Consider the following 456,409-nt stretch of genomic DNA (forward strand, 5'->3'; position numbering starts at 1 on the left):
CTGCATCGCCTTCACCGCGAGCCGCGCGAACCCCTCCGGGCCGATGCTGATCACGACCTCGGGCAGCAGCTCCGCGTGCTGGGGTTCGAGCCCCACCGTGCGGGGGTAGCGGCGGGACTCGGACTCCAGCCGGTCGCTGAAGATCTCCGCGATCCTCTTGTACGCGCGGTACTGCAGCAGCCGCGCGAAGAGCAGGTCCCGTGCCTCCAGGAGGGCCAGGTCGGCCTCGTCCTCCACCTCGGCGGTGGGGAGCAGCCGGGCGGCCTTCAGGTCGAGCAGGGTCGCGGCGACGACGAGGAATTCGGTGGTCTGGTCGAGGTCCCAGTCCGTTCCCATGGCCCGGATGTGTGCCATGAACTCGTCGGTGACCTTCGACAGGGCGACCTCGGTCACATCCAGCTTGTGCTTGGAGATCAGCTGGAGGAGCAGATCGAAGGGGCCCTCGAAGTTGACCAGCCGCACGGTGAACCGCCGGTCGTCGACGCCCCCGCCGGCCGCGTCCCCGGATTCGCCCGCCGTGGGCACGGCTTCGCCCGCCGTGGGCACGGCTTCGGCCGCGGCGGGCACGGCGGCCACCGGAACCGCCTCCGGAGGGCTCTCCACGGGCCTGTCAGCGGCCGGCGGGGCCGTAGGCGCCTCCACGGCCGTCACCGGCCCGGGAGGAGCCTCCGGGGCCGCAGGTGCCTCCGCGGGCCGTATCCCCGGCCCGCGGCCGAGGGCACGGCGGGTCGGGCGGGGCGTGTCGTCGGCAGTCGGCATGTGCTGGGGTCCAGGGGTGCGGCGGGAGGCGGGCGGTGGGCCCCGGGGCGGGGCCGTCCGTACGGTGGCCCTCCCCCGGCAGGCTACCGGCGCCGCGCCGGTCAGCGGCCCCGCAGCCTCCGTACGAGGATGCTCGCGTCGCCGCGCGACTCCAGGTCGGCCAGCACCACCGCGACCGCTTCCCGGACGATGCGCCCGCGGTCCACGGCCAGTCCGTGTTCGCCGCGCAGCACGAGGCGCGCGTGCTCGAGGTCCATCAGTTCCTCGGCCGACACATAGACGGTGATCTTCTCGTCGTGGCGCTCACGGCCACTGGGCCGCCGGTTGGCTCCCCGTCCGCCCCCGCGTCCGCGTTGCGGCTGGACGGTGGCGGACGTCCCGGTCTGTTCCTGACCGGGCGCGGTGCGGGCCCGGGGCGGGGCGGCCTGGCCCCGGTCGTCCCCGTCGGCACGGCTGCGGGAGCCGCCGCCGTCGGCGTCCGCCGCGGAGTGCTCCTCCTGGGAGGCCCCGGCGGGCGTGTCGCCGCTTCCCGGAGTGCCGCCCGGGCCGGTGTCCGACGGTGCCGAATCGCTTCCTCCGGCCGGTGCGGGAACCCGCGCCTCGCCGTTCGCCTTGCGCCGCCGCTCGGCGGGGGACGAGCCCTGGAGACCCATGCCCCCGGTGGTACGGAACAGCTCGTCGGCCCCCGGCAGACTCACTCGGCGTGACACCGGGCGAGCACCTCCCTGGCGAGCTGGCGGTAAGCGGCGGCACCGACCGAGTTCGACGCGTACGTGGTGATGGGCTCACCGGCGACCGTGGTCTCCGGGAAGCGCACCGTACGTCCGATGACGGTGTGGTAGACGTGCTCGTCGAAGGCCTCGACGACACGCGCGAGCACCTCACGGCTGTGCACCGTGCGGGAGTCGTACATCGTGGCCAGGATGCCGTCCAGCTCCAGCTCGGGGTTGAGCCTCTCCTGGACCTTCTCGATGGTCTCGGTGAGCAGCGCCACACCGCGCAGCGCGAAGAACTCGCACTCGAGCGGGACTATCACCTTGTGAGCCGCCGTCAGGGCGTTCACGGTGAGCAGGCCGAGCGAGGGCTGGCAGTCGATCACGATGTAGTCGTAGTCGGCCATCAGCGGCTTGAGGGCGCGCTGCAGCGTCGACTCGCGGGCCACCTCGCTCACCAGCTGCACCTCGGCCGCCGAGAGGTCGATGTTGCTGGGGAGCAGGTCCATGTTGGGCACGGCCGTCTTCAGCAGCACGTCGTCGGCCGCCATGCCCCGCTCCATGAGCAGGTTGTAGACGGTGAGGTCGAGCTCCATCGGGTTGACCCCGAGGCCGACGGACAGGGCTCCCTGCGGGTCGAAGTCGACGAGAAGGACGCGGCGGCCGTACTCGGCCAGCGCGGCACCCAGGTTGATGGTCGACGTGGTCTTGCCCACGCCGCCCTTCTGGTTGCACATCGCGATGATCTTCGCGGGGCCGTGGTCCGTCAGGGGACCTGGAATCGGGAAGTACGGCAACGGCCGGCCGGTCGGGCCGATCCGCTCGCGGCGCTGGCGGGCGGCGTCGGGCGCGAGGGTGGCCGCGTACTCCGGATCGGGCTCGTATTCGGCATCAGGGTCGTAGAAGTGCCCCTCGGGCACCTCGGCGAAGTCGGCGAAGTGGGAGGTCTCTCGGCCACTTTCGTTGCCGGCCATGGCGTTCACGTGTAGGCCGTCCATCATCTGGGGGGCTGTCGTCATGTGCTGGTGGGTGGCGAAGGTGCGGACAGCGACGGAGCCGACAGCTTCGAGCCCGATCGGGCTCAGACCCCGTGCAGGCATCCCTGGTTGACCACCCCCGGGAGTAATTGTCGACTCATTCACAAGTCGTCTTACCTCCTTGGATGTGACCAGGAAACTTATCGATAGGTCAGCGTGGCACCATGCCGACGATTGGCGACTCTATGGCGTGTCACCGGTTCGCAGCAACACAATCCGCCGGACCCGGCCCTATGTGTCGGCAATCGAACACCCCTCTGTCAAGAGCACGGAGCGCCCGGGGCGCACCTTTCGCGGGGGTGCAAAACGGGTAGAGGGTTACGTCTCAGGCGAGTTGATCCGGACCCTCTCATGCGTCCGGCCGGACCTTGCTGGGCAAGGTCCGGCCGGACGTGTGAGGTTGACGGGGAGGGTTGACCGCTCAGCCGAGAAGCGTGCTCAGTTCGACGTGGTCGAGGCCGTGCGCCTCGGCCACCTCACGGTAAACCACCTGGCCGTCATGGGTGTTGAGACCCTTGGCCAGTGCGGCGTCGCGACGCAGGGCGTCGGCCCAGCCCCGGTTCGCGAGCTCCAGGATGTAGGGCAGCGTGGCGTTCGTGAGGGCGTACGTGGAGGTGTTCGGCACGGCGCCGGGCATGTTCGCGACGCAGTAGAAGACCGAGTTGTGGACCGTGAAGGTCGGCTCGGCGTGCGTCGTCGGATACGAGTCCTCGAAGCAGCCTCCCTGGTCGATCGCAATGTCGACAAGAACACTTCCGGGCTTCATCTTCGCGACGAGCTCGTTGGTGACCAGCTTCGGCGCCTTCGCACCCGGGATCAGCACCGCGCCCACGACGAGGTCGGCCTCGACGACCGCCTTCTCGAGCTCGAGGGCGTTGGAGACGACCGTCCGCACCTTCGTGCCGAAGACCTTGTCCGCCTCGCGCAGCTTGTTGATGTCCTTGTCGAGCAGCGTGACGTGGAAGCCGAGCCCGACGGCGATCTGCGTGGCGTTCCAGCCGGAGACCCCGCCGCCGATGACGACGGCCCTGGCCGACCCCGTGCCGGGGACCCCGCCGGGGAGCACGCCACGCCCGCCGACCGAGCGCATCAGGTGGTACGCGCCGACCTGCGGGGCGAGGCGGCCGGCGACCTCGGACATCGGGGCGAGCAGCGGCAGCGCGCGGGTCGCGGTCTCGACGGTCTCGTACGCGATGGCGGTCGTGCCCGACTCCAGCAGGGCGTCCGTGCACGCGCGGGAGGCGGCGAGGTGCAGGTACGTGAAGAGCGTCTGGCCCTTGCGGAGGCGGTGGTACTCCTCGGCGACCGGCTCCTTCACCTTGAGCAGCAGGTCGGCGGCGGCCCAGACCTCGTCGGCGGTGGGCAGGATCTGCGCACCGGCGGCGACGTACTCCTCGTCCGGGATGGAGGATCCCTCGCCGGCGTGCTGCTCGACGAGGACCTGGTGGCCGTGGCGTACGAGCTCATGCACTCCGGCAGGGGTGATCGCCACCCGGAACTCGTTGTTCTTGACTTCGCGGGGGATGCCGACCTTCACGTCGATCACGGTCCTTGACTCGGAGGCTGGCTGGGCATAGCGGGACATACCCGCATGAACCAAGCATAAAGGGGGACACCGCAGAGATCTGCGGCAGAGCCATCATTAATGAAGGACTTCCCGCTGTCCAGCCTTACAAAGCATTAAGTTTTGTTCGAAGTACTACGGATTTCGCAGGCGGAGCCCTCGTCACCAAGCAATCTGTCGGCCGCCGCCCGGTGCAGCCTGGCCGCCGCCGGGTCCCCGAGCCGGTCCAGGGTGTCCGCCAGCCTGAGCTCCAACGCGGCCTGGAGACGCGTGTCGCCCGCCCTGCGCGCCAGGTCGACCGCCTCCCGGCAGGTGTGCAGCGACTCCTGGGGCCTGCCCGCGTACTCCTGCACCCGGGCGGCCTCGCTGAGCGCACGCGCCTGGGCCGGGAGGTCCCCGAGCCTGCGGTGGCCGGCCGCCGCGGCACGCCAGTCGCGCAGCGCCTCGCCGTACCGGCCGGCGTACGTGTGGACCGCTCCGAGCCGGCCGTACAGCCGCGCCGCTTCGGCCCGCTCCCCCTGTGTGAGCCGCTGCGCGAGCGCCCGGCCGTACCAGTCGGAGGCCCGGTTGAAGTCCCCGAGCTCGGCGTACGCGCCGCCTGCGGATTCCATCGCCCTGCCGGTCGCGTAGAGGTCGTTCGCCGCGCGTCCGGCGTCCAGCGCCGCCCGGTAGCGGGCCAGCGCCTCCCGCGTACGCCCGGTCCTGGCGTCCAGGTCGGCGAGGTTGAGCAGGGCGGCGGCCTTCTCCCGGGGCAGGTCACGGCGCTCCGCCACATCGAGGACCAGGCCGTGCAGCCCGTAGAGCACGGGGGCGGCGTCCTCGGTGCCCCGGTGCACGGCGAGGGCGCGGACGAGGGCGGCCACCAGTCGGCGGGCGAGCGTGTCCAGGTCGCCGTCGCGCACCGCGGCACGGGCGGAGGCGAGCAGCGCCGGCTCGCGGATCCTCAGCCACTCGGCGGCGTTCTCCGGACCGGGGAAGCGCAGCGAGCGCGGCAGTCCGGCGAGCCGGCGGCGGGCCGGGGAGTCCTCGGGGTCGGTCACCGCGCGGCAGGCCTGGAGCCGGCGCACGGTCCGCTCCAGCATCCTGGCCCGGGCGAGCTGGATCTCGGCGGGCCGCTCCCGCTCCTCCAGCACGGCGCGGACCAGCGGGGCGAGGCAGCCGGGCATCTCGTACTGGGGCTGCTCGGCACCGTTCGACCCGAGCAGCCCGAACCTGACGAAGTCGTCCAGAGTCGTCTGTGCGGCCGAGACGGAGCACCCGGCCAGGGCGGAGGCGGTGTGGGCGTCGGCCAGCCCGGCGGGGGCGAGGGCGAGCAGCCGCAGTATCCGGGCGGCGGCCGGCGGCAGCGACTCGTGGACCAGCCGGAAGGCCCGGGCCAGCGGGCGGCCGCCGGCGGGCTGTTCGGGTCCGTCCTGCTGGTCGCGCAGCTGCTTGGCGACATCGGCGACCGAGGCGCCGGGCCGGGCCGCGAGCCAGCCTGCGACCAGGGTCAGGGCGGCGGGCTGTCCGCCGCACTCCTCCGCGAGCGTCTCGGCGGTCCGCGGGTCGACGGTGATGCGGACCTGCCCGATGGCGCGGGCGAGCAGCTGCACCGCGGAGCCGGCGTCCAGCCCGCCGATGGTGCAGGGGCGGACGTCCGGGATGCCCGTGAGGGGGCCGGTCGCGGTGGCGACGACCAGACAGTCGGGGTTGTCCGGCAGCAGCGGTTCGACCTGTTCGGCGTCGACGGCGTCGTCGAGCAGGATCAGGGCGCGGCGCGCGGCGAAGGCCTCGCGGACCATCCCGGAGAGCTCGTCCTCGTCCGCTCCGGGCGGGGCGGCCACGGCGAGCAGGTCCAGGAGTGCGCGTGCGGTGCGCTCCGTGGGGACGCGCTCGCCCCCGGGTTCGGTGAGCGGGACACGGAACACGCCGTCGGGGTAGTCACCGGGTTCCGACAGCCGGCGGGCGAGCTCGGCGGCCAGTGCGGTGCGTCCGGATCCGGGCCTGCCGGCGATCAGGAGGACCCGTGCGCGGGCGGCTTTGCGGCCCGCCAGGGTGTCCAGGCCCGCGCGCTCGATGTCCTCCTGAAGGGCTTTCAACTCGCGCGCCCGGCCGAAGAACTGAGACGGAGTCACTTCCGGCGGCTCTCTGGTTCCCGCCGTCCCCGCCACTCCGGCCGGGCCGCTGGTGTCCACCGCCTGATCGGTCACGGGCCACGCTCCACTTCGCTGCACGCGGTTGCCCGCCGGAAGTCCGGTCGGGGCCTTTCGAGCGTAGTTCAGTGGTGCGGGCGATCACGGCCGAGCGCGGCGGACACGTCCCTCGATCGGATCAGCGTTTCGTACGATCGGCCCATGATCTGCCCGGCATCGGTCCGCCCTCGGGAGGGCGGACCGACCGGACCGGGTCAGGCCTCGAACGGGCGGGCGGGCCAGGGCGCCTCGGCAGGGCGCAGCGAGTCCACACCGTCGCCCGCGAGCACCGCGGTGAGCGACAGGACGCCCACGACCAGGCAGTTGTTGTGCAGATCGCCGCCCAGCACACCCCGTACGAGCTCCTCGAGAGGCACCCGCGCCTGCTCCATGTCGGCCTCCTCCTCGGAGACCTCGAAGCGCTCGCCCTCGGCCTCGGAGAGGTCCCGGGCGAGGAAGATGCGCACGGCTTCGTCGCAGCCGCCCGGCGTGGTGTAGACGTCGGTCAGCACCCGCCAGTCCTCGGCCTTGACGTGCGCCTCCTCGTAGAGCTCGCGCTGCGCGGCGTGCAGCGGGTTCTCGCCGGGGATGTCGAGCAGCCCCGCCGGGATCTCCCACAGCTTGTGGCGCACCGGGTGCCGGTACTGCCGCAGGACGAGCACCCGGCCGTCAGCGTCGAGCGCGAGGACGGCCACCGACCCGGGGTGGACCTGGTAGTCGCGGCTGTGGACGCTCCCGTCGGGCATCACGACGTCGTCGGTACGGACGCTGGTCTTGTTACCGGTGAAGGGCGTCACCGTCGCGGTGACCTGCCATTCCTCGGGCGTGTCCTGGAAACCCATGTACGTCCTCCCACGAACAAACAGAAACCGGGGTACGCATCCCGTGAGGGATCCGTACCCCGGTCAACCGTATCGCCTTACGCCTCGGCGCCGGGCGCCTGCGCTGCCGCGACCTTGCGCTCCACGGCTGCCTTCACCAGGCCGGCGAAGAGCGGGTGGGGGCGGGTGGGGCGGGAGCGCAGCTCCGGGTGCGCCTGGGTGGCGACCAGGTAGGGGTGCGTCTCACGCGGGTACTCGACGTACTCGACGAGCTTGTTGTCCGGGGAGGTGCCGGAGAAGACCAGTCCGGCCTTCTTCTCCAGCTCCGCGCGGTAGCCGTTGTTGACCTCGTAACGGTGGCGGTGGCGCTCCTCGACGTACGGCTCGTCGGCGTAGGCCTCGCGGACCAGGGAGCCCTCGGCGAGCTTCGCCGGGTACATGCCGAGCCGCATGGTGCCGCCCAGGTCGCCCGCGCCCTCGACGTACGCGAGCTGCTCCTCCATCGTCGAGATGACGGGGTGGGCCGTGGCCGCGTCGAACTCGGTGGAGTTGGCGTCGGTGATCCCGGCGAGGTTCCGCGCGGCCTCGATCACGATGCACTGGAGGCCGAGGCAGAGGCCGAGCAGCGGCACCTTGTTCTCGCGGGCGTACTGGATGGCGCCGACCTTGCCGACCACACCGCGCTCGCCGAAGCCGCCGGGGATGCAGACGGCGTCGACGTCGCCGAGCTGCTTCTGGGCGCCGGCCGGGGTCTTGCAGTCGTCGGAGGCGACCCACTTGACCTTGACGCGGGCCTTGTTCGCGAAGCCGCCGGCCCGGATGGCCTCGGTGACCGAGAGGTAGGCGTCGGGCAGGTCGATGTACTTGCCGACCAGGGCGACGGTGACCTCGTGGTCCGGGTTGTGGACACGGTCCAGCAGGTCGTCCCAGGTGGTCCAGTCGACGTCCCGGAACGGCAGGTCGAGCTTGCGGACGACGTAGGCGTCCAGGCCCTCCGTGTGCAGCACCTTGGGGATGTCGTAGATCGACCGGGCGTCCTTGCAGGCCACCACGGCGGTCTCGTCGACATCGCACATCAGCGAGATCTTGCGCTTGATGGCGGTCGGGACGTCGCGGTCGGCGCGCAGCACGATGGCGTCCGGCTGGATACCGATGTTGCGCAGGGCGGCGACGGAGTGCTGGGTGGGCTTGGTCTTCAGCTCGCCGGACGGGCCGATGTAGGGCAGCAGCGAGATGTGCACGACGAAGACGTTGTCGCGGCCGACCTCGTGGCGGACCTGGCGGACCGTCTCCAGGAAGGGAAGCGACTCGATGTCGCCGACCGTGCCGCCGACCTCGGTGATGACGACGTCCACGTCGTCGGTCGCCATGCGGCGGATGCGGTGCTTGATCTCGTTGGTGATGTGCGGGATGACCTGGACGGTGTCACCGAGGTACTCGCCGCGCCGCTCCTTGGCGATCACGGTGTTGTAGACCTGGCCGGTCGTGACGTTGGCCGAGCCGTCGAGGTCGACGTCGAGGAAGCGCTCGTAGTGGCCGATGTCCAGGTCGGTCTCGGCGCCGTCGTTGGTGACGAACACCTCACCGTGCTGGAAGGGGTTCATCGTGCCGGGGTCGACGTTGAGGTAGGGGTCGAGCTTCTGCATGGTGACCCGCAGGCCACGTGCCTTGAGCAGGGCACCCAGGCTGGAGGCAGTCAGACCCTTGCCGAGGGAGGAGGCGACACCCCCGGTGACGAAGATGTGCTTGGTCGTCGTGGATGTGGGCTGCATAGCCAAAGGGGGCTCCCGTGGTCGCGATCGTGAGGTGCGTGCCGGCATGCCGTACGAAGATTTTCTTCAGGCGCCGTCGCTGCGGTTCGGGGGCCTCGTCCACTGTCGGGACGACCACCGGTCCACGGGCTACCAGGGTAACAGCGACGAGGGGAGGCCGCTTCCGGCCATGCCCCTCCCGCGTGGGCACAAGATCACCACGTCCGTTTCAGGTCCCACCCATTCGCCCGTGACAGGCGACGGACAACTGCTGGACAGTCGCGCGGAACCCCCAGGTGCGTCGTATCCTGCTCGGACACTCGCTGCCGAGTTGGCCGGCCCAGCGGCTCCACCCCAGCCCGCTCACCCGTGCAAGAGCTCGTCGGTTCTATTACAACGACCCCTTGACCAGCAGTAAGCGCCCTTCGGGGCGACATGGCCGTTCGACTGGAGACGCACGTGGCCGGGCGCATCGAGGATTACGCACTCATCGGAGACATGCAGACCGCAGCCCTGGTCTGCCGGGACGGCACAGCGGACTGGCTGTGCCTGCCCCGCTTCGACTCACACGCGATTTTCGCCGGACTTCTCGGTACCGAGGAGAACGGCTTCTGGCGGCTTGGACCCGCCCGCCCGGAGGGGGCGGAGCCGCCGGCGGCGGACCGCCGCCGGTACCGCGGCGACTCGCTCATCCTGGAATCGGAGTGGGACACCCCACGCGGCACGGTCCGCGTGACCGATTTCATGCCGCCGCGTGACGGTGCCCCCCAGCTGATCCGCATCGTGGAGGGCGTGAGCGGCCGGGTGCCGATGCGCTCCGAGCTGCGGATGCGTTTCAGCTACGGACGGGTCACCCCCTGGGTGCACAAGGTCGACAGCCGTACGGTCGCCGTCGCGGGGCCCGACTCGGTGTGGCTGGACACGGACGCGGAGACGTACGGCCAGAATCTGACGACGTACTCCGACTTCACCGTGGCCCCCGGCGACCGGCTCGCGTTCACCATCAGCTGGCAGCCCTCGCACCACGAGCCGCCGAGCGTGCCGGAGCCGGAGGCCTCCCTGGAGGCGACGGAGAACTTCTGGCGCGAGTGGGTCGAACAGTGCACGTACCACGGCCCCTACCGGGAGGCCGTCGTCCGCTCGCTGATCACCCTGAAGGCGCTCACCTACGCCCCCACCGGCGGCATCGTGGCCGCGCCGACCACCTCCCTGCCGGAGGACATCGGCGGCTCCCGTAACTGGGACTACCGCTACACCTGGCTGCGGGACGCGGCGATCACGCTCTCGTCCCTGCTGCGCACGGGGTACCGCGAGGAGGCCCGCGCCTGGCGCGAGTGGCTGCTGCGGGCCGTCGCGGGCGACCCGGAGAACCTGCAGATCATGTACGGCATCGCGGGTGAGCGTGAGCTCGGCGAGGCGGAGCTGGACTGGCTGCCCGGATACGAGAACTCCGGCCCGGTCCGGGTCGGCAACGGAGCGGCGAACCAGCTGCAGCTCGATGTGTACGGCGAGGTCACCGAGGCGCTGCACCTGGCGCACATGACGGGGCTGACCCGCAACGACTACGCCATGGGCCTCCAGCTCAAGCTGATCAGCTATCTGGAGAAGCACTGGGACGAGCCGGACGAGGGCATCTGGGAGGTGCGCGGGCCGCGCCGCCACTTCGTGCACTCCAAGGTGATGGCCTGGGTCGCCGTCGACCGCACGATCAAGCTCATCGAGGCCGGGGACGCGGAGGGGCCGCTGGAGCGGTGGCTCCAGCTGCGCGACGACATCCACCGCGATGTCTGCGAGCGGGGCTACGACAAGGAGCGCAACACCTTCACCCAGTCGTACGGCTCGCAGGAGCTGGACGCGTCCCTGCTGCTGATTCCGCAGATGGGCTTCCTGCCGCCCGACGACAAGCGCGTCATCGGCACGATCGAGGCGATCCAGCGGGAGCTGTCCACGGAGGACGGCTTCGTCCTGCGCTACCCCACGGAGGGGGACGACGCGGGCGTCGACGGCCTCGAGGGCGACGAGGGCGCGTTCCTGGCCTGCTCGTTCTGGCTGGCGGACGACCTGGCGATGATCGGCCGGGTCGACGAGGCCCGCCGGCTCTTCGAGAAGCTGCTGTCCCTCCGCAACGACCTGGGCCTGCTGGCCGAGGAGTGGGACTCCGGGCTCCAGCGCCAGGTGGGCAACTTCCCGCAGGCGTTCAGCCATGTGCCGCTGATCGACACGGCGCTGCGGCTGACGGCCAGCGGGGCGTACGTCGGCTGATCCGGGGGTGCGGGATCCCGTTCCCCGTGCCGGACTCCGCGCGGAGATGTCGTAACCGCGTCGGATACGGCAGGTGAGCGGGGCTCATGCCTCTGACCTGAGGGGTGACGGGGCCTGTGGGACGGCCGACTTCCGCGGCCGGACCTACGATGGAAGGGCCCTGTCACGCCTTGCGAAGGGGGCACGCCATGACGCCCCGCACCCCTGCGACGGCCTCCGCTCCGGCCGGTCTCCGCTCCGGTTTCGCCGGCGGGATCCATGTCCCCGGCGACCCGGGCTACGACGAGGCGCGGACCGTCTTCAACAGCATGATCGACCGCAGACCCGCGGTGGTGGCCCAGTGCGCCTCCGAGGCGGATGTCGCGCGGGCTCTCCGCTTCGCACGCGAGGAGGGCCTGGAGGTCGCCGTGCGCGGGGGCGGTCACAGCGTGGCGGGCATGGCCCTGAGCGAGGGCGGTCTGGTGATCGACCTGCGCCGGATGCGCGCGGTGGAGGTCGACCGGGACGCCCACTCGGCCCGCGTCGGCGGCGGAGCCACCATGAGCGACCTGGACCGGGCCACCCAGCCGTACGCCCTGGCGACCACGGGCGGGCGGGTCTCCACCACCGGCGTCGGCGGCTTCACGCTGGGCGGCGGTTCGGGGTGGCTGGAGCGCGCTTTCGGGCTGGCCTGTGACAATCTGCTGGCCGCCGAGGTGGTCACGGCCGACGGCGGCTCCGTACACGCGAGCGCGCAGGAGAACCCGGAACTGTTCTGGGCCCTGCACGGCGGCGGCGGCAATTTCGGTGTGGTCACCTCCCTGACGCTGCGGCTCCACGACCTGCCGGCGATGAGCATGGCGCTGCTCCTCCTCCGCCCCGAGAACGGCCCGGAAGCGGTCCGTACGTTCCGGGACGTGATGGAGTCCGCCCCGGACGCGGCGGGCGGTGCCTGTATCTACATCACCGGGCCGCCCGAGGAGTGGGTGCCCGAGGGCCTGGTGGGCCACCTCGTGTGCGCGGTCCTGGTCACCTGCGCCGGCACGGAGGCGGAGCTGCGCGAGGTCGCGGCGCCCCTGCTGGCGCTGGAGCGCGAGGCCGAGGTGATCGACGCGATCGACTACGCGGACCTGCAGTGCATGCTCGACGACCCGCCCGGCATGCGGAACTACTGGTCGGCGGAGTATCTGGACGGCTTCCCCGACGAGGCCACGGCCGCCTTCTGCGCCGGTGCCGCCACGATGCCCGTCCCCTCCGGTTCGCAGCATGTGCTGTTCCCGATGGGCGGCGCGGTGGCCCGGGGACCCGCCGACTACCCCCTGCCCTGGCGCTCCTCCCCGTGGGCGGTGCATCCGTTCGGCGTCTGGGAGAGCGAGGCGGACGACGAGCAGAGCAAGGAGTGGGTGCGCCGGGTGCGCGGGGCGGTCATGCCGTGGGCGAGCGGCGCGGTCTATCTGAACTTCATCGGGCGTGAGGGCCAGGAGCGGGTCGTCGCGGGCTTCGGGGAGCACGCCTACGAGCGGCTCTCCCGTGTAAAGGCACGCTACGACCCGGACAACGTGTTCCATCTGAACCACAACGTCAGGCCGGCCGTGGCCGCGGTGTGACGCGCCGGGCCGGCGGCCGGTAACTTCCTGACCGGGGGCGTTCCCGCCCCTCGTGGACGGAGCACGAGCGCGCACGCGCACGATACGGAAGCACGAGGCCGGAGCCGGTGGAGACAGAGGGCGGGATCACCGTGCGGCGGGCCCTGGAGCTGCCGGGGCTGCGCGCCGGACTGCCGGAGGTGCTGGCCTGCGCGGACCGGCTGGACCGCACGGTGCGCTGGGTTCACGCCGGGGAGGCGCCGAACATCCCCGCGCTCCTCAAGGGCGGGGAGCTGCTGCTCTCCACGGGTCTCGGCCTCGGTTCACGGCCCGCCGACCAGCGCGCCTACGTCCGCAAGCTGGCCGACCGCGGTATCGCCGCGCTGGTCGTGGAGCTCGGGCCGCGTTTCGAGCGGCTGCCGACGGCGATCGTGGAGGCCGCGAGGACGGCGGGGCTGCCGCTCGTGCAGCTGCACCGCGAGGTGCCGTTCGTGGCGGTGACCGAGGAGATCCACACCGAGATCGTCAACGGCCACTACGCCCTGCTCCAGCGGGCGGAGGAGGTCCACCGGCGGTGCACACAGGCGGTGCTCGGCGGCGGCGGGGTGCCGCAGGTCCTGGGGATCCTGGCGGACTTCGCCGCGAACCCGGTCTTCCTGGAGACTCCGGACGGCCGGTTGCTGTTCGCCGCGGGGGCCGGGCCGGTGGGCGCCGATCCGCTGCAGGTCTGGGAGGGGCTGCGCGGGGACCGGGCGGCCCGTGAGGCGCCACCGGCCGGCGCGCTCCTGGTGGAGGTGCCGGGAGGCGGCCTCGGGGCCGGTTCCGTACGGGCCCGCCTGGTGCTGCTCCCGGTGTCGGGCCCGCTGGTGACGGTGCACCGGATGGCGGCCGAGCGGGCGGCGGGCATCCTGGCGGTCGTGCTGATGCAGGCCCGCCAGGAGGACGAGGTGGCGGCGCGGGGGCGCGGCGACTTCCTCACGGATCTCGCCGAGGGGCGGATCGCTCCCGAGGACGCTCCCGCGCAGGCCGGTGTGCTGGGCTTCCGGCCCGGCGGGGATCCGCTGCTGCCGGTGGTGATGAGGCTCGCGCCCGAGTCGGCCCCGTCGGGCAGCTGGGCGCTGCTGGCCCGGGCCGTGACGGAGGAGCTCGCGGCGGTGGGCTCGCCGCTGCTGGTGGGGGTGCGTCCGGTGGAGGGCAGGGTCCCGCTGCTGCTGGCGCTGCGCCCGGGGACCACCCGTGCGGCGCTCGGCGACCGGGTGGCGGCCGCGCTGCGGGCCGGGGCGGGGCGGGCCGGCCTGGAGCGGGCCGGTGACCGTACGCCGGTCGTCGTGGTGGTCGGGGCCGCGGGCGGCTGGGCGGCGGCGGGCGCGGGGCTGCGGCACGCGGCGGAGGCGGCGACGGCCGCGCAGGGGCTCGGGGAGCGCCCCTGGTACGACGCGCGCAGCCTGGACATCGATCTGCTGCTGTGGCGGCTGCGGGACCATCCGGATCTGGCGTCCTTCGTGGACCGGGCGATCGGGCCGCTGCGCGAACACGACAGGACGTCGCGTCCCGCCCTGCTGCCCACTCTGGAGGCGTACCTCGCCCATGCGGGCCGCAAGGCGGAGGCCGCGCGCGAACTGCATCTGAACCGGCAGACGCTCTACAACCGGCTGGCCCGCATCGGCGAGCTGCTCGGTACGGACCTGGACGACCCTCAGGCGGTGCTCGCCATGAGCCTGGCCCTGCGCGCCCGCCGCCACACCCTCTGACAGGTCAGCCGCGGGCGGCCGCCAGGGGCTGCGCCAACTCGTCGTAGACGGAGAGCACATGGGCGACCGTGTCGTCCTCGGTCGGCCAGCTCGCGGCCTGTGCGCGCCCCGAGTCGGCGAGCCGCTCCCGTCGCCCGGGGTCGCCGAGGAGCCGTACGACGGCTCCGGACAGCGCTTCGGCGTCCCCGGGAGGGACCAGCTCCGCTGCTTCGCCGACGAGTTCGGGCAGTCCGTCGGCCCGGGCCGCGACCAGCGGGACGCCGAGCCGCAGGGCCTCCTGGGCGAGCAGTGGCCCACCCTCCCCGCGGCCGGACAGTACGGCGATGTCGGCGGCGGCGAGGAGTTCACCGATGCCGTCCGAGCCGCCGCTGAGGACGACGGGCAGCCCCTCCGCCGCGATCCGCCGCCGGAGGGCGCCGGCCCTGGGCCCCTCCCCCGCGACGGCAAGCAGCGGCACGGGGTCCAGGGCGCTCCACCCGCGCGCCGCGTCCAGCAGTGTCTCCTGGTCGTGCTGTGCCACCGAGACCAGCAACGGCCTTCCGACCGCTCCCAGTTCGGCGCGCGTCTTGCCGTCGTCGGGGGCATCCGCGAAGCGGCTCGCGGGGATCGCTGCCGGTGCGAGCCTGGCGTCCCTGGCTCCTCGGCGGCGGGCCCGGTCGACCAGCTCCCAAGAGGTGCCCAGGACGACGGCGGCCGCGCGTGCGGCCCTCCGCTCCAGCAGCCGCAGCAGCCTGCCGCGGGTCCCGTCGGCGTGGGTGCGCGTGTGCCAGGTCACGACCAGGGGGATGCCCCGGCCGCTGAGGGCGATCCCGGCGCGTACGGCGGCGTGCAGCCCGTGGGCGTGGACGATGTCCGCCCCGGTGCAGGCGGTGCGGAGGGCGGCGACGGCCGCGGGGTCGCTGCGCCGGGGCACCGCGACGAAGCGGGCGCCCGTCGCGGGGAGGCCGTGGGCACGGCCTGAGCCGGCCGGGGCGCAGACGGTGACCTGCACGCCTCTGGCGACCAGACCTGCGGCGAGCGAGCTGACATGAGCGCTGCTTCCGGCACCGCCGCCCAGGACTTGGACCGTACGCAGCTGTGACACGTTGATTGGCTCCCGGGGATCCCGAGTCGGTGGAAAGTACAGCGCCAAGGATGCCAGTCCGTACGCACGTTCCGGGACTGACGAAACGTTGTTCCCGTCGTCGCGTCGACGGCCGGGCGGCCCGCCCCACCCGTACGAGTGAGGCGGGCGGCACGAGACTGACGCCTGTGGGCCGCTATCCGTCCGCTCGCGCGGTCTCCAGCAGTTCCTCGGCGTGTGCCCGGGCGGTCTCGGAGTCCTCCTGCCCGGCGAGCATCCGGGAGAGTTCCCGCACCCGGTCCTCACCTTCGAGGACCGTGACGCCGCTCCTGGTCACCGATCCGTCCACGGTCTTCTCGACCAGGAGCTGCCGGTCGGCGAAGGCGGCCACCTGCGGCAGGTGGGTGACCACGACGACCTGCGCGGACCTGGCGAGCTTCGCCAGCCGCCGGCCGACCTCGACGGCCGCCTTGCCGCCGACGCCCGCGTCGACCTCGTCGAAGAGGTACGTCGGCACGGGGTCGGAGCCCGCGAAGACCACCTCCACGGCGAGCATCACCCGGGACAGCTCACCGCCGGATGCGCCCTTGGCGATCGGCCGGGGCTGGGCGCCGGGGTGCGGCGCCAGCAGGAGCTCCACCTCGTCGGCGCCGGAGGGCCCGTAGAGCACGCTGCGGCCGCCGATGTCGATGCCGGACTCCTCGTCCGGTGCCTCGGTCTGCCTGATGGCGAAGGAGACCCGGGCGTGCGGCATCGCGAGCGACGCCAGCTCCTCGGTGACGGCCTCGGCGAAGCGTGCCGCCGCCTCGGTCCGCGCGTCGGTCAGCTCCTGGCCGAGGGCGGAGAGCTCGACACGCAGCGCGTCGCGCTCCGCCGTCAGCTCACCGATCCGGTCGTCGTCGCCCTCGAGTTCGGTCAGCCTGGAGGCACCGTCCTCGGCCCAGGCGAGCACGGAGGTGATGTCCTGGCCGTACTTGCGGGTGAGCGCGGTGAGCGCGGCACGCCGTTCCTCCACGGCGGCGAGCCGCAGCGGGTCGGCGTCGAGCTGGTCGGCGTATCCGGCGAGCTCCCCGGCCACGTCGGCGAGCAGGATCGAGATCTCGCCGATCCGGTCGGCGAGCGCGGCCAGCGCGGGGTCGTGGGCCCGTACGGCGTCCAAGGACTGTCCGGCGGCCGCCACCACCGTGGTGGCGTCCACGCCTTCCGGGTCCTCCGGATTCCCCGCGAGCGCCGCGTGGGCGAGGGCGGCCGCGGAGGCGAGTGCCTCGGCGTGGCCGAGCCGCTCGGCTTCCGCGGCGAGTTCGGTGTCCTCGCCGGGCAGCGGCTCCACGGCGGCGACCTCGTCGAGGCCGAAGCGCAGCAGATCCGCCTCCTGGGCGCGTTCCCTGGCCCGGGTGGTCAGCTCGTCGAGCTCGGTGACGACCGCGCGGAGCCGCCGGTAGGCCGCCGCGTACTTGGTGTGCGGGCCCTCGACACCGCCCCCGGCGTACCGGTCGAGCGCCTGGCGCTGCCGTGCGGGCTTGAGCAGGCCCTGCTGGTCGGTCTGGCCGTGCACGGCGACGAGTTCGTCGGCGAGCTCGGCGAGCAGCCCCACGGGCACGGATCTGCCCCCGAGATGGGCCCGGGAGCGCCCTTCCGCCGAAACGGTACGGCTGATGATCAGCGCACCGTCCTCGATCTCGCCCCCGGCCTCCTCGGCGCGCACCGCCGCCGCGTCGCCCCGGGACACCGTGATCCGCCCCTCGACGACCGCGGCCTTGGCGCCGACCCGCACGAGGGCGGGGTCGGCGCGCCCGCCGAGCAGCAGCCCGAGGCTGGTGACGACCATGGTCTTGCCCGCGCCGGTCTCGCCCGTCACCGCGGTGAAACCGGGTGACAGCTCCACCACCGCGTCGTCGATGACTCCGAGCGACCGTATCCGCATCTCCTCCAACACGGACATGACCTTACGAGGTCCGGAGCCCGGTGTGCGACGGGCCCCGGTGAAGGATTCACTCACGCGGGTGTGAGCAGCGGTCCGGGAAATCAGTGCGGAGCGCCCCGCCAGCCCTGTACGGGCAGCGCGAACTTGGCCACCAGACGGTCGGTGAACGATGCCTGGTGCAGCCGCGCGAGCCGTACGGGCACCGCGCCGCGCCGCACCTCCACCCTGGCCCCCGCGGGCAGCTCGACGGTCCGGCGGCCGTCGCACCACAGCACCCCGTGCGGGGTGTGCGGCTGGACCTCTACCGCCAGCACCGAGTCGGGCGAGGTCACCAGCGGCTTCGCGAACAGGGCGTGGGCGCTGATCGGCACCATGAGCAGTGCCTCGACCTCCGGCCAGACGACGGGTCCGCCCGCCGAGAAGGCGTAGGCGGTCGATCCGGTCGGGGTGGCGCAGACGATCCCGTCGCATCCGAAGCCGGTCACCGGACGGCCGTCGATCTCCAGGACCACTTCGAGCATCCGCTCGGGCGAGACCTTCTGGACGGCGGCCTCGTTGAGCGCCCAGTCGGTGTGCACGACGTCGCCGTTGCTGTGCACGATGACGTCGAGCGTCATCCGCTCCTCGACCTGGTACGCCCGGGTGACGACGCGGTCGACGACCTGGTCCAGGTCGTCACGCTCGGCCTCGGCGAGGAAGCCGACCCGTCCGAGGTTGACCCCGAGCATCGGCACACCGGAGGCGCGGGAGATCTCGGCCCCGCGCAGCAGCGTCCCGTCGCCGCCGAGCACGATCAGGAGTTCGCAGCCGTCCACGGCCGCGGGCGTCGCGTCGGTGACCGTGACCACGGACGGGGGAAGCGGCAGGTCCTGTGCCTCCACGGCCAGCACCCGGACGCCGAGGCCGTTGCGGAGCAGCCCCTGGACGACGAGCTCGGCGCTGCGGATCGCGGCCGGGCGGCCGGTGTGCGCCAGCAGGAAGACGATGCGTTCCGCGTTCCCTGGTTGTGCCGCTTGCGTTGTCAACGGGGCCCCTCCGCCACTGCGCGGTCGACGTCCGCGGGATCCAGCTCAGGTGCGCCGGCCCGCAGCCACAGAAAATACTCGACGTTTCCCGACGGGCCGGGCAGCGGGCTCGCCGTGACCCCCAGGACTCCGAGGCCGAGCAGACCGGCCCGTCGTGCCACTTCCCGTACGGCTTCGGCCCGCAGCTCGGGGCTGCGGACCACACCGCCGCTGCCGAGGCGCTCCTTGCCCACCTCGAACTGCGGCTTGACCATCAGCACCAGGTCGGCGTCGGGGGCGGCGCAGCGCGCGAGTGCGGGCAGCACGAGGCCGAGCGGGATGAACGAGAGGTCTCCCACCACCAGGTCCACCGGCTTCCCGTCGATCTGCTCCACCGTCAACTCGCGTACGTTCGTACGGTCCTTGACGGTGACGCGTTCATCGGACTGCAGGGACCAGGCGAGCTGCCCGTAGCCGACGTCCACCGCCACGACGTGTCCGGCGCCGGCCCGGAGCAGCACATCGGTGAAGCCTCCGGTCGAGGCCCCGGCGTCCAGTGCCCGCCGGCCTTCGACCTTCAGGCCCCGGGGCTCGAAGGCGGCGAGGGCGCCCGCGAGTTTGTGCCCGCCGCGCGAGACGTACTCGGGGTCGCTGTCGTCCTTGACGACGACGACGGCGGCGCTGGTCTCGACCTGGGTGGCCGGCTTGGTCGCGGTGTTCCCGCCGACGGTCACCCGCCCCGCTGCGATCAGCTGGCTCGCGTGCTCGCGCGAGCGGGCGAGCTTGCGGCGTACCAGCTCGGCGTCGAGGCGGCGACGTGCCACTCCTGCCACGTTCGGTTCAGCTCCTGTTGTCGTGCGCGGGCGTCGGTGCGGGTGCGGGCCGTGCGTCCAGCGCGGTGAGTTCGTCACGCAGCCCACGGTGTACATCCTCGTACACCTCGGTGTGGCCGTCCGCCGCGAGGTGGTCGGCGTCGGCCAGCCGCTCCAGCCGGGCATCCACACCTGCGTGCCCCGTGGGGGTGCGTGCCACGCCGAGGGGTGCGGGCGGGGCGGGGTCGAAGGAGGGCGCGGGAGGCGCGGCGGGAGGCGCCGCGGCCGCCTCACCCTGCTGCGCCGTGTCCGGCCCCGGCATCCAGTCGCTCATGCGGGAACGCTACCCCGAAGGGCCGGTGTACCGTCGGTGACGATGGCGACCATGGCGGAGTGCCGCAGCGCACTCGACACACTTTCCGACAATCTGGCGGGGGCGGACGGCGACGTCCGCGGCGCCGCCGACCTCGACCGCTCGCTGAGCTGCCACATCAGGGATCTCGACGTGACGTTCACCGGACGGCTGGTGAACGGCCGGATCCGGGTGCTGGACACGTACGACGGCCCGCCCCGGGAGAAGGCCGAGATCCGGCTCGCCATGACCGGGGACGACCTGGTGGCCATGGTCGACGGCGAGCTGAACTTCGCGAAGGCCTGGGCCTCCGGCCGGGTGCGGCTGGAGGCCGGCTTCCGCGATCTGCTGAAGCTCAAGTCGCTGCTGTGACCGGCGGCGGCCTCAGACGGGGGCCGCCGTGCGCTTCCTGCGGGCAGCGGGGACGACGAGCGGCGTTCCCGTCTCCGGGTCGTCGATGACCTGGCACCGCATCCCGAAGACCTCCTCCACGAGCTGCGCGGTGACGACGTCACCGGGCGCGCCCTCGGCGATGACCGCGCCCTCGCGCATCGCGATGAGGTGGGTGGCGTACCGGGCGGCGTGATTGAGGTCGTGCAGCACGGCGACGAGGGTGCGGCCCTGCGTCTCGTGGAGCTCCGCGCACAGGTCGAGCACGTCGATCTGGTGCTGGATGTCGAGATACGTCGTCGGCTCGTCCAGCAGCAGGAGCGGGGTCTGCTGGGCGAGGGCCATGGCGATCCAGACCCGCTGGCGCTGGCCGCCGGAGAGTTCGTCGACGTATCGGTCGGCGAGCTCGCCGACACCGGTCGACTCCATGGACTCCTTCACGATCCGCTCGTCCTCGGGTGACCACTGGCGCAGCAGCCCCTGGTGGGGGTAGCGGCCGCGTGAGACGAGGTCGGCGACGGTGATGCCGTCCGGGGCTATGGAGGACTGGGGAAGCAGGCCGAGCGTCCTGGCGACCTTCTTCGCGGGCATCCGGTGGATGGACTGCCCGTCCAGCAGGACGTCCCCGGCGTTCGGCTTCAGCATCCGGGAGAGGGCGCGCAGCAGGGTCGACTTGCCGCACGCGTTGGGGCCGACGATGACCGTGAAGGAATTGTCGGGGATCGCGACCGAGAGGTTCTCCGCGATGACCCGCTGGTCGTAGCCGAGGGTCACAGAGTCCGCGGTGAGGCGCTGCATGGTCGTACTCCCGGAGTCGGTGGGGTTGGTCTGCGAGGGGTCCGGCCCGCCCGGCTTCATATGCGGCCCGCCCTGCGCTCGGACACGAGGAGCCACAGCAGGTAGCAGCCGCCGAGCACGCCGGTGACGACGCCCACCGGGAGCTGGCGGTCCCCGAAGGCGTTCATGGCGGTCCAGTCGGCTACGAGGAGCAGGGCCGCTCCCGTGGCGGCCGCGGCGGCCAGGTTGGGGCCGGGTGCGCGGGTGAGGCGGCGGGCGACCTGCGGGGCGCTGAGCGAGACGAAGACGATGGGCCCCGCGGCGGCGGTGGCGACGGCGACGAGCAGCACGGCGCAGCCCAGCAGGACGAGCCGGGTGCGTTCCACCCGTACGCCCAGGGAGTGGGCGGCGTCGTCGCCCATCTCGATCATGCGCAGCGCCCGCCCGTGGCCGAGGACCAGGGGGATCAGGACGCAGCAGACCGCGAGGAGCGGCCAGACCTGCGCCCAGTCCCGCCCGTCCAGCGAACCGGTCATCCAGACGACGGCGCGGGTGGCGTCGACGAGGTTGGCCTTGGTGATCAGGTAGTGGATCGCGGCGGTGAGCATCGCGGCGGCTCCGATGCCGACCAGGACGAGCCGGTAGCCGTGCACCCCGCGTTTCCAGGCCAGCAGATAGACGGCGACGCCCGTCAGCAGGCCGCCGCCGACGGCGCCCGCCGCGACCTCGGTGGGTCCGCCGTGGAAGAGCACGATCATGGTGAGGGCCCCGACCGCGGCACCCTGGCCGAAACCGAGGACGTCCGGGCTGCCGAGCGGATTGCGCGAGACGCTCTGGAAGACGGCGCCCCCGACACCGAGCGCGGCGCCGACGAGCAGCCCGACGAGGACCCTCGGCAGCCGCAGTTCCGTGACGATGAACTCCTGCTGGAAGGTGCCGTTGCCGAACAGCGTGGTGACGACCTGACCGGGCGACATGGAGTAGTCGCCGCTGCCGATCAGCACCACGGCGGCGAAGGCCGCCGCCGCGACGAGCAGCGCGATCACGGCGAACGCCCGTGCGTCCACACGGAAGGAGAGCCCGCCGGCCGTCCGTACGGCATGGACGGTCTTCGTGGTGTCCTGTGCGGCCTTCACAGCTGGGCCATCCTCTTACGACGTACGAGATGGATGAAGACGGGCCCGCCCAGCAGCGCGGTGACGATGCCGACCTGGAGCTCGGCGGGGCGGGCGGCGACCCTGCCCACCACGTCGGCGCCGAGCAGCAGCACGGGCGCTAGGACGGCCGCGTAGGGCAGGATCCACCGCATGTCCGGGCCGGTGATGGTGCGGACCAGGTGCGGGATCATCAGCCCGATGAAGACGATCGGCCCGCACGCGGCGGTCGCCGCCCCGCAGAGCAGGGTGACGGCCACCATCGCGAGGACGCGTGTACGGGTCAGATGTGCGCCGAGCGCCCTGGCCGTGTCGTCGCCCATCTCCAGCGCGTTGAGCGGCCGTGCGATGAAGAGGGCGAGCAGCACGCCGAGGGCGATGAACGGCCACACCTTGCTGACGGTCTCCGGGTTCGCGGAGGCCAGCGATCCCACGGTCCAGAAGCGCAGCCGGTCCAGGGCTGCCGAGTCCAGCAGCTGTACGGCGTTGACGTAGCCGAAGAGCGCCGCGGTGACCGCCGTGCCGGCGAGCGCCAGCCGTACGGGGTTCGCGGACCGGCTGCCGCCGAGCACGTACACCGCGACGGAGACGATCGCGGCGCCGCCGAACGCGAACCAGACGTATCCGGTGAGCGAGGTGACGCCGAGGAAGGTGATGGCGGAGACGACTGCCGCCGCCGCACCCGCGTTGACACCCAGCAGACCGGGCTCGGCGAGCGGGTTGCGGGTCAGCGCCTGCATCACGGCGCCGGCCAGCCCCAGGGCGGCCCCGACGATCAGCCCCAGCACGGTGCGCGGGACCCGCACATCCCGTACGAGGACATCGCCGTTGGTGCCCGAGTAGTGGAACAGCCCGTGCCACACCTCGGAGAGGGGCAGGGCCTTGGCACCGATCGCGATACTCGCGAGGCACACCAGCACCAGTACGCCTACGGCGACCAGCAGCCCCACGGCTCGTACCGCGTGGCGCCCGGTGCGCGCGGGCTCGTCCGGCGCTGCCGCGGGACCGGCGTTCGTTTCAGAAGGGCTCTCGACCAACACCGGGTTAGGGTAGCCTACCCTCCGGTTCCGGCCACCACGGGGAACCGGAGGCATCCACTGCCCCGGCCGTCGGCTCCGCTCCGTGGAGCGGGCCGACCAGGACGTCCACCGCTCCGTGGAGCGGACCTGACGGGCCCCTCACCGCTACAGCCCGAGCCTGGCCACGGCCTTCCCCGCGTCCAGCCCGCACGAGCCGTCCCCGGCATGCGTCCACGCCGCTCCGCACAGGGCCCGCAGCCCGTCGATCGCGTCGCCGTCACCTTCCAGCACGAGCGCGTCCCCGCGCACCACGGCCGTCCAGCCGCCGCAGCGGAACCCGCCGTCCTCCTCCGACACCTCGGGCTGCCCGGTGAGCAGGCCCCGCAGGTCCCGGTCCACATAGGTCGGGCGGTACTTGGGTTCGGCCGCGATCAGCTGCGCCGCGTCGGTCACCCCGGTGAGGACGAGCAGCGAGTCCACGCCGCCGTTGAACGCGCCCTCGATGTCCGTGTCCAGCCGGTCCCCGACGACCAGCGGCCGCTTCGCCCCGGTCCGCAGCACGGTCTCGCGGTGCATCGGCGGCAGCGGCTTGCCCGCGACCTGCGGCTCGGCGCCGGTCGCGATCCGTACGACCTCGACCGCCGCGCCGTTGCCCGGGGCGATACCCCGGGCGCCGGGGATCGTCAGGTCCGTGTTGGACGCGAACCACACGGCCCCGCGCGAGATCGCGTACGCCGCCTCGGAGAAGCGGCCCCATGCCAGATCCGGCCCGCCGAACCCCTGCGCCACTGCGACGGGTTCGTCGTCCGCCGACTCCACCGGCACCAGGCCGCGCTCGCGCAGCGCGACCCGCAGCCCCTCGCCGCCGACCACGAGCACCTTCGCCCCGGACGGCAGCTGATCGGCCATCAGCCGGGCCACCGCCTGCGCCGACGTGATCACATCGGCGGCATCGGCCGGCACCCCGAGCTCCGTCAGGTGCTCCGCCACGGCGTCCGGCGTCCGCAGCGCGTTGTTCGTCACGTACGCGAGATGCATGCCGCCCGCGCGCGCACTGCCCAGCGACTCCACGGCGTGGACGATCGCATGCCCGCCCGCGTACACCACCCCGTCGAGATCGAGCAGGGCCGTGTCGTACGCCTCACTCAGCGCCACACCGCTTCCGAGCGGCCGGGACCTGTACTGCTGACTCATATGCGTACGCTCCTCTTTCCATGCTTCTCCCCCGATCATCGCGCATCGCGGGAGCGCACATACGATGCCCGAATGAACACATCCGGGCCCGCTGCCGGCGAGGGACTGCGGCTGGTCCCCTTCCGTGGACTGCGCTACGTCCCCGAACGGGTCGGCAGCCTCGCGGCGGTGACCTCACCTCCGTACGACGTCGTCGTCCGGCCCGACGGACTGCACCACCTGGAGTCCGCGGACCCGCACAACATCGTCCGGCTGATCCTCCCGCAGGCCGGCACGGCCGCCGCACGCCACCGGCAGGCCGCCGACACCCTGAAGCGCTGGCTGGCGGAGGGCGTCCTCGCCCCGGACCCGGTGCCCGTGCTCTACGTCTACGAACAGCGGGCCGGCGACATCCTCCAGCGCGGAGTGATCGGGGCCCTGGCCCTCTCCCCCGCGTCGGAGGGTGTGGTGCTGCCGCACGAGGACGTCATGGCCGATGTCGTGGAGGACCGCGCCGATCTGATGCGCGCCACGGCCGCCCACCTCGAACCCCTGCTCCTCAGCTACGCGGGAGACGGCGGGCCGAGCGGCACGACGGCCGTCATCGAGCGGGTGGTGGAGCGTCTGCCGCTCCTCACCACGACGACCGAGGACGGTTTCGGTCACCGTCTCTGGGCCGTCTCCGACCCTGCGGAGCAGGCGGAGATCGAGTCGGATCTCTCCCACCGCCAGGCACTGATCGCCGACGGCCACCACCGCTGGGCCACCTACCTGCGGCTCCAGCGGGAACAGTCCGCCCCCGGCCCCTGGGACTTCGGTCTCGTCCTGCTCGTCGACACCGCCCGCTATCCGCTGCGGGTTCGCGCCATCCACCGGCTGCTGCACCGCCTTCCGGTCGCCGAGGCCATCGAGGCCCTGGGCAGCTTCCGGGTCAGGGAGATCGAGGGACCGCTCTCCCGGGCCCTCGACGCACTCACCGAGGCCGCCGCGGAGGGCAACGCCTTTCTGCTCGCGGGCGACGGCAGTTTCCACCTCGTCGACCGGCCGGACGGAGATCTCCTCACCCGCACGGTTCGTGCCGACCAGCCGGCGGCCTGGCGCGCACTGGATGCGACCGTGCTGCACTCCACGCTCCTGGACCACGTCTGGAGGATTCCCGACGCCCCGGAGCACATCGCGTACATCCACGACACCGCGGCGGCCGTCGAGCAGGCAGAGCGGCACAATGCCACGGCAGTGCTGATGCACCCGGTCCGCGAGGACGTCGTCCGGGACCTGGCCAGACAGGGCGTCACCATGCCCCGTAAGTCGACCTCGTTCGGCCCCAAGCCGGCCACGGGACTCGTCCTGCGCACTCTCGACACGGACTGAGGAACGGGCAGCAAACAGAAGAGGGCGGCACCCCTGACGGGTGCCGCCCTCTTCTGTCAGCCCTTCAGCGCTTACGCCTTCGCAGAGCCTTCCGCGTCGTCGTCCTCGACTTCTTCGATTTCCTCGTCGTCGTCGTCGTAGTACTCCTCCACGCCGTCGTCCTCGTCGTCCTGGTCCTCGGCGCCCGGCGCCTCGGCCTCGACCACGGCCGGGTGCTCGTCGTCCTCACCCATGGCGTCGACGAACTCCACACCGTCGAGCGCGGCGAGCCGGTCCGACGCATCGGTCGCGCCGTCCTTGTCCGCCTCGAGGGCCTTGCCGAACCACTCACGTGCCTCGTCCTCGCGCCCTGCTTCCAGGAGCGCGTCCGCATACGCGTACCGCAGGCGCGGGGTCCACGAGTGGACGGCGCTGGAGGCGAGCTCGGGGCCCTGCAGCGTGACGATTGCCGCGTCGATCTGGCCCATGTCCCTGCGGGCTCCGGCGGCGACCAAGCGCATCTCGACCTGGCCGGCCTTGTCCAGCTTATGGACCTCGGGCCCACCGGCCATGTCCATCGCCCGCTCGGGCCTGCCGAGTCCACGCTCGCAGTCGGCCATGACGGGCCACAGGTCCACGGAGCCGGTCATGCGACGGGATGCCCTGAACTCGGCCAGCGCCTCCGCATACCTCTGCGTCGCGTACGCGGCGAAGCCGGCAGCCTCACGCACCGCTGCGACGCGCGAGGCCAGACGCAGTGCGATACGCGAGTATGCGTAGGCCTGCTCCGGGTCCTCGTCGAGGAGGCGGGCCACCATCACGAGGTTCCGTGCAACGTCCTCGGCCAGGGTCTTCGGCAGACTGTACAGCTCCTGCCGGACATCCTTGTCGATCTCGTGGCCGGTGACGTCGTCCGGGATGGGAAGCCGCTTGATCGGCTCACGGTCGCGGTCGTCGCGGCCCTGGTAGCCACCGCGGTCGTTGTCGCGGTCGCGGGGCGCACGACGATCCCTGTCACGGCTCCTGTCGTCACGACCACCACGGTCGTCGCGGCGGAAGCCGCCGCCGGCGCCTCGGCTGTCGTCGCGACGGGGGCCGCTGCTGGGACGGTCGTCACGGCGCTCGAAACCACCGCTGGGACGGCCACCACGGTCATCACGGCGCTCGAAACCACCGCTGGGACGGCCACCGCGGTCATCACGCTGACCACCGCGGTACCCACCACGCTCGTCATCACGACGCGGAGCCCGGTCGTCACGGCGGAAGCCGCCGCCGGCGCCGCCGCCTCGGTTGTCGTCGCGACGGGGGCCGCTGCTGGGACGGTCGTCACGGCGCTCGAAACCACCGCTGGGACGGCCACCACGGTCATCACGCTGACCACCGCGGTACCCACCACGCTCGTCATCACGACGCGGAGCCCGGTCGTCACGGCGGAAGCCGCCGCCGGCGCCGCCGCCTCGGTTGTCGTCGCGACGGGGGCCGCTGCTGGGACGGTCGTCACGGCGCTCGAAACCACCGCTGGGACGGCCACCACGGTCATCACGCTGACCACCGCGGTACCCACCACGCTCGTCATCACGACGCGGAGCCCGGTCGTCACGACGCTCGAAGCCACCACTGGGACGGCCACCGCGGTCATCACGACGGAAACCCCCACCGGCGCTGCCACCACGGCTGTCGTCACGACGCGGAGCGCGGTCGTCACGACGCTCGAAACCCCCGCTGGGACGGCCACCGCGGTCATCGCGACGCTCAAAACCACCACTGGGGCGACCACCCCGGTCATCACGACGGAAACCCCCACCGGCGCTGCCACCACGGCTGTCGTCACGACGGGGGCCGCTGCTGGGCCGGTCGTCACGACGCTCGAAACCACCACTGGGACGGCCACCGCGGTCATCACGCTGACCACCGCGGTACCCACCACGGCTGTCGTCACGACGGAAGCCACCACCGGTGCTACCACCACGGCTGTCGTCACGACGGAAGCCACCACCGGTGCTACCACCACGGCTGTCGTCACGACGGAAGCCACCACCGGTGCTACCACCACGGCTGTCGTCACGACGGGGGCCGCTGCTGGGCCGGTCGTCACGACGCGGAGCCCGGTCGTCGCGACGCTCGAAGCCACCGCTGGGGCGACCGCCGCGGTCATCACGCTGACCACCGCGGTACCCACCACGCTCGTCATCACGACGCGGAGCCCGGTCGTCACGACGGAAGCCACCACCGGTGTTACCACCACGGTTGTCGTCACGACGGGGGCCGCTGCTGGGACGGTCATCACGACGCGGAGCCCGGTCGTCACGACGGAAACCACCACCGGTGCTGCCACCACGGCTGTCGTCGCGGCGGGGTCCGCTGGAACGGTCGTTGGTGTCACGTCGAGGCGCGCCGGACCGGTCGTCGCGGCCGCCTCGGAAGCCGCCCCTGTCACCGCCGTCCCGGCGACGCGGCTCGCGCTCCGGACGGTCGTCGGAAGAGTTGGTGGACATGGGGGTGACTCCTGTCATCGGGTACCACAGACATTCTCGCGCAGCCGACCATCCGACGCGCTTCGGCAAAACAAAAAGGACCCCTGGCCCCAGCATGAACGCTGGGACCAAGGGTCCTGAAAGATTGTTCGGCGGCGTCCTACTCTCCCACAGGGTCCCCCCTGCAGTACCATCGGCGCTGAAAGGCTTAGCTTCCGGGTTCGGAATGTAACCGGGCGTTTCCCTAACGCAATGACCACCGAAACACTATCGGCCACTCCGCAATGCGGAGTATCGGCACTTAGCGAACAAGCACACTTTTCAGTTTAAGTAGTTGTTCAACCAGCACGACAGTTCGTGGCCTGGGAACAACACAGTGGACGCGAGCAACTGAGGACAAGCCCTCGGCCTATTAGTACCAGTCAGCTCCACCCGTTACCGGGCTTCCACATCTGGCCTATCAACCCAGTCGTCTACTGGGAGCCTTAACCACTCAAGGTGGTGGGAATACTCATCTCGAAGCAGGCTTCCCGCTTAGATGCTTTCAGCGGTTATCCTTTCCGAACGTAGCCAACCAGCCATGCCCTTGGCAGGACAACTGGCACACCAGAGGTTCGTCCGTCCCGGTCCTCTCGTACTAGGGACAGCCCTTCTCAATATTCCTACGCGCACAGCGGATAGGGACCGAACTGTCTCACGACGTTCTAAACCCAGCTCGCGTACCGCTTTAATGGGCGAACAGCCCAACCCTTGGGACCGACTCCAGCCCCAGGATGCGACGAGCCGACATCGAGGTGCCAAACCATCCCGTCGATATGGACTCTTGGGGAAGATCAGCCTGTTATCCCCGGGGTACCTTTTATCCGTTGAGCGACAGCGCTTCCACAAGCCACTGCCGGATCACTAGTCCCGACTTTCGTCCCTGCTCGACCCGTCGGTCTCACAGTCAAGCTCCCTTGTGCACTTACACTCAACACCTGATTGCCAACCAGGCTGAGGGAACCTTTGGGCGCCTCCGTTACTCTTTAGGAGGCAACCGCCCCAGTTAAACTACCCATCAGACACTGTCCCTGATCCGGATCACGGACCCAGGTTAGACATCCAGCACGACCAGAGTGGTATTTCAACGACGACTCCACAACCACTGGCGTGGCCGCTTCAAAGTCTCCCACCTATCCTACACAAGCCGAACCGAACACCAATATCAAACTATAGTAAAGGTCCCGGGGTCTTTCCGTCCTGCTGCGCGAAACGAGCATCTTTACTCGTAGTGCAATTTCACCGGGCCTATGGTTGAGACAGTCGAGAAGTCGTTACGCCATTCGTGCAGGTCGGAACTTACCCGACAAGGAATTTCGCTACCTTAGGATGGTTATAGTTACCACCGCCGTTTACTGGCGCTTAAGTTCTCAGCTTCGCACACCCGAAAGTGCACTAACCGGTCCCCTTAACGTTCCAGCACCGGGCAGGCGTCAGTCCGTATACATCGCCTTACGGCTTCGCACGGACCTGTGTTTTTAGTAAACAGTCGCTTCTCGCTGGTCTCTGCGGCCACCCCCAGCTCACCGAGTAAATCGGATCACCAGTGATGGCCCCCCTTCTCCCGAAGTTACGGGGGCATTTTGCCGAGTTCCTTAACCATAGTTCACCCGAACGCCTCGGTATTCTCTACCTGACTACCTGAGTCGGTTTAGGGTACGGGCCGCCATGAAACTCGCTAGAGGCTTTTCTCGACAGCATAGGATCATCCACTTCACCACAATCGGCTCGGCATCAGGTCTCAGCCTTAATGTGTGACGGATTTACCTACCACACGGCCTACACCCTTACCCCGGGAACAACCATCGCCCGGGTTGGACTACCTTCCTGCGTCACCCCATCGCTTACCTAGTACAAGTCTGGTTCGTCGGCTCCACCACTACCCTCAACTCCGAAGAGATCGGGCCGGCTTCACGGACTTAGCATCGCCTGATTCAGTATTGGGCGTTTCAAAGCGGGTACCGGAATATCAACCGGTTGTCCATCGACTACGCCTGTCGGCCTCGCCTTAGGTCCCGACTTACCCTGGGCAGATCAGCTTGACCCAGGAACCCTTAGTCAATCGGCGCACACGTTTCTCACGTGTGTATCGCTACTCATGCCTGCATTCTCACTCGTGAACCGTCCACAACTCGCTTCCGCGGCTGCTTCACCCGGCACACGACGCTCCCCTACCCATCCACACAGGCGTTGGCCCTATATGTGTGAATGACACGACTTCGGCGGTACGCTTGAGCCCCGCTACATTGTCGGCGCGGAATCACTTGACCAGTGAGCTATTACGCACTCTTTCAAGGGTGGCTGCTTCTAAGCCAACCTCCTGGTTGTCTCTGCGACTCCACATCCTTTCCCACTTAGCGTACGCTTAGGGGCCTTAGTCGATGCTCTGGGCTGTTTCCCTCTCGACCATGGAGCTTATCCCCCACAGTCTCACTGCCGTGCTCTCACTTACCGGCATTCGGAGTTTGGCTAAGGTCAGTAACCCGGTAGGGCCCATCGCCTATCCAGTGCTCTACCTCCGGCAAGAAACACACGACGCTGCACCTAAATGCATTTCGGGGAGAACCAGCTATCACGGAGTTTGATTGGCCTTTCACCCCTAACCACAGGTCATCCCCCAGGTTTTCAACCCTGGTGGGTTCGGTCCTCCACGAAGTCTTACCTCCGCTTCAACCTGCCCATGGCTAGATCACTCCGCTTCGGGTCTAGAGCGTGCAACTCAATCGCCCTATTCGGACTCGCTTTCGCTACGGCTTCCCCACACGGGTTAACCTCGCTACACACCGCTAACTCGCAGGCTCATTCTTCAAAAGGCACGCAGTCACGACTGCATGTGCAAGCACATACAGCGACGCTCCCACGGCTTGTAGGCACACGGTTTCAGGTACTATTTCACTCCGCTCCCGCGGTACTTTTCACCATTCCCTCACGGTACTATCCGCTATCGGTCACCAGGGAATATTTAGGCTTAGCGGGTGGTCCCGCCAGATTCACACGGGATTTCTCGGGCCCCGTGCTACTTGGGTGTCTCTTAAACGAGCCGTTGATGTTTCAGCTACGGGGGTCTTACCCTCTACGCCGGACCTTTCGCATGTCCTTCGCCTACATCAACGGTTTCTGACTCGCCTCACAGCCGGCAGACTGTGAAAAAGAGATCCCACAACCCCGTATGCGCAACCCCTGCCGGGTATCACACGCATACGGTTTGGCCTCATCCAGTTTCGCTCGCCACTACTCCCGGAATCACGGTTGTTTTCTCTTCCTGAGGGTACTGAGATGTTTCACTTCCCCTCGTTCCCTCCACACTGCCTATGTGTTCAGCAGCGGGTGACAGCCCATGACGACTGCCGGGTTTCCCCATTCGGAAACCCCCGGATCAAAGCTTGGTTGACAGCTCCCCGGGGACTATCGTGGCCTCCCACGTCCTTCATCGGTTCCTGGTGCCAAGGCATCCACCGTGCGCCCTTAAAAACTTGGCCACAGATGCTCGCGTCCACTGTGCAGTTCTCAAACAACGACCAGCCACCCATCACCCCACCCTTACAGGCGAGTTCACTGGGGCCGGCAACCAAAGGGACAGACTCAAACGAGCCCGTACCTTCAGATACCCAACAGCGTGCCCGACCCGATCAACCCGTTCCCGTTTTCCACGCCGAAGCAGTACTAACGAAACCGTGCTCATCGTGCCGAATAGTCAACGTTCCACCCTTGAGCAACCACCGTCGAACATTTGCCGACGAAATGGTCTCTGGATTCCCCGAAGAGAACCTAGATGCTCCTTAGAAAGGAGGTGATCCAGCCGCACCTTCCGGTACGGCTACCTTGTTACGACTTCGTCCCAATCGCCAGTCCCACCTTCGACAGCTCCCTCCCACAAGGGGTTGGGCCACCGGCTTCGGGTGTTACCGACTTTCGTGACGTGACGGGCGGTGTGTACAAGGCCCGGGAACGTATTCACCGCAGCAATGCTGATCTGCGATTACTAGCAACTCCGACTTCATGGGGTCGAGTTGCAGACCCCAATCCGAACTGAGACCGGCTTTTTGAGATTCGCTCCGCCTCGCGGCATCGCAGCTCATTGTACCGGCCATTGTAGCACGTGTGCAGCCCAAGACATAAGGGGCATGATGACTTGACGTCGTCCCCACCTTCCTCCGAGTTGACCCCGGCAGTCTCCTGTGAGTCCCCATCACCCCGAAGGGCATGCTGGCAACACAGAACAAGGGTTGCGCTCGTTGCGGGACTTAACCCAACATCTCACGACACGAGCTGACGACAGCCATGCACCACCTGTATACCGACCACAAGGGGGGCACCATCTCTGATGCTTTCCGGTATATGTCAAGCCTTGGTAAGGTTCTTCGCGTTGCGTCGAATTAAGCCACATGCTCCGCTGCTTGTGCGGGCCCCCGTCAATTCCTTTGAGTTTTAGCCTTGCGGCCGTACTCCCCAGGCGGGGAACTTAATGCGTTAGCTGCGGCACCGACGACGTGGAATGTCGCCAACACCTAGTTCCCAACGTTTACGGCGTGGACTACCAGGGTATCTAATCCTGTTCGCTCCCCACGCTTTCGCTCCTCAGCGTCAGTAATGGCCCAGAGATCCGCCTTCGCCACCGGTGTTCCTCCTGATATCTGCGCATTTCACCGCTACACCAGGAATTCCGATCTCCCCTACCACACTCTAGCTAGCCCGTATCGAATGCAGACTCGGGGTTAAGCCCCGAGCTTTCACATCCGACGTGACAAGCCGCCTACGAGCTCTTTACGCCCAATAATTCCGGACAACGCTCGCACCCTACGTATTACCGCGGCTGCTGGCACGTAGTTAGCCGGTGCTTCTTCTGCAGGTACCGTCACTTTCGCTTCTTCCCTGCTGAAAGAGGTTTACAACCCGAAGGCCGTCATCCCTCACGCGGCGTCGCTGCATCAGGCTTTCGCCCATTGTGCAATATTCCCCACTGCTGCCTCCCGTAGGAGTCTGGGCCGTGTCTCAGTCCCAGTGTGGCCGGTCGCCCTCTCAGGCCGGCTACCCGTCGTCGCCTTGGTAGGCCATTACCCCACCAACAAGCTGATAGGCCGCGGGCTCATCCTTCACCGCCGGAGCTTTTAACCCCGCCCCATGAGGGACAGAGTGTTATCCGGTATTAGACCCCGTTTCCAGGGCTTGTCCCAGAGTGAAGGGCAGATTGCCCACGTGTTACTCACCCGTTCGCCACTAATCCACCCCGAAGGGCTTCATCGTTCGACTTGCATGTGTTAAGCACGCCGCCAGCGTTCGTCCTGAGCCAGGATCAAACTCTCCATGAATGTTTTCCCGTAATCGGGAGAGCACCATAAAAGAGCGGGACAACCAACCGGAATAGGGTTGGCAATCCACTGCGTCCTCGCTGATGTTGCCTACCTGCCACATGGGCCGGTAGGACTTCAAAGGAACCACCAACCCACCGAAGTGGGCCGGGGTATCAACATATTTGGCGTTGACTTTTGGCACGCTGTTGAGTTCTCAAGGAACGGACGCTTCCTTCGGTCCCGTTTCACCGGGGCCCTCCGGGCGCTTCCCTTCGTTCTTGCGTTTCCGACTCTATCAGACTCTTTCGTGTCCGATTCCCGGTCGAAGCGGGTTCCTGCTCAATCGCTTTCCAGTTCTTCGCTTTCGCGTTTCCCTTTCGGCGTGGTCACTACATTAGCCGATTTCCTCGGCGACTCATAATCGAGTCGATGGGCGAATTTCGGCATGCCGAAATTGCACCCGCCAGGGGTGAATCGTAAGTAGTGGTTGGCCCTCTCACGATGCTTCGACCCGGTCCGATGGACCGCGCCAAGAACAACTGCATCCGTTCAAGCGGCTCGGACTACATTAGGGAAACAGCAGGGGCGAGTCAAGTTGCCCTACGGCGCGGCGCATGGGCGCGGGAGGGGCTGACCATGGGGTCGCCATCGGTCCAGAGGCGCCACGAGGGGTGAGGGCTGTCTCCGCCACACCCGTGCGAGGACCGTTCCGCACCTGGTCGGGGCGACGGGAAGCCTCGCAGGACGGACAGAGGGAGCCTTCGGCCCGCCACCACATCGACGCCGTTCAGCGCGGCCGACGTCGAGGGCGGTGGCCGGACGTGGCGGGGCCTTTGGCCATTTCTCTGTCGTGCTGGGCCGAGAATCGACGTTTGCGGGCCGTGTCCGCCCCGTGCCGATCTCGCCGGCCCGTCAGCCGGACGGGCCCCGGGCCGGTCAGTAGATCGGCGTCCGGTGCGTCAGGGCTTCGTCCAGCAGAGGATGCTCCGGCCGGACTCGGGCCCTGCCTCATCCTCGGTCAGCCACGGCACCACCGTGCCGAATCACGAGCGAGCCGCGAGCGAGGCACACAGCGGCTCAGGCTCCGGCGGACGGTTTGGCTCTCGGGCTCAGCCGGTACGCCGATACCGTCGGGTCACCGGCGAGGTAGAAACGGTGTTGCCAGTCATGGGCCTTGCTCACGCCCACCCGAGGGCCGACCTGGATGAGCGCGGCAGGTACAGCCTCACCCTTCGACAACACGACCGAGGTACCTGTCAGGAGGTCTGCGCCGTTGTGCTCCGCCGTGATGCCGAGTGCCTGGCAGAAGTTTCCCGGACCTCGGGCAAGGCGTGTGCTCTCGACCTTCTCCCCTCGCCGCTTGCGTGCCAGGTCTTCCCCCTCGATGACCCTGCCTGCCCGGATGAGGACGGCGGAGGCGATGCCGTCCGTCCCGGTAGCGACGTTGGCGCACCAGTGAAGACCGTGGGACCGGTAGACGTACAGATGTCCTGCGGGCCCGAACATGACGGCGTTACGGGGTGTACGGCCCCGGTAGGCATGGGAGGCCGGGTCAGCCGTACCGGAATACGCCTCGGTCTCCGTGATGGCGATGCTCACGGTTCCCTCGGGGGTCTTGCAGGTGAGGACACTCCCGAGCAGCCTGGGGGCAACCTCTTCGGCAGGATGGGCGAGGAGATCGATGTTCATGCTGACCGCCTTGACGTGCCGTACGTGAAGTAGACGTACGGGTGCCCCGGCGGCCCGGACATCACACTGTTGCGAGCCGTCCGGCCCCGGAAGGCGTGGGAGCCCCGATCGGTCTCGCCCAGGAGATCCGGTGCCGCCTCCAGGACGGGCCTGTCGAAGAATTCCCGCGTGAGCGGCGTACGGTCCATGCCCTCGTCCATGGCGTCCGAGGGTACTGGGATCGCGACGACGGGAACCGGCTACGGTCATGGCGCGTATGTAGGGGACAGGACCTAGGAGGAAAAACATGGGCTTCAAGCGGCTGCTCGCGAGCATGGGTGCCGGCGGTGCTTCGGTCGAGACCGAACTCACCGAAATCAATGTCGTCCCTGGCGGGGTGGTCCAGGGCGAGGTGCGGATCCAGGGCGGGTCCGTGGACCAGCAGATCGAGGGACTCTCGGTCGGTCTGCAGGCGCGGGTCGAGGTCGAGGGCGGCGACCAGGAGACCAAGCAGGACATCGAGTTCGCCAAGCTGCGCCTCGGTGGCGCCTTCGAGGCGCAGGCGGGCGCCGTGCACGTCGTGCCGTTCGGGCTGGAGATCCCCTGGGAGACGCCCATCACCATGTTCGCCGGGCAGCAGCTGCACGGCATGAACATCGGGGTGACCACGGAGCTGGAGATCGCGCGCGCCCTGGACTCCGGCGACCTGGACCCGGTCAACGTGCACCCGCTGCCCGCGCAGCAGGCGATCCTGGACGCCTTCGGGCAGCTGGGCTTCGGCTTCCGCAGTGCCGACATGGAGCGCGGCCACATCCGCGGCACGCGCCAGCGCCTGCCGTTCTACCAGGAGATCGAGTTCGTCCCCCCGCAGCAGTACCGGGGGCTGAACCAGGTGGAGCTGACCTTCGTCGCGGACGACCGCGAGATGGACGTCATCCTGGAGATGGACAAGAAGCCGGGGCTCTTCAGCGAGGGCAGCGACTCCTACCGTGCCTTCAAGGTGGGCCTCAACGACTTCCAGGGCACCGACTGGGCCGCGTACCTCAACCAGTGGCTCGCGCAGGTCGGCGGCCAGCGCAACTGGCTCTGACACACCCTCTAGGGTCGGTGGGAAGAACGCACAGCCGATCAGGAGAGGTGCTGACGTGACCGAGCCGAAGAGGGCGCCGCTGCCGCACGACTTCCATCCCGAGGTCCCCTCGTTCACCGTGGTGAGCGAGGACCTCGCGCCGGGAGCCGTACTCGCGGACGCCCAGGTGTTCGCGGCGGGGAACACCTCGCCGCAGCTGCGGTGGGAGGGCTTCCCCGCGGAGACGAAGAGCTTCGCCGTGACGTGCTTCGACCCTGACGCCCCCACGGGCAGCGGATTCTGGCACTGGGTGGTGTTCGACATCCCCGCCTCGGTCGCCGAGCTTCCCGCCGGCGCGGGCAGCGGGGCGTTCGAGGGTCTGCCCGAGGGGGCCGTCCAGGCCCGCAACGACTACGGGGCGAAGGAGTTCGGCGGTGCCGCGCCCCCCGCGGGTGAGAACCACCGCTACGTCTTCACCGTGTACGCGGTGGACACGGAGAAGCTCGGTCCCGACAGCGACGCCTCGCCCGCCGTGGTCGGATTCAACCTCCGGTTCCACACACTGGGCCGTGCCCAGCTGATCGGGGAGTACGCCGCTCCCGAAAGCTGAAGGTTCGCCTGCTGTTTGCCCTGCCCTGGTCTTGGAGAGATCAGGGCAGGGCACTTTTTATTGCGTTGTCCATCACGGCTCGCCCGGACAGAGTTGATCCGGGCCCGCCGACAGACGGGCGGCACACGGGAGGTGGGCAGGATGCGGGACACACTTGTACTCAACGCGAGCTTCGAGCCACTGTCGACGGTGACGCTCAACCGTGCGGTGGTTCTGATCCTGCAGGACAAGGCTGTGGTCGAGCAGTCGCATCCCGGGCTCCGTATGCGTGGTGCCGCCGTGGACATTCCGGTGCCCCGGGTGATCAGGCTCTGCCGGTACGTACGGGTGCCGTTCCGAAGACACGCGCCGTGGTCCAGAAGGGGTGTCCTCATACGGGACCAGCACCGGTGCGCGTACTGCGGGCGGCGGGCGAGCACCGTGGACCATGTGGTCCCGCGGGCCCAGGGCGGCCAGGACACCTGGCTGAACACCGTGGCCTCGTGCGCGGAGGACAACCACCGCAAGGCGGCGCGGACGCCGGAGCAGGCGGGCATGCCGCTGCTGCGGGAGCCGTTCGTGCCCTCGCCGGCGGACGCGATGCTGCTCGCGCTGGGTGCCGGTGGCCGGTCGGCGCTGCCGGAGTGGCTGGCACGCTCCGCGGCGTAGGCGCCGCGTCTCCCCCATACGAAGATGTGCGGAGCCCGTCCCTCGTACCGGAGGGACGGGCTCCGTCCGTCAGCGCAGCAGCAGTTGGACGATGGCCGCGGTACCGACGACCACGATCAGGGAGCGCAGGAAGACCGGGCTGAGCCGGCGGCCGACCCTGGCACCTATCTGGCCGCCGATCGCGGAGCCGACCGCGATGAGCACGACAGCCGTCCAGTCGAAGTGTGCGACGAAGAGGAAGAAGAGCGCGGCGACGCTGTTGACGACGGCGGCGAGGACGTTCTTGACGGCGTTGAGGCGCTGCATCGTGTCGTCGAGCAGCATGCCCATCAGGGAGAGGTAGATGATGCCCTGGGCCGCCGTGAAGTAGCCGCCGTAGACGCTGGCGAGCATGATTCCGGTGAAGAGCAGGGGCCCGCCGTCGAGGCGGGCGGGGGTGCCGTTGCGGTCGCGGCGGCGCTGTACCGCTCTGCTGATGCGGGGCTGCAGGATGACCAGCACCAGCGCGAGGGTGACGAGAACGGGGACGATCGTCTCGAACGCGGTGGAGGGCAGGGCGAGCAGGAGGGTGGCCCCCGTGAGTCCGCCGATCAGCGCCCCGGCGCTCAGCTTCAGTATGCGGCGGCGCTGGCCGGCGAGTTCCTCGCGGTAGCCGATGGCGCCGCTGATGGAGCCGGGGATCAGGCCGAGTGCGTTGGACACGGTCGCGGTGACCGGCGGCAGTCCGGTGGCGAGCAGGACGGGGAACGTGATCAGCGTTCCCGAGCCGACGATGGTGTTGATCGTGCCCGCGCCGATCCCGGCCGCGAAGACCGCGAGCATTTCCCAGATGGACAAGGCCATCTCCTTCGATGGTCAGTGACGCCTCCCCGCCATGAAGGTCGAGGGGCCTCACTGATCATGCACGAAGGTGTTTCCGGGTCAGTCGACCGGGGGCTGCTCCCGGCGTTCCGTACCGGTGTTGAAGCCGGGGGCGCCGCCGCCGAAGTTGCCGAACGCACCGCTGAGGCCCTTCAGGGCGTCGCCGATCTCGCTGGGCACGATCCAGAGCTTGTTGGCGTCGCCCTCGGCGATCTTGGGGAGCATCTGGAGGTACTGGTACGAGAGGAGCTTCTGGTCCGGGTCTCCGGCGTGGATGGACTCGAAGACCGTACGGATCGCCTGTGCTTCACCCTCGGCGCGCAGCGCGGACGCCTTGGCCTCACCTTCGGCGCGCAGGATCGCGGACTGCTTCTCGCCCTCCGCGGTGAGGATCGCGGACTGCCTGATGCCTTCGGCGGTGAGGATGGCGGCGCGCTTGTCACGGTCCGCGCGCATCTGCTTCTCCATCGAGTCCTGGATGGAGGTGGGCGGTTCGATGGCCTTGAGCTCGACACGGTTGACGCGGATGCCCCACTTGCCGGTGGCCTCGTCGAGGACTCCGCGCAGCGCGGCGTTGATCTCCTCGCGGGAGGTCAGGGTCCGCTCGAGGTCCATGCCGCCGATGATGTTGCGGAGCGTGGTGACGGTGAGCTGCTCGATCGCCTGGATGTAGCTTGCGACTTCGTATGTCGCGGCGCGGGCGTCGGTCACCTGGTAGTAGATGACGGTGTCGATGTTGACGACGAGGTTGTCCTGGGTGATCACCGGCTGGGGCGGGAAGGGGACGACCTGTTCGCGGAGGTCGATCCTGTTGCGGATCGAGTCGATGAACGGGACGACGATGTTCAGCCCGGCGTTGAGCGTGCGGGTGTAGCGGCCGAAGCGCTCCACGATGGCGGCACTGGCCTGCGGGATGACCTGGATCGTCTTGATCAGGGCGATGAAGACGAGCACCACCAGAATGATCAGGACGATGATGATCGGTTGCATCGTGTGCCTCGTGCCCTTCGGTTGCCGACGGATCGCGGTGATCGAGGTCGAGCGGTCAAGACGGTTTCGTTCTCATGATGATCGACTTCGAGTTTGGCAGACTGCGGCCTGCCGTGTGACCGGTTCGCTCACATGACGACGGCCGTTGCACCGTCGATGTCCACGACGTCCACCTGACGGCCGGGTTCGAAGGTCTGGTCGCCGTCGAGGGAGCGTGCGGACCAGACCTCGCCGGCGAGCTTGATGCGCCCGCCGCTGCCGTCCACCCGTTCCAGGACGACGGCCTGACGGCCTTTCAGAGCGTCGATGCCGGTGGCCTCGCCGGGCCTGGACGCCCGGTGTCTGGCCGCGATCGGGCGGACGACCGCGATCAGCGCGACCGACACCACGACGAACACCAGGACTTGGGCGACGATGCCGCCGCCGAGGGCCGCCACGACGGCCGCGGCCACCGCTCCGACGGCGAACATCCCGAATTCGGGCATCGCGGTCAGGACGAGGGGGATACCCAGTCCCACCGCGCCGATCAGCCACCACACCCACGCGTCGATGTCCACATGGTCATCGTAGGACCGCGAGTGCCTTCCCCGACAGGGCGCAGAGGAGGTTGGCTGTGGTGCGACTACTGGCCGAGGGGCAGTCCGTGTGCGGTGTAGCGGTCGCCGCGGTGCTCGACGACGAGCGGCAGCCCGAAGCAGAGCGAGAGGTTCCGGGAGCTGAGCTCGGTCTCCATGGGGCCCGCGGCGAGCACCTTGCCCTGACGGATCATCAGGACGTGGGTGAAGCCGGGCGCGATCTCCTCGACATGGTGGGTGACCATGACCATGGAGGGGGCGTACGGGTCACGGGCCAGCCTGCCGAGCCGGCGGACCAGGTCCTCGCGCCCGCCGAGGTCGAGCCCGGCGGCGGGCTCGTCGAGGAGGAGCAGCTCGGGGTCGGTCATCATGGCGCGGGCGATGAGGGTGCGCTTGCGCTCGCCCTCGGAGAGCGTGCCGAACTTGCGGTCGAGGAACTCGGTCATGCCGAGGCGGTCGAGGAAGGCGCGGGCGCGCTCCTCGTCGACGGCCTCGTAGTTCTCGTGCCAGGTCGCGGTCATGCCGTATGCGGCGGTGAGCACCGTCTGCAGCACGGTCTGCCGCTTGGGGAGCTTTTCGGCCATGGCCACGCCGGCGATGCCGATGCGGGGGCGGAGCTCGAAGACGTCGGTGCCGACCCCGCCGAGCCTCTCACCGAGGATCTTAGCCGTGCCGGTGCTCGGGAAGAGGTAGCTGGAGGCGATGTTGAGGAGGGTGGTCTTGCCGGCGCCGTTCGGTCCGAGGATGACCCAGCGCTCCCCCTCCTTGACCGACCAGGAGACGTCGTCCACCAGAGCGCGTCCGTCGCGGACCACGGATACGTCCACCAGCTCCAGTACATCGCTCATGGCGCGTTGTCTCCCCATACAGTGTCGAGATCGTCGCGTGCCTGTGGGCACAGCTCCCAGGGAAAACCTACGCCACCCGAGGAGTGCTCAAGTCCTGGGGCCGTTCCCTAGGCTGTTCCCCATGCTTTCGGAACCACGCTCAGGGCGGCTCGCCGCATGGGGAAACGCGCTTTTGGCCGGACTTGTGTCACCGGACGACGCGGCGCTCGCGATCGTCGGCGAGGACGCGGTGCACCGCGTCGAGGGGCTGCCCGGTGAGGCGGGGCCCGTCGGGCTCACGCTGGCGCTCGGCCGGCTGAGAGGGCTCGGTGCGACCGGTTTCCGGGTCGCGCTGCCGGTGCCCGGGCATCCGCTGGGGCTCAGCGGGCCGCCGGACTTCAATGCCCGGGCGCTGGAGGCGGAGGAGGCGGTGGTCACATCCGGGGCGCCGTACGGGCTCGTACCGGAGGTGAGCGAGGTGGGGCCCGCCGGGGATCTGCATGTCGAGACGGTGTGGCGCTGCCTGCCGGTGCGGGAGGCGCCACCTGCCGATGTGCCGTCGCTCGGCGAGGCGGAGCGGGAGCTCGCCGAGGCGCTGCGGGACGCGACGGCGGTGCTGTCGCGGCTGGATGTCGCCGGGTCCGGCCCGGTGGCGGAGGCCGCGGTGGATGCCTACCGGGCGCGGGCGGAGCGGGGGCGGGAGGTGCTGGCCCCGGGCTATCCGCCTCGGGCGGTCAGGGTGCTGGAGCTGGCTCAGCGCGTGGGGCTACTGGTGTCGGTGGCCCATGAGAACGGGCACGGCGGAGCGGTGAGCGCTTCCGAGATCGCGGCCCGGGGCGAGGCGCTGCGGCCGGTGGAGCGGGTGGCCCGGCGGGCGCAGGTCGCGGCGTACAACGCGTACGTGGAGGAGCGGGGGCGGTAGCGGACGAGGCGGACGCCGGGGCCCCGGCCGCCCGGGCGCGCTCGGGTGAGCGCGCCCGGGCGGCCGAGTGCGAGGCGTCGGTCAGCCGTTCAGGCCGAAGTTGCCGAAGGCCGGGTTGAGCAGGCCCACCACGTTGACCGTGTTGCCGACCACGTTCACCGGGATGCTCACCGGGACCTGGACGAGGTTGCCCGAGACGACGCCCGGGGAGCCGACGGCCGTGCCGTGGGCACCGGCGCCGCTGTGGCCCGTGGCGGAGGCGGCTCCGGCACCGGCGGCGATGAGTCCGCCCGCGATCATGGTGACGGTTGCGGCCTTCTTCAGGTTCTTCACTTCAGGATCCTCCTCGCGTCGCTGCGGCCGACCGCCGCAGCACGCATGGAGAACGCCGTCACGCCTCGCAGGGTGCGCCGTACGGGTGACATACACCCGACAGTATGAAACTCGGACTGAAGTGGAACCGTCCGCTTGTCCGGGAACGGGTCCCGGGAACGGTCCGGCGTACGGGCCTCCGTCGCAGGGGCGCCCGAGTCAGCCGGCTGCTCCGTGTCGGACCGCCCACAGCGCGGCCTGGGTCCTGTCCGACAGGTCGAGCTTCATCAGGATGTTCGAGACGTGCGTCTTCACGGTCTTCTCCGACAGGACCAGCGCGCGGGCGATCTCCCGGTTGGAGCGGCCGTCGGCGATCAGTCCGAGCACCTCCCGCTCCCGCTCGGTCAGAGTGCTCCCCCGCCCCGTGCCGTTCCCGGTGTCGTCCTGGGCCAGCAGCGCGCCGGCGACCTCCGGCTGGAGCAGGACATGGCCCGCGTGGACCGAGCGGATGGCCCCGGCCAGGGCGTCCGGGTCGACGTCCTTGTACACGTAACCCGATGCGCCCGCCCGCAGGGCGGGCACCACCGTGCGCTGCTCGGTGAAGCTGGTGACGATCAGCACCTTGGCGGGGTTCTCCAGCTCCCTGAGCCTGCGGAGCGCCTCGATGCCGTCCGTACCCGGCATCTTGATGTCCATCAGGACCACGTCCGGCCGGAGCTCCTCGGTCCTGGCGACGCCCTCGGCCCCGTCCGACGCCTCCCCTACGACCTCTATGTCGTCCTGGATCTCGAGGAACGTGCGCAGACCCCGGCGGACCACCTGGTGGTCGTCGACCAGGAGCACCTTGATGATCTTGTCAGCCACAGGGGACCTCCATCTGGACCGTGGTGCCCTTGCCGGGCTCCGAAGCGACGGTGAGGCGGCCGCCGACGCCGCCGGCCCGGTGCCGCATCGAGACGAGCCCCAGATGACGACCCGCGCGCCGGACGGCGTGGGTGTCGAAGCCGCGGCCGTCGTCGGTGATCCGCAGCACCGTGGACGAGGTGTGCCGGCTCAGGGTGACGGCGACCTGCCCGGCGCCCGAGTGGCGCAGGGCGTTGTGCAGGGCCTCCTGGGCGACCCGGAGGATCGCCTCCTCCTGGGCGGCGGGCAGGGCGCGTACCCCCGCGCTCTCGAAGGTGACCCGGGCGGTGTGGGCGCGGTCCATGACCTGGATCTGGGTACGGAGCGTGGCGACCAGGCCGTCCTCGTCCAGGGCGGCGGGGCGCAGCTCGACGACGGCCGCGCGCAGCTCGTCCACGGCCTCCCCGGCCAGGGTGGCGACCTGCTGGAGCTCGCCCTTGGCGCGCACCGGGTCGCGGTCGACGAGGGCCGCGGCGGCCTGGGCGGTGAGCCGGAGCGAGAAGAGCTTCTGGCTGACCGCGTCGTGCAGCTCGTGCGCGAGCCGTGAGCGCTCCTCGGCGATGGTGAGCTCACGGCTGCGTTCGTAGAGCCGGGCGTTGGTGAGGGCGATCGCGGCGTGCTGGGCGAGGATCCCGAGGAGCTCCTCGTCCTCCTCGGTGAAGTTGCAGCCGCCCGTCGGGCCGGGGCAGCGCTTGTTGGCGAGGAAGAGCGCGCCGATCGTCTCGTCGCCGTCCTGGATGGGCAGCCCGAGGAAGTCGGACATGTCGGGGTGCGCGTCGGGCCACCCCTCGAAGCGGGGGTCCTCGCGGACATCGGCGAGCCGCTGGGGCTTCGCCTCGTGGAGCATCGCCGCGAGGATGCCGTGCTGGCGGGGCAGCGGCCCGATGGCCTTCCACTGTTCGTCGCTGACGCCGTCGACGACGAACTGGGCGAAGCCACCGTGGTCGTCCGGCACGCCGAGGGCGGCGTACTCGGCGTCCAGCAGTTCGCGGGCGGAGGCGACGATCGTCTTGAGGACGTCCCTCATCTCCAGGTGCCGGCTCATGGCGAGCAGCGCGGCGCTGACAGCTGCGAGGCCCGACGGTGGGCGATGACTCATGTGTTCACCGTACCGGCGGGCCCACCACCCCCGTATCGGGCTGTGGACCACCGTCGTACGGGGCTCCGGACCTAGTCCCAAGTGCCGTACGCGGCTGCGGCCGATGGACGAGGCGGCGGGCCGCGCCCCGTTCCTACGTTGGTGCCGTCGGAACTCCACGAGGGTCGAGGGGATGGCTGTCATGCCGATCGCGATGATCACGGGCGGTTCGAAGGGGCTGGGGCGCGCGCTCGGCGCGGCTCTGGCGGGGAGGGGCTGGGATCTGGTGCTGGGCGCCAGGTCGGAGGAGGTGCTCCGGGCGACGGCCGCGGAGCTGGGCGGCCGGTACGGGACACGCGTGGTGCCGGTGGCCGGGGACGTCACGGATCCGGCGCACCGTGCGGCTCTGGCGGCCGCCGCCGGGGAGCTGGGCGGTCTCGACGTACTGGTGAGCAACGCGAGCGCGCTGGGCGCCGAGCCGCTCGTGCGGCTGGAGGCGCTGCCGCCGGCGGGACTGCGGCAGGCGCTGGAGACGAACGTGGTCGCGGCACTCGGGCTCGTGCAGGAGGCTCTGCCGCTGCTGCGGGCCTCGGCGGCCGGGGCGGTGGTCACGGTGAGCTCGGACGCGGCCACCGAGCCGTACGGGACGTGGGGCGGTTACGGGGCGTCGAAGGCGGCGCTCGACCAGCTGGCCGCGGTGCTCGGCGAGGAGGAGCCGGGCCTGCGGGTGTGGGCGGTGGATCCCGGTGACATGGGGACGGACCTCTATACGGCGGCGGTGCCGGACGACACCGGGCCCCGGCCGCGTCCGGAGAGCGTGGCACCCGCCTTCGTGCGGCTGCTGGAGCTGCGCCCCGCCAGCGGCAGGTACACGGCCTCCGCGCTGCTGGACTCGGACCGGCGGGCGGAGCGGTGACCGCCCTGGACTCCCTGCGGGTGCCTCCGGAGCTTTCGGCGCGGGTGCCCGCCGAGCAGCGGGGCGCGGGACGTGACGACGTGCGGCTGCTGGTCTCGCGGGGCGGTGCGGTCACGCACCGGAGGTTCAGGGAGCTGCCCGGGGAGCTGCGGGCCGGGGACGTCCTGGTGGTCAACACTTCGATGACGCTGGCGGCCGCGGTCAACGGGCGTCTGGGCGGTGAACGGGTCGTCGTGCACTTCTCGACCCGGGGTGAGGACGGCAGGTGGGCGGTGGAGCTGCGCCGGCCGGACGGTGACGGGACGACCCGGCCGCGCCCCGGCGGGCCGGCGGGAGCGGCGGTACGGCTCCCGGGCGGGGAGGCGCTGGTCCTGGACGAGCCCCTGGGGCCGCGCGAGGGGGCCAGGCTCTGGTGGGCGCGGGTGCCGCGGGACGTGCCCGGTCTGCTGAGCCGGTACGGGCGTCCGATCCGGTACGCGTACACGGAGCGGGACCAGCCGCTGTCGGCGTACCGGACGGTGTTCGCCGTGCCGTCGCCCGACGGGAGCGGTTCGGCGGAGATGCCGAGTGCGGCGCGGCCCTTCACCGCGGGTCTGGTGGCGGCGCTGGTGAGCCGCGGGGTGCAGTTCGCGCCGCTGACCCTGCATACGGGGGTGGCCTCGGCCGAGGTGCACGAACCGCCCTACCCGGAGCGTTTCGAGGTGCCGCGCACCACGGCCTGGCTGGTGAACGCGGCTCGGGCGGGCGGGGGCAGGGTGATCGCCGTGGGGACGACGGCGGTGCGGGCCCTGGAGTCCGCGGCGGGCGAGGACGCGGTGGTGCGGGCCTCGGCGGGGTGGACGGATCTGGTGGTGACGCCGCAGCGGGGGGTGCGGGTGGTGGACGGGCTGCTGACCGGGCTGCACGAGCCGGAGGCGTCCCACCTGCTGATGCTGGAGGCGGTCGCGGGGCGGGAGACGCTGCGGCGGGGGTACGCCCAGGCCCTGGACCACCGGTATCTCTGGCACGAGTTCGGGGACGCCCACCTCCTGCTGCCCCCTGCCCGATAAGTCGCTTACGCTCCGCATTACTGGAGCAACTTTTCGTGAGCGCGAAGGGGTCGCCATGTGAGCCCAGGCATAGGACCCACGTCACTTACGAAGTCGGATAGTTGGCGTAAAACGGGCAACTTGCCAGGGTTCAAACCGGACAAGGAGGTATGAACAAGACCCCGTTCCACTACCCGGCTTCGTACGTCACACCTTTGCCACGCCATTTTGCTGGCGCTAAGAATTGCATCTGTCCCCGACGGAGATGCTTCGGCTCTTCCGTCTCGTCCTCGCCGAGGACCCCCTGCAATTCGAAGAGGTACGACTGTATGTCCGTGTCCCGCATCTCCAGCCGTAGCCGTCGCCTGAACAAGGCGCAGAAGCTCTCCGTCGCGGGGGTCTCGACCCTGGCCGCCGCCGCTCTCGCCTTCTCGCTCGTCCCCGACGACGCTTCGGCCACGACCGAGCCGCAGGCCGCCGCGGCCGCCGCGCCGGTCGCCTACACCGGCTCGCAGGCCAAGAACATCCAGGCCGGCTCGATCGAGAAGAACTCGACGGCCGAGCAGCTGGTGAAGGCCGCCGACGCGGCCAAGGCCAAGGACGCCGCCGAGAAGAAGAAGGCCGCCGCCAAGGCGGAGGCGAAGGCCAAGGCCGTCGCCGAGGCCAAGAGCAAGGCCGCCGCGAAGGCCAAGGCCGACGCGAAGAAGCGTTCCGCCAAGAAGGCCAGCCGCGCGGCCGACCGCAAGCCGGTCTACGCCAACAACCTTGACGGCTGGATCCGTGAGGCTCTCGCCATCATGGACAAGAAGAACATCCCCGGTACGTACGAGGGCCTGCACCGCAACATCATCCGCGAGTCCAGCGGTAACCCGCGCGCCATCAACAACTGGGACATCAACGCGATCAACGGCATCCCCTCGAAGGGTCTGCTGCAGGTCATCAAGCCGACCTTCGACTTCTACCACGTCAAGGGCACCAAGCACGACCAGTACGACCCGGTCGCCAACATCACCGCGGCCGCCAACTACGCCGCGGACAAGTACGGCTCGATCGACAACGTCGACAGCGCGTACTGAGTCACGCACCGAGCATGACCTGGCAGAGCTGACCTGCCGGTCCGCAGCGTCGCGTGACCGGCCGGCACATGCCGAAGGGCGGCACCCCGCGGGGTGCCGCCCTCGGGCGTCTCCGGGTCCGGTGCGGGCCCGGCGGCGTTACTTGCGCATCACCTCGGGCTCATGGCGGCGCAGCATCCGCGAGACCGCGAAGAAGAGGACGGCGCTCATCACGAGCATCACCGTGATGTTGGTCCCCCACTGCCCGGCCGAGTGCTCCCAGAGCGGATCCAGGTCGGTGGGGTGCTCCGGATCCCACGGCGGCATGAGGTGGGCGAGGTCCAGCGTGGTGCCCGCGGCGGCCACCGCCCAGCGCGACGGCATCAGCCAGGCGAACTGCTCCACGCCCGGGGATCCGTAGACCTGGAAGAGCACGCCGGTGAAGACGACCTGGACGATGGCGAACATGACGAGCAGCGGCATGGTCTTCTCGGCGGTCTTCACCAGCGCGGAGATCAGCAGGCCGACCATCATCGAGGTGAAGCCGAGCACGGTGATCGACAGGCACATCTCCACGGCGGGGGGCATCAACAGGCCCTCCTCCGGCAGCTGGCGGGTGGAGAAGCCGATCCCGCAGAGGATCACGCCCTGGAAGGCCGTGATCACACCGAGGACGATCACCTTGGACAGCAGGTAGGCGGAACGGGAGAGACCGGTGGCCCGTTCCCGCTCGTAGATCACCCGCTCCTTGATCAGCTCTCGTACGGAGTTGGCCGCGGCGGCGAAGCACATGCCGACCGCGAGGATCAGCATGATGGTCCCGGCCTTGGCGTTGAACTGCTTGTTGGGCACGTCCGGCTCCACCAGGCCGAACTCCGCGGGAATGACCACGCTGACGATGCCGAGCACCGCCGGAAGGATCACCATCAGAGCGAGGAAGCCCCTGTCGGACGCGATCACCGAGATGTAGCGGCGCATCAGCGTCCACAGCTGGGCCGCCCAGCCCGACGGCTTCGGGGGGCGGATCTGCTGCGGCGGAGGCATGTGCACCGGCTGCGCGGCGACGGCGTCGATGTCCGCGGCGTACATCTGGTAGTGCTGCGAGCCGCGCCAGCGTCCCGCCCAGTCGTAGTCGCGGTAGTTCTCGAACGCGGAGAAGACGTCGGCCCAGCTGGTGTAGCCGAAGAAGTTCAGCGCCTCCTCGGGAGGACCGAAGTAGGCGACGGACCCGCCGGGCGCCATCACGAGGAGCTTGTCGCAGATGGCCAGCTCGGCCACGGAGTGCGTGACCACGAGGACCGTACGGCCGTCGTCGGCGAGACCGCGCAGCAGCTGCATGACATCGCGGTCCATGCCCGGGTCGAGGCCGGAGGTGGGCTCGTCCAGGAAGATCAGCGACGGCTTGGTCAGCAGCTCCAGGGCGACCGACACACGCTTGCGCTGGCCGCCGGAGAGCGAGGTGATCTTCTTGTCCTTGTGGATGTCGAGCTTGAGCTCGGCGAGGACCTCGTGGATCCGGGCGGTGCGCTCGGCCTCGGTGGTGTCCGCGGGGAAGCGGAGCTTGGCCGCGTACCGCAGAGCCCTGGTGACCGTGAGTTCCTTGTGCAGGATGTCGTCCTGCGGGACCAGGCCGATGCGCTGCCTGAGCTCGGCGAACTGCTTGTACAGGTTCCGGTTGTCGTAGAGGACGTCGCCCTGGTTGGCGGGCCGGTAGCCGGTGAGCGCCTTCAGCAGGGTGGACTTGCCGGAGCCCGAGGGGCCGATGACGGCGATCAACGACTTCTCCGGGACGCCGAACGACACGTCCTTGAGGATGTCCTTGCCGCCGTCCACCGTGACCGTGAGGTGGCGGGCCGAGAAGGAGACCTCACCGGTGTCGACGAACTCTTCCAGCCGGTCCCCGACCAGCCGGAAGGTCGAGTGACCGACACCGACGATGTCGTTCGGGCCGATGAGGGCGGAGCCGGACTTGCTGAGTGGCTGGCCGTTGACGTACGTGCCGTTGTGGGACCCGAGGTCCCGGATCTCGAAGCGGCCGTCGGGCGTCGCCCGGAATTCGGCGTGCAGGCGCGAGACCTGCAGGTCGGAGACGACCAGCTCGTTCTCCAGCGCACGGCCGATGCGCATGACCCGGCCGAGGTCCAGCTGGTGGAACGTGGTGGGGCTGCGGTCGCCGTAGACCGGCGGCCCCCCGGCGACGGCGCCGGGCCCGCCCGCTCCGGGCGGGTTGGCGTGGCCCTGCTGGTGCGGGACCGGGGGCTGCTGCATCTGCGGTGCCTGCTGCCATCCCGCCTGCTGCTGCGCCGGTCCGCCGGGCCAGCCGGCGGCGCCCTGCTGCTGCGGCTGCTGCACCGGGGCCTGCTGTGCCTGCACGGGAGGTACGGGGGCCTGCTGCTGCGCTCCCGCCGCCTGCCCGCCGTGGACCCCGGCACCCGCCGGGGCGATGAGGCTCACGCGCGGGCCGTCGGTGGCGTTGCCCAGGTGGACCGACGTCCCCGGGGCGATCTCCATCTGCTGGATGCGCCGGCCCTGCACGTAGGTGCCGTTCGTGCTGCCGTGGTCCTCGATGGACCAGCCGCGACCGTTCCAGCTGATCGTGGCATGCCGCCACGACACTCTGGCGTCGTCGATCATCAGGTCGCCCTGCGGATCACGTCCGAGGGTGTACGACCTGGACGGATCGAGCGCCCAGGTCCTTCCATTCAATTCCAGTACGAGTTCCGGCACTCCGCGCCCCACTAGTTGTCCCCCGTGTCGCCCCCGTCGCAGGGAGCCTAGGGATGCTGAACATCGTGGGGAACTATTCCAGGAGCGGTCCCGTAACGGAAAGCCGGGCGGCGTGAAGAGCGCGCGGAGGCTCTCCGTCCCCTTCGGCGACTCGGGAGAAAAGGGTCCGGAGCATCCCATCCGCGGCGCCCGTCTCCCGGCCCGGCGTCCACGCCGGGGGACGGCCTGCGGCTGTCCGCCACTCGGGACGGCTTCGGGGCCCGACCCGCCGACCTATACGGTGGGACCACCATGAGCGCATCTCAGCCACCTCGGTCACCCCGGTCTCCTGAGCCCCCCGAGTCCCCTCGGGACACGGACGCCCCCACTCTTCTCGTCAAGATCTTCGGGAAGGACCGGCCGGGCATCACCGCCGGACTTTTCGACACTCTCGCCGCCTATGCCGTCGACGTCGTGGACATCGAGCAGGTCGTCACCCGTGGCCGCATCGTCCTGTGCGCCCTGGTGACCTCGCCGACGCCCGACGGCACGACGGAGGGCGACCTCCGGGCGACCGTGCACAGCTGGGCGGAGTCGCTGAAGCTGCAGGCCGAGATCATCTCGGGCACGGGCGACAACCGTCCCCGCGGCTCCGGCCGTTCCCATGTGACCGTGCTGGGGCACCCGCTGACCGCGGAGTCCACCGCGTCGATAGCGGCCAGGATCACCTCCACCGGCGGCAACATCGACCGGATCTTCCGCCTGGCGAAGTACCCCGTCACCGCCGTCGAGTTCGCGGTGTCCGGCACCGGGACCGAGGCGCTGCGGACCGCGCTGGCGACGGAGGCCGCCGACATCGGTGTCGACATCGCCGTCATGTCGGCCGGGCTGAGCCGCCGGGCGCAGCGGCTGGTCGTCATGGACGTGGACTCGACGCTCATCCAGGACGAGGTCATCGAGCTGTTCGCGGCCCACGCTGGCTGCGAGGCCGAGGTCGCCGCGGTGACCGAGCAGGCGATGCGCGGCGAGCTCGACTTCGAGCAGTCGCTGCACGCGCGCGTGGCGCTGCTGGCGGGGCTCGACGTGTCGGTGGTGGAGAAGGTGCGGGCGGAGGTCCGGCTGACCCCCGGTGCCCGCACCCTGATCCGGACGCTGAAGCGGCTCGGCTACCAAGTGGGCGTGGTCTCGGGAGGGTTCACCCAGGTCACGGACGACCTCAAGGAGCGCCTCGGACTCGACTTCGCCTCCGCCAACACGCTGGAGGTCGTCGACGGCAGGCTCACCGGCCGGGTCGTGGGCGACATCGTGGACCGGGCGGGCAAGGCCCGGCTGCTGCGCAGCTTCGCGGAGCAGGCGGGGGTGCCGCTGGCGCAGACGGTGGCGATCGGTGACGGTGCCAACGATCTGGACATGCTGAACACCGCGGGCCTGGGTGTCGCCTTCAACGCCAAGCCGGTCGTCCGCCGAGCCGCCCACACGGCGGTGAACGTCCCCTTCCTGGACACCGTGCTGTATCTGCTCGGGATCACCCGCGAAGAGGTCGAGACGGCCGACGGCCTGGTGGACTGACCGCGCGCGAAGGGGCCCCGGCACAGCTGCTGTGCCGGGGCCCCTTCGCGCGTCGTACTCAGTCGTTCGGCGTCCAGTACTCGACGAGCTTGCCCGCGCCGTGTTCCAGGCTCTTCCACGAGCCCGGGAACTCGACGACGGCATAGGCGGCCGTCGGGAAGCCGTCCTTGGTCAGCCGGGCGAGAGCATCGCTCTCGGCCGACCCGCTGAGCGCGTCCGCGGCACCGTGCATACCGGGGTTGTGGCCGATGACCAGCAGATTCCGCACGTCGTCGGGCGTCTCGTTGAACAAGGCGATCAGTTCGCCGAGGGATGCCTCGTACAGCCTCTCCTCGTACACGGTCCTGGGGCGCTGCGCGAATTCGTGGACCGCGAGCTTCCAGGTCTCGCGGGTCCTGGTGGCGGTCGAGCACAGAGCCAGATCGAAAGCGGTCCCTGAATGGGCCAGCCGGCGGCCGGCGACGGGGGCGTCCTTCCTGCCCCGTTCCGCCAGTGGCCGCTCATGGTCGGACTCCTGCGACCATTCCGCCTTTGCATGCCTGAGAAGGACGATCCTGCGAGGTGTATCGGCGCTCATACACCTCAGCTTCGCACGAATTGTGCCTCCGGGCGCAGGGTGTTGACGTGCTCGCCCGCAGGGGGTGAAGGAAGGGCGACGGGCTGCGTACGGAGCCGGTCAGGCGGGCAGCAGCCCCGCGATGTGCCCGAGCAGCCGCCCGAGGGCGGGGTCGCCGGCCGAGGCGTGAGCCTGGCCGGGCTCCACGATCAGCAGGAGGAGCGCCGCGAAGGCGAGTGCGGGCAGCGCGACGGCCCACCACGGCAGCCTGACCTCGACGGAGTCCGTGGCGGCCGGGCGGTGGGTCCGGGTGTGCGTACGGGCCGACATGTCCGCCTCCGTTGGGTCCTCGGCTGTGTTACCCAGAACCTACGGGCCGGCCGGCGGCCGTCCCATCCGGTGACCCACCCACTGGACCCTGAACCTGGCCCCCTAGGGGACAGGGGGGCTGGCCCCACCCCCGCAGGCTCAGGGGGAGGCGATCGTGGCGATCACGCCGATGACTACGGAGATGAGAAGCATCGTCCCGAAGACGAGGAGCAGCTTCTTCTGACCGTTCTGGGGATTCGGATCGAGCACTGGCATGGGCACAGTCTCGCATCTCAGCATTCGTCCTCGATCGCCCGGTCCCGCCCCGCGAGGATGCCCGCGATCGTCTGGGGCACGAGGAGGGCCGCCATGAGGGCCAGCGGCAGGCCCCAGCCGCCACTGTGCTGGTAGAGCACGCCGACCAGCAGGGGGCCGGGGATCGAGAGGAGGTAGCCGGTGGACTGCGCGAAGGCGGAGAGCCTGACCACACCCGCGCCGGTCCGCGAACGCATCCCGATCATGGTGAGGGCGAGCGGGAAGGCGCAGTTGGCGATGCCCAGCAGCAGCGCCCAGAGCCAGGCGCCGCCGGCCGGGGCCAGATAGAGGCCCGCGTAGCCGAGAAGGCCGCACCCGCTGAGGACGAGGACGATCGGGCCCTGGGTGCGCAGCCGGGTGGCGACCCGGGGGATGACGAAGGCGAGGGGTACGCCCATGGCCATGACCACGGCGAGCAGGACGCCCGCGGTGCCCGCCGAGATCCCCGCGTCACGGAAGATCTGCGGAATCCAGCCCATCGTGATGTACGCGGCCGTGGCCTGGAGCCCGAAGAAGCAGGCGAGTGCCCAGGAGGTACGGCTGCGGGTGATCCGGAGGGCGGGGGCCCGCTCCCCGGCACGCCCCGCGGACTGCCCGGCGCCCGTACCGCGGTCCCGTACGAGCGGGATCCAGGGCAGGATCGCGACGGCCGACAGTCCCGCCCAGACGGCCAGTCCCGTCTTCCAGCTGCCGCCCAGCGCGTCCGTGAGGGGCACGGTGAGGGCGGCCGCGAGGGCGGTGCCGAGGGCCAGGGCCATCGAGTAGAGGCCTGTGACGGTGCCGACCCGGTCGGGGAACCAGCGCTTGACGATGACGGGCATCAGGACGTTGCTGACGGCGATGCCCATCAGGGCGAGGGCGCTGGCGGCGAGGAACCCGGCCGTACCGCCGGCGAACGGGCGGATCAGCAGGCCGGCGGTGATGGCCACCATGCCCGCGCAGACGACGGCGCCGGCGCCGAACCGGCGGGCCAGCCGGGGCGCCATGAAGCCGAACAGCGCGAAACAGAGCGGCGGCACGGAGGTGAGGACGCCGGCGACGCTGCCGCTCATGTGCAGGGTGTCCCGGACCTCTTCGAGGAGGGGGCCGAGGCTGGTGATGGCGGGCCGGAGGTTGAGCGCGGCGAGGACCAGACCGACGGTGACGATCCGCAGCACCCAGGGGGAAGGCCCGGGCGAGGCGCTCCCCGGCACGGGTGCAGGGGGGTGGGCGGGAGGGCTCAGGGTCGGGGTCTCGTCGTGACGCATGAGACCCATCATAGAATCATGGGATGATTGACTGTCCACTCCGATTCTCTCCCTGGGACAATCGGAACGACGATCCGACGGGCCCGCACCCCCCGGACCACCTTTCCGGACCACCTCTTCCGGACCACGAGCAAGGAGCACCATGGCGCTGACGTCCACGCGGCGTTCGGCTCTCGCCGACCAGGTGATTGCCCAGCTGAGGAATCAGATCACCACGGGCGAGTGGCCCGTGGGCTCACGGATCCCCACCGAGCCCGAGCTGGTCGAGCAGCTCGGGGTCGCCCGCAACACGGTGCGCGAGGCGGTGCGCGCCCTGGCGCACAACGGGCTGCTGGACATCCGCCAGGGCTCCGGCACGTACGTGGTGGCGACCAGTGAGCTGGCCGGGGTGATGCACCGCCGGTTCGCGGACGCCGACCCCCGGCACGTCGCGGAGCTGCGCTCCACGCTGGAGTCCTCGGCGGCCCGGCTCGCCGCCCTGCGCCGCACGGACCGGGATCTGCGGCAGCTGGACGCGCTGATGGTCCGGCGCGAGGAGACCTGGGCGTCCGGGGACACGGAGGCCTTCGTGGCCGCCGACGCGACACTGCACCTCGCCGTGGTCGCGGCCTCGCACAACGACGTGCTGACGGAGCTCTACGCCGACCTGAACGACCTGCTCCGTGACTACCTGCGCGACGACGTGGGCTCGAAGCTCGGGCCGCAGGAGCTCATGGACCACGCGCGGCTCGTCGAGGCGATCCGGGCGGGGGACGCGGAGACGGCCGCCGCCGAGGCGGCGGCCCACGCGCTGGACTGCCTGCGGGAGCGCGTCTGAGGCTCCCCCCTAGGACACCGAGTGGCTGACCCAGGCCGAGCCGACCTCTTTCCAGCAGCGGTCCTCGAGTTTGACCGTCCGGCCCGGCTGCACCGCGACCGCCCCGCCGTCGGCGTCGACGTCCCACCAGCGCGCGCACTCGGTGTGGAGGCGGACGACATCGGTCGTGGGGTACGGGTTGTGGCAGTAGGCGACCACCCGGGACCCCTCGACCGTCGTACGGCATTCGGCGCCCGAGGGCTCCGGTTCCGGTGCGAGGGGTGCGACTGCACCGCTCCGCGCCCGGTTGGCCGCACTGACGGCCACCGGGGCCAGGAGCCCCGCGACCACGGCCGCCGCTGCGAGCAGGGCCAAGGTTCGGCGACGTGTGGAGCGCACGGCGATCTCCTCCCCACAGCCTGACCAAAAGTCCGGTTCCACCACATTCTGCGGTGGAACGGCCATCTTTTCGACTTGAGCGCGGAAAGGGCCTCAGGCCACGCGCGACGGCCGCGTACCCCCGGCGAGGGGGACGCGGCCGTCGGTGAGGCGTGGGCGGGTCAGGCGCCCATCATGTGCACGCCGCCGTCGACGTGGATGATCTCGCCCGTCGTCTTCGGGAAGAAGTCCGAGAGCAGCGCCACGATGCCGCGGCCGGCCGGCTCGGGGTCGGTCATGTCCCACTCCAGCGGGGAGCGGTGGTTCCAGACGTCCGCGAGCTCACCGAAGCCCGGGATGGACTTGGCGGCCATGGAGCCGAGCGGTCCGGCCGAGACCAGGTTGCAGCGGATGCTGTCCTTGCCCAGGTCACGGGCGAGGTAGCGGGAGGTGGCCTCCAGCGCGGCCTTGGCCGGGCCCATCCAGTCGTACTGCGGCCAGGCGAACTGCGCGTCGAAGGTGAGGCCGACGATCGAGCCGCCGTCGTTCATCAGGGGCTTGCAGGCCATGGCGAGCGACTTCAGCGAGAACGCCGAGACGTGCATCGCGGTGGCGACCGACTCGAACGGGGTGTTCAGGAAGTTGCCGCCGAGCGCGTCCTGCGGCGCGAAGCCGATGGAGTGCACGACGCCGTCCAGCGAGCCGAGCTCCTCCTTGACCAGGCCGGCGAGGCGCTCCAGGTGCTCGTCGTTGGTGACGTCCAGCTCGAGGACCTTGACGGGCTTGGGGAGCTTCTTGGCGATCCGCTCGGTCAGCGTCGGCCGGGGAAAGGCCGTCAGGATGACCTCGGCGCCCTGCTCCTGGGCCACCTTCGCGGCGTGGAAAGCGATGGACGACTCCATCAGCACACCCGTGATGAGGATGCGCTTGCCGTCGAGAATTCCGCTCATGGTGATCAGTGACCCATGCCCAATCCGCCGTCAACGGGAATGACGGCTCCAGTGATGTACGAGGCGTCGTCGGACGCGAGGAAGCGCACCGCGGCGGCGATCTCGGCGGGCTGCGCGTAGCGCCCGAGCGGCACCTGCGACACGATGCCCTTGCGCTGCTCGTCCGTGAGCACCTGGGTCATGTCGGTGTCGACGAACCCGGGTGCGACGACGTTGAACGTGATGTTCCGCGAGCCGAGCTCACGGGCCAGCGACCGGGCGAAGCCGACCAGGCCCGCCTTGGACGCCGCGTAGTTGGCCTGTCCGGCCGAGCCGAGGAGGCCGACGACGGAGGAGATGAGGACGACACGGCCCTTCTTGGCGCGCAGCATCGCACGGTTGGCCCGCTTGACGACGCGGAAGGTGCCGGTGAGGTTGGTGTCGACCACGGACGTGAAGTCGTCCTCGGTCATCCGCATCAGCAACTGGTCCTTGGTGATACCGGCGTTGGCGACCAGCACCTCCACGGGACCGTGCTTCTCCTCGATCTCCTTGTAGGCCTGCTCCACCTGCTCGGTGTCGGTGATGTCGCACCGGACCGCGAGGACGCCCGCCTCGGTGAGCGCCTGCGGCGGCTCTCCGGAGCGGTAGGTGACGGCCACCTTGTCGCCGTTGTCGGCGAAGGCGCGGGCGATGGCGAGGCCGATGCCCCGGTTTCCTCCGGTGACGAGAACCGAGCGGCTCAACGGATCACCCTTTCCTTGGCGGTCTGGTACATCGAAAACCTATCGGTACCACCCCTCATCCAAGGAATCGGCCTCTGACAGCGCCGCCGGGCGCCGACTGTTGGATCCCTACAGAACGGTCCGGCCGGGACACGGCAACGTAAAACCGGAGCACGGGGACGCCGCGACCCCCCATGATTCACTGCGGAGACATTTTCAGAGGTGGAGAAGGGGAGGCCCGCGTGGCCCACGAGGTAGATCAGTCGTTCCTGGCCCTGCCGCTGCGTGCCCTCGCCGACGCGGCTCTCGCCCGCGCCCGCGCGCTCGGCGCCGTACACGCGGACTTCCGGTTCGAACGGGTGCGCGGCGCCTCCTGGCGCCTGCGGGACGCCCGGCCGTCCGGGACGTCGGACACCACCGACACCGGGTACGCGGTCCGGGTGGTGCACGGCGGGGCCTGGGGGTTCGCGTCCGGGGTGGACCTGACGATGGACGCGGCGGCGAAGGTGGCCTCGCAGGCCGTCGCCATGGCCAAGCTGTCCGCGAAGGTGATCGCGGCTGCCGGCTCCGACGAGCGTGTGGAGCTGGCGGACGAGCCGGTGCACGGCGAGCGGACCTGGGTGTCGGCGTACGAGCGTGACCCCTTCGACGTGCCGGACGCGGAGAAGGCGGGGCTGCTCGCCGAGTGGAGCGCGCGCCTGCTGCGGGCCGACGGGGTCGCACACGTGGACGCCTCGCTGATGACGGTCCACGAGAACAAGTTCTACGCGGACACCGCCGGCACCGTCACCACCCAGCAGCGGGTGCGGGTGCATCCGCAGCTGACCGCGGTGGCCGTGGACGGTACGACCGGCGAGTTCGACTCGATGCGGACGATCGCTCCGCCGGTGGGCCGGGGCTGGGAGTACCTCACGGGCACCGGCTGGGACTGGGACGCGGAACTGGAGCGCATCCCGGGGCTGCTGGCCGAGAAGATGCGGGCGCCGAGCGTCGAGGCGGGGACGTACGACCTGGTGGTCGACCCGTCCAATCTCTGGCTGACCATCCACGAGTCGATCGGCCACGCGACCGAGCTGGACCGGGCGCTGGGCTACGAGGCGGCGTACGCGGGGACCTCGTTCGCGACCTTCGACCAGCTGGGGAAGCTGACGTACGGCTCCCCCGTGATGAACGTGACCGGTGACCGCACCGCCGAGCACGGGCTCGCGACGGTCGGCTACGACGACGAGGGCGTCGAGGCCCAGTCCTGGGACCTGGTCAAGGACGGGACGCTGGTCGGCTACCAGACGGACCGGCGGATCGCGAAGCTGACGGGCCTGGGCCGGTCCAACGGGTGCGCGTACGCCGACTCCCCCGAGCACGTCCCCGTGCAGCGCATGGCGAACGTCTCGTTGCAGCCGGATCCGGGCGGGCTCTCCACGGAGGACCTGATCGGCGGGGTGGAGCGCGGGATCTATGTGGTCGGCGACCGGTCCTGGTCGATCGACATGCAGAGGTACAACTTCCAGTTCACCGGGCAGCGGTTTTTCAGGATCGAGAACGGCAGGCTGGCGGGCCAGCTGCGGGACGTGGCCTACCAGGCCACGACGACGGACTTCTGGGGCTCGATGGAGAAGGTCGGCGGCCCGCAGACCTACGTCCTGGGTGGCGCCTTCAACTGCGGCAAGGCCCAGCCGGGTCAGGTCGCGGCCGTCTCGCACGGCTGCCCCTCCGCCCTCTTCCGAGGCGTGAACATCCTCAACACGACGCAGGAGGCCGGGCGATGAGCCGCGTCAGCAAGCCGTACGAGATCGTCGAGCGCGCACTGGAACTGTCCACCGCCGACGGCTGCGTGGTCGTCGCGGACGAGAACTCCTCCGCCAATCTGCGCTGGGCCGGGAACGCGCTCACCACGAACGGGGTGACGCGGGGGCGGACCCTCACCGTGATCGCGACCGTGGACGGCGCGGAGGGGACGGCATCGGGTGTGGTGTCCCGCTCGGCCGTCACGGCCGACGACCTGGAACCGCTGGTGCGGGCCGCCGAGGCCGCCGCGCGTGGTGCCGGTCCCGCCGAGGACGCGCAGCCGCTGGTGTCCGGGGTGCCGGTGTCCGCCGACTTCACGGAGCCGCCGGCCGAGACGGGCTCCGACGTCTTCGCCGACTTCGCCCCGGCGCTCGGCGACGCCTTCGCGCGGGCCCGCTCGGGCGGCCGTGAGCTGTACGGCTTCGCCCACCACCAGCTGAGCTCGACGTATCTGGGTACGTCGACGGGGCTGCGGCTGCGCCACGACCAGCCGAACGGAACGCTGGAGCTGAACGCCAAGTCCCCGGACCGGACCCGTTCCGCCTGGGCGGGCAGGTCCACCCGGGACTTCAAGGACGTCGACCCGGCGGCCCTTGACGCGGAGCTGGCGCAGCGCCTCGGCTGGGCGGAGCGCAGGATCGAGCTGCCGGCCGGGCGCTACGAGACGCTGCTGCCGCCGACCGCGGTGGCCGACCTGCTGATCTACCAGTACTGGTCGGCGGGCGCGCGGGACGCCGCGGAGGGCCGGACGGTCTTCTCCCGGCCGGGCGGCGGTACGAGGATCGGCGAGACGCTCTCCGAGCTGCCGCTGACCCTGCGCAGCGATCCGCACGCCCCGGGGCTGGAGTCGGCCCCCTTCGTGATCGCGCACGCGTCGGGGGACGGTTCCTCGGTCTTCGACAACGGGCTGCCGCTGGCCCCGACCGACTGGATCAAGGACGGCAGGCTGGAGCGGCTGACCACGACCCGTCACTCCGCGGGGCTGACGGGTCTGCCGGTGGCCCCCGCGATGGACAACCTCGTCCTGGACGGGGGCGGTGAGCGGTCCCTGGAGGAGATGGTGGCCGCGACGACCGGCCGTGCGCTGCTGCTGACCTGCCTCTGGTACATCCGGGAGGTGGACCCGGCCACCCTGCTGCTGACCGGCCTGACCAGGGACGGGGTCTATCTGGTGGAGGACGGCGAGGTCCTCGGCGAGGTCAACAACTTCCGGTTCAACGAGTCGCCGGTCGGGCTGCTGTCCCGGGCGTCGGAGGCGGGCCGTACGGAGAAGACGCTGCCGCGCGAGTGGGGCGACTACTTCACCCGGGCCGCGATGCCCGCGCTGCGCATCCCCGACTTCCACATGAGCTCGGTCAGCCGGGGCGTATGACCCCCATAGACTGACCGGACAACCCATCGAACCCTGCAAGGAGAAAACGACCGTGACGGACATCGTCGACGAGCTGAAGTGGCGCGGGCTGTTCGCCCAGTCCACCGACGAGGACGCACTGCGCAAGGCTCTCGCGGACGGCCCGGTCACCTTCTATTGCGGCTTCGACCCGACCGCGGCGAGTCTGCACGTGGGCCATCTGGTGCAGGTGCTCACCATGCGCCGGCTCCAGCTCGCCGGGCTGAAGCCGCTCGCCCTGGTCGGCGGGGCGACCGGTCAGATCGGGGATCCGCGGCCGACCGCGGAGCGCACGCTGAACGACCCGGAGACCATCGCCGCGTGGGTCCAGCGGCTGCGCGGGCAGATCGAGCCCTTCCTCACCTTCGAGGGCCCGAACGCCGCCACGATGGTGAACAACCTGGACTGGACCGCGGGCCTCTCCGCGATCGAGTTCCTCCGGGACATCGGCAAGCACTTCCGGGTCAACAAGATGCTCACCAAGGACTCGGTGGCCCGCCGTCTGGAGTCGCAGGAGGGCATCAGCTACACGGAGTTCAGCTACCAGCTCCTCCAGGGCATGGACTACCTGGAGCTGTACCGACGCTACGGCTGCACCCTCCAGCAGGGCGGCAGCGACCAGTGGGGCAACCTCACGGCGGGGATCGACCTGATCCACCGCCTGGAGCCGGGTGCCGCCGTGCACGCACTGGCGACACCGCTGATGGTGAAGGCCGACGGCACCAAGTTCGGCAAGTCCGAGAGCGGGGCCGTCTGGCTCGACCCGGAGATGACGACGCCGTACGCGTTCTACCAGTTCTGGCTGAATGTGGACGACCGGGACATCTCGACGTACATGCGCATCCTCAGCTTCAAGAGCCTCGAGGAGCTCGAGGAGCTGGAGAAGCTCACCGAGGAGCGTCCGCAGGCACGTTCGGCGCAGCGGTCGCTGGCCGAGGAGCTGACGACGCTGGTGCACGGCGGCGAGCAGTGCGCGGCGGTCATCGCGGCGTCGAAGGCACTGTTCGGCCAGGGTGAGCTCGGCGAGCTGGACGAGGCGACGCTGAGCGCCGCCCTGTCCGAGGTGCCGCACGCCCGGGTCGCCGAGCTGGGCCCGGTGGTGGACCTCCTGGTCGAGGTCGGTCTCTCCGCCAGCAAGTCGGCCGCCCGCCGCACGGTCAAGGAGGGCGGGGCCTACGTGAACAACGCGAAGGTCACCGACGGGGAGACCGCTCCGGCACGCGAGGAGTTGCTGCACGGGCGCTGGCTGGTCCTGCGCCGGGGCAAGAAGAACCTGGCCGCCGTCGAGGTCGCCGCCGGCTGACGCCGACGAGCACAGCGCCGCGGCCGGCCACGCTTCACGCGTGGCCGGCCGCGGCGCTGTGCCGTACCGGGGTCAGGTTCGCTGCCTGTTGCCCCGTTTGCCTCGGATCGACTGCCAGACCATGTCGCCGACGCCCACGACGACCACGGCACCGATCAGCTGCAGCACATGGCGGATCCAGTCGATCCCCTTGGTGTCGTTGACCCCGATCCACGTCGCCACTGCGTTGCCGAGGATGCTGCCGAGGATGCCGAACACCACCGTCAGCCAGAGGGGGATGTCCTGCTTCCCCGGCAGGATCGCCCGGGCGATGACACCAAGCACCAGACCTACGATGATTGCCCACAACCAGCTCATATCGCCTCCTCGTGCGGCGCGGTAGTGCGCACGTCCGCCCAGTCTCGGCCTGCCGGACGTACGCCGCATGCCGGACAGGGCCGTACGTGGGAGCGCGGTCCGGACCCGGTCGCACAGGACTCGCCCCGGTCTCGAAGGAGGCGGACGCCGGGCGTACCGTAGGAGCGCACCGTCCGGGGAAGTCCGGCACAGAGATCTGGTGGTGGAATCACGATGCGGAAGCAGAGCGGTACGGAGGTCTTCCGGATCACCGGCGCCCGCCAGGGACTTGCCGACGACGTGCGGGGCAGGCAGCGGCGCTACATCATCTCGATGTCCGTGCGCACCGTCTCCGTGGTGCTGGCCACGACCCTGTGGAATGTCGAGAGGCATGTGGCCGTGGTGGCGCTCGCTCTGGGTGTTCTGCTCCCTTATGTCGCGGTGGTCATCGCCAACGCCGGTCGCGAGAACGCCCCTTCACTTCCTACGACGTTCGTGCCCGCACCGATGCGGCCGGCTCTCGGCACGGCCCCGGCGGCCGGCCCCGCGGAGCCCGCTCCGGAGCCGGTCACGGATCCCGGGCCGGCCGGCGGCGGGGGCAGTACGCGGCCCGCGGGCTGAGCGGAAGCGCTCTTCAAAGCTCAAGAAATGCTCAGATCAATCATGACGTTCCGGTGCACCTGACCCTGACCTCCGTGGCATACTTCGGGTGCGCTCCGCATCCCCCGTCGGAGCGACGGACCGACGCCGGGCAGCTCCCCCCGTGGCTGCTCGGCGTCGCCATTCTCCGGCGGGGATGCCTCGCACAGGGCCTCGGCCTGTGCGCAAGCCCGTCGGCTCACCGACGGGTTTTTCTTCTACCTCCGCCGGTCAGCGCCTGCCGCATAGCTCAGGAAAAGCTCAGATCAATCAAGATGTTCCGGTGCACCGTCGTCGGGCCCCCATGACATGGTTGTCGCCGGGCTGGCGCCAACCCCCCGAACGCCACAGTGAAGGGGACAGTCACATGACACTCGCACCGCGCAGGTACCCGCTGGACGGGCTCACGGATCGCCGGAACCGGTTGGTCATCGTCGTCATCGTCATCGTCGCGGCCGCCCCGTGGGTCGGTGAGCAGCCTGCGGCTGCCGCACTCGGCTTGCTGACAGCGGCTCTGCCGCTGACCGGCCCGGCCCGGCCCAGGCGTGCCGCCTGACGACACCGTCGGCAGCACGTGCCCGGTCCGACTCCGGGCCGGGCACGTGCTGCCGGATGCCCGGCCAGTCCGCGCGGGAAGGCCTGCGCTTAGGGTTGAGGCCGTGAACTTCCCCGAGACTTCCGCCGAGAGCGCCACCGGCGCACCGGTCTGTTCCGCCAAGGGCTGCCGCGCCGACGCCGTATGGGTGCTCGCCTGGAACAACCCCAAGCTGCACACCCCGGAGCGCCGCAAGACCTGGCTGGCCTGCGACGAGCACCGGGAGCACCTCTCCTCGTTCCTCGGTGTGCGCGGCTTCCTCAAGGATGTCGTGACGCTCGCGGAGTGGGAGTCCTCGGAGGCTGCGGGGTGACCTCGCCCGGTCCGAGGTCGCCCGGCGGCCTCTCAGCCACCGATCGCTGACATGGGCCGGTCGGGCTGCAGGAAGGTCGGGTCGTCGAGGCCGGAGCCCGCCTTCTTGCCCCACATCGCGAGCTTCCAGATCCTGGCGATCTCCTCGTCCGGTGCGTCGGAACGCAGCGCGCCGCGAAGGTCCGTCTCCTCGCGGGCGAAGAGACAGGTGCGGACCTGTCCGTCGGCGGTGAGCCGGGTGCGGTCGCAGGCTCCGCAGAACGGCCTGGTCACGGAGGCGATGACGCCGACGCGGTGCGGGCCGCCGTCCACGGTCCAGCGCTCGGCGGGGGCCGATCCGCGCTCCTCGTCCCCTTCGGCGGTGAGGGTGAAGCGCGTGCGCAGCGAGGTGAGGATGTCACCTGCTGTGATCATGCCGTCGCGCTTCCAGCCGTGCTGGGCGTCGAGCGGCATCTGTTCGATGAAGCGGAGCTCGTAGGCGTTGTCCACTGCCCAGGCGAGCAGGTCGGGGGCCTCGTCCTCGTTGAGCCCGGGCATGAGGACGGAGTTGACCTTGACGGGGGTGAGTCCCGCGTCGCGGGCGGCCTCCAGCCCGTCCAGTACGTCCTTGTGCCGGTCGCGGCGGGTGAGCGTCTTGAAGACGTCCGGGCGCAGGGTGTCCAGGGACACGTTGACCCGGTCGAGGCCTGCGGCCTTCAGGGCCGCGGCGGTGCGCTTGAGTCCGATGCCGTTGGTGGTGAGCGACATCCTGGGGCGGGACTCCAGGGCGGCGCACTGCTCGACGATGGAGACGAGCCCGGGGCGGAGCAGGGGCTCGCCGCCGGTGAAGCGGACCTCCGTGATGCCGAGCTCCGTGACGGCGATCCGGATGAGCCGGACGATCTCGTCGTCGCTGAGCAGCTCGGTCTTGGAGAGCCACTGCAGGCCTTCTTCCGGCATGCAGTAGGTGCAGCGGAGATTGCACTTGTCGGTCAGTGAGACACGCAGGTCGGTGGCGACCCGGCCGTAGGTGTCGATGAGCACTGTGGGCCTCCCCCGGTGATGTCCGCGGTTGCGGTCTGACACCTCCGAGACTACGCGAGGCCTGTGACATCGCGGGGGCTCGGTTGACACGAGGTGCGACGGGGCCCCGTCGTAGGTCTCTACGACGGGGCCCCGTGGAGGCGTGACCGGTGCGGCGGGGCCGGTCAGTGGGCGCCGGTGCCGGTGAGGGACTTGACCTCGAGTTCGGCGTACTTGCCCTTGTCCGGCTCCTCCTTGGAGAGGGCCGAGCCGACCCAGCCGAGCAGGAAGCCCAGCGGGATGGAGATGAGGCCGGGATTCTCCAGGGGGAACCAGGCGAAGTCCACGTCCGGGAACATCGAGCTGGCCTTCCCCGAGACGACCGGGGAGAAGAGCACCAGGATGACGGACGAGGCGAGACCGCCGTAGATGGACCAGAGGGCGCCCTGGGTGGTGAAGCGCTTCCAGAAGAGGCTGTAGAGGATGGTCGGCAGGTTGGCCGACGCGGCGACGGCGAAGGCCAGGGCCACGAGTCCCGCGACGTTCAGGTCGCGTGCCATCGCTCCGAGGCCGATGGAGACGACGCCGATCGCGACGGTGGCCCAGCGGGCCGCGCGCATCTCCTCCTTCTCGGTGGCCTTCCCCTTGCGGATGACGTTGGCGTAGATGTCGTGGGCGAAGGAGGACGAGGAGGCGAGCGTGAGCCCCGCGACGACGGCGAGGATCGTCGCGAAGGCGACGGCCGAGATGACGGCGAGCATGACGGCGCCCCCGGTGGTGCCGAGTCCGCCGAGGTACTCGGCGAGCTGGGGTGCCGCCGCGTTGCCCGCCGGGTTCTTCGCCTTGATCTCCTCGGGTCCGATGAGCGCCGCGGCGCCGAAGCCGAGGGCGATCGTCATCAGGTAGAAGGCGCCGATGATGCCGATGGCCCAGTTCACGGACTTGCGGGCGGCCTTGGCGGTCGGGACGGTGTAGAAGCGGATCAGGATGTGCGGCAGGCCCGCGGTGCCGAGGACGAGCGCGATGCCGAGCGAGATGAAGTCCAGCTTCGACACGTCGGTGGCGCCGTACTTGAGGCCGGGCTCCAGGAAGGCCGCGCCGTGTCCGCTCTTCTCCGCGGCGGTGCCGAGCAGGTCGGAGACGTTGAAGTCGAACTTCCACAGCACCATCAGGGTCATCAGCAGGGCGCCCGCGATGAGCAGCACGGCCTTGACCATCTGCACCCAGGTGGTGCCCTTCATGCCGCCGATGGTGACGTAGACGATCATCAGCACGCCGACCAGGGCCACGATGAGGATCTTGCCCGCGTCGCTGGTGATGCCGAGCAGCAGCGACACGAGGACGCCCGCGCCCGCCATCTGGGCCAGCAGGTAGAAGATCGACACCACGATGGTGGAGACGCCCGCAGCGGTGCGTACCGGCCTCTGCCGCATCCGGTAGGCGAGGACGTCGCCCATGGTGTACCGGCCCGAGTTGCGCAGCGGTTCGGCGACGAGCAGCAGGGCGACGAGCCAGGCGACGAGGAAGCCGATGGAGTAGAGGAAGCCGTCGTAGCCGAAGAGTGCGATGGCACCGGCGATGCCGAGGAAGGACGCCGCCGACATGTAGTCGCCGGAGACGGCGAGGCCGTTCTGGAAGGCGGTGAACTGCCGTCCGCCCGCGTAGAAGTCGGACGCGCTCTTGGTCTGCCGGCCGGCCCAGACGGTGATGCCCAGGGTCGCCGCGACGAAGACCGCGAAGAGGGTGATGATCAGCGGCCGGTGCTCGCTCGTCGACGACGCCTCGGCGGCGAGCTGGATCACGGCGTGCGGGGTGTGCGCGGCGCTCATGCGTCGGCCTCCAGACGGGACTTGATGGCCGCCGCCTGCGGATCGAGCTTGTTCGTGGCGTGGCGCGAGTAGAACCAGGCGATGAGGAACGTGGTGGCGAACTGGGCGAGGCCGAACACGAAGGCGACGTTGAAGTTCGCAAAGACGATCTTGCTCATGAACTCGTCGGCGTAGCTGGACAGCAGCACGTACAGCAGATACCAGGCGATGAAGCCGACGGTCAGCGGAAAGGCGAAGGAGCGGTGGGCGCGGCGCAGTTCGGTGAACTCCGGGCTGTTCTGCTCCTTCAGGAACGCCTCGGTCGTGGGCTGGACGGGACTGCCGTCCTCAGGGGTCTGGGGCGGCGGTGCTTCGGTGGCCACGGATTCTCCTCGCGACGCGGGTGCGGTGGTGGGAACGGTGGATTTCACGGGGAGTCCTCTGCGCTTTCGGGTAGCGGGGGGCTGATCACACGACTCCCTGTGCAACGGCACGGAGAGCGCGGCGAAGCGGTTCACCGCAGGTTCGGCCTTCTCGGCCCGGCTCCCCTGGACACGACTCCCGGAGGTCACACCTCGAACTCACTTGCCCGTATTCATTGATGCGCCGGGAAGATCAGCGATAACTTCACTGGTCATGTACCGGACGGACACACCGGTGTCCGGCCCACGGCACGGATGATGTGGAGAACCCATGGCTCATCTGGCATCCAGACGGACTCGCGTACTCACGCTGCCCGTCGGACTCGCGCTCACGGCCTCGCTCGGCTTCCTCCCGACGGGGACCGCGGCCGCGGCACCCGCGGACGAGCCGGCTGCGGTGGTTCCCGCGGACGGCCCTGAGCTGTCCTACGTCGTGAACACGCAGGCAGGCCACGGCACCGTCAAGCAGGTGCGGAAGGCGATATCCGCGGCGGGCGGAACCGTCGTGACGTCGTACGACAAGATAGGCGTCATCGTCGTCCACTCGCAGAACCCGGACTTCGGCGCGACGATCCGCAAGGCCAGGGGCGTCCGGTCGGCGGGTGCCACGCGCACCGCCCCGATCGTTCCGCAGGCGACGAAGGACATCGGCGTCGAGCAGCGCCTCACCGCCGCACAGGCGCAGGCGGCGTCGAAGGACGCGGTGGCGGGCCAGGACCCGCTGGAGCCGCTGCAGTGGGACCTGCCGGCCATCAAGGCGGACCAGGCGCACAAGAAGTCGCTCGGCAGCAGCAAGGTCACGGTCGGCGTCATCGACACCGGGGTCGACGACACGCACCCGGACCTGGCCCCGAACTTCGACCGCAAGGCCTCGGTGAACTGTGTGTCCGGCGCCCCGGACACCACGGACGGGGCCTGGCGGCCCGCGGCCGGTGAGAGCGACCACGGCACGCACGTCGCGGGCACCATAGCCGCGGCGAAGAACGGCACCGGGGTCACCGGCGTCGCGCCCGGCGTGAAGGTCTCCGGTATCAAGGTGTCCACGCCGGCCGGGTTCTTCTACACGGAGGCCGTCGTCTGCGGCTTCGTCTGGGCCGCCGAGCACGGTGTCGACGTGACGAACAGCAGCTATTACACCGACCCGTGGCTCTTCAACTGCAAGAACGACCCCGACCAGGGCGCCCTGGTGGAAGCGGTCACCCGCGCCACCCGCTACGCGGAGGGCAAGGGCGTCGTGAACGTCGCCGCGGCCGGCAACTCCGACCACGACCTGGCCCTCGACGCCATCGAGGACACGACGAGCCCCAACGACTCGACGACGGTCACCCGTACGGTCGACCCGAGCGCCTGCCCCGACATCCCGACCATGCTGCCGGGTGTCGTGACGGTCTCCGCGACTGGTGCGAAGAACCTCAAGTCGTCCTACTCGAACTACGGTCTCGGGGTCATCGACGTGGCCGCCCCCGGCGGTGACTCGACGCGCTACCAGGCGCCCGAGGCGCCGGCGGACAACGGTCTGATCCTGTCCACGCTGCCCGGCGGCGGATTCGGCTACAAGGCCGGTACGTCGATGGCGTCCCCGCACGTCGCGGGCGTCGCGGCCCTGATCAAGTCGACCCACCCGCGCGCCTCGGCGGGCGTGGTGAAGGCGCTGCTCACCCACCAGGCCGACGCCACCGCGTGCGGAGCGCCGTACGACATCGACGGTGACGGCACCGTCGACGCCGTCTGCGAGGGCGGCAAGCAGTACAACGGCTTCTACGGAGCCGGTGTCGTGGACGCGCTGGACGCGGTCCGCAGGTAAGGCATGAGGGAGGGGCCGGGGACAGCTGTCCCCGGCCCCTCCCGCGCTGTCCCCGGCCCCTCCCGCGTGTTGCTACGGCGTGATGAGGACCTTCAGCGCCGTGCGCTCGTCCATCGCCTTGTAGCCGCCCGGCACCCCGTCCAGCCCGACCGACAGGTCGAAGACCGGCGACGGGTCGATCGTGCCGTCCAGCACGTCGGGAAGCAGCTCCGGGATGTACGTGCGCACGGGGGCGACGCCGCCGCGCAGCGCGATGTTGCGGTCGAACATGTCGCCGAGGTCGATCCCGGTGCCGCTGCCGTGCGGGACCCCGACGTAGCCGATGGAGCCGCCGTCGCGGACGATGCCGATGGCCGTACGCATCGACTGCTCGGTGCCCACCGCCTCGATCACCCCGTGGGTGCCCTCTCCCCGCGTCAGTTCCCGTACGGCCGCGAGCGCCGCCTCGCCGCGCTCGGCGACGACGTCCGTGGCACCGAAGGCGCGGGCGATGTCCGTACGGGCCTGGTGCCGGCCCAGCGCGATGATCCGTCCGGCGCCGAGCCGCTTGGCCGCCATGACGCCGCACAGGCCGACCGCGCCGTCGCCGACGACCGCGACGGTGCTGCCCGGCTTCACGCCCGCGCCGAGCGCGGCGTGGTGACCGGTGCCCAGGACGTCGGAGAGTGCCAGGAGCGCGGTGAGCAGCCGGTCGTCGGAGGCCGCTGCGGCCGGGAGCCTGACCAGCGTGCCGTCGGCGAACGGGACCCGGACGGCCTCGCCCTGACCGCCGTCGGACCCGACCGATCCCCAGAAGCCGCCCTGGGGGCAGGAGGTGGTGAGTCCCTCGGCGCAGTACGTGCAGGTGCCGTCGGACCAGACGAAGGGGGCCACCACGAGGTCGCCGACGGCGAAGCCCTTGACCCCGGAGCCCGTCTCCTCGACGACGCCGAGGAATTCGTGGCCGATGCGCTGGCCCGGCTGCCGGGCCGACTCACCGCGGTAGGCCCACAGGTCACTGCCGCAGATGCAGGCCCGCAGGACCCTCAGGACCACGTCGGTGGGCTGCTGGACCGTGGCGTCGGGCACCTCCTCCACACGGATGTCGTGGGGGGCATGGATCACGGTGGCGCGCATGCGTGAGGGTCCTCGCTCGTCTCAGATTCTGATACTCCCCTCACGGTACGCCCCGGGGGCGGCGCCGGTGGAATCCGTCGTTCCGCCGAGCGCCCCCCTGGTGAGCAGGTATTGCGCGGCCAGATAGGTCAGCATGATCCAGAAATCGTGGGCGGGGAGCTGCGGCCGGTCGGCGATGCCGGTGGCGATGAGCGCGTCGGAGAGCAGGAAGAGAGCGCCGCCGAACGCGGCGTACCGTCCGAGCGCGCCGGCCCGCCAGGCCATGGCCGCGAGCAGCAGGCTGTATCCGGTCAGCGGGATCCGGAGCTCGCCCGGCAGCCCGGGCCAGAGGTAGGCGAGGAAGGCCACCAGGACGGCGGCGTACGCGAGTCCTGCGGCCGGGCGGAGACGGGCGCGGCCGAAGAGCAGGAGATAGCAGACGTGGCCCGCGGCGAAGCACGCCATCCCGGCGAGGAAGGCGGCCTCCGAGTCGGGCATCAGCAGCACGTCCCCGGCCCAGCCGCACAGCAGGGCGGCGACGAGCAGCCGGGGACCGCCGCGCGCCGCCGCGCAGGCGGCGAGCAGGGGCATCAGCAGTGGCTTGGCGACGAGATGGGCGGTCTGCACCCCGGCCAGGAGACCGGCCAGGTCGACGGCGGCCACGGCGAGGAAGGCGACGAGCAGCGGGCGCACGAGCCGGGGCGCACCCGCGCGGGGCGTCATCCGGTGCTCTCGGTGGCGGGGCGCGGCTTCACGGAGACGGTCGCGGCGGCGTCCGCGGGGCGCGACGGCTGCCAGCCCGGTCCACGGAAGATCCGTCCGGCCCGCTCGCCCCAGCTGGTGGCCGCCCGTACGTCGCGGGCGATGGCGGCGTACTCATGGGTGGCGACGCGGAGCGGGTTGTGGGTGGCGATGTTCTTGGTGAGCCCGAAGACGGGCCGCTCGGTCTCGGCGGTGAAGGAGCCGAAGAGGCGGTCCCAGACGATCAGGATCCCGCCGAAGTTGCGGTCGAGGTATCCGCCCTGGGAGGCGTGGTGGACCCGGTGGTGCGAGGGGGTGTTGAGGACGAACTCGAAGGGCCGCGGCAGCTTGTCGATCCGTTCGGTGTGTACCCAGAACTGGTAGACGAGGTTCGCCGAGGAGCAGAAGGCGAGCGCGGCCGGGTGGACCCCGCAGGCGATGAGCGGGACGTAGAACGGCCAGACGGTCAGCGAGGTCCAGGGCTGGCGCAGCGCCGTCGTGAGGTTGAACTTCCGGCTGGAGTGGTGGACCACGTGGCAGGCCCAGAGGATCCGGATGACGTGGTGGCCACGGTGGGACCAGTAGTAGAAGAAGTCCTGGGCCAGCAGCATCAGAAGGACCGTCCACCACAGGACGGGGACGCGCAGCGGGGTCAGCTCGTAGACGGCCGCGTAGATCGCGACGATGGGTATCTTCCACAGCAGGTCGAAGACCAGGCTGCCGAGTCCCATGGTGACGCTGGTGGCGGCGTCCTTGGCGTCGTACCCGGCGGCCTCCTCGTCCGGGTGGAGCCGGTGGAGCACCATTTCGAGGACGGTGAGCAGGACGAAGGCCGGGATCGACCACAGCACGACATCGGGCAGGTTCGGCTCCATGCGAGCACCGTAGAGCCCCACGAGGTGCCGGGCATAGACGTTGTTACCGACAAGTATGTGAGACGTGGCGTCATCAGGATTTGGCGGGTTCCGCCAACTCCCCCGTCGTACGTTTTCCGGCATGCGCGCCGCCGAGGGGGAGGAACGCACGTGAGCGGTACGGAGGTTGCGCTGATCCGCCTGGCCACCACGGTCATCGGGACGGTCGCCAGATCACTGCTGCCCCGCAGGCCCGGCGCCGGGCTGGTCCCGGACCCGGTCCGGCCGGCGCTCCCGGACCTGTCCCTGCTCACGGGCCTCAGCGCGCTGCGCATCCTGGTCCTCAACCACTGCTGGCTCGCCGAGGGCCTGGCGCCCCTGCGGGAGCTCCCGGCACCGGCCCGGGGAGGCGTGGAGCCCGCCCTCACACCCCCGCAGCCCCCAGCAGCGCCCCCGCCGCGTACGTCACCCCCATGGCCACCGCTCCCCCGGCCATGTTCCGCAGCACCGCGCGCCGTACGGGTGCCTCGCCCAGGCGGGCGCTCGACCAGCCGGTGAGGGCCAGCGCCACGAGCACCGACACCACGGTGACCGGCAGCCGCACGGAGGCGGGAGGCAGCACGATCGCCAGGAGCGGCAGCAGCGCGCCCACGGTGAACGCCAGGAAGCTCGCCCCCGCCGCGTGCCACGGGTTGGTCAGCTCGTCCGGGTCGATGCCCAGCTCGACCTCGGCGTGGGCGCGCAGCGCGTCGCGCTGCGTGAGCTGGACGGCGGCCTCCCTGGCGAGGGTGCTGCTCAGCCCCTTCTCCTCCAGCAGCCCGGTCAGCTCGGCGAGCTCGGCCTCCGGGGCCTCCTCCAGCTCCCTCTTCTCGGCGGCCAGCGCGGCCCTCTCCGAATCGCGCTGGGTGGACACCGAGACGTACTCGCCCGCCGCCATCGACATGGACCCCGCGAGCAGCCCGGCCAGGCCGGCCGTCAGCAGGGTGGAACGGGCCCCGGTGGCCCCGGCCACACCGACGACGAGGCCGGCGGTGGAGACCACCCCGTCGTTGGCCCCGAGCACCGCGGCCCGCAGCCAGTTGAGCCGGGTGCCGAGTCCGCGTCCGTGGGGTTCCTCATGTGTCCGCGCATCCGAGTCCGTCACCCCGGGAGCGTCTCACCGCGCCCTCCCCGGGCGCATCCCCGACCCGCGTCTCCGCCGCCGCGGCCAACTGCTCGGCACCGTCTCCACGTTCACGGCGCGGACCGCCCGGATAGGCCGCTGTCGGTCCCGGCCCGTATTCTCTGTGACCATGCTCGACGACCGCCAGACCGCAGCGCCGTGGCCGGCCGCGTATCCCCAGGGGTACGCGGTCGTCGACGTGGAGACCACCGGACTCGCCCGCGACGACCGGATAGTGTCCGCTGCCGTGTACCGACTGGACGCGAGAGGCGAGGTCGAGGACCACTGGTACACCCTGGTGAATCCCGAGCGGGACCCCGGCCCCGTCTGGATCCACGGCCTGACCAGCGATGTCCTGGAAGGCGCCCCGCTCTTCCCCGAGGTCGCCGCCCAGCTGTCCGAGCGGCTCGCCGGCCGGGTGCTCGTCGCCCACAACGCCGCGTTCGACTGGTCGATGATCGCCCGGGAGTACGCACGCGCGGCGGTCACCGCGCCCGTCGAGCAGCGGCTGTGCACCATCGCGCTCGCCAAGGAGCTCCGGCTCCCCCTGCCCAACCACAAGCTGGAGTCGCTGGCCGCGCACTTCGGCGTGGTGCAGGAGCGCGCGCACCACGCGCTGGACGACGCGCGGGTGCTGGCCGAGGCCTTCCGGCCGAGCCTGCTCGCCGCAGCGAGGGACGGGGTGCGGCTGCCGCTGCTGGAGTGCCGCCCGCTGACGGAGTGGTACGACTCCCCGGTCACCCCGCGCGCCGGCTACCGGCCCTCGGGCGGCCAGGGCAGCTGGCGCCCCTCGCGCAAACGGCCCGCGTGCCCGTATCCGAATCCCGGGCGCTACGAGTCGGACAAACCCCTCATGCAGGGCATGCGGGTGGCGTTCTCCGGGGACACCTCGGTGGACCGGGAGCTTCTGGAGGACCGCGCGGTGGAGGCGGGTCTGCACGTGGCGACCAGCGTGTCGCGGCTGACGAGTCTGCTCGTCACCAACGACCCGGACTCCGCGACGTCGAAGACGGTGAAGGCGAAGTCGTTCGGCACCCCGATCCTGGAGGAGAGCGCCTTCACCCATCTGCTGAGGGACGTGGCACCGGCCAGGACGGTCGCCGTGCCGAAGCCGTCACCGTCATCGGAGTGAACCGGGGGCGACTCGCCCCGCGTCGGCTCGCCCGCCGCCGTCCGGCGTCCCACCCTGTGGCGCATGGCACGTTGTGAGGTTTGCGGAAACGACTACGGGATGTCCTTCGAGGTGCACGCGCAGGGCGCGGTGCATGTCTTCGACTGCTTCTCCTGCGCCATTCACCGCATGGCGCCCATCTGTGAGCACTGCCGGGTCCAGGTCATCGGCCAGGGCGTCGAGGTCGACGGCCACTGGTACTGCGGCGGCCACTGCGCCCGCGCCGAAGGAAGGGCGGGCATCGTGGACAAAGTATGACGGGCTGTCCCGTCCGCGCGGGGGACCCTCCGTGCCGCACCCCATGACCCCGGTTGTACGGTCATGGGGTGTACCGCTTCCTGTTGACCCGGCAGTGGGTGATTCTCACCCTCCTCGTCCTCGCCATGATTCCCACGATGGTGGAGCTGGGCTTCTGGCAGCTGCACCGGCATGAACACCGGGTCGAGCAGAACGCGCTGATCACACGGAACCTCGAGGCGGACCCGGTCTCCGTCACCCGTCTCACCTCTCCGGGGCACACGGTCCCCCGCTCCGACTACTGGCGTGCCGTCAAGGCCACCGGGACGTTCGACACCGTGCACGAGGTGGTCGTACGCCGCCGCACCTCGCAGGACGAGCGCATCGGCGTACTGGTCCTGACCCCGCTGAACCTCAAGGGCGGCGGCACGGTCCTGGTGAACCGCGGCTGGGTCCCGGCCGCGGACGACCAGCAGGCCTTCCCGGAGGTCCCCGCCCCGCCGCGCGGCGAGGTCACCGTCACGGGCCAGCTCAAGGCGGACGAGACGACGAGCGCCAGTGGGATCAAGGACCTGGAAGGCCTGCCCGACCGCCAGGTGATGCTGATCAACAGTTCCCAGCAGTCGCATCTGCTCGGCCGCCCCGTCCTCGGCGGGTACGTCGAGCTCACCGCCCCCGAACCGGCCGACGGCAGCCCCGAGACGATCGCCGCCCCCGACGACAGCTCCATCGGCCCTCATATGGCGTACGCCGTCCAGTGGTGGCTCTTCGCCGCCGGGGTCCCGGTCGGCTGGGTCATCCTCGTACGCCGTGAGAAGCGCGACCGCGAGGAGGCCGCCCGGGACAAGGACGGCGACACCGCGGAACAGCCGGAGCCGGCGACCGCGTAGGGCCCGGATCACACCGGCTGTTCCCACCGCTTTCGCTGCTTAGCGTGGCTCAGGTTCGGGAAGACGCCAGAGCGTGACCCCACGCATCGAGGACTACGCCGTCATCGGCGATCTCCAGACCGCCGCCCTGGTCGGCAGGAACGGTTCTGTCGACTGGCTCTGTCTGCCCCGCTTCGACTCGGGCGCCTGCTTCGCCGCGCTTCTCGGCGACGAGGACAACGGACACTGGCGCATCGCCCCCCAGGGCACCGACAGCACCGACACCTGCACCCGGCGCGCCTACGTGGGCGACTCCCTGGTCCTGGAGACCTTCTGGGAGACCAGGACGGGGACCGTCAAGGTCATCGACTTCATGCCGCAGCGCGACAAGGCGCCCGACGTCATGCGGATCGTCGAGGGCGTCAGCGGCAGCGTCGACATGAGCTCCGTCCTGCGGCTGCGGTTCGACTTCGGCTCCGTCGTCCCGTGGATGCGCCGCTCGCACGGACACCGGGTGGCCGTCGCGGGCCCCGACTCCGTCTGGCTGCGCAGCGAGCCGCCGGTGAAGACGTGGGGCCAGCAGTTCAGCACCTGCTCGTCCTTCACGGTCGCCGAGGGCGAGACCGTGGCGTTCGTCCTCACCTGGCACCCCTCGCACTCCCCCCGCCCCAAGCTGATCGACCCTCACAAGGCGCTGAAGCACACCCTCACCGACTGGGCGAAGTGGGCGGCACGGTGCACGTACCACGGCAAGCACCGGGACGCGGTGCTCCGCTCCCTGATCACCCTGAAGGCGCTCACCTACGCGCCCACCGGCGGGATCGTGGCGGCCCTCACGACCTCGCTCCCCGAGGAGATCGGCGGCGTACGGAACTGGGACTACCGCTACTGCTGGCTGCGGGACTCCACCCTCACCCTGGCCGCCATGATCTCGGTCGGATACATGGAGGAGGCGGCCGCCTGGCGGGACTGGCTGCTGCGGGCCGTGGCCGGTGACCCCGCGGACCTCCAGATCATGTACGGGCTGGCCGGCGAGCGCAGACTTCCGGAGACGGAACTGCCGTGGCTGAGGGGGTACGAGAACTCGCCGCCGGTCCGCATCGGCAACGCCGCCGTGCGGCAGCAGCAGCTCGACGTGTACGGCGAGGTCATCGACTCGCTCAGGCTGGCCCGCAACGCCGGGCTCCACGACAAGCCGCATGCCTGGAATCTTCAGCTCAGTCTGCTCGGCTTCCTGGAATCCAACTGGCGTGAGCCGGACGAGGGTCTGTGGGAGATCCGCGGGCAGCGCCGGCACTTCGTGCACTCCAAGGTGATGGCCTGGGTCGCGGCCGACCGCGCGGTGCGCACCCTGGAGGAGAACCCGGATCTGCCGGGCGACGCCGACCGGTGGCGGGCGATGCGGGACGCCGTGCACGCGGAGGTCTGCGAGAAGGGCTATGACCCCGTGCGCAACACCTTCACCCAGTACTACGGCTCCCAGGAGCTGGACGCCTCGACCCTGCTGATCGTGCGCACCGGCTTCCTGCCGCCGGACGACCCCCGGGTGACCGGGACGGTCGACGCGGTGACCCGTGAGCTCGCCAACGACGGCCTGATCCGCCGCTACAGCACCGAGGGCGGGTCGGTGGACGGTCTTCCGGGCGACGAGGGGGCGTTCCTCGCCTGCTCGTTCTGGCTGGTCGACGCCCTGAACCGGACGGGCCGCAGGGACGAGGCCGAGGTCCTCTTCGAACGGCTCCTGGAGCTGCGCAACGACGTGGGGCTGATGGCCGAGGAGTACGACCCGCTGGCCCGGCGCCAGCTCGGCAACTACCCGCAGGCGTTCAGCCACGTCGGCCTGGTGAACAGCGCGGTCGACCTCGCCGGTGAGGACTTGGCAGGATAGGGCCATGGATCTTGGACTGAAGGACCGTGTGTACATCGTCACCGGGGCGACCCGCGGGCTGGGCAACGCCACCGCGCGCGCCCTCGCCGCCGACGGCGCGAAGGTGATCATCTCAGGCCGTGACGAGAAGACCGCCGCCGAGGCGGCCGCGGAGCTGGGCCCCGACGCCGTCGGGCTCGCCGCGGACAACGCCGACCCGCTGGCCGCCCGGCGGCTGGTGGACGCCGCGAAGGAACGCTTCGGCCGGCTGGACGGCATCCTCATCAGCGTCGGCGGCCCGGCCCCGGGCTTCGTCGCCGACAACACCGACGATCAGTGGCAGTCGGCCTTCGAGTCGGTCTTCCTCGGCGCGGTGCGTCTGGCCCGTACGGCGGCCGAGGCGCTCGGCGAGGGCGGCGTCATCGGCTTCGTCCTGTCCGGATCCGTGCACGAGCCGATCCCCGGCCTGACCATCTCCAACGGGCTGCGCCCCGGCCTCGCCGGCTTCGCCAAGTCCCTCGCCGACGAGCTGGGCCCGCGCGGCATCCGGGTCGTCGGGGTGCTGCCGGCCCGGATCGACACGGACCGGGTGCGCGAGCTGGACGCCTTGTCCGGCGACGCCGACGCGTCCCGTACGGCGAACGAGGCGCGCATCCCGCTGCGCCGCTACGGCACCCCGGAGGAATTCGGGAAGACCTCGGCCTTCCTGCTCTCCCCGGCCGCCTCCTATCTGACCGGCATCATGGTGCCGGTCGACGGCGGCGCCCGGCACGGTTTCTGAAGGCCCCCCGGGCGGTGCCGCCGGGGCGGCCCGTCAGGTCACCCGCTCCGCGCGGTGCTTGACCGCCTTGAGCCGGACCTCGGCGGGCAGCTCGTCCAGCCCGGCCGAGGTCCGCGCGTGGGTCAGCGCACCTTCGGAGAGCCCGCGCAGCACCAGTCCCGGGGCCGCGTGCGGCTCCATCAGCAGCCGTACACGGGCGCGCGGTGCGGTGCGCCGGCCGGTCAGCGTGGCCTTGGCCTCGGACACCCCGTCCAGGGCCCCGGCCTCGTCGCCGAGCACACCCTCCAGGGCCTTGCCGCGCAGCAGCGCTCCCTCGCCGTCGCCGCTGTCGACCAGCACCTCGGCGAGGCGCCCTCGGCGCAGCTGGGCGAGGAGCCACCACAGCGCGAGGACGACCAGGACGGCGAGGACCGCGATGACGGTGGGCCACCACCAGCCCTCGTCCCGCCACCTGGTCCGGTCGGCCTTGCTGAGCAGCACGTCGTCCGTGCCGTCGAAGGGCCACCAGGAGGGTGCGGACAGGCCGAGTCCCGTGGCGAGGACGGCCCCGCCGACGACGACGAGGATCAGCCCTGCCAGGCCGAGCAGGACCCGGTTGACGGTTTTGATCACGGGGTCACCCCTTCTTCGCCGGCCGGCGCACGTGCACCGAGAGGCCGGGCGGCCGCGCCAGGCCCAGTTCGCCGATGGCGTTGGACAGGACGGCGTCCAGGTCGGCCCTGACGTCGTCGAGTTCACGGAAGTGCGAGAGGGCGCGCACGGTCGCCTTACGACGGCTCATCTTCACCCGGACGGACTGCACACCGGCCACCTCCACGGCCCGGTCGCGCAGGACGAAGGCGGCGGCGTTCCGGTCGAGCCCTGCCCGTACACCCGTGTGCCGGCGGCTCATGGGGAGCAGGGAGCGCAGTCCTGGGGTGAGGGCCAGGAGGAGCAGCCAGAGGCCCAGCGCGGCTGCCAGCGCCGATCCCGCGAGGACCCATACGTCGTCGAGGTGACGGCTCGCCAGGTCGTCGGCGACGGAGCGCCGCCACTGCATGGCCGGGTGGTCGGCCCGCACCGCCGCGACGTCGTAGAGCAGAAGCCCGGCGCCGCCGAGCACGATCAGGGCGACCAGAGCAGCGGGGACCCTGCGCCCCGACCAGAAACGGCCCGCCCTGCCGGCGGTCCGCTCCGGCGCGGCGGCGGCTTCGTAGCTGGAGCCCGACGCGGACTGGTCCATCTCCAGCACCCCGCCGGGTGGTGACGACTCGACGGTGGGCAGGCGCCGCGTGCTGTTCTCCGGGTCCTGGGGCTCGTTCATCGGATGCTCCCCTCCGGTGCGGTGCCCGCTCCTGACCGATGCAGCCGTTCGACCTGCACCGCCACCTCGGGCACCTCCATCCCCGCAAGGGCTTTTACCCGCTCGGCCACACGCCGACGCACCGCGCCGCACTGCCGGCCGATGTCACAGGGGTAGGTCAGGTCGAGGCTGACCCGTACCCGGGCGGTCTCACGGTGCACGGTGACGGTGGCGCGCGGTGCGTCGGCGTCCTCGGGCCGTTCCTCGACGGCCTCCTTGGCCGCCTGCGCGGCGATCTTCGCGACGACCCGGTCGGCGATCCGGGTCTGCCCTCGCGCGGCGGCGTCGACCCGGCCTGTCACCCCCGTCACCGTCGCCGGTCGCCGCGCTCGCGACTCCGGAAGAAGTCGCCGGGTTCGAGGTCGCCGTCCAGGAAGCGGCCGGCGATGAAGCCGACCGCACCCAGCGCGGCCACCAGCAGAAAGGCCCCGAATCCGCCGAAGTATCCGGCGAAACCGAGCGCCATGCCGGCCACCAGGCCGACCACAGCCATGCTCATCGTGTGCTCCTCAACTGCCGCGCGGGAAAGGCCTACTGGACGCGTGACTCGGACTCGTCCTCGTCGTCGTCCTCGTCGGGCAGTTTGACGTCGCTCACGGCGATGTTGACCTCGACGACTTCCAGGCCGGTCATCCGCTCGACCGCCGCGATGACGTTCTCGCGCACATCGCGCGCCACCTCGGCGATCGCCACGCCGTACTCGACGACGATCTCCAGATCGAGGGCGGCCTGCGATTCGCCGACCTCCGCCTTGACGCCGCGGGACACGGACTTGTTGCCGCCGGGAACACGGTCGCGTACGGCGCCGAAGGTCCGGGAGATGCCGCTGCCCATCGCGTGGACCCCGCCGACGTCCCGTGCCGCCATTCCGGCGATCTTCTCGACCACACCGTCGGCGATGGTGGTACGGCCGCGTGTCGCGGGGGCGCCCCCGCCGCGCTTGCTGAACTGGCTCTGCCTGCCGTCGTCCCCGCCGGTCACACTGCCGGGGCTGTCGGGCCGGTTCCGCTGTGGGCTCTCGGTCATCGCCGCTCTTCCCTTCGGGGCGGGTTGAACTTCCGTGGCCCACAGTAAGTGCGCTTGCCCGGTCCCGCGCCGTGGATGGGGCAGGGTGGAGCAATGACAACGGCTGACAGCCCGCACCGGGCCGATGGATGGACGTCTGCGGTACGCCAACGGCTCGGTCTCGGCAGACTGCTCCCTTTGGGCGGCCCCGCAGACGGATCCTGGATCGCGGAACGAGCGGCGACAGAGGTGCTGAGGGACGCCGCGACCGGATCGGGGGCCGCGCTGGGGAAGCTCAGGATCGCCCCGGCCGACGAGGACCACGCCCCGGACCCGGTGGTGCCGCGGCCTCCCAGCGGGCTGCGGCCCGGACCGCTGAGGATCGAGGCCGGCTTCTCAGCGACGGCGCGGCGGCCGCTGCCCGCCACCGCTGACGCCTTGCGTGCCGCCCTGCTGGCGGCGGCGGCCCAGCGGCTCGGCCTGGTGGTCGACGAGGTGGACCTCAGAGTGACGGAGCTGCTGGAGGAGGAGCCCCGCCCCGACACGGAGCCGTCCGCCGTCGTTCACGCGGCGGAACCCGACGGATCCGCGGGGATGGCGGCGGCAGGGGTCCCGGGAGTCGTCTCGCTGACGCGGGTGCTGGGCAGCGCGGTGCAGCACTCGGAAGGCCATGTCCAGGTGGAGCTCGCGACGGCAGGGGACCACCGGGCACTCGATGTGGCGCAGGCGGTGCGCGGCGCGGTCGCCGATGCCGTGGAGGGCAGGCCGACGGTCGCCGTGCTGGTCACAGCCGTCGTGAAACGGGACTGACACGGCCCCCGCCGGGCGGCGTGAACCGTGTCGGTCCCGGCCGGGGCCACGGCTGTTCAGTCGGAGAGGCCCGCGAGGTCGCGCAGGCGGCGGCCCTGGGCGGCCCGCTCGGCGGTGCGCTGCTCCTCGTACGTACGCGAGACGGCGCCGCTCAGCAGCGCCTTGGTCTCGACGACCGCGTCGCGCGGGGCGGCGAGCAGGGCCCCTGTCAGGTCGCGCGCCGCCGCGTCGAGCTGGTCGGCGGGGACGACGAGGTTGGCGAGACCGGTGCGCTCGGCCTCCTCGGCGTGCACGAAGCGGCCGGTGGCGCAGATCTCGAGCGCGCGTGCGTACCCCACGAGGTTCACCAGGGGGTGGGTGCCCGTGAGGTCGGGAACGAGACCGAGGCTGGTCTCGCGCATGGCGAACTGCACGTCCTCGGCGACGATCCGCAGATCGCAGGCGAGGGCTAGCTGGAAGCCGGCACCGATCGCGTGCCCCTGGACGGCCGCGATCGACACGATGTCGTTGCGGCGCCACCAGGTGAACGCCTCCTGGTACTCGGCGATGGTCGCGTCGAGCTCGGCCTCCGGGCCGCGCGCCATGTCGAGGAAGGACGGCTCGCCGTCGAAGCCCTCGGGTGCGAATGCCTGCCGGTCGAGGCCCGCGGAGAAGGACTTGCCCTCGCCGCGGAGCACGACGACCCGCACGCTGCCGGGGAGTGCCCGTCCGGCCTCTGCCAACGCCCGCCACAGAGCGGGAGACTGAGCGTTGCGCTTGGCCGGGTTGGTGAGCGTCACCGTGGCAACCGCGTCATCGACGGTGAGCCGTACGCCGTCCTTGTCGAGCACAGAGTCGAGCGAGGTCATGGAGCGCCTCCGGATCGGGTGCAGTCAGCACTTACTGGCAAGTAACTGAACAGTAACCACCCGGACGACCTCATGGTCGGCCGGGTGGCCACCCGGTGTTCCGGTGAGCCCCAGGAGCGGACGTACGCCCGCTCCGAACCCGCTGCCGCCGTCAGGCCGTAGCGGCCTTCTTGCCGCGAGTCGCTCCGCCGCGTCCCCGCAGCGTGACTCCGGACTCGCTGAGCATCCGGTGGACGAATCCGTAGGAGCGGCCCGTTTCCTCGGCCAGCGCCCGGATGCTCGCACCGGAGTCGTACTTCTTCTTCAGGTCTGCCGCGAGCTTGTCGCGCGCGGCGCCGGTAACCCGGCTGCCCTTCTTCAGAGTCTCGGCCACCCGTGCCTCCTCAAGGAAGTGCGCTCTGGACTCTCATGATCACCCCTCCTGCGCTTCCTGGCCACCCATTCGGCAAGGTCCGTACGACCGGATTCCGCGTCCGGAAGCGGCGGAACACAAGCGGAATCCGGCATTCCAAGGGCCTTCGAGCCCCTGAGGGACGGCACGCGGGAAAAACGGCCAGGTCAGGGCTGTACGGGGTGGAGTGGCCGGAAATGAGTGCGCCCGACAGCTATCTGCCGGGCGCCGCGCCGGTGTACGAGACCCACTCACCCAGATGATGGATCACCGATGGGCCGAATGATCCAGAGGCATTGGATCACCGGGCCCCGCACCGGATCCAGGAGCCTCCGGCGGGTCAGGCGAGGGCCACCAGGTCCCGGTAGTCGGCGCCCCAGAGGTCCTCGACCCCGTCGGGCAGCAGGATGATCCGCTCCGGCTGGAGCGCCTCGACGGCGCCCTCGTCGTGGGTGACGAGGACGACGGCGCCCTTGTAGGTGCGCAGGGCCCCGAGGATCTCCTCACGGCTGGCCGGGTCGAGGTTGTTCGTCGGCTCGTCGAGCAGCAGCACGTTGGCGGAGGAGACGACGAGGGTGGCCAGGGCGAGCCGGGTCTTCTCACCGCCGGAGAGCACTCCGGCGGGCTTGTCCACGTCGTCGCCGGAGAAGAGGAAGGAGCCGAGGGTCTTACGGACCTCGACGAGGTCGAGATCGGGAGCCGCGGAGCGCATGTTCTCCAGGACGGTGCGCTCCGGGTCCAGGGTCTCGTGCTCCTGGGCGTAGTAGCCGAGCTTGAGGCCGTGGCCCTCGATGATCTGACCGGTGTCGGGCTTCTCCGCTCCGCCGAGGAGCCGCAGCAGCGTGGTCTTGCCCGCGCCGTTGAGACCGAGGATGACGACGCGTGAGCCCTTGTCGATGGCGAGGTCCACGTCGGTGAAGATCTCCAGCGACCCGTAGGACTTGGAGAGGCCCTCGGCCATCAGCGGGGTCTTGCCGCAGGGGGACGGCTCGGGGAAGCGCAGCTTGGCCACCTTGTCGGAGACCCGCACGGCCTCCAGCCCCGAGAGCAGTCGCTCCGCGCGCTTGGCCATGTTCTGGGCGGCGACGGTCTTGGTCGCCTTGGCGCGCATCTTGTCGGCCTGCGAGTTCAGGGACGCGGCCTTCTTCTCGGCGTTCTGGCGCTCACGCTTGCGGCGCTTCTCGTCGGCCTCGCGCTGCTGCTGGTAGAGCTTCCAGCCCATGTTGTAGATGTCGATCTGCGCGCGGTTGGCGTCGAGGTAGAACACCTTGTTGACCACGGTCTCGACCAGCTCGACGTCGTGGGAGATCACGATGAAGCCGCCGCGGTAGGTCTTGAGGTAGTCGCGCAGCCAGACGATCGAGTCCGCGTCGAGGTGGTTGGTGGGCTCGTCGAGCAGCAGGGTGTCGGCGTCCGAGAAGAGGATGCGGGCGAGCTCGACACGGCGGCGCTGACCACCGGAGAGGGTGTGCAGGGGCTGGCCGAGCACCCGGTCGGGCAGGCTCAGCGCGGCGGCGATGGTGGCGGCCTCGGCCTCTGCGGCGTACCCGCCCTTGGTGAGGAACTCCGTCTCCAGGCGCTCGTACCGCTTCATGGCCTTCTCGCGGGTGGCGCCCTTGCCGTTCGCCATCCGCTCCTCGTTCTCCCGCATCTTGCGCAGGATCTCGTCGAGCCCGCGGGCCGAGAGGATGCGGTCGCGGGCCAGGACGTCGAGGTCGCCGGTGCGCGGGTCCTGCGGGAGGTAGCCGACCTCACCGCTGTTGGTGATGGTGCCGCCGGCCGGTGTCCCCTCCCCCGCGAGGCACTTGGTGAGGGTCGTCTTGCCGGCGCCGTTGCGGCCGACCAGGCCGATGCGGTCGCCCTTGGCGATACGGAAGGAGGCGGACTCGATGAGGATGCGGGCGCCGGCGCGCAGCTCGATGCCGGAAGCGGTGATCACGGAAAAACTCCAGGGCGGTATGGACGGCGGAGGGACAGCGGGCTCACGACTCGACGCCGTCTAATGCACAAGGAGAATTGCCATGGGACTCAGTCTACTGGCGGTGTCCACCTGCTTTACCGCATGCTCCCGGCCCGTCACCGCTTCACTGCGGTACGTCACAGAGCCGGGCACACCCGTGCAAACTGGCTGATACTCGGCGCAGGACGGCACACGCGCCGTGGAGCGGCCGGAGCAGAGGGTGGTGGCCCATGCAGTTCGACGACGACGCCGGTCTGGACACGTCCGAGGTCCAGGACGTGCGCGGCAGCCGGATCCCGGGCGGCCGGGCGACCATGGGCGGCGGCATCGTCGGTCTCATCGCGCTGGTCCTCGGCCTGTTCTTCGGCGTGGGTCCGGAGCAGCTCGGCCTCTCCTCGGGCGACCCGGAGCCCGCGGCTACGTCCTCGTCGGCCGCACAGGTCGAGCAGAGCTGCCGGACGGGCGAGGACGCCAACACCAAGGACGACTGCCGGACCGTGGCGGTGGTCAACAGCGTGCAGGACTACTGGAGACAGGAGTTCGAGCGGAGCGGCGAGACCTGGACGGGAGCCCGGACCGTCCTGTTCAGCGACCGGATCGGCACCGCTTGCGGTTCGGCCACCTCGGCGGTGGGCCCCTTCTACTGCCCCGGCGACCGGCAGGTCTATCTGGACCTGGGGTTCTTCGACGAGCTGCGGACGACGTACGGGGCCGACGGCGGCCCGTTCGCCGAGGCGTACGTGGTGGCGCACGAGTACGGCCATCACGTGCAGAACCAGCTGGGCACCCTGAGCAGGGCGCAGGACGGCCGGCAGGGCGCCGGCAGCGGCTCCGTGAAGGTCGAGCTGCAGGCGGACTGTTTCGCCGGGGTCTGGGCGAACCACGCGACGACCACTCCGACCGAGTCGGGGAGGCCCCTGATCACGGAGCTGACCGAGGCGGACATCCAGGACGGCCTCGACGCGGCGGCGGCCGTCGGCGACGACCGGATCCAGGAGAAGTTCCAGGGGAGCGTGAATCCGGAGTCCTGGACGCACGGCTCGTCCGCGCAGCGCCGCCAGTGGTTCACCACGGGATTCCGCACCGGTGACCCGAGTCGCTGCAACACCTTCGGCTGACGTTGTCGGTGGCCGGTGGAAGACTGAGACGGAGATCACATCCAGTTGGCTGGAGAGGTGAGCGTGATGGCAGGCACGGACGGTGTTCCCACGATCTTTCCGACACTTCTGTACGACGACGCGAAGGCAGCGATCGGAGTGCTGACCCAGGCCCTGGGGTTCACCGCGGAAGGGGTGTACGAGGGCGAGGACGGCAGCGTGATCCATGCCGAGCTGTCCTGCGGCAACGGCCGGGTGATGCTCGGTTCCAAGGGGGGCGGGGGTGTCTTCGCCAAGGCGATGGCCGGTGCCGGGCCCGCCGGGGTGTACGTGGTGGTGGACGACGTGGACGCCCACCACGCGCGGGCCGTGGAGCACGGCGTGGAGATCCTGATGCCGCCCACGGACCAGGACTACGGCTCACGCGACTACATGGCGCGGGATGCGGAGGGCAACGTGTGGAGCTTCGGGACGTACTCCCCGGGGGCCTCGGGCTGACTCCCCCGGGGGCTGCGCCCCTGCGCCGGCCGGCGCGCGCGGTCAGGACCCGCCGGTGTGCACCTGGAACGCGGCGCGGCGTACGGCTTTGGCGAGGGCCGGGTCCGGGTGGGCGGCGGCCAGGGCGACCAGCACCTGGACGGTCCGCGGGTGCCCCACGGCGCGCACCTCGTCCAGGAGCGCGGGGACCGTGCCCTGGACCGCGGAGTCGAGATGGCGGACCAGCAGCCCGGTCTCGCCGTGGTCGGCCACGGCCGCGGCCGTGTCGACCCAGAGCCAGGTGGCCTCCTCACGGCTGAGGACGTCCTGGGCGTCGTCCGGGTCGGTGCCCTCGTACTCGGCGAGCCAGAGCAGTGCGTACGGGCGTAGCGGCGCCTCCGTGACGACGGAGCGGACGACGGGCTCCGCAGGGGCGCCGACGACGCGCAGCGCCTCGAAGGCGAGGCCGCGCAGCAGGGCGTCCTCGCCGCGGGCGACCGCCAGCAGTTCGGCGACCGCGCTGCCGACGGGCCGGGCGGCGAGCCAGGCCCGGTATTCGGCGCGGGCCGGGCCGGGGGTGAGCCGGGCGCAGCCGAGCAGCATGTCGGCCGCGGACTGCTCGATGTTGCCGGCCGGGCTCTGGGCGGCGACGCAGATCTGTTCGAGCTTGACCCAGACCGCCCAGTTGCCCAGCGGGGTGAGGGTGGCGTGACCGGCGCCGAGCGTGAGGGCGCCGACGGAGGCGAGGCCCTCCAGGGCCCAGTCGAGCAGCAGGGCGTTCAGGTCGGCGGACCGCCCGCCCGCGGATACGGGCTGTTCCTGCGGTCCGTACGACACCTCGCACCGCTCCTCGTGGAGCTCCGCGACGCGCTGGCCCAGCAGGTCGAGGAGCGCGGGCACGGTGACGGCGCCCGCCGAGAGCTGGAGCAGGGAGAGCACCTGGGGCACGGCCTCCACGGCTTCCGCCACCGCGGTGGCCTCGATGCCGTCGGGTGAGGCGTGGACCAGCGACCAGGCGTCGAAGAGCGCCACCCAGCCGCGGAGCACGGCGGAGTCGTCGCGGTCCCAGGCCCGCAGCCGCCAGCCGGGGCGGGCGGTGTCGCCGTGGATCTCGATGAGTCCGGCCAGCCTGGCCCGGTCCCAGCCGGCCCTGACCTGGGCCGGGGACAGCTCCAGTGCGGCGGCGGCCCGCTCCAGGGCCTGGGCGGCGAGCGGGGCGGAGCCCGTGCTCGTACCGTCCGCGGCCCAGTGGGCGATCCGTACGGCATCGGCCAGTACGGCCCTGGCCTGGCGTGCCAGTTCCGCCGGGGGCGGTGTGCCCTCGGGTGGGCGGGGGGCCGGCCTGGTGCGCCGGGTCGTCACGGCCTTGCGGGCGGTTGCCTGGGGTCGCGGGCGGACAAGTCGCAGCCTGGAGTCGCGCGGGGTACGGGACGTCACGAGGAGCAGTCTTGCCTCTGACGGCCCGAAAGCCCAAACGGAAGCCGTGTCACCGGGGTTCGGGAGGCTTCCGGGCAGGGGTGCCAACCGGGCGGTTCCGGCGCATCAGCTCACATCAGGGGCGTGAGGAAGCGCCGGAGCGCCTCTTCGTAACCGGCCGGGTCGGCATTCCACATCGCCGCATGCGGAGCCTGCGGTACGGAGTGCAGGGAGACCAGGTCCGGGCGGCGTTCGGCGAGTTCCCTGGACTGCTGCCAGGGAGCCAGGGTGTCGTCGGGGCCGTGGACGATCAGCGTGGGCGCGTGCAGGGCGGTCGGCACCGAGGTCTCCAGGAGCGGGGCTCCGTGCAGTCCGGTCTGGCCCTGGGCGGCCCGGACGGCGAGGGGCAGCAGCGCGGAGGGGACGCCCCGGGCCGAGGCGAGGGCGCGCAGGGTGGTCTTCCAGTCCAGGACCGGGGAGTCGAGGACGAGGCCGCTGATGCGATCGCGGAGGGCTGAGTTGACGGCCGCGTGCAGGGCCATCGAGGCGCCGGAGGACCAGCCGTACAGGATGACGTTCTCCGCCCCGTAGCGCACCGCGTAGCGGATGGCCGCGTCGAGGTCGCGCCACTCGGACTCGCCGAGGTGGGCGAGTCCGTCCGGGGAGCGCGGGGCGCCCGCGTCGCCGCGGTAGGCCAGGTCGAGCACCGGAAACTGCTGGGCGTTGAGGAACCCCATCACGTTCATGGGGTGGTCCCTGGTGGTGCCGAGGCCGTGCACCGTGATCACCCAGGTGTCGCGGGCGGCGGGCACGAACCAGGCGGGCAGGGGACCGAGTTCGCCGGGGACCTCGACCTCCTTGTAGGCGAGGCCGAGGGCGGCGAGCGGGTCGCCGCGGTGGAGCTCCGGGGTGAGGCGGACCCGGGCGCCGGGCTTCAGGCTGCCGAGGGTCACGCGCTCCAGCCGGCGGACCACCGTGTCGGGAGAGACGAAGGTATGGCCGCCGGGCACCTGGTCGATCACCGGGCCGACCACCGCGTGGACACCGCGGGCGGCCAGTCCGTACGTACCGGGGCGCAGCGCGGGGAAGGAGCGGGTCAGAGTGATCTGCCCGGCCGCGGTGGCGTGCACGGTGAGACGGCGGTCGGCGGGGAAGGGCCGTGGCGAGGGCGCCCCGAGGGCGGCGTCGCTGGCGTAGCGGCCGGCGGCGACCGCTGCCGCGCCGACGCCGAGGATCGAGGTTGCGGCCACTGCCGCCGCTGTTGCCGGGCGCACGGCTCCAGTGTCCTGGGCCGGGGCGCCGTTGGCCAGTGGGCAGGGGCCGTACGGCGCGGCGCCGGGCTCAGCCGCGCTGGCCGTAGCCCTTCAGGGCGTCCTGGACGTCGTGCAGCTGGGCCGGGGTGAGGAGGCTCGGGCTGTGGCCGGGCACGGAGCTCGCGGTGAGCCAGAGCCTGCACATCCATTCGAGCTGGGCGGTGCGGTCGTAGGCCTCGTCGAGGGTGCGCCCGTAGGTGACGGTGCCGTGGTTCCGCAGCAGGCAGCCGGTGCGGTCGCGCAGGGCGGCCAGCATGTTGTCGGCGAGCTCCGGCGTCCCGTAGCGCGCGTAGGCGGCGGTGCGGACGGGGCCGCCGAGCAGGGCGGCGGCGTAGTGGATGAGCGGCACCTCGGGGACGAGGGTGGAGACGGCCGTGGCGTGCACGGCGTGGGTGTGGACGACCGCCGCGGCGTCGCTGCCCCGGTAGACGGCCAGGTGGAGGGGGAGTTCGCTGGTCGGGACCAGGTCGCCGAGGACCTGGCGTCCTTCGAGGTCGACGGCGACGGCGTCCCCGGGGCCGAGCCGGTCGTAGGGCACCCCGCTGGGGGTGACCAGGACGATGTCGCCCACCCGGGCCGACACATTGCCCGAGGTTCCGACGACCAGGCCGTCCGCCGCCGTCCTCCGTGCCGTCGCGACGACACCGGCCCACGCCTGTTCGACAGCACGCTCATCCATGTCACCCATACGGGGATCCTAGAGTCACGTGACCGATGTCTCCCCGACGGACTGAATCGGCATCGGTCAAGATCCCCCACATCGGGCGGCACCGGGCCCCGCACCGGCGGCCGCGGTCCGGCCCACCCCTGGCGCACACAAGCGGAACCGGTGCACACGGTTGGGGTCACCGTGCCGCCCTGCCCAGTTCATCTTCCGTTCACCCTGGTTGCTTACGTTCCACGTGCCAATGACGTCGAACGATTGCCTGGGTAAATGGAACACATCACGCTGCTGCTCGCGATCGTGATCGTGACAGCTCTCGTGTTCGATTTCACGAACGGTTTCCACGACACCGCCAACGCGATGGCCACCACCATCTCGACCGGCGCTCTCAAGCCCAAGACAGCGGTGGCCATGTCCGCCGTTCTCAACCTCGTCGGCGCGTTCCTGTCGGTGGAGGTCGCCAAGACGATCTCCGGCGGGATCATCAACGAGAACGGCCTCAGAACCGAGGTCATCTTCGCGGCGCTCGTCGGCGCGATCCTGTGGAATCTGCTGACCTGGCTGGTCGGCCTGCCCTCCAGTTCCTCCCACGCACTCTTCGGCGGCCTCATCGGCGCCGCGGTCATGTCGGCCGGCTGGTCCTCGATCAACGGCGGCACCGTCGTCACCAAGGTCCTGCTGCCCGCGATCGCCGCCCCGGTCGTGGCCGGTCTCGCCGCGCTGCTGGCCACGAAGCTGACGTACCGCCTGAACCGGAAGATCACCGACGAGGCGCAGCTGAAGTCGACCGCCAAGGGGTACCGCGCCGGCCAGATCGCCTCGGCCGGTCTCGTCTCTCTCGCCCACGGCACCAACGACGCGCAGAAGACCATGGGCATCATCACCCTGGCCCTGGTCACCGGTGGCGTCCTCTCCCCCGGCTCCAACCCGCCGGTCTGGGTCATCGCCTCCGCGGGTATCGCCATCGCGATGGGCACCTACCTCGGCGGCTGGCGCATCATCCGCACCATGGGCAGCGGCCTCACCGACCTGCGTCCGCCGCAGGGCTTCGCGGCCCAGACCAGTGCGGCCACGGTCATCCTGGCCTCCTCGCACCTCGGCTTCTCCCTCTCCACCACGCAGTCCTGCTCCGGTGCCGTCATGGGCGCGGGCCTCGGACGCAAGGGAGGCGTGGTCCGCTGGTCCACCGCCACCCGGATGTTCGTCGCCTGGGGCCTGACCCTGCCGGCCGCCGGTCTGATGGGCGCGGGCGCCGAGTTCCTGACCAAGCAGGGGCCCTGGGGCGTCGGGGCGGTCGCCGTCCTTCTCGTCGCGGGCTCCGGCGCCATCTGGCTGCTGTCGCGCCGCAAGCCGGTCGACCACACCAACGTGAACGCGGAGGCCGAGCCCGCGGGCGTCGTCACCACCGCCATCTCCGCGGTCAGCCCGCCGCCGGCCGGTGTCGTCGTACCGGAGCTCAAGACCACCATCTCGGCCCCGGCCACGACGGCCGGAACCCCGGCCGACCCGGCCACGGTGTAAGGACGGATCCGCATGAACATCGACTGGGCAGCTCTCGCGTCCGTCTTCGGCGTCAGCCTCGTGGTCACCGTCGCACTGGTCGGCCTCTTCACCCTCGGCATCACGGGCATGGCCCGGCAGACGTCGACCGCGCAGGGCGGCGGCGGTGGCAACGGCCTGGTGCGCACCGGCGCGTACGCCTGCTTCGGGCTGTGCGCGGCGGCGGTCGCGTACGGGATCTATCTGATCGTCGCCTGACCGCTCCCACGCGGGTTCCCGCACCGGGCCGGACACACCACGTGTGTCCGGCCCGGTGTGCGTCTGAGCACATTGAAGCCTCGCAGGTCAGCGGCAGGTTGACGGGCATTCACGGGGCATGGTGGACTGCCGGAGCCATTTAGGCCGGCCGGCACATGGGGGGCGGGTGAAGGAGCGGGCCTGGGTGCGTGCAGCTGCAAGGCGGAGGATTGAGGCAACGCGGAGCGTTGTTGATTGACGCCAACGCCGCAGAGTGCGTGCCCAGGCCCGCGACGCCGCCCCCATGTGCCGGCCGGCCTTACGGCGACAGGAGAGGAAGCCGGTGCGAATCCGGCGCGGTCCCGCCACTGTCACCGGGGAGCAGCCTCCACACGGAAGTCACGGCCCGCCACCGCGGGCTGGAAGGCCGGAGGAACTGCGGATCCGGAAGCCAGGAGACTCTCGTCGCCGGTCACGTCGAACCAGGGCGCGGACCCTGAGTGAGGACATACGCCATGTCTGGCTGCCCTGCGTCGGTCGCTTCACCACCTGTCACGAAGGTCCTCCGAGGCGCGACGGCCGGCTGAGCGGTGCGAGCCGACCGCATCTTCGCGTACGGAGCCGCCGCCGGCCTGATCGCCGACCTGCTGTTCGGTGATCCCCGGCGTGGTCACCCCGTCGCCGCCTTCGGACGTGCGGCGGCGGGCGCCGAGCGCCGCCTGTGGCGCGACCACCGCGGCTGGGGCGCCTTGCACACGCTCGTCTGTGCCGGGAGTGCCACGGGCGCCGCCGCCCTGGCCGCGCGTGCCGCCCGGAACCGTCCCGCCGCCGCCGTGGCGCTGACCGCCGCCGCCACCTGGTCCGTCGTCGGGGGCACCTCGCTGGGGCGCGAGGCCCGCGCCATCGGCAGGGCGCTGGCCGCCGGGGACATCGAGTCGGCCCGGGAGCGGCTTCCGCATCTGTGCGGCCGCGACCCGCAGTCGCTGGACGGGCAGCAGATCGCCCGCGCCGTGGTGGAGTCCGTCGCCGAGAACACCTCCGACGCCGTCGTGGGAGCCCTCGTGTGGGGCGCGCTCGGCGGAGTGCCGGGACTGGTCGCCTTCCGGGCCGTCAACACCCTCGACGCCATGGTCGGGCACAAGTCGCCCCGCTACCGGCGCTACGGCTGGGCGTCGGCACGGCTCGACGACGTCGCCGGCTGGCCCGCGGCCCGGCTCACCGCCGTGCTCGCCGTGGCCGCCGGGGGGCGCCCGCGCGAGGCGGTCCGGGCCTGGCGGGCGGACGCGGACAGGCATCCCAGCCCCAACGCGGGCCCGGTGGAGGCCTCGTTCGCGGGGGCGCTCGGCGTACGTCTCGGCGGCACCCTCGCGTACGGCGGGCGGGTCGAGCACCGGCCGGTGCTCAACGGCGAGGCCGGCCGGGACGTGCGGGTCACGGACATCGAACGCGCGGCGCGGCTGTCGCGCCGGGTGAGTGTGCTGGCCCTCGTCGTGTGCGCGGCGGGGCGGTCGGCCATGGGACGGAGAGTCGGATGAGCGGCGGGCTGCTGGTCGCGGGGACCACCTCGGACGCGGGGAAGAGCGTCGTCACGGCAGGGATCTGCCGGTGGCTGGTGCGCCGGGGGGTGAAGGTCGCGCCGTTCAAGGCGCAGAACATGTCGCTGAACTCGTTCGTCACCCGGGAGGGGGCGGAGATCGGCCGCGCCCAGGCGATGCAGGCGCAGGCCGCCCGGGTGGAGCCGTCCGCGCTGATGAACCCGGTGCTGCTCAAGCCGGGCGGCGACCGGTCGAGCCAGGTCGTCCTGATGGGGAAGCCGGTCGGCGAGATGAGTGCGCGCGGCTACCACGGCGGTCGCCAGGAGGCGCTGCTGGGGACGGTCGTGGACTGTCTGGAGCAGCTGCGGGGCACGTATGACGCCGTGATCTGTGAGGGGGCGGGCAGTCCTGCCGAGATCAATCTGCGGCGCACGGACATCGTGAACATGGGCATCGCCCGGGCCGCGGGCTTCCCCGTGCTGGTGGTCGGCGACATCGACCGGGGCGGTGTGTTCGCCTCGTTCTTCGGCACGACGGCGCTGCTGAGCCCCGAGGACCAGTCGCTGGTCGCGGGTTACCTCGTCAACAAGTTCCGCGGTGACGTGTCGCTGCTGGAGCCCGGTCTCGACATGCTGCTCGGGCTCACGGGGCGGCGGACGTACGGGGTGCTGCCGTACGCCCACGGGCTGGGCATCGACGAGGAGGACGGGCTGCGGGTCTCGATGCGCGGCACCGTACGGGAGTCGGTCGTGGCGCCGCCGCACGGCGAGGACGTGTTGCGGGTCGCGGTGTGCGCCGTGCCGCTGATGTCGAACTTCACCGACGTGGACGCGCTGGCGGCCGAGCCGGGTGTGGTGGTGCGGTTCGTGGACCGGGCGGAGGAGCTCGTCGACGCGGACCTCGTGATCGTGCCCGGGACACGGGGCACCGTGAAGGCGCTGGCGTGGCTGCGCGAGCGGGGGCTGGCCGACGCGCTGGTGCGGCGGGCCGCGGAGGGCCGCCCGGTGCTGGGGATCTGCGGAGGGTTCCAGGTGCTGGGCGAGCGCATCGAGGACGACGTGGAGTCCCGGGCCGGGCTGGTCGAGGGGCTCGGACTGCTGCCCGTCCGCGTCCGTTTCGGCCGGGAGAAGGTCCTGGGGCGGCCCGTCGGGTCGGCGCTCGGGGAGCCGGTGGAGGGTTACGAGATCCACCACGGGGTCGCCGAGGTGAGCGGCGGCGAGCCGTTCCTGGACGGGTGCCGGGTGGGCTCGGTCTGGGGGACGCACTGGCACGGTTCGCTGGAGAGCGACGCGTTCCGGCGGGCGTTCCTGGGCGAGGTCGCGCGGGCCGCGGGGCGGCGGTTCACCGCGGCGCCGGACACGAGCTTCGGGGCGTTGCGGGCGGAACAGCTGGACCGGCTGGGGGATCTGATCGAGGAACACGCGGACACGGACGCGTTGTGGCGGCTGATCGAGACCGGCCCGCCGCAGGGGCTGCCGTTCATCCCGCCGGGTGCGCCGCCCGCGCCCGGTCATGCAGTTGTGGTTGCGACAGAGGAGGCCCTGTGAGTACGCCCTATCCCTTCACCGCCATCGTCGGACAGGACGATCTGCGGCTGGGGCTCCTGCTCAACGCGGTCAGCCCCGCCGTCGGCGGGGTCCTGGTCCGCGGCGAGAAGGGCACCGCCAAGTCCACCGCCGTACGCGCGCTCGCCGCGCTCATGCCCGAGGTCGCGGTCGTGGCGGGGTGCCGTTTCTCGTGCGACCCGGGAGCGCCCGATCCGGCGTGTCCCGACGGTCCCCACGAGACGGGTACGGGCGTGTCGCGTCCGGCGCGGACCGTGGAACTTCCGGTCGGCGCGTCGGAGGACCGGCTGGTCGGCGCCCTCGACATCGAACGGGCTCTCTCGGAGGGCGTGAAGGCCTTCGAGCCGGGGCTCCTCGCCGACGCCCATCGCGGGATCCTCTACGTCGACGAGGTCAATCTCCTCCATGACCACCTGGTGGACCTGCTGCTCGACGCGGCGGCCATGGGTGCCTCGTACGTGGAGCGGGAGGGTGTCTCCGTCCGTCACGCGGCGCGCTTTCTGCTGGTCGGGACGATGAACCCGGAGGAGGGCGAGCTCCGGCCTCAGCTGCTGGACCGCTTCGGGCTGACCGTCGAGGTGGCGGCCTCGCGTGAGACGGACCTGCGTGTCGAGGTCGTGCGGCGCAGGCTCGCCTACGACGACGATCCGGACGGGTTCGCCGCGCGGTGGGCCGACGAGGAGGCCGCGTTGCGCGAGCGGATCGTCGCCGCGCGCGCCCTGCTTCCCCATGTGGTGCTCGGCGACGGCGTGTTGCGGCAGATCGCGGCGACGTGCGCGGCGTTCGAGGTCGACGGGATGCGCGCCGACATCGTCATGGCCCGCACCGCGACGGCGCTGGCCGCATGGGCGGGACGCGAGGAGGTCGTCGCGGACGACGTGCGGCAGGCCGCGCTCCTGGCACTCCCCCACCGGCGCCGGCGCAATCCGTTCGACGCGCCCGGACTGGACGAGGACAAGCTGGACGAGGCCCTCCAGGACGCGGCGGACGGCGACGGCGGGGGCGACGACGATCCGGACCCCGACGGGCCCGGCGGCGGGGTGCCCCCGCAGGGCGGCGGCCCCGAGGACGGCGGTACGGACACGGATGGCCCCGACGACGGCGGTGCCGACGCGCCCGGCCCGGAGCAGACCGGGAGCGGCGACGCGCCCACGCCCGGCGGCGGTGCGGGGGAACAGCAGCCCGTGCGGGCCGGCGAGCCGTTCCGTACGAAGATGCTCAGCGTGCCCGGACTGGGCGAGGGCGCGGCCGGGCGACGGTCCCGGGCGCGCACCGAGCACGGGCGGACGACCGGATCCAGGCGCCCCGAGGGTGCGCTGACGAAGCTTCACCTGGCGGCGACCGTGCAGGCGGCGGCTCCGCACCAGCGGGCGCGCGGGCGTTCGGGGCGGGGTCTCGTCGTACGGCGGGACGATCTGCGGCAGGCGACGCGGGAGGGGCGCGAGGGCAATCTCGTGCTGTTCGTCGTGGACGCCTCCGGGTCGATGGCTGCCCGGCAGCGGATGAGCGCCGTGAAGGGGGCGGTGATGTCGCTGCTGCTGGACGCCTATCAGCGCCGTGACAAGGTCGGTCTGGTCACCTTCCGGGGCAAGGACGCCGAGGTGGCGCTGCCGCCCACGTCGTCGGTGGACGCGGCCGCGGCGCGGCTGGAGACGCTGCCGACCGGCGGGCGCACCCCGCTGGCCGCCGGGCTGCTCAAGGCGCACGACGTGCTGCGGGTGGAGCGGCTGCGTGATCCGTCACGGCGGGCGCTCCTCGTCGTGGTGACGGACGGCCGGGCGACCGGGGGCGTCGACCCGGTGGCGCTGGCGGCGCGGGCCGGACGGCTGCTCGCCTCGGAGGGCACCGCGTCGGTCGTCGTGGACTGCGAGTCGGGGATCGTACGCCTCGGGCTCGCCGCACAGCTCGCACGGGATCTGGGGGGCAGCGCGGTCACGCTCGACGAGCTGCGCGCCGACTCGATCGCCGGGCTGGTCAAGGACATCACTGCTGCCGGGAGGGCCGCTTAATGCCACAGGGACAGCCGGTATCGGTACCGGACGACGGACTGACGACACGTCAGCGGCGTAACCGTCCGCTGCTGTTCGTCCACACGGGCATCGGCAAGGGCAAGTCGACGGCGGCCTTCGGGCTGGCGCTGCGCGCCTGGAACCAGGGCTGGCCGATCGGGGTGTTCCAGTTCGTGAAGTCGGCGAAGTGGAAGGTCGGCGAGGAGAACGCGCTGAAGGTGCTGGGCGCGAGCGGCGAGGGCGGCACGGTCGACTGGCACAAGATGGGCGAGGGCTGGTCGTGGGTCCAGCGCGGCATCCACGGTGACAATTCCGACAACGAGGAGAAGGCCCGCGAGGGGTGGGAGCAGGTCAAGCGCGACCTGGCCGCCGAGACGTACAAGCTGTACGTGCTCGACGAGTTCGCCTACCCGATGCACTGGGGCTGGATCGACACCGACGAGGTCGTCGAGGTGATGCGCGACCGTCCGGGCACGCAGCACGTGGTGATCACGGGACGGAACGCGCCGCAGAAGCTGATCGAGGCCGCCGACCTGGTGACGGACATGTCGAAGGTCAAGCACCCGATGGACGCCGGCCAGAAGGGCCAGAGAGGCATCGAGTGGTGAGTGTTCCTCGTCTGGTCATCGCCGCGCCCGCTTCGGGCAGCGGCAAGACCACGGTCGCCACGGGCCTGATGGCAGCCTTCGCGGGGCGCGGTCTGGCGGTGTCCCCGCACAAGGTGGGGCCGGACTACATCGACCCGGGTTACCACGCGCTGGCGACCGGCCGCCCGGGACGCAACCTCGACGCGTACATGTGCGGGCCCGGTCTGATCGCCCCGCTGTTCACTCACGGGGCGAGTGGCTGCGACCTGGCCGTCGTCGAAGGGGTCATGGGGCTGTACGACGGGGCCTCGGGGCAGGGTGAACTCGCCTCGACCGCCCAGGTGTCCAAGCTGCTGCGGGCTCCCGTCGTGCTGGTCGTCGACGCGTCCTCGCAGTCGCGGTCGGTCGCGGCCCTCGTACACGGTTTCGCCTCCTGGGACCCGGAGGTGCGGATCGGCGGGGTGATCCTGAACAAGGTGGCCTCCGACCGCCATGAGGCGCTGCTCCGGGAGGCGCTCGACGAGTCCGGGCTGCCCGTGCTCGGGGTGCTGCGGCGGGCGCCGCAGGTGGCGACGCCGTCGCGTCATCTGGGCCTGGTCCCGGTGGCCGAGCGGCAGGCCGACGCCCTCGAAGCCGTACGGGCGATGGGTGACCGCGTGCGTGAGGGCTGTGACCTGGACGCCCTGATGGCGTTGGCGCGCTCGGCACCCGCCCTGCCCGACGAGGCGTGGGAGCCGCAGGCGTACCCCCAGGAGGGGGCCCGGCCGGTGGTGGCCGTGGCGGGCGGCGCGGCGTTCACCTTCGCCTACGCGGAGCACGCCGAGCTGCTGACGGCGGCGGGCGCGGAGGTGGCCGTATTCGACCCGCTGCACGACGAGAAGCTGCCCGCGGGCACGGCGGGGCTGGTCATCGGCGGCGGCTTCCCCGAGGTGTACGGACCGGAGCTGTCCGCGAACGAGCCGCTGCGCAGGGCGGTCACGGATCTGGCTCTCTCCGGTGCTCCCGTGGCGGCGGAGTGCGCGGGGCTGCTCTATCTGGCCCGTGAGCTGGACGGGCGGCCGATGTGCGGGGTGCTGGACGCCTCGGCCCGGATGTCCGAGCGGCTGACGCTCGGCTACCGGCAGGCGGTGGCGGTGTCCGACAGCGTGCTGGCCGTGGCCGGGACCCGGCTGCGCGGGCACGAGTTCCACCGGACGGTGCTGGAGCCCGGGGCGGGCGCGACGCCCGCCTGGGGTCTGCATCAGCCGGAGCGCCGGGTGGAGGGCTTCGTGCAGCAGGGCGTGCACGCGAGTTATCTGCACACGCACTGGGCGGCGGAGCCCGGGGTGGCCCGGCGTTTCGTGGAGCGGTGCCGGGGGTGACGTCGCTCCGCCCGCTGGGGCCGGTGCCGGGGCCCGCGTCACTCGGCGACGCCGACCACCAGCCAGATGAAGCCCACTCCCGCGACCGTGCACAGCAGCGTGGAGCGGGCCGGGTGGTCGTGGTGCGCCTCGGGGAGGATCTCGGCAGCGGCGAGGTAGAGGAGCGCCCCGCCGAAGAAGCCGAGATAACAGCCGAGCAGTTCCTCCGGAAGGGTGAACAGCAGCGTGGTCGCAGCGCCCACGATCGGGGCCAGTGCGTCCGCGTACAGCATCAGGAGCGCCTTTCGGCGGGCGTTTCCGTAGAGGCTGGTGATCGTGTACGTGTTGAATCCGTCGGCGAAGTCGTGGGTGATGACGGCGAGCGCGACGGCGGCCCCCATCCCGCCGCCGATCTGGAATGCGGCGCCGAGCGCGACGCCGTCCATCAGGCTGTGGCCCACCATCGCGGCCGCCGCCGTCAGCCCGACCTGCGGCACCCTCTCCTCGCCCGCCCCGTGCGCCGCCTGGCGTACGGCCAGCGAGCGCTCGACGAGATGGGCCGTCAGGAAGCCGCCCACGAACAGCAGCAGGGCCGCCGGCACGCCGAAGACCACACCGCCCGCGGCCTCCACCGCCTCGGGCAGCAGGTCGAGACCGACCACACCCAGCATCAGTCCGCCGGCGAAGCCGAGCACGAGGTGCCGGCGGTCGCTGACGCGCTGCGCGACCCAGCCGCCCGCCAGGGTCATCAGGAACGCGCCGAGCGCGACGAATACCGCCATGGGCCCTTGCTAGCGGATTGACCCCGCCTCCCGCACCTCAGGCCGCCCTTACCCGTGCCCCCAGCCCTGTCCTCGGAAGGACCTTCTGCCATGACCCGAGCCGCGCTCGTCGTCGGCGTCGGCGCGCGTCGCGGCGTCCAGGCCGAGGAGGTGCTCGGGCTGATCCGGAGGACGCTCCAGGAGGCCGGACTCGCGGCCGGCGACGTGATCGAGCTGGCCACCCTCGACACCAGGGCGGACGACCCGGGGATCGCCGGCGCGGCGGAGAGCCTGGGGGTGCCCGTGCGGTCGTACACGGCGGGAGCGCTGGCGGAGGTTCCCGTGCCCAACCCTTCCGCGGCGCCCCGTGCGGCTGTGGCCACCGGGTCGGTCGCGGAGGCCGCGGCGCTCGCGGACGCCGGTGAACTGCTGGTTCCCAAGCGGAAGTCGGCGTCGGCGACCTGCGCGGTGGCCCGCCGGAGGCCAACGGGAGCCACCTCGGCATCGACGAATGGCTCCGAGCCGTTCACCATTGCTGCCATGCTGCCCCCCACTGAGCACATCGAGAGCGCCGGGCCCGATCTGCGGCACCACGGCGACGCGGAAGTACGCGGCCTGGATCTGACCGACCTCGCCGTCAACGTACGGACCGGCACACCCCCGGACTGGCTGCGGCAGCGGATAGCCGCGTCGCTGGTGTCGCTGGCCGCCTACCCGGACGGGCGGCCGGCGCGGGCGGCGGTCGCGGGGCGGCACGGGCTGCCCGAGGAGAGAGTCCTGCTCACGGCGGGCGCGGCCGAGGCGTTCGTGCTGATCGCCCGGGCGCTGCCCGCCCGGCGGCCGGTCGTCGTGCATCCGCAGTTCACGGAGCCCGAGGCGGCCCTGCGCGCGGCGGGGCACCAGGTCGGGCGGGTGCTGCTGCGCCCGGAGGACGGCTTCCGGCTGGATCCGGCGGCGGTGCCGGAGGACGCGGACCTTGTGGTGGTCGGCAACCCGACCAACCCGACGTCCGTGCTGCATCCCGCGGGGGTGCTGGAGCGGCTGGCCCGGCCCGGGCGGACGCTGGTGGTCGACGAGGCGTTCATGGACGCCGTGCCGGGCGAGAGTGAGGCGCTGTGCGGGCGCACCGACGTACCGGGGCTGGTGGTGCTGCGGAGCCTGACGAAGACCTGGGGGCTGGCGGGGCTGCGGATCGGCTATGTGCTGGCCGAACCGGCGACGGTCGCCCTGCTGCAGGAGGCGCAGCCGCTGTGGCCGGTGAGCTCCCCCGCGCTGGCGGCGGCCGAGGCCTGCATGGAGCCTCGCGCCCTGGTCGAGGCGGCGGACGCGGCGGACCGGATCGCGGTGGACCGGGCGCATCTGCTGGCCGGTCTCGCGGAGTTCAGCGAGGTGCGGGTGGTGGAGCCGGCCGCAGGGCCGTTCGTGCTGCTGCGGCTGGAGCGGGCGGGCGAGGTACGGGATCTGCTGCGCTCACGCGGATTCGCGGCGCGGCGCGGGGACACGTTTCCCGGGCTGGGCGGTGAGTATCTGCGGCTCGCCGTGCGCGACCGTGTGACGACCAACAGATTCCTCCAGGCGCTCGACCTGGCGCTGCAGGGGCTGCCCCGGAGAACCGTCGGCTGACGGTTCTCCGGAGCGAGTGGGAGCGGTGCTCCGATGTGCGGACACCGCTCCCACCGGAAGGTGGTCAGTCCCGGGCGCGCTTACGGGCGAGGACCGTGGCGCCCGCTCCGACCGCCAGCAGGACGGCGGCTCCCCCCGCGATGTACGGGGTCGAGGAGCTGGATCCGGTCTCGGCGAGGTCGCCGGAGCCGGTGGCGGCCTGGACCGGGTCGGATCCGGTCTGGGGCTTCACGTCGACGGGCTCCTCCTTGCCGCCCGTGCCGCCCGTGTCGCCGGACCCGCTGTCGCCGCCGGTCGATCCGCCGTTGCCGGAGGAACCGCCGTTGTCCGAGCCGCCGTTCCCGGAACCACCGTTGTCCGAACCGCCGCCCTCGGGCGTCTCGCACGTCGCCTCGGCCAGCGTGATCTCGCCCTCCACCTCGGCGACGTTCAGCTTGAGCGGGTTCACGGAGACCCGCAGCTGGAGCGCCGTCGCGGCCGCCGTCCGCTTGGTCGTCACGGTCTTCGACAGGTCGAGCGTCACATCGCCGACGCCCGGCACCTCGACCTTCGTCGTGCCTCCCGACGTGAGCGTGGTCCTCTTGCCGAGCACCGTCACATGCCCCAGCACCTTCGACTCCGCGACCGGCTTGTGGCCCACCTCGCACACGGCCTTGGACGTGACCTTCTGGATCTCGATCAGCGAGAGCGCCCGCAGCCCCGGCACATGCACCCGCGCCGTGGCGAGGTTGCTGTACCCCTCCGCCTTGTGCGCGTCCACCGTGGCGTTCGCCGTGGCGACGTCGGCCTTCAGCATCTGGAAGGGGCGGCCCTTGTCGACGCCGTCGAGCTCGACGGTGAGTGCGGTCTTCTCCGCGCTCGCCGGCGCGTGGACCTCGTTGAGCGAGGTCATGAGCGGCACCTGGACCGTCTTGTTCAGGAGCGAGACGTCGAGCCCGGCGCGGAGCACGACCGCGCTCGCCTTTCCGTGGCCTCCGCCCGGAGTGGCCGGGGCCGTCGCGGTGGCTGCGTGCGCGGGGACGGCGACGAGCAGTGCGACGGGAGCGGCGGCGATCGCCAGGGCAGCCGAACGGAAGGTGTTGCTGTTCAAGATGGTGGAACCCCCACAAGAGACATGGAGCCACCGGAGCCGTCCAATGGGGGACATCGCGGGCACCGGTGGCCTCGACTCCGTGAATCTTTACGCACAGAGGGTGAACTGGCGGATACCTGGAGCCAGTTCACTCCAAAGAGGGGTTTCCGTGTGCACATTCGAATCCAACGGCACAGGAGTCCCTCGAAATCACCCGTTTCACGCCTCCGGGGCGTGCTCGACGGACGTCCCGGACGGCGCACCGAGAGGGGTTCAACGAGAGCCGGGGCCCGGGGTCACCGCCGGTCAACACGGCGCCCCTTCGGGGGCAGTCCGGCGGTCAGCCCATCACCCGTCCGTTGAGCACGACCGCTCGGGGGGACGCCAGCACCCGTACGTCCGCCCTCGGGTCCTCGTCGTACATCACCAGGTCCGCCGGCGCCCCCTCCTCCAGCACCGGCCGGCCGAGCCACCGCCGCGCGCCCCAGGCCGTGGCGGAGAGCGCGTCGAGGGGCGGGATGCCGGCCTTCACCAGTTCGGCCACCTCGTCCGCGATCAGGCCGTGGGCGAGCGAGCCGCCCGCATCCGTGCCCGTGAAGACCGGGATCCCCGCGTCGTACGCCGCGCGCACGGTGTCGTACCGGTTCGCGTGGAGCCGCCGCATATGGGCGGACCAGCGGGGGAACCTGGCCTCACCCCCTGCCGCCAGGTCGGGGAAGGTGGCGATGTTGACCAGGGTCGGGACGATCGCCACGCCACGCTCCGCGAAGAGCGGAATCGTGTCCTCGGTCAGCCCCGTCGCGTGCTCGATGCAGTCGATCCCGGCCTCCACCAGGTCCCGCAGCGCGTCCTCGGCGAAGCAGTGCGCGGTGACCCGGGCTCCGAGCCGGTGCGCCTCGGCGATCGCGGCCTCGACCTCGCCGCGCGGCCAGCAGGCGGTCAGGTCCCCGGCGTCCCGGTCGATCCAGTCACCCACGAGCTTCACCCAGCCGTCGCCCCGCCGCGCCTCCTGCGCGACGTAGGCGACGAGGTCGCCGGGCTCGATCTCATGGGCGAAGTTGCGGATGTAACGACGCGTCCTGGCGATGTGCCGCCCCGCCCTGATGATCTTCGGCAGATCCTCGCGGTCGTCCACCCACCGGGTGTCGGAGGGTGATCCCGCGTCACGGATGAGCAGCGTGCCGGCCTCCCGGTCGGTGAGGGCCTGCTTCTCGCTGGTCGCCGCGTCGACGGGGCCCTGGTGCCCGAGCCCCACATGGCAGTGCGCGTCCACGAGGCCGGGCAGCACCCATCCGGTGAGCGTCACGGCGTCGTCGGCGCCCGGCGGCCTCTCGTAGGTGATCCGCCCGCCGACCGCCCAGAGTCCGTCCCTCACCTCGTCGGGCCCGACGAGCACCCGCCCCTTGATCCGCAGCACCGGCGCCACCTCGTGATCACTCATGCACAGCACTGTACGAGGCCGTCCGGCCGGGGAGCAGGGGGGCGCTTAGTACCCTCGACGCAGGCGCTGAGAGCGCACCGGCCGACCCGAAGAGAGCAGCACCGTGACACACCCATTCCTCGACCTCGCCCCGCTCACCGCCGCGCGTTTCGCAGCGATCGAGCGGCGGGTGGCCGCCCTCCTCGGCACCGAGCAGGACGTCGTCATCATGCAGGGCGAGGCGCTGCTGCCCCTCGAAGGCTGCATCCGGGGCGGTGCCCGTCCCGGTTCGACCGCGCTGAACATCGTCACGGGACCGTACGGCCAGACCTTCGGCGACTGGCTGCGCGACTGCGGCGCCGAGGTCGTCGACCTGGCGGTGCCGTTCCACACGGCGGTCACCGCCGAGCAGGTCGAGCGCGCGCTGGCCGAGCATCCCGCCATCGACTTCGTGTCGCTCGTGCACGCGGAGGCGGCGACCGGCAACACCAACCCGGTCGCGGAGATCGGCGAGGTCGTGCGGGCGCACGGCGCGCTGTTCATGGTGGACGCCGTCGCGTCGGTGGGCGCGGAGCCGCTGCTGGTGGACGCCTGGGGCGTGGACCTGTGCGTCATCGGCGCGCAGAAGGCCATGGGCGGCCCGGCAGGGGTGTCCGCGGTGTCGGTGAGCGCGCGGGCGTGGGAGCGGATGGCCGCCAACCCGCAGGCCCCGCGGCAGTCGTACCTCTCACTGCTGGACTGGAAGGCCCGCTGGATCGACGGCGGCCGCAAGGCGCTGCCGCACGCGCCCGCACAGCTGGAGATGCTGGCGCTCGACGCCTGTCTGGAGCGGATCGAGGCGGACGGCCCGGACACGGTCATGGCGCGGCACGCCTCGGCGGCAGCGGCGACCCGGGCGGGCGCCACGGCGCTCGGCGGCGGGCTGGAGCCGTACGTCCACGACGCCCGTGACGCGGCGCCGGTCGCCACGACACTGCGGGTGCCGGCGGATCTCGACGCCGCGGCGCTGGTCGGCCGGGCGCTCGCGGCCGACTCCTCGCTGCCGCTGATCTCGGGGGGTGGGGCTCTGTCCAAGGAGATGATCCGGGTCAATCACTACGGTATGCACGCGACGCGGGACGCGGTGCTGTCCTCGCTGGCCGCCCTGGGCGCCGCGCTCGGCGAGGCGGGCCGGAAGACCGATATCGAGGCTTCCCGCGAAGCCGTCGCGGAAACCTGGCAGAACAACTGAATTAACTGAAGCCTGCACCTTCGACAATTCAATCGACGTGAAAGGGGAGCTGCTTTATCGGGAGCAGCTCCCCGCATTCTTCTTCCCCCGTTCCACAAGGCTAAACGCCACAGTTTTCACCCGATCGGCCTACGCAATGCGAACGGATCTCAGGAGAGTTACAACGATGTGACCGACCCCACATCGAGTCCGTTATGGCCGGTAAATTCCGGACAAGACTAGGGAAATCGCCCCTCGATCGAGCCCAGCCCGCGCCCGCGTGATAGCACAACAAGCCCGTTGACCCAACCCCCTGCGACGATGCAATTTTGATTTTTGCTGGGTAAATTCAATTCGCATGACCGCCGCACCAGCAGATTTTGCAAGTGCCCGAAGCGAATTCCTCAGAATCGACACCCCGCGAGTGGAGGACGGAGCCGCGATCTGGCGCATTGCCCGCGACTCCGAGGTACTGGACCTCAACTCCTCGTACAGTTACCTGCTGTGGTGTCGTGACTTCGCGGCGACCTCCGTGGTCGCCCGCGACGAGAACGGCGATCCGATCGCCTTCGTGACCGGATACATCCGCCCCGACCGCCCCGAGACGCTCGTCGTCTGGCAGGTGGCCGTCGACCAGGCCCACCGCGGCAAGGGACTGGCGGCCACGCTGCTGGACGCGCTGACCTCCCGTGTCGCCTCCGACCAGGGCCTGGCCTCGGTCGAGACGACCATCACCCCGGACAACACCGCCTCCGACCGGCTGTTCACGTCCTTCGCGCAGCGGCACGACGTGCCACTGGAGCGCGAGGTGCTCTTCGAGGGGGCGCTGTTCCCCGAGGGGACGCACCTCCCGGAGGTGCTCTACCGCATCGGTCCGTTCTAGGGCCTCTCAGCGCCCGTCCGCGCCCCGCCCGGGCGCGGCTCCCCCGGGCATGCCTGACCCGCCGCCCGTCACACCCCCCCTCGAGCAGGAGATCAGCTGTGACTATCACCCCGCCCGCCCTGAGTGTCTTCGAGACCCTGGAATCGGAAGTACGGAGCTACTGCCGCGGTTGGCCCGCAGTCTTCGACCGCGCGCAGGGCGCCCGGCTCACCGACGAGGACGGACACTCGTACCTCGACTTCTTCGCCGGTGCCGGTTCACTGAACTACGGCCACAACAACCCGGTACTGAAACGCGCGCTGATCGACTACATCGAGCGCGACGGCATCACCCACGGCCTCGACATGGCCACGACGGCCAAACGGGCGTTCCTCGAGACCTTCGAGAACGTGATCCTGCGCCCGCGTGACCTGCCCTACAAGGTGATGTTCCCCGGCCCGACCGGCACCAACGCCGTCGAGGCGGCGCTGAAGCTCGCCCGCAAGGTCAAGGGCCGCGAGTCCGTCGTCTCGTTCACCAACGCCTTCCACGGCATGTCGCTCGGTTCGCTCGCCGTGACCGGCAACGCCTTCAAGCGGGCCGGAGCCGGCATCCCGCTGGTGCACGGCACCCCGATGCCGTTCGACAACTACTTCGACGGCACCGTTCCCGACTTCATCTGGTTCGAGCGGCTCCTGGAGGACCAGGGTTCCGGGCTGAACAAGCCCGCCGCGGTGATCGTGGAGACCGTGCAGGGTGAGGGCGGCATCAACGTCGCCCGCGCCGAGTGGCTCCGCGCGCTCCAGGAGCTCTGCCACCGCCAGGACATGCTCCTGATCGTCGACGACATCCAGATGGGCTGCGGCCGGACCGGCGGCTTCTTCTCCTTCGAGGAGGCCGGTATCGTCCCGGACATCGTCACGCTGTCGAAGTCCATCAGCGGCTACGGCCTGCCGATGTCGCTCTGCCTCTTCAAGGGCGAGCTGGACATCTGGGAGCCGGGCGAGCACAACGGCACGTTCCGTGGCAACAACCCGGCCTTCGTGACCGCCGCCGCCACGCTCGACGCCTACTGGGCCGACGGCCAGATGGAGAAGCAGACCCTGGCCCGCGGCGAGCAGGTCGAGCAGACGATGCTGGCGATCTGCGGCGAGGAGCCGACCGCGCAGTTCCGTGGCCGTGGCCTGGTCTGGGGCCTGGAGTTCACCGACCCCGAGCGCGCCTCCGCCGTCTGCGCACGCGCCTTCGAGCTGGGGCTGCTGCTGGAGACCTCCGGCCCGCAGTCCGAGGTCGTCAAGCTGCTGCCGTCGCTGACCATCACCCCCGAGGAGCTGGACGAGGGCCTGCGCACGCTGGCCCGGTCCGTCCGCGACACCGCCTGAGCAGGGGTACGCACCCGCACAGGCACCACAGAGCAGGACAGAAGAGAAAGGCACCATCCCACCGTGATCGTCCGATCTTTCAGTGACATCGAGAACACCGACCGGCACATCAGGTCCGCTTCAGGCACCTGGGAGAGCAAGCGCATCGTGCTCGCCAAGGAGAAGGTGGGCTTCTCGCTCCACGAGACCGTGCTGTACGCGGGCACGGAGACGTCGATGTGGTACGCGAACCACATCGAGGCCGTTCTGTGCACCGAGGGCGAGGCCGAGCTCACCAACGACGAGACCGGCGAGAAGCACTGGATCTCCCCCGGGACGATGTACCTGCTGAACGGGCACGAGCACCACACCCTGCGGCCCAAGACCGACTTCCGCTGCGTGTGCGTCTTCAATCCCCCCGTCACCGGACGGGAGGACCATGACGAGAACGGTGTATACCCGCTGCTGACAGAGGAGGGCTGAAACATGACCACCGATGTACGCGCCGACCTGTACCCCTCGCGCGGCGCCGCCGAGATGACCACTCCCCGCCAGGACCCGGTCATCTGGTCCGCGCCGGGCGCGCCGGGACCGATCGCCGCGAAGGACCTCCAGTCCTTCGAGCACGACGGCTTCCTCGCCATCGACCAGCTCATCACCCCCGGCGAGGTGGCGGGCTACCACGCCGAGCTCGACCGGCTGATCGCCGATCCGCGGGTCCGTGCCGACGAACGCTCGATCATCGAGCCGAAGTCGCAGAGCGTGCGGTCCGTCTTCGAGGTCCACAAGCTCAGCGAGGTCTTCGCGAATCTGGTCCGCGACGAGCGTGTGGTGGGCCGGGCCCGCCAGATCCTGGGCTCCGACGTGTACGTCCACCAGTCGAGGATCAACGTCAAGCCGGGCTTCGGCGCCTCGGGCTTCTACTGGCACTCGGACTTCGAGACCTGGCACGCCGAGGACGGTCTGCCGAACATGCGGACCGTGTCGGTCTCCATCGCGCTGACCGAGAACTACGACACCAACGGCGGGCTGATGATCATGCCCGGCTCGCACAAGTCGTTCGTCGGCTGCGCGGGCGAGACGCCGAAGGACAACTACAAGAAGTCCCTGCAGATGCAGGACGCCGGCATCCCGTCCGACGAAGTGCTGACCAAGATGGCCGACCGCCACGGCATCAAGCTCTTCACCGGCAAGGCGGGCTCGGCGACCTGGTTCGACTGCAACGCCATGCACGGCTCCGGGGACAACATCACCCCCTACGCGCGCAGCAACGTCTTCATCGTCTTCAACAGCGTGGAGAACACGGCGCAGGAGCCCTTCGCGGCTCCGATCCGCCGGCCCGAGTTCATCGGGGCGCGTGACTTCACCCCTGTGAAGTAGGGGCGTACAACGGTGGGAAAGGGGCGGGACGCATCGCGCGTCCCGCCCCTTCGGCTTCGGGTGCACGTCCCGTGTCCAGCGGCTGACCGTGTGCGGGCCGGAACCGCCGGGTGGGCCCGTGCGTCTCCCCTGGCGACGAGAGACGGCAAGGGGCGAGGCCGTGGCGGGGAGTGCTGTGGACACCGGCCGTGGTGGGCGACCGAGGGGCGGCCTCTGGGTACCCGGCCTGGTGAACCTCGTTCTCGGCATACCGGCGATGGTCCCGCTCGATCTCGCGTGGTGGTTGCTGACCGAGTACCTGCCGATGGACTGCCGGAGCATGGAGGACGTGGGCCGTCCCGGGCATCCCGACTGCGAGTACACCACTCTTGATTACGCGGGCCCCGCGATGTTCATGCTGGCGGTGAGCGGGCTGTTCATGCTGGTGGTGATCCTGCTGGTGGACGTGGTCCTGCCACTGCGGCGCGGTGACCGTCCAGGCAGGTGGCTCGGCACGGCCGTGCTGGTCCTGGCGCCGTACACGGTGCTCGCGGCGCTGGGCTAGGAGCCGCCTCACAGGATCATCCGTCGCCCCGGACGGGCCGGCCTGCTCGTCGGCCGGTTTCTCGGCGCACACGAGCCGGTCGCACTCGGGACACCCGGGCACGGGCTCCGAAGCCCTCAGCGGGAAGGAGACGAACGGTCGTCAGGACCAGCGCCGAACAGACTGCCACGAAGCCGTTGCTAGGCTCCCACTGCCGATCGCGATCGTGATCGGCATGCGGTGAAGAGGTTGGGGGCCCCATGCGAGCGATATCCAGGACGTCGGCGATGACACTGGCGTGCCTGTTGGCCGGGGTCGCGCTCGTCGGGTGCGGGGGCGGTGACGACGAGGCCGCCCAGAAGTCGGCGGACGCCATGCTCGACGAGGCCAACACCCGCATGAGCAAGCTGAGTTCTCTGACCATCGAGATCACCAACGAGGTCGGCGACGACACGGTGACGTGGCAGATGACGACCGACCTGAAGAACCGGTGCCAGGTGAAGAACACCTTCTCCAGAAGCGGCACGTTGGAACAGATCCGGATCGGCGAGACGGACTACGTCCGCCCGGACAAGGCGTACCTGGAGACGTGGAGCGGCAACGACCTCGGCACCGCCCGGCCGGGTAAATGGGCGAAGGTGCCCGTCGCCGAGTCGAAGCCGGGCGGCGGGCTGTCCCAGTGCACCCGGCCCTTCGAGTCCTTCGGCACGGTCACGAAGGGCGAGTCCACCCGCATCGACGGCCGGAAGGCGCTCGGGCTGAAGGTGACCGATCCGTCGGACAAGGGAGGAAAGTACACCTTCTACGTCGCCACGGAGGGCGAGCCGCATCTGCTGAAGGCCGTGTACAAGGGCGGTGAGGGCGGGAAGCAGCTCACCACCACGTCGTTCAGCCATTTCGACGAGCCGCTGGACATCCGGCCGCCGGCGTCGGCCCAGGTGCTGGACATGAGCGAAAGCAAGGACTAGCTGCTCGGCCGGAGCGTCGGGGCGGAGTCCCGGGTGCGCATCGAGATCGCCATGATCAGGGCCACGAACCAGAACAGGCCCGTGACGGCGCCGATCAGGCTGACCACGACGACCAGGCCCAGGCGCTCCACTCCCCTGCGGTAGGCGATGAACGACGGCACGCAGAGGAGCAGAAGCCCGATCGGCACCAGGACGAGCAGTTCTATGGGACTGATGGTCGAGATCATCGGCCCACAGTAGATGACCGGAAGCCCGCTGCGTGGCGGTTGTTCAGGCGTCCGACGCCATTGTTTCGGCGGGCTGTTCACCTCCGACGTCACGTCCGGCCTGCACGGCGCCCCAGACGTCGGGGACCGGGGTGGGCAAGGGTGACCACGGCGGACGCGGCGGCCATCCGTCACTGCGCGGGACGGTCCGTGCTCCAGGACCACTCGGCCGCCGGCGAGGCGCTGGTGCGGGCACAGCATGCCCCCGACCTCCCGGGACCTGTTCTCGGTACCCGTCATTGCGAAGTTACGGACGCCCGAAACCACCTTATCGATCCGCTTTCCGTCCGCGACTTCCCAACGACCTGTAGCGCCGCCCGTCGTTCAACTCGCTGGACCTCGGTGGGTGGCAGCGGTCACAGTGGCGGCCATGACTTCGCTCGTACAGCACATCACCATCGACTGCGCCGATGCCTATGAACTGGCCCTCTTCTGGGCCGAGGTGCTCGGCTCGCCGGTCTCCGACGACGACGCGCCCGGCGATCCCGAGGCGCTCGTGGAGGCGCCGGGCGCGGCGCTGCTCTTCGTCACCGTGCCCGAACCCAAGCGCGCCAAGAACCGGATCCATCTGGATGTCCGTCCCGAGAGCCGCACCCGTGACGAGGAGGTCGAGCGGCTGCTCGCTCTCGGTGCCACACTGGTCGCCGACCACCGGAAGCCGAACGGGCGCGGCTGGGCGACACTGGCCGACCCGGAGGGCAACGAGTTCTGCGTGGAGTGCGGTGCGGCGGAGCGTGCCGCGCTGACCGGTACGCGGCTGCCGGTCACCGCCGACGACGTGACGCTGGCGGTGCGGCTGGCGGTCGACACCCTCGCTGAGTCGCCGAAGGACGACTGGCGTGTCCCGGCGGGGTCGTTGACGTGGGACTGCTGGGAGACCGTGGAGCATCTGAGCGACGACCTCTTCGCGTACGCGGTCCAACTCGGCCCGCGCAAGCCCTCGCTGGAGAGCGAGGTTCCCTACCGTTGGGCCCCGGACCGCGAGGGCGGTCCCTGGAACTCGATCTTCGCGAATCCGGAGGCGGGGACAGCAGGCCTGCTCCAGACGCTGGAGGCCAGTGGCGCCCTCCTGACCGCGATGGTCCGGACGGCCTCTCCCGCCCTCCGTTCCTACCACTCGCACGGCGTCTCCGACCCGGAGGGCTTCGCCGCGATGGGCGTCGTCGAGACCCTGGTGCACACCCATGACGTCGCCGCCGGGCTGTCGCTCTCCTGGTCCCCGCCCCGGGACCTCTGCGACCGGGTGCTGGCCCGGCTCTTCCCCGACGCCCCGGACGACGACGACCGGTGGACCGTGCTGCTGTGGTCCACCGGCCGCGCGGATCTGCCGGGTCGCGACCGCGTCACCTCGTGGAAGTGGCACGGTGTGCCGCTGTAGCCGTCAGCGGTGCGAGAACCACTTCGCCGCCGGGAGCAGCCTGCCGTTGTAGTCGAACACCGCCTGGTTCTCCCAGGCGTTGCCCGACGCCGGGTCGGCCGGGTCCCAGCCGCTGCCGGTGACCGCGGTCCACGCCGGCTCCCAGTAGACGGCGCCGAGTCCCCGGCCGTTCGGGACGGCCTCGACGACGTTCATGACGTCCCGGAGGTTCGCCGCCTGGCCGACCGGGGTCGCCGGGTAGCCGGCGACGAGCTGGTCGGCGGTGGCGACGTTGTTCTCCAGGCCGTCGTCGTCGGCGAGCGTGTGCGCGTAGGCGGTCTCGGCGACCATGACCGGCTTGCCGTACCGGGAGGCGGCGTCGTCGAGGTTGGTCTGGAGTTCGGCCAGCGAGCCGTGCCAGTAGGCGTAGTACGAGAGGGCGATGACGTCGAAGGGCACCTTCTGCGCCACCGCGTTGTCGAACCACCAGCGGGTGCCCGCGTTGTCGCCGCCCTCGGCGAGGTGCAGCGCCACCTTCGTGCTGGACGAGACCGCCTTGGCGGCGTTCGCTCCGGAGGTGAGGAGGCCGCCCAGCTGCGACCAGTTGTCGGTGGAGCCCTCCGGCCAGAGCAACCCGGCGTTGGTCTCGTTGCCGATCTGCACCATGTCGGCCGTGGTGCCCTGGGCCTTGAGCGCGTTCAGCACGTCGTACGTGTGGTTGTAGACGTCCGTGCGCAGCCGGGAGTAGCCGTGTCCGGCCCAGGCCGCGGGCTTGTTCTGCTTGCCGGGGTCGGCCCAGGCGTCGGAGTAGTGGAAGTCGATGAGCGTCTTCATGCCCAGCGCCTTGGCACGCTTGGCCATGGCGAGGACGTGGGCCTTGTCGTTGTAGCCGTCGGCCGGGTCCACCCAGACCTTGAGGCGTACGTAGTTCATCCCGGAGCTCTTGAGGATGCTCATGGCGTCCCCGGCCCTGCCGCTCGCGTCGCTGTACGTCGCGCCGTGCGCCTCGTTCTTCGGGAGGGTGGAGAGGTCACCGCCCCTGACGCTCAGCCCGGTGGACCCGGGGGTGAACGTGATGTCGTCGAAGTTGGCCCACTCCCCCGCGTGCGCGTCGGAGTTGAGGCTGATCGTGCAGGCCCCGCCGGTCACCTTGACGGAGGTGACCAGCCGGACCCAGGCGCCGTTCGCGGTCGGCGGCAGGTCGGTGCGCTGCTCGGCGGCGCCGCAGTTGCGCAGGGCGATGTAGGCGGAGTTCTGGCCTCCGCCGGAGCGGACCCAGGCGCTCAGGGTGTACGTGCCGTCGGTGAGGCCGCTCAGGTACTGGTAGGTCTCGACCTTGTACGCCGAGGCCGACCAGTGGCTGAGCCGGGTGCTGCCGCCGTGGCCGCCCGCCTCGGTGAAGGAGGCGGCGTCCTGCCCGCCGGCCGAGTACGTCGACCAGCCGGTCGCGCCCGACTCGAAACCGGTGTTGACGGGGGTGGTGGCCGCGTGGGCGGCCTGGGCGGGGAGCGCGGCGAACACGAGGCCGGACAGCGCGGCCACCGTCCCGGCCGCTTTCGCGCGGGTGTGCGTCGTTCCGTACATCGTCGATGTCCCTTCGACAGTTGTGCGGGGTAACGGGGGTGTGACGGGGGGGTGCGCCTCAGCCGTCGAGCCGTACGACGCGGACCGCGCCCGCCGGAACGGCGAGCTTGTCCACGGCGGGCTCGCCGGTGAGGAGTTCGGTGCCGGGGGCGTCCAGCGCCACGTCGGCGTCGGCGTCGGAGTGGTTGATCACGAAGAGGTAGCTGCCGGTGTCACCGGTGCGGCGCACCACCTCGACGTCGTACGGGAGGGCGGTGCGGGGCTCGATGCCGGCGTCGGCGGCGGCGCGGGCCAGGACGGTGTCCAGGCCGGGGCCGGAGAGCCGGGTGGAGATGTACCAGGCGGTGCCTTCGCCGAGCCGGTTGCGGGTGACGGCGGGGCGGCCGGCCGGGATGCCGTCGGCGTACGCCCAGACGGTCTCGGCGCCGCGCGGGATCACCACGTCCGACCAGACGTCGCCGGTCAGCTCAGGGCCTTCGGGGGCGCCCTCGGGGGTGACGAGGCGGACGGTGCCGCCCTCGCCGAGCGGGGAGAACTCCTCGACGGTCAGGCCGAGGACGTCCCGGAGCGCACCCGGGTAGGGGCCGGGGTGCACCGCGTCGTCGGTGTCGACGATGCCGGAGAAGTACGAGACGACGAGGGTGCCGCCGTTCTCGACGTACCGGCGCAGATTGCGTCCGCTCTCCTCGGTGGCGAGGTAGAGGGCGGGGACGACGACCAGCGGGTAGCCGGAGAGGTCGGCGTCCGGGTGGGCGAAGTCGACCGTGAGGTGCTGGTCGTAGAGCGAGGCGTAGAAGGTGTCGGCGCGCTCGCGGGCGTCGTGGTCCTCGCTCGGGCGCCACTCCAGGCGCTGCGCCCACCAGGACTCCCAGTCCCAGAGCATGGCCACGTCGGCGACGGTCCGGGTGGACCGGACGCCCTCCAGCAGACCGAGCCCGGCGCCGAGCGCGCTCACCTCGCGCCAGATCCGTGAGTCGGTGCCCGCGTGCGGGACCATCGCGGAGTGGAACTTCTCGGCGCCGCGCCGGGACTGCCGCCACTGGAAGAACATCGCGCCCTCGGATCCCCGGGCGACGTGGGCGAGGCTGTTCCGGGCCATCTCGCCGGGACGCTTCGCCGGGTTGCGGGGCTGCCAGTTGACGCCGCTCGTGGAGTGCTCCAGGAGCAGCCAGGGCGCGCCGCCCGCGACCGAGCGGGTGAGGTCGGCGGCCATGGCGAGGTTGACGTGGGTGCGGCGGCCGTCGGTGATCAGGTAGTGGTCGTTGGTGACGAGGTCGACCTCGCGGCCCCAGGCCCAGTAGTCGACGGAGTCGCACTGGCTGAGGGCGGTCATGAAGTTGGTGGTGACCGGGATGCCGGGGGCGAGCCGGTGCAGGATGTCGCGTTCGGCGGTGAAGTTCTCCCGCATGGTGGCGTCGGCGAAGCGGGCGTAGTCCAGCTGCTGGGCCGGGTTGCCGACGGTCGGGGTGGTGCGGGGCGGGTCGATGTCGTCGAGGCTGCGGTAGCGCTGGCCCCAGAAGGCGGTGCCCCAGGCCTCGTTGACCGCCTCGACCGAGCCGTGCCGGGCGGTGAGCCAGCGGCGGAAGCGGTCGGCGCAGTTGTCGCAGTAACAGGCGCTGACGGGGACGCCGTACTCGTTGTGGACGTGCCACATCGCGAGGGCGGGGTGGTTCGCGTAGCGGCGGGCGAGCTGCTCGGTGATGTTCGCAGCCGCCGCGCGGTAGGGGGCCGAGCTGTGGCAGATCGCGCCGCGTGACCCGAACGCGAGGCGTACCCCGTCGCGGCTGAGCGGGAGAGCCTCGGGGTGGGCGCGGTAGAACCAGGCGGGCGGTGCGACGGTGGGGGTGCCGAGGTCGGCGCGGACGCCGTTGACGTGCAGCAGGTCCAGGAGACGGTCGAGCCACCCGAAGTCGTAGGTGCCCGGTTCGGGCTCCAGCAGCGCCCAGGAGAAGATCCCGACGCTGACCATGGTCACGCCGGCTTCCCGCATCAGGCGTACGTCCTCGTGCCAGACCTCTTCGGGCCACTGCTCGGGGTTGTAGTCGCCGCCGAAGGCCAGTTTGTGCAGCCCGACCGGGTACGGCGTGGATTCTGAGTGCGGCATGGACAGCTCCTGGCTCTTTTGGACAACTTCTGGGAACGTGCACACACACTCTCGGCGGCGCAGGGCCAACATAACCGCACAGCAACAACCATTGACAAGTGTCGGTTTCGTTTCTCTACTGTGAACGCTCACAGCGCCTTTCCGGCCGGTCCGCCGATGCGCCTGTTCATCTCGTCAGGGGAGAAACCATGCAATACCGCACCGTCGCGGTGTCCACCGCCGCCGCACTCGCCGCCACCGCCCTGCTCTCCGGGTGCGGCTCGGACGACGGCGGCGACGAGCCGGCCTCCTCCGGGCCCGCCTCGCTGACCTACTGGGCGTGGGCGCCCGGCATGGACAAGGTCGCGGACATCTGGAACAAGGGTCCGGGCAAGGAGGCCGGCATCACCGTCACGGTGAAGAAGCAGGCGTCCGGCGACGACCTGGTCACCAAGATCATCACCGCGGCGAAGGCCCACAAGGCCCCCGACCTGGTCCAGGCCGAGTACCAGGCGCTCCCCACCCTGGTCTCCAACGACGTCCTCGCCGACATATCCGAGGAGGCGGGCGACGCGAAGGACGAGTTCGCCGACGGGGTCTGGCAGCAGACGACACTCGGCTCGGACGCCCTGTACGCCCTGCCGCAGGACTCCGGCCCGCTGATGTTCTACTACCGCAAGGACCTCTTCGAGCAGTACGGCCTGACCGTGCCCACCACCTGGGACGAGTTCGCCGAGACCGCCCGCGCGCTGAAGAAGAAGGCGCCGGACAAGGACCTCACCACCTTCTCGTCCAACGACTCGGGCCTCTTCGCGGGCCTCGCCCAGCAGGCGGGCGCGAAGTGGTGGACGACGGGCGGCGACAAGTGGAAGGTCGCCATCGACGACCCGGCCACGCAGAAGGTCGCCGACTTCTGGGGCGGCTTGGTCAAGGAGGGGGCCATCGACAACCAGCCGATGTACACCCCGGCCTGGAACAAGGCGCTCAACACCGGCAAGCAGGTCGCCTGGGTCAGCGCCGTCTGGGCGCCGGGCACCCTGACCACGGCCGCGCCCGAGACGAAGGGCAAGTGGGCCATGGCCCCGCTCCCCCAGTGGAAGGCCGGCGAGAACGTCACCGGCAGCTGGGGCGGCTCCTCCACGGCGGTCACCAACGACTCGAAGGACAAGAAGGCCGCCGCGGCCTTCGCGAAGTGGCTGAACACCGACCCCACCGCCCTCGCCGCGCTGGTGAAGGAGGGCGGCATCTACCCCGCCGCCACGGCCGCCCAGACCGGCGGCGCGCTCTCGAAGGCGCCGGACTACTTCTCCGGCCAGCCCGGCTTCTACACCGAGGCCGCCGAGATCGCCCAGGGCACCGCCCCGGCCGCCTGGGGCCCGAACGTCAACGTCGCGTACAGCGCCTTCAAGGACAACTTCGCCGCGGCGGCCAAGAACAGGTCGGACTTCGGCGCCGCGCTGACCGCCATGCAGGACGCCACCGTCGCGGACCTGAAGAAGCAGGGCTTCGGAGTCTCGGAGTGACTCGCACACCCCGCGGGAAGGCGTACGGGGTCAAGAGCGCCCCGTACGCCTTCCTGGTCCCCGCCACCCTCCTGTTCCTGCTCTTCTTCGCCCTGCCCATCGGCTACGCCGTATACCTCAGCTTCCGCCGGACCGAGGTCAAGGGGCTCGGCCTCGGCAAGGGAGCGCGCGACGAGATCTGGGCCGGGCTCTCCAACTACACCGACGCGCTCTCCGACTCGGAACTGCTGCACGGAGCGCTGCGCATCCTCGGCTACGGCGCGATCGTCGTCCCGGTGATGCTCGGCCTCGCCCTGCTCTTCGCCCTGCTGCTGGACACCGACGGGCTCCGGCTGCGCGGCTTCACCAGGCTGGCGATCTTCCTGCCGTACGCGATCCCCGGCGTCATCGCCGCGCTGATGTGGGGCTTCCTCTATCTGCCCGACGTCAGTCCCTTCCTCTACCTGCTCGACGCGATGGGGCTGCCGCAGCCCGATCTGCTGGACGGCGGGCCGCTGTACCTCTCGCTGGCCAACATCGCGGTGTGGGGCGGCACCGGCTTCAACATGATCGTGATCTACACCTCGCTGCGGGCGATCCCCGCCGAGATCTTCGAGGCCGCACGGCTCGACGGCTGCTCGCAGTTCCAGATCGCGCTGCGGATCAAGATCCCCATGGTGGCGCCCTCGCTGATCCTGACCTTCTTCTTCTCGATCATCGCGACGCTCCAGGTCTTCAGTGAGCCCACCACGCTGAAGCCGCTCACCAACTCGCTGTCCACCACCTGGAGTCCGCTGATGAAGGTCTACCAGGACGCCTTCGTCAACAACGACATCCACGCGGCGGCGGCCCAGGCGGTCATCATCGCCCTCGCCACCCTCGCCCTGTCCTTCGGCTTCCTCAGGGCGGCCAACTCCCGTACGAAGCAGGGAGACTCCCGATGAGCACCCAGTCCCTCGCCGCCCCCGGCCGCCGGCGTCCCCCGCTCGTCCCCACGGCCGCGCTGCTCCTCGGCGCCGTGTACTGCCTGCTGCCCGTCGTCTGGGTCCTGGTCGCCTCGACGAAGTCCGGCAGCGAGCTGTTCTCCACCTTCACCTTCCTGCCCGGCTCCGGGTTCACCGACAACGTCGCCGACCTCACGGAGTACCGCGACGGGGTCTACTGGAAGTGGATGGCCAACTCGGCCTTCTACGCCGGGGTGGGCGCCCTGCTGTCCACGGCCGTGTCCGCGGTCTCGGGGTACGCCCTGGCGGTGTACAGCTTCCGCGGCAAGGAGACGGTCTTCAACATCCTGCTCGCCGGGGTGCTGATGCCTCCGGTGATCCTGGCGGTGCCGCAGTACCTGCTGCTGGCCGAGGCCGACATGACCGACTCGTACCTCTCGGTCCTGCTGCCGCTGATCCTCTCCCCGTACGGCGTCTACCTCGCCCGGATCTACGCGGCCGCGGCCGTGCCGGCCGATGTGATCGAGGCGGGACGGATGGACGGTGGCGGCGAGTGGCGGATCTTCCGGACCATCGCGCTGCCGATGATGCTGCCGGGTCTGGTGACGGTCTTCCTGTTCCAGTTCGTGGCGGTCTGGAACAACTTCCTGCTGCCCTACATCATGCTCGGCGACGACGAGAAGTTCCCGGTGACCCTGGGGCTGTACACGCTGCTCCAGCAGGGCGCCAACACCCCGGCGCTGTACACGCTGGTCATCACGGGCGCGCTGCTGGCGATCATCCCGCTGATCGCCCTGTTCCTGGTGATCCAGCGGTTCTGGAGCCTGGACCTGCTCTCCGGCGCCGTAAAGTCCTGACTGCTCCTCAACAGGGCGACCTTTGATGAAAGATCATGCAACATGAGCCGCACAGAACAGAACGGCGCGGGACGCCGCAGGCCGCCGACGATCCACGACGTCGCCCGGGAGGCCGGGGTCTCCCGGGGCACGGTCTCCCGGGTGCTCAACGGCGGTCACAACGTCAGCCCGGCCGCGCTCGACGCGGTTCAGTCCGCCATCCGGCGGACCGGCTACACCGTGAACCGGCACGCCCGGTCCCTGATCACCGGACGCTCCGACTCGGTGGCGTTCCTGCTGACCGAGCCCCAGGAGCGCTTCTTCGAGGACCCGAACTTCAACGTGCTGCTGCGCGGGTGCACCACCGCGCTCGCCGCGCACGACATCCCGCTGCTCCTGATGATCGCGGGTACGGAGGCGGAGCGGCGCCGCAACATGCGCTACATCGCCGGGCACGTGGACGGGGTCCTGCTGGTCTCCAGCCACTCCGGAGACCCGGTCGCAGCGCAGCTGCACGAGGCCGGGGTGCCGCTGGTGGCCTGCGGGAAGCCGCTCGGGCAGGGGTCGCGGGTCAGCTATGTGGCCGCCGACGACCGGCACGGCGCCCGGGACATGGTGCGCTTCCTGTACGGGTCGGGGCGCCGCCGGATCGCCACGGTCACCGGGCCCCTGGACACCCCGGGCGGTGTGGACCGGCTGGCGGGTTACCGGGAGACGCTCGCGGAGTGCGGGCTGCCGGTCGACGAGGCCTTGATCGTGCCGGGCGACTACAGCCGGGCGGGCGGTGAGGCGGCGGCAGCGCTGCTGCTGGAGCGGGCGCCGGACGTGGACGCGGTGTTCGTCGCCTCGGACCTGATGGCGCAGGGGGTGCTGAGCACACTGGAGCGGGCCGGCCGGCGGGTGCCGCAGGACATCGCGGTCGGCGGGTTCGACGACTCGCCCGCGGCGCTCGCGGCGCGCCCGGAGCTGACGACGGTCCGCCAGCCGTGGGACCGGATCAGCGCCGAGATGGTGCGGGTGCTGCTGGCACAGATCGGCGGGGAGGATCCGGCCGCGGTCATCCTCCCCACCGAACTGGTGCGCCGGGACTCGGCGTAGGGGCGGGCGGCGCGGGGGCCGCGCCCCCACCGCCGGACACGTACCGGTCTCAGCCGACCCGCCGGGCCAGCACCTGCCCCGGCCAGGTCCCGGACAGGAAGCTGTCCGTGCGGGCGAATCCGTTGCGCTCGTAGTACGCGACGAGCTCGCCCCCGCCGCCCGCCCAGCAGTCGACCCGCAGCAGACCGACCCTGGCCCGCCGGGTCTCCTCCACGGCATGGGCCAGCAGAGCCGCCCCGATGCCCAGGCCGGCGTGCCGGCGGTCGGAGATGAGCAGGCGCACGTACCGCTCCGGTTCACCGGCGGGCGGGATCGGCATCTGCGGGTTGGGGCCGGTGTCGAGCACCAGCGCCCCGGCGGGCACGCCGTCCAGCTCCGCGACGTAGGGCGAGTTCACGGTGGTGTACCGCTCGATCCGGGCCGCGCCGCCGGACGTCTGCGAATACGGGACCGTGCCCCACTGTTCGGTGTTGCCGCGGGCGTTCATCCAGGCCACCGCGGAGTCGAGCATGTCCAGGATGGCCGGTGCGTCGGCCGGGCTGCCCGGCCTGATCCGTACGCCGTGCTTCGTGTCGTCGCTCACGGCGGAAGTCTGCCACGAGGCCCCGCCCGGCTTCACGCCTCCGGATCCGCGGCGCGCGTCAGACGGCGTCCAGCGCCGGGTAGTCGGTGTAGCCCTTCGCGTCGCCGCCGAAGAAGGTCGACGGGTCCGGGGTGTTGAAGGGCCCGCCGGCCTTCAGCCGGGCCGGCAGGTCCGGGTTGGCGAGGAACAGGGCGCCGTAGGAGATGACGTCGGCGATCCCGTCGTCGATGACCGTGTGGTGCTCGGGGCCGGTCGGCCCGTCGGAGAAGACGTTGAGGACGAGGGTCCCCGTGAACGCCTTGCGCAGCGCGAGCGTCAGCTCACGGGTGCCGGCCTGCTCCAGGATGTGCAGGTAGGCCAGCCCGAACGGCTCGATCTCGGTGACGAGCGCGGTGTAGACGGCGTCCGGCTCGGGCTCCTCGATGCCGTTGTAGGGGTTTCCGGGCGAGATGCGCAGCGCGGTCCGTTCGGCGCCGATCTCGGCGACGACGGCCTTGACCACCTCGACGGCGAAGCGGATACGGGCGGCGTCGGAGCCGCCCCACTCGTCGGTGCGCAGGTTGGTGTTGGGGGCCAGGAACTGCTGGATCAGGTATCCGTTGGCTCCGTGCAGCTCGACGCCGTCGAAGCCGGCCTCTATCGCGTTGCGCGAGGCCGTGACGAAGTCACCGATGGTCGCGCGGATCTCCGCGTCGGTGAGCTCGTGCGGCTCGACGAAGTCCTTCGGGCCCGCCTGGGTGTAGACCTGGCCGGGCGCCGCGACCGGGGAGGGTGCCACCGGGATCAGTCCGTCCGGCAGCAGCACGGGGTGGCCGATCCGGCCCGCGTGCATGATCTGGGCGAAGATCCGGCCGCCCGCCGCGTGGACGGAGTCGGTGACCTTGCGCCAGGAGGTGACCTGCTCTGCGCTGTGCAGGCCCGGGGTGGAGGGGTATCCCTGGCCCACCACGGAGGGCTGGATGCCCTCGGTGATGATCAGTCCGGCCGAGGCGCGCTGGGTGTAGTAGTCGACGGTGAGGTCCGTGGCGGTGCCCCCGTCCCCGGCCCTGCTGCGGGTCATCGGCGCGAGGGCGATGCGGTTGGACAGCTGGGTGCCGGAGAGGTCGACGGGGTCGAAAACGGTGGTCATGGAAGCCTCCGAGACATTTACATGGTCGGCCAAGTAACTGGGCGCCCGGTCACTCTAACCCATTAATTGGCCGACCAAGGTAAAGTTCATGAGGACGTCATGAACCCCGGCACCGACCGGGCCGCGACACCGCCCGAGGAGCCCCGATGAAGGACGACAGCACCGCCCCCGCCGATGCCGGCTGCGTCGGCGGGCTGCCGAGCGCGGCCCTCGGCGGCCCCGTCAGCCATGCCGTGTCACGGGTCGCCCGGCTGCACAGGATCACGGCGGGCCGCATGCTCAAGGGGCTCGGGCTCTATCCGGGCCAGGAGTTCCTGATGATGCACCTGTGGGACACCGGGGCGGTCCGCCAGTCCGAGCTGATCAAGGCCATGGACCTCGACCCGTCCACCGTCACCAAGATGCTCCAGCGCCTCGAGCAGGCCGGGCACGTGCGCCGCCGCCCCGACCCGGACGACCGGCGGGCCGTCCTGGTCGAGGCGACCGACGGGAGCTGCGCCCTGCACGACGAGGTGCGCAGCGCCTGGACGGGCCTGGAGGAGCACACCCTCGCGGGGCTGGGCCCGGCCGAGCGCGCGGAGCTGACCCGGCTGCTCGCCAAGGTGGAGGAGAACCTCTGCACCGAGGCCGGGGACTGCCCCGCGCGGTAGCTAGGCGGCCAGCACGGCCAGGGCGCGGTCGACGTCGGCCTCGGTGTTGTAGAGATGGAAGGCCGCCCTCAGATTCCCCGCGCGGGCCGAGACCATCACCCCCGCCGCGGCCAGGTCGGGCTCACGGGCGCCCAGGCCGGGCACCGCGACGACGGCCGAGGTGCCGGGCACCGCCTCGTGGCCGATCGACGCGAGGCCCTCCCGGAAGCGGGCGGCGAGTCCGGTGGCGTGCGCGTACACGGGGTCAACCCCGACCTCGGCCAGCAGGTCCAGCGACTGCTCGGCCCCGTGGTAGGCGAGGAACGCGACCGGTTCGTCGAAGCGCCGGGCGTCGACGGCGAGCTTCTCGACCGGCCCGTAGGTGCTGTTCCAGCGGTCCTCGGCCGCGACCCAGCCCGCATAGAGCGCCGGCAGGGTCGGCTGCGCCTCCTCGGTCACGGTCAGGAACGACGTCCCCCGGGGACACATCAGGAACTTGTACCCGCCGGTGACCGTGTAGTCGTACGCTCCGGCGTCCAGCGGCAGCCAGCCGGCCGACTGGCTGGCGTCCAGCATCGTGCGGGCCCCGTGCGCGGCCGCGGCCGCGCGGACCGCGTCCAGGTCGGCGACCCGGCCGTCGGCGGACTGGACCGCCGAGAAGGCGACGATCGCGGTCCCGGGCCGCACCGCGCCGGCCAGTTCGGCCAGCGGGACGTAACGCATCTTCAGATCACCGCGTACGGCGAAGGGGCTGACGACGGAGCTGAACTCCCCCGTCGGAGCCAGAACTTCGGCCCCCGCCGGGAGCGAGGCCGCGACGAGCCCCACATGCGCGGCGACGGAGCCGCCGACAGCCACCCGCGCGGGCGCGACACCCGCGAGCCGGGCGAACCCGGCGCGGGCGGCGTCCACGGCTTCGAAGCTGCCCGCACCGCCCCGGACGCCTGCCGCGCTCTCGGCTGCCAGCGCCTTGACGGCCTCGACGGCGCGACGGGGCAGCAACCCGCAGCTGGAGGTGTTGAGATAGGTGGTACCGGATGCGAATTCGGTGGCCCTGGCCCGGTCGATCGCAGAAGTCTCCATGCGGTCAGCCTGACGGCCGCTCAACCCCACGTCAATCACGCGAGTTCGAGCGGCGCGCCAAAGAAGTCCTTATACGCGCTGGTCGGACGGTGCGGTGCTGGGCACTTCGCAGGCCCCGTCCGCGTCGCAGGCGGCGGCGTCCCCGCCGACCTGGGTGAGCCCGGGGACCTGGCGGTCCTTCCACGCCTGCTCCAGGGCCTGGACGAAGACCTCCGCGGGCTGACCGCCGGAGATGCCGTAGCGGCGGTCGAGGACGAAGAACGGCACGGCGTTGGCGCCGAGCTCGGCCGCCTCCCGCTCATCGGCGCGTACGTCGTCGGCGTACGCCTCGGGGTCGGCCAGCACCGTACGCGCCTCGTCGGCGTCGAGCCCCGCCTCGGCGGCCAGGTCGGCGAGCACCGCGTCATCGAAGACCGAGCGCTCCTCGGCGAAGTTCGCCCGGTAGACGAGGGTCAGCAGCTCGTCCTGGCGTCCGCGGGCCTTGGCGAGGTGGAGCAGCCGGTGGATGTCAAAGGTGTTGCCGTGGTCACGCCCCTCGGTGCGGTAGCCCAGCCCCTCGGCCTGCGCGTTCGCCGCGACGTTGCCCTCCATGGCCCGGGCCTCCTCGGGGCTGCGCCCGTACTTCTGGGCCAGCATGTCGATCACCAGCTCGGTGTCGCCCTTGGCCCTCCCCGGGTCGAGCTCGAAGGAGCGGTGGACCACCTCGACCTCGTCACGGTGGTCGAATGCGGCCAGCCCCTTCTCGAAGCGCGCCTTTCCGACGTAGCACCACGGGCAGGCGATGTCGCTCCATATCTCGACGCGCATGACTCTTCTGCTCTCCAGTTCTGCAGTACCGGTGCGGAGGGAGCCTCCGCCGCCGGTTCAACGTGCGGACGGGCCGGCTGATTCCCGGAGGGGACCAGGGTGGGGCCCACCGCGGGCATCGCGGCGAGGACCAGCTCTCCGTCCCGCCACCGCGGCCGGACGAACTCCCGGGCGACCGGCTCACCCGGCCCCAGCGTGCCCCCGGGGGGTCAGACCACCGCCATCTCCTCGGTGACCATGACCGCCACCGAATCCATGTCGATGAAGGTGCTTTCGTCCGGATTCACCAACTCCTTGTAATTGCTGGATGCGAAGAACGCCTCGTGATCCCCCCAGTTTTCGAACCAGATCTCGGCGAGGCCGTCATGGGCGGGACCGGGATACCCGTCGGCGGGCACCGGATCGCTGATGGTCCCCTGCATGACGGAACCCACCCGGACAAGGCACGGACAGCCTTGACCGCGATGAACCAGGAACGAACACGCCTTTCATCCACGATCGAGAGCTTGACCACCGCCAGAGAGGCCCTCGATCAACTGATCGACGTGAACCGGGACTTCCTGGCAGCTGGATCGGCATAGCCTCCGAGGATGGATCTGCGACTGGCCGCGTACGCCGTGTGCATCGAGGACGGACGGGTGCTGCTCGCCCGCCACGCACCACCGGAGGAGGAGTCCAATTGGACTCTTCCGGGCGGCGGGGTCGAGCACGCGGAGGACCCGTTCGACGCAGTGATCCGGGAGGTCGCCGAGGAGACCGGCCTGGAGGCTGTGGTCGAGCGCCTGCTGGGCGTGGACTCACGGGTGGTCCCGGCCGGCGAGCGCCGTCTGCCCGGCCGGCCCGAACTCCATAACGTGGGCATCTTCTACCGGGTCCGCGTCACCGGCGGCAGGCTTCGGCCCGAGCCGGACGGTGAGACCGCCGATTCGGTCTGGATCCCGCTCTCCGAGGTCGCCCGCCTGGGCCGGTCCTCGCTGGTCGACATCGGCCTGGCCCTGGCACGGACCGCCCCGCCGACCGGCCACGTCGCTCCCGTGCCGGTCGGCGGCCTGGTCCAGCACTGAGGTCCCGCCGCCCGGGACGATCTCGGCCCGGACCGTCTTCCCGGACGGCGGATACGGACGTACACCCCAGTCCGTGGCGGGCGCCTCCACGACGGCCGTCCCGAAACCGTCCGCTCGCCGGACGGGGAGGCGCTCCGCGCGCGGGTCGGTGACCTCGACCCTGAGCGCCCGGCCGGGCAGCCGCGTCAGCGTGAGCCGGAAGCCCCGGCCGTTCAGCCGCCCGTGCCGGACGGCGTTGTACCGCCCCCACCTGGCCGTCTCCCCCGACGGGTGGACGCGCTTCGTGCGGTACGCCGCCGGGTCCTGAGGCCGGGGTCGGCCCGTCCTCAGGCCTCGGACTCGGCCGTCGGGGTCCTGGCTGCCGGTTCCTCCGCCTGCGGCGGCAGTTCGCGCCTCGTGCGGATCGGTGAGAGAAGGACGGGCAGGAAGGCGAGCGTCAGGACGACGCCGCCCACCCAGAGTGTGACGTGCACGCCCGCCAGTGCGCCGATCACACCGGACACGGCGGCGCCGACGGCGAGCGCGCCGGTGAGCAGGAAGCGGAAGGTGGCGTTCATGCGGCCGAGGAGGGGCAGGGTCGTCATGCGCTGGCGCAGGCTCACGCCGAGCACGTTGTTCATCCCCGTCCTGAACATGGTCAGCAGCCAGCCCGCGCCCGCCACCCACAGCCAGGGGCCACGGTCGACGAGCGGGACGAGCAGTCCTGCGGGAGCCAGGTACAGGCCGACGAGGCCGAGGGCGGGGCCGTAACCGAGGCGCCGGGCGGCGTACCCCGCGCAGCGGGCGCCCAGGAGGAGACCGATGCCGCCCGCCGCCCAGAACAGGCCCAGGACGCCTTCCGGGAGGCCGAGTTCGCGGACGAACAGCACGGGGAACATCGTGTTGAGGATCTGGGAGCCGAGGTTGGTGCAGGCCGAGGTGAGCGCGAGCGCCCGTAGCTCCTTGTTGCCGAGGACGTGCCGAAGCCCCTCGGCGATCTGCGGGCCCAGCCGGGTGGCCCGCCCGGGTGGGGCCGGGGGCGGTGCCGGTGTGCGGGTGAGGGCGGTGAGCCGGAGAGCGGAGACCAGGTAGCCCGTGGCCGCGGCGACCACGGCCACGGGGGCCGTCAGCAGCTGGACGAGGCCGCCGCCCGCGCCACGTCCGGCCACGGTGCCGGCGGCGATGAGGGTGTTCACGGCCGAGTTGGCCCGTACGAGGTCGGCGCGGCCGACCAGCCGTGGCAGGACGCTCTGCGAGCCGACGTCGGCGAACACGGTGGCGCAGCCGTGCAGCAGGACGACGGCGTACAGCTGCTCCAGCGTGAGTGCGTCCAGCCACCAGGCCGGCGGAATGGAGGCGAACAGCCCGGCCCGCACCAGATCCGCGGCGATCAGCACCCGCCGTTGCCGCATCCGGTCCAGCCAGGCCCCGGCGGGCAGGCCGATGAGGAGGAAGGCGACGGTGCTCAGGGTGGCGAGCGCCCCGACCTGGCCGGCGCTCGCGTCGAGAGCGGACACGGCGATGAGGGGTACGGCGACGTAACCGATGTTCGTGCCGAGCTGGCCGAAGGAGGTCGCGGTGAACAGGGCGCGGAAGTCCGCGTTGCGCCAGGGGGAGTCGGGTCGCATGACCGCTCACCCGGTGGTGGAGGAGCCGAGGCGACGCCGCGCTCCGGTGGTTCCGTCGGTGGGGCCTCCGGGCCGACGGGTGCGGGTCAGGCCCACGCCGATGAGTACGACGGCCATGCCCGTGACGACGCGGGCGCTCAGCTCCTCGTCGAGGACCAGGGCGCCCAGGGCCACCGAGACGACCGGCAGCAGATACCCGACGGTGGCCGCGGCCGTGGGGCCCTCGTCCACGATGAGCCGTGAGTTGAGGTGGAACGTGAGACCCGTACCGAAGATGCCCAGGGCGACGACGGCGAGCAGCGCACCGACGGTGGGGTCCCCCACGCCAGGGCCTGCGGGAAGGGCGAGCGTGGTCAGGCCGGTCGCGGCGACGAGCTGGGCCGCTGACAGGGCGAGGGGGGCGCCGTCCCGGCCGAGGAGATGGCGGGCCATGTAGGCGAAGGCGACTGCGTAGCTCAGTGCCGCGGCGAGGAGCAGCAGCGCGCCCCAGCTGGTCAGGCCGCTCTCCTGCCAGGGGGCGAAGACGAGCAGCACACCGGCGAAACCGAGGAGGAGGCCGGTCAGGCGCAGGGGGTGCCGGCCGCGCTCACTGCCGAGGGCGAGGCCGATCCCCATGGACCAGAGGGGAGTTGTGGCGTTGAGGACGCCCGCCACCCCGGAGTCGACGGTCTGCTCGCCGACGCTGAACAGGAAGAACGGCAGGACATTGCAGAAGACAGCGGCCACCACGAGATGCGCCCAGGTCCGGCGGGAGCGCGGGAGGCGCTGGCGGGCCGAGCGGGCGAGCGCCAGGAGGACGGCCGCGCCGAGCGCGCACCGGATGACCGTGATGTGCAGGGGGGCGAGGCCGCCGTTCAGGGCGATCTTGATCCAGAGGAAGCTCGATCCCCACAACAGGGCGAGAAGAGCCATGCGCATGAGGGTTCCTCGCTGACCGCTGAGCACTGTTCGCCTCCTGGCAGATGTCCGGCTTTGAACATTGCCCTGATGTCTTGAGTAAGACAAGCGAAAAAGTTTGCATGCAGCGTTAAGCTGAGCTACATGCTTGATGTGCGACGTATGCAGCTTCTCCGCGCGGTGGTCACCAGTGGGTCGGTCACCGCGGCGGCACGCAATCTCGGGTACACGCCGTCCGCGGTCAGCCAGCAGATGGCGGCGCTGGAGAAGGAGGCCGGGATCGCGCTCCTGGAGCGGTCCGGGCGGGGTGTGCGGCCGACGGACGCGGGGCGCCTGCTCAACGAGTACGCGACCCTCATCGGCGACCACCTCGCCGAGGCGGAGACCGCGCTGGCCGACCTGAGGGCCGGGCGGACGGGGCGGGTCGCCGTCCGCTACTTCGCGAGCGCGGGGGCCGCGCTGGTGGCCCCGGCACTGGCACGGCTCCGCCGCGAACACCCGGGCGTGCAGACCGAGCTGAGGCTGAGCGATCCCGAGGACTGGCTGCCGGAGGTGAGGGACGGCCGTGCTGATCTGGCCCTCGTGGTCCGGCCGCACGGCGGGCCGCCCGTCGACGGCATCCGGTTCGTGCCGCTGCTCGACGACCGGTTCCTCGCCGTGCTGCCGGAGGATCACCGGCTCGCCGCGCAGGACGAGATCGAGCTGAGCGGCCTCGCCGACGAGCCGTGGATCAGGAGCGACCGGCCGGGCCCCTGTCTGGACCCGGTTCTCGACGCCTGCGCCTCCGCCGGGTTCAGCCCGGGGTTCGTGGTGGAGAGCGAGGACCACGCCACGGCGCGGGCGTTCGTGGCCGCGGGGCTCGGTATCGCCCTGATTCCGGAGCTGGGGGCCGGCGATCCCCCTCCCGGCGTGCGTGTCCGCAGGGTCCGCGGCCCGGAGCCGGTCAGGTCGATCCACGCGGCGGTGCGGGAGTCGTCCCCGGCCGAGCAGCCCGCGCTGCGCGGGCTGCTCGACGCACTGCGGACCACGGCGGCCGCGGTGCGTCGCTAGCACCTGTGTCCGGCTTCGGGCTCCGTGCTCAGGGGTGTCCGGCCGGGAGCAGCAGCCGGAAGGTGCAGCCTTCACCGGGGCGGGTGTCGAGTTCCAGGCGGCCCCCGTGGGCCTCGGCGATCGTCGAGGCGATGGCGAGGCCGAGGCCGGATCCGCTGTCACGGGGGGCGCCGGAGACCGATGGCACCCGGTAGAAGCGGTCGAAGACCTGCCGGGCTTCCTGGGGTGCGAGACCGGGGCCGTCGTCGACGACCTCGATGCCGTGGACCGGGGCTCCGGAGGGCAGGGGCGGATTGACGCTCGTACGGCCGGGCCGGTCGGCGCCTCCCGTACGGGGGCCGACGCGCAGGCTCCCGACGCCTATCCGGAGCCGGGTGCCCGGCGGGGTGTGGGTGCAGGCGTTGTCCAGGAGGTTGGACAGCACCTGGGCGAGCTGATGGGGATCGCCGGAGCCTTCCACGACGTCGAGCTCCCCCGGGCCGTCGCCGTCCCCCGCCCCGAGCGGGGCGAGGGCGATGCGCCGGCCCGGGTGGCGTACGGCCGAGGCGGCGATGCCGTCCGCGGCCAGCGAGAGCAGGTCCACGGGACCGTGCTCGGTGGTGGGGGCGTCACCGAGCTTGGCCAGCAGGAAGAGGCTGTCGACCAGTCGGCTCATCCGCTCGGCGTTCTGCGCGATGAGCTCATGGGCCTCGCGTCTGCGGCGCGGGGACATGTGCGGGTCTTCCAGAAGGAGTTCGGCGAAGCCCTGGAGGGAGGTCAGGGGGGTGCGCAGTTCGTGCCCGGCGTCCGCCATGAAGCGGCGCAGCCTGCGCTCGGTCCTGTCCTTGCGGTGCAGGGCCGCGCGCAACTGGTCCAGCATCGTGTTGAAGGCGATGCCGAGGCGGCCGACCTCCGTGTCGGGGCTGGTGTCGGTGGCGTTCTGTTCGAGTTCACCGCTGGTGATGCGCCGGGCGGTGTGCTCGACGCGGGTCAGCGGCCGGAGGCCGAGGCGGACGGCGGCGCCCCCCAGCAGCGTCACTCCGGTCGCTGTGACCGCTCCGACGGCCAGACTGAACCAGAGCAGTCTGGACGTGGCTTCCTGCACGCTGTCCAGCGGCAGGGCGACGACGGCGCGCATGCCCCGGGGTCCGGAGTCGGCGACCACGCGCCAGTCGCCTTCACCGTCCCGGGCGGGCACCGTGGTGGGGCGTCCGTCCACGGGTTCACGCGCGGTGATGGCCTCGGCCAGGCGTGGTTCGCCCCGGCCGCTGCCGAGCGAGTCGGGCAGCAGGCGGCCCTCGGCGTCGTAGAAGTAGACGCGGAAGTCCGAGGGCAGGGTCTCGTGCGGGGGCGGCCGGTGGGAGGGCCCGGTGCCGTCGGCGATGTCCCGGTAGACGGGCGAGGGCGGACGGAAGTCGGTGAGCCGGTCGTCGACCTGCCCGATGAGCCAGGAGCGCATGAGGGTCAGCCCGGTGGCCTGGCACACCAGCACCGCCGCCGTGGCCAGGACCGTGGCGATCAGCACCAGCCGGGAGCGCAGGGAGCGGGGGCGCAGGCGCCTCGGTACCCCTCTCACGCCGTGCGGTCCCGGGGCAGGCGCAGGCAGTATCCGACGCCCCGCACGGTGTGGATGAGCGGGGGTTCGGTGCGGTCGATCTTGCGGCGCAGGTTCTTGATGTAGGTGTCGACGATGCGGGTGTCGCCGGCGAAGTCGTGGTTCCAGACCTTCTGCAGGATCTGCTGCTTCTCGAGCACCTTCCCGGGCTGCGCGATGAGGCAGGCCAGCAGCCGGAACTCCGTCGGTGACAGCGGCACCCGCTGCCCCGCGCGGTGCACGTCGTGTGCCTCTTCGTCGAGGATGAGGTCGGCGTAGCGCAGGGGCGGCCGCTCGGCGGGCGGTGCCGCGCGCGGCCCGGCGCTGCGGCGGAGGATGGCGCGCACCCGCAGCAGGACCTCCTGGACGTGGAAGGGCTTGGTGACGTAGTCGTCCCCGCCCGAGCTGAGGCCGATGATGCGGTCCTCGACGTCGGTGCGTGCGGTGAGGAAGAGGACCGGGGTGTAGACGCCCCGCGCACGCAGTTCGCGCGTGAGCGTGAAGCCGTCGGTGTCGGGGAGCATCACGTCCAGCACGATCAGGTCCGGCCCGCTGCGGCCCGTCCCGGCCAGGGCCTCCTGCCCGGTCCCCGCGGACACGACGGCGTAACCGGCCGCGTGCAGGGCGGAGGTGAGCAGGGTGCGGATGCTCGGGTCGTCCTCGACGACCAGAACGGTGTGCCGGGCTGAGGCCACAGGGTTCACCTCGGGTGGTGCGGGATTCATGCCGGCCGGGGCGGACCGGGGGCTCGGGGGTTCTCCACCGTACGGAACGGTCGGGAGGACGCGACTACGCGGGTGTACCGGCGCTCCGGACCGGATCGGGGGGAATCCCGGGCCCGGGGCGCCGGTGGTCAGCCGGTCACCTCCGTGTCCTTCGCCAGCGCCTCCGTGCGTGCGGTGACGGTCGTACGCAGTGTGGCCACCGCCTTCTTCAGCTCCGCCGCGTCGACACCGGCCTTCTCGGCCTGGCCGGAGATGTCCTCCAGCGCCTCGAGCGCCGCGCCGGAGCCGAAGAACTCCTCGTACAGCTCCTTGTAGGCCTTCTTGTACGCGGGGTCCAGGGCGTCGAGCTCCAGGAAGCGGTCCTTCAGCTCGTGGCCGCTCATGCCGCCCCGGGCTCCGCCGGCCTGGCCGCCTTCGCCCTCGCCCGCCTGGCCCTCGCCGGCCGGGCCGCCGGGGAAGCCGCCTTGCGGGCCGCCTTCGCCCGTGCCGCCGGGCATCCCTTCCGGTGCCCCTTCGGGAGGAGCGGGCATGCCGTCCTGACCCTCGGCGGCTCCGCCCTGTGCTGTCTCGTCGCCGCCCTGCGTACCCGCGTCCGCGCCACCGGGGCGGCCGCCGCCCATGCTCATCGAGTCGTCCGGACCGGCCTCGGCGTCCCCGCTGAAGGTGAGGTTGTAGTCCCATCCGAGGACGGAGAACTTCTTCGTGTCGAGGTCGTACCGGAGCAGGTAGTTCTTGCCCGGACCGGCCATGTCGTCGAAGTTCATCAGCAGGTTCTGCGTGGCGACGTACTTGGCGAACGACTCGACGTCGACGTGCTTGTCGAGGTCTGCGGCGAACTCCTCGTCCGACGCCTCGTCCACCCACTTGATGAACTTCATGACGGGTGAGAGGTCCTGGCTTCCGACCTTGTTGAGCTGCCGGAACGACGTCTCGTAGTCGGAGGGGTCGTCGCCCCTGTAGGCGAAGGTGCCACCCGCCCGCGCCTTGTACAGCACGCCGTTGCCGTCGACGGCCTCGGCGTACTCGGTGTCGGGGTTCTCCACCATGAGCCGGGTGACCTCCGGACCGTTGTTCACGGACACCGTGGTGAAGCCGTAACGCTCGGCCGTCTGCCCGCTCCCGTCCGTCAGTGACAGCGCCAGGGCTTCGTTCAGCGGCACCTGCTCGTCGGTTCCCGGACGCAGCGAGATCTCCCGCTCGCCCTGGTAGGCGCGGCCCTCGACGTACTCGTCGATCTCGATGAGCAGGGGGAGTTCCTCCGGTTTGTCGGCGGAGAGGTCGTACTGGGTCATCCCTCCCCCGGCGCCGCCCGCACGGTCTTCGGCACCGGCACCGGCTTCGGCTCCGGTACCGCCGCCGGCAGCCGTGCCGCCGGTGGCCCCGGCGCCAGGACCGCCGCCGTTCGCCGCCTGGCCGCGGTCCTGGCCCCCGCCGCCCTGTTGCTGCTGCGGGGCGCCCTGCCCGGCTCCGGCGGGCATCCGGCCGCCACCGGCTCCACCCTGGTTGCCGCGCAGGGACATCAGGGTGGAGTTCCCCTTCAGGCGGATCCCCACGTCCTGGAGGAAGACCCCGTCGATGGTGAGGTCGGCCTTGATGGAGTCCTTGGTCCCGTCGTCCTCGAACTCCTTGATCATCTTCTCGAAGTCGGTCTGCTTGTACTGCAGCTGGATCGCGTGCTCGACCGTGGTGTCGTAGAGGCCGACCGTGCCCTTGACGTTCTCGGTGATCGTGTCGGCCTCGACGCGGGACGAGGAGGTGACGTACGGGGAGATGCGGGCGTCCCCGAAGGCGTACACCATGACGGCGAGTCCCAGGCACAGCGCCCCGGCCGGCTTCCAGTGGTGCCGCAGCCGCACCGGGAGGCGGTCCTTGAGCCGCCGCCGGCGGACCGGCTCCGTGCCGCCGCTCATCACAGGTCGGTGGTGTCGTAACCGGTCAGCACCGTCACACGCTGCCCGGAGGTGCGCTCCTGGAGGGCCGTGACGAGGTCGCCGGGTTCCGTGCCCTTCTTCATCCGCACGGTGTAGAACACCTCGTTCAGGGCTCCGCCGCGGATCGTCTCCGTGCTCACCAGCTCGAACTCACTGGTGTACTTGATCAGCACGTCACGGATGGCGGGCGTGTAGTCCTCGCCCGCCGGGACCTGGACCTTGACGACCTGGCGCTGGACGTTCAGAGCGAACCAGTTGAACTTGAACATCACGAGGATCACGACGCAGATCACGACGGCGCCGACGGCGGCCAGCGTGTAGAAGCGGGCGCCGCAGGCCATGCCGATGGCCATCGCCAGGAAGATGAAGCCGACGTCCCTCGTCTCCTTCACCGCGTTCCTGAACCGGACCACGGACAACGCGCCGACCAGGGAGAACGCCCGTGCCAGGTTCGAGCCGACCACCAGCATGATCAGGGCGACGATCATGCCGACGATGACCAGCGTCTGGACGTACGACTGGCTGTAGGAGACGTTGCGGTGGGTGTACCGGTAGGTGTAGCCGATCACCGTGCTCAGGATGAACGACAGCGCCATGGCGGCGACCACGTCGGCGACGCTGAACGTCCCGCTAAGTTCCTGCAGATCGAAGTTCACTGTGCTCCTGCTTTCACCGGCGCGTGCGGCGCCGCCGGCTGCCCCAGTGGCAGCCGGGTGTGGGGGGTGGGAGGCGGACAGTCCGCCTCGTCGACGTGGAAGACCGACCTGGGCGCCAGGCCGAACGCCTCGATGGACTGCACGTACTTGCTGATCCGCACCAGGTTCAGATTCCGGCGCGCGGCCAGGTCGGTGATCCAGTGCGGTGTGCGCTCGTTGACCTTGATCTCCATCACCGTCATGTGGGGCGGGACGGTGAACCGGTTCTCCGGCGTGGCGGTCCCGAAGTGGAAGTCGCGGTCCCGGCCCCGGATCCGCCGGTCGAAGGTGACCCGCAGCCCCGTGTCGGAGGCGCGGCCGACCAGCGCCTCGCGCTGGTATCCGGTGATCGCCGTCGGCCGGAGGTTCAGCCGGATGACGAGGTCGAGCACCTCCTGGACGAAGGGGCTCTCCCCGGGCGAGTGCTCCACCATCTCCCGGGCGTCGCACAGCCTTCTGGCGGTGGCGTACGGGAAGGTGATGCGCCGCTTCTGTGTCACCCGGTTCACCCGCTGCTTGATCTCCACGCACACCGGCGACTCCTCGGTGACCCCGTCGAGGTCGCCGTAGTGCCGGATCCGCAGCTTGCGGCGGAACTTCAGGCCTTCGATCTTCTCCCAGTAGAACCGCAGCTCGGGGCTGTCGTAGTACAGGCTCCAGACCCCGTAGCCGCCCACCGGGCTGTTGAGGTCCCGGTCCATCCGCTCGCCGAGCTCCTCCCGGATCTCGATGGCCTGTTCGACGGGGACGAGGTACTTCAGCTCGAACCGGTTGAACGCGTGCAGTCTGCTCGCCACGTGCAGCGGCTGGTCACCCTCGGGGGCCGGGGCATCGCCGTCCCGGGACCCACGGGGTGCGGCCATGTCGGGTCGCGACACCATGCGCCTCCTTGCGTCTACGTGCCGGACCGGGCCGGCACGGACACGCAATCAAGGCCGCATGAGGAAGCCGTGAGAAACGCGGGTTGATTGCAGGAGGATTCAGGGTGACGCGCGGGTGAACACCGGGCGCCGCCCGGAGGGCCCGGAATCCCAGCACGGAGGGCCCGGAATCCTCTCGGATCCGGGCCCTCGGTGGGTGTACGTGTGCTCGGTCAGCTGCCGTCGCGCAGATCGCCAGGGCCGGCGGGCCGGAAGGCGATCCGGTCGAACGTCACCGTGCAGCCGTCGCCGGTGGGTGACTGGGCGAGGAAGCCGATACGGGCGGCGGCCCGCTCCTCCTCCGTGCCGAGGGTGAACAGCCGGACGAAGGTCCACCGTTCACCGTCCGCCGAGGCGTGGAAGGCGAAGGCCTCGCCGATGCGGCTGATCCGCAGCCAGCAACTGTCCCCCTCCACCACCGCGGAGTTCACGTCGTCCGAGTGACCTCGGGTGACCACGGTGCAGACCGTCGGGCGCTCCGGCGAGAGCTCCAGGCAGAGCTTCGCCCACTCCCGCTCCCCGACGTGGAGGTAGAGCACCCCCGCGTCGAAGGCGGCGGCGAAGCCGACGCGCACGCGGGCGATCAGCTGGAAGTCGCCCTCCGGCGCCGGGCCCAGCAGGCGCGGGGCGTCGGAGGCGGGCTCAAGGGAGTCGCCGCCGGGCGGGACGAAACGGTCCTGCTTCGCCCCGGCCGAACCGGTCAGCACGCCTTCGTCGTACGTCCATGCGCCGTCGGGCCCGAAGGGCTCCAGGGCGAAGGGGAGCTCGGGGAGCTGTACGGCCTTCATGCGCGGCGCCCGTCGACCCGGCGCGGCAGGTTCTGCGGGTTGTCCTCGCGGAGCTCCGGCGGCAGGAGCGCCTCGGGCGTGGACTGGTAGCTGACCGGGCGCAGCCAGCGCTCGATCGCGGTGGCGCCGACCGAGGTGGAGGTGGAGGTGGTGGCGGGGTAGGGGCCGCCGTGGTGCTGGGCGGGGGCGACGGCTACACCGGTCGGCCAGCCGTTGACCAGGACACGTCCGGCCACCGGGGTGAGCTCCGCCAGCAGTCCGGCGGCGCTGCCGTCGGCCTCCTCCGTGGCGATCTGGAGGGTGGCGGTGAGGTTGCCCGGGAGGCGTGACAGCACCGCGGTGATCTCGTCCGCGGAGTCGTAGCGCGCCACCACGGTGACCGGACCGAAGCACTCCTCCAGGAGCGCGTCGTGCGGCCCCTCCTGGGTCAGCCGCCGCGCCGGCACGGTGAAGAAGCCGGCGGAGACCGTGTGCTCGCCGCCCGCGCCCGGGGTGACCGGGGCGTCCACGTCCGGCAGCGCGGCCCGCTCGGCCACCCCGTGGACGAAGGCGTCGCGCATCCGGTGGTCGAGCATGACCCCGGCGCCCGTCCCACTCACCGTCTCGGTCAGCGACTTCAGCAGCTGGTCGCCCGCCTCTCCGGACGGGGCGAACACGAAACCGGGCTTGGTGCAGAACTGTCCGGCGCCCATGGTCATCGAGCCGCCGAGGCCGGCACCGATCTGCTCACCGCGCTCGGCGGCGGCCGCCTCGGTGACGACGACGGGGTTGAGCGAACCGAGCTCACCGTGGAAGGGGATCGGGGTGGGGCGGGAGGCCGCGGCGTCGAACAGGGCGCGGCCGCCGCGGATCGAGCCGGTGAACCCGGCGGCGGAGACGAGCGGATGCTTCACCAGCTCGACACCCGCGTCGAAGCCGTGGACAACGGTCAGGACGTCCTCGGGCAGACCGTGCTGCGCCGCGGCCCTGCGCAGGAGCGAGGCGCAGATCTCCGAGGTCGCGGGGTGGTCCGGGTGCGCCTTGACGACGACCGGGCAGCCCGCGGCGAGCGCGCTCGCGGTGTCGCCGCCGGGGACGGAGAAGGCGAGCGGGAAGTTGCTGGCCGCGTAGACGGCGACGACGCCGAGCGGGATCTTGTAGCGGCGCAGGTCCGGCCACGGCGGGGTGCGGCTGCCGTCCTCGTGGTCGATGTGGATGTCGAGGTACGCGCCCTCGTCGACGACCTCCGCGAAGGCCCGCAGCTGGGCCGCCGTGCGGGCCAGCTCGCCGGTCAGCCGGGCGGGGCCGAGCGCGGTCTCCGCGTCGGCCGCCTCGATGACGTGTTCCTGGGCCTCGGCGAGGAGGTCGGCCGCGGTGCGGAGGAACGCGGCGCGCACGGTGCGGTCGGCCAGCGCTCCGCGAACGGCGTGCGCCGCCCGGACCGCGCGGTCGACCTCCTCCGCTGTAGCCTCCACCGCAACCTGCTCACGCGGGTTCCCCGTTCGGGGGTCGACGCTCCAGACTGGTGCTGCTGCCACCGTATTTCCTTCCGTTCCACTGCCACACAGGAGAGGTTGTTCGGTATTCTGAACAGCGTTCCTGAACGTGAATACACAGGAACTCTATTTCCGGGCGTTCCGTGTTGGCAAGAAGTCGCAGGGTCGTACAAGAAGGCTGGAAGGGACATAAGGCATGTCGGTTGGCGAGTCCGGTGGGGCACAGGTCAAGTCCGCTGTACGGACGGTGGAACTCCTCGAATACTTCGCGGGGCGCCCCGGTATGCACTCGCTGGCCGCGGTGCAGGAAGCGGTCGGCTACCCCAAGTCCAGCCTCTACATGCTGCTGCGGACGCTGGTGGAGCTCGGCTGGGTGGAGACCGACGCCACGGGCACGCGGTACGGGATCGGCGTGCGCGCCCTGCTCGTCGGCACCTCGTACATCGACGGCGACGAGGTCGTCGCGGCCGCCCGCCCCACGCTGGACCGGCTCTCCGACGACACCACGGAGACCATCCACCTGGCCCGGCTGGACGGGACGAACGTGGTGTACCTCGCCACCCGGCAGTCGCAGCACTATCTGCGGCCCTTCACCCGGGTCGGCCGCCGGCTGCCCGCGCACTCCACCTCGCTGGGCAAGGCGCTGCTGGCGACCCACAGCGACGAGCAGGTCCGCAAGATGCTGCCCGAGACGCTGCCGGCACTGACGGAGCACACCCTCACCGACCGCGAGAAGCTGATCGAGGAGCTGCACCTCATCCGCGAGCAGGGGTACGCGGTGGACCGCGAGGAGAACACCCTGGGACTGCGCTGCTTCGGCGTCGCGATCCCGTACCGCACTCCGGCGCGCGACGCGATCAGCTGCTCGGTGCCGGTCGCCCGGCTCACGCCGGCGCACGAGCAGATGGTGAAGGACGCCCTGTTCGACGCCCGCGACCGGCTCACCCTCGCGACCCGCAGGCTCTGAGCACCGGGCGAACCGCCGCGCCCGGAGCGGTGCGCCTGAGAAACCGGTGAGAAGGAACACGAACGGGAACGCCCCCGGTGCCCCCGTTCGTCCCTCCAGCGGGATGAACAAGACGATCAGGCGCGCTTCGGTCTTCTGTCTGCTCATGGTCCTCGCCCTGCTGGTGCGGGCGACCTGGGTGCAGGCGTACGAGGCACGGGCGCTCGCAGACGACGAACACAACCGGCGGAACACCATCGCGCAGTACGCGCAGCCGCTCGGCGACATCATCGTGGCCGGATCCCCGGTCACCGGTTCGAAGGAGACGGACGGCGACGACCTCCGCTACAAACGCACCTACACCCAGGGCGAGCTGTACGCGGCGGTCACCGGCTACAGCTCGCAGGCCTACGGTGCCACCCAGCTGGAAGGCATCTACGGCGATGTCCTCGACGGCACGGACGACCGGCTGAAGAATCCCACCGATCTGCTCACCGGGGAGCAGACGTCCCCCGGCGATGTGCTCACGACCATCGATCCGGACGTGCAGAAGGCTGCCTTCGAGGCGCTTGGTGACGACCGGGGCGCGGCGGTCGCGATGGACCCCGAGACCGGGCGGATCCTGGGCATGGCCTCCTCCCCCTCGTACGATCCCTCCGACATCAGCGGGACGAACGACGGCGACGCCTGGCAGAAGCTGCTCGACGACAAGACCAAGCCGCTGGTCAACCGGGCGCTGCGGCAGCCGCTGCCGCCCGGTTCGACGTTCAAGCTGGTGGTGGCCTCGGCGGCGCTGGAGAACGGCCTGTACGGCTCGGTCGACGAGCCCACGGACAGCCCCGATCCGTACACCCTGCCGAACACGAGCACGGTCCTGTCGAACGAGAACCCCTCGGCCCCGTGCGAGAACGCCACTCTGCGCACCGCCCTCCAGTACTCCTGCAACAACGTCTTCGCGAAGGTCGCGGCCGATCTCGGCCAGGACAAGCTGAAGGCGATGGCGGACGCCTTCGGATTCGACACTTCGATGCTGGACGTGCCGGTGCGGGCGTCGCAGAGCGTGTACCCGACCGGTATGGACAAGGCGCAGACCGCGCTGACCGGCATCGGCCAGTTCGAGGTGACCGCGACCCCGATGCAGATGGCCATGGTCTCGGCCGCCCTCTCCAACGGCGGTGAGCTGGCCTCGCCGCACATGGTCGCGAAGGTGACCGACGCCGACGGCTCCACGATCCAGGAGTATCCGGACGGCGACACCGAACGGGTCGTGAAGGAGTCGACGGCCGAGCAGCTGCGCAGCGCGATGGTCACCGTCGTGGAGAAGGGGACCGGCAGCAATGCGAAGATCGACGGCGCAGAGGTGGGCGGCAAGACGGGAACCGCGCAGAACGGCGTGGACAACAGCAACACCCCGTACGCCTGGTTCACGTCGTACGCGAAGGACAAGTCCACCGGCAAGCAGGTCGCGGTCGCGGTGGTCGTCGAGGACTCCGGGGCTGCCCGTTCGGAGGTCAGCGGCAACGGCCTGGCGGCGCCGATCGCGCAGAAGATGATGAAGGCGGCCCTGAAGGGGTGACCCGTACCGCCCCGCCGACGTGAAGAAGTGATGTGTGCCGCCCCCGACGCCCTGACCGGCTGCCCGACTGTCACAGGCATCGCATACGCTGCGACCCAGCGGGGGCGCTCACACAGTTTCTTCACCCTGGGGGGTACGGATCATGGTGCGAAGACAGAAGCACAGACGCACGGTCACCACCGCGACGGCACTCGCGGTCCTTTTCAGCTCGGCGGCGCTGAGCGTCACGGCGGCCGGTCCGGCCGCGGCGGCCGACACCTCGAAGGTCCTCTCCCTGAAGTCCGCGGGAGACGTCCTGGTGGACGGCGTCCACCAGCGGGTCTACATATCGGACCCGACGGCCGGCAGGATCGTCGTCACCGATTACTCGGCGACGGTCGTCGCCACGCTCACCGGCCTGTCCGGTGTGAACGGCCTGGAACTCTCGGCCGACTCGGGCCTGGTGTACGCCGCCGTCACCGGCGGCAGCCGGATCATCGCGGTCGACACGCAGACGTACGCGCAGAGCGCGAGCTACGCCCTCGGCGGTCTCGACGGGGTCAGCACGCTCGCACAGGCCGGCGGCAAGCTGTGGTTCGGGTACAAGGAGGAGCACACCGGCGGCATCGGCTCGCTGGACCTGTCGGGCCCCGAACCCGTCGTCCAGCTCTCCCAGCAGAGCTCGCAGACCCACAACGGCACCATCGCCCCGGAGTTCGGCTCCGACCCGGCCGCCCCCGGCGTGCTGGCCGTCGGCGTGCGGGAGAGTGACGTCGTCGGCATCTACGACGTGTCGGACACCGGGCTGACGCTGCGCGTCAGCAAGTCGGTGGCGGGGAACCTCCGGGAACTGGACATCACCCCGGACGGCAAGGAAGTCATCACCGCGAGCGGCGCGCCGTACGTGCACCCGGCGTTCTCCACCGCCGACCTCTCGCCGGTCGTGACCTACCAGTCGTCCGACTACCCCAACGCCGTGGACGTCGCACCGGGCGGCGAGGTCGCGGGCGGCACCTTCTCCTGGTACGGGCCGGACGTCCACATCTTCTCGCACGGCGACCCGAACACGGTCCGGACCTTCGAGTTCCCCAACACGGGCAGCTCCTCCGGCGGGGACACCCTCGTGCCGGGCGCCCTGGCCTGGGCGCCGGACGGCAGCCGGATCTTCGCGGTGTCGGAGAACAGCCAGGGCGTGTTCTCCCTGCGTGTGCTGGGCGACCCCGCGAAGTCGCTCCCGGCGATCACCGTGAGCGCGCCCTCCAGCGCGGCGCGCGCCAAGGCCCTGACGGTCACGGGCCGGATCACCGCGAGCGTGGCGGTCCCCGCCGGGACCCCGCTGACGGTGACGCGCACCGACCTCGAGTCCCCCAAGGGCAAGGCGCTGCCCGCCGTCGCCACCAAGGCGGGCGGCACGTTCTCCTTCTCCGACACCCCGCCGGCCGGCGGGAACGTGACGTACAAGGTCTCCTACGCGGGCGACGCCACGCACACGCCGGCGAGCGGCTCCGACACCGTCGCGGTGTCACGGAGCGCGGTCACCCTCACCCTGAACAACAACAAGAAGGTGTTCTCCTACGGGAAGCCGGTCGCCTTCACCGCCGCCCTCGGCAAGACGTACAAGAACCGCACGGTGAAGATCTACGCGGACCGGGCCGGGGACGGCAAGGGCAAGTACCTGATCAAGTCGGGCACGGTGAACAGCGCGGGCAAGCTCTCCGGCACCCTGAACATGTTCCGGGACTCCTCCGTCTACGCCGTGTACGACGGCGACGCACGGACCGCGGCGAAGACCGCGACCGTGTGGGCGGGAGGCCAGGCCAAGGTCGGCACGTCCATCTCCCGGCACTACAAGACGGGGAAGATCGGCTCGACGACGTACTCCTACGTCCACAAGACGTCGCAGCCGTACTTCAACACCACGATGAACCCCTACCCGGGCCGCAAGCAGCGCCTGGACATCCAGATGTACTACCAGGGCGCCTGGCGCAGCGGCGGCTCGGAGTACTTCAAGCTGGACTCGGCCGGCAGGTCGGTCGTCAACCTCGGGAAGCCGGGGTCGAGTTCCGTCGGCTACAAGTTCCGGTTCCGGTCGGCGTACGTCAAGGGCGCCGGCTACTCCGGTGACGGCGTGAACTCGACGGTCTACGGCTCGTGGAAGTACATGTACGTCACCAACTGACGTCGCCCCCGTACGACGGCGCCGGCCTTCGAGCCCCGGACCGGGTCTCGAAGGCCGGCGCGCGGTCCTGCCGGGCTACCTCACCCCGAGCAGCTGCTCGACCGGGTCGATCGCGAAGTACACCGCGAACAGGGCCGCGGTGCCCCACAGCAGCCAGTGGACCTCCCTGGCCCTGCCGAGGACGGCCTTGATCACGACGTAGGACACGAAGCCCGCGCCGATGCCGTTGGTGATCGAGTAGGTGAACGGCATCACGGCGATGGTGAGGAAGGCCGGGATGGCGATCTCGTACTTCTCCCAGTCGATGTGCCGTACCTGTGCCATCAGCAGGAAGCCGACCGCGACCAGGGCAGGCGCCGCCGCCTGGGCGGGGACGATCGTGGCGAGCGGGGTGAGGAACAGCGCCACGGCGAAGAGCGCGCCGGTGACCAGCGAGGCGAAGCCGGTACGGGCGCCCTCGCCGACGCCCGCCGCCGACTCGACGTAGGAGGTGGCGGAGGACGCGGAGGCCGCGCCGCCCGCGACAGCGGCCGCGCCGTCGATGAGCAGGACGCGGCCCAGATTCGGCACCTTGCCGTCCTGGTCGAGGAGGCCCGCCTCGTGGGAGACGCCGACGACGGTGCCCATCGTGTCGAAGAAGTCGCTCAGCAGCAGGGTGAAGACCAGCAGCACGATGGTGATCACACCGACCTGCTGGAACGCGCCGAAGAGGCTGAAGGAGCCGATCAGCCCGAAGTCCGGTGCCGCGACCAGGTCCTCGGGGACGGCGGGGACGGTCAGGCCCCATGCGGTGGGGGCGATGTCGGCGATCCCGTTGATGATCACCGCCACCACGGTCGTCACGACGATGCTGATGAGGATGGCGCCCTTCACCCGGCGGGCGAGCAGCGCGACGGTGAGCAGCACGCCGACGCAGAAGACCAGGACCGGCCAGCCGGAGAGCTGCCCGGTGGCTCCGAGCTGGACGGGGACGGAACCGGTCTCGCCCGGGATGCGGGAGACGAACCCGGCGTCGACGAAGCCGATGAACGCGATGAAGAGCCCGATGCCCACGCTGATGGCCTGTTTGAGGGACGACGGGATCGCGTGCATGATCGCCTCGCGGAGCCCGGTGACCACGAGGACGCAGATCAGCAGGCCTTCGATCACGATGAGGCCCATCGCGTCGGGCCAGCTCATCAGCGGCGCGAGCTGGAAGGCGGCGACGGCGTTGAGGCCGAGGCCAGCGGCGAGGGCGAGCGGCAGATTGCCTGCGAGTCCCATGACGACGGTCATCACGGCGGCCACCAGGGCGGTGGCGGTGACGAGTTGGGGCCCCGAGAGGTGGTCGCCGAACTTGTCCTCGGCCGAGCCGAGGATGATCGGGTTGAGCACCAGGATGTAGGCCATCGTGAAGAAGGTGGCGAAGCCGCCGCGTATCTCGCGCCCGAGGTCGGAGCCCCGGGCGCTGATGGAGAAGAAGCGGTCGACCGCGCCCCGGCGGCCGGCCGCCGGGGCCCTCGCCTCCGGGGGCGCGGGGACCGTGGCGTCCTCGGTCTTCTGTACGGGCGCGGTGGGATCAGATGTGTCCGGCATGCACTCCTCCTTGTGTACGGTTCACGCGGCGGTCAGCCGGATTGTTCACCGGTCATGGGCATTTCAGGTTTTCCCTGTGTTACGTCTTGCGCGGCCCGCCCCCGTGCCGCCCTGATCCGCGGGCGGTTCGCCGGTGGAGAAGAAGTGGACCAGGGGCTTCAGGTTTTCGCCGTGTTACGCCTTACTGGGAGGCGCACGCGTCGAAGCGCTTCCGGGGTGCGCACCGGTTCGCCCCGCGAACGGAACGGGGAACGGGACTGGGAACGTACACAGCCCGGCCGAGCGCGCAGGGATCCAGGGCAGAGGAGAGGTACCCGTGGGCACAGTCGTGGATGATGCCGCTGCCGCCGAGTTCCATGCTTTCTTCGAGGCGCACTACGTCGAACTCGCCCGGCTCGCCCATCTGCTGACGGGTGAGGCCGACGCGGCGGACGACCTGGCCGCCGACGCGCTGATGGCGCTCTGGCACCGCTGGGACCGGGTCAGAGGCGCCGACCACCCGGTGGCGTACGCGAGAGGGGTTGTCGCCAATCTGGCCCGCACGCGCATCCGCAGCGCGGTGCGTGAGCGCCGGAGGATCGCGCTGTTCTGGGCGCCCCGCGGGGCCGGGGACGGCTATGCGGCGGACGGCCCCGACGTGTCGGCCGTGGTGGACGTCCAAGGCGCCCTGCGCCGCCTGCCGTTCCGCAAGCGCGCGTGCGTGGTGCTGAGGCACGCCTTCGACCTGTCGGAACGCGACACCGCTCTGGTCCTCGGGGTCTCGGTGGGTACGGTGAAGAGCCAGACCTCGCGCGGTGTGGCGGAACTCCAACGGCTGCTGGGGCCCGAGACCCCGGCGGCACAGGTACAGGTGGCGGCCGCCGGACAGCGCACCGGAGGAAGGCAGTGATGGACGAGGACCTGCGGGAGCGGCTTCGCACCGCCGCCGCTTCGCACCGCCCCGACCGGGCACGGATGCTGGCCCGGATCGAGCGCGGCATGGCGGAGGAACCGCCGGCCCGTCCCGCGCGCGCCCCTCGTGCGCCGATGCCGTGGCTGCGGGTCGCCGGCGCGACGGCGGCGGTGTGCGGGGTGCTGACGGCCGGCGCTTTCGCGGTCACGTCGGCGGGCCGGGAGGAGCCTGCGGGCGGGCAGCGGGTGGCGGCCGAGCCCGCGTCACCGACCCTCGCGCCGCCGTCCCCGGGCCGGGGCGGTGCCCTGCCCGCAGGGAAGGGCCCGCTGTGGTCGGACGGTTCGCTGAACCCGAACAGCAACGACTACTGGGCGCAGAGCGAGGTGACGGTCAAGACGGACCGGCCGCTGTCCGCTCTCACGGTCGAGCTGCGGATCGCGCTGAACGGCGGGGTGGCCACCACCGGTTCCTGGCGCTCCCTGCCGGAGCAGGACTTCGCGGTGTCGGCGCGCGAGGTGGACGGCTTCCTCGTGTACCGCTGGGCCCTGAAGCCCGGACGGAGCGTGCCGACCGGTACGCACACCTTCGCGGGGCAGTACAACCACGCGGAGGGGACCCGCGACGCGGGGCGGGACGACTACACGGCGCGGGCGCGTGCGGCGGCCGGCCCGGTGTCGGTGGGCGGGGACTTCAGCGCCACGCGCTGAGCGCCCGGCGGCGCCCGCCGGGCGCCGGAGGAAACAATCGCGGGACCCGGCAACCCTTCCGTGGACGGTGGCGACTCAGGTGTGCAAGACGCTCCCCCCACCTTCTAGGAATCGGGACCAGCCAACATGAGTGAACGCGCGCACACGCACCGCCGCCGCCCCGGAAAGCGCCGCATGGCCGCCGCGCTGACCGCGGCCCTGGGCCTCACCGGTGCCGCCCTGGCCACGAACATGATGCTCCAGCCCGCCGGTGCGGCGACGGCGGACGGGACGACGGCCGCCGCGGCCGAGTGGCCCACCCCCAGCGGCAGCCAGGCCGTCTCGAAGACCATCGAGGTCTCGGGGACGTACGACGGCGACCTCAAGGAGTTCTACGGCGAGGGTGACCTCGGCGGGGACGGCCAGGAGGAGGGCCAGGACGCACTCTTCGAACTCGCCGACGGGGCGACCCTCAAGAACGTCGTCCTGGGCTCCCCCGCCGCCGACGGTGTGCACTGCTCCGGCAGCTGCACCCTCGAGAACGTCTGGTGGACGGACGTCGGCGAGGACGCCGCCTCCTTCAAGGGCAAGTCGTCGGGCTCCGTGTACACGGTGAGCGGCGGCGGCGCCAAGGGGGCCGACGACAAGGTCTTCCAGTTCAACGGCGCGGGCAAGCTGACCGTCTCGGGCTTCCAGGTCGAGGACTTCGGCAAGCTCGTCCGGTCCTGCGGCAACTGCTCCACGATGTACAAGCGCGACATCGTCGTGAAGGACGTCGACGTCACGGCGCCGGGCAAGTCCCTCGTGGGCATCAACAGCAACTACGGGGACACCGCCACGCTGAGCTCGATCCGGATCCACGGCGACAGCAGCAAGAAGATCGAGCCGTGCGTCCGCTACGAGGGCAACGACAACGGTGACGAGCCGGAAGAGGTGGGCAGCGGCCCCGACGGCAAGTACTGCCTCTACTCCGAGTCGGACATCAGCTACGAGTAGAACCCGCATCCGCCACGCGGCCGCCCCCACCTGTCGCACCGGGCCGGTGGGGGCGGACCGCGCCGGCCGGCGCGCACGGCACCGGCGATTGCGTCATGGTTTCGCCCGGTCGACACTTGGACGTGAGGATCCTGCTCGGGGAACCTACCGAGGATGTGCGCGCATGCCCAGCTCCGACAGCACCGGCCGTAAGGGCCGGGACCCCGACGCCGAGATCGTGGTCCCGGAGGACGACGGCGGCCCTGATGTCGGGCCGTCAGATGTCTTCCTGGACGTCCCGGCGCTCCATGTGGACAAACTGGACCTGGAGGTCGACGACCTCGAGGCACACGTCTCCCTGCAGGCCGAGGTGCTCGACCTCCTGAAGCTGAACGTCGGGGCGGACGTGCGGCTCGGGCGGGTCCAGCTGGGTATCGAGGGCGTGGATGTCCAGGCACAGCTCAAGGTGCGGCTCCACCACATCGCCGCCATCGTCACCCGGCTGCTGGCCACGGTCGACCGCAACCCCCAGATCCTGGAGCAGCTGACCCGCGGGGTGGGTGCGGCGGTCGAGGACGTCGGGGCCGGCACCGGCAGGGCCGCAGGGGAGCTGGGCGAGGGCGCCGGCGCGGCGGTGAGCGAGGTCGGCCGGGGAGCGGGGACCGCGGTCGAGTCCGTCGGTGCGGGCACGGGCACGGCGGTGGAAGGCGTCGGCGACGCCGCGGGCTCCGCAGTCGAGGACGTGGGCCGCGGCGCCGCGGACGCGGTCGACGAAGCCGGCGAGGAGGTGCTCGGCGGCGAGCAGGAGGAGAAGGCGGAGAAGGAATCCGGCCGCCCGGCCGCCCGCCGCAGGCGCAGGCCTCCTGAGGACTCGGCCGAGCCGGACAGGCCCCGCCGCGCGGCTCCCGCCAAGAAGGCGAGCCGGAGCAGGAAGGCCGCGGCCGAGAAGACGGCAGCCGGGAAGCCGCCGGCCAGGAAGGCCGCGGCGAAGAAGCCGTCCGCGGCGAAGACGGTCACGAAGAAGGCGGCAGGCCGCCCCCGGCACCGGACGTAGCAGCCGGCCCCGGCGCGGACTCCCGGACCGGAGCTCCCAGCCATCCGTCAAGCCAGGCGAACACCTCGTCCTGCATCCCGGCCGTGAAGGCGTGGCCGGTGTCCGGCCGGACAGTGGTGGTCAGCCGGTCGCCCGCCCCCTGCGACTCCCAGACCGCACGCAGCTTCGCGTACGCCGTTTCCACCCCGGCCGCCGTGAAGAGGTGGTCCCGGCCGCCTGCGAGGAACAGTGCGGGCTTGGGGGCGGCGAGGGAGGCCACGTCCGGGATGTCGAGGCTGCGGTGCAGCCCGGGGTGGAGCATGAAGTAGGCGGACTGGCCCCGCAGCGTGTTGTCGCCCGGAACCATCATCTCCTTGAGCCCTGTCATCCAGCAGACGGCCGCCGCCGCCCTGACGCCGTCGGAGAGGGCGGACAGCTGCCAGGCGCGGTAGGCGCCCATGGAGAAGCCCAGCGCCCCGACGCGCGTCTCGTCCACCTCTGGCAGTGAGGCGAGGAAGGCCGCGGCACGGATGTCCTCGTGGGCGGCGAGGCCGGCCGGCGAGGTGCCCAGCTGAAGGAGGTTGGCGGCCAGGGCCTGCTGGTCCTCGTAGGCGAGCGGCCCCCGGTCGCCCCAGCCCAGGGTGTCCACGCCGAGCACGGCGTAGCCGCGGGCGGCCAGCTCGTCGCCGACGAACCTGCCGCCGTAGTTCCGGTCCGCCCACGCGGTGGCGCGCGCGAGGCGGTCCGGATCCGACCGGGGCCGCACGGTCTTCTCGCGGCCGATCGTGAACTCGGCCCCGTGGTCGTGGAGGACCAGCACCGCGGGGAAGGGCCCCGCCCCGTGCGGCATCAGCAGGGAGCCGCGCGCCCGCCCGTAACGGCTGAGTGCGAACTCCACGGTGCGCGCGGTGTACGGGCCGGCGTCGGACGCTTCGACGGTCACCGGGTCGAAGGGCTCGGGGCCGGGAGCCGCGGGCTGCATCAGCGACTCCGCGACCACGGCGCGCGCCTCGGCGCGCCAGGCCGGGAAGTCACGGCCCGCGGACCTCTCCCAGGAGAGCGGGAAGGTGAGTTCGTCCCTCAGCCGCTCGTAGAAGGCGGGAAGAACTCCTCGGGTGATCCCCAGGTTCACGCGTGGGGGCGCCAGTCGCCCAGGTATGCGGCCGCGGTGTGCGCCCGGGCCTCGGAAGCGCTCAGCTGCGGACGGTTGCCCGGGTCCGTGATGCGCGCGCCGGGGCCGGTGTTGCGGTACTCGGCGAAGCGCTGGTCCTGCCAGGGGAAGCCCGAGGACATCGTGCCGTACGGCGTGACCGCGTCGATGCCCGCGCCGAGGTGGCTGTCGCGGACGGTCAGCATCGGGTGCGCGGTGAGGTCCGAGGAGGGCACCCAGGGGCGGGCCAGCTTGTAGTAGGCGTCGGGGGCGGTGCTGGTGATCCGGGAGCGCAGGACCAGGTAGCCGCGCGGGTTGGCTCCCGCGGTGCTGGGGGCGAAGACGAAGCCGTACGGGGCCGAGGCCAGGTCGGTGCGGGTCAGGGTGCGGAAGTGGCAGCGGTCGTAGACGGCGGTGGCGCGGCCGAAGACGAAGTCGACGTCTCCCTCCACGTAGCAGTCGCGGTAGTACTGCCGGGCGAAGGCGGTGAGGGCGAGGGAGTCGGCGTACAGGGTGTCCTGGTGGCCGAGGAAACGGCAGCCGTAGAACGCGGAGCGGTCGCCCTGCACCTTGATCGCGACGGCCTGGGTGCCGGTGTACTCCGGGTTGTCGGAGCGCAGCCAGTCGTTGGCGAAGGTCACGTCGCGGGCGGTGAAACCGGCGGCCTGGACGGTGACGGTGGCCGATCCGCTCGTGCCGTAGGTGCCGGATCCGTCGGGCTTGGGCGTCCCGGCGGCGTTGTCGTACACGATGACGGTGTCACGGGGGTCGCCGCTCGCGCCGATCAGCGTGAGTTCCGCCCGGTCGGCGGGGACGAGGACCGTGGAGCGGTAGGTGCCGGGCGCGAGCACCACGGTGCGGCCGGTGCCGGACGCGGCGTCGACGGCGGCCTGCACGTCGGTGTGGTCGCCCCTGCCGCGCGGGTCGACGTAGAGCGTCCGTGCGTCGAGCCGGCGGGACGGCGAGCCGTAGCGGCCGAAGGGGCGCGGGTGCGCGGGCCGGGCCTGCGCGGCGGGTGTACCGAGGGCGAGGGCTGCGCCCGCACCCGCGAACAGGGTCAGCGCACTGCGTCTGCTGGGCATGGCGGTACTCCTTGCGAAGAGGGGGCGGGCCGGAGCGGCGCCTTCCGGGGTGGTGGAAGGGTGCGGTGCCGCTCCGGCCGGTCAAGGGGTGGGGTCAGCGGGCCGACGTCTTGCCGGCGCCCGCCTTGAGCCCCACCAGCAGGGGGACGACGAGGGGGTGGTCGACCTTCGTGCGCAGCGTCGGGGTCCAGCCGGCTCCCTCGGTGAGCTGCTCGGCGGGAACGCCCGCGTTGTGCACGGCGATCAGGTCGGTCTTCCGCCCGTTGACGTAGTTGTTCCCGGCCGTGAGGGAGGACTCGGACCACTTCTTGAGGATGGTCGCCTTGTCGAAGCCGGCGGGCACGGTGAAGGCGTTGTGCTCCGCGACGAGGTGGGACTCGGCGCCGATGCCGTACGTGTAGCCGTACGCGGCGCCCTTGGTGGCGGCGAAGTAGTTGTTGTAGGAGTCGACCTGGCCGAAGCGGACGCGGGGGGCGCGCTCCTTCACGTCCTTGAAGAGGTTGTGGTGCAGCGTCACGCGGAGCTTGCCCCGGTCGCTCGCACCGGCGCCGTCGCTGTTGCCGATGAGCATGGTCTTGTCGTGGTCCTTGAGGACGTTCCACGACACGGTGACGAGGTCGGCACCGCGCACGATGTCGAAGAGGCCGTCGTGCTGCTGGTACACCTGCCCGAAGTAGTGGGGCTGGTCGGCGTCGGGGCGGTCGCCGTCGCTGAAGGTGTTGTGGTCGACCCAGACGTGGCTGGAGCCGTAGACGACGAGGTTGTCGTACTCGGAGTTCCAGGCGCCCTGGTCACCGTCGGTGGGGTCCCACTGGGGGAAGCAGTCGTAGGTGTCCTCGAACGAGATGTTGCGGACGATGACGTTGGAGACGTTCTTCACCTGGAGGCTGGCGCCGATGATCGTGGCGTCCTTGCCGACGCCCACGAGCGTGGTGTTGGACGGGACGTTCACGTTGACCGCGGCCGCCTGCAGCTTCGCGGACGCGACCCGGGCGTCCTCCAGCGGGCCCGACGGGACCTCGTCGGTGCCCCAGACGGCCGGGTCGTAGGCCGCGAGGTACTTCTCCAGGGTGTAGCCGCCCTGCTGGTAGGCCTCGCAGCCGATGGGGGTGCCGGCGGCGTCGGAGTTGCCGTGGACGGTGCCGGCGATCCTGACGATCTTCGGCGCGTCCCCGGCGTCCTCGAAGGCGGCGATGAGCTCGGCCCGGTTGCTCACGGTGTAGATGTGCTCGGGGGTGGCCTTCGCGCCCCCCGTGGTGGAGCCCTCGGCCGCGGCCCAGCCGTCGCCCGAGGGAAGTACGGCGCGCTCGGTCCCCTTGCCGTGGTGGGAGGAGGCCTGGGCGGGGAGGCTCACGGCGAGGGCGAGCGAGGCACAGCCCATCACCACGGCAATGGCGCGGACATGTCTCATGCGTGCGGGCATGGCGGATCCCTAACTGTCGTACGGGGAATGGAGATGAGGAGGAGTGCGGGGAGCGGGGATCAGGCCTGGGGCCAGGTGATCCACGTCCCGGGCACCGGCTCGCCGAGGCGGCGCAGGTCGCGCCGGTCGAGCACGCGCCGGTCAAGCAGGGCACGGGCGGTCGTCCTGGCCACCTCGACCGCGCCGTCGGGCCGGAAGTGGGTGTTGTCCTGCTTGCCGTCGGGGTAGTTCGGCGACTCGCCGGGTTCCAGCCAGTTGAAGTACGCCTCGGTCCCGTCGGGGCCGAGTTCCTGCCAGCGGGCGAGGGAGAGCGCCTGGATGTCGAGCAGGGGCACGTCCTCCTCGGACGCCAGGGCGCGCATCGCGGCGGGGTACTCCCCGTGGGTGGGCTTCGCGGTGCCGTCCTCGGCGAACCGGCGGCGCTCGACCGGGGTGAGCAGCACGGGTTCCGCGCGCCGGGCGCGGGCGCCCTTGACGTACTGGCGCAGGTATTCCTGGTAGGTGGTGTACGGGTCGGTGCCGCGGGCGGGGTCCTCGGTCTTCTCGTCGTTGTGCCCGAACTGGACGAGGACGATGTCGCCAGGGCGGACGCCGTCCAGGAGGGCGGTGAGACGGCCCTCGTCGATGAAGCTCTTGGAACTCCGGCCGTTCACCGCGTGGTTGGCGACGGCGAGCGACCGGCCGAGGAAGAAGGGCAGGGCCATGCCCCAGCCGGTCTCGGGTGCGGCGTCCGCGTACTTCTGGGCCGCCGTGGAGTCGCCCGCGATGTGGAGTGTCCGGGGCCGGGGCCGGCCGCCGCCACCGCCGTGCGCGAACGCGGGAGTGGCGGAGAGGGCGAGAGGCAGCGCGAGGAGCGCGGCTGCCGTCCGTCTGCGGGTGAGTGACACAGGTTGACTGCCTCTCTCGGAGGACGAACGTGTGGTGGTGCGCAGGAAGAGGGGCCGGCGGCGGGGTGCGACCCGGACCGCCGCCGGCCCCCCGGTCAATGGGGGTGGGGCTGGGGTGGGACGGCCGGGATCAGCCGTTGCCCAGTTCCTTCCACTCCTTCTGGGCGGTGTTCAGCTCTTCGGCCATCTTGTCCAGGAAGTCCTTGGCCGTGACCTTGCCGAGGAGCAGCTTCTGGAACTCCGGCTCGTTGTCCGCCTTGCTGATGTTGTTCCAGTCGGGCAGGTAGTACGGCAGGTCGACGATCTTGGTGGAACCGTCGGTGAGGGCCTTCGCGGCGAGTGCGGTGGGCTCGGTCTCGTTGATCCACGGGTCCTTGGCCGCTTCGGTGTTGGCCGGGATGGCGCCCGCGGACTCGTTCCACTTGCTGTTGGACTCGTGCGAGGCCGCGAACTCGATGAACTTCCAGGCCGCGTTCTTGTTCTTGCTGGACCGGAAGAGGCCGAGTCCGTCGACGGGGTTGGAGACCTGGACGCGCGTGCCGCCCTCCCCGATGGGGGCGGGTATGCCGGCGAACTTGTCCTCGCCCAGCGCCTTCAGGTGGTCCTGGTAGGAGCCGAGGTTGTGGCTGAGCATCCCGATGGTGCCGGTGTCCCACTGGGCGACCATCTTGGTGAAGTCGTTGTTGACGTCGGCGGCCGGCGTCGTCTTCTTGAAGAGGGCGGCGTACTTCTCCAGCGCCGCGACGTTCTTCGGGTCGTTCAGGGTGGTCTTGTCGCCGTCCCAGAACTCCGTGATGCCGGTCTGGCCGTAGATCGCGTCCAGGGCCTGCGCGATGGATCCCGCACCGCCGCGGATGGTGTAGCCGAACTTGTTGTTCTTCGCGTCGGTGAGCTTGTCGGCGGCCTCGTAGAACTTGGGCCAGGTGGTGGGCGCCTCCAGCTTCGCCGCCTCGAACAGGTCGGTGCGGTACCAGAGCGCGCCGTTGTTCGCGGAGGTCGGCACGGTGTACATGTCGTCGCCCCGGCCGGCCGCGGCTCTGACGCTCTCGACCATGTTCTCGACGAGCTTGCCCTTCAGCTCCGACTTCTCCAGCCGGTCGCTGATCGGCTCCAGGGCCTCCTGGGACACGATGTTGGCGAGGTACGCGGTGCCGACGCCGCCCACGTCCGGCAGGCCGCCGCCCGCGATGGCCGTGTCGTACTTGGACTGGACGTCGGCGATCGGGATCGGGACGTACTTGACCTTGATGTCCGGGTTCTTCTTCTCGAAGTCCTTGATGATCTCGGTCCAGATGGCGGTGCGCGGACCACCGTTGTTGTCCCAGAAGGTGATCTCGCCCTTCCCGCTGCCCTCCGTGCCCGAGCTGCTGCCGTCGTCGCCACAGCCGGTGGCCGCGAGTGCCAGGACCGCGGTGAGGGACACCGCGGTCGCGGTACGCCCCCGGAGCGTCTTCGAGATGTTCATGTCGGCTCTTCTCTCTCGGATCTGTACGCGTACGTGGGGGGAGGTCAGTGGTGTGTGCGGTGCGGCGCGGTGCCGATGTGCTCCTGCGGACCCGCGTTCCGGGTCACGAGCCTCGGCACGTCGGCGGCGCGGTCCAGCGTGTACGGGTAGAAGTCACTCGGTTCGAAGGCGGCGCCCCAGGCGTCGGTGCGGCCCGTGGTGTTCCTCAGGATCGATCCGCGCTGGACCAGCTCGGCCGTGGCATCGGCCTGGTAGGGGTGCTGGACGTCCCGGTAGTAGCTGTTCTCGATGACCATCTTCGTGGCGCCGCGCGCCCAGTTGCCGTACGTCCACAGCGGGTCCCCGTCCGCGACCTGCGCGGAGAGGTAGTTGTTGTAGAGGTGGGCGTAGGCGCAGTTGTCGGCGGACGGGTTGCGCTGCTTCGTGCCGCTGAACCAGTTGTGGTCGATCGTGATCTGCGTGGTGACGTTCTCGGTCCAGCCGATGCCGAGCGCCTTGTTGTGGTTGTCGAAGTGGTTGTACGACACGGTGATGTACTGGCTGTCCTTGCGGATGTCGAGCAGCCCGTCGCCCATGTGCGTCAGCCGGTTGTGGTCGATCCAGACGTGGTCGGCGGTGTCCATCTGGATCGCGTCGAAGTCGGTGGTCTTCCCGTCCCAGTCACCCTCGACGTAGGAGTCGCGGATGGTGAGGTTACGGATGATGACGTTGCTGGTGCCCGGGTTCAGGTGGAGTTCGCCGTGGACGATCTCGCCCGTGTCGCCCACCCCGACGATGGTCTTGTCGGACGTGACGTCGATGTCCGCGCCGAAGGGTGCGACGGCGATGGAGCCGGCCACCCGGATGACGTAGGGCTCCTCGGCACCGGCGTACCTCTCCAGTCCCGCCTGGTCGGTGACGGTGACCACCTCACCGCCCCGGCCCCCTGTGGTGCCGCCCGCCAGCGAGGCGAAGCCGTGCGGTGTGGCGCCGCCGTGGTGCGCCGCGGGCTGTGACCCGGTGGCGGCCGACGCCGCGCCCGGGGCGGTGGGCAGGAGAAGGGAGGCGGCGAGGGCGATGGCGGTGAACAGCGTTCTCGCTCTGGTGCGCTCGGTACGGAGGTGCGTCATTGCGGCTCCCTACAGCGGTGCGGGGTCAGGTGGTGCGAGGTCTCGCGGTGGTGCGGTGCGCGGTGGTGCGGAATGCGGTGAAGCCTGCTGTTCCGGACGGCCCTGTCCCGGCCGGCGCGGTGGCGAAGAGCCCTAGGAGCGCTCCCACCCAACGCCAGGGGGCGGCCGCGAAGACCTGGCCGGACGCCTGGAAGCCGGCCCCGTCGCCGGTGTCGGCGTAGAAGCGGCAGCGGGCGCCCCGGGTGACCTCGATACGGACGCGGACGGCTGCCCCGGGCGCGGGGCGCGGGTGTTCCGCGTCCCGCTCGTGCTCGGCGACGGTTTCGGCGTACCGGTGCACGAGCCGCGCCGTCCCGTCGGCTCCCGCCTCCAGGCCGATCCACGAGAAGGCGTCCCCGAGCACGGCGAGCCCGGCCTTGGCCCCGGGTTCGTCGGAGTCCAGCGTGATGCCGGTCTCGACGGTGAACTCCTCGGCCGGCAGCCGCTGCACCAGGACGTTGGGCAGGGCGCGCAGATCATGGGCGTACGCGGTCCGTACGCAGCTGAGGCGCAGGCCGTCGCCGCCGTGCCCGACCGTCCAGCCGGGCCTCGGGTTGGCCGTCCACTGCCACTGACGCCCGTAGCGGCCGCCGGGGAAGTCGTCGCTGGAGGCCGGCGCTTCGACGGGCTGCTCCGGGGCCTTCGGGCGGCGGTGCACGAGGACGGGTTCGCCCTCGTCGCCGATGACCGGCCAGCCGTCCTCCCAGCGCATCGGCTGGAGGTGCACCACACGGCCGTACGCCCCGCGGTGCTGGAAGTGCAGGAACCAGTCCTCACCGGCGGCGGTCCTCACCCACCCGCCCTGGTGCGGCCCGTTGACGTCGGTGGTGCCCTGCGCGAGGACGACCCGCTCCTCGTAGGGCCCGTCGAACGTCCGCGAGCGGAAGGCGCCCTGCCAGCCGGTCTCCACTCCCCCGGCCGGGGCGAAGATCCAGAACCAGCCGTCGTGCCGGTAGAGCTTGGGGCCCTCCAGGGTGAACCACCCCGGGACGGTGTCGGCGTCGACGAGGGTCGTGCCCTCGTCGAGCAGCTCCCGGCCGTCGGGGCTCATCCGGTGGCCGGTGAGGCGGTTCTTGATGCCGGAGCGGGACTTCGCCCAGGCGTGCACCAGGTAGGCCTCGCCGGTCTCCTCGTCCCACAGGGGGCACGCGTCGATCAGGCCCTTGCCGGACTTGACGAGGTGCGGGGCGCTCCAGGGGCCGCGGATGTCCTCGGCGTTGATCTGCTGGATGCCGTGGTCGGGGTCGCCCCAGAAGATCCAGAAGCGTCCCGCGTGGTGGCGCAGCGAGGGCGCCCACACCCCGCAGTCGTGGCGGGGCACGGCGAAGTCGGCGTCCGGTCCGAGCCGGTCGAGGGCGTGGCCGACCAGGGTCCAGTTGACGAGGTCGCGGGAGTGCAGCAGGGGCAGTCCGGGGACGCGGCCGAAGCTGGACGCGGTGAGGTAGTAGTCGTCGCCGACGCGTACGACGTCCGGGTCGGACCAGTCGGCGTTCAGGACCGGGTTGCGGTAGGTGCCGTCCCCGAGGTCGGCGGTCCAGGGCATCGTCATGCGGAGACCGCCTTACGGACGTGGGCGGCCGCGGCGTCCCGGTCGAGGCGTCCGTCGGCGACGACGGTGACGACCCGGCGCACGACGGTGTCCCCGGCGGGGACGGGAAGCCGGCGGTCGGCGGCGAGGGAGGAGCCGACCCCCGGGTATTCGGTGGTCCGCACGAACCACGGGTCGCGCCGGGTCTCGTCGGTGGCGCCGGCGAAGACCAGCGTCCAGCCGTCCCCGGCGAGGGCCAGCCAGTCGGCGGCCCTGCCGTGCACGGCTTCCTCGCCGTCGAGCGTTCCGGTGAAGACGGCGGGCGGCGCGGCCTCCTTGGGGGCGCGCCAGAAGAAGCCGCCGTAACCGGCGCCGGGGCGGCCGTTGGTGGCGGGGCTGCCGATGGAGAGGTCGGTGGAGCCGCGGTTGGAGAGGGAGAAGGAGAAGTCCAGCGCCCAGGCGGTGTCGGAGATCTCGGCGACGGCGACCGTGCGGTGCTCGCGCAGCAGCTCGGCGCCGTCGGCCTCCCAGCTGAGCTCCTCCACGAAGCCGTCCGGGTCGCGCAGCTTCCAGCCGAGGTGGCGCTGCGTCCCGTGGTTGTCGAGCTCGGTGGGGCCCTGGTCGCGGACGAAGGTGCGGCCGCCCCAGAAGTTGTGTCCGGCGACGTCGGGCACCGCGACGGACGCGCCGAGGTGGTGGATGTGGTCGGCCGGACGCTCCTCGGTGACGGGGGTGCCGGCGAGCGTGGTGACGGGGTGCAGATAGGGACGGCTGTCGGTCCCGTGCCCGTAGGTGTAGCGGCCGACGGGGCGTCCGGCGCAGCTGAGGAGTGCGGTGGTCATGAGGTGCTCACCTCGCTGGGTCGCGCCCAGGAGGCGCCTAGTTCGGAGAAGAGGGTGAGGGTGTCGGCGGCGGCGGCGACGGTGCCGTCGATGCCGCGCACGATGCGCCGTACGCCGTCGCCCGTGTCGGCGGGCCGGGTGTCCCAGGCGGTGGCGGGCAGCGCGGTGGGCTCGGGGGCGGTGCGCACGGCGTCGAGGACCCGCATGAACGCGCCGGTGCGCTCCGGCGGTACGAGGAGCGCGGTGCCGTGCTCCAGGTGGTCGACGAGGTTCTCCAGGAGGTCGGTCCGTCCGTGCACGGTCTCCTCCGGGCCGTGTCCGGCGCGCTGGACGAGGACCCGGTCCTGCTTGTACCAGAAGGTGATGCGGCCGCGGTCGCCGTGGACGATCACATAGGGTTCGCCGGCCTCCTCCGCGCAGAGGGTGACCGCGACGGTCACCGGCAGCCCGTCGGTGGTGGTGACCCGGACGCAGCTGGTGTCGTCGGACTCGATGTCGTGGGCCCGGAAGAGCTCGGTCTCGATGGACGCGACGTCCTCGGCCGTTCCCCGGCCGGCGAGTTCGAGCGCGGTGGCGACGGCGTGGGCCAGCGGGTTGGTGAGCACCCCGTCGACCACGTCGGTCCCGCCCAGCCGGCGGCGCCCGGCCCAGGGCGCGCGCCGGAAGTAGGCGTCGTCGCGGACCCAGGCGCCGGCGGCGCCGATGCCCCGCACGGTGCCGACGGCCCCGGTGCGTACGAGGTCCTTGATGGCCGTCACGGCGTGCGAGCCGAAGGACTGGAAGCCGATCTGGCAGGCGATGCCCGCCTCCCGTACCCCGTCGGCCATGCGGGCGTAGTCGTCCCAGGTGGCGGCGGGCGGCTTCTCCAGGAGGAGGTGGACGCCCCGGGCCGCCGCGGTCAGGGCCAGTGCGGTGTGGGTCGGGATGGGGGTGCAGACGACCGCGGCGCGCGCGCCGGTGGAGTCCAGGAGGGACCCGAAGTCGGCGGACTGCTCCGGCATCTCGTCGGCGAACATGTCGAGTTCGGCGTCGCTCAGCGGGTTCAGTTCGCAGACGCCGGCCAGTCTGACCAGGCCCTGGTGCTGGAGCCTGCGGATGTTGGCGAGGTGCCAGCGGCCGTGGCCGCGGGCTCCGGCCAGGACGACGGGGAGGGGTGTGGTCGCACTCATCGGGCGGCCCTCCCCGCTCCGGCCTCGCGGGCCACGTCGGCGGCGGCGTCTTCGGCGCTGTCGACGGGACCGTGCAGGGTGGGTGTCCAGCCGGTGTCGGTGGCGAGATCGGTCTCGCTGCCGGAGTTGTAGGCGTTGTAGATGGAGACCAGGTCGACCGGGAAGCCGTTGAACACGGTGCCGCGCTCGGTGAGGGCACTGCCGTTCCAGCTCTTCAGCAGGTCGGCGACCTCGACGTGGCCCGGGGTCTCGAACGCGTTGTTCTCGGCGACGATCCGGGACTCGGTGGAGATGCCGAGGGAGTAGCGGTGGTCGGCGTCCTCGGGGATGACGTAGCGGTTGTTGTAGAGGTGGACCTGGCCGAAGCGGACCCGGGGGGCGCGCTGCACGACGGAGTGGAACTCGTTGTGGTGCAGGGTGACGCGGAGCTTGCCCCGGTCGGTGGTCACCCCGTCGCCGTTGCCGATGAGCATCGCCTTGTCGTGGTCGGCGAACCGGCTCCAGGAGACGGTGACGAGGTCGGAGCCGTTGGTGATGTCGAGGAGCCCGTCGTGGCGCAGGTAGTTGCGCCCGAAGTAGGTGGGCTCCCGGTCGTCGGGGTGGCCCTTGTCGCTCGCGGTGACGTGGTCGACCCAGACGTGGGTGGCGCCGCGCAGCCACAGCGTGTCGTACGCGGTCTTCCAGTCGCCGAGGCCGCCGGTGTTGGGCTGCCAGGCCGGGAAGCAGTCGTAGGCGTCACGGAGTTCGAGGTTGCGGATGATGACGTTGTCGGCGTCCTGGACCTGGAGGCTCGCGCCCTTGAGTACGGCGCCCGCACCGATCCCGACGATCGTGGTGTTCGAGCCGACCGGCAGCTCGACGCGCTCGGCCTGGCGGGCGGCGGACGCCTTGCGGGCGTCCTCCTGCGGGCCGGAGGGCTTGGCGCCGCCCCAGGTACGGGGGTCGTAGGCGGCCAGGTAGGCGTCGAGGGCGTAACCGTCGGTGGCGTAGTCGGCGCAGTCCAGCCGCCGTCCCCGGTCGTCGGTGTTGGCGTCGATCGTGCCGGCCACCCGGATGATCTTGGGGACGGAGCTGCCGCCGTCGAGCGCCGCGACGAGCTGGGCCCGGTTGCGCACGGTGAGGACGTGGTCCTCGTCGGCGGCGGAGCCTCCGGTCGTTCCCGTGCCTTCCGCGGCCCAGCCGTCGTCGTCGGCGAGCACCTCCCGGCCGAGATCCCGGCCGGGAGCCGTCGCGGCGGTCTCCGGCGCCGTGTCCGGCGACGCGGTGGCCGCCTGGGCGCCCGGCTGGAGGACCGTGCTGCCCAGCAGGAGGGCGAGCGCGGCACCGGCGCGGCGCGCCGTACGGGGGCGGAGCTTCCAGGTCATGTACGTCATCCCTTCACGGCGCCGGCGCTGAAGCCGGTGATGAGCCACTTCTGGATGAAGGCGAAGACGATCACCACGGGCACGGCGGCGATGACACCGCCCGCGGCCAGCGCCCCCAGGTCGACGCTGTCGGCGCCGATGAGGGTGTTGAGACCGACCGGGATCGTCTGCTTGTCCTGCTCGCTGAGGAACATCAGGGCGAACAGGAAGTGGTTCCAGCTGTGGACGAAGGCGAACGAGCCGACCGCGATCAGTCCGGGGCGCAGCAGCGGCAGGACGACGGCGCAGAAGGCCTTGAAGCGCGAGCAGCCGTCCACCCAGGCCGCCTCCTCGAGGGAGACCGGCACGTTCTTGATGAAGCCGCTGATCAGGATGATCGAGAGGGGGAGCTGGAAGACGGTCTCCGCGATGACGACACTCCCCAGGGAGTTGATCATCTGGAGGTTCTTGAAGATCTCGAAGAGCGGCACGAGCATCAGGGCGCCCGGGATGAACTGCGAGCAGAGCAGCGCCAGCATGAAGGCGCCCTTGATCTTGAAGTCGAACCGGGCCAGGGCGTAGCCGCCGGCCAGCGCGACCAGGGTCGTGGCGATCAGCGTCGCGACGCCGACGATCATGCTGTTCTGGAAGAAGAGGGCGAAGCTGCGCTCGTTCCAGACCTTGGAGAAGTGGTCCCCCGTCATCGGCCAGGGCACCAGCGAGGTGGAGCCGGCGGGCCGTACGGCGAAGAGGAACATCCAGTAGAACGGGATGAGGGTGAAGAGCAGATAGATCCCGAGCGGCACGTAGATCTGCCAGCGCGGTACGTCGTCGAAGGCCCGCTCACGCTTGGTGCGGCGGTGCGAGGAGGGCGGCGGGAGGTCGTTGCCCCCGGACAGTCCCGGCGTGCGGGCGTCGTTCTTCTCCACGAGTGCGGCAGTCACTTGTTGTCGCCTCCGAACTTGCTCAGGCGCAGATAGACGATCGAGCAGAAGAGGAGGATCACGAAGGCGACGGTGGTGAGCGCGGAGGCGTATCCGAAGTCGTGGCCCTCGATGCCTGTGTTGGCGACGTAGAGGGGCAAGGTGGTGGTCTCGCCCGCCGGTCCGCCGCCGGTGAGGGTGTAGAGCAGGTCGACGTTGTTGAACTCCCAGACCCCGCGCAGCAGGGTGGCCAGGATGATCGCGTCGCGCAGGTGCGGGAGCGTGATGTGGAAGAACTGCCGCAGCCGGCCCGCGCCGTCCACCGACGCCGCCTCGTACAGCTCCTTGGAGACGGACTGCAGGTCGGCGAGGATGAGGATGGCGAAGAAGGGGACCCCGCGCCAGAGTTCGGAGATGGTCGCCGCCCAGAAGACGGTCCCGGTGTCGGAGAGGACCGATGTGCCGTACTCACCGATCCCGGCGTCCGCGAGGTAGCGGCTGAAGCCGGTCGAGGAGTTGTAGAGCAGGATCCAGATGGTGCTGGTCAGCACGCCGGAGACGGCCCAGGGCGAGAAGACCATGGCGCGGGATATGCCGCGGCCGATGAAGGTCTGGTTGACGATCAGCGCGAGGGCGAGACCGAGTGCGAGCTGCAGGGTCACCTGCGTGAAGACCCACTGGGCGCTGAAGCCGAGCGTCGGCCAGAACTGCTCGTCCTCGGTGAAGATCTTGGTGAAGTTGTCGAAGCCGGCGAAACCGTTCCGCCACGGCTTGGTGACGTTGTAGTTCTGCAGGCTGTAGTAGAAGACGCTGACCACCGGATAGGCGATGAAGCCCAGCATCAGCAGGCCCGCGGGTGCGATCAGCAGATACGGCAAACGGCGGGGTGTGGCCGAGCGGCGCTTGGACGCCTTCCCCTTGGGGGGCGGTGTGGCCACGGCTGCGGATTGGGCCATGACGCGTCTCCGATCTCTGGAAAGTGCTGGATGTGCCGTTCTTTCGGTGCACGGTGCAAGCGCTTACCGTTTGCCGTTCGGCATCCCGGACGGGTCGGTGCGCGGAATTCTCTTCGCCCGGTTCAGCCCGCGTACGGGTCGGGCACTTCTCCCTGCCGTGCCAGGAATGCGAAGTCGCATCCGGTGTCGGCCTGGGTGATCTGGTCCTGGTAGAGCGCGCCGTATCCGCGCCCGTAACGGGCGGGCGGTTCGGTCCACCCGGACCTGCGGAGTTCCAGCTCCTCGTCGGTCACGTCGAGGTGGAGCAGCCGCGCCTCGACGTCCAGCGTGATGCTGTCACCGGTGCGGACCAGGGCGAGCGGTCCGCCGACGAAGGACTCGGGCGCGACGTGCAGGACGCAGGCCCCGTAACTGGTGCCGCTCATCCGGGCGTCGGAGATCCGCACCATGTCGCGTACGCCCTGCTTCAGCAGGTAGTCCGGGATCGGCAGCATGCCGTACTCGGGCATGCCGGGGCCGCCCTTGGGGCCGGCGTTGCGGAGCACCAGCACATGGTCGGGGGTGAGGGCCAGAGCCGGGTCGTTGATGGTGCGCTGCATCTCCTTGTAGTCGTCGAAGACGACCGCGGGACCGGTGTGGCGCAGCAGGTGCGGCTCGGCGGCGATGTGCTTGATGACCGCGCCGTCGGGGCAGAGGTTGCCGCGCAGGACCGCGACACCGCCCTCCTCCGCCAGGGGGTTGTCCCGCTCCCTGATGACGTCGGCGTCGTGGACGAGCGCCCCGTCGAGCTGTTCGCGCATCGTGGTGTGCGCGACGGTGGGCCGGTCCAGGTGGAGCACGTCGGTGAGCCGAGCCAGGAACCCGGGCAGCCCTCCGGCGAAGTGGAAGTCCTCCATCAGGTACTTCCCGCCGGGGCGGAGGTTGGCGAGGACGGGCACGGTGCGGGCGATGCGGTCGAAGTCGTCCAGGGTGAGCTTCACCCCGGAGCGGCCCGCCATGGCGATCAGGTGGATGACGGCGTTGGTGGAGCCGCCGAGGGCGAGGACGGTGGCGACCGCGTCCTCGTAGGCGTCCGCCGTGAGGAGCTGCGACAGCTTCAGCTGCTGCCACACCAGTTCGACGATCCGGATCCCGGACTGCGCCGCCATCCGGTCGTGACCGGAGTCCACGGCCGGGATGGAGGAGGCACCCGGCACGGTGACGCCCAGCGCCTCGGCGGCCGCCGTCAGGGTCGAGGCGGTGCCCATCGTCATGCAGTGACCGGGCGAGCGGGCGAGCCCGTTCTCCAGCTCGGCCATCTCGCAGTCGCCGATCAGGCCGGCCCGCTTGTCGTCCCAGTACTTCCACATGTCCGTGCCGGAGCCCAGGACCTCGTTGCGCCAGTGCCCCGGCAGCATCGGCCCGGCGGGCACGAAGACCGTCGGCAGGTCGACGGACGCGGCGCCCATCAGCAGCGCGGGGGTGGACTTGTCGCAGCCGCCCAGCAGCACCGCGCCGTCGACGGGGTAGGAGCGCAGCAGCTCCTCCGTCTCCATCGCCAGCATGTTGCGGTAGAGCATCGGGGTCGGCTTCTGGAAGGTCTCCGAGAGCGTGGACACCGGGAATTCGAGCGGGAAGCCGCCCGCCTGCCAGACGCCCCGCTTGACCGCCTGCGCGCGGTCGCGCAGATGGACGTGGCAGGGGTTGATGTCCGACCAGGTGTTGAGGATCGCGATGACCGGCTTGCCCAGGTGCTCCTCGGGGAGGTAGCCGAGCTGCCTGGTGCGGGCGCGGTGGCTGAACGAGCGGAGGCCGTCCGTGCCCCACCACTGGTGGCTGCGCAGCTCCTCGGGGGCGATGCGGCCCGTGCCGTTGTCCGTCATATCGACCACCCGGCGACCAGACCGGCGACCTCGGCGCGCTGCTCCTCGGGCAGTGCCCGGCTCGGTGCGCGTACGTCGCGGCGGCAGAGCCCGAGCGAGGCCAGGGCCTCCTTGACGACCGTCACGTTGTTGGCGGACTGCCGGTCGGCGCGCAGGTCCTCGAAGCGGCGGATCTGCTCCCACACCTTCATCGCCGCGAGGTAGTCGCCCGCCCGCAGCGCCTCCAGCATGGCGAGCGAGACACCGGGGGCGACGTTGACGAGTCCGGAGGTGAAGCCGCTGGCGCCGGTCGCGAAGTAGGAGGGGGCGTAGAGCTCGGCGAGCCCGGCGACCCATACGAACCGCTCCAGGCCGGCGTCCCGGGCGAACGCGCCGAAGCGGGCGGCGTCCGGGACGGCGTACTTCACGCCGATGACGTTGGGGCAGCTGTCCGCGAGCTCGGCGAGGCGCTCGCCGTCGAGCAGCGGGTTGCGGATGTACGGGACGACCCCGAGCCCGGGTACGGCCTCGGCGATGGCCCGGTGGTAGTCGATCCAGCCCTCCTGCGAGATGTAGGGGTGCACCGGCTGATGCACCATCACCATCTCGGCCCCGGCGTCCCTGGCGTGCTCGGCGGCGGCCACCGCGGTCGGCACGTCGTGGCCGACCCCCACCAGGACGGTGGCACGGCCGCCGGCCTCCTCGATGGTCAGCTCGGTGACGGTGCGCCGCTCGTCGGGGGTGAGTGCGTAGAACTCACCGGTGTTGCCGTTCGGGGTGACGATGCGGACGCCGCCGTCGAGCAGCCGTCGCAGCAGTGCGCGGTGCGCCGGGACGTCGATGCTCCCGTCCTCGGCGAACGGGGTCACCGGGATCGCCACAACGTCAGCGAGGGCCGCCTTCAGCGGGGAGAGGTCCATGCGGACTGGCCTTTCGTCGAGGTGCTGGTGATACACGTCCAGCTGGTGGTTCACGCTGTGTCACCCCCGTCTTCGTCGTCGGGGAAGGCACGGCGTACGAAGGATGCGATGTGGTCGTGCAGGGCCCCTACGGCGGCCGTCGCGTCGTCGGCGAGGGCGAGCCGCAGGATCTCCCGGTGCTCGGCCGCCTCGCGCTCCCAGGACGGGTTCGCCGACCAGGCCACGGTCGACACGAGCGCTGCCTGGTCGCGGATCTCGTCGAGCATCCGGGCGAGCAGCGGGTTCCCGCAGGGCAGGTAGAGGGCCCGGTGGAAGTCCCGGTTGGCGAGCGACCTGTCCGCCTTGTCGATCGCCGAGTCGGCACGCTCCAGGGCCTCCTGGGCCGCTTCGAGCGAGGCCTTGCGGGTCATGGAGCGGCGCAGCGCCTCCGGCTCCAGGAGCAGGCGTACGTCGTACACCTCCCGGGCCATGGCCGCGTCGACGAGCCGCACGGTGGCACCCTTGTACTGGCTCATGACCACCAGCCCGGTGCCGGCGAGCGTCTTCAGCGCCTCGCGTACGGGCGTCTTCGACACCCCGAACTGCGCGGCGAGTTCGGTCTCCACGAGCGCTTGCCCTGGCTTCAGCTGCGCGGTGAGGATCGCGTGCTTGATCGCCTCCAGCACGTACTGGGTCCTGGAGGGAATCGGGGCAGGCGCAAAGGTCATGGGTGAAGAGCTCTCACATCTCGCGTATCGCGTCTCATATATGACGTACGAAGTACGACGCGATGAAGCTAGAGCGGTGGGAATGTTTCGTCAACGCTTCTGGCAAAAGAAGTTCCGCGAACGTGGGATCCGCACCCTCCGCGGACGTGGGATCCGCACCTCCGGGCCGGCCCTCGCACCCCCGGGCGGACATGACTCAGGTCCCCGGCCGCACGCCGGGGACCTGGGTCTTCTCGAGGGTGGAACGCTCCGGAGTCAGCCGCCGCGGACGGCGGAGAGGGCGGTCGCGACGGCGCTCAGGTCCGGTCCGGAGGCCAGGCCCGCGTGGTAGAGGCGCAGTTCGTTCGCGCCGAGCGAGGCCGCGTGCGCGGCGTCGCTCTCCAGCGTGCCGGGGCTGCCGCCCATGCCGCTCACCACGTTGAAGTTCGCCGCCAGCACCCCGGACAGCTCCGCGAACGGCCCGAGAACGGCCTCGCGTGCCGTCGCGCCGCCGGTGCAGGGCAGCACGACGCCGTCCGCCGTGGAGAGGATGTGCGCGGGGTCGACCCCCACGTTGGCCCCGGTGCGGTAGGAGGCGGGATCGGCGTGGAGCAGGACCTGGAAGCCCGGCCCAGGTGCCGCTCCCCGTACGGCGGCGACAGCGGCCTCCTGCAGCCCCCTGGCGACAGGGTCACGCCACCGCCGGGTGGCGTCGGCGAGGCCCGCGCCGAGCAGCTTCTCCACCCCGGCCCAGCCCTGCTCACCGGAGCCGGATCCGGCCCAGACCGGTTCCAGGGCGTGGCGCACGGCGGTGCGCAGCTCCTCGGCGTCCTGCCCGACGGAGGCGTAGCCGGCCCGGCAGTCGGCGCAGAAGCAGAGGGACATCAGATACTGCGCCGCGTCCCCGAGCGCGACCCCGGAGGTCTTGTCGTGGGCGTGGAGATGGGCGAAGCCGTACCAGCCGCACGATTCCAGCTCGGTGCCCGACGCCCCGGGGCGTACGGCCGCCTCCGCCGCCAGGTCCACCAGGTACGCGCGGACGGCGGGCTGCGCGATGCACGGCGCCCAGGGGTAGCGGTCACCGTAGGCGTTGACCACGGAGGTGTCCGGATGCTCCTCGCCCAGGCGCGAGTTGTGCGCGAGGACCACCCAGGAGTGCACCTGGAGGCCTGCGCCCGCGAGGGCCTCGGCCGCCTCGGCGTACGGGTCCTCCCCCGTCACCCAGGACTGCGGGTAGGGGCGCAGCTCACGCCCCTCCCAGCGCGTGACGTCCGGCGGGTAGAGCACGGCCGCGTGTTCGGCGGTCACGATCCGGCGGCCGGGGTGGCGCGGGGTGAGGGCCCGGGTGGAGTGGTAGGCGGAGGCGAGTGTCACCTGCTGGACGCCGAGGCCGACGAGGCGGGCGGGGGCGTCCGGGTCCCCCACGACGTCCCAGGGGTACAGGAAAGCCGAGGCCTTCACTTCGCCTCACCCGCGCGGTACTTCTCCAGGACCGCGCGGCCGTTGGCGATGATCGAGGTCAGCTCCTCGATGTGCGCGGCCGGGGGCTCGGTGAGCGGGGTGCGCACCGTCCCGACGGCCAGCCCCTCGAGCCTGACGGCCGCCTTCACGAGCGACACCGCGTAACCGTGGCCCTTGGCCCGGAGTTCGACGAGCGGGCGGTAGAAGTGGTCGAGCAGCGCGTTGACCAGGTCGTCGTCACCGGAGTCCAGCGCCCGGTAGAACGCCAGGGCGATGTCCGGGGCGAAGGCGAAGACGGCGGAGGAGTAGAGCGTGACGCCGATGCCCCGGTAGGCGAGCCCGGTGAGCTCGGCGGTGGGCAGCCCGTTGAAGTACAGGAACTCCTCGCCGGGCAGCCCGGTGCGCACGGCGCTGACGATGCGCTGCATCAGGTCGAGGTCGCCGTAGCCGTCCTTGAGGCCGATGATCCCGGGGGTCCGGGCCAGGGCGACGACGGTCTCCGGGGTGAAGAGCGCGTTGTCCCGCTGGTAGACGATCGTCTCCAGGGAGGTGGCGGCGGCGAGGGCGGTGTAGTGGGCCAGCAGCCCTTCCTGGCCGGCGACGACGAGATAGGGCGGCATGGCGAGGAGCCCGTCCGCCCCCGCCTCCTCGGCGAGCTTCGCGTACTGGATCGCGAGCGCCGTGCCGTAACCGGCACCGGCGACCACGGGCACCTGCCCCGCGGTCTCCTCGACGGCCGCCCGGACGACGAGCCGGAACTCCTCCGGGGCCAGTGCGTGGAACTCGCCGGTGCCGCAGCAGGCGAAGACGGCCGCGGCGCCGGCGTCCACGCCCTTGCGCACGTGCGCGCGGAAGGCGTCGAGGTCGACGGCGCCGTCCGGCCCGTAGGCGGTGACGGGGAAGAAGAGCGGCCCGGCGACATCGGTGAGTCGGGCGGCAAGAGGGGCTGAGGTCACGGGCGCTCCCTGTGCAGATTCAGTCGTGCACAATTATGATCGGTGTCCATATCTCTGAACGCTGCCACGCTAAGGCAGCCGTGCGGCGCCGGTCAAGACAGGAACACCCAACCCCGGGACGAACCCACCCGGACCGAGCGACACTTGACGGGTCCGCCACGAGTTCCTAGCGTGTCCACGCATGTGAATGCTGCCCATGGATTTGACGCATCGGACGGTCGCGTGACTTCGGCGTGCCTGACGCACCCCGCCGCCCGCACCCCCACCCCGCGCAGCACCGCATCGCCCCGTCCGCGCACACCGCGCCCGCGCCCTGCGCCCGCACCGAGGAGATCCCCGAATGCCAGCTCCGCGCACCGTCCTTCTCACCGGCGCCGCCGGCGGCCTCGGCACCCTCATGCGGGGACTGCTTCCCGCGTACGGCTACGACCTCCGGCTCCTCGACCTCACCCCCATCGAGGGCGAACCGGACGCCGTCACCGCCGACCTCGGCGACAAGGCCGCGCTGCGGGAAGCGGTACGGGGTGTCGACGCGGTCGTCCACCTCGCGGGCATCTCCCTCGAGTCCTCGTTCGACAAGATCCTGCGCTCCAACATCGAGGGCACCTACAACCTCTACGAGGCGGCGCGCGAGGAGGGCGTCAGGCGCATCGTGTTCGCCTCCTCGAACCACGCCATCGGCTACACCCCGCGCCCGGTCGCCGGCGACCCGCTGATCCCGGTCGACACCCCGCGCCGGCCCGACACCTTCTACGGTCTGTCGAAGTCCTTCGGCGAGGACCTCGCGCAGTTCTACTGGGACAAGCACGGCATCGAGACCGTCTCCGTGCGGATCGGTTCCTGCTTCATGGAGCCGACGTCGGTGCGGATGCTCTCCGTCTGGATGAGCCCCGGCGACGGGGCGCGCCTGTTCCACGCGGCGCTCACCGCGGAGGACGTGCGGCACACGGTGGTCTACGGCTCCTCCGACAACACCCGGCTCTGGTGGGACCTGACGACGGCCCGCTCCCTCGGATACGAGCCGCAGGACGACTCCGAGCAGTACGCGGAGAAGCTCGTCGCCGAGCACGGGGAGCTGGACCCGGCGAACCCCGACCACGCCCACATCGGCGGCCATTTCGTCACGGACCCGCCGATCTGGCCGTACTAGGACCGGGCCCCCGGGCCCCGGAAATCCACGCGACGCGGCACCACGGGTCGGGCACCATTCGGGCATGCCGAAACCTTCCGGATTCCAGTACGAGCAGCACGGCGACGCGAGCGTCACCATCACGCACCACGGCCGCCCCGCGGGCACCCTGCGTGGCGGCCGGGCGGAGAAGTTCCTCGCGGAGGTGGCCTCCGGCGACGCCCAGCTCGTCATGGCCCGCTGGACGGGCGCGTACCGGCACGGCAACGAGCGCACCGCCCGCGAACACCCGCGCAACCGGGCGCGCGGCGGGCGCTGAGCCGTACGGAGCAAGTACGCGAAGGTAAGGGAACGGCAAAGCCGGGTCGTTCGTTACCCCGTGCATGACCGCAATGACCCCCGGCTCGAACATCCCTCTCTCCGCCGCCCGCGTGGCGGTGGACGTCGCCGCCCCGGTGCGGCTCGACGTCTCGGGCCTGCTGCTCACCGCCGACGGCAAGGTGCGCTCCGACGACGACTTCATCTTCTACAACCAGCCCTCGGGCCCCGGCGTGACCTACCGCTCGGGCGGCGGGTCGGCGCCCGACGCGATCGTGGTGGACACCACCGCGGTCCCCCCGGGCATCGAGAAGATCGTGGTCACGGCGAGCCCCGACGCCGCGGGCCAGACCTTCCGGGGCGTGGAGCCCACCGCCACCGTGCGCAACGCGGACGACGGCAGCGCGCTGGCCACGTTCACGCCGCCGCAGCTGGGCGGCGAGACGGCGCTGGTGGTCATCGAGATCTACCTGCGCAACGGCGCCTGGAAGGCCCGCGCGGTCGGCCAGGGCTATGCGAACGGGCTGGCGGGCATCGCCACGGACTTCGGCGTCTCGGTGGAGGAGCCCGCCCCGGCGGCGGCGCCCGCACCGGCCGCCGCACCCGTCGCACCGCCCGCCGCTCCGCCCATGGCTCCCCCGGCTGCCGCGCCCGTCGACCCGCGGATCGCGCCGCCGGCCCCCGCGGCACCGCCCGCACCGCCGGCCCCCGCCGGCTCCGGCAAGATCAATCTCGACAAGGGCCGGATCAGCCTCCAGAAGAACCAGACCGTGTCCCTCGTCAAGGGCGGCAAGCCTCTGCTCTCGCAGGTCAAGATGGGTCTTGGCTGGGAGCCCGCGTTCCGCGGCAAGGACATCGACCTCGACGCCTCGGTGATCGCCTTCGGCCCCAACCGCAATCACCTGGACAGCTGCTACTTCGGCAAGCTCTCCATCCTGAACGGCGCGATCAAGCACTCCGGCGACAACCTCACGGGTGAGGGCGCGGGCGACGACGAGGTGATCGTCGTGGATCTCGGCCGGATCCCCGCGGACGCGACCGGCCTGGTCTTCACGGTCAACTCGTTCACCGGCCAGAAGTTCACCGAGGTCGCCAAGGCCTACTGCCGGCTGATCGACGCGGGCACCGGCGAGGAGCTGGTCCGCTTCGATCTGACCGGCGCGGAGCCGCAGACCGGCGTCATGATGGCCAAGCTGATCAAGCAGTTCTCCGGCGAGTGGGAGATGACCGGAATGGGCGAGTTCGTGAAGTCCCGGACCGTCCGCGGCATGGTCAAGCCCGCCGCCAAGGCCCTGTAACACCGCCGTCCCCCGGAAACGGCTTCCGGGGCACCCGCGGGTTCTCCCCTCAGGTGCCCCGGATCCGGAGAGTTTCCGGTGGGACGCGGTGCGTGCTCGTTCGCTCTCTCAGAGCTTGGTCAGCTTGGAGTACGGGCTCAGGATCCTCCCCTGTCGCCCCGAGAAGTCGATGAGCACTGCGTCGTTGTCGCCCTCGACAGCGAGGACTCGGCCGAGTCCGAACTGGTCGTGCGACACCCTGTCGCCCACATCGAAGCATTCGACCGGTGGGGCCGCCTGGGCCGGGCGGTTGAAGGGACTGGAAGGCAGGTGACGCCGGGAACCGGCTGACTGTTTCATTACGGTCGAGTATGCGCCCTGTAAGCGCCCGACGCCATGCCCGACCGCTCCGGAGGGGTCAGTAGTGCCGCATTCGTAATCAGCGGTCCCAGGGCCAGTCCGCGCTCCTGCCCGCTTCCAGCAGGGGCACCATGCGGAACGCCGCGCCGGAAAGCCCCCCGAAGGTGTGGCGGTTCTCGCTTCCCGACGGCGCGTGCCCGACCCGGTACCCGGCGAGGTTCCAGGTGTAGACCGGCACGTCCGCCGGCATGCCCTCGGTGGCGTCCCCGTAGTGCGTGAACGACGCCTGCTCGTCGGTGACGATCAGAGCACCCGGTCGTGCCCGCGGTAGTGCTTGCGTACCGCCTGCACGGTATCGGTGCCGCCCAGGTCGCCGAAGCGCTCCAGGATCTTCAGGACGGACTCGCCCTTGCGGCACTCCACCTGCCGGCTGTTCGTGCCGAACTGCACCAGATGGGCCTCCGCGGCCCGGAGCGCCAGCGCCGCGCCGAAGACCGCCGCGGCGTCGGCCCGGTTCAGGAGCGAGCGGTCGGAGAGCGGCGACCACATCGAGCCGGACCGGTCGACGAGGACCGGGGTGCGGCCGGGCAGCGCGGGGACATTGCCCAGCGAGCGCCGTCGCACCCATGGACGGGATCACGGCCTCCCAGGCGGCGGCGTCCATCGGTCCCTGCAGCCAGCCCGCCAGGGCCTCCCAGGTCCTGGCGAACGTCCCCGTCCGCTCGTAGCGGTCTTCGTTGAAGCATCCCCACGAGCAGTAGGGCCCATGGGATCTGGCACCACGTTCCCTCGACCCGCATCGCAGGCACGGCGTAGGTTCCCCCCGCCGTGCCTGCGCGGCCTGCTTGCGGGTCATGCTGGCGCACGTTCTGCTGCAATGCTTCGCGCCGCGATACCGAACCGGCTCCTCGCACTGAGGGCACAGGGGCTAGGGCCGCCGAAGACTCTGGGCCCGCTGCATGGCAGTACCCAACAGACTGCACCGGTTACTGCAGAAGCGCCGATGCCCATTCAAACCCGCAGCATCGCAGTGATCACATGCCTTTGACATATGCGAAACGTAGCGTTCAGACGGTTTCCCCAAGCCGGATATCAGTCCGGTTCACCCGTTGGAGTTACCTCCCCTGGCGTGGCTGGCGCTTCCACGGACCCGTGATGGCGAGCATGATGCCGGGGGTCTGGATGTTGGCGAACAGCGTCTTTCCGTCCGGGGAGAAGGTGACCCCGGTGATCTCGCTGTAGGAGGGGTCCTCCTCCGTGCCGGCGTTGAGGTCGTTGCGCGCGATCGGGTAGGTGCGGCCGTTGTCGGTCGCGCCGAAGAGGTGCTGGATCCCGTTGCCGTCCTCGGAGATGACGATGCCGCCGTACGGGGACACGGTGATGTTGTCCGGGCCGTCGAAGGCGCCGTCCACGGACGGGTCGGCGTTGACGCCGAGAAGGACCTTGAGGGTGACCGTGCGGCGCTTGGGGTCGTAGAACCAGACCTGGCCGTCGTGGGCCACGGGGCTCTCGTCCCGGGCGAACGAGGAGACGAAGTAGGCGCCGCCGTCGCCCCACCACATGCCCTCGAGCTTGCGGGCGCGGGTCACCTGGGTGTCGGTGAACTGCTTGCGCACGGAGACGGTCTTCGCGTCCCGGTCGGGTACGTCGACCCAGTCCACGCCGTAGACGGTGCCGATCTCCGTGGCGCGGGACAGGTCGTCGACGAACGCGCCCCTCTTGTCGTAGCACTTGGTGGCCTGGAGGACACCGGCGTCGTCGGCGAGGGTGCGCAGCTTCCCCCGGCCGTGCTTGAAGCCGTGCGGCGGGACCCAGCGGTAGAGCAGGCCGTTGGGACCGGACGCGTCCTCGGTCAGGTAGGCGTGCCCCCGCTTCGGGTCGATGACGACGGCCTCGTGGGCGTACCGGCCGAACGCCTTGATGGGGCGCGGGTCGCGGTTGGCGCGCTTGTCGTACGGGTCGACCTCGAAGACGTAGCCGTGGTCCTTGAGCAGTCCGTTCTTGCCGGCCTTGTCCTCGGTCTCCTCGCAGGTGAGCCAGGTGCCCCACGCGGTGCTGCCACCCGCGCAGTTGGTCGACGTACCCGCGATGCCGACCCACTCGGCGGTGCGGCCGTCGCGACGGGTCTCCACGACCGTGCAGCCGCCGGCCGCGACCGGGTCGTAGACGAGGCCCTCGGTGAGCGGGACGGGGTACTCCCAGCCGGCCCGGGTGCCGGCCAGCTCGTGGTTGTTGACCAGGAGCGTGACACCACGGGCGCCTTCGAAGGCGGCGGTGCCGTCGTGGTTGGAGGGGGTCGGCTCGCCGGTCTCCAGCTTGGTGACCCCGCTGTGGGTGATGACGCGGTACGAGAATCCGGCGGGCAGCGCGAGGATGCCCTTCGGGTCGTCGATCAGCGGCCCGTAGCCCAGCTCCCTGCCGTGCCCGTGGCCCTTGTCGTCGTCGCCGTGCCCATGGCCGTGTCGCGAGTCCTCGGCGGCCAGGGCGCCGGGCGCCGTGGCCAGTGAGCCGACGGCGCCGGTCAGGGCTATTCCCGCACCGGTGAGGGCGGACTGTCTGCTGAATTCCCTGCGGGTGATCGACATGGCGGGCTCCTGGTGCTGCGTGGCCGGGTGGGTTGGCTCGATCACGTTCCCTCCCCCGCACCAACTCCAGCTGAACACCGGCCGGCGTGCCGGGGTCCTGTGTCCCAACCCGGCTCCCGTCCCAGGACAAACCCGCCCATCGGCGCGGCCCCGGCCGGCCGTGCCTGGCCGGAACGCGCCGGTCCGACGGCCGCCTCCGCCGCCGGGCGGTGGAGGCGGCCGGCGGGTGGTCAGCCCCGGCCGAGGGCCTTGCGGGCGGTCCCGAGGTCGAGGAGTGCCGTCTCCCCCGTGGAGTCGCTCAGGCCGTCGTTGTCGGTGACGGCGTAGACGTGGCCGTTGCCCGCCACGGTGAGTCCTTCGAGCTTCTCCTGCGTCCAGCCCTTCGTGGCCCGCAGGTCGGGCAGCACGTCGTGGGCGAGGGTCTTGGGCAGGACGGTGAGCGTGCCCTCCGGGGCTGCGGTCCTCGGCAGGCCGACCGTGTAGATCCTCTTGACCTCGGCGGCGGGGCCGTTCAGCTTGTCGCGTTCGATGACGGCGAGCCTGTTCCCCACCACGGTGATCTCGGAGAGGCCGATCCAGTCGCCGGGCGTGGTGGTGGTGCCGAGCCGGTAGCCGTACCAGCTCCAGGTGCCTGCCCGGACGTCGTAACGGCCGAGCCGGACCACGCCGGCCGGGTCGGTGGAGGCCTGGCGCTGGAGGGCCGCCCAGACGATCTCGCGGCCGTCGCGGTCCGTGGTGGCGGTGACGCCTTCGAAGCCCTGCGAGCCGAGGCCCTGGGCGACGTCGGACGGGAGCGGGACGACCTGCTGGGTGACGCCGTGGCGGTCCAGGCGCACCAGCTGGTTGCCGGCGCCCGTCCTGCCCTCGACGGCCAGCCAGAAGCCGCCCCGCGGGCGGGCGTGGATGCCTTCGGCGTCGTAACCGACGGGCTTGCCCGCGGCGTCCTTGACGGTCAGCTCGCGCGTGATGACGGCCGGTGCGCCGTCCGCGTCGATCGTGAGGACGCGGGTGGTGGAGTACGCGGCGTCGGTGACGGTGTACAGCTCGTCGGCGCGGCCCGGCGCGGCCGACAGCGCGCCGAGCGCGCCCCAGCCGATGGGGGTGCCCTCGGAGTCCGGGCCCGAGACGAGCGAGGGGTAGGAGGGCGTGCCCCTGCCCAGCTCGAACAGGCTCACCGAGGCGCGCACCCCGGCCCCGGCGTCGTCCTCCTCGCTGGAGACCGCGAGCAGTCCGCGTGAGGGGATCGGCAGCAGGCCCTCGGGTCCGTTGGTGGCCGGCAGCACCTGCTCGAAGACCGGCCGGGTCGGCCTGCTGACGTCGTAGACGGCGACGAAGTTGCTGCGCTCGGAGCCCACGAAGGCGTAGCGCACCCCGTCGTAGGTGGCGACGGCCAGCCCTTCGGGCTCGGTGCCCTTGTTCTCGGAGCGGTCCTCGTTCAGCAGGCCGTAGCGCGCCGCGATGTGCTCGAAGCTGTTGCCGGCGTCCCAGGCGACCTTGCCGGTACGGCTGTCGAAGACGGTCCAGCCGCGGGTTCCGCCCTTCCAGTCGCCCTCGTTGGCGGTGGCCAGGTAGCGGTCGTCGATCCAGCCGAGGGCGTCCGGTTCGCGCGGCACGTCGGTGATGGACCCGGTCTGGTCGATGACGCCGTCCTCGACGGTGTCGATGCCGTCGACGGATGCCGTGCCGGCGCTGAACGCCTTGGTGAGGCGCCCCGACGCGAGGTCGATCATGACGACGCCGTTGTTCTCCTGGAGGGTCACGGCGAGCTGACCCCGGCTGTTGACGGAGACGTACTCCGGCTCCGGGTCGGTGGGTTCGGTGATTCCGGCGGCCGTGAGCACGGGCAGCGCGGAGCCGTCCGCCCGGGTCAGCGGCACCGCGCGGGTGGTCCACCGGGCCGGCGAGGAGCCCTTGAGGTCGACGATCCGGACGAACCCCGCGGGTGCCTGCGGGAGGTCGCCCTCCTCGCCGCCGGGCGGGGTGGCCTCCTCGTCGCGCTCGTTCTCGATGGCGACGGCGGCGTACCGCTTGTCCTTGCTGATCGCGATCGAGTCGGGCTGGCCGCCCAGGTCGTGACTGGCCACCCGCTCGCGGGTGGCCAGCGATATGACGTCGAGGCGTCCGGACGGCCGGCTGTAGCTCGCGCTGGTGTTCACGACGACGAGGACGTACCTGCCGACCACCGACACCGAGGTGGGCTCGTCCTCGGCGTCGCCCAGTTCGGCCAGGGAGAGTGTGCCGAGCCCCTCGGGCCGGCCGGCGTCGCTGATGTCGAGGAAGCCGATCCGCTTGGCTGCGGCGTCCGTGTGGACGAGTGTGCGGCCGTCCTCGCTGGTCGCGGAGATCTCGGCGACGGTCTGATCCGCGGCGTCCTCACCGGCCGGCCTGTTCCGGAAGACGGGGTAGGTGGCGGCGCGTTCGAAGGCCACCGGCTTCCGTCCGCGGTCCCCGCCGTGCGTCTGACCCGCGTTCGCCACACCTGCGCCCGCCAGGGTGCCCGCGGTCACGGCCAGGACCGCGAGTGCGGCACAGGTTCTCTTCGGGAGCATCGTTCCTCCGGTTCGGTCCACTGAGGAACCGGATGCTCGCAGCCGTGAACCATGGCCGATGGGCGGCACGGTGAACGGACGGCGAAGATCAGGAACACCGCCGGAGACCGACGGGCCGCGGCAGCCCTTCCGCCGCGGCCGTGCCGTACCCGCGCGTCAGCTCTGCTGCCGCGACCGCGCCTTGTACGCCGCCTTGCGGGCGGCCTTCGCGGCGCCGCGGTCGCTGTGGAGGCGGCCCATCGCCTCCAGGACCTCGGCGGTCGCCGGGTGCTCCACCCTCCAGGCCTCGTCGAAGAAGCCGCTGTGCTGGCCGGAGAGCCCCTCGACCAGCTCCTGGAGCTCGTCCAGGTCGCCGTCGGCGTCCAGTTGGGCGGCGATCGTGTCCACGGCCAGCCAGAAGATCATCGACTCCGGAGGCGCGGGCACGTCCGCCGCGCCGCGCTCCGCGAGCCAGACCCGCGCCAGACCGCCGAGCTCGGGATCACCCAGCACGGCGCGCACCGCGGGCTCGGCCTCCGGGCCGACCAGGGCGAGGGCCTGCTGGCAGTGGAGCCTGCGCAGCGGTGCCCGCCGGTCGCCGCCGCGCGCCGCGTCCAGGAGCTCCACAGCGGCGGCCTCCGCCCCCTCGGCTCCGCGTCGGCCGAGCCAGAGACCGACCTCGGTGCGCGCGGCCTCCTCGGGGTAGTACGCGATGCCGTCGAGGAGGGCGTCGGCCCCCTTGTCGGCGAGGTCACCGACGGCGGGGGCGTCCACTCCGGCCTCCAGCATCCGCTCCCGGATGCCGTAGAGGCCGAGGGGCGTCAGCTTCACCATGCCGTAGCGGGTGACGTCCTCGTCGTCGGCGGGCGGTGTCGCCGCCTCGCCCTCCTCGGTCAGCAACGTCTCGTCCACCGGCCGGTATTCGACGATCCCGATGGGTTCGAGGACCCGGAACTGGTCGTCCAGCCGCATCATCGCCTCGGACACCTGCTCCAGGACGTCGTCGGTGGGCTCCCCCATGTCGTCGGGCACCACCACCGAGGCGGCGAGGGCCGGCAGCGGCACGGGGCCGTCGGCGGGACCGGCCTCCGAGAGGGTCAGCAGGTAGAGGTTGCCGAGCACCCCGTCGAGGAATTCGGCCTCCTCCTCCGGGTCCCAGTCCAGGGCGTCGAAGTCGACGCTGCCGTCCTCACCGATGAGATCGGCGAAGTCGTCGAAGGCCGGGGCGGTGGCGTCCGCGTGCACGGCCTCCAGCCCGTCGAGCCAGATCGCGAGGACGTCCTGCGGGGATCCGGAGGTCAGCAGCGCCAGGTTCTCGCCGGCCGTGACGGTGCCCTCCGCGTCGCCCTCCCCGGTCCCGTCGGCGTCCTGGGGGTCCTCGAAGTCGACGAGCCCGGTGTCGACGGCGAGGCGCCACGCCTCGCTGGCGTATGCGGCGCCGTCCTCGTCGTCGCCGAGTCCCAGGTGCTGTGCGGCCTCGGGCAGCTGCGCCTCGACGAGCTCACCACCGGCGCCCACCCGGGTCGCCGGCCCCGCCCAGCGGGCGAGGCGGACGGCGCGGGCGAGCAGCGGAGCGGCCAGCGCGTCCCGTGCCAGCTCGGCCTCGGTGTGCAGCCGCACCGGCGGCAGGGAGGGGCGCTCTGCGGACATCAGGGGGTTCTCCTCGGGGCGTGCGCGGGCTGTGTGCGAGGGGCCGGCCCAGTGCGTACGGGGCCTTGGCCGCCCCCCAGCGTAGACGCATTTCGTCCCGAGCCGCCCGGTTCTCCTACAGGCCGGACGCGAGGCTGAGCGCAGGTGTGTAGCGGCGGACGGTACTGCGCCGCAGGGCGGGGTGATTCCGGACCCGGTGCCACTGCGGTGTCGTGGATCCGACCCCGTCGCCCGAGGCGGCGAGCGCGTCGACGTGGGCCTGTGCGCTCTCCCACTCGGCATAGTTGAGCACCCGCGTCCCGTCCGTACTGACGTGGAAGTGCGCCGAGATGCCGCCGGGCGCCGGCGCCGGATCGGACTCGAGCGCCTCGAACACCGCGTCCACCCAGTCACGTTGGCGAGCAGGGTCCGGCCCGTCGAGCTCGATGTCGACGATCACGACGCAGCCCGGCTCCCGGTTGTCCTGCTTCACCCCCGAGCGGTACAGCTCGAACGCGCGCAGCCCGAGCCGCTCGATGCCGGGAACGGCCGCGTCGATCTCGGCGACACGCTCGTCACGGCCTGTGCGGGCGAATTCCCGGTGGACGGATTCGTCGGTCCACTGCGAGTGGTGGAGCAGCGTCTTCCCGTCCTCCCCGGTGAGCACGGTGTACGAGAGAAGTCCGGGGTGCGGCCACTCGCGGGCCGCCCAGGCGGCACGGATGGCCTCGACCGTCAGGCGCTGCCGTTCGGGGGTGCCGACGTCCCAGGTGCTGACCTTGACGATCCCCGCGTCGGGACGGGTCAGCTCGGGACGGGAGTTGAACTGCACGGCGGGCATGGCGTGATCCTCTCCGGCGCACCCTCGCGGTGCGCCTTCGATCACCACTCTCATACGTCAAGTGCGCTTGAGGTCAAGGCCGGTCATCCGGCCGTCCGCGCACGCCACGCAGTCGTGTTCAGCTCGTCCATCAGGCGTATGTCGTGGCCCTCCAGCGGGAAGACGCGCGCCCCCGTGTCCGGGGCGGCGGCGATCTCCAGGGCGTCGCCCTCGATGAGGTCGCCGCCTTCCTGGGTGGAGACCCAGGCCAGCGTCGACGTGACGCTCGCGCCGGGCTTCAGCATGACCTCCTCCGGCCCCTCGTCGTTGCCGAACATCGATCCGCCCGCGTTCACGGGTACGGGGATGCGTTCGCCCTCGTCACCCAGCGCGCGGACGGACGGGTAGCCGTGGACGCGGTAGGGCTGCTTCCCGCAGTTGGTGAGCGTGAGGGTGACGGCGCGGTGGAACATCGCCGTCTGCACGGGGCCCATCTCCACGACCACACCGGAGGCGGGGCAGCCGTCGGCCGGCGCGGCGGGCGTGGGCGCTCCCTGGGCGGGGGCCTCCGTCGTGGCCCCGGCGCCCGGGGCGGGCTCGGCGTCCGCCGGCCGCGTCGTGCGGGTGGGGCCCGGCGACGGGCCCGGCTCCCCCTCGCCCGCGGGGACGAGGAAGCCGGCACAGCCGGACAGCGTCAGCGTGGCCGCCGTGAGCGCGGCGGCCGAGATCGTTCTCCGTACGCGCATGCCGTGCACCCACCCCCGGAACGGTTTGTCGCAACCGCGTTCGATCATGCCAGACGCCTCATCCACCGTTCAGCGTCTCTTGCCCTTCACCTCAAGCAGAACTAAGTGGACCCGCACACACCGGAAGCCGAGACTGCGGACATGACATCCCACACGGCCAGGCCCTTCGGCCGCGCCCTCTGCGCCATGATCACCCCGTTCACCGCCGCAGGTGACCTGGACCTGGACGCCGCCCGCCGGCACGCCTCCGGTCTCGTCGCGGACGGCTGCGACGGCCTCGTGCTCAGCGGCACCACCGGCGAGTCACCGACCACGACGGACGAGGAGAAGACCGCGCTGCTGCGGGCCGTCCGGGAGGCGGTCGGCGACTCCGTCCCGCTCGTCGCGGGCGTGGGCAGTTCCGACACCCGGCACACGGTCCGGCTGGCGCGGGAGGCCGAGGCCGCGGGCGCCGACGGGCTGCTGGTGGTGACGCCGTACTACAGCCGTCCCCCGCAGGCCGCCGTGGAGGCGCACTTCCTCCGGGTCGCGGAGGCCACGGGCATCGGGCTGATGCTGTACGACATCCCGGGCCGCACGGGCACGAGGATCGAACCGGCGACACTGCTCCGTCTGGCCGGACACCCGCGCGTCGTGGCGGTCAAGGACTGTTCGTACGACCTGCTCGCGGCCGCCAAGGTGATGGCGCGGACCTCGCTGGCCTACTACTCGGGGTGCGAGGAGCTGAACCTTCCGCTGTACGCGCTCGGCGGGGCCGGCTATGTGAGTACGGTCGCCAACGCGGCCCCGCGTCAGATGCGGGCCGTGCTGGACGCGTTCGACGCCGGCGACACGGCGGAGGCGGCCCGTCTCAACGGGCTCGCCGCCCCGCTGATCGAGGCCATGATGGCCGCCGGCCTGCCCGGCACGGTCACGGCGAAGGCGCTGCTGGACGCGGGCCCGGTCCGCGAACCGCTGCAGCCCGCCGGCCGCGAGGCGGTCGACGGGCTGCGCGGGGTGTACGGGGAACTCCTCGCCGCTACGGACTAGTCGTTGCTGTGCAGTACGTCGTTGAGCCCGTCCCAGACCGCGTTGTTCGGGCGGGCCTCGACGGCGCCGGTGACCGAGTTGCGGCGGAAGAGGATGTTCGAGGCGCCGGAGAGCTCGCGGGCCTTGACGACCTGGCCGTCGGGCATCGTGACCCGGGTGCCGGCCGTGACGTAGAGCCCGGCCTCGACGACGCACTCGTCGCCGAGCGCGATCCCGATGCCCGCCTCGGCGCCGATCAGGCAGCGCTGCCCGATGGCGATGCGCTCCTTGCCGCCGCCTGACAGCGTGCCCATGGTGGACGCGCCGCCGCCGATGTCGGAGCCGTCGCCGACGACGACGCCCGCGGAGATGCGGCCCTCGACCATGGAGGTGCCGAGGGTGCCCGCGTTGAAGTTCACGAAGCCCTCGTGCATCACGGTCGTACCGGAGGCCAGGTGGGCCCCGAGCCGCACCCGGTCGGCGTCGGCGATCCGCACGCCCTTGGGCGCGACGTAGTCCGTCATCCGGGGGAACTTGTCCACCGAGGTGACCTGGAGGTGCAGGCCCTCGGCGCGGGCGTTGAGCCGGACCTTCTCCAGGTCGTCGACGGCGACCGGGCCCAGCGAGGTCCAGGCGACGTTGGCGAGGTAGCCGAACATGCCGTCGAGGTTCTGCCCGTGGGGCTGCACGAGACGGTGCGAGAGCAGGTGCAGCCGCAGGTAGATGTCGTGCGTGTCGAGCGGCTTGTCGTCCAGTGAGGAGATGACCGTGGACACGGCGACGATCTCCACGCCGCGGCGTGCGTCCACGCCGATGGCCTTGGCCGCGCCGTCGCCGAGACGGTTCACCGCCTCCTCGGGGCTCAGGCGCTGCGTCCCGGCCGGGCCGGGCTCCGCGGCGAGCTCGGGGGCGGGGAACCAGGTGTCGAGGACGGTGCCGTCACCGGCGATGGTGGCGAGGCCGGCGGCGACGGCGCCGGTGGTGCGGGCGGAGCCCTGGGAAGTCGTGTCGGTCATGAACAGAACCTAACCGTCGGAGCCCCGCGCGGGCGAACCGGTCTCAGTTGCCGGAGCGTGTTCGCCCGGAGGAAGGGGGCGACCGGGTCCCGCACCGCTCGTCGCCCGCGGCCCGGACGAGGGTTCGCGCAGCCGCCGCGCCGCCAGCACGGCAACGCCCGCACCGCACGCGAGGGCCGCGCAGAGGGGCCAGAGCAGGGAGGGCGCGGCGGTGTACAGCGCACCGCCCAGGGGTGGGGCGAGGACCTGGCCGCTGATCGAGGCACCGGCGTACAGGCTCTGGAACCTGCCCTGGGCGTGGAGCGGCGCCTGGTCGGCGACGTAGGCGGTGGCCGTCGTCTTGTAGAGGATCTCGCCCAGGGTCAGCGACACCATCATCGAGACGGCGAACAGGGCGCCCGCCCCGGGGATCAGCACCGCGTAGCCGAGTCCGACGAGGAGCAGCCCGGTCCCGACGACGGTCAGCGGCGCCCGGCGGCGCAGGGCGTGCGCGGCGGGGAGTTCGAGGCAGAGGATGACTCCCCCGTTGACCGCGATCAGCCAGCCGTAGAACTGGGTGCCGTAGCCGTGGTCGGCGAGGAAGACGGGCAGGGTGGAGTACTGCTGACGGTAGACGAGGTCGACGCAGACGATCGCGGCGAGCAGGACCAGCACCGCGGGTCTGGCCCGGAGTTCGCGCCGGAGGCCCGGTGCGTGCGGATCGTGCGTGCGCAGGGTGTGGGCGGTGCCGCGGGACGGCAGGATCGCGGCCGCGTAGCCGGCGAAGAGCAGGGTGCCCACTCCGTCCGCGACGAAGAGCCGGTCGTACGAGGACGCGGCGGCGATCAGCGCGCCGAGGGGCGGCCCGACGGTGAAACCGCCGTTGGAGGCGAAGCGGGTGAGGGCGAAGCTCTGGCGGCGCCTTCCGGCGGGGACGGAGACCGCGACGAGCGCCGCGTTGGCCGCGCGGACGACCCCCGAGGCGTACTGGGCCAGCGGCAGCACCGCGTACAGGGCGGCCAGGGGCATCAGAGGGAGGGCGACGAGCGCGGCACCGCTCACACAGGCGCCGGTCAGGAGCATCCTCCGGTGGCCGTACCGGTCCCCGAACCAGCCGCCGGTGAAGTTTCCCCCGACCAGACCGATCCCGCCCATGCCGCTGATCACGCCCGCCTGGGCGACGGAGAGCCCGCGCGGTCCGGTGAGGTACACGAAGAGATAGACGAAGGTGAAGCTGACGACGGCGTTGAGGAAGGCGCCGAACGCCAGGAGCCGCACCGTTCTCGGTACGCCGCGCAGCATGCCCATCCCGCCCCCCGGGCAGTGAGTTCCTTTTGGGAACGGACTATGGCAGCCTGGGATCCGCAGGTCAACCGAGCAGGGCGCGCAGAAACTGCCGGCACCGGTCGCACTCCGGCAACGGAACGCCACCCTTCCGGCAACGGAGCGCCACCCGGGCACCGGAGGGAAGGGAGACGATGACGACTGCCGCGGAGGACCCCGGGGAGACGGCGTGGGTACGGGGACTGGTGGGCACCGGGCTGCCGGAGCTGCGACTGCCGGACCACGAGGGCGCATCGCGCGACCCCGTCGCCGCCACGCCGTACACGGTGCTGTATTTCTTTCCCGGCGCCTACTCGCTCCAGGACGCCTATCCGCCGGGGTGGGCCGGGATCCCGGGCGCGAGAGGCTGCACCTTCGAGTCGTGCACCTACCGCGACCAGCTGGCGGAGTTCACGGAGGCCGGTGCGACCGTGCACGGCGTGTCCACCCAGCACCCGGACGAGCAAAGGGCGTTCGCCGAGAAGGAGAAGCTGCGCTTCCCGCTGCTCTCCGACGCCGGACTGACGCTGACGGCCGCACTGCGGCTCCCCACGTTCCGCACGGCGGGCATCAGCCGGCTGAAGCGGCTGACGCTGGTGACGGGCCGGGACCGTACGGTCGTCGAGGCCCTGTATCCCGTCACGGACATCGAGGCGAGTGTGCGGGCGGCACTGGCGGCCGTCCGGCGGGGCACCGCCTGACCGGTGTCAGCGGCCCGCCCCGTCCGCGACCCTGGCCAGCATCTCCCTGGTGTACTCCGGGTCGAAGTCGCCGCCGGTGAGCAGCACCTGAAGGCTGATCCCGTCCAGCAGGGCCGTGAGCGCCCGCGCGGTGGCCCGGTCGGTGCGGTCGGCGATCAGGACGGCAAGGGCGTCGGCCCACTCGGCGGCGACCTGCCGCAGGGCGGGCCGGCGGAGGGCCGCGAGGTACAGCTCGTACTCCAGGGCCAGCGGCCCGCGCCCCGCGGCGAACCACTCCCCCAGCAGCCGGGTCAGCTCGTCGGCGAGCGGGACCTCGGGGTCGGAGAAGTACGGGCTCTCCCGCACCGTCCGGGCGAAGCTCTCGTTGCACCGGCGCAGGGCGGCGACCAGCAGTTCGTCGAGCGAGCCGAAGTGATACGTCGTCGAGCCGAGCGGCACGTCGGCCTCGGCGGCCACGGTGCGGTGGCTGAGCCCGCCGATACCCCGGTCCGCGACGACGCGGATGGCCGCGTCGATGATGCGCTCACGCCGCTCGGGGTCGTACCGCCGGACCATCAGTGGGCTCCTCCGAGATTGAGGACGACGACCCCCGCGACGACCAGAGCGATGCCCGCCAGCTTGACGAGGCCCGCGGACTCCCCCATCCAGAGGATGCCGATCGCGGCGACGGCCGCGGTGCCCGTCCCCGCCCAGATGGCATAGGCGGTGCCGATCGACAGCGTCTTGAGGGTCTGGGCCAGCAACGCGAAGGCCAGGACATAGCCGACGACGGTGATGAGCGAGGGCCACAGCCTGGTGAACCCCTCGCTGTATTTCATGGCCGTCGTCCCGGCCACCTCCGCCGCTATGGCCGCGGCCAGCATTCCGTATCCCATGCGTACAAGCGTACACAACGTTGCGTACGGCCGTACACAAGAACGGTGCACCCTTATCGTGACCGGCCAGGAAGGGATTCGGGTCCACCCCGGGACGCTACGGTGTCCGCACCGGTAGGACCGGATGACAACCGGACGATACGAGCAACGGAGCAGTGGTGGCGCAGGACGCAGGGTGGGGCGGGGGCGCCTACGGGGGCGCGGCGTACGGCGGAAGTCCCTACGGGGGGCCGCCGGGATGGGGCGGCTGGGTGCCACCGCCGAAGCCGGGAGTCATACCGCTCGCCCCGCTGAAGCTGGGGGACGTGCTGGGCGGGGCGTTCTCGACGATGGGCAGGTACTGGAAGCAGCTGTTCGGCATGGCCGCCGCGCTGTACGGCGGGGCGGCGCTCCTGATGGCGGCGGCGGTGGCCATCGCCTACTCCGCCGTCTCCGACCACCTGGAGCGGGTGGTCTCCCTCGACTACGACGAGGGGGCCTCGTCCTCGGACATCGTTCCGCTCGTGACCGCGGGCTGCCTCCTCGCCTTGCTGGGCATCGTCACCATGGCGGTCGTCTCCGGCCTGATGTACGCGGCGGTCCCGGCCGTGCTGCAGGAGGCGGTCCTGGGCAGGCCCGTGGCCTTCTCGACGGTATGGCGGAGGGCCTGGGCCCATGTCACCCCCGTGATCGGCGCACTGATCCTCACCGCCCTGGTCGCGATGGTGCCCGTGCTGCTCGTCATGGCGGTTTTCATCGGGGCGATCATCAGCCTCGTCACGATGGACAGTGGCGGTGGCGCCGGCACCGCCATCACGCTGGGCGTCGTCGGCGTCCTGATCACCGGGCCGCTGGCGGCCTGGATCTGGATAAAGGTGAGCCTGGCACCCGCGGCCGTGGTCTTCGAGGGCCGGGGGCCCGTGGCCGCGCTGCGCCGCTCGTCCCAGCTGGTGCGCGGCGACTGGTGGCGGATCTTCGGCATCACGCTGCTGGCCGGCGTGATAGCGGGCGCGGCCGGCTATGTCATCCAGATACCCTTCTCGGTCCTCGGCCTCTTCCCCGGCATGGTCGGGACAGCATCCCTGGAGGACGACCCGAGCCCCGCGGCGGTGATGGTCGCGATGAGCGGTTATCTGGTCGCGACCCTCCTGGGGCAGCTCGTGAGCCAGATCATCTCGACGACGTTCCCCCAGCTGGTGACCGGCCTGCTCTACGTCGACCGGCGGATGCGGACGGAGAACCTGGGCCCCGTCCTGGCCGAGGCCGCCGGCGTCCCCGCGCAGGGCCCGGTACCTCCGCCGTACGGGGGCGGCGCCCCGCAGTGGTGACCCGGCCGGGGCGGGAGCCCCGGCCGCGCCGGGTCACCCACCGCGGGAGGTGGCACCGGCCGGACCCTCCTGATCCGGGCGCGAGCAGCCGCCCGGGCGTCAGCCGTTCGACAGCTGCTCGCGCAGGACCGCACCCGCGGTGACGGGCTCGCGGCCGATCAGGGTGGCCAGTGTCGGGTCGACGGTGGCAAACTCCCCCGCCCGGGCGGCGGTGAAGATGCCCAGGAGCTGGTCCGCGGTCTCCGCGGGAACCCCCCGGCCCACCGCCTGCTCGAGGAACTGACCGTCGGGCACGGTGATCCTCGTGAGGGTGCGGCCCGTGACCTCGGTGGCTATGTCTGCCAGGTCGCCGAAGGTGAGCGCCCGCCCTCCGGTGAGCGGCGGCGTGGGGCCGTCGAAGCGGCCTTCGTCGGCCAGGACGGCGGCGGCCGCCTCCGCGAGGTCTCCATGAGCGGTCCAGCTGACCGGCCCGTCCTCGGGGAGCGCGAGCCGGCCGGACTCCAGGGCCTGGCCGACGAAGTGCGCGGCGCTGGCGGCGTAGAAGCCGTTACGCAGCGAGGTGAAGGGCACGCCGCAGGCGCGCAGCGCCTCCTCGGTGGCGGCGTGGTCGCGGCACGCCTGGAAACGCGAGGACTCCCCGGCCCCCATCTGGCTGGTGTAGAGGATGCGCCGGGCACCCGCCGCGACGGCCCCCTCGATCGCGACGCGGTGCTGCTTGACGCACTCGTCGCCCATTTTGTCGACCGAGACGATGAGCACCTGGGTGGCGCCCTCGAAGGCATGGGCGAGGCCGGCCGGGTCGGTGAAGCTTCCCTCCCGCACCCGCACCCCCCGCTCGGCCAGCGCCCGTGCCCTCCGCGGGTCGCGGACACTGACGCCGACCCGGTCCGCCGGCACGCGCGTGAGCAGTCGCTCGACGATCTGACGCCCCAGCTGTCCGGTGGCTCCGGTCACGATGATCATGATGCGCTCCCAAGTGTGGCGATGACATGGTTCCGTCGGAACCACTTGAACGGTACCACCGGTACTAACATCGTGACCATATCTCTGTTATCGACGATACTAACGACGGAACCGGTCAAGCGGTATCGTTGATCCATGCCATCACCTTCACGCGGCAGGGACGGCGCCACCGCCGCGAGGTCCGACACCGCGCCCCCGGCCCGGGAGCAGACCCGGCAGCGGGTCATCGAGGCCGCCATCGGCCTTCTGACGACCGGGGGCCGCGACGCGGTCACCACCCGGGCGGTCGCCGACGCCGCGGGCCTGCAGCCGCCCGCCATCTACCGGCTGTTCGGCGACAAGGACGGGCTGCTCGACGCTGTGGCCGAGCACGGATTCGCCACGTTCCTCGCGAGCAAGCACGTCGACCCCGACCCGCGGGATCCCATCGAGGACCTGCGAGCCGGCTGGGACGTCGCGGTCGAGTTCGGTCTGGCCAATCCGGCGCTGTACACCCTGATGTACACCGAACCCGCCAGGTCCGGCTCGGCCGCCTTCAGGACCGGCATGGAGATCCTGATGGGCCGTGTCCGGCGCCTGGCGGCCGGCGGCTGGCTGCGCGTCGACGAGGAGCTCGCGGCCCAGATCATCCACGCCATGGCGCGCGGCGCAGTGCTCACCTGGCTGTCCCTGCCCGAGGACCGGCGCGACCCCGCGCTGTTCACCACGCTGCGGGAGTCCATGGTCACCGCCGTCACCAACCAGGAGCCGGCCGTGCGGGACGCGGGCCCGGCAGGCGCCGCCCGCGCTCTGCGCGCCGTACTGCCCGAACAGACGCCCCTCAGCAGCGCGGAGCGGCACCTGCTGAGGGAGTGGCTGAACCGCCTGGCCACCGAGGGCTGAGCACACACGTAAAAGGCCCCCGGCGCAGTGCCGGGGGCCTTCCAGGACGTCTGGCTCAGACGTTGAAACCGAGCGCGCGAAGCTGCTCGCGACCGTCATCGGTGATCTTGTCGGGGCCCCACGGCGGCATCCAGACCCAGTTGATCCGGAGCTCGTTGACGATACCGTCCGTCGCGGACTTCGCCTGGTCCTCGATGACATCGGTCAGCGGACAGGCCGCCGACGTCAGGGTCATGTCGAGGGTCGCGATGTTGGCGTCGTCGATGTGGATGCCGTAGATCAGGCCCAGGTTGACCACGTCGATCCCCAGCTCGGGGTCGACCACGTCGTACAGGGCCTCGCGGACCTCCTCCTCGGAGGCCGGCTTGGTCGTAAGAGTCTCGTTGTCGCTCATGCCGTCTTCCCTTCGGACAGCGCCTGCGCCGTCGCGTCCTTCCACGCCATCCAGCTCAGCAGCGCGCACTTGACCCGGGCCGGATACTTGGAGACGCCGGCGAACGCGACCGCGTCCTCCAGCACCTCCTCCATCGCGTCGTCCGGCTCCAGCTGACCCTTGGACTGCATCAGTTCCAGGAAGGTCTCCTGGATCTTCTGCGCCTCGCCGAGCTGCTTGCCCACCAGAAGCTCGTTGAGCACGGAGGCGCTGGCCTGGCTGATGGAGCAGCCCTGGCCCTCGTAACTGACGTCGGCGATGGTGTCGCCGTCGTACTTCACGCGGAGCGTGATCTCGTCGCCGCACGTCGGGTTGACGTGGTGCACCTCGGCGTCGCCGTCCCGCAGGCCACGCCCGTGGGGGTGCTTGTAGTGGTCCAGGATCACTTCCTGGTACATGGAATCAAGCTTCACCAGTCAACCCTCAGCCGCTCTGCCATCTAACCGAAAAAGTTCCGCACGTGCTCGAGCCCGTCCACCAGGGCGTCGACCTCGGCGGGCGTGGAGTACAGATAGAACGACGCTCGCGTCGTCGCAGGAATTCCGTACCTCAGGCACACCGGGCGTGCGCAGTGGTGTCCGACCCGGACCGCGATGCCCTGCTCGTCGAGCACCTGGCCCACGTCGTGCGGGTGGATGTCGCCGAGCGTGAACGAGATCGTCGCGCCCCGGTCCTCGGCCGTCGCCGGGCCGATGATCCGGAGGTCCGGAACCTCCAGGAGCCGCCTCACCGCGTACTGGGTGATGGCCTGCTCATGGCGGTGGATGTTCTCCATGCCGATCGAGGAGAGGTAGTCCACGGCCGCGCCGAGGCCGACGGCCTGCGCGATCGGGGGCGTGCCCGCCTCGAACTTGTGCGGCGCGGGGGCGTACGTCGAGGAGTGCATCGACACGGTCTCGATCATCTCGCCGCCACCGAGGAACGGCGGCAGGTCCTCCAGGAGCTCCTGCCGTCCCCAGAGCACGCCGATGCCGGTCGGGCCGACCATCTTGTGGCCGGTGAAGGCCACGAAGTCGGCCTGCAGCGCCTGCACGTCGAGCACCATGTGCGGGGCCGCCTGCGAGGCGTCGATGCAGACCAGCGCGCCGACCTGCTGGGCGCGGCGGATGATCTTCTCGACCGGGTTGATCGTGCCCATGATGTTGGAGACCAGCGTGAAGGAGACGATCTTCGTCTTCTCCGTGATGATCTCGTCGATGTTGGACAGGTCCAGCCGGCCGTCGTCCGTGATGCCGAACCACTTGAGCTTCGCGCCGGTGCGCTGCGAGAGCAGCTGCCACGGCACGATGTTGGAGTGGTGCTCCATCTCGGTGGTGACGATCTCGGTGTCGCTGTCGACCCGGTAGGGCTCGTCCGCCCAGCCGAGCATGTTGGCGACGAGGTTCAGCGACTCCGAGGCGTTCTTGGTGAAGATCACCTCGTTGCGGCTGGGTGCGTTGATGAAGGCCGCGACCTTGTCGCGAGCGCCCTCGTACAGCGCGGTGGCCTCCTCGGCGATCGTGTACACGCCGCGGTGGACGTTGGCGTTGTGCCGCTCGTAGTACTCGTTGAGCGCGTCGAGCACCTGCCGCGGCTTCTGCGAGGTCGCCGCGCTGTCCAGGTAAACGATCTTCTTGCCGTCGTGGACCGTGCGGTCCAGGATCGGGAAGTCCTTGCGGATCGCCTCGGTGTCGAGGAGGCCGGAGAGCCCCTGTCGGGCGTCAGTCACGCGGAAGCGCCACCCTTCGTGTAGGCCTCGTAGCCCTCGTTCTCCAGCTGGTCGGCCAGCTCGGCACCGCCGGAGGCGGCGATCCGGCCGTTGGCGAAGACATGCACGTAGTCGGGCTTGATGTACTTGAGGATGCGTGTGTAGTGCGTGATCAGCAGGGTGCCGACCTCGCCGGTCTCGCGCACGCGGTTGACGCCCTCGGAGACCGTCTTCAGCGCGTCGACGTCCAGACCGGAGTCGGTCTCGTCGAGGACCGCGATCTTCGGCTTGAGGAGCTCCAGCTGAAGGATCTCGTGGCGCTTCTTCTCACCGCCGGAGAAGCCCTCGTTGACGTTGCGCTCGGCGAAGGCCGGGTCCATCTGGAGCTGGGCCATCGTCTCCTTGACCTCCTGCACCCACGTCCGCAGCTTGGGGGCCTCACCGCGGACGGCGGTGGCGGAGGTGCGCAGGAAGTTGGAGACCGAGACACCGGGGATCTCGACCGGGTACTGCATGGCGAGGAACAGGCCGGCGCGGGCCCGCTCGTCCACGGACATCTCCAGGACGTCCTCGCCGTCCAGGGTCACCGTGCCACTCGTGATCGTGTACTTGGGGTGACCCGCGAGCGAGTACGCGAGGGTGGACTTGCCGGACCCGTTCGGGCCCATGATGGCGTGGGTCTCGCCCTGCTTCACGGTCAGGTCGACGCCCTTGAGGATCTCCTTCGTGGCGTTGTCGGCCTCGACGGAGACGTGCAGGTCGCGGATTTCAAGCGTTGCCATGGGTGACTCAGGACTCCTGGGTGACGGAGACGAGCACATCGTCCCCTTCGATCTTTACGGGGTATACGGGGACGGGGCGCGTCGCGGGAAGACCGGACGGCTTGCCGGTGCGGAGGTCGAAGCTCGATCCGTGCAGCCAGCACTCGATCGAGCAGTCCTCCACCTCGCCCTCCGACAGCGAGACGTTCGCGTGCGAGCAGATGTCGTTGATCGCGAACACCTCGCCCTCGGTGCGGACGACGGAGACCGGCGTGCCGTCGAGCTCCACCCTCTTCGGGGTGTCGTCCTCCAGCTCGCTCAGCGCACAGGCTTTGACGAAGGCCATCAGACCGACGCCTTCAGCTCGGTCTCGATCTTGTCGAGGAGACGGGCTTCGACGTCGGGCAGACCGATCTGCTGGACCAGCTCGGCGAAGAAGCCGCGCACGACGAGTCGGCGGGCCTCCTCGGCCGGGATACCGCGGGACTGCAGGTAGAACAGCTGCTCGTCGTCGAAGCGGCCGGTCGCCGAGGCGTGGCCGGCGCCGACGATCTCGCCGGTCTCGATCTCCAGGTTCGGTACGGAGTCGACACGGGCGCCGTCGGAAAGAACCAGGTTGCGGTTCATCTCGTAGGTGTCGGTGCCCTCGGCCGCGGCCTGGATGAGCACGTCACCGATCCAGACGGCGTGGGCGCCGTCGCCCTGGAGCGCGCCCTTGTACACGGCGTTGGACTTGCAGTGCGGCGTGTTGTGGTCGACCAGGAGGCGGTGCTCCTGGTGCTGGCCCTTGTCGGTGAAGTACAGGCCGAAGAGCTCGGCCTCGCCGCCCGGGGCCGCGTACGCGACGCGCGGGTGGAGACGGACGAGGTCCCCGCCGAACGTCACGATGATCGACTTGAAGGAGGCGTCGCGGCCGACCAGCGCGTTGTGCTGGCCGACGTGGACGGCCGTGTCGTCCCAGTCCTGGACGGAGACGACGGTCAGCTTGGCACCGTCGCCCAGGACGTATTCGACGTTGGCCGCGAGCACTGCGTCACCGGTGTGGTCGATGACGACGACGGCCTCGGCGAAGGCGCCCAGCTCGATGACCTGGTGGCCGTAGGCCACGCCGCCCTCGCCGTGCACGGTGATCCGGACCGGCTCGCTGAGCACGGCCTCCTTGGCGACCGTGACGACCGAGGCGTGCTGGAAGGACGAGTACGCCTGGGCGGCGACCCGGTCCACCGGCGTCCCGGCCTTGCCGAGCCGCGCGTCGTCGCGGCCGACGGTCTCCACCGTGACGCCCGAGGGCGCCTCGACGACGACCTTGACACCGTCACCGGTGGCGACGGCGGTGCCGTCGTGCAGGCCGCGCAGCCGCTCCAGCGGCGTGAACCGCCACTCCTCCTCGCGGCCGTGCGGGACCGGGAAGTCCGCGACGTCGAAGGACGGGGGCGCGCTCATGCGCGTGGCGACGGTGGACTCGGCCGCCACCGCGATGGAACCGGCGGTCGTCGAACCGGCCGGGATGTTCTGAGCCTCAGCCATGGCTGTCGTAGTGCTCGCTTTCTCAGTCAAGAACTCTTCGGGACGCGGTCGGCGGGCGTGCTAGCCGACCGAACCCTCCATCTGCAGCTCGATCAGCCGGTTGAGCTCCAGGGCGTACTCCATGGGCAGCTCCTTGGCGATCGGCTCGACGAAGCCGCGCACGATCATCGCCATGGCCTCGAACTCCGTCATGCCGCGGCTCATCAGGTAGAAGAGCTGGTCCTCGGAGACCTTGGAGACGGTCGCCTCGTGACCCATCGACACGTCGTCCTCGCGGACGTCGACGTACGGGTAGGTGTCGGAGCGGGAGATGGTGTCCACGAGCAGCGCGTCGCACAGGACGTTGGACTTGGCGCCCGGCGCACCCTCGCCGATCTCGATGAGACCGCGGTAGGAGGTGCGGCCACCGCCTCGCGCCACCGACTTGGAGACGATGTTGGAGGAGGTGTTCGGAGCCATGTGGACCATCTTGGCGCCGGCGTCCTGGTGCTGGCCCTCGCCCGCGAAGGCGATGGACAGGGTCTCGCCCTTGGCGTGCTCGCCCATCAGGTAGACGGCCGGGTACTTCATGGTGACCTTGGAGCCGATGTTGCCGTCGACCCACTCCATGGTCGCGCCCTCGTACGCCACGGCGCGCTTGGTGACCAGGTTGTAGACGTTGTTCGACCAGTTCTGGATGGTCGTGTAGCGGCAGCGGCCGCCCTTCTTCACGATGATCTCGACGACCGCGGAGTGCAGCGAGTCCGAGGAGTAGATCGGCGCGGTGCAGCCCTCGACGTAGTGGACGTAGGCGTCCTCGTCGACGATGATCAGCGTCCGCTCGAACTGGCCCATGTTCTCCGTGTTGATACGGAAGTAGGCCTGGAGCGGGATCTCGACGTGCACGCCCTTCGGCACGTAGATGAAGGAGCCACCGGACCACACGGCGGAGTTCAGCGAGGCGAACTTGTTGTCACCGACGGGGATGACGGTGCCGAAGTACTCCTTGAAGAGCTCCGGGTGCTCCTTGAGCGCGGTGTCGGTGTCCATGAAGATGACACCCTGCGCCTCGAGCTCCTCGTTGATCTGGTGGTAGACCACCTCGGACTCGTACTGCGCGGCGACACCGGCGACCAGGCGCTGCTTCTCCGCCTCCGGGATGCCGAGCTTGTCGTACGTGTTCTTGATGTCCTCGGGCAGGTCCTCCCAGGACTCCGCCTGCTTCTCCGTGGACCGCACGAAGTACTTGATGTTGTCGAAGTCGATGCCCGACAGGTCCGAGCCCCAGTTCGGCATGGGCTTCTTGCCGAACAGCTTCAGGCCCTTGAGCCGGAGCTTCAGCATCCACTCCGGTTCGTTCTTCTTCTCCGAGATGTCGCGGACGACAGCTTCGGACAGGCCGCGCTTCGCCGCCGCGCCTGCCGCGTCGGAGTCGGCCCAGCCGAATTCGTACGTGCCCAGGCCGTCAAGCTCAGGGTGGGCAGTCTCCGTAGGGAGCGTCATGCGGGGTTCCTCCCGGCCGTACTTGCAGATGCTGAATGGGTGGTCTGTGAAGTCTGTGGTGCCGTGGGGCTGCTGCGCGGAACGAACGTCGTGCACACACCGTCGCCGTGGGCGAGGGTGGCGAGACGCTGCACATGGGTCCCGAGCAGGCTGGAGAAGAATTCCGTCTCCGCCTCGCACAGCTGCGGGAACTGCTCGGCTACGTGCGCGACCGGGCAGTGGTGCTGGCACAGTTGCTCGCCCTGCTGAAGGCCGGGCGCGCTGCGCGCCGTAGCAGCGTACCCGTCGGCCGACAAGGCCTTGGCCAAGGCCTCGGTGCGGGCCTCGGGGCCCGCGGCCTCGATCACGGCCCGGTACTTCTCGGACTGGGAGGCCATCCTGGCGCGGGCGAAGGCGACGAGCGCCTCGTCCCCCGCCGTGTCGGCGATCCAGCGCAGAGCGTCGGCGGCGAGCTTGTCGTAGGACTGGTCGAACGCGTCCCGGCCGCAGTCGGTGAGGGCGAAGACCTTGGCCGGACGGCCGCGGGTCCGCGCTCCGTAGACCCGCTGTTCACGGGCCTCGACCACATCGTCGGAGACGAGTGCGTCCAGATGGCGACGGACGGCGGCCTGGGTCAGGCCGACGCGCTTCGCCAGATCGGCGACGGTGGACGGGCCGTGGTCCAGGATGGAGCGCGCGACCCGGTTGCGCGTCGAGCGCTCACCGGTCGCGAGTTCCTCCTGGGGAGCCTCGCCAACGTATTTCACAACGCCATTGTTGCGTAATTCCTCCGGGCCTGACAACCCACCTCCCGGCCGGGCGCGGTGCCCTTCATCACTTAGGCAGACCTAAGTTGACCTGCGAAAACAGACGATCACAGCAGGCCGTCGCAGGTGGGCGCTCTCCGGACCGGCAGGTGGCCGGACCGCCGGAAAGCCTCCCGGGACCTGGGGGAACCCGGCGCGCCGGACCCCTCACCTGCCAGCCTAGACTTGCCCGCCATGAGCAGTGAGCCCGTCGTACAGGCCAGGGGCCTCGTCAAGCGGTACGGCACCAGAGCAGCGGTCGACGGCCTCGATCTGAAGGTCGCGGCGGGCGCCGTGACCGCGGTCCTCGGCCCCAACGGCGCCGGCAAGACCACCACGATCGAGACCTGCGAGGGCTACCGCCGTCCGGATGAGGGGACCGTACGGGTCCTCGGTCTCGACCCGGTCGCGGACGCCGCGGCGCTCCGCCCCCGTATCGGCGTGATGCTGCAGTCCGGCGGCGTCTACTCGGGCGCCCGGGCCGACGAGATGCTGCGCCACATGGCGAAACTGCACGCCCATCCGCTGGACGTCGACGCCCTCGTCGAACGCCTCGGGCTCGGCAGCTGCGGCCGGACCACCTACCGCCGGCTCTCCGGCGGCCAGCAGCAGCGCCTCGCGCTGGCCATGGCCGTCGTCGGCCGCCCCGAGCTGGTCTTCCTCGACGAGCCGACGGCGGGTCTCGACCCGCAGGCCCGCCGCTCGACCTGGGACCTGGTCCGGGAGCTGCGCACCGACGGGGTCTCGGTCGTCCTCACCACCCACTTCATGGACGAGGCCGAGCAGCTCGCCGACGACGTCGCCGTCATCGACGCGGGCCGGGTCATCGCCCAGGGCAGCCCGGAGCAGCTGTGCCGCGGCGGCGCCGAGAACACCCTGCGCTTCACCGGCCGCCCCGGCCTGGACCTCGGCTCGCTGCTGAAGGCGCTGCCCGACGGCAGCGAGGCGGCCGAGCTCACCACGGGCGCCTACCGCATCACCGGCCGGATCGACCCGGAGCTGCTGGCGACCGTCACCTCCTGGTGCGCCCAGCACGGTGTGATGCCGGACGGCATCGCGGTGGAGCGGCACACCCTCGAGGACGTCTTCCTGGAACTGACCGGCAAGGAGCTGCGCGCATGAGCGCCGGTACGTACACCCCGCGCCCCGGCGCCGCCCCGCTGCCGCGCATGATCGCCGCGCAGGCCGCGCTGGAGACGCGGATGCTCCTGCGCAACGGCGAACAGCTGCTGCTCACCGTGGTCATCCCGACACTGCTGCTCGTGCTGTTCAGCGCGGTCGACATCGTCGACACGGGCACGGGTGAGCCGGTCGACTTCCTGGCTCCCGGCGTCCTGGCGCTCGCGGTGATGTCCACGGCCTTCACGGGCCAGGCCATCGCGACCGGATTCGAACGCCGCTACGGGGTGCTCAAGCGGCTGGGCGCCTCGCCCCTGCCCCGCTGGGGACTGATGGCGGCGAAGACCGTCTCGGTGCTGGTCACGGAGGTGCTGCAGATCGTCCTCCTGACGGTGATCGCCTTCGCTCTGGGCTGGTCGCCCGAGGGCAGCCCGTTCGCCGTTCTGCTGCTCCTCGCCCTGGGCACCGTGGCCTTCTCCGGGCTCGGGCTGCTGATGGCGGGGACGCTGAAGGCCGAGGCGACGCTGGCGGCTGCCAACCTGGTCTTCCTGCTGCTGCTGGTCGGCGGCGGGGTCATCGTGCCGCTGGACAAGTTCCCGGACACGGTGCAGTCGGTGCTGGGCCTGCTGCCGATCTCGGCGCTCTCCGACGGGCTCAGGGACGTCCTCCAGCACGGGACGGCGCTGCCCTGGGGAGACGTCGCGGTCCTGGCCGTCTGGGCGGTCCTGGGGCTGGGCGCGGCGGCCAGGTTCTTCCGCTGGGAGTGAGCGGCCGCTGCCCGCCGGGATGTCCCGGCTCAGCCGGTAATGCCCACCCCTCGTGAAAACATGCACAAGCCGTTCCCTACGATAGGGCGCGTGGAAACCCCCATCTCCTACATCGCCAAGCGCTGGACACCGTCGGTGAAGACGGCCAAGCGCGCCGCACTCTCCGCGGTGGTGATGAGCGTCTTCATCATCATCACCGGCGGCGCGGTCCGGCTGACCGGTTCCGGCCTGGGCTGCGACACCTGGCCCAAGTGCACCGACGACAGCCTCTTCGCGACGCCCGAGCAGGGCCTGCACGGCGCCATCGAGTTCGGCAACCGGATGCTCACCTACGTCCTGTCGGCCGCGGTCGGCTGGGCGATCATCGCGGCGCGCTCGCTGAAGCCCCGCCGGCGCGGTCTCACCCGCCTGGCGTGGTCGCAGTTCTGGCTGGTGATGGGGAACGCCGTGATCGGCGGGATCACCGTCTGGGCGGGTCTCAACCCGTGGTCGGTGGCCGGGCACTTCCTGCTCGCCAACTGCCTGCTCACGGTGGCCGTGATCACCTGGGTGAGGATCGGCGAGGGCGACGGAGCCCCGCGTCCGCGCGCCCCGCGCCCGGTGCGGCAGCTGTCCTGGGCCATCGTCGCCACCACGGTCCTCCTGATCGTCCTGGGCACCACCGTGACCGGCTCCGGCAAGCACGCCGGTGACAGCAGCGACGTACCGCGCATGCCGTGGGACTGGAGCGCCGCCGCGCACATCCACGCCATCGCCGCCTGGGTCGTCTGCGTGCTGGCCCTCGCGATGTGGTTCGCCCTGCGCGTCGTCGACGCCCCCGCGGACACCCGGGCACGCGCCCGGGACCTGCTGATCGTGCTGGTGGCGCAGGGCGGTATCGGTTACGTCCAGTACTTCAACGACGTGCCCGAGCTCCTGGTCGGCCTCCACATGTTCGGCTCGGCGCTGCTGTGGATCGCGGTGCTGCGTCTGCTGCTGTCGCTGCGCGAGCGCCCGGCGGCCGACGCCGGCATTCCCGCGCCCGCGGCTGCCGGAGAGCTGCCGGAGCACGCCGCCGCGCGCTGAGCAAGACCGCCTCCCCGGCACGTTCCACCCGGCGTTTCGGACACAGTGCGTCCGTCCGCTGGACGGGTGCCGCCCCGCCCTCCACCATGGTCCCGGTCGACGACCGCGCGTCCGTCCGGGGGAAGGTGGGGCGATGGGCTCGTGCTCCGGGGCACACCGCATGGCCTGTTTCTACGAGAAGAGCTACGACGTAGGGGCCTTCAAGGACCGCGCCCAGCCCCTGCGCCGCGACGAACTCCCCGCGGTACCCACCCGCGCGCCCCTGCTGATACCGGTGGCCGGGGTGCTGCTGCTGGTGGCCGGCTTCTCCTGGAAGCTGGTCCTGCTCGAACTTCTGCTCGTCCCCGTCCTGGTGCTCCTGGCACGCCGGCGGGTGCGGGCACGGCTCAGGGCCCGTGAGAAGGCGGCGGCGTTCGCTGAGCGGGCGTACGCGCCTGCGGGCAGCGGCCGGTCGGGCTCGGCGATCCGGCACTGTTCCGGGTGCACGGGTGTCCTCGTACGCGCGAAGGACACCGACTCCCCGGACGACTACTCCACGCCCACCGACGCGGACGGCTGGGAGGCCTGGGCCCGCGGCCGGGGCGCGGAGTTCGGACCGGCCTCTCGGCCGGCCGAACCCGAGAAGCCTTAGGCCTTGTCGTTGGACGGGCCGCCGACCTGGATGCCCGCCATCCGGGACCACTCGTACGGGCCCGTGCGGACCTTGGCCGCGAACTCGCCGTCGAAGTCCTCGTGGACCGTGATGCCCGCCTTCAGCGTGGCGCTCTCGGCGACGGCGTAGGAGGGCGCGACCAGGTCGCCCCAGCCACCGTCCTCGCCGACCAGCACGATGCGGGTGCCCATCTGGCCGAGGTAGGCCAGCTGCCCCTCGGCGCCGCCGTGCGCCTTGGCGAAGGCGCCGATCTGCTTGGCGAGCTTCGCAGCCCTGCGCTCCGCGCGGGCCGCGTGCTTGCTGTCGTCCGTCTGCTGCGTCTGAGGCTCTGCCGTCTCTGCCATGGACAGGATGCTACCGACGGGTAGATCAACTGGCGACGGGCGGGGGGCGTGGCATCGGCCACGTCCCCCGCCCGTCGGCAGGTCTTCGGTGCGGCTACCTCAGGAAGGGGTCCACCGCGACGGCGACGAAGAGGAGCGAGACATAGGTGATGGACCAGTGGAACAGCCGCATCTCCTTGAGCTTGGCGCCCGTCACGCCGGACTTCGCACGGTTCTGCAGACCGTGCGCCTCCCAGAGCCAGAAGCCGCCGGTCAGCAGGGCCACGGCCGTGTAGAACCAGCCGGTGTAGCCCAGCGGGGTGAGCAGCAGCGAGACCCCGACCATGACCCAGCTGTAGACGACGATCTGGCGGGCCACCACGCGGTTGGAAGCGACGACCGGGAGCATCGGGACGCCGACCCGGGCGTAGTCCTCCTTCACCTTCATCGAGAGCGGCCAGTAGTGCGGCGGCGTCCAGAAGAAGATGACGGCGAAAAGGATCACCGCGGCCCAGGACATCGAATTCGTCACGGCGGACCAGCCGATGAGCACGGGCATGCAGCCCGCGATTCCACCCCACACGATGTTCTGCGAGGTACGGCGCTTCAGCAGCATCGTGTAGACGACGACGTAGAACAGAAGTGCGCCGAGCGAGAGGGCTGCGGACAGCCAGTTGACGAGCAGCCCGAACCAGACCGTGGAAATCACCGCGAGGGCGATTCCGAAGGCCAGGCACTCACGGGGGCTCACCATGCCCGTGACCAGCGGGCGCTGGGACGTACGGTCCATCAGCGCGTCGATGTCGCGGTCGATATACATGTTGAGCGCATTGGCACCGCCTGCGGAGAGATATCCGCCGACGGTGGTGGTAACTACGAGCCAAAGATCGGGCACGCCCTGAGCGGCGAGGAACATCACCGGAACGGTGGTGATCAACAGCAGCTCGATGATGCGCGGCTTGGTAAGAGCCACGAATGCCTTGATGCGGGCCCCGAACGGGCGATGGCCCCCTGGGCTCGGAGTCAAGGCGACCCCTGCGGGTCGGGACTCGACGGCCGTCACGCACACCCCTGACAGAGAAATCCCAGCAAGCTCCGGGCGTGAAGGCCCAGTAAAGACTTGCGCGAACCACACCACTGTAGACGTTGGGCATACGCCGCTCTTCGCGGGGGTGGGGTCGTGTTGGGGTGGCGCAGAAGTGAACGGAGGCGCTCATACGGGAGGCGAACTCCGCAGGTCGCCCGCACTGTGGAAAGGGCAGAAGTGCGGCCTTCCGACGGGGGTAGGCTCGACAATGCCCGGTGCGGTAACCAGTCACCGGTTTACAAACAGTGGAGAGGAGCCCTGACTCAGGGTGAGCACCAAGCCGACCACCACAGACCTCCAGTGGACCGAATTGGACCAGCGGGCCGTGGACACCGTCCGCGTCCTCGCCGCGGACGCCGTACAGAAGGTCGGAAACGGCCACCCGGGTACGGCGATGAGCCTCGCTCCTGCCGCGTACACCCTCTTCCAGAAGGTGATGCGCCACGACCCGGCGGACGCGGACTGGACCGGACGCGACCGGTTCGTACTGTCCGCGGGCCACTCCAGCCTGACGCTGTACATCCAGCTCTACCTCGCCGGATACGGCCTGGAGCTGGACGACCTCAAGGCTTTCCGCACCTGGGGCTCCAAGACGCCGGGCCACCCGGAGTACGGGCACACCACCGGTGTCGAGACGACGACCGGCCCGCTGGGCCAGGGTGTCGCCAACGCCGTGGGCATGGCGATGGCATCCCGCTACGAGCGCGGTCTCTTCGACCCGCAGGCGGCCCCCGGCACCTCCCCGTTCGACCACACCATCTGGGTCATCGCCGGTGACGGCTGCCTCCAGGAGGGCATCTCGGCCGAGGCGTCCTCGCTGGCCGGCCACCAGAAGCTCGGCAACCTGGTGCTGCTGTGGGACGACAACCACATCTCGATCGAGGGCGACACGGAGACCGCGGTCTCCGAGGACACCCTGAAGCGCTACGAGTCCTACGGCTGGCACGTCCAGCGCGTGGACCAGTCGCCCAGCGGCGACCTGGACCCCGAGGGTCTGTACCGCGCACTGCAGGCCGCCAAGGCCGAGACGGAGCGCCCGTCGTTCATCGCGGCCCGCTCGATCATCGCCTGGCCCGCCCCGAACGCCCAGAACACCGAGGCCGCGCACGGCTCGGCGCTCGGCGACGACGAGATCGCGGCCACGAAGCGGGTGCTCGGCTTCGACCCGGAGAAGACCTTCGAGGTCTCCGACGAGGTCATCGCGCACACCCGTGAGGCGCTGGACCGCGGCCGTGAGGCCAAGGCCGAGTGGGAGAAGTCCTTCGCCGCCTGGCGCACCGCCAACCCGGAGCGCGCCGCCGACTTCGACCGGATCGACGCCGGTGAGCTGCCCGCGGGCTGGGAGGAGCACCTCCCGGTCTTCGAGGCGGGCCACGGGGTCGCCACGCGTGCCGCCTCCGGCAAGGTCCTCCAGGCACTCGGCGGTGTCATCCCCGAGCTGTGGGGCGGCTCCGCCGACCTCGCCGGCTCGAACAACACCACGATCGACAAGACGTCGTCGTTCCTCCCGGCCGGCAACCCGCTGCCCGAGGCGGACCCGTACGGCCGGACGATCCACTTCGGCATCCGCGAGCACTCCATGGCCGCGGCCATGAACGGCATCGCGCTGCACGGCAACACCCGCATCTACGGCGGCACCTTCCTGGTGTTCTCCGACTACATGCGCAATGCCGTACGCCTCTCCGCGCTGATGCACCTGCCGGTGACGTACGTGTGGACGCACGACTCGATCGGCCTCGGCGAGGACGGCCCGACCCACCAGCCGGTCGAGCACATCGCCTCGCTGCGCGCGATCCCGGGCCTGAACGTCGTCCGGCCGGCCGACGCCAACGAGACGGCCATCGCCTGGCGCGAGATCCTGCGCCGCTGGACCAAGGTGTTCGGCAAGGGCGCCCCGCACGGTCTGGCGCTGACCCGCCAGGGCGTGCCCACCTACCCGGCGAACGAGAACACCGCCAAGGGCGGCTACGTGCTCTTCGACGCCGAGGGCGGCGAGGCGCAGGCCGTTCTGATCGCCACCGGCTCCGAGGTCCAGCTGGCCGTCGAGGCCCGCGACGAGCTCCAGGCGGCCGGTGTGCCGACCCGTGTGGTCTCGATGCCGTGTGTCGAGTGGTTCGAGGAGCAGGACCAGGCGTACAAGGACAGCGTGCTGCCGCCGTCCGTGAAGGCCAGGGTCGCCGTCGAGGCGGGCATCGGCCTCACCTGGCACCGGTACGTGGGCGACGCCGGCCGGATCGTCTCGCTGGAGCACTTCGGTGCGTCGGCGGACGCCAAGGTCCTCTTCCGCGAGTTCGGCTTCACCGCCGCGCACGTGGCGGAAGCCGCCCGGGAATCTCTCGCCGCCGCCGCGCGCTGACGCGGACATACGACTAGTAGGAGATGCAATTCTCATGACAGACGCACTCAAGCGCCTCTCCGACGAGGGCGTGGCGATCTGGCTGGACGACCTGTCGCGCAAGCGGATCACGTCCGGCAACCTCGCCGAGCTGATCGACCAGAGCCACGTCGTGGGTGTCACGACCAACCCGTCGATCTTCCAGAAGGCGATCTCCCAGGGCGACGGTTACGACCAGCAGCTCACCGACCTCGCCGCCCGCAAGGTGACGGTCGAGGAGGCGATCCGCATGATCACGACCGCGGACGTCCGTGACGCCGCCGACATCCTGCGTCCGGTCTTCGACGCGACGGACGGCCAGGACGGCCGGGTCTCCATCGAGGTCGACCCGCGCCTGGCCCACAACACCCTGGCCACGGTCGCCGAGGCCAAGCAGCTGGCCTGGCTGGTGGACCGGCCGAACACGCTCATCAAGATCCCGGCGACCAAGGCGGGCCTGCCGGCGATCACGGAGACCATCGGGCGGGGCATCAGTGTCAACGTGACGCTGATCTTCTCGCTGGAGCGCTACCGCGAGGTCATGGACGCCTACCTGGCGGGCCTGGAGAAGGCGAAGGCCGCCGGCCTGGACCTCTCCAAGATCCACTCTGTCGCCTCCTTCTTCGTGTCCCGCGTGGACACCGAGATCGACAAGCGCCTGGACGCGATCGGCAGCGACGAGGCGAAGGCCGCGAAGGGCAAGTCCGCCCTCGCCAACGCCCGTCTGGCCTACGAGGCGTACGAGGAGGTCTTCGCGGGCGACCGCTGGGCCGCCCTCGACAAGGCGCACGCGAACAAGCAGCGTCCGCTGTGGGCCTCCACCGGCGTCAAGGACCCGTCCCTCAAGGACACCCTGTACGTCGACGACCTCGTCGCCCCCAACACGGTGAACACCATGCCGGAGGCGACGCTGGACGCCGTGGCCGACCACGGCGAGATCACCGGCAACACCGTCGCCGGCCGCTACGAGCAGGCCCGTGCCGACCTCGACGCGATCAAGAAGCTCGGGGTCAGCTACGACGACGTCGTCCAGCTGCTGGAGGACGAGGGCGTCGAGAAGTTCGAGTCCGCCTGGAACGACCTGCTCAACTCCACCGAGGCCGAACTCAAGCGCCTCGCTCCTTCGGAGGGCTGACCACCTTGTCTGGTGTTCCCGGAGCCAACCCGCTCCGTGACGCTCAGGACCGACGGCTCCCGCGTATCGCGGGGCCGTCGGGCCTGGTGATCTTTGGCGTCACGGGCGATTTGTCCCGTAAAAAGCTGATGCCCGCCGTCTACGACCTGGCCAATCGCGGCCTGCTGCCACCGGGCTTCTCGCTCATCGGCTTCGCGCGCCGCGACTGGGAGGACGAAGACTTCGCCCAGGTCGTCCACGACGCCGTGAAGGAGCATTCCCGCACCCCGTTCCGCGAAGAGGTCTGGCAGCAGCTCAGCCAGGGCATGCGCTTCGTCCAGGGCAACTTCGACGACGACGACGCCTTCGAGACCCTCAGGGCGACGATCGAGGAGCTCGACAAGGCGCAGGGTACGGGCGGAAACTTCGCCTTCTACCTCTCCGTGCCGCCGAAGTTCTTCCCCAAGGTGGTCCAGCAGCTCAAGAAGCACGGGCTGGCCGACCAGAAGGAAGGCAGCTGGCGGCGGGCGGTCATCGAGAAGCCGTTCGGTCACGACCTGGAGAGCGCGCAGGAGCTCAACCAGCTCGTGCACGACGTCTTCCCGCCGAACGAGGTCTTCCGTATCGACCACTACCTCGGCAAGGAGACGGTCCAGAACATCCTGGCGCTGCGCTTCGCCAACACGATGTGGGAGCCGATCTGGAACAGGTCGTACGTCGACCACGTCCAGATCACGATGGCCGAGGACATCGGCATCGGCGGCCGGGCCGGTTACTACGACGGCATCGGCGCTGCCCGTGACGTCATCCAGAACCACCTGCTCCAGCTGCTGGCGCTGACGGCGATGGAGGAGCCCGGCTCCTTCCACCCCAAGGCGCTGGTCGCCGAGAAGCTGAAGGTGCTCACGGCGGTGGAGCTGCCCGAGGACCTCGGCAAGCACACGGTACGCGGGCAGTACACGCACGCGTGGCAGGGCGGCCAGGAGGTGCCCGGCTACCTCGAGGAAGACGGCATCGACCCCAAGTCGAAGACCGACACCTTCGCCGCGATCAAGCTGACGATCAACAACCGGCGCTGGGCGGGCGTGCCGTTCTACCTCCGTACCGGCAAGCGCCTCGGCCGCCGCGTCACCGAGATCGCGGTCGTCTTCAAGCGCGCCCCGTACCTGCCCTTCGAGTCCGGTGCCACGGAGGAGCTCGGCGGCAACGCCCTGGTCATCCGGGTGCAGCCGGACGAGGGGGTCACGGTCCGGTTCGGCTCCAAGGTCCCCGGCACCTCCATGGAGGTTCGGGACGTCACGATGGACTTCGCCTACGGCGAGTCCTTCACGGAGTCCAGCCCGGAGGCGTACGAGCGGCTCATCCTCGATGTCCTGCTCGGCGACGCCAACCTCTTCCCGCGCCACCAGGAGGTCGAGCTCTCCTGGAACATCCTCGACCCGATCGAGGAGTACTGGGACAAGCACGGCAAGCCCGCCCAGTACGCGGCCGGCACCTGGGGTCCGGCCGAGGCCGACGACATGCTCGCACGCGACGGACGGAGCTGGCGCCGGCCATGAAGATCGATCTCACGGAAACCACGTCCAGCAAGATCAACCAGGCCCTCATCTCGGCCCGCAGGTCCATCGGCTCCCCCGCCGTCGGCATGGTCCTCACCCTCGTCATCGTCACGGACGAGGAGAACGCCTACGACTCCCTCAAGGCGGCGAGCGACTCCTCGCGCGAGCACCCCTCACGGATCATCGTGGTGATCAAGAGGGTCAGCCGTTCGCCGCGTGCACGGCGCGACGCCCGGCTCGACGCCGAGATCCGGGTCGGCTCCGACGCCGGCTCGGGCGAGACCGTCGTCCTGCGTCTGCACGGCGAGCTGGCCAACCACGCCCAGTCCGTCGTCCTGCCGCTGCTGCTGCCGGACGCTCCGGTGGTGGCGTGGTGGCCCGAGGACGCTCCGGCGGATCCGGCGAAGGACCCGCTGGGCGCGCTCGCCCAGCGTCGTATCACCGACACCTACTCCGCCGAGCACCCGCTCGACGAGCTGTCGGTGCGCGCGGCGACGTACCGGCCAGGGGACACCGACCTGGCCTGGACGCGCATCACGCCGTGGCGCTCGATGCTGGCGGCGGCGCTCGACCAGCAGCCGGCGAAGGTCATCTCGGCAACGGTCGAGGGCGAGTCCGACAACCCGAGCTGCGAACTGCTGGCCATGTGGCTCGCGGACCGTCTCGGGGTACCGGTGGAGCGCACCCTCTCCGGTGGTCCCGGTCTGACGGCCGTGCGGCTGGAGACCAAGAACGGCGTGATCGTCCTGGACCGTCCCGACGGTTCGCTGGCGACGCTCTGCATGGCCGGGCAGCCGGACCGTGCGGTCGCGCTGAAGCGGCGGGAGACCGCCGAGCTCCTCGCGGAGGAGCTGCGCCGTCTGGACCCGGACAACATCTACGAGGCCACGGTTAAGTTCGGCGTGGAGCGCCTCGGCGGGCCCACGGAGCCGTCGTCCGTCGGTACGGGGCAGAAGCGGCCGGAGCCCGCGGGTTCCGCCGCCCCTGCCGCGAAGAAGGCGGCGGCCAAGAAGGCGGCGTCGAAGTGAGTGCTCCGCAGCTCGTCGTGCACCGCGACAAGGAGCTGATGGCCCAGGCCGCGGCGGCCAGGCTGATCACGAAGATCGTGGACGCCCAGGCCGCTCGCGGTGCCGCCTCGGTGGTCCTCACCGGTGGGCGAAACGGCAACGGCCTGCTGGCCGCGCTCGCCGGCTCGCCCGCCCGGGACGCGGTCGACTGGTCGCGGCTCGATCTGTGGTGGGGCGACGAGCGGTTCCTGCCCGAGGGCGATCCGGAGCGCAATGTCACGCAGGCCCGTGAGGCCCTGCTGGACAAGGTGGAGCTGGATCCCTCCCGGGTCCACGCGATGCCCGCGTCCGACGGGCCGTACGGCGGCGACGCCGACGCCGCGGCCGCGGGTTACGCGGCGGAACTCGCCGCCGCGGCGGGCCCGGAGGACCATGGGCCCGTGCCGACGTTCGACGTGCTGATGCTGGGCGTCGGCCCGGACACGCATGTCGCGTCGCTCTTCCCGGAGCTGCCCGCGGTGCGGGAGACCGAGCGCACCGTCGTCGGTGTGCACGGCGCTCCCAAGCCGCCGCCCACCCGCGTCTCGCTCACGCTGCCCGCCATCCGGGCGGCGCGCGAGGTGTGGCTCCTGGCCGCGGGCGAGGACAAGGCGGAGGCGGCCGAGATCGCGCTGTCCGGGGCCGGGGAGATCCAGGCGCCGGCGGCAGGGGCCTACGGCCGCAGCCGCACGTTGTGGCTGCTGGACGCCGCGGCGGCCTCGAAGCTGCCGCGTGCGCTGTATCCGCCCGCCTCGGCGTAACAGAGCACCGAACGAACGGCCCGCCCCGCTCTCCGTAGCGCGGCGGGCCGTTCGCTGTCGTGGGGCCGCGCGGCCCGTCTTTTTCGCCGCTCCTGCCGCACGGCTGGAGCGGATGAGCAGAAGTACCCCACGTCCCGGCCCCACCGTGTCCGCCTCCTCGACGCGGGGCACCTGGGCAGCCCTTCTCCGTGACAGCGACGGCCCTCGACCAGTGACCTCCGGGAGGGCTCGCGGGCCGTGCCCCTCGCCTCAGTCGCGGTCCAGGAAGGGCTCCAGCAGCCCCGGTACGGCGTCGGAGGCGAAGCCGAGACCTTCGGACGCGTCGGTGTCGTGCGCCGTGTAGGCGCCGCCTCCGGCGGCCGTCGTGGCGGTGACGCTCAGCAGCCCGGCCCGGCGCTGGAACCAGGACTGCCTCACCGTCCACCCGATCACACCCGCCCGCTGCAGGGCCGCCGTGGACCGCCGGACCGAACCGGACCGGGTCACCAGGTACCCGCCGGTGAGCGTGTGCCCAAGCGAGCGGTACGCGTCGACGGCCAGGAGCACGGCGACAGGCACGGACACCACCGCGCAGGCGAGCGCGGTCCAGAGCAGCACGGGCGTCAGCAGGACACCCAGGACCACCTGGACCAGCACGGGTGCCAGGGCGACGGACAGGGCACGGCGGAGCCGGCGGCCCCTGGCGGCGAGGGGGTGGCCGGTCAGGGGGGCGCCCGTCGGGGAGACCGGCTCGCGCAGCACCTCGGCGGCGATGGTGTCGGCCAGCGTGCGGGGCACGGCCGGCAGGAGGGTGTTGTGGTCGGCGCTCCGCGCCTCCTCGTTCTTGGCCAGACCCGTCGTGATCGCGTCCACCCTGGCGGCGCCCGCCAGCCGTACGCCCAGTGGCTCCACCAGGTCCACCCCGCGCAGCCGCCGCTCCTCGACGGACAGGGAACGCGCGGTCAGCAGCCCACGCCGCACCCGCAGGGTGCCTCCCGGTTCGCGCTCCAGGCGGTAGTTCCACCACATCTCGATCCACAGGCCGAGTGCCCCGACGACACCGGCGACCAGCGCCGCCACGACCAGGGTGACGATCGCCCAGACCAGCGGCGTGTCCCGGAAGCGGTCGGCGATCCAGTTGATCACCTCGGCCTGCGCCCCGACCCAGTCACTGACCTGCATCACACCGCCGACGGCCGCGCCGCCGAGCATGGGCGCGACGAAGGAGACGGGTGCGTAGCGGACCCAGCGGAGGTCGAGCGTGGCCAGTTCCCCGTCGCGGTGCGTTCCGGAGGACCCGGATGCGGCGCGGTCGAGGAGCTCTCGGCGCAGCCGCTCGCCCTCGGGGCGGGAAACGGGGTCCAGCGTGAGCGTGGAGTCGCCGCCCGAGTGCTCACCGGTGCCGATGCGCACCGAGACCAGCCCCAGGATCCGCAGCAGCGGATGGGCGGTGAGGTCGACGCTGCGGATCCGCTCGCGGGCCAGCGAGCGGCGCTTCACCAGGAGAAGCCCGGTGTGCAGGTCGACGCGCTCGGTGCCGACCCGGTAGCGGGTACGCCGCCACCGCACGTAGTCACCGGCGGCCGCGCAGCCGATCAGCAGGGCGGCGCCCGCCAGGACCCAGCCGATGGCGGCCGCGTATCCGAGACGGCCTGACAACGCGACCGTGACCGGCACGGCCGCGCCCGCGGCGACCCCCGCCGTGACCAGCGCGGTGACCAGGACCGTCCGTCGATGGAGCCGCCGCCAGCCGGGGCCGCTGTCGACGGCCGTGCTCATGTGGCGTCCCCGGGGGTCTCCTGGGTGATCCGGGTCAGCCGCTCGGCGAGCTCGGCCGCGGCCTCGTGCGTCAGGCCTTCGATCTGTACGGCGCCCTTGGCGGACGCGGTGGTGACGGTGACCGTCGCCAGCCCGAAGAGCTGTTCCAGCGGGCCCCGCACGGTGTCCACGGTCTGGATGCGGGACATCGGCGCGATCCGCCACTCCCGCAGGAAGGCCCCGGTGCTCACATAGACCGCCTCGTCGGTGACCTCCCAGCGGTGGGTGCGGAACCACCAGAGGGGGAAGAGGACGGCGCACAGCAGGCCGACGGCGCCGAGCACGGCGGCGGGCATCAGCAGCCAGAATCTGGCGGGCCCGATGAGCGCGCCCAGGATGCCGAGGACCGCGACCGGAGCCGCGGTCAGCAGCAGCCACTGGGCCCGCCACCAGCTGACGGCCCGGCGGTCGGGCGCGTTGCGCGGCGGCCTGAGCCGTATCGTCCCCTCCCCCGTGGTCATCGCTCAGCGGCCCCGCAGCGAGCGGTACGTCGAGACGAGCGCGGCGGTGGAGCTGTCCAGCTGTTCGCCGCCGGTGCCCTCGGTGAGGACCGGCTCGATCTTCTTGGCGAGGACCTTGCCGAGCTCGACGCCCCACTGGTCGAAGGAGTCGATGTTCCAGACGGCGCCCTGGACGAAGACCTTGTGCTCGTACAGCGCGATCAGCTGGCCGAGCACCGACGGGGTGAGGCGGTCCGCGAGGATCGTGGTCGTCGGGTGGTTGCCGCGGAACGTCTTGTGCGGCACGAGCTCCTCGGGCACGCCCTCGGCGCGGACCTCCTCGGGCGTCTTGCCGAAGGCGAGCGCCTGGGTCTGGGCGAAGAAGTTGGCCATCAGCAGGTCGTGCTGGGCGATCAGCCCGGGCAGCAGGTCCTGGACCGGTGCGGCGAAGCCGATGAAGTCGGCTGGGATGATCTTGGTGCCCTGGTGGATCAGCTGGTAGTAGGCGTGCTGCCCGTTGGTGCCGGGGGTGCCCCAGACGACCGGGCCTGTCTCCCACTCCACCGGATCGCCGTCCCGGTCCACGGACTTGCCGTTGGACTCCATGTCCAGCTGCTGCAAGTACGCGGTGAACTTGGACAGATAGTGGCTGTAGGGCAGCACCGCGTGCGACTGCGCGTCGAAGAACTGGCCGTACCAGATGCCCAGAAGGCCCAGCAGCAGCGGGGCGTTCTCCTCGGCGGGGGCGGTGCGGAAGTGCTCGTCGACGAGGCGGAAGCCGTCGAGCATCTCGCGGAACCGGTCCGGCCCGATGGCGATCATCAGCGACAGGCCGATCGCCGAGTCGTAGGAGTACCGGCCTCCGACCCAGTCCCAGAACTCGAACATGTTGGCCGTGTCGATGCCGAAGTCCGCGACCTTCTCCGCGTTGGTCGACAGTGCCACGAAGTGCTTGGCGACGGCGTCCTGACCGGCCCTCAGCTCGGTGAGCAGCCAGTCGCGGGCGGAGGTGGCGTTGGTGATGGTCTCGATCGTCGTGAAGGTCTTGGACGCGACGATGAAGAGGGTCTCGGCCGGGTCGAGGCCCTGTACCGCCTCATGGAGGTCGGCGCCGTCGACGTTCGACACGAAGCGGACGGTGAGCGAGCGGTCCGTGAAGGAGCGCAGCACCTCGTACGCCATGGCGGGGCCGAGGTCCGAGCCGCCGATACCGATGTTGACGATGTTCTTGATCGGCTTGCCGGTGTGACCGGTCCACCCGCCCGACCGGATCCGGTCGGAGAAGGCGGCCATCCTGTCGAGGACGGCGTGCACGGCCGGCACCACGTTCTCGCCGTCGACCTCGATCACGGCGCCACGCGGCGCGCGGAGCGCGGTGTGCAGGACGGCGCGGTCCTCGGTCGTGTTGATCTTCTCCCCGCGGAACATCGAGTCCCGCAGCCCGGCCACGTCCGTGGCGGCGGCGAGCTCGCGCAGAAGCCGCAGCGTCTCGTCGGTGACCAGGTGCTTGGAGTAGTCGATGTGGAGGTCGCCGACCCGGAGGGTGTACTGCTTCCCCCGGTCCGGCGCGTCCGCGAACAGCTGCCTCAGATGGGTCCCCCCGAGCTGCTCACGGTGCTTGCCGAGAGCCGTCCACTCGGGCATCTGGTTGAGCTTGGTTCGGCTTTGTGCGTTCATCCCGGAAATCGCCCACTTCTCTCGTACCTGCAACCTTCCCCGCTGCCCCTCCAACCTAATTGATCTGGAGGGCCCGACGGGGCATCGGCGAGCTGGTGGACGACATGCTGATTCCGGCCGGGCACCCAGGGGGTGACCGGCCGGTGAAAAGTGAGGGTCTTCCGTTTGGATCAGGCCGGATCAGGGAGCGGGGCCTGGTGCGTGCAGGTGCAAGGCGGAGGATCGGGACAACGCGGAGCGTTGTCGAGTGAGGACAACGCAGCGATGTGCGTGCCGGGCCCCGCGAGCCCAGCCTGATCCGAACGAGAAGCCCTAGATCTCGCCGCGGAGTTTCGCGAGGGCTTCGGCGAGGATCGCCTCGCCGTCCGCGTCGCTGCGCCGCTCGCGTACGTACGCCAGGTGCGTCTTGTACGGCTCGGTGCGCGGCGGGGCCGGCGGGCTGTCCCGGTCCTGTCCGGCCGGGAAGCCGCAGCGCGGGCAGTCCCAGGTCTCCGGTACCTGCGCGTCATGGGCGAAGCTCGGCTGCGTCTCGTGCCCGTTCGAGCACCAGAAGGAGATGCGGGCCCGTGGCGCGGACTCGCCGCGCTCGGCCTCCCCCATCGGCCCCGCTCCGACCCGGCTTCCCCGGATCGCGTTGCCACTTGCCACGGTCGTAACTCCCTGCGTGATGGTGCTCGAAGATGCCCCAGTCTACGTAAGGCCCAACGCGCGTCCAGTGAAAGGAGTTACACCCTCACCAGGAATTGCGGACGACGCGTCAGCTGTCCAGCTTGATGAGCAGAGCAAGGACGACAATGCACGCGAACCAGCCCAGACCGACGACGACGGTGATGCGGTCGAGGTTCCGCTCCGCGACCGAGGAGCCACCGACGGAGGACTGCATGCCACCACCGAACATGTCGGAAAGGCCGCCGCCCTTCCCCTTGTGCATCAGCACCAGCAGCATCAGCAGCAGGCTGAAGACGATCAGGGCGATCTCGAACGCCAAAACCACGGCTGGTCCCTACTTTCCGGAATTCCTAGGACTGCATGTACGAACAGCGGGGGCCCGGGGGTAGACCCCCCTCGGCCCCCGCAAGGGTACGACGGATCCGCGCTACCGCATACTCACTGGTCGCGGAAGCGGACGATCTTGACGAACTCGTCGGCGTCGAGGGCGGCGCCGCCGACGAGGGCACCGTCGACATCGGGCTGCGCCATGATGGCCGCGACGTTGCCGGACTTCACCGAGCCGCCGTACTGGATACGGACCGCGTCGGCCAGCTCCTGCGAGTACAGCTCCGCGAGACGGCCGCGGATCGCGCCGCAGACCTCCTGGGCGTCCTCGGGGGTTGCGACCTCGCCGGTCCCGATGGCCCAGACCGGTTCGTAGGCGATCACGATGGACTCGGCCTGCTCGGCCGGGACGTCCTTCAGGGCGCCGTCGAGCTGCGCCAGCGTGTAGGACACCTGGTCACCCGCCTTGCGGATGTCCAGGCCCTCACCGACGCAGAGGATCGGGGTCAGGCCGTGCCTGAACGCGGCCTTCACCTTGGCGTTGCAGATCTCGTCGTTCTCACCGTGGTACTGGCGGCGCTCGCTGTGGCCGACGGCGACGAACGTGCACTTCAGCTTGGCGAGCATGGGGCCGGAGATCTCACCGGTGTACGCGCCGGAGTCGTGCGCCGAGACGTCCTGGGCGCCGTACTTGATCTTCAGCTTGTCGCCGTCGACCAGCGTCTGCACGGAGCGCAGGTCGGTGAAGGGCGGCAGGACGGCGACCTCGACCGCGTCGTAGTCCTTGTCGGCCAGGGCGAAAGCGAGCTTCTGGACGTGGGCGATGGCCTCGAGGTGGTTGAGGTTCATCTTCCAGTTGCCCGCCATGAGCGGGGTGCGGGTGGTCATGAAAGGTCAGTCCTCCAGTGCGGCGAGGCCGGGAAGCGTCTTGCCCTCGAGGTATTCGAGGCTGGCGCCGCCACCGGTCGAGATGTGGCCGAATGCGTTCTCGTCGAAGCCCAGGATGCGGACGGCGGCCGCGGAGTCGCCGCCGCCGACGACGGTGAAGGCCTCGGAGTCGACGAGGGCCTGGGCGACCGCCTTGGTGCCCTCGGCGTAGTCGGGGTGCTCGAAGACGCCCATCGGGCCGTTCCAGAAGACGGTGGCCGCATCGGCGAGCTTCGAGGCGTACAGCTTGTTGGTCTCCGGGCCGTTGTCCAGCCCCATCGCGCCGGCGGGAATGGCGTCGGCGGCGACGGTGGTGGGGTTGCCCGGGGTCTTGGCCTTGAGGTCGGGGAACTTCTCCGAGACGACGACGTCGACGGGGAGCACGAACTCCACACCCTTCTCCTCGGCGCGCTTGAGGTATTCGAGCACCGCCGGGATCTGGTCCTCCTGGAGGAGGGAGCTGCCGACCTCGTACCCCTTGGCCTTGAGGAAGGTGTAGGCCATCCCGCCGCCGATGAGGATGCGGTCGGCCTTCTCCAGCAGGTGGTCGATGACCCCGAGCTTGTCGGAGACCTTCGAGCCGCCGAGGACTACGGCGTAGGGGCGCGTGACGTCCTCGGTGAGCTTCTTCAGGACACCGACCTCGGTGGCGATCAGGCTTCCGGCCGCGTGCGGCAGCCGGGCCGGGAGGTCGAAGACCGACGCGTGCTTGCGGTGGACGGCACCGAAGCCGTCGCCCACGTACACGTCGGCGAGCTCGGCGAGCTGATCGGCGAAGGCGCCGCGCTCGGCGTCGTCCTTCGACGTCTCGCCGGCGTTGAAGCGGAGGTTCTCGATGACGGCCACCTGGCCGTCGGTGAGAGCGGCGACCGTGGAGCGGGCGGACTCGCCGACGGTGTCGGTCGCGAAGGCGACCTCGGCACCGAGCAGCTCGCCCAGGCGCGCGGCGGCGGGGGCGAGCGAGAAGGCCGGGTCCGGGGCGCCCTTGGGGCGGCCCAGGTGCGAGGCGACGACGACCCGCGCGCCGGCTGCGGCGAGCCGGGCGATCGTCGGCTGGACGGCGCGGATGCGGCCGTCATCGGTGATCGTGGTGCCGTCCAGCGGCACGTTGAGGTCGGCGCGGACGAATACCCGCTTGCCCGCGACCCCTTCGTCGAGAAGTTCGTCGATCGTCTTCATCTCTGTTCCCATACTCCTTGGAAGGACGGATGAGCATGCGAGGGGGCTCGGACGGCGCCGCGTCGCGCCGTCCGAGCCCCTCACATCACACCTGGATGCCTGTCGATCCTAGGATCAGAGCTGGCCGCCGACGAAGACGGTCAGGTCGACGAGGCGGTTGGAGTAACCCCACTCGTTGTCGTACCAGCCGAGGATCTTCACCGAGTTGCCCTCCTGGACCATGGTCAGGGAGGAGTCGAAGGTGCAGGACGACGGGTCTCCGACGATGTCCGAGGACACGATCGGGTCCTCGGTGTAGGTCAGGAAGCCCTTGAGGTCGCCGTCGTCGGACGCCTTCTTGAACGCGGCGTTGACCTCGTCCTTGGTGACCTCGCGCTGAAGGGTCACGACGAGGTCGGTGGCGGAGCCGGTCGGGACCGGGACGCGCATCGCGATGCCGTCGAGCTTGCCCTTGAGCTGCGGGAGGACCAGGGCGGTCGCCTTGGCGGCGCCCGTCGTGGTCGGGATGATGTTCTCGGCGGCGGCGCGGGCGCGACGCAGGTCCGAGTGCGGGAAGTCCAGGATGCGCTGGTCGTTCGTGTACGCGTGGACCGTCGTCATCAGGCCCTTGACGATGCCGAAGTTCTCGTCGAGAACCTTGGCCATCGGCGCCACACAGTTGGTGGTGCAGGAGGCGTTGGAGATGACGTGGTGGTTGGCCGCGTCGTACTTGTCCTGGTTGACGCCCATCACGATGGTGATGTCCTCGTCCTTGGCCGGAGCCGAGATGAGGACCTTCTTGGCGCCACCGGCGATGTGCTTCTCGGCGTCGGCCTTCTTGGTGAAGATGCCGGTCGACTCGATGACGATGTCGACGCCCAGCTGACCCCAGGGGATGTCGGCCGGGTTGCGCTCGGAGAGCACCTTGATGGTGTGACCGTCGACGGTGATGGTGTCGGCGGTGTGGCTGACCTCTGCCTTGAGACGACCCAGAATGGTGTCGTACTTCAGCAGGTGAGCCGTGGTCGCAGTGTCACCCAGGTCGTTGACAGCCACGATCTCGATGTCCGCACCCTGCTCCAGCAGCGCGCGGAAGTAGTTACGACCGATGCGGCCAAAGCCGTTGATGCCTACGCGGATCGTCACGAACCGATCTCCTCGTTAGGAACGCCGGTTTCGATGCCGGCGAGTTTTATAGGGATGTCCCCGACCGCCTCCGACCCTACCTCTCCGAAGGCTCCGGAGTGACATCGAGAGCGGTGGTGCGGAAAGGGATCCCCTTACTCCCGAGTAGGAGCAAGGGATTCCGGTCGATGGAACCAGCGGGGCCGGCCGCCGCACCACCCGGTCACCAAGCGTCAACACCCGGTGTGGCCGGGCCTCTTGCGGCGCGAGGGCAGCCGCCGCCCTCTTGTCACCGGGAGTCACTGATGTCGGCTCAGTTGTCCCGGTTCCACCGACCAGGGGGCGTCGGCAATGGTTTCCGCGGATCATTTTCCGCCAAACGCCGGGGGCACCCCGCAAGCCCCACGCTCAATTGTGCGGAGCAGTACTCAATCGCTGAAATTGGCAGGCCGACGGCACACTTCCGGGGGACGCGGACAGTGGAACTGATGAGTTCGCCCGCTCAATCGTGCGGGGCGACGCTCGGAAAACCATTGCAGAAAAAGCTCTACGTCCCATACGGAAGACTCCCGCCCCGGCCAGGGAAAATATTGCCGGCCGCGGCCTCCAGGCGCCCGGCACCCCGCTTCCTGCCGCCGGAAGGCGTCAGGGCCCCGGCCGCGCCCGAGAGGGCGGCCGGGGCCCTGACGCGGCTGTCAGCCCACGAGGCCGTCGGCCAGCTCCTCGCTGAGGGTCGATTCCGTGCCGGGGATACCGAGGTCCTGGGCCCGCTTGTCGGCCATGGCCAGCAGGCGCCTGATCCGGCCCGCGACCGCGTCCTTGGTCAGCGGCGGGTCGGCGAGCGCTCCCAGCTCCTCCAGCGAGGCCTGCTTGTGCTCCATGCGCAGCCGTCCGGCCGCCGCGAGGTGCTCCGGGACCTCCTCGCCCAGGATCTCCAGCGCGCGCCCCACGCGGGCGCCCGCGGCGACCGCGGCACGGGCGGAGCGGCGGAGATTGGCGTCGTCGAAGTTGGCGAGCCGGTTGGCCGTGGCGCGGACCTCGCGCCGCATCCGGCGCTCCTCCCAGGCGAGCACCGCGTCATGGGCTCCCAGGCGGGTCAGCAGCGCGCCGATCGCGTCCCCGTCACGGACGACGACACGGTCCACCCCCCGCACCTCGCGCGCCTTGGCGGCGATGGAGAGCCTGCGGGCCGCGCCCACCAGGGCCAGGGCGGCCTCCGGGCCGGGGCAGGTCACCTCCAGCGAGGAGGAGCGGCCCGGCTCGGTGAGCGAACCGTGGGCCAGGAAGGCTCCCCGCCAGGCGGCCTCCGCGTCGCAGGTGGCCCCCGAGACCACCTGCGGGGGGAGGCCCCGGATGGGACGGCCGCGGCCGTCCACCAGGCCGGTCTGGCGGGCCAGCTGGTCGCCGCCCGCCACCACGCGTACGACGAAGCGCGAACCGCGCCGCAGTCCGCCGGGGGCCATCACGATCAGCTCCGAGCTGTGCCCGAAGATCTCCAGGATGTCCCGCTTCAGCCGGCGCGCCGCGCTCCCCGTGTCCAGCTCGGCCTCGATCACGATCCGGCCGCTCACCAGGTGCAGCCCGCCCGCGAACCGGAGAATCGCCGAGACCTCTGCCTTTCTGCAGCAGGTCCGGGTCACGGGAAGCCGAGAGATTTCGTCCTTCACCGCTGGCGTCATCGCCATGGGCCGATCCTTCCATGCATCCGAAAAATACGGTCGTACGCGGCGGCCAACAGCTCCGGATCATGAATCGGAACGCCGTCGGGTGAGGCCACGGGGGCCAGCTCGACCGCGGCTCCGAGCCGCTGTGCGGCGTCGGCGAGGGACTCGCGGTCGGGCACGGCGGCCTCGTCGGCCAGCACCACGTCCATGGCGAGTTTAGGGGCGTGTCGTCCCAAAACCTCCAAATGACGCTGCGGTGAGAACCCTTCTGTTTCACCGGGCTGTGGTGCGAGGTTCAGCGAGAGGACCTTACGGGCCTTCGTGGTCACCAGTGCGTCGAGCAGCTCCGGGACCAGCAGATGCGGAATCACGGAGGAAAACCAGGACCCTGGGCCCAGAACCACCCAATCGGCGTCCAGAACGGCGGCGACCGCCTCGGGAACCGCGGGCGGATCGGCCGGTACGAGGTGGACCGACTGCACCTCCCCCGGGGTCAGCGCCACCGTCGCCTGTCCGCGCACGGTGACCGTCTCGTCGGGGCGCTCCGGGTCGTGCCCCCGTACGAGGGCCTGGAGCTCCAGGGGGACGGCGGACATCGGCAGCACCCTGCCGTGCGCTCCGAGCAGCTTGCCGACCAGGTCGAGGGCCTGGACATGGTCGCCCAGCTGCTCCCAGAGGGCGACGATGAGCAGGTTGCCCACCGCGTGCTCGTGCAGATCGCCCTTGGACTCGAAGCGGTGCTGGATGACCTGGGCCCAGGTCTGGCCCCACTCGTCGTCCCCGCAGAGCGCGGCGAGCGCCTTGCGCAGGTCGCCCGGCGGGAGGACGCCGAGCTCCTCGCGGAGCCGGCCGCTGGAACCGCCGTCGTCGGCGACGGTCACGACGGCGGTGAGATCGCCGGTGATCCGGCGCAGCGCCGTGAGCGAGGCCGAGAGGCCCATGCCGCCGCCGAGGGCGACGACCTTGGGCTGTGCGCCGCGCTTACGGCCGGAGAGCGCGGCCGTGGCCCTGCTCAGCCTGCGCTGACGCGGATTGCGACTGGTCACTCGCGCCCCATGTCCCGGTGGACGAGGACGGTCTCGATCCCTTCGGTGGCCAGCCGGGCGGCCAGCTTCTCGGACATCGCCACGGAGCGGTGCTTGCCGCCCGTGCACCCCACGGCGATGGTCACGTAACGCTTGCCCTCGCGGCGGTAACCGGCGGCGATGAGCTGGAGCAGCTCGGTGTACTGGTTGAGGAATTCCTTGGCGCCCGGCTGGTCGAAGACGTAGTCGGACACCTCCTCGTTGAGCCCGGTGAAGGGGCGGAGCTCCGGGACCCAGTGCGGGTTCGGCAGGAAGCGGCAGTCGACGACGAGGTCGGCGTCGACCGGCAGCCCGTACTTGTAGCCGAACGACATCACCGTCGCCCGCAGCTCCGGCTCCTCGTCGCCGGCGAACTGCGCGTCCATCTTGGCCCGCAGCTCGTGCACGTTGAGGCTGGACGTGTCGATGACGAGGTCGGCGTCGCCGCGCAGCTCACGCAGCAGGTCACGCTCGGCCGCGATGCCGTCGACGATGCGGCCGTCGCCCTGGAGCGGGTGCGGACGGCGGACCGATTCGAAACGGCGTACGAGCGCGTCGTCGGAGGACTCCAGGAAGACGATCCGCCGGGTGACGTGCTTGGCCTCCAGGTCCGCGAGGGACTCCCGGAGATTGTCGAAGAAGCGGCGGCCCCGTACGTCGACGACGACGGCGATGCGGGCGACGTTGCCCTGGGACCGGGCGCCGAGCTCCACCATCGTGGGGATCAGCGCGGGCGGCAGGTTGTCGACGACGAACCAGCCGAGGTCCTCCAGACACTTGGCGGCGGTGCTGCGCCCGGCGCCCGACATGCCGGAGATGATCACCAGCTCGGGGATGGCGGGCGTGGTGGCCTCGGCCTTCTCCGCGGTGCTTCCCGTACTCATGTGTGCTGCTCCGTCTGCTCGGCCGCGTTCGTTCTGCTGTTCATACGCGTGGTCGGTCATGTCCTGCTGCCCCCGTCGTCCTCTTCAATGATCTCTCCAGTGGCGGTGTTCACGGCGGGTGCCGCCGGGGCGGCCGCGGCGAAGGCGGCGGCCACCGATTCCGCGGTCCTGCGCCCTATCCCCGGCACTCCGCAGATCTCGTCGATTGTCGCCTGCCGCAGCTTCTTGACGGAGCCGAAGTGCTTGATCAGCGCCTGCTTGCGGGTCTCGCCGAGGCCCGGGACGTCGTCCAGGGGGCTGCTGCGGATGCGCTTGGCCCGCTTGGCCCGCTGGTAGGTGATGGCGAAGCGGTGGGCCTCGTCCCGGATGCGCTGGAGGAGATAGAGCCCCTCGCTGGAGCGGGGCAGGACCACCGGATCGTCGTCATCGGGCAGCCAGACCTCTTCGAGGCGCTTCGCGAGACCGCAGACGGCGATGTCGTCGATGCCCAGCTCGTCGAGCGCGCGCTTGGCGGCGGCCACCTGTGGCCGGCCTCCGTCGACGACGACGAGCTGGGGCGGGTAGGCGAAGCGCTTGGGGCGGCCGTCGTCCTCGCGGGGCTCCTCGCGGACGAGGGCCGGGTCCTGCGCTTCGGGCGCGACCGCACCGGACACCGGCTCACCGGGCGCCGGCTGACCGGGCACGGGACCGCCGGGCGCGAGCTCCGCGGGTGCGGGGACGGGGCCGGTGGGCGCCGGGGTCTCCTCCCACTCCCCCGTCCGCTCCTTCTCCTGCAGGTAGCGCCTGAAGCGGCGGCCGATGACCTCGTGCATCGACCGGACGTCGTCCTGGCCCTCGAAGCCCTTGATCTGGAAGCGGCGGTATTCGCTCTTGCGTGCGAGGCCGTCCTCGAAGACCACCATCGACGCGACCACGTCGTCGCCCTGGAGGTGCGAGATGTCGAAGCACTCGACGCGCAGCGGAGCGGTCCCCAGCCCGAGCGCCTCGGCGATCTCCTCCAGGGCACGCGAGCGCGTCGTGAGGTCGGAGGCGCGCTTGGTCTTGTGCAGCCCCAGCGCCTGCTGGGCGTTGCGCTGGACCGTGCCCATCAGGTCCTTCTTGTCGCCCCGCTGCGGGATGCGCAGGCTGACCTGGGACCCCCTGCGGCCCGCGAGCCACTCGGACACCGCGTCGGGGTCCTCGGGGAGCGCGGGGACCAGCACCTCCTTGGGGACGGAGTCGCCCGACTCCTCCCCGTAGAGCTGCTGGAGCGCGTGCTCGACCAGGCCCGCCGTGTTGACGGCCTCGACCTTGTCGGTGACCCAGCCGCGCTGCCCCCGCACTCGTCCGCCGCGGACGTGGAAGATCTGGACCGCCGCTTCGAGCTCGTCCTCGGCGACGGCGATCAGGTCGGCGTCGGTGGCGTCGGCGAGGACGACGGCGCTCTTCTCCATGGCCCTCTTCAGCGCCCCGGCGTCGTCGCGCAGCCGGGCCGCACGCTCGTACTCCATCTCCTCGGCCGCCTGCATCATGTCCTTCTCGAGGCGGCGGATGTACGTCCCTGTGCGGCCTGCCATGAAGTCGCAGAAGTCCTCGGCCAGATCCCGGTGCTCCTCGGGGGTGACGCGCCCGACGCACGGGGCTGAGCACTTGCCGATGTAGCCGAGGAGACAGGGGCGTCCGGTCCGCTCGGCGTTCTTGAAGACACCGGCGGAGCAGGTGCGCACGGGGAAGACCCGGAGCATCAGGTCGACGGTCTCGCGGATGGCCCACGCGTGCCCGTACGGACCGAAGTAGCGCACGCCCTTCTTCTTCGCGCCGCGCATGACCTGGACGCGGGGGAATTCCTCGTTGAGCGTGACCGCGAGGTAGGGATAGCTCTTGTCGTCGCGGTACTTGACGTTGAACCGGGGATCGAACTCCTTGATCCAGGAGTACTCCAGCTGGAGCGCCTCGACCTCGGTGGAGACCACGGTCCATTCCACGGAGGCAGCCGTGGTGACCATCGTGCGGGTACGCGGGTGCAGACCGGCCAGGTCCTGGAAGTAGTTGGCCAGGCGCTGGCGCAGGTTCTTCGCCTTGCCGACGTAGATGACCCGGCGGTGCTCGTCGCGGAACTTGTAGACCCCCGGGGAGTCGGGGATCTGTCCCGGCTTGGGGCGGTAGCTGGAGGGGTCTGCCATGTCTCATACCCTACTTGCGGGCGGTGACAGAGCGGCATTTCCGAGGTCCCGGGTGCCCGGGACAGGCGGCCCTGTCAGGCTTCGGGGCCCGCGACGAGCTTTCCGCCCTCGACTTTCAGCGGGACGGAGGGCAGCGGCACGGTGGCTGGGCCCTGCACCGCCTTGCCCGTGGTCATGTCGAAGCGGCTGCCGTGGCAGGGGCAGTTGCCCTCGTTGCCCTCGACCTTGTCCAGGAGGCAGCCGGCGTGGGTGCACTGCGCGCTGAAGGCCTTGTACTCCCCGGCGGCCTGGCAGCTCACGACGACCCGCTGCTCCCGGTAGAGCTTCGCCCCGCCGACCGGGACCTCGTCGGCGGCACCGAGCTCGACGGGCGCGGTGGGCGTGGGCGTCTGCGCGTGGCCGAGCTTCGACTCGGTCGAACAGGCCGCCGCTCCCAGCCCGGCGGCACCGGCGAGAGCGGCGCCCTTCAGAACGGTACGGCGGGCGGCGGGCAGGCCGGGCATGCGGTCTCCACTGGTCGGGGGGACAGAGAGCCGCCGTCACCGTCCGGGGCACCGGGTGCCACGGACTCCGGGCACGGGCCGCACCTGAAGGCATGGGCGACAGACCCGACGATACCGGCGGAGAACGCCGGCCCTTCGACCGGCCCCGGAGAGCGCGGGCGGACGGAGAAGCCGTCGTGCGGGGTGACTGCCCGGAGAGGGCGGGCCCCAGGTGCGGGGCGCGCTCTCTCCGGCCGGTGTCAGGACTTCCGCGCGCGGGCGGTCTTCTTGGGCGCGGGCTTGTCGGCCGCCGCCTTTCCCGCCGTCCTGGCCGTGGCGGTCCTGCGGGCCGTGGCCGTCTTCGCGGCGACGGCCTTCTTCGCGGGCGCCTTACGGGCCTTACGGGCCGCCGGCACCGCTGCCTCACCGATCCGGCCCGCGCCCAGGATCTCCTGGAGGAACTTCCCGGTGTGGCTGGCCGGTACCGAGGCGATGTGCTCCGGGGTGCCCTCGGCGACGACCAGACCACCGCCGCTGCCGCCCTCGGGGCCCATGTCGACGACCCAGTCTGCGGTCTTGACGACATCGAGGTTGTGCTCGATGACGATCACCGTGTTGCCCTTGTCGACCAGGCCCGAGAGGACGGAGATGAGCTTGCTGATGTCCTCGAAGTGCAGACCGGTCGTCGGCTCGTCCAGGACGTAGACCGTACGGCCGGTGGAGCGCTTCTGCAGCTCGCTCGCCAGCTTCACCCGCTGGGCCTCACCGCCGGAGAGCGTCGGCGCGGACTGGCCGAGCCGGACGTAGCCGAGGCCGACCTCGTTGAGCGTGCGGAGGTGGCGGGCGATCGTCGGGACGGCCTCGAAGAATTCCAGGCCCTCCTCGATCGGCATGTCCAGCACCTCGGCGATGGACTTGCCCTTGTAGTGAACCTCCAGGGTCTCCCGGTTGTAGCGCGCGCCGTGGCAGACCTCGCACGGGACGTACACATCGGGCAGGAAGTTCATCTCGATCTTGATCGTGCCGTCGCCGGAGCAGTTCTCGCAGCGGCCGCCCTTGACGTTGAAGGAGAAGCGGCCCGGCAGATAGCCGCGCACCTTCGCCTCCATCGTCTCGGCGAACAGCCGGCGCACATGGTCGAAGACTCCGGTGTACGTCGCCGGGTTGGACCGGGGTGTGCGCCCGATGGGCGACTGGTCGACGTGGACGACCTTGTCGACGAGGTCGTCGCCGTCGACCCGGGTGTGCCGCCCGGGGACCGACTTGGCGCCGTTGAGCTCGCGCGCGAGGTGGGTGTAGAGGATGTCGTTGACCAGGGTCGACTTCCCCGAACCGGAGACGCCGGTGACCGCGGTGAGCACACCGAGCGGGAAGGAGACGTCGATGTCCTGGAGGTTGTTCTCCCGGGCGCCGTGCACCGTGAGGCGGCGCTTCGGGTCGACGGGACGCCGGATCTCCGGCATCTCGATCTCCCTCTTGCCCGACAGGTACTGGCCGGTGATCGACTCCTTGTTGGCCAGCAGCTCCTTGAGCGAGCCGGAGTGGACGACCTTGCCGCCGTGCTCGCCCGCGCCGGGACCGATGTCCACGACCCAGTCGGCGACCTTGATGGTGTCCTCGTCGTGCTCGACGACGATGAGCGTGTTGCCCATGTCCCGCAGCCGGACCAGGGTCTCGATCAGCCGGTGGTTGTCGCGCTGGTGCAGGCCGATGGACGGCTCGTCCAGCACGTACAGCACGCCGACGAGCCCCGAGCCGATCTGGGTGGCGAGCCGGATGCGCTGGGCCTCGCCGCCGGACAGGGTGCCGGCTGCGCGGTTCAGCGAGAGGTAGTCGAGGCCGACGTCGACGAGGAACCTCAGCCGCTCGTTGACCTCCTTGAGGACCCGCTCGGCGATCTTCTTGTCACGGGCGTTCAGCTTGAGGCGGCCCAGGAACTCGGCACACTCGCTGATCGACATCGCGGCGACCTCGGCGATGGACTTCTCCATCACCGTCACCGCGAGGACCAGCGGCTTGAGCCGGGTGCCCTCACAGGTCGGGCAGGCCACCTCGCGCATGTAGCCCTCGAAGCGCTCCCGGCTGGAGTCGCTCTCGGCCTCGGAGTGACGCCGCTTGACGTACTGGACGGCACCTTCGAAGCGGGGGGTGGTGTAGGCGCGCTCGCGCCCGTACCTGTTGCGGTAGCGGACCTCGGTCTGGATCTTGTGGCCGTGGAGCAGAGCCTTCTTGGCGCGCTGCGGCAGTCCGGCCCAGGGGATGTCCGTGCGGAATCCGAGGGCGTCGGCCAGCGCGGTGATCTGGCGCCCGAAGTACTCCTTGGTGTGGCCGTGCGACCAGGGGTGGATCGCACCCTCGTCCAGGGACTTGTCCTCGTCCGGGACGATCAGCTCCGGGTCGACCTCCATCCGCGTGCCGATGCCCGTGCAGTCGGGGCAGGCGCCGAAGGGGGAGTTGAAGGAGAAGGAGCGGGGCTCCAGCTCCTCGAAGGAGAGGTCGTCGTACGGGCAGTAGAGGTGCTCGGAGTACATCCGCTCACGCTCGGGGTCGTCCGCCTCGAGGTCGACGAAGTCGAGCACGACCATGCCGCCGGAGAGGCCGAGCGCGGTCTCGACCGAGTCGGTCAGCCGGCGCTTGGCGCTGTCCTTCACCGTGAGGCGGTCGATGACCACCTCGATGGTGTGCTTCTCCTGCTTCTTCAGCGTGGGCGGCTCGGACAGCTGGATCGTCTCGCCGTCGACCCGGGCCCTGCTGTAGCCCTTGGTCTGGAGGTCGGCGAAGAGGTCGACGAACTCCCCCTTGCGCTCGCGCACCAGCGGGGAGAGCACCTGGAAGCGGCTGCCCTCGGGCAGGCCGAGCACCTTGTCCACGATGGCCTGCGGCGACTGGCGCGCGATGGGCCTTCCGCACTCGGGGCAGTGCGGCTTGCCGATCCTGGCGAAGAGCAGCCGGAGGTAGTCGTAGACCTCGGTGATGGTGCCGACCGTCGAGCGCGGGTTGCGCGAGGTCGACTTCTGGTCGATGGAGACGGCGGGCGAGAGGCCTTCGATGAAGTCCACGTCCGGCTTGTCCATCTGGCCGAGGAACTGCCGGGCGTACGAGGAGAGGGACTCCACGTAGCGCCGCTGGCCCTCGGCGAAGATCGTGTCGAACGCGAGCGACGACTTGCCCGATCCGGAGAGCCCGGTGAAGACGATGAGGGAGTCACGGGGGAGATCGAGCGAGACGTTCTTCAGGTTGTGCTCGCGCGCGCCACGGACGATGAGACGGTCGGCCACGCCGGTCCGCACCTTTCTGGAGAGAAGTGGGGGAACTGAGCCCCTGTCCCAGGGTATGGGGGGCGCCACAGCGATGTACGAAGCTTTCGACTCCGAGCGTATAGCACGCGCATTCGATTTACGGTCGACCGAAGACTCCATCACCCGAATGAGTGGCGGGGTCTACGCTCGCTCCATGACTGATCATGCGCGCGACCTGGAAGCTGTACGTGAAGCGACCGATCGGCTGCTCAGCGCCACGGGCAAGATTGACGACGGCGCCGTTGCCGAGCCGTCGCGTCTGCCGGGCTGGAGCCGCGGCCATGTTCTTGCCCACCTGTCACGTAACGCCGACGCCCTCGTAAATGTTCTCCGAGGGCGCCCGATGTACGCGAACAGCGAAACCCGGGACGCCGACATCGAACGCGATGCCCCTCGCCCGCTGGCCGGACACCTCGCTGACCTGCGTACGAGCGGAGCAGCCTTCCTCGTCGCCGCCGAGGCGCCGGCCGACTGGTCGCGCACGGTCACGATGCGCAACGGTGTGACGGAATCGGCCTCCCGGATTCCCTTCCGCCGCTGGACCGAGGTCGAGCTGCACCACGTCGACCTGGGGGTGGGATACGAGCTGGAGGATCTGCCGGAGGAGTTCGTGATCCGGGAGAACGACTTCCTGGCGGAACGTTTCGCCGGCCATCCCGATGTCGTCCCCACGACGGCCGTCGCCCCCGACGGCCGGCTGTGGACCACGGGCGGCGGCGCCGACGGCGCTCCGGTCACCGTCCGGGGCACGGCCTCAGGCATCCTCGGGTGGCTCTGCGGCCGCCGTGACGGCTCCGCACTCACCGTGGAAGGCGGCAGCCTTCCCGCGCTGCCGCCGCTATAGGCTGCGTCACATGACGTACAGCGGAACGGTCAAGGTCGGCGGAGCTGCGGATGTGCACGAGCTGACGGATCTGATGATCTCCAAGGTCGCCGTCGGACCGATGAACAACAACGCGTATCTGCTGCGCTGCCGGGCCACCGGCGAGCAGCTCCTGATCGACGCGGCCGCCGAGGCCGGGACACTGCTGCGGCTGATCGGCGAGGACGGCATCGCGTCCGTCGTCACGACGCACCGGCACGGCGACCACTGGCAGGCGCTCGGCGAGGTGGTGGCGGCCACCGGAGCGCGGACGTACGCCGGGAGGCACGACGCCGAGGGCATCCCCGTCCCGACCGACGAGCTCGTGGAGGACAACGGCACGATCCGGGTGGGCCGGGTCTCGCTGACCGCGAGGCATCTGACCGGTCACACCCCGGGGTCCATCGCCCTGGTGTACGACGACCCGCACGGCGCCCCGCACGTGTTCACCGGGGACTGCCTCTTCCCCGGCGGCGTAGGCAATACGCACAAGGATCCGGAGGCGTTCGCGAGCCTGCTGCACGACGTGGAGACGAAGCTCTTCGACCGGCTCCCGGACGAGACGTGGGTCTACCCGGGCCACGGTCACGACACCACGCTCGGTGCCGAGCGCCCGCATCTGCCGGAGTGGCGCGAGCGCGGCTGGTGAACCGCCGAACGCCGGACGGCCGGGTGCCCCTCGTGGGGCCCCGGCCGTCGGTGTGTCCGTAGGCGCTACTTCTCCGCGCCGACGTTCTCGCTGTCGTCCTTCTCCTCGGCCTCCCGTGCCGCCTGCTTCTTGTTGGCGATCAGGCTGGTGACCGTGGTGACCACCAGGACGAGGCAGATGAAGGAGAGGGAGAACGGGATGGAGATCTCCGGGACGTGCACCCCGGACTCGTGCAGGGCGTGCAGCACCAGCTTTACGCCGATGAACCCGAGGATCACCGAGAGCCCGTAACTGAGGTGGACCAGCTTCTTCAGCAGACCACCGATGAGGAAGTACAGCTGACGCAGGCCCATCAGGGCGAAGGCGTTCGCGGTGAAGACGATGTACGGGTCCTGGGTCAGACCGAAGATCGCCGGGATCGAGTCCAGTGCGAACAGCACATCGGTGGTGCCGATGGCGAGCATGACCACCATCAGGGGGGTCATGACGCGCTTGCCGTTGTTCCGGATGAAGAGCTTCGTCCCGTGGTACTTGTCGGCGACACCGAAACGGTGCTCGATCGACTTCAGGAGGCGGTTCTCCTCCCAGTCGTCCTCGTCCTCGTCGGCCCGCGCCTCCTGGATCAGCTTCCAGGCGGTGTAGATCAGGAACGCGCCGAAGATATAGAAGATCCACGAGAAGTTCGCGATGACCGCGGCACCGGCTGCGATGAAGATCGCACGCAGCACCAGGGCGATCAGCACACCGATCAGCAGCACCCGCTGCTGGAGATGGCTGGGCACCGAGAACTTCGCCATGATCAGGACGAAGACGAAGAGGTTGTCGACACTGAGCGACTTCTCGGTGATGAAGCCGGCGAAGAATTCGCCCGAGGCCTGGCTCTCGCCGAAGACCAGCAGCCCGAGCCCGAAGAGGGCGGCCAGGGCGATCCAGACGATGGTCCAGATCCCGGCTTCCTTGGTCGACACGTCATGGGGCTTGCGCCCGATGAAGAAGTCGACGGAGATGAGGGCGACGAGACCGAGAATGGTCAGCGTCCAAAGAGTCCATGAAACGTCCACTGCGCCTCCGGCAGTTCGCTACGGCTATAGATCAGCGTCGTCGCTGCCGGAGGTCTCTTCCACCCGGGAGCGCGGGATGCGCGCCGGGCCGACGCCCCGGGACCGGTCACAGTCCGTACTGACGGGAACGCCGCGATCGGGAGTACTCCCCTCCGCACCAAGAACAGTACATGAAGCACCAAGAAACGGTAAAGTCCGTGCCAAGTGGCGATCAAAACGCCAGGTCAGAGGCTATGTGCCGGGAATTGACCTACCGTCATCCGCGGCTCAGCGGTGACCGCTTCGCCGCGCCGCGGCCACCAGCGCGAGCACCTGTTCCAGTACACGGCTGCCCTGCGGCGCCCTCAGCGGCTCGTACGTCCACGCGTGGCCCACCCAGGGGTCGGCGAGGTGGTCGTCGGCCACGGGGGTGATCCTCAGCAGGGAACGCCACAGCGGGTCGAGCACCGGGCCGTAGGCGCGGGCGTCCTCGCGGTCGGCCACCATCAGCAGGTGCACGCCCACCGAAGGCCCCTCGTCGGCCAGATAGCGCAGCTGGGTGACGGCCCTGTCGTCGAAGCCGTGCGGGAAGTCGTTGACGATCAGCAGGTGCTCCCCCGTGTCGAGGTCCGGGGGCAGCGCGTCCGCCGCGCCTGCCCTGATCGCCATCTGCACCAGATCGACGCGCCGGGTGAGGTGGGCGAGGACCGAGGACACGCCTTCCGCTCCCGCTGCGGGCGGCCCGGCGAGAACCCCGGAGGCGACCAGAGGGGAGAGCGGGCCCACGGCGGAACCGGCAGGGTCGATCACGTGTACGGAGAATTCGTCCGCCGGGTAGACGGCGAGCAGCCGCGCGGCCAGGGCGACCGCGGTCTCCATGGCCAGGGTGCGCAGTTGGTCCCCGGTCGTCGCGGCAGCCGCCTCGGAGGCCGTACGGCCGCTGTCGACCCAGATCCCGCGCTCCAGTGGCAGCCGCACCAGCAGCGGGATGCGCAGGCCGATGCCCTCGGGCAGATGGAGGTCGCCGATGCGAAGGGCCATCGGGATCTCCATCGGGACGCGGTAGCCGTGCCAGACGGGATTGCCCCAGCCCGCGTAGGCGGCGGGGAGGGCCGGTTCGACGACGGCGGACTCGGCGGCGAGCTGGGCGAGATCGCGCTCGAGCGCCTCGCGCGCCCGGCCGGTGAGTTCGTCGTGCTTGGCCCGGGCCTCCTCGCGGGCCCGGTCGCCGGCACCGCCGATGCGGCTGCGCGGGTCGGAGAGCGTCCGGTCGAGCTCCTGGTCCATCCGGGACTCGGCGAAGTCGACGGCGCTCCGGTAGGCGGCGACGGCGCGGGCCAGGTCCTCGAACATGCCCCAGATCTGGTTGTAGAGACGCTCGTCCATGGACCAGCCGGTGGCGTCGCCGGCGACGGGCTGCGCGGGCTGTCCCGGGGCGGCGGGCGGGGGCGGCGGGGGCGGCGCCGAGGTCTGTCGCCGCGGGTGCGCGTAGTTGACGGGACCGCCGGGTGCGTCTGTGTGCGGGGGCGCGGGCTCTGCCGACGGCTCGGGGATCCGCGCCGAGGCGGGCGGCCTGCCGCCGCCCCCGGTGGTCGCGGGGCCCGCCGGGTGGCGTACGCGCTCGCCTTCGGGGGCACGGGGCGGCGGGGGCACGGAGCGGGCGAGCCCGGAGGCGACCGCCTCCTGGATGGAGGCGGCCAGCTCCGCCGCCTCGGCCACCCCCTGGTCGGCGAGCATCTCGGCGAGCCCCGCGGCATAGCCCTGGCCGACGGCGCGGACCTTCCAGACCCCCTGGCGGCGGTAGAGCTCCAGTGCCGACACGGCGGACTCGGTGTCCAGGCCGGTGAGGGTGAACGTGGCGATCTCGGTGCCGTCGAGTCCGGTGACGGCGACGAAGGGGGCGGCCACCGCACCGAATCTGCCCGGCCGCCCGGCTCCGAGGGGCAGGGCGAGGAGCACGGTGACGCGGTGCACCGAGTCGGGCAGGGCATCCAGGTCCACGGCCAGCCGGTGGTCGGCCGCCGCCTGCCGGGACACCTCGAGTCCGGGTACCCGGTGCGACGCGGGGTGGGCGATCCACTCGGCGCCCCGGACGGTGCCCCGCTCGTCCCCGAGCGTGGCCCCGGCCACGACGGGTGAGCCCGCCGACACCCTGATCTCCAGACGGGTCTGGGGCAAGGTGTGGTTCTGCCCCCGGACCAGCTCGGCCGTCATCGCCCTGTCCCCTCGACGTTCGGTGTGGTGCCCTGCCATGGGCGCAGCTCCCGGCGGCGGGTGCCTCCGGGAGCTGCTCGTACGGATCGGCGGGCCGGGTGCCGCCCGTGCCCTGCCGCGTCTACAGGTGCGGCAGGATCGCCGGCATCAGGTCCTGGAACGTGCGGCCGTTGGCCGGGTTGCCGAGGGCGGTCATCTGCCATCCGCTGCCCGCGCGGTGCACCTTCGCCATGATCTGTGCCGTGTACTGGCCGCCGCCGTCCAGCGTGTAGCGGGCGAGCTCCTGGCCGTTGGTCTCGTCGACGATGCGGCAGAAGGCGTTCTGCACCTCCTGGAACGTCTGGCCGGTGAACGAGTTCACCGTGAAGACGATCTGGTCGATGTGGACCGGGACCCGCTGCAGGTCGACGAGGATCGCCTCGTCGTCGCCGCCCGAGCCGGCTCCGCCGACCAGGTTGTCGCCGGTGTGCTTGACCGAACCGTCGTCGCTGACGAGGTGGCGGAAGAACACGACGTCCACGGGCTGCTTGTCGGCGAAGAGCACCGCCGAGGCGTCCAGGTCGATCTCACGGGTACGCGAGCCGAACAGCCCTCGGCGCGGGGCCGCCTGCCAGCCGAGCCCCATCCGTACCGCGGTCAGGGTCCCCCCGTCGCTCTTCTGCAGGCTGATGGCCTGGCCCTTGGTCATGTTGACCGTCACGCGCTGTCCCCTCTCCGCTTGCCCCGCAACCGTCGGTGTGCGGTTTCCGAGCACCCTACGCAGTCCCCGCAGGCGGGAAGAGTCGCGGGCCGTTTTTGTGTCGGTCCTGCAACACTGCGGGCCCCACGGGGTCAGGCCAGCCCCGCCTCCCTCATCTGACGCAGCTCCTTCTTCAGCTCCCCCACCTCGTCACGCAGCCGTGCGGCCACCTCGAACTGCAGGTCGGCGGCGGCCGCACGCATGCGGTCCGTCATCTCCTCGATGATCCCCGCGAGCTCGGTGGCGGGCCGGTCGGTGACCACCGCGCCGTCCTTCTTCGCCCTGCCCCCGGCGGCCGCCTTGCCGCCCAGCGAGGGGACGGGGGCCTTGGTGTCCTTGGCCTGGCGGTAGCCGGTGCCGAGGAGCTGCTCGGTGTCGACCTCCTCGCGGGCGATGGACGCGACGATGTCGTTGATCTTCTTGCGGAGCGGCTGCGGGTCGACCCCACGCTCGGTGTTGTAGGCGATCTGCTTCTCGCGGCGGCGGTTGGTCTCGTCGATGGCCTGCGCCATCGCCGGGGTGACCTTGTCGGCGTACATATGGACCTGCCCCGAGACGTTACGGGCGGCACGGCCGATGGTCTGGATCAGGGACGTGCCGGAGCGCAGGAAGCCCTGCTTGTCGGCGTCGAGGATGGCCACGAGCGACACCTCGGGCAGGTCGAGGCCCTCACGCAGGAGGTTGATGCCGACCAGGACGTCGTACTCACCGGAGCGCAGCTCGCGCAGCAGCTCGATCCGGCGCAGCGTGTCGACGTCGCTGTGGAGGTAGCGGACCTGGATGCCCAGCTCCAGGAAGTAGTCCGTGAGGTCCTCGGACATCTTCTTGGTGAGGGTGGTGACCAGGACGCGCTCGTCCTTCTCGGTCCGCATGCGGATCTCGTGGACCAGGTCGTCGATCTGGCCCTCGGTGGGCTTGACGACGACCTCCGGGTCGACGAGCCCGGTGGGCCGGATGATCTGCTCGACGAAGCCGTCGCCCCGGGACATCTCGTACTTCCCGGGGGTGGCGGAGAGGTAGACCGTCTGGTCGATACGGCCCAGGAACTCCTCCCACTTCAGCGGACGGTTGTCCAGGGCGGAGGGCAGCCGGAAGCCGTGGTCGACGAGGGTCCGCTTACGGGAGGCGTCGCCCTCGTACATCGCGCCGATCTGCGGCACGGTGACGTGCGACTCGTCCAGGACGAGGAGGAAGTCCTCGGGGAAGTAGTCGAGGAGGGTGTTGGGGGCGGTGCCGGGAGAGCGGCCGTCGAAGTGCATCGAGTAGTTCTCGACACCGGAGCAGGTGCCGATCTGCCGGAGCATCTCGATGTCGTACGTGGTGCGCATGCGCAGCCGCTGGGCCTCCAGCATCTTGCCCTGCTTCTCCAGCTCGGCGAGGCGGACCTCCAGCTCCTGCTCGATGCCGCTGACCGCCTTCTCCATGCGCTCGGGGCCCGCCACGTAGTGGCTGGCGGGGAAGACGTGGAGCGAGGCGTCCTCGCTGATGACCTCGCCGGTCAGGGGGTGGAGGGTCGAGAGTGCCTCGATCTCGTCGCCGAACATCTCGATGCGGACGGCGAGCTCCTCGTACACCGGGAAGATCTCGATGGTGTCGCCGCGGACGCGGAAGGTGCCGCGGGTGAACGCGAGGTCGTTGCGCGTGTACTGGATCTCGACGAAGCGGCGCAGCAGCTGGTCACGGTCGATCTCGTCGCCGACCTTGAGCTGGACCATCCGGTCCACGTACTCCTGCGGGGTGCCCAGGCCGTAGATGCAGGAGACGGAGGCGACCACGACGACGTCGCGCCGGGTGAGCAGCGAATTCGTGGCGGAGTGGCGCAGACGCTCGACCTCCTCGTTGATCGAGGAGTCCTTCTCGATGTAGGTGTCCGACTGCGGGACGTACGCCTCGGGCTGGTAGTAGTCGTAGTACGAGACGAAGTACTCCACGGCGTTGTTCGGGAGGAGCTCGCGGAACTCGTTGGCCAGCTGGGCGGCCAGCGTCTTGTTCGGTGCCATCACCAGAGTGGGGCGCTGAAGCTTCTCGATCATCCAGGCGGTCGTCGCCGACTTGCCCGTGCCGGTCGCGCCGAGCAGGACGACGTCCTTCTCACCTGCGCGGACACGCCGGTCCAGCTCGGCGATCGCCGCCGGCTGGTCACCGCTGGGCTGGTAGGGACTGACGACCTCGAAAGGCGCCACCGAACGTTCGATCTTCGAGACTGGCCGCATGCAACCACCGTACGACCCCCCACTGACAACGGCCGGGGATCAGCGGTTCCACGGCTGCCGGGACGCCTTGCGGGCGGCGGACGCGTAGGGCGGCGTGTGCCGTCGCTGGGCCGGGATCGAGGTCACCGTTCCCCCGCCCCGTGCGGCCTGTCCCGGCGGTCGCCGGGCTTCTGCGGGGCCGCCGGACACCACCAGCGGGTCGATCATCACGACGACGGCGGCGAGCAGGAGGAAGCAGCCCGGTCCGATCATCATGGGCAGGAGCAGCGAGGTGGGCGCCTCGCCCGGCGGTGCCGGTACGGCGTCGGGATGCAGGTGCACCTGGAGCGCGGCCATCCCCGTGTAGTGCATCCCGCTCACGGCCACGCCCATGACCACGCTGGCGCCCAGGCTGGGGAGGAAGCCATGGATGGAGACAGCCGCCCAGAGCGCGGCGGTCGCGGCCACCACCGCGATGACGACGGAAAGCGCGACGGTGAGGGTGTCGTATTCGAACAGACCCTCGAAGTTCATTCCGGCCATGCCGAGGTAGTGCATGGAGGCGACCCCGAGGCCGGTGATCGTCCCGCCCGTGACCAGCGCCATCCGGGTGGCGCCCCGGTAGCCGACCAGGAAGATGCCGACCCCGACCATCCCGACGCCCACGGCGAGACTGGCGTAGGTGAGGGGCCTGTCGTAGCTCACCGGCGCTTCCTGGACGGTGAAGCCGAGCATCGCGATGAAGTGCATCGTCCAGATGCCGGACCCGATGGAGGTGGCGCCGAGTGCCAGCCAGCCGGCTCTGGACGCCCCGCGGGTGCGCAGGGACCGCGTGGTGCACCGAAGACCGAGCGCGGCACCGAGGCATGCCATGAGGAACGCCGTGACGGGTGTCACGAGTCCGTAGGTGAATCCGTCAACTGTGCCCTGCATGCTGGTACGCCCTTCGCGGTGTGCCCGGGTTCGGGGGTGACCCTAAAGGGCGAGGCCCGGCAAGCAAACATAAGAGCGGCATTTTATCCGCCTCCGGGCCCTCCGAGGACTCGGCGCCCACCCTTCCGTTCACAACATGGCCATCATCCTCCTCCCCTCCGTTGGGGATCTGATGCGAGTCTCTGCCTGAACGCATCTCGACGCGAGGAGTCCACGTGTCCGTACGCACAGCAACCGCTTCCGGAGCCGCCGCCGTCATGCTCGGCGCCTGCGTCCTGCTGCCCGCCACCCAGGCCCAGGCCTCGGGCGCGCAGGACAGCCCGGTCGTCTACGCCCACCGGGGCGCTTCCGCCTACGCCCCGGAGAACACCCTGGCCGCCGTGGACGCGGCGGACGACCTGGGCATCGCGTGGGTGGAGAACGACGTCCAGCTCACCAAGGACGGCGTGCTGGTCGTCGTGCACGACACCACCCTGAACAGGACCACCGACGCCGAGGAGGTCTTCCCCGACCGCGCGCCCTGGGCGGTCAAGGACTTCACCGCGGCGGAAATCGCGAAGCTGGACGCCGGCAGCTGGTTCGGCGCCGGCTTCGCGGGCGCCCGGGTGCCGACGCTCAGCCAGTACCTGCACCGTCTCGAGCGCAACCGCCAGAAGCTGCTCCTGGAGATCAAGAGCCCGGAGATCTACCCGGGGATCGAGAAGGAGACCCTGCGGGTCCTGCGCAAGGAGGGATGGCTCGACCGTGCCCACGTCAAGCACAAACTGATCATCCAGAGCTTCGGTGCAGAGAGTGTGAAAACTGTTCATGTTCAGCGGCCGGACGTCGTCACGGGCTTCCTGGGCACTCCGGCGGTGGCCGATCTGCCGTCGTACGCGGCGTTCACCGACCAGATCAATCCGTCGTACACGACGATCGGCGCCGACTACGTCGCCGCGGTGCAGAAGCTGAAGGGCGCCCATGGCAAGCCTCTCCAGGTCAACACCTGGACGGTGAACGACGCGGCGAAGGCTGCCGAGGTGGCCGACTTCGGCGTGGACGGCATCATCACCAACAACCCCGACGTCGTCAGGGACGCCACCCGCTGAGCGGCTGACGGGACGGCACTGTCAGTGGCCGGCCGTACGGTGGGTCGCATGGAGAGCAGCGAGCAGATCGTCGAGTGGTCCGTCGTGCCGAGCGACATCGGCCCGCTCCTGCTGGCCGCGACCCGCTCCGGCCTGGTCACCGTGGTCTTCCACGCGCGCCCGGCGGTCCGGGACAAGGTGCTGGAGCGGCTGCGGACACGGCTGGGCGCGGAGCCCGTGGAAGCTCCGGACTCCGCGCTGCTGGCCGAGCCGGTGCGCCAGCTCGCCGCGTATTTCGCCGGAGGGCTGCGGGACTTCTCGCTCGCCCTGGACTGGTCGCTGAGCTCCGGCTTCCACCGCGAGGTGCTCACCGAGCTGGCCTCCGGTGTGCCCTACGGGACGGTCGTGGGCTACGGCGAGCTGGCGAGCCGGGTCGGCCAGCCGGGCGCCGCCCAGGCCGTGGGGGCGGCCATGGGCTCCAACCCGCTGCCGGTCGTGGTCCCGTGCCACCGGGTGGTGGAGAGCGGCGGCGGGCTCGGCGGGTTCGGCGGCGGGCTGGAGACGAAGCGGCAGCTGCTGGCTCTGGAGGGCATACTCCCGCAGCCGCTGTTCTGAACGCCGTCCGTCCGGCGCCGAAGAGACGATCACCGCTCGTCCTTTCGTCGAAGGGCACATCACCGCGTCGTGCCGTACTCCGTCGCTTCGTAGCGACCGTGTCCGTCACGCGATGTCGCACGGAGGGACGAGCTGGCACACTGCCGCGGTGATGACAGCTCTCCCCGCATCCCGGATCACAGCCGCCGAGCTGCCGGCCCTGCGGCGCCGGATATCCGCCGTACTCGTCGGCAGCCAGATACTCGGCGGCCTCGGCGTGGCCGTCGGTATCGCGCTCGCCCCCGTCCTGGCGGCCGAGGTGAGTGGTTCCGAAGCCCTGTCGGGGCTCGCGCCGACCGCCTCCGTGACGGGCACCGCACTGCTGTCACTGCCGCTGGCCGCTCTGATGACCTCGCGGGGCAGGCGCGCCGGGCTCGTCTCGGCCTACCTGATCGGGGCGTTCGGGGCCTTCCTCGTGGTGACCGCCGCCGTCGTGGGCAGCTTTCCGCTGCTGCTGCTCGGCATGGCCGGTTTCGGTGCCGGCTCGTCGGCCAATCTCCAGGCGCGGTTCGCGGCGGCCGACCTCGCGGAGCCGGAGCGGCGCGGCCGGGCGATCTCCACCGTCATCTGGGCCACCACGATCGGTTCGGTGCTCGGCCCGAACATCGCCGCTCCTGCGAGCCGGGTGTTCCGGGGCACCTTCGTGCCCGAGACGGCGGGCCCGTTCGCCTGGGCCGCCGTCATCTTCCTGCTCACCGGGGCCGTGGTCGCCGTGCTGCTGCGCCCCGACCCGCTGCTGACCGCGCGGGCGCTCGCCTCCGAGGACACGGCCGACGCGGCGGGCCGATCGCTGCGGGCGGGGATGGCGGCGGTGCGGGCGGCCCCGATGGCCCGGATGGCACTCGTGACGGTCGCCGTGTCCCACACCGTGATGGTCTCCATCATGGTCATGACCCCTGTCCATCTGGGGCACCACGGCGCGGACATCCAGCTGATCGGCCTGGTCATCAGCGGACACATCGCCGGCATGTACGCACTGTCCCCCGTCATGGGCTGGCTCTCCGACCGGGTCGGCCGGCTCTCCGTCATCGGGCTGGCCGCCGGACTGCTCTGCTGCGCGGCGGTGTTGGCCGGTACGTCGGGTGACGGACACATCCGGACGGCCGCGGGCCTGTTCGTCCTGGGGCTCGGCTGGTCGGCGGGCCTGGTAGCGGGCTCGGCTCTGCTCACCGACTCCGTACCGCAGCCGGCACGGGCCGCCGTGCAAGGACTCTCCGACCTCACGATGAACACGGCGGCCGGCATCGGCGGCGCCGTCGCCGGAGTGATCGTCTCCCGGCTGGGCTACGGCTGGCTGAACGCGGTCGCCGCCTGCCTCCTCCTGCCGATGGCCGCGCTCGCGTTGCGCCGGGCGACCGCCCGGCCGGCCCCGGATTCCGCGAAGGCCTGACCACCCGCTCGACAGCCGGGTCGTGGCGGGTTTGCGGCACCCGGGCCCGCGACAGAGATGGTGCATGCCTCAGAATCCATCGGCACCCCTGTCGCAGGACCCCGGCCGCAGCACCCCCGTACTCTCCGAAGAGGTGCGGGAGGCCCTGGAAGAGCAACGCCCCGTGATCGCCCTGGAGTCGACGATCATCGCGCACGGGCTGCCGCGCCCCCGCAATCTCGACGTCGCCCAGGAACTGGAGGAGCTTGCGCGGAAGGCCGGCGCCGTCCCCGCCACAGTCGCCGTGCTGGACGGCCGTGCGCATGTGGGTCTGGACGGACCCCAGTTGGAGCGGGTCGCCGGGGACCCGGACGTACGCAAGCTGGGCCACCGTGACCTCGCGCCCGCGCTGGCCCTCGGCGCGAGCGGCGCCACCACCGTGTCCGCCACCGCCTTCCTCGCGGCGCGGGCCGGTCTGAGCGTCTTCGCGACCGGCGGGCTCGGCGGCGTACACCGCGAGTGGACACAGACGCAGGACGAGTCCGCGGACCTCCGGCTGCTCGCCCGGACCGGGATCACGGTGGTGTGCGCGGGCGTGAAGTCGATCCTGGACGTACCCGCGACACTGCAGCGCCTGGAGACCCTCGGTGTCGGTGTGCTGGGCTACGGGACGGAGTATTTCCCCGGCTTCTACCTGAGCAGCTCCGGGGAGCGGGTCGACTGGACCGTCCGTACGCCCGAGGACGTCGCGCAGGTGATGCGGGCCGGGAAGCAGCTGGGCGGCCCGCCCGCGGCGCTGATCGTCGCCAACCCCGTCCCGGAGGAGGAGCAGTTGGATCCGGAGGTGCACGACCGGGTGCTCGCCGGGGCCCTGGTCGCCTGCCGGACGCAGGGCGTCACGGGGCAGGCGGTCACCCCGTTCCTGCTGGAGTATCTGATGCGAGAGACCGGCGGGGCGTCCCTGGAGGCCAATCTCGCCGCCGTACGCGGAAACGTCCGGCTCGCCGCGCGGATCGCCGTGGCCGCGGCCGGCCGGTGAGCGGGCCCGGCCTCTCGGTGGGCGGGGGCGGTCTGCTCGTGGTCGGGGAGGTGGTCACCGACGTGGTCGTACGGCACACCTCCGCACCGCTGCACGGCACGGACACGCCCGCGCGGATCTCCACCCTGCCGGGCGGTGCGGGGGCCAACGTGGCCTGCTGGGCGGTACGTTCGGGGTGCCGGGACGTCCGGCTGCTCGCCCGGGCCGGGACGGAATCCGCGGCCTGGCACCGGGACGCGCTGCGTCGGGCCGGGGTGCGCCCCCTGCTGTGCGTGGACGAGGACGCCGCGACCGGCACGGTGGTGGCCCTGGTCGACTCCTCGGCCGAACGCACCTTCCTCACCGACAGCGGGGCGGTCCTGCGACTCTCGCCCGGCGACTGGTCTCCTTCGCTGCTGGACGGTGCCGCCCGGCTCCATCTGTCCGGATATCTCCTCTTCGGGCCGACGAGCCGGGCGACGGCGGCACTGGCGCTGCGGGAAGCCCGGCTGCGGGGTGTCCCGGTGAGCGTGGATCCGGCTTCGGCCGGATTCCTCGCCGCACTGGGCGCCGCCACGTTCCTGGACCTGGTCGAGGGGGTCGATCTGCTGCTGCCCAACGCGGACGAGGCACGCGAGCTGACGGGGCTGCCGGATCCCTCGGACGCCGCGGCCAAGCTGAGCCGTCATGTGGGCCGGGTCGCCGTCACTCTCGGGGACCGGGGCGTGCTGCTGGCGGCCGACGGCACGGTGACCGCGCGTGTGCCCGCCGGGGAGGCCGGCGCCCCGGTCGACTCGACAGGCGCGGGGGACGCGTTCACCGGCGGCTTCCTCGCGGCCCTCATCGCCGGTGCGGACGAGGTCTCGGCGGCCGCGGCGGGCTGCCGGGCAGGGGCCGAAGCGGTCGCGACGGTCGGGGGCCGCCCGGCGTGACGACCCCTCGCTTCAACCGCCGAGGCCCGTCCAGGCGGGGTGGCGCGGGTCGTCGGCGCGTACGACGGCGTCCGCGCGGTCGGCCGGGGCGACCTCGTCCTCGTACCGCGCGAAGGCGGGCAGCGTCCACCGCTCGCTCTCCCGCGTACGCCGTCGCAGTGCTCCCGGCGAGAGGCTCAGATGCACTCCGAGGTCGAACGGGAACCAGTGCCCGAGGAGCAGCGGCCCGTGCAGGATCAGTACCCCGCCCTCGGGCAGCACCTGGTACGGACTGCGGGTCGCCCGGTCCGTCGCGGGGTTCCAGAGATCGGGCAGGACCCGTCCGCTGCCGCCCGCCTCGAGCGGGCGGAACACCTCGCGCCACAGCGCCCCGGTGTCGAACCAGCTGTCGGCGTAGGAGTCCGGGTCCTCCTTGCCGTATTCGTAGCGCAGGCTGGCCGGGCGCAGGAAGCCACCCGTGGAGACGGTGAGCACCGGGCGCCCGCGGGCCCGCAGTGCCTCGGCGAGGTGGGCGGCGGCTTCCTCGGGGCGGGCGGCGGGAGCGCCGTCGACGCCGATCCTCAGCCAGGACCCGCCGTCGGCCGGTTCGAGTCCGTCGGCATGGGCGGCGAGGGCGCGGGCCAGCCGTTCCCAGGTGATGGGTTCAAAGTGCACGCATCCATCATCGCCCTGTCGCATCATCATCCGTATGGATCTCGCATACGCCCGTCGGTTCGCGTCCCGGTGGCAGGACGACTGGAACTCCCACGATCTGGACCGCATCCTCGCCCACTACGACGAGGACGTGACCTTCAGCTCACCGATGATCGCCCGGCTGACGGGCTCCCCGGCCGGGACGCTGCAGGGCAAGGCGGCGCTGCGCGCGTACTGGGCCGCCGGGCTGGAGAAAATCCCCGACCTGGAGTTCGAGGTGATGGACGTGCGCGCCGGCGTCGACGCGCTGGTGATCGACTACCGCAACCAGATCGGTGGCCGGGTGTACGAGGTGCTGACCTTCCGGGACGGGCTCGTCGTCTCCGGTTTCGGAGCGTACGGGGAGACGGCCGCCGTCTGACGGACGGCTCGGGGCGTGCGGGGAGATCCGCTGCGGGGCGGGCTCCCCCGGCGCTCTCATCCGGCCGGGCAGTCCACCGCGTCGGCGTCCTCGGAGAGTCACTGCCCTCGGGGAGTCGCGGACAGCTGATCGCCGTCGTCGGGTCCGGAACGCCGACGTGGGCCCTCCGCGGCTGCTCGGTCGAGGCGACACCGACGGGCCCGTCGTTCATCGAGCCGGCCACCGGCACACCGGGCACGATCTCGGCACGGAACCCGTCGTGCTGTGGGTGGCCTGCCTGCTCCATGACCGGCTCCCTCAGCATCCGGACCCATGGAACACGCGCACGCCACGCTCGAGTCGGCCTGCGGGCACCGGCGGCGCGGTCAGCCGCCGCCACGGAGTTCGACGGCGAGCGGGCTCTCGCCCAGGACCTCGGCCCGGCCCTCCTTGACGGCCTCGGCGAGGGTGCTCCCACCTCGCCCGATGGTCAGGACGGCCTCCGCGTCCAGCACGAGGCACGCGTCCGGGGCGTCGGCGGGACCGTAGCCGTACACCTCGCCTCCCGTCGCCTCCGCGCCGGCGCGGATGTGGAACTCGCCCTCGGGAAGCCTGACTTCGATGACTCCGCTGTGGGTGAGGCCGTCCATGGCCCGCAGCAGCGGCAGGGCGAACCAGTGGGCCCTGACCGCGTCCGTGGGCCGGCGTTCGCCGAGCGCGGGCGCGCCCCACCCGGCGAGCGCGGTGAGGACCGGGAGCAGTCCGCGCCCGTGCTCGGTCAGTTCGTAGACCGAGACGGCCGCCGGGGGCGGGAGGCGGCGGCGCACGGCCAGGCCGCCCTGTTCCATGTCCTTGAGCCGGGAGGCCAGCACATCCGTGCTCACTCCCGGCAGATCTGCGTGCAGATCCGTGTAGCGGCGCGGCCCGGCCAGCAGTTCACGGACGATCAGCAGGGTCCACCGGTCGCCGACGGAGTCGAGGGCACGGGCGGTGGCGCAGAACTGGTCGTAGCTCCGGCGGCGGACGGGACGTGCGGGCTGCTGCTGACGTGGCATGCGACGCAGTCTAGACATGTTGTTGGACTTTCCAAGCCCGAGCTTGGTAAAACCAAGTAACGCAAATTCAGGGTCGGGGAGGCACCGCATGGAGTTCCGGCAGTCCAGCAAGCTGAACGAGGTCTGCTACGAGATCCGGGGCCCGGTCATCGAGCAGGCCAACGCCCTGGAGGAGGCGGGCCACAGCGTGCTCCGCCTCAACACGGGCAATCCGGCGCTGTTCGGGTTCGAGGCCCCGGAAGAGATCGTCCAGGACATGATCCGGATGCTCCCTCAGGCGCACGGTTACACCGACTCGCGCGGCATCCTGTCCGCGCGCCGGGCCGTCGCGCAGCGCTATCAGGCGATGGGACTGGCCGATGTCGACGTGGACGACATCTTCCTCGGCAACGGGGTCTCCGAGCTGATCTCCATGGCCGTGCAGGGGCTCCTGGAGGACGGCGACGAGATCCTGATCCCGAGCCCCGACTATCCGCTGTGGACCGCCGTCACCACACTCGCGGGCGGCAGGGCCGTGCACTACACCTGCGACGAGGGAGCGGACTGGAACCCCGACCTCGCCGACATGGCCTCGAAGATCACCGACCGCACCCGGGCCATGGTGATCATCAACCCGAACAACCCGACGGGCGCCGTCTACTCCCGCGAAGTCCTCGACGGCATGCTCGACCTGGCGCGCCGGCACGGGCTGATGGTGTTCGCCGACGAGATCTACGACCAGATCCTGTACGACGGTGCCGAGCACCACAGCGTGGCGGTGCTGGCACCCGACCTGCTCTGCCTCACCTTCAGCGGGCTGTCCAAGACGTACCGGGTGGCGGGGTTCCGCTCCGGCTGGATGGTGGTGTCGGGCCCGCAGCAGCACGCCCGCAGCTATCTGGAGGGGCTCACCATGCTCGCCTCCATGCGACTCTGTCCCAACGCCCCGGCGCAGTACGCGATCCAGGCGGCGCTCGGCGGTCGGCAGTCGATCCGGGAGCTCGTCGCCCCGGGCGGCAGGCTCCACGAGCAGCGTGACCGGGCCTGGGAGCGCCTCAACGAGATCCCCGGGGTGTCGTGCGTGAAGCCGAAGGGCGCGCTGTACGCCTTCCCGCGCATCGACCCGAAGGTCCACCACATCGTCGACGACGAACGGTTCGTCCTGGACCTGCTGCTGCGGGAGAAGATCCAGGTGGTGCAGGGCACCGGCTTCAACTGGCCGCGCCCGGACCACTTCCGCATCCTCACCCTCCCGCACGCCGACGACCTGGACGCCGCGATCAGCCGCATCGGCCGCTTCCTGAACGGATACCGCCAGTGACCTGTACGACCTGCCGGACGCCCGTGCACACGCAGTTCGCCTCGCCCGGTCTGGTGAAGGCGATCGTGGAAGACGGGATCGATCCGGCCGGGGACCCCCGCTGGGCGGACTCGGGCGCCGCGTCGGCCTCCGACTACGCGCGCTGGGCAGGCCATCTGTGCGGTATGGCCTGCCTGCGCATGGCACTCGGCACCGGTGCGCCGACCCTGTTCGCCCTGCGGGACGGGGCGTTGAAGTACGACGCGTACACGGAGGACGCCGACGGTGTGATCAAGGGGCTGGTCTACGCTCCGTTCGCCCGGTACGTGTCCGAGGTCCACGGGCTCGACGCGGTCGTCCACCGGGACCTCTCCCCCGCCGGCATCCTGGAGATGCTGGACGAGGGACGAAGGGTGATGGCCTCGGTGCACTACGGGATCCGGCACCCGGAGCGGCCGGCCCCTGGGCGCGGCGGCCATCTGGTGCTGCTGACCTCCCGAACGGCGGACGGGGCCGGCGTCCACTTCCACAACCCGTCGGGGACCACGGCCGCGACCCGTGCGGCCGGCCTTCCGCTGCCGGTCTTCGAGCGCTTCTTCGCAGGCCGCGGGGTCTCCCTCCCCGCCGCTGCGACAACAGGCGCGTAGCTGCTCACCATTACGGGTGGTTCGGCCTCGATCGGGATGTCCCGCCGCGCGGGCGCGACGCCCTCGTGCCACGGTGGGCGCCGACCTCGTCCGACCGTTCAGGGGAGAGCACCTTGCCGCGTCCGAGCACACCGCCCGAGCCGCGTCCGAAGCGTTCCGGCAGGCGCACCGCGCTCACCGCAGCCGTCGCGGCCGCCGCCGTGCTGGCCGGAGGGACACCGATCGCGTACGCCACCCTCGGCGACGAAGTCCCCCCGGCCGCGGCCGCCCCCGCCGCGCGGGGCACGGCCCATGTCGAGACCCGCCTGTTCTTCGGCACGGAACGCCCGGACGGGGGGCCCGATGTGACGGGTGAGCAGTTCCGGTCGTTCATCGACCGCACGGTCACGCCCGCCTTCCCGGACGGGCTCACGGTCCAGGAGGGCCGGGGGCAGTGGCGCGACTCCAACGGGGTGATCGAGCGGGAGCGTTCGTACGAGCTGATCCTGCTGTACCCGGCGTCGGAGGCCCGTCTGCGCGACCCGCAGATCGAGCGGATCCGCACCGCGTACGAGAAGGCCTACGCACAGGACTCGGTGGCCAGGCTCGACGAACGCACCCTCGCCGACTTCTGAGGCCCGGACGTCCTTGCCCGTTCAGCGCCGGCTCAGCAGACGTGCGAGCCCCTGCACCCCGCCGGCGACGACCGGGAACAGAGCCAGGCCCGCGGCGGCCGCGCGTCCTCCCCCGACGGGGACACCGGCCGCCGCCAGCCGTCGCACGGCCCAGACGGAGTACGGAATGACGACCAGCGGGGCGGTGACGACGCCTGGGGTGTAGCCGCGGTAGGCGGCGGACTGCGCCAGGTGGACCGCCCCGTGCAGCCCGAACCCGAACAGGACAGTCCCGAAGAAGGGGCTGCGGCCTCCCGTGCGCGCACCGGCCGCCGAAGCCGCGGCGACCACCCCGGCCATCAGGCCGATGGCGGTGTTCACCTCACGCTGCGAGAGGTCCATCCGCCGCCACACCGCGTCCGGCACCTGCGGGAAACGCTCCTGGAGACGGGGCCGGGCCCTCGCGGCCCACCGGGCCATGGTGGCCAGCTCCTCCGCGTCGTGCACCGCCCATGCGGCGAAGAGCCCCCAGGTCACCGCGCCCGGCACCGGTTTCCCGGCCATATCCGCCCCCTGTCGGTAGCTGACGCGACGATGCGATGTCGCGTCACCACCGACCCTAGGCCGGGCCGGCCCGGTCCTCCCGGTGTTCGCTACTGTTCCGCCGCCGGGTTCACGAACCGGCGCCCACGGACGGACACGAGCAGGGAGCAAGCGACATGGGTGCGGCCATACGCCACTTCACCGCCATCGGCCCCGGAGACCAGGTGTTCACGGTCAACGTCGAGCGGGACTTCCGGTACGACCCGTACCGCGATTTCCTCGTCTGCGCGCACTGCGGCTGGTCCCCGTCGCTGCTGACCATGCGGCCTGTCGACGACATGGCCTGGGAGCATCTGGCCGGCTCCCACGACGCCGCCCGCGGACGGACCGATCAGGAGAACGAGTCCTTCCGCAAGGCGCGTTGGGTGGTACTCCCGCTGTGCGCGGTCCTGATCATCGTTCTGCTGGTGTTCCTGCAGAGCTGACGGCCCTGCATCAACCGCGCAGGGCAGTGAGGGCGGCGACAGGGTCGGGGTCCGGCGTCGCTCGGGGCCACCAGTCGTCCTCGCCCGGCTCGGATTCGTAGCCGTACCAGCGGCTGTCGTGGCCGAAGCGGAGCTGGAGGGTGCCGCCGGCGTTGGTCAGGTGGTTGCGCCAGGGCTGGAAGCGCGGGTGGTCGGCCGCGGCGAGGGCGGGCCGTGCCCGGTCGAACGGGCCGGCCGGCGGGTCCCACGGGGTTTCCAGCACCTCCAGCCCCTCCGCGCCGCCCTGCCGCCAGGCGGCGACGGCCCGTGCCAGGTCCGTCGTGCTGCGGCCGGTGGCGAAGGCCAGCTCGCGATAGAGGGCCCGGGTCGTGGCGGTGAGCCCTGCGGTGGGGCGGGAGGCGGCGATCCGGACGGCGTCCTGCCAGGTGCTGAGCCCGGCGAGCGGGTCCTCCCCGGTGGTGAGCATCGTGTGGGCGCGGGCCGCCGCGTCCGTGGCGAGGTGGTCGAGGCCGAGCGGGTCACGCGCGCCGGGCAGCTCCGGGTAGGACGGCGGCTCACCCGGGTGGGGCGGCACGGGCAGGGGTGCGGGCAGCGGCGGCAGGAAACGGTCGGCGAGGGCTTCCTGGGCCGCGACCGAGGGCATGGCGGGGGTCTCGGGACGTTCGCGCGCGGAGTGCTCGGCGTTGCGTCTGCCCAGCTCTTCGAGGAGCTCGCGCTCTCCCCTGCCGCGCATCAGCAGGAGGACGAACGGGTCGCTGTCCAGCAGCCGTGCCGTCTGGAAGCAGAGCGCCGCCACATGCTTGCAGGGCCAGCCGCGGTCAGGGCACGAGCAGTCCGGGTCCAGATCACCGGCGGCGGGCAGCAGCCGGACACCGGTCTCGCCCGCCGTGTCGACCAGGGAGTGCGGCATCTCCTTGTCCAGGAGGGCGGACAGATGCCCGGGCCTGGCCGCGACGGCGTCCAGGAAGGTGTCCCAGTCGGACGCCGAGAGCGTACGCAGGCGGAGCTCCGCGCGGTAGGGGCGGGGGCGGCTGCCGTGGACGTAGGCGATGACCCGGCCCGGGGTGACGGTGACCGCTGCGACATGGCCTCCGTCGGCGTACATACGGCCGCGGGCGAGACGGCCCTCGTCCATCGACAGGGACTGCAGGGCGTCCACCCAGGCGCGGCCCCACCAGCTCTCCGCGAAGGACCCTTCGGAGGCGCGGGCGGGCACCGCTTCGAAGGTGCGCCGCAGATCGTCGGGGCCCGGGCGGGCCGCGGGGCTCCCTCCGGGGCTCATGACGTCCTCCGGAGCGAGACGAGGTCGGCCAGGTCATGGTCGCTGAGCTCGGTCAGGGCGGCCTCGCCGGAACCGAGCACCGCGTCGGCGAGGGCCCGCTTGGACCGGAGCAGCTCGCTGATCCGGTCCTCGACGGTGCCCTCGGCGATCAGCCGGTGCACCTGGACGGGCTGGGTCTGGCCGATGCGGTACGCGCGGTCGGTGGCCTGCTCCTCGACCGCCGGGTTCCACCACCGGTCGTAGTGGATGACGTGGGCGGCCCGGGTGAGGTTGAGTCCGGTGCCCGCCGCCTTGAGGGAGAGCAGGAAGACGGGGACCTCGCCGGACTGGAAGCTGTCCACCATCCGCTCCCGCTCGGGCACCGGCGTGCCGCCGTGCAGCAGCTGGGAAGGGATCGCGCGGGAGGCGAGGTGGGCGGCGAGGAGCCTGGCCATCGACACGTACTGGGTGAAGATCAGGACGGAGCCGTCCTCGGAGAGGATGGTGTCGAGGAGCTCGTCGAGCAGGGCGAGCTTGCCGGAGCGCCCCGCGAGCCGGGTCGGCTCTTCCTTCAGATACTGCGCGGGGTGGTTGCAGATCTGCTTGAGCGAGCCCAGGAGCTTCATGATCAGGCCGCGGCGGGCGATGCCCTCCGACTGCTCGATGAACGCCATCGTCTCGCGGACGGCCGCCTCGTAGAGCGTGGCCTGTTCCCGGGTGAGGAAGACGGGGTGGTCGGTCTCGGTCTTGGGCGGCAGCTCGGGCGCGATGCCCGGGTCGGACTTCTTGCGGCGCAGCAGGAAGGGCCGGACCAGCCGGGAGAGCCGCTCGACGGCCTCCTCGTTGCCCAGGCCGGCGGCGGTGCCGGTGTTCTCGACGATCCTGGCGTGCCGGGAGCGGAACGCCTTGAGCGGGCCGAGCAGGCCCGGGGTGGTCCAGTCGAGCAGCGCCCACAGCTCGGAGAGGTTGTTCTCGACGGGGGTGCCGGTCAGGGCGACGCGGGCCGGGGCGGGGATGGTGCGCAGTGCCCTGGCGGTCGAGGAATGCGGATTCTTCACGTGCTGCGCCTCGTCGGCGACGACCAGCCCCCAGGTGTGCGCGGCGAGCTGCTCCGCGCTGGAGCGCATCGTGCCGTACGTCGTGAGGACGAAGCCGCCGTCGGAGCCGCCGAGGGAGCGGTCGGTGCCGTGGAAGCGGCGTACGGGGACGCCGGGTGCGAAGCGGTTGATCTCACGGTGCCAGTTGCCGAGGAGGGAGGCGGGGCAGACCACCAGCGTGGGGGCGGCATGCGCGCGGTGCAGATGGAGCGCGATGACGGTGATCGTCTTGCCGAGGCCCATGTCGTCGGCGAGACAGCCGCCCAGGCCGAGCGAGGTCATGCGGTCCAGCCAGGCCAGGCCGCGGAGCTGGTAGTCGCGGAGGGTGGCGTGGAGACCGGGCGGCGCCGGGAGGGTGGCGTCCTCGTCCAGGATGCGCGTGCGGAGCGCGGCGAGGGCACCGGCCGGCACGGCCTCGACCTGTTCGCCGTCCACCTCGGCGCTGCCCGTGAGGGCGACGGCGAGCGCGTCCACCGGGTCCAGGAGACCGAGCTCCCGCTTACGTGCCTTGCGGACGAGCGCGGGATCCACGACGACCCATTGGTCGCGCAGCCGCACCACCGGCCGGTGCGCCTCGGCCAGGGTGTCCATCTCGGCCTCGGTGAGCCGGTCGTCGCCCAGGGAGAGCTGCCAGTTGAACGCGAAGAGCTGCTCGGCGTCGAAGAAGGAGGTGCCGTCGGTGGCGGACCCCGGCGCAGGGCGGACGACGGCCGCAGCCGTGAGCGAGCGGGCGAGCTCCCGGGGCCAGTGGAGCGCCACCCCCGCCGCCGCGAGCCGTGCTCCGGCCGCGCCGATCAGCTCGTGGAGCTCGTCCTCGGTGACGGCGAGGACGTCGGGGGCGGGCTGGTCCAGCAGCCTCTCCAGCGGTGGCCAGACGCGGGCGGCGCGGCGCAGCGCGAGCACGGCGTCGATCCGGGCCCGTGGCCCGAAGGGCTCCCCCGCCCCGCCGCTCCACAGTGTGGCCGCGTCGGTGACGTACGTCGGATCGGCCAGGCTGTGCACCTGGGTGATGGCGGCGGCGGCGTGGCGCGTGGCGGCCGGGGTGCGGGTCGTCTCCTCGTCCCCGGTGTCCTCCCCGGAGGAGTCGAAGAGGTCGTACGCGGAGAGGTCGAGCCGGAGCGAGATGCGCACCCCCGCGTCGAGGCCGGCGGCCACCTCGACGGCCCAGGCGCGGGCGTCCGGCAGGTGCTGTCCCCCGGGGGCGGCGAACGGCGCACCCATGGCGTGGGCGGCGGCGGGTGTCCGGGGCAGGGTGTCGGCGACGGCGTCGAGGAAGGCGCCGAGCAGCGCACGGGGTTCGGGGACGCGCAGGGGCGTCCCGTCCAGCGGGACGGCGTGGCCCTCGGGCGGCATCGAGGCGGCGACGGCCCTGAGGTGGGCGATGTCCTCCGCGTCGCGCGGTCCTGCCCGCCAGGCGTCGTGGTCGCCGGCGGTCAGTCCGGGCAGGAGCCTGCCGCGCGCCACGAGGGTGAGGGCGTGCAGAGCCGCCGCTCCCCACGCGCGGGTGGCGGGGTGGGCAGCGGCGCGGTGCCTGGCGCGCGCGAGCAGGGGCACCGCGTCCCCGACGGGAAGCACGACGGCGGGCACGGTGAGGGTCCCGGCTCCGTCCGTGCCGTGCCGGACGGCGACCGTGAGTTCGGTGACGGCGCACCCGGGCCCGACGGCGGGCGGCACCGCGTCCGGGCCCGGGAGACCGACGGCCTCTTCGGGGTCCCAGAAAGCGATCCGGCCGTCCCGGGGCAGCGCTGCCGGCAGGAAGACCGCCGCGCACCGCAGCAGCCGGTCGACGGTGACGTCCTGCGCCTGCCGCGTCATCTCCACCGTCCCCTCCTGCCTCGGTCCGCTCACACTTCTCCTGTCTTCGCGAGTCTAGGCGGGGGGTGTGACAGCGCCCGCCCCGGCCGTGTCTCCACAGGTGGGACGGGCGGACAACCGTGTCAGTGACGGGTGAAGGGCCTGGTCCGGGAGCGGCCGGACGGCTCCTCCGGATCGAGTTCCGGGAGCGCCTCCGGGTCGAACTCCGGCACCCCGTCGGGCTCCGGGGCCCCGTCCGTGAGGGGACCGTCCGGGAGCGGCCGGTCCGTGAACGTCTGCTCCGTGACCGTCGGATCCATGACGGGCGCCTCCGCGGTGGACGGGTCCACGGGCTGTTCCGCGTCCGGCTGCCCGGCACCCACGGGCGGCTGCGGCTCCTGCCCCGGCCCCTGCTGTGCGCGTTCCAGGAAGCGGAGGAGCTCCACCGGGAACGGCAGGACCAGCGTGGAGTTCTTCTCGGCCGCGACCGCGACCACCGTCTGCAGCAGCCGCAGTTGCAGAGCCGCCGGCTGGGTCGACATCTGCTGCGCCGCCTGGGCGAGCTTCTTCGACGCCTGCAGCTCCGCGTCGGCGTTGATGACCCTCGCGCGCCGCTCACGGTCGGCCTCGGCCTGCCGGGCCATGGACCGCTTCATCGTCTCCGGCAGCGACACGTCCTTGATCTCGACCCGGTCGATCTGCACACCCCAGCCCACCGCGGGGCTGTCGATCATCAGTTCAAGACCCTGGTTCAGCTTCTCGCGGTCGGACAGCAGATCGTCCAGGTCGCTCTTACCGATGATCGACCGGAGGGAGGTCTGCGCCATCTGGGAGACCGCGAACCGGTAGTCCTCCACCTGGATCACCGCGCTCGCCGGGTCCACGACCTTGAAGTAGATGACCGCGTCCACCCGCACCGTGACGTTGTCGCGCGTGATCCCGTCCTGGGCGGGCACGGGCATCGTCACGATCTGCATGTTCACCTTACGGAGCCGGTCGAGGCCCGGGATGATCATGGTGAAGCCCGGAGGGCGCACCGCGTCGTGGAGCCGGCCGAGCCGGAGCACCACCCCCCGTTCGTACTGCTTGACCACCCGGGCCGCGGCCATGCCATAGAGCAGACCGCCCGCCAGCACGGCCACCAATACGACCAACAGAACCTGGACCATCACGGCCCCCTGACTCCAGGATGCGTCACCGCACCCACTCATCACGCCCTATTAACACGATATGCCCGATGCGCACACTTTCGAACCCCCGTCCGGGTGCCGGTGGCCCCGGCCGGCCGCGCAGCGGATGCCGGCGCCCCGGGGACCGGGCAGGGTGGCAGCGCCAGCACGTCTCTGTGACGTACCGATGAGCCGGACGAGCAGACGAGGACCCGCCCATGTCCGTCACCGCACCCCCCACCGTTCCCCGCCGACGTACCGGCATCGCCGCCGGTGCGGTCCTGCTCGCCCTTGCCGCCACGGGCTGTTCCGGCCTCGGGCGCACGGCGGTGGGGCCGGTGTCCTACACCACCGAGAAGGACGAGGTCGTCACCGTGCACAGCCCTTCGGTGAAGGGCTGTCACACGATGGACCCGGCCGGTTCGGGCAAGGTCGACAACCGGACCATGATCGACATGGTCCTCTACACCACCCGCGACTGCTCCGGCCGGGGGACCGCATACGTGGCCACCACGTTCTCCGACACCAACGCCGCGCGTGCTCTGCCCTGGCGCAGCTACAGCTTCATTCACTGACCGGCGCGGGCCGTTCGCCTCTGCCCGCGGAGCAGCGCGAACAGCTCCCGGGTCCGCTCACGGCGGTCCCGGGCGATGAGGACGACCAGGACGATGAGCAGCGCGGGCATGACCGCGTTCGGTGGGTCGAGCAGCGTCAGCTGGACGACGGACGCACCGGCCAGCAGCCCGACGAGGGCGATGGCGGCCGTTCCCGCGAGGAGCGGGATCAGCAGGGCCAGCGCGCCCGCCAGCTCCAGACCCCCGATCGCGTACATCGCCCCGCTGCCCCAGCCCATCCTGTCGAAGGACTCGACGGCCGACGCGTGGGCGGCGAGCTTGGCCACCGCGCTGAAGCCCAGGAACAGCGCGAGAACGACACGGGCCCCGGTCAGGGCGGCGGAGCCCACGCGGCGGCGCGGCGCGGAGGGGGCATTCGGCGCGGCGAGCGAGGCGGTGGCGACGGCTTCGGACATGGAGGTCTCCTCGGAGGGCGTGGTGGGTGAGTGACGTGCGCCGGCGCGCGGTGCGGCTCCTGCCGCCGCGCTTCCCGGCGCTCACCGAGAGGCAGACCGCACCGGTCCACGGAACTCATCGCCCCACGAGTCCCCAATGTGCCTTCCTTCAGGGCTGCCGGGGCCGCGCCAGCACCCAGACGCCGTCCGGTGTGAGATAGCGGCCGACGACGAGCCCGGCCTCCTCCAGATATGCCTCGAACCGCTCCACGGACAGCTCCCGCGACCGGAAGGTCTGCGTCCACCGGGCGTCCTCGAAGACGTACTCCACGCGCACCTCGTCCACCCCGTCACCGACGGGGTCCGACGAGAGGATCCGGATGATGCAGCCCGCGGCCCGGTCCTCCCTCTCCCGGGGCACATCGGAGTGGTAGTCGGCACCTTCCCGCTGGATGAGCACGACGCCGTCGTCCTTCACGTACCTGCGGCAGGTCCCGAGGAGCCCTTCCCTGACCCGGTGGTCGCTCGTGTGCACCAGGAACGACCCGAGCACCACGGCGTCGAACCGTTCCTCGCCGAGGTCCAGCGTCTCGATGGGGCTCCGGACCGTGCGCGCTCCGTGCACGTGCTCCAGCATCTGCGCGGACTCGTCCACCGCGGTCACGTCGAAGCCCAGTGCGACCAGGGGGTGCGTCACCCGACCGGCCCCGCATCCCAGTTCGAGCACGCTCGCTCCCGGGCGCAGCGCCGAGGCGATCACCTCGGGTTCGCTGCCGACGGACATGCGGGCGTACAGCTCGACCGCACAGCCGTCCGGTGTGATCGCACCTGGCCCCGTCCCCGTGTGTCCCTCACGTACCAGTTGTCCGCTCATACCCGCCAAAACGTACGGACGCGGGGCGGCGTTCCCTGGCGCGCCCCCTGTCGCGCCGCGGACGGCGGCCGTCGGATTTCCGTCCGCCGCGCCGCGGGGTCATCCTGGAGAGGAGGCGATGCAGATGCGTACCGGAAGTGAACCCTCCACCGCCCGGAGCCCCCTGCGGATGCGGCTCTGGCTGAGTCTCTGGGGCATGATCTGGGCCGCGTTCGGCCTGGCGGTCTTCGTGGCGACCGGACACACCGGCTGGGCGACGGCCTGCGGTGTGCTGCTCGCGGTGACGGTCACGGACTTCTGCGTCGTCGTCCGTCATATGCGGCAGGGCCCGCACTACCAGCCGGGCAGGGACGTCCCTCCGTACGAACCCGACCGGGGCGGGCGGGGCCGGTACGGCCGCTGAGTCCCGACCGGGGCGGGCGGGTCCGGTACGGCCGCCCGGCACCGTCAGGAAGGTTCGTCGAAGCGGGCCGCCCGCAGGTACTCCGGGTTCGGGTCGAGCGCGGCGGCCAGCCGGAAGTGGCGGGTGGCCTGCTCGGGCCGGCCGGCGCGCTGGAAGGTGCGTGCCAGGGCGAAGTGCGCGAAGGCGTTGTCCGGCTCGCGCTCCAGGACCAGCTCGAACTCCAGCTCGGCCGGGCGCAGTTGGGCGGCGGCGAAGAAGGCCCGGGCGCGCAGCAGCCGGGCAGCCGTGTTCTCCGGGTGGGCCGCTATCACCGAGTCGAGCAGCTTGACCGCACCCCGCGGGTCACGCGCCGCGAGCAGTTGCTCCGCCGCGCGGAAGTCGATCACATGCGTTTCCGGGTTGCTCTCGGGCACGGCCGTATCCTTCCCTTCGCCTGGCGCTCTGCAACATCCGGCAGGGTGCGCGTATTCCGCCGTACGCCGGGTCAGCCCCCGGCGGCCCGTGCGGTGAGCTCCGACCAGACCCTGCGGACCTGGGGTTCCAGACCCTCCAGGGGGCCGTCGTTGTCGACGACGATGTCGGCGACGGCCAGCCGCTCCTCGCGCGTGGCCTGCGCCGCCATGCGGGCGCGGGCGTCGGACTCCGTCATGCCGCGCAGCCGTACGAGCCGGTCGAGCTGGGTGCCGGGCGCGGCGTCGACGACCACGACGAGGTCGTAGACCGGGGCGAGGCCGTTCTCCGTGAGCAGCGGGACGTCGTGGACGACGACCGCGCCGGCCCCGGCGGCCCGTTCCAGCTCGGCGGAGCGGGCCCCGACGAGGGGGTGGACGATGGCGTTGAGCGTGGCAAGGCGTGCGGGGTCGGCGAAGACGATCGACCCGAGCGCCGACCGGTTCAGGGCGCCGTCGGCGCCGAGGATTCCGGGACCGAAGGCCTCGACGACAGCCGTGAGCCCGGGAGTGCCGGGCTCGACGACCTCGCGGGCGATCCGGTCGGCGTCGATCAGTACGGCTCCGTAGCGTGCGAGCAGCCGTGACACTTCGCTCTTGCCGGCGCCGATTCCACCGGTCAGGCCCACTTTCAGCATGAGCCGACCCTAGCCTCCGGCCGGGGGACGGCCGGAGGCCACCTCAGGAATCACCCTCACGTTCCGCGAGGAAGCGTTCGAATTCGCGGCCGATCTCGTCCGCCGACGGCAGGTCGGCCGGCTCTGCGACGAGGTTGCCCCGGGTCTCGGAACCCGCGATCGCGTCGTACTGGTGCTCCAGCCCTTCGACGAGCGTGACGAGCTCCTCGTCACCCTGGCCGACCTGCCGGTCGATCTCCGTCTGGGTGCGGTGCGCCTCCGTGCGCAGCGTGTGCGCGACGCTCGGCAGGACCAGCCCGGTCGCCGCGGTGACCGCTTCCAGGGCGGTGAGCGCGGCGTCCGGGTAGGCGGACCGGGCGACGTAGTGCGGCACATGGGCCGCCACGCCGAGGACGTCGTGCCCGGCCTCCATCAGCCGGTACTCGACGAGCGCCTCGACGGAGCCGGGGACCTGCGCCTCGTCGAAGGGGCTGCGGTGTCCGGGCATCAGGTCGGTGCGGTTGCCGTGCGGGGTGAGGCCGACGGGGCGGGTGTGCGGGACGCCCATGGGGATGCCGTGGAAGCTGACGGCGAGGCGCACGCCGAGCCGCTCCACGATCTGTTCCACGGCGGCCGCGAACCGCTCCCACTCGACGTCGGGCTCAGGCCCGGAGAGCAGCAGGAACGGGGCGCCCGTCGCGTCCTGGACGACCTTCACGTCCAGGGTGGGTGCCTCGAACGCCGTGTACCGGTCACGCCTGAAGGTGAGCAGGGGGCGGCGCGCCCGGTAGTCGACGAGCCGGTCGTGGTCGAAGCGGGCCACGGTCTGGTGGGGCAGCGTCTCGAGCAGGCCGTCGACGATCTGCTCGCCGGTCTCGCCCGCATCGATGTAGCCGTCGAAGTGGTAGAGCATGACCAGGCCGGCCGACTCCTGGGCGAGCGCCATGTCGACGACGGCCAGGCCCTTCGGCTCCCATTCGTACAAACTCTGCGGATCAGGCACGGTTACCGCTCCTCCTCGTGTTCCTCGACAAGAACACCCCGCCCGGCCACGGCATTCCCGCCCGCGCCCCCGGCCTCGCCGTTACGCGAGGACCCGGCTGTGCAGCGCCGTGACCGCCTTCCGTGCCGAGGTGAACGCCCCGTGCTGCCAGGCGTCGGTGTGGCTGAGGTAGTCACCGGCGAAGTACACATGCCCGGCGGGGCTGTTGAGCGGCGCGAAGGCGGGGGCGTCGGGCCCGCCGGACAGGGAGTGCCAGGAGGTCTCGAGGTAAGGCGTCTGGCGCCAGTGGTGGGAGAACGATGTGGCGAGTTCCGTGCGGTACTTGTCGCCGTGGATCTTCACGCCCTGGGCTACCGCCCGAGCCTCCCTCTCGCGCGGGGCGAGGGCGGCGTAGGCGTCGGCGTTCGCACCGGTGTTGTAGTAGCCGATGATGGTGCCGCGTTCACCGAGGTGCCCGTAGGACGGGTACCAGATGTGGGAGAGGTCCATGTCCGTCTCGGTGATGCCCCCGAAGATCCGGTGGTCGCTCTCCCACCAGCGGCTCCTGTACTCCAGCCCGATCTTGCCGGCCGAGGAAGGCTTGCAGGACTCCAGGGCGCTCTGGACGGCCGGACCGAGGTTGTGGGACGTCTTGGCCAGGATGTTGGGCGGGAGCGCGGCGATGCAGTAGTCGGCCTCGATGCGGCGGGTGCGGCCGGCCTGGGTGTAGGTGACGGAGACGCCGTGCGCCGTGTCCGTGATGCCGGTGACGGCCGCTCCGGTCCGGACACGCCGCTCGCCCACCGCCCGGGTGAGCGCCGCGGGTATCCGGTCCATACCGCCCACCGGCTGGAACATCAGCATCGCCTGGTCGTACTCGAATTCGAAGGAGAAGTAGCGTCCGACGCCGCTGGCGAAGACCTCGGACGCGGTGGGTACGGGGCCGAGCTCCTCACCCGGGGTCCCGGCGGCGGCCGGGTCGACGCGGTAGCCGCGCCGGGAGCTGCCGGTGTAGTCGAGCGTGTCGCCGATGTCGCCGAAGTCCTTGAGGAACTCCAGGAGCCGCTCCTGGTCGTCGGCGGTGATCTGCCGGTCGAGGGCGCCCTTGTCGCCGGCCTTGGCGAGGAGTTCGGCGACGTAGCCGTACATGTCGGCCTTGGCGGTGCGGTAGCGCACCGGCGCCTTCATGCCGGCCTTCTCGTTGAAGAGGTAGGCGTTGGCGTTCTCGTTGGTGAACACCTCGACGGGGACGCCGAGTTCCCGGCAGTAGTCGAGGGTGACCATCCACTGCGGGATCCGGCCGGGCCCGGCGTTCATGTACTGGCCGTCGCTGAAGCGGGCGGTCTGCCTGTTGCCGTAGGTGTCGGTGGTCGTGTCGCCGCCCCGGACGGTGAAGTTGCGCCCGCCGGTGCGGCCGCGGGCCTCCAGGACCGTACAGTCGTAGCCGGCTTTGCCCAGCTCGTACGCGGCGGCGAGGCCGGCGATGCCTCCGCCGACGACCACGACCTTGGCGGCGGCCTTCCCCTTCAGCGAGAAGTCGCCCGGGCTCGGCGCCCGGAAGGCGGGTTCGCGGCCCGCCGCGGCTGCGGTGGGCGCGAGTCCGAGAGCGCCCATCGTGGCGAACATGGCACCGGCGCCGCCGGTGAGGCCCACGTTGCGCAGAAAGCTGCGGCGGCTTGCGCCTGCCGCCACGGGAGAGTTCTGCGAGACGCGTGAGGTGTTCGACGTGTGTGTCATTCCCTGGCTCCCCTGGTGATCCGGACGTTGCGCGGATCCTGGCAAGCGCTCGTTACGGGCCGTCAGCTACTCGTGTATCCCACACGTTTCTTCCGCCCACCGGCCCCGGAGAGGTATTGGTCCAGACCTTGACATGTCCACACACCCCCCATACGGTCACGGGCAGATTCAGCGACTCGCCCGATATTCACGTACGAGAACATCTGAACCTCCTCGACGGGAAGGCACCCCCATGCGTACCCGCACACCGTCCCCCGCACTGCTGACCGCCGCACTCGCGGCGGCCGCCCTGCCCCTCGTCGCAGCCGGCCCCGCGCGGACGGCGGCGGTCGTCGACGTGAGCACCGCGGCGCAGCTCAAGGCGGCTCTCGCCGCCGCGGCCCCGGGCGACACGATCCGGCTCGCCGACGGCACGTACACCGGGAACTTCAAGGCGACCGTCCCGGCCACCTCCGCCGCGCGGATCACCCTCACCGGCTCCCCGGCGGCGGTCCTGACGGCCGGCGGCGGCTACGGGCTGCACATGGACGGAGCGTCGTACTGGACGGTGTACGGCGTCACCGTCACCGGCGGCCAGAAGGGCATCGTGACCGACGCGGCGAACGGCGTGGTCATCGACTCGGTGACCGTGCACGGCCTCGACATGGAGGGCGTCCACTTCCGCACGTCCAGCCGTGACGGCGTCCTGAAGAACTCCCGGATCCACGACACGGGCCGGAACGGCCGGGGCATGGGTGAGGGCGTGTACGTGGGCTCGGCGGGCGACCTCACCGACCGGAGCGACAACGCGCGGATCATCGGCAACACGATCGGTCCGGGGGTCGGCGGCGAGAACATCGACATCAAGGAAGGCACCACCGGCGCGGAGATCATCGGGAACACCTTCGACGGCAGCGGCCTGACCGGGGCCAACTACGACGACTCCTGGGTCGACGTGAAGGGCAACGACGTCCTGGTCGAGAACAACAAGGGCGTCCGCACCACGAACAACGGCTATGAGACGCACACCCAGCAGAGCGGCTGGGGCTGCGGCACCGTCTTCCGCGGCAACACCTCGGACCTGACCGGCGCCACCGGCGTCGGTCAGCTCGCCGTCAACGTGACCAACGCAGGCACGAGCTGCCGCACCACCGTGTACGCCTCCAACACGGTCTCCGGCGGCAAGGGGCTGACGAACATCGCCGTCACGCCCTGACGCCCGCGTCCGGACACGAGCGAGAGCCGCGTCCGGACATGAGTGAGGCCCGCCCCCCGGAGGGGACGGGCCTCACCTACAGCTCTACAGCTACTGCAGCCGATGAGCGACTGGGGTCAGAGCGTCAGCTCTGGCCGCCGGCCAGCTTCTCGCGCAGGGCAGCCAGGGCCTCGTCCGACGCCAGGGCGCCGGAGTTGTCCGCGGACTCCGAGGAGTACGAGCCGCCGCCACCGCTGCCGCCGGAGGCAGCCGGGGCAGCGCCGGCCGGGGCGGCAGCGCCCTCGGCAGCGGCAGCCTCGTCGGCCTCGCGGGACTTGATGACCTGGGCCTGGTGCTGCTCGAAGCGCTGCTGCGCCTCGGCGTACTGCGTCTCCCAGACCTCGCGCTGCGCCTCGAAGCCCTCGAGCCAGTCGTTGGTCTCGGGGTCGAAGCCCTCGGGGTAGATGTAGTTGCCCTGGTCGTCGTACGACGCGGCCATGCCGTACAGCGTCGGGTCGAACTCGACCGAGGCCGGGTCCCCGCCGAACGCCTCGTTGGCCTGCTTCAGCGAGAGGCTGATGCGACGGCGCTCGAGGTCGATGTCGATGACCTTGACGAAGATCTCGTCGTTGACCTGGACGACCTGCTCCGGGATCTCCACGTGGCGCTCGGCCAGCTCGGAGATGTGGACCAGACCCTCGATGCCCTCGTCGACGCGCACGAACGCACCGAACGGAACGAGCTTGGTGACCTTACCGGGAACGACCTGCCCGATCTGGTGCGTACGGGCGAACTGCTGCCACGGGTCTTCCTGCGTCGCCTTGAGCGACAGCGACACGCGCTCGCGGTCCATGTCGACGTCGAGGACCTCGACGGTGACTTCCTGGCCGACCTCGACAACCTCGGAGGGGTGGTCGATGTGCTTCCAGGAGAGCTCGGAGACGTGCACGAGACCGTCGACGCCACCCAGGTCCACGAAGGCACCGAAGTTGACGATCGAGGAGACGACGCCGGAGCGGACCTGACCCTTCTGCAGGGTCGTGAGGAACGTCTGGCGAACCTCGGACTGCGTCTGCTCGAGCCAGGCACGGCGGGACAGGACCACGTTGTTGCGGTTCTTGTCCAGCTCGATGATCTTGGCCTCGAGCTCCTTGCCCACGTAGGGCTGGAGGTCGCGGACACGACGCATCTCGACGAGCGACGCCGGGAGGAAGCCACGGAGGCCGATGTCGAGGATGAGACCACCCTTGACGACCTCGATGACGGTACCGGTGACGATGCCGTCTTCTTCCTTGATCTTCTCGATGGTGCCCCAGGCACGCTCGTACTGAGCGCGCTTCTTCGAGAGGATCAGGCGGCCTTCCTTGTCCTCCTTCTGGAGAACCAGGGCCTCGATCTCGTCGCCGACCTTGACGACCTCGTTCGGGTCGACGTCGTGCTTGATCGAGAGCTCGCGGCTCGGGATGACGCCTTCGGTCTTGTAACCGATGTCGAGGAGAACCTCGTCCCGGTCAACCTTGACGATGACACCGTCAACGATGTCGCCGTCGTTGAAGTACTTGATCGTCTCGTCGATCGCCGCGAGGAACGCGTCCGCGTCGCCGATGTCGTTGACCGCAACCTGCGGAGTGGTGGCGGTGGTCTCGGTGCTGCTCGTCATGTGGGAAAGGGCTCCGGTACGGACAGTGAGTCGTAGGTACTGCTACGCCGAGAGCCCGTATCGCCTCTGCAGAAGACCGGACAGCCTGGAGAGCGCCGATCCGTTAACCGGAAGGCGCCTCGACAACCGAGGGGACATGCAACAGACGCGAGCGCGGCCTGCTAGGTCTGAAGCGCGCAGGCTCGCAGCGCAACTTGTAGCATACGGGGGCAGCCGGACAGGGTCAATGCGCGAAGGCGCACACCCGGGGCACAACACCCCAATCCCGGCACAACTCACGTTCACCGAGGCCACATCGGTCGCAGCGGCGTGTCGTGCGCGCACAGGCGCACTCACCCCTACGGCCCGTGGAGGCACCCGCGCGAGGCGGGTGAAGGCAAACTACAACGACGGGCACGATGAGCCAAGAGATCTACGAGTCCGAACCTGAGGCGACCCGGCGGGAAGCCGGCGAGGCGGAGAGCAGCCGGGCGAGCCGCGGCTGGTGGGACCGGAACGCCGACGAGTACCAGAGCGACCACGGAGCGTTCCTCGGGGACGACCGCTTCGTCTGGGGCCCGGAGGGGCTGGACGAGGCGGAGGCGGCCCTGCTGGGCCCGGCGGGGGACCTGAAGGGTCTGGCCGTCCTGGAGATCGGGGCGGGCGCCGCCCAGTGCTCGCGCTGGCTCGCCTCGCGCGGCGCCCGCCCGGTGGCCCTGGACCTCTCCCACCGCCAGCTCCAGCACGCCCTGCGGATCGGAGACGGCGTCCCCCTCGTGGAGGCCGACGCCGGACGGCTCCCCTTCCGCGACGGCTCCTTCGACCTGGCCTGTTCCGCCTACGGCGCGGTGCCCTTCGTCGCCGACCCCGTGCAGGTGTTCCGCGAGGTGCACCGGGTGCTGCGGCCCGGGGGCCGCTGGGTCTTCTCGGTGACGCACCCGATCCGCTGGGCGTTCCCGGACGAGCCGGGTCCCGAGGGCCTCTCCGTCTCCGCCTCGTACTTCGACCGGGTGCCGTACGTGGAGCAGGACGGGAGCGGCGACGCGGTGTACGTGGAGCATCACAGGACGCTGGGCGACCGGGTGCGGGACGTGGTGGCGGGCGGCTTCCGCCTGATCGACCTCGTGGAGCCGGAGTGGCCGGCCTGGAACGACCAGGAGTGGGGCGGCTGGTCCCCGCTGCGCGGCAACCTGATCCCCGGCACCGCGATCTTCGTCTGCGAGCGGGACGACCGGGCCTCGTGAGGGACCACCGGTCCGCCTGAACGGCGGGCGTACGAGACTGGGGGCGTGATCCGTACCGACGCCCTGGACCAGTTGCCCGTACGCACCGCTGTGCCCGCCCTGGAGCGCGCGCTCGACGAGCGGGGTGCCGCGGTGCTGTGCGCGCCGCCCGGGACCGGCAAGACGACCCTCGTGCCCCTGGTCCTCGCCGGGCTGACCGGCGGCGGTCCGGCGCGCCGGGTGCTCGTCGTCGAGCCCCGCAGGATCGCCGCCCGGGCCGCGGCACGGCGGATGGCGTGGCTGCTCGGGGAGCGGCCCGGGGAACGGGTCGGTTTCACGGTGCGCGGGGAGCGCGTGGTGGGGCGCGGCACGGTGGTGGAGGTCGTGACCACCGGGGTGCTGCTCCAGCGGCTGCAGCGCGACCAGGAGCTGGCCGGCGTCGACGTGGTGATCATCGACGAGTGCCACGAGCGCCATCTGGACGCGGACACGGCCGCGGCGTTCCTCCTCGACGTACGGGGGACGATCAGGCCCGATCTGCGGCTGGTGGCGGCGTCGGCGACGACGGACGCGGCGGGCTGGGCGCGGCTGCTGGGTGACGCGCCGGTGGTCGAGGCGCAGGGGGTGTCCCATCCGGTAGAGGTGGTGTGGGCGCCGCCGGCCGGACCGGTACGCCCGCCGCACGGCATGAGGGTGGATCCGGCGCTGCTGACGCATGTGGCCGCCGTGGTGCGCCGGGCACTCGCCGAGCGCGACGGCGACGTCCTGTGCTTCCTGCCCGGTGTCGGAGAGATCAGCCGGGTGGCCGGTCAGCTCGCGGGCGTCGGCGCCGAGGTGCTCCAGGTCCACGGGCGCGCCCCGGCGGCCGTGCAGGACGCGGTGCTGGCGGGGCCGTCGGGCGGCCGCCGGGTGGTGCTGGCGACGTCCGTGGCGGAGTCGTCCCTCACGGTGCCCGGGGTCCGTGTCGTCGTGGATTCCGGCCTCTCCAGGGAGCCGCGTACCGACCACGCGCGGGGGCTGGGCGCCCTGACGACCGTACGGGCGTCGCGGGCGGCGGGACGCCAGCGTGCGGGCCGTGCGGGGCGCGAGGCTCCGGGCTCGGTGTACCGCTGCTGGGAGGAGGCCGAGGACGGGCGCCTGGCCGCGTTCCCCTCCCCCGAGATCAAGGTGGCCGACCTCGCGGCGTTCGCGCTGCAGGCGGCCTGCTGGGGCGATCCGGACGCCTCGGGGCTCGCGCTGCTGGACCCGCCGCCCGCCGGGGCCATGGGCGCGGCCCGGGAGGTGCTGACGGCGGTCGGCGCCGTGGACGCAGCGGGGCGCGCGACGAGCCGGGGCGTACGGATGTCCCGGCTCGGCCTGCACCCCCGGCTGGCCCGTGCCCTCCTGGACGGCGCGGACGAGGTCGGCGGGCGCCGTGCCGCGGAGGTGGTGGCGCTCATCGGCGAGGAGCCGCCGCGGGAGTACGGGGACGACCTGGCGCACGCGCTGCGCACGGCGCGGCGCGGCGGGGACGGTTACGCGGCGCGCTGGCGGCAGGAGGTGCGGCGGCTCTCCCAGTCCCTGGGCTCCTCGGCGGACGCCGGTACCGGCCCGGACGACGCGGCCGTGGGGCTGGTGGCGGCGCTGGCGTTCCCGGAGCGGGTGGCGCGGGCCCGGGGCGAGGGGGCGTTCCTGATGGTGTCGGGCACGGGCGCGGAGCTGCGGGACGGCTCGCGGCTGCGCAGCGCGCCGTGGCTCGCGGTCGCGGTCGCGGACCGGCCGGCCCATGCCGCGTCCGCCCGGGTGCGGCTTGCGGCCGTCGTCGACGAGGGCACCGCACGGCTGGCCGCGGGACATCTGCGGTTCTCCGGGGAGGAGGTCCGGTGGGCGGACGGAGACGTGGTGGCCCGTTCCGTGGAACGTCTGGGGGCCGTCGAGCTGTCCGCACGTGCGCTGCGCAGGCCGGCCCCGGAGCTGGTGCGCGGGGCGCTGCTGGAGGGGCTGCGCAGGGAGGGCCCGGGGCTGCTGGGGTGGAACCGGGACAGCGAGCAGCTGCGGCTGCGGCTCGCGTTCCTGCACCGGGTGCTGGGGGCGCCGTGGCCGGATGTGTCGGACGGCGCGCTGCTGGACCGCGCCGAGGAGTGGCTGGAGCCCGAGCTGTCCCGCGCCGGCCGCCGCGCGGATCTGGCGCGGATCGACGCCGGGCAGGCGGTGCGGCGGCTGCTGCCGTGGGCGACGGGCGAGGCGGCCCGGCTCGACGAGCTCGCCCCCGAGCGGATCGAGGTGCCGAGCGGGTCCCGGATCCGGGTGGAGTACGGCGGGGAGCAGCCCGTGCTCGCGGTGAAGCTCCAGGAGCTCTTCGGGCTGAGCGAGACGCCGCGGGTGGCCGGGGTGCCCGTCCTGGTCCATCTGCTGTCCCCCGCCGGGCGGCCGGCGGCGGTCACGGCGGACCTGGCGTCGTTCTGGCGGGAGGGGTACAGGGGCGTACGGGCGGAGCTGCGCGGCCGCTACCCGAAGCACCCGTGGCCGGAGGACCCGACGACGGTGGAGGCCACGCGCTTCACGTCGGCGCGGCTGCGCCGGGATTAGCGGAGGTGCCGGGACCAGCGAAGGTCCCAGGACCGACGGAGGCCCCAGGACAGCGGAGGCGCCGAGGCCAGCGGCTTCCGGCCGGAGCCGGAACCCGCTGGTCCCGTGCGGGTCAGGCCGCGGGGGCCTCGACCTTCAGCTCGACGGTCAGCGTGGCGCCGCTCGCGGTGGTGAGCCGCAGCCTGTAGGTGCCCGCCGTGTCGTCGGCGTAGATCTCCGGGAGTTCGAGGAGCCCGTCGGCACCGGTCTTCAGGGTCAGGATGCGGACGGGGAGGCCGAGCGCGTCCTTGAAGTACGGACCCTTGTCGTTCGCGGTGGGCGTCTCCGCATCGGTGATCATCGTGGCGGTGACGGGGGTGTCCGCCACCCCCGTGTCCTTGTACGCCGCCTTGACCTCGAGCCGGTCGGCGAACTCGGCGCCGGGGGCGGCCGTCAGGACCTTGTCGTCGCTACGGACGAGGGTGTCCGCGACCCGGGCCGTGACGCTCGCGAGGAGGCTGACGGTGCGCGGCGTGGTGGCGCCGGCGACGGCGGTCACCCTGAAGGGGCCCGCCTTCTCACCGGCCGTGAGGACGGGGGCGGTGACGGTGCCGTCGGCCCCGGTGGTCAGGGTCACGGTGCGCTTCCCGCCGGCGAAGCGGGTGTCCGTGTCGCCGACGACGGTGAAGGTGACCGACGTCTTGGCGAGCGGCGCGCCGAGCTTGTTCCTCGCCCGGACCTTGACGCGCTCGGAGAACGCGTCGCCTGCCGTGGCGGTGAGGGTGCCGGTGCCCGCGTTCTCGAGACTCCCGAAGGTCGCGCCGGGCGCCGGGGCGGGCGGCGGCGTGGTCGGCGGAGTCACCGGCGTGGTGGGCGGAGGTGTCGTGGGCGGCGGTGTGGTGGCGGGCGGCTTGGTGGCGGGCGGGGTGCTCGGCGACGAGGTGGCCGGCGGAGTGGGCGTGGGTGACGGGGAGGGCGTGCCGGTGTCCGTGTCCTTCGGGAGGACGCCCGTGCCGTCCGGGACCTCGTGGGTACCGCGCTTGTAGTAGTCGAACCAGGAGCGCACCGTGCGCAGGTACTCGGTGGAGTGGTTGTAGCTCAGCACCGCCCGGTCGAGGTCCGTGGCGAGCGACAGGTCGCGGGTGCCGGCGCAGAGGTAGCGGCCGGCGGCCAGCGCCGCGTCGTGGACGTTGTTGGGGTCCTTGCGCCCGTCGCCGTTCCCGTCCTGGCCCCAGGTCGCCCAGGTCGACGGGATGAACTGCATCGGTCCGACGGCGCGGTCGTGGGTCGAGTCCCCGTCGTACGCCCCGCCGTCGGTGTCCTTGATCAGCGCGAAGCCCTGGCCGTTGAGCGCCGGGCCGAGGATCGGGGAGAAGGTGGTGCCGTTCGCGTCGACCTTGCCGCCGCGGGCCTGGCCGGACTCGACCTTGCCGATCGCGGCGAGGAGCTGCCACGGCAGCCGGCACGCGGCGTCGGTGCTCGCGAGGTCCTGCTCGGCCTTCTTGTACGCGGCCAGGACGGTGGCCGGTATGCCCGCTTCGGCACTGCCGGTCACCGGCAGATTGACGGACGTACCGGGCTTGTTGGGCGTATCGAGCGGCGGGAGGTCGGTGTGGTAGGGCGAGTTGCCCGTGGCCGCGCTGTCGCCGGGCGGTGTCGCGCCGGCCGCGGTCCGGTCGTCCGCGGCACTGTCGGGGTGTGGTGCGGCGGGAGCCTGAGAGGCGGAGAGTGCTGCTACGGCGGCGGCGGCCACCGCGGTGGTGGTGGCCCCCCTGCGCAGCCTGCGGCCGAATTGCGCTGCCATACGTGTCGGTTCCTCCCCGTCGACGGCTGTCCGCGCTCCCCGCGCGAGAACTCAGGCGACCCTACGACAACTCCCGGCGTCCGAACACTGGTCCCCGCCCTGTTCTTACCGGTTTCTCAGCTTCGCTGCCGTCAAGTCGCCCGGGTGCCCCTGCGGGTGACACGGGCTCACGCATACTTGCCGCCATGCCGTTCACGCTCAGCCACGCCGCAGCCGTGCTCCCGGGAATCCGCAGGTCCGGCACGGGCCGTGGGTCCCTCGTCGCCTCCGCGCTCGTCGCCGGGTCGTTCGCTCCCGACCTCACCTACTACGCGGACACGGTCGTGCCGGGAGCGATGGAGTTCGGCGAGGTGACACACGCCGTGTGGGGAGTGTTCACCGTGGATGTACTCGTCACCGGCGCCCTGGTGGCGCTCTGGCTGCTGCTGCGCGAACCGCTCGTCGCGCTGCTGCCCGTGGCGGCGCGAGGGCGCGTGCACACCTTCGTACGGGGGCGGCGCCGTGAGCCGGGCCGCCCGGTCCTCCGCGGGGCGGTGTGGTTCGTCGTGTCCGCCGTCATCGGCTCGGGGACCCACGTCGTGTGGGACGCCTTCACGCATCACGACCGGTGGGGCACGGAGCTGATCCCCGTCCTCGGCCGGAGCGTCGGCGGCCACCCGGTGTTCCAGATCGTCCAGTACGGCAGTTCGGCCGTGGCCCTGGTGGTCCTGGCGTGGTTCACGCACACGGGCCTGCGGCGCACCGGGCCGGTCGCGGCTCCGGCGTCCGTGCCGGTGCTGAGCCGGGCCGAACGCGGGTGGGCCGCTGCGCTCCTGGTGCTGTGCGTCCTGCTGGGCGTCGTCCACCGGTGTGCCCGCTGGTACGCCTACTTCGGGCACGCCGACACGCCCCTCGACATCATCCCGACCGCGTGCTTCGGCGCCGGGGCGGGCCTGGCCGCCGGCCTGGTGCTGTACGGGGCGTGGGTGCGGCTGCTGCGGAGACCGTCCGTGCCCCGTCCCGCGGACGGGCCCCGTGCGGACACCGCACGGGGCCGCCCGGCCGGCCGGGACGCCGGCTGAGCACAGCTCCTGGAAGAGGCGTCAGTGCGCCGCCGTCTCCCAGTCCTTGCCGACGCCGACCGAGACGTCCAGCGGCGCACGGAGCTCGACCGCCGTGGACATCTCCCGGCGGAGGATCTCCTCGACCTGCTCCCGCTCGCCCTTCGCGATCTCCAGGACGATTTCGTCGTGGACCTGGAGCAGCATCCGTGACGTCAGCTCCGCCTCCCTGAGCGCACGGTCCACGTGCAGCATCGCGACCTTCACGATGTCGGCGGCCGTCCCCTGGATCGGAGCGTTGAGCGCCATCCGCTCGGCGGCCTCGCGCCGCTGCCGGTTGTCGCTGTTCAGGTCCGGGAGGTAGCGGCGGCGGCCGAGGATCGTCTCCGTGTACCCGGTGGACCTGGCCTCCTCCACGACCCGGTGCAGATAGTCGCGCACCCCGCCGAACCGCAGGAAGTAGGTGTCCATCAGCCCGCGCGCCTCGCCGGCCTCGATGTTCAGCTGCTGCGAGAGGCCGAACGCGGAGAGCCCGTAGGCCAGCCCGTACGACATCGCCTTGATCTTGCGGCGCATCTCCGCGTCGACGGCCGACTTCGCGACGCCGAACACCTGCGAGGCGACCGTCGTGTGCAGGTCCTCCCCGGAGGTGAACGCCTCGATCAGACCGGCGTCCTCCGAGAGGTGGGCCATCACCCGCAGCTCGATCTGGCTGTAGTCCGCCGTCATCAGGGTCTCGAAGCCCTCGCCGACCACGAAGCCCCGGCGGATCGCCCGCCCCTCGTCCGTACGCACGGGGATGTTCTGCAGGTTCGGGTCGGTGGACGAGAGCCGGCCCGTCGCCGCGACCGTCTGGTTGAACGTGGTGTGGATACGGCCGTCCCCACCGATCGTCTTGATCAGGCCCTCGACCGTGACCCGCAGCTTCGCCTGCTCCCGGTGGCGCAGCATGATGACCGGCAGCTCGTGCTCGGTCTGCGCGGCCAGCCAGGCCAGCGCGTCCGCGTCGGTCGTGTAGCCCGTCTTGGTCTTCTTCGTCTTCGGCAGGGCCAGCTCACCGAAGAGCACTTCCTGGAGCTGCTTGGGCGAGCCGAGGTTGAACTCACGGCCCACCGCGGCGTGCGCCTCCTTCACCGCCTGCTGCACCGCACCGGCGAACTGCTGCTCCATGCCCTCCAGATGCGCCCGGTCGGCAGCGATGCCGTGCCGCTCCAGACGGGCCAGCATGATCGATGTCGGCAGCTCCATGTCGTGCAGCAGCCCGGTGGCGCCGACCTCCTTCAGACGCGTCGTGAACGCGTCCCCCAGGTCCAGCACCGCGCGCGCCTGCGCCATCAGGGCGTCGGCCTCCGCACGGTCGTCCGCGCCGAAGGCCAGCTGCCCGTCGGACGCGGGGGCCGGGGCCAGCTCACGGCCGAGGTACTCCACGGCCAGGGCGTCCAGGGCGAAGGAGCGGCGGCCGGGCTTGACGAGATAGGCGGCGAGCGCGGTGTCCATGGTGATGCCCTCCAGCCGCCAGCCCTGCTCGGGGAAGACCCGCAGGGCGTTCTTGGCGTTGTGCAGGACCTTGGGCCGCTCCGGGTCCGCGAGCCAGGCGGCGAGGGCCTGCTCGTCGGCCTCGTCGAGCTCGGCCGGGTCCAGCCAGGCGGCGGCCCCGTCGGCGGCGGCGAGCGCGATCTCCGTGACCGTGCCCGACCCCAGCGACCAGGTGTCGACGGTCATCACACCGAGCGGCTGCCCGCCGTGCGCCTCCAGCCACGGAGCGACCTCGCCCGACCCCAGCACCGCGCCGTCCAGCTCGATACCGGCCAGGGGCTCCGGCGGACCGGCCTCCTCCGCACCCGGGTCGACGGCGAGCAGCCGCTCGCGCAGGCTCGGGTTACGGATCTCCAGGATGTCCAGCACGCCCGTGACCGCCGTGCGGTCGTACGGAGCGCGCTCGAGGTCGGCCGGGGCCTTCGGCAGCTCCACGTCACGGACCATCTCGGTCAGCACACGGTTCATCTTCACCGCGTCCAGATGGTCCCGGAAATTCTGGCCGGCCTTGCCCTTGACCTCGTCGGCCCGCTCGATCAACTCCGCGAACGACCCGAACTGGTTGATCCACTTCGCCGCCGTCTTCTCACCCACACCGGGGATACCCGGAAGGTTGTCCGAGGGGTCCCCCCGCAGCGCCGCGAAGTCCGGATACTGCGAAGGCGTGAGCCCGTACTTCTCCTGGACCTTCTCCGGGGTGAAGCGCGTCAGCTCCGAGACGCCCTTCGTCGGGTAGAGCACCGTCACGTTCTCCGTGATCAGCTGGAACGAGTCCCGGTCGCCCGTGACGATCAGCACCTCGAAGCCCGCCGCCTCGGCCTGCGTGGCCAGCGTCGCGATGACGTCGTCGGCCTCGAAACCGTCCACCGCGAACCGGTCCGCGTGCATCGCGTCCAGGAGCTCGCCGATCAGCTCGACCTGCCCCTTGAACTCGTCAGGGGTCTTCGAACGGTTCGCCTTGTACTCGGGGAACTCCTGCGCACGCCACGTCTTGCGGGACACGTCGAACGCCACCGCGAAATGAGTGGGCGCCTCGTCGCGCAGCGTGTTCGCCAGCATCGACATGAAGCCGTACACGGCATTCGTCGGCTGCCCCGTCGCCGTCGTGAAATTCTCCGCGGGCAGGGCGAAGAACGCCCTGTACGCCAGGGAGTGCCCGTCCATCAGGAGCAGGCGCGGTCGGTTGTCTGCCGTCTTCTTCGATGCCGTCTCAGCCACGCCCCCGATCCTGCCACGGACCACTGACAATCCGGACCGGCCGCCGCCCCGCCCCCGGCCAGGGACACCGCTGCCACACCCTCCGGAGCGGCCTCCCCGCCCTCACGCTTCCCGCGGAGGGACCCGGCACGCGTGCATGACAGGATCGAAGGACTGTCAAGGCGTAAGAAGAAGAGACAGGACGCCACGGGCCCGGCCGGACGCGACACGCGCGCCCGCACCGCACCCGGAGGCGGCCGAAGGCTCGAAGGGGAGCACCATGGCCACCAAGCCCCCGACCGGTGACCCGGTCCAGGACGCCCCGCGGATCGACGCGGTCCAGCACGCCGCCGCCGGACTGCCCGCCGTCGCCCACACCCTGCGCGTCGCCCAGCAGCAGATGGGCGTCCGGCGCACCGCGCAGACCCTCCTCAAGGTCAACCAGAAGGACGGCTTCGACTGCCCCGGCTGCGCCTGGCCCGAGGGCGACAAGCGCCACACCGCCGAATTCTGCGAGAACGGCGCCAAGGCCGTCGCCGAGGAAGCGACCCTGCGCCGCGTCACCCCCGGCTTCTTCGCCGCCCACCCCGTCGCCGACCTCGGCACCCGCAGCGGCTACTGGCTCGGCCAGCAGGGACGCATCACGCAGCCCGTGTATCTGCCCGAGGGCGCCGACCGGTACGAAGCCGTGACCTGGGAACGCGCCTTCGAGATCATCGCCGAGGAGCTGACCGCGCTCTCCTCCCCCGACGAGGCCCTCTTCTACACCTCCGGACGCACCAGCAACGAGGCGGCCTTCCTCCTCCAGCTCTTCGCCCGCGAGTTCGGCACCAACAACCTGCCCGACTGCTCCAACATGTGCCACGAGTCGTCCGGCTCGGCCCTCACCGAGACCATCGGGATCGGCAAGGGCAGCGTCAGCCTCGAGGACCTCCACCACGCCGACCTGATCATCGTCGCCGGACAGAACCCCGGCACCAACCACCCCCGGATGCTCTCCGCCCTCGAACAGGCCAAGAACGCCGGGGCGAAGATCATCTCCGTGAACCCGCTGCCCGAAGCCGGCCTCGAACGGTTCAAGAACCCCCAGACCGCCCACGGCGTGCTCAAGGGCGCCGCCCTCACCGACCTCTTCCTCCAGATCCGCATCGGCGGCGACCAGGCACTCTTCCGCCTCCTCAACAAAATGATCATCGAGGCCGACGGCGCGGTCGACACCGCCTTCATCGCCGAACACACACACGGCTACGAGGAATTCGCCCAGGCAGCCCGCACGGCCGACTGGGACGACACCCTCACCGCCACCGGCCTCGACCGCGATGCCATCGAACAGGCCCTCGCCATGATCCTCGCGTCGGAACGCACCATCGTCTGCTGGGCCATGGGCCTCACCCAGCACAAGCACTCCGTGCCGACCATCCGCGAAGTCGTCAACCTCCTCCTCCTGCGCGGCAACATCGGCAGGCCGGGCGCCGGCGTCTGCCCCGTACGCGGCCACTCCAACGTCCAGGGCGACCGCACCATGGGCATCTTCGAACGGCCCTCCACCGCCTTCCTCGACGCCCTCGACCAGGAATTCGGCATCACCTCGCCCCGGCACCACGGCTACGACGTCGTGCGGTCCATCCAGGCGCTCCGCGACGGCGACGCCAAGGTCTTCTTCGCCATGGGCGGCAACTTCGTCGGCGCCACCCCCGACACCGCCGTCACCGAGGCCGCCATGCGACGCGCACGGCTCACCGTCCACGTCTCGACCAAGCTCAACCGCTCGCACGCCGTCACCGGCACCCGCGCCCTGATCCTGCCCACCCTCGGCCGCACCGACAAGGACGTCCAGGCCGGCGGGAAGCAGTTCGTCACCGTCGAGGACTCCATGGGCATGGTCCACGCCTCACGCGGCAACCTCACCCCCGCGAGCCCCCACCTGCTCTCCGAACCCGCGATCGTCGCCCGCCTCGCCCGCGCCGTCCTCGGCCCCGCCTCCACCACCCCCTGGGAGGACTTCGAGAAGGACTACGGCACGATCCGCGACCGCATCTCCCGCGTCGTCCCCGGCTTCGAGGACTTCAACACCCGCGTGGCCCGCCCCGGCGGATTCACCCTCCCCCACGCCCCGCGCGACGAACGCCGCTTCCCCACCGCCACCGGCAAGGCCAACTTCACCGCCGCGCCCGTCGAGTACCCGGAACTCCCCGAAGGCAGGCTCCTGCTCCAGACCCTGCGCTCCCACGACCAGTACAACACCACGATCTACGGCCTCGACGACCGCTACCGCGGCATCAAGGGCGGCCGCCGCATCGTCATGGTCAACCCCGACGACGCCCAGGCCCTCGGCCTCGCCGACGGCGCCTACACCGACCTCGTCAGCGAATGGAAGGACGGCGTCGAACGCCGCGCCCCCGGCTTCCGCGTCGTCCACTACCCCACCGCCCGCGGCTGCGCCGCCGCGTACTACCCGGAGACCAACGTGCTCGTCCCCCTAGACGCCACCGCGGACACCAGCAACACGCCGGCCAGCAAATCGGTCGTCGTCCGGTTCGAGACGGCCTGAGCGCCCCTAAGCGCACGCTCAGCCGTCTGATAAGAACAGTGCACACAGCAACGAACGACCGCATACGAACCGCATACGATCGGAGCCGGACCCCATGGGCGAGCACACCGCACCCACGTTCCCCCAGGAGATCATCGACGAGTACGCGGCACTCGGCGTCGACCTCCCCGCACTCTTCTCAGCCGGCCACCTAGGCGAGCGCATGGGCGTCACGATCGTCGAGGCCTCCGCCGACCGCGTCGTGGGCACCATGCCCGTCGAGGGCAACACCCAGCCCTACGGACTCCTCCACGGCGGCGCCTCGGCCGTCCTCGCCGAGACCCTCGGCTCCATCGGCTCCATGCTCCACGGCGGCGCCACCAAGATCGCCGTCGGTGTCGACCTGAACTGCACCCACCACCGCGGCGTCCGCAACGGCCTCGTCACGGGCGTCGCCACCCCCGTGCACCGCGGCCGCTCCACCGCCACGTACGAGATCGTCATCACCGACGAGCACGACAAGCGGGTCTGCACCGCCCGCCTCACCTGCCTGCTCCGCGACGCACCCGGCACCGCCGCCGACTGACCCCCGCCCCTCAACACCCCCCTGCCCGGCCGGAAAGCGCACCGCTATCCGGACCGGGCAGACCCATATCCGAAGCATGCGAGGAAAGTTGGCGGACACGGAGGGTCAACACCCTTGACCGCCGCTTCCGTTCCATGAGCCACTTCAACAGCACCGCCCCCCTCACGGCACATCACACACATCCCACACATGTAACACTGCGTAACATGTGTGCAATACACGAAAAACGTCGCCCGCCCCGCCCCCGCACTCCCGGCCGGCATCCCCCATGCCCCTTGCGCCCCGATTCGCGCGACAGCACCAAGATCACCCCAAGCCCCTTAGCAGAGCTGCGGGTTCTCACCATGCGGTCACTTCACCGCCCGGGCAAAAGCCGTACACCTCCACACTGCGGCCAACAAGCCTTCCCCACGGCATAACAAGACAGTCACATCATCACCGGACCCATCCCGCACCCCCTCACCTGCCCTTAGAGTCACGGCCAGTCACCGCGCCGCCGGGCGCGTCTGCTGCACGGCCCTGTATCGACCAGTACGGCCCGGCGATCGTCACGGCACCTCAGCAGAGGAGGCCGCGCCAGGGAAAGGACCTTTCGTGCGACACCGTTCTTTGCTCATACTCACCACAGTGCTCACCACAGGCGCACTGACTCTCACCGCCTGCGGATCGCGCGACGACGACTCGAAGAGCAGCGGCGGCGGCGACACCCAGACCGTCGTCATCGGTGTCGACGCACCCCTGACCGGCGACCTCTCCGCCCTCGGTCTCGGCATCAAGAACTCCGCCGACCTCGCCGTGAAGACCGCCAACGCGGACAAGACCGTCCCCGGCATCAAATTCGAACTCCAGGCACTCGACGACCAGGCCCAGCCCTCCGTCGGCCAGCAGAACGCCCAGAAGTTCATCGGCAACAAGGACCTCCTCGGCGTCGTCGGCCCCCTGAACTCCGGCGTCTCCCAGTCGATGCAGAAGCCGCTCAACGACGCCAACCTCACCCAGGTCTCCCCCGCCAACACCGGCACCGAGCTGACCCAGGGCAACAACTGGAAGACCGGCGACAAGAAGCGCCCCTTCAAGACCTACTTCCGCACCGCCACCACGGACGCGATCCAGGGCGCCTTCGCCGCGAAGTACCTCTTCGACAACGCCAAGGTCAAGGACGTCTACCTCATCGACGACCAGAAGCCCTACGGCGCGGGCCTCGCCGCCTCCTTCAAGACGACCTTCACCGAGCTCGGCGGCAAGATCGTCGGAACCGACCACATCAACCCCGACGACCGCGACTTCAACTCCGTCGTCACCAAGGTCAAGCGCTCCGGCGCCAAGGCCGTCTACTACGGCGGTGAGTACCCCGCCGGCGCCCCCCTGAGCCAGCAGCTCAAGGACAGCGTCCAGATCCCCCTCATGGGCGGCGACGGCATGTACAGCGCCGACTTCATCAGCCTCAACAAGAAGGCCGAAGGCGACATCGCGACCTCCGTCGGCAAGCCCGTCGAAGAACTCGACTCCGCCAAGAAGTTCATCGCCGACTACAAGACGGCCGGATACAAGGACGCCTACGAGGCCTACGGCGGCGGCACCTACGACGCCACCTGGTCCATCATCGAGGCCGTCAAGGCCGTCGTCGCCGACAACGACGGCAAGCTCCCCGAGGACGCCCGCATCCAGGTCCTCGAAGCCATGAGCCAGGTCAAGTTCGACGGAGTCACCGGCCCCGTCTCCTTCGACGAATACGGCGACACCACCAACACCATGATGACCGCCTACCAGGTCACCAGCGGCAAGTGGGCCTCCAAGCTCAGCGAGGCCGTCAACTAGGTCCACCACGGACCCCACGGCCACAGCGCACTCACACAAGACCGCGCGGGAGCGCTACGAGCACTCCCGCGCGGTGCCATATCCGAACCACTCCACGGAGGCCCTGCGGTGCACGAACTGCCGCAACAGCTGGCCAATGGACTCATCCTCGGCGCGATGTACGGTCTCATCGCGATCGGTTACACGATGGTCTACGGAATCATCCAGCTCATCAACTTCGCACACGGCGAGATCTTCATGATCGGGGGCTTCGGAGCCCTCACGGTCTACCTCGGGCTTCCGTCCGGACTCTCACTGCTCGCTGCGATACCCCTCATGATCGCCGGCGGAGTCATCTGCTCCGTCGCCGTCAGCGTCGCCGCCGAACGCTTCGCCTACCGGCCACTGCGCACGGCACCACGCCTCGCCCCCCTCATCACCGCCATCGGCCTCTCCCTCGCACTCCAGCAGGCCGTATGGATGTGGTACCCCGACGCCACCAAGGACCGCTCCTTCCCCCAGTTCAAGGGCGAAGCGATCGACCTCTTCGGCGCCCACATCCAGCGCGGCGACCTCTTCGTCCTCATCGCCGCACCCATCTGCATGCTCGCCCTCGGCCTCTTCGTCTCCAAGACACGCGCCGGCCGCGGCATGCAGGCGACCTCCCAGGACCCCGACACCGCCAAGCTCATGGGCATCAACACCGACCGCATCATCGTCATGGCCTTCGCCATCGGTGCCGCGTTCGCCGCCGTCGCCGCCGTCGCCTACGGGCTCAAGAACGGCCAGATCGGCTTCCGCATGGGCTTCATCATGGGCCTCAAAGCCTTCACCGCAGCCGTCCTCGGCGGCATCGGCAACATCTACGGCGCCATGCTCGGCGGAGTCGTCCTCGGCGTCGCCGAAGCCCTCGCCACCGGCTACATGAGCGACGTACCCGGCATGGAACTCTTCGGAGGCGGCGCCTGGAAGGACGTATGGGCCTTCGTGCTCCTCATCCTCGTCCTCCTCATACGCCCGCAAGGCCTGCTGGGCGAACGCGTCGCGGACAGGGCGTGATACCGATGACCACCAACACCGCCCTGATCCCCCTGCCCACCACAGCAGCACGCGCCGCCACCACCACCGGCGCCGCACTCGCCCTCATCGGCACCTTCCTCGCCTGGACCTACACCGACACCTTCCCCGGCGACCTCACCGTCACCGGATACCCCGGCGGACTCCAGGTCCTCACCCTCATCAGCGCAGCACTCACCCTCCTCTTCGCCCTCTCCGGATACGGCATCAAGGGCCTGCGCTGGCTCACCCCCGGCGGCACCAACAGCCCCACCAGGCTCCTCGCCCTCGGCACCCTCCTCACCACCGCCTACACCGTCATCGCCGTCATCGTCACCAAGGACGACAACGGCAACCTCCTCGGACTGATCGAACTCGAACCCGGAGCCTGGGTCAGCCTCGCCGGCGCGATCGTCGCCACCATCGCCGCCCTCGGCCTCCCCAACGACCAGCCCCTCGACGACACCACCACCCCCAGCGCACTCAACCGATTCCTCGGCAGCCTCCGCGCACCGGCACCCGCCCGCGCCAAGGCACTCCCCGCCTGGGCCGAAATCCTCATCATCGCCGCCGCCTTCGGCGTCGCCCTCGAGGTCTTCACCTACGGCATCGACACCGAATACGCCGAACTCTTCATCGGCTACGTCATTGCCGTCGCCTTCGGATTCACCGCACTCACCCGGGCCGGACTCATCGCCCGCGTCACCGCGCTGACCTCCAAGCACCGCAACGTCACCCTGTGCGCCGCCCTCGTCGCAGCCTTCTGCTTCCCCTTCACCCAGCAGAACGAGGAATACGCCCTCATCGGCGCCAACATCCTCATCTTCGCGACCGTCGCACTCGGCCTCAACGTCGTCGTCGGCCTCGCCGGCCTCCTCGACCTCGGCTACGTCGCCTTCCTCGGCGTCGGCGCCTACGCCGCAGCACTCGTCTCCGGCAGCCCCCTCTCCCCCGTCGGCGTCCAGTTCCCCTTCTGGGCCGCCGTCCTCACCGGAGCCGCGGTCTCACTCGTCTTCGGCGTCGTCATCGGCGCCCCGACACTCCGCCTCCGCGGCGACTACCTCGCCATCGTCACCCTCGGATTCGGAGAGATCTTCCGCCTCACCGTCAACGCCCTCAACGGCGTCAGCGGCCCCGACCTCACCAACGGCTCCCAGGGCATCCCCAGCATCCCCGACCTCAACCTCTTCGGCTTCGACTTCGGACTCAGCCACGACCTCGGCGGCATCACCCTCGGCAGGTCCGCCAACTACTACCTGCTGATGCTCCTCTTCACCGCCGTCGTCGTCCTCGTCTTCCGACGCTCCGGAGAATCCCGCATCGGCCGGGCCTGGGTAGCCATCCGCGAGGACGAAACAGCGGCCACCGCCATGGGCATCAACGCCTTCCGGCTCAAACTGCTCGCCTTCGCCCTCGGCGCCACCCTCGCCGGCCTCGCCGGCACCGTGCAGGCACACGTCTCCTACACGGTCACCCCCGAGCAGTACCAGTTCGCCGGATCCGTACCCCCGAACTCCGTGTTCCTCCTCGCCGCCGTCGTCCTCGGCGGCATGGGAACCCTCAGCGGACCCCTCGTCGGCGCCGCACTGCTCTACCTCATCCCGGCCAAACTGCAGTTCATGCAGGACTACCAGCTCTTCCTCTTCGGACTCGCACTCATCCTCCTGATGCGCTTCCGCCCCGAAGGGCTCGTCGCCGACCGCAGGAAGCAGCTCGAATTCCACGAGACCGGCCAACTCGACGTACCACCGGACACACCACTCACCGACACAGCCGCCGGCACCACGAAGGCGGGGGCGTGACCACCATGACCAAGACAGACGCACCCACCGGCACCACCGTCCTCGACGCCAGCGGCGTCACCATGCGCTTCGGCGGCCTCACCGCCGTACGAGGCGTCGACCTCACCGTCAACGCCGGCGAGATCGTCGGACTCATCGGACCCAACGGCGCCGGCAAGACCACCTTCTTCAACTGCCTCACCGGCCTCTACGTCCCCACCGAAGGCAAGGTCAGCTACAAGGGCACCGTCCTGCCGCCCAAGCCCCACCTCGTCACCCAGGCAGGCATCGCCCGCACCTTCCAGAACATCCGCCTCTTCGCCAACATGACCGTCCTGGAAAACGTCCTCGTCGGACGCCACACCAGGACCGAAGAAGGCCTCTGGTCCGCCCTCCTGCGCCTCCCCGGCTACAAGAAGGCCGAGAACGCCAGCCGCGAACGCTGCATGGAACTCCTCGAGTTCATCGGCCTCGCCGACAAGGCCGACCACCTCGCGCGCAACCTCCCCTACGGAGACCAGCGCAAGCTGGAAATCGCCCGCGCCCTCGCCAGCGACCCCGGCCTCCTCCTCCTGGACGAGCCCACCGCCGGCATGAACCCCCAGGAAACCCGCGTCACCGAAGAACTCATCTTCGCCATCCGGGACCAGGGCATCGCCGTACTCGTCATCGAGCACGACATGCGGTTCATCTTCAACCTCTGCGACCGCGTCGCCGTCCTCGTCCAGGGCGAAAAACTCGTCGAGGGCACCGCCCCCGTCGTCCAGGGCGACGAACGCGTCGTCGCCGCCTACCTCGGCACCCCCTTCGAAGGCGCCCCCGGCGCCGAGGAAGCCGCCGAGGTCGCAGCCGCCGAAGCCACGGCAGCAGGCACAGCCAAGCCCGCCACCACCACCGAGGAGGAGGACACCCGATGACCGCACTGCTCGAGGTCGAAGACCTCCGCGTCGCCTACGGCAAGATCGAAGCCGTCAAGGGGATCTCCTTCACCGTCGAAGCCGGCCAGGTCGTCACCCTCATCGGCACCAACGGCGCGGGCAAGACCACCACCCTGCGCACCCTCTCCGGACTCCTCAAGCCCGCCGGCGGCCGCATCCTCTTCGAGGGCAAACCGCTCACCAACATCCCGGCACACAAGATCGTCTCCCTGGGCATCGCCCACTCCCCCGAGGGACGCCACATCTTCCCCCGGCTGACGATCGCCGAGAACCTCCTCCTCGGCGCCTACCTCCGCAACGACAAGGCAGGCATCGAGAAGGACATCCAGCGCGCCTACGACCTCTTCCCCATCCTCGGGGAACGACGGAAGCAGGCCGCCGGAACACTCTCCGGAGGCGAGCAGCAGATGCTCGCCATGGGACGCGCGCTCATGTCCCAGCCCAAGCTGCTCATGCTCGACGAGCCCTCCATGGGCCTCTCCCCGATCATGATGCAGAAGATCATGGAGACCATCGTCGAGCTCAAGGCGTCGGGCACCACGATCCTGCTCGTCGAGCAGAACGCCCAGGCGGCCCTCTCCCTCGCGGACCAGGGCCATGTCATGGAGGTCGGCAAGATCGTCCTCACCGGCACCGGGGCCGACCTCCTCCACGACGAGTCGGTCCGCAAGGCCTACCTCGGCGAGGACTGAAGACCCCCGCACACGGGAAGGGCCCGCCCCCGGATCTCCGGAGGCGGGCCCTTCCCGTACGTGCGTACCGGCTACTCGGCCGACTTCTTCTTCTCCTCGGCGTCCTCGATCAGCGCCTCGGCGAGCTGCTGCATCGACATCCGGCGGTCCATCGACGTCTTCTGGATCCAGCGGAACGCCGCCGGCTCGGAGAGCCCGTAATCCGTCTGCAGAATGCTCTTCGCCCGGTCCACCAGCTTCCGGGTCTCCAGCCGCTGCGAAAGATCCGCGATCTCGCTCTCCAGCGCCTTCAGCTCCGCGAACCGGGACACGGCCATCTCGATGGCCGGGACCACGTCGCTCTTGCTGAACGGCTTCACCAGATACGCCATGGCACCGGCGTCCCGCGCCCGCTCGACCAGATCCCGCTGCGAGAACGCCGTCAGCATCAGGACCGGGGCGATGGACTCCTCGGTGATCTTCTCAGCGGCCGAGATCCCGTCGAGGACGGGCATCTTCACATCGAGGATCACGAGGTCCGGGCGGTGCTCCCGCGCCAGCTCCACGGCCTGCTGCCCGTCCCCGGCCTGGCCGACGACCGAGTAGCCCTCTTCCTCCAGCATCTCTTTGAGGTCGAGGCGGATCAGCGCCTCGTCCTCGGCGATGACGACGCGGGTCGTCAGCGGCGGGACGTGCGACTTGTCGTCGTCGACGGCGTCTACGGGCTGGGGCGACTCGGGGGTGGTCACGGGGCTCCTTGGTATGGGGCAGATACTGCTCCCACGAGCCTACCTAGCTCCTGTAAGGTAGTGACGCGCAGGGCAGCGATGACCCTTCCTTTCTAAGGCCCCAGTACTCCAATGGTTAGAGAGGCCGCTCTCAAACAGCGGACAGTGTGGGTTCGAATCCCACCTGGGGCACTTTTCCTTCGATTCTAAAGCCGCAGCAAGTCGCGGCAACTTCACGAAATCGTGTGATCACCTCCGGGTATTCGCGCCGATGCGTTCGCCGCATGCGTCAAAGTCGAGAGCGTGTACGACCTCGACACTCGCAAGCACGCCCTGGCGCTGGTCGCTCAGGGCTTCAGTCAGAACTCCGTCAGCAAGCAGACCGGGATCTCCCGAGCCGCCATCCGTTCCTGGCTGCAACGAATAGAGCCCCTCGGATATGACCGGGGCGCCGAATGCCCTCGGTGCAGCAACACCCCGAGGCCTCCCGATGATCCTGCCGCGTACTCGTACCTGCTCGGCCTCTATCTCGGCGACGGCTGCGTCAGTTCCGCCAAGCGGGGTGTCTACTCCCTCCGCATCGCATGCGCCGACGCGTGGCCGGGGCTCATCGACGCCTGCGTAGAGGCCGTTCAGCGTGCGAGACCTGCCAACAAGGTCTGCCGAGTGCAGAGTCAGGGCTGCCAGTACGTCCAAAGCTTCAGCAAACACTGGCCCTGCTTCTTCCCTCAGCACGGGCCGGGCAAGAAGCACAACCGCGCGATCACGTTCGAACCATGGCAACAACAGATCGTGGACGCCCACCCTTGGGAATTCATCCGCGGTCTCATCCACTCCGACGGCTGCCGCATCATCAACTGGACCACCCGCCTCGTCCGTGGCGAGCAGAAACGGTACGAATACCCCCGGTACTTCTTCACCAACAAGTCCGACGACATCCGCAAGCTGTTCGGTGACACGCTCACTGCGGTCGGCGTGGAGTGGACCACCCTCGCCCGTGGCAGCGACCCGTTCAACATCTCCGTAGCCCGACGGGCGTCCGTCGCCCTCATGGACGCTCACGTCGGGCCGAAGTACTGACGACCGTCACTCCGGGCTGTCGTCCTCGCCGATGTGGTGCACCCGCACCAGATTCGTCGAGCCCGCGACTCCCGGCGGGGACCCGGCCGTGATGACCACGATGTCGCCCTTCTGGCATCGGCCGATCCGCAGCAGCTCCTCGTCCACCTGCGCCACCATCGCGTCCGTCGACTCCACGTGCGGCCCGAGGAAGGTCTCGACGCCCCACGTCAGGTTCAGCTGCGCGCGGGTGGCCTGGTCCGGGGTGAAGGCGAGGAGCGGGATCGGGGAGCGGTAGCGGGAGAGGCGCTTGACGGTGTCGCCGCTCTGGGTGAAGGCCACCAGGAATTTCGCGCCGAGGAAGTCGCCCATCTCGGCTGCCGCGCGGGCGACCGCGCCGCCCTGGGTGCGGGGCTTGTTGCGGTCGGTGAGGGGCGGGAGGCCCTTGGCGAGGATGTCCTCCTCGGCCGCTTCGACGATGCGGGCCATGGTGCGGACGGTCTCCACGGGGTACTTGCCGACGCTGGTCTCGCCGGAGAGCATCACGGCGTCCGTGCCGTCGATGACGGCGTTGGCGACGTCGGAGGCTTCGGCGCGGGTGGGGCGGGAGTTGTCGATCATCGAGTCGAGCATCTGGGTGGCGACGATGACCGGCTTGGCGTTGCGCTTGGCGAGTTTGATGGCGCGCTTCTGGACGATCGGGACTTGTTCCAGGGGCATTTCGACGCCGAGGTCGCCGCGGGCGACCATGATGCCGTCGAAGGCGGCGACGATGTCGTCGATGTTGTCGACGGCCTGGGGCTTCTCGACCTTGGCGATGACGGGGAGGCGGCGGTCCTCCTCGTCCATGATGCGGTGGACGTCGTCGATGTCGCGTCCGCTGCGCACGAAGGAGAGGGCGATGACGTCGGCGCCGGTGCGGATGGCCCAGCGGAGGTCTTCGATGTCCTTTTCGCTGAGTGCGGGGACGGAGACGGCGACGCCGGGGAGGTTCAGTCCCTTGTGGTCGGAGACCATGCCGCCTTCGATGACGGTGGTGTGGACGCGGGGTCCGTCGACTTCGGTGACTTCGAGGGTGACGCGGCCGTCGTCGATGAGGATGCGTTCGCCGGCGGTGACGTCGGAGGCGAGGCCGTCGTAGGTGGTGCCGCAGGTGGTGCGGTCGCCTTCCATGGGTTCGACGGTGATGGTGAAGTCGTCGCCGCGTTCAAGGAGTACGGGGCCTTCGGCGAAGCGGCCGAGGCGGATCTTCGGGCCTTGAAGGTCGGCGAGGATTCCTACGCTGCGGCCGGTTTCTTCGGAGGCTTTGCGTACGCGGTTGTAGCGCTCTTCGTGTTCGGCGTAGGTGCCGTGGCTGAGGTTGAGGCGGGCGATGTCCATTCCCGCTTCGACCAGTGCCTTGATCTGCTCGTATGTGTCGGTTGCGGGTCCCAGGGTACAAACGATTTTTGCTCGGCGCATGGTTCGAGCCTAGACCTTACCTGCGGGTAGGTAATTGTCTCTGCATGACTGTCCAACAGCCTTTCGGTGAAAGGTTATTGACAAGTGTTGAATTGTGCGGCGGGCCGCTCCGATGAGCGTCCGGGGGTGCGTGCCGACGGGGTGGCGGGCGTGGGGGCGGGGCTGCCGGTCACCAGATCGAAACCTGTTTGGGGTGTTGCGGGTGGGGGTGGCTGGGCCAGAATCTACGCGCGTTGTTCGCTCGAACGAGGAGTCAAGGATGCCGTTGAACCGTAGGACGTTTCTGGGCCGTTCGGCTGTCGCCGGTGCGGGTGTGGCGCTGGCGGGAGGGGGCGGTGCGGGGTCTGCGGCGGCCTCGGAGTCGAAGGGGCACGGTCACGGGCGTCCGCCGAAGCGGTACTCGTTCACGGTGATGGGGACGACGGACCTGCATGGGAACGTCTTCAACTGGGACTACTTCACGGACAAGGAGTTCGACGACTCGGCGCACAACGATGTCGGGCTGGCGAAGATCTCGACGCTGGTGGATCGGATCCGTGAGGAGCGGGGCCGTGGGAACACGTTGCTGATCGATGCGGGTGACACGATCCAGGGCACGCAGTTGTCGTACTACTACGCGAAGATCGATCCGATCACGGCGAAGCGTGGTCCGGTGCATCCGATGGCGCAGGCGATGAACAAGATCGGTTATGACGCGGCGGCGCTCGGGAATCATGAGTTCAACTACGGCATTCCGGTGTTGCGAAAGTTCGAGCAGCAGTGTGATTTTCCGTTGCTGGGTGCGAATGCTCTGGATGCGAAGACGTTGCGGCCGGCGTTCGCTCCGTATGTGATCAAGCGGGTGCGTACGCCGCATGGTCGTGATGTGCGGGTGGCGGTACTGGGGTTGACGAATCCTGGTATCGCGATCTGGGACAAGGCGAATGTGGGCGGGAAGATGGTGTTCCCGGGTCTTGAGGAGCAGGCGGCGAAGTGGGTGCCGAAGCTTCGTTCGATGGGTGCGGATGTGGTGATCGTTTCGGCGCATTCGGGTTCGTCGGGTACGTCGTCCTACGGGGATCAGTTGCCGTACGTCGAGAACGCGGCGGGTCTGGTGGCGGAGCAGGTGCCGGGGATCGACGCGATTCTGGTGGGTCACGCGCACTCGGAGATTCCTGAGTACTTCGTGACGAACAAGGAGACGGGGAAGAAGGTTGTTCTCTCGGAGCCGTTGAAGTGGGGGCAGCGGTTGACGCTGTTCGATTTCGACCTGGTGTGGGAGAAGGGCCGTTGGGTGGTCGAGAAGGTCGGCGCTTCGGTGCTGAACTCGAACACCGTGCCGGAGGACCCGCGGATCACGTCGTTGCTCGGGGATGAGCACACGAAGGTGGTGGCGTATGTGAACCAGGTGATCGGTACGTCGGTGGCGGCGATGTCGACGGCGGAGGCGCCGTGGAAGGACGAGCCGGTCATCGATCTGATCAATCTGGTGCAGGCGGAGACGGTGAAGGAGGCACTGGCGGGGGGTGAGTACGCGGCGTTGCCGGTGCTGTCGCAGGCGGCGTGCTTCTCGCGTACGGCGTCGATCCCTGCGGGTGAGGTGACGATCAAGGATGCTGCGGGGCTGTATCCGTTCGAGAACACGCTGGAGGCGCGGCTGCTGACGGGGGCGCAGCTGAAGGATTATCTGGAGTACTCGGTGAGGTACTACGTGCAGACGGCTGCCGGGGCTCCGGTGGACACGTCGAAGTTGACGAATGCGGAGAACATTCCGGATTACAACTATGACGTGGTGTCGGGTGTGACGTATGACGTGGATATCGCGAAGCCGGTGGGTTCGCGGATCGTGGGATTGTCGTTCGAGGGGGCGCCGGTGGATCCGGCGGCGCAGTTCGTGTTCGCGGTGAACAATTATCGGGCCAGTGGTGGCGGTAATTTCCCGCATGTGCCGGGTGCGAAGCAGTTGTGGGCGAATTCGGATGAGATCCGGAACACGATCATCGGGTGGGTTCAGGCGAAGGGGTCGGTGGATCCGGCGGAGTTCGCGTCGGTGGACTGGCGTCTGACGCGGGATGGTGTGCCGGTGTTCTAGCTGTTGGTGGGTGTGTGGGGCGGCCGTTCTCCTTGGGGAGGGCGGCCGCTTTCGTGTGGTCAGTGGTCCTGTGTGAGGGGGGTGAGCGTGGTGCCTTGTCCGGGGACGGCGGGGGCGGGGTGGGGGGTGAGGCCGAAGGTGGTGAAGGCGGTGCGTTGTGGGAGGGGGTAGGGGGTGGTGCCGGTGACGTTGTTGAGGATGGTGGCGCTGCGCCAGGCGGCGAGTCCGAGGTCGGGGGCGCCGACTCCGTGGGTGTGGCGTTCGGCGTTCTGTACGTAGATGTTGCCGGTGATGGTGGGGTCGAGGTCGAGGCGGAAGTCGGTGTGGATGCGGGGGCGTCCCCGGTTGTCGCGGTGGATGTGGGGGGCGATGCCGGTGAGGAGGGTGTCGAGGGGGCGTTCGCGGTAGCCGGTGGCGAGGACGACGGCGTCGGTGGTGAGGCGGCTTCGGGTGGTTTGTTGGGTGTGTTGGAGGTGGAGTTCGATGCGGTTGCCGCTGCCGGAGAGGCGGCCTGCTGTGCGGACGCTGACGCCGGGGGTGAGGGTGGCGTCGGGCCAGCCGCCGTGGAGGGTGCGGCGGTAGAGCTCGTCGTGGATGGCGGCGATGGTGTCGGTGTCGATGCCTTTGTGGAGTTGCCATTGCTGGGGGACGAGGGTGTCGCGTACGTGTTCGGGGAGTGCGTGGAAGTAGTGGGTGTAGTCGGGGGTGAAGTGTTCGAGGCCGAGTTTTGAGTACTCCATGGGTGCGAAGGCCTGGGTGCGGGCGAGCCAATGGATCTTTTCGATGCCTCGGGGGCGTGCGCGGAGGAGGTCGAGGAAGATTTCGGCGCCTGACTGGCCTGAGCCGATGACGGTGATGTGGTCGGCGCGGAGGAGGTCTTCGCGGTGGTGGAGGTAGTCGGCGGAGTGGATGACGGGGATGCCGGGGGCTTCCGCGAGGGGGCGGAGGGGTTCGGGGATGAAGGGGGCGGTGCCGACGCCGAGGGCGATGTGGCGGGTGTGGGTGCGGCCGAGTGCTCGGGCTTCGCCGTCGGGGCCGAGTTGGGTGTGGTCGACGTCGAAGTGGGAGTGCTCGGTGTTCCAGCGGATGGCGTCGACCTGGTGGTTGAAGTGGATGGTGGGGAGTTGTTCGCTGACCCATCGGCAGTAGGCGTCGTATTCGGCGCGGTGGATGTGGAATTGCTCGGCGAAGTAGAAGGGGTAGAGGCGGTCGCGGGTGCGGAGGTAGTTGAGGAAGGTCCAAGGGCTGGTGGGGTCGGCGAGGGTGGTGAGGTCGGCGAGGAAGGGGACTTGGAGGGTGGCGCCGTCGATGAGGAGGCCGGGGTGCCAGTGGAAGGCGGGGCGTTGTTCGTAGAAGGCGGCGGTGAGGGGGGTGTGGCCGGGGGTGGTGGGGATGCCGTCGGCGAGGGCGGCGAGGGAGAGGTTGAAGGGGCCGAGGCCGATGCCGAGGAGGTCGTAGGTCCGGTCGCCTTCGGCGGTGGCCCGGTCGCCTGCACGCGTGGTCCGGTCGGTCATCGGGGGGTGCTGCCTTCCGTGGCGGTGTGGGCGTGGGTGACGAGGGTGAGGAGCTGTTGGAGGTCGTCGGGGGTGGTGTGGGGGTTGAGGAGGGTGGCTTTGAGCCAGAGGCGGTCGTCGGCGTGGGCGCGGCCGAGTACGGCGTGGCCTTGGTCGAGGAGGGTGCGGCGGATGGTGGCGACGGTGGTGTCGTCGGTGTGGGTGGGGCGGAAGAGGACGGTGCTGATGGTGGGGCGGTCGTGGAGCTCGAGTGCTGGGTCCTGGTCGATGAGGTCGGCGAGGTGGTGGGCGGTGGCGATGGTGCGGTCGATGAGGTCGGCGAGTCCGTCGCGGCCGAGTGCTTGGAGGGTGACGGCGATCTTGAGGGCGTCGGGGCGGCGGGTGGTGCGGAGGGAGCGGCCGAGGAGGTCGGGGAGGCCTGCGTCGGTGTCGTCGTCGGCGTTGAGGTAGTGGGCGTGGTGGTGGAGGGCGTCCAGGTCGTGGTGGTGGGGGACGGCGAGGATGCCGGCTGATGCGGGTTGCCAGCCGAGTTTGTGCAGGTCGAGGGTGACGCTGTGGGCGCGGTGGAGGCTGCGGAGGGCGTGGCGGTGGGTGGGGCTGAAGAGGAGGGGGCCGCCGTAGGCGGCGTCGATGTGGAGGTCGGCGCCGTGGGTGGTGGTGAGGTCGGCGATGTCGGTGAGGGGGTCGATCTGGCCGGTGTCGGTGGTGCCTGCGGTGGCGGTGACGAGGAGGGGGCCGTCGTTGCGGATGAGGGCGTCGCGGAGTGCTGTGAGGTCCATGACGCCGGTGGGGGCGGGGATGACGACGGGTTGTGGGAGGCCGAGGAGCCAGGCGGCGCGGGTGATGCTGTGGTGGGCGTTGGCGGCGCAGATGGTCTGTACGGGGCCGTGGCGTTCGCGGGCGAGGAGGAGGGCGAGTTGGTTGGCTTCGGTGCCGCCGGTGGTGACGAGGGCGTCGGGGTCGGCGGTGTGGGGGTAGATCTCGGCGGCGAGGGCGGTGGTGAGGGCGGCTTCGAGGGCGGAGGCGGCGGGGGCCTGGTCCCAGGAGTCCATGGAGGGGTTGAGGGCTGATGCGGCGAGGTCGGCTGCTGCGGCGAGTGCGAGGGGTGGGGTGTGGAGGTGTGCGGCGCAGTGGGGGTGTGCGGGGTCGGCGGCGCCTTCGGTGAGGGCGGTGACGAGGGTGCGGAGGGCGTGGTGGGCGCCGGTGCCGTGGTCGGGGATGAGGGGGCCGGTGGTGTGGTGGAGCTTTTCGGTGACGGTGTGGGGGCCGCCGGCGGGGAGGGGGCCGTTGCGGCGGGTGGCGCCTTCGTGGAGTGCGGTGAGGACGGTGTCGATGAGGGGCCGCAGGTGGGCGGGGCCTGCGGTGCCTCCGGCGAGGGGCGGGGTGGGCATGGGTGGTGTGGTCCTTCGGGTGCGCGGGGGCGGTGGTGCCAGCTTGTCCGGATTGCGGAGGGGGCGGCCGAAGAGCCCAACGATCTCAACCCGAAAGGGGTACTGCGGTTCGGTGTGGGGGTGTTGGGTCCCCCGGGGCTGGTATAAGCGTTCGTTGTTCGCATGACTGTGCCCGGCTCCCTCGGTGAGGGGCCGGGCACAGTGGCGGCGGGGGTGCGCCTGGGGCGGCGGGGTGCGCTCAGGGGGCCGGCGTGGGTCGGTGGGCGTCGCGTACGGCGAGGGCGCGGCGGAGGTCGTCGAGCTGGTCGGTGAGTTTGCGGCGGAGGGCGGGGGTGAGTGCGGGGTTGGTGAGGGCCTGGTCGCCGAGGTGGATGCTGTCGGGGTCGACGGCGTGGGCGGGGAAGGCGTGGCGTCCGGCGGCTTCGGCGATGGCGGGGCCGCGGCGTGCGGCGAGTGCGATGGCGTCGGGGTAGTAGCGGGCGATGTAGGGGTGGGTGAGTTCGCTCTGTTCGGGCTGCCAGAAGCCTTGGGCGGTGGCGGTGAAGAGGTAGTTGGACAGGTTGTCGTTGGTGAACATGGCGTGCCAGGCGGCTGCTTTGGCTTCGGGGGTGGGGAGGGCGGCGCGGCAGCGGGCGGCGCCTTCCTGTCCGGTGGCGCTGGGGTCCTTGGCGAGTTCGTGTTCGATGGCGGTCTCGTCGGTGGCGCCGAGGATGGCGAGGCGGGTGAGGATGCGCCAGCGGAGTTCGGGGTCGAGTTCGGGTCCGCCGGGGACGGTGCCTTCGCGGAGCCAGTCCTGGATGGTGTCGGGCTGGGTGGCGGCGTCGATGAACTGACGCACGGCGGTGAGGCGGAGGCCGGGGTCGGGGCTGCCGGGTGTGGTGGTGCCGGGGCTCCGGTCCCAGTCCTTGGCGGTGAGGCCTTCGGTGCGGCGGAGGAGGTCGCGGCAGAGGGAGGTGAGGGTGGCGAGGGCGGTGGGCCGGTCCTCGGGCGTGAGGTAGCGGTCGGCGATGTGGGTGGCGGCGAAGCCGAGGACGCCGTGGACGAGGGCGAGGTCGGTTTCGTAGGGGAGGTGGGTGCGGGCGGCGGTGAGGTGGACGGAGGGGTGGAGTGCGCCGTCGCGGACCATGTCACGGGCGGTGTTCCAGATGACGGCGCGGGTGAGGGGGTCGGGGATGCCGGAGAGGTGGGTGAGGGCGGTGTTCCAGGAGTCGGGGTCGAGGCGGATCTTGGCGTAGGTGAGGTCGTGGTCGTTGAGGACGACGAGGTCGGGGCGGTGGCCGGGCTGGGTGGTGGGGGTGCCGTCCTGGGGGATGTCGAGTTCGAAGCGGTTGCGCAGGGTGAGCTGGTCGGTGCCGGTCTGGGTGTCGAGGCTGTGGTCGTAGGTGCCGACGGTGATGCGGTGGGGGCGGGTGCCGGCGCGGTCGACGGTGAGGTTCCAGCTGTTGCCGGTGGTTTCGGTTTGGGCGGTGAGGGTGTCGATGCCGGTGGTGCGGAGCCAGGTGGCGGCCCAGGCGTGGACGTCGCGGTCGGTGGCGGTGGCGAGGTTGTCGATGAAGTCGGCGAGGGTGGCGTTGGCGAATTTATGGCGGGCGAAGTGGGTGTTGATTCCGGCGAGGAAGTCCTTTTCGCCGAGCCAGGCGACGAGTTGGCGGAGTGCGGAGGCGCCCTTGGCGTAGGAGATGCCGTCGAAGTTGAGGAGGGCGGATTCGGTGTCGGGGACGGCGTCGGGGTCGGGGGCGACGGGGTGGGTGGTGGGGCGCTGGTCGGCGTCGTAGCCCCAGCCCTTTCGGGAGACGCCGAATTCGACCCAGGTGTCGGGGAATGGGGTCTCCCCTGCTCGAACGGAGTTGAGAGCTTGGGGAAGGGTGGCTTCGGTGAGTGTCTGGTAGCCCATGTATTCGGCGAAGGACTCGTTGAGCCAGATGTCGTCCCACCAGGTGAGGGTGACGAGGTCGCCGAACCACATGTGGGCCATTTCGTGGGCGATGACCATGGCGCGGGTCTGGCGTTCGGTGTCGGTGACGGCGGAGCGGTAGATGAATTCGTCGCGGAAGGTGACGAGTCCGGGGTTCTCCATGGCGCCGGCGTTGAATTCGGGGACGAAGGCCTGGTCGTAGGAGTCGAAGGGGTAGGGCTCGTCGAATTTCTCGTGGTAGCGGTCGTAGCAGGCGCGGGTGATGTCGAGGATCTCGTCGGCGTCGGCGTCGAGGTGGGGGGCGAGGGAGCGGCGGCAGTGGATCCCGAAGGGGAGGCCCGCGTGGTGGGTGGTGACCGAGTGCCAGGGGCCTGCGGCGACGGCGACGAGGTAGGTGGAGACGGGTGGGGTGGGGGCGATGGTCCAGCGGCCTTCGGTGGCCTGGGTGGCGGTTCCGTTGCCGAGGACGGTCCAGCCGGCGGGTGCGGTGACGGTGAGGTCGAACACGGATTTGAGGTCGGGCTGGTCGAAGGCGGCGAAGACGCGCTGGACGTCTTCCATGAAGAGCTGGGTGTAGACGTAGGTCTCGCCGTCGGCGGGGTCGGTGAAGCGGTGCATGCCTTCGCCGGTGCGGGAGTAGCGCATGGTGGCGTCGACGGTGAGTTCGTGGGGGCCTGCGGTGAGGCCGTCCAGGGGGTAGCGGTTCTGGTCGAGGCGCTCGGGGTCCAGGGGCTGTCCGTCGAGGCTGAGGGAGCGCAGGGTTTCCGGCTTGATCTCGACGAAGGTGTCTCCGGCCGTGTGGGCGGTGAACCGGATGGCGGTGCGGGAGCCGAAGGTCTCCTCGCCCGTGGTGAGGTCGAGGTCGACCGTGTACCGGTGTACGTCGAGGAGCTGGGCGCGGGTCTGCGCTTCGTTGCGCGTCAGTACGGACATGGCGCCCATGCTGCCGTACGGGTCCGGGGCTGTGCAGCGGGGTTCTCGCAGGGCTGACGGCGCCTGGCGGGGGCTCTGCGGCGCACTGGCGGTGCGGCCCGCGCCGGCCCCTGGGGCGGCGCGGGGCCGGGTGCGGCCCGGGGCCGGGGCGGGCAGTGGGCCCGGGGCCGGCGGTGCGGTCAGGCGGTGGGGCCCGCGGATTCCTCGGCGATGCGCTCGTGGTGGCGGATGACCTCGGCGACGATGAAGTTCAGCAGCTTCTCGGCGAAGGCGGGGTCCAGCTTGGCGCTCTCGGCGAGCTGCCGCAGCCGGGCGATCTGGCGGGCCTCGCGGGCGGGATCGGCGGGCGGCAGGTGGTGCTCGGCCTTGAGGTGGCCCACTTGCTGGGTGGCCTTGAAGCGCTCGGCGAGCATGTGGACGACCGCGGCGTCGATGTTGTCGATGCTCTCGCGCAGGCGGTTCAGTTCGGTGGTGACGTACTCGTCGATGTCGCTCGTGGTCATGGTCAGCGAGCTTAGACGCACCGGTCGTGGGGTGGTCGACGGCGGGTGGCCGGCGACTTCGTGGAGCCGGGCCCGGGGGCTCCCGCCGCTGCGGGAGCCCCCGGGGTGGTGCGCAGGCGGGTGGTGTCAGAGGGTCGCGGCGGCCGCGGCGATGGCGGAGGCGAACGTCGACACCTGCGTGTAGACGCCGGGGTAGCCGGGCCGGGCGCAGCCTTCGCCCCAGCTGACGATGCCGACCTGGGTCCAGGCTCCGGCGTTGTCCTTGCGGAACATGGGGCCGCCGGAGTCGCCCTGGCAGGTGTCGACGCCGCCGGTGCTGACGTATCCGGCGCAGATCTCCTCGCTGGGGACGAGGTCGCTGCCGTAGGCCTGCCGGCAGGTGGTGTCGGAGACGTAGGGGACGGTGGCCTTGAGGAGGTAGCGCTGCTGGCCTCCGCCCTCGGTTGCGGCGCCCCAGCCGGCGATGGTGAAGGTGCCGGTGTCGTAGGCGGTGGTGGTGGCGATCTTCAGGGTGGGCTGGTTGATGGGCTGGGCGAGTTTGATCAGTGCCCAGTCCTTGCCGACGCCGTTGTAGCCGGGTGCCTGGAGGACCTTGGTGGAGCGGACCTTGACCGCGGAGGACGACTGGAGGTCGACGGCTCCCGCGGTGGCGGTGATGGAGGTGTTGTTGCCGGATCCGTCGACGCAGTGTGCGGCGGTGAGCACGACGGTCTGGCTGTAGAGGGCGCCGCCGCAGCCCATGGAGAGCCGGACCATGAAGGGGAATTCGCCCTGGGCGGCGCGGGTTCCGCCGACGACGGGTGCGGGGGCGGCGGAGGCGTTCGACGGCTGGAGGCTGATGGTGGCGAGGGCTACCGCGGCTATGACGGAGCATCTCTTGAGGGCGCGCAGGAGCTGTTTCACGGGTGTGCCTGCTTTCGTGTGGGGGGTGACGGGGAGGGGCGCTGGGTGCAGGCGTGCGGGCGTGCGTGTCCTGGTCAGGGGGCGGGAACCAGCAATTCTCGGCATGCCCGCGACAAGAACGATCCGATTATCGGGAAGCGATCACCGCTGTCACAAGGCGGAGTTTCCGGCCAAGATCATCAGTCGTCCCCGGCCGGTTCCCGTCGGATCGGCCTAGAGTGAGGGTCCGTTGAGCGCCATTGATGGGGGTTCGGTCGTGAGCGACGGCAGTAACGGAAGCGGCGGCGGCCCGGTCGTCCACGGGTTCCCGCATCTCGACGCCGTCCGGTCCGCGATCACCGCGCTCTACCGGCGGGTCTCCCCCGACGGTGTGCGCGCCTACGCCACGAGCCTCGCCCCGGCCGACGCCGCCTTCTCCGATGTGGACGATCTGCATCTGGGCGCCCAGCGGGTGGCCGGTGCCCTGGTGCAGCACCTGCGTCTGCCGCAGGCCCGTATCGTCGTCGGCTTCAGGCGGATGGAGCACGCCGCGAGCGTCGAACTCACCGCCGGCCCGGAGTACTTCATCGAGCTCAACGACCGTTTCCGTACGCACCGCAGGGACATCGGGGCCGCGCTGGCGCACGAGATCACCCATGTGCTGCTGCACCGGCTGGGGCTGGAGCTTCCCGGCACCCGCGACAACGAGATCCTCACGGACACGGTGACGGCCTATCTCGGCGCGGGGTGGCTCCTGCTGGACGCCTTCCGTCAGGACGCGGTCTCCAGCCAGAAGCTCGGCTATCTCACGCCCGAGGAGTTCGGGTACGTACTCGCCAAGCGCGCGCTGGCCTTCGACGAGGACCCGTCCGTGTGGTTCACCAGCCCCCAGGCGTACACGGCGTACACCAAGGGGCGGGCCGAGGCCCTGCGCGACCTGCAGCGTCCTCCGCTGACCGCCGCGGGGTGGGCGGGCAGGCGCCGTTACGCCAAGGACCGCCGCCACGCCGGGGAGCACCCGGGAGCCGCCCCCGACCCGTCCGTGCCGTACGCCTTCGAGGGCGGCGGGGACGGACTGCGGGTCTCGTTCGCCTGCCCCACCTGCCACCAGCGGGTCCGCGTCCCGGTCAGGGGCCGGACGCGGGCCCGGTGCGGCCTGTGCCGCACGGTCCTGGAGTGCGACACCTGAGAAACCGTCCCGGTCCGGGGTGGTCGTAGGGTCGGTGTATGACGAATGGTCCGGTTGGGGGTGCCAGCAGCCTCTTCGAGGCGTTGTACGCCGATGAGAACGCCGTCGTACGGGCGCTCCGTGCGGGCGCGTCCGCCGAGTCGAGCGACGAGGAGGGGACGACCGCGCTCTATCTGGCGTCCGTGCAGGACCTGCCCGGCGCGGTACGGCTGCTCCTGGCGGCGGGCGCGGACCCGAACCGGGCGAGCGGCCCGGAGGCCGGCGATCTGCCGCTCTGCGGGGCGGCGTGCGGCGGGCACGCGGAGGTCGTCGCGGCGCTCCTGTCGGCCGGGGCCGAGCCGGATCTGAGCGAGGAGTTCGGCTTCACGGCGCTGCGCTGGGCGGCGGGCCTCGGTCACGCCCGGGTCGCGGAGACGCTCCTGGCCCACGGCGCCGACCCGGACGTGCCCGGCCCGCAGGGTGAGACGCCGCTGGTGGTGGCGGCCCGGCGGGGGTCGGCGCACACCGTACGGGCCCTGCTCCGCCACGGCGCCCGCGACCTGTACCCCGCGCTGGAGGAGGCCAGGCGCATGCTCACGCTGGACGTCGAGCGGGAGGTGCGGGACACGCTGCGGCGTATGTACGGGGACGAGGGCCACGAGAGCCTGGTGCGCCGCTCAACGGTGGACGGCGGGGTGACCGTGACGGTCGAACTGCTGCGGGGCGGGGAGCTGTTCGCGTCCCAGGACCTGCAGACGGGGCACGGGGCGATCGCGACGCTCCTGGAGAGCGGGCTGGGCCTGCGGGCCCCGTTCGAGGAGTTGGCCCTCCGGGCACTGCGGGAAGGTGAACCCGGGCTGGACAACTGGCTGGTGGCCGTCGGGGCGCTACGGCAGCGCGGTGACGAGGAGACGTTCCAGGCGGCGGCAGCGTGGACGGCGAGCGAGGATCCGCTGCGGCAGACCTTCGGTGTGGATGTGCTGGCACGGCTCGGATTCCATGGCGGCGGCAAACCGTTCGCCGACCGGGCGGTGCCGCTGCTGCGGGAGCTGGCCCGGACCGCGCCCCCGGCGCCGGCCGGGGCCGCGGCGCGGGCGCTCGACGGGTACGAGGCTGCACCCGGGAAGTGAGGCCGCGCGACGGGTGCGGTGACCGGCGGGACCGGTCACCGCACCCTGTGATCACGCCGCCCTGCGGCCACGGCCGGAAGCGCTGCCGCGCCCCGTGGAACCGGCCCGGCCTGCACCGGCGCCGCGCGCGGATCCGCCGGCACCACCACGGGCCGCACCGCCGCCGGCACCACCGCGAGCCGCGCCGCCGCCGGAGCCGCCACGCGCGCCGCCGCCCGCACCACCGCGGGCCGCGCCGCCGGCGCCACCCTGTGCCGCGCCCGAGCCCGCGCCCGTTCCGCCGCGCCGGCCGCGTCCGCGGCTGCCCGAGCGGAACGGTCCGCCGGCCGCCGCACCCGAACCCGAACCGGTGCCGCGCGTACGCGGCTTGGGCTGGGTCGGCTGCGGCACCTCGATGACGATCGCGACGCCGGACGGCTCACGGGCACCCGTGATCCGGCCGAGCTCGTCGTCGCTGGACTTGATCCGGGTGGTGCGCGGCGCGATGCCCGCGTCCTGCATCAGCCGGGTCATCTCGCGCTTCTCCTCGGGCAGCACGAGCGTGACGACGCTGCCGGACTCCCCGGCACGCGCCGTGCGCCCGCCGCGGTGGAGGTAGTCCTTGTGGTCGGTCGGCGGGTCCACGTTGACGACCAGGTCGAGGTCGTCGATGTGGATGCCACGAGCCGCCACGTTCGTCGCGACGAGCGCGGTGACCTGCCCGTTCTTGAACTGGTCCAGCGTCCGGTTGCGCTGCGGCTGGGACCGGCCGCCGTGCAGGGCCGCGGCCCGCACGCCACTGGCGAGGAGCCGCTTGGCGAAGCGGTCGGCGGCACGCTTGGTGTCGACGAACATGATCACGCGGCCCTCACGGGCGGCGATCTTCGTGGCGACGGCCTTCTTGTCCGTCTCGTCCAGGACGTGGAGCACGTGGTGCTCCATCGTGGTGACCGCACCGGCGGACGGGTCCACGGAGTGCACGACCGGGTCGGTGAGGAACATCTTGACCAGCCGGTCGATGTTCTTGTCGAGGGTCGCGGAGAACAGCATCCGCTGGCCGTCCGGCTCGACCTGCTTGAGCAGCGCGACGACCTGGGGCATGAAGCCCATGTCGGCCATCTGGTCGGCCTCGTCGAGGACGGTGATCGCGACCTCGTCGAGCCGGCAGTCGCCGCGCTCGATGAGGTCCTTGAGCCGGCCCGGAGTGGCGACGAGCACCTCGGCGCCGCGGCGCAGTGCGCCGGACTGCCTGCTGATCGACATGCCGCCGACGACGGTGGCGACGCGCAGGTTGACGGAGGTGGCGTACGGGGTCAGCGCGTCGGTGACCTGCTGGGCGAGCTCGCGGGTGGGGACGAGGACGAGTGCCAGCGGTGCGTGCGGCTCGGAGCGGCGTCCGGCGGTGCGGGCGAGGAGCGCCAGGCCGAAGGCCAGGGTCTTGCCCGAGCCGGTGCGGCCGCGGCCGAGGATGTCCCGGCCGGCCAGCGAGTTCGGCAGGGTGGCGCCCTGGATGGGGAAGGGGTCGGTCACGCCCTGTGCGGCGAGGGTCTTCAGCAGCGCGGCGGGCATGTCCAGGTCGGCGAAGGCGTCGACGGCGGGCAGCGCGGGGGTGAGGGTCTCCGGCACGGCGAACTCGCCGCCCTGGGCGGGCGCGGTCCTGCGGCGGGCCGGTGCCTTGCCGGATCCTCGGGTGTTCGCCTGCGGCCGGTCCGTGCCGCGGCCCCTTATCGGGCGGGTGCGGGCGGGTCGGTCCTGGCGTTCGGAGCGGGTCATACGGAATTGCCCTCCTGGGGGATTCCTGGGGTTACTGCCGACTGCTGTGGACTGCTTGATGTGCGCCCCAGGATGCAAGCACAGAGCAGGTGTCCCGGTTGCGGAACCGAACCGGGAAAGGATGAGTCGGAAACAGCACAAACCGGGGCCCGCACCTTCACGGTGCGGGCCCCGGTCGCGAGGTACGCGTCCGGCAATTAGGCCGGGACGATGTTCTCCGCCTGCGGGCCCTTCTGGCCCTGCGTGACGTCGAAGGAGACCTTCTGGCCCTCCTGGAGCTCACGGAAGCCCTGGGTGGCGATGTTCGAGTAGTGGGCGAAGACGTCGGCGCCGCCGCCGTCCTGCTCGATGAAGCCGAAGCCCTTTTCCGAGTTGAACCACTTCACGGTTCCAGTAGCCATGTCATTCTCCTAAAAGAGGTGCAGTGCCGGAAATCCGCACTTTACGAATTCCAAGTCGCCGCATTGAGCCCCATCCGGAGAAAGCCGGAAAACAATAAAGCGCCTGAGGAGGGTTCCCGTCAGGCGCACATAAAGTTCATGGGTACCAAAACTGCAACTCGGCAACCGTAGCACGTTCTGTCGGCGGGCGGCAGGTCGCTCCGCCCCCGGCGCGCCGGAAGCTCTGCTGACCAGCAGGGCGGCGGGGGCCGTTCACGACCGGTTCCGGCATCGTTCCCGGATGCTTCCCGCCCTGTTCCCCCAAGGGTCGGGAGCCCTCCGGCGGGCGACGGACGGCACCGTTCCGCCGGGTGGTCCATGAGGGACCGGGCGTCCTCGCCCGGGAGCCGGGTTCACCTGGATGCCGTATCGGCGCGCTTCCGGCCCGCGCGCCGCCCGGTGGCCGGTTCCGCGGCGGGGGTTACGCCGAGCGGGTGACGTCCCTGGGCCGGCCGCGTCAGCCCTCTCGTACCGGACTGTCGTCATTGGCCCTGCGCAGGGTGCGCAGCGGGTGGCCGGGGCGCCAGACCTGGACGACGAGGTCGTCGCCGTCGATCGTGGTCCGGACCACCTCGGTGGGTTCGGCGCGGAAGAGAAGGAAGGGCTCCGGCGGGGCCGCCTCGTCGCTGAAGCGTGCCAGCACGGCGGCGTCGGTGATCTCCACCGCCCGCCCGGAGATGCGTACGTCCCCGTCGGCCATCTCCGCGTCCGGCCCCGGATTGGCCTGGATGGCGAAGCGCGGGTCCCGCCGCAGGTCCAGTGCCTTACGGGAGCCGGGCATCATGCCCAGCCACAGCGCGTCCATGCGGAAATCCACCTCCAGGCCGGTGACCCGGGGGGAGCCGTCCGCGCGAAGGGTCGCGAGGACGTGGTGCTTGTACAGCTGGAACCGTTTCCGCACGGTGTCGGCGAAGGCCGGTTCCGCCGTGCGGAAGTCCTGCCACGAAGCGGGCGTCACGTTCGGTGTCATGGGGCCATCGAACCCCGTAAACCGGACATCCTCTGTCGTGTTTGTTCGCTGTCACGGATCGGACGCCCCCTGGCCCGGCTCAGCGCCTGCCGGGGCCCTGAGTTCCGGGCACCGGTCCCCCGGCCCCAGGTGTGCTCCGCCTCACCCGCGTTCGCTATCTTGAGCGCCGCCGCCCCCCTGCGGCCCTCCGTCCACGAAATGAAGGAGCCGGCCATGACGGCCGCCGCCACCACGTGTTATCGCCACCCGTCGCACGAGACGTATGTGCGCTGCACGCGATGCGACCGGTACATCTGCCCCGACTGCATGCGTGAGGCGTCCGTGGGGCACCACTGCGTGGAGTGCGTGCAGGAGGGGCAGCGCTCAGTCCGGCAGGCCCGCTCGCTGTTCGGCGGCGCGGTGCCGAGCGCCGCGACACCGGTCGTGACGTATGTGCTGATGGCGCTGAACATCGTGGCGTACGCCGTCGAGGTCGTCCGGTCCGGGACGGTGGACCGGTTCGGGATGCTCGGGGCGGCCCTGGTCGGGCCGGACGGCGAGCTGTACGTGTACGGGGGCTGGACCGCGCCCGGCTACGAGCTGGTGGGGGTGGCCGACGGGGAGTGGTACCGGCTGCTGACGGGCGCCTTCCTGCACCTCCCGCCCGACACTTCGTTCGGCGTGATGCACCTGGTCTTCAACATGCTCGCCCTGTGGAATCTGGGCCGGATCGTGGAGGGCCAGCTCGGCCGGGCGCGTTACCTCGGGCTGTACCTGCTGTCCGCGGTGGGCGGTTCGGTGCTGGTCTATCTGGTCTCGCCGGAGACACCGGCGGTCGGTGCGTCGGGTGTGATCTTCGGCCTGGCGGCGTCCTTCTACGTCATCAACCGCCGTCTGGGCCGGGACATGGGGCCGGTCAACCGCTTCATGGCGGGGTTCCTGCTCTGGATGGTGATCTCCGCCGTGTTCACCTCGTGGGAGGGCCACCTCGGCGGGCTGCTGACCGGCGGCCTGGTGACGTACGGGCTCGCGTACGCCCCGGCGAAACTGCGTACGTCTGCCGCGCAGCTGGCCGGCGGGGCGGTTCTGGTCGTGCTGCTGGCGGCGGTGGTGGCCGTGCGGACGGCCTCCCTGACGGGTGCGGCCTGACAAGGAGGGTGCGCGCCCGAAGGGACTCGGGGCGCCGCGGCCTGGCGAGGACGGTGCGCCCGAAGGGAATCCGGGCGGATGGCACGGGTCCTGCCCGGTGGACTACGTTGTGCCGCGATGACTACCGGGACGGCATTTCGCCATACACGGATCGGTGACCCGGCGCTCCCCTGAGCGCCGTACGGGCCGACGCCGGCCCGCACCGGGACGAAGGGCCCCGCGCCGCTGCGCGGGCTCCGCCTCCTGTCGTGCTGACCACAGCTCGACACGTCGACCACGACAGGAGAACTCATGCGCACCGAGACACGGACACTGCACATTCCCACCGCGGACGGCCGGGCCGACGCCTTCGCCGCCTTCCCCGACGGTGGTGAGCGGCACCCGGGGGTACTGATGTACCCGGACGGCTTCGGTATCCGGCCCGTGCTGCGGGAAATGGCCCGCGAGCTGGCGGGGCACGGGTACTACGTGCTCGTCCCCAACCTCTTCTACCGGCACGGCCCGGCACCGGTGACCGAGCTCCCCGAGCACATCGGGGAGGCGGCCCGGCCCGCGGTCCTCGCCCGGCTGATGCCCTTGATCGAGGCGCACACCGCGGAACGCACCCTGAGCGACGCCGAGGCCTACCTCAGGTTTCTCACCGGACGGCCCGAGGTGGGGACCGGACCGGTCGGGGTGACCGGCTACTGCATCGGCGGGCTTCTCGCGGTGCGCACCGCCGCGGCCCACCCCGGACAGGTGGCCGCCGTCGCCGCGTTCCACGGCCCCGTGGGCGCCGACGGGCCCGGCGGCCTCGCCGGGCTGACCGCCCGGGTCCACTTCGGCCACGCCGAGGGCGACGTGACGCCCGAGTCCCTCGGCGAGCTCGACCGGGCCCTGGAGAAGACGGGCGTCTGCTACACCTCCGAGATCTACCCCGGCACCGTGCACGGCTTCACCATGTCCGACACCGACGCCTTCGACCCTGACGCGCTGCGGCGTCACTGGGACCGCCTGCTGCCCCTCCTGGGACGCGCCCTGTCCGACGGCTGAGGACCCGGATCCCGCGGTTCTCCCGCCGCCTCGTCCCCGTCCCGGCGGGGGTGCCGGGGCGGCGAACTCGCCGGTCCACGGAGTGAGTCCGCCTTCTGGGATCATCGTCCCATGGCAAGAGATCTCTCGGCGGGGGAACCCGGGGCAGACGGGCCCGGTCAGGGTCCGCGCGGCCTTCTCCGGCGGCTGCACCCGCTCGACTGGCTCGCCGGGGGGCTGCTGGTCCTGGGGCTGCTCGCGGTGGTGACGGGGCTGCTGCCCCCGGAGCCCGCCGCGGACGAGATGCGGCGTGTGGGTCCGCTGGTGGTGTTCCTGGGCACCGTGATCGTGATGGCCGAACTGACGGGCCGGGCTCAGGTCTTCGATGTGGTGGCGGCCTGGGTGGCGCGGGCGGGACGGGGGCGTTATCCGCTGCTCTTCGGGCTGTGCGTGGCGTTCGCCTCGCTCACCACGATCACGCTGAATCTGGACACCACGGCGGTGCTGCTCACCCCGGTCATGCTGGCGCTGGCCGCCCGGGTGGGGATCGCGGCGGTCCCCCTGGCGATGACGACGGTGTGGCTGGCCAACACGGCGAGTCTGCTGCTGCCGGTCTCGAACCTGACGAATCTGCTGGCGGCGGACCGGGTGGCGCTCTCGCCGTCCGGCCTCGCCGCGGTGATGTGGCTGCCCCAGCTCGCGGCGATCGCCGTGACGGCGGCCTGCCTGTGGGTCTTCTACTGGCGGCGCGGCCGGCGCGGCGAGGGCCAGGACCGATACACCCCGCCGGAAGCGCCGGTGCCCGGGGATCCCGTCCTGCTGCGGATCTGCGCGGTGGCCTGCGCGGGTTTCCTGCTGGCGATCCTGGTGGCGGACGTTCCGCTCTGGTCGGTGTCGCTGACGGGGATGGTGGTGGTCGTGGTGGCGTTCGCCGTACGGCGCAGGCAGGAGCTGCGGCTGTCGCTGGTGCCGTGGCGGCTGCTGGTGCTGGTCCCCGGGATGTTCCTGGTGGTGGAGACGGTCGACGCGCACGGCCTGCACGAGCTGCTGGAGTCGGCGCTGGGCTCCGGCAACGGCTTCCTGGGGATGCTGCGGTCGGCGGCGGTGGGGGCGGGGCTGTCGAACGTCCTGAACAACCTGCCGGCGTATCTGGCGGGCGAGGCGGTCGTCCCGGCGGAGAACCACGAGCAGTTGCTGGCTCTGCTGATCGGCGTCAATGTGGGGCCGCTCGTCACCCCGTGGGCGTCCCTGGCGACGCTGCTGTGGTTCGAGCGGTGCCGCCGGCACGGGACGCGGATCGCCATGGGCCGTTTCGTGGGGACCGGTCTGCTGCTGTCGGTGACGGGCACGCTGGCCGCCGTGTCCGCGCTGGCGCTGGTCGGCTGAGCCCGGCCGGGTGCGGACGCGCCGCGGCGCCCGCCCTTGTCCGGTCGGGGACGGGGGCGGGCGCCGCGTTCAGTTCCGTACGCCGTTGTACGGGACGTCTGTGTGCCGTGGTCAGACCGTCAGGGAACGGTCCGTCGGGCGGATCGGGGCGTGCAGGGCACTGGTCCCGGTCAGGAAGCGGTCCACACCGCGCGCCGCGGAGCGGCCCTCGGCGATGGCCCAGACGATGAGGGACTGGCCGCGGCCCGCGTCACCGGCGACGTAGACGCCGTCGACGTTGGTCGCGTAGTTCTCGTCGCGTGCGATGTTGCCGCGCTCGTCGAGGTCGAGGCCGAACTGCTGGACGAGGCCGTTGGCCTGGTCGGTGCCGGTGAAGCCCATGGCCAGGGTGACGAGCTGGGCGGGGATGACGCGCTCGGTGCCGGCCTTCTGCTCCAGCTTGCCGTCCTTGAACTCCACCTCGATGAGGTGGAGGGACTGGACGTTGCCGTCCTCGTCGCCCTCGAAGTGGGTGGTGGAGACGGAGTAGATCCGCTCGCCGCCCTCCTCGTGCGCGGAGGTGACCTTGTAGAGCATCGGGAAGGTCGGCCAGGGCTGGTTGGCGTTACGCTCCTCGCCCGGCTGCGGCATGATCTCCAGCTGGGTGACGGAGGCCGCGCCCTGCCGGTGGGCGGTGCCGACGCAGTCGGCGCCGGTGTCGCCGCCGCCGATGACGACGACGTGCTTGCCCTCGGCGGTGATCGGGGAGACCGTCAGGTCGCCCTCCTGCACCTTGTTGGCGAGCGGGAGGTACTCCATCGCGAAGTGCACGCCGTTGAGGTCGCGGCCCGGGACGGGCAGGTCGCGGGAGACGGTGGCACCGGCGGCGATGACGACCGCGTCGTAGCGGCGGCGGAGCTTCGCGGCGTCGATGTCCTTGCCGATCTCCACCTCCGTGCGGAACTTGGTGCCTTCCGCGCGCATCTGCTCGATGCGGCGGTTGATGTGCGACTTCTCCATCTTGAACTCGGGGATGCCGTAGCGGAGGAGTCCTCCGATGCGGTCCGCGCGCTCGAAGACGGCGACGGTGTGGCCGGCGCGGGTCAGCTGCTGGGCGGCGGCGAGTCCCGCCGGGCCGGAGCCGATGACCGCGACGGTCTTGCCGGAGAGGCGCTCGGGCGGCTGCGGGGTGACGTCGCCGCTGTCCCACGCCTTGTCGATGATGCTGACTTCGACGTTCTTGATGGTGACGGCGGGCTGGTTGATGCCGAGGACGCACGCCGACTCGCAGGGAGCGGGGCACAGGCGGCCCGTGAACTCCGGGAAGTTGTTCGTGGCGTGCAGGCGCTCGGACGCCGCCGACCAGTCCTCGCGGTAGGCGTAGTCGTTCCACTCGGGGATGAGGTTTCCGAGCGGACAGCCGTTGTGGCAGAACGGGATGCCGCAGTCCATGCAGCGGCCGGCCTGCTTGCTGATGATCGGGAGCAGCGAGCCCGGAACGTAGACCTCGTTCCAGTCCTTGACACGCTCGCCGACGGGGCGGGTCTCGGCGACCTCGCGTCCGGTGGTCAGGAAGCCCTTGGGGTCAGCCATTGGTCGCCGCCTCCATCATCTTCTCGGTGGTCTCCTGCTCGGAGAGACCGGCGAGCTCAGCGGCGTCCTTGGCGGCGAGCACTGCCTTGTAGGTGGACGGGATGATCTTGCTGAAGCGGGTGACCGCGGAGTCCCAGTCGGCCAGCAGCTTCTCGGCGACCGTGGATCCGGTCTCCTCCTGGTGGCGGCGCACGACATCGTGCAGCCACTGCCTGTCGGTGTCGTCGAGGAGCTCGACGGCGGCGACGTTGCCGGTGTTGACGTTGTCGAGGTCGAGGTCGATGACGTACGCGATGCCGCCGGACATGCCTGCGGCGAAGTTGCGTCCGGTCTCGCCGAGGACGACGGCGTGGCCGCCGGTCATGTACTCGCAGCCGTGGTCGCCCACGCCTTCCGAGACGACCGTGGCACCGGAGTTACGGACGCAGAAGCGCTCGCCGGTCCGGCCGCGGAGGAAGAGCTCGCCGCCGGTCGCACCGTAGCCGATGGTGTTGCCGGCGATGGTGGAGTACTCGGCGAGGTGGTCGGCGCCGCGGTCCGGGCGGACGATGACACGGCCGCCGGAGAGGCCCTTGCCGACGTAGTCGTTGGCGTCGCCCTCCAGTCGCAGCGTCACACCGCGCGGTACGAACGCGCCGAAGGACTGGCCGGCGGACCCGGTGAAGGTGATGTCGATGGTGTCGTCGGGCAGGCCCGCACCGCCGAACTTCTTGGTCACCTCGTGGCCGAGCATGGTGCCGACGGTCCGGTTGATGTTGCGGATCGCGATCTGCGCCCGGACGGGCTGGGCGGCCTCGGCGCTGTCGGCGCCCAGGGCGTCGGCGGCGAGCTTGATCAGCTCGTTGTCGAGGGCCTTGGCCAGTCCGTGGTCCTGCTCGGCGATCTGGTGGCGCACCGCGCCCTCGGGGAGCTCGGGCACGTAGAAGAGGGGCTCGAGGTCGAGGCCCTGTGCCTTCCAGTGGGTGACGGCCCGCTCGGTGTCGAGGAGCTCGGCGTGGCCGACGGCCTCCTCGATCGTGCGGAAGCCGAGCTCGGCGAGGATCTCGCGGACCTCTTCGGCGATGAACTCGAAGAAGTTGACGATGTACTCGGCCTTGCCGGAGAACCGGTCGCGGAGGACGGGGTTCTGGGTGGCGATGCCGACCGGGCAGGTGTCGAGGTGACAGACGCGCATCATGACGCAGCCGGAGACGACGAGCGGCGCGGTCGCGAAACCGAACTCCTCGGCGCCCAGCAGCGCGGCGATGACGACGTCGCGGCCGGTCTTGAGCTGGCCGTCGGTCTGGACGACGATGCGGTCGCGCAGGCCGTTGAGCAGCAGGGTCTGCTGGGTCTCGGCGAGGCCGAGCTCCCAGGGGCCGCCCGCGTGCTTGAGCGAGGTGAGCGGCGAGGCGCCCGTGCCGCCGTCGTGGCCGGAGATGAGCACGACGTCCGCGTGGGCCTTGGAGACACCCGCGGCGACCGTGCCGACGCCGACCTCGGAGACCAGCTTCACGTGGACGCGGGCCGCCGGGTTGGCGTTCTTGAGGTCGTGGATCAGCTGAGCCAGGTCCTCGATGGAGTAGATGTCGTGGTGCGGCGGGGGCGAGATCAGGCCGACGCCCGGGGTGGAGTGCCGGGTCTTGGCGACCCACGGGTAGACCTTGTGGCCGGGCAGCTGGCCGCCCTCGCCGGGCTTGGCACCCTGCGCCATCTTGATCTGGATGTCGTCCGCGTTGACCAGGTACTCGCTGGTGACACCGAAGCGGCCGGAGGCGACCTGCTTGATGGACGAGCGGCGTGCCGGGTCGTAGAGACGCTCGGCGTCCTCGCCGCCCTCACCGGTGTTGGACTTGCCGCCCAGCTGGTTCATGGCGACGGCGAGCGTCTCGTGCGCCTCCTGGGAGATGGAGCCGTACGACATGGCGCCGGTGGAGAAGCGCTTGACGATCTCGGCTGCGGACTCGACCTCGTCGATGGAGATCGGCTCGCGGCCGCTCTTGAAGCCGAACAGTCCGCGGAGCGTCATGAGGCGCTCGGACTGCTCGTTGACCCGGCCGGTGTACTTCTTGAAGATGTCGTACCGGCGGTTGCGGGTGGCGTGCTGGAGGCGGAAGACCGTCTCCGGGTCGAACAGGTGCGGCTCGCCCTCGCGGCGCCACTGGTACTCGCCGCCGATCTCCAGCGCGCGGTGCGACGCGGAGATGCCGGAGGCGGGGTACGCCTTGGTGTGCCGGGCGGCGACCTCCTTGGCGACGACGTCGAGTCCGGCGCCGCCGATCTTGGTGGCGGTGCCGTTGAAGTACTTGGCGACGAAGGCCTCGTCGAGGCCGACGGCCTCGAAGACCTGGGCGCCGCGGTAGGAGGCGACGGTCGAGATGCCCATCTTGGACATGACCTTCAGGACGCCCTTGCCGAGGGCGTAGATCAGGTTGCGGATGGCCAGCTCGGGCTCGATGCCCTCGATGAACGTACCGGCGCGGACGAGGTCCTCGACGGATTCCATCGCGAGGTACGGGTTGACGGCGGCGGCGCCGTAACCGATGAGCAGCGCGACGTGGTGGACCTCGCGGACGTCGCCGGCCTCGACCAGCAGGCCCACCTGGGTGCGCTGCTTGGTGCGGATGAGGTGGTGGTGGACGGCCGAGGTGAGCAGCAGCGAGGGGATCGGTGCGTGCTCGGCGTCGGAGTGCCGGTCGGACAGGACGATGAGGCGGGCGCCGTCCTCTATGGCGGCGTCGACCTCGGTGGTGATCTGCTCGATCCGGGCGGCGAGTGCCTCGCCGCCGCCGCTGACGCGGTAGAGGCCGGACAGGGTCGCGGCCTTCATTCCCGGCATGTCGCCGTCGGCGTTGATGTGTATGAGCTTGGCCAGCTCGTCGTTGTCGATCACCGGGAAGGGCAGCGTGACGGCGCGACACGCGGCGGGGCTCGGTTCCAGGATGTTCCCCTGGGGGCCGAGCGTGGAGCGCAGCGAGGTGACGAGCTCCTCGCGGATGGCGTCCAGCGGCGGGTTGGTGACCTGGGCGAAGAGCTGGGTGAAGTAGTCGAAGAGCAGCCGGGGGCGCTCGGAGAGCGCGGCGATGGGCGAGTCGGTGCCCATGGAGCCGAGGGGTTCGCCGGCGGTGCGGGCCATCGGGGCGAGGAGGACGCGGAGCTCTTCCTCGGTGTAGCCGAAGGTCTGCTGGCGGCGGGTGACCGAGGCGTGGGTGTGGACGATGTGCTCGCGCTCGGGGAGGTCCTCGAGCTCGATCTCGCCTGTTTCCAGCCACTCCTCGTACGGGTTCTCGGCGGCCAGGGACGCCTTGATCTCGTCGTCCTCGACGATGCGGTGCTCGGCGGTGTCGACGAGGAACATCCTGCCGGGCTGGAGGCGGCCCTTGCGGACGACCTTGGCCGGGTCGATGTCCAGGACGCCGACCTCGGAGGAGAGCACGACGAGGCCGTCGTCGGTGACCCAGTAGCGGCCGGGGCGCAGTCCGTTGCGGTCGAGGACCGCGCCGACCTGGGTGCCGTCGGTGAAGGTGACGCAGGCCGGGCCGTCCCAGGGCTCCATCATCGTGGAGTGGTACTGGTAGAAGGCGCGGCGGGCCGGGTCCATGGAGGCGTGGTTCTCCCATGCCTCGGGGACCATCATCAGCACCGAGTGCGGCAGGGAGCGGCCGCCGAGGTGGAGCAGCTCCAGGACCTCGTCGAAGGAGGCGGAGTCGGAGGCGTCCGGGGTGCAGACGGGGAAGATCCGGTCGAGCTGCGCCTCGCCGAAGAGGCTGGAGGCGAGCTGGGACTCGCGGGCCTTCATCCAGTTGCGGTTGCCCTTGACCGTGTTGATCTCGCCGTTGTGCGCGACGAAGCGGTACGGGTGGGCGAGCGGCCAGCTGGGGAAGGTGTTGGTGGAGAAGCGGGAGTGGACCAGCGCGACCGCGGTGGCGAAGCGGCGGTCGGAGAGGTCCGGGAAGAACGGCTCCAGCTGCCCGGTGGTGAGCATGCCCTTGTAGACGATCGTGCGTGCGGAGAGCGAGGGGAAGTACACCCCGGCCTCACGCTCGGCCCGCTTGCGCAGGACGAATGCCTTGCGGTCCAGGACGATGCCGGTGCTCTCGCCGTCGGCGACGATCAGCTGGCGGAATTCGGGCATGGTGGCGCGGGCGCCCTTGCCGAGGATGTCAGGCGTGACCGGGACCTCGCGCCAGCCGAGGACGTCGAGGCCCTCTTCGGCGGCGATCTTCTCGATCTTCTTGACGGAGTCCGTGGAGTCGTCCGCGGGGAGGAACGCGATGCCGACGGCGTAGGAGCCGGCCTCGGGGAGCTCGAACGCGGTCTCTTCGCGGAGGAAGGCGTCCGGGACCTGAAGGAGAATGCCGGCGCCGTCACCCGAGTCGGGCTCGGATCCGGTGGCGCCGCGGTGTTCGAGGTTGCGCAGTACGGTCAGCGCCTGCTCGACCAGCTCATGGCTGGCCACACCGGTCAGAGTGGCCACGAACCCGACACCACAGGCGTCGTGCTCGTTACGGGGGTCGTACATCCCCTGCTGGACAGGGCGACCGTCCATGGGCGACCAGGCGTCGGAACGCATTGGCTCTCCCGTCGTCGTCGTGGCATGTGCTGTGCCGAGGGACGACGCTGGCCCTCTGCGAAATTTCGTGCAGGTTACATGATGGAACGCTTCTCAAAAAGCGAATAGCCCGTTCCAACATGCGGACACCACGGAGTCGTGGTGCGGGTGGGTCACGATCGGAAGGATCATTGTCGATCACTGTCCGGGGAGACCGCAGAGAGCAGGCGTCGTTGCCCGCGAGTGTCTACGGCTCTTGCCCGGCGGTCATGGAATCGAAACCGCCGAGTAACGGCTACTTATGTGTAGCACTGCATAGCGTCTCATTTTACGGGGGCCTACCCGATCCGCCCAGTGACGTGCGTCAAGACGTACGTCACACCGGTGCAACACGGCGGGGTGCCCGGGAAATCCCGGCATCCGGGCCGGGATTTCCCGGGCACCCCTCAGAGGCGTCAGCCGACGGCCACACCGAAGAGCGCACCCAGGCCGTAAGTGATCGCCGCGGCGGCCCCGCCGAGCACGAGCTGGCGCAGTCCGCTGAACCACCAGGTGCGTGCCGTCACCCTGGCCACGACAGCCCCGCAGCCGAAGAGGCCGGCCAGGGCGAGGAGCACGGCGGGCCACATCTCGGTGGCGCCGAGCAGATAGGGCAGCACGGGCAGGAGGGCACCCAGAGCGAAGGCACCGAAGGAGGACAGGGCGGCGACGAGGGGCGAGGGCAGGTCGCCCGGGTCGATGCCCAGCTCCTCGCGGGCGTGTATCTCGAGCGCCTGCTCCGGGTCCCTGGACAGCTGGCGCGCGACCTCCTGGGCGAGGGCGGGCTCGACCCCGCGGGACTCGTAGAGCGCGGCGAGCTCCCGCATCTCGTCCTGGGGGTGCTTGCGCAGCTCGCGCCGCTCGACGGCGAGCTCGGCCTCGACGAGCTCGCGCTGCGAGGCGACGGAGGTGTACTCCCCCGCGGCCATCGAGAACGCCCCTGCGGCGAGCCCGGCCAGGCCGGTGATGACGATGGTCTGCTGGGAGACCGCCCCTCCGGCGACGCCCGTCATCAGGGCGAGGTTGGAGACGAGGCCGTCCATGGCGCCGAACACCGCGGGCCGCAGCCAGCCGCCGTTGACGTCACGGTGCGTGTGGTTGTCCCGGTGGGCCTCGTGCAGTACGGCGTCGGTCTCGATGATGGACACAGCTCTCCCCTTTTCCGGGAGCGGTCCCCAAAGTCGCGCTTCCCGCTCCGCACCGTCGAAAATACGCACGAAAAAGGCCTCCCGCCAGCAAGGAAGGCCGAACTTACCTGCCTCGCGGCCGTCACCCGGGCGGCCGATTTGTACGAAATACGAGCCTCTCTTCGGCGCGATCGGGGAACCTCTCATATCCGGTTGTTCCGGGTGCGAGTGAAGGGTCGACACGATGGAGCTCAGGGCGGACGGTCCGGCGGCGGGCACGGGTGACCGGGCGCGGGGGGCGTTGCTGGGACTCGCGGTGGGGGACGCGCTCGGCGCACCGGCGGAGAACATGCGCCCGTCCGAGATCCGCCGCCGCTGGGGCCGTATCGAGGGTTTCGTCAGCGACGATCCGGCGGGTACCGACGACACCGAGTACGCGATCTTCTCCGGGCTGCTGCTGGCCAGGCACGGATCGGCGCTCACCGTCTCGCATGTCGAACGGGCCTGGCACCACTGGATCGCGGATCTGGACGAGGGTCCGTTCCGGGGAGCCGGATTCAGCGAGCGCGGGACGCTGGAGAATCTGCGGCGCGGGCTGGCCGCCCCGATCTCGGCGCAGCACCGGCACGCCTGGAGCGACGGTCTCGCGATGCGGGCGGCACCGTTCGGGGTGTTCGCGGCGGGCCGTCCCGCCGAGGCCGCCCGTCTGGTGGCGGTCGACGGCCGGGTGAGCCATGAGGGGGAGGGCATCTACGGCGGTCAGGCGGTCGCGGCGGGGGTGGCGGCAGCGATGGTGGGGGCGGGGCTGGCCTCGGTGATCGCGGCCGCGCTCTCGGTCGTGCCGATGGACTCCTGGACGGCCCGTTCGCTGCGCCGCGCGGTCACGGCCGCGCAGCGCTCGCACCCGGACCGGCTGGCCACCGAGCGCGCGGTGCGGTCCGCGGTGGTGATCGGCGGCTACCCGTGGACGGATCTGGCGCCGGAGGCGGTGGGCCTGGCCTTCGGCGCCCTCACGGCGGCGCGCGGCGATTTCCGTACGGCGGTGCTCACGGCGGTGAACATGGGCCGGGACGCCGACACCACGGCCGCCGTGGCGGGGGCGCTGGCAGGCGCCCTGCACGGGGCGTCGGCGATCCCCCGGGACTGGGCGGCGGCGATCGGCCCGGTGCGGGGCAGTTGCCTGCCGTCCATGCGGGGCTATCACGTCCTGGACATCGCGGATCTGCTGACCCCGGACGACGGGGAGGACACGCCGGCCCCGGACCGGGAGCCCACCGCCGCACCCGTCCCCCCGCGGCACGAGCCGCCCGGGGCGCGGCTGCCGGGCGGCGCGTGGCACACGCCCCTACGCACCGCCCCGGCCGCTCCGGCCTCCGGCGTGCGGCAGGACGCCTTGTGACCGCCGCCCGCGGCCCCGGGCGGGGCGCGCCCACCGCGCCGGCGGAACCCGTTTCGCACGTGGCCATCACGATCACCTCCGGGCCGGCGGCCGACGGCGGCGCCGGGGGCCGCGGCGCACCGGGCAGGCAGGCCAGGATCGAGGGGCTGCTGCTCGGGCTGGCCGCCGGTGACGCGGCCGGGTGGCCGGCCGCGCGGCACCGTGCGGCGCGGATGCCGGAGTGGACGAGGCGGCTCACCAGGGAGCTGGACACCTTCGCGGAGCAGAACGCGACGACGACCCTCCCCGTGCCCATCGCCCTCAACCAGCCGCCCGAGCCGCTGCGGCTCGGCCCGTCCGACGACGCCGAGTGGGCCGCGTTCTCCGCCCGGACCGTGCTGGCCGCCGCGGCCGACCACGCGCCGGACCTCTCCCCCGGCCACCGGATGCGGGACGCGGTCGACCGTTCGTGGAACGCGCTGGCGGCGAAGGTGGCCGCCGCGAGCGCCCGGGCGCCCGAGGTCGAGTCGGCCGTGCTTCCGCTCCGGGCGCGGATCTCCGTACGCGCCGGGCTCGGCAATCTGGCCGCCGGGCTGCGCCCGCCCGCCACCGGCCACGACAATCCGCACTACTTCGACGACGCGGCCTGCGTGCGGGCCGCCGTGCTCGCGGTCGTGCACCCCGGCGACCCGGCGGCGGCGGCCGGGCTCGCCGAGTTCGACGCCCGGTACACCCAGGACGGCGACGGCGTGCACGGCGCCCGCGCGATCGCCGCCGCGATCGCCGAGGCCCTGGCCGGGGCGGACGTCGACACGGTGGTGAACGCCGCACTCGACCAGCTCCCCGACGGCACCGAGATCGCGCGCAACGCCGCCCACGCGGTGCGGCTGGCCCGGGAGTTCGCGGACGAGGCGGCGGGCGCCTTCGCACTCGTCCCCGTGCTGGAGCACCAGATCGTGGACCACGTCTACAGCTACGGGATCGCCGCCGCCGAGACCGTGCCGGTCGCCCTCGCCCTGACGACCGCCGCCCGGGGCGAGTTCACCCAGGCCGTGCCCGCGGCGGCCTGCCTGTCCCGGGTCGCCGATTCGGCGCCGGCGCTGGCCGGCGCCCTGACCGGGGCGCTGGGCGGGGCGGCGACCGTGCCCGAGGGCTGGCGGGAGGCCTGCCGGACGCTGGCCGGGTGCGCGCTGCCCCTGCTCGCCGGTACGGACCTCATCGAACTCGCCGGGCTGCTGGCAGCCACGGAACCGGCCACCCCGGGTGGACAATCCCGACATGGCACACAAAACATCCGCACCGCTCGAGGCCGGCACGACCACCACGACGCTCACCCTGGATGAACGCATCACCGGAGCCCTCGTCGGCGCGGCCGTGGGGGACGCGCTCGGCGGACCCGTCGAGGGCTGGACGCCCGAGCAGATCGCCGAGCGTCACAGTGGCCGGGTGACCGGCGTCGTCGGGCCCTGGTACGGCGACGACTGGCGCACGGCGCGCCCCATCGCCCCGTACCACAAGGGCGACGGGCACGTCACCGACGACACCTTGATGACCCACGCTCTGGTCCGGGTGTACGAGACGGTGCGCGGTCACCTCGACGCGTACTCCGTCGCCGACCACCTCGTCCCGGACCTGATGTCGCGGCCCCGCTGGATCCCGGAGCTGGAGGCCGAGGCGCTCCCCCTGCAGCGGATCTTCCTCGCCGAGAAGTGGATCGTCACCCGGCTGCACTACGGGCACGCCGACCCCCGCGAGGCGGGCTCGGGGAACATCGTCAACTGCGGCGCGGCGATGTACATGGCCCCGGTCGGCCTGGTGAACGCGGCCCACCCGGAGGCCGCGTACGCGGAGGCGCTGGATGTCGCGGGCGCCCACCAGTCCTCGTACGGCCGGGAGGCGGCGGGGGTCCTGGCCGCCGCCGTCGCGGCCGCGTGCGCTCCGGACGCGACCCCCGCCTCGGTCGTCGGGACCGCTCTGGGCCTGGCCAAGGACGGCACCCGGTCGGCGATCGAGGCGGTGTGCGAAGTGGCCGCCCGCTACACGGACTTCGAGTCGGCGCTGGCACCGCTGCGCGAGGCGGTCGCCCCGTTCGACACGGTGGGGCCCCACTACCGCGACCCCTCGCTGGGCGCCCGGAGGCCCTCCCGGCTGCACTCCATCGAGGAGCTTCCGGTCGCGCTCGGCATGCTGCTCGTCGGCGACGGGGACTACCGGCGCTCGGTGCTCGGCTCGGTCAACTACGGCCGGGACTGCGACTCGATCGCCACGATGAGCGGCGCGCTCGCGGGTGCGCTCCACGGCGAGCAGGGCATCCCCGCGGCCTGGGTGAAGACGGTCGCCGACGCCAGCCGCCTCGATCTGCACGCCCCGGCGCGCGCCCTCGCGGAGGTGGCCCGGGAGGTCTTCGCCCGGGACACCGCCCGGCGCCGCGCGCACGAGGCGGCGTTCGCCGTGCTGACGGGCGACGGCCGGTGACCGTACGTCTGACGTGGGTCCAGCCCGAGGACCTGGTCGGCCACGAGCTGCGCCAGGCCGCGCAGGACGGCCGGGACGCCGGGGACGTCGAGCGGCGCTGGTGTGCGGCGGGCGGTGCTCCCGCCCCGGAGCGTGCGGGGGCCTCCGAGCCCGCCGCGCCGCGCCGGCTGCGCGCGCTCGCCGGGGAGCTCCTGGACGAACTCGCCCTGCTGGAGTGCCCGTCGGCCGAGGACGAGCCGACCGGCCTGTCCGGGATCCGGGCCGCGTGCCCGCGCTGGCCCGCCCCACGCGCCCGCGCGGTGTCCTTCGGGCCCGACCGTCTGCACGCGGCCTGGCTGGGGCGGGCCGCGGGCTGTCTGCTGGGCAAGCCGGTCGAGAAGCTGCCCCTGGCCGGCATCCGCGCCCTGGCCCGCGCCACCGGCAACTGGCCGCTCACCACCTGGTTCACCGCCCGGGGACTGCCCGGAGAGCTGGCCGCCGCGTACCCGTGGAACCGCCGCTCGGCACCCACCTCCCTCGCCGAGAACATCGACGGGATGCCGGAGGACGACGACCTCAACTACCCCTTGCTGACCGTGCTGCTGCTCCAGCGGCACGGCCACGGGTTCAGCACCTCCGACCTGGCCCGGCTGTGGCTCGACGAGCTCCCGGCGGGCCGTGTCTTCACCGCCGAGCGGATCGCGTACCGCAATCTGCTCGACGGGATCGAGCCGCCGGACACCGCGCGCCACCGCAACCCGTTCCGGGAGTGGATCGGCGCCCAGATCCGGGCCGATGTGCACGGCTGGACGCATCCCGGCGACCCGGGGGCCGCCGCGGAACAGGCCCACCGGGACGCGGTCCTCACCCATACGGCGAACGGGGTGTACGGCGCGATGTTCACCGCCGCCGCCCTCGCCGAGGCCGCCGGCGGCGAGACGGACGTGCACGGCTGTCTGGCGGCCGGGCTGCGGGTGGTGCCGCCCCGGTCCCGGTACGCGCGCGCGGTACGCCTCGGTGTCCGGACCGCCCGCGAGGAACGCGACTTCGACACGGTCGTGGACCGCCTCCACGACACGTTCGGCACCACTCACCACTGGGTGCACGTCCTGCCCAACGCGGCGCTGCTCGCCGCCGCCCTCACGCACGCGGACGGGGACTTCGGCCGCTCGGTCTGCTGCGCGGTGTCCGGCGGCTGGGACACCGACTCGAACGGTGCGACGGCCGGTTCGCTCGCGGGCCTGCTGGCCGGGCGGGCCTCCGCGCTGCCCGACCGGTGGACCGCCCCGCTCAAGAACCGCCTCGCCACCTCCGTCCCCGGCTTCGACTCCATCGGCTTCGACACCCTCGCGGAACTGACCCATCAGGAGGTATGCCGCCCATGACAGCCATCGCTGTGCTCGGCAGCACCAATATGGACCTGGTCGCCTACGTCGCCCGGGCCCCCGGACGCGGGGAGACCGTCACCGGAAGGGAGTTCCGGACCGTCCCCGGCGGCAAGGGGGCCAACCAGGCCGTCGCCGCGGCCCGCGCGGGCGGCGAGGTCGTGATGATCGGGGCGGTCGGGACCGATGAGTACGGCTCGTCGCTCCGGACGAACCTGGAGCACGCCGGTGTGGACACGGACCTGCTGCACACCGTCTCCGGGCCCAGCGGCACCGCGCACATCGTCGTCGACGACGAGGGGTCCAACGCGATCGTGGTGATCCCCGGCGCGAACGGCACCGTGACCGCGCTGGGCCCCGGCGAGAGAGCCGCCGTCGCCGCGGCCGGCTTGCTCCTCCTCCAGCTGGAACTCCCGCTCTCCGTCGTGGTGGAGGGAGCCCGGACCGCGAAGGCCCGGGGTGTGCGGACGATCCTCACCCCCTCCCCCGTGCAGCCGCTGCCGCCCGGACTCCTGGACGACGTGGACCTGCTGGTCCCCAACGAGCACGAGGCCGCGGAGCTCACCGGGTGCGTGGAACCGCACGCCGCGGCCCAGATCCTGCTGCGGCAGGTCCCCGAGGTCGTGATCACGCTCGGCAGGAAGGGGTGCCTGTACGCCGCACGCGGCGGCGAACCGGTCCTCTTCCCCGCCCCCGAGGTCACCGCAGTCGACACGACCGGAGCCGGGGACACCTTCGTCGGCACGCTCGCCGTGGCACTCGGCGAGGGCCGGTCCGTGCCGGAGGCGCTGGCCTGGGCGTCCTCCGCCGCCGCGCTCTGTGTGCAGAAACCGGGCGCCTCCACGTCCATGCCGTACCGAAGCGAGATCGATGCCCTATGAGTACGACGACCGCTCCCCTCACCGGCCTGCGGGTCCTGGACCTCGCCACCCTCTTCGCCGGGCCCCTCGCGGCCACCATGCTCGGGGACTTCGGGGCCGAGGTCATCAAGGTCGAGCATCCGCGCAAACCCGACCCCTCACGCGGGCACGGCCCCGCGAAGGACGGCATCGGCCTGTGGTGGAAGCTGCTCGGCCGGAACAAGCGCACGCTGACCCTCGACCTGTCCGCCCCGGGCGGCCGGGACGTGCTGCTGAGGCTGGCCGCGGACACCGATGTGGTCATCGAGAACTTCCGGCCCGGGACCCTGGAGCGCTGGGGCCTGGGCTGGGAGGAGCTCCGTGCCGCCAACCCCCGGCTGGTGCTGGCCAGGGTCACGGGCTTCGGGCAGACCGGCCCGTACGCGCACCGGCCCGGCTTCGGCACGCTCGCCGAGGCGATGAGCGGCTTCGCCGCCGTCACCGGAGAGCCCGACGGGCCGCCGACCCTGCCACCGTTCGGCCTGGCCGATTCGATCGCGGCCCTCGCCACGGCCTACGCGGTGATGACGGCGCTGTCCGGGCGCGACCTCACCGGGCAGGGCCAGGTGGTGGACATGGCGATCATCGAGCCGATCCTCACCGTGCTGGGGCCGCAGCCGCTCTGGTACGACCAGCTCGGGTACGTCCAGCCGCGGACCGGGAACCGATCCCGTAACAACGCCCCGCGCAACACCTACCGCACCTCCGACGGCCACTGGGTCGCCGTCTCCACCTCGGCCCAGTCGGTCGCGGAACGCGTGATGCACCTGGTGGGGCGCCCGGAACTGATCGAGGAACCGTGGTTCTCCGCCGGGACGACCCGCGCCGAGCACGCCGACGAACTCGACGAGGCGGTGGGCCACTGGATCGCCCGGCGCACCAGGGAGGAGGCGGTGGACGCCTTCGAGAAGGCCGAGGCGGCCATCGCGCCGATCCAGGACGTACGGGATGTGATGGAGGACCCCCAGTACCGGGCGCTGGGCACGATCACCGAGATCGACGACCCCGAGCTGGGGCCGCTGCGGATGCAGAACGTGCTGTTCCGGCTCTCGGAGACGCCGGGGGCGATCCGCTGGGCCGGCCGGCCGCACGGAGCGGACACGGACGAGATCCTGGCGGAGCTCGGCCTCTCCGCCCCCGCGGTCGCGGCGCTGCGGGACGAGGGGGCGCTGTGAGCGGCCCGGCGGTGGCGCTGACCTGGCTGTACGTTCCCGGCGACCGGCCCGAGGTGGTCCGCAAGGCGCTCGGCTCGGGTGCGGATGTGGTGATCATCGACCTGGAGGACGCCGTCGCACCGGACCGTAAGGAGTACGCGCGGTCGGCGACGGCGGAGCTCCTCTCCGATCCGGTCACGGCGGACCCGATGGCGGTGCCGGTCCATGTCCGGGTCCACGGCGAGGACGACGTGAAGGCGCTGGCGGGGCTGGCGGGGCTGTCCGGGATGCGGCTTCCGAAGATCACCCATGCGGCGTCCGTGCACCATGTCGCGGCCCTGGCCCCGGGTGTGCCGCTGTATCCGCTGCTGGAGTCGGCGCTGGCGATCGAGCACGCGTACTCGATCGCGGGGGCGCATCACGCCGTACGGGGTGTGGCGCTGGGCGAGGCGGACCTGCGGGCGGATCTGGGGGTGCGCGACGACGCCGGTCTCGACTGGCCGCGCAGCCGTGTGGTGGTCGCCGCCCGGGCGGCGGGGCTGAACCCGCCCGTGATGTCGGTGTACACGGATGTCCGGGACCTGTCGGGGCTGCGGTCGTCCTGTGCGCACGGGAGGAATCTCGGGCTGCTCGGCCGGGCGGCGATCCATCCCCGGCAGCTTCCGGTGATCGAGCGGGCGTTCCGGCCGACGTCACGGGAGGTGGAGGCGGCGGAGCAGATCGTGGAGGCGTCCCGGACGGAGGCGGGGGCGCAGGCCCTGCCGGACGGGAGGTTCGTCGACGCGGCCGTGGTGGCGACCGCGGAACGCACGCTCGCCTTGGCGCGCTCGCACCGATGAGGCCCGTACATGGGCGAAGGGGCCGCCGGACCGTGGTGGTCCGGCGGCCCCTTCGCGATGTGTGCGGGGGCGGGGAGCGTCAGCTCCTGTCGGCCTTCTGCGGGGTCCCGTCGGCCTCGGGGGCCGGCGCGTCGGCCTCCTCGGTGGTCCCGGGGACGGTCTCCTCGGAAGGGGATTCCTCGGACCCGGTCTCCCCGGAGGCGTCGGTGGTCTTCTCGCCGTCCTTGGTCAGGCTCACGGCGGCGGGCTCGACGATCTCCTCGCGGCCGGGGCGCACCTTCGCCGAGATCACGATGTAGACGACGGCGAGCACGAACACGATGATCGCGGTCCACACGTTGAGCCGGAGGCCCAGCACGTGGTGCGCCTCGTCGACGCGCATGTACTCGATCCATCCGCGGCCCGCGCAGTACGCGGCGACGTACAGCGCGAAGGCGCGGCCGTGTCCGAGCCTGAAGCGGTGGTCCGCCCAGATGACCAGGAGCGCGACGCCGACGCACCACAGGGACTCGTACAGGAACGTCGGGTGGTAGGTGCCCTCGACGCGGTTCGTGCCCTCGCTGATCTTCAGCGCCCAGGGGACGTCGGTCGGCTTGCCGTACAGCTCCTGGTTGAACCAGTTGCCCCAGCGGCCGATCGCCTGGGCGAAGGCGATACCGGGGGCCAGTGCGTCCGCCCAGGCCGGGAGCGGGATCCCACGGCGGCGGCAGCCGATCCAGGCACCGACCGCGCCGAGCGCGATCGCGCCCCAGATACCGAGGCCGCCCTCCCAGATCTTGAAGGCGTCGACCCAGTTCTCACCCTCGCTGAAGTACAGCTGGTAGTCGGTGATCACGTGGTAGAGCCTGCCGCCGACCAGGCCGAAGGGCACGGCCCAGACGGCGATGTCGGCGACGGTGCCGGCTTTGCCGCCTCTGGCGACCCAGCGCTTGTTGCCGAACCAGACGGCGACGAAGACACCGATGATGATGCAGAACGCGTAGCCGCGGAGCGGGATCGGGCCGAGCTCGATCACGCCGGTCGACGGGCTGGGAATGAAGGCAAGGTTCATGACGGGGTCGACGCTACCCTGCCGGACGGGACGTACGGCAAGCCGTCCGGCAACTTCTGGGTAACGGGGCCCCGGCGGAGTACCTCCGGGGCCACGGGCACGGCCTATGGGGTGGCGCCGACCGTGCCCGGCTTCTTGCCCTTGTTGGCCTCGGCGACCCACTTCTTGATGTTGGCGGCGGAGATCTGTTCGTTCCCCTTCTTCGGGAAGATCGACTCGCCGTTGAGCAGTGCGGTCGGTGTGCCCTGGAAGCCGCCTTCGGTGAACGCCTTGTTGGACTTCTCCACCCAGCTGTCGTGCGTGCCGTCCTCCACACAGCTGCGGAAGGCGGGCGTGTCCAGGCCCTTCACCTTGCCGGCCAGCTCGATCAGCTTGCTGTTCTCACCGAAGGCGTCGTCGGTCTCGGCGGGCTGATTGCGGAAGAGGGTGTCGTGGTACGGGGCGAACTTGCCCGCGTCCTGGGCGCAGGCGGCCGCGTTGGCCGCGCGCAGCGAACCGCTGCCGCCGAGGTTGCCGTCGATGATCGTGGCCAGGTGGTACTCCACCTTGAGCCGGCCGCTGTCGGTGAGCTCCGTGACGGTGTCGCGGAAGGTGTTCTCGAACTGGGCGCAGACCGGGCAGCGGAAGTCCTCCCAGATCGTGAGCGTGGACGGCGCGTCATCGGCCCCGACCTGGAGGGCGAGGCCGTCCTTGCCCATCGCCCCGGACGGGGTGACGGCGGGCCCGGCCTCGCTGTCCTTGTCGTTCTTGCCGGCGTTGGCCGCGATCACACCGATCACGGCTGCCAGCGCCAGCACCCCCACCACGGCGGTCGAGACGATCAGCGTGCGGCGGCGGCGGTCCCGCGCCCGGTCCTGCTCACGCTGCTGGGCCAGCCGGTCGCGCGCGGCTCTTCTGCGGTCTTGGTTCTCGCTCACACCGCGCAAACGAACCGGGGAGGCACGTCAGCGCCTCCCCGGTCCCAGGTCCACCCGTACGGATGACGCCCGCTGTCAGCGCTTTCGAACGCCTTCGGCCAGTTCGGCCGCCAGCGCGCGGACGGCGGCGAGACCTGCGGCCTCGTCCGGGGCGTCCAGCATCCGCTTGACGAAGGCCGAGCCGACGATCACGCCGTCGGCGAAGCCGGCGACCCGCTGGGCGTGCTCGGCGGTGGAGACGCCGATGCCGACGCAGACGGGCAGGTCCGTGGTGGCGCGGGTGCGCCGCACCAGGTCCTGGGCCTGCTCGCCGACCGATTCGCGGGTGCCGGTGACGCCCATCAGCGAGGAGGCGTACACGAATCCGGAGCCCGCGGCCGTGATGGTGGCGAGGCGCTCGTCCTTGCTGCTCGGGGCGACGACGAAGACGGTGGCGAGACCGTGCTTCTCGGCATGCTCCCTCCACAGCGCGGACTCCTGGACGGGCAGGTCGGGCAGGATGCACCCGGCGCCGCCCGCCTCGGCCAGCTCGGCGGTGAAGCGTTCCACCCCGTAGCGGTCGATCGGGTTCCAGTACGTCATGACGAGGATCGGCGCGCCCGTGGCCTCGTGCGTCTCACGGACCGTACGCATGATGTCGGCGATCTTGAGGCCGCCGCGCAGCGCGATGTCGTCGGCGGTCTGGATGACCGGCCCGTCGAGCACCGGGTCGCTGTGCGGGAGCCCGACCTCGATGACGTCGGCGCCTCCCGCGACGGCGGCCTTGACGGCGGCGATGCCGCCGTCGACGGTCGGGAAGCCGCCGGGCAGGTAGGCGATGAGCGCCGCCCGGTCCTCGGACGCCGCCTTGGCCAGCGTCGATTCGAGAAGCTCTCGGTTGCCGCTCACTTGGTGACCTCTTCCTCTCCGTCGGCCACGTCGGCCTCGACGACCGCGTCGGCGCCGTCGTACAGCCCGAAGTACCTCGCTGCCGTGTCCATGTCCTTGTCGCCGCGGCCGGACAGGTTGATCAGGATCAGCCCGTCCGGGCCGAGCTCCCGTCCGACCTCCAGGGCCCCCGCCAGCGCGTGCGCGCTCTCGATGGCCGGGATGATCCCCTCGGTGCGGGAGAGGAGGCGCAGCGCCTGCATGGCGTCGTCGTCGGTGACGGCGCGGTACTCGCCGCGGCCGATGTCCTTGAGGTAGGCGTGCTCGGGGCCGATGCCCGGGTAGTCGAGTCCGGCCGAGATCGAGTAGGGCTCGGTGATCTGCCCTTCCTCGTCCTGGAGGACGTAACTGCGCGAGCCGTGCAGGATCCCGGGCTCGCCCGCGGTCAGCGTCGCCGCGTGCTCGCCGGTCTCCACGCCGTGTCCGGCGGGTTCGCAGCCGATCAGCCGGACGCCCGCGTCCGGGATGAAGGCGTGGAAGAGACCGATGGCGTTGGAGCCGCCGCCGACGCAGGCGACCGCGGCGTCCGGCAGCCGGCCGGCGCGCTCCAGGATCTGGCGGCGGGCCTCGACGCCGATCACCCGGTGGAAGTCGCGGACCATCGCCGGGAAGGGGTGCGGCCCGGCGACCGTGCCGAAGAGGTAGTGCGTGCGGTCCACATTGGCGACCCAGTCGCGGAACGCCTCGTTGATGGCGTCCTTGAGTGTCCTGGAGCCGGACTTCACGGCGACGACCTCGGCGCCGAGCATCCGCATGCGCGCCACGTTCAGCGCCTGCCGCTCGGTGTCGATCTCGCCCATGTAGATGGTGCACTCGAGCCCGAAGAGGGCGCAGGCCGTCGCGGTGGCGACGCCGTGCTGACCCGCTCCGGTCTCCGCGATGACGCGGGTCTTGCCCATGCGCTTGGTGAGCAGGGCCTGGCCGAGCACGTTGTTGATCTTGTGCGAGCCGGTGTGGTTGAGGTCCTCACGCTTGAGGAAGACGCGGGCACCACCGGCGTGCTCGGCGAAGCGCGGGACCTCGGTCAGCGCGCTGGGCCGGCCCGTGTAGTCGACCATGAGCTGGTTGAGCTCGGCGGCGAAGGCCGGGTCCGCCTTGGCCTTGTCGTATTCGACGGCCACCTCGTCCACGGCGGCGACCAGCGCCTCCGGGATGAACTTGCCACCGAACGCGCCGAAGTATCCCTCGGCGCTGGGGATCAGACCCTCGGGGTCCGGGATGAAGAAGTCGGACGACATGCGACGTGCTCCTCGAATCGCAACGGGTGATGTCACCGTATGCGCCATGAGCGGAGCGCCACGCCGACCGGTCGACGGTCGGTGCGGTGGGGCGTGCGGATCCCCCTGTACCGGGGGACGGGCGACGGCCGGGGCTCGCTACGGCGCGGACCCCGTGCGCCATCGCATCCCGTTGACCTGGCCCGGCTCGTCGCCGATCACGTACCGCACCCGTCGGCCGTGCACACGCCGGGCGGGGGCGCGGCAGCCGCGGGGGCGGCAGCCGCGCGCCAGCGGCGCGTGCGGGTCCCGGGCGCTCGCGCCGGCGGGGCGCAGGCCCGGCCGGATGCGGGCGGAGGGACGGTGGGCGGGCACGGGCGGGATCAGCTCCGTCCGTGCCTGAGTGCCGGGTGGGCGCCTGCGGCGACCAGGTCGGCGACGGCGGCCCGGGGGTCGCGGCCGGTGACCAGGGACTCACCGACGAGCACCGCGTCCGCGCCGGCGTTGGCGTAGGCGATGAGGTCGTGCGGGCCGCGGACGCCGGACTCGGCGACCTTGACGATGTGGTCGGGGATCTCGGGGGCGACGCGTTCGAAGGTGGAACGGTCGACCTTGAGGTCCTTGAGGTTGCGCGCGTTGACACCGATGATCTTCGCCCCGGCGTCCACGGCGCGCTCCGCCTCCTCCTCGTCGTGGGCCTCGACGAGCGGCGTCAGGCCGATCGACTCGGCCCGCTCGATCAGCGAGACGAGGGCCTCCTGGTCGAGGGCGGCGACGATCAGCAGGGCGAGGTCGGCGCCGTGTGCCCGGGCCTCCCACAGCTGGTACGAGGTGACGATGAAGTCCTTGCGCAGGACCGGGATGTCGACCTTGGCGCGGACGGCCTCCAGGTCGGCGAGCGATCCGCCGAAGCGGCGCTCCTCGGTGAGGACCGAGATGACGGATGCGCCGCCGGCCTCGTAGTCCGCGGCGAGCGCGGCCGGGTCGGCGATGGCGGCAAGGGCCCCCTTCGAGGGGCTGGAGCGCTTGACCTCGCAGATGACGGTCACGCCCTCGCCGCGCAGTGCGGCGACTCCGTCCTTGGCCTGGGGAGCGCGCGCGGCGCGTTCCTTGAGCTCGTCGAGGCTGACACGCGCCTGCCGCTCCGCGAGGTCGGCGCGGACGCCGTCAATGATCTCGTCGAGCACACTCACGCGAGCGGCCCCCTTCCGAAGCGGTGATAGGTACAGGATCAGCCATCTCGATGGTATCCGCAGGACGGCTCAGGGCCCGCATCCGGCGGCCTTACGTCCCACTACCTGGTCATTCAGGGCGCCAGCGCCGAGCCGAAGGGCAGATTCCTGACCACGGAGAACACCAGCAGCACCGCCCCGACGCCCCACCAGTAGCCGGGCGCGAGGCCGATCCGAAGAGGCTTGCCCCGGCTCGCACGGACCGCCCAGAGCAGCCAGACCGCGGCGAATACGCCGTAGCCGACGACGGCCAGGGCGTTGGAGCCGAGGGCGGCGGCCAGGTCTCCGTGGGCGAACGCGTGTGCGCTGCGCAGCCCGCCGCAGCCGGGACAGAACAGGCCGGTGAAGCGGAGCATGGGGCAGACCGGGTAGTGGCCGGGCTCGTTGGGGTCGACCGTGGCGACGTAGCCGAAGGCTCCGACGACGGCGGCCATGACGCCGAGGGGCGTGGCGAGCCGGCGGAGCCGGGAGACAGGGGCGGGAGCCGGCAGACCCGGGCCCGGTACGGGGGGCTGGTCCGGGGCGGCGGCTGCGGGAGAGGCTGAGGCGTCCACGGGCCGATTGTCCACGCTCACGACGCGAGGCGCAGCCCGGTCCGGGCCGCGCCTCGCGTCGTGTCGCTGGTGCTCGTGACCGGTCAGACCGTGATCTGTGCCCGGGAGGCGCGGGCCCTGGCGTCCGCCATCTCGGCGGACTCCTTCGGCATGCCGAGGCCCGCCATCTTCATGGCGAGACCGACCACCCCGCCGAGGAGGACGACGGCGATACCGGCCCAGAAGCCGAGCGTGTTCGCCGCGACCATGAAGAGGCCGGCGATGCAGAAGCCGATGAAGGAGATGATGACACCGGTCCAGGCGGCCGGGGTGTGTCCGTGGCTGCTGCCCGCCATGAGTTGCTCCTAGTTGGTGTTGCGCTGAAGGTGTCGCGCTTACGAAAGCTTGCTGCCATTGTCCCGTACGTGCCGGTGGACGTGAGGCTGGGGGTCATGCCTCGCGCGTCGGGTCCTCGCCGCGGTCCAGGGCCTTCCACAGTTCCTCGGGCCGGTCGGGGTCCGGGGCGGTGCGGGGGGCCTTGCGCGGGCGGGGGGTGCCGTCCCGTTCGTACCGTCCCGACATGGCCGGCCAGCGGCTGCCGTAGCGCAGGGCGAGCAGTCCGGCGAGCAGGATGAGCAGCCCGCCGGCCGCGGTGACGTAGGGCCAGGCGGTGTGGCTGAGGGCGTCGACGGTGGCCGAGGTGTTGCCCGTGGTCTGCGCGGCCTGCTCGTCCAGGGCCGCGCTGTCCGAGGCTCCGGACCAGGCGCTCAGCCCTGCGCCGAGGCCGCTGAGGGCCAGCAGCCCTGCGACGATCAGCCGGCCCCCGCCGCGGACGGCGAAGACGGCGACGAGGGCGGCCAGGCCGACGACGGCCAGGGCAGCGGGGAGGCCGGTGACGTCCTGGCCGTCGGCGCTGAGCGGAAGGGTGCCGCCGCCGACGGCCGCCTTGCCCTCGGCCCAGGTCTGCCCGGAGGCGAGGAGGACGACGGTGGCGCCGGCCGCCCCGAGGAGCAGGCCGGCGGCCAGGCTTCGGCGGCTTCCTGCGCTGTCGGGCGCGGAGGCGGCTCGGGCACGGGGCTGGGGTACGGGGACAGCACTCACGTACTCCACTATCCCCTACCGGCTCAGCAAGCCCCGAGGCGGTTCGCCGTATGCACGGCTCGCAGGACCGCGGCGGCCTTGTTCCGGCACTCCGTGTCCTCGGCGACCGGGTCGGAGTCCGCGACGATGCCCGCGCCCGCCTGGACGTACGCGGTGCCGTCGCGGAGCAGGGCGGTCCGGATGGCGATGGCGGTGTCGGAGTCCCCGGCGAAGTCGAGGTAGCCGACGCAGCCGCCGTACAGGCCCCGCCGGCTGGGTTCGAGCTCCTCGATGATCTGCAGGGCGCGGGGCTTGGGCGCGCCGGAGAGGGTGCCAGCGGGGAAGCACGCGGTGAGGACGTCGAAGGCGCCGCGGCCCTCGGCGACGCGTCCGGTGACGGTGGAGACGATGTGCATCACGTGCGAGTACCGCTCGACCGACATGAAGTCGACGACCTCGACGCTGCCGGGCTCGCAGACCCGTCCCAGGTCGTTGCGGCCGAGGTCGACGAGCATCAGGTGCTCGGCGCGTTCCTTCGGGTCGGCGAGGAGCTCGTCGGCGAGCGCCTGGTCCTCCTGCGGGGTGGCGCCGCGGTGCCTGGTCCCGGCGATCGGGTGAACCATGGCCCGGCCGTCCTCGACCTTGACGAGCGCCTCGGGGCTGGAGCCGACGACGTCGAAGCCGTCGAAGCGGAAGAGGTACATGTACGGCGACGGGTTGGTGGCGCGCAGGACCCGGTAGACGTCCAGGGCGCTCGCCGTGCAGGGCGTCTCGAAGCGCTGGGAGGGGACGACCTGGAAGGCCTCGCCCGCCCTGATCCGCTCCTTGACGTCCTCCACGGCGTCCATGAACGCCTGGCCGCCCCAGAGCGCGGTGTACGGCGGGAGCTCGGAGGGCGGCAGCGCGGCGGGGGTGTTCTCCACGGGCCTGGAGAGGTCGCGCTCCATGGCGTCGAGCCGGGCGACCGCGTCCTGGTAGGCCTCGTCGACGCCGGTGTCCAGGTCGTTGTGGTTGATCGCGTTGGCGATCAGCAGGACGGTGCCGTTCCCGTGGTCGAGCACGGCGAGGTCCGAGGTGAGCAGCATGGTGAGCTCGGGGAGCTTCAGATCGTCGCCACCGTGCTCGGTGATCCGCTCCAGCCGGCGCACGACGTCGTAGCCGAGGTAGCCGACCATGCCGCCGGTGAACGGCGGCAGGCCCTCGTCGCCGACCAGGTCGCGGGGGGTGTGCAGGGTCTCGACGGTGGCCCGGAGCGCCTGCAGCGGGTCGCCTTCGACGGGGACGCCGACGGGCGGGGTGCCCAGCCAGTGGGCCGCTCCGTCGAGGGAGGTCAGGGTGGCGGCGCTGCGTACCCCGATGAAGGAGTAGCGGGACCAGGTGCGGCCGTTCTCCGCGGATTCGAGGAGGAACGTGCCGGTGCGTTCGGCCGCGAGCTTGCGGTAGAGCCCGACCGGGGTGTCACCGTCCGCGAGGAGCCGGCGGCTGACGGGGATGACGCGCCGGTCGACGGCGAGCTTGCGGAAGGTCTCGAGATCCATGGCGGCTGACCTTATCGGGGCGCGGTGAGCGGAAGGACGTCCTTGTCGAAGCAGGTGCGGGCGCCGGTGTGGCAGGCGGCACCCGTCTGGTCGACCTTCACCAGGACGGTGTCGGCGTCGCAGTCCAGGGCGACGGACCTGACCTGCTGGGTGTGGCCGGAGGTGTCGCCCTTGACCCAGTACTCCTGGCGGCTGCGGGACCAGTAGGTGCAGCGGCCCGTGGTGAGGGTGCGGTGCAGCGCCTCGTCGTCCATCCAGCCGAGCATGAGCACCTCGCCCGTGTCGTACTGCTGGGCGATGGCCGGGAACAGTCCGTCGGGGCCGCGCTTGAGGCGGGCGGCGACGGCCGGGTCGAGATTGCTGGCGGGCGTGGAGCCGGGCGTGCTGGTCATGCGCCCATTGTGCCGCGCCGGGCGGGGGCTTCCGGCCGTGCGTCCACTGGGCGGACCGCGGGCGTCGGTCGTACGCTGGCGGGCATGTCGACCCATGCGAAGCGTGAACGTCTTCTGCTCGCCGACCTGTTGGAAGCGGCGGGCCCCGAAGCCCAGACCCTGTGCAACGGCTGGAAGACCCGTGACCTGGCCGCCCATGTCGTGGTACGTGAACGCCGCGCCGACGCGGCGGGCGGGATCATGCTGGGTGCCCTGAAGAACCGGCTGGAGCGGGTCCAGGCCGAGTTCGCCGCCAAGCCGTACGAGGAGCTGATCCAGCTCATCCGTACGGGACCGCCGCGCTTCTCCCCCTTCGGTCTGAAGCAGCTGGACGAGGCGGCCAACACCGTCGAGTTCTACATCCACGCGGAGGACGTGCGCAGGGCCCAGCCCGACTGGTCCCAGCGGGACCTCGATCCGGTCTTCGCCGATGTGCTGTGGTCGCGCACGGAGAAGACGGCACGGATGCTGGGACGCCGTGCCCCGGTGGGGCTGGTGCTGCGGCGCCCGGACGGCCAGACGGCGGTCGCCCACAAGGGCACCCCGGTGGTGACGGTCACCGGGGAGCCGGGTGAGCTGCTGCTGTTCGCCGCCGGGCGGCAGGACGCGGCGCGGGTGGAGCTGGAGGGCGACAAGGACGCGCTGGCCCGGCTGCACACGGCCGAGCTCGGCCTGTAGCCCCTTCCGGAACGCTCAGGCGCCGCCCCGGGCACGTACGGGTGCCCGGCGGGTCCGGTGGCGGTGCCGGTCGTCGGGTGCGGTGCCGGGGTCCCGCCCCGATCCCAGCAGCCCGAGGAGGAATCCCGCCGGGATCGTGACCAGGCCCGGGGTCTGGAGCGGGAAGACGTCGAAGTCCCACTCCGGGAAGAGCGCGATCGGGGTGCCGGAGAACGCCGGCGACAGGACCATCAGGATCCCGATCAGCGGAAGCGTCCCGTACACGGTCCACCGCACCCCGCGGGCGTCGAAGCGCGGCCGGAACAGGGCGTACAGCAGGACGGGCGGCAGGACCGAGGCCGCTGCCGCGAACGACAGGGAGAGCAGCACCTGGGGGTTGCGGTCGTGGGTGTACGCCGAGAGGAGGACGGCGAGCGCCCCGATGCCGACGACGGCCCAGCGGGCGCGCCGGATCTCCCTGCTGGAGGCCTTGCCCTCGCCCTGGGCGCCCGACTTCACCGTGAAGTCGCGGGCCAGGGACGAGGCGGCGGCCAGGGTGATCCCGGCGACGGCGGCGAGGGTGGTGGCGAACGCGGCGCAGGCCACGAGTGCGAACAGGGGGCTGTCGCGCGGACCGGCCGCACCCGGGTCCAGGGCGCTGGTCACCATCAGCAGGGAGGTGCCGCCGGCCGGATCGGCGGCGTGCAGCAGTTCGCGGCCCACCAGCGCGGAGGCTCCGAGTCCGACGATGACGATGCCGACACAGAGCAGGGCGACCGGGCTCACGGCCCAGACGCCGGCCCTGCGGGCGGTCCAGGCGTCGCGGATCGGGTGGAGCCGCATCATGATGTGCGGCATGCAGGCGGCGCCGAGCAGGAGGGTGATCTGGAAGCCGATCAGGTCGAGCCCGCCCGCGAGTCCGTGGCCGAACTGCAGGCCGGGGCGCGCGTAGTCGCCACCCGCCCCGCTGCCCGCCCGGGCGGCGTCGAAGAGGGCGAAGGGGGACCAGTCGAAGCGCGCGAGGACGAGCCCCGCGAGCAGGGTGACCGCTCCCAGGACCACGGCCACCTTGAGGATCTGGATGTAGCCGGTACCCCGCATCCCGCCGAACGCCGAGTAGCAGACCATCAGTGCGCCACTGGCGACGGTGCAGCCGGTGAGGGCGCCGTCGGGCAGCCCGAACATGGAGGTCATGACGCGGCCGGCGGTGGTGAGCTGTACGAGCAGCAGCGGGGCCAGTACGACGAGGGTGGCCACGCCGAGCGCACGGCGTACGGACCCGTCGCCGAGCCGGTCGGCAAGGAAGTCCCCCATGGTGAACACGCCTTTGCGGCGCAGTCGTTCGGCGAAGAGGCGCATGACGAGGGCCAGCGAGGCGACCGTCGCCAGGGCGAACAGCAGGCCGTCGAATCCGGCGAGCGCGACGGATCCGGTGGTGGAGAGCAGCGTGGCGGCGGAGACGTAGTCCCCGGCGATGGCCAGTCCCGCGCCGACGGGGCCGAGGGTGGCGCCGCCCGCGTAGAAGTGTTCCGGATCGTCCTGGTCGGCGGCGGCGAGTCCGCACAGCAGCAGGGACACGGCGACGAAGGCGAGGAAGATCACCACGGCGAGGGACCGGGCGTCGATCGCGCCGCTCACCGGTTCCGCTCCGCCGGTACGGCTGTGCAAGGGGCAGCTGAAGACATGCGCGTCATGGCATCAGCCTGGGCGGGTGCGGCACAGGGGGCCGGGACGGGGCGCGGCGCGGGTACAGCCCACCCGGCGAAGGACTGTGCCGCCGCACAGTCGGCGGCCCCGGGCGCGGGGAGGGCCGCCCCCGGGGCCCGGCTCCCCCGAGGCCGGACGCCCCCGCCGCCACGTGGCGGCCGCCCTCAGCCCGGCAGCAGCCGCCGTGCCGCCAGCGCCAGGGACACCTCGACGGCGTCGGACGGCCGCGTCAGGCAGCGGCCCGTCAGCTGCTCGAACCGCCGCAGCCGGTTCAGCACCGTGTTGCGGTGGCAGTACAGCTTCGCTCCGGCCCGCTGGGCCGAGCCGTCCGAGTCGAGCCACGCGGTCAGCGTCTCGATGAGCACGTCCCGGTCCGCCGGGTCCAGCCGGTCCAGCGGCCCGAGGACCCGGTCGGCGAGTGCCGTCCCGAGGCCGGGCGAGGAGACGACGAGCGCGGCGGGCAGGTGCTCGTCGAGCAGGACGGTGCCGCCGGAAGCCGGACAGGTGCGCAGCGCCGTCTCGGCGAGGCGCCGCGCGTCACCGACGGAGGCGAGCCCGTCGACCACCGAGCTGATGCCGACGCGGGTGCCCGGAGGAGCCGTCAGGCCCTCGGCGAGCGCGGCGAGTTCACCGTCGGGGACCGAGGCGGAGGCGGGCCCGGCCTCGGTGTCCCCGTCGCACGGAGGCTCCGGCTCGGAGGCCGCCGGGGCGGCCCCCAGCGGCAGGACCGCCAGCTCCACCTCCCCCGCCGAGTGCCAGAGTGCGGGCGTTCCCTCGGCCAGGGCGACCGGCGGACGCCCGGTGCCGTGCGGGGCGCGGCGGGCCCCGGCGACCGCGAGTACGGCATAACGCCCCTGCACCGGGAGGCCCAGCATCTCCGCGGCGTCCGGCAGGTCCGCGATCCTGGCGGTGCCGTCCAGCAGGGCCGCCGTCATCAGGCGCTGCTGGTTCTCGCGGCGCCAGGAGAGCCTCCGTTCGGCCTGCCGGTACGCCTCGGCCACCACGCCGCAGTGCTCGTCGACGAAGTTCCAGACGTCGGCGGCGACATGGACGAGCAGCCGGGTGTCCTCGGGGTGGCGCCGGGCCGTGTCGTCGACCAGGTCCTGCCAGACCATCGCGCCGCCCATCCGGAAGGCGTGCATGACCGCGTCGAGCGGTACGCCTTGCTCGGCCCTGCTCTCGCCGATCCACCGGGAGGTGCGGTGGGCGGCCTCCCGGAACTCGCGGGGCTGGATGAGCGAGGCGACGTTGTGCCGCAGGGAGTGGTGGACCTCCTGCCAGATCTCGGCGGGCTCGGTCTCCATCGCGGCGCGGTAGGCGGGCTCCTGCTCCCGCAGCGCCTCGATCAGCCGGTCCGTGAGCTCCGGCAGCGCTTCCAGGAGCCCGCGGGCCGCCCGGTGGAGCACCGCTACGGCCTCGCGGTCGGCCAGGGAGCGGAAGCGGTGCGGCAACGGCGCTACGGGGGGCGGTCCGTGCAGCGCCCTGATCCGTGAACGTACGACCTGTGGCATGGCGGCCTCCACCGGGAATCGGCCGGCCGAGGTTGGGCCGGCCCCGGTGTGTGCCCGGCCCGGCATTGGGCGGGCGCACACCGATCGATCCTGACGACCGCAGAATGGCATACCGCCCGGTCGGTACCTAGAGGTATGCGCGGTTCTTCTCATCACGGTCCTGCAACCTCGCCCCACCGGCCCGATCCGGACGGGAGACCTGGGGTCCTTCGCCCGGATCAGGCCGGACGAGGCACTAGCGGTCCAGCAGCCTCGCGAGCTCGGTCCGGGACCTGACCCCGAGCGCCGCGAAGACGTTGCGGAGATGGTGGTCGACGGTCCGCGGGCTCACCGAGAGCCGTACCGCCACCTCACGGTTGGTGGCGCCCTCAGCGACACAGCGGGCGATCCGCTGCTGCTGCGGGGTCAGTCCGGCCAGCGGCCCGGGGCCGCTCTGGTCCGGCGGGTCCACCGCCTCACCGGCGGCCCGCAGCTCCCCGCCCGCCCGTTCGGCCCAGACGCGGGCCGAGCAGCGTTCGAAGGCGACCAGCGCGTCGCGCAGCGGGCCGCGGGCCTCACGGGTGCGGCGCAGCCGGCGCAGCAGCTGGCCGTGGAGGAGCTGGGTGCGGGCGCGCTCGAAGTCGCCGCCCGCGCGGTCGTGGTGGGCCAGCGCCTCCTCGTACCGGGCGGCGGCCTCCTCGGGCGGCGCCAGCAGGGCGCGGCAGCGGGCCAGCTGGGCGGGAACCTGGGGGTCGGTCGTCCGGGCGGTCCACAGCGCGAACTCCTCCACGGCCACGGCGAGTTCGTCGGCCCCGTCGTCGGCACGGCCGGAGAGCACCATCGCCTCGACGTAGCACGGCACGGCGAGCATCCGGGTGGCGAAGTGCCCCGTCCCCGGCCCCGGTCTGACCAGCGGGCCGAGCCGGGCCGCCGCCTCACCGGGCCGCCCGGCCGCCAGGTCCGCGCGGGCGACCGCCCAGGTGGCGAGCATGGCGGCCTGGGCCAGACCGTGCGGCCCCGCCCCGGCCAGCGCCGCGTCGGCATGGGCGGCGCACGCCTCGGCGGGCCCCTCCACCGAGGCGGCGAGCGCGAGCACGGAGTGCAGATGGGTGGCGGAGTTCTGCTGCCCGGTACGGCGGGCCGCGTGCAGCCCTTCCAGTGCGTGGGCCCGGGCCCTGGCGTGCTGCCCGGAGCGCAGTTCGGCGTAGGCGAGCTGCTCCAGGGCGTGCGGCAGCAGGGCTTCGGGCCCCCGGAGGCGTACGACGGCGAGGGCGCGGGCCCCTGCCCGGCAGGCCGCGTCGACCTCGCCGAGCACCAGGGCCGAGGCGCCCGCCCGCAGGAGCTCCCCGGCGTCCTCGGCGCGGTCGGCGGAGTCGAGGCAGCACCGCAGGAGGGCGTGGCCCCGGTCGGGGTGCCCGGCGAGCACGGCGCACATCCCGGCGCGGTACTGCGCCATGGACCGGTCGGCGGCGGCGACGGGGATGCGGTTCATGGCATCCAGGTACGCGATGGCGTCCCCCATGTCCCACGCCGCCTCCGCCGCGCCGAACAGGGCGTCCAGGGTGCGGCGCGGGTCGTGCGGGGCGAGCAGCTCCGCCGCGGTCAGGAGTGCTTCACGGGCGTCGGCGGCCGGTCCGTCGCGCAGGGCGAGCATGCCGCGTACGTAGGGTGCGGCGCCTCCGGCGAGGTGGGGGCCGACGCGGGCCAGCATGGCGCGGGCGCGGCCGGTGTCGCCGGCCAGCCGCGCCTGCTCGGCGGCCTCGGTGAACCGTGCGGCGCGCAGGGCCTCGTCGGTGGAGAGTGCGGCGGCGCGGGCCAGCGCTGCCGACCGTTCGCCGTGCGGGCGCGGGGCGGTGGCCGCGGCCTCCAGCTGGGCGGCGAGCGTGGCGTCCGGCCCGGGCGCCGCGCAGGCCAGCTGGACGAGCGCGGGCAGCGGAGCCGAGCCGGGCCCGGCGAGCAGCCCGGCGAGCAGTTCGTGCACGGCCCTGCGGCGGCCGGGCGGCGCCCGGTGCAGGACCGCACGGCGCAGCAGCGGGTGACTGAAGTGCACGCGGCTGCCCGTGCGTTGGAGCGCTCCGGCGGTGCCGGCGGGCGCGAAGAGCACCCGGTCGAGGTGCGCGGTCGCCAGCCCGGCCCGGGCGCCCGCCCTCAGCAGCAGGGCGGCGTCGGCTCCGGCCCCGTCCGGCTCGTGCTCCTCCGCGGCCGCGGCCAGCAGGAGCAGGGTGCGGGTGTCGGGCGGCAGGCCGTCGAGGTGCTCGGCGTGCGCGTCGAGGACACCCTCGGCGCCGGGGAGCGGGTACGGCAGCGCGGTGCGCCCGGCCAGCTGCCCCGGAGTGAGGCGGCCGGCCAGTCCGGCCAGCAGCCGTGGGTTGCCCGCCGCCTCGCGCAGGAGTTCGCTGCGCACGACGGGATCGACATCGGCCGTACCGTCGGTGAGCCGGTCCAGGAGCGCGGTCGCCGCGTCGTCGTCGAGCGGGCCGAGACGCAGGGCGGGGAGCCCGGCGAAGGCGGTCTCGTCGGCCGCGCCGATCACCACCGCGACCCGGCTGCCCGCGCCGAGCCTGCGGGCGGCGAAGCCGAGCGCGGCGCGGGAATCGGGGTCCCAGGCGTGCGCGTCGTCCACGCAGACCAGCAGGGGCTGTTCGGCCCCCAGGCCCCGCAGCAGGCCGAGCAGGCCGCCCGGCGTGATCCCGGAGCCCAGGATGGTGTCGGGCGTGACGGGCAGCGGGCCGGGGGCGGAGCAGAGGAGGGCGTGCAGCCCGCTGTAGGGCAGTCGCTGTTCGGTGGGGGCCGCGGCGGCGTACAGGACGGGCCCGCCGTGCCTTCCGAGGTAGTGGGCGGCGGCCTGCCGCAGCAGGGCGGTACGGCCGAGGCCGGGTGGCGAGGTCAGCACGAGCGCTCCGCCGCCCCCCGCCCGCAGCCTTCCCAACAGGGTTTCCAGGATGGCCAGTTCACCGCTGCGGCCGTACAGCCGGAGCGGACTGTGCACGGTCGTCGATGGGGTCACGCTCTCACGTTACTTCCGCGTAAACAGCGTCGGAAGGCTCGCGTCCGCTCCCTGTTCCCGGTCGGCCCGGAGCGGTGCGGGCTCCCAACGGAACGGCGTCCGTGCTGTGCCGGGGCACAGTGCCGGCCCGTTCCGCGGCGGCCGCCCGTAACGTCGGTGCATGACTGATGAATTGCGTACACACGACGGTTTGACCCTGCGTTACTGGTCCTGGTGGCGGAACCCGGACGGCGCCCTGCCCCCGGTGGTCCTGCTGCACGGCTTCGCCGCGCACGCCCGGCTGAACTGGGAGGGCCCCGGCGTCGTCGAGGCGCTCGTGGCGCGGGGCCGGCGGGTGTACGCCCTGGACGCGCGGGGCCACGGCGAGTCGGACCGGCCGCACGACGACACCCACTACGGCGAGTCGCTGATGGCCCGTGACGTGCGTCTGCTCATCGACCGTATCGGCGCGGACCACGTGCATCTCGTGGGGTATTCCATGGGCGCGGTGGTGGCGGTCCTCGTCGCGGCGGAGGACGCGCGCGTCAGCCGCCTGGTGGCCGGGGGCATAGGTGCGGGCGCGGTGGAGGTGGGCGGCCTGGACACCCGGGTGATGCCGCCCGAACTGGTCTCGGCGGCGCTGACGGCCGACGACGCGGCGGACGCGCCGGAGCGGACCCGGGCGTTCCGGGTGCTGGCCGACACGGCGGGCGGCGACCGGCTGGCGCTGGCCGCGCAGATACGGGCGGTGCACCGGGACGCGCTCCCGCTGGACCGGATCGCCGTCCCCACGCTGGTCCTGGCCGGTGCGGGCGATCCCCTCGCGACCCGGCCCGAGGTGCTGGCCTCGGCGATCGCGGGCGCCGAGCTGACCGTGCTGCCGGGCGACCACCTGACGGTGGTGCGCGATCCCGGGTTCGCCGAGGCCATCGCGGCGTTCCTCTCCCGCGGCTGAGAACCGGACGACGCGAAGGGGCCGGACCGCGGTACGCGCGGTCCGGCCCCGGTCGCCCCCCGGATCAGTGCGGGCAGTTGCCCCGGTACTCCGCGATCGTCAGGCTGGCCGACGGGATCGGGCAGAGGAACTGCTCGTAGCGGGTGTCGTTGTCGATGAAGCGCTTCAGCCACGAGATGCTGTACTTCGCGATCGTCGTGTTGGACGTGTTCGGGGTGAAGTGGGTGGCACCCCGGAGCTCCAGATACGCCTTGTCCAGCGAACTCGGCAGCGAGTTGTAGAACGGCTTCGAGTGCGTGGTGACGGAAGCGACCGTGTCACCGTCCGCCCCGACGACCAGGGTCGGGGTCTGCACCTCCGGCCACGTCTTGTCCGTGTTCCAGCCGGTCAGCGGGATCGCAGCCTTCAGCGAGGGACGGTCCTTGGCGGCCTCCAAGGTGCCACCGCCGCCCATGGAGTGGCCCATCACACCCAGCCGGGAGGAGTCGACCCGGCTGCGCACCGAGCTGTCCTCGGTCAAGTAGTCGAGAGCGGCCAGCAGCTGGTCACCGCGGCTGGCCGGCTGGTCCAACGTGGTGTTGGTGTCGATCGTGAACACCACGAAGCCCTGCGACGCCAGACGCGGACCCAGCCAGGCGATGCTCGACTCGTAGGCGGTGAAACCGGGCGAGATGACGACCGCCCCGAACGTACCGTCCGAGGTGGACGTCGGGTAGTAGATCGTGCCGCCGCCGAACCCTCTGACGCTCAGCGACGACACGGACGTCTGGGACGTGGCGTACGAACCGCGGCTCGCCTCGATACTCGAATTGCTCGGCGCCGGACCACGCTCGTACGGATTGTCGGCGGCCTGGGCTCCGCCGGGGACGAGCGCGGTGAGCAGACCGGCGGTCGCCGCCGCTGCCGCCAGGGCGCCCCTGACGGTGCGGGAGCGGCTCTTGGACATCCGGTGGTGGCGTGGGGAGATGTCGCCGGAGGGGAGGTGCTGCTGCACGGGGATTCCTCTCGGTTGTGGCGGAACCGCACCGGGGCCGCCTGCCGCCCCGTCGTCCTGGGGCCTTCGGGAGTGCACCGCGTCGGTAGCGCCGACCTTCATTGGCCTGCCGCCACTTTCGCGGTGGTTCCCCGCCCGGACATCGGCGAGATCGCCGGTCTTCGCTCCGGGTCCCACAGCCGGCGGCCCGGGCAGCAGCACGAAGGGCCGGACCGCGTGCACGCGGTCCGGCCCCCTGGTCCGCCGGTCAGGAGGTGTGCGGGCAGTTGCCCTTGTACTCGGCGATCGTCAGGCTCGTGGACGGCAGCGGGCAGAGGAACTGCTCGTAGCGGGTGTCGTTGTCGATGAAGCGCTTCAGCCACGAGATGCTGTACTTCGCGATCGTCGTGTTGGACGTGTTCGGGGTGAAGTGGGTGGCACCCCGGAGCTCCAGGTACGCCTTGTCCAGCGAACTCGGCAGCGAGTTGTAGAACGGCTCGGAGTGCGAGGCGACGGGGGCGATCGTGTCGCCGTCCGCCCCGACGACCAGGGTCGGGGTCTTCACCTCGGGCCAGGACTTGTCCGTGTTCCAGCCGGTCAGCGGGATCGCCGCCTGCAGCGACGGACGGTCCTTGGCGGCCTCCAGCGTGCCACCGCCGCCCATGGAGTGGCCCATCACGCCGAGCCGGGAGGAGTCGATCCGGGTACGGACCGAGCTGTCCTCGGTGAGGTAGTCCAGCGCGGCGAGCAGCTGGTCACCGCGGCTGGCCGGCTGGTCCGCCGTGGTGTTGGTGTCGATGGTGAACACCACGAAGCCCTGCGAGGCCAGCCGCGGCCCCAGCCAGGCGATGCTCGACTGGTAGGCGGTGAAGCCGGGTGAGATGACGACCGCGCCGAACGTGCCGTCCGAGGTAGACGTCGGGTAGTAGATCGTGCCGCCGCCGAAGCCGCTGACGCTCAGTGAGGAGACCGTGGTCTGGGACGTCGCGTACGAGCCGCGGCTCGCCTCGATACTCGAATTGCTCGGCGCCGGACCGCGCTCGTACGGATTGTCGGCGGCCTGCGCACCCGGCATCAGCGCCGTGACCAGACCGGCCGTGGCGGCCGCCGCCGCGACGGCGAACTTGACGGTGCGGGAGCGGCTCTTCGACATCCGGTGCTGGCGGGGGGAGATGTCGCCGGAGGGGAGGTGCTGCTGCACGAGGGGGGATCCTCTCGGTTGTGGCGAACCACACCGCGGCAGCCGGCCGCCCCGTCGTCCTGGGGCCTTCGGGAGTGCACCGCGTGGTGGCGCCGTCATGTTGTTGACGGCGCCACTCTGGCGGCGCGCCCTCCGGGCGGACATCGGCGAGATCGCCGGTCTTCGCGACCGGCGATCTCCCTGCCCTGGGTCAGCGAACGGGGTGCCCGGCCTCGCGCAGGGCGCCCTTGACCTCGGAGATCCGCAGGTCACCGAAGTGGAAGACCGATGCGGCGAGCACCGCGTCGGCGCCGGCGTCGACGGCCGGCGGGAAGTCCGCGAGGCGGCCCGCGCCGCCCGAGGCGATGACGGGGACGGTGACGTGGGCCCGTACCGCCTTGATCATCTCGGTGTCGTAACCGTCCTTCGTGCCGTCCGCGTCCATCGAGTTGAGCAGGATCTCGCCCGCCCCGAGTTCGGCCGCCCGGTGCGCCCACTCGACGGCGTCGATGCCGGTGCCCCTGCGGCCGCCGTGGGTCGTCACCTCGAAGGTGCCCTCGGGGGTGCGCCGGGCGTCGACGGAGAGCACGAGGACCTGGCGCCCGAAGCGTTCGGCGATCTCGCGGATCAGGTCGGGGCGGGCGATGGCGGCGGTGTTGACGCCGACCTTGTCGGCCCCGGCGCGCAGCAGCTTGTCGACGTCGTCGGGGGTGCGGACCCCGCCGCCGACGGTGAGCGGGATGAAGACCTGCTCGGCGGTGCGGCGCACCACGTCGTACGTCGTCTCGCGGTCACCGCTGGAGGCGGTGATGTCGAGGAACGTCAGCTCGTCGGCGCCCTCGGCGTCGTACAGCTTGGCCATCTCGACGGGGTCGCCCGCGTCGCGCAGGTTCTGGAAGTTGACGCCCTTGACGACACGGCCCTTGTCGACGTCCAGGCACGGGATGACCCGTACGGCGAGGGTCATCGCTCACCTGCCCGGTAGGCCTCGATCTCGATCTCGACGACCAGGGAGGGGTCGACGAAGCCGGACACGATGATCATGGAGGCGGCGGGGCGGACGTCGTCGAACAGCTCCTTGTGGGCGCGGCCCACCTCGTCGACGTCGCGGGCGTGCGTGATGTACATCCGGGTGCGGACGACGTCCTCGCGGCCGAGTCCGACCTGCTTCAGGGCGTCGAAGGCGAGCTGGAAGGAGGCGACGGCCTGCTCGTACGGACCGCCCGCGGAGATCTCGCCGTTGACCACGGCCGTGCAGCCGGAGACCAGGACGAGTCCGTTCGGGAGCTGGACCGCGCGTGAGTAGCCGAACTTCTCCTCCCACGGGCCGTCCGAGGCGAGGCGGCGTACGGAGTCCGTCATGCGGCGACCGCCTTGAGGGCCTCTTCGAGGGTGAAGGCCTTCGCGTAGAGCGCCTTGCCGACGATGGCTCCTTCGACGCCTTCCGGGACGAGCAGGGAGATCGCGCGCAGGTCGGCCAGCGAGGAGACGCCGCCGGAGGCCACGACGGGCCGGTCGGTGGCTGCGCAGACATCCCGCAGCAGGCCCAGGTTGGGACCCTCCAGGGTGCCGTCCTTGGCGATGTCGGTCACGACGTAGCGGGCGCAGCCCTCGGAGTCCAGACGGGCGAGTGTCTCGTAGAGGTCGCCGCCGTCGCGGGTCCAGCCGCGGCCGCGCAGTGTGGTGCCCCGGACGTCGAGGCCGACAGCGATCTTGTCGCCGTGCTCGGCGATGACCTTGGCGACCCACTCGGGGCTCTCCAGGGCGGCGGTGCCGAGGTTGACCCGGCGGCAGCCGGTGGCGAGGGCGGCTTCGAGGGAGGCGTCGTCGCGGATGCCGCCCGAGAGCTCGACCTTGATGTCCATGGCGCCGGCCACCTCGGCGATCAGCGCGCGGTTGTCGCCGGTGCCGAAGGCGGCGTCCAGGTCGACGAGGTGCAGCCACTCGGCGCCGGAGCTCTGCCAGGCGAGGGCCGCCTCGAGCGGGGAGCCGTAGGAGGTCTCGGAGCCGGATTCGCCGTGCACGAGGCGGACGGCCTGTCCGTCGCGGACGTCTACGGCGGGGAGCAGTTCAAGCTTCGGCATTACAGCGTCTCGATCCAGTTGGTCAGCAGCTGGGCGCCGGCATCGCCGGACTTCTCGGGGTGGAACTGGGTGGCCCACAGCGCGCCGTTCTCCACGGCGGCCACGAACCGCTCTCCGTGCGTGGCCCAGGTGACCTTGGGGGCACGGATCTTGGCGTTGGTCACTTCGAGGGACCAGTCGTGCGCCGCGTAGGAGTGCACGAAGTAGTAGCGGGCCTCGGCGTCCAGGCCCGCGAAGAGCTGGGATCCCTCGGGGGATTCGACGGTGTTCCAGCCCATGTGGGGCACGACGTCGGCCTTCAGCGGTCCGACGGTGCCGGGCCACTCGTCGAGGCCCTCCGTCTCGACGCCGTGCTCGATGCCGCGCTCGAACAGGATCTGCATGCCGACGCAGATGCCCATGACGGGACGCCCGCCGGACAGCCTGCGGCCGATGATCCATTCGCCGCGCGCCTGCTTCAGGCCCTCCATGCAGGCGGAGAAGGCGCCGACGCCGGGCACGAGCAGCCCGTCGGCGTTCATCGCGGTGTCGAAGTCGCGGGTGATCTCCACGTCCCCGCCGACGTGGGCGAGGGCCCGCTCGGCGGAACGGACGTTGCCGAAGCCGTAGTCGAAGACGACGACCTTCTTCTTGTCGCTCACAGTCCTCTTACCTCAGTCCCAGAGTCCCTGGATCCGCATGATGCCCGCCACCAGGCACATCACGGATCCGATCCCGAGGAGCACGACGACGCCCTTGGGCATGCCCTGCTTCCAGAAGGAGTAGACGCCGCCGGCCAGGAAGAGACCGACGATGATCAGAACGGTGTTGAGGCCGGTCACAGGGCGCCCTTCGTGGACGGAAGGATGCCGGCAGCGCGCGGGTCGTGCTCACTGGCGTAACGCAGGGCGCGGGCCAGCGCCTTGAACTGGCACTCCACGATGTGGTGGGCGTTGCGGCCGTACGGGACGTGGACGTGCAGGGCGATCTGCGCCTGGGCGACGAAGGACTCCAGGATGTGCCGCGTCATCGTCGTGTCGTACTCGCCGATCATCGGCGCCATCTTCTCCGGCTCGGTGTGCACCAGGTAGGGGCGGCCGGAGAGGTCGACGGTGACCTGGGCGAGCGACTCGTCCAGCGGGACGGTGCAGTTGCCGAAGCGGTAGATGCCGACCTTGTCGCCGAGCGCCTGCTTGAAGGCGGCGCCGAGCGCGAGGGCGGTGTCCTCGATGGTGTGGTGCGAGTCGATGTGCAGGTCGCCCTCGGTCTTCACCGTGAGGTCGAAGAGCCCGTGCCGGCCGAGCTGGTCGAGCATGTGGTCGTAGAAGCCGACCCCGGTCGCGACATCGACCTTGCCGGTGCCGTCGAGGTTGATCTCGACGAGCACGGAGGTCTCCTTGGTGGTCCGTTCCACCCTGCCTACGCGGCTCATGCGTCGTGCTCCTTCTTGAGTTCGCGCACCGCATCGAGGAACGCGTCGTTCTCTGCCGGGGTTCCCGCGGAGACCCGCAGCCACCCCGGTACGCCGTTGTCCCGGACCAGGACACCCCGGTCGAGGATCTGCTGCCAGGCGGTGTGGCTGTCGGCGAAGCGGCCGAACTGGACGAAGTTGGCGTCCGAGTCGGTGACGGCGAAGCCGGACTCCCGCAGCGCGTCGACCAGCCGGTCGCGCTCGCTCTTGAGCTGCGCGACGTACCCGAGCAGCGTATCGGTGTGTTCCAGGGCGGCGAGCGCGGTGGCCTGCGTGACGGAGGACAGGTGGTACGGCAGCCGCACCAGCTGGACCGCGTCGACGACGGCCGGTGCCGCCGCGAGGTAACCGAGGCGCAGGCCCGCGGCGCCGAACGCCTTGGACATGGTGCGCGAGAGGACCAGGTGCGGGCGGCCCTCGATCAGCGGGAGCAGCGAGGGGCGGTGGCTGAACTCTCCGTACGCCTCGTCGACGACGACCATCGAGGGCCGGGCGGCCTGGGCCGCGTCGTACAGGGCGACGACGGTCTCCGCGTCCACGGCGGTGCCGGTGGGGTTGTTGGGCGAGGTGATGAAGACGACCTCGGGCCGGTGCTCGGCGATGGCCTTCTTCGCCGCCTCCACGTCGATGGTGAAGTCCTCGTTGCGCGGTCCGGAGATCCAGCCGGTGCCGGTGCCGCGGGCGATGAGGGCGTGCATGGAGTACGAGGGCTCGAAGCCGATCGCGGTGCGCCCGGGGCCGCCGAAGGTCTGCAGCAGCTGCTGGAGGACCTCGTTGGATCCGTTGGCCGCCCAGACGTTGGCCGCCGCGACCTCGTGGCCCGCGGTGCGGGTGAGGTAGCGGGCGAGCTCGGTGCGGAGCTCCACGGCGTCGCGGTCGGGGTAGCGGTTGAGGTCGCGGGCGGCCTCACGGACCCGCTCCGCGATGCGGTCGACGAGAGCGTCGGGCAGGGGGTAAGGGTTCTCGTTGGTGTTCAGCCGGACCGGCACGTCGAGCTGGGGCGCCCCGTACGGGGACTGGCCGCGGAGCTCGTCGCGGATCGGGAGCGCGTCCCAGGGGTTGGTGCTGTTCGTCACGCTTGCGGAACCTTCCAGCCGAACCTGGCCTTGAGTGCGGCGCCGTGGGCGGGGAGGTCCTCCGCCTCGGCGAGGGTGACCACGTGGTGGGTGACCTCGGCGAGGGCGTCGCGGGTGTAGTCGACGATGTGGATGCCGCGCAGGAAGGACTGCACGGAGAGGCCCGAGGAGTGGCAGGCGCAGCCGCCGGTGGGCAGGACGTGGTTGGAGCCGGCGCAGTAGTCGCCGAGGGAGACGGGCGACCACGGGCCGACGAAGACCGCGCCGGCGTTGCGGACCCGGTCGGCGAGGACGGCGGCGTTCTCCGTCTGGATCTCCAGGTGCTCGGCGGCGTACGCGTCGACGACCTTGAGGCCGTCCTCCAGGTCGTTGACCAGGACGATCGCGGACTGGCGGCCGGTCAGCGCGGGCTCGATCCGGTCCGTGACGTGCTTGGTCGCGGCGACCTGGGGCGTCAGCTCGGCCTCGGTGGCGGCTGCCAGCTCCTCGGAGTCGGTGACGAGGACGGCGGCGGCCATCGGGTCGTGCTCGGCCTGGCTGATCAGGTCGGCGGCGACGTGCACCGGGTCGGCGCTCGCGTCGGCGAGGATCGCGATCTCGGTGGGGCCGGCCTCGGCGTCGATGCCGATACGGCCCTTGAGGAGGCGCTTGGCGGCGGCGACGTAGATGTTGCCGGGGCCCGTGACGAGATTCACGGGCAGGCAGTCCTCGGTGCCGTACGCGAACATCGCGACGGCCTGGGCGCCGCCGGCGGCGTACACCTCGTCGACGCCGAGCAGGGCGCAGGCGGCGAGGATCGTGGGGTGCGGCAGGCCGCCGAACTCCTTCTGGGGCGGGGAGGAGACGGCGAGGCCCTCGACGCCCGCCTCCTGGGCGGGGACGACGTTCATCACGACGGAGGACGGGTAGACCGCACGCCCGCCCGGCACGTAGAGCCCGACGCGCTCGACGGGCACCCACTTCTCGGTGACCGTGCCGCCGGGGACGACCTGGGTGGTGTGCGTGGTGCGGCGCTGCTCGCGGTGGACGAGGCGGGCACGGCGGATCGACTCCTCCAGGGCGGCGCGCACGGCGGGGTCGAGCTGCTCCAGCGCCTCGGTGATCGCGCCGGCGGGGACCCGGATCGAGTCGAGCCGGACGCGGTCGAATTTCTCCCCCCACTCGATCACTGCCGCCGAGCCACGATGGCGTACGTCCTCGCAGATGGGCCGCACCGTCTCCAGGGCGGCTTCCACGTCGAACTCGGCACGGGGCAGCAGGTCGCGCAGGGCGCCACCCTCGGGGAGGGCGGTACCGCGCAGATCGATTCGAGAGATCACACCGCAATTCTCTCAGACCGGTTCAGCCGTCCGGTCGCCCGTATCACTGGCTGATACATGTCCCGGCTGTCACTGCTGACCATTAGCGTTCACGTGGTCACACAGAGGGAAGAACGACTGTACGAAGCGCGGGTCGGACCGCGCAGGCGGAGGTGAGGCAGTGACCGAACCGCACGACGGCGAGATCCCCGACGGGCTCAGCGCCGCGGAGCTGGGTATGTGGCAGTCCTTCCGGAACGGCACGACCTACGATCTGCGTTCGCACGATCCGGTGCGCGACGACCCCTTCGCCCCGCACATCTGGGGCCCCGAGCGCAGTGTCGGCGCGCGCACGGTGGCGCGCCTGCTCCTCGACGGTCCGCCCGCGCGGCCGGGGCGGGTGGCCGCCCTGAAGCTCCGGGGCCTGCGGATCACCGGGAAGCTCGACCTGGCGGGCGGCCGGGTGTCTCCGTACGTCGAGCTCACGGGCTGCCGCTTCGAGCAGGAGGTCGTCCTGCCCGAGTGCCACTTCACCACGCTGCGGATGGTGGGCTGCGCGGTGCCGAGGCTGGACGCGGCCCGGCTCCGCACGGAGGGTGATCTGCATCTGCCGCGCTGCCGGATCGAGCGCGGCGTCCGGCTGACCGACGCCCAGATCGGCACGGACCTCCTGATCAACCAGATCGGCATCGGCCCCGACCGGCGCGGCCGCGCCTTCGTGGGCGACGGGATGTCGGTGGCGCAGGACCTGCAGGCCGAGATGATCGAGACGCGCGGCGAGCTGAGCCTGCGCGGGGCGAAGGTCGGCGGTTCGCTGAGCCTGCGCGGCAGCCGGCTGCGCGCCACGGACGGGCGGCGGGCGCTTAACGCCCCGCAGCTGAGCGTGGAGCGCACGCTGTACATGACAGAGGCGTGGGTGAGCATCGACACGGGGAACCAGGGCACCACTCCCCCGTTCGGTGTCGCGCGCGGCGGTGGTCCGGCGCGCGGGACGCGGGCGCAGGTCTTCGAGTGCCGGGGCGCGGTGCGGCTCGACGACGGGCGGTTCGGGGACGCGGTGGACCTGCACAAGGCCCGGTTCGTGCTCGCCGACCGCGAGGAGCTGTCGCTGCGCCGGATCGTCACGCCCGAGCTGCGCTTCAACGCGGAGCGTCCGAGGGAGGGCCGGGTCGTGCTGAACGGCGCGAAGGTGGTCACCCTGATCGACGTGTCGAGCAGCTGGCCCGGTCCGGGCGGGCTGGCGATGGGCGGCTTCGTGTACGAGAACCTCGTCCCGTACGGCCATTTCCCGCTCTCCCGGCGCCTGGAGTGGGTGCTGGCCGCGACCCCGGAGTACGTCCCGGAGCCGTACGAGCGCCTCGCGACGGTGCTCCGCAGCTGTGGGGAGGACGCGGACGCCCGCGAGGTGCTGCTGGCCAAGCAGCGGCGCCGGCGCGAGACGCTGCCGCCGGCGGGAAGGATCTGGGGCTATCTGCAGGACTGGACGGTGGCGTACGGCTACCGCCCGGGGCGGGCCCTGGTCTGGATGGCGGTGCTGTGGGCGGCGGGGGCGGTGGCCTTCTCCCAGTACCGCCCGGAGTCGATCAAGGGGGGCGAGCATCCGCAGTGGAATCCCGCGCTGTACGCGCTGGATCTGCTGGTACCGGTGATCAACCTCGGGCAGGACGGCTACTGGCTGCTGGAGGGCGGCTGGCAGTGGACGGCGGCGGCCCTCGTGCTGCTGGGGTGGATATTGGCCACGACGGTGGCGGCGGGCGCGTCCCGGCTCCTGCGGCGCGGCTGACCGGGGGCGGCGCACGGTCCGGCCGGATCCCTGTCGGGGCAGCGGTCGAAAGGACGGTCGAGGCCCGGCAGGACGGGCGGTTATCGGCAACCGTACGGTCGGAATCGCGCCACTCACGCGCGCTTCCTTTGCCCTTTCTTGACCCCGCCCAGGGCAACCCTTCCACTCGCTACAGAAGCTTCACAGAGGCCCTCTGGCGCAGCCCTCACCAGGGCTTTTCAATGGTCTGCACCATGGCTTTCCTCCGCGCAGTGCTGAGTTCCGCGCGCACGTTCCGGTACGGCCCCGGGCTGACCGCCGGGCTGCCGGCGGACGACGCGGTGATGCTCGACGCCCCCGACGAGCGGCTCTCCCCCGCGCTGGTGGCGGCGGCCCTCGGCGACTTCGAGCCCGCGGCCAAGCTCCTCGCCACCACCAGGGACGCCGCCGACTGGGAGACCCGGGACCGCACGCTGGCCCGGCTGGTCGCCTTCGCGCGCAGTCGCGACGGCTGGCTGACCGGCTGGCTGGCCGCCGCCCCGCGCGATCCGGACGCCCTGCTCGTCAAGGCCGCGCTGGCGGTGCGCCGCGCCTGGGAGTCCCCCGCCCACGCCGAGCTGCTGCTCGAGGTGGGGCCGCTGATCACGGCGGCGGCCGAGGCCGACGCCCATGACCCGGTGCCGTGGCGGCTGGCGCTCGACCACGCCCGGGGCACGCACGCCTCGCACACGGTCTTCGAGTCGCTGTGGGAGCAGGCCGTCCGCCGCTCGCCGCACCACTACGGCAGCCACGTCTCCGCTCTCCGGTACCTCTCGGCCGAGTGGTACGGCTCCCACCGCGAGTGCTTCGACTTCGCCGAGCGGGCGGCCGAGGACGCCGCCCGGGACTCCCTGGTGCAGGCCCTCCCCGTACGGGCGGCCTTCGCCCTGCTGCGGGACGAGAGGGCGTTCACGCGGGCGACCTCCGTGCAGACGGACCGGATCGACGCCGCCGCCGACCTCGCCATCCGGTTCTCGGCCGGATTCCCCGACGGTGATCCCTGGCCGGCGGAGGTCCGCAACCTGCTGGCCTACGTGCTGGTCGCACGCGGCCGCGCGGCCGAGGCACTGGAGCAGTTCCGGCTGATCGGGCCGTACGCGACCTCGTTCCCGTGGGCCTCCGTGACCGGGGAGGCGCTCGGCGGATTCCTCGACGCGCGCACCGACGTCCGGCTCCGGGTGGCCTCTTCCACGCCCCTGTGCGGGCGGCCGGAACACGGCGGGCGCCGCGGCCATTAGGCTTGGCCGTTGTGACCACCGCTCGCCTGCCTCTCTTCCCGCTGAACGCGGTGCTGTTCCCCGGCCTCGTGCTGCCGCTCAACGTCTTCGAGGAGCGTTATCGCGCCATGATGCGCGACCTGCTCGAGATCGACGAGGACGAACCGCGCCGCTTCGTGGTGGTCGCGATCCGCGACGGCCGCGAGACCGCCCCGACGGCCACCGGCATGCCGGACACGGCCGCCACCGCGCCTCCCTCCGAGCGGGCCCCGGGCGACGGCTTCGGGCCCGATCCCCTCCAGACCTTCCACCGGGTCGGCTGCGTCGCCGACGCGGCGAAGATCCGTGAGCGTGCCGACGGCAGTTTCGAGGTCCTGGCGACCGGCACCACACGGGTCCGGCTGCTCTCCGTCGACGCGAGCGGCCCGTTCCTGACGGCCGAGGTCGAGGAACTGCCCGAGGACCCGGGGGCCGCCGAGGGTGAGGACTCACCCACGGACGAGGCGGGCGCCCTCTCGGAGGGCGTCCTGCGCGCCTTCCGCAGCTACCAGAAGCGGCTGGCCGGAGCGAGCGAGCGTTCCCTGACGACGGGTGCGGACCTGCCCGACGACCCGTCCGTCGTCTCGTATCTCGTGGCCGCCGCCGCCGTGCTCGACGTCCCGACGAAGCAGCGGCTGCTCCAGGCCCCGGACACCGCGACCCGGCTGCGCGAGGAGCTGGCGCTCCTGCGCAGGGAGACGGCCGTCATCCGGCACCTGCCCTCCCTGCCCGCGTCCGAACTGACCCGCGACCCCACGTACCCCAACTGACCCGAGGACCGGCCCCGGTGGCGAAGAAGTCCAGGAAACAGCAGTCCGGCTCCACCCCGGCCACGGTCGCCCTGACCGCGGCCGGCACCGCGTTCACGGTCCACGCGTACGACCACGACCCCTCGTCGCCGTCCTACGGGGAGGAGGCGGCCGAGGCTCTCGGTGTCTCCGCCGACCGGGTGTTCAAGACCCTGGTCGCCGACGTCGACGGTGAACTGGTCGTCGCGGTCGTCCCTGTGGCGGGATCCCTGGACCTGAAGGCGCTGGCGTCGGCGGTGGGCGGCAAGCGTGCGGCCATGGCCGACCCGTCGGCGGCCGAACGCACCACGGGCTACGTGCGGGGAGGCATCTCCCCACTGGGCCAGCGCAAGCGCCTGCGTACGGTGCTGGACGCGTCGGCAGGGTCGTTTCCCACGATCTGCGTCTCGGCGGGGCGCCGGGGCCTGGAGGTCGAGCTCTCCCCCTCCGACCTGGCCACCCTGACGGACGCCACCCTGGCCCCGGTCGGCCGGTCGTAGCGGGAAGCCCCAGGCGCGTGAGGTTCGCGGAATGCGGGCCCCGGTATAACCGTTTCCGCACAGGTGAACGAATTTTCTTCTTCCGTACGTGCCGGACCCGGCGGCCTCGCGGCCACCCGGGAGCGACTGCTCGCGGAGCGCCGCTCCACGGAGTCCCGGCTCGCGGCTCTGCAGAGTGATTTCGACGGGATCGTCGAGGCGAACGCGCTGGTGGCGGTCGACGACGAACACGACCCGGAGGGATCCAGCACCGCCTTCGAGCGGGCCCATGTCGCCTCGTTGCTGGACCGGGCCCGGGACCACCTGGAAGAGGTGGACCGAGCCCTGGAGCGGCTGGAACGAGACGACTACGGGCGCTGCGAGGCGTGCCGTGAGCCGATCCCACCGGGCCGTCTGGAGGTGCGTCCGGCAGCGACGACCTGTGTACGGTGCGCTGCCGGCGCACCCCGCTGACGCCGTTCGCGACGGGCCGGGGAAGCGTGAACCGCTTCCGCCGGCACACGGTCAGCGCTTGAAGGCGCCCTTCGACTTCTCCTTGGTGTCACGGCCCTTGCCGCGGGCCTCCAGGGCCGCTCCCTTGGCCGCGGTGGTGTCGTCGCCGACCGCGTGGGCAACCTTGCGTACGGCCTTCCCGACGACCTGCTCGGCCTTGGCCTTGCTCTTCTCTCCGGCGCTCATGTCGGTCCTTTCGTAGGTGCTCACCCAGTCGCCTGCCCCTGTCTCCGGGACGGAAACGGCCCGAAGCCGAATCGCGCCGGGAGGGAGCAGGAAGGGCACCACGTGTGCCCCCGGGGGTGGGCGGCCGCGGGACACGTAGTGCTACGCGGGTTCCGCCGCGCCCGCGGAACCGTCACCGGTCCCGCTCGGTGTGGGTACGCGCGGAGCTCCCGAGCGGGTGAGCAGCCGTTCGACCTCCGCGAGCGGGCGCAGGACGCAGCGGTCGAGCAGCAGGGACGGGCTGATGAGGGTCGAGCCGACCTCCTGCCCGGCCTTGACGCAGGTGTAGGGCGAGCTGTGCACCGTCACGTCGTCGCCGACAGCCGTGATCCGGCCGGCCAGCGCCGCCTTGCGGGCGCAGATCGCCACCGGTCCGACGATCTCCCGGGTCGCGCGGCCCGCCCGCACCCGGCGCGCCCACAGCAGTTCCAGGATCAGGTGCCCGCGCACGGAGAAGCCGCCGATCGCCGTGCCGAGCAGCCAGCCGTCGCCCATCCGGCCGCGCAGCACCTGCGCCGTGTCCCGGCCGGCCGCGACCTCCAGCACGCTGCAGCGCGGGACGACCGCGCCCCTGCGGCCCCGTCCGTGCCCGGTACTGCGGCCGCCGCTGAGCGCACGGGTGCTCCGGTCGGTGAGCAGCCCCGTCCAGTAGCCCTCGCGGAGCAGCGTGACGGTCCGCGCGGCGGTGCCCTCGTCGTCGCGCGTGTAGCTGCCCGCGTACGGACGGGCCCCGGGCCGGTCCCTCACGGTCAGCGGGGCCGGCGTCCAGCGGTCGCCGAGGACGCGGCCGAGGGCGCCGCCGTCGGAGAGGTAGTTGTCGGCCTCGCTCGTGTGCCCGAAGCATTCGTGCGCCAGCACCCCGGCTGCGGTGGGCGACAGCAGCGCCGGTCCTGTCACCGGCTCCGCCAGCGGCGAGCGCAGCCGCAGCAGCGCCTGGTCGTCGAGGAGCTGCCGTACGCCCTGACGTAACTGTCCGGCCACGAAAGGCGGGTCGTAGGCGGCGGCGCCCCACTGGGGCGTCGTGCCGTGGTCCGGAGCACCGAGGCTGATGCGCACCCGCCACAGCCCGTCCCGCTCGTCCGGGACGATCCGTGCCCGCGGCCCCAGCTCCAGGCGCGCCGCGGCCAACGCCGCGGCCAGGACATCGGTCACGGCGCGGGCACGTCCGTCACCGCCCGCAGCGCTCGGCGCAACGCGTCCTCGAGCCCTTCGGTGTCGGGCGCGCCGAGCGGCAGCGGCTGCCACCAGGCCGGTTCCCGCGACAGTGCGCTCAGCAGGGGCTTGAGGTGCTGGGAGAGCGCGCTCCGGGCGTTGTAGGAGAAGGAGACACTGACGGAGCCTTCACCGTCGTCCCCCTCCACCCCCTCGTGCGGTGCGAACAGCGGCAGGTAGAGCACGTCGCCGGGGTGCAACTCCGCGCGCAGCGGCTCCTCGGGCAGATGGCCGGAGGGGACGAAGCCCTTGGTCTCCAGCATGCGGCTGCGCTGCCGCTCCGGCGCGGTGTCCTCGGGCAGACCCACCAGCCAGGTCTTCGAACCCCGCTGCTGCACGACGAAGTTGTCACTGTGGTCGAAGTGGCAGCCGATTCCCGCGCCGCGGCCCCGGGTCACCGAAAGGTCTGCCGTGCACTCGTCCCAGCCGAACAGATCAGTCAGCTTCGCGCAGGCGTCGGCCAGTTCCGGCAGGGTGTGCTGCGCCTGGTTGACGAAGAGCACCGTGCCGTCGGACCGCCGCCGCACCTGTGCTCCGGACCCGGGCTCCTGCGGTGTCCCTTCGAGGCGGCGCTCCAGGGCCTCGATGTCGGGCCAGTCGAGGGCGGGGGCCAGGAAGCGCGGGCCGACGCCGCGCCAGAGGACCGGGCGGCGGCGCCAGTGCTCCCGGTGGAAGAGGTCCAGGTCGAACTCGTCCGCCTCCGGCAGGATTCGTGTGGTCATCGCAGCCCCCATGCCCGCAGTCGCTGAAGCAGTTTCGCCCGTACGTCGGGTGGCGTACCCACGTCGTGACCGGCCAGGACCGAGGTCAGCGCGTCGAAGAGGGGGCGTCCGGCCGGGCCGATGACGCAGCGCCCCGCACCCGCGAGGAACATCGTGGGGCGCAGGTCCCAGTCGGCGGGTGCCTCGGAGTAGTCGCGGAAGGCGCAGAAAGTGCCTCCGTGGAAGGCCGAGTCGCGGAGCGTGACGTCGAAGGTGGCCTCCGCGCCCGTGGCGATCGCGCGGGCGACGGCGCAGGCGGCCTCGTGGTGAGCGAGCGGCTCAAGGGCGCACTCGGGGTCGAAGGACGGTCCTGCGGCCATGAACCGGTGGAAGCACTCGGGCAGCGAGAGACCACGCCCCCGGGGGGAGTAGGGCACGTCGCGGAAGTGCTGGAACTGCGGTGAGGCGAGGAAGAGTTCGGCCACCTCGTTGGTCCCGTGGCCGTGCCGCTCCCGGATCGTCTCCAGGGTGCGCGCGAAGGCCCCCTTGAGCCCCTGCCCCGTGCCCGTGCCGCCGCTGACCACCGCCGAGCGGATGTTGCGCCCGACCAGCCGCAGTTCCGTCAGGTCCACCCGGTCGAAGACCTCGATCAGGTCCGTGTCGAGCGGCGGCCGCATGCCGCCGGGGCCCTCCGCGGCGAACGCGGAGCGGAACCCCTGGTCGTACAGCAGCCGGTCCAGGACCCCCAGGATGCGTCCGTGCCGCCCCGCCTCGGCCGCGTCACCCGGGCCCGGCCTGCCCTTCACGTCGTACGCGTCGTCCGCGTGGTCCACCGCGGTGGTCTCATGCGGCATGGGCGGTCTCCTTCCAGTCGCGTACGAGGGAGAAGAGGCGCTCCGCGTTCGGTCGCGACTTGGGCACAAGCACCCCGTCGGCGGTGAACTTGGGGTCCTCGTAGGTGATTCCGGTCAGCCGCGGCATCATCGGCAGCAGGTGTTCCAGCAGGGTGAGCTGCTCGTCGAGGAGCACGCCGTGGTGCAGGTCCCGGAAGCGTCCGTCGACGATCTGGCAGCCGGACAGGTGCACCTCGTGGCAGCGGTCGAGCGGCAGCGCCTCAAGACCGTCGAACATGCGCGCTCCGGTGCGCCCCATCAGCCACTGGTAGGCGAGGATGTGACCGATGTCGATCGTCGCGTGCACGCCCGTCTCACGGACGACGGTGTCGAAGAACGCGAAGGCGTCCAGCGTGCCGACCAGGAAGCTGCCGCCCTCGGTGAAGCCGGGGAACTCCACGGACAGTGGTGCCCGCAACCGCTCGCGCCACTCCGCGACTCCCGCGACGCAGCGCCGCAGCCCCTCCGCGGTCAGTACGGGCGGCATCGGGTACGGCAGGCTGCGGCCCCCCAGCGACCAGATCCCCAGGTCCTCGATGATCCAGCGGAATCCGTAGCGTTCGACCAGGGTGTTGGTGAAGTCCGCGACGGCGGCACGCTCGTACCGCTCCGGGGAGCCGGTGTTGAGCAGGGTGTGGTGGAAGGCGCGCGGGCGGCCGTCTCCGAACAGTGCGAAGAGGTCGTCGTACGCGGGGAAGTAGCGCTCGGGTGTGAGCGGGCCGTAGTCGATGGGCTGGAAGGCGACGAACATGTAGTCGTACGTCTGCGCGTTGCGCCGCAGGAACGCCGCGACCTGGTCGGTCGGGCGGCCCTCCCCTGTCTTCTCGAATCCGATGCGTTCGCCCCAGACGAGGTCCATGCCCAGGCCGAGTCCCAGTTTGTCCATCAGGCTCTCTCCGCTTCCGGTGGGTCGAGCACGAGCAGCCTCTTGTCGACCATCTGCGCCAGCCAGCGGCGCGCCCCCGGCTCCTCGGAGGTGAGGCCGCCGCCGGGGGTACGCTCCACGCCCGCGGGTACGGCCGCCATCCGCGGCCAGGCGACGTCGGCCAGGAACCAGCGCGTACGGACGGAGTCGAGCGCCACTCCGAAACGCGGCCGGGCCCGCAACGCCGGCCCGGAGACCGGCGTCACCGCCGCGGGCCGGTCCCGCGCGCGCGACGAAAGGTCGGGCCGGACGGCCCGTTCGGCGTCCGGCACCGCCTCGACGGTCATGCGCAGCAGCCGCTGCCTGGCCTCCTCCGTCGCGGTGTCCCCGAGGAGCGCGCCGCCGACCCGGCCGCCGGCGAAGGCGAGGCCCTCGTTGGTGATCAGGTAGGCGTCGTCGTCCTGGCGCCGCCGGCCGGCCCACAGGTAGCTGCCCGGCTCGGCGACGACCAGTTGCATGGTGTCCAGGCCCATGTCCGCCGGGTGACGCTGCACCACCTCGGCCGTCTCACGGGAGCCCTGGACGGCGTCGTCGTGGTCGAAGCCGTCCATGAAGGACAGGTTGGTGACGATCCCGGCCCGGGTGAGGTTGAGTACGGCGCGCTCCGCGTGCGCCGCGTCCTGGCCCTTGTGCAGGGAGTCGAGAATGCCTTGGTTCGCGGTCTCGAAACCGGTCGACAGCTGCACACAGCCCGCCGCGCGCAGCCGTTCGCAGAAGGCGGGGTCGGCCAGTTCGCGTTCCAGACGCGCCCGGACCCGGAAGGTGAGCGACGCGCCGCGTCTCCGGACCGCCTCCGTCACGCGCAGCAAGTGGCGCAGTCCGGTGTTCTCGTCGGTGACCGCCACATCGGTCATCCCCAACCGGCGGGACAGCGCCACCAGGTGTCCGGCTGCCACCTCCGGGTCGATCTGCTGGAAGGCACGGGCGTCGCGGTAGCGGTTGCCGTACGAGCAGAAGGTGCACTTCCCCCAGTAGCAGCCGACCGTGAGCCGGTAGGGGAACTGGTGGGCCATGTTGGTGTAGACGGAGAAGTCGAACGGTGCGAAGTCCGGCATCGGCTGCTCACTCAGCACGAAGCCGTCCGCGAGCCCCGTCCGCTCTCGCACGGCGCCGCCCGCGCCTGTGGTCTCCTCCCGCGTGCCCTTCCTCCTCCCCGCCCGCGGAACGGCGGCGGCGGCACCCAGGACGCGGGTGAGGAAGTCCTCGCCGTGGCCGAGGCACCAGTGGTCGACGGCGTGGGAGGCGGTGACGTGCCGGCGCAGCGGTGCCGCCCACATCTGCACGGTGGGTCCGCCGAGCGCGATCCGCAGCGCCGGGCGCCGTTCCTTGAGCAGCACGCACAGGGTGAGGACCGGGACGAGCTGGCTGAAGAAGGGCACGGAGAAGGCCAGCATCCGTGGCGGGTCATCGGACAGCAGCTCCTCGAGGCGGTCGGCGCACCAGCGCGCCGACCAGCTCTCGCGGCCGGCGTCGACGTACCCGTCCAGCTCGGACAGCAGCAGCGGGCCGTCGACGATCCAGCCGTCCTGGGAGGCCTGCTGGGTGACGTAACGGACCGACGCCTGGATCGCCGTTTCCTGGGCGAAACCGGTGGAGCGGTCGCGGGCGGTCTCGAGGAGCAGGGTGCCGTGCCGGGCCCGGTAACGCTCACTGACGGTCCGGTAGATCTCGCCGGCGCTCGGCACCGACGCGCCAGGAACCGGGTCGTCCGCTGCGGACGGTTCGTGACGGCGGAGCAGGACGCGGGCGCGGTACTCCAGGTTCAGATCGAGTGTGCGGACCCGGTAGTCCTGAGCCGTCCAGGCGGCGGCGAGCTGCGGCAGCGCCAGGTACGGGAACTGGACGGCCTCGCTCACAGGCGGCATCACCAGCAGTACGTCGCTCATCGCTCATCCCCCTCCCGTGCTCCGCCCGGTGGTCCGTGCCCGCGTCAGCCGTTCGATGAGGTCCAGACGGTCCCTTGCCGCCCCTGCGCCTTCCGGGTCGCCCCGCGCCTCGGCGAGCACCCGGACGGTGCGCCAGACCCCGGCGCGCAGCGGCAGCTCCTCGGCCACGGCGCGGAATTCCGCCAGCGCGGCGCCGGGGCCCTCCAGGCGCAGGGTGGCGCGGGCCGACAGGACTCGCGCGTGCATCGCGAGGGTGTCGCGCGGGTCGAGCGCGACGGCCTCGCGCAGTCGGTCCCTCGCGGCGCTGTGATCGCCCCGCGCGTAGTGCGCCGCGCCGATCTTGTACGCCAGCCAGCTCGACCGGTACCCCTGGGCGGCCGCCCGCTCGTAGCATTCCTGGGCCCACGCGGGACTCGCGGAAGCGTTCGCCAGGCCGCGCAGGGCCACCGCCACTCCTGGCGCGGGATCCTCTGCGCCGGACTCCCCGCCGTCCGCCGCGGGCTCGTCGTGAGCCGGGAGCCCGGCGCCCTGGTGAACACGCAGCATCAGGTCCTCCGGCCACGGGGTGGAGGGCAGGAAAGAGGACTTCCGGGCCGTCAGCCCCAGCCGTCCCGCTACGTCCGGGCCGACCCCGCGGAACTCGCCGGGCAGGAACCCGGAGCGGGTGGACCACGTCATCGCGGACAGTTCGCTCCCGCAGGCCGCCACCAGGCCGGCCAGGTCGTCGACGGAGTGGTCGGCCCTGCCGTGCTCGTCCACCAACCAGTCCAGGTCGATGTCGGTGACGACGTCTCCGGTCACATGCCGGTCCAGGTGGCGGGTGAGGAGATCAGGCGGTACGACCGAAAGCCGTACGCCGCACAGTGTCACCGCCAGGCAGCACTCCCCGGTCCGCGCGTCGACCGGGGCACCGCCGGTGGCGATGAGGGACACGCAGTCCACCGCCCTGCTCTCCCAGCCTGCGTACGAGGTCCAGCTCGGCACCCACACCAGGTCGGTGAGGGCGGCGGCGAGGGCGGCGGCGGACCAGAAGTCGTCGAGACCGAAGGCGCCGGGCACGCCGCGCACGGGCAACCGGCGCAGCAGCTCCGCAGGGGACGTCCCGGCACCTGCCGCGGCGCGCAGGGCCTCCTCGCCGCCGGGGGCGAGGGGCTTGAGGTCCAGGTGGCGATCGAAGCAGACGACGGTGCGGTCGCGGTAGGGGCTCTGCGGCCACAGCGCCGCGACCTCGCCGTGCTCCTCGAACAGGTCAACTCGTCCCTGCATCCCGCACCCTTTCCGGAAGCGGCGCGGCCTGCGCCGGCGCGGGAGGCGTCCTGGGGGCGGGCAGCGGCGCCGAGGAGAAGCGGCGCGCGTCCGGGCTGAGCATGGCGGCGGCGGTGGTCACCAGGACGAGGACGCCTGCCCACAGCATGATCGTGCGGGCGTCGGCGAAGCGGAGCAGCACCGCGCCGAAGAGCTGGCCGAGGGGCAGTGAGGCGAAGGAGAAGAAGAAGTCGGCGGAGAACGCCCTGCCGTGCAGACTCTCGGGCACCTCCCGGCGCAGCCCGGCCATCTTCACGACGTCGAACGCCTGCTGGCCGATGCCGCCAGCGACGAACGCGGCGGTGAGCAGCAGCACCGATCCGGTCGCCACAGGTGCGAGCACGGTCACGCCGAAGAGGCCGAGCAGCGCCAGCGAGTACAGGCCCCTGCTCCGGCCGGTGACGCGCCCGCCCACCAGCGCGCCCACGACGGTGCCCACCGCGAAGGAGCCGAGCACGAAGCCGTAGACGGTGGCGCTGTGTCCCGTTTCCAGCAGGAACACCGGCAGGGCGACCATCCACGGTCCGACGGCGAGCAGGACGTGGACGACGGCGAGAATCTGCACGTGCCGCAGCCAGCGCACCCGCCACAGCACGGCGAGCCCGTCGAGGGCGGAGCGCAGCAGTGACTCATCGGGCTTCTCCGGCTCGTCGGACGTCCCGGCGGCCGGCCCGGCCGTCGCGGGGCTGTCCGTTGCAGGGCTGTCCGTTGCGGGGCAGTCCGTCGCAGGACTGTCCGTCGCAGGACTGTCCGGTACGGAGCGTGCCGCGTACCGGGCGCCCGCCCAGCGGGTCACGACCGCGGACAGGCCGAAGGCCACGGCGGCGGCGACGGCTCCCGCCGACGAGCTGAGGACGGCGACGACGGTGGCGGCGAGGGTGGGGCCGACGATGCCGGAGGTGTTGCGCATGCCTTCGAGGAGGCCGTACGCGGCGGTGACTGCGGCTTCCTCCGGGTCGGAACTGCCGGAGCCGTCAGGCGCGTCGGTTTCTCCGTCGGCCTTCCTGGCGGCGCGCGTTTCCCTGCGCAGCACCTGTGGGGTGATCAGCAGCAAGGCCGGTTCGCTCACCGCTTCACACAGACCGATGAGGACGGCCACACCGAGAATGACGGCGTCCAGCCGGCCGTCCCAGAGGAGGGCCAGCGAGACGAGTGCGAAGAAGCGGGTGGCATCCGCGGCGACCGCCGCCGCGACGGGGTTGACGCGGTCGAGAAGCGCGCCGCTGAAGAGGACGACACCGCCGAGCGCGATGAAGCGGGCGGCGAATACCGCTCCGATGGTCTCCGCTGTCGTTCCCGACCGTGCCGCTGCCACGACCACGATGATCGGAAAGAATGCGTCACCGAGCAGAGAAACAGCCTGCGCAAGGCAGAGCCCGGCGAAACGCCGATTTCCGAGCAGCTGTAGATATGTTCTCACCGGGGACGCGAGACCTTTCTCGAGGAGCCTGCCACCGGCGGTTTCACCGGCCGACGGCAGGCCTGCTTCGGTCCTTCGGTCAGTTCTTGAAGCGGAACGCGTGGAAGGCCACGCTCTCGTCCAGGTCCTCGGCCTCCAGAACTTCCAGGCTGTCGAGGTCTTCGATTTCGTCGAGGATGGTCTGCTCGTTGCGTGACTCGCCCATAATTCCTCCTGAAAACGGAAGGAGCGCGGCAGGCTGATTCCCACAGCGCCGAGAAAAAATGTAGCCGGGGAGTTCCTGCTTTGAGAATGCCGCTCGCCCTTCATGGCCGAAAGGGGCGATCCGAACAGCTCGACGAGTGTTCCGAACAGCTCAGCCCAACTCGTGCGAATACCGGTGCCGAGCTGGGCAGAATGCGTGATCGGAATGGGAAATTCAGAATTCGCAAGGGTGTGCGATGGCCGGTTCCCCATCCTTCGAAAGGGTGCCGTCCGGCTCCGCGGTCAAGCGGTGCCCCGGAGTCCGGGGGCGACACCACCCGGGTCGTCCACTTCGACAGGAAACGCACTGCCGTACGGGAGACCTCCCGGCCGCAGCGCACGGGTGCCCGGCCGCTGAAGCCGGCAGGTGACCGTGTCCGGAGCCCGCTACGGCCGCCCCGGGTCCGGCTTGTCCGCCGGCCGGCCGGCCTCTGCCGCCGGCCACTCGGAGGCACCGGAGGCAGCCCCGTCCCCCGCCTCGGCCCGAGGTGGCCCGTACGGGCTCTCCCACTCCGGCTCGGGATCCCGCGGTCCGAACAGCGCCGTCAGCCCCAGGTGGACGATCATCGCGGCGATGGGCCAGGCGAGCATCGCCGCCCCCACCGCGTGCAGCTCCAGCGGTGCGTCGAAGGTGACGCCCTTGCCGACCTCCTTGGCGTGGGCCACCACATCGGACGTCGGCCCGAACCACGTGCCGATCCCCCACGCCAGCAGGGAGCCGAGCAGCCCGCCCAGGGCGAGCCCCACCACCAGCGGGATGCCCCCGCGACGGCGGAGGAGGAACACGACGGCCGCCGAGACCAGGCCGAAGGCGAGTGCCAGCAGCACGAACGTGCCGTCGGCGCCGATGGCCTCCTCGCCCTCGCTGTTCTTGAGGAACACGGCGGTGTCGTCGGAGACGAGCGGCACCCGGGGCGCCAGCCACAGCCAGAGCAGCCCGAGGCCGACACCGGCCACCGTCAGCACCATGGCGATCACCGCGGCCTGCCGTAGCTCCGCACGCCGCTCGTCCGGGCCCGACTGCTCGCCGGGCAGGACGTGCGACCCGGTGGGCGGGTTCTGCCACGGGTCGTTCGGCTGGGGCTCGTGCGGCGGCGTCAACGGTGCGGTCACGGTGCCATCGTGCCAGGCGGACGTGTGCGCCGCCTCACCGGACCGCCGCACGCCGGTACGCCCATGTGGCCACGGCCAGCGAGAGCACACCCACAGCCGCGCACACCGCGAGGTCGAGGACGACGACCGCCCAGTCGGGGTGGGCGTCGAAGGACCTGGACAGCGCCTCGACGCCGTAGGTCGAAGGGAGCAGATCGCGCGCCCACCCGACCGGGCCGGGCAGCCGCTCGGCCGGCAGCACGCCCAGCAGCAGTGCCGCCGACATGCCCAGCTGTCCGAGCAGCGTCGCCACCTCCTGCCGCGGCGCCAGCAGCCCCAGTGCGGCGCCAAGGCCGGACAGCGCGGCTCCGGAGAGCGGGATGACGGCGACGAGCACCCACAGGTGCGTCATCGGGAGTCCGAACAGCGCGCTGCCCGCCACCGCCGTGACGATCGTGCCGGGCACGGTGAACGAGGCGTACGCGCCGGCCGCTCCCAGCACCACCGCGGCCGGCGGTACGGGCAGCGTCGCGTAGTGGTCGAGCCCTCCCCCGGCCCGGAGCTGGCCGAAGTACTGGGCGAGCAGGTTGAGCGCGACGAAGGCCACGACCAGCACGCTGGAACCTGCGACGACGGCACGTGCCTCCGCACCGCCGTCGACGACCCCGCGCATCAGCACCATGATCCCGACGGACTGGAAGGTCGCGACGAACAACAGCGGGATGCGCGCGACCCTGGCCCGCGACAGCTGCGCCCGGTACACGGCGGCCAGCGAGGGGAGCAGCCTGGCCCGCGGCGCGAGGGCCGCGGGGGCCGTGCGGGCGGGCGGGCCGGTCCGCACGACGGAGGGCCGCACCTTCGGCCCGGCCACCTTCGCGGACTCCGTGGGAACGATGCTCGTCACCTGGCAGTGCTCCCGTCCGACTCCGACACGTTTCGCGGCACGTTCACCGTCCTGCTCACGCCTTCACCAGTCCCTCGGCCCTGGCGGTGTCCCCGCCGAGCGCCAGATAGACGTCCTCCAGGCTGGGCGTGGCCAGCGTGAAGTCGTCGAGCGAGGAGAACGCCGCCCCGCCGGTCACCGCGGCGACCGCGGCCCGCGCCTCGTCGGGCCCGAGCCGCAGCACCCATTTGCGCCCCGACTCCTGCGCGGATTCGCGGAGCGCGGCCACCTCCGGGACGTCCAGCGGTGCGCGCTCGCGCCACACGAGCTCGACCCGCACCTCGCCCGCCACCCGTTCCTTGAGCCCGGACGGGGTGTCGCAGGCGATGACCTTGCCGCGCTCCATGACCGCCACCCGGTCCAGGACGGTCTCGGCCTCGATGACGTTGTGGGTCACGAGCAGCACCGTCGCCCCGTGCTCGGCACGCCTCCGGTCGACGGCGGACCAGACGGAGCGCCGGGCGACGGGGTCCATGCCGGTCGTCGGCTCGTCCAGCACCAGGACGGGGCGCTCGCCGACCAGCGTCGCGGCGAAGCAGGCCAGCCGCCGCTGCCCGCCGGACAGCTTCTTCAGCGGGCGTCCGGCGAGGCCGGTGATCCCGAGTTCCTCGAGTACGTCGTCGCGGGCGGCGCGCGCTGCCCGTACGGGCAGGCCCCTGAGCCGCCCGGTGGTCTCCGCGGCGAGCGACACGGTCAGTTCGTCGAGGGCGGTGGACTCCTGGCCCAGGTAGCCGATGAGCCGCGAGGCCCGCTCGGGGTGGCGCACCAGGTCGTGTCCCAGCACCTCGACGCTCCCGGAATCGGGACGCATCAGTCCGGTGAGCTGGCGTACGAGCGTGGACTTGCCCGCGCCGTTGGGGCCGAGCAGTCCGAAGATCTCGCCGCGCCGGACATCGAGGTGGACCCCGTCGGTGGCGCGCACCTCGGGGGTGGCGGCGCGGCCTCGTCGGCCGCGGACGGCGGGGTAGGTCTTGACCAGGTCACGCACCGCGCACACGGTGCCGGTCTGTGCCTGCGCTGCGCCCGTAGCCTGTGCTGTGCCCGTACTCACGAGGTATGAGCCTACGGGGTCGGATGCCCCGTATTGCGTCCGGGGCCGGGCAGCGCCGCCCCGCTCACTCCCCCGCGGGAGCGTGCTCGGCGGCGGCCCGTACGTCGATCTCGCGCCAGAACCCGGCCCTGATGGCATAGCGGTCGTGCTCGTCGATCTGGTCGTCCTTGTGCGCGAGCAGCCCGAAGCGGGCCGCGTACCTCAGGAGTTCCCCGTCGATGCGGTGCGGGATGCGGGGGTACATGGTGGACAGCTTCTGCAGGTGGACGGTCTCCGGCAGCCGTTCCATCCAGCGCCGGGCGAAGACCTGGCCGACCTCGAAGGGGTCACCGCCGACGGTGGTGATGTCCTCCTCCCGGTCCGCCCAGCGCTGTTCCGCGCTGGTGAGATGGGCCAGGGTCGGCAGGGACGCGGTCTCGGCCGGTTCGCCGAGCGGTCCGCCGCGCTCGACCCAGCCCTTGTCTGACGACCAGCGCAGTGTCGCGTTGGCGGCCGGCGGCTGCGCGGTCTGCTGCGCGGTCCCCGCTGCGGGCGCGCGCAGGCTCGCCAGGTCCTTGGGGGTGGGGACGCCCTTGTGCCCGGGTGTCGGCTGGGGGTGCGGGGCGGCTTCCGTGCCGGCCGTGCCGGTGCCGTTACGGGCCGCGGCGGCCTGGGCCTCCGAAGCCCGCTCGGCGGACGCGGCGAGGGCGGCCTCGGGCAGCGGCGCGGACAGGATCGCGGCGATCTCGGGGCGCGGGACGGGCGGGGGCGCACAGACGCCACCGGTCTCCTTGGCCCGTACGGCCTTGGTGATCCAGGCCCGGTCGAGCACCCGCCGCTCGTCGGCCTCGGCGACGAGGTCCTCGGACTGGTTGTAGTCGCCGTCGGCGGCCTGGACGGCCCAGAGGTGGACGGCGACGCCGTGCTCCTTGGCGGACATGAGTCCGGGCAGCAGATCGCCGTCACCGGTCACGAGCACCACGTCGGAGCAGGCGCGGTTCCTGGCCAGCTCGGTCAGTTCGGCATGCATGGCCGCGTCCACGCCCTTCTGCGCCCACCGTCCGTCACTGCGGGTGAGTGCGCCCAGCCGAACGGTCACCCTGGGCATGACGCGCAGCCTGCGGTGCTCGGGCTGCGGCACGCGGTCGGGGGCGCCGTCGAACCAGTAGATGCGCAGCAGGGGCTGTTCCGTATCGGCCTCCGCCCGCTCGCGCAGGCCCTGGATGAGGGCCGCGTGGTCGACGGTGATGCGGGACCGGGCGGGCTCTCCGGCCAGCAGGCTCGCGGCTGCGCCCAGCAAGTAGCCGGCGTCCACCAGGACGACGCAACGGTCCACGCGTTCCACCCTCTTCCAATTCGGGAGCGGATCGGCGGCCCCTGACATGGGGGTGCGTCCGCCGGCCCGGGGTTCGCTTACTCAGGGTTTCCTTCGAGTCTGCCCGACGGCACGGGGGTTAAGGTCCGGAACTCGATCATCGGCGTGGCGGATCCGGGAACGGCGGATGATACCTCGCCTACTACGCTCGGTAATGATCCAACATGCGTCCTTTGTGGTGATATGTGAGTCTGACAGCGGTTCTGGACCCCCCAGAGCTTCCACAGGAGGCATCACGATGGCGAAGAACAAGAACCGCAAGCAGGGCAGCCAGCACGACCGCGCCTCGGCTGCGGAGCGCGGCTCCGAGGAGGCCAAGTCGACGGCGTACGAGTCGCAGACCCAGCCCCAGTCGCAGGCGCAGGGCAGCCCGGCGGACGTCGCGCGCAAGCACCAGAAGCGCTTCGGCCACAACTGACCGGTTCACGGGCCGGCAGGCCGAGAGGGGCGCCCCGCCAGTGGCGGGGCGCCCCTCTCGTGGGTTCGGGGAGCCGTCAGCCGGCCAGGCAGGACGGGCCGAGCAGCACCTTCAGGTCGCCGAAGAGGGCGGGGTCCGGCTTGACCCGGTGCCGGTCGAGCCGGAGCACGGTGGTCTTGCGGGGGCCCTGGAGCCTGATGCGCACCTCGGTGTCACCGCGGTGGTTGTCGAGGACCTCACCGAGCCGGCTGACCATGGGCGGGGTGACCCTCACCGTGGGGATCGTCAGGATGACGGGGGCGTTGGACCCGGCGTTGGAGATGTCGGGGACCTGCATCTCCATGGCGACGAGGCGCGGCACGTCCTCGCGCTTGTCGAGGCGCCCCTTGACGAAGACGACGGTGTCCTCGACGAGCTGAGTGGAGACCAGCTGGTAGGTCGCGGGGAAGAACATGCACTCGATGGAGCCCGCGAGGTCCTCCACGGTCGCGATGGCCCAGGCGTTGCCCTGCTTGGTCATCTTGCGCTGGAGGCCGGAGATGATGCCGCCCACGGTGACGATCGCGCCGTCGGAGTGCTCACCGCCCGTGAGCTGCGAGATCGCCGCGTCCGACTTGTCGGACAGGACGTGCTCCAGGCCGAAGAGCGGGTGGTCGGAGACGTACAGCCCGAGCATCTCGCGCTCCTGCGCGAGCAGGTAGGACTTCTCCCACTCGATGTCGGAGAACTCCACGTCGAGACCGAAGCCGGGTTCGTCGCTGTCCGCCTCGCCGCCGCCGAAGAGGTCGAACTGTCCCTCGGCCTCCTTGCGCTTGACCTGCACGACGTTGTCGATCATCGGCTCGTGGTGGGCGACGAGCCCCTTGCGGGTGTGCCCCATCTCGTCGAAGGCGCCGGCCTTGATCAGCGATTCGACGGTGCGCTTGTTGCAGACGACCGCTTCGACCTTGTCGAGGAAGTCGGGGAACGTGGAGTACTTCCCCTTCGCCTTGCGGCACCTGATGATCGAGTCGACCACGTTCTGCCCGACGTTGCGGACGGCGGTCAGCCCGAAGAGGATCACGTCGTCACCCTGGGCGGCGAAGTTCGACTCGGACTCGTTGACGTTCGGCGGGAGCACCTTGATGCCCATGCGCCGGCACTCGTTGAGGTAGACCGCGGACTTGTCCTTGTCGTCCTTGACCGAGGTCAGCAGGGCCGCCATGTATTCGGCGGGGTAGTTCGCCTTGAGGTAGGCGGTCCAGTAGGTGACCAGGCCGTAGGCGGAGGAGTGCGCCTTGTTGAACGCGTATCCGGCGAAGGGCACCAGGACGTCCCACAGGGCCTTGATCGCCGCGTCGGAGAAGCCGTTCTTCTTGGCACCGGCCTCGAAGAGGACGAAGTTCTTCGCCAGCTCGTCGGCCTTCTTCTTGCCCATCACGCGGCGCAGGATGTCGGCCTCGCCGAGCGAGTACCCGGCGACGATCTGGGCGGCCTTCTGCACCTGCTCCTGGTACACGATCAGGCCGTAGGTGAGGCCGAGGACCTCCTTGAGCGGCTCCTCCAGCTCCGGGTGGATCGGGGTGATCTCCTGGCGGCCGTTCTTGCGCTCGGCGTAGTTCGTGTGCGAGTTCATTCCCATCGGGCCCGGCCGGTAGAGGGCCGAGACGGCGGAGATGTCCTCGAAGTTGTCGGGCTGCATCTGGCGCAGCAGCGAACGCATGGGGCCGCCGTCGAACTGGAACACCCCGAGCGTGTCGCCGCGGCAGAGCAGCTCGTACGTCTTGGGGTCGTCCAGCGGCAGGGAGAGCATCTCCAGGTCGACGCCCTTGTTGGCCTTCACCATCTTGATGGCGTCGTCCATGATCGTCAGGTTGCGCAGGCCGAGGAAGTCCATCTTCAGGAGGCCGAGCGACTCGCACTGGGGGTAGTCCCACTGCGTGATGGTGACGCCGTCGGTGTGCCGCACCCAGACCGGGGCGTGGTCGACGATGGGCTCGCTGGACATGATCACGCCTGCGGCGTGCACACCCATCTGCCGGACGAGGCCCTCGACGCCCTTGGCGGTGTCGATGACCTTCTGGACGTCCGGCTCGTTCTCGTACATCCCCCGGATCTCGCCCGCCTCGCTGTAGCGCGGGTGCTTGGGGTCGGTGATGCCGCTGAGGTCGATGCCCTTGCCGAGGACGTCGGCGGGCATGGCCTTGGTGAGGCGGTCGCCCATCGCGTAGGGGTAGCCCAGGACGCGCGCGGAGTCCTTGATGGCGTTCTTGGCCTTGATCTTGCCGTAGGTGCCGATCATGGCGACCTTGTCGGCGCCGTACTTCTCGGTGACGTACCGGATCACCTCGACGCGCCTGCGCTCGTCGAAGTCGATGTCGACGTCGGGCATGGAGACGCGCTCGGGGTTGAGGAAGCGCTCGAAGATCAGACCGTGGGTGATCGGGTCGAGGTCGGTGATGCCCATGGCGTACGCGACGATCGAACCGGCGGCGGAACCACGGCCGGGGCCGACCGCGATGCCGTTGTTCTTGGCCCACATGATGAAGTCGGCGACGACGAGGAAGTACCCCGGGAACCCCATCTGGATGATGATGTCCATCTCGTACTCGGCCTGCTTCTGCCGGTCCTCGGGGACGCCTCCGGGGTAGCGGCGCTCCATGCCGACCCGGACCTCCTCCTGGAACCAGGTGACCTCGGTGAAGCCCTCCGGGATGTCGAACTTCGGCATCAGGTCGCGCTTCTCGAACATGCCGGTGGTGTCGATCTGCTGCGCGACCAGGAGGGTGTTGGCGCAGCCCTCCTGCCAGGCGTCCGAGGAGTCGACGGCGTACATCTCGTCCGTCGTCTTCAGGTAGTAGCCCGTGCCGTCGAAGCGGAAGCGGTCCGGGTCGGAGAGGTTCTTGCCGGTCTGGATGCAGAGCAGCGCGTCGTGCGCGGTCGCCTCGTTGGCGTAGGTGTAGTGCGAGTCGTTCGTCACGAGCGGCGGGATGCCGAGCTTCTTGCCGACCCGCAGCAGGTCGTCGCGGACCCGGCGCTCGATGTCGATGCCGTGGTCCATCAGCTCCAGGAAGTACCGGTCCTTGCCGAAGATGTCCTGGTACTCGGAGGCCGCCTTGACCGCCTCGTCGAACTGGCCGAGGCGCAGACGGGTCTGCAGCTCACCCGAGGGGCACCCGGTGGAGGCGATCAGGCCCTCGGACCACTGGGAGATGGTCTCCTTGTCCATGCGCGGCCACTTCTGCAGCCAGCCCTCGGCGTACGCGTCCGAGGAGAGCTTGAAGAGGTTGTGCAGTCCGGTGCTGTTGGCCGCCCAGATCGTCTTGTGGGTGTAACCACCGGAACCCGAGACGTCGTCCCGCTTCTGGTGCGGCTGACCCCACTGGACCTTGCGCTTGTGCTTGCGGGACTCGGGGGCGACGTACGCCTCGATCCCGATGATCGGCGTCACACCCGCCTTCTTGGCCGAGTGGAAGAAGTCGTAGGCGCCGTGGAGGTTGCCGTGGTCGGTCATCGCGATGTGCGACATGCCCATCGTGTTCGCCGCCTCGAACATGTCCTTGAGCCGCGCGGCACCGTCCAGCAGCGAGTACTGGGTGTGGACGTGCAGGTGCGTGAAGGGCGGCTTGGTCACGGCGCTGTGCCTCCGGGAAAAACTCGGGATGACGACTGAGGGGAACAGCGTGGAAGTCTACGTCTCCGAGGTGACAAGCGGCGGGCACTCCGGGGTACGGTCGCGCGTTGGAAGACCGGGGACGCCCGTCCCATTTGTCATGAACGCCATGTACCAGGAGGCACCCAGCGATGTCGGACACGCAGACCGGCGCAGAGCAGCGCGGGGAGCAGATTCTCGCAGTTTTCGACACCGCGTTCGGGCAGCTCCTGGCCGCCGACCCCGCAGCCTTCCGGGTCAAGTTCCGCAAGATGGCGGGCTCGGCCTTCGCGTTCTACCGGGGCTCGGCCGGCCTCTTCTACGCCGATCTGGACCGCGAGCAGCACACCGGCGCCTATCTGGACGAGCGCACGAGCAGGGTGTGGATCCACGGCGACCTGCACGCCGAGAATTTCGGCACGTACATGGACGCCAACGGCCGGCTCGTGTTCAACGTCAACGACTTCGACGAGGCCTATGTGGGCCCCTTCACCTGGGACCTCAAGCGCTTCGCCGCCTCCGTCGCCCTGATCGGTTACGCCAAGGCGCTGGGCGACGACCAGATCGGTGAGCTGGTCCGGGTCTACGCCGCCGCCTACCGCGAGCGGATCCACGCCCTGGCGACCGGCGCCAAGAACGACGAGGTGCCGCCCTTCACCCTGGACACGGCCGACGGCCCGCTGCTGGGCGCGCTGCGCGACGCCAGGGCGCTCACCCGGTTCGGTCTGCTGGACTCGATGACGGAGATCCGGGACTTCGAGCGCCGGTTCACCGCCGACGGCGGCGCGATCGACCTGGACGCGGCGACGCGGTACAAGGTGCTCGCGGCGTTCGACGGCTATCTGGAGACACTGCCGGAGTCGAGCCTCACGCGCCCCGACTCGTACCGGGTGAAGGACGTCGTCGGCCGCCGGGGCATCGGCATCGGGTCGGCCGGTCTGCCCTCGTACAACATCCTTCTGGAGGGCAACAGCGACGCCCTGGAGAACGATGTGGTGATCTATCTCAAGCAGGCGCAGACCCCGGCCGTGTCCCGGCACATCACGGACGCGGCCGTGCGGGACTACTTCCAGCACGAGGGGCACCGCACGGTGATCTCGCAGCGCGCCCTCCAGGCGCACGCCGACCCGTGGCTGGGCTGGACCGAGCTGGACGGATCCGGGCAGCTGGTCGCCGAGGTCTCCCCGTACGCGGTCGATCTGGACTGGTCCGACATCGACGAGCCGGAGGAGATCGCGGCGGTGGTCGCCGATCTCGGCCGGGCCACGGCGACGATGCACTCGGCGGCGGACGACGAGAGCGGGCACTCGCTGGTGCCGTTCTCCACGGAGCGCGCGATCGACGCGGCCATCGCGGCCGACGAGGAGAGCTTCGCCGACCTGCTGGTGGACTTCGCGCACAGCTACGGCGCGCGCACCCGTGCCGATCACCAGATCTTCGTCGACCTCTTCCGCAACGGCCGGATCCCGGGCCTCTAGGGTCTTTCGTTCGGATCAGGCCCCGCGAGCCCAGCCTGATCCGAACGAGAGGCCTCCAGGGCCCCCGGGCCCGGGTCCCGCAGATCCTTAGGGCTCCCATACAGGAACGCATGGCAAACTCTCCGGCGATGGACGTATCAGGGACACCGATCAGAGCGGTACGCGCGGCGCTGTTCACCGCGCTCGTCGTCACGCTCTCGTCCGCGTCCCATGTGCTGCTCTCCCGGGTCCCGCTGCCGATGGCCGCCGTGGCGCTGCTGGCCGGGGCCGTCTTCGCCATGGCGTTCGCCCTGGCGGGCCGGGAGCGCGGCTTCGGCGCGATCGCCGGGCTGCTCGTCCCGCTGGAGCTGGCCGCCGACACGGTGTTCACCACCGGCCAGCACCTCTGTTACGGCGCGGCGGGCGGCCCGATCGCGGGCCCCCTGCGCTCCGTGGGCGTCGACGTACTCTGCGGCGGCGAACCGGGGCGCGGTGCCGACGGACTCTCCGGAGTGGCCTCGGTGGGCACACCGCTGGCCGGGGTGGCGGGCGAGGGCGGCCACGCCGCGGCCCTGCTGGCCTCGCCCGGCCCCGCTGTCCCCTGGCTGCTGCTGGCCGCGCACGTGGCCGTCGGCCTGCTGGCCGCCGCCTGGCTGCGGCGCGGCGAATCCGCGCTCGCGGGGCTGCTGCGCGCGGCCGCCGCCGTCGCCTTCCGGCCGCTGCTCACCGCGGTCGCCGTGGTGGGCACGGCCCGCCGCCGCGTGCGGTCCGGCGCCCGGCGCGCCGGGCGCCCGCACCCGCTCGCCCCGGCGCGCTTCCTGGTGCACTCCGTGGGACGGAGGGGCCCACCGCGTCCGGCTCCCACCCCTGCCTGAGTACGCGGTAAGTCCCCCGAGCCACCCCACATCCACGGAGCACCCCCATGAGCCAGCGCAACAGCCAGGCCAACAAGTCCGCCGCCCGCGAGCGGCTGCGCGCGGAGCGCGAGCGCCAGGCCAAGAAGGACAAGACCCGCAAGCAGGTCGTCGTCGGCGTCTCGGTCGTCGCCGTGCTCGCGATCGCCGGCGCCGTCAGCTACGGCGTGATGCAGCTGAACAAGCCCTCCGCCTGGGAGGCCGCGGCGGACGCGAAGAACGTCACCGCCCCCAAGAACACCTCGGGTGACGACGGCACGACGGTCGTGATCGGCGAGTCGAGCGCCAAGAAGACCCTGGAGCTGTACGAGGACTCGCGCTGCCCGATCTGCGCCACGTTCGAGCAGACGGTCGGAGAGACCGTGGCCAAGGACGTCGACGCCGGCAAGTACAAGATCAAGTACGTCGGCGCGACCTTCATCGACAACTCGGACAGCGGCGAGGGCTCGAAGAACGCCCTGAGCGCGCTCGGCGCGGCGCTGAACGTGAGCCCCGACGCCTTCCTGGAGTACAAGACCGCGCTGTACTCCGCGAAGTACCACCCCGAGGAGACCTCCGACAAGTTCGCCAAGGACAGCTACCTGATCGAGGTGGCGGACACGGTGGACGCGCTGAAGGGCAACAAGGCGTTCCAGAAGGACGTCGAGGACGGCACGTACGACGCCTGGGCGGTCAAGATGTCCAAGGCGTTCGACAAGAGCGGGGTCCAGGGCACGCCGACCCTCAAGATGGACGGCAAGACGCTCACCGCCGAGGGCAGCAAGAACGCGCCCATGACGGTGGCCGACTTCAACGCGGCTGTCACCAAGGCACTCAAGGGCTGACGGGAGAACCCGCGGCCCGACGGGTACCGCGGGCACAACTCCGGGCGTCATCCGGCCAACAGGCGGGCGAACTTCCTTTGTTCGCCCGCCTGTTCGCTCTACCCGCCAGTAGGGTGATCGTCCGTGACCAGACGACTCCTCTCCGCCGCACCCAGCCGCCGCACGGTCGTGAAGGCCGCCGCCGCCACCGCGGTCGCCGGCACCGTGCTCACCGCCACCGGCGCCCACGCCGCCGACGGCCCCGCCTTCCTGCACGGTGTCGCCTCCGGCGACCCCCTGCCCGACGGCGTACTCCTGTGGACCCGCGTCACCCCCTCCCCGAGCGCCGTGCCCGGCTCGGGCCTCGGCGCCGATACGCCCGTGGTCTGGGAGATCGCCGAGGACAAGGCCTTCACCAGGGTCGCCGCCCGCGGCACTGCCCTGGCGCGGGCCGGCGCCGACCACACCGTCAAGGCCGATGTCCGGGGGCTGCGCCCGGCCACGACCTATTGGTTCCGCTTCTCGGCTCCCCCCGGCGGGACCGAGGGCGGGCAGGGTGTCCTCTCCCCCGTCGGCCGCACCCGCACCGCGCCCGCCGCCGGGGCCGCCGTCGCCGGGATCCGGTTCGGGGTGGTCTCCTGCGCCAACTGGGAGGCCGGCTGGTTCTCCCCGTACCGCCACCTCGCGGACCGCGCCGACCTCGACGCCGTGCTGCACCTCGGCGACTACATCTACGAGTACGCGTCGGGCAGTTATCCGACCGAGGACACCGTCGTACGCCCCCACGCCCCGCTGCACGAGATCCTCACCCTCGGCGACTACCGCCTCCGGCACGGCACGTACAAGACGGACGCCGACCTCCAGGCGCTGCACGCCGCCCACCCGGTGATCGCCATCTGGGACGACCACGAGTTCGCCAACGACGCCTGGTCGGGGGGAGCCGAGAACCACACCCCCGGCACGGAGGGCTCCTGGGCCGCCCGGGTGGCCGCCGCGAAGCAGGCGTACTTCGAGTGGATGCCGGTCCGTGCCTCCACCGAGGGCACCGTCTACCGGCGGCTGAGCTTCGGCGGTCTCGCCGAGCTGCACCTGCTCGACCTGCGCAGCTTCCGTTCCGAGCAGGCGTCGATCGGCAACGGCGCGGTCGACGACCCCGGGCGCTCGATCACGGGGCGGGCGCAGCTGGACTGGCTGAAGGCCGGGCTGGCCGCGTCGGATGCCCGCTGGAAGCTCGTCGGCACCTCGGTGATGATCTCGCCGGTCGCCTTCGGGGCGCTGCCGGCGCATCTGCTGGCGCCGCTGGCGGAGCTGCTGGGGCTGCCCGCCGAGGGGCTGGCGGTCAACGTCGACCAGTGGGACGGCTACACGGACGACCGCAAGGAGCTGATCTCCCATCTGCGGGACAACGGCGTCAGCGACACGGTCTTCCTGACCGGCGACATCCACATGGCGTGGGCCAACGACGTACCGGTGAAGGCGGCGACGTATCCGCTCTCCGCCTCGGCGGCCACCGAGTTCGTGGTGACGTCGGTGACCTCGGACAACCTGGACGACATCCTGGGGGTGGCTCCGCAGACGGTGTCGCTCGTCGCCGCGGCGGCGGTGAAGACGGCCAACCGCCATGTGAAGTGGGTCGATCTGGACTCGCACGGCTACGGCGTCCTCGACGTGACGGCCGAGCGCTCGCAGATGGACTACTACGCGGTCTCCGACAAGACCGCGAAGGACGCGACGTCGTCCTGGGTCCGCTCTTACCGCACGCTCAGCGGCACGCAGCGGATCGAGCGGGTGAACGCGCCGGTGCGCTGACCGGCGGAGGCCCGGGCGGGGCCGCGCACCCCGGTGCGCGGCCCCGCCGCGTGACTACAGCGTGGCGAGGAAGCCGAGCGCCACCTTCCAGGTCAGGTCGGCGGCGTCCTGGTCGAAGTCGGGCAGATCGGGGTCGGTGTAGAGGTGCCCGGCCCCGGGATAGCGGTAGATCTCGACGTCGGCCCCGGTCCGCTGCATCTGGAGGTACCAGCTGTTCAGCCAGTCCGGCGACTCGAACACGTCGGGGTCGGCGACGTGCAGCTGTACGGGCAGCTCGTCCACCGAGGCGTTCTCGGCGATGTCCGACGTGCCGTGGAGCAGGAGCAGGCCGCGGGCCTTGGCGTCGCCGAGCGAGAGGGTCTGCGCCACGGACGCCCCGAACGAGAATCCCGCGTACACGAGGCCCTGGTCGGAGTAGGGCGCTGCGGCCAGGACGGCCCGCTTGAGCAGCTCCTCCTTGCCCACCTGTTCCTTGAAGGCCATTCCGTCCTCGACCGTTTCGAAGGTGTGCCCCTCGAAGAGATCGGGCACGCGCACCTCGTGCCCTGCTGCGCGCAGCCGCTCGGCGGAAGCGTGCACGGCCGGCCTCAGACCGTAGATCGAGTGGAAAAGCATGATGTTCATGCGGTCCATGGTGCCAGGCCTGCCCCGACTCTTGGAGGACGACGGAATGGAGAACGTACTGCGGCCGGTGCTCGTGCTGGGCGGGTCGCTGCTGATCACCCTGCTGGTGGGGTGGCTGGTCGATCTGCTGCTGCGCCGCGCCGACAGCCGTCATCACGAGACCCCTCTCTGGGGCCTGCTGCGGCTCTGCCGTCCACCCATGCAGGTGGTGCTCTGCACGGCGCTGCTGAGGGCCAGCTTCGACCAGCTCCGGATCGACGTCGTGCGGGACAACCGGGAAGCGATCGGGCAGGTCCTCACCCTGGTGCTGATCGGGGCGTCGGCCTGGCTGGTGATCCGCGTCGCCGCCACGATCGTCCAGTCCTCGTACGCCCGTTACGCGACCTCGACCCGCGACCCCGCGCGTGTGCGCCGGGTCCGGACCCAGGTCACGCTGATCCAGCGTGTGGTCACCGCGGTGGTGGCGACGGTCGCGGTCGCGGCGATGCTGCTCACCTTCCCCGCGATGCAGTCCGTCGGCACCTCGATGCTGGCCTCGGCCGGTGTGCTCGGCATCGTCGCCGGTGTCGCGGCCCAGTCGACGCTCGGCAACCTCTTCGCCGGGTTCCAGATCGCCTTCGGCGACATGGTGCGGCTCGGTGACACCGTGGTGGTCGACGGGGAATGGGGCACGGTGGAGGAGATCACCCTGACCTTCCTCACCGTGCGGACCTGGGACGAGCGGCGGTTCACGATGCCCGTGTCCTACTTCACGAGCAACCCTTTCGAGAACTGGTCGCGCGGCGGCGTGCAGATGACCGGCACCGTCTTCTTCCAGCTCGACCACTCGGCCCCGGTCGCGGCGATGCGTGACCGGCTGCGCGAGATCCTCGGTGAGTGCGCCGCCTGGGACGGCCGCGACTGGTCCCTGGCCGTCACGGACACCACCCCGACCACGATCGAGGTGCGGGCGGTGGTCACCGCGAAGGACGCGGACGACATCTGGACGGTGCGCTGCGCGGTGCGGGAGCAGATGATCGGCTGGCTCCGGGACAACCACCCGTACGCGCTGCCCCGGGTCGTGACGTCGCCGGCGGCGCTGCCGCCGGGGGACCACTGGCGGGAGCTGACGGGTGCGGACACCGACCTGACGCCGTCCAACGGGCATGTGCCGACCCCGGGCAAGGCGCCCCGCACAGGACGCGGCTGAGCGGTCCCCTGCGGGTGGGTGGGTCGGTCAGCGCAGGCTGCGTACGTCCAGGTAGCGCAGCACCCGGTCCACCACCTCGGGGTCCGATCCGGGCTCGCTGCGCGCGGCGAGCACCGCGTGACGGGCGGCGGACATCATCTCGCGCTGGATCCGGGCGACCTCCCTGAAGCGCTCGGCGCGCTGCGCGTACGCCTCGCGCCGCTCCTCGTCGACCATGTCCGGGCTGATCCGCGCCCCGATGTCGTACGCGGCGCGCTGCAGCCGCTCGAGGACCTCCTCGGGGAGTCCCTCGGTGTCCTGGACCTCCTTGAGGCGGGTCTTGGCCGCCTTGGCCGCCCGGATCGCGAGGTCGCGCTCCAGTGCCTGCTCGGCCTCGGTGTCCGCCCGGACGCCGAGCTTGCGCACGAGCCACGGCAGCGTCAGGCCCTGGAGGACGAGGGTCACCATGATGACGACGAAGGCGATGAAGACGATCTCGTCCCGGCCTGGGAAGGGCTTTCCGTCGTCCGTCTCCAGCGGGATCGCCAGCGCCAGCGCGACGGAGGCGACTCCCCGCATCCCCGCCCACCACATGATGACGGTCTCGCGCACGCCGGTGGGGATCTCCTCGCTGACGTCACGCCGGGTGTGCAGCCGCTTGGCGAGCCAGGCGGCGGGCAGCAGCCAGAGGAGCCGGACGCCGATGACGACCGCGGCGACGGCGAGGCCCCAGCCCAGCAGGCGCAGTTCGTGTCCGTCGGCGGTGCCGAAGACGTTGTGCAGTTCGAGGCCGATCAGGCCGAAGGCGACGCCCGTGATGAGGGTGTCGACGATCTCCCAGAAGGACCGGCCGGTGAGCCGCCCGAGGACGTCGTCGGCGTCCGCGGTGTGCTCGGCGAGGAAGAGCGCGGTGGTGAGGACGGCGAGCACGCCCGAGCCCATCAGCTCCTCGGCGAGTACGTAACTGACGAAGGGCACGAGGAGGGTCAGGCCGACCTGGAGGGTGGTGTCCCCCAGGTAACCCATCAGTTTGATGGTGAGCCAGCCGAGCACCAGGCCGACCACCACGGCGACGACGGCGGAGAGGATGAGCAGGCCGAACGCGGCCGGCAGCGAGAAGGTGCCGCTGACGGCGGCGGCGATCGCCACGTGGTAGAGGACGATGGCCGTGACGTCGTTGAACAGCCCCTCGCCCTCCAGGATCGACACGAGCCGGCGCGGCAGCCCGACCGAGCCGGCCACGGCCGTCGCCGCGACCGGATCGGGCGGGGCGACGAGCGCCCCCAGGGCCACGGCGGCGGCGATCGGCAGACCGGGGACCAGCGCGTTCGCGACGGCCGCGACGGCCGCCGTGGTGACGAAGACGAGGGCGACGGCCAGCAGGAAGATCGGCCGTCGGTTGGCCGCGAACTGCCGCCAGGAGGTGCGCTGTACGGAGGCGTAGAGCAACGGCGGCAGGAGGGCGGGGAGGATGAACTCCGGCGGGATGTCCACGTCGGGCACGAAACTGGCGAAGGCCATGACGATCCCGGCGAGGGTCATCAGGATCGGTGCCGGGAGACGCAGGCGCTCCCCGAGCGGCACCGTGACCACCGCTCCGAGCAGGAGCAGGAGCAGGAGCGCCATCTGGTCCACGTTGTGCCTTCCGCAGCGCGCGCGGGCCTCCGGGCCCGTGTTGATCAGCCGGTCAGAGCTCCCAGCCTGTCACGCGCACCCCTCGGACCTGCGGCAGCCCCCTGCGGGCCGCGCGGGTCAGAGCGCGCGGCGCATGGCCCGGTGCGGGATCCCTGCGTCCGGGAACTCCGGCCCGTAGGCCGCGTAGCCGAGCCGCTCGTAGAAGCCGAGCGCGTGCGTCTGGGCGTGCAGGTCCACGGCGGCCAGGCCGAGCGTGCGGGCCTGCTCCTCTATGGCGCGGACCAGAGCGGCCCCGACGCCCAGTCCACGGGCCTCGCGGGTCACGGCGAGCCGGCCGAGCGAACCCACGGTCAGGTCGCCGCCGGTCCTGTCCGCCGCGTCCTGACCGTGCAGCAGCCGTCCGGTGCCGAGCGCGGAGCCGTCCGCGGCTACGGCGATGACGTGCACCGCGGTGGCGTCATGGGCGTCGTACTCGATCTCCTCGGGGACCTGCTGCTCGCCGACGAAGACGTCCTTGCGGACCTGGAAGCACGCCGCGAGGTCGCTCTCGCCGAGGGCCCTTCGGGTGCTGTACGGGGCCGGCCCGGGGTTCATTCGCTCTCCGCGGCGATCGTGTCGAGGGCGTGGCGCAGGTCGTCCGGGTAGACGCTCTCGAATTCGACCCAGCCGCCGTCGGCCGGGTGCTCGAAGCCGAGCCGGACCGCGTGCAGCCACTGCCGGGTCAGGCCGAGGCGCTTGGCCAGCGTGGGGTCGGCGCCGTAGGTCAGGTCGCCGACGCAGGGGTGGCGGTGCGCGGACATGTGCACGCGGATCTGGTGCGTGCGCCCGGTCTCCAGCTTGATGTCGAGCAGGCTGGCCGCGCGGTAGGCCTCGATGAGGTCGTAGTGCGTCACGGAGGGCTTGCCCTCGGCGGTGACGGCCCACTTGTAGTCGTGCTGCGGGTGACGGCCGATGGGGGCGTCGATGGTGCCGCTCATCGGGTCGGGGTGGCCCTGCACGAGGGCGTGGTACTTCTTCTCGACGACCCGGTCGCGGAACTGCGCCTTGAGCAGGGTGTACGCCCGCTCGGACTTGGCCACGACCATCAGGCCGGAGGTGCCGACGTCCAGCCGGTGCACGATGCCCTGGCGCTCGGCGGCGCCCGACGTCGAGATGCGGTAGCCGGCCGCGGCGAGGCCGCCGATGACGGTGGTGCCGGTCCAGCCGGGGCTGGGGTGGGCGGCGACGCCGACCGGCTTCATGATGACGACTATGTCGTCGTCGTCATGGACGATCTCCATGCCCTCGACGGGCTCGGCGACGACCTGGACCGGAGCGGGTGCCTGGGGCATCTCCACTTCCAGCCAGGCACCGCCGTGCACCCGCTCGGACTTCCCGGCCACCGCGCCGTCCACCTGGACCTTCCCGGCAGCGGCCAGCTCGGCGGCCTTGGTGCGGGAGAACCCGAACATCCGGGAGATGGCGGCGTCGACACGCTCGCCCTCCAGGCCGTCGGGTACGGGCAGGGTGCGGACCTCGGGATACGTACTCACCAGTCGAGTATGCCTTGCGCCCGCTAGTCCTTGTGCACGGTGCCGTCGGGGTCCAGGCCCTTGAAGGAAAGGATCACGATGAGGATTCCGCCGCAGACGATCGCCGAGTCGGCGAGGTTGAAGACGGCGAAGTGCGCGGGGGCGATGAAGTCGACCACCGCGCCCTCGAAGACCCCGGGCGCGCGGAAGATGCGGTCGGTGAGGTTGCCGAGCGCTCCGCCGAGCAGCATGCCGAGGGCGATGGCCCAGGGCAGGCTGTAGAGCTTGCGGGCGAGCCGGACGATCACGATGATCACGACGGCCGCGATGGCGGTGAAGATCACGGTGAATGCCTCACCGATCCCGAAGGCGGCGCCCGCGTTACGGATCGCGTCGAGCTTCAGCCAGTCGCCGAAGATCTCGATCGGCTCCTCGTGCTCCAGCTTCGCGACCACGATCATCTTGCTGACCAGGTCCAGGAGGTAGGCCAGGACGGCCACACCGAGCAGTACCAGGATCTTCTTCCTGCCCCGGCCGCTGCCGGGCTCGTCGCTCCCTGCCGGGGTCGAGCCCCCGGCGGGCTGCTGGGGCTCAGCCCCCTCGGCCCCCTCGGCATCAGGGATATCCGGCGTACCGATGATGCGCTCCGCCTCTGCCACGTGAGTCCCTCAACCTAGGTGCCTGACTGAGGACGAGGGTACGACACCCCCGGGGGATCAGGGGCGTCAGGACCCGGACCTCACCGGCTTCCACCGCCCTTGAGGTCTTCCGTCGGGTCGGCCCGGCCCTTGAGGTCTTCGTCCGGGTCAGCCCAGGTCCCTGAGGTCTTCCGTCCGGGTCGGGCCCCGACCCGGACGGACGGCGGCCCCTAGCCGCGCCGCTCCTGCTTCTGCTTGTCCTCCACGCAGAGCGTGGCCCGGGGGAAGGCCTGCATCCGCGCCTTGCCGATCGGCTTGCCGCAGACCTCGCAGAGCCCGTAGGTGCCCGCGTCGAGCCTGGCGAGCGCCCGCTCGGTCTGGTCCAGGGTCTCCTGGGCGTGGGCCGCCAGGGAGAGCTCGTGCTCCCTGGTGATGTTCTTCGTGCCGGTGTCCGCGTCGTCGTCCCCCGCTCCGTCCCCCGAGTCGCGCATCAGGCCGGCGAGCGCCGCGCCCGACGCCTCCAGCTCGGTGCGCAGCCGCAGGACCTCGCCGGCCAGCTCGGTCCGCGCCGCGTCGACCTCCTCGGGGGTCCAGGGGTCCTCCCCCGGCCTGACCGCCAGGTCTCCGGGCGCCGTCGCGGCGCCGCCCCTGGCCGGGGGGACCGCGGTCGCGGTGCCCTCTCCTACAGCCGTGGTCCGGGCCGCGCTCTTCTTGGCTACCACCGTGTGGGCTCCTGTCTGCTCGGCGGCCTGGGCCGCCCCCGTGGCCTTCTTCGACGCCTTCTTGGCTGCGCTCTTCTTCGCCGTGCTCTTCTTCGCCGTGCTCTTCCTCGCCGTGCTCTTCTTCGCCGGCTCGTGATGCGCCGGGTCCTGACCGGCCTGTTCCGGTGCCGGCGGATGGTCCGCCGTCCTCTTCCCGGCGGCCTTCTCCTCGGCAGCCGCAGCCGTGGATCTCTCGGACGCCGATCTCGATGCGGCGGTCTTCTTCGCCACCATGGCCGCGGCCCCTTCACATATTGTGATCTTGCACGCGAATCGTGCTGGGACGATAAATCGACCCCAGCTCCGCGGCAACGGGGCACGCCGCCGGTTCGCCCCCTCCCCCTGCCGGTCGGTGGCGCGCCTGAAACCGTTGTGCCCAGCTCCCCGCCCGGTAATCCGTCCTCGCACGCCCTCCGGAGACTCCGTCCGTCCCGACTGGCCATTCGGGTGCAAGCACCTCCCACGTGCCTGTCGGTCGAAAACCGGTCGGCCGTCGCCCGCGAGGGCCCGTACACTGGCCGCAGCGAGAGGCATGGATGGGACGAGTAGCGTCGTACGCAGCCAGGAGCGACCCGGGGACGGTGGGAGCCCGGGGGCGAGCGCGTCGTGAAGATCAGCCCGGAGCCGCCGGAAGAAAGCTTTGGACAGTGGGCCCGGCCCGCCGTCCCAGGGCGACTAGACCCGGCATCGCGACCCCAATGAGGGGGCCACAGGCGCATGCCCGGGGCCAAGGAGGGTGGTACCGCGGGAGCTGACCAGGCTCTCGTCCCTCCGACGGAAGTGGAAGACGTCCGCCGGAGGAAGCCCGCACATGACATCGCCGCAGTACCGCCAGGTACCCGCCCAGGTCGACCTGCCCGCCCTCGAGCACGCCGTGCTCGACTTCTGGCGCGACAGCAAGGTCTTCGACAAGAGCCTCGAACAGTCCGAGGGCCGCCCCGAGTGGGTCTTCTACGAGGGCCCCCCGACGGCCAACGGCATGCCCGGGGCCCACCACATCGAGGCCCGCGTCTTCAAGGACGTCTTCCCGCGCTTCCGCACCATGCAGGGCTACCACGTCGGCCGCAAGGCCGGCTGGGACTGCCATGGCCTGCCGGTCGAGCTCGCGGTGGAGAAGGAGCTGGGCTTCAACGGCAAGAAGGACATCGAGGCCTACGGCATCGCCGAGTTCAACGCGAAGTGCCGTGAGTCCGTGACCCGCCACACCGACGCGTTCAGCGAGCTCACGACCCGCATGGGTTACTGGGTCGACCTGGACGACGCCTACCGCACGATGGACCCCGAGTACGTCGACTCCGTGTGGTGGTCGCTGAAGGAGATCTTCAACAAGGACCTGCTGGTCCAGGACCACCGCGTCGCCCCCTGGTGCCCCCGCTGCGGCACCGGCCTCTCGGACCACGAGCTGGCCCAGGGCTACGAGACGGTCGTCGACCCCTCGGTCTTCGTACGCTTCCCGCTCACGTCCGGCCCGCTGGCCGGCGAGGCCGCGCTGCTGGTCTGGACGACCACGCCGTGGACCCTGGTCTCCAACACCGCCGTCGCCGCCCACCCCGACGTCGACTACGTGGTCGCGACGAACGGCGAGGAGAAGCTCGTCGTGGCCCGGCCGCTGGTCGAGAAGGCGCTCGGCGAGGGCTGGGAGCTCACCGGTGAGACCTTCACCGGCCGCGAGATGGAGCGCTGGACGTACGAACGCCCGTTCCAGCTCGTCGAGTTCCCGAGCGAGGCGCACTACGTCGTCAACGCCGAGTACGTCACGACCGAGGACGGCACGGGTCTGGTCCACCAGTCCCCCGCCTTCGGCGCCGACGACCTCCTCGTCTGCCGCGCGTACGGCCTGCCGGTCGTCAACCCGGTCCGCCCCGACGGCACCTTCGAGGAGGACCTCCCGCTGGTCGGCGGCGTCTTCTTCAAGAAGGCCGACGAGGCTCTCACCGAGGACCTGGCCGCACGCGGCAAGCTCTTCCGCCACGTCCCGTACGAGCACAGCTACCCGCACTGCTGGCGCTGCCACACGGCCCTCCTCTACTACGCGCAGCCGTCCTGGTACATCCGCACGACGGCGGTCAAGGACCGGCTGCTCCAGGAGAACGAGAAGACCAACTGGTTCCCGGACTCGGTCAAGAACGGCCGCTTCGGCGACTGGCTGACCAACAACGTCGACTGGGCACTGTCGCGTAACCGCTACTGGGGCACCCCGCTGCCGATCTGGCGCTGCGAGGACAACCACCTGACCTGCGTGGGCTCCCGCGCCGAGCTGTCCGAGCTCACCGGCGCCGACCAGTCGGGACTGGACCCGCACCGGCCGTTCGTCGACGAGATCACGTTCACCTGCTCGCACGAGAACTGCCAGCTGGAGGCGTACCGCGTCCCGGAGGTCATCGACGCCTGGTACGACTCGGGTTCGATGCCGTTCGCGCAGTGGGGCTACCCGTACAAGAACAAGGAGGTCTTCGAGTCCCGCTATCCGGCGCAGTTCATCTCGGAGGCCATCGACCAGACCCGCGGCTGGTTCTACACGCTGATGGCGGTCGGCACGCTCGTCTTCGACAAGTCCAGTTACGAGAACGTGGTCTGCCTGGGCCACATCCTCGCCGAGGACGGCCGGAAGATGTCCAAGCACCTGGGCAACACCCTCGACCCGATCCCGCTGATGGACCAGCACGGCGCCGACGCGGTCCGCTGGTTCATGGCGGCGGGCGGCTCCCCCTGGGCCGCGCGCCGGGTGGGCCACGGCACGATCCAGGAGGTCGTCCGCAAGACGCTCCTCACGTACTGGAACACGGTGGCCTTCCAGGCCCTGTACGCCCGTACGTCGAACTGGGCGCCGTCGGCGGCCGACCCGGCCCCCGCCGACCGCACGGTCCTGGACCGCTGGCTGCTGAGCGAGCTCGGCGCCCTGGTGGACGGGGTCACCAAGGCTCTGGAGGGTTACGACACCCAGCGCGCCGGCAAGCTGCTCTCGGCGTTCGTCGACGACCTGTCCAACTGGTACGTCCGCCGCTCGCGCCGCCGCTTCTGGCAGGGCGACAAGGCGGCGCTGCGCACGCTGCACGAGGTCGTGGAGACGATCACCCGGCTGCTGGCCCCGCTGACGCCGTTCATCACGGAGCGGGTCTGGCAGGACCTGATCATCCCCGTCACCCCGGACGCCCCGGAGTCGGTGCACCTGTCCGACTGGCCCAAGGCGGACCCGGCGGCGATCGACCCCGCTCTCTCCTCGCAGATGGCGCTGGTGCGCCGCCTGGTGGAGCTCGGCCGCGCCACGCGTGCCGAGTCGGGGGTCAAGACCCGGCAGCCGCTGTCGCGCGCCCTGGTCGCGGCCTCAGGCTTCGAGTCGCTCACACCGGAGCTGCGCGCCCAGATCACGGAGGAGCTGAACGTCTCCTCCCTGGCTTCGCTCTCGGAGGTCGGCGGCTCACTGGTCGACACCACGGCGAAGGCGAACTTCCGCGCGCTGGGCAAGCGGTTCGGCAAGGGCGTCCAGGCGGTGGCCAAGGCCGTCGCGAACGCCGACGCCGCCGCGCTCAGCCTGGCTCTGCGCGAGGGCACGGCCTCGGTGGAGGTCGACGGTGAGCAGATCACCCTCGCCCCCGACGAGGTCATCATCACGGAGACCCCCCGCGAGGGCTGGTCGGTGGCGTCCGACTCGGGCGCGACGGTCGCCCTGGACCTGGAGATCACCCCGGAGCTGCGGGCCGCCGGACTCGCCCGTGACGCGATCCGGCTGATCCAGGAGGCACGCAAGAACAGCGGCCTGGACGTGGCGGACCGGATCGCGGTCCGCTGGACGTCCGCGTCCCCCGCGACGGCCGAGGCCCTGACCGCCCACGCGACGCTGATCGCGGACGAGGTCCTGGCCCTGGACTACGCGCAGGGTGAGGCGGACGACACGTACGGCACCCCGTTCGAGGACGAGGGCCTCGCCCTCACGTTCCGCCTCCGCAAGCACTGACACGCACGGCCTGAGCGGCCCGCCCATCCGACCGGATGGGCGGGCCGCTCCGTCTTTCCGGGGCGCCCCCAGCACCGGGACCCGGTCCTGCGGCTCCCAGCCCCCGGGAAGGCCGAGCCCCAGGCCGGGCTCCAGGGACGGAGGCCTCCCCTGCTGGGAAGCCGGACCCCAGCCAGGGCTCGCCCCCGAGGAGACCCCCAGCCCGGCCCCGGGGAGCCGCCCCTCCCCTGCCGGAAAGCCGGACCCCAGCCAGGGCTCGCCCCCGGGGAGATGCCAGCCCGGGTCCCCGGGGAGCAGGCCCCCTCCCTCACCGGGGAGGCCGAACCCCGGCCAAGCCTCACCCCGGCGCCTCCTCCTGTCCGGGATGCAACCAGCCCCCGGCCCCCACCCGGGACGCCCGTCCCGCCCCTCGGGAACACCTCCCAGCCCCTCCGGCGATTGAGGAGCGGGGGGTCCGGGGGCGGAGCCCCCGGTCATGGGAAGGGGGGACAAGCCCCCCGCAGCGGCCCACCCCACCCAGCCCGCCGGCCCACCCGCGGACAGGGCACGCAAAAGGGCCGGGCCCCGGGAAAACCCGGGGCCCGGCCCTCAGCCTGCCGACGGCTACGCGCTCAGCGAGCGCGAACCGCTCAGTTGTCGTCCTCGTCGATCAGGAACCCACGCATCGGCGACGGCGCCTGCTGCATCGGCTGCGGCGCCTGCGGCCGCACCGGTGCCATCGGCTGCGTCATCGCGGGCGACATCTGCTGCTGGCCGCCGCCGTACGACGGGCCACCGCCCATCGACTGGTTGCCGCCACCCATCTGCTGGTTGCCGTGACCACCGTGGTTGCCACCCATGGTGTGCCCCATCGCACCCGCACCGGCCGGAGCCAGCGAAGGCGACGGCGGCAGCGAGGCGGCGGCGGGCGTCCGCGGCGGAGCCAGCGAGTCGTCGGCCTGGGTCTCCAGCTGACGCAGCTGGCTCTCCAGGTAGGACTTCAGACGGGTCCGGTACTCGCGCTCGAAGCCACGCAGGTCCTCGACCTTGCGCTCCAGCGTCGCGCGGGCCGACTCCAGCGAGCCCATCGCCACGCGGTGCTTCTCCTGCGCGTCCCGCTCCAGGGCGTCCGCCTTGGCACGGGCGTCACGCTCGAGGCCCTCGGCACGGCTGCGCGCCTCGCCGACGATCTTGTTGGCCTCGGAACGGGCCTCCGCGATCGCCTGGTCGGCGGTCTGCTGAGCAAGGGAGAGGACACGGGCGGCGCTGTCGCCACCGGGACCGCCCTGGCCGGGCTGCTGCATCTGCTGCTGCTGCTGCATCTGCTGCATCTGCTGCTGCGGTGCGTGACCGCCCATGGGGCCGCCCATCGGGCCACCCATGGGACCGCCCTGCATCGGGCCGGGGCCGTGCGGGCCCTGCGGACCGGGACCGTGGCCACCCTGGGGGCCATGGCCGCTGGGACCGGCAGGCAGCTGCGGAGCTCCACCGGGCAGCTGGGGGGGACCCATCTGCGGGGGCTGCTGCTGCTGTACCGGCGGACCAGATATGGCGGCGGGCACCGGGGCCCCCGGCCGGTCCTGCTGCTCCGGCGGTTTCCGCATTCCCTGCTGCTGCTGGTTCTGCGCGGCGGCACGCGTGGCCGCGGCCAGCTTGGCGCGCAGGTCCTCGTTCTCACGGAGCAGTCGGGTCAGTTCCGATTCGACCTCGTCGAGGAAGGCATCGACCTCGTCCTCGTCATAGCCTTCTCGGAGGCGGACGGTCGTGAACTGCTTGTTCCGCACGTCCTCGGGGGTCAGCGGCATCTCTTCTTCACCTCTACGTAGTCGTCGGCAGTCGGCAAGACCGTATCGTTCACACGCTGCTCGCAAGTTTGCCCAGGAGGTTGAGCAGAATGTAGACGATGATCATCAGAACGAAGAAGGACAGGTCAAGTGCCACGCCCCCGAGACGCAACGGCGGTATGAACCGCCGCAGAAGCTTCAGCGGTGGATCCGTGACAGTGTAAGTGCCCTCGAGAACGACCACCATCGCCTTGCCTGGCTGCCATGAACGTGCGAACTGGAAGACATAGTCCATGACCAGCCGGAAGATCAGCACGATGAGGAAACACATCAGCGCGATATAGACCACATCCAGTGCGATGCCCATGTCCCGCGCTTCCCTCTCCCCTGGCTCTCGTAGCCCCGGCCACCCGGCCGGGTTGTTCCCGGTGTTCTCAGCTCTGGTTGAAGAACCCGCCCTCTGCGATGCGGGCCTTGTCCTCCGCCGTGACATCGACGTTAGCAGGCGACAACAGGAACACCTTCTGCGTCACACGCTCAATGCTGCCATGGAGACCGAAGACAAGTCCTGCGGCAAAGTCGACAAGTCGCTTCGCATCCGTGTCGTCCATCTCCGTGAGATTCATGATCACCGGAGTGCCTTCGCGGAAGTGTTCCCCGATGGTACGGGCCTCGTTGTAGGTCCTGGGGTGCAGCGTGGTGATCCTGTAGGGCTCACGCTCGGACACGACCTTGGGCATGATCACCGGTGCGTTCTTCTCCATGTTCGGGCGGTCAGGTGTGATGGATGCCACGGGGGCGATTCGGGCGGGTCGTCCGCTTTCCGCCGGGAGCTGAACCGGTTCCCGCGGCGCGGGCGGCTGTACCGATCGCACCGGTTCGTCCCGTTCCCGCTCCACAGGATGCGCGGGCTGGTGCCGCCGCCGGTCCCGCTCCGGCTCCGGCTCGGGTTCGAATTCGTCGTCGGGGTCGAACCCCGGACCGTCGTACCCATCGTCCTCCACGAGGCCGAGGTAGACCGCCATCTTGCGCATCGCGCCGGCCATGCTCCGAGTCCTCCGCTCTGTGGTGGATCGGCATTCGTGTCACCAAGTGCCCGAGATCCACTCCGGCCTGCCCGCTTCAAGCGGGAATGACCATATTTTCTGCTGTGGTCCGACTTGCTTCGCGACGTTACCCGAGCCGGGGTCGGACTCCGAGTACCGCCGTACCGACGCGTACATGTGTCGCCCCGGCCGCCACCGCGTCCTCGAGGTCCGCGCTCATCCCAGCAGAGACCATGTTCGCAGCCGGATGGTTCCCGCGCAGGCGGGATGAGAATTCCATCAGGCGGTCGAACGCGGCCCGTTGCCGGCCGGCGTAGGGACCGGCGAGCGGGGCGACGGTCATCAGGCCGTCGAGCCTGAGCCCTTCCGCCGCTTCCACCGCGGCCGCCAACTCCTCGATCGCGTCCGGCGCGACCCCGCCCCGGTCCCCTCGCTCACCGCTCTCGGCGTCGAGAGCGACCTGGATGAGGCAGCCGAGCTCTCGCTCACCCCGGACGGCCGCGGCCGAGAGTGCGGTGACCAGCTTCACGCGGTCCACCGACTGCACCACGTCGGCATAACCGGCCACGGACCGGACTTTGTTGGTCTGCAACTGTCCGACGAAGTGCCATGTGAGCGACAGATCCGCACAAGCCTCGGCTTTCGGCGCCGCGTCCTGATCACGATTCTCCGCGACCTGCCGCACACCGAGTTCGTGCAGAATGCGCACGTCGCTCGCGGGGTAGGTCTTGGTGACCACGACGAGGGTCACTTCCTCCCGCTTGCGGCCGGCCGAGACGCAGGCGGAAGCAATGCGTTCCTCCACCTGTGCCAGGTTCGCCGCGAGTTGAGCCCTGCGATCCGTCATGTCTTATCAGTCCAACCAGACATATCCGGCGAGCCGTCCTGTGGTGCGGTCGCGGCGGTACGAGAAATGGTCGCCGGATTCCAGAGTGCAGAACGGCGAGCTGTGCAGGTCCCCGACGCCGAGCTCCGCGAGCTGGGCGTGGACCCCGGCCGTGACGTCCACCGCGGGTGTTCCCCAAGCGGTCTCCGACCACGATGCCGGGACGGCTTCGGCGACCTCGGCGCGCATCTGCTCCGGAACCTCGTAACACCGTCCACAGACGGCCGGTCCGGTGTGCGCGGTGATCCGGGACGGTTCCGCCCCGAGTGCGATCATGGCCTCGACCGCGGCCGGTACGACTCCCGCGACCAGACCGGGCCTTCCCGCGTGGGCGGCGGCGACCACACCGGCCGCCGGATCGGCGAGCAGCACGGGCGTGCAGTCGGCGGTGAGCACCGCGAGCGGGAGTCCGCGCCGCGCCGTCACCACCGCGTCCACCGCGGGGATGTCCGCGGCGTCGCCCCAAGGGCCGTCCACCACGGCCACGTCACGCCCGTGCACCTGGTTCATCCAGACCACCCGGGCCGGGTCGAGACCGAGGGAGCGGGCTGCGCGCGCACGGTTCGCGCCGACGGCGGCGGGATCGTCGCCGACCGCACCGCCGAGGTTGAGCTCCTCGTACGGAACGGCGCTCACTCCGCCCCACCTGTCGGTGAAGGCGAAATGGGCGCCGCCCGCCGAAGACTCCGCGGCTTTCACCGCGTGCTGCGGACCTATCACTTCAAGAAGTCCGGTACGTCCAGCTCTTCGGCCTGGTTGTCCTGGTAGGGACGGGCCGTCGGGACGTGCGGCGGGGTGACCGGCGGCAGCGAGGTCTCGTTCGCCACGGGCGCCGGCTCGGCCGGCGTCTGGGGCTCCTCGCGCGGGGGCACGGAGCCCAGTCCGCCGCTCTGGCGGGCCGGCTCGGCGGTCCGGGCCGGCGGAGCCGACTCCTCGCGCTTGCCGGCACTGGATCCGAGGACGTTCTCCCGGCGGGCCGGCGGCTGTCCGCCGTCGAAGCCCGCGGCGATGACGGTGACCCGCACCTCGTCGCCCAGCGCGTCGTCGATGACCGCGCCGAAGATGATGTTCGCCTCGGGGTGGGCCGCCTCGCTCACCAGCTGGGCGGCCTCGTTGATCTCGAAGAGACCGAGGTCGCTGCCGCCGGAGATCGAGAGCAGGACACCGCGGGCGCCGTCGATGGACGCCTCCAGGAGCGGCGAGGAGATCGCCATCTCCGCGGCGGCCACCGCGCGGTCGTCGCCACGGGCGGATCCGATGCCCATGAGAGCCGATCCGGCCTCGGACATGACCGACTTGACGTCGGCGAAGTCGAGGTTGATCAGGCCCGGGGTGGTGATGAGGTCGGTGATGCCCTGGACACCCGAGAGCAGCACCTGGTCGGCCGACTTGAACGCGTCGAGCACGCTGACCTGGCGGTCCGAGATGGACAGCAGCCGGTCGTTGGGAATGACGATGAGGGTGTCGACCTCTTCGCGGAGCTCGGCGATGCCGTCCTCCGCCTGGTTCGCGCGTCGCCGGCCCTCGAATGTGAACGGGCGGGTGACCACGCCGATCGTCAGGGCGCCCAGCGAGCGCGCGATGTTGGCGACGACGGGTGCGCCGCCGGTGCCGGTGCCGCCGCCTTCTCCGGCGGTGACGAAGACCATGTCGGCCCCCTTGAGGACCTCCTCGATCTCCTCACGGTGGTCCTCTGCCGCCTTACGACCGACGGCCGGGTTCGCCCCGGCGCCGAGGCCACGGGTGAGTTCACGGCCGACGTCGAGCTTGACGTCGGCGTCGCTCATCAACAGTGCTTGCGCATCGGTGTTGATCGCGATGAACTCGACGCCCTTGAGACCGACCTCGATCATTCGGTTGATGGCATTGACACCACCGCCGCCGACACCGATGACCTTGATGACTGCGAGGTAGTTCTGCGGTGCTGCCACGTCGAAGGCCTCTCGCCTCGAGTTACGTGTCGTCGCTTCGCGGTAGTCCCGCCGCGACGACGGATGCCGATTGGGTCGGTCCGGACGCCGACCCAAACCCTAACGTTGAAGTTTAGGGTTACCAGTGTGTCTGCTTCTTGGACTCTTCCGAACAGGACACTAAGTCGACAAGTGGCGCACGTTCAACGAACACGCCGAACCTCCCGTTTTTCTTTTCACCCTATGTGATCACCCGTAGCGCTGACCAACCAGGGGGCTGGCCAGGCCAAACGTGCGTCAACTCTTGGACGCCGCAGGGGCGGTGGGAGCACTCACGTCGAAGTGTCCCGCTTTGGGAGACGCTTTCATGAGAGCGGTGAGCACCCGCGCCTTCACGGGCCCTTCCTCACTGCTGCCCCACATCACGGTCCGCCCCCCGGTCAGTTCGAGGACGGCGGAGTCGTACGAGGTGACCCGCACGGTCCTGGTCTCCCCCGCCACCTGCCCCGGAAGGTCCCCCGCGACACGGACCGCTTCGCGCAGCAGACGGTCACTGCCGAAGCGGCGCAGGCTGGCCGACTGATCAGGCGTCAATTCGAGCAGCGGTACACGCGGCGGCGCCTTGTCCACAGTTGCGAAGCGCACGCCTTTTCCGTCCACTTCAATGAACTTTGTGCCTTTTTCGACCAACAGGACCGGTTTCCGTTCGGTCACCTTAAGGCTGACACCGTGTGGCCATGACCGTACGACATCCACGGAGTCGATACGAGGCAACTTCTGGCGCAACCGGTCCGCGATCACCCCGGTGTCCACGGAAATCAGCGGGGACCCCACCGGGGCCGCCGCGGCGGCTTCCACTTCCCTCCGCGTGAGCACGTCGGTGCCGGTGGTCGTGACCCGCTCCAGCCTCAGCCAGGACGAGCCGTAGAGCACCCAGACCGTGCCGGCGGCGGTCAGCACGAGGCCGACAGCGGCCAGGACGAGCCGCGTACGGCCCGTCAGTCTTCGCCCCTGGGGGCCGATGTGCGGCGGGCGGGCCGGGGTGTCGGCCCGCTCGGCCTCACCGCGCTGGGCGGTCGTCGGTCCGGCCACGCTCGCTCCTTCGCCGGACCCGGGGCGCGTGCCCCGGGTCCGCACCGCCTCACGCCTTGCGGCGTGCGGCAATCGCTTCGTACACCATGCCGACGAGCAGGTCGTCGGCGTCCCGTCGCCCGAACTCCGCGGCGGCACGGGACATCTCGTACAGCCGGTGCGGGTCCGAGAGCACCGGAAGGACGTTGCCCTGCACCCATTCCGGGGTGAGCGCCGCGTCGTCCACCAGCAGACCACCGCCGGCGTTGACCACCGGCTGGGCGTTGAGCCGCTGTTCGCCGTTGCCGATCGGCAACGGGACGTAGGCGGCGGGCAGCCCGACGGCGGAGAGCTCGGCGACGGTCATCGCGCCCGCGCGGCAGAGCATCATGTCGGCCGCGGCGTACGCGAGATCCATCCGGTCCACGTACGGTACCGGGATGTAGGGCGGCATCCCCGGCATGTTGTCGATGCGCGGCAATTCGTTCTTCGGACCGACCACGTGCAGGATCTGGATTCCGGACCGCTGGAGCAGCGGTGCGATCCGCGTGACCACCTCGTTGAGGTGGCGGGCGCCCTGCGAGCCGCCGGAGACGAGCAGCGTCGGCAGGTTGGGGTCGAGACCGAAGGCGGCACGCGCCTCCGGGCGGACCCGGGCCCGGTCGAGGGTGGCGATGGTGCGGCGCAGCGGGATGCCGATGTAGCGGGCTCCGCGCAGCTTGCTGTCCGGGGTGGAGACGGCGACCCCGTGGGCGTACCGCGAACCGATCTTGTTGGCCAGGCCCGGCCGGGCGTTGGCCTCGTGGACGACGATCGGGACCCCTGCGCGCTTGGCCGCCAGGTAGCCCGGCAGGGCGACGTAGCCGCCGAAGCCGACCACGCAGTCAGCCTTGGTGCGCTCCAGGATCTGCTCGGCGGCCTTGATGGTGCCGCGCAGCCGCCCCGGGACGGTGATCAGCTCGGGTGTGGGCTTACGCGGCAGCGGTACGGCAGGGATCAGTGCCAGGTCGTACCCCCGCTCGGGTACGAGCCTGGTCTCGAGTCCGCGCTCCGTGCCGAGGGCAGTGATTCCCACGGTCGGGTCCTGCCTCCGCAGGGCGTCTGCGAGGGCAAGCGCGGGCTCGATGTGCCCGGCGGTCCCCCCGCCGGCGAGTACGACATGCACCGAAATTCACCGCTCTCCGGACGGACGCTTCGTGACGCGCCGTCTCATCGTCTTCCATCTGACCCCGGGCCTCCGCATGGCCAGGGCCGCTCTCGCCGCCGGGTCCTCCCGCGCGAAGGCGATCAGGAGTCCCACGGCGAACATGGTCGGCAGCAGGGCGGAACCCCCGTAGGAGAACAGCGGCAACGGGACACCGGCGATCGGCAACAGGCCGAGCACCGCACCGATGTTGATCACGGCCTGCGCCGTGATCCAGGTGGTCACGCCTCCCGCTGCGTACCTCACGAAGGGGTCCTCCGTGCGTCCGGCCACGCGGATACCCGCATAGCCTAGAGCCGCGAAGAGGGCCAGCACCGACAGCGTCCCCGCCAGGCCCAGTTCCTCCCCGGTGATGGCGAAGATGAAGTCGGTGTGGGGTTCGGGAAGTTGACCCCATTTTTCCACACTCGCGCCGAGCCCGGAACCGAACCATCCGCCTGAGGCGAGAGCATAGATCCCGTGCACCGCCTGCCAGCACGAGTCGCCGGGGCCGGGTTCGGACGCTCCGATGCAGCCTAGGCGGGACATCCGGTTGGGGCTGGTCTTGATGAGCAGGAAGCCGATGAGGCACGCGAAGGCGAGCACACCGGCGAAGAGCCTGGTGGGAGCGCCCGCGAGCCAGAGCAGGCCGAAGAGGATCGCGGTCAGGATGATCGCGGTGCCCATGTCGCCGCCGAGCATGATCAGTCCGAGCAGCATGAAGGCGACCGGCACGAGCGGCACGAGCATGTGCTTCCACTGGGCCAGCAGCCGCTTGTCCTGCTTGCGGGCGAGCAGGTCGGCGCCCCAGAGGATGAGGGCGAGCTTGCCGAACTCGCTGGGCTGGAGCTGGAAGGGGCCGCCGAGATAGATCCAGTTCTGGTTGCCGTTGACCGACATCCCTATCCCCGGCACCTGGACCAGGACCATCAGGAAGACCGTGCCCATGAGCAGCGGGTAGGCCAGCGCCCGGTGGAGTTTGACGGGCATCCTGGAGGCCAGCAGCATCAGGCCGGCCCCGATCACGGCGGCGAGGAACTGCTTGCGGAAGAAGTAGGTGCCGGGCCGTGCCAGCTCCAGCGCCTTGATCATCGAGGCGGAGTAGACCATGACGAGGCCGAGCACGGTGATGAGCATGCCGGCACCGAGGATCAGGTAGTACGCGGTCAGAGGCCGGTCCCAGGCCCGTCGTGCCCGCTCGTACGTCCGCCGCACCCCGGCGCCCCGGCGCGGCCGGGGCTGCCCGCCGCCGGACCTCGACGGTCCCCCGCCACGCGGCGAGGGGGGCCGTCGGGGGCCTGCGGCGGGCCGGCTCCGCAGGGCGAGCCCGGCCGGCGGCCCGGAGCCCGCGGGCAGCGGCCCGGCGAGCAGGGGCCGGGTGAGCACCCGGCTGATCGCGGCGGTGGCCCGTGAACGGCCGGCTCCGCGCGCGGCTGAGCTCTCGTCGGCCGGCATTGTCGCTGTCCCCTCCACTGCTCGTGCCCGGGGCTTTCGCCCGGGGCCCCGGCCCCGGCGGTGCTGCTCGTGCCGGGTCCCGGAACCCTCCCGGTCCTCCGGGACAGTACGACGCGGAGGCCGGGCCCGTCAGGCGCTCTCGTCGGCGAGTTGGCGGACCGCGTCCGCGAACGCCTCGCCCCGCTTGTTGTAGTTGACGAACATGTCCATCGAGGCACAGGCCGGGGCCAGCAGGACGGTGTCACCGTGCCGGGCCAGCCGTGCCGCTTCACGGACCGCTGCGGACATCGCCCCAGTGTCGGTCCGGTCGAGGTCGACCACCGGTACCTCGGGGGCGTGTCGCGCCAGGGCTTCGCGGATCAGCGCCCGGTCGGCGCCCATCAGCACGACACCCCTCAGCCGCTTCGCGGCCCCGCTGACCAGTTCGTCGAAGGTGGCGCCCTTGGCGAGGCCGCCGGCGATCCAGACGATCGGCTCGTAGGCCGCGAGGGAGGCCTCGGCGGCATGGGTGTTGGTGGCCTTGGAGTCGTCGATGTACGAGACCCCCGAGACGTCGGCGACGTGTTCGATGCGGTGGGCGTCGGGGCGGAAGGCACGCAGCCCGTCGCGCACGGCCGTCGGCGGTACGCCGAAGGCCCGGGCGAGGGCCGCCGCCGCCAGGGCGTTGGCGATGTTGTGCGGGGCCGGCGGATTGACGTCGCCGACCTCGGCGAGCTCCTGGGCCTGCTTCTGCCGGTTGGCGACGAAGGCCCGGTCCACGAGGATGCCGTCGACCACCCCGAGCTGCGAGGGGCCCGGCGTACCGAGGGTGAACCCGATGGCCCGGCAGCCCTCCTCCACGTCGGCCTCGCGCACGAGGTCCTCCGTCGCCCCGTCCTGCGCGTTGTAGACGCAGGCGACGCTGTTGCCCTCGTAGATCCGGCCCTTGTCGGCGGCGTAACCCGCCATGGAGCCGTGCCAGTCGAGGTGGTCCGGGGCCAGGTTGAGGACGGCACCGGAGTGGGCGCGCAGCGAGGGCGCCCAGTGGAGCTGGTAGCTGGAGAGCTCGACGGCGAGTACGTCGTACGTCTCGTCGCCGAGCACGGCGTCCAGCAGGGAGACCCCGATGTTGCCGACCGCGGCCGTGCGCAGGCCGGCGGCCTCGAGGATCGAGGCGAGCATCCGCACGGTCGTGGTCTTGCCGTTGGTGCCGGTGACCGCGAGCCAGGGTGCGGCATCGGGACCCCGCAGCCGCCAGGCGAGTTCGACGTCGCCCCAGACGGGGACGCCGCCCTCGGCGGCCGCCCTGAAGAGCGGCTTGCCGGGCTTCCAGCCGGGGGCCGTGACCACGAGCTCGGTGGACTCCGGCAGGGTGTCGCCGTCGCCGAGGCGCACGGTGACTCCGAGCGCCTCCAGCTCGGCGGCCTGGGCGCGGGAGCGCTCGTCGTCGCCGTCGTTGACGACGGTGACGAGAGCCCCCCGCTCGTGCAGGGCGCGGGCCGCGGGGATACCGCTGACGCCGAGCCCGGCCACCGTGACGTGCTTGCCCTGCCAGTCCACGTCGTTCACTTCTTGGCTGCCCATCCCGCGTAGAAGAGGCCGAGTCCGACGATCACGCACATGCCCTGGATGATCCAGAAGCGCACCACGACAAGGACTTCGGACCACCCCTTGAGTTCGAAGTGGTGCTGGAGCGGCGCCATGCGGAAGACCCGCTTGCCGGTCATCTTGAACGAGCCGACCTGGATGACCACCGACATGGTGATCATCACGAAGAGGCCGCCGAGGATGGCCATCAGGAACTCGGTGCGGGAGCAGATCGCGAGACCGGCGAGCGCTCCGCCGAGGGCGAGCGAACCGGTGTCACCCATGAAGATCTTGGCGGGCGAGGTGTTCCACCACAGGAAGCCGAAGCAGGCGCCCATCAGGGCCGAGGCGACGACCGCGAGGTCGAGCGGATCTCTCACCTCGAAACAGGCTTCCGGGTTGGTCAGGGTCGTCGCGTTGGCGCAGGACTCCTGGAACTGCCACAGCCCGATGAAGGTGTACGCGCCGAAGACCATCACCGACGCGCCGGTGGCGAGGCCGTCCAGACCGTCCGTCAGGTTCACGCCGTTGGACATGGCGAGAATCATGAACAGGGCCCAGACGACGAACAGCACCGGTCCGATCGACCAGCCGAAGTCCTCGACGAAGGAGAGCCGGGTCGATGCCGGGGTGTTGCCGCGGAGGTCGGCGAACTGGAGCGAGAGCACCGCGAAGGCGATGCCGACGATCAGCTGACCGGCCATCTTCGCCTTGGCACGCAGGCCCAGCGAGCGCTGCTTGACGATCTTGATGTAGTCGTCGAGGAAGCCGACGAGGCCCATCCCGGCCATCAGGAACAGGACGAGGACGCCGGAGAAGCGCATCTCCTCGCCCGTGATCACCTTCGCCAGGACGTACGCGATGATCGTGGCCAGGATGAAGGCGATACCACCCATGGTGGGCGTGCCCTTTTTACTGCCGTGGGTACGCGGGCCGTCGTCCCGGATGAACTGCCCGTAGCCCTTGCGGGCCAGAAGTTTGATCAGCAGCGGGGTGCCGACCAGGGTCAGGAAGAGCCCTATGGCTCCCGCGAAGAGGATCTGCCTCATCGGACGGCGACCTCGCCCTCGGTCGTCTCCAGCAGTGCCAGGGCGACCTTCTCCAGGCCGACCGACCGGGACGCCTTCACCAGCACGACGTCTCCCGGGCGCAGTTCACTGCGCAACAGGTCGACGGCCGCCTGTGCGTCGGACACGTGCACCGACTCCTCACCCCACGAACCCTCGTTATATGCGCCCAGTTGCAGCCAGGAGGCTTCTTGCCCCCCGACAGCGACGAGCTTGCTGACGTTGAGCCGGACGGCGAGCCGTCCGACCGCGTCGTGCTCGGCGAGCGACGCGTCACCGAGCTCGGCCATCTGACCGAGCACCGCCCACGTGCGCCCCCCGGCTGCCTGTCGGGCCTTGCCCATGGCGGCCAGCGCACGGAGTGCGGCCTTCATGGATTCGGGGTTCGCGTTGTAGGCGTCATTGACGACCGTCACACCGTCCGGACGCTCGGTGACCTCCATGCGCCAGCGGGAGAGGGTGCCCGCCCCGGAGAGCGCATCGGCGATCTCGGTCACGGACATGCCCAACTCATGGGCGACGGCGGCCGCGGCGAGCGCGTTCGACACGTGGTGCTCACCGTACAGGCGCAAGGTCACGTCGCTGCACCCGGTCGGGGTGTGGAGCGCGAAAGCGGGGCGGCCGTCGTCCGTGAGCCGCACGTTCTCTCCCCGTACGTCCGCATCCGGGGCCTCTCCGAAGAGGAGCACCCGCGCTTTTGTGCGGGATGCCATGGCCCGCACGAGCGGGTCGTCGGCGTTGAGGATCGCGGCGCCGTCCTCCGGGAGGACCTCGACGAGCTCGCCCTTGGCCTGGGCGATCGCCTCGCGGCTGCCGAACTCCCCGATGTGGGCGCTGCCCACGTTGAGGACCAGGCCGATCCTCGGTGGGGTCAGGTCGGCGAGGTAGTGGATGTGGCCGATACCGCGCGCGCCCATCTCCAGCACGAGATGGCGGGTTTCCGCCGTCGCGCGCAGCGCGGTGAGCGGCAGACCGATCTCGTTGTTGAGGGAGCCCGGCGTCCAGACTGTGGGCGCCTTGCGCTCCAGCAGCTGGGCGATCAGGTCCTTCGTGGACGTCTTGCCGGCCGAGCCGGTCAGCGCGACGACGGTGGTGCCGAGGCGTTCCACGACGGCGCGGGCGAGGGCGCCGAGGGCGGCCACGACGTCGTCGACGACGATCGCCGGGGCTCCGACGGGGCGGGCGGCGAGCACGGCCACCGCGCCCGCCTCGACGGCGCGCTGCGCGTAGTCGTGGCCGTCGACGCGCTCGCCCGCGAAAGCGGCGAACAGGGAGCCCTGCCGCACCTCCCGGGAGTCGATGACGACGGGGCCGGTGACGACGGCGGAGCCGTCCGGTACGTCGTGCGGCTGCCCGCCGACGATTCCGGCGATCTCGGCGAGGGAAAGGGCGATCACTTGGTCATCCCTGACTGTTGTTCTCGTGGGTGTGTACGCGGTCCTCGGCGTGCGCGGCGGCCGTGCGCCCCAGGGAGCGTTCGATGGCCTCGCGCAGGACCTTCCGGTCGTCGAAGGGGCGCACCACTCCGTGGATGTCCTGGCCCTGCTCGTGTCCCTTTCCGGCCACCAGCACGGTGTCACCGGGCTCGGCCCGGGCGACCGCGGCGGCGATGGCCGCGGCCCGGTCGGCCTCGACGATCACGTCGCCGCGCTCGTGGACGGGCACCTCGGCCGCACCGGAGAGCATCGCGGCGAGGATCGCGAGCGGGTCCTCGGAGCGGGGGTTGTCGGAGGTCAGTACGGCGGTGTCGGCGAGCCGTGCCGCGGCGGCGCCCATCGCGCCGCGCTTCGTCGTGTCGCGGTCACCGCCGCAGCCGAGCACGATGTGCACCCGGCCCTCGGTGACCTTCCGCAGGGAGCGCAGGACGGACTCGACGGCGTCGGTCTTGTGCGCGTAGTCGACGACCGCGAGGTACGGCTGGCCGGCGTCGACGCGTTCCAGCCGGCCGGGTACGCCGGGGACGGCCGCGATGCCGTCGGCCGCGATCTGCGGGTCGACGCCCGCGACGGCCAGGGTGACGATCGCGGCGAGGGTGTTGGCGACGTTGAACGGGCCGGGCAGCGGGGCCCTGGCGGTGATGCGCTCGCCCTTGGGGCCGATCACGGTGAAGCTGCTGTCCCGGGGGCCGACTTCGACGTCCTCGGCGCGCCACTCGGCGTCCGGGTGGCCCTCCGCCGAGAAGGTGACGACCGGGACGGACGCCTCCTCGACCAGCCGTCGGCCGTACTCGTCGTCGAAGTTGACGACGCCGAGCTTGCTGCGCTCCGGGGTGAACAGCTGCGCCTTGGCCTGGAAGTAGTCCTCCATCCCGGAGTGGAACTCCATGTGCTCCGGGCTGAGGTTGTTGAACACGGCGACATCGAAGACGCAGCCGTCGACCCGGCCGAGCACCAGGGCGTGGCTGGAGACCTCCATGGCGACCGCCTCGACCCCGCGTTCGCGCATGACGGCGAACAGTGCCTGGAGGTCGGTGGCTTCGGGGGTCGTGCGCTCCGACTTGATGCGTTCGTCGCCGATCCGCATCTCGACGGTGCCGATCAGTCCGGTGCTGCGTCCGGCGCCGCGCAGCCCGCCCTCGACGAGGTACGCCGTGGTGGTCTTGCCGGACGTTCCGGTGATGCCGATCTGGAGGAGGCCGACGCCCGGCCGTCCGTAGATCTCGGCCGCGATGTCGCCCATCCGGCCGCGCGGGTCCTCGGTGACGAGGACCGGGAGGCCGGTGTCGGCGGCGCGCTCGGCGCCCGCCGGGTCGGTGAGGATCGCGGCCGCGCCGAGGCCCGCCGCCTGGGCGGCGAAGTCGGCACCGTGGAAACGGGCACCGGGCAGGGCCGCGTACACGTCTCCGGGGCGCACGGCCCGGGAGTCGTGGGTGATTCCGGTGACCTCACCGGAATCCTGCGGTCCGGCACCGAGCCTGGCGGCCAGCTCTCCGAGGGACGTGGGCCGGAGCCTGTCCGGTCGGGGCGCTCCCGGGTAGGTCACAGGCGCGTCCTTCTGAGTGGTTTGACACTGATCAGCGTGGGGCACGGCGGTGAGCGTACCGGGCGGACCCGGCCTCTCGCGAAGTGAGGGGCCGGGGTCGCGGTACTTCTCGTTCCGGTTCCCGGGATCAGGGGTGATGGTCGTCACTGAGGGTTCCCCCGAGTTACTCGCCGGGCTTGAAGGACACCGGCAGCCGGGCGGGATCGCTGCCGGAGGGAGGGGTCTGGAGGGTCTTCAGGGCGAACTCCATGACCTTCTTGTAGATCGGGCCACAGATCTGGCCGCCGAAGTAGCTGCCCTTTGTGGGGTTCTGGATGGCGCAGTAGACGGCGATCTGCGGATCGTCGGCGGGGGCGAACCCCGCGAAGGACGCGGTGTAGCCCTTGTAGACGCCGCGTACGGGGTCGACACGGTTGGCCGTACCGGTCTTGCCCGCGACCCGGTAGCCCTCGATGTGGGCCTTGGCCCCGGTGCCTTCCTCGTCGTCCACCACGGACTCCAGCATCTTCGCCAGCGTCTTGGCCGTCTTCTCGCTGACCACCCGGGTGCGCTCCGGGGCTTCGGACGCCGTGTAGCGGTCGTCCGCGTCCTTGGTCCCGCGGACCAGGGTGGGCTCGATCCGGACCCCGCCGTTGGCGATGGTCTGGTAGACCGAGGCGGCCTGCATGGCGTTGAGCGAGAGTCCCTGGCCGAACGGGATCGTGTACTGCTGCGAGGTCGACCAGTCCTTGGGGTGGGCGATGATGCCGGGCGACTCGCCCGGGTAGTCGAGCCCCGTGGTGCTGCCGATGCCGAACTTGCGCAGGTAGGAGTACAGGACCTTGTTGGCCTCGGCCTGGGTCTTCCCGAGCTGCCCGGTGGCCAGGATGGTGCCGATGTTGCTCGACTTGGCGAGTACGCCGTTGAGCGTGAGGTACCAGGTGGGGTGGTCGATGTCGTCCCGGAAGAGCCGGTCGCCCCGGTGCAGCCGGTTGGGCACGGTGACGTGCGTACCGGGCGTTGCCGCCCCCTCCTCCAGCACCGCGGCCATGGACATGACCTTGCTGGTGGAGCCGGGCTCGTACACGTCCTGGAGGGCGGCATTGCCCAGGGCGGCCGCGTTGCTCTGTGCGAGGTCGTTGGGGTCGTAGCCGGGGGCGTTGGCCATGGCCAGCACCTCACCGGTCTTCGTGTTCTGGACGACCACGTAGCCGCGGTCCGCCTTGGACTCCTCGACCTGGTCGGCGATGGCGCGCTGGGCCGCCCACTGGATGTCGCGGTCGATCGTCAGCTCGACGTCGGTGCCCGCGACGGCCGGGATCTCCGTGGAGCCGGCGGTCGGTACGGGCCGGCCGCCCGCCTGGGCGTAGCGGATCTTGCCGTCCTCGCCCTGGAGCTGCTTGTTCAGCTGTGCTTCCAGGCCGCCGCCGCCCTTGCCCTCGGCGTTGACGAATCCCAGTATCCCGGCGGCGAGGTCGCCGTTGGGGTACACGCGCTTGGTGGTGGGCTCCTGGAGGACTCCGGCCAGGACGTTGGCTCCGGGGCCGCCCTTCGCCTTGTCCTCGGCGGCCTTCTCCGCGAAGACGGACTTGAGGTCCTTGATCTGCTTCCAGACCTGCGGGGTCTGGCGCCGTGCCAGCACCGTGTAGCGGCTCTTGGGGGTGGAGAGCTTCTTCGCCAGGTCCGCCTCGTCCTTGCCGAGGATCGGGGCGAGCAGGGCCGCCGCCTGCTGCGGCGCGTCCGGGGCCTTGCTGTCCTCGGGTGTGAAGAGCTTCGGGTCGGCCGTGATGTCGTGCGCGTCGACGCTGGTGGCCAGGGCGATGCCGCTGCGGTCGGTGATCTCACCGCGTTCGGCGGCGATCGTGTACTCCAGATAGCGGTTCTTCTCGGCCTTGGCGGAGTACGTGTCGGCGTCGACCGCCTGGACCTGGAGGAGCCGGACGACGAACGCCAGCATGACGAGGGTCAGGCAGAGGCTGATCAGGCGCAGCCGGGGGCGCGGGCTGCCCAGCCGGATGGAGCGCGGGGAGCCGCCGCGTCGCTTCCTGGCCGCCGGGCTCCGTGGACGCCGGGCGTCAGGGCGGCCGGCGGGCCGGGGGCGCCCCGGTCCGCCGGCCGCGTTACGGGAGCGCGCGGGGCCGGGGACACGGCGGCGCGGCGGTTCCTTGGACGGCACTGCGTCACCTGCCGGGGCTCGTCGGGGGCGGGGTCGGGCTGTTCGAGGCCGGTGCGGTGGGGGCCGTCGACGGCGTCGCGGGGGACGCGGAGGGCGACGCGGAGCCGGAGGACGAGGCCGGTCCGGCCGCGCTCGCCTCCGGCTCCGGGACCTCGGTGGGGGAAGGCTGCGCGGTGGCCCGCTCGGGCTCTCCGCGAACGGTGCCGTCCGGGTTCAGGAAGGCGGGGCTGCCGCCGGGCACCATGCCGAGCTCCCTGGCCCGGCGCTCCAGCGCGTCGGGTTCGGAGTAGCTGTCGACGTCCCTCTGGAGGGCCTGCTGCTCGTCGGTGAGCTCGGTGGTCTCCCGCTTCAGCTTGCTCAGCCTGAACGATCCTTCATTGAGCGCGGAGTTCAGCAGCAGGAGCGAGATCAGGCCACCCGCGAGCAGGAGCACGACCAGCAGGACGAAGGGGGTGCGGGCGGCGTTGCTCGGCCCCGACGGCATCAGCCGGGCGAGCCGGCCGGCCCGCCCCTTCATCTGCTCGGCCGTCCTGGTCACCGCGGTGCCACCGCCCTCATGCGCATCCGGCCGGCCCGGCGGGGTCCGCTCATCGCTCCTCCTCGCGGATCCGCTGGGCGCCGCGCAGCCTGGCGGGGGCGGCACGCCGGTTCTCGGCGACCTCTTCCTCGGTGGGCAGTTCGGCGCCGCGGGTCAGCAACTTCAGCCTGGGCTGGTAACGCTCGGGGACCACGGGCAGTCCGGGCGGCGCCGTGTTGGCGGCGCCGGCGGCGAAGACCTGCTTGACGAGGCGGTCCTCCAGCGAGTGGTACGAGAGGACGGCGATCCGGCCGCCGACGGCGAGGCTCCGCACCGCCGCCGGGATCGCCCGCTCCAGCACGGTGAGTTCACCGTTCACCTCGATGCGCAGGGCCTGGAAGGTGCGCTTGGCCGGATTGCCGCCGGTGCGCTTGGCGGCCTGCGGCAGGGAGTCACGGATCAGCTCGACGAGGCGGGCGCTGTTGCTGAAGGGTTCCTTCTCGCGTTCACGGACGACGGCGGAGACGATGCGCTTGGCCTGCTTCTCCTCGCCGTACGCCCGCAGGATCCGCACGAGTTCGCCCGGCGGGTAGGTGTTGAGCACCTCGGCCGCGCCGATGCCGGTCGTCTGGTCCATGCGCATGTCGAGCGGCGCGTCCTGGGCGTACGCGAAGCCGCGGTCCGCCTCGTCCAGCTGCATGGAGGAGACCCCGAGGTCGAACAGCACGCCCTGGACCTTGGGGATCCCCAGCCGGTCGAGGACCTCGGGGAGTTCGTCGTAGACCGCGTGCACCAGCGTGGCGCGGTCGCCGTACGGGGCGAGGCGCTCGCCGGAGAGCCGCAGAGCTTCCTTGTCCCGGTCGAGGGCGACCAGCCGGACCTCGGGGAAGGCGGCGAGCAGGGCCTCGCTGTGCCCACCGAGCCCGAGGGTGCAGTCGACGACGACCGGGGGCCGCGGTCCCGTCGCCTCCAGAGCCGGGGCCAACAGGTCCAGGCATCGCTGGAGCATCACCGGGACGTGTCGGGTCTGGCTCAAAGCGCCCTCTCAGGCTATGTCCCGTGTGGCCGCACATACGGCCTGGTCCCCGCCCGCCCGGAAGGGGAGGTCGGCCGGCGCCGGGGAAGGAGGCGTCGGCCGGCCGACGGGCGGGTGAGGGCCGGACCGCATGTACGCCGCACATCACGGGGAACTCGAAACATGTAAAAATATGCAGAATGTGCAGGCGTGTCGGTAACTTCGCGTCACTTTAGTCCACCCTGCCATTCGATCCATTCCCGATCAACGAACCGGGCAGCGCGTCGCACCGCCGCGGCGGACCGGCAAGCTCACCCGGCCGGGTGCCTGACGGTGAGGCTTGTGGGTTACCTCACAACAAGCCACGTTGACGTTCTTTGTCCCCTTCCACAGCACGCCAGGTCCAGTCTCGAACGCTAACGTCATAGCTATGTCGACTTCTGCGCAGGCTTCCGCCCAGACCGATTCCTCCTCGTCCTCCGCCGCCCGCTCCGGGGGGACGGTGACCGACCGCCTGGTCGAACTGAACACGCGTTACGCGGAGAAGTTCAGCGACCCGGGCATGGACGCGCGGCCCGTGCTGCAGGTCGCCGTGGTCGCCTGCATGGACGCCCGCCTCGACCTCCACGCCGCGCTGGGCCTGGAGCTCGGCGACTGTCACACCATCCGCAACGCGGGCGGCGTCGTCACCGACGACGTCATCCGGTCGCTGACGATCAGCCAGCGGGCGCTCGGCACCCGCAGCGTCGTGCTCATCCACCACACGAACTGCGGCATGGAATCGATCACCGAGGAGTTCCGGAAGGATCTGGAGTTCGAGGTCGGACAGCGCCCGGCCTGGGCGGTGGAGGCCTACACGGACGCCGACCAGGACGTACGGCAGTCGATGCAGCGCGTGCGCACCTCCCCGTTCCTCCTGCACACGGACGATGTCCGCGGCTTCGTCTTCGACGTGACCACCGGCTCGCTGCGCGAGATCCTGCCCGCCTCCTGAACCCCTCGACATACGGACCACATCCGGCATTTCGCCCTCACATATCCACAGGCGAGTGACACGAAGCGGTAACGCCAACAAGAATGCGGGTGTGACATCTCTCCGGGTCCTCCGGAGAGTGTCCGTATTTCGGGGCGGGCCGGGCAGCTTTGTGCGTCGGCCCGTGCACAAGGGGCCGAGGAGGGCCGGGTGACGACCTATGACGATCGAGCGAGCCTCACAGATCTGACCACCACAGCGGAGCGGGTACGCAGGTCGGTCGAGGGTGTGATCGAGGGCAAGCCTGAGGTCGTACGGCTTTCTCTGACCGTGCTGCTCGCCGAGGGGCATCTCCTGATCGAGGATGTGCCCGGGGTCGGCAAGACGATGCTGGCCAAGGCGCTGGCACGGTCCATCGACTGTTCGGTGCGGCGAATCCAGTTCACGCCGGACCTGCTGCCCTCGGACATCACCGGGGTCTCGATCTTCGATCAGCAGCGACGGGACTTCGAGTTCAAGCCGGGTGCGATCTTCGCCCAGATCGTGATCGGCGACGAGATCAACCGCGCGTCGCCCAAGACCCAGTCGGCGCTGCTGGAGTCGATGGAGGAACGCCAGGTCACGATCGACGGGCACACCTACGAGCTGCCCGATCCCTTCATGGTCGTGGCCACCCAGAACCCGGTGGAGATGGAGGGGACCTACCCTCTGCCCGAGGCGCAGCGTGACCGCTTCATGGCCCGGGTGTCGATCGGCTACCCGAGCGCCGAGGCCGAGCTCCAGATGCTCGACGTGCACGGCGGGGCCTCCCCTCTGGACGACCTGCAGCCGGTCGCCCATGCCCACGACATCGTGAAGCTGATCGACGCGGTGCGCACGGTCCACGTGGCCGAATCCGTCCGGCGCTACGCCGTGCAGCTGGTGGCGGCCACCCGCCAGCACCCGGATCTCAGGCTCGGGGCCTCGCCGCGCGCGACCCTGCATCTGCTGCGCGCCGCCAAGGCGTCGGCCGCGCTGAGCGGGCGGGAATACGCCCTGCCGGACGACGTCCAGGCCCTCGCGGTCGCGGTGCTCGCCCACCGGCTGCTGCTGACAGCCCAGGCGCAGCTCAACCGCCGTACGGCCGAGCAGGTCGTCCTGGACATCCTGCAGCGCACCCCGGTGCCGACGTCGGGCGGCGCGGCGGCCCCCGCGCAGCCCCCGCACCATCCGGGCACCCCGGTGTACGGCCGGCAGCCCGGCGCACGGCGGCTGTGATGACGTCCGGGGCGCCCGGCCCCGTGGACGACAGCGACGACAAGGGCGGCCTGCGGGCGGCTCTCGGCGGACTCACGACGCGGGGGCGGTCCTTCCTGGCCGCCGGCCTGGCGGCGGCGGTCTGCGCCTACGTGCTGGGCCAGGGCGACCTGCTCCGGGTGGGTCTGCTGCTGGCGGTGCTGCCGCTGGTCTGCGTCACCGTCCTCTACCGCACCCGCTACAGGGTGGCCGGCAGCCGCCGGCTGTCGCCGTCCCGGGTGCCGGCGGGATCGGAGGCGCGGGTCCATCTGCGCATGGACAACGTGTCCCGGCTCCACACGGGCCTGCTCATGCTCCAGGACCGCGTTCCGTACGTCCTCGGCCCCCGGCCCCGCTTCGTGCTGGACCGGGTGGAGCCGGGCGGCGTACGCGAGGTGTCCTACCGGGTCCGCTCCGACCTGCGCGGGCGCTACCCGCTGGGACCGCTGCAGCTGCAGCTGAGCGATCCGTTCGGGATGTGCGAGCTGACGCGCTCCTTCAGCGCCTACGACACCCTCGTGGTCATCCCCCGCACCGAGCCGCTTCCGCCGCTCCGGCTGGCCGGGGCGACCTCCGGGTACGGCGACGGCAGGCAGCGTTCGCTGGCGCTGGCCGGCGAGGACGACATCATTCCGCGCGGTTACCGCCACGGTGACGACCTGCGCCGGGTGCACTGGCGCTCCACCGCGCGCTACGGCGAGCTGATGGTGCGGCGGGAGGAACAGCCGCAGCGCGCGAGGTGCACGGTGCTGCTGGACACCCGGCGGATCGCCTATCGAGGGGCCGGCCCCGGGTCGGCCTTCGAATGGGCGGTGTCCGGGGCGGCTTCCGCACTGGTGCACATGCTGGAGCGGGGCTACGCGGTGCGGCTGCTCACGGACGAGGGGAGTTCCGTGCCGGGTGAAAGCGCGGACGGTTACGCCGGACCGACCCAGGAGTCCGCGGACTCGGCGGGGCTGATGATGGACACCCTCGCGGTCGTCGACCACTCCGACGGGGGCGGTCTCTCCCGGGCGTACGACGTGCTGCGCGGGGGCGGTGAAGGGCTGCTGGTGGCGTTCTTCGGCGATCTCGACGAGGAGCAGACGGCGGTGGCGGCCAGGATGCGGCAGCGCAGCCGGGGGGCCGTCGCGTTCGTGCTGGACGGCGACGACTGGGCGCGCGGCGCGGAAGCCGCGCCGCCGGCACCGGTCTCCGACCGCTTGCGGCTGCTGCGCGAGGCGGGATGGACGGCGATGGCGGTGCCACCCGGGGCGGAGCTCGCCCGGCTGTGGCAGCAGGCGGGCCAGGAGGGCTCGGGCGACCGGTCGCCCGCGGCCGGAACGACGACGGGGCTCTCCGGGAGTTGGTCATGAGCGGGCGTACCCGGCTGGCGCTGTGCGCCTTCGCGGCCACGATGCTGGCGGCGGGCTCCCTGCTGCCCCTGGTCGAGACGTCGAAGTGGGTCCTGGAGGCCGCGTTCCTGCTGGCCATCCAGAGCGGTGTGGGTGTGCTCGCCCGCCGGATGCGTGTGGCGCGGATCCTCACGGTCTCCCTCCAGGTGCTCGTGACCCTGCTGGCCCTGACCGTGGCGTTCGCCAGGGAGCACGCCCTGTTCGGTGTGGTGCCCGGGCCCCAGGCGGTCCAGCGGCTCGCCGAGCTGCTGACCCTGGGCGCCGACGACGTCAACAGGTACGCCATCCCGGCTCCGGCGACGGACGGCATCCGGCTGATGCTGATCGGCGGCGTGCTGCTGATCGGGCTCGCCGTGGACATCCTCGCGGTGACCCTCCGCGCCGCGGCGCCGGCCGGTCTGCCGCTGCTCGCCCTCTACTCGGTCGCGGCCGGGCTCTCCGACGGCGGGGCCGGCTGGCTCTGGTTCCTGCTCGCGGCGTGCGGCTATCTGCTTCTCCTGCTGGCCGAGGGCCGGGACCGGCTGTCCCAGTGGGGACGGGTCTTCGGCGGTGTGTCCCGTACGTCGGGCGGGCTGGCGGCCGGCCTGGACGGCTCCGGGCGTGCCGTGGCGTCGGTCCGTACGGGACGGCGGATCGGCGTGGTGGCGCTGGGCATCGCGCTGGCCGTGCCCGCGGCCCTGCCCGCGCTCGACGGCGGGCTCCTGGGCGGCACGGGCGGCGGGTCGGGCAGGGGGAGCGGCGGGGGCACGATCTCCGCGGTGAACCCGCTGGTCTCGCTGCAGAACAATCTCAACCAGCCGGAGAACCGGGAGGTGATGTCGTACCGCACCAACTCGGACAACCCGCAGGACTTCTATCTGCGCATCCTGGCCCTGGACCAGTTCACCGGCAGCGAGTGGCGTCCCTCGACCCGCCGGCTGAGGGACGTCCCGGCCAGGCTGCCGCAGCCGGCCGGCCTGGACGGGGGTGTCGCCGTCACCGAGATCCGGACGAACATCTCGGCGTCGCGTTCGTACCAGCAGACGTATCTGCCGCTCCCCTACCCGGCGAGCGAGGTGGACATCCAGGGCCGCTGGCGGTTCGAGCCCGAGGGCCGCACCCTCGTCGGCGACGACGGCCAGACGACGCGCGGCGCCCGGTACGAGGTCAGCAGCCTGGTGGTGGAGCCCACGGCTTCGCAGCTCGCCGCGGCCATGCAACCGCGTTCGGACCTGGCCCGTGAGTACACGCGGGTTCCCGCATCGCTGCCCGATGTGGTCGAGGAGACCGCCCGGCGGGTGACCGCGGGTGCCTCCAACGACTACGAGCGGGCGGTGAACCTGCAGGACTGGTTCGCCTCGGCGGGCGGTTTCCGCTACGACACGACGGTCACCTCGGGTACCGGCACCGCCGCGATCGAGCGCTTCCTGAAGGACAAGGAGGGCTTCTGCGTCCACTTCTCCTTCACGATGGCAGCGATGGCCAGGACCCTGGGCATCCCGGCCCGGGTCGCGGTGGGCTTCACGCCCGGCACGGTCCAGGCGGACGGTTCGGTGTCGGTCGGGCTGCGGGACGCGCACGCCTGGCCCGAGCTGTATTTCGAGGGCGTGGGCTGGACCCGCTTCGAGCCGACGCCGTCCCGCGGCACCACCCCGGCGTACACCCTGCCGGACGCTCCCTCGCAGGACCCCAGCGATCCGGCGCTTCCGACGGAAGGTGCCTCCACGGCGCCCACGGCCGCCCCCTCCGCCACGGAGTCCTGCCCCGCGCAGATGCGTCAGCAGGGTGAGTGCGGTGCGTCCACGGCCCCCGGCGCGACGGACTCCGGCGATCCCGGGACCCCGGCCGGCACGGTGGCGCTGTGGGTGATCGGCGCCCTGGTGGTGCTCACTCTCCCGCTCCTGCCGATGCTCTGGCGGATACGGGCTCGTGGCCGGAGGCTCGGCTCGTCAGGAGGACGTACGGCCGCTGACGCGGCGGCCAGAGTGATGGCCGCCTGGTGGGAGATCACCGATTCGGCCTGGGACCACGGCATTCCGCCGGACGAGTCGCAGACCCCTCGTAAGGCGGCGGCGCGCGTCGTGCGGCTGGGGCAGCTCGACGGGCAGGCGGCCGCCGCGGTCCACCGGGTGGCGGGTGCGGTGGAGCAGGTGCTGTACGCACCCGAGCCGGGCGCCACCTCCGCTTCGGCCGATGATGTGCGGGCCGTCCGGGCGGGACTGTGGGCCTCGGCCGGCCGGTGGGCGAAGGTGCGTGCGACGCTCGCGCCCCGTTCGGCCGTCCGGGTGATCTGGGCTCTCTCGGAACGCCGGACGGAGTACGGCCGCCGGTGGTCGGAGCGCGCGGGACGCGACCGCTGGGCGGCGCGGCTGCGCCGCCCGTCACGGCAGCAGGGCTGATCCCTGGAGCGGGGCCGGCGGCCGGCCGGCCCCGCTCCAGGACCGAAGCCGTTGCGGGTCACCGGCAGAGCTGGAAACGCGTGAGGGGCGGTCGCTTCGCAGCGACCGCCCCTCACGTGTGAGGTCCAGCTTCAAGTTCTCGGTGTGCGCGGACCGCGTCCGGTGCCGGTGGCTGCCCGCCGCCGGCCGGGAAGCGGAAAGCTCACTGGCCCTGTTCGTCGCGGCGGCGCTGCCACCGCTGTTCGATCCGGTTCATCATCGACCGGCGCTGCCTGGGATGTCGGCGTTCGCCTCCGCCCCCGCTCGCACTCCCCGCCGGCTGCTGCTCACCGGGCTTCGGCGCCTTGCGCCATCCGGTGACCGCCAGCACGGCACAGCCCAGCATGACGAGGAATCCCGCCACGCTGACCCAGGTCTGCTGGAAAACCATTCCGGCCATGAGGAGCGCGATACCCACCAGAAAACCGGCTACCGCCTGGTAGACCCGTCGCCGGGTGTACCTGCGCAGCCCGCTTCCCTCAAGCGCTGTAGCGAACTTGGGATCTTCGGCGTACAGCGCTCGCTCCATCTGCTCGAGCATTCGCTGCTCGTGCTCCGAGAGCGGCACGGAGTCCTCCTCGTCGTCGGCCGCGGGGGCGACCGGTATGCGGCCCTTCCAGGATAGGCAGGGATTCGCCCCCGTGAAACCCGCCCTCTAGCCATAGCCAGTCCGGACCGCCATTTCGGCTCGGCTGCTGAGGCGTAGATTCCCCGACCTCCGATCCGTCATGCCGGATGGTGTCACCCGATCATACGGGGCTCGCGGCCCGATCGGGTGTTCCCGGCAGTACTCCGTCTGCAGCTGCGTTGCTGATCAGCCGTGCTCCCGCCGCTTTCGCGGCTGTACTCCGGCAGTGTCACCGTCGCGGCTGGGCGCGCTTCTCTCCCAGAACGTGCAGCTGGGTCGCCACCGAGTGGAAGGCCGGCAGTTCCGCGACGGCCGCTTCCAGCTTGAGGAGCTCGTCCATCGCGCCCGGTTCGGTGTCCACGAGGACGCCCGGCACCAGGTCGCCGAAGACCCGGACGCCGTGGACCGCGCCGACCTCGACGCCCGCGGCGTCGACCAGTCCGGTCAGCTGGTCGGCGGTGAACCTGCGGGGCACCGGGTCGCCGTCGCCCCAGCGCCCGGCGGGGTCCGTCAGCGCCTGCCGGGCCTCGGCGAAGTGGCCCGCGAGCGCCCGGGCCAGGACGGCACCGCCGAGGCCGGCGCCCAGCAGGCTGAGGGCACCGGACGGGCGGAGCGCGTCGACCGCGTTGCGCACGCCCTCGGCGGGGTCGTCCACGTACTCCAGGACGCCGTGGCAGAGAACCGCGTCGTAACCGGCACGGTCCACCACCTCGAAGAGACCGAGGATGTCGCCCTGGACGCCTCGGACGCGGTCGGCGACACCGGCCTCGTCGGCCCGGCGCTCCAGCGCGAACAGGGCGTTCGGGCTGGGGTCGACGACGGTGACGCGATGGCCGAGCCGGGCGACGGGCACGGCGAAATTGCCGGTGCCGCCGCCGGTGTCCAGCACGTCCAGGGCTTCCCTGCCGGTCGCCTTTACCCGGCGCTCGAGAGCGTCCTTGAGGACCTCCCAGACCACGGCGGTACGGAGGGAGGCGCGGGGGCGCAGCTGGTCCGACACGGCAGTTGACTCCTCGGCACGGTGCCGCCACGGACGGCGGAGCGTGAACAGTGCAGGTGGTACGGGTGCTGTCCACCCTATTGCCTCGCACCGCCGGCGTGGTCATCCCGCGTCGGGCCGCTGATCGGAGCCGTCCCTCCGGGGCTGCGGCAGGACGGGCTGGAGGACCAGCATCCGCTCGACCAGGCGCAGGAACATGGCCGCGTCGCGCAGCAGATCGTCGGCGTCGCGGCTGGTGGCGGCGCCGGGTATGCCCGCCTCCGCCCGGGCCCTGCGCGGGGCTCCGGAGGCGAACAGGGCGCTCCACTCGGTGAGTTCCGGCGCGATGTCCGGGAGGACCTCCCAGGCGCTGCGGATCCGCTCCCTGCGGCGCCTGCCGGTCTCGGGCCGCCCGCGAGCGGCGAGCACGGCGGCCGCGGTGCGCAGCGCGGCGAGGTGGGCGGTGGCGTACCGCTCGTTGGGCACGTCGAGTACGGCGGCCTCGTCCAGGCCGGCGTGGGCCTGGGCGAGCAGATCGAGAGCGGCGGGCGGCGCCGTGGTGCGGCGCAGAACGGGATGGACGTCGGTTGCCGGACCGGTCAGTGAGGGGGCAGGGCTGCCTGCGCGGCGCCGCGGGGCGGCGGCTGCGGACGAGCTGGCCATGACGAACCTCCTGTCGTCGTGTGACGGCTCCGTGGCCGTATGTATCCATCGTGACGGCCCCCACTGACAATCCCTCAGATCGCACCTCTGACCAGGCACTTTGCTTCGCGCACGAGTTCGGGCTAGTTTTTTGCACTGACCAGTCAGTGCAAAAATGGGGGTGGGGTCGTGGACAGCCCGCACGGGGCGTCTCTGAGCGCCGAGGACTTCGGGCTGAAGGGTCCGCGCGGCTGGGCCTTCCGGGGGGTGGAGTTCACCGCCGGTCCCGGATCGCTCGTCGCGGTGGAAGGACCCTCCGGCTCGGGCCGTACGTGTCTGCTTCTGGCGCTCACCGGCCGGATGCGTTCCACGCAGGGGCACGCCGAGGTCGGGGGTGAACGCCTGCCCGGACGGCTCGCCGCCGTGCGCCGCTTCAGTGCCCTCGGCCCGGTCCCCGGCGTCAGCGACCTGGACCCCTCCCTCACCGTGGCCGAGCATCTGCGGGAACGGGCCCTGCTGCGGCGCCGCTTCGGCGGTTCGCCGCGCGCCCTGCTGCGGCCCCGCGCCGAACGCGCCGCCACGGCACGGGCGTCGATCGACACCGCGCTGGAGGCCGCGGGGCTCGACCTCGCGGTGCTGCCCAAGGCCGAACGGACCTCCGTGCGCGACCTGGAGCGTCTGGAGGCCCTGCGCCTGTCCGTCGCCCTCGCCCTGATGGGCCGTCCGCGGCTCCTCGCCGTCGACGACGCGGACCTCAAACTCTCCGCCACGGACCGCGCCCTGGCCTGGGAGCTGCTCCGCACCCTCGCGGTCGGCGGGACCACGGTGCTGGCCGTGTGCAGCGAGTCCCCGGAGGACGCGCTCACCGTGCGCACCCGCCCGGAGGCCGGAGCGGACGTACCCGATGACACGACGACCGGGAAGGACACGGCCGATGCGATCGCCGAGACTGGCCGCGCTTGAGCTGCGACGGTTCGGGAGGGGCCGGATGCCGCGCGCCGCACTCGTGGCGCTCCTCCTGTTGCCCCTGCTGTACGGAGCGCTCTACCTCTGGTCGTTCTGGGACCCGTACGGGCGGCTCGACCGCATCCCCGTCGCGCTCGTCAACGAGGACAAGGGGGCGGACACCGGCGGCGAACACCTCGCGGCCGGTGACGAGATCACCGGCAAGCTGCTCGACTCGAAGGTTTTCGACTGGCACCGGGTGGGCTCCGCCGAGGCGGAGAAGGGCGTCGAGGACGGGACGTACTACCTCTCGCTGACCATGCCGTCGGACTTCAGCGAGCGGATCGCATCGAGCTCCGGGGACTCCCCCGGCACCGGCGCCCTGCGGGTGCGCACGAACGACGCCAACAACTACATCGTCGGGCAGATCTCCAGGACGGTCTTCGCCGAGGTCCGCAGCGCCGCCTCGGCCAAGGCCTCGCGCGGCTTCCTGGACCGGATCTTCATCAACTTCTCGGGTCTGCACGACGCGACCGCGAAGGCGGCCAAGGGGGCCGACGACCTCGAGAGCGGCCTCACGAAGGCGAAGAAGGGCTCCAAGGACCTCGCGGACGGCCTGAAGGACGCCAAGTCGGGCAGCGGCACGCTCTCCACCGGCGTCACCAAGCTGGACAAGGGCGCCGGTGATCTCGAGACGGGGTCCCGGCAGGTCGCCGGCGGCACGCAGCTGCTCGCCGACAAGGTCAACGCGGTCGCCGAGGACGTGCGCCCCTTCCTGAAGGACAACGGCAAGGCCATCGGGGACACCGCCCGACTGGTCGCCGACTCCTCGAAGGCGGTGCGCGACAACCTGGACCTGCTGGCCGAAGCGGCGCCCACCGCCTCGGCCGCCGCCCACACGGCCTCCGACGACCTGACCGAGGTCTACCGCGACCGCTGCGAGGACCAGCCGCTGCCCGACCCCGGGGTGTGCCCGCAGCTGAAGCGCGCCAAGACCGCGGCAGAGGATGTCGCGAAGGTGTCCGACGACCTGAACGCCCTGGTCAAGAACCAGAAGGGCGACCTGGCGAAGCTGCGGACCCAGCTGACCACCCTGGAGAAGCAGGCCGACGCCCTGGCGAAGCGCTCGCCGAACCTGGACTCGGACCTGGAGTCCGCCGTGAAGAAGATCAACGCGCTCAACACGGGAGCGCACAAGGTCGCCAAGGGTGCCGACACGCTCCACACGGGTCTCGGGACCGCCAGGAAGGGCGCCGGGGACCTGGACGCCGGCGTCAAGAAGCTCAAGGCGGGCGCGACGACCCTGGACAGCGGGCTGTACCGGCTGGGCGACGGCTCCTCGACGCTCGCCCAGGGGCTGAACGACGGGGTCGGCAAGATCCCCGACTACGACAAGAAGGACCGCGACGCCCGTACCGGTGTCATGGCCGACCCCGTGCAGCTGGCCTCGTCCTCCCTGCACGCGGCGCCCAACTACGGCACCGGCTTCGCCCCGTACTTCATCCCGCTCTCGCTGTGGGTGGGCGCGATGGTGGCGTACATGCTGATCCAGCCGCTCAACCGGCGGGCGCTCGCGGCCGGGGCTCCGGCCTGGCGGATCGCCTTCGCGGGCTGGCTGCCCGTCGCCGCGACAGGCCTGCTCCAGGTCGCCGCCCTGATGTCGGTGCTGCACTGGCAGATCGGTCTGCAGATGACGCACGCCGCCGGGACGATCGGCTTCCTGGCCCTGGTGACCTGCTGCTTCGCAGCGATCGTGCAGTGGCTCAACGCCCGCTTCGGTGCGGCGGGCCGGATCCTCGTCCTGGCGGTGCTGATGCTGCAGCTGACCTCGGCCGGGGGCACCTATCCCGTCCAGACAAGTCCTGGGTTCTTCGGGGCGATCCACCCCTACCTGCCGATGACCTACGTCGTGGACGGGCTGCGCCGGCTGATCACGGGCGGCGGGCTCGGCCCGGTCTGGCAGGGCTGCGCCGTGCTGCTGGCGTTCACCGCGGGCGCTCTGGCGCTGACCGCCCTGTCCGCCCGCCGCAAGCAGGTGTGGACCCTGGACCGGCTGCACCCGGAGCTGAGTCTGTGACCGTGCCGGGACCTGTGAGAATCAAGGGCATGGACAGCAGTGGCACCACGCGCCGACAGGTCACCCGGCAGAAGCTCTACGAGGCGGCGGTGACCCTCATCGCGGAAAAAGGGTTCTCCGCGACGACGGTCGACGAGATCGCCGAACGCGCCGGGGTGGCCAAGGGCACGGTCTACTACAACTTCAAGAGCAAGAGCGAGCTGTTCGAGGAGCTGCTGCGGCACGGCGTCGGCCTGCTCACCCAGTCGCTGCGTTCGGCCGCCGACTCGGCGGAGGCGGGAGGCGGCACCCGTGTGGAGGCGCTGGACGCGATGATCAGGGCCGGTCTGGTCTTCATCGACCGCTACCCGGCCTTCACCCAGCTGTACGTCGCCGAGCTCTGGCGCACCAACCGTGCCTGGCAGTCGACCCTCCTGGTGGTGCGCCAGGAGGCCGTGGCCGTCGTCGAGGAGGTGCTCCGCGAAGGCGTCGCGGGCGGCGAGCTCAGCGAGGAGATCGACATCCAGCTGACGGCCGCCGCACTGGTCGGGATGGTCCTGGTGGCGGCTCTCGACTGGCAGGCGTTCCAGCCCGAGCGGACGCTCGACGACGTGCACTCCGCGTTGTCGCTGCTGCTGCACGGCCGGGTCAGCGGGCGCTGAGGCGGCCCGCGCACAGAGAAGACGCCGGTCCGGTGGAATTCGATCCCCCCGAATTCCGCCGGACCGGCGTCCCGTTCCGCCGCGAAGCCCTCCCCCGTGACCCCCGTGCTGTCCCCCGTGGTCCCGGAGCTCCGCGTCGTGCGCCCCCGTTGCGTCCGGGGTGCCGCGCCGTTCCGCCGCCCCGTGCCGGCGGTCCTGGCGCCACGCCCCTTCCGTGGTCCCCACTCTTCCGTCCGCGCAGGTGGGAGCCCATCCGCATCCCTACTCATCTCCCGCACTAGGTAGAGATACTCAGGCCTGTGCCCCAAGGCCCACCGGGCCTCCCTCCGACTGGTTACGATCGCGTCCGTGTCCGTACTCCCCCTGGTGTTCACGAGTGGCTGGGCGAGCGGGATCAACGCCTACGCCGTGGTCCTCCTCTTCGGCATCTTCGGCGCGACCGGTCTCACGGACGAGGTGCCCGAATCCCTTCAGCGCACCGATGTGCTCGTGACCGCCGGTGTGCTGTTCCTGTGCGAGGCGGTGGCCGACAAGATCCCGTACGTGGACTCGGCCTGGGACACGGCGCACACGGTGATCCGGCCCGTGGCGGGCGCGGTCGTCGCCGCCCTGCTGGCCGGTGAGAGCGGCTCGCTGCCGGAGCTCGCGGCGGGAGCCGTGGGCGGCTCCACCGCGCTGATGAGCCACCTGGTGAAGGCCGGCACCAGGATGGCGGTCAACACCTCGCCCGAACCCTTCAGCAACATCGGGGTCAGCGTCGTGGAGGATCTCGGCGTCGCCGGGATCATCACCTTCGCGGTCTTCAACCCGGTGGCGGCGGCCGTCGTCGCCGGCGTCCTGCTCCTGCTCGGCCTGCTGACACTGGTCTTCCTTGCCTCCAGGATCCGCCGGTTCCTGCGCCGCAGGGCCCAGCGCCGCGAGGAGGGACGTCTGGCCGGGGCGGGCAGGCACTGGCCTCACGAATGAGCTGTCGGTGGCACCCCTTAGGGTCACTGACATGGCACGAATTGCGGTGATCGGCGCCGGGACCGGCGCGATGGCGGCGGCTGCCCGGCTCTCCGTGGCAGGCCACCGGGTGACGGTGTACGAGCGGTCGGAGACCTACGGCGGCTCGCTCGGCAGGTACACGCGTGACGGTTTCGTCTTCGACACCGGCCCCGGGCTGCTGCATCTCCCCGCGGTCTACCGCGACCTGTTCGTGAAGACGGGCAAGGAGAGCCTGGAGCAGTGCGTCACGCTCACCCAGGTCGACCCGGCGAGCCGCCATCTCTTCGCGGACGGCACGACGGTGACCCTGCCCAACGCCTCGCGGGCGGGAGTGGTCGGCGCGCTGGACCGTGCGCTCGGTGAGGGGGCCGGGGCCCGCTGGGGGGACTTCCTCGGCCGGGCCGGGACCGCCTGGGACCGGTCGCGCAGGCCGCTGCTGGAGGAACCGCTGCCCGAGGACCCGCGGCCCCTGGGCCGCGACCCCTACCCCGCGGTGCGCCGGCGCAGGCTGTTGCGCGCCGCCCGGGAGGCGCGGACGGTGGCGGAGGTGGGCGCCTGGGAGCTGGCGGACCCCCGCCTGGCGGCCCTGCTCGACGGTTACGCCCTGTCGTACGGCCTCGACCCCCGCCGCGCCCCGGCCGCAGCGGCCCTCCTGCCGTACATGGAGGAGACGTTCGGCACCTGGTACGTCGCCGGGGGGATGCGCGCGCTGGCCGACGCGGTGTACGAGCGGTGCCTGGCCCGCAAGGTGGAGTTCGTCTTCGGCGCCGAGGCGGTCCGTGTGTCCGAGAAGGACGGGCGGGCGGCAGGGGTCGAGCTGGCCGACGGCACAGGCGTGGAGGCCGACCATGTGGTCCTCGGCGCGCAGCCGGCACCCGGTCTCCTGCCGGTCCGGGAGGGGTGGCCCACCAGGGAGCCCGGGGCTCCGGCACCGGGACGCTTCGTCGTGCTGCTGTCGCTGCGCGGCGCCCGGGAGCCCGGCGCCGTGCACCGGACCGTGGTGCACGCCGCGGACCCGGGGGCGGAGCAGGAGGCGGTCTTCGGCGGCCGGACGGCGGAGCGGCCCACGGTGACGGTGCTGCGCCCCGACGACCCGGCCACCCGCCCCGACGAGGAGCACGAGGCGGTGACCCTGATGGTGACGGTGGCGCCGCACGGTCCGGTCGACTGGACGGACGCCTCGCTGCGCGAACAGTTCGCGGACGCGGTGATCGGCCGGGCCGCCGAGGCCGTTCCGGGTCTCCGCGAGCGGATGATCCACGCCGAGGTGCGCACGCCCGCCGAGACGGCGGCCGACACGGGAGCCGAAGGCGGTTCGGTGCCGGCTCCGGCCCTGGCCGGGGCGGGCGGCTCGTATCTGCACTCGGGGAACCGCACCCCGCTGCCGGGCCTGTATCTGGCGGGCGGCTGGTCGCATCCGGGGGGCGGGCCGGCCCATGCCGGGATGTCGGGCGCCCTGGTGGCCGGTCTCGTAGTGGAGGGTGACGGGTTCCGCGGCTCGCAGTGAGCCCGCGGCCGGCCCTTCTCCGGACCGGCCGCCGCGCGCCGGCGGCCGGTGCGCGGGTCAGTAGCGGTACTGCTCGTTCTGGCCGGTGTCGTTCCCGTTGCCGTACGGAGCGGGCTGGACGGGTGCCTCCGGCGGCAGCGGGGGGTACTGGTCGCTCTCGCGCTGCTGCGGGACCCAGACGCCACCCGGCGGGGTATCGGTGTACTGCCCGGCGTACGGGTCCGCGGGCTGCTGCCCGTCGCCGTAGGAGGGGTCGTAGCCGCTGCCGTAGCCGTCGTACGCCGCGTACTGCCCGGTGCCCGTGGTGGTGCCCGTGCCGATGTAGGGGTCGGAGTAGGCGGCGTAGCCCGCCTGGTCCGCCCCGTAGTCGTACTGGCCCGCGTAGGTGCCCTGGTCCTGGTGGGTTTCCTGGCCCCCGTAGCCGCCCTGCCCGCCGTAGAGGTCCTGGCCGGCCGGCTGGCCGTAGCCGTTGTACGGGTCGTAGCCGGCGTACTGGGGCTGCGGTTCGCCGTGCTGGTCCTGGCCGTCGCGGCCGGCGGGGGCGGGGTCGGTGTAGATGCCGTACTGACCGGTGTCGTCCGGCAGCGGCTCCGGCGCGTAGACCGCGGCGGGGGCTGCCTCCGTCTGCTGGTCGTCCCCCTCGTACTCAAGGCCGGAGACCTCGAGGGTGGGCTTCTGGGCTCCCGTGCCGCCTGCCCCGCGCCGGCGGCGGCTCTCGCCCGGGCTGCCGCCGATGGCCCATCCCGTCGAGAAGCCGCGCCTGAAGGAGAGCGTCACGTACGTCTGGCCCGTCGCGAAGGCGATCGCCCCGAGAACGATCACGAACACGGAGGGGATCAGGACACCGAGGACGACACCGAGGAAGCCGGCGAAGGCGAGCAGCCGCCAGCGCAGGCGTGCCTTGTACTGCAGGAGCACCTCACCCAGCAGCCACAACGCCACTATGCCGAATGCGATGTAGAGGACCGTCCAGCCCACGCCCGCCCCCTCCTACGGCCACCGCCCCGGTTGGTGGCGGGTACGGCCGGTCAGGACTGCTTGTGCAGTCCGAGATTCTCGTAGATCTCGAGTGTCGCCGTCGAGTTGTTGAGCGTGATGAAGTGCAGCCCCGGGACACCCTCGGAGAGCAGTTTCGCGCAGAACTCCGTGGCGAACTCGATGCCAATGGAGCGTACAGCCGCAGGGTCGTCCTTCGCGGCGAGGATGCGCTCTTTCAGCGAGGAAGGCAGGGACGCGTTGCTGAGCTGCGCGAATCTCTCCAGTTGTCTGACGCTGGTGAGCGGCATCACCTCAGGGATGACCGGGGTGTCGCAACCCGCGGCGACCACGCGGTCACGCATCTGCAGATAACTCTCCGGGTGGAAGAACATCTGGGTGATCGCGTAGTCGGCACCGGCGCGGCACTTGTCCACGAAATGACTGATGTCGGTGTCCCAGTCGGCGGATCGCGGGTGCATCTCGGGAAAGGCCGCGACGCCGACGCAGAAATCACCGGCTTCCTTGATCAGCCGGACGAGATCCGCCGCGTACCGCACGCCCTGCGGGTGCTCGATCCACTCACCCATCGGGTCGCCGGGCGGGTCTCCGCGCACCGCGAGGATGTTGCGGATACCGGCGTCGGCGTACTGCCCGACCATGTTGCGCAGCTCGGCCACGGAGTGGTCGACGGCGGTGAGGTGTGCGACGGGCGTGAGCGTGGAGTCCGCGGCGATCTGCTGGGTCGCCCGGACCGTCCCGGCGCGGGTCGAACCGCCGGCCCCGTACGTCACGGAGACGAAGCTCGGTCCCACCGCCTCGACCCGGCGCAGGGCGTTCCAGAGGTTCCGTTCGCCCTTCTCCGTCTTGGGCGCCCAGAACTCGAACGAGAACGACGTCTCGCCGGTCGCGAGCAGCTCACGCACGGTGCGCGCGTGATCTGTCCGGGTGGAAGGTGTACCAAGAGCCATACTGGGAGGTTAACCAGGGCCTGGCGGTACCCCAACCAGGGCGAGCGAATTGCCCGGAATGAGGTGGGTTTTGTCCACCCTTCGGACAGCCGCTCCGACCGGGTGCGGGGCCGCCGGGTTCAGTTGGCGTGTGCCCGGATGCGTCGGGCGAGCGATGCTGCCGCCTCGGCCGGGTCCGCCGCCTCGGTGATCGCCCGCACGACGACGACGCGACGGGCGCCGGCGTCCAGCACCTCGTCCAGATTGCCGGCGTCGATCCCGCCGATGGCGAACCACGGCCGCGTCGTGCCGAGCGAGGCGGCATGGCGGACCAGGCCGAGGCCCGGGGCGTGCCGGCCGGGCTTGGTAGGGGTGGGCCAGCAGGGGCCCGTGCAGAAGTAGTCGACGCCGGCCTCGGCGACGGCGGCGTCGACCTCGGCCTCGGCGTGGGTGGAGCGCCCGATCACCACCTCGTCACCGATGACGTCGCGGGCGGCAGGCACCGGCAGATCGCCCTGGCCGAGGTGGAGCACGTCGGAGCCGATGGCGTGGGCGACATCGGCCCGGTCGTTCACCGCGAGGAGCGCCCCGTGGCGCTTGCAGGCGTCGGCGAACACCGCGAGGTGTTCGAGCTCCTCGGCCGCCTCCATGCCCTTGTCCCGCAGCTGCACGATGTCCACGCCGCCGGCCAGCACGGCGTCGAGGAACTCGGGGAGGTCTCCCTGCCGCTTGCGGGCGTCCGTGCACAGATAGAGCCGGGCGTCGGAAAGCTGGTCGCGAGGCGTGGACATGAAGAATTCCCCCGTCGGTACGTCGTTGGATCACTGAGGCGGCGACAACTCACCGTATGTCGATGGATCGCCGTGCCGGCAGGCCCGGTTACGGCGGAGTGCGGGCCGTGATGTTCCACGGCCCGCACCCCGCTCACGGTCCTCCGGTCAGACGGCGAGCGCCTGGGCCCGGCGCTTCACCTCCGTACCGCGATTCTCGCTCAGGGCCTGCGCGGGCGTGCCGGGCAGGGTCGGGTCGGGGGTGAAGAGCCAGTCCAGCATCTCTTCGTCGTTGTAGCCGTCGTCCCTCAGGAGCGTCAGGGTCCCTACGAGACCCTTGACCACCTTGTCGCCGTCGATGAAGGCGGCAGGCACCTGGAGCGCCCGGTTCTCACCACGTCGTACGGCGATCAGCTGGCCTTCCTTGACCAGCTGCCGTACGCGCGTCACCTCGACATCGAGCATTTCCGCGATGTCGGGAAGGTGGAGCCATGCGGGGACGAGAGCATCGATCTTTGCGTCAATCTCGGTCACAGGGACAAGCGTGCCATCCCGGACCGACAGTCGGTAGCCGGGCCGGGCGTACGAGGCCGTGCCTACCCCCGGAGCACCGCCGATTTCAGCGGGACGGAGGAGTCGGCGGCCCGCTCCGGGTCGATCCGCGCCCCCGCCTCGACGAGCTTGCGCCCCTGCGCCAGGTCGCGGGGCCTGCTGACGGCGAGCACGGCGACCAGGACCCCCTGCCGCAGCCAGCAGACCGTCCAGGACGGGTCACCCGGGTCGCCCCGCCACAGCAGCGTGTCGGCACCCGCGTGATGGCCGGCGTACTGCACGAAGCGGCCGAACTGCTCGGACCAGAAGTAGGGCACCGGGTCGTACGTCCTGACCGCACCGTCCGCGAGGGCGGCGGCGACCGTCCTCGGCCCCTGGAGGGCGTTGTCCCAGTGGTGGACCAGCAGCCGCTCCCCGTAGCGGGCGGACGGGAAGGAGGCGCAGTCGCCGACGGCGTAGACATCGGGCAGCGACGTGCGGAGCGAGCTGTCCGCGGTGACCGAGCCGTCGGGGCCGAGGGCGATGCCCGAGCCCGCGAGCCACGCGGTGGCGGGCCTGGCGCCGATGCCGACGACCACCGCCCCGGCGGGGATCACCCGGCCGTCCGTGAGGTGGACGGCGCCCTGTTCGACGCGTGCGACCCGGGCGCCGGTGAGGAGCTCGGCTCCGCTCTCGGCGTACCAGGCGGCCATCGGCTCGGCGACCTCGGCGGGCATCGTTCCCGCGAGGGGGCGGCCGGCGGCCTCCACGACGGTGACCGCGCACCCGGCCGCGCGGGCCGCCGTGGCGAACTCGGCGCCGATCCAGCCCGCGCCGACGACGACCACGTCGTGCTGCCGCTCCAGGACGGGCCGCAGCCGTGCCGCGTCGTCGAGGGTGCGCAGCAGATGGACGCCCGGCACGCCTTCGGAACCGGGCAGTGCGACGGGTTCCGCCCCGGTGGCGAGGACCAGGACGTCGTAGGCGACGGGCCCCTCCGGGGTGTCCAGCTCGTGCGCCACGGCACGCAGTCCGGCCACGTCGAGACCCAGGCGCAGAGTGATGTCCAGGGCCTCGAAGTCGACGTCGAAGGCGGAGTCCTCCGCCTTGCCGAGCAGGACCGCCTTGGACAGGGGCGGCCTGTCGTACGGCTGGTGGGGTTCGGCGCCGATCAGGGTGACCGGGCCGGTGAAGCCCTGTTCGCGCAGGGCCACGGCCGTCTGCACTCCGGCCATGCCGGCGCCCACGATCACGACTCCGCTCGGCCGCTGTCCCGCTGCCGGGTCCTGTGTCTGCTCGCTCACCTGTCCACCCTAGGGCCTCCCGTCCGGATCACGCCGGGCTCGTGGGACCTGGCCGGCGTCCGGCGGGAGCACGGGTCCGCCGGGCGAACGGGCCACGGGTACCGGTCCCTTACCCGCTGCGAGGGGTGGGGTCTAGGCTGGCCACCGTAAGGCACTCGCGGGAGTCCGGGCGTACCGGGCTGAGAGGGAGGCTGACCGGCCTCCGACCGTACGAACCTGATCCGGGTCATGCCGGCGAAGGGAGGGGCTGGACGCCCATGCGTATCTCCGCAGACAGTTCCGACGTCCTGGTCGTCGGAGGCGGCATCATCGGGCTGGTGACCGCCTGGCGGTCGGCCCAGCACGGCCTGCGCACCACGCTGGCCGATCCCGCGCCGGGCGGCGGCGCCGCCCAGGTCGCGGCCGGGATGCTCGCCGCCGTCACCGAACTCCACTACGGCGAGCAGACGCTGCTCGGCCTCAACGTGGCTTCCGCCGCACGCTATCCGGCGTTCGTGGCCGAGCTGGAGGAGGCGAGCGGGCAGGAGACCGGCTTCCGCGCCTGCGGCACCCTGTCCGTCGCGCTGGACTCGGACGACCGGGCACATCTGCGGGAGCTGCACGCCCTGCAGCAGCGTTCGGGACTGGAGTCCGAGTGGCTGAGCGGCCGCGAGTGCCGCCGTCTGGAACCGATGCTCGCCCCCGGCGTGCGCGGCGGGCTGCGCGTCGACGGCGACCACCAGGTGGATCCCAGGCGGCTGGCCTCGGCCCTGGTCACCGCGTGCGAGCGGGCGGGAGTGGTCTTCCGCCGTGCCTGGGTCCAGCGGCTCTCCGTCACGGGCGGCCGCGCGACGGGAGCGGTCCTGGCGGACGGCACCGAGCTCGCGGCCGGCCAGGTGGTACTCGCCGGCGGCAGCCTCAGCGGCCGGCTGCAGGGCGTTCCCGAGGCGGTCCTGCCGCCGGTACGCCCGGTCAAGGGCCAGGTGCTGCGGCTGACCGTGCCTCCCGCCTACGCCCCCTTCCTCAGCCGGACGGTGCGGGCGGTCGTGCGCGGCAGCCAGGTCTATCTGGTCCCCCGTGCCAACGGTGAGCTGGTGGTCGGCGCGACCACGGAGGAGATGGGCTGGGACACCACGGTCACCGCGGGCGGGGTGTACGAGCTGTTGCGGGACGCCCATGAGCTGATGCCGGGCATCACGGAGCTGCCGCTGACCGAGACCCGGGCCGGTCTGCGGCCCGCCTCGCCGGACAACGCGCCGCTGCTGGGGCCCACGGCACTGCCCGGACTGCATCTCGCCACCGGGCACCACCGCAACGGGGTGTTGCTGACCCCTGTCACCGGCGATGTGATGGCCCATGTGCTGACCACCGGCGAGCTGCCCGAGCTGGGCCGTCCCTTCGCGCCGCGCCGGTTCGCCGGCGTCTCCCCGGAGAGTTCACCGGCCTCCTCCCCCGAAGAAACCGCCCCCGCGCCGCAGGAGCAGCCCGTATGACACAGCCCGTGCCCGCCGCCGTCCCGGGTTCCGAGCCCGAGGCCGGTTCCGTGCCCGTTTCCGAGTCCGTCCCGGTCTCCGACCCCGGGCCCGTTTCCGAGCCCGTTTCCGTGTCCGTCAACGGGGAAGGCCGTACCGTGCCCGCCGGCACCGCGCTGGACACATTGGTCGCGGCGCTGACCACAGCGCCCTCCGGGGTCGCCGCCGCGGTGAACGAGGCCGTCGTCCCCCGCGGTCAGTGGTCCGCCACCACGCTCGCCGACGGCGACCGCGTCGAGGTCCTCACCGCGGTCCAGGGAGGCTGACCATGTCCGACGACCTCTTCACGCTCGGTTCCACCGCGTTCTCGTCCCGGCTGATCATGGGGACGGGCGGGGCGCCCAGCCTCGACGTGCTGGAACGCTCCCTGATCGCTTCCGGCACCGAGCTGACCACCGTGGCGATGCGCCGGCTCGACCCGACCGTGCAGGGCTCGGTGCTCTCCGTCCTGGAACGCCTCTCCATCCAGGTACTGCCGAACACCGCGGGCTGTTTCACCGCGGGTGAGGCCGTGCTGACCGCCAGGCTGGCCAGGGAGGCGCTGGGCACCGACTGGATCAAGCTGGAGGTCGTGGCCGACGAGCGGACCCTCCTGCCCGATCCGATCGAGCTGCTGGACGCCGCCGAGATCCTCGTCGACGACGGCTTCACGGTCCTGCCGTACACCAATGACGACCCGGTTCTGGCCCGCAAGCTCCAGGACGTGGGGTGCGCGGCGATCATGCCGCTCGGCTCCCCCATCGGTTCCGGGCTCGGCATCCGCAATCCCCACAACTTCCAGCTGATCACCGAGCAGGCGGCGGTCCCGGTGATCCTGGACGCCGGCGCCGGGACGGCCTCGGACGCGGCGCTGGCGATGGAGCTCGGCTGTGCCGCTGTGATGCTCGCCTCGGCCGTGACCCGGGCGCAGGAGCCCGAGCTGATGGCGGCCGCGATGCGGCACGCGGTGGACGGCGGACGCCTGGCGTACCGGGCGGGACGCATCCCGCGCCGCCATTTCGCGGAGGCGTCCTCGCCGGCGGAGGGCCGCGCGGTGCTGGATCCGGAACGCCCGGCCTTCTGAGGGCCGTGCACCGGCGGGGGTCTCCCCGTCACAGCACGCGCATGCCCCTGTCACGGCTCGGCACCGGAACGGTCCCCGGGAGGCCTGGTCCATCCGAGGTGTCCGTGGCAGCTCGTAGACTCGCCCTGTGGACACGACCCTCCAGGACCCCCTTGTCGGGCAGCTGCTCGACGGCCGCTATCGCATCGATGCGCGCATCGCCGTCGGCGGTATGGCCACGGTCTACCGGGCCGTGGACACCCGGCTCGACAGGGTGCTCGCCCTCAAGGTGATGCACCCGGCGCTGGCGACCGACGCGGCGTTCGTCGAACGCTTCATCCGCGAGGCCAAGTCCGTCGCCCGGCTCGCCCACCCCAATGTGGTGGCCGTCTTCGACCAGGGCGCCCAGGGCGCGTATGTGTACCTGGCGATGGAGTACGTCGCCGGGTGCACCCTGCGCGACGTCCTGCGCGAGCGCGGGGCGCTGCAGCCCCGGGCGGCGCTGGACATCCTCGAACCGATGCTGGCCGCCCTCGGCGCCGCGCACCGGGCGGGCTTCGTCCACCGCGACATGAAGCCGGAGAACGTCCTGATCGGGGACGACGGCCGGGTGAAGGTCGCCGACTTCGGTCTCGTACGCGCGGTGGGAACCGCCACGGACACCACCGGCTCGCTCCTGGGCACGGTCTCGTACCTCGCTCCGGAGCAGATCGAGCAGGGCACGGCCGACACCCGGTCCGATGTGTACGCCTGCGGTGTGGTGCTCTACGAGATGCTGACCGGCGGCAAGCCCCATGGCGGCGACACCGCCGCCCAGGTCCTCTACCAGCATCTGAACGAGGACGTCCCGGCGCCGTCCGGCGCCGTACCGGACCTGGCCGCCGGGCTGGACGAGCTGGTGGCCGCCGCGACGGCGCGCAACCCCGACGTCCGTCCGTCCGACGCGGTGGCCCTGCTCGCGCGGTCCCGTGAGATACGGGCGGCTCTCACCGAGGAGCAGCTCGGCGCGATGCCTCCGCAGGCCATCACGGCGGAGCACGACGGCGCCGAGGACCGTACGAGCGTGATCCCCAGGGTGATCCCGGCCGGCCAGGGCACCGCGCACCACACCAGCCGGCTGGAGATGCCCCCGTCCTCGCCCCGGGAGCCGGGGCGAGGGCGGCGCGGGCCCTTCGCCGGCCGCAGCCGGCGCGGGACGCTCGCCGTACTCGTCGCCGTCCTCCTGGTGCTGGGGGCCGGCGTGGGCGTCTGGTACATCAACTCGGGGCAGTTCACCCGGGTCCCGTCCCTCCTGGGCAAGACCCAGAGCGCTGCCGAGAAGCGGCTCGCGGACGAGGGGCTCGACCTGAAGGGTGTCGAGCGCTCCTACAGCGACACGGTGAAGCGCGGCACGGTGATCAGCAGCGATCCGGGTTCGGGTGAGCGCATCCGGGGCAACGACGCGGTGAAGCTGGTGATCTCGCGCGGCCCGGAGATCGTGAAGGTCCCCGATGTCGAGGCGCTCGCCCTCGCCGAGGCCCGGCGTGAGCTGAAGAAGGCGGGGCTCGCACCCGGAATGGTGACCCGGGAGTTCAGCGAGGAGATCGACCGGGGCAAGGTCATCCGAACGGATCCGCGGGCCGGCACCGAGCGCCATCCCGACTCGGCGGTCGCCCTGGTCGTCAGCAAGGGCAGCCCCGTCGACGTGCCCGACGTCTCCGGGCTCTCCGTCGCGGACGCCACGGCCGCGCTGGACGAGGCGGGTCTCAAGGCGAAGGTGCTGAGCGACCGGGTCAACTCGCCCGAGGCCGCGGGCGAGATCGCCCGGCAGTCGCCCGGCAGCGGCGCGGAGGCCGCCGAGGGCGACACGGTGGAGCTGACGATGTCCAAGGGCCCGCGCATGCTCCAGGTCCCCGATGTCACGGGGAAGGACGTCGACGACGCCCGGAGCACACTGGAGGACGCGGGGTTCGAGGTCAAGGTCGACCGCCCGTTCCTCTCCTTCAGCGACACGGTCGGCAGCCAGTCGGTCGAGGGCGGCGAGAAGGCCGCGGAAGGTTCCACGATCACCATCAGGACCAAGGCCCTGTAGACCCACGAGGACTGGCAGCACATGCGCAACCCCATCGGCGGTCACGTCCCCGTGGCCGGCGGACTCGCCAAGGTCGGCCTCGGCTACGCGCGGGAGCTGGCGGCGGAGACCGTTCAGGTCTTCGTCGCCAATCCCCGCGGCTGGGCGACACCGCCGGGGAACCCGGCACAGGACGAGCTGTTCCGCTCGGAGTGCGCCGCCGGGCGGATTCCCTCGTACGTCCATGCCCCGTACCTGATCAACTTCGGCTCGCACACCGAGGCCACGGTCGAGCGGTCGGTCCTGTCGCTGCGCCACTCGCTGCGGCGGGCGAGAGAGATCGGCGCCCTGGGCGTGGTGGTGCACACCGGCTCGGCGACCGGCGGACGTCCGCGTGAGGTCGCCCTCGCCCAGGTGCGTACGCACATGCTTCCGCTGCTGGACGAGCTGACCCACGACGACGACCCGTTCCTGCTGCTGGAGTCGACCGCCGGGCAGGGCTCCTCGCTCTGCTCGCGGACCTGGGACTTCGGCCCGTACTTCGAGGCCCTGGACTCCCACCCCAAGCTGGGGATCTGCCTGGACACCTGCCACATCTACGCGGCGGGCCACGATCTGACCGGCCCCTCCGGCATGCGGCAGACCCTGGATCTGCTGGTGGACACGGTCGGCGAGGGCCGGCTGAAGCTGATCCACGCCAATGACTCCAAGGACGTGGTGGGCGCCCACAAGGACCGGCACGAGAACATCGGCGCGGGCCACATAGGCGCCGAGCCGTTCCGCGAGCTGTTCTCGCACCCGGCGACCGAGGGTGTGCCGCTGATCATCGAGACGCCGGGCGGTAAGGAAGGCAATGCGGCGGACGTGGCCAGGCTGAAGGAGCTCAGGGGCCCCGCCACCGGGTGAGACGCCACGCCCTCAGGGGCCGGTGGACCGCTCAGAGCTCGGGGCCGTCCCCGGGCTCCTCCTGGTAGGAGTAGCGCTGCTCGCTCCACGGATCGCCGATGTTGTGGTAGCCGCGCTCCTCCCAGAAACCACGGCGGTCGGCCGACATGTATTCGATGCCCCGGACCCATTTGGGCCCCTTCCAGGCATACAGATGCGGCACGACGAGGCGCAGCGGGAAGCCGTGTTCGGCGGTGAGAAGATCGCCGTCCTTGTGGGTGGCGAACAGCGTCCGGCCGGACATGAAGTCGGCGATCCGGAGGTTCGAGCTGAATCCGTATTCGGCCCAGACCATCACATGGGTGACGTGGGGCGCCGGGGGTGCCAGTTCCACCACCTCGCGGGCCAGGATTCCGCCCCATTCGGCGCCGAGCATGCTGAATTTCGTCACGCAGTGGAGGTCCGCGACGACGGAGGAGAAGGGAAGTGCCGTGAATTCCTGGTGATTCCAGCAGTGCTTGTCACCGTCGGCCGTGGCCCCGAAGACCCTGAACTCCCAGCGGTCCGGTTTGAACTTGGGCACGGGCCCGTAATGGGTGACCGGCCAGCCGCGCTGCAGCCGTTGCCCCGGTGGAAGCCCGGACTGCTCTGCTGTGCCGCGTTCCCGGCTTTCCGGCTGACCCATGCCTCCATGGTGACAGACAGGCAGGGGTGGTCATGACCAGGGGAGAATTGATTCGGGCAACTCATACTAAGCGTGCACTTACTGGACGGCCGCATGGTGCGATGCGAGGATGCGCGCAAACGTGCCCAGTTCACCGGTTGGAAGGAGCCTCTGCGATGCAGGGCGACCCCGAGGTCCTCGAGTTCCTGAACGAACAGCTGACCGCCGAATTGACTGCCATCAATCAGTACTTCCTGCACGCGAAGATGCAGGACAACTTCGGCTGGACGAAGCTCGCCAAGTACACGCGGGCCGAATCGTTCGACGAGATGAAGCACGCGGAGATCCTCACCGACCGGATCCTGTTCCTGGACGGCCTGCCCAACTACCAGCGGCTCTTCCATGTCCGGGTCGGCCAGACGGTCACCGAGATGTTCCAGGCCGACCGTCAGGTCGAGGTGGAGGCGATCGACCGCCTCAGGCGGGGCATCGAGGTGATGCGCGGCAAGGGCGACATCACCTCGGCGAACATCTTCGAGTCCATCCTCGAGGACGAGGAGCACCACATCGATTATCTCGACACCCAGCTGGAGCTGGTCGAGAAGCTCGGTGAACCGCTCTACATCGCCCAGCTGATCGAGCAGCCGGACAGCTGATCCACGGCTCCGAAAAGGTCCCGCGCGGTCCGCGAGGAATTCTCAGGCGGCGTCGGAAAGGCTGACGCCGGGCGTGGTGCCGAGAGCGACGGGCGCACCGGCCGGGGCGCCCGTCGGCGCCGTACGTCCCTCGACGAGCTCACGGCGCGGGCAGTCGCCACGGCCGAGCAGCGCCTGGATCCTGCGGACGCAGCCGCCGCAGTCGGTGCCGGCCTTGCAGGCGGAAGCGATCTGGCGAGGCGTGCACGCACCGCCGTCCGCATGCTGTTTGACCTGGTCCTCCGTGATGCCGAAGCAGGAGCAGACGTACATGCGGTTCACCTCCCGACGGGTCGATCGCTGCGCCGTCCCGAATTCTCGGTGAGGCTAACCTAACCTTACCCGCGAGCTCCCGCACACAAAAGCCCCGGTACGCCTGTGGGGCACGGATCACATCGATCCGTGCCCCACGTGCGTCAACAGGGGTGATCCCTACTGGTCGCGGTACATCTCGGCGACCAGGAAGGCCAGGTCGAGGGACTGGCTGCGGTTGAGGCGCGGGTCGCAGGCCGTCTCGTAGCGCTGGTGCAGATCGTCCACGAAGATCTCGTGGCCGCCGCCGACGCACTCGGTGACGTCGTCGCCCGTGAGCTCGACGTGGATGCCGCCGGGGTGGGTCCCGAGCTCCTTGTGCACTTCGAAGAAGCCCTTGACCTCGTCGAGGACGTCGTCGAAACGGCGCGTCTTGTGGCCGGACGCGGCCTCGAAGGTGTTGCCGTGCATCGGGTCGGTCACCCACACCACCTTGGCGCCGGACGCGGTGACCTTCTCGACCAGCTCGGGGAGCTTGTCGCGGACCTTGTCGGCACCCATGCGGACGATGAAGGTCAGCCGGCCGGGCTCGCGCTCGGGGTCGAGGCGGTCGATGTAGCCGAGCGCCTCGTCGACGGTGGTCGTCGGGCCGAGCTTGATCCCGATGGGGTTGCGGATCTTCGAGGCGAACTCGATGTGCGCGCCGTCCATCTGGCGGGTGCGCTCACCGACCCAGACCATGTGGCCCGAGGTGTCGTACAGCTGGCCGGTGCGCGAGTCGGTGCGGGTCAGCGACGACTCGTAGTCCAGCAGCAGCGCCTCGTGCGAGGCGTAGAACTCGACCGCCTTGAACTCGGCCGGGTCCGTGCCGCACGCCTTCATGAAGTTCAGCGCGTTGTCGATCTCGCGGGCCAGGGCCTCGTAACGCTGCCCGGACGGCGAGGACTTCACGAAGTCCTGGTTCCAGGCGTGCACCTGGCGCAGGTCGGCGTAACCACCGGTGGTGAAGGCGCGCACCAGGTTCAGCGTGGAAGCGGACGCGTGGTACATCTGCTTCAGCCGCTCGGGGTCCGGGATGCGGGCCGCCTCGGTGAACTCGAAGCCGTTGACGGAGTCGCCGCGGTAGGTCGGCAGGGTCACGCCGTCGCGGGTCTCGGTCGGCTTGGAGCGCGGCTTGGAGTACTGCCCGGCGATCCGGCCGATCTTGACGACCGGCACGGAGGCCGCGTACGTCAGGACGGCGCTCATCTGGAGCAGCGTCTTCAGCTTGGCCCGGATGTGCTCGGCGGACACGGCGTCGAAGGCCTCGGCGCAGTCGCCACCCTGCAGCAGGAACGCCTCGCCCTCGGCGACGGCTCCCAGACGGGCGCGCAGCTGGTCGCACTCGCCTGCGAAGACGAGCGGAGGATACGACTCGAGGTCCGCGAGTACGTCGCGCAGAGCCTCGGCATCGGGGTACTCGGGCTGCTGCGCCGCGGGAAGGTCTCGCCAGGTGTGGCCACCGGCGACGGAGGTATTGGCGTTCACGGTCACCTTGACAACATTACGGGGTCGGCGGGCGCGCCCCGTCCGCCCGCTCAACAAATGAGACGCGCGCTCGTTTGTCCACCGCGTCCGCTAAGGTACGTGGCATGTTCGCGCAGACAACCCAGAACTGGTGGTGGACCGCTCATCCGGCGGCCCGCTGATTCATCGCGCGTACAGACTTCGCGAAGGCCGCCCGAGGGGCGGCCTTCTCTGCGTTTCGGAGCCGGGAGCCGTTCCTCATCAGGAAGGAACGCCCATGCCCGAGCCCGTGTCCCGGCCCACGCCCGGCCGTGCCGTCGACCTGCTGTCCATGCTGCTCCGTGACGACTCCCCGCCCTTCGCCCTGCTGCGCAGGCGCACGCCCGGCAGGGACCACGACGTCGTCGAGGTCCTGACCGGTGAGGTGCGGGAGGTGGAACGGCTCGCCGACATCCCGGTGGGTGAGCTGCCCTCGCTGGCCCTGGTGCCCTTCCGGCAGATCGCCGAGCGCGGTTTCGACGTACGCGACGACGGCACCCCGCTCTCCGTGCTGGTCGCCGAGAAGGCGTACGAACTGCCGCTGGCCGAGGTGCTCGCGCACCTGCCCGGCCATGACGTGCGGGTCGAGGGCGGCGCCTTCGACGTCCCGGACGAGGAGTACGCCGAGACCGTCCGGCGGGTCATCGAGGACGAGATCGGGCAGGGCGAGGGCGCGAACTTCGTGATCCGGCGGACCTTCGGCGGCGAGATCCCCGGTTTCGGCCGGGCCGACGCGCTGGCGCTGTTCCGGCGGCTGCTGTCGGGCGAGCGCGGGGCGTACTGGACGTTCGTCGTCCGCACGGAGGACCGGACGCTGGTCGGCGCCAGCCCGGAGGTCCATGTGCGGATGTCCGGCGGGACCGTCGTGATGAACCCGATCAGCGGGACCTACCGCTACCCGGCCGAGGGGCCGACCGCGGAGAGCCTGCTGGCCTTCCTCGGCGACCGGAAGGAGACCGAGGAGCTCTCCATGGTGGTCGACGAGGAGCTCAAGATGATGTGCACCGTCGGCGACATGGGCGGCGTGGTGGTCGGGCCGCGGCTCAAGGAGATGGCCCATCTCGCGCACACGGAGTACGAGCTGCGCGGGCGTTCCTCACTGGACGTGCGCGAGGTCCTGAAGGAGACCATGTTCGCGGCCACCGTCACCGGCTCCCCCGTGCAGAACGCCTGCCGGGTGATCGAGCGGTACGAGCCGGGGGGCCGCGGCTACTACGCGGGCGCCCTCGCGCTGGTGAGCCGGGAGCCGGGCGGGGCGCAGACGCTGGACTCGCCGATCCTGATCCGCACCGCCGACATCTCGGCGTCCGGCCGGCTGCGGGTGCCGGTCGGGGCCACGCTCGTACGCCATTCCGACCCTGCGGGGGAGGTCGCCGAGACCCATGCGAAGGCTGCCGGTGTGCTCGCGGCGCTGGGCGTCCGGCCGGGGCGGCCCGAGACGGAGGCGGACCGTCCGCGGCTGGCGTCCGATCCCCGGGTGCAGGCCGCCCTGGACGACCGGCGCGGCGGACTGGCCCCCTTCTGGCTGCGGATGCAGGAGCGCACACAGGACCTGTCCGGTCATGCGCTGGTGGTGGACGGCGAGGACACCTTCACCGCGATGCTCGCCCATCTGCTGCGCTCCTCGGGTCTCACCGTCTCGGTGCGCCGGTACGACGAGCCCGGCCTCCGCGAGGCCGTACGGGCGCACGAGGGGCCGGTGGTACTGGGGCCCGGGCCCGGCGACCCGGGGGACGCGGCCGACCCGAAGATGCGGCTGCTGCGCGGGCTGGCCGCCGAACTGGTGCGGGAGCACCGCCACGGGCTGCTCGGCGTCTGCCTCGGGCATGAGCTGATCGCGGCGGAGCTGGGTCTGGAGATTGCGCGGAAGGCGGTGCCGTACCAGGGGGCGCAGACCCGGATCGACCTGTTCGGCAGGCCCGAGACGGTCGGCTTCTACAACAGCTTCACCGCGCTGTGCGACGAGGCGGCGGCCACGGAGCTGAGCGCCCACGGCATCGAGGCGAGCCGGGACGCGGCCTCCGGTGAGCTGCACGCGCTGCGGGGCCGGGGCTTCGCCTCGGTGCAGTTCCACCCCGAGTCGGTGCTGACGCTGCGCGGCGCCGAGATCGTGACGGGGCTGCTGGCGGCGCTGCCCGTGCCCAGCTGAAGGGTCCGGACTCCGGCACACTCCGGCCGACAACTTCAGTTGCCATCATCGCCTACGGTAACTAAAGTTGTCGGCATGGCGGCGAACGAGGTCTCTCACACGGAACTGACCGCACTCGAGCAATCCCTCTGCGACGCCCTGGCTCCGCTCGCAACGGCCCTGCGGGCCCGCGCCTCCGGGCTCCCCGAGGACCGCATGTGGGCGGAGGACCCCGTCGAGGTGTCTCTGTCGGTCCTCGCCGGCTGGAAGGTGGTGGACTCGGCGGTCGCGCGGCTGACCGCACGCGCCGCACGGACCGCCGGCTCCTACGGCGCGAGTTACGAACAGCTGGGCGCGGCCTGGGGCATAACGCGGCAGGGTGCCCGCAAGAAGTGGCCCGACGCGGTCGGCCGGCCGGCGGCAGCGGCGGAGCGGGGCACCGTCGAGCTGTTCGGGGGCACGGCCGAGCTGTTCCTGGAGTCCTCGTCGGGCAGTTGGCGGTGGACTGGGCGGGGTGCGGACGGCACGGACGGCGCGGCCGACGGGGACTCCCCCTGCGGCTCGATGGAGGAGGCGGCGGCGTACGCGGGCGCGTTCCTGAAGGAGCACGCGAAGGGGCACGCGGGCTAACGCGCGGGGAGCGCCGGGACCAGGACGTTGTCGCTGCGGCGGCCCGCCAGGTAGTCGGTGACGTTCTGCACCGTGGCGTCGATGATCTGCCCCACCGCGTCGCGCGTGTAATACGCCTGGTGCGAGGTCACGATGACGTTCGGGAAGGTGACGAGCCGGGCGAGGGTGTCGTCGTCGATGCCCTCCATGGACTTGTCGACGTAGAAGAGCCCTGCCTCCGCCTCGTAGACATCGAGCCCCACACCGGTGAAACGGCCGGTCCGCAGCTCGGTGACGAGAGCGCGGGAGTCGATCAGGCCGCCCCGGCTGGAGTTGACCAGGATCGCGTCGTCCTTCATCAAGGACAGGGCTTCCTCTCCGATGATGTGCTGCGTGGCCGGCAGCAGGGGCACATGGAGGCTGATCAGGTCGGACTCGGCGAAGAGGCGCTCCTTGTCCACGTACGTCATGCCGAGCGCGGTGCAGGCCGGATTCTCGGCGATGTCCCAGCCGAGCAGCTCCATGCCGAAGCCATGGGCGATCCGGGTGAACGCCTCACCGATCTTCCCCGTGCCGACCACACCTGCCGTACGGCCGTGCATGTCCCGGCCGAGGAGCCCGTCGAGCCGGAAGTCGAAGTCCCGGGTGCGGCTCACCGCGCGGACGATGCGGCGGTTGACGGCCATGGCCAGGGTCCAGGCGAATTCGGCGACCGAGTGGGGCGAGTAGTACGAGACGCGGGCGACGCGCAGGGCGAGCCGTTCTGCGACGTCGAGGTCGATGTTGTTGAAGCCGGTGGAGCGCTGGGCGATCATCTGCGTGCCGCCCGCCGCGAGTGACTGCAGGACGCGGCTGCCGAGGTCGGCGTTGACGCTGGTGGAGATGATCTCGTAGCCGGCCGCGATCGGGGCGGTGTCCTCGGTGAGGAAGACGTCCAGGCAGCGGACCTCGTGCAGGCCGGCGAAGGCCTTCTCGATCAGCGGCTTCTCGTCGGACTGCACGCCGAATGCCAGGATTTCCACGACGTCTCCCGGAAGAGGGGGCGGGGCCGGTCCTCGCGAATATACGACCCGCGCCCCCCGGGCGCCGCTCGGCCGGAGGGGGCCGGCGGGGGGGGGGATCAACCGAAGAAGACCCCCGCCTCCGCGTACAGGGCGGGGTCGACCGTCTTCAGGCGGGCCGTCGCCTCCGCGATCGGCACCCGCACGATGTCCGTCCCCCGGAGGGCGACCATCACCCCGGTGGCACCCTCGTGGACCGCGTCGATGGCGTGCAGCCCGAAGCGGGTCGCGAGCCAGCGGTCGAAGGCACTCGGCGTGCCGCCGCGCTGGACATGGCCGAGGACCGTGGTCCTGGCCTCCTTGCCGGTGCGCCGCTCGATCTCCTTGGCCAGCCATTCGCCCACACCCGAGAGCCGGACATGTCCGAAGGAGTCGTGGGAATCGTCCTTGAGGATCATCTCCCCCAGCGCGGGCGCCGCCCCCTCGGCCACCACCACGATCGGCGCGTAGCTCGCCCGGAAGCGGGAGGTGACCCACTCGCAGACCTGATCGATGTCGAAGCGCTGCTCCGGGATGAGGATGACGTTGGCCCCGCCGGCCAGACCGGAGTGGAGCGCGATCCAGCCCGCGTGGCGCCCCATCACCTCGACGACGAGTACCCGCATATGGGATTCGGCCGTGGTGTGGAGCCGGTCGATGGCCTCGGTGGCGATGGAGACGGCGGTGTCGAAACCGAAGGTGTAGTCGGTTCCGGAGAGGTCGTTGTCGATGGTCTTGGGAACGCCCACGCACGGGACGCCGTAGTCGTCGGACAGCTTCGCCGCGACACCGAGGGTGTCCTCCCCGCCGATCGTGATCAGGGAGTCGATCTCGTACTCGGCGAGGCTGTCCTTGATGCGGCGGACCCCCTGGCCGGCGTACTCGGCGTCGAACGGATTGGTCCGGGAGGAGCCGAGGATGGTGCCTCCGCGCGGCAGGATGCCCCGCACCACCGGTATGGAGAGCGGCACGGTCACGCCCTCCAGCGGCCCGCGCCAGCCGTCGCGGAACCCGGTGAAGTCGTAGCCGTACTCCTGCACGCCCTTGCGGACGATCGCGCGGATGACCGCGTTGAGCCCGGGGCAGTCGCCGCCCCCGGTCAGTACTCCGACCCGCATGAAAGCATCCCTTCGCCGAAGTGAGCTCGCCACGGGCCACGCTAATGGTGACCCAGGTCACTCCGGGATGGGTCGGACGGTCAATTCCGTTGCCGTACGCGCCGGTTGTCCGTCAGACGTCGTCGAGGCCGGCCTCGATGGCGTAGCGGACGAGCTCCACCCGGTTGTGCAGCTGGAGCTTGCCCAGGGTGTTCTGGACGTGGTTCTGCACCGTGCGGTGGGAGATGACCAGGCGCTCGGCGATCTGCTTGTACGAGAGCCCCTTGGCGACCAGTCGCAGGACCTCGGTCTCACGGTCGGTGAGCTGCGGGACCTTCGGCTGGTCGGGGGCCGCGGGGGCCGGGTCGGAGGCGAGCCGGCGGTACTCGCCGAGGACCAGTCCGGCGAGGCCCGGTGTGAAGACCGGGTCACCGGCCGCGGTCGCGCGTACGGCGTCGGTCAGCTCCTGGGTGCTCGCCGACTTCAGGAGATAGCCGGTGGCACCCGACTTCACGGCCTCCAGGACGTCGGCGTGCTCGCCGCTGGCGGAGAGCACCAGGACGCGCAGCCCCGGGTGCGATCCGACCAGCTCCTTGCAGACCTGGACGCCGGGCATCCCCGGCAGGTTCAGGTCGAGCACCAGGACGTCGGGCACCGCGGCCCCGGCCCGGCGCACGGCACCCGGGCCGTCGCCGGCGGTCGCGACCACGTCGAAGCCGGACTCGGCCAGATCGCGGGCGACGGCGTCGCGCCACATCGGGTGGTCGTCGACGACCATCACCCTGATGGCCCGTTCCTCGGATGCCTGTGTCTGCGGTGTACTCATCGGGCCGTTCCTGCCTTCCCCCGTGAAACCTTCGGGACCTTCAATTCGACCTCGGTGCCCTGGCCCGGGACCGAGATCAGTTCCGCTGTGCCGCCCAGATCGCGCAGCCGCCCGCGGATCGAGAGGGCGACACCGAGCCGGCCCTCCCCCTCCGCCTGGTCGAGTCTGCCCTCCGGGATGCCCGGGCCGTCGTCCCGGACCGTGACGATCACCTCGTCCGGCTCGTCCTCCACCAGGATCCACGCCTGGGCGTCCGGCCCCGCGTGGACCCGGACGTTGTCCAGCGCGGCGCTCACCGCGGCGGCCAGCTCACGCGCCGCGTCGGCCGCCAGCACCACCGGGGCGCCGGGCTCCGCGAAGGTGACCCGGGATCCGGCGTGCCGGGCGAGCAGCGCGCGCAGGTCGGCCTCGGCGATCTCCTCCTCGGGGGTCTCCACCGCGCGGACCACCGCGCCCTCGGCGCTGTCCTCGGAGACCCGGGTCGTCGGCACCAGGCCGCTGGAGACCAGGGTCCGCAGGGCGACCTCCTGCTCCCCGGCCATCCGGCCGAGCTCCGCGGCCTCGCCGCCCAGGGCCGTGCCACGCCGCTGGACCATGGCCAGCACCTGAAGGACGCTGTCGTGGATGTCGCGGGCGAGCCGCTCCCGCTCCCGGGTGGCGGCCTCGATCTCCAGGGCCCGCGCCAGGGTGCGCTCACTGGCCCGGGCCACCTCGACGACGTAGCCGATGGCGATGGAGGCGACCCAGACCAGCAGCACGTTGTGGAAGGTGTCCTCGCTGGGCTCGCCGCGCTCGACGATGTTGGCGGCGGCGACGAGGGTGGAGGCGAAGGCCGCCCAGCGCCAGCCGCCCTTGAGCGCGAAGGCGAGGACCGAGCCCGCGGTCCAGATCGACGGGAGCGTCGGGCCGTCCATGTGCTGGGCGTCGAAGTCGGCCAGCGGGGTCAGAAGGATGCCGGTCAGGGCGACCGTGAGGTCCAGGCCGAGGAAGCGCTTCGTGCAGCTCGCCGCGTTGGCCACCCCGGGAAGGGTGACGAGCGTCCAGAGCGCGAGGAACGCCAGGAAGGCGACGGCGACCCAGGGGCGCTCCCACTTGTCACGGCCGAAGCCGGCGAGCAGCGCCGCGTAGATCAGCGTCAGCACGCGGTACGCGGTCAGCGCGCGCCACAGCGGCTGCTCGACCGACATCCGTACGACTCGTTCACGCCCGGTCATGTCCCCTGCGTCCCCTCCCCCGGTTCCCGCCCCTGCCATGCTGCCCGTTCCGGGCGGCCGACGGCGCTCCTACGCGCCGCCGGGCCTCTGCGGCCCCTTGTTCTTCGCGTCCTCGGCGATCTGCCGTTTGGCCGCGGTCGCGTAGATGTCCACGTACTCCTGGCCGGAGAGCTTCATGATCTCGTACATGACCTCGTCGGTCACCGAGCGCAGGATGAACCGGTCACCCTCCATGCCCTGGTAGCGGCTGAAGTCCAGCGGCTTGCCGATCCTGATCCCGGGCCGCATCAGCCTGGGCATCACCTGGCCGGGGGGCTGGATCTTCTCCGTGTCGATCATCGCGACGGGGATGACGGGCGCACCGGTGGCGAGGGTCACCCGGGCGAGGCCGCCGGGCTTGCCCCGGTAGAGCCGGCCGTCGGGCGACCGGGTGCCCTCCGGGTAGATACCGAAGAGCCCCCCGCTCTCGATGACCTGGATGCCGGCCCTGATGGCCGCTTCGCCCGCGCCGCGGCCGCCGGAGCGGTCCACCGGGAGCTGCCCGACACCCTTGAAGAAGGCGGCGGTGAGCTTCCCCTTCACCCCGGGGGCGGTGAAGTACTCCGCCTTGGCGATGAAGGTCACCTTGCGGTCGAGGACCGCCGGCAGGAAGAAGGAGTCGGAGAAGGACAGATGGTTGCTCGCGAGGATCGCCGGCCCGTGTACGGGGATGTTCTCCAGGCCCTCCACCCACGGCCTGAAGGCGAGCTTCAGGGAGCCGCCGATGGAGAACTTCATTGCGCCGTAGATCAACTCGGGTGCCTCCTGTGTGCCGTCGATGAGACCTTAACCTGTGGGGCCGCGGCCTCCCCCCGCCCGCTCGGGACGGTGTCCTTCGCGGACGCCCCCGCAGGTGACGGCTGCTCGGGCGGTGACGGCCCTGGTCGGTGTCGGTCCGGTCGCGTACGGTGAAGTAATCCTTTTGCACACCCCCCGCACCCCGCCCCGCTTCATGAACAGGAGACCCCGGTGCCGGTCCTCCCTGGAGCCGAGCCGTTCCGCCATGAGGGCGGAGAGGTCGGCGTCCTCCTCTGTCACGGATTCACGGGTTCGCCGCAGTCCCTGCGCCCCTGGGCCGGCTACCTGGCGGAGCGCGGACTGACCGTGTCGCTCCCTCTGCTGCCCGGCCACGGCACCCGCTGGGAGGACATGGCCGTCACGGGCTGGCAGGACTGGTACGCGGAGGTGGACCGTGAGCTGCGCGCGCTGCGGGCGCAGTGCGCGCAGGTCTTCGTCTTCGGCCTCTCCATGGGCGGCGCCCTCGCGCTGCGCCTCGCCGCGAAGCACGGTGACGAGATCGCGGGCCTGGTGCTGGTGAATCCGGCGAACAAGGTGCACGGCCTCTCGGCGTACGCCCTGCCGGTGGCCCGCCATGTGGTGCGGACGACGAAGGGGCTGACCAGCGACATCGCGCTGGAGGGTGCCGAGGAGATCGGCTACGACCGGGTGCCGCTGCACGCCGCTCACTCCGTGCGGGCGTTCTTCCGGCTGGTCGACGCCGATCTGCCGCAGGTCACCCAGCCGATCGTGCTGCTGCACAGTCCGCAGGACCATGTCGTGCCGCCCGCCGACTCGGCGCGGATCCTCAGCCGGGTCTCCTCCAGGGACGTCGAGGAGATCCTCCTGGAACAGAGCTACCACGTGGCGACGTTGGACCACGATGCGGAGCGGATCTTCGACGAGAGCTACCGGTTCATCGACCGCCTCGCAACCGACGCTGGCAAGAAGGGGAGCACGTCCGGTGGCTGAGCACGACGCGGAGCGCGCGGGCAGTGACGAGGAGCGCGAACCGCGCCCCACGGAAGGAACGGCTGTCCCCGAGGGCACGGAGGGGGCCCGGCTCGACGAGGCAGCGGCCTGGGAGGCGATCGTCGCGGGGTACGGCGAGGAGCCGCCGGATCCGCCGGGCGCCAAGCCGTTCAAGTCGATCGAGGATCTGGCCCTGCTGGAGGACGACCAGGTCAACGTCCTGGACCCCTCTCCGGAGCCCGGCGCGGGTGACGACGCCGACAAGGGAGTGGGCGGGAAGACGTCCGGCGGGCCGCCGGAGAAGAAGCCGCTCGGCGGTTCGGTGGTCTTCGCGCCCGGGGTCGCGGGCCCGCGCGACTACGGCCTGGAGGAGCCCAAGGACGGCGACGTCGACGATCCGGACGACAGCGAGGAGGGACACTTCGTCCCGCCGGAGCCGCCGCCGCTCCCCGAGGCCGATGTGACGGCCAAGTTCGCCTGGCTCGCGGTCGTCGGCGGCCCGGTGCTGATGCTGGTCGCGGTGCTGATGCAGTGGGAGATGACGTGGTGGCTCACCACTCTCTCCATCGGCGGCTTCCTGGGCGGGTTCGCCACCCTGGTGGCGCGCATGCCCCACGACGACGAAGAGGACGACGACCCGGGGCGCGGCGCGGTCGTCTGACCCGCCCCGGGGCCGGCTCAGCTCCCCGCGGGCACCCTGAGGGCGGCCAGCACGGGCAGATGGTCCGTGGCCGCCCGCAGGTCCGCGCCGGTGACGCCGGGCAGGTCCTCGGGGACACCGCAGCCGAGCACCTCGATGCCGCCGGTCGCGAAGACCGCGTCGATCCGCTTGCGCGGCGCGTCGGGCGGGAAGGTGAGCTCGCCGCCCCAGGGCCGCACGGTCCGGCAGTCCTGCAGCCGCCCCGCCAGCCGCCGGAAGGCGCTCCCGTCCGGTACGTCGTTGAGGTCGCCGGCCACGACGGCGTGCGGGACGCCCATCGCGTCGATCCGCTCCAGCAGCAGTCCCGCCTGGGCCTGCCGTTCCTCCCGCTGCAGGCTGAGGTGGCAGCTGACGACACCGATCCGCGCCCCGGCGAACCGTACGACCGCCGTGGCCAGGCCACGCCGGTGCAGCCCCGGTGTGAGCGGCAGCAGGATGTCCTCGGTGCGTTCCACGGTGGCCCGCAGGGAGCAGAGCAGCAGCGGTCCCGCCGCCGTGGCCCCGCCGCTGAGGACCACCAGGTCGGTCATGGCCGCGAGCCGGGCCGCCGCCTTGCGCCAGCGGAAGAAGCGGGGGGCCTCCTGGACGCACACCAGATCGGGCTCGCATGCCCGGATGACACGGGCCAGCGCCTCGGTGTCGTCACGCAGCGAGCGCACGTTGTAGCTGAGCACTCTGATGACGGCCGAACCGTCCGGCTCGGTACGGGAGTCGGGCAGGGGCATCGGCTTCGTGACCATGGGAGGCACGATACGACGGACGCCCGTCGCTCCCCATGGGGCGCGACGGGCGTCGGACGTGCTGCGGGTGAGGTCAGCCCTGGCGTGCCAGGTCCGCCGCGCCCACCAGGCCCGCCTTGCCGCCCAGTTGGGCCGCGAGGACCTGCGCGTGCGGGCGCCATTCGCCGCCGATCAGCCAGCGCCGGAACGACTTGCGGATCGGGTCGAGGACCAGCTCGCCCTCGTCCGAGACGCCGCCGCCGACGATGAAGGCCGAGGGGTCGAAGAGCGAGGCGAGGTCGGCCAGTCCGGCTCCGGCCCAGCGGGCCAGCTCACGGAAGGAGTCGACGGCCACCGGGCAGCCCTGCCGGGCGGCCTCGCTGATGTGCTTGCCCTCGATGCCCTCCACGGTACCGTCGCCGAGCCCCAGGAGGATCGGTGCGTTCTCCGGGGTGGCGTTGGCGCGCTGCTTCGCGTACCGCACGAGAGCGCGCCCGGAGGCGTACTGCTCCCAGCAGCCCTGGCTGCCGCAGCCGCAGAGCAGGCCGTCCGGGACGACCCGGATGTGACCGAATTCCGCCGCCACACCGAAGCGTCCCCGGCGCAGCTTGTTGCCGATGATGATGCCGCCGCCCAGGCCGGTGCCGAGCGTGATGCAGATGACGTCGTCGTGGCCCTGGCCGGCACCGAAGCGGTATTCGCCCCAGGCCGCCGCGTTGGCGTCGTTCTCGACGACGACGGGCAGGCCGACGCGCTGCTCGACCTTGTCCTTGAGCGGCTCGTGGCGCCAGTTGATGTTCGGGGCGAACAGCACGGTGGCACGCTTGTCGTCGACGTATCCGGCCGCGCCGATGCCTACCGCCTCGACGTCGTGCCCTTCGCTCGCCCCGGACACGGCGGCGCTGATCGCGTCCACGATGCCTTCGGCGGTCGGCGGGGTGGATACCTTGAACGTCGAGAGGATCCGGCCCTCTTCGTCGACCACTCCAGCCGCGATCTTCGTGCCGCCGATATCGACGCCGATGGTGAGTCCCATGAATCCCTCAGTTTCGGTCGAGCCCCGCTACGGCCAACCGTACCCGAGCCGGGGACGGGCATTTCCTGCCCTCGGTCAGTCCAGGTCGATGTGTTCGCTGCCGCCGGTGCCCTCGTCGCGCGGGTCCGAGGGGTCTTCGGCCGCCTTCCTGGCGGTGCCGGGGGTGGATCCGGTGCCGCCCGACGTGCCTCCGGCGCCCTCTGTACCCCGGGTCCAGCGGCCCTCCTGGCCCTCGACGGCGGAGCGGTAGGCGGCGAGGAGCTCGTTCCCCGCGGCGGCGAGATGGTCGAAGAGGTCGGGATTCCGCTCGATGACGGGCTCGACCGCGGACTTGGCCTGCCGGATCACCTGCTGGACGGTGCCCTGGGCGGCCATGCCGAGCAGCGGCGACTGCAGCGAGGAGACCTTGTCGGCCACCGCGTCGATCAGTTTGCGCAGCTCCTCGGCGGCGGACCCCGGCTGCTGCCCGTACTGGGCCCGGCGGCGGGCCTTCTCCGCTTCGAGGTCCTCGGCGCAGGCCTCCGCCCACGCGTCGTCGTCGACGGGACGATCGGTGGCTTCACTCATGGCGGACTCCTGCGACGCGGTTGCCTGCGTGACCGTGCGGGCCACGTACTACCGACGTTACCCGAACGGTGGTACGCCGTTCATTGTGTCCGGGGCCAGAGCGCGGGGTCAGGTGTGAACCGGACACGCAGGACGCCGTCGGTGAGCGCGGCCCCGGAGACGGTGCAGCGGCGCAGCGCGGACTCCAGGCGGACGATCCGGTGGAACGGTCCGGCGGTGAGGAAGAGTTCGTCGCCGCGCCGGACGAGCTTGAGGTCCTCCTTGACCGCCCCGGGCAGCGGGAGGCACCACGCGATGACGCCGTCCCCGGCGTCCTCGGTCCACCAGGGGTCCCCGGCGTGTCCCGGCGCCCGGTCGTCCGTCGCGCAGGTCTCGGCGAGCAGGGCCAGGTCATCGGCGGTGCGCGGCTCGCGGCCGAGGTGGGCGGCCTCGCGTACGGACGTGCCGGGTGTCCACTCCTGGTGCCAGAGGTCCAGGCACTTCTCCTGCCGGGCGGCCAGCTCGGCGAACCAGGGGTCGGCGGAGTGCCGGGGCAGGACCCGGGAGGCCACGACGGAGTCGACGCGCAGACCGTGCAGGGCGAGTCCGGTACGGGCGGAGCGCAGCGCCTCGCCGGCGGCCTGACCCGGTTCGGCGACCAGGCGCACGGTGGTCGCGTTGTCCTCGACGAGGGCCTCGACGGCGGCCAGTTCGGCGTCCTTGCGGGCTGCGGCCTCGTACAGCCACTGCGCGGGCATGGGGACGCCGGCGAGCTGGGCGAGCACCGGGCGCAGGGCGCGGGCCGCCTGGCGTTCGGCGGGCAGGAGGCGGCGCAGATAGCGGCGCAGCTGTCCGGGCAGGGCGAGCAGGGCGAGGGCGTCGGGGAGCGGCGGCAGGTCGACGACGAGGACCTCGTGGCCGGCCTCCGGCCCGTCGCCCTCGGCCGCCCGGCGCAGGGCGTGCAGGACGGCGAGCTGTGCGCTGCCCGGCAGGTCGGTGAGTTCCTCGCCGTCGAGCCGGTTGGCGCCGAGCAGGTCGAGCAACCCGGAAGCCCGGTCCTGGAGCTCCAGGAGCTCGTCGCGGAAGTGCGCGGCGGAGTCGATGCGCGCGCAGGACAGGCGCTCGGTGTCCGCGGGGAGTGCGGGCACGGCGTCCGCGGAGATCAGGAGGGTGCGGCGGCCGGCGCGCGCCGAGGCGAGCGCGGTCGCCGCGGCGACGGTGGTACGGCCTGCGCCGCCGGGGCCGGTGACGAGGACCGTACGCACGCGATCAGGCCTTCGGGACGGACTCGACGCGCTTCTTCAGTCCGGCGAGGGCCCTGTCGATGATGACCTTCTCGGCCTTGCGCTTGATCATGCCGAGGAGCGGGATCTTGACGTCGACGGCGAGCCGGTAGGTGACCTCGGTGCGGTCGCCGTCGCCCAGCGGCGCCAGTGCGTAACTGCCGTCGAGGGCACGCAGCATCTGGGACTTGACCAGGGTCCAGCCGACCTCGTACGGGCTGTTCCAGGTGTAGGCGAGGACGTGGTCGTCCTTGATCGCTCCGGCGTCCAGGACGAGGCGGACCTGCTCGGCGCGCCCCTGGTCGTCGGTGGCCAGGATCTCGGCCTCCTTCACCTCGCCGGTCCACTCCGGGTAGCGGGCGAAGTCGGCGATCACTCCCATGACGTCGGCCGGTGCCGCCTCGATCGTGATGCTCGAGCTGGTGTGTTCAGCCATCGCCGTGGCCCTCCAGTGCGGTGTACCGGTCGCGTTCGGCAGAGGCCTGCCGTGTGCAGGCTATCGCGTGCCGGTGGCCCTCCCGCCCGCGCCCCGGCCCGCGGGCGGTGGCCGTGTCGCTCACCACTCCAGGGCCCAGGGGCGCCCGCTCGAGGCGAAATGGCCGACGTTGACGCACTCGGTGACGCCGATCCGCATCCTGCGGACCAGCGGCTGGTGGACGTGGCCGAAAATCGCGTAGCGGGGGCGGGTCCGGTGGATGGCGTCCAGGAGTGCGCGGCTGCCCCGCTCGAAGCGCCGGGCCACGGTGTCGTACGTCAGCTCCGGCACGTCCGGCGGGATGTGTGAGCAGAGGACGTCCACCGGACCGAGCGCCTCGACCTTGGCGGCGTACTCCTCGTCACTGATCTCGTACGGGGTGTTCATGGGGGTCTTGAGGCCTCCCCCTACGAACCCGAAGACGCGGCCTCCGATCTCTGCACGTTCGCCGTCCAGCACGGTGATACCGGAATGGGCGTACTCGGGCCAGAGCGAGGGGACGTCGACGTTGCCGTACGTGGCGTAGGTCGGGGTGGGCATGACCGCGAACATCTCGGCGTACTGCTTGCGCACCGCGGACAGGATCGCCGCGTTACGGTCCCTGCCCGCCCACAGCTCGCGGCCGAAGGCGCGTGCCTCGTCGAAACGGCGCGCGGTGCGCAGCTCGACGATGCGGTCGGCGTTGGCGACGCCGAACAGGTCGGGGAAGATGCCGCGCGAATGGTCCGCGTAGTCGAGGAAGAGGACCAGGTCGCCCAGACAGACGAGGGCGTCCGCACCGTCCCCGGCGCGCGCCAGCGCCTCCGCGTTCCCGTGCACGTCGCTGACGACGTGCACGCGTGTCCGTCGAGTGGGGGTTGTGTGCTGATTGTGCGGTGTGCCGGCTCCCATGGAGATCACCCTAGGTCTCCGCCCGCTGCTCTGGGTAGAGGCCGTCGGACCTGCGATTACTTCCGGATCGGGACACGGGTGGACTAATGTGCGCCGAAGGAGCACCGATATGTGTGATGCATAAGACATCTGGCCGGAACCCCCTTTCCGGAACCGAGTACCGGTGGGTAACGTCCCGCCAGTCCAGTCGTGCTCACCCCACTGAGCATCTGCCAGTCTTGGACCGATCCGGTACGTCGCACAGAGCCGTGGAACCGGAGCCCGATGAGGAGCAGCAGTCTTGCGCGAGTTCAGCCTTCCGGCCCTGTACGAGGTCCCTACGGACGGCAACCTGACGGATCTCATCCGCCGCAACGCCGCTCAGCATCCCGATGTCGCGGTGATGAGCCGGAAGGTGGCCGGCGTCTGGACGGACGTCACGGCGACCCGGTTCCTCGCTGAGGTCAGAGACGCCGCCAAGGGCCTGATCGCGGCGGGCATCCAGCCCGGCGACCGGGTCGCGCTCATGTCCCGCACCCGCTTCGAGTGGGTCCTGCTGGACTTCGCCATCTGGAGCGCGGGCGCCGTCACCGTGCCGGTGTACGAGACCAGCTCCGCCGAGCAGGTCCAGTGGATACTCGGTGACTCGGGCGCGGTCGCGGTCGTCGTGGAGAGCGGGACCCACGCGGAGTCCGTCACCTCGGTGCGGGACCGGCTCCCCGGTCTGCACCACGTCTGGGAGATCGACCGGGGCGCCGTCGGCGAGCTCGTCGCGGCGGGTGTCGAAGTCTCCGACGAGACGCTGGACCTGCGCATGGTGAGCGCGAAGGCCGACGACCCGGCGACGATCGTCTACACCTCGGGCACCACCGGCCGCCCCAAGGGCTGTGTGCTGACGCACCGCAGCTTCTTCGCGGAGTGCGGCAACATCGTGGAGCGGCTCAAGCCCCTCTTCCGCACCGGCGAGTGCTCCGTCCTGCTCTTCCTTCCCACGGCGCACGTCTTCGGCCGGCTGGTCGAGGTCGCGTCGGTGATGGCCCCGATCAAGCTCGGCTGCGTGCCGGACATCAAGAACCTGACGGACGAGCTGGCCTCGTTCCGGCCGACGCTGATCCTCGGTGTGCCGCGGGTGTTCGAGAAGGTCTACAACTCGGCGCGGGCCAAGGCCCAGGCCGACGGCAAGGGCAAGATCTTCGACCGGGCCGCCGACACCGCGATCGCGTACAGCCGTGCGCTGGGCACGCCCGAGGGCCCCTCGGTGGGCCTGAAGGTCAAGCACAAGGTCTTCGACAAGCTGGTGTTCAGCAAGCTGCGGGCCGTGCTCGGCGGCCGTGGCGAGTACGCGATCTCCGGCGGCGCCCCGCTGGGCGAGCGCCTCGGCCACTTCTTCCGCGGCATCGGCTTCACGGTGCTGGAGGGCTACGGCCTCACCGAGAGCTGCGCGGCCACCGCCTTCAATCCGTGGGACCGGCAGAAGATCGGTACGGTCGGCCAGCCGCTGCCGGGCTCGGTCGTGCGGATCGCGGACGACGGCGAGGTGCTGCTGCACGGCGAGCACCTGTTCACCGGGTACTGGCAGAACGAGGCCGCGACGGCCGAGGCACTGGCCGACGGCTGGTTCCACACGGGCGACATCGGCACGCTCGACGCGGACGGCTATCTCGCGATCACGGGCCGCAAGAAGGAGATCATCGTCACGGCGGGCGGCAAGAACGTCGCGCCCGCGGTGATCGAGGACCGGATCCGCGCGCACGCCCTGGTGGCCGAGTGCATGGTGGTCGGCGACGGACGCCCGTTCGTCGGCGCGCTGCTCACCCTCGACGAGGAGTTCCTCTCCCGCTGGGCAGAGGAGAACGGCAAGCCGGCCGGGTCGACGGCGGTCTCGCTGCGCGACGACCCCGATCTCCTGGCCGAGGTGCAGCGGGCCGTGGACGACGGCAACGCGGCGGTCTCCAAGGCGGAGTCGGTACGCAAGTTCCGCGTCCTGGCGGCTCAGTTCACCGAGGAGGCGGGCCACATCACGCCCTCGCTGAAGCTGAAGCGCAACGTCGTGGCGAAGGACTTCGCGGACGAGGTCGAGTCGCTCTACCGGGGCTGAACCCGGACGCACGCACGAGGAGGGGCCCGCACGGCGAACCGTGCGGGCCCCTCCTCGTGCGTGGTCAGAGCAGCGTCTTCAGCTGCTCGGCGAGCAGGTCCCAGCGCCACTTCTCCTCGACCCACGCCCTGCCCCGCTCCCCCATGCGCCGGCGCAGTTCCGGGTCGAGGAGCAGGGTGACGATCCGGTCGGCGGACTCCTCGGCGGAGCCGCCCCGCACCACCCATCCGGTCTCGCCGTCGAGCACGGCGTCGGGGGCGCCCCCCGAGTCGCCCGCCACGACGGGCAGTCCGGTCGCGGACGCCTCCAGGTAGACGATGCCGAGGCCTTCGACGTCCAGCCCCCCGCGCCGGGTGCGGCACGGCATGGCGAACACGTCGCCGGCGCCGTAGTGCGCGGGCAGCTCCTCCCAGGGCACCGGCCCGGTGAAGCGCACGGAGTCCTCGACGCCCGTCTCGGCCGCCAGCTTCTTCAGCTGCCCGGCGTACGGGCCGCCGCCCACGACGAGCAGGACCGCGTCCGGCACGCGCGCCAGGATCGCGGGCATGGCCAGGATGAGCGTGTCCTGGCCCTTGCGCGGCACCAGCCGCGAGACGCACACGACGACGGGCCGGTCCGCGAGCCCGAGCCGGGCCCTGATCCGGTCGCCGCCGGAGGCCGGGTGGAAGGTCTTCTCGTCGACCCCGGGCGGCAGCTGCACCATGCGGGCCGCGGCCTCGGGGGTGAGCGCCGCGGCGATCCTGGACCGGGTGTACTCGCCGAGGTAGGTGATGGTGTCGGTACCCTCGCCGATGCGGCGCAGCAGCTGCCGGGAAGCGGGCAGTTGTGCCCAGCCGGCCTCGTGGCCGTGGGTGGTGGCCACGATCCGGCGGGCACCGGCCCCGCGCAGCGCGGGCGCCATCAGCCCGAGCGGGGCGGCCGCGCCGAACCACACGGAGGAGCAGCCGTGTTCACGCAGCAGCCGGACCGCCCGCCGGGTGACCCCCGGGGTGGGCAGCAGCATCGTCGTACGGTCGCGTACGACGGTGAACGGCTGCTCGGCGTCGAAGGCCGCGGTGGCTTCGGCGCCTTCCGTGCCGCGCTTCCAGGTGGAGGCGTAGACCACGATCCGGTCGGGATCCATGCGCAGCGCCATGTTGTGGAGGAAGGCCTGGATGCCGCCGGGGCGGGGCGGGAAGTCGTTCGTCACGATCAGCGTCTTGTCCATCGCCGCCGACAGTACCGGGCGGCCCGACGGCCCTGCCTGACGGCTCCCGCACAGCCCGGGCCTGCATCATGGCGTGCATGACGGTCAGGACGGACGCGAGTGGCCGGGCTCTGTCCCTCGCCGTATGGGGTCTCACCCGGGCGGTGCTGCTGCTCTGCGTCTTCAAGGTGTTCACGGTGCCGGGCCCCGACGTCACGAGCGACGTCTCGGTGATCTACCGGGGCTGGTACGAGGTGCTCCGCACCGGCACGTACCCGCTGGACGACGTCACGTGGCAGTACCCGCCCGCCGCCGCCCTCGCCGTGCTCTCCCCGGATCTGCTGCCGTTCCTGGAGTACGCCTCCGCCTTCTTCGTCCTCGTGCTGCTGTGTGACGCGCTGGTGTTCGGTCTTCTGCTGTACGCGGGAAGCCGTCCGGGCATGCGCGACGCGGGCGCCTGGCTGTGGGTGGCGGGCGTGCCGCTGCTCGGGCCGACCGTGTACGCGCGCTACGACCTGATGGTGACGGCCGTCGCGGTGGCGGCACTGCTGGCGGGTGTCCGTCACCCCCGCGTGCTGGGGGCACTGGCCGCCTTCGGCACGCTGCTGAAGGTGTGGCCGGTGCTGGTGCTGGTGGGCACGGCCCGGGGCAGGGCCACCCGCCGCTCCTGGTCGGCGGCGGCGGTGACGCTCGCGCTGCTGGCCCTGGTGGCGGCGGTGGCGGTGCCCGGCGCGTTCGCCTTCCTGACGTTCCAGCGGGACCGGGGGCTGGAGATCGAGTCGCTGGGGGCGCTGGTCTTCCATGTGGCCCGGCAGTTCGGCTGGGAGGGCCGGGTGGAGCTCCGCTACGGCTCGATGGAGTTCGCCGGCCCGCATGTGGCGCTGGTGAGCACGCTGGCCCTGGCGCTGAGCGTGCTGGCCTTCGGCTGGCTGCTGGTGTGGCGGCTGCGGGCCCGCACGTTCGCGGTGCACACCCCGGCCGACGCGGCGTTCACCGCGGTGCTGCTGTTCACCGTGACCAGCCGTGTCATCAGCCCCCAGTACATGGTGTGGCCTCTCGGTGTCGCCGCGGTGTGCCTGGTCTTCCGGGGCAGCAGGATGGCGCTGCCCGCGTGTCTGGTCCTGGTGGCCACGGCCGTCACCCTGCTGGAGTTCCCGCTCGGCTTCGGGCATGTGGTGGCCAGTGACGCGGAGGGCCTGGAGTTGATGGCGGTACGCAACGGTCTGCTGCTCGTCGCGACGCTGAGCGCCGGGCGGCGGCTCTGGCGGGACACCGTGCCCCGGGTGGTGCGGGGGCGGGCGGCGGAGCCGGTCAGCCCAGCCGGGCGCGCAGATACTCCCGCCAGCGCGCCGTGAAGTCCTGGGGCGTGGTACCGAGCACGGTGTGCATGGCCTGCTCGACGGCCCCGTCCCGCTCGGAACGGCTCCCCACGGCCTTGTAGAAGGCGATCAGCTCCTCCTCGCCCCAGTCCTTCGCGATCAGCTCGCAGGCCAGCCAGGCGCCCTCGTAGGCCTGGGAGAGCTCCGCCGCGTCCTCGCCGAAGCCGAAGTCCTCGTCGGTCGGGAGCCGCGCGGGCAGGTCACCGCCCCGGACGGCCTCGGCGAGCTCCGGTGCGATCTCCGGGGCGGTGCGGCTCTCCTGGCGGTAGGCGGTCCAGTCGGCGACGCCCTCGGAGAGCCAGACGGGCGTGGCGGCGGAGGTGTGTGCCCGGGTCGCCACATGGGTGGTCTCGTGGGTGAGGACGACCCGCTGCCCGAAGTCGCCGAGCATTCCGTACGCCTGCGGATTGACGATCACCCGGTCCGCGGGCTCCCGGCCGCTTCCGCCCACCTTGCCGGTGGTGACTGCCGCTATGCCCCGGTAGCTGGCCGCGGGTGCGTCCAGGAGCCCCGCCATGTCCTCCACGGACTCCGGGACGAGCACCACGACCCGCTCGGCCCAGGGCTCCGGCCAGGTGCCGGTGACGGCAGGGACGGCCCGGTCCGCGGTGGCCGCGATCCGGCGCAGCTCCGCGGTCCGGCGGCCGACCCCGAGGACCAGGCTGTGCGTGCCCCGTACGACCTCGACGTCGCCCTGCTGCCAGAGCTGCCCCGGGGAGCCGTCGGCTGCCCTGTCGGCGGCGATGTACCAGCGGCCGCCCTCCCCCCGGCGGACCAGCTCCACCGTGCGGGAGGAGGACATGGGGGCCATGTCGTAGCCCTTGATCCGGTAGCGCAGTTCGACCTCGGCGCTCACCCGGTCCGCGCCTTCGTCGGTGACGCCCTTCACCTTGTACGCCCAAGACTCCAGCGGCACGTCGGCGAGGTTGCTCAGTTCGGTGCGCTGTGCGGCCCGGAAGGAGGCGGCACGGGGGTCGAGCGCGGCCAGGTACGCGTCGGTGTCGTGCTCCATGACCGCCTCGGCCCGGCGGTCCAGGGCGACGCCGACCTCCCGCGCGGTGATGCCGGTGGCGGAGTCCCCGGGGCCGGCGCAGGCGGGCACGAGCAGCAGAGCGGCGAGCACGGCGCTTGCCGTGCCCCGTCTGCGGGTGCGCTCCCGCCGCGCGTCCTGCGTCCGAACAGCCATCGGGCCGATCGTACGGTCATACGCGGGTGACCGAGGAGACGGGCATCATGCCGACGGGGTCGTAGCGCACCGGCGCTCCGGGGTACGGGGCGTGGATGACCTGCCCGTTTCCCGCGTACATCCCGATGTGGCCGGCATCCGCGCGGTAGGCGACCAGATCGCCCGGCCGCGCCTGCGCGAGCGGCACCATGCGGCCGGCGTACCGCTGCGCCTGCGAGGTCCGCGGCAGGCCGACGCCGGCCTGCGCGTACGCCCACTGCATCAGCCCGGAGCAGTCGAACCCGGCGGGCCCGTTGGCGCCCCAGACGTACGGACGGCCGAGGGCCTGCCGGGCCGCCATGAGAGCGGCCAGGCCGCGCGCGGAGGCGGGGGCTCCCTCGGTGAGCGTCTCGGACGGGCCGGAGCGGGACGCCCTGCCGAAGGACTCGCGGTCGGCGGCGGGCAGGGTGCGCAGGAGTTCCCGGGCGCGGGCCAGTTTGCCCTCCACGGTGCGCTTGTGGCGCGCCACCGCCGCGCTCTCCCGCTCCATGGCGGCGAGGGCACCGGCGGCCTCAGCACGGCTCTGCGCGATCTTCCGCTGGGCGTGGTGGAGCTTGCGCAGTGTCAGGGTCCGGCGCTCGCCCGCACGGTCGAGAGCGGCGGCCCGGTCCAGGAAGGTGTCCGGGTCCGAGGAGAGCAGGAGGGCGACCGAGGGGTCGATGCCGCCCGAGCGGTACTGCGCACCGGCCATGGAGCCGAGGGACTCCCGCATCCGGTTGACGTCCTCCTGCGTCCGGGCCGCCGAGTCCTGGGCCCTGGCGATCCGGCCGCGCAGCCGGCCGAGGCTCTCCCGGGCGGCGTTGTACTGCTCCGTGGCGCGCTCGGCCTCCCCGTACAGCCGGTCGACCGCGGCCTTCGCCGTCCCGTGGGTCTCCTCGGGCACGGCGCTCGCGGGAGTGGTCTGGAGGCCGGCCGCCGCGGTGGCCGCGGCGGCGGACAGGACGGTGGCCCGGACACCACGGTTGAGGCCGGGCCGGGTGGGACGGCGATGCGACACCACAGGAAGCCGCACTCCCTTCCGCTGTACGCAGATGTGCGCAGCCCCTGCCGCCCGGGACGGGCGGACCGACGACCGGGAGCTGCGCGGCAGCGCAGACAGTAACCGGACGGCTGCACCCCGGCCAAAGGCCACGCCGGAAGCGGGAGGGGGACGGAAAAGCCCCGCCCCGCCGGTGACCTGTGGTCTCCGGCGGGGCGGGGCTCCGTCGAGGGGTACCGCGATTCGCCCGTTCGGGCGTCAGACGCGCACGCCGAACTGGAAGGTGCCCATGTAGTCCATCGACTCGTAGCGGACCACGGCGCCGGGCTTCGGGGCGTGCAGGATCTGGTTGTTGCCCGCGTACAGGCCCACGTGCGAGGTGTTGTTGAAGAAGACCAGGTCGCCCGGCTTCAGGGCGCTGCGGCCGATCCGGACACCGTCGTTGATCTGGGTGTACGTGGTGCGGGTGATCTGGACGCCGGCCTGGGCGTACGCCCACTGGGTCAGACCCGAGCAGTCGTAGGCGTTGGGACCGGTGGCACCGGAGACGTACGCCTTGCCCTGCTGCGTGGAGGCGGCCTGGAGGGCGGCGGCGCCACGGGCTGAGGCGGGGACCTCGTTGCCGAGGTCGACCCGGTCACCGGCGGCGCGGCTGGCGCGCTGCTCGTCCTCGGCCATCTTGGCGCGCTCGGCTGCGGTGAGGGTGTTCAGCAGCTTCTGGGCGTCGGCCAGCTTGCCCTGGTACTTCTTCTTGTTCTCGTTCAGCGTCTTGCGGACGTCGGCGAGGTCGGCGAGCTTGCCCTCGGCCTCCTGGCGCTGCTGCGCGAGGGTGCGCTGCTTCGCCTGGATCTTCTGCAGCGACTCGGCCTGCTTGGCCGTCAGCTGGTCGAGCGCGGAGGCCTGGTCGAGGAAGCTGTCCGGGTCCGAGGAGAGCAGCAGCTGGACCGACGGGTCGAGACCACCGGAGCGGTACTGCGCGGTGGCGAGCGAACCGAGCTCGCCGCGCAGGGCGTTGAGCTCGTCCTGGCCGCGGGCGACCTTGTCCTGGAGCGCGTCGGCCTGCTTCTTGAGCTTGTCCTGCTGCTCCTTGGCGCCGTTCGCCTTCTCGGTGGCGACCTCGGCCTCGTGGTAGAGCTTGTCGACCTTCGCCTTGACCTCGCTCTTGGTCGGCTTGGGGTCGGCGTGGGCCGCCTGGGAGGTCAGGGCCACGGCCGCAGCGGCGGTCGCGGTGAGCACGGTCACGCGGGTGCGGCTCGGCTGCTTGGGACGACGGTGGGACGCCACGAAGGCGAGCTCCTTCTTCCTCGAGCCGCCTACCGGGTTGTGGGGGAAAGAATCCCCGGCTCCGTGCACGTCACGGACTCGGCGGTTCCTCCGCCGTCACCCCGGGTGGGCGATCAACCGTGCGAAGGTTCGAGGCCTGACCTTAGTGACCATCTTGTGATCAGTTCAAATCCTCACGAGCAAAATCTCGTCACACCAGGCACTTCTTTACTTTCATCACACTGCGCGTAGCGGCGACTTGACGGTACGTTCCAAAAACTCCGACAAGTCACTCATGTCTCACATGACGCGTCAGACGCGCGAAAGGCGCTTCAGGAGCAAGGCGGACGCGACCGGCCGCGCGCCGGCCTTCGCTACGCCGTCGGCCACTTCGCGGTCGGTGGAGACCACCACGACGGGCCTGCCCGACGGTTCGGCGCGCGCCAGTTGCCGGATCAGCTCGTCCGCGGTCACGCCCGCCTTGCTGAAGAGGACGCGGACCCCGCGGGGTGGTGCGAGCAGGACCGGGGCGGCCAGTTCGGCGCCGTCGAAGACGCAGGTCATCTCGGCCCCGGTCTGTGCCGCGAGGACCGAGAGGCCGCCCAGGAGGCGCAACCGCTGCTTCTCCAGCGGCATCTGCGGATAGCCGGTCTTGGTGACGTTGTAGCCGTCGACGATCAGATGCGCCTGCGGCAGGGCGAGCAGCTGGTCGAGCAGCGCCGGGTCGGTCTCCGAAAGGGCCCTGGCGGCAATGTCCTTCGGTGACATCCGGCCGGGTTCCACAGCTTCGACGCTGTCCGCGGGGCGGAGCGAGGAAGGAGGCAGGGCCAGTTCGCGGCGGAGACCCTGTGCCGCGTCGAGCACGGTGTCCAGGAGCAGCCGCAGCCGCATGTCCTCGACCGAGCGCCCCTCCCTGGCCGCCCGGCGGCCCGCCTCGACGGAGGCCTCCGCCTCGGCCAGCCGCGCCTTGAGCCGGCGGGACTCGCTCTCGGCCGCGGAGACCTGGGCCGCGGCCTCGGCCCGCACGGCGTCGGTCTCGGCGCCCGCCTTGCGCAGAGCCGCCTCTCCGCGCTTCACCTCACTGAGGGCGCTGCGCAGTTTGCGGTGGAGGGAGTCGGTCTCCTTGCGGGACGCGTCCAGCTCCGAGCGCAGCCGTTCGGTGTCGGCCCTGGTCTGGCCGCGGGCGCGGTCGAGCTCCTCACGCAGCCGCTCCAGCTCGCGCCTGGTCTCCTCGTCCGCACGCTCGGCGTGGGCCCGCTGGACCTCCTCGCCGGCCGCGGACACCAGCTTGACCCAGCCGGCCGGCCGCAGCACATAGGCGGCGGCCGCCACATCGACGGGGTCGGCGGCGGCGGGCGGGGCACCGGACGCGAGGGCGTCGGCCAGCTCCGGCTGGCTCTGGCCGATCCGCTCACCGATGCGCCGGCGGAACACCGGGTCGCTCTCCAGGGCCGCGGCCATCGCGTTACCCGCGAACTTGGCCCGCCTGCTCGGGGTGAAACGGGCGTACTGCCGGAGCTGGGCGGGGAGTTCGCCGACGGTCAGACCGCCGAACGCGTCCGAGACCAGCGCCACCACCTTGCGGCGCACGCCCTCGGGCAGCGGACGGTCGAGCGACTCCGCGGTGCCGTCGGCCGCGTCGGCCGGTCCGGCGCCGCCTGTCGGCTGCTCCACCATCCATCACCCCAATGTGTCTGTCCGCACTGCCCCGTCAGGAGTCGGCACCAGGCCTGTCGACCAGTTCGATCTGGTCCACGGCGTTGCACCAACGACAGCGCACCGACTCGATGGTCTCACTGACCACCTCGCGCTCCTCGATACTCGACTCCCCGGCCAGGTCGAGATGCACGTACTCCACGACCTTGGAGGAGCGCGTCACATCGAAACGGGTCAGGTTGCCGCAGAGCGTGCAGCGCCAGCGGGTCCCGTCCGTCGGCTGGGGAACCGTCGTCATCGTTGCGTCCTCTTTCGTCGTTCGTCGAGTCTCGTGCGTGCCCAGGCTTCGATCTCGCGGTGCGCCGTCGAACTGCGGATGTCCTGCTGTAACCCTACGGCCTTGCGCATACCTATCGGCACGGCGAGGCGGTCTGTCCCGTTCTCGCCCGGTGCGTCATGCTCTGTGCGTGACCTATCGGCGGGAAGTCCACTGGCGGAGGCGGGCCGGAGAGCTCCGGGCGGCGGCCGCGGCGGGCGGCGCCCCGGTCACGTACGGGCTGATAGCGCTCTGCTGCGCGGTGTTCCTGATCAGCCCGCTCTCCGGGTTCAACCCCGTCCACGGCAGCGCCGACGCGCTGCTGGCCGCTCAGGCCGGGTATTTCGAGCGGTGGGGCGTGATCCCCACCGAGCTGATGGAGGGCTCGGCCCACGCGGCCCTGACCCCGCTGACCGCGCTCTTCGTCCACGGCAGCTGGCTGCACCTGCTGGGCAACATGCTCTTCCTCTACGTGTTCGGCGCGATGGCCGAGGAGCGCATGGGCCGCACCGAGTTCACCTTCTTCTATCTCGCCTGCGGCTACTTCGCCCTGGTGGCCTACGCGGTGGTGCACGCGGACTCCGACCAGACACTGGTCGGCGCGTCGGGGGCGATCTCAGCGGTGCTCGGCGCGTTCCTCTATCTCTTCCCCCGGGCCCGCGTCACCAGCCTCTTCCCCTTCCTCTTCTTCCTGCCGCTGCGTTTCCCCGCCTGGATCGTGCTCGTGTTCTGGTTCGTCCTGCAGTGGCTGGCGGCGCGGAGCGCGGGCAGCGGCCCGGGCGTGGCGTACCTCGCGCACGTGGCGGGTTTCGCGGCCGGGTTCCTCTACGCCTGGGTGCGGTTCCGGGGTACTAGAGTGAAGTCTCCAGCCACGGCCACTGAGGGAGAAAGCCAGCCGTGATCACCGCGATCGTGCTCATCAAAACCAGCGTGGACCGGATCCCCGAGATCGCCGAGGCCATCGCCGCGCTGGACAGTGTCAGCGAAGTCTTCTCGGTCACCGGTACGTACGACCTGATCGCCATGGTCCGGGTCGCCCGGCACGACGATCTGGCCGATGTCATCCCGGGCCGGATCAGCAAGATCCAGGGCGTCGAGGGCACCGACACCCATGTGGCCTTCCGCACCTACTCGCAGCACGACCTCGAGGCGGCCTTCGCCATCGGTCTCGACGCCTGAGACGGCGTACGGCTCCGGCCGGGGACGGGGCGACACGCCTCCCGTTCCCGGCCGGAGCCGTGTCCGGACCCGCTCAGACCTGCGCGGCACCCCGGTCGGGCACGCAGCGGCCCTCCTCGGTGCGGTAGCTCCAGCGGGCGCCCTTGCTGACGAGCTCGCGGACGGCGCCCAGGAACCTCTCGATGTGCTCGTCCGGCGTGCCGGCGCCGAAGCTCACCCGGATGGCGTTGAGGGACCTCTCCCCCGGCGCGGCCTCCGGCGCGCCGCACTCGCCCGGCTCCTGCGGCTCGCTGCCCAGCAGGGTCCGCACCAGCGGGTGCGCGCAGAACAGTCCGTCGCGCACCCCGATGCCGTACTCGGCGGAGAGCGCCGCGGCGAAGTGCGAGCTGTTCCATCCCTCGACCACGAAGGAGATGACGCCGACCCTCGGGGCGTCGTCGCCGAAGAGCGAGAGCACCTTGACCTGGGGGACGTCGGCGAGCCCCTCACGGACCCGTGTCACCAGCTGCTGCTCCCGGGCGACCAACCGGTCGAATCCGGCCTCGGTCAGGGCCTTGCAGGCCGCGGCGATGGAGTAGACGCCGATGACGTTGGGCGATCCCGCCTCGTGCCGGGCCGGGGTGGTGTGCCACTCGACGTCCACACCGCCGTCGGTGCGCCGGGCGACCTTGCGGGAGGCGCCGCCACCCGCGAGGTACGGCTCCGCGTCCACCAGCCAGTCGGCGCGGCCGGCGAGGACGCCCGAGCCGAAGGGCGCGTACAGCTTGTGCCCGGAGAAGGCGACCCAGTCGACGTCCAGCTCGGCGATGTCCACCGGGTGGTGGGGGGCCAGCTGCGCCGCGTCGAGCACGATCCGCGCCCCGTGGGCGTGGGCGGCTGCGGCCAGTTCCTTCACCGGCCACAGCTCACCGGTGACGTTGGACGCGCCGGTCACGCAGACCAGTGCGGGACCATTGGGCTCCCGGCCGGCCAGCGCCCGCTCCAGCGTGGCGACCGCCTGGCCCGGGGTGCGCGGGGCGTCGAGGTAGGTCACCCGGGCGTCACGCCAGGGCAGCAGCGAGGCGTGGTGCTCGGTCTCGAACACGAACACCTCGCAGCCGGCGGGCAGCGCGGCGGCGAGCAGGTTGAGGGAGTCGGTCGTCGAGCGGGTGAAGACCACCTGGTCCTCCGCGCGGCAGCCGAGGAACTCCGCCACGGTCCGGCGGCTGTTCTCGAACAGGTCTGTGGAGAGCTGCGAGAGGTAGCCGGCGCCGCGGTGCACGCTGCCGTAGTACGGGGCGTAGGCCGCCACGTCCTCCCAGACCCGCTGGAGCGCCGGGGCGCTGGCCGCGTAGTCGAGGGCGGCGTAGGTGACGTCTCCGCCGGTAACGAGCGGAACGGTGACATCGGCGCCCAGAACCGGCAGCGGGGCACAAATGGACTGGTCGACGGCAGCGGTGGAGACAGACATGGCGAACTCCCGTAAAAGGCAGGCGAGATCCACGCACCGGCGGCCCGACAGGACGCAGCAGTGCGGGGAGAGAAAGAAAAAAGGGGTGTGCGGAGGAGGGCCTAGAGCCCTATCGCATTCGCTTGCTCACAGAAGACTCCCTGGGACCAGGACCCCAAGGGGTGGCATCCAACGATGCCGAGGGGCCCGCGCTTGCCACAGACCTCGCTGCCTGCGGCCTGGTCTTCACCCGGGGCACCCCGCCACGGACGGAGGGTTGCCGGACAGCGGGCCGGGGCCGTAGTCGCTGTCACTCATGACCTGCGCAGCATCTTGCCATACCCACGGCGACGCGCAAGGGCGCAGTCCGCGATCCGGACTGCGCCCTTGCTCACAGCCTGCGCCCTCAGGCGTTGCTGGCCGCCACCCAGCGCTCCAGCGCGCTCCTGGCCGCGCCCGAGTCGATCGACTGCGCGGCCCGCGCGATCCCGGCCGAGAGCTGCTCGTCCAGCGAGCCCTCGCCCGGGTCCAGCGCGACCAGTGCGGCAGCCGAGTTGAGCAGCACCGCGTCGCGTACGGGGCCGGTCTCCCCGTCGAGCAGCCGACGGGCCACATCCGCGTTGTACGAGGAGTCCGCGCCGCGCAGCGCCTCGACGGGGACCAGGTCCAGGCCGACGTCGCGCGGGTCGAAGGCCTGCTCGCGCACGGTGCCGTCGCGGACGATCCAGACCCGCGAGGTCGCCGTGGTGGTCAGCTCGTCGAGGCCGTCGTCGCCCCGGAAGACGAGCGCCGAGTTCCCCCGGTCCGCCAGCACCCCCGCGACGATGGGCGCCATCTTCGGGTCGGCGACCCCGATGGCCTGGGAACGCACCCGGGCCGGATTGGTGAGCGGGCCCAGGATGTTGAAGGTGGTCTGCGTGCCCAGCTCCTTGCGCGCCCTGGCCGCGTACCGAAGAGCGGGGTGGAACTTCACGGCGAAGCAGAAGGTGATGCCCGCCTCCTCGGCCACGGCCACGACGCGCTGCGGCGTGAGTTCGAGGTTGACGCCGAGCTTCTCCAGGACGTCGGAGGCACCGCTCGCCGAGGAGGAGGCCCGGTTGCCGTGCTTGACGACCTTCGCTCCGGTCCCCGCGACGACGATCGCCGACATGGTGGAGATGTTGACCGTCTTGGCCATGTCGCCGCCGGTGCCCACGATGTCGACCGTGCGGCCGGGCACCTCGATGGTGTGGGCGTGCTCGTACATGGCGCGGACGAGTCCGGTGACCTCGTCGACGGTCTCGCCCTTGGCCCGCAGGGCGACGGCGAAGCCCGCGATCTGCACGTCCGTGGCCTCGCCGCTCATGATGCGGTCCATGGCCCACGCCGTGTCGTCCGCGCCCAGGTGCTCGCCGCGCAGCAGGGGGGTCAGTACGCCGGGCCAGGTACGGGCCGCCACGCTGTCGCCGCCGTCCGGGGTCACAACGTTCATGGTCCGCTCCTGGGGGTCCACAGCCGATACAAGGGATACCTCCCACCCTATCCAGGCCCGGGGGCAGCGAAGAGCCCCGTCCATCGGATGGACGGGGCTCCTGCTGTGGCGGTCAGCTGAGGTGATCAGTGGTGGCCGTGGCCGCTGGTGATCTCCTTGTACTCCTCGGCGGTGGGCTTGGCGATCTGGTTGTCCTCGCCGTAGTAGCTCTTGCTGAGCCTGGCCCGGAGCTTCTGCAGCGCCGAAGGCTTGCGCTCGACACCGTTCTCGTCGACCGTCGGGCCGATCTCGACCGGCTTGTACTGCTCGTGCGCGGTGAGCGTGTGCAGCTGGCCGGGGCTGAGCGGCTCGTGGATCTCGACGAACTCACCGTGCGGCAGGCGCTTGATGGTGCCGGACTCGCGCCCGTGCAGCACCTTCTCCTTGTCGCGGCGCTGGAGGCCGAGGCAGATCCGCCGGGTGACGACGAACGCCAGGACCGGGCCGACGAAGAAGGCGATCCGTACGAACCAGCTGATCGCGTTGAGCGACAGGTGGAAGTGGGTCGCCCAGATGTCGTTGCCGCCGCCGATCAGCATGACGAAGTAGATCGTCACCCAGGCGACGCCGAGACCGGTACGGGTCGGAGCGTTGCGCGGACGGTCCAGGATGTGGTGCTCGCGCTTGTCCCCGGTGATCCAGGACTCGATGAACGGATAGAGCGCGAGTGCCCCGAGGACCACACCGAAGAGGACCAGCGGGATCAGCACGCCGAGGACCAGCGTGTGGCCCCAGAGGTTGATCTCCCAGCCCGGCATGACACGGACGAAGCCTTCGGCGAAGCCCATGTACCAGTCCGGCTGGGCGCCCGTGGACACCTGGTCGGGACGGTAGGGGCCGAGCGCCCAGATCGGGTTGATCGAGGCGATGCCCGCGATGATCGCGATGAAGCCGAAGACCAGGAAGAAGAATCCGCCTGCCTTGGCCATGTAGACCGGCAGCAGCGGCATGCCGACGACGTTCTTGTTCGTACGTCCCGGACCCGCGAACTGCGTGTGCTTGTGGAAGAACACCAGGATGAGGTGGCCGACCACGAGCCCGAGCATGATGCCCGGCAGCAGCAGGATGTGGATCGAGTAGAACCTCGCGATGATGTCGGTGCCGGGGAACTCCCCGCCGAACAGGAACATCGAGATGTACGTACCGACGATCGGCATCGACAGGATCGCGCCCTGCGTGAAGCGCACACCCGTACCGGAGAGCAGGTCGTCCGGGAGCGAGTAGCCGGTGAACCCGGTGAACATGCCGAGGACGAACAGCAGGAAGCCGAACAGCCAGTTGATCTCACGCGGCTTGCGGTACGCGCCGGTGAAGAACACCCGGAACATGTGCACGAACATGCCGGCGAGGAAGATCACCGCTGCCCAGTGGTGGATCTGCCGGACGAGCAGACCACCGCGGACGTCGAAGCTGATGTCCAGCGTCGAGGCGTACGCCTCGGACATCCGGATGCCCTGCATCGGCTCGTACGAGCCGTGGTAGACGACCTCGTTCATGCTCGGGTGGAAGAACAGCGTCAGATACACACCCGTGAGGATGATGATGATGAAGCTGTAGAGGCAGATCTCACCGAGCATGAAGGACCAGTGGTCCGGGAAGATCTTGCGCATGTTGGCCTTGGCCAGGCCGTAGATGCCGAGCCGGCCGTCCGCCCAGTCGGCCACCCGCTCACCGGCGGGCGCCTTGCGCTGTGTGTCTGTCGCAGTACTCATCCGCGCTCCCAGAAGGCAGGACCGACGGGCTCTTCGAAGTCACCGAGCGCCTCGAGGTTGCCCTCGCTGTTCACGCCGATCCGCAGCTGCGGGAGGGGGTGACCGGCCGGACCGAAGATGACGCGGGCGCCGTCGGAGAGGTCGAAGGTGGACTGGTGGCACGGGCAGAGCACGTGGTGCGTCTGCTGCTCGTACAGGCTGATCGGGCAGCCGACGTGGGTGCAGATCTTGGAGAAGGCCACGATTCCCTCGTGGGCCCACTCGCGCTCACGCTTGTCCTTGATGTTGTCCGGCTCGATGCGGATGATCATCAGGGCGGCCTTGGCGATCTGCGACTGGAAGTCGTGCGCGTCCTCCTCCAGGCCCTCGGGCATGGCGAAGGTCAGCGAACCGACGACGACGTCCTCGGGACGCAGCGGCTCCATCGTGTTCATGTTGACGAGCTGCTTGCCCTTGGCCCACAGGGTCTTGCGGAGCTTCTTCTCCGGCAGCGGACCGAGGTCGCGCAGCAGCACCACACCGGAGAGCGGCACCAGGGCCAGCGCACCGAACATGGTGTTGCGGATCAGCTTGCGCCGTCCGAGCGCGGACTCCCGGGCGCCGTCCGCGAAGTCGGCCATGACCTTGGCCTTGACCTCGGGCGTCGCCTCGATCGCGTGCCGGTCGTCGGCGACCTCCACGTCGGACATCAGGGTGCGCGCCCAGTGGACGGCCCCCGCGCCGATCAGGAAGAGCGCCAGGCCCAGGGTCAGACCCAGGGAGAAGTTCAGCGCGCTCACGTGGCCGAACGGCCAGATGTAGACGATCTTGTCGACCGGGAAGATGACGTACGAGGCGATGAAGCCGACCGTCGCCAGCATGGACAGCGTGAACATGAAGGCGACGGCCCGCTCGGAGCGGTTCGCGGCGCGTTCGTCGATGTCCTGGATGCGCGGCTTGTGGGCCGGCAGCCCCGGGTCGGCGAACGGGTCGCCCGCACCCTCTACCGCGCCGTGCGCGGTGCCCTGCTCTACCGGCAGGTTCTCTTCTGGAATCTGTTGGCTACTCATGACTTCTTGGCCTTAGCGGTGTGGGCCGCGACCCATACGGCGATGGCGATCAGGCCGCCCAGGCCGAAGATCCAGCCGAAGAGACCTTCGCTGACGGGGCCGAGGCCACCGAGCGAGAGCCCGCCGGGGTCCTCCGACTCATCACCGTTGACGGTCTTGATGTACGCGATGATGTCTTTCTTCTCCTGCTCGGGCATGGTGCTGTCCGGGAAGGAGGGCATGCTCTGCGGGCCGGTCTGCATGGCCTCGTAGATGTGCTTCGGGCTCACGCCTTCGAGGTCCGGGGCGTACTTGCCGTTCGTCAGCGCGCCGCCCTTGCCGGTGAAGTTGTGACACTGCGCGCAGTTGGTACGGAAGAGGTCTCCGCCCTTGGCCACGTCGGCACCCGAGGGGTCGACCTGGCTCTTGGTCGGCGTGATCGGACCGGCGCCCAGCGACGCGACGTACGCCGCGAGCTGGTCGATCTCGGCCTGGGTGTAGATGACCTTCTTCTTCGGGACCTGGGCGCCCGGCTGCTGAGCCGGCATGCGTCCGGTACCGACCTGGAAGTCGACGGCGGCGGAGCCGACGCCTACGAGGGACGGCCCGTCGGTGGTGCCCTGACCGCCGGATCCGTGGCAGCTGGCGCAGCCCACGGAGTAGAGCTTCTTGCCCTCGTCGATGGCGAGGGACTGGGCGGTTTCGTCGGCCTGCGCCTTACCCGCAGGCGCGAACGCGGCGTACAGCCCCCCGGTAGCCGCCAGCGCGAGGAGTAGTACGACGACCGCCGCCAGCGGATGGCGTCGTCGTGCGGAGAGCTTTTTCACGGATTACCCCGGTGTCAGGATCTTCTGCGTCGATGATGGGTGGGTGCGAGCCCTGTTACTTGATCATGTAGATCGTGGCGAACAGACCGATCCAGACGACATCGACGAAGTGCCAGTAGTAGGACACGACGATGGCGGCGGTGGCCTGTTCATGGGTGAATCTCGAGGCCGCGTATGTCCTGCCCAGGACGAGCAGGAAGGCGATGAGACCGCCTGTCACATGCAGACCGTGGAAGCCGGTCGTCAGGTAGAACACCGAACCGTACGGGTCGGAGGACAGGGAGAGACCCGCCTCCTTGACCAGCTCGGTGTACTCGAGGACCTGGCCTCCGATGAAGATCGCACCCATCACGAACGTGATGATGAACCAGGTGCGGAGCTTCTTCACATCGCCCCGCTCCGCGGCGAAAACGCCGAGCTGGCAGGTGAGAGAGGAAAGCACCAGGATCGTGGTGTTCGTCGCCGAGAACGGGAAGTTCAGATGGTGAGCCATCTCCTTCCAGTGATCGGGTCCCATCACCGATCGCAGGGTGAAGTACATCGCGAAGAGGGCCGCGAAGAACATCAGCTCGGAACTCAACCAGATGATGGTTCCGACGCTGGTGAGGTTCGGCCGATTGACCGACGGGTGCGCGTGCCCGGTTTCTACTGTCGTTGCTGTCGCCACGACCGACATTATGTCGGTCGCTTATCCCGCCCTCACTCCGGGGGGTGCCGTTCGGTGTGTCAGCGGTGTGTGTCCTCACCGAACGGCCCATCGAATCGCTGTCTTTACCGGTGCTGACAGGCAGTCCGCCGGAGTACGATCCGCCCATCGGTTCATGCCCGGAGAGCCCCGAAGACACAGACGTCACGGAGGAACAATGCAGCCGACCGCCACGGTCCTGGTCTACAGCGACGACGCCAACACCCGCGAGCAGGTGAGGCTGGCAGCCGGTCGGAGGCCTGCGGCGGACGTGCCACCGGTGGAGTTCCTGGAGTGCGCCACCCTGCCCGCCGTCCTGAGCGCGCTGGACCGGGGCGGTGTCGACGTCTGCGTGCTGGACGGCGAGACGGCCCCCGCCGGCGGCATGGGCGTCTGCCGGCAGATCAAGGACGAGATCTTCGACTGCCCGCCCGTCCTGCTGCTGATCGGACGCCCGCAGGACGCCTGGCTGGCCACGTGGAGCCGTGCGGACGCCGCTGTGACGCATCCGGTGGACCCGGTCGACTTCGCGGACGCTCTGGCCTCCCTGCTGCGCCACAGGCTGTCCGTAGGGGCCTGAGGCGGAGGGGCCCCGAACCCCTCCGCGGTGTCCTTCGAGGGCGCGGCGCACTCCCGGCCGGGTCAGACCTGGGGGCGCAGCCGCGCCGCCTCGACGTCGGTGCCCGAGTCCGGTGTGCCGCCCCCGTGCAGGGCGCTGCCCTTCCGCCAGGCGTCCCAGTCCAGGTTCCAGTCGCCGAAGCCGTTGTCGAACGGCGTCATGGTCTCGCCGTCGCTCCCGACGACCTTGACGATGTCGCCCTCACGTACGGTCTCGAAGAACCACTGGGCGTCGGCGGTGCTCATCCCCGTGCAGCCGTGGCTGACGTTGGCGCTGCCCTGCGAACCGGTCGACCAGGGCGCCGCGTGGACGTACTCACCGCTCCAGGTGACGCGTGTCGCCCAGTAGACGGGCAGGTCGTACGACTCCGAGGAGCCGGCGGAGATGCCGATGCTCTCCCCGCGCATACGTACGAACTGCTCCTTGGCCAGCACCACCTTGACGCCGTTGCGCGTGTCGAAGCCCGGCTTGCCCGTGGTGACCGGCAGGGTGTTGATCACCTCACCGTTGCGCAGCACGGTCATGGAGTGGTCGGAGGCGTCGGTGATCGCTTCTATGCGGTCGCCGGTGGTGAGCTTCAGGGGCTTCGCGGTGGCCCCGTAGAGGGCGTTGGTGACCTTTATGCCCTTGAGGTTGCTGCGGACGTCGATGGTGGCGTCGGCGGGCCAGTACTCCTTGGGCCGGTAGTGCAGGGTCTTGGCGTCGACCCAGTACCAGGAGCCCGTGACGGCGGGGGTGGACCGGACCTGCAGCCCGCGTTCCACGGTGGCCCTGGAGGCCTTGTCGGTGACCGGAGCGCTGAGTTCCGCTGTGAGGGGCTGTCCGACGCCGTAGGTGCCCGCCTGCGGGCCGAAGGCCACCTTCAGGAACTTCTTGGCCGAGGTCGTGCCGAAGGCGTACGTACGGCTGCCAGGGGCGCCGTCACCGTTCTCGGTGGAGACCTTGACGGTGTATCGGGTGCCGGCCGCGAGCGAGGTGGTGGAATGCCACCGCTTCCCGTCGGCGTCCAGTTCGCCCGCCAGGTGGCGGCCCTCCCTGTCGACGGCCGTCACGTCCGTGATCTTCGCGTCGTCGTCCTTGACGGTGACTTCGAGGGGCTTGTCGGGGTCGGCCTTCTCGTTCTCGGAGGGGCCGTTGAAGGAGACCAGGTCGGCCGCGTCGTACGGCTTCAGCGACAGCGGATGACCATCGGGCTCGCCACAGGCGGTCGCACCCGCTACCAGGGTCACGACCAGCAGGGTGCAGCTCACTACGGTGCGGATGCGCGGCGTGTGGTTCATGAACCCACGCTAAGAAGATTCATCCGATCCAGCGCGTTCAGTGACTGCAAACGGGGGCCCGGCCCGCTCATTGCTGAGCGGGCCGGGCCCCCGTACGGGTGCGACGCGTCCTGTGAGGGCGCGTCCTACTGGGTGCGGTTCTCTCCCCGGTAGTACTCGAAGACCCAGCCGAAGAGGCCGATCAGGAGCAGCGGGGCCGAGAAGTAGGCCAGCCACCAGCCGAAGACGACGGCCATGAAGAGGAACGCCCCGCCGATGGCCAGCGAGAGCGGCTGCCAGCTGTGCGGCGAGAAGAAGCCCACCTCACCGGCCTCGTCCGCGACGTCGGCTTCCTTGTTGTCCTGGGCCATCGCGTCGACCCTGTTGGCCGTGAAGGCCAGGTAGAAGCCGATCATGATGGTCAGCCCGAAGGCCAGGACCAGCGCGGTGGTACCGACCGGCTCCTTGGACCAGACGCCGTACGTGACGGCCATGGCCAGCATGAAGACGCTCAGCCAGATGAAGAGCTTGCCCTGGATCTTCACTTGCCGTCCTCCTTGCCACCGACGAGGACCTTGTCACCCTCGGACAGGTGATCGAGCTGCTCGAGTGCCGCGATCTCCGGGTGGTGCAGGTCGAACGCCGGGGATTCGGAACGGATCCTCGGCAGGCTGAGGAAGTTGTGCCGCGGGGGCGGGCAGGACGTCGCCCATTCGAGCGAACGGCCGTAGCCCCAGGGGTCGTCGACCTCGATCTTCTTGCCGTACTTGGCGGTCTTCCAGACGTTGTACATGAACGGAAGCATCGACAGTCCGAGCACGAACGAGGAGATCGTCGAGATCGTGTTCAGGGCGGTGAAGCCGTCGGCGGCGAGGTAGTCCGCGTAGCGACGCGGCATGCCCTCGGCACCGAGCCAGTGCTGCACCAGGAAGGTGCCGTGGAAGCCGATGAACAGCGTCCAGAAGGTCATCTTCCCGAGCCGCTCGTCCAGCATCTTGCCGGTGAACTTCGGCCACCAGAAGTGGAACCCGGCGAACATCGCGAAGACCACGGTGCCGAAGACGACGTAGTGGAAGTGCGCGACGACGAAGTACGAGTCGGAGATGTGGAAGTCCAGCGGCGGCGAGGCCAGGATCACGCCGGTCAGACCACCGAAGGCGAAGGTGATCAGGAAGCCGACCGACCAGAGCATCGGTGTCTCGAAGGACAACGATCCCTTCCACATCGTGCCGATCCAGTTGAAGAACTTCACACCGGTCGGTACCGCGATGAGGAATGTCATGAAGGAGAAGAACGGCAACAGCACGCCGCCCGTCACATACATGTGGTGCGCCCACACCGTCACCGAAAGGCCGGCGATGGCGATCGTCGCGCTGATCAGACCGACATAGCCGAACATCGGCTTGCGGCTGAACACCGGAATGATTTCGGAAATGATTCCGAAGAATGGTAGCGCGATGATGTACACCTCTGGATGGCCGAAGAACCAGAAGAGGTGTTGCCAGAGCAATGCGCCACCGTTGGCCGCATCGAAGATATGTGCGCCGAATTTACGGTCGACCTCCAGCGCGAAGAGCGCGGCGGCGAGGACCGGGAAGGCCAGCAGGACCAGGACACCGGTCAGCAGGACGTTCCAGGTGAAGATCGGCATGCGGAACATCGTCATGCCGGGGGCGCGCATGCAGATGATCGTGGTGATGAAGTTGACCGAGCCGAGGATCGTGCCGAAGCCGGAGAAGGCCAGACCCATGATCCACATGTCGGCACCGACGCCCGGCGAGCGGACGGCGTCCGACAGCGGGGAGTAGGCGAACCAGCCGAAGTCGGCCGCACCCTGCGGGGTGAGGAAGCCGGCCACGGCGATCAGCGAGCCGAAGAGGTACAGCCAGTACGCGAACATGTTCAGCCGCGGGAACGCCACGTCGGGCGCGCCGATCTGCAGCGGCATGATCCAGTTCGCGAACCCTGCGAACAGCGGCGTCGCGAACATCAGCAGCATGATCGTGCCGTGCATCGTGAACGCCTGGTTGAACTGCTCGTTCGACATGATCTGCGTACCCGGACGGGCCAGCTCGGCGCGCATGAAGAGCGCCAGGAGGCCACCGATGCAGAAGAACGCGAACGATGTGACCAGGTACATCGTGCCGATCGTCTTGTGGTCAGTGGTTGTCAGCCACTTGACGACGACACTCCCCGGCTGCTTGCGCCGCACCGGCAGCTCGTCCTCGAACGAGTCGTCTGCTGCCGCGGCACCCTGGGATTCATTGAGGATGCTCACAGTTTGTTCGTCTCCGCATTCCTGGCCGGGTCCGTCTGCTCGATGCCTGACGGCACGTAGCCCGTCTGACCCTTCTCCGCCAGCTCCTTGAGGTGCTGCTGGTAACGCTCCGGAGAAACGATCTTGACGTTGAAGAGCATCCGGGAGTGGTCGACGCCGCAGAGCTCGGCGCACTTACCCATGTAGGTGCCCTCCTTCTTCGGCGTGACCTCGAAGGAGTTGGTGTGGCCCGGAATGACGTCCTGCTTCATGAGGAACGGCACCACCCAGAAGGAGTGGATGACGTCACGCGAAGTCAGGATGAAACGGACCTTCTCGCCCTTCGGCAGCCACAGGGTCGGACCCGGGTTGCCGTTCTGCGGGTTACGCGTCCCAGGGATGCCCACGTCGTAGACGCCGTTGGCGTTCGCGGGGAAGTCCTTCTGGAACTTGTCGGGGATGGCGTCGAGCTCCTTGGAGATCTTGCCGCCGGTGGAGGGCTCGCCCTCCACGTTCTCGATGTAGTTGAAGCCCCAGCTCCACTGGTAGCCGACCACGTTGATCGTGTGGGCCGGCTTCGGGCTGAGCTCGAGGAGCTTCGATTCATCGCGCGCGGTGAAGTAGAAGAACACCGAGACGATGATCAGGGGGACCACTGTGTACAGCGCCTCGATAGGCATGTTGTACCTGGTCTGCTGAGGTACCTCCACCTTGGTCCTGCTTCGCCGGTGGAAGATGACGCTCCACAGGATCAGCCCCCAGACAAGGACGCCCGTGGCGAGCGCTGCCGCCCACGAGCCCTGCCAGAGGGAGAGGATCCGAGGGGCCTCTTCCGTTACCGGGGTGGGCATACCGAGGCGGGGGAAATCCTCCCAGTTGTATGAACAACCGGAGGCCGTCGCCAGGACCAGGCCCGCAGTCAGCACCTGCGGCAGCTTCCGCCGCATCGGGCGCCGCGACGAGCGGTCGGAGCCGTTGGGACTCACGTAGCGCCTTCCCGAGAGTCTCGCCCGCACGGTCGGCGCGGCCGTCTCACTTGGTCGGTCGCCGGCCCTGACGCGGGCAGGGGTTTGGATGTTTATGCGGACCAAACCCTACTGGACGCTATTTGGGGTCGCGCGGGGAGGGTGCCCAACGCGCCGCACGACACCCCGAAGGGATGGAATGCAGGCCTCCGGCCGTCATCTGACGCTCCCTCTCCCTGCCGCGGAGGTGGCCGGTCACCTGGTCACGCACCTGCGCGGGCTAGCGTGACGGTGTGCCCTACTTCGACGCGGCTTCCTCCGCCCCCCTGCACCCCGTCGCCCGCCAGGCGCTGCACGCCTCGCTGGACGAGGGCTGGGCCGATCCCGCCCGGCTCTACCGCGAGGGGCGGCGGGCCGCGATGCTCCTGGACGCGGCCAGGGAGACGGCTGCGGAGGCGGTCGGCTGCCGTCCGGACGAGCTCGTCTTCACCTCGTCCGGCACCCGGGCGGTGCACTCGGCGGTCGCCGGCGCTCTTTCCGGGCGTCGGCGTGTCGGCCGCCATCTGGTGCTCTCGGCCGTCGAGCACTCCTCGGTACTCCACTCGGCCGCGGCCCTCGAAGCCGCGGGGGGATCCTTCACCGAGGTGCCGGTGGACCGGACCGGCGCGGTCGACCCGTCGGCGTACGGCCGGGCCCTTCGACCGGACACCGCGCTGGCCTGTCTGCAGTCCGCCAACCACGAGGTGGGCACCGAGCAGCCGGTGGCCGAGACCGCCGAGCTCTGTGCCGACGCGGGCGTACCGCTGCTGGTGGACGCCGCGCAGTCGCTGGGCTGGGGGCCGGTGCCCGGCCGCTGGTCGCTGCTGGCCGCGAGCGCCCACAAGTGGGGCGGACCGGCCGGGGTCGGGCTGCTGGCCGTGCGCAAGGGGGTCAGGTTCGCGCCCCAAGGCCCGGCCGATGAGAGGGAGTCGGGCCGGGCGGCCGGCTTCGAGAACATCCCGGCCATCGTGGCGGCCGCGGCCTCGCTGCGAGCGGTGCGCGCGGAGGCCGAGGCGGAGGGCGTCCGGCTGCGTGCCCTCGTGGAGCGGATCCGGGCCTCGGTGGCGGGCCTGGTGCCCGACGTGGAGGTGGTCGGCGATCCGGTGCGGCGGCTGCCGCATCTGGTCACCTTCTCCTGTCTCTATGTCGACGGAGAGACACTGCTCCATGAGCTGGACCGGGCTGGATTCTCCGTTTCGTCCGGATCGTCCTGCACGAGCAGCACCCTGACGCCCAGCCATGTCCTCAAGGCGATGGGGGTGCTCACGGAGGGGAACATCCGGGTGTCGCTTCCGCCCGGGACGACGGAGGAAGAGGTCGGCGGCTTCCTCGACGTACTGCCCGGGGTGGTCGCCGAGGTGCGGGAGAGGCTCGGCGCACCCGTGTCGGCGGCCCCCTCCCCGGCACCGCGGGCCTC

General features: G+C 71.1%; 408 protein-coding genes, 1 tRNA gene, 3 rRNA genes, 6 pseudogenes and 3 riboswitches (2 of these 421 running past the window's edge). Of the genes and pseudogenes, 155 read left to right on the plus strand and 263 right to left on the minus strand.

Annotated elements, in window-relative coordinates; translation table 11 throughout:
* The 7 genes from OG379_RS08965 to OG379_RS08995 all read right to left on the minus strand — a co-directional run.
* Nucleotides 1-759 carry the 5' portion of a segregation and condensation protein A gene (locus tag OG379_RS08965; protein WP_405661016.1) on the minus strand. Its footprint begins 330 nt before the window's first position, so the window shows 759 of its 1,089 coding nt (coding positions 1-759); it begins with the start codon at nt 757-759; its stop codon lies beyond the left edge, outside the window.
* 101 nt (nt 760-860) lie between these two features.
* Nucleotides 861-1,469 carry a hypothetical protein gene (locus OG379_RS08970; protein ID WP_405661018.1) on the minus strand — a complete coding sequence of 203 codons (609 nt, stop codon included), beginning with the start codon at nt 1,467-1,469 and terminating at the stop codon, nt 861-863.
* Nucleotides 1,454-2,572 (minus strand): ParA family protein, encoded by a 1,119-nt coding sequence (locus tag OG379_RS08975; protein ID WP_393757873.1) that lies wholly within the window; start codon nt 2,570-2,572, stop codon nt 1,454-1,456. The genes OG379_RS08970 and OG379_RS08975 overlap by 16 nt, the downstream gene beginning before the upstream one ends.
* A 358-nt stretch (nt 2,573-2,930) precedes the next feature.
* Complete coding sequence (gene ald, locus OG379_RS08980; protein WP_405668453.1) at nt 2,931-4,046, minus strand: alanine dehydrogenase; 1,116 nt, start codon at nt 4,044-4,046, stop codon at nt 2,931-2,933.
* A 143-nt stretch (nt 4,047-4,189) separates the two neighbouring features.
* Nucleotides 4,190-6,262 carry a tetratricopeptide repeat protein gene (locus OG379_RS08985; protein WP_405661021.1) on the minus strand — a complete coding sequence of 691 codons (2,073 nt, stop codon included), beginning with the start codon at nt 6,260-6,262 and terminating at the stop codon, nt 4,190-4,192.
* Between the two features lie 197 nt (nt 6,263-6,459).
* On the minus strand, nt 6,460-7,086 hold the full coding sequence (locus OG379_RS08990) for an NUDIX hydrolase (protein WP_104790117.1): 627 nt from the start codon (nt 7,084-7,086) through the stop codon (nt 6,460-6,462).
* A 77-nt stretch (nt 7,087-7,163) separates the two neighbouring features.
* Nucleotides 7,164-8,837, minus strand: a complete 1,674-nt coding sequence (locus OG379_RS08995; RefSeq protein WP_405661023.1) for a CTP synthase — start codon at nt 8,835-8,837, stop codon at nt 7,164-7,166.
* Nucleotides 8,838-9,275: 438 nt separating this feature from the next.
* On the opposite strand from OG379_RS08995, the gene OG379_RS09000 reads away from it, so the two are divergent.
* From OG379_RS09000 to OG379_RS09010, 3 genes are all read left to right on the plus strand, one after another.
* Nucleotides 9,276-11,078 (plus strand): glycoside hydrolase family 15 protein, encoded by a 1,803-nt coding sequence (locus OG379_RS09000; protein WP_405668455.1) that lies wholly within the window; start codon nt 9,276-9,278, stop codon nt 11,076-11,078.
* 188 nt (nt 11,079-11,266) lie between these two features.
* On the plus strand, nt 11,267-12,664 hold the full coding sequence (locus OG379_RS09005; RefSeq protein WP_405661025.1) for an FAD-binding oxidoreductase: 1,398 nt from the start codon (nt 11,267-11,269) through the stop codon (nt 12,662-12,664).
* Nucleotides 12,665-12,771: 107 nt separating this feature from the next.
* Entirely contained in the window at nt 12,772-14,394 is a 1,623-nt protein-coding gene (locus OG379_RS09010; RefSeq protein ID WP_405661028.1) for a PucR family transcriptional regulator, read from the plus strand.
* A 4-nt stretch (nt 14,395-14,398) separates the two neighbouring features.
* Here OG379_RS09010 and OG379_RS09015 read toward each other — a convergent pair whose 3' ends face one another.
* The 5 genes from OG379_RS09015 to OG379_RS09035 form a co-directional block, all read right to left on the minus strand.
* Nucleotides 14,399-15,478 carry a glycosyltransferase family 4 protein gene (locus OG379_RS09015; protein WP_405661031.1) on the minus strand — a complete coding sequence of 360 codons (1,080 nt, stop codon included), beginning with the start codon at nt 15,476-15,478 and terminating at the stop codon, nt 14,399-14,401.
* Nucleotides 15,479-15,653: 175 nt separating this feature from the next.
* Nucleotides 15,654-17,399, minus strand: coding sequence for a DNA repair protein RecN (recN, locus tag OG379_RS09020; protein ID WP_405661033.1), 1,746 nt, complete (start codon nt 17,397-17,399; stop codon nt 15,654-15,656).
* Between the two features lie 83 nt (nt 17,400-17,482).
* Entirely contained in the window at nt 17,483-18,406 is a 924-nt protein-coding gene (locus tag OG379_RS09025; RefSeq protein WP_393757857.1) for an NAD kinase, read from the minus strand.
* Nucleotides 18,403-19,218 (minus strand): TlyA family RNA methyltransferase, encoded by an 816-nt coding sequence (locus tag OG379_RS09030; protein WP_362941686.1) that lies wholly within the window; start codon nt 19,216-19,218, stop codon nt 18,403-18,405. Before OG379_RS09030 ends, OG379_RS09025 begins: the two co-directional genes overlap by 4 nt.
* Before the next feature lie 7 nt (nt 19,219-19,225).
* Entirely contained in the window at nt 19,226-19,531 is a 306-nt protein-coding gene (locus OG379_RS09035) for a hypothetical protein (RefSeq protein ID WP_405661036.1), read from the minus strand.
* A 42-nt stretch (nt 19,532-19,573) separates the two neighbouring features.
* Here OG379_RS09035 and OG379_RS09040 point away from each other — a divergent pair, with 42 nt between their 5' ends.
* Nucleotides 19,574-19,921, plus strand: coding sequence for an SCP2 sterol-binding domain-containing protein (locus OG379_RS09040; protein WP_405661038.1), 348 nt, complete (start codon nt 19,574-19,576; stop codon nt 19,919-19,921).
* 12 nt (nt 19,922-19,933) lie between these two features.
* Here the strand turns inward: OG379_RS09040 and OG379_RS09045 are convergent, their stop codons facing one another.
* The 4 genes from OG379_RS09045 to OG379_RS09060 all read right to left on the minus strand — a co-directional run bounded on the left by OG379_RS09045 (nt 19,934) and on the right by OG379_RS09060 (nt 24,083).
* Nucleotides 19,934-20,737 carry an ABC transporter ATP-binding protein gene (locus OG379_RS09045; RefSeq protein WP_405661039.1) on the minus strand — a complete coding sequence of 268 codons (804 nt, stop codon included), beginning with the start codon at nt 20,735-20,737 and terminating at the stop codon, nt 19,934-19,936.
* A gap of 56 nt (nt 20,738-20,793) precedes the next feature.
* Complete coding sequence (locus OG379_RS09050) at nt 20,794-21,852, minus strand: FecCD family ABC transporter permease (protein ID WP_405661041.1); 1,059 nt, start codon at nt 21,850-21,852, stop codon at nt 20,794-20,796.
* Nucleotides 21,849-22,910 carry a FecCD family ABC transporter permease gene (locus OG379_RS09055; protein ID WP_393757846.1) on the minus strand — a complete coding sequence of 354 codons (1,062 nt, stop codon included), beginning with the start codon at nt 22,908-22,910 and terminating at the stop codon, nt 21,849-21,851. Before OG379_RS09055 ends, OG379_RS09050 begins: the two co-directional genes overlap by 4 nt.
* Nucleotides 22,911-23,054: 144 nt before the next feature.
* Nucleotides 23,055-24,083 carry an HAD hydrolase-like protein gene (locus OG379_RS09060; RefSeq protein ID WP_405661043.1) on the minus strand — a complete coding sequence of 343 codons (1,029 nt, stop codon included), beginning with the start codon at nt 24,081-24,083 and terminating at the stop codon, nt 23,055-23,057.
* 72 nt (nt 24,084-24,155) lie between these two features.
* Here OG379_RS09060 and OG379_RS09065 point away from each other — a divergent pair, with 72 nt between their 5' ends.
* Nucleotides 24,156-25,433, plus strand: a complete 1,278-nt coding sequence (locus tag OG379_RS09065; RefSeq protein WP_405661045.1) for a DUF1015 family protein — start codon at nt 24,156-24,158, stop codon at nt 25,431-25,433.
* A gap of 71 nt (nt 25,434-25,504) precedes the next feature.
* On the opposite strand, the gene OG379_RS09070 is transcribed toward OG379_RS09065, so the two are convergent.
* From OG379_RS09070 to OG379_RS09105, 8 genes and pseudogenes are all read right to left on the minus strand, one after another.
* Entirely contained in the window at nt 25,505-26,230 is a 726-nt protein-coding gene (locus tag OG379_RS09070; RefSeq protein ID WP_393758382.1) for a hypothetical protein, read from the minus strand.
* Between the two features lie 456 nt (nt 26,231-26,686).
* Nucleotides 26,687-27,622: pseudogene (locus OG379_RS09075) on the minus strand (hypothetical protein); the annotation flags it as partial.
* A 411-nt stretch (nt 27,623-28,033) separates the two neighbouring features.
* Nucleotides 28,034-28,150: ribosomal RNA gene (gene rrf, locus OG379_RS09080) — 5S ribosomal RNA — on the minus strand.
* A gap of 128 nt (nt 28,151-28,278) precedes the next feature.
* Nucleotides 28,279-31,404: ribosomal RNA gene (locus OG379_RS09085) — 23S ribosomal RNA — on the minus strand.
* A gap of 304 nt (nt 31,405-31,708) precedes the next feature.
* Nucleotides 31,709-33,234 (minus strand): 16S ribosomal RNA (locus OG379_RS09090).
* Together the 16S, 23S and 5S rRNA genes form the textbook arrangement of a ribosomal RNA operon.
* A 572-nt stretch (nt 33,235-33,806) precedes the next feature.
* Nucleotides 33,807-34,128 (minus strand): annotated as a pseudogene (locus OG379_RS09095) (DNA-3-methyladenine glycosylase); the annotation flags it as partial.
* 165 nt (nt 34,129-34,293) lie between these two features.
* On the minus strand, nt 34,294-34,905 hold the full coding sequence (locus OG379_RS09100) for a DNA-3-methyladenine glycosylase (RefSeq protein WP_405661047.1): 612 nt from the start codon (nt 34,903-34,905) through the stop codon (nt 34,294-34,296).
* A 17-nt stretch (nt 34,906-34,922) separates the two neighbouring features.
* Nucleotides 34,923-35,105: pseudogene (locus OG379_RS09105) on the minus strand (DNA-3-methyladenine glycosylase); the annotation flags it as partial.
* Between the two features lie 86 nt (nt 35,106-35,191).
* On the opposite strand from OG379_RS09105, the gene OG379_RS09110 reads away from it, so the two are divergent.
* From OG379_RS09110 to OG379_RS09120, 3 genes are all read left to right on the plus strand, one after another.
* Entirely contained in the window at nt 35,192-35,974 is a 783-nt protein-coding gene (locus OG379_RS09110) for a sporulation protein (protein ID WP_393767340.1), read from the plus strand.
* A gap of 55 nt (nt 35,975-36,029) precedes the next feature.
* Nucleotides 36,030-36,563, plus strand: coding sequence for a YbhB/YbcL family Raf kinase inhibitor-like protein (locus OG379_RS09115; protein WP_393767338.1), 534 nt, complete (start codon nt 36,030-36,032; stop codon nt 36,561-36,563).
* A 141-nt stretch (nt 36,564-36,704) separates the two neighbouring features.
* Nucleotides 36,705-37,211: an HNH endonuclease gene (locus OG379_RS09120; protein ID WP_405661051.1), complete on the plus strand. Its 507-nt coding sequence runs from the start codon at nt 36,705-36,707 to the stop codon at nt 37,209-37,211.
* Nucleotides 37,212-37,280: 69 nt separating this feature from the next.
* On the opposite strand, the gene OG379_RS09125 is transcribed toward OG379_RS09120, so the two are convergent.
* The 4 genes from OG379_RS09125 to OG379_RS09140 all read right to left on the minus strand — a co-directional run bounded on the left by OG379_RS09125 (nt 37,281) and on the right by OG379_RS09140 (nt 40,485).
* Nucleotides 37,281-38,048, minus strand: a complete 768-nt coding sequence (locus OG379_RS09125; RefSeq protein ID WP_405661053.1) for a sulfite exporter TauE/SafE family protein — start codon at nt 38,046-38,048, stop codon at nt 37,281-37,283.
* Nucleotides 38,049-38,132: 84 nt separating this feature from the next.
* Nucleotides 38,133-39,062 carry an SPFH domain-containing protein gene (locus OG379_RS09130; RefSeq protein WP_393767334.1) on the minus strand — a complete coding sequence of 310 codons (930 nt, stop codon included), beginning with the start codon at nt 39,060-39,062 and terminating at the stop codon, nt 38,133-38,135.
* A gap of 128 nt (nt 39,063-39,190) precedes the next feature.
* Nucleotides 39,191-39,619, minus strand: coding sequence for an NfeD family protein (locus tag OG379_RS09135; RefSeq protein ID WP_362932729.1), 429 nt, complete (start codon nt 39,617-39,619; stop codon nt 39,191-39,193).
* A 65-nt stretch (nt 39,620-39,684) separates the two neighbouring features.
* Entirely contained in the window at nt 39,685-40,485 is an 801-nt protein-coding gene (locus tag OG379_RS09140; RefSeq protein ID WP_393767332.1) for an ABC transporter ATP-binding protein, read from the minus strand.
* Between the two features lie 121 nt (nt 40,486-40,606).
* Between OG379_RS09140 and OG379_RS09145 the strand changes: the two genes are divergently transcribed.
* Complete coding sequence (locus tag OG379_RS09145; RefSeq protein ID WP_405661057.1) at nt 40,607-41,386, plus strand: hypothetical protein; 780 nt, start codon at nt 40,607-40,609, stop codon at nt 41,384-41,386.
* 81 nt (nt 41,387-41,467) lie between these two features.
* On the opposite strand, the gene OG379_RS09150 is transcribed toward OG379_RS09145, so the two are convergent.
* From OG379_RS09150 to OG379_RS09160, 3 genes are all read right to left on the minus strand, one after another.
* Nucleotides 41,468-41,719 carry a chaplin gene (locus tag OG379_RS09150; RefSeq protein ID WP_405661059.1) on the minus strand — a complete coding sequence of 84 codons (252 nt, stop codon included), beginning with the start codon at nt 41,717-41,719 and terminating at the stop codon, nt 41,468-41,470.
* A gap of 198 nt (nt 41,720-41,917) precedes the next feature.
* A complete protein-coding gene (locus OG379_RS09155) occupies nt 41,918-42,562 on the minus strand; it encodes a response regulator transcription factor (RefSeq protein ID WP_099175983.1) in 645 nt (214 codons plus the stop codon).
* Nucleotides 42,555-43,700: a GAF domain-containing sensor histidine kinase gene (locus OG379_RS09160; protein ID WP_393767326.1), complete on the minus strand. Its 1,146-nt coding sequence runs from the start codon at nt 43,698-43,700 to the stop codon at nt 42,555-42,557. The genes OG379_RS09155 and OG379_RS09160 overlap by 8 nt, the downstream gene beginning before the upstream one ends.
* Before the next feature lie 181 nt (nt 43,701-43,881).
* Between OG379_RS09160 and OG379_RS09165 the strand changes: the two genes are divergently transcribed.
* The 3 genes from OG379_RS09165 to OG379_RS09175 all read left to right on the plus strand — a co-directional run bounded on the left by OG379_RS09165 (nt 43,882) and on the right by OG379_RS09175 (nt 46,699).
* Nucleotides 43,882-44,595: an SDR family NAD(P)-dependent oxidoreductase gene (locus OG379_RS09165; RefSeq protein WP_405668457.1), complete on the plus strand. Its 714-nt coding sequence runs from the start codon at nt 43,882-43,884 to the stop codon at nt 44,593-44,595.
* Nucleotides 44,592-45,644 (plus strand): S-adenosylmethionine:tRNA ribosyltransferase-isomerase, encoded by a 1,053-nt coding sequence (locus tag OG379_RS09170; RefSeq protein WP_393767325.1) that lies wholly within the window; start codon nt 44,592-44,594, stop codon nt 45,642-45,644. The genes OG379_RS09165 and OG379_RS09170 overlap by 4 nt, the downstream gene beginning before the upstream one ends.
* Nucleotides 45,645-45,952: 308 nt before the next feature.
* Nucleotides 45,953-46,699: a transglycosylase SLT domain-containing protein gene (locus OG379_RS09175; protein WP_393767323.1), complete on the plus strand. Its 747-nt coding sequence runs from the start codon at nt 45,953-45,955 to the stop codon at nt 46,697-46,699.
* Nucleotides 46,700-46,837: 138 nt separating this feature from the next.
* Here the strand turns inward: OG379_RS09175 and OG379_RS09180 are convergent, their stop codons facing one another.
* The gene (locus OG379_RS09180; RefSeq protein WP_405661063.1) at nt 46,838-49,417 is read right to left on the minus strand and encodes an FHA domain-containing protein; all 2,580 of its coding nucleotides are present in this window, start codon (nt 49,415-49,417) and stop codon (nt 46,838-46,840) included.
* 279 nt (nt 49,418-49,696) lie between these two features.
* Here OG379_RS09180 and serB point away from each other — a divergent pair, with 279 nt between their 5' ends.
* Nucleotides 49,697-50,953, plus strand: coding sequence for a phosphoserine phosphatase SerB (gene serB, locus OG379_RS09185; protein WP_393767319.1), 1,257 nt, complete (start codon nt 49,697-49,699; stop codon nt 50,951-50,953).
* A gap of 58 nt (nt 50,954-51,011) precedes the next feature.
* Here serB and OG379_RS09190 read toward each other — a convergent pair whose 3' ends face one another.
* The 4 genes from OG379_RS09190 to OG379_RS09205 form a co-directional block, all read right to left on the minus strand.
* Entirely contained in the window at nt 51,012-51,530 is a 519-nt protein-coding gene (locus tag OG379_RS09190) for a SixA phosphatase family protein (RefSeq protein WP_405661065.1), read from the minus strand.
* 99 nt (nt 51,531-51,629) lie between these two features.
* On the minus strand, nt 51,630-51,839 hold the full coding sequence (locus tag OG379_RS09195) for a hypothetical protein (protein ID WP_393755052.1): 210 nt from the start codon (nt 51,837-51,839) through the stop codon (nt 51,630-51,632).
* 138 nt (nt 51,840-51,977) lie between these two features.
* Nucleotides 51,978-52,094, minus strand: a complete 117-nt coding sequence (locus tag OG379_RS09200) for an SGM_5486 family transporter-associated protein (RefSeq protein WP_086010434.1) — start codon at nt 52,092-52,094, stop codon at nt 51,978-51,980.
* A gap of 17 nt (nt 52,095-52,111) precedes the next feature.
* On the minus strand, nt 52,112-53,389 hold the full coding sequence (locus OG379_RS09205) for a CynX/NimT family MFS transporter (protein WP_405661067.1): 1,278 nt from the start codon (nt 53,387-53,389) through the stop codon (nt 52,112-52,114).
* 133 nt (nt 53,390-53,522) lie between these two features.
* On the opposite strand from OG379_RS09205, the gene OG379_RS09210 reads away from it, so the two are divergent.
* Nucleotides 53,523-54,197 carry a FadR/GntR family transcriptional regulator gene (locus OG379_RS09210; protein ID WP_399228150.1) on the plus strand — a complete coding sequence of 225 codons (675 nt, stop codon included), beginning with the start codon at nt 53,523-53,525 and terminating at the stop codon, nt 54,195-54,197.
* A 9-nt stretch (nt 54,198-54,206) separates the two neighbouring features.
* On the opposite strand, the gene OG379_RS09215 is transcribed toward OG379_RS09210, so the two are convergent.
* From OG379_RS09215 to fabG, 3 genes are all read right to left on the minus strand, one after another.
* Nucleotides 54,207-54,575, minus strand: coding sequence for a hypothetical protein (locus OG379_RS09215; RefSeq protein WP_405661072.1), 369 nt, complete (start codon nt 54,573-54,575; stop codon nt 54,207-54,209).
* Nucleotides 54,576-54,736: 161 nt separating this feature from the next.
* Nucleotides 54,737-55,504 carry an enoyl-ACP reductase FabI gene (gene fabI / locus OG379_RS09220; RefSeq protein ID WP_393755061.1) on the minus strand — a complete coding sequence of 256 codons (768 nt, stop codon included), beginning with the start codon at nt 55,502-55,504 and terminating at the stop codon, nt 54,737-54,739.
* Nucleotides 55,505-55,509: 5 nt separating this feature from the next.
* Nucleotides 55,510-56,229, minus strand: coding sequence for a 3-oxoacyl-[acyl-carrier-protein] reductase (gene fabG / locus OG379_RS09225; protein WP_099175996.1), 720 nt, complete (start codon nt 56,227-56,229; stop codon nt 55,510-55,512).
* A gap of 221 nt (nt 56,230-56,450) precedes the next feature.
* On the opposite strand from fabG, the gene OG379_RS09230 reads away from it, so the two are divergent.
* Genes OG379_RS09230 through tyrS form a run of 3 tightly spaced genes read left to right on the plus strand, consistent with a single transcriptional unit; the run spans nt 56,451 to nt 60,686 of the window.
* A complete protein-coding gene (locus tag OG379_RS09230; protein WP_399228155.1) occupies nt 56,451-57,974 on the plus strand; it encodes a TldD/PmbA family protein in 1,524 nt (507 codons plus the stop codon).
* Nucleotides 57,971-59,365: a metallopeptidase TldD-related protein gene (locus OG379_RS09235; protein WP_405661076.1), complete on the plus strand. Its 1,395-nt coding sequence runs from the start codon at nt 57,971-57,973 to the stop codon at nt 59,363-59,365. Before OG379_RS09230 ends, OG379_RS09235 begins: the two co-directional genes overlap by 4 nt.
* 52 nt (nt 59,366-59,417) lie before the next feature.
* Entirely contained in the window at nt 59,418-60,686 is a 1,269-nt protein-coding gene (gene tyrS / locus OG379_RS09240) for a tyrosine--tRNA ligase (protein WP_405661079.1), read from the plus strand.
* Nucleotides 60,687-60,758: 72 nt separating this feature from the next.
* Here tyrS and OG379_RS09245 read toward each other — a convergent pair whose 3' ends face one another.
* Nucleotides 60,759-61,043 carry a GlsB/YeaQ/YmgE family stress response membrane protein gene (locus tag OG379_RS09245; protein ID WP_104790078.1) on the minus strand — a complete coding sequence of 95 codons (285 nt, stop codon included), beginning with the start codon at nt 61,041-61,043 and terminating at the stop codon, nt 60,759-60,761.
* 213 nt (nt 61,044-61,256) lie between these two features.
* Between OG379_RS09245 and OG379_RS09250 the strand changes: the two genes are divergently transcribed.
* The 3 genes from OG379_RS09250 (at nt 61,257) to OG379_RS09260 (ending at nt 62,569) form a co-directional block, all read left to right on the plus strand.
* Nucleotides 61,257-61,643 (plus strand): DUF3099 domain-containing protein, encoded by a 387-nt coding sequence (locus OG379_RS09250; protein ID WP_405661082.1) that lies wholly within the window; start codon nt 61,257-61,259, stop codon nt 61,641-61,643.
* Between the two features lie 385 nt (nt 61,644-62,028).
* Entirely contained in the window at nt 62,029-62,217 is a 189-nt protein-coding gene (locus tag OG379_RS09255) for a hypothetical protein (protein WP_405661085.1), read from the plus strand.
* A 103-nt stretch (nt 62,218-62,320) separates the two neighbouring features.
* Entirely contained in the window at nt 62,321-62,569 is a 249-nt protein-coding gene (locus tag OG379_RS09260; RefSeq protein WP_405661088.1) for a hypothetical protein, read from the plus strand.
* Nucleotides 62,570-62,601: 32 nt separating this feature from the next.
* On the opposite strand, the gene moaA is transcribed toward OG379_RS09260, so the two are convergent.
* From moaA to OG379_RS09275, 3 genes are all read right to left on the minus strand, one after another.
* Nucleotides 62,602-63,591, minus strand: a complete 990-nt coding sequence (gene moaA / locus OG379_RS09265) for a GTP 3',8-cyclase MoaA (protein WP_393755077.1) — start codon at nt 63,589-63,591, stop codon at nt 62,602-62,604.
* A gap of 164 nt (nt 63,592-63,755) precedes the next feature.
* Entirely contained in the window at nt 63,756-65,399 is a 1,644-nt protein-coding gene (locus OG379_RS09270; RefSeq protein WP_405661091.1) for a cation acetate symporter, read from the minus strand.
* On the minus strand, nt 65,396-65,761 hold the full coding sequence (locus OG379_RS09275; protein WP_393755082.1) for a DUF485 domain-containing protein: 366 nt from the start codon (nt 65,759-65,761) through the stop codon (nt 65,396-65,398). The genes OG379_RS09270 and OG379_RS09275 overlap by 4 nt, the downstream gene beginning before the upstream one ends.
* A gap of 310 nt (nt 65,762-66,071) precedes the next feature.
* On the opposite strand from OG379_RS09275, the gene OG379_RS09280 reads away from it, so the two are divergent.
* Nucleotides 66,072-67,604 carry a S8 family peptidase gene (locus tag OG379_RS09280; protein ID WP_405661094.1) on the plus strand — a complete coding sequence of 511 codons (1,533 nt, stop codon included), beginning with the start codon at nt 66,072-66,074 and terminating at the stop codon, nt 67,602-67,604.
* A 72-nt stretch (nt 67,605-67,676) separates the two neighbouring features.
* Here OG379_RS09280 and OG379_RS09285 read toward each other — a convergent pair whose 3' ends face one another.
* The 4 genes from OG379_RS09285 to OG379_RS09300 all read right to left on the minus strand — a co-directional run bounded on the left by OG379_RS09285 (nt 67,677) and on the right by OG379_RS09300 (nt 71,438).
* On the minus strand, nt 67,677-68,720 hold the full coding sequence (locus tag OG379_RS09285; RefSeq protein ID WP_405661096.1) for a zinc-dependent alcohol dehydrogenase family protein: 1,044 nt from the start codon (nt 68,718-68,720) through the stop codon (nt 67,677-67,679).
* Nucleotides 68,721-68,741: 21 nt separating this feature from the next.
* Nucleotides 68,742-69,422 (minus strand): lysoplasmalogenase, encoded by a 681-nt coding sequence (locus OG379_RS09290; protein WP_405661099.1) that lies wholly within the window; start codon nt 69,420-69,422, stop codon nt 68,742-68,744.
* A complete protein-coding gene (locus OG379_RS09295; RefSeq protein WP_405661102.1) occupies nt 69,419-70,315 on the minus strand; it encodes a sterol desaturase family protein in 897 nt (298 codons plus the stop codon). The genes OG379_RS09290 and OG379_RS09295 overlap by 4 nt, the downstream gene beginning before the upstream one ends.
* 403 nt (nt 70,316-70,718) lie before the next feature.
* Entirely contained in the window at nt 70,719-71,438 is a 720-nt protein-coding gene (locus tag OG379_RS09300) for a VIT family protein (RefSeq protein WP_405661105.1), read from the minus strand.
* Between the two features lie 142 nt (nt 71,439-71,580).
* Between OG379_RS09300 and OG379_RS09305 the strand changes: the two genes are divergently transcribed.
* The 5 genes from OG379_RS09305 (at nt 71,581) to OG379_RS09325 (ending at nt 76,381) form a co-directional block, all read left to right on the plus strand.
* Nucleotides 71,581-72,588, plus strand: a complete 1,008-nt coding sequence (locus OG379_RS09305) for a DEDDh family exonuclease (protein WP_393755094.1) — start codon at nt 71,581-71,583, stop codon at nt 72,586-72,588.
* Between the two features lie 63 nt (nt 72,589-72,651).
* Nucleotides 72,652-72,885: a hypothetical protein gene (locus OG379_RS09310; RefSeq protein ID WP_073747930.1), complete on the plus strand. Its 234-nt coding sequence runs from the start codon at nt 72,652-72,654 to the stop codon at nt 72,883-72,885.
* Between the two features lie 68 nt (nt 72,886-72,953).
* Entirely contained in the window at nt 72,954-73,754 is an 801-nt protein-coding gene (locus tag OG379_RS09315) for an SURF1 family protein (protein WP_405661109.1), read from the plus strand.
* Between the two features lie 73 nt (nt 73,755-73,827).
* Nucleotides 73,828-75,621: a glycoside hydrolase family 15 protein gene (locus tag OG379_RS09320; RefSeq protein WP_405661111.1), complete on the plus strand. Its 1,794-nt coding sequence runs from the start codon at nt 73,828-73,830 to the stop codon at nt 75,619-75,621.
* Between the two features lie 4 nt (nt 75,622-75,625).
* Nucleotides 75,626-76,381: an SDR family oxidoreductase gene (locus OG379_RS09325; RefSeq protein ID WP_356711892.1), complete on the plus strand. Its 756-nt coding sequence runs from the start codon at nt 75,626-75,628 to the stop codon at nt 76,379-76,381.
* A gap of 33 nt (nt 76,382-76,414) precedes the next feature.
* Here OG379_RS09325 and amaP read toward each other — a convergent pair whose 3' ends face one another.
* From amaP to OG379_RS09350, 5 genes are read right to left on the minus strand one after another with little or no spacing between them, the layout of a single operon-like run.
* Nucleotides 76,415-76,993: an alkaline shock response membrane anchor protein AmaP gene (gene amaP / locus OG379_RS09330; protein ID WP_405661113.1), complete on the minus strand. Its 579-nt coding sequence runs from the start codon at nt 76,991-76,993 to the stop codon at nt 76,415-76,417.
* A gap of 4 nt (nt 76,994-76,997) precedes the next feature.
* Entirely contained in the window at nt 76,998-77,684 is a 687-nt protein-coding gene (locus OG379_RS09335) for a DUF6286 domain-containing protein (protein WP_405661115.1), read from the minus strand.
* A complete protein-coding gene (locus tag OG379_RS09340; protein WP_405661117.1) occupies nt 77,681-78,034 on the minus strand; it encodes a hypothetical protein in 354 nt (117 codons plus the stop codon). The genes OG379_RS09335 and OG379_RS09340 overlap by 4 nt, the downstream gene beginning before the upstream one ends.
* Nucleotides 78,031-78,222, minus strand: coding sequence for a hypothetical protein (locus OG379_RS09345; protein ID WP_030920082.1), 192 nt, complete (start codon nt 78,220-78,222; stop codon nt 78,031-78,033). The genes OG379_RS09340 and OG379_RS09345 overlap by 4 nt, the downstream gene beginning before the upstream one ends.
* Nucleotides 78,223-78,254: 32 nt before the next feature.
* Nucleotides 78,255-78,749, minus strand: coding sequence for an Asp23/Gls24 family envelope stress response protein (locus OG379_RS09350; RefSeq protein WP_393755117.1), 495 nt, complete (start codon nt 78,747-78,749; stop codon nt 78,255-78,257).
* Between the two features lie 93 nt (nt 78,750-78,842).
* Between OG379_RS09350 and OG379_RS09355 the strand changes: the two genes are divergently transcribed.
* Nucleotides 78,843-79,538 carry a hypothetical protein gene (locus tag OG379_RS09355; protein ID WP_405661120.1) on the plus strand — a complete coding sequence of 232 codons (696 nt, stop codon included), beginning with the start codon at nt 78,843-78,845 and terminating at the stop codon, nt 79,536-79,538.
* 56 nt (nt 79,539-79,594) lie between these two features.
* On the opposite strand, the gene OG379_RS09360 is transcribed toward OG379_RS09355, so the two are convergent.
* From OG379_RS09360 to OG379_RS09370, 3 genes are all read right to left on the minus strand, one after another.
* Nucleotides 79,595-80,386 carry an enoyl-CoA hydratase/isomerase family protein gene (locus tag OG379_RS09360; RefSeq protein WP_393755126.1) on the minus strand — a complete coding sequence of 264 codons (792 nt, stop codon included), beginning with the start codon at nt 80,384-80,386 and terminating at the stop codon, nt 79,595-79,597.
* 151 nt (nt 80,387-80,537) lie between these two features.
* Complete coding sequence (locus OG379_RS09365) at nt 80,538-80,759, minus strand: helix-turn-helix domain-containing protein (protein ID WP_018518904.1); 222 nt, start codon at nt 80,757-80,759, stop codon at nt 80,538-80,540.
* Nucleotides 80,760-81,117: 358 nt separating this feature from the next.
* Entirely contained in the window at nt 81,118-82,716 is a 1,599-nt protein-coding gene (locus tag OG379_RS09370) for an ABC-F family ATP-binding cassette domain-containing protein (protein WP_104790058.1), read from the minus strand.
* Between the two features lie 251 nt (nt 82,717-82,967).
* Here OG379_RS09370 and OG379_RS09375 point away from each other — a divergent pair, with 251 nt between their 5' ends.
* Nucleotides 82,968-83,855, plus strand: coding sequence for a neutral zinc metallopeptidase (locus tag OG379_RS09375; RefSeq protein WP_405661123.1), 888 nt, complete (start codon nt 82,968-82,970; stop codon nt 83,853-83,855).
* A gap of 66 nt (nt 83,856-83,921) precedes the next feature.
* Complete coding sequence (locus OG379_RS09380; protein WP_393755132.1) at nt 83,922-84,332, plus strand: VOC family protein; 411 nt, start codon at nt 83,922-83,924, stop codon at nt 84,330-84,332.
* A 42-nt stretch (nt 84,333-84,374) separates the two neighbouring features.
* Here OG379_RS09380 and OG379_RS09385 read toward each other — a convergent pair whose 3' ends face one another.
* The 3 genes from OG379_RS09385 to OG379_RS09395 all read right to left on the minus strand — a co-directional run bounded on the left by OG379_RS09385 (nt 84,375) and on the right by OG379_RS09395 (nt 87,728).
* Nucleotides 84,375-85,673, minus strand: coding sequence for a hypothetical protein (locus OG379_RS09385; protein WP_393755804.1), 1,299 nt, complete (start codon nt 85,671-85,673; stop codon nt 84,375-84,377).
* A gap of 185 nt (nt 85,674-85,858) precedes the next feature.
* Nucleotides 85,859-87,001, minus strand: a complete 1,143-nt coding sequence (locus OG379_RS09390; RefSeq protein ID WP_405661124.1) for an alpha/beta hydrolase — start codon at nt 86,999-87,001, stop codon at nt 85,859-85,861.
* A 67-nt stretch (nt 87,002-87,068) separates the two neighbouring features.
* Nucleotides 87,069-87,728: a class II aldolase/adducin family protein gene (locus OG379_RS09395; protein ID WP_393755136.1), complete on the minus strand. Its 660-nt coding sequence runs from the start codon at nt 87,726-87,728 to the stop codon at nt 87,069-87,071.
* A 246-nt stretch (nt 87,729-87,974) separates the two neighbouring features.
* On the opposite strand from OG379_RS09395, the gene OG379_RS09400 reads away from it, so the two are divergent.
* From OG379_RS09400 to OG379_RS09430, 7 genes are all read left to right on the plus strand, one after another.
* On the plus strand, nt 87,975-89,225 hold the full coding sequence (locus tag OG379_RS09400; RefSeq protein WP_393755138.1) for an anion permease: 1,251 nt from the start codon (nt 87,975-87,977) through the stop codon (nt 89,223-89,225).
* Between the two features lie 12 nt (nt 89,226-89,237).
* Nucleotides 89,238-89,462: a hypothetical protein gene (locus OG379_RS09405; RefSeq protein ID WP_393755140.1), complete on the plus strand. Its 225-nt coding sequence runs from the start codon at nt 89,238-89,240 to the stop codon at nt 89,460-89,462.
* A gap of 311 nt (nt 89,463-89,773) precedes the next feature.
* Nucleotides 89,774-89,903, plus strand: a riboswitch (cobalamin riboswitch).
* Nucleotides 89,904-90,031: 128 nt separating this feature from the next.
* Nucleotides 90,032-90,976 carry a cobalamin biosynthesis protein gene (locus tag OG379_RS09410; RefSeq protein ID WP_405661127.1) on the plus strand — a complete coding sequence of 315 codons (945 nt, stop codon included), beginning with the start codon at nt 90,032-90,034 and terminating at the stop codon, nt 90,974-90,976.
* Nucleotides 90,973-92,523: a cobyric acid synthase gene (locus tag OG379_RS09415; RefSeq protein WP_405661131.1), complete on the plus strand. Its 1,551-nt coding sequence runs from the start codon at nt 90,973-90,975 to the stop codon at nt 92,521-92,523. Before OG379_RS09410 ends, OG379_RS09415 begins: the two co-directional genes overlap by 4 nt.
* The gene (locus OG379_RS09420) at nt 92,520-94,550 is read left to right on the plus strand and encodes a putative cobaltochelatase (protein ID WP_405661132.1); all 2,031 of its coding nucleotides are present in this window, start codon (nt 92,520-92,522) and stop codon (nt 94,548-94,550) included. Before OG379_RS09415 ends, OG379_RS09420 begins: the two co-directional genes overlap by 4 nt.
* Entirely contained in the window at nt 94,550-95,158 is a 609-nt protein-coding gene (gene cobO / locus OG379_RS09425) for a cob(I)yrinic acid a,c-diamide adenosyltransferase (RefSeq protein ID WP_033305549.1), read from the plus strand. The genes OG379_RS09420 and cobO overlap by 1 nt, the downstream gene beginning before the upstream one ends.
* Complete coding sequence (locus OG379_RS09430) at nt 95,152-96,498, plus strand: cobyrinate a,c-diamide synthase (RefSeq protein ID WP_405661135.1); 1,347 nt, start codon at nt 95,152-95,154, stop codon at nt 96,496-96,498. Before cobO ends, OG379_RS09430 begins: the two co-directional genes overlap by 7 nt.
* Before the next feature lie 38 nt (nt 96,499-96,536).
* Here OG379_RS09430 and OG379_RS09435 read toward each other — a convergent pair whose 3' ends face one another.
* On the minus strand, nt 96,537-97,259 hold the full coding sequence (locus tag OG379_RS09435; RefSeq protein WP_405661136.1) for a ZIP family metal transporter: 723 nt from the start codon (nt 97,257-97,259) through the stop codon (nt 96,537-96,539).
* A gap of 90 nt (nt 97,260-97,349) precedes the next feature.
* Here OG379_RS09435 and cobC point away from each other — a divergent pair, with 90 nt between their 5' ends.
* Complete coding sequence (cobC, locus tag OG379_RS09440; protein ID WP_405661139.1) at nt 97,350-98,861, plus strand: Rv2231c family pyridoxal phosphate-dependent protein CobC; 1,512 nt, start codon at nt 97,350-97,352, stop codon at nt 98,859-98,861.
* 64 nt (nt 98,862-98,925) lie between these two features.
* On the opposite strand, the gene OG379_RS09445 is transcribed toward cobC, so the two are convergent.
* Together OG379_RS09445 and OG379_RS09450 are read right to left on the minus strand one after the other, a co-directional pair.
* Complete coding sequence (locus OG379_RS09445) at nt 98,926-99,951, minus strand: SCO1860 family LAETG-anchored protein (protein ID WP_405661141.1); 1,026 nt, start codon at nt 99,949-99,951, stop codon at nt 98,926-98,928.
* A 322-nt stretch (nt 99,952-100,273) separates the two neighbouring features.
* Nucleotides 100,274-101,374, minus strand: coding sequence for an amidohydrolase family protein (locus OG379_RS09450; RefSeq protein ID WP_405661143.1), 1,101 nt, complete (start codon nt 101,372-101,374; stop codon nt 100,274-100,276).
* Nucleotides 101,375-101,477: 103 nt separating this feature from the next.
* Here OG379_RS09450 and OG379_RS09455 point away from each other — a divergent pair, with 103 nt between their 5' ends.
* The 7 genes from OG379_RS09455 to OG379_RS09485 all read left to right on the plus strand — a co-directional run bounded on the left by OG379_RS09455 (nt 101,478) and on the right by OG379_RS09485 (nt 107,657).
* Nucleotides 101,478-102,584: a pyridoxal-phosphate-dependent aminotransferase family protein gene (locus tag OG379_RS09455; protein ID WP_405661145.1), complete on the plus strand. Its 1,107-nt coding sequence runs from the start codon at nt 101,478-101,480 to the stop codon at nt 102,582-102,584.
* A 337-nt stretch (nt 102,585-102,921) separates the two neighbouring features.
* Nucleotides 102,922-103,446: a diaminobutyrate acetyltransferase gene (gene ectA / locus OG379_RS09460; protein WP_104790042.1), complete on the plus strand. Its 525-nt coding sequence runs from the start codon at nt 102,922-102,924 to the stop codon at nt 103,444-103,446.
* Between the two features lie 98 nt (nt 103,447-103,544).
* On the plus strand, nt 103,545-104,807 hold the full coding sequence (gene ectB / locus OG379_RS09465) for a diaminobutyrate--2-oxoglutarate transaminase (RefSeq protein WP_405661147.1): 1,263 nt from the start codon (nt 103,545-103,547) through the stop codon (nt 104,805-104,807).
* 63 nt (nt 104,808-104,870) lie between these two features.
* A complete protein-coding gene (locus OG379_RS09470; RefSeq protein ID WP_073747901.1) occupies nt 104,871-105,269 on the plus strand; it encodes an ectoine synthase in 399 nt (132 codons plus the stop codon).
* 3 nt (nt 105,270-105,272) lie between these two features.
* Complete coding sequence (gene thpD / locus OG379_RS09475) at nt 105,273-106,166, plus strand: ectoine hydroxylase (protein ID WP_405661149.1); 894 nt, start codon at nt 105,273-105,275, stop codon at nt 106,164-106,166.
* A 160-nt stretch (nt 106,167-106,326) separates the two neighbouring features.
* Nucleotides 106,327-106,710, plus strand: coding sequence for a hypothetical protein (locus tag OG379_RS09480; protein ID WP_405661151.1), 384 nt, complete (start codon nt 106,327-106,329; stop codon nt 106,708-106,710).
* 266 nt (nt 106,711-106,976) lie between these two features.
* On the plus strand, nt 106,977-107,657 hold the full coding sequence (locus OG379_RS09485; protein WP_405661153.1) for a hypothetical protein: 681 nt from the start codon (nt 106,977-106,979) through the stop codon (nt 107,655-107,657).
* Here the strand turns inward: OG379_RS09485 and OG379_RS09490 are convergent.
* Nucleotides 107,654-107,884: a superinfection immunity protein gene (locus tag OG379_RS09490; protein ID WP_393755175.1), complete on the minus strand. Its 231-nt coding sequence runs from the start codon at nt 107,882-107,884 to the stop codon at nt 107,654-107,656. The genes OG379_RS09485 and OG379_RS09490 overlap by 4 nt on opposite strands.
* 409 nt (nt 107,885-108,293) lie before the next feature.
* Between OG379_RS09490 and OG379_RS09495 the strand changes: the two genes are divergently transcribed.
* Nucleotides 108,294-109,301 (plus strand): VOC family protein, encoded by a 1,008-nt coding sequence (locus OG379_RS09495; protein WP_405661155.1) that lies wholly within the window; start codon nt 108,294-108,296, stop codon nt 109,299-109,301.
* A gap of 3 nt (nt 109,302-109,304) precedes the next feature.
* On the opposite strand, the gene OG379_RS09500 is transcribed toward OG379_RS09495, so the two are convergent.
* Together OG379_RS09500 and OG379_RS09505 are read right to left on the minus strand one after the other, a co-directional pair.
* Entirely contained in the window at nt 109,305-110,864 is a 1,560-nt protein-coding gene (locus tag OG379_RS09500; RefSeq protein ID WP_405661157.1) for an arabinogalactan endo-beta-1,4-galactanase, read from the minus strand.
* Nucleotides 110,865-110,922: 58 nt separating this feature from the next.
* The gene (locus OG379_RS09505; protein ID WP_405661159.1) at nt 110,923-112,968 is read right to left on the minus strand and encodes a beta-galactosidase; all 2,046 of its coding nucleotides are present in this window, start codon (nt 112,966-112,968) and stop codon (nt 110,923-110,925) included.
* 188 nt (nt 112,969-113,156) lie between these two features.
* Here OG379_RS09505 and OG379_RS09510 point away from each other — a divergent pair, with 188 nt between their 5' ends.
* Genes OG379_RS09510 through OG379_RS09525 form a run of 4 tightly spaced genes read left to right on the plus strand, consistent with a single transcriptional unit; the run spans nt 113,157 to nt 117,327 of the window.
* The gene (locus OG379_RS09510; protein ID WP_405661162.1) at nt 113,157-114,470 is read left to right on the plus strand and encodes an ABC transporter substrate-binding protein; all 1,314 of its coding nucleotides are present in this window, start codon (nt 113,157-113,159) and stop codon (nt 114,468-114,470) included.
* The gene (locus tag OG379_RS09515; protein ID WP_405661164.1) at nt 114,467-115,393 is read left to right on the plus strand and encodes a carbohydrate ABC transporter permease; all 927 of its coding nucleotides are present in this window, start codon (nt 114,467-114,469) and stop codon (nt 115,391-115,393) included. Before OG379_RS09510 ends, OG379_RS09515 begins: the two co-directional genes overlap by 4 nt.
* On the plus strand, nt 115,390-116,250 hold the full coding sequence (locus OG379_RS09520) for a carbohydrate ABC transporter permease (protein ID WP_405661167.1): 861 nt from the start codon (nt 115,390-115,392) through the stop codon (nt 116,248-116,250). Before OG379_RS09515 ends, OG379_RS09520 begins: the two co-directional genes overlap by 4 nt.
* Nucleotides 116,251-116,292: 42 nt before the next feature.
* The gene (locus tag OG379_RS09525) at nt 116,293-117,327 is read left to right on the plus strand and encodes a LacI family DNA-binding transcriptional regulator (RefSeq protein ID WP_362932886.1); all 1,035 of its coding nucleotides are present in this window, start codon (nt 116,293-116,295) and stop codon (nt 117,325-117,327) included.
* A 49-nt stretch (nt 117,328-117,376) separates the two neighbouring features.
* On the opposite strand, the gene OG379_RS09530 is transcribed toward OG379_RS09525, so the two are convergent.
* Together OG379_RS09530 and OG379_RS09535 are read right to left on the minus strand one after the other, a co-directional pair.
* A complete protein-coding gene (locus OG379_RS09530) occupies nt 117,377-117,838 on the minus strand; it encodes a GNAT family N-acetyltransferase (RefSeq protein ID WP_405668459.1) in 462 nt (153 codons plus the stop codon).
* Nucleotides 117,839-117,968: 130 nt separating this feature from the next.
* Nucleotides 117,969-119,039 carry an alkene reductase gene (locus tag OG379_RS09535; protein WP_405661170.1) on the minus strand — a complete coding sequence of 357 codons (1,071 nt, stop codon included), beginning with the start codon at nt 119,037-119,039 and terminating at the stop codon, nt 117,969-117,971.
* Nucleotides 119,040-119,185: 146 nt separating this feature from the next.
* Here OG379_RS09535 and OG379_RS09540 point away from each other — a divergent pair, with 146 nt between their 5' ends.
* Nucleotides 119,186-119,689 carry a MarR family winged helix-turn-helix transcriptional regulator gene (locus OG379_RS09540; RefSeq protein ID WP_405661172.1) on the plus strand — a complete coding sequence of 168 codons (504 nt, stop codon included), beginning with the start codon at nt 119,186-119,188 and terminating at the stop codon, nt 119,687-119,689.
* Here the strand turns inward: OG379_RS09540 and OG379_RS09545 are convergent, their stop codons facing one another.
* The 3 genes from OG379_RS09545 to OG379_RS09555 all read right to left on the minus strand — a co-directional run bounded on the left by OG379_RS09545 (nt 119,690) and on the right by OG379_RS09555 (nt 121,980).
* The gene (locus OG379_RS09545; RefSeq protein ID WP_405661174.1) at nt 119,690-120,751 is read right to left on the minus strand and encodes an aminotransferase class V-fold PLP-dependent enzyme; all 1,062 of its coding nucleotides are present in this window, start codon (nt 120,749-120,751) and stop codon (nt 119,690-119,692) included.
* Between the two features lie 69 nt (nt 120,752-120,820).
* Nucleotides 120,821-121,558 (minus strand): DsbA family oxidoreductase, encoded by a 738-nt coding sequence (locus tag OG379_RS09550; protein ID WP_405661176.1) that lies wholly within the window; start codon nt 121,556-121,558, stop codon nt 120,821-120,823.
* A 209-nt stretch (nt 121,559-121,767) separates the two neighbouring features.
* Nucleotides 121,768-121,980, minus strand: a complete 213-nt coding sequence (locus OG379_RS09555; protein WP_405661178.1) for an EthD domain-containing protein — start codon at nt 121,978-121,980, stop codon at nt 121,768-121,770.
* A gap of 168 nt (nt 121,981-122,148) precedes the next feature.
* Between OG379_RS09555 and OG379_RS09560 the strand changes: the two genes are divergently transcribed.
* Nucleotides 122,149-122,622 carry an NUDIX hydrolase gene (locus OG379_RS09560; protein WP_405661180.1) on the plus strand — a complete coding sequence of 158 codons (474 nt, stop codon included), beginning with the start codon at nt 122,149-122,151 and terminating at the stop codon, nt 122,620-122,622.
* 326 nt (nt 122,623-122,948) lie between these two features.
* Here OG379_RS09560 and OG379_RS09565 read toward each other — a convergent pair whose 3' ends face one another.
* On the minus strand, nt 122,949-124,229 hold the full coding sequence (locus tag OG379_RS09565; RefSeq protein ID WP_405661182.1) for an MFS transporter: 1,281 nt from the start codon (nt 124,227-124,229) through the stop codon (nt 122,949-122,951).
* A gap of 6 nt (nt 124,230-124,235) precedes the next feature.
* Nucleotides 124,236-125,147, minus strand: coding sequence for a DMT family transporter (locus OG379_RS09570; protein ID WP_405661184.1), 912 nt, complete (start codon nt 125,145-125,147; stop codon nt 124,236-124,238).
* Nucleotides 125,148-125,270: 123 nt separating this feature from the next.
* On the opposite strand from OG379_RS09570, the gene OG379_RS09575 reads away from it, so the two are divergent.
* Complete coding sequence (locus OG379_RS09575; RefSeq protein ID WP_405661186.1) at nt 125,271-126,176, plus strand: LysR family transcriptional regulator; 906 nt, start codon at nt 125,271-125,273, stop codon at nt 126,174-126,176.
* Between the two features lie 28 nt (nt 126,177-126,204).
* Here OG379_RS09575 and OG379_RS09580 read toward each other — a convergent pair whose 3' ends face one another.
* The 7 genes from OG379_RS09580 to OG379_RS09610 all read right to left on the minus strand — a co-directional run bounded on the left by OG379_RS09580 (nt 126,205) and on the right by OG379_RS09610 (nt 134,325).
* Complete coding sequence (locus OG379_RS09580) at nt 126,205-127,731, minus strand: sensor histidine kinase (protein WP_405661188.1); 1,527 nt, start codon at nt 127,729-127,731, stop codon at nt 126,205-126,207.
* Nucleotides 127,728-128,474: a response regulator transcription factor gene (locus tag OG379_RS09585; RefSeq protein WP_393755234.1), complete on the minus strand. Its 747-nt coding sequence runs from the start codon at nt 128,472-128,474 to the stop codon at nt 127,728-127,730. The genes OG379_RS09580 and OG379_RS09585 overlap by 4 nt, the downstream gene beginning before the upstream one ends.
* Nucleotides 128,475-128,602: 128 nt before the next feature.
* Entirely contained in the window at nt 128,603-130,384 is a 1,782-nt protein-coding gene (locus OG379_RS09590) for a CotH kinase family protein (RefSeq protein ID WP_405661191.1), read from the minus strand.
* On the minus strand, nt 130,384-131,061 hold the full coding sequence (locus tag OG379_RS09595) for a DUF4956 domain-containing protein (RefSeq protein WP_099176060.1): 678 nt from the start codon (nt 131,059-131,061) through the stop codon (nt 130,384-130,386). The genes OG379_RS09590 and OG379_RS09595 overlap by 1 nt, the downstream gene beginning before the upstream one ends.
* A complete protein-coding gene (locus OG379_RS09600; protein WP_405668460.1) occupies nt 131,058-131,963 on the minus strand; it encodes a polyphosphate polymerase domain-containing protein in 906 nt (301 codons plus the stop codon). The genes OG379_RS09595 and OG379_RS09600 overlap by 4 nt, the downstream gene beginning before the upstream one ends.
* Nucleotides 131,964-132,193: 230 nt before the next feature.
* On the minus strand, nt 132,194-132,808 hold the full coding sequence (locus OG379_RS09605) for a DUF1349 domain-containing protein (RefSeq protein ID WP_405661193.1): 615 nt from the start codon (nt 132,806-132,808) through the stop codon (nt 132,194-132,196).
* Nucleotides 132,805-134,325 (minus strand): aldehyde dehydrogenase (NADP(+)), encoded by a 1,521-nt coding sequence (locus OG379_RS09610; RefSeq protein ID WP_393755243.1) that lies wholly within the window; start codon nt 134,323-134,325, stop codon nt 132,805-132,807. Before OG379_RS09610 ends, OG379_RS09605 begins: the two co-directional genes overlap by 4 nt.
* Before the next feature lie 154 nt (nt 134,326-134,479).
* Here OG379_RS09610 and OG379_RS09615 point away from each other — a divergent pair, with 154 nt between their 5' ends.
* The 3 genes from OG379_RS09615 to OG379_RS09625 all read left to right on the plus strand — a co-directional run bounded on the left by OG379_RS09615 (nt 134,480) and on the right by OG379_RS09625 (nt 138,963).
* A complete protein-coding gene (locus OG379_RS09615; RefSeq protein ID WP_033305764.1) occupies nt 134,480-135,250 on the plus strand; it encodes an IclR family transcriptional regulator in 771 nt (256 codons plus the stop codon).
* Nucleotides 135,251-135,353: 103 nt separating this feature from the next.
* A complete protein-coding gene (locus tag OG379_RS09620) occupies nt 135,354-136,805 on the plus strand; it encodes a peptidoglycan D,D-transpeptidase FtsI family protein (RefSeq protein ID WP_405661196.1) in 1,452 nt (483 codons plus the stop codon).
* Between the two features lie 142 nt (nt 136,806-136,947).
* Nucleotides 136,948-138,963: an Ig-like domain repeat protein gene (locus OG379_RS09625; protein WP_405661198.1), complete on the plus strand. Its 2,016-nt coding sequence runs from the start codon at nt 136,948-136,950 to the stop codon at nt 138,961-138,963.
* Between the two features lie 75 nt (nt 138,964-139,038).
* Here the strand turns inward: OG379_RS09625 and OG379_RS09630 are convergent, their stop codons facing one another.
* On the minus strand, nt 139,039-140,538 hold the full coding sequence (locus OG379_RS09630) for an NCS2 family permease (RefSeq protein WP_405661200.1): 1,500 nt from the start codon (nt 140,536-140,538) through the stop codon (nt 139,039-139,041).
* Nucleotides 140,539-140,854: 316 nt separating this feature from the next.
* Here OG379_RS09630 and OG379_RS09635 point away from each other — a divergent pair, with 316 nt between their 5' ends.
* The 4 genes from OG379_RS09635 to OG379_RS09650 all read left to right on the plus strand — a co-directional run bounded on the left by OG379_RS09635 (nt 140,855) and on the right by OG379_RS09650 (nt 144,145).
* Nucleotides 140,855-141,427: a SigE family RNA polymerase sigma factor gene (locus OG379_RS09635; RefSeq protein WP_405661202.1), complete on the plus strand. Its 573-nt coding sequence runs from the start codon at nt 140,855-140,857 to the stop codon at nt 141,425-141,427.
* A complete protein-coding gene (locus tag OG379_RS09640) occupies nt 141,427-142,137 on the plus strand; it encodes a hypothetical protein (RefSeq protein ID WP_405661204.1) in 711 nt (236 codons plus the stop codon). Before OG379_RS09635 ends, OG379_RS09640 begins: the two co-directional genes overlap by 1 nt.
* Before the next feature lie 126 nt (nt 142,138-142,263).
* Nucleotides 142,264-143,112, plus strand: a complete 849-nt coding sequence (locus tag OG379_RS09645) for a pectate lyase (protein ID WP_405661207.1) — start codon at nt 142,264-142,266, stop codon at nt 143,110-143,112.
* Between the two features lie 163 nt (nt 143,113-143,275).
* On the plus strand, nt 143,276-144,145 hold the full coding sequence (locus OG379_RS09650; protein ID WP_405661209.1) for a hypothetical protein: 870 nt from the start codon (nt 143,276-143,278) through the stop codon (nt 144,143-144,145).
* Here OG379_RS09650 and OG379_RS09655 read toward each other — a convergent pair.
* The 17 genes and pseudogenes from OG379_RS09655 to OG379_RS09735 form a co-directional block, all read right to left on the minus strand.
* The gene (locus OG379_RS09655) at nt 144,105-145,256 is read right to left on the minus strand and encodes a dienelactone hydrolase family protein (RefSeq protein WP_405661211.1); all 1,152 of its coding nucleotides are present in this window, start codon (nt 145,254-145,256) and stop codon (nt 144,105-144,107) included. The two genes, OG379_RS09650 and OG379_RS09655, sit on opposite strands and share 41 nt — an antisense overlap.
* The gene (locus OG379_RS09660; protein ID WP_405661213.1) at nt 145,253-146,356 is read right to left on the minus strand and encodes a pectinesterase family protein; all 1,104 of its coding nucleotides are present in this window, start codon (nt 146,354-146,356) and stop codon (nt 145,253-145,255) included. The genes OG379_RS09655 and OG379_RS09660 overlap by 4 nt, the downstream gene beginning before the upstream one ends.
* A gap of 94 nt (nt 146,357-146,450) precedes the next feature.
* The gene (locus tag OG379_RS09665) at nt 146,451-147,779 is read right to left on the minus strand and encodes a polysaccharide lyase family 1 protein (protein ID WP_405661215.1); all 1,329 of its coding nucleotides are present in this window, start codon (nt 147,777-147,779) and stop codon (nt 146,451-146,453) included.
* A gap of 59 nt (nt 147,780-147,838) precedes the next feature.
* A complete protein-coding gene (locus tag OG379_RS09670; protein WP_405661217.1) occupies nt 147,839-148,666 on the minus strand; it encodes a rhamnogalacturonan acetylesterase in 828 nt (275 codons plus the stop codon).
* A 130-nt stretch (nt 148,667-148,796) separates the two neighbouring features.
* Nucleotides 148,797-150,131, minus strand: coding sequence for an ABC transporter substrate-binding protein (locus tag OG379_RS09675; protein ID WP_393755265.1), 1,335 nt, complete (start codon nt 150,129-150,131; stop codon nt 148,797-148,799).
* A 68-nt stretch (nt 150,132-150,199) separates the two neighbouring features.
* Nucleotides 150,200-151,240, minus strand: a pseudogene (locus OG379_RS09680) (polysaccharide lyase family 1 protein); the annotation flags it as partial.
* A 25-nt stretch (nt 151,241-151,265) separates the two neighbouring features.
* The gene (locus OG379_RS09685; protein ID WP_405661221.1) at nt 151,266-152,828 is read right to left on the minus strand and encodes a glycoside hydrolase 43 family protein; all 1,563 of its coding nucleotides are present in this window, start codon (nt 152,826-152,828) and stop codon (nt 151,266-151,268) included.
* Nucleotides 152,825-153,649, minus strand: coding sequence for a PmoA family protein (locus OG379_RS09690; RefSeq protein ID WP_405661223.1), 825 nt, complete (start codon nt 153,647-153,649; stop codon nt 152,825-152,827). Before OG379_RS09690 ends, OG379_RS09685 begins: the two co-directional genes overlap by 4 nt.
* Entirely contained in the window at nt 153,646-154,818 is a 1,173-nt protein-coding gene (locus tag OG379_RS09695) for a Gfo/Idh/MocA family protein (protein WP_405661226.1), read from the minus strand. Before OG379_RS09695 ends, OG379_RS09690 begins: the two co-directional genes overlap by 4 nt.
* The gene (locus OG379_RS09700) at nt 154,815-156,182 is read right to left on the minus strand and encodes a polysaccharide lyase family 1 protein (protein WP_405661229.1); all 1,368 of its coding nucleotides are present in this window, start codon (nt 156,180-156,182) and stop codon (nt 154,815-154,817) included. The genes OG379_RS09695 and OG379_RS09700 overlap by 4 nt, the downstream gene beginning before the upstream one ends.
* Before the next feature lie 5 nt (nt 156,183-156,187).
* Nucleotides 156,188-157,105, minus strand: coding sequence for a carbohydrate ABC transporter permease (locus OG379_RS09705; protein ID WP_393755275.1), 918 nt, complete (start codon nt 157,103-157,105; stop codon nt 156,188-156,190).
* Nucleotides 157,102-158,040, minus strand: coding sequence for a carbohydrate ABC transporter permease (locus OG379_RS09710; protein ID WP_104789979.1), 939 nt, complete (start codon nt 158,038-158,040; stop codon nt 157,102-157,104). Before OG379_RS09710 ends, OG379_RS09705 begins: the two co-directional genes overlap by 4 nt.
* Nucleotides 158,041-158,162: 122 nt before the next feature.
* Nucleotides 158,163-159,902, minus strand: coding sequence for an L-arabinonate dehydratase (araD, locus tag OG379_RS09715; protein ID WP_405661233.1), 1,740 nt, complete (start codon nt 159,900-159,902; stop codon nt 158,163-158,165).
* Nucleotides 159,899-160,801, minus strand: a complete 903-nt coding sequence (locus tag OG379_RS09720; RefSeq protein WP_405668461.1) for a dihydrodipicolinate synthase family protein — start codon at nt 160,799-160,801, stop codon at nt 159,899-159,901. The genes araD and OG379_RS09720 overlap by 4 nt, the downstream gene beginning before the upstream one ends.
* A gap of 50 nt (nt 160,802-160,851) precedes the next feature.
* Entirely contained in the window at nt 160,852-161,508 is a 657-nt protein-coding gene (locus tag OG379_RS09725; RefSeq protein WP_393755280.1) for a GntR family transcriptional regulator, read from the minus strand.
* Between the two features lie 255 nt (nt 161,509-161,763).
* A complete protein-coding gene (locus OG379_RS09730) occupies nt 161,764-162,948 on the minus strand; it encodes a hypothetical protein (protein WP_405661236.1) in 1,185 nt (394 codons plus the stop codon).
* A complete protein-coding gene (locus tag OG379_RS09735; protein ID WP_393755284.1) occupies nt 162,945-163,904 on the minus strand; it encodes a 5-dehydro-4-deoxyglucarate dehydratase in 960 nt (319 codons plus the stop codon). The genes OG379_RS09730 and OG379_RS09735 overlap by 4 nt, the downstream gene beginning before the upstream one ends.
* 340 nt (nt 163,905-164,244) lie before the next feature.
* Between OG379_RS09735 and OG379_RS09740 the strand changes: the two genes are divergently transcribed.
* The 3 genes from OG379_RS09740 (at nt 164,245) to OG379_RS09750 (ending at nt 166,649) form a co-directional block, all read left to right on the plus strand.
* Nucleotides 164,245-165,054 (plus strand): NAD-dependent epimerase/dehydratase family protein, encoded by an 810-nt coding sequence (locus OG379_RS09740; RefSeq protein WP_405661239.1) that lies wholly within the window; start codon nt 164,245-164,247, stop codon nt 165,052-165,054.
* Between the two features lie 64 nt (nt 165,055-165,118).
* A complete protein-coding gene (locus OG379_RS09745) occupies nt 165,119-165,352 on the plus strand; it encodes a hypothetical protein (RefSeq protein WP_393755288.1) in 234 nt (77 codons plus the stop codon).
* Nucleotides 165,353-165,416: 64 nt separating this feature from the next.
* Nucleotides 165,417-166,649, plus strand: a complete 1,233-nt coding sequence (locus OG379_RS09750; RefSeq protein ID WP_187355866.1) for a TerD family protein — start codon at nt 165,417-165,419, stop codon at nt 166,647-166,649.
* Nucleotides 166,650-166,757: 108 nt separating this feature from the next.
* Here OG379_RS09750 and OG379_RS09755 read toward each other — a convergent pair whose 3' ends face one another.
* The 7 genes and pseudogenes from OG379_RS09755 to OG379_RS09785 form a co-directional block, all read right to left on the minus strand.
* Nucleotides 166,758-166,988, minus strand: a complete 231-nt coding sequence (locus OG379_RS09755; protein WP_014156926.1) for a hypothetical protein — start codon at nt 166,986-166,988, stop codon at nt 166,758-166,760.
* A gap of 79 nt (nt 166,989-167,067) precedes the next feature.
* A pseudogene (locus tag OG379_RS09760) lies at nt 167,068-167,712 on the minus strand (TROVE domain-containing protein); the annotation flags it as partial.
* Nucleotides 167,713-168,103: 391 nt separating this feature from the next.
* Nucleotides 168,104-169,573, minus strand: a complete 1,470-nt coding sequence (locus OG379_RS09765; protein ID WP_405668462.1) for an alkaline phosphatase PhoX — start codon at nt 169,571-169,573, stop codon at nt 168,104-168,106.
* 230 nt (nt 169,574-169,803) lie between these two features.
* The gene (locus OG379_RS09770; protein WP_405661242.1) at nt 169,804-172,122 is read right to left on the minus strand and encodes an esterase-like activity of phytase family protein; all 2,319 of its coding nucleotides are present in this window, start codon (nt 172,120-172,122) and stop codon (nt 169,804-169,806) included.
* A 156-nt stretch (nt 172,123-172,278) separates the two neighbouring features.
* A complete protein-coding gene (locus OG379_RS09775) occupies nt 172,279-173,751 on the minus strand; it encodes a hypothetical protein (protein ID WP_405661245.1) in 1,473 nt (490 codons plus the stop codon).
* A gap of 115 nt (nt 173,752-173,866) precedes the next feature.
* Nucleotides 173,867-174,571: an antibiotic biosynthesis monooxygenase gene (locus OG379_RS09780; RefSeq protein WP_405661248.1), complete on the minus strand. Its 705-nt coding sequence runs from the start codon at nt 174,569-174,571 to the stop codon at nt 173,867-173,869.
* 83 nt (nt 174,572-174,654) lie between these two features.
* Nucleotides 174,655-175,296: a DUF4232 domain-containing protein gene (locus OG379_RS09785; RefSeq protein ID WP_405668463.1), complete on the minus strand. Its 642-nt coding sequence runs from the start codon at nt 175,294-175,296 to the stop codon at nt 174,655-174,657.
* Nucleotides 175,297-175,437: 141 nt separating this feature from the next.
* On the opposite strand from OG379_RS09785, the gene dapA reads away from it, so the two are divergent.
* Nucleotides 175,438-176,325 (plus strand): 4-hydroxy-tetrahydrodipicolinate synthase, encoded by an 888-nt coding sequence (dapA, locus tag OG379_RS09790; protein ID WP_405661250.1) that lies wholly within the window; start codon nt 175,438-175,440, stop codon nt 176,323-176,325.
* Here dapA and dapD read toward each other — a convergent pair.
* Together dapD and OG379_RS09800 are read right to left on the minus strand one after the other, a co-directional pair.
* A complete protein-coding gene (gene dapD / locus OG379_RS09795; protein WP_405661253.1) occupies nt 176,322-177,320 on the minus strand; it encodes a 2,3,4,5-tetrahydropyridine-2,6-dicarboxylate N-succinyltransferase in 999 nt (332 codons plus the stop codon). The two genes, dapA and dapD, sit on opposite strands and share 4 nt — an antisense overlap.
* Nucleotides 177,321-177,329: 9 nt before the next feature.
* Nucleotides 177,330-178,607, minus strand: a complete 1,278-nt coding sequence (locus OG379_RS09800; protein WP_405661256.1) for an MFS transporter — start codon at nt 178,605-178,607, stop codon at nt 177,330-177,332.
* A 164-nt stretch (nt 178,608-178,771) separates the two neighbouring features.
* On the opposite strand from OG379_RS09800, the pseudogene OG379_RS09805 reads away from it, so the two are divergent.
* Nucleotides 178,772-179,323, plus strand: a pseudogene (locus OG379_RS09805) (peroxiredoxin); the annotation flags it as partial.
* Between the two features lie 6 nt (nt 179,324-179,329).
* Here the strand turns inward: OG379_RS09805 and OG379_RS09810 are convergent.
* Nucleotides 179,330-179,878: a TetR/AcrR family transcriptional regulator gene (locus tag OG379_RS09810; RefSeq protein WP_405661257.1), complete on the minus strand. Its 549-nt coding sequence runs from the start codon at nt 179,876-179,878 to the stop codon at nt 179,330-179,332.
* Nucleotides 179,878-180,198 carry a DMT family transporter gene (locus OG379_RS09815; protein ID WP_405661258.1) on the minus strand — a complete coding sequence of 107 codons (321 nt, stop codon included), beginning with the start codon at nt 180,196-180,198 and terminating at the stop codon, nt 179,878-179,880. The genes OG379_RS09810 and OG379_RS09815 overlap by 1 nt, the downstream gene beginning before the upstream one ends.
* A 158-nt stretch (nt 180,199-180,356) precedes the next feature.
* Between OG379_RS09815 and OG379_RS09820 the strand changes: the two genes are divergently transcribed.
* A complete protein-coding gene (locus OG379_RS09820; protein ID WP_405661260.1) occupies nt 180,357-181,505 on the plus strand; it encodes a hypothetical protein in 1,149 nt (382 codons plus the stop codon).
* Nucleotides 181,506-181,604: 99 nt separating this feature from the next.
* Here OG379_RS09820 and OG379_RS09825 read toward each other — a convergent pair whose 3' ends face one another.
* Nucleotides 181,605-182,468: an NAD(P)H-binding protein gene (locus tag OG379_RS09825; RefSeq protein ID WP_405661262.1), complete on the minus strand. Its 864-nt coding sequence runs from the start codon at nt 182,466-182,468 to the stop codon at nt 181,605-181,607.
* Nucleotides 182,469-182,603: 135 nt separating this feature from the next.
* On the opposite strand from OG379_RS09825, the gene OG379_RS09830 reads away from it, so the two are divergent.
* Nucleotides 182,604-183,350 (plus strand): TetR/AcrR family transcriptional regulator, encoded by a 747-nt coding sequence (locus OG379_RS09830; protein ID WP_405661265.1) that lies wholly within the window; start codon nt 182,604-182,606, stop codon nt 183,348-183,350.
* A 55-nt stretch (nt 183,351-183,405) separates the two neighbouring features.
* Here the strand turns inward: OG379_RS09830 and OG379_RS09835 are convergent, their stop codons facing one another.
* The 8 genes from OG379_RS09835 to OG379_RS09870 are packed head-to-tail and all read right to left on the minus strand — an operon-like array spanning nt 183,406 to nt 189,986.
* On the minus strand, nt 183,406-183,744 hold the full coding sequence (locus tag OG379_RS09835; protein ID WP_093539690.1) for a metal-sulfur cluster assembly factor: 339 nt from the start codon (nt 183,742-183,744) through the stop codon (nt 183,406-183,408).
* Nucleotides 183,741-184,196, minus strand: coding sequence for a Fe-S cluster assembly sulfur transfer protein SufU (sufU, locus tag OG379_RS09840; protein ID WP_104789963.1), 456 nt, complete (start codon nt 184,194-184,196; stop codon nt 183,741-183,743). Before sufU ends, OG379_RS09835 begins: the two co-directional genes overlap by 4 nt.
* A 26-nt stretch (nt 184,197-184,222) precedes the next feature.
* Nucleotides 184,223-185,491 (minus strand): cysteine desulfurase, encoded by a 1,269-nt coding sequence (locus OG379_RS09845; protein WP_099176100.1) that lies wholly within the window; start codon nt 185,489-185,491, stop codon nt 184,223-184,225.
* Nucleotides 185,488-186,252 carry a Fe-S cluster assembly ATPase SufC gene (sufC, locus tag OG379_RS09850; RefSeq protein WP_405661269.1) on the minus strand — a complete coding sequence of 255 codons (765 nt, stop codon included), beginning with the start codon at nt 186,250-186,252 and terminating at the stop codon, nt 185,488-185,490. The genes OG379_RS09845 and sufC overlap by 4 nt, the downstream gene beginning before the upstream one ends.
* Before the next feature lie 7 nt (nt 186,253-186,259).
* Nucleotides 186,260-186,577 (minus strand): bifunctional 3-phenylpropionate/cinnamic acid dioxygenase ferredoxin subunit, encoded by a 318-nt coding sequence (locus OG379_RS09855; RefSeq protein WP_018555702.1) that lies wholly within the window; start codon nt 186,575-186,577, stop codon nt 186,260-186,262.
* Entirely contained in the window at nt 186,577-187,758 is a 1,182-nt protein-coding gene (gene sufD / locus OG379_RS09860; protein ID WP_405661271.1) for a Fe-S cluster assembly protein SufD, read from the minus strand. The genes OG379_RS09855 and sufD overlap by 1 nt, the downstream gene beginning before the upstream one ends.
* 60 nt (nt 187,759-187,818) lie before the next feature.
* Complete coding sequence (gene sufB, locus OG379_RS09865) at nt 187,819-189,240, minus strand: Fe-S cluster assembly protein SufB (protein WP_031094525.1); 1,422 nt, start codon at nt 189,238-189,240, stop codon at nt 187,819-187,821.
* A complete protein-coding gene (locus OG379_RS09870) occupies nt 189,237-189,986 on the minus strand; it encodes a helix-turn-helix transcriptional regulator (protein ID WP_405661273.1) in 750 nt (249 codons plus the stop codon). The genes sufB and OG379_RS09870 overlap by 4 nt, the downstream gene beginning before the upstream one ends.
* A gap of 234 nt (nt 189,987-190,220) precedes the next feature.
* Here OG379_RS09870 and OG379_RS09875 point away from each other — a divergent pair, with 234 nt between their 5' ends.
* From OG379_RS09875 to OG379_RS09890, 4 genes are all read left to right on the plus strand, one after another.
* Nucleotides 190,221-191,147, plus strand: a complete 927-nt coding sequence (locus OG379_RS09875) for an ABC transporter ATP-binding protein (RefSeq protein WP_393755332.1) — start codon at nt 190,221-190,223, stop codon at nt 191,145-191,147.
* Nucleotides 191,144-191,911, plus strand: a complete 768-nt coding sequence (locus OG379_RS09880; protein ID WP_405661276.1) for an ABC transporter permease — start codon at nt 191,144-191,146, stop codon at nt 191,909-191,911. Before OG379_RS09875 ends, OG379_RS09880 begins: the two co-directional genes overlap by 4 nt.
* 81 nt (nt 191,912-191,992) lie before the next feature.
* On the plus strand, nt 191,993-192,976 hold the full coding sequence (locus OG379_RS09885) for a COX15/CtaA family protein (RefSeq protein ID WP_405668465.1): 984 nt from the start codon (nt 191,993-191,995) through the stop codon (nt 192,974-192,976).
* 133 nt (nt 192,977-193,109) lie between these two features.
* Complete coding sequence (locus OG379_RS09890; protein WP_405661278.1) at nt 193,110-193,607, plus strand: hypothetical protein; 498 nt, start codon at nt 193,110-193,112, stop codon at nt 193,605-193,607.
* Here OG379_RS09890 and OG379_RS09895 read toward each other — a convergent pair.
* Together OG379_RS09895 and OG379_RS09900 are read right to left on the minus strand one after the other, a co-directional pair.
* Nucleotides 193,604-193,972: a hypothetical protein gene (locus tag OG379_RS09895; RefSeq protein WP_393755338.1), complete on the minus strand. Its 369-nt coding sequence runs from the start codon at nt 193,970-193,972 to the stop codon at nt 193,604-193,606. The two genes, OG379_RS09890 and OG379_RS09895, sit on opposite strands and share 4 nt — an antisense overlap.
* 94 nt (nt 193,973-194,066) lie before the next feature.
* Nucleotides 194,067-195,020: a heme o synthase gene (locus tag OG379_RS09900; RefSeq protein WP_405661282.1), complete on the minus strand. Its 954-nt coding sequence runs from the start codon at nt 195,018-195,020 to the stop codon at nt 194,067-194,069.
* 286 nt (nt 195,021-195,306) lie between these two features.
* Between OG379_RS09900 and tkt the strand changes: the two genes are divergently transcribed.
* Genes tkt through pgl form a run of 5 tightly spaced genes read left to right on the plus strand, consistent with a single transcriptional unit; the run spans nt 195,307 to nt 201,892 of the window.
* Nucleotides 195,307-197,394, plus strand: a complete 2,088-nt coding sequence (gene tkt / locus OG379_RS09905; RefSeq protein ID WP_393755341.1) for a transketolase — start codon at nt 195,307-195,309, stop codon at nt 197,392-197,394.
* Between the two features lie 34 nt (nt 197,395-197,428).
* Nucleotides 197,429-198,547, plus strand: a complete 1,119-nt coding sequence (gene tal, locus OG379_RS09910) for a transaldolase (RefSeq protein WP_405661285.1) — start codon at nt 197,429-197,431, stop codon at nt 198,545-198,547.
* Nucleotides 198,548-198,552: 5 nt separating this feature from the next.
* On the plus strand, nt 198,553-200,085 hold the full coding sequence (gene zwf / locus OG379_RS09915; RefSeq protein ID WP_393755345.1) for a glucose-6-phosphate dehydrogenase: 1,533 nt from the start codon (nt 198,553-198,555) through the stop codon (nt 200,083-200,085).
* Nucleotides 200,082-201,113 (plus strand): glucose-6-phosphate dehydrogenase assembly protein OpcA, encoded by a 1,032-nt coding sequence (opcA, locus tag OG379_RS09920; protein WP_405661287.1) that lies wholly within the window; start codon nt 200,082-200,084, stop codon nt 201,111-201,113. The genes zwf and opcA overlap by 4 nt, the downstream gene beginning before the upstream one ends.
* A complete protein-coding gene (gene pgl, locus OG379_RS09925) occupies nt 201,110-201,892 on the plus strand; it encodes a 6-phosphogluconolactonase (protein WP_405661290.1) in 783 nt (260 codons plus the stop codon). The genes opcA and pgl overlap by 4 nt, the downstream gene beginning before the upstream one ends.
* Nucleotides 201,893-202,141: 249 nt before the next feature.
* Here the strand turns inward: pgl and OG379_RS09930 are convergent, their stop codons facing one another.
* From OG379_RS09930 to uvrA, 14 genes are all read right to left on the minus strand, one after another.
* The gene (locus tag OG379_RS09930) at nt 202,142-203,650 is read right to left on the minus strand and encodes a PH domain-containing protein (RefSeq protein ID WP_405661292.1); all 1,509 of its coding nucleotides are present in this window, start codon (nt 203,648-203,650) and stop codon (nt 202,142-202,144) included.
* Complete coding sequence (locus OG379_RS09935; protein ID WP_393755353.1) at nt 203,647-204,150, minus strand: PH domain-containing protein; 504 nt, start codon at nt 204,148-204,150, stop codon at nt 203,647-203,649. The genes OG379_RS09930 and OG379_RS09935 overlap by 4 nt, the downstream gene beginning before the upstream one ends.
* A 3-nt stretch (nt 204,151-204,153) precedes the next feature.
* Nucleotides 204,154-205,806, minus strand: a complete 1,653-nt coding sequence (pgi, locus tag OG379_RS09940) for a glucose-6-phosphate isomerase (protein WP_405661295.1) — start codon at nt 205,804-205,806, stop codon at nt 204,154-204,156.
* A 312-nt stretch (nt 205,807-206,118) separates the two neighbouring features.
* Nucleotides 206,119-206,454, minus strand: coding sequence for an RNA polymerase-binding protein RbpA (locus tag OG379_RS09945; protein WP_099176117.1), 336 nt, complete (start codon nt 206,452-206,454; stop codon nt 206,119-206,121).
* A gap of 109 nt (nt 206,455-206,563) precedes the next feature.
* Nucleotides 206,564-206,800, minus strand: coding sequence for a preprotein translocase subunit SecG (gene secG, locus OG379_RS09950; RefSeq protein WP_031094498.1), 237 nt, complete (start codon nt 206,798-206,800; stop codon nt 206,564-206,566).
* A gap of 113 nt (nt 206,801-206,913) precedes the next feature.
* A complete protein-coding gene (gene tpiA, locus OG379_RS09955; RefSeq protein WP_405661297.1) occupies nt 206,914-207,690 on the minus strand; it encodes a triose-phosphate isomerase in 777 nt (258 codons plus the stop codon).
* A 6-nt stretch (nt 207,691-207,696) separates the two neighbouring features.
* Nucleotides 207,697-208,908, minus strand: coding sequence for a phosphoglycerate kinase (locus OG379_RS09960; RefSeq protein WP_405661299.1), 1,212 nt, complete (start codon nt 208,906-208,908; stop codon nt 207,697-207,699).
* Nucleotides 208,909-209,022: 114 nt separating this feature from the next.
* Nucleotides 209,023-210,033 (minus strand): type I glyceraldehyde-3-phosphate dehydrogenase, encoded by a 1,011-nt coding sequence (gene gap, locus OG379_RS09965; protein WP_104789935.1) that lies wholly within the window; start codon nt 210,031-210,033, stop codon nt 209,023-209,025.
* Between the two features lie 674 nt (nt 210,034-210,707).
* A complete protein-coding gene (gene whiA / locus OG379_RS09970) occupies nt 210,708-211,697 on the minus strand; it encodes a DNA-binding protein WhiA (RefSeq protein WP_104789934.1) in 990 nt (329 codons plus the stop codon).
* The gene (gene yvcK, locus OG379_RS09975) at nt 211,688-212,722 is read right to left on the minus strand and encodes a uridine diphosphate-N-acetylglucosamine-binding protein YvcK (protein WP_393755364.1); all 1,035 of its coding nucleotides are present in this window, start codon (nt 212,720-212,722) and stop codon (nt 211,688-211,690) included. The genes whiA and yvcK overlap by 10 nt, the downstream gene beginning before the upstream one ends.
* Nucleotides 212,719-213,624, minus strand: coding sequence for an RNase adapter RapZ (gene rapZ / locus OG379_RS09980; protein ID WP_393755366.1), 906 nt, complete (start codon nt 213,622-213,624; stop codon nt 212,719-212,721). Before rapZ ends, yvcK begins: the two co-directional genes overlap by 4 nt.
* Before the next feature lie 56 nt (nt 213,625-213,680).
* Nucleotides 213,681-215,786 (minus strand): excinuclease ABC subunit UvrC, encoded by a 2,106-nt coding sequence (gene uvrC, locus OG379_RS09985; RefSeq protein ID WP_405661303.1) that lies wholly within the window; start codon nt 215,784-215,786, stop codon nt 213,681-213,683.
* A 74-nt stretch (nt 215,787-215,860) separates the two neighbouring features.
* Nucleotides 215,861-216,289 (minus strand): Rieske (2Fe-2S) protein, encoded by a 429-nt coding sequence (locus tag OG379_RS09990; RefSeq protein ID WP_393755370.1) that lies wholly within the window; start codon nt 216,287-216,289, stop codon nt 215,861-215,863.
* 239 nt (nt 216,290-216,528) lie between these two features.
* Nucleotides 216,529-219,546, minus strand: a complete 3,018-nt coding sequence (gene uvrA / locus OG379_RS09995; protein WP_405661307.1) for an excinuclease ABC subunit UvrA — start codon at nt 219,544-219,546, stop codon at nt 216,529-216,531.
* 175 nt (nt 219,547-219,721) lie between these two features.
* Between uvrA and OG379_RS10000 the strand changes: the two genes are divergently transcribed.
* Both OG379_RS10000 and OG379_RS10005 read left to right on the plus strand, forming a co-directional pair.
* Nucleotides 219,722-220,411: a maleylpyruvate isomerase family mycothiol-dependent enzyme gene (locus OG379_RS10000; RefSeq protein WP_405661310.1), complete on the plus strand. Its 690-nt coding sequence runs from the start codon at nt 219,722-219,724 to the stop codon at nt 220,409-220,411.
* Nucleotides 220,412-220,421: 10 nt separating this feature from the next.
* Nucleotides 220,422-221,078: an MBL fold metallo-hydrolase gene (locus OG379_RS10005; RefSeq protein ID WP_405661312.1), complete on the plus strand. Its 657-nt coding sequence runs from the start codon at nt 220,422-220,424 to the stop codon at nt 221,076-221,078.
* Between the two features lie 65 nt (nt 221,079-221,143).
* Here the strand turns inward: OG379_RS10005 and OG379_RS10010 are convergent, their stop codons facing one another.
* From OG379_RS10010 to OG379_RS10030, 5 genes are all read right to left on the minus strand, one after another.
* The gene (locus OG379_RS10010) at nt 221,144-222,139 is read right to left on the minus strand and encodes a TerC family protein (protein WP_405661315.1); all 996 of its coding nucleotides are present in this window, start codon (nt 222,137-222,139) and stop codon (nt 221,144-221,146) included.
* Between the two features lie 267 nt (nt 222,140-222,406).
* The gene (locus OG379_RS10015) at nt 222,407-224,332 is read right to left on the minus strand and encodes a TerD family protein (protein WP_405661317.1); all 1,926 of its coding nucleotides are present in this window, start codon (nt 224,330-224,332) and stop codon (nt 222,407-222,409) included.
* Nucleotides 224,333-224,453: 121 nt separating this feature from the next.
* Nucleotides 224,454-225,032, minus strand: coding sequence for a TerD family protein (locus tag OG379_RS10020; protein ID WP_104789925.1), 579 nt, complete (start codon nt 225,030-225,032; stop codon nt 224,454-224,456).
* Nucleotides 225,033-225,163: 131 nt separating this feature from the next.
* Nucleotides 225,164-227,284 (minus strand): excinuclease ABC subunit UvrB, encoded by a 2,121-nt coding sequence (gene uvrB, locus OG379_RS10025; RefSeq protein ID WP_393755383.1) that lies wholly within the window; start codon nt 227,282-227,284, stop codon nt 225,164-225,166.
* Between the two features lie 39 nt (nt 227,285-227,323).
* Entirely contained in the window at nt 227,324-228,196 is an 873-nt protein-coding gene (locus tag OG379_RS10030; protein ID WP_405661320.1) for an MHYT domain-containing protein, read from the minus strand.
* Nucleotides 228,197-228,411: 215 nt separating this feature from the next.
* On the opposite strand from OG379_RS10030, the gene OG379_RS10035 reads away from it, so the two are divergent.
* The 5 genes from OG379_RS10035 (at nt 228,412) to OG379_RS10055 (ending at nt 233,236) form a co-directional block, all read left to right on the plus strand.
* Nucleotides 228,412-229,284 (plus strand): glycerophosphodiester phosphodiesterase, encoded by an 873-nt coding sequence (locus OG379_RS10035; protein ID WP_405661323.1) that lies wholly within the window; start codon nt 228,412-228,414, stop codon nt 229,282-229,284.
* Between the two features lie 48 nt (nt 229,285-229,332).
* Entirely contained in the window at nt 229,333-229,878 is a 546-nt protein-coding gene (locus OG379_RS10040; protein ID WP_405661326.1) for a methylated-DNA--[protein]-cysteine S-methyltransferase, read from the plus strand.
* A gap of 151 nt (nt 229,879-230,029) precedes the next feature.
* Complete coding sequence (locus OG379_RS10045) at nt 230,030-231,307, plus strand: MFS transporter (protein ID WP_405668467.1); 1,278 nt, start codon at nt 230,030-230,032, stop codon at nt 231,305-231,307.
* A gap of 64 nt (nt 231,308-231,371) precedes the next feature.
* Nucleotides 231,372-232,325, plus strand: a complete 954-nt coding sequence (locus OG379_RS10050) for a pseudouridine-5'-phosphate glycosidase (RefSeq protein WP_405661328.1) — start codon at nt 231,372-231,374, stop codon at nt 232,323-232,325.
* Nucleotides 232,322-233,236: a carbohydrate kinase family protein gene (locus OG379_RS10055; protein ID WP_405661331.1), complete on the plus strand. Its 915-nt coding sequence runs from the start codon at nt 232,322-232,324 to the stop codon at nt 233,234-233,236. The genes OG379_RS10050 and OG379_RS10055 overlap by 4 nt, the downstream gene beginning before the upstream one ends.
* A gap of 12 nt (nt 233,237-233,248) precedes the next feature.
* Here the strand turns inward: OG379_RS10055 and OG379_RS10060 are convergent, their stop codons facing one another.
* Nucleotides 233,249-233,890: a uridine kinase gene (locus tag OG379_RS10060; RefSeq protein ID WP_393755400.1), complete on the minus strand. Its 642-nt coding sequence runs from the start codon at nt 233,888-233,890 to the stop codon at nt 233,249-233,251.
* Nucleotides 233,891-233,924: 34 nt separating this feature from the next.
* On the opposite strand from OG379_RS10060, the gene OG379_RS10065 reads away from it, so the two are divergent.
* Entirely contained in the window at nt 233,925-234,290 is a 366-nt protein-coding gene (locus OG379_RS10065) for a nuclear transport factor 2 family protein (protein ID WP_405661334.1), read from the plus strand.
* 365 nt (nt 234,291-234,655) lie between these two features.
* Here the strand turns inward: OG379_RS10065 and OG379_RS10070 are convergent, their stop codons facing one another.
* Entirely contained in the window at nt 234,656-235,342 is a 687-nt protein-coding gene (locus OG379_RS10070) for a winged helix-turn-helix transcriptional regulator (RefSeq protein ID WP_405661336.1), read from the minus strand.
* A gap of 70 nt (nt 235,343-235,412) precedes the next feature.
* Here OG379_RS10070 and OG379_RS10075 point away from each other — a divergent pair, with 70 nt between their 5' ends.
* The 3 genes from OG379_RS10075 (at nt 235,413) to OG379_RS10085 (ending at nt 237,864) form a co-directional block, all read left to right on the plus strand.
* Nucleotides 235,413-236,624 (plus strand): pyridoxal phosphate-dependent aminotransferase, encoded by a 1,212-nt coding sequence (locus OG379_RS10075; protein WP_362938816.1) that lies wholly within the window; start codon nt 235,413-235,415, stop codon nt 236,622-236,624.
* Nucleotides 236,621-237,250 carry a peptidase gene (locus tag OG379_RS10080; protein ID WP_405661338.1) on the plus strand — a complete coding sequence of 210 codons (630 nt, stop codon included), beginning with the start codon at nt 236,621-236,623 and terminating at the stop codon, nt 237,248-237,250. The genes OG379_RS10075 and OG379_RS10080 overlap by 4 nt, the downstream gene beginning before the upstream one ends.
* Nucleotides 237,251-237,363: 113 nt before the next feature.
* A complete protein-coding gene (locus OG379_RS10085) occupies nt 237,364-237,864 on the plus strand; it encodes a DUF3574 domain-containing protein (protein ID WP_405661340.1) in 501 nt (166 codons plus the stop codon).
* Nucleotides 237,865-237,885: 21 nt separating this feature from the next.
* Here OG379_RS10085 and OG379_RS10090 read toward each other — a convergent pair whose 3' ends face one another.
* Entirely contained in the window at nt 237,886-238,407 is a 522-nt protein-coding gene (locus OG379_RS10090; RefSeq protein WP_405661343.1) for an HXXEE domain-containing protein, read from the minus strand.
* A 155-nt stretch (nt 238,408-238,562) separates the two neighbouring features.
* On the opposite strand from OG379_RS10090, the gene OG379_RS10095 reads away from it, so the two are divergent.
* A complete protein-coding gene (locus tag OG379_RS10095; RefSeq protein WP_405661344.1) occupies nt 238,563-238,871 on the plus strand; it encodes a hypothetical protein in 309 nt (102 codons plus the stop codon).
* A gap of 10 nt (nt 238,872-238,881) precedes the next feature.
* On the opposite strand, the gene OG379_RS10100 is transcribed toward OG379_RS10095, so the two are convergent.
* From OG379_RS10100 to OG379_RS10110, 3 genes are all read right to left on the minus strand, one after another.
* Entirely contained in the window at nt 238,882-240,153 is a 1,272-nt protein-coding gene (locus OG379_RS10100) for an SWIM zinc finger family protein (RefSeq protein WP_405661347.1), read from the minus strand.
* Complete coding sequence (locus tag OG379_RS10105) at nt 240,150-243,044, minus strand: DEAD/DEAH box helicase (RefSeq protein WP_405668469.1); 2,895 nt, start codon at nt 243,042-243,044, stop codon at nt 240,150-240,152. The genes OG379_RS10100 and OG379_RS10105 overlap by 4 nt, the downstream gene beginning before the upstream one ends.
* Before the next feature lie 122 nt (nt 243,045-243,166).
* A complete protein-coding gene (locus OG379_RS10110) occupies nt 243,167-244,192 on the minus strand; it encodes an SPFH domain-containing protein (RefSeq protein WP_405661350.1) in 1,026 nt (341 codons plus the stop codon).
* A gap of 218 nt (nt 244,193-244,410) precedes the next feature.
* Between OG379_RS10110 and OG379_RS10115 the strand changes: the two genes are divergently transcribed.
* Nucleotides 244,411-244,767 (plus strand): hypothetical protein, encoded by a 357-nt coding sequence (locus OG379_RS10115; protein ID WP_405661352.1) that lies wholly within the window; start codon nt 244,411-244,413, stop codon nt 244,765-244,767.
* Here OG379_RS10115 and OG379_RS10120 read toward each other — a convergent pair.
* Nucleotides 244,761-245,222, minus strand: coding sequence for a DoxX family protein (locus OG379_RS10120; RefSeq protein ID WP_405661354.1), 462 nt, complete (start codon nt 245,220-245,222; stop codon nt 244,761-244,763). The genes OG379_RS10115 and OG379_RS10120 overlap by 7 nt on opposite strands.
* A gap of 148 nt (nt 245,223-245,370) precedes the next feature.
* A complete protein-coding gene (locus OG379_RS10125) occupies nt 245,371-246,075 on the minus strand; it encodes a class I SAM-dependent methyltransferase (RefSeq protein ID WP_405661356.1) in 705 nt (234 codons plus the stop codon).
* A 124-nt stretch (nt 246,076-246,199) separates the two neighbouring features.
* Between OG379_RS10125 and OG379_RS10130 the strand changes: the two genes are divergently transcribed.
* Nucleotides 246,200-246,478, plus strand: a complete 279-nt coding sequence (locus tag OG379_RS10130; protein ID WP_393755431.1) for a DUF6343 family protein — start codon at nt 246,200-246,202, stop codon at nt 246,476-246,478.
* A 44-nt stretch (nt 246,479-246,522) separates the two neighbouring features.
* On the opposite strand, the gene OG379_RS10135 is transcribed toward OG379_RS10130, so the two are convergent.
* The 4 genes from OG379_RS10135 to OG379_RS10150 form a co-directional block, all read right to left on the minus strand.
* Complete coding sequence (locus tag OG379_RS10135; protein ID WP_362938786.1) at nt 246,523-246,891, minus strand: tetratricopeptide repeat protein; 369 nt, start codon at nt 246,889-246,891, stop codon at nt 246,523-246,525.
* 71 nt (nt 246,892-246,962) lie between these two features.
* On the minus strand, nt 246,963-247,565 hold the full coding sequence (coaE, locus tag OG379_RS10140; protein WP_405661360.1) for a dephospho-CoA kinase: 603 nt from the start codon (nt 247,563-247,565) through the stop codon (nt 246,963-246,965).
* A 43-nt stretch (nt 247,566-247,608) separates the two neighbouring features.
* Entirely contained in the window at nt 247,609-248,547 is a 939-nt protein-coding gene (locus tag OG379_RS10145; RefSeq protein ID WP_362938780.1) for a PAC2 family protein, read from the minus strand.
* An 81-nt stretch (nt 248,548-248,628) separates the two neighbouring features.
* Nucleotides 248,629-250,152: a flavin monoamine oxidase family protein gene (locus tag OG379_RS10150; protein WP_405668471.1), complete on the minus strand. Its 1,524-nt coding sequence runs from the start codon at nt 250,150-250,152 to the stop codon at nt 248,629-248,631.
* Nucleotides 250,153-250,495: 343 nt separating this feature from the next.
* On the opposite strand from OG379_RS10150, the gene OG379_RS10155 reads away from it, so the two are divergent.
* Nucleotides 250,496-251,458, plus strand: coding sequence for a sheath polysaccharide-degrading enzyme (locus OG379_RS10155; protein ID WP_405661362.1), 963 nt, complete (start codon nt 250,496-250,498; stop codon nt 251,456-251,458).
* A 124-nt stretch (nt 251,459-251,582) separates the two neighbouring features.
* On the opposite strand, the gene rpsA is transcribed toward OG379_RS10155, so the two are convergent.
* Nucleotides 251,583-253,097: a 30S ribosomal protein S1 gene (gene rpsA / locus OG379_RS10160; RefSeq protein WP_104789902.1), complete on the minus strand. Its 1,515-nt coding sequence runs from the start codon at nt 253,095-253,097 to the stop codon at nt 251,583-251,585.
* A gap of 398 nt (nt 253,098-253,495) precedes the next feature.
* Between rpsA and OG379_RS10165 the strand changes: the two genes are divergently transcribed.
* Together OG379_RS10165 and hrpB are read left to right on the plus strand one after the other, a co-directional pair.
* A complete protein-coding gene (locus tag OG379_RS10165) occupies nt 253,496-254,320 on the plus strand; it encodes a class I SAM-dependent methyltransferase (protein ID WP_393755439.1) in 825 nt (274 codons plus the stop codon).
* Nucleotides 254,321-254,365: 45 nt separating this feature from the next.
* Nucleotides 254,366-256,867, plus strand: coding sequence for an ATP-dependent helicase HrpB (hrpB, locus tag OG379_RS10170; RefSeq protein ID WP_405661364.1), 2,502 nt, complete (start codon nt 254,366-254,368; stop codon nt 256,865-256,867).
* Between the two features lie 112 nt (nt 256,868-256,979).
* Here hrpB and OG379_RS10175 read toward each other — a convergent pair whose 3' ends face one another.
* A complete protein-coding gene (locus OG379_RS10175) occupies nt 256,980-258,650 on the minus strand; it encodes a lytic transglycosylase domain-containing protein (RefSeq protein WP_405661367.1) in 1,671 nt (556 codons plus the stop codon).
* A gap of 185 nt (nt 258,651-258,835) precedes the next feature.
* Here OG379_RS10175 and OG379_RS10180 point away from each other — a divergent pair, with 185 nt between their 5' ends.
* Nucleotides 258,836-259,711 (plus strand): DUF4184 family protein, encoded by an 876-nt coding sequence (locus OG379_RS10180; protein ID WP_405661369.1) that lies wholly within the window; start codon nt 258,836-258,838, stop codon nt 259,709-259,711.
* 21 nt (nt 259,712-259,732) lie between these two features.
* Here the strand turns inward: OG379_RS10180 and polA are convergent, their stop codons facing one another.
* Nucleotides 259,733-262,444, minus strand: a complete 2,712-nt coding sequence (gene polA, locus OG379_RS10185) for a DNA polymerase I (protein ID WP_405661372.1) — start codon at nt 262,442-262,444, stop codon at nt 259,733-259,735.
* 259 nt (nt 262,445-262,703) lie between these two features.
* On the opposite strand from polA, the gene OG379_RS10190 reads away from it, so the two are divergent.
* From OG379_RS10190 to OG379_RS10220, 7 genes are all read left to right on the plus strand, one after another.
* Nucleotides 262,704-264,974: an FdhF/YdeP family oxidoreductase gene (locus OG379_RS10190; RefSeq protein ID WP_405661375.1), complete on the plus strand. Its 2,271-nt coding sequence runs from the start codon at nt 262,704-262,706 to the stop codon at nt 264,972-264,974.
* Between the two features lie 94 nt (nt 264,975-265,068).
* Nucleotides 265,069-265,539, plus strand: coding sequence for a PaaI family thioesterase (locus OG379_RS10195; protein WP_405661377.1), 471 nt, complete (start codon nt 265,069-265,071; stop codon nt 265,537-265,539).
* 609 nt (nt 265,540-266,148) lie between these two features.
* Nucleotides 266,149-267,357, plus strand: coding sequence for a branched-chain amino acid ABC transporter substrate-binding protein (locus OG379_RS10200; RefSeq protein ID WP_405668472.1), 1,209 nt, complete (start codon nt 266,149-266,151; stop codon nt 267,355-267,357).
* Between the two features lie 108 nt (nt 267,358-267,465).
* Complete coding sequence (locus tag OG379_RS10205) at nt 267,466-268,395, plus strand: branched-chain amino acid ABC transporter permease (RefSeq protein WP_405661379.1); 930 nt, start codon at nt 267,466-267,468, stop codon at nt 268,393-268,395.
* Between the two features lie 5 nt (nt 268,396-268,400).
* A complete protein-coding gene (locus OG379_RS10210; protein ID WP_405661381.1) occupies nt 268,401-270,194 on the plus strand; it encodes a branched-chain amino acid ABC transporter permease in 1,794 nt (597 codons plus the stop codon).
* 5 nt (nt 270,195-270,199) lie between these two features.
* The gene (locus OG379_RS10215; RefSeq protein WP_405661384.1) at nt 270,200-271,090 is read left to right on the plus strand and encodes an ABC transporter ATP-binding protein; all 891 of its coding nucleotides are present in this window, start codon (nt 270,200-270,202) and stop codon (nt 271,088-271,090) included.
* Nucleotides 271,087-271,803, plus strand: a complete 717-nt coding sequence (locus OG379_RS10220; RefSeq protein ID WP_405661386.1) for an ABC transporter ATP-binding protein — start codon at nt 271,087-271,089, stop codon at nt 271,801-271,803. The genes OG379_RS10215 and OG379_RS10220 overlap by 4 nt, the downstream gene beginning before the upstream one ends.
* 71 nt (nt 271,804-271,874) lie before the next feature.
* Here OG379_RS10220 and OG379_RS10225 read toward each other — a convergent pair whose 3' ends face one another.
* Nucleotides 271,875-272,531: an ANTAR domain-containing response regulator gene (locus OG379_RS10225; RefSeq protein ID WP_405661388.1), complete on the minus strand. Its 657-nt coding sequence runs from the start codon at nt 272,529-272,531 to the stop codon at nt 271,875-271,877.
* Between the two features lie 97 nt (nt 272,532-272,628).
* On the opposite strand from OG379_RS10225, the gene OG379_RS10230 reads away from it, so the two are divergent.
* Nucleotides 272,629-272,702, plus strand: a tRNA-Leu gene (locus OG379_RS10230).
* Between the two features lie 111 nt (nt 272,703-272,813).
* A complete protein-coding gene (locus OG379_RS10235; RefSeq protein WP_405661390.1) occupies nt 272,814-273,590 on the plus strand; it encodes a helix-turn-helix domain-containing protein in 777 nt (258 codons plus the stop codon).
* Between the two features lie 6 nt (nt 273,591-273,596).
* Here OG379_RS10235 and pyk read toward each other — a convergent pair whose 3' ends face one another.
* Nucleotides 273,597-275,030: a pyruvate kinase gene (pyk, locus tag OG379_RS10240; RefSeq protein WP_405661393.1), complete on the minus strand. Its 1,434-nt coding sequence runs from the start codon at nt 275,028-275,030 to the stop codon at nt 273,597-273,599.
* Nucleotides 275,031-275,289: 259 nt separating this feature from the next.
* Here pyk and OG379_RS10245 point away from each other — a divergent pair, with 259 nt between their 5' ends.
* The gene (locus OG379_RS10245; protein WP_405661396.1) at nt 275,290-277,101 is read left to right on the plus strand and encodes a bifunctional metallophosphatase/5'-nucleotidase; all 1,812 of its coding nucleotides are present in this window, start codon (nt 275,290-275,292) and stop codon (nt 277,099-277,101) included.
* A 59-nt stretch (nt 277,102-277,160) separates the two neighbouring features.
* Here the strand turns inward: OG379_RS10245 and OG379_RS10250 are convergent, their stop codons facing one another.
* The 5 genes from OG379_RS10250 to OG379_RS10270 form a co-directional block, all read right to left on the minus strand.
* The gene (locus OG379_RS10250; protein WP_405661398.1) at nt 277,161-278,615 is read right to left on the minus strand and encodes a lysine N(6)-hydroxylase/L-ornithine N(5)-oxygenase family protein; all 1,455 of its coding nucleotides are present in this window, start codon (nt 278,613-278,615) and stop codon (nt 277,161-277,163) included.
* Nucleotides 278,612-280,006: a pyridoxal phosphate-dependent decarboxylase family protein gene (locus tag OG379_RS10255; protein ID WP_405661401.1), complete on the minus strand. Its 1,395-nt coding sequence runs from the start codon at nt 280,004-280,006 to the stop codon at nt 278,612-278,614. The genes OG379_RS10250 and OG379_RS10255 overlap by 4 nt, the downstream gene beginning before the upstream one ends.
* 238 nt (nt 280,007-280,244) lie before the next feature.
* On the minus strand, nt 280,245-282,854 hold the full coding sequence (gene pepN, locus OG379_RS10260; RefSeq protein WP_405661403.1) for an aminopeptidase N: 2,610 nt from the start codon (nt 282,852-282,854) through the stop codon (nt 280,245-280,247).
* 179 nt (nt 282,855-283,033) lie between these two features.
* On the minus strand, nt 283,034-283,357 hold the full coding sequence (locus OG379_RS10265) for a chorismate mutase (RefSeq protein ID WP_362943645.1): 324 nt from the start codon (nt 283,355-283,357) through the stop codon (nt 283,034-283,036).
* Nucleotides 283,358-283,483: 126 nt separating this feature from the next.
* Nucleotides 283,484-284,260: a S1 family peptidase gene (locus OG379_RS10270; RefSeq protein ID WP_393755477.1), complete on the minus strand. Its 777-nt coding sequence runs from the start codon at nt 284,258-284,260 to the stop codon at nt 283,484-283,486.
* A gap of 256 nt (nt 284,261-284,516) precedes the next feature.
* On the opposite strand from OG379_RS10270, the gene OG379_RS10275 reads away from it, so the two are divergent.
* Both OG379_RS10275 and OG379_RS10280 read left to right on the plus strand, forming a co-directional pair.
* The gene (locus tag OG379_RS10275) at nt 284,517-285,428 is read left to right on the plus strand and encodes a hypothetical protein (protein ID WP_405661406.1); all 912 of its coding nucleotides are present in this window, start codon (nt 284,517-284,519) and stop codon (nt 285,426-285,428) included.
* A gap of 38 nt (nt 285,429-285,466) precedes the next feature.
* Nucleotides 285,467-286,537, plus strand: coding sequence for an ankyrin repeat domain-containing protein (locus OG379_RS10280; protein ID WP_405661408.1), 1,071 nt, complete (start codon nt 285,467-285,469; stop codon nt 286,535-286,537).
* Between the two features lie 51 nt (nt 286,538-286,588).
* Here OG379_RS10280 and OG379_RS10285 read toward each other — a convergent pair whose 3' ends face one another.
* From OG379_RS10285 to OG379_RS10295, 3 genes are all read right to left on the minus strand, one after another.
* Nucleotides 286,589-288,289 carry a DEAD/DEAH box helicase gene (locus OG379_RS10285; RefSeq protein WP_405661410.1) on the minus strand — a complete coding sequence of 567 codons (1,701 nt, stop codon included), beginning with the start codon at nt 288,287-288,289 and terminating at the stop codon, nt 286,589-286,591.
* A 197-nt stretch (nt 288,290-288,486) separates the two neighbouring features.
* Nucleotides 288,487-288,690: a cold-shock protein gene (locus OG379_RS10290; protein WP_015607926.1), complete on the minus strand. Its 204-nt coding sequence runs from the start codon at nt 288,688-288,690 to the stop codon at nt 288,487-288,489.
* Between the two features lie 496 nt (nt 288,691-289,186).
* Nucleotides 289,187-289,699 carry a pyridoxamine 5'-phosphate oxidase family protein gene (locus tag OG379_RS10295; protein WP_405661412.1) on the minus strand — a complete coding sequence of 171 codons (513 nt, stop codon included), beginning with the start codon at nt 289,697-289,699 and terminating at the stop codon, nt 289,187-289,189.
* A gap of 213 nt (nt 289,700-289,912) precedes the next feature.
* On the opposite strand from OG379_RS10295, the gene OG379_RS10300 reads away from it, so the two are divergent.
* The 3 genes from OG379_RS10300 to OG379_RS10310 all read left to right on the plus strand — a co-directional run bounded on the left by OG379_RS10300 (nt 289,913) and on the right by OG379_RS10310 (nt 293,224).
* Entirely contained in the window at nt 289,913-290,827 is a 915-nt protein-coding gene (locus OG379_RS10300) for a rhomboid family intramembrane serine protease (protein WP_405661414.1), read from the plus strand.
* A 291-nt stretch (nt 290,828-291,118) separates the two neighbouring features.
* A complete protein-coding gene (locus OG379_RS10305; RefSeq protein WP_405661417.1) occupies nt 291,119-291,859 on the plus strand; it encodes a dienelactone hydrolase family protein in 741 nt (246 codons plus the stop codon).
* Nucleotides 291,860-291,970: 111 nt separating this feature from the next.
* Nucleotides 291,971-293,224, plus strand: coding sequence for an SLC13 family permease (locus OG379_RS10310; RefSeq protein WP_405661419.1), 1,254 nt, complete (start codon nt 291,971-291,973; stop codon nt 293,222-293,224).
* A 111-nt stretch (nt 293,225-293,335) separates the two neighbouring features.
* Here the strand turns inward: OG379_RS10310 and OG379_RS10315 are convergent, their stop codons facing one another.
* From OG379_RS10315 to OG379_RS10325, 3 genes are all read right to left on the minus strand, one after another.
* Nucleotides 293,336-294,796 (minus strand): glutamate synthase subunit beta, encoded by a 1,461-nt coding sequence (locus OG379_RS10315; protein ID WP_393755496.1) that lies wholly within the window; start codon nt 294,794-294,796, stop codon nt 293,336-293,338.
* The gene (gltB, locus tag OG379_RS10320) at nt 294,789-299,348 is read right to left on the minus strand and encodes a glutamate synthase large subunit (RefSeq protein ID WP_405661421.1); all 4,560 of its coding nucleotides are present in this window, start codon (nt 299,346-299,348) and stop codon (nt 294,789-294,791) included. The genes OG379_RS10315 and gltB overlap by 8 nt, the downstream gene beginning before the upstream one ends.
* A 434-nt stretch (nt 299,349-299,782) precedes the next feature.
* Nucleotides 299,783-300,514, minus strand: a complete 732-nt coding sequence (locus tag OG379_RS10325; RefSeq protein ID WP_393755500.1) for a VIT1/CCC1 transporter family protein — start codon at nt 300,512-300,514, stop codon at nt 299,783-299,785.
* 223 nt (nt 300,515-300,737) lie between these two features.
* Between OG379_RS10325 and OG379_RS10330 the strand changes: the two genes are divergently transcribed.
* From OG379_RS10330 to OG379_RS10360, 7 genes are all read left to right on the plus strand, one after another.
* On the plus strand, nt 300,738-301,892 hold the full coding sequence (locus OG379_RS10330; protein ID WP_405661424.1) for an ADP-ribosylglycohydrolase family protein: 1,155 nt from the start codon (nt 300,738-300,740) through the stop codon (nt 301,890-301,892).
* Between the two features lie 65 nt (nt 301,893-301,957).
* Nucleotides 301,958-303,214, plus strand: coding sequence for an ADP-ribosylglycohydrolase family protein (locus OG379_RS10335; protein ID WP_405668474.1), 1,257 nt, complete (start codon nt 301,958-301,960; stop codon nt 303,212-303,214).
* Complete coding sequence (locus OG379_RS10340; protein ID WP_405661427.1) at nt 303,150-304,346, plus strand: ADP-ribosylglycohydrolase family protein; 1,197 nt, start codon at nt 303,150-303,152, stop codon at nt 304,344-304,346. The genes OG379_RS10335 and OG379_RS10340 overlap by 65 nt, the downstream gene beginning before the upstream one ends.
* Nucleotides 304,343-305,710 carry an ADP-ribosylglycohydrolase family protein gene (locus tag OG379_RS10345; RefSeq protein ID WP_405661429.1) on the plus strand — a complete coding sequence of 456 codons (1,368 nt, stop codon included), beginning with the start codon at nt 304,343-304,345 and terminating at the stop codon, nt 305,708-305,710. Before OG379_RS10340 ends, OG379_RS10345 begins: the two co-directional genes overlap by 4 nt.
* A complete protein-coding gene (gene rbsK, locus OG379_RS10350) occupies nt 305,707-306,591 on the plus strand; it encodes a ribokinase (protein WP_393755508.1) in 885 nt (294 codons plus the stop codon). The genes OG379_RS10345 and rbsK overlap by 4 nt, the downstream gene beginning before the upstream one ends.
* Nucleotides 306,588-307,784 carry a CaiB/BaiF CoA transferase family protein gene (locus tag OG379_RS10355; RefSeq protein ID WP_405661432.1) on the plus strand — a complete coding sequence of 399 codons (1,197 nt, stop codon included), beginning with the start codon at nt 306,588-306,590 and terminating at the stop codon, nt 307,782-307,784. The genes rbsK and OG379_RS10355 overlap by 4 nt, the downstream gene beginning before the upstream one ends.
* The gene (locus tag OG379_RS10360; RefSeq protein WP_405661434.1) at nt 307,781-308,602 is read left to right on the plus strand and encodes an HpcH/HpaI aldolase/citrate lyase family protein; all 822 of its coding nucleotides are present in this window, start codon (nt 307,781-307,783) and stop codon (nt 308,600-308,602) included. Before OG379_RS10355 ends, OG379_RS10360 begins: the two co-directional genes overlap by 4 nt.
* 79 nt (nt 308,603-308,681) lie before the next feature.
* Here OG379_RS10360 and lgt read toward each other — a convergent pair whose 3' ends face one another.
* The 11 genes from lgt to hisI all read right to left on the minus strand — a co-directional run bounded on the left by lgt (nt 308,682) and on the right by hisI (nt 317,489).
* Nucleotides 308,682-309,653 carry a prolipoprotein diacylglyceryl transferase gene (gene lgt / locus OG379_RS10365; protein WP_405661436.1) on the minus strand — a complete coding sequence of 324 codons (972 nt, stop codon included), beginning with the start codon at nt 309,651-309,653 and terminating at the stop codon, nt 308,682-308,684.
* Between the two features lie 104 nt (nt 309,654-309,757).
* Entirely contained in the window at nt 309,758-310,570 is an 813-nt protein-coding gene (locus OG379_RS10370) for a thioredoxin domain-containing protein (protein WP_393755516.1), read from the minus strand.
* 75 nt (nt 310,571-310,645) lie between these two features.
* A complete protein-coding gene (gene trpA, locus OG379_RS10375; RefSeq protein ID WP_405661440.1) occupies nt 310,646-311,458 on the minus strand; it encodes a tryptophan synthase subunit alpha in 813 nt (270 codons plus the stop codon).
* Nucleotides 311,455-312,735 (minus strand): tryptophan synthase subunit beta, encoded by a 1,281-nt coding sequence (trpB, locus tag OG379_RS10380; RefSeq protein ID WP_405661443.1) that lies wholly within the window; start codon nt 312,733-312,735, stop codon nt 311,455-311,457. Before trpB ends, trpA begins: the two co-directional genes overlap by 4 nt.
* 138 nt (nt 312,736-312,873) lie before the next feature.
* Nucleotides 312,874-313,062 (minus strand): tryptophan biosynthesis modulator TrpM, encoded by a 189-nt coding sequence (gene trpM / locus OG379_RS10385; protein ID WP_107103173.1) that lies wholly within the window; start codon nt 313,060-313,062, stop codon nt 312,874-312,876.
* A gap of 35 nt (nt 313,063-313,097) precedes the next feature.
* Nucleotides 313,098-313,907 carry an indole-3-glycerol phosphate synthase TrpC gene (gene trpC, locus OG379_RS10390; protein ID WP_356712289.1) on the minus strand — a complete coding sequence of 270 codons (810 nt, stop codon included), beginning with the start codon at nt 313,905-313,907 and terminating at the stop codon, nt 313,098-313,100.
* 113 nt (nt 313,908-314,020) lie between these two features.
* Nucleotides 314,021-314,500 (minus strand): DUF2752 domain-containing protein, encoded by a 480-nt coding sequence (locus tag OG379_RS10395; RefSeq protein WP_405661445.1) that lies wholly within the window; start codon nt 314,498-314,500, stop codon nt 314,021-314,023.
* Between the two features lie 83 nt (nt 314,501-314,583).
* Nucleotides 314,584-314,835, minus strand: coding sequence for an HGxxPAAW family protein (locus OG379_RS10400; protein ID WP_393755524.1), 252 nt, complete (start codon nt 314,833-314,835; stop codon nt 314,584-314,586).
* Between the two features lie 94 nt (nt 314,836-314,929).
* Complete coding sequence (locus OG379_RS10405) at nt 314,930-315,589, minus strand: TIGR02234 family membrane protein (protein ID WP_393755526.1); 660 nt, start codon at nt 315,587-315,589, stop codon at nt 314,930-314,932.
* A gap of 14 nt (nt 315,590-315,603) precedes the next feature.
* Entirely contained in the window at nt 315,604-317,097 is a 1,494-nt protein-coding gene (locus OG379_RS10410; RefSeq protein WP_405661448.1) for an anthranilate synthase component I, read from the minus strand.
* 11 nt (nt 317,098-317,108) lie between these two features.
* Nucleotides 317,109-317,489: a phosphoribosyl-AMP cyclohydrolase gene (hisI, locus tag OG379_RS10415; RefSeq protein WP_393755530.1), complete on the minus strand. Its 381-nt coding sequence runs from the start codon at nt 317,487-317,489 to the stop codon at nt 317,109-317,111.
* 84 nt (nt 317,490-317,573) lie between these two features.
* On the opposite strand from hisI, the gene OG379_RS10420 reads away from it, so the two are divergent.
* Nucleotides 317,574-318,206, plus strand: a complete 633-nt coding sequence (locus OG379_RS10420; RefSeq protein WP_393755532.1) for a TIGR03085 family metal-binding protein — start codon at nt 317,574-317,576, stop codon at nt 318,204-318,206.
* A gap of 15 nt (nt 318,207-318,221) precedes the next feature.
* Here the strand turns inward: OG379_RS10420 and OG379_RS10425 are convergent, their stop codons facing one another.
* From OG379_RS10425 to OG379_RS10435, 3 genes are all read right to left on the minus strand, one after another.
* Nucleotides 318,222-319,823, minus strand: a complete 1,602-nt coding sequence (locus OG379_RS10425) for a cation acetate symporter (RefSeq protein ID WP_405661451.1) — start codon at nt 319,821-319,823, stop codon at nt 318,222-318,224.
* A 233-nt stretch (nt 319,824-320,056) separates the two neighbouring features.
* The gene (locus OG379_RS10430; protein WP_405661454.1) at nt 320,057-321,403 is read right to left on the minus strand and encodes a PucR family transcriptional regulator; all 1,347 of its coding nucleotides are present in this window, start codon (nt 321,401-321,403) and stop codon (nt 320,057-320,059) included.
* A gap of 235 nt (nt 321,404-321,638) precedes the next feature.
* Nucleotides 321,639-324,389: an AAA family ATPase gene (locus OG379_RS10435; RefSeq protein ID WP_405661456.1), complete on the minus strand. Its 2,751-nt coding sequence runs from the start codon at nt 324,387-324,389 to the stop codon at nt 321,639-321,641.
* Nucleotides 324,390-324,549: 160 nt separating this feature from the next.
* On the opposite strand from OG379_RS10435, the gene OG379_RS10440 reads away from it, so the two are divergent.
* The gene (locus OG379_RS10440) at nt 324,550-325,323 is read left to right on the plus strand and encodes an alpha/beta fold hydrolase (RefSeq protein WP_405661459.1); all 774 of its coding nucleotides are present in this window, start codon (nt 324,550-324,552) and stop codon (nt 325,321-325,323) included.
* A gap of 64 nt (nt 325,324-325,387) precedes the next feature.
* Here the strand turns inward: OG379_RS10440 and OG379_RS10445 are convergent, their stop codons facing one another.
* From OG379_RS10445 to hisD, 10 genes are all read right to left on the minus strand, one after another.
* Nucleotides 325,388-326,317 (minus strand): alpha/beta hydrolase family protein, encoded by a 930-nt coding sequence (locus OG379_RS10445; protein ID WP_393755542.1) that lies wholly within the window; start codon nt 326,315-326,317, stop codon nt 325,388-325,390.
* Nucleotides 326,318-326,564: 247 nt separating this feature from the next.
* Complete coding sequence (locus OG379_RS10450) at nt 326,565-327,497, minus strand: alpha/beta hydrolase family protein (protein WP_393755544.1); 933 nt, start codon at nt 327,495-327,497, stop codon at nt 326,565-326,567.
* Between the two features lie 190 nt (nt 327,498-327,687).
* On the minus strand, nt 327,688-328,443 hold the full coding sequence (gene hisF, locus OG379_RS10455; RefSeq protein WP_362930379.1) for an imidazole glycerol phosphate synthase subunit HisF: 756 nt from the start codon (nt 328,441-328,443) through the stop codon (nt 327,688-327,690).
* Nucleotides 328,440-328,838 carry a RidA family protein gene (locus OG379_RS10460; RefSeq protein WP_393755547.1) on the minus strand — a complete coding sequence of 133 codons (399 nt, stop codon included), beginning with the start codon at nt 328,836-328,838 and terminating at the stop codon, nt 328,440-328,442. Before OG379_RS10460 ends, hisF begins: the two co-directional genes overlap by 4 nt.
* Nucleotides 328,835-329,560 carry a bifunctional 1-(5-phosphoribosyl)-5-((5-phosphoribosylamino)methylideneamino)imidazole-4-carboxamide isomerase/phosphoribosylanthranilate isomerase PriA gene (gene priA / locus OG379_RS10465; RefSeq protein ID WP_393755549.1) on the minus strand — a complete coding sequence of 242 codons (726 nt, stop codon included), beginning with the start codon at nt 329,558-329,560 and terminating at the stop codon, nt 328,835-328,837. Before priA ends, OG379_RS10460 begins: the two co-directional genes overlap by 4 nt.
* Nucleotides 329,560-330,201: an imidazole glycerol phosphate synthase subunit HisH gene (gene hisH, locus OG379_RS10470; protein ID WP_405661463.1), complete on the minus strand. Its 642-nt coding sequence runs from the start codon at nt 330,199-330,201 to the stop codon at nt 329,560-329,562. Before hisH ends, priA begins: the two co-directional genes overlap by 1 nt.
* A 12-nt stretch (nt 330,202-330,213) precedes the next feature.
* Nucleotides 330,214-330,381, minus strand: coding sequence for a hypothetical protein (locus OG379_RS10475; RefSeq protein WP_164493711.1), 168 nt, complete (start codon nt 330,379-330,381; stop codon nt 330,214-330,216).
* Nucleotides 330,378-330,971 carry an imidazoleglycerol-phosphate dehydratase HisB gene (gene hisB / locus OG379_RS10480; RefSeq protein WP_031098999.1) on the minus strand — a complete coding sequence of 198 codons (594 nt, stop codon included), beginning with the start codon at nt 330,969-330,971 and terminating at the stop codon, nt 330,378-330,380. Before hisB ends, OG379_RS10475 begins: the two co-directional genes overlap by 4 nt.
* Nucleotides 330,968-332,086: a histidinol-phosphate transaminase gene (locus tag OG379_RS10485; protein WP_405661466.1), complete on the minus strand. Its 1,119-nt coding sequence runs from the start codon at nt 332,084-332,086 to the stop codon at nt 330,968-330,970. The genes hisB and OG379_RS10485 overlap by 4 nt, the downstream gene beginning before the upstream one ends.
* Nucleotides 332,083-333,405, minus strand: coding sequence for a histidinol dehydrogenase (gene hisD, locus OG379_RS10490; RefSeq protein ID WP_405661468.1), 1,323 nt, complete (start codon nt 333,403-333,405; stop codon nt 332,083-332,085). The genes OG379_RS10485 and hisD overlap by 4 nt, the downstream gene beginning before the upstream one ends.
* A 160-nt stretch (nt 333,406-333,565) precedes the next feature.
* Between hisD and OG379_RS10495 the strand changes: the two genes are divergently transcribed.
* The 5 genes from OG379_RS10495 (at nt 333,566) to OG379_RS10515 (ending at nt 338,182) form a co-directional block, all read left to right on the plus strand.
* Nucleotides 333,566-335,167, plus strand: coding sequence for an oxidoreductase (locus tag OG379_RS10495; RefSeq protein WP_393755566.1), 1,602 nt, complete (start codon nt 333,566-333,568; stop codon nt 335,165-335,167).
* A 221-nt stretch (nt 335,168-335,388) separates the two neighbouring features.
* Nucleotides 335,389-336,423 (plus strand): hypothetical protein, encoded by a 1,035-nt coding sequence (locus OG379_RS10500; RefSeq protein WP_405661471.1) that lies wholly within the window; start codon nt 335,389-335,391, stop codon nt 336,421-336,423.
* Between the two features lie 11 nt (nt 336,424-336,434).
* Nucleotides 336,435-337,211, plus strand: a complete 777-nt coding sequence (locus OG379_RS10505; protein ID WP_405661473.1) for an LON peptidase substrate-binding domain-containing protein — start codon at nt 336,435-336,437, stop codon at nt 337,209-337,211.
* A gap of 17 nt (nt 337,212-337,228) precedes the next feature.
* Nucleotides 337,229-337,729 carry a Cys-tRNA(Pro) deacylase gene (gene ybaK, locus OG379_RS10510; protein WP_405661475.1) on the plus strand — a complete coding sequence of 167 codons (501 nt, stop codon included), beginning with the start codon at nt 337,229-337,231 and terminating at the stop codon, nt 337,727-337,729.
* A 63-nt stretch (nt 337,730-337,792) separates the two neighbouring features.
* A complete protein-coding gene (locus OG379_RS10515; protein ID WP_405661478.1) occupies nt 337,793-338,182 on the plus strand; it encodes a TraR/DksA family transcriptional regulator in 390 nt (129 codons plus the stop codon).
* A gap of 51 nt (nt 338,183-338,233) precedes the next feature.
* Here the strand turns inward: OG379_RS10515 and OG379_RS10520 are convergent, their stop codons facing one another.
* The 13 genes from OG379_RS10520 to OG379_RS10580 form a co-directional block, all read right to left on the minus strand.
* Entirely contained in the window at nt 338,234-338,431 is a 198-nt protein-coding gene (locus tag OG379_RS10520; RefSeq protein ID WP_393755831.1) for a hypothetical protein, read from the minus strand.
* A gap of 117 nt (nt 338,432-338,548) precedes the next feature.
* Nucleotides 338,549-339,598 (minus strand): metallopeptidase TldD-related protein, encoded by a 1,050-nt coding sequence (locus tag OG379_RS10525; protein WP_405661480.1) that lies wholly within the window; start codon nt 339,596-339,598, stop codon nt 338,549-338,551.
* The gene (locus OG379_RS10530) at nt 339,595-340,380 is read right to left on the minus strand and encodes a JmjC domain-containing protein (RefSeq protein WP_405661482.1); all 786 of its coding nucleotides are present in this window, start codon (nt 340,378-340,380) and stop codon (nt 339,595-339,597) included. Before OG379_RS10530 ends, OG379_RS10525 begins: the two co-directional genes overlap by 4 nt.
* The gene (locus OG379_RS10535; RefSeq protein ID WP_405661484.1) at nt 340,377-341,213 is read right to left on the minus strand and encodes a hypothetical protein; all 837 of its coding nucleotides are present in this window, start codon (nt 341,211-341,213) and stop codon (nt 340,377-340,379) included. Before OG379_RS10535 ends, OG379_RS10530 begins: the two co-directional genes overlap by 4 nt.
* Nucleotides 341,203-342,138, minus strand: a complete 936-nt coding sequence (locus OG379_RS10540; protein WP_405661486.1) for a DUF692 family multinuclear iron-containing protein — start codon at nt 342,136-342,138, stop codon at nt 341,203-341,205. The genes OG379_RS10535 and OG379_RS10540 overlap by 11 nt, the downstream gene beginning before the upstream one ends.
* Nucleotides 342,138-344,063: a B12-binding domain-containing radical SAM protein gene (locus tag OG379_RS10545; protein WP_405661489.1), complete on the minus strand. Its 1,926-nt coding sequence runs from the start codon at nt 344,061-344,063 to the stop codon at nt 342,138-342,140. Before OG379_RS10545 ends, OG379_RS10540 begins: the two co-directional genes overlap by 1 nt.
* Nucleotides 344,064-344,066: 3 nt before the next feature.
* Nucleotides 344,067-345,329: a tetratricopeptide repeat protein gene (locus tag OG379_RS10550; RefSeq protein WP_405661491.1), complete on the minus strand. Its 1,263-nt coding sequence runs from the start codon at nt 345,327-345,329 to the stop codon at nt 344,067-344,069.
* Complete coding sequence (locus tag OG379_RS10555) at nt 345,313-346,683, minus strand: MFS transporter (RefSeq protein WP_405661493.1); 1,371 nt, start codon at nt 346,681-346,683, stop codon at nt 345,313-345,315. Before OG379_RS10555 ends, OG379_RS10550 begins: the two co-directional genes overlap by 17 nt.
* A 184-nt stretch (nt 346,684-346,867) precedes the next feature.
* Nucleotides 346,868-346,993, minus strand: coding sequence for a hypothetical protein (locus tag OG379_RS10560; protein WP_393755593.1), 126 nt, complete (start codon nt 346,991-346,993; stop codon nt 346,868-346,870).
* A 425-nt stretch (nt 346,994-347,418) separates the two neighbouring features.
* Nucleotides 347,419-348,144, minus strand: a complete 726-nt coding sequence (locus tag OG379_RS10565) for an ABC transporter permease (RefSeq protein WP_405661497.1) — start codon at nt 348,142-348,144, stop codon at nt 347,419-347,421.
* Nucleotides 348,145-348,178: 34 nt separating this feature from the next.
* A complete protein-coding gene (locus OG379_RS10570; RefSeq protein WP_405661499.1) occupies nt 348,179-349,027 on the minus strand; it encodes an ABC transporter permease in 849 nt (282 codons plus the stop codon).
* Between the two features lie 55 nt (nt 349,028-349,082).
* Entirely contained in the window at nt 349,083-350,063 is a 981-nt protein-coding gene (locus OG379_RS10575) for an ABC transporter ATP-binding protein (protein WP_393755825.1), read from the minus strand.
* Nucleotides 350,064-350,181: 118 nt separating this feature from the next.
* Nucleotides 350,182-351,441 (minus strand): NYN domain-containing protein, encoded by a 1,260-nt coding sequence (locus tag OG379_RS10580; protein WP_405661501.1) that lies wholly within the window; start codon nt 351,439-351,441, stop codon nt 350,182-350,184.
* 268 nt (nt 351,442-351,709) lie between these two features.
* Here OG379_RS10580 and OG379_RS10585 point away from each other — a divergent pair, with 268 nt between their 5' ends.
* On the plus strand, nt 351,710-351,889 hold the full coding sequence (locus OG379_RS10585) for a hypothetical protein (RefSeq protein WP_393755601.1): 180 nt from the start codon (nt 351,710-351,712) through the stop codon (nt 351,887-351,889).
* Nucleotides 351,890-351,965: 76 nt separating this feature from the next.
* Here OG379_RS10585 and dnaE read toward each other — a convergent pair whose 3' ends face one another.
* Complete coding sequence (gene dnaE, locus OG379_RS10590; protein ID WP_393755603.1) at nt 351,966-355,502, minus strand: DNA polymerase III subunit alpha; 3,537 nt, start codon at nt 355,500-355,502, stop codon at nt 351,966-351,968.
* A gap of 170 nt (nt 355,503-355,672) precedes the next feature.
* Here dnaE and OG379_RS10595 point away from each other — a divergent pair, with 170 nt between their 5' ends.
* The 4 genes from OG379_RS10595 (at nt 355,673) to OG379_RS10610 (ending at nt 360,503) form a co-directional block, all read left to right on the plus strand.
* A complete protein-coding gene (locus OG379_RS10595; RefSeq protein WP_393755605.1) occupies nt 355,673-356,998 on the plus strand; it encodes a DUF2252 domain-containing protein in 1,326 nt (441 codons plus the stop codon).
* A 128-nt stretch (nt 356,999-357,126) separates the two neighbouring features.
* Nucleotides 357,127-357,852: a hypothetical protein gene (locus tag OG379_RS10600; RefSeq protein ID WP_405661503.1), complete on the plus strand. Its 726-nt coding sequence runs from the start codon at nt 357,127-357,129 to the stop codon at nt 357,850-357,852.
* Between the two features lie 47 nt (nt 357,853-357,899).
* A complete protein-coding gene (locus OG379_RS10605; RefSeq protein WP_405661505.1) occupies nt 357,900-358,715 on the plus strand; it encodes a DsbA family protein in 816 nt (271 codons plus the stop codon).
* 123 nt (nt 358,716-358,838) lie between these two features.
* Nucleotides 358,839-360,503 (plus strand): alkaline phosphatase D family protein, encoded by a 1,665-nt coding sequence (locus OG379_RS10610; protein WP_405661507.1) that lies wholly within the window; start codon nt 358,839-358,841, stop codon nt 360,501-360,503.
* A gap of 54 nt (nt 360,504-360,557) precedes the next feature.
* Here OG379_RS10610 and OG379_RS10615 read toward each other — a convergent pair whose 3' ends face one another.
* Complete coding sequence (locus tag OG379_RS10615; protein WP_362930412.1) at nt 360,558-361,136, minus strand: dienelactone hydrolase family protein; 579 nt, start codon at nt 361,134-361,136, stop codon at nt 360,558-360,560.
* Between the two features lie 37 nt (nt 361,137-361,173).
* Between OG379_RS10615 and OG379_RS10620 the strand changes: the two genes are divergently transcribed.
* Nucleotides 361,174-362,316, plus strand: a complete 1,143-nt coding sequence (locus tag OG379_RS10620; protein ID WP_405661510.1) for a mechanosensitive ion channel family protein — start codon at nt 361,174-361,176, stop codon at nt 362,314-362,316.
* Nucleotides 362,317-362,343: 27 nt separating this feature from the next.
* Here OG379_RS10620 and OG379_RS10625 read toward each other — a convergent pair whose 3' ends face one another.
* The 5 genes from OG379_RS10625 to OG379_RS10645 all read right to left on the minus strand — a co-directional run bounded on the left by OG379_RS10625 (nt 362,344) and on the right by OG379_RS10645 (nt 367,074).
* Nucleotides 362,344-363,930: a Na+/H+ antiporter gene (locus OG379_RS10625; protein WP_405661512.1), complete on the minus strand. Its 1,587-nt coding sequence runs from the start codon at nt 363,928-363,930 to the stop codon at nt 362,344-362,346.
* Between the two features lie 117 nt (nt 363,931-364,047).
* Nucleotides 364,048-364,524 carry a GNAT family N-acetyltransferase gene (locus OG379_RS10630; protein ID WP_393755618.1) on the minus strand — a complete coding sequence of 159 codons (477 nt, stop codon included), beginning with the start codon at nt 364,522-364,524 and terminating at the stop codon, nt 364,048-364,050.
* Entirely contained in the window at nt 364,521-365,462 is a 942-nt protein-coding gene (locus OG379_RS10635; RefSeq protein ID WP_362930420.1) for an RluA family pseudouridine synthase, read from the minus strand. The genes OG379_RS10630 and OG379_RS10635 overlap by 4 nt, the downstream gene beginning before the upstream one ends.
* A gap of 23 nt (nt 365,463-365,485) precedes the next feature.
* Entirely contained in the window at nt 365,486-366,100 is a 615-nt protein-coding gene (gene lspA / locus OG379_RS10640; protein WP_405661515.1) for a signal peptidase II, read from the minus strand.
* Nucleotides 366,101-366,309: 209 nt separating this feature from the next.
* Complete coding sequence (locus OG379_RS10645; protein WP_405661517.1) at nt 366,310-367,074, minus strand: TraR/DksA family transcriptional regulator; 765 nt, start codon at nt 367,072-367,074, stop codon at nt 366,310-366,312.
* 577 nt (nt 367,075-367,651) lie between these two features.
* Here OG379_RS10645 and ileS point away from each other — a divergent pair.
* Nucleotides 367,652-370,795 carry an isoleucine--tRNA ligase gene (gene ileS / locus OG379_RS10650; protein WP_405661519.1) on the plus strand — a complete coding sequence of 1,048 codons (3,144 nt, stop codon included), beginning with the start codon at nt 367,652-367,654 and terminating at the stop codon, nt 370,793-370,795.
* A 629-nt stretch (nt 370,796-371,424) separates the two neighbouring features.
* Here the strand turns inward: ileS and OG379_RS10655 are convergent.
* The 16 genes from OG379_RS10655 to rsmH form a co-directional block, all read right to left on the minus strand.
* The gene (locus tag OG379_RS10655; RefSeq protein WP_356716597.1) at nt 371,425-372,579 is read right to left on the minus strand and encodes a DivIVA domain-containing protein; all 1,155 of its coding nucleotides are present in this window, start codon (nt 372,577-372,579) and stop codon (nt 371,425-371,427) included.
* Between the two features lie 49 nt (nt 372,580-372,628).
* A complete protein-coding gene (locus OG379_RS10660; protein WP_393755630.1) occupies nt 372,629-372,925 on the minus strand; it encodes a YggT family protein in 297 nt (98 codons plus the stop codon).
* A 67-nt stretch (nt 372,926-372,992) separates the two neighbouring features.
* A complete protein-coding gene (locus OG379_RS10665) occupies nt 372,993-373,604 on the minus strand; it encodes a cell division protein SepF (RefSeq protein ID WP_031098945.1) in 612 nt (203 codons plus the stop codon).
* 127 nt (nt 373,605-373,731) lie between these two features.
* Nucleotides 373,732-374,451 carry a YggS family pyridoxal phosphate-dependent enzyme gene (locus tag OG379_RS10670; protein WP_405661523.1) on the minus strand — a complete coding sequence of 240 codons (720 nt, stop codon included), beginning with the start codon at nt 374,449-374,451 and terminating at the stop codon, nt 373,732-373,734.
* Between the two features lie 6 nt (nt 374,452-374,457).
* The gene (gene pgeF, locus OG379_RS10675; protein ID WP_405661526.1) at nt 374,458-375,189 is read right to left on the minus strand and encodes a peptidoglycan editing factor PgeF; all 732 of its coding nucleotides are present in this window, start codon (nt 375,187-375,189) and stop codon (nt 374,458-374,460) included.
* Nucleotides 375,190-375,206: 17 nt separating this feature from the next.
* Entirely contained in the window at nt 375,207-376,421 is a 1,215-nt protein-coding gene (ftsZ, locus tag OG379_RS10680; protein WP_393755642.1) for a cell division protein FtsZ, read from the minus strand.
* 276 nt (nt 376,422-376,697) lie between these two features.
* Nucleotides 376,698-377,492 carry a cell division protein FtsQ/DivIB gene (locus OG379_RS10685; RefSeq protein ID WP_405661528.1) on the minus strand — a complete coding sequence of 265 codons (795 nt, stop codon included), beginning with the start codon at nt 377,490-377,492 and terminating at the stop codon, nt 376,698-376,700.
* Between the two features lie 49 nt (nt 377,493-377,541).
* A complete protein-coding gene (gene murG, locus OG379_RS10690) occupies nt 377,542-378,636 on the minus strand; it encodes an undecaprenyldiphospho-muramoylpentapeptide beta-N-acetylglucosaminyltransferase (RefSeq protein ID WP_393755648.1) in 1,095 nt (364 codons plus the stop codon).
* 6 nt (nt 378,637-378,642) lie between these two features.
* Entirely contained in the window at nt 378,643-380,109 is a 1,467-nt protein-coding gene (ftsW, locus tag OG379_RS10695) for a putative lipid II flippase FtsW (RefSeq protein ID WP_405661530.1), read from the minus strand.
* Nucleotides 380,110-380,238: 129 nt separating this feature from the next.
* Nucleotides 380,239-381,672, minus strand: a complete 1,434-nt coding sequence (gene murD / locus OG379_RS10700) for a UDP-N-acetylmuramoyl-L-alanine--D-glutamate ligase (protein WP_405661532.1) — start codon at nt 381,670-381,672, stop codon at nt 380,239-380,241.
* Nucleotides 381,654-382,724: a phospho-N-acetylmuramoyl-pentapeptide-transferase gene (gene mraY, locus OG379_RS10705; protein WP_104789809.1), complete on the minus strand. Its 1,071-nt coding sequence runs from the start codon at nt 382,722-382,724 to the stop codon at nt 381,654-381,656. Before mraY ends, murD begins: the two co-directional genes overlap by 19 nt.
* The gene (murF, locus tag OG379_RS10710) at nt 382,721-384,139 is read right to left on the minus strand and encodes a UDP-N-acetylmuramoyl-tripeptide--D-alanyl-D-alanine ligase (RefSeq protein WP_393755655.1); all 1,419 of its coding nucleotides are present in this window, start codon (nt 384,137-384,139) and stop codon (nt 382,721-382,723) included. The genes mraY and murF overlap by 4 nt, the downstream gene beginning before the upstream one ends.
* 4 nt (nt 384,140-384,143) lie before the next feature.
* Nucleotides 384,144-385,871, minus strand: a complete 1,728-nt coding sequence (locus OG379_RS10715; RefSeq protein WP_405661535.1) for a UDP-N-acetylmuramoyl-L-alanyl-D-glutamate--2,6-diaminopimelate ligase — start codon at nt 385,869-385,871, stop codon at nt 384,144-384,146.
* Nucleotides 385,872-385,887: 16 nt separating this feature from the next.
* Nucleotides 385,888-387,879: a penicillin-binding transpeptidase domain-containing protein gene (locus OG379_RS10720; protein ID WP_405661537.1), complete on the minus strand. Its 1,992-nt coding sequence runs from the start codon at nt 387,877-387,879 to the stop codon at nt 385,888-385,890.
* Between the two features lie 4 nt (nt 387,880-387,883).
* The gene (locus OG379_RS10725) at nt 387,884-388,417 is read right to left on the minus strand and encodes a septum formation initiator family protein (protein ID WP_405661539.1); all 534 of its coding nucleotides are present in this window, start codon (nt 388,415-388,417) and stop codon (nt 387,884-387,886) included.
* 49 nt (nt 388,418-388,466) lie between these two features.
* The gene (gene rsmH / locus OG379_RS10730; RefSeq protein WP_401510437.1) at nt 388,467-389,432 is read right to left on the minus strand and encodes a 16S rRNA (cytosine(1402)-N(4))-methyltransferase RsmH; all 966 of its coding nucleotides are present in this window, start codon (nt 389,430-389,432) and stop codon (nt 388,467-388,469) included.
* A 409-nt stretch (nt 389,433-389,841) separates the two neighbouring features.
* Between rsmH and OG379_RS10735 the strand changes: the two genes are divergently transcribed.
* The 4 genes from OG379_RS10735 (at nt 389,842) to OG379_RS10750 (ending at nt 395,431) form a co-directional block, all read left to right on the plus strand.
* Nucleotides 389,842-390,405 (plus strand): beta-class carbonic anhydrase, encoded by a 564-nt coding sequence (locus OG379_RS10735; RefSeq protein WP_393755665.1) that lies wholly within the window; start codon nt 389,842-389,844, stop codon nt 390,403-390,405.
* Nucleotides 390,406-390,594: 189 nt separating this feature from the next.
* Nucleotides 390,595-391,641 (plus strand): AAA family ATPase, encoded by a 1,047-nt coding sequence (locus OG379_RS10740; RefSeq protein WP_405661542.1) that lies wholly within the window; start codon nt 390,595-390,597, stop codon nt 391,639-391,641.
* On the plus strand, nt 391,641-393,014 hold the full coding sequence (locus OG379_RS10745; RefSeq protein ID WP_405661545.1) for a DUF58 domain-containing protein: 1,374 nt from the start codon (nt 391,641-391,643) through the stop codon (nt 393,012-393,014). The genes OG379_RS10740 and OG379_RS10745 overlap by 1 nt, the downstream gene beginning before the upstream one ends.
* Nucleotides 393,011-395,431, plus strand: a complete 2,421-nt coding sequence (locus OG379_RS10750) for a DUF3488 and DUF4129 domain-containing transglutaminase family protein (RefSeq protein WP_405661547.1) — start codon at nt 393,011-393,013, stop codon at nt 395,429-395,431. The genes OG379_RS10745 and OG379_RS10750 overlap by 4 nt, the downstream gene beginning before the upstream one ends.
* A gap of 202 nt (nt 395,432-395,633) precedes the next feature.
* Here the strand turns inward: OG379_RS10750 and OG379_RS10755 are convergent, their stop codons facing one another.
* From OG379_RS10755 to OG379_RS10765, 3 genes are all read right to left on the minus strand, one after another.
* Nucleotides 395,634-396,038, minus strand: a complete 405-nt coding sequence (locus OG379_RS10755; protein ID WP_033303312.1) for a DUF3040 domain-containing protein — start codon at nt 396,036-396,038, stop codon at nt 395,634-395,636.
* Nucleotides 396,039-396,327: 289 nt separating this feature from the next.
* Nucleotides 396,328-397,098, minus strand: a complete 771-nt coding sequence (locus OG379_RS10760; RefSeq protein WP_393755673.1) for a class I SAM-dependent methyltransferase — start codon at nt 397,096-397,098, stop codon at nt 396,328-396,330.
* 102 nt (nt 397,099-397,200) lie between these two features.
* Complete coding sequence (locus OG379_RS10765; protein WP_393755675.1) at nt 397,201-397,740, minus strand: SAV_6107 family HEPN domain-containing protein; 540 nt, start codon at nt 397,738-397,740, stop codon at nt 397,201-397,203.
* Between the two features lie 168 nt (nt 397,741-397,908).
* On the opposite strand from OG379_RS10765, the gene OG379_RS10770 reads away from it, so the two are divergent.
* From OG379_RS10770 to OG379_RS10790, 5 genes are all read left to right on the plus strand, one after another.
* Nucleotides 397,909-398,682 (plus strand): ATP-binding cassette domain-containing protein, encoded by a 774-nt coding sequence (locus OG379_RS10770; RefSeq protein WP_405661551.1) that lies wholly within the window; start codon nt 397,909-397,911, stop codon nt 398,680-398,682.
* Nucleotides 398,654-400,741: a YhgE/Pip family protein gene (locus OG379_RS10775; RefSeq protein ID WP_405661554.1), complete on the plus strand. Its 2,088-nt coding sequence runs from the start codon at nt 398,654-398,656 to the stop codon at nt 400,739-400,741. The genes OG379_RS10770 and OG379_RS10775 overlap by 29 nt, the downstream gene beginning before the upstream one ends.
* A 29-nt stretch (nt 400,742-400,770) precedes the next feature.
* Nucleotides 400,771-401,382: a TetR/AcrR family transcriptional regulator gene (locus tag OG379_RS10780; RefSeq protein ID WP_405661556.1), complete on the plus strand. Its 612-nt coding sequence runs from the start codon at nt 400,771-400,773 to the stop codon at nt 401,380-401,382.
* A gap of 348 nt (nt 401,383-401,730) precedes the next feature.
* The gene (locus OG379_RS10785; protein ID WP_405661559.1) at nt 401,731-402,348 is read left to right on the plus strand and encodes a DUF4126 domain-containing protein; all 618 of its coding nucleotides are present in this window, start codon (nt 401,731-401,733) and stop codon (nt 402,346-402,348) included.
* Nucleotides 402,349-402,379: 31 nt separating this feature from the next.
* A complete protein-coding gene (locus OG379_RS10790; RefSeq protein ID WP_405661561.1) occupies nt 402,380-403,876 on the plus strand; it encodes a phytoene desaturase family protein in 1,497 nt (498 codons plus the stop codon).
* Between the two features lie 57 nt (nt 403,877-403,933).
* On the opposite strand, the gene OG379_RS10795 is transcribed toward OG379_RS10790, so the two are convergent.
* The 5 genes from OG379_RS10795 to OG379_RS10815 all read right to left on the minus strand — a co-directional run bounded on the left by OG379_RS10795 (nt 403,934) and on the right by OG379_RS10815 (nt 408,406).
* Complete coding sequence (locus tag OG379_RS10795) at nt 403,934-404,854, minus strand: hypothetical protein (protein ID WP_405661563.1); 921 nt, start codon at nt 404,852-404,854, stop codon at nt 403,934-403,936.
* 50 nt (nt 404,855-404,904) lie between these two features.
* Nucleotides 404,905-405,822: a methylenetetrahydrofolate reductase [NAD(P)H] gene (gene metF, locus OG379_RS10800; protein WP_393755689.1), complete on the minus strand. Its 918-nt coding sequence runs from the start codon at nt 405,820-405,822 to the stop codon at nt 404,905-404,907.
* A 119-nt stretch (nt 405,823-405,941) separates the two neighbouring features.
* Entirely contained in the window at nt 405,942-406,592 is a 651-nt protein-coding gene (thiE, locus tag OG379_RS10805; RefSeq protein ID WP_405661566.1) for a thiamine phosphate synthase, read from the minus strand.
* Nucleotides 406,593-406,739: 147 nt separating this feature from the next.
* The gene (locus OG379_RS10810; protein ID WP_359466418.1) at nt 406,740-407,105 is read right to left on the minus strand and encodes an Rv2175c family DNA-binding protein; all 366 of its coding nucleotides are present in this window, start codon (nt 407,103-407,105) and stop codon (nt 406,740-406,742) included.
* 62 nt (nt 407,106-407,167) lie between these two features.
* Nucleotides 407,168-408,406 carry an NAD(P)/FAD-dependent oxidoreductase gene (locus OG379_RS10815; protein WP_405661569.1) on the minus strand — a complete coding sequence of 413 codons (1,239 nt, stop codon included), beginning with the start codon at nt 408,404-408,406 and terminating at the stop codon, nt 407,168-407,170.
* A 147-nt stretch (nt 408,407-408,553) separates the two neighbouring features.
* A riboswitch (TPP riboswitch) is annotated at nt 408,554-408,666 on the plus strand.
* On the opposite strand from OG379_RS10815, the gene thiO reads away from it, so the two are divergent.
* The 5 genes from thiO (at nt 408,664) to OG379_RS10840 (ending at nt 413,915) form a co-directional block, all read left to right on the plus strand.
* A complete protein-coding gene (gene thiO / locus OG379_RS10820) occupies nt 408,664-409,878 on the plus strand; it encodes a glycine oxidase ThiO (RefSeq protein WP_405661572.1) in 1,215 nt (404 codons plus the stop codon). (Overlaps the previous riboswitch by 3 nt.)
* 50 nt (nt 409,879-409,928) lie before the next feature.
* Nucleotides 409,929-410,183 carry a sulfur carrier protein ThiS gene (gene thiS / locus OG379_RS10825; RefSeq protein ID WP_393755827.1) on the plus strand — a complete coding sequence of 85 codons (255 nt, stop codon included), beginning with the start codon at nt 409,929-409,931 and terminating at the stop codon, nt 410,181-410,183.
* Nucleotides 410,184-410,185: 2 nt separating this feature from the next.
* Complete coding sequence (locus tag OG379_RS10830; protein ID WP_405661574.1) at nt 410,186-410,980, plus strand: thiazole synthase; 795 nt, start codon at nt 410,186-410,188, stop codon at nt 410,978-410,980.
* A gap of 127 nt (nt 410,981-411,107) precedes the next feature.
* On the plus strand, nt 411,108-413,030 hold the full coding sequence (gene pknB / locus OG379_RS10835; protein WP_405661576.1) for a Stk1 family PASTA domain-containing Ser/Thr kinase: 1,923 nt from the start codon (nt 411,108-411,110) through the stop codon (nt 413,028-413,030).
* A gap of 21 nt (nt 413,031-413,051) precedes the next feature.
* Entirely contained in the window at nt 413,052-413,915 is an 864-nt protein-coding gene (locus OG379_RS10840; RefSeq protein WP_405661578.1) for a deoxyribonuclease IV, read from the plus strand.
* Between the two features lie 31 nt (nt 413,916-413,946).
* On the opposite strand, the gene OG379_RS10845 is transcribed toward OG379_RS10840, so the two are convergent.
* Nucleotides 413,947-414,579, minus strand: a complete 633-nt coding sequence (locus OG379_RS10845) for a sulfite oxidase-like oxidoreductase (protein ID WP_405661580.1) — start codon at nt 414,577-414,579, stop codon at nt 413,947-413,949.
* A 155-nt stretch (nt 414,580-414,734) separates the two neighbouring features.
* Here OG379_RS10845 and bfr point away from each other — a divergent pair, with 155 nt between their 5' ends.
* A complete protein-coding gene (gene bfr, locus OG379_RS10850) occupies nt 414,735-415,214 on the plus strand; it encodes a bacterioferritin (RefSeq protein ID WP_356707303.1) in 480 nt (159 codons plus the stop codon).
* A gap of 42 nt (nt 415,215-415,256) precedes the next feature.
* Here the strand turns inward: bfr and OG379_RS10855 are convergent, their stop codons facing one another.
* On the minus strand, nt 415,257-415,526 hold the full coding sequence (locus OG379_RS10855; protein ID WP_405661582.1) for a bacterioferritin-associated ferredoxin: 270 nt from the start codon (nt 415,524-415,526) through the stop codon (nt 415,257-415,259).
* 159 nt (nt 415,527-415,685) lie between these two features.
* Nucleotides 415,686-417,032 carry a class II 3-deoxy-7-phosphoheptulonate synthase gene (locus OG379_RS10860; RefSeq protein ID WP_405661584.1) on the minus strand — a complete coding sequence of 449 codons (1,347 nt, stop codon included), beginning with the start codon at nt 417,030-417,032 and terminating at the stop codon, nt 415,686-415,688.
* A gap of 104 nt (nt 417,033-417,136) precedes the next feature.
* Here OG379_RS10860 and OG379_RS10865 point away from each other — a divergent pair, with 104 nt between their 5' ends.
* From OG379_RS10865 to OG379_RS10875, 3 genes are all read left to right on the plus strand, one after another.
* Nucleotides 417,137-417,193 (plus strand): trp operon leader peptide, encoded by a 57-nt coding sequence (locus OG379_RS10865; protein WP_124277238.1) that lies wholly within the window; start codon nt 417,137-417,139, stop codon nt 417,191-417,193.
* Between the two features lie 95 nt (nt 417,194-417,288).
* The gene (locus OG379_RS10870) at nt 417,289-419,199 is read left to right on the plus strand and encodes an anthranilate synthase family protein (protein ID WP_405661586.1); all 1,911 of its coding nucleotides are present in this window, start codon (nt 417,289-417,291) and stop codon (nt 419,197-419,199) included.
* Nucleotides 419,200-419,274: 75 nt separating this feature from the next.
* Complete coding sequence (locus OG379_RS10875) at nt 419,275-419,808, plus strand: hypothetical protein (RefSeq protein ID WP_405661588.1); 534 nt, start codon at nt 419,275-419,277, stop codon at nt 419,806-419,808.
* On the opposite strand, the gene OG379_RS10880 is transcribed toward OG379_RS10875, so the two are convergent.
* The 5 genes from OG379_RS10880 to OG379_RS10900 form a co-directional block, all read right to left on the minus strand.
* Nucleotides 419,805-420,809 carry a 2-hydroxyacid dehydrogenase gene (locus OG379_RS10880; protein ID WP_405661590.1) on the minus strand — a complete coding sequence of 335 codons (1,005 nt, stop codon included), beginning with the start codon at nt 420,807-420,809 and terminating at the stop codon, nt 419,805-419,807. The genes OG379_RS10875 and OG379_RS10880 overlap by 4 nt on opposite strands.
* Nucleotides 420,810-420,907: 98 nt before the next feature.
* Nucleotides 420,908-421,945 (minus strand): 6-phosphofructokinase, encoded by a 1,038-nt coding sequence (locus tag OG379_RS10885; RefSeq protein ID WP_405661593.1) that lies wholly within the window; start codon nt 421,943-421,945, stop codon nt 420,908-420,910.
* A 112-nt stretch (nt 421,946-422,057) separates the two neighbouring features.
* Complete coding sequence (locus OG379_RS10890) at nt 422,058-422,750, minus strand: response regulator (RefSeq protein ID WP_393755733.1); 693 nt, start codon at nt 422,748-422,750, stop codon at nt 422,058-422,060.
* The gene (gene macS / locus OG379_RS10895) at nt 422,747-423,964 is read right to left on the minus strand and encodes a MacS family sensor histidine kinase (RefSeq protein WP_405661595.1); all 1,218 of its coding nucleotides are present in this window, start codon (nt 423,962-423,964) and stop codon (nt 422,747-422,749) included. The genes OG379_RS10890 and macS overlap by 4 nt, the downstream gene beginning before the upstream one ends.
* A 69-nt stretch (nt 423,965-424,033) precedes the next feature.
* Complete coding sequence (locus OG379_RS10900) at nt 424,034-424,756, minus strand: lysophospholipid acyltransferase family protein (RefSeq protein ID WP_393755737.1); 723 nt, start codon at nt 424,754-424,756, stop codon at nt 424,034-424,036.
* A gap of 216 nt (nt 424,757-424,972) precedes the next feature.
* On the opposite strand from OG379_RS10900, the gene OG379_RS10905 reads away from it, so the two are divergent.
* On the plus strand, nt 424,973-425,752 hold the full coding sequence (locus OG379_RS10905; protein ID WP_393755739.1) for an alpha/beta hydrolase: 780 nt from the start codon (nt 424,973-424,975) through the stop codon (nt 425,750-425,752).
* Nucleotides 425,745-426,413: a hypothetical protein gene (locus OG379_RS10910; RefSeq protein ID WP_405661598.1), complete on the plus strand. Its 669-nt coding sequence runs from the start codon at nt 425,745-425,747 to the stop codon at nt 426,411-426,413. Before OG379_RS10905 ends, OG379_RS10910 begins: the two co-directional genes overlap by 8 nt.
* A gap of 17 nt (nt 426,414-426,430) precedes the next feature.
* Here the strand turns inward: OG379_RS10910 and OG379_RS10915 are convergent, their stop codons facing one another.
* The 6 genes from OG379_RS10915 to OG379_RS10940 all read right to left on the minus strand — a co-directional run bounded on the left by OG379_RS10915 (nt 426,431) and on the right by OG379_RS10940 (nt 431,402).
* Complete coding sequence (locus OG379_RS10915; RefSeq protein WP_393755743.1) at nt 426,431-427,192, minus strand: endonuclease/exonuclease/phosphatase family protein; 762 nt, start codon at nt 427,190-427,192, stop codon at nt 426,431-426,433.
* Nucleotides 427,193-427,265: 73 nt separating this feature from the next.
* On the minus strand, nt 427,266-428,207 hold the full coding sequence (locus OG379_RS10920; protein ID WP_099176282.1) for an ROK family glucokinase: 942 nt from the start codon (nt 428,205-428,207) through the stop codon (nt 427,266-427,268).
* A 75-nt stretch (nt 428,208-428,282) separates the two neighbouring features.
* The gene (locus OG379_RS10925; protein WP_405661600.1) at nt 428,283-428,774 is read right to left on the minus strand and encodes a DUF5304 domain-containing protein; all 492 of its coding nucleotides are present in this window, start codon (nt 428,772-428,774) and stop codon (nt 428,283-428,285) included.
* A gap of 80 nt (nt 428,775-428,854) precedes the next feature.
* Nucleotides 428,855-430,018: an ArsA-related P-loop ATPase gene (locus OG379_RS10930; protein WP_405661603.1), complete on the minus strand. Its 1,164-nt coding sequence runs from the start codon at nt 430,016-430,018 to the stop codon at nt 428,855-428,857.
* A 4-nt stretch (nt 430,019-430,022) separates the two neighbouring features.
* A complete protein-coding gene (locus OG379_RS10935) occupies nt 430,023-430,472 on the minus strand; it encodes an SRPBCC family protein (protein WP_073747652.1) in 450 nt (149 codons plus the stop codon).
* Nucleotides 430,473-430,592: 120 nt separating this feature from the next.
* A complete protein-coding gene (locus tag OG379_RS10940; protein WP_405661606.1) occupies nt 430,593-431,402 on the minus strand; it encodes a metallophosphoesterase in 810 nt (269 codons plus the stop codon).
* A 280-nt stretch (nt 431,403-431,682) separates the two neighbouring features.
* On the opposite strand from OG379_RS10940, the gene OG379_RS10945 reads away from it, so the two are divergent.
* On the plus strand, nt 431,683-433,479 hold the full coding sequence (locus tag OG379_RS10945) for an AMP-dependent synthetase/ligase (protein ID WP_405661608.1): 1,797 nt from the start codon (nt 431,683-431,685) through the stop codon (nt 433,477-433,479).
* A 64-nt stretch (nt 433,480-433,543) separates the two neighbouring features.
* Here OG379_RS10945 and OG379_RS10950 read toward each other — a convergent pair whose 3' ends face one another.
* Nucleotides 433,544-434,686, minus strand: coding sequence for a glycosyltransferase family 4 protein (locus OG379_RS10950; protein ID WP_405661611.1), 1,143 nt, complete (start codon nt 434,684-434,686; stop codon nt 433,544-433,546).
* Between the two features lie 77 nt (nt 434,687-434,763).
* Here OG379_RS10950 and OG379_RS10955 point away from each other — a divergent pair, with 77 nt between their 5' ends.
* Entirely contained in the window at nt 434,764-436,020 is a 1,257-nt protein-coding gene (locus OG379_RS10955) for a glycosyltransferase 87 family protein (protein WP_405661613.1), read from the plus strand.
* Here OG379_RS10955 and OG379_RS10960 read toward each other — a convergent pair.
* From OG379_RS10960 to OG379_RS10980, 5 genes are all read right to left on the minus strand, one after another.
* Nucleotides 435,977-437,230 (minus strand): hypothetical protein, encoded by a 1,254-nt coding sequence (locus OG379_RS10960; RefSeq protein WP_405661614.1) that lies wholly within the window; start codon nt 437,228-437,230, stop codon nt 435,977-435,979. The genes OG379_RS10955 and OG379_RS10960 overlap by 44 nt on opposite strands.
* A gap of 16 nt (nt 437,231-437,246) precedes the next feature.
* Entirely contained in the window at nt 437,247-438,269 is a 1,023-nt protein-coding gene (locus tag OG379_RS10965; RefSeq protein WP_405661616.1) for an NlpC/P60 family protein, read from the minus strand.
* A gap of 237 nt (nt 438,270-438,506) precedes the next feature.
* The gene (locus OG379_RS10970; protein ID WP_393755763.1) at nt 438,507-439,532 is read right to left on the minus strand and encodes an NlpC/P60 family protein; all 1,026 of its coding nucleotides are present in this window, start codon (nt 439,530-439,532) and stop codon (nt 438,507-438,509) included.
* 291 nt (nt 439,533-439,823) lie between these two features.
* Entirely contained in the window at nt 439,824-441,185 is a 1,362-nt protein-coding gene (locus tag OG379_RS10975) for an NYN domain-containing protein (protein WP_405661619.1), read from the minus strand.
* A gap of 37 nt (nt 441,186-441,222) precedes the next feature.
* Complete coding sequence (locus OG379_RS10980) at nt 441,223-441,465, minus strand: hypothetical protein (RefSeq protein ID WP_311312862.1); 243 nt, start codon at nt 441,463-441,465, stop codon at nt 441,223-441,225.
* A 151-nt stretch (nt 441,466-441,616) separates the two neighbouring features.
* Here OG379_RS10980 and OG379_RS10985 point away from each other — a divergent pair, with 151 nt between their 5' ends.
* Nucleotides 441,617-442,384 carry a rhomboid family intramembrane serine protease gene (locus OG379_RS10985; RefSeq protein WP_405661622.1) on the plus strand — a complete coding sequence of 256 codons (768 nt, stop codon included), beginning with the start codon at nt 441,617-441,619 and terminating at the stop codon, nt 442,382-442,384.
* The gene (locus OG379_RS10990; protein ID WP_104784870.1) at nt 442,381-442,662 is read left to right on the plus strand and encodes an Lrp/AsnC family transcriptional regulator; all 282 of its coding nucleotides are present in this window, start codon (nt 442,381-442,383) and stop codon (nt 442,660-442,662) included. Before OG379_RS10985 ends, OG379_RS10990 begins: the two co-directional genes overlap by 4 nt.
* A gap of 73 nt (nt 442,663-442,735) precedes the next feature.
* Here the strand turns inward: OG379_RS10990 and OG379_RS10995 are convergent, their stop codons facing one another.
* The 6 genes from OG379_RS10995 to OG379_RS11020 all read right to left on the minus strand — a co-directional run bounded on the left by OG379_RS10995 (nt 442,736) and on the right by OG379_RS11020 (nt 449,844).
* A complete protein-coding gene (locus OG379_RS10995; protein ID WP_405661624.1) occupies nt 442,736-444,112 on the minus strand; it encodes an aminotransferase class V-fold PLP-dependent enzyme in 1,377 nt (458 codons plus the stop codon).
* A gap of 183 nt (nt 444,113-444,295) precedes the next feature.
* Nucleotides 444,296-444,413, minus strand: a riboswitch (SAM riboswitch).
* A gap of 84 nt (nt 444,414-444,497) precedes the next feature.
* Nucleotides 444,498-445,562: an anthranilate phosphoribosyltransferase gene (trpD, locus tag OG379_RS11000; RefSeq protein ID WP_405661626.1), complete on the minus strand. Its 1,065-nt coding sequence runs from the start codon at nt 445,560-445,562 to the stop codon at nt 444,498-444,500.
* Nucleotides 445,563-445,687: 125 nt separating this feature from the next.
* Nucleotides 445,688-447,313: a cytochrome bc complex cytochrome b subunit gene (locus tag OG379_RS11005; RefSeq protein ID WP_393755773.1), complete on the minus strand. Its 1,626-nt coding sequence runs from the start codon at nt 447,311-447,313 to the stop codon at nt 445,688-445,690.
* Nucleotides 447,310-448,362, minus strand: coding sequence for a Rieske 2Fe-2S domain-containing protein (locus tag OG379_RS11010; RefSeq protein ID WP_405661629.1), 1,053 nt, complete (start codon nt 448,360-448,362; stop codon nt 447,310-447,312). Before OG379_RS11010 ends, OG379_RS11005 begins: the two co-directional genes overlap by 4 nt.
* A complete protein-coding gene (locus tag OG379_RS11015) occupies nt 448,359-449,168 on the minus strand; it encodes a c-type cytochrome (RefSeq protein ID WP_393755777.1) in 810 nt (269 codons plus the stop codon). The genes OG379_RS11010 and OG379_RS11015 overlap by 4 nt, the downstream gene beginning before the upstream one ends.
* 55 nt (nt 449,169-449,223) lie before the next feature.
* Nucleotides 449,224-449,844, minus strand: coding sequence for a heme-copper oxidase subunit III (locus OG379_RS11020; RefSeq protein ID WP_014045480.1), 621 nt, complete (start codon nt 449,842-449,844; stop codon nt 449,224-449,226).
* 187 nt (nt 449,845-450,031) lie between these two features.
* Between OG379_RS11020 and OG379_RS11025 the strand changes: the two genes are divergently transcribed.
* Nucleotides 450,032-450,433, plus strand: coding sequence for a hypothetical protein (locus OG379_RS11025; RefSeq protein ID WP_362930549.1), 402 nt, complete (start codon nt 450,032-450,034; stop codon nt 450,431-450,433).
* A gap of 62 nt (nt 450,434-450,495) precedes the next feature.
* Here OG379_RS11025 and OG379_RS11030 read toward each other — a convergent pair whose 3' ends face one another.
* The 4 genes from OG379_RS11030 to coxB all read right to left on the minus strand — a co-directional run bounded on the left by OG379_RS11030 (nt 450,496) and on the right by coxB (nt 454,974).
* Nucleotides 450,496-451,752, minus strand: a complete 1,257-nt coding sequence (locus tag OG379_RS11030) for an Ig-like domain-containing protein (RefSeq protein ID WP_405661633.1) — start codon at nt 451,750-451,752, stop codon at nt 450,496-450,498.
* A gap of 125 nt (nt 451,753-451,877) precedes the next feature.
* Entirely contained in the window at nt 451,878-452,276 is a 399-nt protein-coding gene (locus tag OG379_RS11035; RefSeq protein ID WP_104784882.1) for a cytochrome c oxidase subunit 4, read from the minus strand.
* A complete protein-coding gene (gene ctaD, locus OG379_RS11040; RefSeq protein ID WP_362930553.1) occupies nt 452,273-454,009 on the minus strand; it encodes a cytochrome c oxidase subunit I in 1,737 nt (578 codons plus the stop codon). Before ctaD ends, OG379_RS11035 begins: the two co-directional genes overlap by 4 nt.
* On the minus strand, nt 454,006-454,974 hold the full coding sequence (gene coxB, locus OG379_RS11045; RefSeq protein ID WP_104784885.1) for a cytochrome c oxidase subunit II: 969 nt from the start codon (nt 454,972-454,974) through the stop codon (nt 454,006-454,008). The genes ctaD and coxB overlap by 4 nt, the downstream gene beginning before the upstream one ends.
* 272 nt (nt 454,975-455,246) lie before the next feature.
* On the opposite strand from coxB, the gene OG379_RS11050 reads away from it, so the two are divergent.
* Nucleotides 455,247-456,409: the 5' portion of a cysteine desulfurase/sulfurtransferase TusA family protein gene (locus OG379_RS11050; RefSeq protein WP_405661636.1), read on the plus strand. 220 nt of this gene lie beyond the right edge of the window; only the first 1,163 of its 1,383 coding nucleotides appear in the window; the start codon lies at nt 455,247-455,249; its stop codon lies beyond the right edge, outside the window.

This window comes from Streptomyces sp. NBC_01166 (assembly GCF_045039765.1).
GTDB lineage: Bacteria > Actinomycetota > Actinomycetes > Streptomycetales > Streptomycetaceae > Streptomyces.

Bases quoted from the DNA above. Each gene is read 5' to 3' on its own strand.
- OG379_RS09825 (WP_405661262.1), bottom strand. From the start codon at position 182,468: ATGATCATCGTGACCGGAGCCACCGGACAGCTGGGGCGTCAGATCGTC.
- OG379_RS10195 (WP_405661377.1), top strand. From the start codon at position 265,069: ATGGGCGAGCACACCGCACCCACGTTCCCCCAGGAGATCATCGACGAG.
- OG379_RS09040 (WP_405661038.1), top strand. From the start codon at position 19,574: ATGGCGACCATGGCGGAGTGCCGCAGCGCACTCGACACACTTTCCGAC.
- OG379_RS10790 (WP_405661561.1), top strand. From the start codon at position 402,380: ATGGCACGAATTGCGGTGATCGGCGCCGGGACCGGCGCGATGGCGGCG.
- rbsK (WP_393755508.1), top strand. From the start codon at position 305,707: ATGACAGCCATCGCTGTGCTCGGCAGCACCAATATGGACCTGGTCGCC.
- OG379_RS09605 (WP_405661193.1), bottom strand. From the start codon at position 132,808: ATGAAGGCCGTACAGCTCCCCGAGCTCCCCTTCGCCCTGGAGCCCTTC.
- OG379_RS09775 (WP_405661245.1), bottom strand. From the start codon at position 173,751: ATGTCCGCAGAGCGCCCCTCCCTGCCGCCGGTGCGGCTGCACACCGAG.
- OG379_RS10305 (WP_405661417.1), top strand. From the start codon at position 291,119: ATGCGCACCGAGACACGGACACTGCACATTCCCACCGCGGACGGCCGG.
- thiE (WP_405661566.1), bottom strand. From the start codon at position 406,592: ATGTCCACGCCTCGCGACCAGCTTTCCGACGCCCGGCTCTATCTGTGC.
- thiO (WP_405661572.1), top strand. From the start codon at position 408,664: ATGCGTATCTCCGCAGACAGTTCCGACGTCCTGGTCGTCGGAGGCGGC.
- OG379_RS10870 (WP_405661586.1), top strand. From the start codon at position 417,289: ATGCCCGAGCCCGTGTCCCGGCCCACGCCCGGCCGTGCCGTCGACCTG.
- OG379_RS11010 (WP_405661629.1), bottom strand. From the start codon at position 448,362: ATGAGTAGCCAACAGATTCCAGAAGAGAACCTGCCGGTAGAGCAGGGC.
- OG379_RS10735 (WP_393755665.1), top strand. From the start codon at position 389,842: ATGTCGACTTCTGCGCAGGCTTCCGCCCAGACCGATTCCTCCTCGTCC.
- OG379_RS09375 (WP_405661123.1), top strand. From the start codon at position 82,968: ATGCAGTTCGACGACGACGCCGGTCTGGACACGTCCGAGGTCCAGGAC.
- OG379_RS09645 (WP_405661207.1), top strand. From the start codon at position 142,264: ATGAGTGAACGCGCGCACACGCACCGCCGCCGCCCCGGAAAGCGCCGC.
- metF (WP_393755689.1), bottom strand. From the start codon at position 405,822: ATGGCTCTTGGTACACCTTCCACCCGGACAGATCACGCGCGCACCGTG.
- OG379_RS09665 (WP_405661215.1), bottom strand. From the start codon at position 147,779: ATGCCCGCACGCATGAGACATGTCCGCGCCATTGCCGTGGTGATGGGC.
- OG379_RS10215 (WP_405661384.1), top strand. From the start codon at position 270,200: ATGACCAAGACAGACGCACCCACCGGCACCACCGTCCTCGACGCCAGC.
- OG379_RS09640 (WP_405661204.1), top strand. From the start codon at position 141,427: ATGGACGAGGACCTGCGGGAGCGGCTTCGCACCGCCGCCGCTTCGCAC.
- OG379_RS09175 (WP_393767323.1), top strand. From the start codon at position 45,953: ATGTCCGTGTCCCGCATCTCCAGCCGTAGCCGTCGCCTGAACAAGGCG.
- recN (WP_405661033.1), bottom strand. From the start codon at position 17,399: ATGTCCGTGTTGGAGGAGATGCGGATACGGTCGCTCGGAGTCATCGAC.
- OG379_RS10295 (WP_405661412.1), bottom strand. From the start codon at position 289,699: ATGACACCGAACGTGACGCCCGCTTCGTGGCAGGACTTCCGCACGGCG.
- opcA (WP_405661287.1), top strand. From the start codon at position 200,082: ATGAAGATCGATCTCACGGAAACCACGTCCAGCAAGATCAACCAGGCC.
- serB (WP_393767319.1), top strand. From the start codon at position 49,697: ATGAGCGCATCTCAGCCACCTCGGTCACCCCGGTCTCCTGAGCCCCCC.
- OG379_RS09960 (WP_405661299.1), bottom strand. From the start codon at position 208,908: ATGAAGACGATCGACGAACTTCTCGACGAAGGGGTCGCGGGCAAGCGG.
- OG379_RS10630 (WP_393755618.1), bottom strand. From the start codon at position 364,524: ATGAACCCCGGGCCGGCCCCGTACAGCACCCGAAGGGCCCTCGGCGAG.
- OG379_RS09660 (WP_405661213.1), bottom strand. From the start codon at position 146,356: ATGCCCAGCAGACGCAGTGCGCTGACCCTGTTCGCGGGTGCGGGCGCA.
- OG379_RS10130 (WP_393755431.1), top strand. From the start codon at position 246,200: ATGCGTACCGGAAGTGAACCCTCCACCGCCCGGAGCCCCCTGCGGATG.
- OG379_RS09555 (WP_405661178.1), bottom strand. From the start codon at position 121,980: ATGCAGGGGACCATCAGCGATCCGGTGCCCGCCGACGGGTATCCCGGT.
- OG379_RS10045 (WP_405668467.1), top strand. From the start codon at position 230,030: ATGACAGCTCTCCCCGCATCCCGGATCACAGCCGCCGAGCTGCCGGCC.
- OG379_RS10165 (WP_393755439.1), top strand. From the start codon at position 253,496: ATGAGCCAAGAGATCTACGAGTCCGAACCTGAGGCGACCCGGCGGGAA.
- OG379_RS09600 (WP_405668460.1), bottom strand. From the start codon at position 131,963: ATGGCCGCACCCCGTGGGTCCCGGGACGGCGATGCCCCGGCCCCCGAG.
- hisI (WP_393755530.1), bottom strand. From the start codon at position 317,489: ATGACCAGCACGCCCGGCTCCACGCCCGCCAGCAATCTCGACCCGGCC.
- OG379_RS09255 (WP_405661085.1), top strand. From the start codon at position 62,029: ATGACACTCGCACCGCGCAGGTACCCGCTGGACGGGCTCACGGATCGC.
- OG379_RS10300 (WP_405661414.1), top strand. From the start codon at position 289,913: ATGACGGCCGCCGCCACCACGTGTTATCGCCACCCGTCGCACGAGACG.
- OG379_RS10925 (WP_405661600.1), bottom strand. From the start codon at position 428,774: ATGAGTGAAGCCACCGATCGTCCCGTCGACGACGACGCGTGGGCGGAG.
- rapZ (WP_393755366.1), bottom strand. From the start codon at position 213,624: ATGAGTACGGGAAGCACCGCGGAGAAGGCCGAGGCCACCACGCCCGCC.
- OG379_RS09120 (WP_405661051.1), top strand. From the start codon at position 36,705: ATGCGGGACACACTTGTACTCAACGCGAGCTTCGAGCCACTGTCGACG.
- OG379_RS10745 (WP_405661545.1), top strand. From the start codon at position 391,641: ATGACGTCCGGGGCGCCCGGCCCCGTGGACGACAGCGACGACAAGGGC.
- tpiA (WP_405661297.1), bottom strand. From the start codon at position 207,690: ATGACCACCCGCACCCCGCTCATGGCGGGCAACTGGAAGATGAACCTC.
- coaE (WP_405661360.1), bottom strand. From the start codon at position 247,565: ATGCTGAAAGTGGGCCTGACCGGTGGAATCGGCGCCGGCAAGAGCGAA.
- thpD (WP_405661149.1), top strand. From the start codon at position 105,273: ATGACCACCGATGTACGCGCCGACCTGTACCCCTCGCGCGGCGCCGCC.
- OG379_RS09310 (WP_073747930.1), top strand. From the start codon at position 72,652: ATGGCACGTTGTGAGGTTTGCGGAAACGACTACGGGATGTCCTTCGAG.
- OG379_RS09485 (WP_405661153.1), top strand. From the start codon at position 106,977: ATGACACTGGCGTGCCTGTTGGCCGGGGTCGCGCTCGTCGGGTGCGGG.
- OG379_RS09285 (WP_405661096.1), bottom strand. From the start codon at position 68,720: ATGCGCGCCACCGTGATCCATGCCCCCCACGACATCCGTGTGGAGGAG.
- OG379_RS09780 (WP_405661248.1), bottom strand. From the start codon at position 174,571: ATGCCCGCCGTGCAGTTCAACTCCCGTCCCGAGCTGACCCGTCCCGAC.
- OG379_RS10420 (WP_393755532.1), top strand. From the start codon at position 317,574: ATGTCGACCCATGCGAAGCGTGAACGTCTTCTGCTCGCCGACCTGTTG.
- OG379_RS09355 (WP_405661120.1), top strand. From the start codon at position 78,843: ATGACAACGGCTGACAGCCCGCACCGGGCCGATGGATGGACGTCTGCG.
- OG379_RS10855 (WP_405661582.1), bottom strand. From the start codon at position 415,526: ATGTACGTCTGCTCCTGCTTCGGCATCACGGAGGACCAGGTCAAACAG.
- OG379_RS10940 (WP_405661606.1), bottom strand. From the start codon at position 431,402: ATGGGAGCCGGCACACCGCACAATCAGCACACAACCCCCACTCGACGG.
- pgi (WP_405661295.1), bottom strand. From the start codon at position 205,806: ATGAACGCACAAAGCCGAACCAAGCTCAACCAGATGCCCGAGTGGACG.
- OG379_RS09725 (WP_393755280.1), bottom strand. From the start codon at position 161,508: ATGACCTTTGCGCCTGCCCCGATTCCCTCCAGGACCCAGTACGTGCTG.
- OG379_RS10960 (WP_405661614.1), bottom strand. From the start codon at position 437,230: ATGGCTGTTCGGACGCAGGACGCGCGGCGGGAGCGCACCCGCAGACGG.
- OG379_RS10065 (WP_405661334.1), top strand. From the start codon at position 233,925: ATGGATCTCGCATACGCCCGTCGGTTCGCGTCCCGGTGGCAGGACGAC.
- OG379_RS10095 (WP_405661344.1), top strand. From the start codon at position 238,563: ATGGGTGCGGCCATACGCCACTTCACCGCCATCGGCCCCGGAGACCAG.
- OG379_RS09875 (WP_393755332.1), top strand. From the start codon at position 190,221: ATGAGCAGTGAGCCCGTCGTACAGGCCAGGGGCCTCGTCAAGCGGTAC.
- OG379_RS09345 (WP_030920082.1), bottom strand. From the start codon at position 78,222: ATGAGCATGGCTGTGGTCGGCCTGGTGGCCGGCATGGCGCTCGGTTTC.
- dapD (WP_405661253.1), bottom strand. From the start codon at position 177,320: ATGACCGACACGACTTCCCAGGGCTCCGCCCGCACCACCGGCGCCGTC.
- OG379_RS10245 (WP_405661396.1), top strand. From the start codon at position 275,290: ATGCCGTTGAACCGTAGGACGTTTCTGGGCCGTTCGGCTGTCGCCGGT.
- OG379_RS09250 (WP_405661082.1), top strand. From the start codon at position 61,257: ATGCGGAAGCAGAGCGGTACGGAGGTCTTCCGGATCACCGGCGCCCGC.
- OG379_RS10765 (WP_393755675.1), bottom strand. From the start codon at position 397,740: ATGGCCAGCTCGTCCGCAGCCGCCGCCCCGCGGCGCCGCGCAGGCAGC.
- OG379_RS09785 (WP_405668463.1), bottom strand. From the start codon at position 175,296: ATGCGCGTACGGAGAACGATCTCGGCCGCCGCGCTCACGGCGGCCACG.
- whiA (WP_104789934.1), bottom strand. From the start codon at position 211,697: ATGGCGATGACGCCAGCGGTGAAGGACGAAATCTCTCGGCTTCCCGTG.
- OG379_RS10105 (WP_405668469.1), bottom strand. From the start codon at position 243,044: ATGACGCGGCAGGCGCAGGACGTCACCGTCGACCGGCTGCTGCGGTGC.
- OG379_RS10545 (WP_405661489.1), bottom strand. From the start codon at position 344,063: ATGAGCGACGTACTGCTGGTGATGCCGCCTGTGAGCGAGGCCGTCCAG.
- fabI (WP_393755061.1), bottom strand. From the start codon at position 55,504: ATGAGCGGAATTCTCGACGGCAAGCGCATCCTCATCACGGGTGTGCTG.
- OG379_RS09815 (WP_405661258.1), bottom strand. From the start codon at position 180,198: ATGGGATACGGAATGCTGGCCGCGGCCATAGCGGCGGAGGTGGCCGGG.
- OG379_RS09880 (WP_405661276.1), top strand. From the start codon at position 191,144: ATGAGCGCCGGTACGTACACCCCGCGCCCCGGCGCCGCCCCGCTGCCG.
- OG379_RS09685 (WP_405661221.1), bottom strand. From the start codon at position 152,828: ATGACGATGCCCTGGACCGCCGACCTCGGGGACGGCACCTACCGCAAC.
- OG379_RS09830 (WP_405661265.1), top strand. From the start codon at position 182,604: ATGCCATCACCTTCACGCGGCAGGGACGGCGCCACCGCCGCGAGGTCC.
- OG379_RS10280 (WP_405661408.1), top strand. From the start codon at position 285,467: ATGACGAATGGTCCGGTTGGGGGTGCCAGCAGCCTCTTCGAGGCGTTG.
- OG379_RS10150 (WP_405668471.1), bottom strand. From the start codon at position 250,152: ATGTTCGCCACGATGGGCGCTCTCGGACTCGCGCCCACCGCAGCCGCG.
- gltB (WP_405661421.1), bottom strand. From the start codon at position 299,348: ATGCGTTCCGACGCCTGGTCGCCCATGGACGGTCGCCCTGTCCAGCAG.
- uvrB (WP_393755383.1), bottom strand. From the start codon at position 227,284: ATGCGGCCAGTCTCGAAGATCGAACGTTCGGTGGCGCCTTTCGAGGTC.
- OG379_RS10090 (WP_405661343.1), bottom strand. From the start codon at position 238,407: ATGGCCGGGAAACCGGTGCCGGGCGCGGTGACCTGGGGGCTCTTCGCC.
- OG379_RS10410 (WP_405661448.1), bottom strand. From the start codon at position 317,097: ATGGATCTCGAGACCTTCCGCAAGCTCGCCGTCGACCGGCGCGTCATC.
- OG379_RS09350 (WP_393755117.1), bottom strand. From the start codon at position 78,749: ATGACCGAGAGCCCACAGCGGAACCGGCCCGACAGCCCCGGCAGTGTG.
- cobO (WP_033305549.1), top strand. From the start codon at position 94,550: ATGCCACAGGGACAGCCGGTATCGGTACCGGACGACGGACTGACGACA.
- OG379_RS09565 (WP_405661182.1), bottom strand. From the start codon at position 124,229: ATGCGACCCGACTCCCCCTGGCGCAACGCGGACTTCCGCGCCCTGTTC.
- OG379_RS09890 (WP_405661278.1), top strand. From the start codon at position 193,110: ATGGGCTCGTGCTCCGGGGCACACCGCATGGCCTGTTTCTACGAGAAG.
- ectA (WP_104790042.1), top strand. From the start codon at position 102,922: ATGACCGCCGCACCAGCAGATTTTGCAAGTGCCCGAAGCGAATTCCTC.
- tal (WP_405661285.1), top strand. From the start codon at position 197,429: ATGACAGACGCACTCAAGCGCCTCTCCGACGAGGGCGTGGCGATCTGG.
- OG379_RS10955 (WP_405661613.1), top strand. From the start codon at position 434,764: ATGACGGTCAGGACGGACGCGAGTGGCCGGGCTCTGTCCCTCGCCGTA.
- sufB (WP_031094525.1), bottom strand. From the start codon at position 189,240: ATGACGCTCCCTACGGAGACTGCCCACCCTGAGCTTGACGGCCTGGGC.
- OG379_RS10175 (WP_405661367.1), bottom strand. From the start codon at position 258,650: ATGGCAGCGCAATTCGGCCGCAGGCTGCGCAGGGGGGCCACCACCACC.
- OG379_RS10660 (WP_393755630.1), bottom strand. From the start codon at position 372,925: ATGGGCATCGCACTGGATGTGGTCTATATCGCGCTGATGTGTTTCCTC.
- mraY (WP_104789809.1), bottom strand. From the start codon at position 382,724: ATGAGGCAGATCCTCTTCGCGGGAGCCATAGGGCTCTTCCTGACCCTG.
- OG379_RS09360 (WP_393755126.1), bottom strand. From the start codon at position 80,386: ATGACCTCGCTCGACTCTGTGCTCGACAAGGACGGCGTACGGCTCACC.
- pepN (WP_405661403.1), bottom strand. From the start codon at position 282,854: ATGTCCGTACTGACGCGCAACGAAGCGCAGACCCGCGCCCAGCTCCTC.
- OG379_RS09690 (WP_405661223.1), bottom strand. From the start codon at position 153,649: ATGACCACCGCACTCCTCAGCTGCGCCGGACGCCCCGTCGGCCGCTAC.
- OG379_RS10075 (WP_362938816.1), top strand. From the start codon at position 235,413: ATGGAGTTCCGGCAGTCCAGCAAGCTGAACGAGGTCTGCTACGAGATC.
- OG379_RS10000 (WP_405661310.1), top strand. From the start codon at position 219,722: ATGACTGATCATGCGCGCGACCTGGAAGCTGTACGTGAAGCGACCGAT.
- OG379_RS09195 (WP_393755052.1), bottom strand. From the start codon at position 51,839: ATGTCGGCCCGTACGCACACCCGGACCCACCGCCCGGCCGCCACGGAC.
- OG379_RS10840 (WP_405661578.1), top strand. From the start codon at position 413,052: ATGCGCAACCCCATCGGCGGTCACGTCCCCGTGGCCGGCGGACTCGCC.
- OG379_RS10550 (WP_405661491.1), bottom strand. From the start codon at position 345,329: ATGCAGGGACGAGTTGACCTGTTCGAGGAGCACGGCGAGGTCGCGGCG.
- OG379_RS10620 (WP_405661510.1), top strand. From the start codon at position 361,174: ATGGAGAACGTACTGCGGCCGGTGCTCGTGCTGGGCGGGTCGCTGCTG.
- OG379_RS10050 (WP_405661328.1), top strand. From the start codon at position 231,372: ATGCCTCAGAATCCATCGGCACCCCTGTCGCAGGACCCCGGCCGCAGC.
- OG379_RS10155 (WP_405661362.1), top strand. From the start codon at position 250,496: ATGCGTACCCGCACACCGTCCCCCGCACTGCTGACCGCCGCACTCGCG.
- OG379_RS09190 (WP_405661065.1), bottom strand. From the start codon at position 51,530: ATGAGCGCCGATACACCTCGCAGGATCGTCCTTCTCAGGCATGCAAAG.
- uvrC (WP_405661303.1), bottom strand. From the start codon at position 215,786: ATGGCAGACCCCTCCAGCTACCGCCCCAAGCCGGGACAGATCCCCGAC.
- OG379_RS10070 (WP_405661336.1), bottom strand. From the start codon at position 235,342: ATGTCTAGACTGCGTCGCATGCCACGTCAGCAGCAGCCCGCACGTCCC.
- OG379_RS10290 (WP_015607926.1), bottom strand. From the start codon at position 288,690: ATGGCTACTGGAACCGTGAAGTGGTTCAACTCGGAAAAGGGCTTCGGC.
- OG379_RS09165 (WP_405668457.1), top strand. From the start codon at position 43,882: ATGCCGATCGCGATGATCACGGGCGGTTCGAAGGGGCTGGGGCGCGCG.
- OG379_RS09720 (WP_405668461.1), bottom strand. From the start codon at position 160,801: ATGGACCTCTCCCCGCTGAAGGCGGCCCTCGCTGACGTTGTGGCGATC.
- macS (WP_405661595.1), bottom strand. From the start codon at position 423,964: ATGACCGGGCGTGAACGAGTCGTACGGATGTCGGTCGAGCAGCCGCTG.
- OG379_RS10645 (WP_405661517.1), bottom strand. From the start codon at position 367,074: ATGGTGGCGAAGAAGACCGCCGCATCGAGATCGGCGTCCGAGAGATCC.
- OG379_RS09140 (WP_393767332.1), bottom strand. From the start codon at position 40,485: ATGAGCGATGTACTGGAGCTGGTGGACGTATCCGTGGTCCGCGACGGA.
- ftsW (WP_405661530.1), bottom strand. From the start codon at position 380,109: ATGCCGGCCGACGAGAGCTCAGCCGCGCGCGGAGCCGGCCGTTCACGG.
- OG379_RS10220 (WP_405661386.1), top strand. From the start codon at position 271,087: ATGACCGCACTGCTCGAGGTCGAAGACCTCCGCGTCGCCTACGGCAAG.
- OG379_RS09650 (WP_405661209.1), top strand. From the start codon at position 143,276: ATGCCCAGCTCCGACAGCACCGGCCGTAAGGGCCGGGACCCCGACGCC.
- OG379_RS10980 (WP_311312862.1), bottom strand. From the start codon at position 441,465: ATGACGACGGTTCCCCAGCCGACGGACGGGACCCGCTGGCGCTGCACG.
- OG379_RS10875 (WP_405661588.1), top strand. From the start codon at position 419,275: ATGGCGGCGAACGAGGTCTCTCACACGGAACTGACCGCACTCGAGCAA.
- OG379_RS10180 (WP_405661369.1), top strand. From the start codon at position 258,836: ATGCCGTTCACGCTCAGCCACGCCGCAGCCGTGCTCCCGGGAATCCGC.
- OG379_RS10110 (WP_405661350.1), bottom strand. From the start codon at position 244,192: ATGGTCCAGGTTCTGTTGGTCGTATTGGTGGCCGTGCTGGCGGGCGGT.
- OG379_RS10845 (WP_405661580.1), bottom strand. From the start codon at position 414,579: ATGGGTCAGCCGGAAAGCCGGGAACGCGGCACAGCAGAGCAGTCCGGG.
- hisB (WP_031098999.1), bottom strand. From the start codon at position 330,971: ATGAGCCGCGTAGGCAGGGTGGAACGGACCACCAAGGAGACCTCCGTG.
- dapA (WP_405661250.1), top strand. From the start codon at position 175,438: ATGACATCCCACACGGCCAGGCCCTTCGGCCGCGCCCTCTGCGCCATG.
- OG379_RS09750 (WP_187355866.1), top strand. From the start codon at position 165,417: ATGACCGCAATGACCCCCGGCTCGAACATCCCTCTCTCCGCCGCCCGC.
- OG379_RS10935 (WP_073747652.1), bottom strand. From the start codon at position 430,472: ATGGCTGAACACACCAGCTCGAGCATCACGATCGAGGCGGCACCGGCC.
- OG379_RS09065 (WP_405661045.1), top strand. From the start codon at position 24,156: ATGAACACATCCGGGCCCGCTGCCGGCGAGGGACTGCGGCTGGTCCCC.
- OG379_RS09630 (WP_405661200.1), bottom strand. From the start codon at position 140,538: ATGCCGGACACATCTGATCCCACCGCGCCCGTACAGAAGACCGAGGAC.
- OG379_RS09625 (WP_405661198.1), top strand. From the start codon at position 136,948: ATGGTGCGAAGACAGAAGCACAGACGCACGGTCACCACCGCGACGGCA.
- OG379_RS09550 (WP_405661176.1), bottom strand. From the start codon at position 121,558: ATGCGCGTCGAGATATGGAGCGACATCGCCTGCCCGTGGTGCTACGTC.
- OG379_RS09200 (WP_086010434.1), bottom strand. From the start codon at position 52,094: ATGCCAGTGCTCGATCCGAATCCCCAGAACGGTCAGAAGAAGCTGCTC.
- OG379_RS10330 (WP_405661424.1), top strand. From the start codon at position 300,738: ATGGAGCTCAGGGCGGACGGTCCGGCGGCGGGCACGGGTGACCGGGCG.
- OG379_RS09270 (WP_405661091.1), bottom strand. From the start codon at position 65,399: ATGAGCGCCGCGCACACCCCGCACGCCGTGATCCAGCTCGCCGCCGAG.
- lgt (WP_405661436.1), bottom strand. From the start codon at position 309,653: ATGAACCTTGCCTTCATTCCCAGCCCGTCGACCGGCGTGATCGAGCTC.
- OG379_RS10210 (WP_405661381.1), top strand. From the start codon at position 268,401: ATGACCACCAACACCGCCCTGATCCCCCTGCCCACCACAGCAGCACGC.
- OG379_RS09380 (WP_393755132.1), top strand. From the start codon at position 83,922: ATGGCAGGCACGGACGGTGTTCCCACGATCTTTCCGACACTTCTGTAC.
- OG379_RS09500 (WP_405661157.1), bottom strand. From the start codon at position 110,864: ATGTACGGAACGACGCACACCCGCGCGAAAGCGGCCGGGACGGTGGCC.
- OG379_RS09280 (WP_405661094.1), top strand. From the start codon at position 66,072: ATGGCTCATCTGGCATCCAGACGGACTCGCGTACTCACGCTGCCCGTC.
- OG379_RS09110 (WP_393767340.1), top strand. From the start codon at position 35,192: ATGGGCTTCAAGCGGCTGCTCGCGAGCATGGGTGCCGGCGGTGCTTCG.
- OG379_RS09615 (WP_033305764.1), top strand. From the start codon at position 134,480: ATGTCGGTTGGCGAGTCCGGTGGGGCACAGGTCAAGTCCGCTGTACGG.
- OG379_RS09290 (WP_405661099.1), bottom strand. From the start codon at position 69,422: ATGACGCCCCGCGCGGGTGCGCCCCGGCTCGTGCGCCCGCTGCTCGTC.
- OG379_RS09895 (WP_393755338.1), bottom strand. From the start codon at position 193,972: ATGGCAGAGACGGCAGAGCCTCAGACGCAGCAGACGGACGACAGCAAG.
- OG379_RS10585 (WP_393755601.1), top strand. From the start codon at position 351,710: ATGGCGAAGAACAAGAACCGCAAGCAGGGCAGCCAGCACGACCGCGCC.
- OG379_RS10430 (WP_405661454.1), bottom strand. From the start codon at position 321,403: ATGCCACAGGTCGTACGTTCACGGATCAGGGCGCTGCACGGACCGCCC.
- OG379_RS09295 (WP_405661102.1), bottom strand. From the start codon at position 70,315: ATGGAGCCGAACCTGCCCGATGTCGTGCTGTGGTCGATCCCGGCCTTC.
- OG379_RS09205 (WP_405661067.1), bottom strand. From the start codon at position 53,389: ATGGGTCTCATGCGTCACGACGAGACCCCGACCCTGAGCCCTCCCGCC.
- OG379_RS09695 (WP_405661226.1), bottom strand. From the start codon at position 154,818: ATGAGTGCGACCACACCCCTCCCCGTCGTCCTGGCCGGAGCCCGCGGC.
- OG379_RS09335 (WP_405661115.1), bottom strand. From the start codon at position 77,684: ATGAACGAGCCCCAGGACCCGGAGAACAGCACGCGGCGCCTGCCCACC.
- OG379_RS10315 (WP_393755496.1), bottom strand. From the start codon at position 294,796: ATGGCTGACCCCAAGGGCTTCCTGACCACCGGACGCGAGGTCGCCGAG.
- OG379_RS11025 (WP_362930549.1), top strand. From the start codon at position 450,032: ATGCAGCCGACCGCCACGGTCCTGGTCTACAGCGACGACGCCAACACC.
- OG379_RS10340 (WP_405661427.1), top strand. From the start codon at position 303,150: ATGGCACACAAAACATCCGCACCGCTCGAGGCCGGCACGACCACCACG.
- OG379_RS10885 (WP_405661593.1), bottom strand. From the start codon at position 421,945: ATGCGGGTCGGAGTACTGACCGGGGGCGGCGACTGCCCCGGGCTCAAC.
- OG379_RS09745 (WP_393755288.1), top strand. From the start codon at position 165,119: ATGCCGAAACCTTCCGGATTCCAGTACGAGCAGCACGGCGACGCGAGC.
- OG379_RS09405 (WP_393755140.1), top strand. From the start codon at position 89,238: ATGAACATCGACTGGGCAGCTCTCGCGTCCGTCTTCGGCGTCAGCCTC.
- OG379_RS09495 (WP_405661155.1), top strand. From the start codon at position 108,294: ATGACTTCGCTCGTACAGCACATCACCATCGACTGCGCCGATGCCTAT.
- trpD (WP_405661626.1), bottom strand. From the start codon at position 445,562: ATGAACGTTGTGACCCCGGACGGCGGCGACAGCGTGGCGGCCCGTACC.
- OG379_RS10830 (WP_405661574.1), top strand. From the start codon at position 410,186: ATGTCCGACGACCTCTTCACGCTCGGTTCCACCGCGTTCTCGTCCCGG.
- OG379_RS10600 (WP_405661503.1), top strand. From the start codon at position 357,127: ATGGACGTATCAGGGACACCGATCAGAGCGGTACGCGCGGCGCTGTTC.
- priA (WP_393755549.1), bottom strand. From the start codon at position 329,560: ATGCCGAAGCTTGAACTGCTCCCCGCCGTAGACGTCCGCGACGGACAG.
- OG379_RS09525 (WP_362932886.1), top strand. From the start codon at position 116,293: ATGAGCCGCACAGAACAGAACGGCGCGGGACGCCGCAGGCCGCCGACG.
- OG379_RS10915 (WP_393755743.1), bottom strand. From the start codon at position 427,192: ATGGTCACGAAGCCGATGCCCCTGCCCGACTCCCGTACCGAGCCGGAC.
- OG379_RS09450 (WP_405661143.1), bottom strand. From the start codon at position 101,374: ATGAGTGATCACGAGGTGGCGCCGGTGCTGCGGATCAAGGGGCGGGTG.
- OG379_RS09560 (WP_405661180.1), top strand. From the start codon at position 122,149: ATGGATCTGCGACTGGCCGCGTACGCCGTGTGCATCGAGGACGGACGG.
- OG379_RS10750 (WP_405661547.1), top strand. From the start codon at position 393,011: ATGAGCGGGCGTACCCGGCTGGCGCTGTGCGCCTTCGCGGCCACGATG.
- trpB (WP_405661443.1), bottom strand. From the start codon at position 312,735: ATGTCGTCCGACTTCTTCATCCCGGACCCCGAGGGTCTGATCCCCAGC.
- OG379_RS10040 (WP_405661326.1), top strand. From the start codon at position 229,333: ATGGAGAGCAGCGAGCAGATCGTCGAGTGGTCCGTCGTGCCGAGCGAC.
- OG379_RS10400 (WP_393755524.1), bottom strand. From the start codon at position 314,835: ATGGCGGGCAGCAGCCACGGACACACCCCGGCCGCCTGGACCGGTGTC.
- OG379_RS10950 (WP_405661611.1), bottom strand. From the start codon at position 434,686: ATGGACAAGACGCTGATCGTGACGAACGACTTCCCGCCCCGCCCCGGC.
- OG379_RS11020 (WP_014045480.1), bottom strand. From the start codon at position 449,844: ATGTCGGTCGTGGCGACAGCAACGACAGTAGAAACCGGGCACGCGCAC.
- OG379_RS09835 (WP_093539690.1), bottom strand. From the start codon at position 183,744: ATGAGCGACAACGAGACTCTTACGACCAAGCCGGCCTCCGAGGAGGAG.
- OG379_RS10775 (WP_405661554.1), top strand. From the start codon at position 398,654: ATGCGATCGCCGAGACTGGCCGCGCTTGAGCTGCGACGGTTCGGGAGG.
- OG379_RS10665 (WP_031098945.1), bottom strand. From the start codon at position 373,604: ATGGCCGGCGCGATGCGCAAGATGGCGGTCTACCTCGGCCTCGTGGAG.
- OG379_RS09210 (WP_399228150.1), top strand. From the start codon at position 53,523: ATGGCGCTGACGTCCACGCGGCGTTCGGCTCTCGCCGACCAGGTGATT.
- OG379_RS09590 (WP_405661191.1), bottom strand. From the start codon at position 130,384: ATGAGCGGCGGCACGGAGCCGGTCCGCCGGCGGCGGCTCAAGGACCGC.
- rpsA (WP_104789902.1), bottom strand. From the start codon at position 253,097: ATGACGAGCAGCACCGAGACCACCGCCACCACTCCGCAGGTTGCGGTC.
- OG379_RS09765 (WP_405668462.1), bottom strand. From the start codon at position 169,573: ATGTCGATCACCCGCAGGGAATTCAGCAGACAGTCCGCCCTCACCGGT.
- OG379_RS09570 (WP_405661184.1), bottom strand. From the start codon at position 125,147: ATGCGCATGGCTCTTCTCGCCCTGTTGTGGGGATCGAGCTTCCTCTGG.
- OG379_RS09530 (WP_405668459.1), bottom strand. From the start codon at position 117,838: ATGCTCGACTCCGCGGTGGCCTGGATGAACGCCCGCGGCAACACCGAA.
- OG379_RS10890 (WP_393755733.1), bottom strand. From the start codon at position 422,750: ATGAGTACACCGCAGACACAGGCATCCGAGGAACGGGCCATCAGGGTG.
- OG379_RS09060 (WP_405661043.1), bottom strand. From the start codon at position 24,083: ATGAGTCAGCAGTACAGGTCCCGGCCGCTCGGAAGCGGTGTGGCGCTG.
- OG379_RS09535 (WP_405661170.1), bottom strand. From the start codon at position 119,039: ATGACCACCGTTTTCGACCCCGTCGACCTCTCCGGCACCCAGCTGTCC.
- OG379_RS10500 (WP_405661471.1), top strand. From the start codon at position 335,389: ATGGTCTGCACCATGGCTTTCCTCCGCGCAGTGCTGAGTTCCGCGCGC.
- sufC (WP_405661269.1), bottom strand. From the start codon at position 186,252: ATGGCAACGCTTGAAATCCGCGACCTGCACGTCTCCGTCGAGGCCGAC.
- OG379_RS10535 (WP_405661484.1), bottom strand. From the start codon at position 341,213: ATGCCGCATGAGACCACCGCGGTGGACCACGCGGACGACGCGTACGAC.
- OG379_RS08975 (WP_393757873.1), bottom strand. From the start codon at position 2,572: ATGCCTGCACGGGGTCTGAGCCCGATCGGGCTCGAAGCTGTCGGCTCC.
- OG379_RS10595 (WP_393755605.1), top strand. From the start codon at position 355,673: ATGTCGGACACGCAGACCGGCGCAGAGCAGCGCGGGGAGCAGATTCTC.
- OG379_RS10615 (WP_362930412.1), bottom strand. From the start codon at position 361,136: ATGGACCGCATGAACATCATGCTTTTCCACTCGATCTACGGTCTGAGG.
- OG379_RS09035 (WP_405661036.1), bottom strand. From the start codon at position 19,531: ATGAGCGACTGGATGCCGGGGCCGGACACGGCGCAGCAGGGTGAGGCG.
- OG379_RS09575 (WP_405661186.1), top strand. From the start codon at position 125,271: ATGCTTGATGTGCGACGTATGCAGCTTCTCCGCGCGGTGGTCACCAGT.
- OG379_RS09400 (WP_393755138.1), top strand. From the start codon at position 87,975: ATGGAACACATCACGCTGCTGCTCGCGATCGTGATCGTGACAGCTCTC.
- OG379_RS10005 (WP_405661312.1), top strand. From the start codon at position 220,422: ATGACGTACAGCGGAACGGTCAAGGTCGGCGGAGCTGCGGATGTGCAC.
- OG379_RS09395 (WP_393755136.1), bottom strand. From the start codon at position 87,728: ATGGGTGACATGGATGAGCGTGCTGTCGAACAGGCGTGGGCCGGTGTC.
- OG379_RS10190 (WP_405661375.1), top strand. From the start codon at position 262,704: ATGGCCACCAAGCCCCCGACCGGTGACCCGGTCCAGGACGCCCCGCGG.
- bfr (WP_356707303.1), top strand. From the start codon at position 414,735: ATGCAGGGCGACCCCGAGGTCCTCGAGTTCCTGAACGAACAGCTGACC.
- OG379_RS09130 (WP_393767334.1), bottom strand. From the start codon at position 39,062: ATGCAACCGATCATCATCGTCCTGATCATTCTGGTGGTGCTCGTCTTC.
- cobC (WP_405661139.1), top strand. From the start codon at position 97,350: ATGACCCGAGCCGCGCTCGTCGTCGGCGTCGGCGCGCGTCGCGGCGTC.
- OG379_RS09145 (WP_405661057.1), top strand. From the start codon at position 40,607: ATGCTTTCGGAACCACGCTCAGGGCGGCTCGCCGCATGGGGAAACGCG.
- OG379_RS09855 (WP_018555702.1), bottom strand. From the start codon at position 186,577: ATGGCCTTCGTCAAAGCCTGTGCGCTGAGCGAGCTGGAGGACGACACC.
- OG379_RS09245 (WP_104790078.1), bottom strand. From the start codon at position 61,043: ATGAGCTGGTTGTGGGCAATCATCGTAGGTCTGGTGCTTGGTGTCATC.
- pyk (WP_405661393.1), bottom strand. From the start codon at position 275,030: ATGCGCCGAGCAAAAATCGTTTGTACCCTGGGACCCGCAACCGACACA.
- OG379_RS09235 (WP_405661076.1), top strand. From the start codon at position 57,971: ATGAGCCGCGTCAGCAAGCCGTACGAGATCGTCGAGCGCGCACTGGAA.
- OG379_RS10780 (WP_405661556.1), top strand. From the start codon at position 400,771: ATGGACAGCAGTGGCACCACGCGCCGACAGGTCACCCGGCAGAAGCTC.
- OG379_RS09045 (WP_405661039.1), bottom strand. From the start codon at position 20,737: ATGCAGCGCCTCACCGCGGACTCTGTGACCCTCGGCTACGACCAGCGG.
- OG379_RS10355 (WP_405661432.1), top strand. From the start codon at position 306,588: ATGAGTACGACGACCGCTCCCCTCACCGGCCTGCGGGTCCTGGACCTC.
- ileS (WP_405661519.1), top strand. From the start codon at position 367,652: ATGACATCGCCGCAGTACCGCCAGGTACCCGCCCAGGTCGACCTGCCC.
- OG379_RS09490 (WP_393755175.1), bottom strand. From the start codon at position 107,884: ATGATCTCGACCATCAGTCCCATAGAACTGCTCGTCCTGGTGCCGATC.
- OG379_RS09585 (WP_393755234.1), bottom strand. From the start codon at position 128,474: ATGAATCCCGCACCACCCGAGGTGAACCCTGTGGCCTCAGCCCGGCAC.
- OG379_RS08995 (WP_405661023.1), bottom strand. From the start codon at position 8,837: ATGCAGCCCACATCCACGACGACCAAGCACATCTTCGTCACCGGGGGT.
- OG379_RS10605 (WP_405661505.1), top strand. From the start codon at position 357,900: ATGAGCCAGCGCAACAGCCAGGCCAACAAGTCCGCCGCCCGCGAGCGG.
- OG379_RS10560 (WP_393755593.1), bottom strand. From the start codon at position 346,993: ATGGGCGAGTCACGCAACGAGCAGACCATCCTCGACGAAATCGAAGAC.
- OG379_RS10285 (WP_405661410.1), bottom strand. From the start codon at position 288,289: ATGACCCGCTCCGAACGCCAGGACCGACCCGCCCGCACCCGCCCGATA.
- OG379_RS10250 (WP_405661398.1), bottom strand. From the start codon at position 278,615: ATGACCGACCGGACCACGCGTGCAGGCGACCGGGCCACCGCCGAAGGC.
- OG379_RS10670 (WP_405661523.1), bottom strand. From the start codon at position 374,451: ATGACGGATCGCAGGGCTCAACTCGCGGCGAACCTGGCACAGGTGGAG.
- OG379_RS10125 (WP_405661356.1), bottom strand. From the start codon at position 246,075: ATGAGCGGACAACTGGTACGTGAGGGACACACGGGGACGGGGCCAGGT.
- OG379_RS09325 (WP_356711892.1), top strand. From the start codon at position 75,626: ATGGATCTTGGACTGAAGGACCGTGTGTACATCGTCACCGGGGCGACC.
- OG379_RS10255 (WP_405661401.1), bottom strand. From the start codon at position 280,006: ATGCCCACCCCGCCCCTCGCCGGAGGCACCGCAGGCCCCGCCCACCTG.
- OG379_RS10265 (WP_362943645.1), bottom strand. From the start codon at position 283,357: ATGACCACGAGCGACATCGACGAGTACGTCACCACCGAACTGAACCGC.
- OG379_RS09070 (WP_393758382.1), bottom strand. From the start codon at position 26,230: ATGGTGGCCCGCCTCCTCGACGAGGACCCGGAGCAGGCCTACGCATAC.
- OG379_RS10995 (WP_405661624.1), bottom strand. From the start codon at position 444,112: ATGTCTGTCTCCACCGCTGCCGTCGACCAGTCCATTTGTGCCCCGCTG.
- araD (WP_405661233.1), bottom strand. From the start codon at position 159,902: ATGACGGACAACGGCACGGGCCGCATCGCCCCCGAGGAGCTGCGCAGC.
- OG379_RS09520 (WP_405661167.1), top strand. From the start codon at position 115,390: ATGAGCACCCAGTCCCTCGCCGCCCCCGGCCGCCGGCGTCCCCCGCTC.
- OG379_RS09770 (WP_405661242.1), bottom strand. From the start codon at position 172,122: ATGCTCCCGAAGAGAACCTGTGCCGCACTCGCGGTCCTGGCCGTGACC.
- OG379_RS10030 (WP_405661320.1), bottom strand. From the start codon at position 228,196: ATGCAGGGCACAGTTGACGGATTCACCTACGGACTCGTGACACCCGTC.
- OG379_RS09755 (WP_014156926.1), bottom strand. From the start codon at position 166,988: ATGAAACAGTCAGCCGGTTCCCGGCGTCACCTGCCTTCCAGTCCCTTC.
- murD (WP_405661532.1), bottom strand. From the start codon at position 381,672: ATGGGCAGCCAAGAAGTGAACGACGTGGACTGGCAGGGCAAGCACGTC.
- OG379_RS10120 (WP_405661354.1), bottom strand. From the start codon at position 245,222: ATGTCCGAAGCCGTCGCCACCGCCTCGCTCGCCGCGCCGAATGCCCCC.
- OG379_RS10440 (WP_405661459.1), top strand. From the start codon at position 324,550: ATGACTGATGAATTGCGTACACACGACGGTTTGACCCTGCGTTACTGG.
- OG379_RS09740 (WP_405661239.1), top strand. From the start codon at position 164,245: ATGCCAGCTCCGCGCACCGTCCTTCTCACCGGCGCCGCCGGCGGCCTC.
- sufD (WP_405661271.1), bottom strand. From the start codon at position 187,758: ATGGCTGAGGCTCAGAACATCCCGGCCGGTTCGACGACCGCCGGTTCC.
- OG379_RS09160 (WP_393767326.1), bottom strand. From the start codon at position 43,700: ATGAGTCATCGCCCACCGTCGGGCCTCGCAGCTGTCAGCGCCGCGCTG.
- OG379_RS10655 (WP_356716597.1), bottom strand. From the start codon at position 372,579: ATGCCGCTGACCCCCGAGGACGTGCGGAACAAGCAGTTCACGACCGTC.
- OG379_RS10920 (WP_099176282.1), bottom strand. From the start codon at position 428,207: ATGGGACTCACCATCGGCGTCGATATCGGCGGCACGAAGATCGCGGCT.
- OG379_RS09620 (WP_405661196.1), top strand. From the start codon at position 135,354: ATGAACAAGACGATCAGGCGCGCTTCGGTCTTCTGTCTGCTCATGGTC.
- OG379_RS09100 (WP_405661047.1), bottom strand. From the start codon at position 34,905: ATGAACATCGATCTCCTCGCCCATCCTGCCGAAGAGGTTGCCCCCAGG.
- OG379_RS11030 (WP_405661633.1), bottom strand. From the start codon at position 451,752: ATGAACCACACGCCGCGCATCCGCACCGTAGTGAGCTGCACCCTGCTG.
- OG379_RS09930 (WP_405661292.1), bottom strand. From the start codon at position 203,650: ATGAGCACGGCCGTCGACAGCGGCCCCGGCTGGCGGCGGCTCCATCGA.
- OG379_RS09800 (WP_405661256.1), bottom strand. From the start codon at position 178,607: ATGGGCATGCTGCGCGGCGTACCGAGAACGGTGCGGCTCCTGGCGTTC.
- hisF (WP_362930379.1), bottom strand. From the start codon at position 328,443: ATGACCCTCGCCGTACGGGTCATCCCGTGCCTGGACGTCGACAAGGGC.
- OG379_RS09435 (WP_405661136.1), bottom strand. From the start codon at position 97,259: ATGGCGGTATTCGTCGCGCTCGGCGCGTTCCTGATGACCCTGGCGGGC.
- OG379_RS09540 (WP_405661172.1), top strand. From the start codon at position 119,186: ATGAAGGACGACAGCACCGCCCCCGCCGATGCCGGCTGCGTCGGCGGG.
- OG379_RS09675 (WP_393755265.1), bottom strand. From the start codon at position 150,131: ATGAACATCTCGAAGACGCTCCGGGGGCGTACCGCGACCGCGGTGTCC.
- OG379_RS11005 (WP_393755773.1), bottom strand. From the start codon at position 447,313: ATGAGTACTGCGACAGACACACAGCGCAAGGCGCCCGCCGGTGAGCGG.
- OG379_RS08990 (WP_104790117.1), bottom strand. From the start codon at position 7,086: ATGGGTTTCCAGGACACGCCCGAGGAATGGCAGGTCACCGCGACGGTG.
- OG379_RS09545 (WP_405661174.1), bottom strand. From the start codon at position 120,751: ATGGAGACTTCTGCGATCGACCGGGCCAGGGCCACCGAATTCGCATCC.
- OG379_RS10530 (WP_405661482.1), bottom strand. From the start codon at position 340,380: ATGACCACACGAATCCTGCCGGAGGCGGACGAGTTCGACCTGGACCTC.
- OG379_RS09505 (WP_405661159.1), bottom strand. From the start codon at position 112,968: ATGCCGCACTCAGAATCCACGCCGTACCCGGTCGGGCTGCACAAACTG.
- OG379_RS09510 (WP_405661162.1), top strand. From the start codon at position 113,157: ATGCAATACCGCACCGTCGCGGTGTCCACCGCCGCCGCACTCGCCGCC.
- OG379_RS10115 (WP_405661352.1), top strand. From the start codon at position 244,411: ATGTCCGTCACCGCACCCCCCACCGTTCCCCGCCGACGTACCGGCATC.
- OG379_RS10460 (WP_393755547.1), bottom strand. From the start codon at position 328,838: ATGACGGACTCCGTACGCCGCCTCGCCTCGGACGGCCCGTGGGAGGAG.
- OG379_RS09700 (WP_405661229.1), bottom strand. From the start codon at position 156,182: ATGACCTGGAAGCTCCGCCCCCGTACGGCGCGCCGCGCCGGTGCCGCG.
- OG379_RS09005 (WP_405661025.1), top strand. From the start codon at position 11,267: ATGACGCCCCGCACCCCTGCGACGGCCTCCGCTCCGGCCGGTCTCCGC.
- OG379_RS09990 (WP_393755370.1), bottom strand. From the start codon at position 216,289: ATGCCCGGCCTGCCCGCCGCCCGCCGTACCGTTCTGAAGGGCGCCGCT.
- OG379_RS10310 (WP_405661419.1), top strand. From the start codon at position 291,971: ATGGCAAGAGATCTCTCGGCGGGGGAACCCGGGGCAGACGGGCCCGGT.
- OG379_RS09710 (WP_104789979.1), bottom strand. From the start codon at position 158,040: ATGGCCCAATCCGCAGCCGTGGCCACACCGCCCCCCAAGGGGAAGGCG.
- OG379_RS09415 (WP_405661131.1), top strand. From the start codon at position 90,973: ATGAGCGGCGGGCTGCTGGTCGCGGGGACCACCTCGGACGCGGGGAAG.
- OG379_RS10540 (WP_405661486.1), bottom strand. From the start codon at position 342,138: ATGGACAAACTGGGACTCGGCCTGGGCATGGACCTCGTCTGGGGCGAA.
- OG379_RS10100 (WP_405661347.1), bottom strand. From the start codon at position 240,153: ATGAGCCCCGGAGGGAGCCCCGCGGCCCGCCCGGGCCCCGACGATCTG.
- OG379_RS10015 (WP_405661317.1), bottom strand. From the start codon at position 224,332: ATGACGGCCGAGCTGGTCCGGGGGCAGAACCACACCTTGCCCCAGACC.
- OG379_RS09810 (WP_405661257.1), bottom strand. From the start codon at position 179,878: ATGGTCCGGCGGTACGACCCCGAGCGGCGTGAGCGCATCATCGACGCG.
- OG379_RS09935 (WP_393755353.1), bottom strand. From the start codon at position 204,150: ATGACCACGGGGGAGGGGACGATACGGCTCAGGCCGCCGCGCAACGCG.